General features: G+C 56.8%; 417 protein-coding genes, 8 tRNA genes and 1 pseudogene (1 of these 426 cut by a window edge). 230 read left to right on the top strand and 196 right to left on the bottom strand.

Annotated features, from left to right (window positions below; genetic code table 11):
- Positions 1–19 carry the 3' end of a phosphatidylserine decarboxylase gene (locus CFA77_RS11335; RefSeq protein ID WP_206990787.1) on the top strand. 845 nt of this gene lie to the left of the window's left edge, so only the last 19 of its 864 coding nucleotides appear in the window; its start codon lies beyond the left edge, outside the window; the stop codon is at positions 17–19.
- On the opposite strand, the gene CFA77_RS11330 is transcribed toward CFA77_RS11335, so the two are convergent.
- Entirely contained in the window at positions 16–231 is a 216-nt protein-coding gene (locus CFA77_RS11330; RefSeq protein WP_206990786.1) for a DUF2842 domain-containing protein, read from the bottom strand. The genes CFA77_RS11335 and CFA77_RS11330 overlap by 4 nt on opposite strands.
- 73 nt (positions 232–304) lie before the next feature.
- On the opposite strand from CFA77_RS11330, the gene CFA77_RS11325 reads away from it, so the two are divergent.
- Positions 305–1351 (top strand): COX15/CtaA family protein, encoded by a 1047-nt coding sequence (locus tag CFA77_RS11325; RefSeq protein WP_206990785.1) that lies wholly within the window; start codon positions 305–307, stop codon positions 1349–1351.
- Here the strand turns inward: CFA77_RS11325 and CFA77_RS11320 are convergent.
- Positions 1329–2300 (bottom strand): hypothetical protein, encoded by a 972-nt coding sequence (locus CFA77_RS11320; protein ID WP_206990784.1) that lies wholly within the window; start codon positions 2298–2300, stop codon positions 1329–1331. The two genes, CFA77_RS11325 and CFA77_RS11320, sit on opposite strands and share 23 nt — an antisense overlap.
- Positions 2301–2338: 38 nt before the next feature.
- On the opposite strand from CFA77_RS11320, the gene rplM reads away from it, so the two are divergent.
- The 3 genes from rplM to argC all read left to right on the top strand — a co-directional run bounded on the left by rplM (position 2339) and on the right by argC (position 4329).
- Positions 2339–2803: a 50S ribosomal protein L13 gene (rplM, locus tag CFA77_RS11315; protein WP_034811561.1), complete on the top strand. Its 465-nt coding sequence runs from the start codon at positions 2339–2341 to the stop codon at positions 2801–2803.
- Between the two features lie 44 nt (positions 2804–2847).
- The gene (gene rpsI, locus CFA77_RS11310) at positions 2848–3294 is read left to right on the top strand and encodes a 30S ribosomal protein S9 (RefSeq protein ID WP_233347546.1); all 447 of its coding nucleotides are present in this window, start codon (positions 2848–2850) and stop codon (positions 3292–3294) included.
- 87 nt (positions 3295–3381) lie between these two features.
- The gene (gene argC / locus CFA77_RS11305; RefSeq protein ID WP_206990783.1) at positions 3382–4329 is read left to right on the top strand and encodes an N-acetyl-gamma-glutamyl-phosphate reductase; all 948 of its coding nucleotides are present in this window, start codon (positions 3382–3384) and stop codon (positions 4327–4329) included.
- Between the two features lie 2 nt (positions 4330–4331).
- Here the strand turns inward: argC and CFA77_RS11300 are convergent, their stop codons facing one another.
- The gene (locus CFA77_RS11300) at positions 4332–6161 is read right to left on the bottom strand and encodes an alpha/beta hydrolase (protein WP_206990782.1); all 1830 of its coding nucleotides are present in this window, start codon (positions 6159–6161) and stop codon (positions 4332–4334) included.
- A 72-nt stretch (positions 6162–6233) separates the two neighbouring features.
- On the opposite strand from CFA77_RS11300, the gene CFA77_RS11295 reads away from it, so the two are divergent.
- The 8 genes from CFA77_RS11295 to CFA77_RS11260 all read left to right on the top strand — a co-directional run bounded on the left by CFA77_RS11295 (position 6234) and on the right by CFA77_RS11260 (position 13629).
- The gene (locus CFA77_RS11295; protein ID WP_156947805.1) at positions 6234–6671 is read left to right on the top strand and encodes a hypothetical protein; all 438 of its coding nucleotides are present in this window, start codon (positions 6234–6236) and stop codon (positions 6669–6671) included.
- Positions 6668–7876: an LL-diaminopimelate aminotransferase gene (locus CFA77_RS11290; RefSeq protein WP_034811572.1), complete on the top strand. Its 1209-nt coding sequence runs from the start codon at positions 6668–6670 to the stop codon at positions 7874–7876. Before CFA77_RS11295 ends, CFA77_RS11290 begins: the two co-directional genes overlap by 4 nt.
- Positions 7877–7986: 110 nt before the next feature.
- Positions 7987–9240 (top strand): homoserine dehydrogenase, encoded by a 1254-nt coding sequence (locus tag CFA77_RS11285; RefSeq protein ID WP_242517329.1) that lies wholly within the window; start codon positions 7987–7989, stop codon positions 9238–9240.
- A gap of 57 nt (positions 9241–9297) precedes the next feature.
- Complete coding sequence (gene glpX / locus CFA77_RS11280; protein ID WP_256434926.1) at positions 9298–10251, top strand: class II fructose-bisphosphatase; 954 nt, start codon at positions 9298–9300, stop codon at positions 10249–10251.
- A gap of 65 nt (positions 10252–10316) precedes the next feature.
- Positions 10317–12110, top strand: coding sequence for a single-stranded-DNA-specific exonuclease RecJ (gene recJ, locus CFA77_RS11275; RefSeq protein ID WP_206990780.1), 1794 nt, complete (start codon positions 10317–10319; stop codon positions 12108–12110).
- 78 nt (positions 12111–12188) lie between these two features.
- Positions 12189–12263: transfer RNA gene (locus CFA77_RS11270), tRNA-Glu, on the top strand.
- A 157-nt stretch (positions 12264–12420) separates the two neighbouring features.
- The gene (locus tag CFA77_RS11265; RefSeq protein WP_206990779.1) at positions 12421–12753 is read left to right on the top strand and encodes a DUF6538 domain-containing protein; all 333 of its coding nucleotides are present in this window, start codon (positions 12421–12423) and stop codon (positions 12751–12753) included.
- Positions 12754–12837: 84 nt separating this feature from the next.
- Complete coding sequence (locus tag CFA77_RS11260; protein WP_206990778.1) at positions 12838–13629, top strand: hypothetical protein; 792 nt, start codon at positions 12838–12840, stop codon at positions 13627–13629.
- Positions 13630–13786: 157 nt separating this feature from the next.
- On the opposite strand, the gene CFA77_RS11255 is transcribed toward CFA77_RS11260, so the two are convergent.
- From CFA77_RS11255 to CFA77_RS11230, 6 genes are all read right to left on the bottom strand, one after another.
- On the bottom strand, positions 13787–14806 hold the full coding sequence (locus tag CFA77_RS11255; RefSeq protein ID WP_206990777.1) for a sugar kinase: 1020 nt from the start codon (positions 14804–14806) through the stop codon (positions 13787–13789).
- Positions 14807–14904: 98 nt separating this feature from the next.
- The gene (locus tag CFA77_RS11250) at positions 14905–15786 is read right to left on the bottom strand and encodes an NAD(P)-dependent oxidoreductase (RefSeq protein ID WP_206990776.1); all 882 of its coding nucleotides are present in this window, start codon (positions 15784–15786) and stop codon (positions 14905–14907) included.
- A gap of 38 nt (positions 15787–15824) precedes the next feature.
- The gene (locus CFA77_RS11245; RefSeq protein ID WP_206990775.1) at positions 15825–17183 is read right to left on the bottom strand and encodes an MFS transporter; all 1359 of its coding nucleotides are present in this window, start codon (positions 17181–17183) and stop codon (positions 15825–15827) included.
- Complete coding sequence (locus CFA77_RS11240; protein WP_206990774.1) at positions 17180–17548, bottom strand: cupin domain-containing protein; 369 nt, start codon at positions 17546–17548, stop codon at positions 17180–17182. The genes CFA77_RS11245 and CFA77_RS11240 overlap by 4 nt, the downstream gene beginning before the upstream one ends.
- Positions 17549–17585: 37 nt before the next feature.
- On the bottom strand, positions 17586–19763 hold the full coding sequence (locus tag CFA77_RS11235) for a heparinase II/III family protein (protein WP_206990773.1): 2178 nt from the start codon (positions 19761–19763) through the stop codon (positions 17586–17588).
- 4 nt (positions 19764–19767) lie between these two features.
- Positions 19768–21975 carry a polysaccharide lyase 6 family protein gene (locus CFA77_RS11230; protein WP_206990772.1) on the bottom strand — a complete coding sequence of 736 codons (2208 nt, stop codon included), beginning with the start codon at positions 21973–21975 and terminating at the stop codon, positions 19768–19770.
- Between the two features lie 292 nt (positions 21976–22267).
- Between CFA77_RS11230 and CFA77_RS11225 the strand changes: the two genes are divergently transcribed.
- Together CFA77_RS11225 and CFA77_RS11220 are read left to right on the top strand one after the other, a co-directional pair.
- Positions 22268–25282, top strand: coding sequence for a TonB-dependent receptor (locus tag CFA77_RS11225; RefSeq protein WP_206990771.1), 3015 nt, complete (start codon positions 22268–22270; stop codon positions 25280–25282).
- A 230-nt stretch (positions 25283–25512) separates the two neighbouring features.
- Positions 25513–26259, top strand: coding sequence for a FadR/GntR family transcriptional regulator (locus tag CFA77_RS11220; protein WP_206990770.1), 747 nt, complete (start codon positions 25513–25515; stop codon positions 26257–26259).
- Between the two features lie 305 nt (positions 26260–26564).
- Here the strand turns inward: CFA77_RS11220 and CFA77_RS11215 are convergent, their stop codons facing one another.
- Both CFA77_RS11215 and CFA77_RS11210 read right to left on the bottom strand, forming a co-directional pair.
- Entirely contained in the window at positions 26565–26876 is a 312-nt protein-coding gene (locus CFA77_RS11215) for a helix-turn-helix transcriptional regulator (protein WP_206990769.1), read from the bottom strand.
- 502 nt (positions 26877–27378) lie between these two features.
- On the bottom strand, positions 27379–28332 hold the full coding sequence (locus CFA77_RS11210) for an SDR family oxidoreductase (RefSeq protein ID WP_206990768.1): 954 nt from the start codon (positions 28330–28332) through the stop codon (positions 27379–27381).
- Positions 28333–28498: 166 nt separating this feature from the next.
- Here CFA77_RS11210 and CFA77_RS11205 point away from each other — a divergent pair, with 166 nt between their 5' ends.
- On the top strand, positions 28499–29389 hold the full coding sequence (locus tag CFA77_RS11205; RefSeq protein ID WP_206990767.1) for an AraC family transcriptional regulator: 891 nt from the start codon (positions 28499–28501) through the stop codon (positions 29387–29389).
- Between the two features lie 15 nt (positions 29390–29404).
- Here the strand turns inward: CFA77_RS11205 and CFA77_RS11200 are convergent, their stop codons facing one another.
- Together CFA77_RS11200 and CFA77_RS11195 are read right to left on the bottom strand one after the other, a co-directional pair.
- Positions 29405–30016: a TetR/AcrR family transcriptional regulator gene (locus CFA77_RS11200; protein ID WP_206990766.1), complete on the bottom strand. Its 612-nt coding sequence runs from the start codon at positions 30014–30016 to the stop codon at positions 29405–29407.
- A 109-nt stretch (positions 30017–30125) separates the two neighbouring features.
- Positions 30126–31883, bottom strand: a complete 1758-nt coding sequence (locus CFA77_RS11195; protein WP_206990765.1) for an amidohydrolase family protein — start codon at positions 31881–31883, stop codon at positions 30126–30128.
- A 215-nt stretch (positions 31884–32098) separates the two neighbouring features.
- On the opposite strand from CFA77_RS11195, the gene CFA77_RS11190 reads away from it, so the two are divergent.
- Positions 32099–34312 carry a TonB-dependent receptor gene (locus tag CFA77_RS11190; RefSeq protein ID WP_206990764.1) on the top strand — a complete coding sequence of 738 codons (2214 nt, stop codon included), beginning with the start codon at positions 32099–32101 and terminating at the stop codon, positions 34310–34312.
- Positions 34313–34372: 60 nt separating this feature from the next.
- Here CFA77_RS11190 and CFA77_RS11185 read toward each other — a convergent pair whose 3' ends face one another.
- From CFA77_RS11185 to CFA77_RS11165, 5 genes are all read right to left on the bottom strand, one after another.
- Entirely contained in the window at positions 34373–35203 is an 831-nt protein-coding gene (locus CFA77_RS11185; protein WP_206990763.1) for an alpha/beta hydrolase, read from the bottom strand.
- A 733-nt stretch (positions 35204–35936) separates the two neighbouring features.
- Complete coding sequence (locus CFA77_RS11180; RefSeq protein ID WP_206990762.1) at positions 35937–37730, bottom strand: carboxylesterase/lipase family protein; 1794 nt, start codon at positions 37728–37730, stop codon at positions 35937–35939.
- 195 nt (positions 37731–37925) lie between these two features.
- Entirely contained in the window at positions 37926–38714 is a 789-nt protein-coding gene (locus CFA77_RS11175) for a DeoR/GlpR family DNA-binding transcription regulator (RefSeq protein ID WP_206990761.1), read from the bottom strand.
- Positions 38715–38758: 44 nt separating this feature from the next.
- Positions 38759–40051, bottom strand: a complete 1293-nt coding sequence (gene rhaI / locus CFA77_RS11170; protein WP_206990760.1) for an L-rhamnose catabolism isomerase — start codon at positions 40049–40051, stop codon at positions 38759–38761.
- Between the two features lie 17 nt (positions 40052–40068).
- A complete protein-coding gene (locus CFA77_RS11165) occupies positions 40069–42174 on the bottom strand; it encodes a bifunctional rhamnulose-1-phosphate aldolase/short-chain dehydrogenase (RefSeq protein ID WP_206990759.1) in 2106 nt (701 codons plus the stop codon).
- 116 nt (positions 42175–42290) lie between these two features.
- On the opposite strand from CFA77_RS11165, the gene CFA77_RS11160 reads away from it, so the two are divergent.
- A complete protein-coding gene (locus CFA77_RS11160; protein ID WP_206990758.1) occupies positions 42291–43700 on the top strand; it encodes an FGGY-family carbohydrate kinase in 1410 nt (469 codons plus the stop codon).
- A 10-nt stretch (positions 43701–43710) separates the two neighbouring features.
- Here the strand turns inward: CFA77_RS11160 and lldD are convergent.
- Positions 43711–44870 (bottom strand): annotated as a pseudogene (gene lldD, locus CFA77_RS11155) (FMN-dependent L-lactate dehydrogenase LldD); the annotation flags it as partial.
- A gap of 196 nt (positions 44871–45066) precedes the next feature.
- Between lldD and CFA77_RS11150 the strand changes: the two are divergent.
- A complete protein-coding gene (locus tag CFA77_RS11150; protein ID WP_206990756.1) occupies positions 45067–46782 on the top strand; it encodes a cytosine permease in 1716 nt (571 codons plus the stop codon).
- Positions 46783–46838: 56 nt separating this feature from the next.
- Here CFA77_RS11150 and CFA77_RS11145 read toward each other — a convergent pair whose 3' ends face one another.
- The gene (locus CFA77_RS11145) at positions 46839–49262 is read right to left on the bottom strand and encodes a glycoside hydrolase family 2 protein (RefSeq protein WP_206990755.1); all 2424 of its coding nucleotides are present in this window, start codon (positions 49260–49262) and stop codon (positions 46839–46841) included.
- Positions 49263–49480: 218 nt separating this feature from the next.
- Here CFA77_RS11145 and CFA77_RS11140 point away from each other — a divergent pair, with 218 nt between their 5' ends.
- Positions 49481–50131 carry a TetR/AcrR family transcriptional regulator gene (locus tag CFA77_RS11140; protein ID WP_206990754.1) on the top strand — a complete coding sequence of 217 codons (651 nt, stop codon included), beginning with the start codon at positions 49481–49483 and terminating at the stop codon, positions 50129–50131.
- Positions 50132–50299: 168 nt separating this feature from the next.
- On the opposite strand, the gene CFA77_RS11135 is transcribed toward CFA77_RS11140, so the two are convergent.
- The 7 genes from CFA77_RS11135 to CFA77_RS11105 form a co-directional block, all read right to left on the bottom strand.
- Positions 50300–50968 (bottom strand): hypothetical protein, encoded by a 669-nt coding sequence (locus CFA77_RS11135; RefSeq protein WP_206990753.1) that lies wholly within the window; start codon positions 50966–50968, stop codon positions 50300–50302.
- Positions 50969–51034: 66 nt separating this feature from the next.
- Positions 51035–53128, bottom strand: coding sequence for a hypothetical protein (locus CFA77_RS11130; protein WP_206990752.1), 2094 nt, complete (start codon positions 53126–53128; stop codon positions 51035–51037).
- A 158-nt stretch (positions 53129–53286) separates the two neighbouring features.
- A complete protein-coding gene (locus CFA77_RS11125) occupies positions 53287–54093 on the bottom strand; it encodes a hypothetical protein (protein WP_206990751.1) in 807 nt (268 codons plus the stop codon).
- A gap of 196 nt (positions 54094–54289) precedes the next feature.
- Entirely contained in the window at positions 54290–55234 is a 945-nt protein-coding gene (locus tag CFA77_RS11120) for a CsgG/HfaB family protein (protein ID WP_206990750.1), read from the bottom strand.
- Between the two features lie 28 nt (positions 55235–55262).
- On the bottom strand, positions 55263–55703 hold the full coding sequence (locus CFA77_RS11115) for a curli assembly protein CsgF (protein WP_206990749.1): 441 nt from the start codon (positions 55701–55703) through the stop codon (positions 55263–55265).
- The gene (locus CFA77_RS11110) at positions 55696–56565 is read right to left on the bottom strand and encodes a hypothetical protein (RefSeq protein ID WP_206990748.1); all 870 of its coding nucleotides are present in this window, start codon (positions 56563–56565) and stop codon (positions 55696–55698) included. The genes CFA77_RS11115 and CFA77_RS11110 overlap by 8 nt, the downstream gene beginning before the upstream one ends.
- 220 nt (positions 56566–56785) lie before the next feature.
- The gene (locus CFA77_RS11105) at positions 56786–57922 is read right to left on the bottom strand and encodes a LuxR C-terminal-related transcriptional regulator (protein ID WP_206990747.1); all 1137 of its coding nucleotides are present in this window, start codon (positions 57920–57922) and stop codon (positions 56786–56788) included.
- 272 nt (positions 57923–58194) lie between these two features.
- Here CFA77_RS11105 and CFA77_RS11100 point away from each other — a divergent pair, with 272 nt between their 5' ends.
- The 6 genes from CFA77_RS11100 to CFA77_RS11075 all read left to right on the top strand — a co-directional run bounded on the left by CFA77_RS11100 (position 58195) and on the right by CFA77_RS11075 (position 62375).
- Complete coding sequence (locus CFA77_RS11100; RefSeq protein ID WP_206990746.1) at positions 58195–58719, top strand: cold-shock protein; 525 nt, start codon at positions 58195–58197, stop codon at positions 58717–58719.
- A gap of 52 nt (positions 58720–58771) precedes the next feature.
- The gene (locus CFA77_RS11095; RefSeq protein WP_206990745.1) at positions 58772–59227 is read left to right on the top strand and encodes a DUF192 domain-containing protein; all 456 of its coding nucleotides are present in this window, start codon (positions 58772–58774) and stop codon (positions 59225–59227) included.
- Positions 59220–59651 carry a PaaI family thioesterase gene (locus CFA77_RS11090; RefSeq protein ID WP_206990744.1) on the top strand — a complete coding sequence of 144 codons (432 nt, stop codon included), beginning with the start codon at positions 59220–59222 and terminating at the stop codon, positions 59649–59651. Before CFA77_RS11095 ends, CFA77_RS11090 begins: the two co-directional genes overlap by 8 nt.
- A 101-nt stretch (positions 59652–59752) precedes the next feature.
- Positions 59753–61171 carry a cytochrome ubiquinol oxidase subunit I gene (locus tag CFA77_RS11085; RefSeq protein ID WP_206990743.1) on the top strand — a complete coding sequence of 473 codons (1419 nt, stop codon included), beginning with the start codon at positions 59753–59755 and terminating at the stop codon, positions 61169–61171.
- A 9-nt stretch (positions 61172–61180) separates the two neighbouring features.
- Complete coding sequence (cydB, locus tag CFA77_RS11080; protein WP_206990742.1) at positions 61181–62236, top strand: cytochrome d ubiquinol oxidase subunit II; 1056 nt, start codon at positions 61181–61183, stop codon at positions 62234–62236.
- Positions 62226–62375 (top strand): hypothetical protein, encoded by a 150-nt coding sequence (locus tag CFA77_RS11075; RefSeq protein WP_206990741.1) that lies wholly within the window; start codon positions 62226–62228, stop codon positions 62373–62375. Before cydB ends, CFA77_RS11075 begins: the two co-directional genes overlap by 11 nt.
- Here CFA77_RS11075 and CFA77_RS11070 read toward each other — a convergent pair.
- From CFA77_RS11070 to groES, 3 genes are all read right to left on the bottom strand, one after another.
- Positions 62365–63987 (bottom strand): acyl-CoA synthetase, encoded by a 1623-nt coding sequence (locus CFA77_RS11070; protein ID WP_242517326.1) that lies wholly within the window; start codon positions 63985–63987, stop codon positions 62365–62367. The two genes, CFA77_RS11075 and CFA77_RS11070, sit on opposite strands and share 11 nt — an antisense overlap.
- Before the next feature lie 153 nt (positions 63988–64140).
- Positions 64141–65790: a chaperonin GroEL gene (gene groL, locus CFA77_RS11065; RefSeq protein ID WP_034811605.1), complete on the bottom strand. Its 1650-nt coding sequence runs from the start codon at positions 65788–65790 to the stop codon at positions 64141–64143.
- A 54-nt stretch (positions 65791–65844) separates the two neighbouring features.
- The gene (gene groES / locus CFA77_RS11060; protein ID WP_034811607.1) at positions 65845–66135 is read right to left on the bottom strand and encodes a co-chaperone GroES; all 291 of its coding nucleotides are present in this window, start codon (positions 66133–66135) and stop codon (positions 65845–65847) included.
- Between the two features lie 404 nt (positions 66136–66539).
- Between groES and CFA77_RS11055 the strand changes: the two genes are divergently transcribed.
- Positions 66540–67292, top strand: coding sequence for a GGDEF domain-containing protein (locus CFA77_RS11055; RefSeq protein WP_206990740.1), 753 nt, complete (start codon positions 66540–66542; stop codon positions 67290–67292).
- 47 nt (positions 67293–67339) lie between these two features.
- Positions 67340–68485: a DUF3137 domain-containing protein gene (locus tag CFA77_RS11050; protein ID WP_206990739.1), complete on the top strand. Its 1146-nt coding sequence runs from the start codon at positions 67340–67342 to the stop codon at positions 68483–68485.
- A gap of 4 nt (positions 68486–68489) precedes the next feature.
- On the opposite strand, the gene CFA77_RS11045 is transcribed toward CFA77_RS11050, so the two are convergent.
- Genes CFA77_RS11045 through CFA77_RS11020 form a run of 6 tightly spaced genes read right to left on the bottom strand, consistent with a single transcriptional unit; the run spans position 68490 to position 74696 of the window.
- Positions 68490–69434: an RDD family protein gene (locus CFA77_RS11045; protein WP_242517325.1), complete on the bottom strand. Its 945-nt coding sequence runs from the start codon at positions 69432–69434 to the stop codon at positions 68490–68492.
- Positions 69431–70432 carry a stage II sporulation protein M gene (locus CFA77_RS11040; RefSeq protein WP_206990738.1) on the bottom strand — a complete coding sequence of 334 codons (1002 nt, stop codon included), beginning with the start codon at positions 70430–70432 and terminating at the stop codon, positions 69431–69433. Before CFA77_RS11040 ends, CFA77_RS11045 begins: the two co-directional genes overlap by 4 nt.
- Positions 70429–71742 carry a DUF58 domain-containing protein gene (locus CFA77_RS11035; protein ID WP_206990737.1) on the bottom strand — a complete coding sequence of 438 codons (1314 nt, stop codon included), beginning with the start codon at positions 71740–71742 and terminating at the stop codon, positions 70429–70431. The genes CFA77_RS11040 and CFA77_RS11035 overlap by 4 nt, the downstream gene beginning before the upstream one ends.
- Complete coding sequence (locus CFA77_RS11030; protein ID WP_206990736.1) at positions 71739–72695, bottom strand: MoxR family ATPase; 957 nt, start codon at positions 72693–72695, stop codon at positions 71739–71741. Before CFA77_RS11030 ends, CFA77_RS11035 begins: the two co-directional genes overlap by 4 nt.
- A complete protein-coding gene (locus CFA77_RS11025; protein ID WP_206990735.1) occupies positions 72682–73908 on the bottom strand; it encodes a DUF4350 domain-containing protein in 1227 nt (408 codons plus the stop codon). Before CFA77_RS11025 ends, CFA77_RS11030 begins: the two co-directional genes overlap by 14 nt.
- Positions 73905–74696, bottom strand: coding sequence for a hypothetical protein (locus CFA77_RS11020; RefSeq protein ID WP_206990734.1), 792 nt, complete (start codon positions 74694–74696; stop codon positions 73905–73907). The genes CFA77_RS11025 and CFA77_RS11020 overlap by 4 nt, the downstream gene beginning before the upstream one ends.
- Positions 74697–74840: 144 nt before the next feature.
- Here CFA77_RS11020 and CFA77_RS11015 point away from each other — a divergent pair, with 144 nt between their 5' ends.
- Positions 74841–75308 (top strand): GAF domain-containing protein, encoded by a 468-nt coding sequence (locus CFA77_RS11015; protein ID WP_206990733.1) that lies wholly within the window; start codon positions 74841–74843, stop codon positions 75306–75308.
- Here the strand turns inward: CFA77_RS11015 and CFA77_RS11010 are convergent.
- From CFA77_RS11010 to CFA77_RS10985, 6 genes are all read right to left on the bottom strand, one after another.
- Positions 75273–77063 (bottom strand): carboxylesterase/lipase family protein, encoded by a 1791-nt coding sequence (locus tag CFA77_RS11010; protein WP_206990732.1) that lies wholly within the window; start codon positions 77061–77063, stop codon positions 75273–75275. The two genes, CFA77_RS11015 and CFA77_RS11010, sit on opposite strands and share 36 nt — an antisense overlap.
- A 68-nt stretch (positions 77064–77131) precedes the next feature.
- Positions 77132–78247: a cystathionine gamma-lyase gene (locus tag CFA77_RS11005; RefSeq protein ID WP_206990731.1), complete on the bottom strand. Its 1116-nt coding sequence runs from the start codon at positions 78245–78247 to the stop codon at positions 77132–77134.
- 101 nt (positions 78248–78348) lie between these two features.
- Entirely contained in the window at positions 78349–79341 is a 993-nt protein-coding gene (locus tag CFA77_RS11000) for a glutathione S-transferase family protein (RefSeq protein WP_206990730.1), read from the bottom strand.
- Positions 79338–79760 (bottom strand): DUF1330 domain-containing protein, encoded by a 423-nt coding sequence (locus tag CFA77_RS10995; protein WP_206990729.1) that lies wholly within the window; start codon positions 79758–79760, stop codon positions 79338–79340. Before CFA77_RS10995 ends, CFA77_RS11000 begins: the two co-directional genes overlap by 4 nt.
- A gap of 10 nt (positions 79761–79770) precedes the next feature.
- Positions 79771–80331, bottom strand: coding sequence for an NUDIX hydrolase (locus CFA77_RS10990; protein WP_206990728.1), 561 nt, complete (start codon positions 80329–80331; stop codon positions 79771–79773).
- Entirely contained in the window at positions 80328–82547 is a 2220-nt protein-coding gene (locus CFA77_RS10985) for a DPP IV N-terminal domain-containing protein (protein ID WP_242517324.1), read from the bottom strand. The genes CFA77_RS10990 and CFA77_RS10985 overlap by 4 nt, the downstream gene beginning before the upstream one ends.
- 169 nt (positions 82548–82716) lie before the next feature.
- Between CFA77_RS10985 and CFA77_RS10980 the strand changes: the two genes are divergently transcribed.
- From CFA77_RS10980 to CFA77_RS10970, 3 genes are all read left to right on the top strand, one after another.
- Positions 82717–83376 carry a tetratricopeptide repeat protein gene (locus CFA77_RS10980; RefSeq protein ID WP_206990726.1) on the top strand — a complete coding sequence of 220 codons (660 nt, stop codon included), beginning with the start codon at positions 82717–82719 and terminating at the stop codon, positions 83374–83376.
- Between the two features lie 149 nt (positions 83377–83525).
- A complete protein-coding gene (gene ettA, locus CFA77_RS10975; protein ID WP_206990725.1) occupies positions 83526–85190 on the top strand; it encodes an energy-dependent translational throttle protein EttA in 1665 nt (554 codons plus the stop codon).
- A gap of 281 nt (positions 85191–85471) precedes the next feature.
- Positions 85472–86335: a sulfotransferase gene (locus tag CFA77_RS10970; RefSeq protein ID WP_206990724.1), complete on the top strand. Its 864-nt coding sequence runs from the start codon at positions 85472–85474 to the stop codon at positions 86333–86335.
- A 69-nt stretch (positions 86336–86404) separates the two neighbouring features.
- Here CFA77_RS10970 and CFA77_RS10965 read toward each other — a convergent pair whose 3' ends face one another.
- Both CFA77_RS10965 and CFA77_RS10960 read right to left on the bottom strand, forming a co-directional pair.
- Positions 86405–87034 carry a phospholipid-binding protein MlaC gene (locus CFA77_RS10965; RefSeq protein WP_242517323.1) on the bottom strand — a complete coding sequence of 210 codons (630 nt, stop codon included), beginning with the start codon at positions 87032–87034 and terminating at the stop codon, positions 86405–86407.
- Positions 87035–87069: 35 nt separating this feature from the next.
- Positions 87070–87825 (bottom strand): VacJ family lipoprotein, encoded by a 756-nt coding sequence (locus CFA77_RS10960; RefSeq protein ID WP_206990723.1) that lies wholly within the window; start codon positions 87823–87825, stop codon positions 87070–87072.
- A gap of 143 nt (positions 87826–87968) precedes the next feature.
- On the opposite strand from CFA77_RS10960, the gene CFA77_RS10955 reads away from it, so the two are divergent.
- The 5 genes from CFA77_RS10955 to metH are packed head-to-tail and all read left to right on the top strand — an operon-like array spanning position 87969 to position 93983.
- Positions 87969–88946 (top strand): metalloregulator ArsR/SmtB family transcription factor, encoded by a 978-nt coding sequence (locus CFA77_RS10955; protein ID WP_206990722.1) that lies wholly within the window; start codon positions 87969–87971, stop codon positions 88944–88946.
- Complete coding sequence (gene metF, locus CFA77_RS10950) at positions 88943–89851, top strand: methylenetetrahydrofolate reductase [NAD(P)H] (protein WP_206990721.1); 909 nt, start codon at positions 88943–88945, stop codon at positions 89849–89851. The genes CFA77_RS10955 and metF overlap by 4 nt, the downstream gene beginning before the upstream one ends.
- A gap of 3 nt (positions 89852–89854) precedes the next feature.
- The gene (locus tag CFA77_RS10945; protein ID WP_206990720.1) at positions 89855–90928 is read left to right on the top strand and encodes a homocysteine S-methyltransferase family protein; all 1074 of its coding nucleotides are present in this window, start codon (positions 89855–89857) and stop codon (positions 90926–90928) included.
- The gene (locus CFA77_RS10940; RefSeq protein ID WP_206990719.1) at positions 90925–91353 is read left to right on the top strand and encodes a gamma-glutamylcyclotransferase; all 429 of its coding nucleotides are present in this window, start codon (positions 90925–90927) and stop codon (positions 91351–91353) included. The genes CFA77_RS10945 and CFA77_RS10940 overlap by 4 nt, the downstream gene beginning before the upstream one ends.
- On the top strand, positions 91350–93983 hold the full coding sequence (gene metH, locus CFA77_RS10935) for a methionine synthase (RefSeq protein WP_206990718.1): 2634 nt from the start codon (positions 91350–91352) through the stop codon (positions 93981–93983). Before CFA77_RS10940 ends, metH begins: the two co-directional genes overlap by 4 nt.
- On the opposite strand, the gene CFA77_RS10930 is transcribed toward metH, so the two are convergent.
- The gene (locus CFA77_RS10930; RefSeq protein ID WP_206990717.1) at positions 93980–94819 is read right to left on the bottom strand and encodes a DUF5694 domain-containing protein; all 840 of its coding nucleotides are present in this window, start codon (positions 94817–94819) and stop codon (positions 93980–93982) included. The genes metH and CFA77_RS10930 overlap by 4 nt on opposite strands.
- 158 nt (positions 94820–94977) lie before the next feature.
- Between CFA77_RS10930 and pyk the strand changes: the two genes are divergently transcribed.
- Complete coding sequence (pyk, locus tag CFA77_RS10925) at positions 94978–96402, top strand: pyruvate kinase (RefSeq protein WP_206990716.1); 1425 nt, start codon at positions 94978–94980, stop codon at positions 96400–96402.
- Here pyk and CFA77_RS10920 read toward each other — a convergent pair.
- Together CFA77_RS10920 and CFA77_RS10915 are read right to left on the bottom strand one after the other, a co-directional pair.
- A complete protein-coding gene (locus CFA77_RS10920; RefSeq protein WP_206990715.1) occupies positions 96389–96925 on the bottom strand; it encodes a TIGR02281 family clan AA aspartic protease in 537 nt (178 codons plus the stop codon). The two genes, pyk and CFA77_RS10920, sit on opposite strands and share 14 nt — an antisense overlap.
- A gap of 9 nt (positions 96926–96934) precedes the next feature.
- Entirely contained in the window at positions 96935–97129 is a 195-nt protein-coding gene (locus tag CFA77_RS10915; protein ID WP_206990714.1) for a DUF1289 domain-containing protein, read from the bottom strand.
- Between the two features lie 200 nt (positions 97130–97329).
- On the opposite strand from CFA77_RS10915, the gene CFA77_RS10910 reads away from it, so the two are divergent.
- From CFA77_RS10910 to CFA77_RS10880, 7 genes are all read left to right on the top strand, one after another.
- On the top strand, positions 97330–98271 hold the full coding sequence (locus CFA77_RS10910; protein WP_242517322.1) for a nicotinate-nucleotide--dimethylbenzimidazole phosphoribosyltransferase: 942 nt from the start codon (positions 97330–97332) through the stop codon (positions 98269–98271).
- 109 nt (positions 98272–98380) lie between these two features.
- On the top strand, positions 98381–99577 hold the full coding sequence (locus tag CFA77_RS10905; protein ID WP_206990712.1) for an acyl-CoA dehydrogenase family protein: 1197 nt from the start codon (positions 98381–98383) through the stop codon (positions 99575–99577).
- Positions 99578–99603: 26 nt separating this feature from the next.
- Positions 99604–100758, top strand: coding sequence for an acyl-CoA dehydrogenase family protein (locus CFA77_RS10900; protein ID WP_206990711.1), 1155 nt, complete (start codon positions 99604–99606; stop codon positions 100756–100758).
- Positions 100759–101119: 361 nt separating this feature from the next.
- Entirely contained in the window at positions 101120–102412 is a 1293-nt protein-coding gene (locus tag CFA77_RS10895) for an outer membrane beta-barrel protein (protein WP_206990710.1), read from the top strand.
- Positions 102413–102484: 72 nt separating this feature from the next.
- Positions 102485–104881, top strand: a complete 2397-nt coding sequence (locus CFA77_RS10890; RefSeq protein WP_206990709.1) for a Wzz/FepE/Etk N-terminal domain-containing protein — start codon at positions 102485–102487, stop codon at positions 104879–104881.
- Between the two features lie 59 nt (positions 104882–104940).
- Positions 104941–106086, top strand: coding sequence for a hypothetical protein (locus tag CFA77_RS10885; protein ID WP_206990708.1), 1146 nt, complete (start codon positions 104941–104943; stop codon positions 106084–106086).
- Between the two features lie 44 nt (positions 106087–106130).
- On the top strand, positions 106131–107384 hold the full coding sequence (locus tag CFA77_RS10880; protein ID WP_206990707.1) for an O-antigen ligase: 1254 nt from the start codon (positions 106131–106133) through the stop codon (positions 107382–107384).
- Between the two features lie 30 nt (positions 107385–107414).
- Here CFA77_RS10880 and CFA77_RS10875 read toward each other — a convergent pair whose 3' ends face one another.
- A complete protein-coding gene (locus CFA77_RS10875) occupies positions 107415–107585 on the bottom strand; it encodes a hypothetical protein (RefSeq protein WP_156947807.1) in 171 nt (56 codons plus the stop codon).
- Between the two features lie 399 nt (positions 107586–107984).
- Here CFA77_RS10875 and CFA77_RS10870 point away from each other — a divergent pair, with 399 nt between their 5' ends.
- From CFA77_RS10870 to CFA77_RS10855, 4 genes are all read left to right on the top strand, one after another.
- A complete protein-coding gene (locus CFA77_RS10870) occupies positions 107985–109517 on the top strand; it encodes an oligosaccharide flippase family protein (protein WP_206990706.1) in 1533 nt (510 codons plus the stop codon).
- Between the two features lie 54 nt (positions 109518–109571).
- Entirely contained in the window at positions 109572–110543 is a 972-nt protein-coding gene (locus tag CFA77_RS10865) for a glycosyltransferase family 2 protein (RefSeq protein WP_206990705.1), read from the top strand.
- 198 nt (positions 110544–110741) lie between these two features.
- Entirely contained in the window at positions 110742–112490 is a 1749-nt protein-coding gene (locus tag CFA77_RS10860) for a type I secretion system permease/ATPase (protein WP_206990704.1), read from the top strand.
- Entirely contained in the window at positions 112487–113830 is a 1344-nt protein-coding gene (locus CFA77_RS10855; protein ID WP_206990703.1) for an HlyD family type I secretion periplasmic adaptor subunit, read from the top strand. Before CFA77_RS10860 ends, CFA77_RS10855 begins: the two co-directional genes overlap by 4 nt.
- A 9-nt stretch (positions 113831–113839) precedes the next feature.
- On the opposite strand, the gene CFA77_RS10850 is transcribed toward CFA77_RS10855, so the two are convergent.
- The 3 genes from CFA77_RS10850 to CFA77_RS10840 form a co-directional block, all read right to left on the bottom strand.
- A complete protein-coding gene (locus CFA77_RS10850; RefSeq protein WP_206990702.1) occupies positions 113840–115069 on the bottom strand; it encodes an acyltransferase in 1230 nt (409 codons plus the stop codon).
- A gap of 63 nt (positions 115070–115132) precedes the next feature.
- On the bottom strand, positions 115133–115576 hold the full coding sequence (locus CFA77_RS10845) for a hypothetical protein (RefSeq protein ID WP_206990701.1): 444 nt from the start codon (positions 115574–115576) through the stop codon (positions 115133–115135).
- Positions 115573–117033: a GMC oxidoreductase gene (locus CFA77_RS10840; RefSeq protein ID WP_206990700.1), complete on the bottom strand. Its 1461-nt coding sequence runs from the start codon at positions 117031–117033 to the stop codon at positions 115573–115575. The genes CFA77_RS10845 and CFA77_RS10840 overlap by 4 nt, the downstream gene beginning before the upstream one ends.
- 429 nt (positions 117034–117462) lie before the next feature.
- Here CFA77_RS10840 and CFA77_RS10835 point away from each other — a divergent pair, with 429 nt between their 5' ends.
- From CFA77_RS10835 to CFA77_RS10820, 4 genes are all read left to right on the top strand, one after another.
- Positions 117463–118998 (top strand): lipopolysaccharide biosynthesis protein, encoded by a 1536-nt coding sequence (locus tag CFA77_RS10835; protein WP_206990699.1) that lies wholly within the window; start codon positions 117463–117465, stop codon positions 118996–118998.
- Entirely contained in the window at positions 118995–120014 is a 1020-nt protein-coding gene (locus tag CFA77_RS10830) for a hypothetical protein (RefSeq protein ID WP_206990698.1), read from the top strand. Before CFA77_RS10835 ends, CFA77_RS10830 begins: the two co-directional genes overlap by 4 nt.
- A 225-nt stretch (positions 120015–120239) precedes the next feature.
- The gene (locus CFA77_RS10825; RefSeq protein WP_206990697.1) at positions 120240–121952 is read left to right on the top strand and encodes a hypothetical protein; all 1713 of its coding nucleotides are present in this window, start codon (positions 120240–120242) and stop codon (positions 121950–121952) included.
- Positions 121953–121963: 11 nt separating this feature from the next.
- Complete coding sequence (locus CFA77_RS10820; RefSeq protein ID WP_206990696.1) at positions 121964–122350, top strand: DCC1-like thiol-disulfide oxidoreductase family protein; 387 nt, start codon at positions 121964–121966, stop codon at positions 122348–122350.
- A 41-nt stretch (positions 122351–122391) separates the two neighbouring features.
- Here CFA77_RS10820 and CFA77_RS10815 read toward each other — a convergent pair whose 3' ends face one another.
- The 7 genes from CFA77_RS10815 to CFA77_RS10785 all read right to left on the bottom strand — a co-directional run bounded on the left by CFA77_RS10815 (position 122392) and on the right by CFA77_RS10785 (position 131804).
- Positions 122392–123492, bottom strand: a complete 1101-nt coding sequence (locus CFA77_RS10815) for a glycosyltransferase (RefSeq protein ID WP_206990695.1) — start codon at positions 123490–123492, stop codon at positions 122392–122394.
- Between the two features lie 25 nt (positions 123493–123517).
- Positions 123518–124588, bottom strand: coding sequence for a glycosyltransferase (locus tag CFA77_RS10810; RefSeq protein ID WP_206990694.1), 1071 nt, complete (start codon positions 124586–124588; stop codon positions 123518–123520).
- Between the two features lie 43 nt (positions 124589–124631).
- Positions 124632–127904: a hypothetical protein gene (locus tag CFA77_RS17200; RefSeq protein WP_206990693.1), complete on the bottom strand. Its 3273-nt coding sequence runs from the start codon at positions 127902–127904 to the stop codon at positions 124632–124634.
- A 183-nt stretch (positions 127905–128087) separates the two neighbouring features.
- Positions 128088–128783: a sugar transferase gene (locus tag CFA77_RS10800; RefSeq protein WP_242517320.1), complete on the bottom strand. Its 696-nt coding sequence runs from the start codon at positions 128781–128783 to the stop codon at positions 128088–128090.
- A 365-nt stretch (positions 128784–129148) separates the two neighbouring features.
- Entirely contained in the window at positions 129149–129736 is a 588-nt protein-coding gene (locus CFA77_RS10795) for a polysaccharide biosynthesis/export family protein (protein WP_206990692.1), read from the bottom strand.
- A gap of 51 nt (positions 129737–129787) precedes the next feature.
- A complete protein-coding gene (locus CFA77_RS10790) occupies positions 129788–130711 on the bottom strand; it encodes a metallophosphoesterase family protein (protein WP_206990691.1) in 924 nt (307 codons plus the stop codon).
- A gap of 25 nt (positions 130712–130736) precedes the next feature.
- A complete protein-coding gene (locus CFA77_RS10785) occupies positions 130737–131804 on the bottom strand; it encodes a glycosyltransferase family 2 protein (protein ID WP_242517319.1) in 1068 nt (355 codons plus the stop codon).
- A gap of 179 nt (positions 131805–131983) precedes the next feature.
- On the opposite strand from CFA77_RS10785, the gene CFA77_RS10780 reads away from it, so the two are divergent.
- From CFA77_RS10780 to CFA77_RS10765, 4 genes are all read left to right on the top strand, one after another.
- Positions 131984–132274, top strand: coding sequence for a putative quinol monooxygenase (locus CFA77_RS10780; protein WP_206990690.1), 291 nt, complete (start codon positions 131984–131986; stop codon positions 132272–132274).
- 12 nt (positions 132275–132286) lie between these two features.
- A complete protein-coding gene (locus tag CFA77_RS10775; protein ID WP_206990689.1) occupies positions 132287–133510 on the top strand; it encodes an acyl-CoA dehydrogenase family protein in 1224 nt (407 codons plus the stop codon).
- Positions 133511–133515: 5 nt separating this feature from the next.
- Positions 133516–134967, top strand: coding sequence for an MFS transporter (locus CFA77_RS10770; RefSeq protein WP_206990688.1), 1452 nt, complete (start codon positions 133516–133518; stop codon positions 134965–134967).
- Positions 134968–135053: 86 nt separating this feature from the next.
- Positions 135054–136457, top strand: a complete 1404-nt coding sequence (locus CFA77_RS10765; protein ID WP_034815804.1) for a Do family serine endopeptidase — start codon at positions 135054–135056, stop codon at positions 136455–136457.
- 9 nt (positions 136458–136466) lie between these two features.
- Here the strand turns inward: CFA77_RS10765 and CFA77_RS10760 are convergent, their stop codons facing one another.
- The 3 genes from CFA77_RS10760 to CFA77_RS10750 form a co-directional block, all read right to left on the bottom strand.
- Positions 136467–137855, bottom strand: a complete 1389-nt coding sequence (locus tag CFA77_RS10760; protein ID WP_206990687.1) for an alkaline phosphatase family protein — start codon at positions 137853–137855, stop codon at positions 136467–136469.
- 150 nt (positions 137856–138005) lie between these two features.
- A complete protein-coding gene (locus CFA77_RS10755) occupies positions 138006–139271 on the bottom strand; it encodes a cytochrome P450 (RefSeq protein ID WP_206990686.1) in 1266 nt (421 codons plus the stop codon).
- 57 nt (positions 139272–139328) lie between these two features.
- Positions 139329–140171 (bottom strand): TauD/TfdA family dioxygenase, encoded by an 843-nt coding sequence (locus tag CFA77_RS10750; RefSeq protein WP_206990685.1) that lies wholly within the window; start codon positions 140169–140171, stop codon positions 139329–139331.
- A 59-nt stretch (positions 140172–140230) separates the two neighbouring features.
- Between CFA77_RS10750 and CFA77_RS10745 the strand changes: the two genes are divergently transcribed.
- Complete coding sequence (locus tag CFA77_RS10745) at positions 140231–141538, top strand: replication-associated recombination protein A (RefSeq protein ID WP_206990684.1); 1308 nt, start codon at positions 140231–140233, stop codon at positions 141536–141538.
- 3 nt (positions 141539–141541) lie between these two features.
- Positions 141542–142270: an RluA family pseudouridine synthase gene (locus CFA77_RS10740; protein ID WP_206990683.1), complete on the top strand. Its 729-nt coding sequence runs from the start codon at positions 141542–141544 to the stop codon at positions 142268–142270.
- Between the two features lie 61 nt (positions 142271–142331).
- Here CFA77_RS10740 and sppA read toward each other — a convergent pair whose 3' ends face one another.
- On the bottom strand, positions 142332–144104 hold the full coding sequence (sppA, locus tag CFA77_RS10735; RefSeq protein WP_206990682.1) for a signal peptide peptidase SppA: 1773 nt from the start codon (positions 144102–144104) through the stop codon (positions 142332–142334).
- A gap of 203 nt (positions 144105–144307) precedes the next feature.
- Between sppA and CFA77_RS10730 the strand changes: the two genes are divergently transcribed.
- From CFA77_RS10730 to CFA77_RS10690, 9 genes are all read left to right on the top strand, one after another.
- Positions 144308–144382: transfer RNA gene (locus CFA77_RS10730), tRNA-Gln, on the top strand.
- 407 nt (positions 144383–144789) lie between these two features.
- On the top strand, positions 144790–145557 hold the full coding sequence (locus tag CFA77_RS10725; protein WP_034815659.1) for a DUF3450 domain-containing protein: 768 nt from the start codon (positions 144790–144792) through the stop codon (positions 145555–145557).
- Between the two features lie 33 nt (positions 145558–145590).
- Positions 145591–146988, top strand: coding sequence for a MotA/TolQ/ExbB proton channel family protein (locus CFA77_RS10720; RefSeq protein WP_034815657.1), 1398 nt, complete (start codon positions 145591–145593; stop codon positions 146986–146988).
- Positions 146989–147023: 35 nt separating this feature from the next.
- Positions 147024–147533 carry a MotA/TolQ/ExbB proton channel family protein gene (locus tag CFA77_RS10715; RefSeq protein WP_027838575.1) on the top strand — a complete coding sequence of 170 codons (510 nt, stop codon included), beginning with the start codon at positions 147024–147026 and terminating at the stop codon, positions 147531–147533.
- On the top strand, positions 147533–147949 hold the full coding sequence (locus tag CFA77_RS10710; protein ID WP_206990681.1) for a biopolymer transporter ExbD: 417 nt from the start codon (positions 147533–147535) through the stop codon (positions 147947–147949). The genes CFA77_RS10715 and CFA77_RS10710 overlap by 1 nt, the downstream gene beginning before the upstream one ends.
- Before the next feature lie 11 nt (positions 147950–147960).
- The gene (locus CFA77_RS10705) at positions 147961–148380 is read left to right on the top strand and encodes a biopolymer transporter ExbD (RefSeq protein WP_034815652.1); all 420 of its coding nucleotides are present in this window, start codon (positions 147961–147963) and stop codon (positions 148378–148380) included.
- Between the two features lie 11 nt (positions 148381–148391).
- Positions 148392–149018 (top strand): energy transducer TonB, encoded by a 627-nt coding sequence (locus CFA77_RS10700; protein ID WP_034815649.1) that lies wholly within the window; start codon positions 148392–148394, stop codon positions 149016–149018.
- Positions 149019–149155: 137 nt separating this feature from the next.
- Positions 149156–149854, top strand: coding sequence for a TonB family protein (locus CFA77_RS10695; protein WP_206990680.1), 699 nt, complete (start codon positions 149156–149158; stop codon positions 149852–149854).
- Positions 149855–150053: 199 nt separating this feature from the next.
- Positions 150054–151457: a tetratricopeptide repeat protein gene (locus tag CFA77_RS10690; RefSeq protein ID WP_206990679.1), complete on the top strand. Its 1404-nt coding sequence runs from the start codon at positions 150054–150056 to the stop codon at positions 151455–151457.
- A 57-nt stretch (positions 151458–151514) separates the two neighbouring features.
- Here the strand turns inward: CFA77_RS10690 and CFA77_RS10685 are convergent, their stop codons facing one another.
- Positions 151515–152852, bottom strand: coding sequence for a VWA domain-containing protein (locus CFA77_RS10685; protein ID WP_206990678.1), 1338 nt, complete (start codon positions 152850–152852; stop codon positions 151515–151517).
- Between the two features lie 12 nt (positions 152853–152864).
- Entirely contained in the window at positions 152865–153845 is a 981-nt protein-coding gene (locus CFA77_RS10680; protein WP_206990677.1) for a MoxR family ATPase, read from the bottom strand.
- A gap of 137 nt (positions 153846–153982) precedes the next feature.
- On the opposite strand from CFA77_RS10680, the gene CFA77_RS10675 reads away from it, so the two are divergent.
- The 8 genes from CFA77_RS10675 to CFA77_RS10640 all read left to right on the top strand — a co-directional run bounded on the left by CFA77_RS10675 (position 153983) and on the right by CFA77_RS10640 (position 164149).
- Positions 153983–154957 carry a hypothetical protein gene (locus CFA77_RS10675; protein ID WP_206990676.1) on the top strand — a complete coding sequence of 325 codons (975 nt, stop codon included), beginning with the start codon at positions 153983–153985 and terminating at the stop codon, positions 154955–154957.
- A 70-nt stretch (positions 154958–155027) separates the two neighbouring features.
- A complete protein-coding gene (locus CFA77_RS10670; RefSeq protein WP_206990675.1) occupies positions 155028–156818 on the top strand; it encodes an NAD(P)/FAD-dependent oxidoreductase in 1791 nt (596 codons plus the stop codon).
- A gap of 59 nt (positions 156819–156877) precedes the next feature.
- On the top strand, positions 156878–159046 hold the full coding sequence (locus CFA77_RS10665) for a primosomal protein N' (RefSeq protein ID WP_206990674.1): 2169 nt from the start codon (positions 156878–156880) through the stop codon (positions 159044–159046).
- Between the two features lie 178 nt (positions 159047–159224).
- Positions 159225–159785, top strand: coding sequence for an ATP synthase F1 subunit delta (gene atpH, locus CFA77_RS10660; protein ID WP_034815795.1), 561 nt, complete (start codon positions 159225–159227; stop codon positions 159783–159785).
- Between the two features lie 8 nt (positions 159786–159793).
- Complete coding sequence (gene atpA, locus CFA77_RS10655; protein ID WP_206993225.1) at positions 159794–161329, top strand: F0F1 ATP synthase subunit alpha; 1536 nt, start codon at positions 159794–159796, stop codon at positions 161327–161329.
- Positions 161330–161370: 41 nt separating this feature from the next.
- A complete protein-coding gene (locus CFA77_RS10650) occupies positions 161371–162249 on the top strand; it encodes a F0F1 ATP synthase subunit gamma (protein ID WP_206990673.1) in 879 nt (292 codons plus the stop codon).
- Positions 162250–162296: 47 nt separating this feature from the next.
- Positions 162297–163721, top strand: coding sequence for a F0F1 ATP synthase subunit beta (gene atpD, locus CFA77_RS10645; protein ID WP_206990672.1), 1425 nt, complete (start codon positions 162297–162299; stop codon positions 163719–163721).
- A 20-nt stretch (positions 163722–163741) separates the two neighbouring features.
- The gene (locus tag CFA77_RS10640; RefSeq protein ID WP_206990671.1) at positions 163742–164149 is read left to right on the top strand and encodes a F0F1 ATP synthase subunit epsilon; all 408 of its coding nucleotides are present in this window, start codon (positions 163742–163744) and stop codon (positions 164147–164149) included.
- Between the two features lie 79 nt (positions 164150–164228).
- On the opposite strand, the gene CFA77_RS10635 is transcribed toward CFA77_RS10640, so the two are convergent.
- The 4 genes from CFA77_RS10635 to CFA77_RS10620 form a co-directional block, all read right to left on the bottom strand.
- Positions 164229–164897 carry a DsbA family oxidoreductase gene (locus tag CFA77_RS10635; protein ID WP_206990670.1) on the bottom strand — a complete coding sequence of 223 codons (669 nt, stop codon included), beginning with the start codon at positions 164895–164897 and terminating at the stop codon, positions 164229–164231.
- Positions 164898–164940: 43 nt separating this feature from the next.
- Complete coding sequence (locus tag CFA77_RS10630; RefSeq protein WP_206990669.1) at positions 164941–166407, bottom strand: aminotransferase class V-fold PLP-dependent enzyme; 1467 nt, start codon at positions 166405–166407, stop codon at positions 164941–164943.
- A gap of 78 nt (positions 166408–166485) precedes the next feature.
- The gene (ubiA, locus tag CFA77_RS10625) at positions 166486–167616 is read right to left on the bottom strand and encodes a 4-hydroxybenzoate octaprenyltransferase (protein WP_206990668.1); all 1131 of its coding nucleotides are present in this window, start codon (positions 167614–167616) and stop codon (positions 166486–166488) included.
- A 98-nt stretch (positions 167617–167714) separates the two neighbouring features.
- Positions 167715–169088, bottom strand: a complete 1374-nt coding sequence (locus tag CFA77_RS10620; protein ID WP_206990667.1) for an NAD-dependent succinate-semialdehyde dehydrogenase — start codon at positions 169086–169088, stop codon at positions 167715–167717.
- Between the two features lie 47 nt (positions 169089–169135).
- Here CFA77_RS10620 and CFA77_RS10615 point away from each other — a divergent pair, with 47 nt between their 5' ends.
- On the top strand, positions 169136–169906 hold the full coding sequence (locus CFA77_RS10615; protein WP_206990666.1) for a 16S rRNA (uracil(1498)-N(3))-methyltransferase: 771 nt from the start codon (positions 169136–169138) through the stop codon (positions 169904–169906).
- On the opposite strand, the gene CFA77_RS10610 is transcribed toward CFA77_RS10615, so the two are convergent.
- Positions 169903–170535, bottom strand: coding sequence for a hypothetical protein (locus tag CFA77_RS10610; protein WP_206990665.1), 633 nt, complete (start codon positions 170533–170535; stop codon positions 169903–169905). The genes CFA77_RS10615 and CFA77_RS10610 overlap by 4 nt on opposite strands.
- Positions 170536–170643: 108 nt before the next feature.
- Here CFA77_RS10610 and CFA77_RS10605 point away from each other — a divergent pair, with 108 nt between their 5' ends.
- Positions 170644–172023 carry a glutamate--cysteine ligase gene (locus tag CFA77_RS10605; protein ID WP_206990664.1) on the top strand — a complete coding sequence of 460 codons (1380 nt, stop codon included), beginning with the start codon at positions 170644–170646 and terminating at the stop codon, positions 172021–172023.
- A gap of 206 nt (positions 172024–172229) precedes the next feature.
- The gene (locus tag CFA77_RS10600) at positions 172230–173936 is read left to right on the top strand and encodes a peptide MFS transporter (RefSeq protein ID WP_206993224.1); all 1707 of its coding nucleotides are present in this window, start codon (positions 172230–172232) and stop codon (positions 173934–173936) included.
- 77 nt (positions 173937–174013) lie between these two features.
- Here the strand turns inward: CFA77_RS10600 and CFA77_RS10595 are convergent, their stop codons facing one another.
- From CFA77_RS10595 to CFA77_RS10585, 3 genes are all read right to left on the bottom strand, one after another.
- Positions 174014–174454, bottom strand: a complete 441-nt coding sequence (locus tag CFA77_RS10595) for a rhodanese-like domain-containing protein (RefSeq protein WP_206990663.1) — start codon at positions 174452–174454, stop codon at positions 174014–174016.
- A 109-nt stretch (positions 174455–174563) separates the two neighbouring features.
- Positions 174564–175967, bottom strand: a complete 1404-nt coding sequence (tldD, locus tag CFA77_RS10590) for a metalloprotease TldD (protein WP_206990662.1) — start codon at positions 175965–175967, stop codon at positions 174564–174566.
- A gap of 63 nt (positions 175968–176030) precedes the next feature.
- Entirely contained in the window at positions 176031–176585 is a 555-nt protein-coding gene (locus CFA77_RS10585; protein WP_206990661.1) for a tetratricopeptide repeat protein, read from the bottom strand.
- A 165-nt stretch (positions 176586–176750) separates the two neighbouring features.
- On the opposite strand from CFA77_RS10585, the gene coxB reads away from it, so the two are divergent.
- From coxB to CFA77_RS10530, 11 genes are all read left to right on the top strand, one after another.
- The gene (gene coxB / locus CFA77_RS10580) at positions 176751–177749 is read left to right on the top strand and encodes a cytochrome c oxidase subunit II (RefSeq protein WP_206990660.1); all 999 of its coding nucleotides are present in this window, start codon (positions 176751–176753) and stop codon (positions 177747–177749) included.
- A 20-nt stretch (positions 177750–177769) separates the two neighbouring features.
- Positions 177770–179434: a cytochrome c oxidase subunit I gene (gene ctaD / locus CFA77_RS10575; protein ID WP_206990659.1), complete on the top strand. Its 1665-nt coding sequence runs from the start codon at positions 177770–177772 to the stop codon at positions 179432–179434.
- Positions 179435–179536: 102 nt separating this feature from the next.
- Entirely contained in the window at positions 179537–180160 is a 624-nt protein-coding gene (locus tag CFA77_RS10570; protein ID WP_206990658.1) for a hypothetical protein, read from the top strand.
- Positions 180135–181097, top strand: coding sequence for a heme o synthase (locus CFA77_RS10565; protein ID WP_206990657.1), 963 nt, complete (start codon positions 180135–180137; stop codon positions 181095–181097). Before CFA77_RS10570 ends, CFA77_RS10565 begins: the two co-directional genes overlap by 26 nt.
- A 1-nt stretch (position 181098) precedes the next feature.
- Positions 181099–181413, top strand: a complete 315-nt coding sequence (locus tag CFA77_RS10560; RefSeq protein ID WP_206990656.1) for a hypothetical protein — start codon at positions 181099–181101, stop codon at positions 181411–181413.
- The gene (locus tag CFA77_RS10555; protein ID WP_206990655.1) at positions 181410–181988 is read left to right on the top strand and encodes a cytochrome c oxidase assembly protein; all 579 of its coding nucleotides are present in this window, start codon (positions 181410–181412) and stop codon (positions 181986–181988) included. The genes CFA77_RS10560 and CFA77_RS10555 overlap by 4 nt, the downstream gene beginning before the upstream one ends.
- A gap of 77 nt (positions 181989–182065) precedes the next feature.
- Positions 182066–182938 carry a cytochrome c oxidase subunit 3 gene (locus CFA77_RS10550; protein ID WP_206990654.1) on the top strand — a complete coding sequence of 291 codons (873 nt, stop codon included), beginning with the start codon at positions 182066–182068 and terminating at the stop codon, positions 182936–182938.
- 86 nt (positions 182939–183024) lie between these two features.
- Positions 183025–183717 (top strand): SURF1 family cytochrome oxidase biogenesis protein, encoded by a 693-nt coding sequence (locus CFA77_RS10545; protein WP_206990653.1) that lies wholly within the window; start codon positions 183025–183027, stop codon positions 183715–183717.
- Positions 183714–185093 carry a threonine synthase gene (thrC, locus tag CFA77_RS10540; RefSeq protein ID WP_206990652.1) on the top strand — a complete coding sequence of 460 codons (1380 nt, stop codon included), beginning with the start codon at positions 183714–183716 and terminating at the stop codon, positions 185091–185093. The genes CFA77_RS10545 and thrC overlap by 4 nt, the downstream gene beginning before the upstream one ends.
- 3 nt (positions 185094–185096) lie before the next feature.
- Complete coding sequence (locus tag CFA77_RS10535; RefSeq protein ID WP_206990651.1) at positions 185097–185666, top strand: GNAT family N-acetyltransferase; 570 nt, start codon at positions 185097–185099, stop codon at positions 185664–185666.
- A gap of 10 nt (positions 185667–185676) precedes the next feature.
- Positions 185677–186705, top strand: coding sequence for an EAL domain-containing protein (locus CFA77_RS10530; protein WP_206990650.1), 1029 nt, complete (start codon positions 185677–185679; stop codon positions 186703–186705).
- On the opposite strand, the gene CFA77_RS10525 is transcribed toward CFA77_RS10530, so the two are convergent.
- Positions 186706–187266, bottom strand: coding sequence for a YqgE/AlgH family protein (locus CFA77_RS10525; protein WP_206990649.1), 561 nt, complete (start codon positions 187264–187266; stop codon positions 186706–186708). It lies immediately after the preceding gene.
- A 119-nt stretch (positions 187267–187385) separates the two neighbouring features.
- On the opposite strand from CFA77_RS10525, the gene CFA77_RS10520 reads away from it, so the two are divergent.
- From CFA77_RS10520 to CFA77_RS10510, 3 genes are all read left to right on the top strand, one after another.
- Positions 187386–187868 carry a peroxiredoxin gene (locus CFA77_RS10520; RefSeq protein WP_034815591.1) on the top strand — a complete coding sequence of 161 codons (483 nt, stop codon included), beginning with the start codon at positions 187386–187388 and terminating at the stop codon, positions 187866–187868.
- A 140-nt stretch (positions 187869–188008) separates the two neighbouring features.
- Positions 188009–188920, top strand: coding sequence for an SPFH domain-containing protein (locus tag CFA77_RS10515; protein ID WP_034815589.1), 912 nt, complete (start codon positions 188009–188011; stop codon positions 188918–188920).
- A gap of 4 nt (positions 188921–188924) precedes the next feature.
- A complete protein-coding gene (locus CFA77_RS10510; RefSeq protein WP_206990648.1) occupies positions 188925–189395 on the top strand; it encodes an NfeD family protein in 471 nt (156 codons plus the stop codon).
- Between the two features lie 75 nt (positions 189396–189470).
- Here CFA77_RS10510 and CFA77_RS10505 read toward each other — a convergent pair whose 3' ends face one another.
- From CFA77_RS10505 to CFA77_RS10495, 3 genes are all read right to left on the bottom strand, one after another.
- The gene (locus CFA77_RS10505) at positions 189471–189992 is read right to left on the bottom strand and encodes a polymer-forming cytoskeletal protein (RefSeq protein WP_034815584.1); all 522 of its coding nucleotides are present in this window, start codon (positions 189990–189992) and stop codon (positions 189471–189473) included.
- On the bottom strand, positions 189976–191199 hold the full coding sequence (locus tag CFA77_RS10500; RefSeq protein ID WP_034815582.1) for a peptidoglycan DD-metalloendopeptidase family protein: 1224 nt from the start codon (positions 191197–191199) through the stop codon (positions 189976–189978). The genes CFA77_RS10505 and CFA77_RS10500 overlap by 17 nt, the downstream gene beginning before the upstream one ends.
- 180 nt (positions 191200–191379) lie before the next feature.
- Positions 191380–191871, bottom strand: a complete 492-nt coding sequence (locus CFA77_RS10495) for a peroxiredoxin (protein ID WP_206990647.1) — start codon at positions 191869–191871, stop codon at positions 191380–191382.
- A gap of 86 nt (positions 191872–191957) precedes the next feature.
- Between CFA77_RS10495 and CFA77_RS10490 the strand changes: the two genes are divergently transcribed.
- On the top strand, positions 191958–195338 hold the full coding sequence (locus CFA77_RS10490) for a DUF3971 domain-containing protein (RefSeq protein ID WP_206990646.1): 3381 nt from the start codon (positions 191958–191960) through the stop codon (positions 195336–195338).
- Here CFA77_RS10490 and tyrS read toward each other — a convergent pair.
- On the bottom strand, positions 195335–196585 hold the full coding sequence (gene tyrS / locus CFA77_RS10485) for a tyrosine--tRNA ligase (RefSeq protein ID WP_206990645.1): 1251 nt from the start codon (positions 196583–196585) through the stop codon (positions 195335–195337). The genes CFA77_RS10490 and tyrS overlap by 4 nt on opposite strands.
- A 59-nt stretch (positions 196586–196644) precedes the next feature.
- Here tyrS and CFA77_RS10480 point away from each other — a divergent pair, with 59 nt between their 5' ends.
- Complete coding sequence (locus CFA77_RS10480; RefSeq protein ID WP_242517317.1) at positions 196645–197763, top strand: anhydro-N-acetylmuramic acid kinase; 1119 nt, start codon at positions 196645–196647, stop codon at positions 197761–197763.
- On the opposite strand, the gene CFA77_RS10475 is transcribed toward CFA77_RS10480, so the two are convergent.
- The gene (locus CFA77_RS10475; RefSeq protein ID WP_034815576.1) at positions 197760–198437 is read right to left on the bottom strand and encodes an alpha/beta hydrolase; all 678 of its coding nucleotides are present in this window, start codon (positions 198435–198437) and stop codon (positions 197760–197762) included. The genes CFA77_RS10480 and CFA77_RS10475 overlap by 4 nt on opposite strands.
- 110 nt (positions 198438–198547) lie before the next feature.
- On the opposite strand from CFA77_RS10475, the gene CFA77_RS10470 reads away from it, so the two are divergent.
- The 9 genes from CFA77_RS10470 (at position 198548) to CFA77_RS10430 (ending at position 206504) form a co-directional block, all read left to right on the top strand.
- On the top strand, positions 198548–199693 hold the full coding sequence (locus CFA77_RS10470; protein ID WP_206990643.1) for a cysteine desulfurase family protein: 1146 nt from the start codon (positions 198548–198550) through the stop codon (positions 199691–199693).
- A gap of 254 nt (positions 199694–199947) precedes the next feature.
- On the top strand, positions 199948–201492 hold the full coding sequence (gene sufB, locus CFA77_RS10465; protein WP_206990642.1) for a Fe-S cluster assembly protein SufB: 1545 nt from the start codon (positions 199948–199950) through the stop codon (positions 201490–201492).
- Positions 201485–201880 (top strand): hypothetical protein, encoded by a 396-nt coding sequence (locus tag CFA77_RS10460; protein ID WP_206990641.1) that lies wholly within the window; start codon positions 201485–201487, stop codon positions 201878–201880. Before sufB ends, CFA77_RS10460 begins: the two co-directional genes overlap by 8 nt.
- Positions 201881–202005: 125 nt before the next feature.
- The gene (gene sufC, locus CFA77_RS10455; protein WP_034815776.1) at positions 202006–202767 is read left to right on the top strand and encodes a Fe-S cluster assembly ATPase SufC; all 762 of its coding nucleotides are present in this window, start codon (positions 202006–202008) and stop codon (positions 202765–202767) included.
- Positions 202764–203990 (top strand): SufD family Fe-S cluster assembly protein, encoded by a 1227-nt coding sequence (locus tag CFA77_RS10450; RefSeq protein WP_206990640.1) that lies wholly within the window; start codon positions 202764–202766, stop codon positions 203988–203990. Before sufC ends, CFA77_RS10450 begins: the two co-directional genes overlap by 4 nt.
- A complete protein-coding gene (locus CFA77_RS10445) occupies positions 203987–205210 on the top strand; it encodes an aminotransferase class V-fold PLP-dependent enzyme (protein ID WP_206990639.1) in 1224 nt (407 codons plus the stop codon). Before CFA77_RS10450 ends, CFA77_RS10445 begins: the two co-directional genes overlap by 4 nt.
- An 8-nt stretch (positions 205211–205218) precedes the next feature.
- Complete coding sequence (locus CFA77_RS10440) at positions 205219–205602, top strand: SUF system Fe-S cluster assembly protein (protein ID WP_206990638.1); 384 nt, start codon at positions 205219–205221, stop codon at positions 205600–205602.
- Between the two features lie 35 nt (positions 205603–205637).
- The gene (locus CFA77_RS10435; protein WP_206990637.1) at positions 205638–205994 is read left to right on the top strand and encodes an iron-sulfur cluster assembly accessory protein; all 357 of its coding nucleotides are present in this window, start codon (positions 205638–205640) and stop codon (positions 205992–205994) included.
- A gap of 21 nt (positions 205995–206015) precedes the next feature.
- Positions 206016–206504 (top strand): DNA-deoxyinosine glycosylase, encoded by a 489-nt coding sequence (locus CFA77_RS10430; protein WP_206990636.1) that lies wholly within the window; start codon positions 206016–206018, stop codon positions 206502–206504.
- A gap of 22 nt (positions 206505–206526) precedes the next feature.
- Here the strand turns inward: CFA77_RS10430 and CFA77_RS10425 are convergent, their stop codons facing one another.
- The 7 genes from CFA77_RS10425 to purC form a co-directional block, all read right to left on the bottom strand.
- Positions 206527–207171: a hypothetical protein gene (locus CFA77_RS10425; RefSeq protein WP_206990635.1), complete on the bottom strand. Its 645-nt coding sequence runs from the start codon at positions 207169–207171 to the stop codon at positions 206527–206529.
- Positions 207172–207230: 59 nt separating this feature from the next.
- Positions 207231–207875 carry a hypothetical protein gene (locus CFA77_RS10420; RefSeq protein ID WP_206990634.1) on the bottom strand — a complete coding sequence of 215 codons (645 nt, stop codon included), beginning with the start codon at positions 207873–207875 and terminating at the stop codon, positions 207231–207233.
- A gap of 57 nt (positions 207876–207932) precedes the next feature.
- A complete protein-coding gene (locus CFA77_RS10415; RefSeq protein ID WP_206990633.1) occupies positions 207933–208448 on the bottom strand; it encodes a hypothetical protein in 516 nt (171 codons plus the stop codon).
- 94 nt (positions 208449–208542) lie between these two features.
- Positions 208543–209349: a 1-acyl-sn-glycerol-3-phosphate acyltransferase gene (locus CFA77_RS10410; protein ID WP_206990632.1), complete on the bottom strand. Its 807-nt coding sequence runs from the start codon at positions 209347–209349 to the stop codon at positions 208543–208545.
- 27 nt (positions 209350–209376) lie between these two features.
- The gene (locus CFA77_RS10405) at positions 209377–209979 is read right to left on the bottom strand and encodes a TetR/AcrR family transcriptional regulator (protein WP_242517315.1); all 603 of its coding nucleotides are present in this window, start codon (positions 209977–209979) and stop codon (positions 209377–209379) included.
- A gap of 139 nt (positions 209980–210118) precedes the next feature.
- Positions 210119–210364 carry a phosphoribosylformylglycinamidine synthase subunit PurS gene (purS, locus tag CFA77_RS10400; RefSeq protein WP_034815552.1) on the bottom strand — a complete coding sequence of 82 codons (246 nt, stop codon included), beginning with the start codon at positions 210362–210364 and terminating at the stop codon, positions 210119–210121.
- 214 nt (positions 210365–210578) lie between these two features.
- Positions 210579–211352 carry a phosphoribosylaminoimidazolesuccinocarboxamide synthase gene (gene purC / locus CFA77_RS10395; protein ID WP_206990630.1) on the bottom strand — a complete coding sequence of 258 codons (774 nt, stop codon included), beginning with the start codon at positions 211350–211352 and terminating at the stop codon, positions 210579–210581.
- 169 nt (positions 211353–211521) lie between these two features.
- On the opposite strand from purC, the gene CFA77_RS10390 reads away from it, so the two are divergent.
- Positions 211522–211848, top strand: coding sequence for a DUF1476 domain-containing protein (locus CFA77_RS10390; protein WP_034815548.1), 327 nt, complete (start codon positions 211522–211524; stop codon positions 211846–211848).
- Here CFA77_RS10390 and CFA77_RS10385 read toward each other — a convergent pair.
- The 3 genes from CFA77_RS10385 to CFA77_RS10375 all read right to left on the bottom strand — a co-directional run bounded on the left by CFA77_RS10385 (position 211832) and on the right by CFA77_RS10375 (position 214891).
- Positions 211832–212848: a family 16 glycosylhydrolase gene (locus CFA77_RS10385; RefSeq protein WP_206990629.1), complete on the bottom strand. Its 1017-nt coding sequence runs from the start codon at positions 212846–212848 to the stop codon at positions 211832–211834. The genes CFA77_RS10390 and CFA77_RS10385 overlap by 17 nt on opposite strands.
- A gap of 52 nt (positions 212849–212900) precedes the next feature.
- Positions 212901–213503 (bottom strand): 5-formyltetrahydrofolate cyclo-ligase, encoded by a 603-nt coding sequence (locus tag CFA77_RS10380; protein WP_242517314.1) that lies wholly within the window; start codon positions 213501–213503, stop codon positions 212901–212903.
- A 290-nt stretch (positions 213504–213793) separates the two neighbouring features.
- Positions 213794–214891 carry an esterase-like activity of phytase family protein gene (locus CFA77_RS10375; protein WP_206990627.1) on the bottom strand — a complete coding sequence of 366 codons (1098 nt, stop codon included), beginning with the start codon at positions 214889–214891 and terminating at the stop codon, positions 213794–213796.
- Positions 214892–214997: 106 nt separating this feature from the next.
- On the opposite strand from CFA77_RS10375, the gene CFA77_RS10370 reads away from it, so the two are divergent.
- The 3 genes from CFA77_RS10370 to CFA77_RS10360 all read left to right on the top strand — a co-directional run bounded on the left by CFA77_RS10370 (position 214998) and on the right by CFA77_RS10360 (position 216489).
- Entirely contained in the window at positions 214998–215462 is a 465-nt protein-coding gene (locus tag CFA77_RS10370; protein WP_206990626.1) for a helix-turn-helix domain-containing protein, read from the top strand.
- A 129-nt stretch (positions 215463–215591) separates the two neighbouring features.
- Positions 215592–215666: transfer RNA gene (locus CFA77_RS10365), tRNA-Gly, on the top strand.
- Between the two features lie 292 nt (positions 215667–215958).
- The gene (locus CFA77_RS10360) at positions 215959–216489 is read left to right on the top strand and encodes a flavin reductase family protein (protein WP_051607883.1); all 531 of its coding nucleotides are present in this window, start codon (positions 215959–215961) and stop codon (positions 216487–216489) included.
- 42 nt (positions 216490–216531) lie between these two features.
- On the opposite strand, the gene CFA77_RS10355 is transcribed toward CFA77_RS10360, so the two are convergent.
- Complete coding sequence (locus tag CFA77_RS10355) at positions 216532–217350, bottom strand: SDR family NAD(P)-dependent oxidoreductase (protein ID WP_206990625.1); 819 nt, start codon at positions 217348–217350, stop codon at positions 216532–216534.
- A 167-nt stretch (positions 217351–217517) separates the two neighbouring features.
- Here CFA77_RS10355 and rpsD point away from each other — a divergent pair, with 167 nt between their 5' ends.
- A complete protein-coding gene (rpsD, locus tag CFA77_RS10350) occupies positions 217518–218135 on the top strand; it encodes a 30S ribosomal protein S4 (RefSeq protein WP_034815539.1) in 618 nt (205 codons plus the stop codon).
- A gap of 76 nt (positions 218136–218211) precedes the next feature.
- A complete protein-coding gene (locus CFA77_RS10345; RefSeq protein WP_206990624.1) occupies positions 218212–219039 on the top strand; it encodes a PPK2 family polyphosphate kinase in 828 nt (275 codons plus the stop codon).
- Between the two features lie 38 nt (positions 219040–219077).
- Here CFA77_RS10345 and CFA77_RS10340 read toward each other — a convergent pair whose 3' ends face one another.
- The 3 genes from CFA77_RS10340 to rimO form a co-directional block, all read right to left on the bottom strand.
- Positions 219078–219728 (bottom strand): GIN domain-containing protein, encoded by a 651-nt coding sequence (locus tag CFA77_RS10340; protein ID WP_206990623.1) that lies wholly within the window; start codon positions 219726–219728, stop codon positions 219078–219080.
- A 25-nt stretch (positions 219729–219753) separates the two neighbouring features.
- The gene (locus CFA77_RS10335) at positions 219754–220683 is read right to left on the bottom strand and encodes a GIN domain-containing protein (RefSeq protein WP_206990622.1); all 930 of its coding nucleotides are present in this window, start codon (positions 220681–220683) and stop codon (positions 219754–219756) included.
- 149 nt (positions 220684–220832) lie between these two features.
- Complete coding sequence (rimO, locus tag CFA77_RS10330) at positions 220833–222200, bottom strand: 30S ribosomal protein S12 methylthiotransferase RimO (protein ID WP_206990621.1); 1368 nt, start codon at positions 222198–222200, stop codon at positions 220833–220835.
- 171 nt (positions 222201–222371) lie between these two features.
- Here rimO and CFA77_RS10325 point away from each other — a divergent pair, with 171 nt between their 5' ends.
- The gene (locus tag CFA77_RS10325; protein WP_034815530.1) at positions 222372–222614 is read left to right on the top strand and encodes a hypothetical protein; all 243 of its coding nucleotides are present in this window, start codon (positions 222372–222374) and stop codon (positions 222612–222614) included.
- Between the two features lie 3 nt (positions 222615–222617).
- Here the strand turns inward: CFA77_RS10325 and grxD are convergent, their stop codons facing one another.
- The 3 genes from grxD to CFA77_RS10310 form a co-directional block, all read right to left on the bottom strand.
- Positions 222618–222956 carry a Grx4 family monothiol glutaredoxin gene (gene grxD, locus CFA77_RS10320; RefSeq protein WP_206990620.1) on the bottom strand — a complete coding sequence of 113 codons (339 nt, stop codon included), beginning with the start codon at positions 222954–222956 and terminating at the stop codon, positions 222618–222620.
- Between the two features lie 81 nt (positions 222957–223037).
- Positions 223038–224897 carry a M2 family metallopeptidase gene (locus CFA77_RS10315; protein ID WP_206990619.1) on the bottom strand — a complete coding sequence of 620 codons (1860 nt, stop codon included), beginning with the start codon at positions 224895–224897 and terminating at the stop codon, positions 223038–223040.
- 70 nt (positions 224898–224967) lie between these two features.
- Positions 224968–225204 (bottom strand): BolA/IbaG family iron-sulfur metabolism protein, encoded by a 237-nt coding sequence (locus CFA77_RS10310; protein ID WP_034815527.1) that lies wholly within the window; start codon positions 225202–225204, stop codon positions 224968–224970.
- Positions 225205–225339: 135 nt separating this feature from the next.
- Here CFA77_RS10310 and CFA77_RS10305 point away from each other — a divergent pair, with 135 nt between their 5' ends.
- On the top strand, positions 225340–226338 hold the full coding sequence (locus CFA77_RS10305) for a M20/M25/M40 family metallo-hydrolase (RefSeq protein ID WP_206990618.1): 999 nt from the start codon (positions 225340–225342) through the stop codon (positions 226336–226338).
- A 279-nt stretch (positions 226339–226617) separates the two neighbouring features.
- Positions 226618–227235: a porin family protein gene (locus tag CFA77_RS10300; RefSeq protein ID WP_034815756.1), complete on the top strand. Its 618-nt coding sequence runs from the start codon at positions 226618–226620 to the stop codon at positions 227233–227235.
- 62 nt (positions 227236–227297) lie between these two features.
- Here the strand turns inward: CFA77_RS10300 and purL are convergent, their stop codons facing one another.
- The 7 genes from purL to gltX form a co-directional block, all read right to left on the bottom strand.
- A complete protein-coding gene (purL, locus tag CFA77_RS10295) occupies positions 227298–229637 on the bottom strand; it encodes a phosphoribosylformylglycinamidine synthase subunit PurL (protein ID WP_206990617.1) in 2340 nt (779 codons plus the stop codon).
- A gap of 48 nt (positions 229638–229685) precedes the next feature.
- On the bottom strand, positions 229686–230864 hold the full coding sequence (locus tag CFA77_RS10290) for a DUF3089 domain-containing protein (RefSeq protein WP_206990616.1): 1179 nt from the start codon (positions 230862–230864) through the stop codon (positions 229686–229688).
- A 43-nt stretch (positions 230865–230907) separates the two neighbouring features.
- Positions 230908–231918 (bottom strand): adenosine deaminase, encoded by a 1011-nt coding sequence (locus CFA77_RS10285; protein WP_206990615.1) that lies wholly within the window; start codon positions 231916–231918, stop codon positions 230908–230910.
- 67 nt (positions 231919–231985) lie between these two features.
- Positions 231986–233182 (bottom strand): DUF418 domain-containing protein, encoded by a 1197-nt coding sequence (locus CFA77_RS10280; RefSeq protein ID WP_206990614.1) that lies wholly within the window; start codon positions 233180–233182, stop codon positions 231986–231988.
- Between the two features lie 103 nt (positions 233183–233285).
- Positions 233286–233954: a phosphoribosylformylglycinamidine synthase subunit PurQ gene (purQ, locus tag CFA77_RS10275; RefSeq protein WP_206990613.1), complete on the bottom strand. Its 669-nt coding sequence runs from the start codon at positions 233952–233954 to the stop codon at positions 233286–233288.
- 117 nt (positions 233955–234071) lie between these two features.
- On the bottom strand, positions 234072–235376 hold the full coding sequence (gltA, locus tag CFA77_RS10270) for a citrate synthase (protein ID WP_206990612.1): 1305 nt from the start codon (positions 235374–235376) through the stop codon (positions 234072–234074).
- Between the two features lie 49 nt (positions 235377–235425).
- The gene (gene gltX / locus CFA77_RS10265; RefSeq protein WP_206990611.1) at positions 235426–236895 is read right to left on the bottom strand and encodes a glutamate--tRNA ligase; all 1470 of its coding nucleotides are present in this window, start codon (positions 236893–236895) and stop codon (positions 235426–235428) included.
- A 21-nt stretch (positions 236896–236916) separates the two neighbouring features.
- Here gltX and CFA77_RS10260 point away from each other — a divergent pair, with 21 nt between their 5' ends.
- Complete coding sequence (locus CFA77_RS10260) at positions 236917–239037, top strand: ComEC/Rec2 family competence protein (RefSeq protein ID WP_206990610.1); 2121 nt, start codon at positions 236917–236919, stop codon at positions 239035–239037.
- Here CFA77_RS10260 and lexA read toward each other — a convergent pair.
- From lexA to trpD, 3 genes are all read right to left on the bottom strand, one after another.
- On the bottom strand, positions 239034–239714 hold the full coding sequence (gene lexA / locus CFA77_RS10255; RefSeq protein WP_206990609.1) for a transcriptional repressor LexA: 681 nt from the start codon (positions 239712–239714) through the stop codon (positions 239034–239036). The genes CFA77_RS10260 and lexA overlap by 4 nt on opposite strands.
- A 61-nt stretch (positions 239715–239775) precedes the next feature.
- Positions 239776–240579, bottom strand: a complete 804-nt coding sequence (trpC, locus tag CFA77_RS10250; protein WP_206990608.1) for an indole-3-glycerol phosphate synthase TrpC — start codon at positions 240577–240579, stop codon at positions 239776–239778.
- Positions 240576–241607: an anthranilate phosphoribosyltransferase gene (gene trpD / locus CFA77_RS10245; RefSeq protein WP_206990607.1), complete on the bottom strand. Its 1032-nt coding sequence runs from the start codon at positions 241605–241607 to the stop codon at positions 240576–240578. Before trpD ends, trpC begins: the two co-directional genes overlap by 4 nt.
- Positions 241608–241820: 213 nt before the next feature.
- On the opposite strand from trpD, the gene CFA77_RS10240 reads away from it, so the two are divergent.
- Both CFA77_RS10240 and CFA77_RS10235 read left to right on the top strand, forming a co-directional pair.
- Complete coding sequence (locus CFA77_RS10240) at positions 241821–242828, top strand: class I SAM-dependent methyltransferase (protein WP_206990606.1); 1008 nt, start codon at positions 241821–241823, stop codon at positions 242826–242828.
- A gap of 129 nt (positions 242829–242957) precedes the next feature.
- Positions 242958–243434: a pyridoxamine 5'-phosphate oxidase family protein gene (locus CFA77_RS10235; RefSeq protein WP_206990605.1), complete on the top strand. Its 477-nt coding sequence runs from the start codon at positions 242958–242960 to the stop codon at positions 243432–243434.
- Here the strand turns inward: CFA77_RS10235 and CFA77_RS10230 are convergent.
- From CFA77_RS10230 to CFA77_RS10220, 3 genes are read right to left on the bottom strand one after another with little or no spacing between them, the layout of a single operon-like run.
- On the bottom strand, positions 243431–244015 hold the full coding sequence (locus CFA77_RS10230) for an aminodeoxychorismate/anthranilate synthase component II (protein WP_206990604.1): 585 nt from the start codon (positions 244013–244015) through the stop codon (positions 243431–243433). The two genes, CFA77_RS10235 and CFA77_RS10230, sit on opposite strands and share 4 nt — an antisense overlap.
- Positions 244012–245439: an anthranilate synthase component I gene (trpE, locus tag CFA77_RS10225; RefSeq protein WP_206990603.1), complete on the bottom strand. Its 1428-nt coding sequence runs from the start codon at positions 245437–245439 to the stop codon at positions 244012–244014. The genes CFA77_RS10230 and trpE overlap by 4 nt, the downstream gene beginning before the upstream one ends.
- Positions 245436–247337 (bottom strand): peptidylprolyl isomerase, encoded by a 1902-nt coding sequence (locus CFA77_RS10220; RefSeq protein WP_206990602.1) that lies wholly within the window; start codon positions 247335–247337, stop codon positions 245436–245438. The genes trpE and CFA77_RS10220 overlap by 4 nt, the downstream gene beginning before the upstream one ends.
- 97 nt (positions 247338–247434) lie before the next feature.
- Between CFA77_RS10220 and tpiA the strand changes: the two genes are divergently transcribed.
- The 3 genes from tpiA to CFA77_RS10205 all read left to right on the top strand — a co-directional run bounded on the left by tpiA (position 247435) and on the right by CFA77_RS10205 (position 250442).
- A complete protein-coding gene (gene tpiA, locus CFA77_RS10215; protein WP_206990601.1) occupies positions 247435–248184 on the top strand; it encodes a triose-phosphate isomerase in 750 nt (249 codons plus the stop codon).
- An 83-nt stretch (positions 248185–248267) separates the two neighbouring features.
- Positions 248268–248741, top strand: a complete 474-nt coding sequence (gene secG, locus CFA77_RS10210) for a preprotein translocase subunit SecG (RefSeq protein WP_206990600.1) — start codon at positions 248268–248270, stop codon at positions 248739–248741.
- A 63-nt stretch (positions 248742–248804) separates the two neighbouring features.
- Positions 248805–250442: a CTP synthase gene (locus CFA77_RS10205; RefSeq protein WP_034815501.1), complete on the top strand. Its 1638-nt coding sequence runs from the start codon at positions 248805–248807 to the stop codon at positions 250440–250442.
- Positions 250443–250647: 205 nt separating this feature from the next.
- Here CFA77_RS10205 and CFA77_RS10200 read toward each other — a convergent pair whose 3' ends face one another.
- The 5 genes from CFA77_RS10200 to CFA77_RS10180 all read right to left on the bottom strand — a co-directional run bounded on the left by CFA77_RS10200 (position 250648) and on the right by CFA77_RS10180 (position 256274).
- Positions 250648–251334, bottom strand: coding sequence for a hypothetical protein (locus tag CFA77_RS10200; protein ID WP_206990599.1), 687 nt, complete (start codon positions 251332–251334; stop codon positions 250648–250650).
- A gap of 134 nt (positions 251335–251468) precedes the next feature.
- The gene (locus CFA77_RS10195; RefSeq protein WP_206990598.1) at positions 251469–252692 is read right to left on the bottom strand and encodes a cyclopropane-fatty-acyl-phospholipid synthase family protein; all 1224 of its coding nucleotides are present in this window, start codon (positions 252690–252692) and stop codon (positions 251469–251471) included.
- Positions 252689–253510, bottom strand: a complete 822-nt coding sequence (locus CFA77_RS10190; RefSeq protein WP_206990597.1) for a DUF1365 domain-containing protein — start codon at positions 253508–253510, stop codon at positions 252689–252691. The genes CFA77_RS10195 and CFA77_RS10190 overlap by 4 nt, the downstream gene beginning before the upstream one ends.
- Positions 253507–254823 (bottom strand): NAD(P)/FAD-dependent oxidoreductase, encoded by a 1317-nt coding sequence (locus CFA77_RS10185; RefSeq protein WP_206990596.1) that lies wholly within the window; start codon positions 254821–254823, stop codon positions 253507–253509. Before CFA77_RS10185 ends, CFA77_RS10190 begins: the two co-directional genes overlap by 4 nt.
- Positions 254820–256274: a deoxyribodipyrimidine photo-lyase gene (locus CFA77_RS10180; protein ID WP_206990595.1), complete on the bottom strand. Its 1455-nt coding sequence runs from the start codon at positions 256272–256274 to the stop codon at positions 254820–254822. The genes CFA77_RS10185 and CFA77_RS10180 overlap by 4 nt, the downstream gene beginning before the upstream one ends.
- 160 nt (positions 256275–256434) lie before the next feature.
- On the opposite strand from CFA77_RS10180, the gene rfaE2 reads away from it, so the two are divergent.
- Both rfaE2 and CFA77_RS10170 read left to right on the top strand, forming a co-directional pair.
- Entirely contained in the window at positions 256435–257901 is a 1467-nt protein-coding gene (gene rfaE2, locus CFA77_RS10175) for a D-glycero-beta-D-manno-heptose 1-phosphate adenylyltransferase (RefSeq protein WP_206990594.1), read from the top strand.
- The gene (locus CFA77_RS10170) at positions 257898–258077 is read left to right on the top strand and encodes a hypothetical protein (protein WP_206990593.1); all 180 of its coding nucleotides are present in this window, start codon (positions 257898–257900) and stop codon (positions 258075–258077) included. Before rfaE2 ends, CFA77_RS10170 begins: the two co-directional genes overlap by 4 nt.
- A gap of 4 nt (positions 258078–258081) precedes the next feature.
- On the opposite strand, the gene hspQ is transcribed toward CFA77_RS10170, so the two are convergent.
- Positions 258082–258411, bottom strand: coding sequence for a heat shock protein HspQ (gene hspQ / locus CFA77_RS10165; protein WP_349677876.1), 330 nt, complete (start codon positions 258409–258411; stop codon positions 258082–258084).
- Positions 258412–258555: 144 nt separating this feature from the next.
- Here hspQ and CFA77_RS10160 point away from each other — a divergent pair, with 144 nt between their 5' ends.
- Together CFA77_RS10160 and CFA77_RS10155 are read left to right on the top strand one after the other, a co-directional pair.
- On the top strand, positions 258556–259719 hold the full coding sequence (locus CFA77_RS10160) for a Ppx/GppA phosphatase family protein (protein WP_339798088.1): 1164 nt from the start codon (positions 258556–258558) through the stop codon (positions 259717–259719).
- Positions 259709–260416: an RlmE family RNA methyltransferase gene (locus CFA77_RS10155; protein ID WP_034815489.1), complete on the top strand. Its 708-nt coding sequence runs from the start codon at positions 259709–259711 to the stop codon at positions 260414–260416. Before CFA77_RS10160 ends, CFA77_RS10155 begins: the two co-directional genes overlap by 11 nt.
- A gap of 13 nt (positions 260417–260429) precedes the next feature.
- On the opposite strand, the gene CFA77_RS10150 is transcribed toward CFA77_RS10155, so the two are convergent.
- Positions 260430–260726, bottom strand: coding sequence for a dodecin family protein (locus tag CFA77_RS10150; protein WP_206990591.1), 297 nt, complete (start codon positions 260724–260726; stop codon positions 260430–260432).
- Positions 260727–260866: 140 nt separating this feature from the next.
- Between CFA77_RS10150 and CFA77_RS10145 the strand changes: the two genes are divergently transcribed.
- Entirely contained in the window at positions 260867–261277 is a 411-nt protein-coding gene (locus CFA77_RS10145; RefSeq protein ID WP_206990590.1) for a GFA family protein, read from the top strand.
- On the top strand, positions 261274–261690 hold the full coding sequence (locus CFA77_RS10140) for a hypothetical protein (protein ID WP_206990589.1): 417 nt from the start codon (positions 261274–261276) through the stop codon (positions 261688–261690). The genes CFA77_RS10145 and CFA77_RS10140 overlap by 4 nt, the downstream gene beginning before the upstream one ends.
- A gap of 1 nt (position 261691) precedes the next feature.
- Here the strand turns inward: CFA77_RS10140 and CFA77_RS10135 are convergent, their stop codons facing one another.
- Positions 261692–262054, bottom strand: a complete 363-nt coding sequence (locus CFA77_RS10135; RefSeq protein ID WP_206990588.1) for a hypothetical protein — start codon at positions 262052–262054, stop codon at positions 261692–261694.
- Positions 262055–262221: 167 nt separating this feature from the next.
- Between CFA77_RS10135 and guaB the strand changes: the two genes are divergently transcribed.
- Positions 262222–263679, top strand: a complete 1458-nt coding sequence (guaB, locus tag CFA77_RS10130; RefSeq protein WP_206990587.1) for an IMP dehydrogenase — start codon at positions 262222–262224, stop codon at positions 263677–263679.
- A gap of 63 nt (positions 263680–263742) precedes the next feature.
- Here the strand turns inward: guaB and CFA77_RS10125 are convergent, their stop codons facing one another.
- Positions 263743–264351 carry an N-acetyltransferase gene (locus tag CFA77_RS10125; RefSeq protein ID WP_206990586.1) on the bottom strand — a complete coding sequence of 203 codons (609 nt, stop codon included), beginning with the start codon at positions 264349–264351 and terminating at the stop codon, positions 263743–263745.
- A gap of 94 nt (positions 264352–264445) precedes the next feature.
- Here CFA77_RS10125 and CFA77_RS10120 point away from each other — a divergent pair, with 94 nt between their 5' ends.
- On the top strand, positions 264446–265348 hold the full coding sequence (locus CFA77_RS10120; protein ID WP_206990585.1) for an NAD(P)/FAD-dependent oxidoreductase: 903 nt from the start codon (positions 264446–264448) through the stop codon (positions 265346–265348).
- Between the two features lie 72 nt (positions 265349–265420).
- On the top strand, positions 265421–266725 hold the full coding sequence (locus tag CFA77_RS10115) for an RsmB/NOP family class I SAM-dependent RNA methyltransferase (protein ID WP_206990584.1): 1305 nt from the start codon (positions 265421–265423) through the stop codon (positions 266723–266725).
- 1 nt (position 266726) lies between these two features.
- Here the strand turns inward: CFA77_RS10115 and CFA77_RS10110 are convergent, their stop codons facing one another.
- Positions 266727–267773, bottom strand: coding sequence for an aspartyl/asparaginyl beta-hydroxylase domain-containing protein (locus CFA77_RS10110; RefSeq protein ID WP_206990583.1), 1047 nt, complete (start codon positions 267771–267773; stop codon positions 266727–266729).
- 98 nt (positions 267774–267871) lie between these two features.
- Between CFA77_RS10110 and guaA the strand changes: the two genes are divergently transcribed.
- From guaA to CFA77_RS10090, 4 genes are all read left to right on the top strand, one after another.
- On the top strand, positions 267872–269434 hold the full coding sequence (guaA, locus tag CFA77_RS10105) for a glutamine-hydrolyzing GMP synthase (protein WP_206990582.1): 1563 nt from the start codon (positions 267872–267874) through the stop codon (positions 269432–269434).
- A 99-nt stretch (positions 269435–269533) separates the two neighbouring features.
- Positions 269534–269869 carry a helix-turn-helix transcriptional regulator gene (locus tag CFA77_RS10100; RefSeq protein WP_206990581.1) on the top strand — a complete coding sequence of 112 codons (336 nt, stop codon included), beginning with the start codon at positions 269534–269536 and terminating at the stop codon, positions 269867–269869.
- 111 nt (positions 269870–269980) lie between these two features.
- A complete protein-coding gene (locus CFA77_RS10095) occupies positions 269981–270355 on the top strand; it encodes a hypothetical protein (RefSeq protein ID WP_206990580.1) in 375 nt (124 codons plus the stop codon).
- A 45-nt stretch (positions 270356–270400) separates the two neighbouring features.
- Complete coding sequence (locus CFA77_RS10090) at positions 270401–271792, top strand: alginate export family protein (RefSeq protein ID WP_206990579.1); 1392 nt, start codon at positions 270401–270403, stop codon at positions 271790–271792.
- A gap of 358 nt (positions 271793–272150) precedes the next feature.
- Here the strand turns inward: CFA77_RS10090 and CFA77_RS10085 are convergent, their stop codons facing one another.
- Positions 272151–272660, bottom strand: coding sequence for an EF-hand domain-containing protein (locus CFA77_RS10085; protein WP_206990578.1), 510 nt, complete (start codon positions 272658–272660; stop codon positions 272151–272153).
- Positions 272661–272690: 30 nt separating this feature from the next.
- On the bottom strand, positions 272691–273488 hold the full coding sequence (locus CFA77_RS10080) for a DUF4198 domain-containing protein (RefSeq protein ID WP_206990577.1): 798 nt from the start codon (positions 273486–273488) through the stop codon (positions 272691–272693).
- 182 nt (positions 273489–273670) lie between these two features.
- On the opposite strand from CFA77_RS10080, the gene CFA77_RS10075 reads away from it, so the two are divergent.
- Complete coding sequence (locus tag CFA77_RS10075) at positions 273671–275134, top strand: DUF2271 domain-containing protein (RefSeq protein ID WP_206990576.1); 1464 nt, start codon at positions 273671–273673, stop codon at positions 275132–275134.
- A gap of 27 nt (positions 275135–275161) precedes the next feature.
- On the opposite strand, the gene CFA77_RS17305 is transcribed toward CFA77_RS10075, so the two are convergent.
- From CFA77_RS17305 to CFA77_RS10020, 11 genes are all read right to left on the bottom strand, one after another.
- Complete coding sequence (locus CFA77_RS17305; RefSeq protein ID WP_371822990.1) at positions 275162–275869, bottom strand: cell envelope integrity protein TolA; 708 nt, start codon at positions 275867–275869, stop codon at positions 275162–275164.
- Positions 275870–276006: 137 nt separating this feature from the next.
- Complete coding sequence (locus CFA77_RS10065) at positions 276007–276387, bottom strand: biopolymer transporter ExbD (protein ID WP_206990574.1); 381 nt, start codon at positions 276385–276387, stop codon at positions 276007–276009.
- Positions 276384–276785: a biopolymer transporter ExbD gene (locus tag CFA77_RS10060; protein ID WP_206990573.1), complete on the bottom strand. Its 402-nt coding sequence runs from the start codon at positions 276783–276785 to the stop codon at positions 276384–276386. The genes CFA77_RS10065 and CFA77_RS10060 overlap by 4 nt, the downstream gene beginning before the upstream one ends.
- Complete coding sequence (locus CFA77_RS10055) at positions 276763–277404, bottom strand: MotA/TolQ/ExbB proton channel family protein (protein WP_206990572.1); 642 nt, start codon at positions 277402–277404, stop codon at positions 276763–276765. The genes CFA77_RS10060 and CFA77_RS10055 overlap by 23 nt, the downstream gene beginning before the upstream one ends.
- Positions 277405–277535: 131 nt before the next feature.
- A complete protein-coding gene (locus tag CFA77_RS10050) occupies positions 277536–279530 on the bottom strand; it encodes a TonB-dependent receptor domain-containing protein (RefSeq protein ID WP_242517312.1) in 1995 nt (664 codons plus the stop codon).
- Positions 279531–279802: 272 nt separating this feature from the next.
- Positions 279803–282112 carry a Tex family protein gene (locus tag CFA77_RS10045; RefSeq protein WP_206990571.1) on the bottom strand — a complete coding sequence of 770 codons (2310 nt, stop codon included), beginning with the start codon at positions 282110–282112 and terminating at the stop codon, positions 279803–279805.
- Between the two features lie 268 nt (positions 282113–282380).
- Positions 282381–283472 (bottom strand): alanine dehydrogenase, encoded by a 1092-nt coding sequence (gene ald / locus CFA77_RS10040; protein ID WP_206990570.1) that lies wholly within the window; start codon positions 283470–283472, stop codon positions 282381–282383.
- Between the two features lie 44 nt (positions 283473–283516).
- Entirely contained in the window at positions 283517–284836 is a 1320-nt protein-coding gene (locus CFA77_RS10035; RefSeq protein WP_206990569.1) for a putative porin, read from the bottom strand.
- Positions 284836–286308 carry an NAD-dependent succinate-semialdehyde dehydrogenase gene (locus CFA77_RS10030; RefSeq protein ID WP_242517311.1) on the bottom strand — a complete coding sequence of 491 codons (1473 nt, stop codon included), beginning with the start codon at positions 286306–286308 and terminating at the stop codon, positions 284836–284838. The genes CFA77_RS10035 and CFA77_RS10030 overlap by 1 nt, the downstream gene beginning before the upstream one ends.
- Before the next feature lies 1 nt (position 286309).
- Positions 286310–287683 carry an aspartate aminotransferase family protein gene (locus CFA77_RS10025; protein WP_206990568.1) on the bottom strand — a complete coding sequence of 458 codons (1374 nt, stop codon included), beginning with the start codon at positions 287681–287683 and terminating at the stop codon, positions 286310–286312.
- 121 nt (positions 287684–287804) lie between these two features.
- Positions 287805–288449, bottom strand: coding sequence for an FMN-binding negative transcriptional regulator (locus CFA77_RS10020; protein ID WP_206990567.1), 645 nt, complete (start codon positions 288447–288449; stop codon positions 287805–287807).
- Between the two features lie 200 nt (positions 288450–288649).
- On the opposite strand from CFA77_RS10020, the gene CFA77_RS10015 reads away from it, so the two are divergent.
- Complete coding sequence (locus CFA77_RS10015; protein ID WP_206990566.1) at positions 288650–289798, top strand: serine hydrolase; 1149 nt, start codon at positions 288650–288652, stop codon at positions 289796–289798.
- Here CFA77_RS10015 and CFA77_RS10010 read toward each other — a convergent pair.
- A complete protein-coding gene (locus tag CFA77_RS10010; protein WP_206990565.1) occupies positions 289795–290781 on the bottom strand; it encodes a LysR substrate-binding domain-containing protein in 987 nt (328 codons plus the stop codon). The two genes, CFA77_RS10015 and CFA77_RS10010, sit on opposite strands and share 4 nt — an antisense overlap.
- 123 nt (positions 290782–290904) lie before the next feature.
- Positions 290905–291987, bottom strand: a complete 1083-nt coding sequence (locus CFA77_RS10005; protein WP_206990564.1) for a PepSY domain-containing protein — start codon at positions 291985–291987, stop codon at positions 290905–290907.
- 246 nt (positions 291988–292233) lie between these two features.
- Here CFA77_RS10005 and CFA77_RS10000 point away from each other — a divergent pair, with 246 nt between their 5' ends.
- From CFA77_RS10000 to CFA77_RS09990, 3 genes are read left to right on the top strand one after another with little or no spacing between them, the layout of a single operon-like run.
- Entirely contained in the window at positions 292234–295488 is a 3255-nt protein-coding gene (locus CFA77_RS10000; RefSeq protein ID WP_206990563.1) for an amidohydrolase family protein, read from the top strand.
- 37 nt (positions 295489–295525) lie between these two features.
- Positions 295526–296962, top strand: coding sequence for a peptide MFS transporter (locus tag CFA77_RS09995; protein WP_206990562.1), 1437 nt, complete (start codon positions 295526–295528; stop codon positions 296960–296962).
- Positions 296962–297885 (top strand): right-handed parallel beta-helix repeat-containing protein, encoded by a 924-nt coding sequence (locus tag CFA77_RS09990; RefSeq protein ID WP_206990561.1) that lies wholly within the window; start codon positions 296962–296964, stop codon positions 297883–297885. The genes CFA77_RS09995 and CFA77_RS09990 overlap by 1 nt, the downstream gene beginning before the upstream one ends.
- A 206-nt stretch (positions 297886–298091) precedes the next feature.
- Here CFA77_RS09990 and CFA77_RS09985 read toward each other — a convergent pair whose 3' ends face one another.
- The 6 genes from CFA77_RS09985 to CFA77_RS09960 form a co-directional block, all read right to left on the bottom strand.
- Positions 298092–300227: a TonB-dependent receptor gene (locus CFA77_RS09985; RefSeq protein ID WP_206990560.1), complete on the bottom strand. Its 2136-nt coding sequence runs from the start codon at positions 300225–300227 to the stop codon at positions 298092–298094.
- 192 nt (positions 300228–300419) lie between these two features.
- A complete protein-coding gene (locus CFA77_RS09980; RefSeq protein ID WP_206990559.1) occupies positions 300420–301670 on the bottom strand; it encodes a CaiB/BaiF CoA-transferase family protein in 1251 nt (416 codons plus the stop codon).
- Between the two features lies 1 nt (position 301671).
- A complete protein-coding gene (locus CFA77_RS09975) occupies positions 301672–302850 on the bottom strand; it encodes an acyl-CoA dehydrogenase (protein ID WP_206990558.1) in 1179 nt (392 codons plus the stop codon).
- Between the two features lie 32 nt (positions 302851–302882).
- On the bottom strand, positions 302883–304319 hold the full coding sequence (locus tag CFA77_RS09970) for a P1 family peptidase (protein ID WP_206990557.1): 1437 nt from the start codon (positions 304317–304319) through the stop codon (positions 302883–302885).
- A 98-nt stretch (positions 304320–304417) separates the two neighbouring features.
- Complete coding sequence (locus CFA77_RS09965) at positions 304418–305278, bottom strand: SUMF1/EgtB/PvdO family nonheme iron enzyme (RefSeq protein WP_206990556.1); 861 nt, start codon at positions 305276–305278, stop codon at positions 304418–304420.
- A 2-nt stretch (positions 305279–305280) separates the two neighbouring features.
- Positions 305281–308520: an amidohydrolase family protein gene (locus CFA77_RS09960; protein WP_206990555.1), complete on the bottom strand. Its 3240-nt coding sequence runs from the start codon at positions 308518–308520 to the stop codon at positions 305281–305283.
- Between the two features lie 162 nt (positions 308521–308682).
- Here CFA77_RS09960 and CFA77_RS09955 point away from each other — a divergent pair, with 162 nt between their 5' ends.
- Positions 308683–309165 carry a hypothetical protein gene (locus CFA77_RS09955; protein WP_206990554.1) on the top strand — a complete coding sequence of 161 codons (483 nt, stop codon included), beginning with the start codon at positions 308683–308685 and terminating at the stop codon, positions 309163–309165.
- 116 nt (positions 309166–309281) lie between these two features.
- On the opposite strand, the gene CFA77_RS09950 is transcribed toward CFA77_RS09955, so the two are convergent.
- Positions 309282–309905: a GNAT family N-acetyltransferase gene (locus tag CFA77_RS09950; protein ID WP_206990553.1), complete on the bottom strand. Its 624-nt coding sequence runs from the start codon at positions 309903–309905 to the stop codon at positions 309282–309284.
- A gap of 487 nt (positions 309906–310392) precedes the next feature.
- Here CFA77_RS09950 and CFA77_RS09945 point away from each other — a divergent pair, with 487 nt between their 5' ends.
- Positions 310393–310644 carry a hypothetical protein gene (locus tag CFA77_RS09945; RefSeq protein ID WP_206990552.1) on the top strand — a complete coding sequence of 84 codons (252 nt, stop codon included), beginning with the start codon at positions 310393–310395 and terminating at the stop codon, positions 310642–310644.
- Positions 310645–310651: 7 nt separating this feature from the next.
- Here CFA77_RS09945 and CFA77_RS09940 read toward each other — a convergent pair whose 3' ends face one another.
- Positions 310652–312061: a trehalose-6-phosphate synthase gene (locus CFA77_RS09940; protein ID WP_256434917.1), complete on the bottom strand. Its 1410-nt coding sequence runs from the start codon at positions 312059–312061 to the stop codon at positions 310652–310654.
- A gap of 188 nt (positions 312062–312249) precedes the next feature.
- Positions 312250–313140, bottom strand: coding sequence for an ROK family protein (locus CFA77_RS09935; protein ID WP_206990550.1), 891 nt, complete (start codon positions 313138–313140; stop codon positions 312250–312252).
- Positions 313141–313228: 88 nt separating this feature from the next.
- Between CFA77_RS09935 and CFA77_RS09930 the strand changes: the two genes are divergently transcribed.
- Both CFA77_RS09930 and CFA77_RS09925 read left to right on the top strand, forming a co-directional pair.
- On the top strand, positions 313229–314479 hold the full coding sequence (locus CFA77_RS09930) for a sugar MFS transporter (protein WP_206990549.1): 1251 nt from the start codon (positions 313229–313231) through the stop codon (positions 314477–314479).
- A gap of 126 nt (positions 314480–314605) precedes the next feature.
- Complete coding sequence (locus CFA77_RS09925; RefSeq protein WP_206990548.1) at positions 314606–315586, top strand: hypothetical protein; 981 nt, start codon at positions 314606–314608, stop codon at positions 315584–315586.
- A 1-nt stretch (position 315587) separates the two neighbouring features.
- Here CFA77_RS09925 and CFA77_RS09920 read toward each other — a convergent pair whose 3' ends face one another.
- Together CFA77_RS09920 and CFA77_RS09915 are read right to left on the bottom strand one after the other, a co-directional pair.
- The gene (locus CFA77_RS09920; protein WP_206990547.1) at positions 315588–316625 is read right to left on the bottom strand and encodes a LacI family DNA-binding transcriptional regulator; all 1038 of its coding nucleotides are present in this window, start codon (positions 316623–316625) and stop codon (positions 315588–315590) included.
- A 278-nt stretch (positions 316626–316903) separates the two neighbouring features.
- On the bottom strand, positions 316904–319378 hold the full coding sequence (locus CFA77_RS09915; RefSeq protein WP_206990546.1) for a TonB-dependent siderophore receptor: 2475 nt from the start codon (positions 319376–319378) through the stop codon (positions 316904–316906).
- Between the two features lie 247 nt (positions 319379–319625).
- Between CFA77_RS09915 and CFA77_RS09910 the strand changes: the two genes are divergently transcribed.
- A complete protein-coding gene (locus tag CFA77_RS09910) occupies positions 319626–320705 on the top strand; it encodes a D-2-hydroxyacid dehydrogenase (protein ID WP_206990545.1) in 1080 nt (359 codons plus the stop codon).
- On the opposite strand, the gene CFA77_RS09905 is transcribed toward CFA77_RS09910, so the two are convergent.
- On the bottom strand, positions 320670–321716 hold the full coding sequence (locus CFA77_RS09905; protein ID WP_206990544.1) for a glycosyltransferase family 2 protein: 1047 nt from the start codon (positions 321714–321716) through the stop codon (positions 320670–320672). The genes CFA77_RS09910 and CFA77_RS09905 overlap by 36 nt on opposite strands.
- 193 nt (positions 321717–321909) lie before the next feature.
- Here CFA77_RS09905 and CFA77_RS09900 point away from each other — a divergent pair, with 193 nt between their 5' ends.
- Together CFA77_RS09900 and CFA77_RS09895 are read left to right on the top strand one after the other, a co-directional pair.
- Positions 321910–323097 carry a glycosyltransferase family 2 protein gene (locus CFA77_RS09900; RefSeq protein ID WP_206990543.1) on the top strand — a complete coding sequence of 396 codons (1188 nt, stop codon included), beginning with the start codon at positions 321910–321912 and terminating at the stop codon, positions 323095–323097.
- Positions 323098–323233: 136 nt separating this feature from the next.
- Positions 323234–324409, top strand: a complete 1176-nt coding sequence (locus tag CFA77_RS09895) for a CaiB/BaiF CoA-transferase family protein (protein WP_242517309.1) — start codon at positions 323234–323236, stop codon at positions 324407–324409.
- Here the strand turns inward: CFA77_RS09895 and CFA77_RS09890 are convergent.
- Both CFA77_RS09890 and CFA77_RS09885 read right to left on the bottom strand, forming a co-directional pair.
- Positions 324406–325146 (bottom strand): SDR family NAD(P)-dependent oxidoreductase, encoded by a 741-nt coding sequence (locus tag CFA77_RS09890; protein ID WP_206990542.1) that lies wholly within the window; start codon positions 325144–325146, stop codon positions 324406–324408. The genes CFA77_RS09895 and CFA77_RS09890 overlap by 4 nt on opposite strands.
- Positions 325147–325221: 75 nt before the next feature.
- Positions 325222–326088, bottom strand: coding sequence for an alpha/beta fold hydrolase (locus tag CFA77_RS09885; protein WP_206990541.1), 867 nt, complete (start codon positions 326086–326088; stop codon positions 325222–325224).
- A 275-nt stretch (positions 326089–326363) separates the two neighbouring features.
- Between CFA77_RS09885 and CFA77_RS09880 the strand changes: the two genes are divergently transcribed.
- Positions 326364–326549 carry a NepR family anti-sigma factor gene (locus CFA77_RS09880; protein ID WP_034815406.1) on the top strand — a complete coding sequence of 62 codons (186 nt, stop codon included), beginning with the start codon at positions 326364–326366 and terminating at the stop codon, positions 326547–326549.
- A gap of 12 nt (positions 326550–326561) precedes the next feature.
- Here CFA77_RS09880 and CFA77_RS09875 read toward each other — a convergent pair whose 3' ends face one another.
- Positions 326562–326756, bottom strand: a complete 195-nt coding sequence (locus CFA77_RS09875) for a hypothetical protein (protein WP_206990540.1) — start codon at positions 326754–326756, stop codon at positions 326562–326564.
- Between the two features lie 240 nt (positions 326757–326996).
- A complete protein-coding gene (locus CFA77_RS09870) occupies positions 326997–327473 on the bottom strand; it encodes an outer membrane protein assembly factor BamE (protein WP_034815402.1) in 477 nt (158 codons plus the stop codon).
- Between the two features lie 135 nt (positions 327474–327608).
- Here CFA77_RS09870 and CFA77_RS09865 point away from each other — a divergent pair, with 135 nt between their 5' ends.
- The 6 genes from CFA77_RS09865 (at position 327609) to CFA77_RS09840 (ending at position 331221) form a co-directional block, all read left to right on the top strand.
- Positions 327609–328100 carry a ubiquinol-cytochrome C chaperone family protein gene (locus tag CFA77_RS09865; RefSeq protein WP_206990539.1) on the top strand — a complete coding sequence of 164 codons (492 nt, stop codon included), beginning with the start codon at positions 327609–327611 and terminating at the stop codon, positions 328098–328100.
- Positions 328101–328192: 92 nt separating this feature from the next.
- Complete coding sequence (gene plsX / locus CFA77_RS09860) at positions 328193–329218, top strand: phosphate acyltransferase PlsX (protein ID WP_084333377.1); 1026 nt, start codon at positions 328193–328195, stop codon at positions 329216–329218.
- Positions 329219–329241: 23 nt separating this feature from the next.
- Complete coding sequence (locus tag CFA77_RS09855; RefSeq protein WP_206990538.1) at positions 329242–330213, top strand: beta-ketoacyl-ACP synthase III; 972 nt, start codon at positions 329242–329244, stop codon at positions 330211–330213.
- Between the two features lie 103 nt (positions 330214–330316).
- Positions 330317–330610, top strand: a complete 294-nt coding sequence (locus CFA77_RS09850; protein WP_034815398.1) for an integration host factor subunit alpha — start codon at positions 330317–330319, stop codon at positions 330608–330610.
- A 16-nt stretch (positions 330611–330626) separates the two neighbouring features.
- Complete coding sequence (locus CFA77_RS09845; RefSeq protein ID WP_206990537.1) at positions 330627–331091, top strand: MerR family transcriptional regulator; 465 nt, start codon at positions 330627–330629, stop codon at positions 331089–331091.
- A gap of 53 nt (positions 331092–331144) precedes the next feature.
- Positions 331145–331221: transfer RNA gene (locus CFA77_RS09840), tRNA-Pro, on the top strand.
- A gap of 61 nt (positions 331222–331282) precedes the next feature.
- Here the strand turns inward: CFA77_RS09840 and CFA77_RS09835 are convergent.
- From CFA77_RS09835 to CFA77_RS09805, 7 genes are all read right to left on the bottom strand, one after another.
- On the bottom strand, positions 331283–333526 hold the full coding sequence (locus CFA77_RS09835; protein ID WP_242517308.1) for a S9 family peptidase: 2244 nt from the start codon (positions 333524–333526) through the stop codon (positions 331283–331285).
- Positions 333527–333584: 58 nt separating this feature from the next.
- Positions 333585–333995, bottom strand: a complete 411-nt coding sequence (gene msrB, locus CFA77_RS09830; RefSeq protein WP_206993219.1) for a peptide-methionine (R)-S-oxide reductase MsrB — start codon at positions 333993–333995, stop codon at positions 333585–333587.
- 148 nt (positions 333996–334143) lie between these two features.
- Positions 334144–334599 carry a MaoC family dehydratase gene (locus CFA77_RS09825; RefSeq protein WP_034815688.1) on the bottom strand — a complete coding sequence of 152 codons (456 nt, stop codon included), beginning with the start codon at positions 334597–334599 and terminating at the stop codon, positions 334144–334146.
- Between the two features lie 110 nt (positions 334600–334709).
- Positions 334710–335855 (bottom strand): aminotransferase class V-fold PLP-dependent enzyme, encoded by a 1146-nt coding sequence (locus tag CFA77_RS09820; protein WP_206990536.1) that lies wholly within the window; start codon positions 335853–335855, stop codon positions 334710–334712.
- A 57-nt stretch (positions 335856–335912) separates the two neighbouring features.
- Complete coding sequence (locus tag CFA77_RS09815) at positions 335913–337460, bottom strand: acyl-CoA synthetase (protein ID WP_206990535.1); 1548 nt, start codon at positions 337458–337460, stop codon at positions 335913–335915.
- A gap of 109 nt (positions 337461–337569) precedes the next feature.
- Positions 337570–338499: a sterol desaturase family protein gene (locus CFA77_RS09810; protein ID WP_206990534.1), complete on the bottom strand. Its 930-nt coding sequence runs from the start codon at positions 338497–338499 to the stop codon at positions 337570–337572.
- A gap of 121 nt (positions 338500–338620) precedes the next feature.
- Entirely contained in the window at positions 338621–339922 is a 1302-nt protein-coding gene (locus CFA77_RS09805; RefSeq protein WP_206990533.1) for an amidohydrolase family protein, read from the bottom strand.
- 150 nt (positions 339923–340072) lie between these two features.
- On the opposite strand from CFA77_RS09805, the gene CFA77_RS09800 reads away from it, so the two are divergent.
- Together CFA77_RS09800 and CFA77_RS09795 are read left to right on the top strand one after the other, a co-directional pair.
- Positions 340073–340984 (top strand): crotonase/enoyl-CoA hydratase family protein, encoded by a 912-nt coding sequence (locus tag CFA77_RS09800; RefSeq protein WP_034815390.1) that lies wholly within the window; start codon positions 340073–340075, stop codon positions 340982–340984.
- A gap of 7 nt (positions 340985–340991) precedes the next feature.
- Positions 340992–341960 (top strand): alpha/beta fold hydrolase, encoded by a 969-nt coding sequence (locus tag CFA77_RS09795; RefSeq protein ID WP_206990532.1) that lies wholly within the window; start codon positions 340992–340994, stop codon positions 341958–341960.
- Between the two features lie 3 nt (positions 341961–341963).
- On the opposite strand, the gene CFA77_RS09790 is transcribed toward CFA77_RS09795, so the two are convergent.
- The 4 genes from CFA77_RS09790 to rpsF all read right to left on the bottom strand — a co-directional run bounded on the left by CFA77_RS09790 (position 341964) and on the right by rpsF (position 344806).
- Positions 341964–343460 (bottom strand): replicative DNA helicase, encoded by a 1497-nt coding sequence (locus CFA77_RS09790; RefSeq protein WP_034815385.1) that lies wholly within the window; start codon positions 343458–343460, stop codon positions 341964–341966.
- Positions 343461–343594: 134 nt separating this feature from the next.
- Positions 343595–344182 (bottom strand): 50S ribosomal protein L9, encoded by a 588-nt coding sequence (rplI, locus tag CFA77_RS09785; RefSeq protein ID WP_034815383.1) that lies wholly within the window; start codon positions 344180–344182, stop codon positions 343595–343597.
- Positions 344183–344194: 12 nt separating this feature from the next.
- On the bottom strand, positions 344195–344452 hold the full coding sequence (gene rpsR / locus CFA77_RS09780) for a 30S ribosomal protein S18 (protein WP_034815380.1): 258 nt from the start codon (positions 344450–344452) through the stop codon (positions 344195–344197).
- A gap of 15 nt (positions 344453–344467) precedes the next feature.
- Positions 344468–344806 carry a 30S ribosomal protein S6 gene (gene rpsF, locus CFA77_RS09775; protein ID WP_034815377.1) on the bottom strand — a complete coding sequence of 113 codons (339 nt, stop codon included), beginning with the start codon at positions 344804–344806 and terminating at the stop codon, positions 344468–344470.
- Positions 344807–345014: 208 nt separating this feature from the next.
- On the opposite strand from rpsF, the gene fabD reads away from it, so the two are divergent.
- The 7 genes from fabD (at position 345015) to gmk (ending at position 350977) form a co-directional block, all read left to right on the top strand.
- Positions 345015–345965, top strand: coding sequence for an ACP S-malonyltransferase (gene fabD / locus CFA77_RS09770; RefSeq protein WP_206990531.1), 951 nt, complete (start codon positions 345015–345017; stop codon positions 345963–345965).
- A gap of 5 nt (positions 345966–345970) precedes the next feature.
- Positions 345971–346708: a 3-oxoacyl-[acyl-carrier-protein] reductase gene (gene fabG / locus CFA77_RS09765; protein ID WP_206990530.1), complete on the top strand. Its 738-nt coding sequence runs from the start codon at positions 345971–345973 to the stop codon at positions 346706–346708.
- A 114-nt stretch (positions 346709–346822) separates the two neighbouring features.
- On the top strand, positions 346823–347056 hold the full coding sequence (locus tag CFA77_RS09760) for an acyl carrier protein (RefSeq protein WP_027839729.1): 234 nt from the start codon (positions 346823–346825) through the stop codon (positions 347054–347056).
- Positions 347057–347072: 16 nt separating this feature from the next.
- On the top strand, positions 347073–348359 hold the full coding sequence (gene fabF, locus CFA77_RS09755) for a beta-ketoacyl-ACP synthase II (protein WP_206990529.1): 1287 nt from the start codon (positions 347073–347075) through the stop codon (positions 348357–348359).
- A 62-nt stretch (positions 348360–348421) separates the two neighbouring features.
- Complete coding sequence (mltG, locus tag CFA77_RS09750; protein ID WP_206990528.1) at positions 348422–349450, top strand: endolytic transglycosylase MltG; 1029 nt, start codon at positions 348422–348424, stop codon at positions 349448–349450.
- Positions 349447–350334 (top strand): YicC/YloC family endoribonuclease, encoded by an 888-nt coding sequence (locus CFA77_RS09745; protein ID WP_206990527.1) that lies wholly within the window; start codon positions 349447–349449, stop codon positions 350332–350334. Before mltG ends, CFA77_RS09745 begins: the two co-directional genes overlap by 4 nt.
- On the top strand, positions 350324–350977 hold the full coding sequence (gene gmk, locus CFA77_RS09740; RefSeq protein ID WP_206990526.1) for a guanylate kinase: 654 nt from the start codon (positions 350324–350326) through the stop codon (positions 350975–350977). The genes CFA77_RS09745 and gmk overlap by 11 nt, the downstream gene beginning before the upstream one ends.
- Before the next feature lie 171 nt (positions 350978–351148).
- On the opposite strand, the gene CFA77_RS09735 is transcribed toward gmk, so the two are convergent.
- A complete protein-coding gene (locus CFA77_RS09735; RefSeq protein ID WP_034815359.1) occupies positions 351149–352369 on the bottom strand; it encodes an NADP-dependent isocitrate dehydrogenase in 1221 nt (406 codons plus the stop codon).
- 76 nt (positions 352370–352445) lie between these two features.
- On the opposite strand from CFA77_RS09735, the gene CFA77_RS09730 reads away from it, so the two are divergent.
- Both CFA77_RS09730 and CFA77_RS09725 read left to right on the top strand, forming a co-directional pair.
- On the top strand, positions 352446–353207 hold the full coding sequence (locus CFA77_RS09730) for an RNA methyltransferase (RefSeq protein ID WP_206990525.1): 762 nt from the start codon (positions 352446–352448) through the stop codon (positions 353205–353207).
- Positions 353200–354423 carry a TIGR03862 family flavoprotein gene (locus CFA77_RS09725; RefSeq protein ID WP_206990524.1) on the top strand — a complete coding sequence of 408 codons (1224 nt, stop codon included), beginning with the start codon at positions 353200–353202 and terminating at the stop codon, positions 354421–354423. The genes CFA77_RS09730 and CFA77_RS09725 overlap by 8 nt, the downstream gene beginning before the upstream one ends.
- Before the next feature lie 3 nt (positions 354424–354426).
- On the opposite strand, the gene CFA77_RS09720 is transcribed toward CFA77_RS09725, so the two are convergent.
- Entirely contained in the window at positions 354427–355191 is a 765-nt protein-coding gene (locus CFA77_RS09720) for a crotonase/enoyl-CoA hydratase family protein (protein WP_206990523.1), read from the bottom strand.
- A 112-nt stretch (positions 355192–355303) separates the two neighbouring features.
- On the opposite strand from CFA77_RS09720, the gene CFA77_RS09715 reads away from it, so the two are divergent.
- Positions 355304–356497, top strand: coding sequence for an acyl-CoA dehydrogenase family protein (locus CFA77_RS09715; RefSeq protein WP_206990522.1), 1194 nt, complete (start codon positions 355304–355306; stop codon positions 356495–356497).
- A gap of 4 nt (positions 356498–356501) precedes the next feature.
- Complete coding sequence (locus tag CFA77_RS09710) at positions 356502–357542, top strand: acyl-CoA dehydrogenase family protein (RefSeq protein WP_206990521.1); 1041 nt, start codon at positions 356502–356504, stop codon at positions 357540–357542.
- Between the two features lies 1 nt (position 357543).
- Here CFA77_RS09710 and CFA77_RS09705 read toward each other — a convergent pair whose 3' ends face one another.
- The gene (locus tag CFA77_RS09705) at positions 357544–358494 is read right to left on the bottom strand and encodes a LysR family transcriptional regulator (protein ID WP_206990520.1); all 951 of its coding nucleotides are present in this window, start codon (positions 358492–358494) and stop codon (positions 357544–357546) included.
- A 64-nt stretch (positions 358495–358558) separates the two neighbouring features.
- On the opposite strand from CFA77_RS09705, the gene CFA77_RS09700 reads away from it, so the two are divergent.
- Both CFA77_RS09700 and CFA77_RS09695 read left to right on the top strand, forming a co-directional pair.
- Entirely contained in the window at positions 358559–359137 is a 579-nt protein-coding gene (locus tag CFA77_RS09700) for a hypothetical protein (protein WP_206990519.1), read from the top strand.
- The gene (locus tag CFA77_RS09695; RefSeq protein ID WP_242517306.1) at positions 359134–359766 is read left to right on the top strand and encodes a GNAT family N-acetyltransferase; all 633 of its coding nucleotides are present in this window, start codon (positions 359134–359136) and stop codon (positions 359764–359766) included. Before CFA77_RS09700 ends, CFA77_RS09695 begins: the two co-directional genes overlap by 4 nt.
- 19 nt (positions 359767–359785) lie before the next feature.
- On the opposite strand, the gene CFA77_RS09690 is transcribed toward CFA77_RS09695, so the two are convergent.
- The 4 genes from CFA77_RS09690 to pgi all read right to left on the bottom strand — a co-directional run bounded on the left by CFA77_RS09690 (position 359786) and on the right by pgi (position 362703).
- A tRNA-Phe gene (locus tag CFA77_RS09690) sits at positions 359786–359860 on the bottom strand.
- A gap of 57 nt (positions 359861–359917) precedes the next feature.
- On the bottom strand, positions 359918–360127 hold the full coding sequence (locus CFA77_RS09685) for a DNA gyrase inhibitor YacG (protein ID WP_206990518.1): 210 nt from the start codon (positions 360125–360127) through the stop codon (positions 359918–359920).
- Positions 360124–361098, bottom strand: coding sequence for a ribonuclease E/G (locus CFA77_RS09680; RefSeq protein ID WP_206990517.1), 975 nt, complete (start codon positions 361096–361098; stop codon positions 360124–360126). Before CFA77_RS09680 ends, CFA77_RS09685 begins: the two co-directional genes overlap by 4 nt.
- Before the next feature lie 48 nt (positions 361099–361146).
- Entirely contained in the window at positions 361147–362703 is a 1557-nt protein-coding gene (pgi, locus tag CFA77_RS09675) for a glucose-6-phosphate isomerase (RefSeq protein WP_206990516.1), read from the bottom strand.
- Between the two features lie 208 nt (positions 362704–362911).
- Between pgi and tuf the strand changes: the two genes are divergently transcribed.
- Entirely contained in the window at positions 362912–364102 is a 1191-nt protein-coding gene (tuf, locus tag CFA77_RS09670; RefSeq protein WP_206990515.1) for an elongation factor Tu, read from the top strand.
- A 65-nt stretch (positions 364103–364167) separates the two neighbouring features.
- Here the strand turns inward: tuf and CFA77_RS09665 are convergent, their stop codons facing one another.
- Complete coding sequence (locus CFA77_RS09665) at positions 364168–364710, bottom strand: carboxymuconolactone decarboxylase family protein (RefSeq protein WP_206990514.1); 543 nt, start codon at positions 364708–364710, stop codon at positions 364168–364170.
- A 73-nt stretch (positions 364711–364783) separates the two neighbouring features.
- Here CFA77_RS09665 and CFA77_RS09660 point away from each other — a divergent pair.
- Together CFA77_RS09660 and CFA77_RS09655 are read left to right on the top strand one after the other, a co-directional pair.
- Positions 364784–364859: transfer RNA gene (locus CFA77_RS09660), tRNA-Trp, on the top strand.
- A 124-nt stretch (positions 364860–364983) separates the two neighbouring features.
- A complete protein-coding gene (locus CFA77_RS09655) occupies positions 364984–366600 on the top strand; it encodes an alpha-amylase family glycosyl hydrolase (RefSeq protein ID WP_242517305.1) in 1617 nt (538 codons plus the stop codon).
- Here the strand turns inward: CFA77_RS09655 and CFA77_RS09650 are convergent.
- Positions 366597–367613: a LacI family DNA-binding transcriptional regulator gene (locus CFA77_RS09650; protein WP_206990513.1), complete on the bottom strand. Its 1017-nt coding sequence runs from the start codon at positions 367611–367613 to the stop codon at positions 366597–366599. The genes CFA77_RS09655 and CFA77_RS09650 overlap by 4 nt on opposite strands.
- A gap of 274 nt (positions 367614–367887) precedes the next feature.
- Here CFA77_RS09650 and zwf point away from each other — a divergent pair, with 274 nt between their 5' ends.
- From zwf to eda, 5 genes are read left to right on the top strand one after another with little or no spacing between them, the layout of a single operon-like run.
- Entirely contained in the window at positions 367888–369357 is a 1470-nt protein-coding gene (gene zwf, locus CFA77_RS09645; RefSeq protein ID WP_034812259.1) for a glucose-6-phosphate dehydrogenase, read from the top strand.
- Positions 369354–370067, top strand: coding sequence for a 6-phosphogluconolactonase (pgl, locus tag CFA77_RS09640; protein WP_206990512.1), 714 nt, complete (start codon positions 369354–369356; stop codon positions 370065–370067). The genes zwf and pgl overlap by 4 nt, the downstream gene beginning before the upstream one ends.
- A complete protein-coding gene (edd, locus tag CFA77_RS09635) occupies positions 370067–371899 on the top strand; it encodes a phosphogluconate dehydratase (RefSeq protein WP_206990511.1) in 1833 nt (610 codons plus the stop codon). The genes pgl and edd overlap by 1 nt, the downstream gene beginning before the upstream one ends.
- A 4-nt stretch (positions 371900–371903) precedes the next feature.
- On the top strand, positions 371904–372869 hold the full coding sequence (locus CFA77_RS09630; protein WP_206990510.1) for a glucokinase: 966 nt from the start codon (positions 371904–371906) through the stop codon (positions 372867–372869).
- Positions 372866–373501 carry a bifunctional 4-hydroxy-2-oxoglutarate aldolase/2-dehydro-3-deoxy-phosphogluconate aldolase gene (gene eda / locus CFA77_RS09625; protein WP_206990509.1) on the top strand — a complete coding sequence of 212 codons (636 nt, stop codon included), beginning with the start codon at positions 372866–372868 and terminating at the stop codon, positions 373499–373501. The genes CFA77_RS09630 and eda overlap by 4 nt, the downstream gene beginning before the upstream one ends.
- Before the next feature lie 24 nt (positions 373502–373525).
- On the opposite strand, the gene purB is transcribed toward eda, so the two are convergent.
- On the bottom strand, positions 373526–374824 hold the full coding sequence (purB, locus tag CFA77_RS09620; protein ID WP_206990508.1) for an adenylosuccinate lyase: 1299 nt from the start codon (positions 374822–374824) through the stop codon (positions 373526–373528).
- A 209-nt stretch (positions 374825–375033) separates the two neighbouring features.
- Here purB and CFA77_RS09615 point away from each other — a divergent pair, with 209 nt between their 5' ends.
- The 38 genes from CFA77_RS09615 (at position 375034) to CFA77_RS09430 (ending at position 416308) form a co-directional block, all read left to right on the top strand.
- Positions 375034–375972 (top strand): peptidoglycan-binding domain-containing protein, encoded by a 939-nt coding sequence (locus tag CFA77_RS09615; RefSeq protein WP_206990507.1) that lies wholly within the window; start codon positions 375034–375036, stop codon positions 375970–375972.
- Positions 375973–376213: 241 nt separating this feature from the next.
- Positions 376214–376588, top strand: coding sequence for an NADH-quinone oxidoreductase subunit A (locus CFA77_RS09610; protein ID WP_034812269.1), 375 nt, complete (start codon positions 376214–376216; stop codon positions 376586–376588).
- Positions 376588–377157, top strand: a complete 570-nt coding sequence (locus CFA77_RS09605; protein ID WP_034812271.1) for an NADH-quinone oxidoreductase subunit B family protein — start codon at positions 376588–376590, stop codon at positions 377155–377157. Before CFA77_RS09610 ends, CFA77_RS09605 begins: the two co-directional genes overlap by 1 nt.
- Before the next feature lie 8 nt (positions 377158–377165).
- Positions 377166–377792: an NADH-quinone oxidoreductase subunit C gene (locus tag CFA77_RS09600; RefSeq protein WP_242517303.1), complete on the top strand. Its 627-nt coding sequence runs from the start codon at positions 377166–377168 to the stop codon at positions 377790–377792.
- A complete protein-coding gene (locus CFA77_RS09595; RefSeq protein WP_206990506.1) occupies positions 377792–378997 on the top strand; it encodes an NADH-quinone oxidoreductase subunit D in 1206 nt (401 codons plus the stop codon). The genes CFA77_RS09600 and CFA77_RS09595 overlap by 1 nt, the downstream gene beginning before the upstream one ends.
- A 79-nt stretch (positions 378998–379076) precedes the next feature.
- Positions 379077–380186: an NADH-quinone oxidoreductase subunit NuoE gene (gene nuoE / locus CFA77_RS09590; protein WP_206990505.1), complete on the top strand. Its 1110-nt coding sequence runs from the start codon at positions 379077–379079 to the stop codon at positions 380184–380186.
- A 3-nt stretch (positions 380187–380189) separates the two neighbouring features.
- Positions 380190–381494, top strand: coding sequence for an NADH-quinone oxidoreductase subunit NuoF (gene nuoF, locus CFA77_RS09585; RefSeq protein ID WP_206990504.1), 1305 nt, complete (start codon positions 380190–380192; stop codon positions 381492–381494).
- Between the two features lie 4 nt (positions 381495–381498).
- Positions 381499–383601 carry an NADH-quinone oxidoreductase subunit NuoG gene (gene nuoG / locus CFA77_RS09580; RefSeq protein WP_206990503.1) on the top strand — a complete coding sequence of 701 codons (2103 nt, stop codon included), beginning with the start codon at positions 381499–381501 and terminating at the stop codon, positions 383599–383601.
- A gap of 10 nt (positions 383602–383611) precedes the next feature.
- Complete coding sequence (gene nuoH, locus CFA77_RS09575; protein ID WP_206990502.1) at positions 383612–384703, top strand: NADH-quinone oxidoreductase subunit NuoH; 1092 nt, start codon at positions 383612–383614, stop codon at positions 384701–384703.
- A complete protein-coding gene (gene nuoI / locus CFA77_RS09570; protein ID WP_034812285.1) occupies positions 384700–385185 on the top strand; it encodes an NADH-quinone oxidoreductase subunit NuoI in 486 nt (161 codons plus the stop codon). Before nuoH ends, nuoI begins: the two co-directional genes overlap by 4 nt.
- A 62-nt stretch (positions 385186–385247) precedes the next feature.
- Positions 385248–385841, top strand: coding sequence for an NADH-quinone oxidoreductase subunit J (locus tag CFA77_RS09565; protein ID WP_034812287.1), 594 nt, complete (start codon positions 385248–385250; stop codon positions 385839–385841).
- A 3-nt stretch (positions 385842–385844) separates the two neighbouring features.
- The gene (gene nuoK, locus CFA77_RS09560) at positions 385845–386153 is read left to right on the top strand and encodes an NADH-quinone oxidoreductase subunit NuoK (RefSeq protein ID WP_034812289.1); all 309 of its coding nucleotides are present in this window, start codon (positions 385845–385847) and stop codon (positions 386151–386153) included.
- Between the two features lie 4 nt (positions 386154–386157).
- Positions 386158–388302 (top strand): NADH-quinone oxidoreductase subunit L, encoded by a 2145-nt coding sequence (nuoL, locus tag CFA77_RS09555; protein WP_206990501.1) that lies wholly within the window; start codon positions 386158–386160, stop codon positions 388300–388302.
- Complete coding sequence (locus CFA77_RS09550; RefSeq protein ID WP_206990500.1) at positions 388302–389801, top strand: NADH-quinone oxidoreductase subunit M; 1500 nt, start codon at positions 388302–388304, stop codon at positions 389799–389801. The genes nuoL and CFA77_RS09550 overlap by 1 nt, the downstream gene beginning before the upstream one ends.
- A 4-nt stretch (positions 389802–389805) precedes the next feature.
- Entirely contained in the window at positions 389806–391233 is a 1428-nt protein-coding gene (nuoN, locus tag CFA77_RS09545; RefSeq protein ID WP_206990499.1) for an NADH-quinone oxidoreductase subunit NuoN, read from the top strand.
- Positions 391230–391967: a biotin--[acetyl-CoA-carboxylase] ligase gene (locus CFA77_RS09540; RefSeq protein WP_206990498.1), complete on the top strand. Its 738-nt coding sequence runs from the start codon at positions 391230–391232 to the stop codon at positions 391965–391967. The genes nuoN and CFA77_RS09540 overlap by 4 nt, the downstream gene beginning before the upstream one ends.
- A gap of 3 nt (positions 391968–391970) precedes the next feature.
- The gene (locus tag CFA77_RS09535; protein WP_206990497.1) at positions 391971–392738 is read left to right on the top strand and encodes a type III pantothenate kinase; all 768 of its coding nucleotides are present in this window, start codon (positions 391971–391973) and stop codon (positions 392736–392738) included.
- Between the two features lie 5 nt (positions 392739–392743).
- Positions 392744–394429 (top strand): ribonuclease J, encoded by a 1686-nt coding sequence (locus tag CFA77_RS09530; protein WP_206990496.1) that lies wholly within the window; start codon positions 392744–392746, stop codon positions 394427–394429.
- Between the two features lie 5 nt (positions 394430–394434).
- Positions 394435–394863, top strand: coding sequence for a methylmalonyl-CoA epimerase (gene mce, locus CFA77_RS09525; protein ID WP_206990495.1), 429 nt, complete (start codon positions 394435–394437; stop codon positions 394861–394863).
- The gene (locus CFA77_RS09520; protein ID WP_206990494.1) at positions 394863–395096 is read left to right on the top strand and encodes a DUF1467 family protein; all 234 of its coding nucleotides are present in this window, start codon (positions 394863–394865) and stop codon (positions 395094–395096) included. Before mce ends, CFA77_RS09520 begins: the two co-directional genes overlap by 1 nt.
- A gap of 51 nt (positions 395097–395147) precedes the next feature.
- Entirely contained in the window at positions 395148–396467 is a 1320-nt protein-coding gene (gene proS / locus CFA77_RS09515; RefSeq protein ID WP_206990493.1) for a proline--tRNA ligase, read from the top strand.
- Complete coding sequence (locus CFA77_RS09510) at positions 396464–397756, top strand: ABC transporter permease (RefSeq protein ID WP_242517302.1); 1293 nt, start codon at positions 396464–396466, stop codon at positions 397754–397756. Before proS ends, CFA77_RS09510 begins: the two co-directional genes overlap by 4 nt.
- Positions 397756–398445 carry an ABC transporter ATP-binding protein gene (locus CFA77_RS09505; protein ID WP_206990492.1) on the top strand — a complete coding sequence of 230 codons (690 nt, stop codon included), beginning with the start codon at positions 397756–397758 and terminating at the stop codon, positions 398443–398445. Before CFA77_RS09510 ends, CFA77_RS09505 begins: the two co-directional genes overlap by 1 nt.
- Positions 398446–398483: 38 nt before the next feature.
- Positions 398484–401945, top strand: a complete 3462-nt coding sequence (dnaE, locus tag CFA77_RS09500) for a DNA polymerase III subunit alpha (RefSeq protein ID WP_371822943.1) — start codon at positions 398484–398486, stop codon at positions 401943–401945.
- A gap of 145 nt (positions 401946–402090) precedes the next feature.
- A complete protein-coding gene (gene rpsB, locus CFA77_RS09495) occupies positions 402091–402897 on the top strand; it encodes a 30S ribosomal protein S2 (RefSeq protein WP_206990490.1) in 807 nt (268 codons plus the stop codon).
- 43 nt (positions 402898–402940) lie between these two features.
- Positions 402941–403846 (top strand): translation elongation factor Ts, encoded by a 906-nt coding sequence (gene tsf, locus CFA77_RS09490; RefSeq protein ID WP_206990489.1) that lies wholly within the window; start codon positions 402941–402943, stop codon positions 403844–403846.
- 111 nt (positions 403847–403957) lie between these two features.
- Positions 403958–404704: a UMP kinase gene (pyrH, locus tag CFA77_RS09485; RefSeq protein WP_034812325.1), complete on the top strand. Its 747-nt coding sequence runs from the start codon at positions 403958–403960 to the stop codon at positions 404702–404704.
- A 5-nt stretch (positions 404705–404709) separates the two neighbouring features.
- Entirely contained in the window at positions 404710–405264 is a 555-nt protein-coding gene (frr, locus tag CFA77_RS09480; RefSeq protein WP_206990488.1) for a ribosome recycling factor, read from the top strand.
- Complete coding sequence (locus tag CFA77_RS09475) at positions 405264–406025, top strand: isoprenyl transferase (protein ID WP_206990487.1); 762 nt, start codon at positions 405264–405266, stop codon at positions 406023–406025. The genes frr and CFA77_RS09475 overlap by 1 nt, the downstream gene beginning before the upstream one ends.
- Positions 406025–406846: a phosphatidate cytidylyltransferase gene (locus tag CFA77_RS09470; protein ID WP_206990486.1), complete on the top strand. Its 822-nt coding sequence runs from the start codon at positions 406025–406027 to the stop codon at positions 406844–406846. The genes CFA77_RS09475 and CFA77_RS09470 overlap by 1 nt, the downstream gene beginning before the upstream one ends.
- On the top strand, positions 406846–408042 hold the full coding sequence (gene dxr, locus CFA77_RS09465; RefSeq protein ID WP_206990485.1) for a 1-deoxy-D-xylulose-5-phosphate reductoisomerase: 1197 nt from the start codon (positions 406846–406848) through the stop codon (positions 408040–408042). Before CFA77_RS09470 ends, dxr begins: the two co-directional genes overlap by 1 nt.
- A gap of 55 nt (positions 408043–408097) precedes the next feature.
- On the top strand, positions 408098–409216 hold the full coding sequence (locus tag CFA77_RS09460; RefSeq protein WP_206990484.1) for an RIP metalloprotease: 1119 nt from the start codon (positions 408098–408100) through the stop codon (positions 409214–409216).
- A 36-nt stretch (positions 409217–409252) separates the two neighbouring features.
- The gene (gene bamA / locus CFA77_RS09455) at positions 409253–411808 is read left to right on the top strand and encodes an outer membrane protein assembly factor BamA (protein ID WP_206990483.1); all 2556 of its coding nucleotides are present in this window, start codon (positions 409253–409255) and stop codon (positions 411806–411808) included.
- Positions 411809–411835: 27 nt separating this feature from the next.
- Positions 411836–412426, top strand: a complete 591-nt coding sequence (locus tag CFA77_RS09450) for an OmpH family outer membrane protein (protein ID WP_206990482.1) — start codon at positions 411836–411838, stop codon at positions 412424–412426.
- Between the two features lie 12 nt (positions 412427–412438).
- Positions 412439–413455, top strand: coding sequence for a UDP-3-O-(3-hydroxymyristoyl)glucosamine N-acyltransferase (lpxD, locus tag CFA77_RS09445; protein ID WP_206990481.1), 1017 nt, complete (start codon positions 412439–412441; stop codon positions 413453–413455).
- Between the two features lie 30 nt (positions 413456–413485).
- Entirely contained in the window at positions 413486–414274 is a 789-nt protein-coding gene (gene lpxA, locus CFA77_RS09440; RefSeq protein WP_206990480.1) for an acyl-ACP--UDP-N-acetylglucosamine O-acyltransferase, read from the top strand.
- A gap of 7 nt (positions 414275–414281) precedes the next feature.
- Complete coding sequence (locus tag CFA77_RS09435) at positions 414282–415124, top strand: LpxI family protein (RefSeq protein WP_206990479.1); 843 nt, start codon at positions 414282–414284, stop codon at positions 415122–415124.
- Complete coding sequence (locus CFA77_RS09430; protein ID WP_206990478.1) at positions 415121–416308, top strand: lipid-A-disaccharide synthase; 1188 nt, start codon at positions 415121–415123, stop codon at positions 416306–416308. Before CFA77_RS09435 ends, CFA77_RS09430 begins: the two co-directional genes overlap by 4 nt.
- Here CFA77_RS09430 and CFA77_RS09425 read toward each other — a convergent pair.
- The 4 genes from CFA77_RS09425 to CFA77_RS09410 all read right to left on the bottom strand — a co-directional run bounded on the left by CFA77_RS09425 (position 416299) and on the right by CFA77_RS09410 (position 420946).
- The gene (locus CFA77_RS09425) at positions 416299–417384 is read right to left on the bottom strand and encodes an FAD-dependent oxidoreductase (RefSeq protein ID WP_206990477.1); all 1086 of its coding nucleotides are present in this window, start codon (positions 417382–417384) and stop codon (positions 416299–416301) included. The two genes, CFA77_RS09430 and CFA77_RS09425, sit on opposite strands and share 10 nt — an antisense overlap.
- A 6-nt stretch (positions 417385–417390) precedes the next feature.
- Positions 417391–418188, bottom strand: a complete 798-nt coding sequence (gene rlmJ / locus CFA77_RS09420) for a 23S rRNA (adenine(2030)-N(6))-methyltransferase RlmJ (protein ID WP_206990476.1) — start codon at positions 418186–418188, stop codon at positions 417391–417393.
- 57 nt (positions 418189–418245) lie between these two features.
- Positions 418246–419985 carry a M28 family metallopeptidase gene (locus CFA77_RS09415; protein WP_206990475.1) on the bottom strand — a complete coding sequence of 580 codons (1740 nt, stop codon included), beginning with the start codon at positions 419983–419985 and terminating at the stop codon, positions 418246–418248.
- 97 nt (positions 419986–420082) lie between these two features.
- Positions 420083–420946, bottom strand: a complete 864-nt coding sequence (locus CFA77_RS09410) for a pirin family protein (protein WP_256434991.1) — start codon at positions 420944–420946, stop codon at positions 420083–420085.
- 81 nt (positions 420947–421027) lie between these two features.
- Between CFA77_RS09410 and CFA77_RS09405 the strand changes: the two genes are divergently transcribed.
- The 4 genes from CFA77_RS09405 to clpX all read left to right on the top strand — a co-directional run bounded on the left by CFA77_RS09405 (position 421028) and on the right by clpX (position 424723).
- Positions 421028–421621 carry a uracil-DNA glycosylase family protein gene (locus CFA77_RS09405; protein ID WP_206990473.1) on the top strand — a complete coding sequence of 198 codons (594 nt, stop codon included), beginning with the start codon at positions 421028–421030 and terminating at the stop codon, positions 421619–421621.
- Complete coding sequence (locus CFA77_RS09400; protein ID WP_242517300.1) at positions 421540–422598, top strand: alpha/beta fold hydrolase; 1059 nt, start codon at positions 421540–421542, stop codon at positions 422596–422598. Before CFA77_RS09405 ends, CFA77_RS09400 begins: the two co-directional genes overlap by 82 nt.
- Positions 422599–422710: 112 nt before the next feature.
- The gene (locus tag CFA77_RS09395) at positions 422711–423334 is read left to right on the top strand and encodes an ATP-dependent Clp protease proteolytic subunit (RefSeq protein WP_206990472.1); all 624 of its coding nucleotides are present in this window, start codon (positions 422711–422713) and stop codon (positions 423332–423334) included.
- Between the two features lie 126 nt (positions 423335–423460).
- Positions 423461–424723, top strand: a complete 1263-nt coding sequence (clpX, locus tag CFA77_RS09390) for an ATP-dependent Clp protease ATP-binding subunit ClpX (RefSeq protein ID WP_034812364.1) — start codon at positions 423461–423463, stop codon at positions 424721–424723.
- A 246-nt stretch (positions 424724–424969) separates the two neighbouring features.
- Here clpX and glnA read toward each other — a convergent pair whose 3' ends face one another.
- Both glnA and CFA77_RS09380 read right to left on the bottom strand, forming a co-directional pair.
- On the bottom strand, positions 424970–426373 hold the full coding sequence (gene glnA, locus CFA77_RS09385; RefSeq protein ID WP_034812366.1) for a type I glutamate--ammonia ligase: 1404 nt from the start codon (positions 426371–426373) through the stop codon (positions 424970–424972).
- Positions 426374–426431: 58 nt separating this feature from the next.
- Positions 426432–426770 (bottom strand): P-II family nitrogen regulator, encoded by a 339-nt coding sequence (locus tag CFA77_RS09380; protein WP_027837435.1) that lies wholly within the window; start codon positions 426768–426770, stop codon positions 426432–426434.
- A gap of 370 nt (positions 426771–427140) precedes the next feature.
- Between CFA77_RS09380 and CFA77_RS09375 the strand changes: the two genes are divergently transcribed.
- From CFA77_RS09375 to CFA77_RS09360, 4 genes are all read left to right on the top strand, one after another.
- Positions 427141–427680, top strand: coding sequence for a histidine phosphatase family protein (locus CFA77_RS09375; protein WP_206990471.1), 540 nt, complete (start codon positions 427141–427143; stop codon positions 427678–427680).
- A 9-nt stretch (positions 427681–427689) separates the two neighbouring features.
- Entirely contained in the window at positions 427690–429132 is a 1443-nt protein-coding gene (locus tag CFA77_RS09370; protein ID WP_206990470.1) for an NAD(P)H-hydrate dehydratase, read from the top strand.
- A gap of 66 nt (positions 429133–429198) precedes the next feature.
- Positions 429199–429283: transfer RNA gene (locus CFA77_RS09365), tRNA-Leu, on the top strand.
- A gap of 110 nt (positions 429284–429393) precedes the next feature.
- A complete protein-coding gene (locus CFA77_RS09360; protein ID WP_206990469.1) occupies positions 429394–430191 on the top strand; it encodes a crotonase/enoyl-CoA hydratase family protein in 798 nt (265 codons plus the stop codon).
- Here CFA77_RS09360 and CFA77_RS09355 read toward each other — a convergent pair.
- Both CFA77_RS09355 and CFA77_RS09350 read right to left on the bottom strand, forming a co-directional pair.
- A complete protein-coding gene (locus CFA77_RS09355; RefSeq protein ID WP_206990468.1) occupies positions 430188–431387 on the bottom strand; it encodes a CaiB/BaiF CoA-transferase family protein in 1200 nt (399 codons plus the stop codon). The genes CFA77_RS09360 and CFA77_RS09355 overlap by 4 nt on opposite strands.
- Before the next feature lie 108 nt (positions 431388–431495).
- Positions 431496–431585: transfer RNA gene (locus CFA77_RS09350), tRNA-Ser, on the bottom strand.
- Between the two features lie 224 nt (positions 431586–431809).
- On the opposite strand from CFA77_RS09350, the gene CFA77_RS09345 reads away from it, so the two are divergent.
- From CFA77_RS09345 to CFA77_RS09320, 6 genes are all read left to right on the top strand, one after another.
- Positions 431810–433081, top strand: a complete 1272-nt coding sequence (locus CFA77_RS09345; RefSeq protein WP_206990467.1) for a septal ring lytic transglycosylase RlpA family protein — start codon at positions 431810–431812, stop codon at positions 433079–433081.
- Between the two features lie 119 nt (positions 433082–433200).
- Positions 433201–434352, top strand: coding sequence for a D-alanyl-D-alanine carboxypeptidase family protein (locus tag CFA77_RS09340; protein ID WP_242517299.1), 1152 nt, complete (start codon positions 433201–433203; stop codon positions 434350–434352).
- Complete coding sequence (tmk, locus tag CFA77_RS09335; protein ID WP_206993212.1) at positions 434345–435001, top strand: dTMP kinase; 657 nt, start codon at positions 434345–434347, stop codon at positions 434999–435001. Before CFA77_RS09340 ends, tmk begins: the two co-directional genes overlap by 8 nt.
- Positions 434998–435933 (top strand): DNA polymerase III subunit delta', encoded by a 936-nt coding sequence (locus tag CFA77_RS09330; protein WP_206990466.1) that lies wholly within the window; start codon positions 434998–435000, stop codon positions 435931–435933. Before tmk ends, CFA77_RS09330 begins: the two co-directional genes overlap by 4 nt.
- Positions 435934–435943: 10 nt before the next feature.
- A complete protein-coding gene (locus CFA77_RS09325) occupies positions 435944–436717 on the top strand; it encodes a TatD family hydrolase (protein ID WP_206990465.1) in 774 nt (257 codons plus the stop codon).
- Positions 436717–437520, top strand: a complete 804-nt coding sequence (locus tag CFA77_RS09320) for an MBL fold metallo-hydrolase (protein ID WP_206990464.1) — start codon at positions 436717–436719, stop codon at positions 437518–437520. The genes CFA77_RS09325 and CFA77_RS09320 overlap by 1 nt, the downstream gene beginning before the upstream one ends.
- A 210-nt stretch (positions 437521–437730) precedes the next feature.
- On the opposite strand, the gene CFA77_RS09315 is transcribed toward CFA77_RS09320, so the two are convergent.
- The 15 genes from CFA77_RS09315 to CFA77_RS09245 form a co-directional block, all read right to left on the bottom strand.
- Complete coding sequence (locus CFA77_RS09315; protein ID WP_206990463.1) at positions 437731–438657, bottom strand: biotin-dependent carboxyltransferase family protein; 927 nt, start codon at positions 438655–438657, stop codon at positions 437731–437733.
- Between the two features lies 1 nt (position 438658).
- Positions 438659–439285 carry an allophanate hydrolase subunit 1 gene (locus CFA77_RS09310; RefSeq protein WP_206990462.1) on the bottom strand — a complete coding sequence of 209 codons (627 nt, stop codon included), beginning with the start codon at positions 439283–439285 and terminating at the stop codon, positions 438659–438661.
- The gene (gene pxpA / locus CFA77_RS09305; RefSeq protein WP_206990461.1) at positions 439282–440046 is read right to left on the bottom strand and encodes a 5-oxoprolinase subunit PxpA; all 765 of its coding nucleotides are present in this window, start codon (positions 440044–440046) and stop codon (positions 439282–439284) included. The genes CFA77_RS09310 and pxpA overlap by 4 nt, the downstream gene beginning before the upstream one ends.
- Complete coding sequence (locus CFA77_RS09300; protein ID WP_206990460.1) at positions 440043–441251, bottom strand: Nramp family divalent metal transporter; 1209 nt, start codon at positions 441249–441251, stop codon at positions 440043–440045. The genes pxpA and CFA77_RS09300 overlap by 4 nt, the downstream gene beginning before the upstream one ends.
- A gap of 38 nt (positions 441252–441289) precedes the next feature.
- Complete coding sequence (lpdA, locus tag CFA77_RS09295; RefSeq protein WP_206990459.1) at positions 441290–442705, bottom strand: dihydrolipoyl dehydrogenase; 1416 nt, start codon at positions 442703–442705, stop codon at positions 441290–441292.
- A complete protein-coding gene (locus CFA77_RS09290; RefSeq protein WP_206990458.1) occupies positions 442702–443085 on the bottom strand; it encodes a hypothetical protein in 384 nt (127 codons plus the stop codon). Before CFA77_RS09290 ends, lpdA begins: the two co-directional genes overlap by 4 nt.
- On the bottom strand, positions 443085–444413 hold the full coding sequence (locus CFA77_RS09285) for a pyruvate dehydrogenase complex dihydrolipoamide acetyltransferase (RefSeq protein WP_206990457.1): 1329 nt from the start codon (positions 444411–444413) through the stop codon (positions 443085–443087). Before CFA77_RS09285 ends, CFA77_RS09290 begins: the two co-directional genes overlap by 1 nt.
- 1 nt (position 444414) lies before the next feature.
- Positions 444415–444738, bottom strand: coding sequence for a DUF5076 domain-containing protein (locus tag CFA77_RS09280; protein ID WP_206990456.1), 324 nt, complete (start codon positions 444736–444738; stop codon positions 444415–444417).
- On the bottom strand, positions 444728–446116 hold the full coding sequence (locus tag CFA77_RS09275; protein ID WP_206990455.1) for a pyruvate dehydrogenase complex E1 component subunit beta: 1389 nt from the start codon (positions 446114–446116) through the stop codon (positions 444728–444730). The genes CFA77_RS09280 and CFA77_RS09275 overlap by 11 nt, the downstream gene beginning before the upstream one ends.
- Before the next feature lie 55 nt (positions 446117–446171).
- Positions 446172–447185, bottom strand: coding sequence for a pyruvate dehydrogenase (acetyl-transferring) E1 component subunit alpha (gene pdhA / locus CFA77_RS09270; protein WP_034812406.1), 1014 nt, complete (start codon positions 447183–447185; stop codon positions 446172–446174).
- Between the two features lie 69 nt (positions 447186–447254).
- Entirely contained in the window at positions 447255–447554 is a 300-nt protein-coding gene (locus CFA77_RS09265) for a septum formation initiator family protein (protein ID WP_034812408.1), read from the bottom strand.
- Between the two features lie 69 nt (positions 447555–447623).
- Positions 447624–448904, bottom strand: coding sequence for a phosphopyruvate hydratase (eno, locus tag CFA77_RS09260; protein WP_206990454.1), 1281 nt, complete (start codon positions 448902–448904; stop codon positions 447624–447626).
- Between the two features lie 106 nt (positions 448905–449010).
- Positions 449011–449196, bottom strand: coding sequence for a 50S ribosomal protein L32 (gene rpmF, locus CFA77_RS09255; protein ID WP_034812412.1), 186 nt, complete (start codon positions 449194–449196; stop codon positions 449011–449013).
- Positions 449197–449324: 128 nt separating this feature from the next.
- The gene (locus CFA77_RS09250) at positions 449325–450548 is read right to left on the bottom strand and encodes a dipeptidase (RefSeq protein WP_242517296.1); all 1224 of its coding nucleotides are present in this window, start codon (positions 450546–450548) and stop codon (positions 449325–449327) included.
- Between the two features lie 229 nt (positions 450549–450777).
- A complete protein-coding gene (locus tag CFA77_RS09245; protein WP_206990453.1) occupies positions 450778–451872 on the bottom strand; it encodes a CaiB/BaiF CoA-transferase family protein in 1095 nt (364 codons plus the stop codon).
- A 116-nt stretch (positions 451873–451988) separates the two neighbouring features.
- Between CFA77_RS09245 and CFA77_RS09240 the strand changes: the two genes are divergently transcribed.
- Positions 451989–453248, top strand: a complete 1260-nt coding sequence (locus CFA77_RS09240) for a hypothetical protein (protein WP_206990452.1) — start codon at positions 451989–451991, stop codon at positions 453246–453248.
- On the opposite strand, the gene mfd is transcribed toward CFA77_RS09240, so the two are convergent.
- Both mfd and CFA77_RS09230 read right to left on the bottom strand, forming a co-directional pair.
- Positions 453245–456706 carry a transcription-repair coupling factor gene (gene mfd / locus CFA77_RS09235; protein ID WP_206990451.1) on the bottom strand — a complete coding sequence of 1154 codons (3462 nt, stop codon included), beginning with the start codon at positions 456704–456706 and terminating at the stop codon, positions 453245–453247. The two genes, CFA77_RS09240 and mfd, sit on opposite strands and share 4 nt — an antisense overlap.
- 40 nt (positions 456707–456746) lie before the next feature.
- Complete coding sequence (locus tag CFA77_RS09230; protein WP_242517295.1) at positions 456747–456938, bottom strand: succinate dehydrogenase assembly factor 2; 192 nt, start codon at positions 456936–456938, stop codon at positions 456747–456749.
- Between the two features lie 166 nt (positions 456939–457104).
- Here CFA77_RS09230 and recG point away from each other — a divergent pair, with 166 nt between their 5' ends.
- The gene (gene recG / locus CFA77_RS09225; RefSeq protein ID WP_206990450.1) at positions 457105–459177 is read left to right on the top strand and encodes an ATP-dependent DNA helicase RecG; all 2073 of its coding nucleotides are present in this window, start codon (positions 457105–457107) and stop codon (positions 459175–459177) included.
- Here recG and CFA77_RS09220 read toward each other — a convergent pair.
- On the bottom strand, positions 459143–459880 hold the full coding sequence (locus CFA77_RS09220; protein WP_206990449.1) for a DUF502 domain-containing protein: 738 nt from the start codon (positions 459878–459880) through the stop codon (positions 459143–459145). The two genes, recG and CFA77_RS09220, sit on opposite strands and share 35 nt — an antisense overlap.
- An 82-nt stretch (positions 459881–459962) precedes the next feature.
- Between CFA77_RS09220 and CFA77_RS09215 the strand changes: the two genes are divergently transcribed.
- Entirely contained in the window at positions 459963–460961 is a 999-nt protein-coding gene (locus CFA77_RS09215) for a phosphotransferase family protein (RefSeq protein WP_206990448.1), read from the top strand.
- 3 nt (positions 460962–460964) lie between these two features.
- Positions 460965–461333 (top strand): DUF6285 domain-containing protein, encoded by a 369-nt coding sequence (locus CFA77_RS09210; protein WP_206990447.1) that lies wholly within the window; start codon positions 460965–460967, stop codon positions 461331–461333.
- Positions 461334–461373 lie beyond the last annotated feature (40 nt).

Here is a 461373-nt window from a genome sequence, read left to right as displayed (position 1 = left end):
GAACAAACCTGAAGACTAGTCTTCCTGCTTTGGCGCATCGCGATTCATCCACGCGAAGATCGGCTTGAACGGGATGATCCAACCGATTCCTGCGAATACGTAGAACAGCATTTCAGCCCATTTCGGCCAGCCTGAGACAATCGGACCGACTGAGCCGACCATGATAATCCAGCAGACCATGAAGGCCAGCAGGATCAGGCTCGCGACGATTTTCCTGGTCGGATAGCTCATGGGTATGTCTCTCAACTGCACATGCGACTTTGCCGCCTCTTGCGCGGGCGTCTGCTTGGATCATGTATCTCGCATGAGCGAAACGTCAAAAGTCAGCCCCTCCGCTACCTGGATCCGCCGCTGGCTGATCCTTGTCGGTCTGATGGTCTATGCCATGATCCTGATTGGTGGTGCCACACGCCTGACGGATTCCGGCCTTTCCATCACTGAATGGAATCCGGTCAGTGGTGCGCTGCCGCCGCTCTCAGAAGGTGCGTGGCAAACCGAGTTCGCGAAATACCAGCAAACCGCTGAATACCAGTTCGTCAATCAGGGCATGTCCATGGCGGAGTTCCAGAAAATATTCTGGTGGGAGTGGGGGCATCGCTTTTTTGGGCGCATGATCGGCTTGGTGGCTGTTGCGGGTTTTGCGGTCTTTGCCGTTCGCGGTTGGCTGACCAAACATCTCACTTGGCATCTGATCGCATTGATCGGACTCGGTGGTCTGCAGGGCGCCATAGGCTGGTGGATGGTGGCCAGCGGCATTGGCGAGACCACGCGCGTGGACGTCGCGCCTTATCGGTTGATGACCCATTTCACACTTGCGCTGTTGATTATCGCCTACGTCACCTGGCTCTGGCACGATCTTGGCGAAAAGCGCCGACCGGCGGTAGCTGAGTTCACCCGAAGCATTGCCGTAATACTTCTGGTCGTGATTTTCATCCAGATGGCTGCTGGCGCCTTGGTTGCCGGCCTTGATGCGGGCCGGTCCTACAATGATTGGCCGTTGATGGCGGGAGAGTTCTTTCCGTCACACTATGTGGAAGAAGGCCTCGGTGCGCGCAGCCTGTTTGAAGGCCGCGCTGCAACGCAATTCAATCACCGCATTCTGGCCTATGCCATCTGGGCCGGATCATTGGCATCCGCAGTGGCGTTCCGGAGCACGCCACTGCGACAGGAATTTCGTTGGCTGGCTGTGCTCGTGACCCTACAGGCAGTGTGGGGAATTCTCACGCTTGTGCACGCCGCCCCGATGAACCTGGCTCTGGTTCATCAGGGTCTTGGCGTGATCGTTACGCTGATGGCAGTGCGTCTTGTCTGGCAATCGCGTGGGACGTCTAGCGGGAATCGTCCAGCGTAAGGGGGCTTGGATCAACGAACACGGCCTGATGCTGGTCCGGGGCGGTTTCGCCCGCGATGACAATCACACCGCCTGGATATCCACCACTCATCATCGTGCCCATGGCGGCCATCGCATCCGGTGCATCTGGCGCAATAACGGTAATGCCATCCCGAACGGTGATTTCGGTGTTGGTCATGCCCAAATCTGTTGAGACCTGAAGCCCACTGCCGTCTTCGATGGAGAGCAGGGCATCAAAATCGCCACGTGTGAGCGACGCTGCGCTTTTGGCACGCGGGGAGGCAACCAGTGTGTCGCTCGTATAGGCGCAGGACCTGATCCCAAAATCTGTGAAGGTCGATTCGCTGGCATCCCAGGAAAACTCGCCATTCTCTTCCCGCACGATGCCGGTCTGAAGTACGCGATCATTGGTCGAGGTCCAGTAAGCCACTCGCATGATACCGGTTGCCCGCATCGGACCGGAGCAAACGCCGGCAATGGAGCTCGTATTTGGAACGGGCAGGTCGACCTGAGCCGGGGCGAGGAGGCCTTCGCCATAAAGATATGCTTTCAGCTGGCCCTCGCGGGTGATTCCCGGGAATATGGTCACCGTACTGCCGCCAAGCGTGGCGCTCTGGCCGCTGGCGAGGTCAGTGAGCCTGAAGTTGGCAGGTTCCCCCAGAATTTCGCCATTCATATTGAACAATTGCAGGCCGCCGCGCTCATAGGCGACTGCCAGCAGGCCTCCGAGGCCTCCGGAGAGCGCCACAGCGTTCACTTTGCCTTCCAGTGGGCGCGTGGACCATACAGCGGGAAGCTCCACACCAGCAGCGATTTCAGAGGCAGAAGCCGGTACTTCGGGGGCTTCGGCTTTCTTCGAGCATCCAACTGCTGTAAAAAGCAGGGCGAGGCCAAGCCCTGCGTTGACAACCGGGGAAGTGGCGCTTAAACGCCAGCGCTTGAATTGCATTCCATGAACTCCGAAAGCGAGAGGCTCTTAGTAGAGCGATGAAAACCTATAACGCACCAGCCAACGTAGAGCACAACTGGGTCGTGATCGACGCGACCGATGTCGTCGTCGGACGCCTTGCTTCATATGTCGCCAAGCGCCTGCGCGGCAAGCACCGTGCTGACTTTACACCTCACATCGATACGGGCGATCACGTCGTCATTATCAATGCTGACAAGGTGAAATTCACCGGTCGCAAGATGACGGACAAAGTGTACTATCGCCACACCGGTTATCCGGGCGGCATCAAGTCCACGACGCCGGAAAAAATCCTCAATGGTCGTTTCCCTGAGCGCGCGCTTGAACTCGCCGTGAAGCGGATGATGCCAAAAGAAAGCCCGCTGGCCCGCAAGCAGTTCTCGAAACTGCACGTGTATGGCGGCGCGGAGCACCCACACGAGGCCCAGAAGCCCGACACTGTCGACTTCAAAGCCATGAACCGCAAGAACATCAAGGCGGCCTGATCAACATGACTGACACTGCAAACTCCCTCCAGGATCTTGGCGCCATGTCCGGCGCAACCGAAGCTGAAGCTCCGGCTGCTCCAATCGAGCCGAAGATCGACGCTCAGGGCCGCGCTTACGGCACCGGTCGCCGCAAAGAGGCCGTCGCCCGCGTCTGGATCAAGCCCGGCACTGGCAAGATCACGATCAATGGTCGCGATCAGGAACAGTACTTCGCGCGCCCTGTGCTGCGCATGGTAATTGCTCAGCCACTGGTCGAAGCTGGCCGCGAAGGCGAGTTTGACATCATTGCAACTGTGAAGGGCTCCGGCCTTTCCGGTCAGGCAGGCGCTGTGCGTCACGGCCTGTCGCGTGCCCTCGTCAACTACGAGCCAGGCCTGCGCGCCGTGCTGAAGCCATTCGGCTTCATGACCCGCGACCCACGCGTTGTCGAACGCAAGAAGTATGGTCGTGCGAAAGCACGCCGCAGCTTCCAGTTCTCGAAGCGCTAGGCCGCACACCGAATATCATTATTCAGGCGGGCGCTTCGGAAACGGAGCGCCCGTTTTGTTTTGTCCGGAATCGGGAACACACAGATTATGCTGCCCAAAGTATTCATTGATGGCGAAGCCGGCACGACCGGCCTTCAGATTGCCGAGCGACTGCGGGCTCGCACGGACCTTGAGCTGATTTCCATTGATCCGGACAAGCGCAAGGACAATACCGAACGCGCGCGCCTGATGAATGCTTCCGACGCGGTCATTCTTTGTTTGCCGGACGACGCCGCGCGTCTGGGGGTCTCCCTCGTGAACAGTCCGAACACGGTGATCATCGACGCATCTACAGCGCACCGGGTTGCGACTGGATGGACTTACGGATTTCCGGAAATGGACAAGGGGCAGCGCGCCGCGATCCAGGCGTCCCGGCGGATCTCCAATCCAGGCTGCTATCCCACAGGTGTGATTGCGCTGTTGCGTCCGCTGGTTTCAAAATGGCTGGTGCCAACCTCTTGGCCCATCGTGGTCTCTGCTGTGTCGGGCTATACCGGCGGCGGCAAGGCCATGATCGCCGAGTTCGAGGATGAGGCGTCCGAAACGTATTCTGAAGACAATCACCGCATCTATGCGATGGGACAGAAGCACAAGCATCCCCCTGAGATGAAGAAATATTCCCGGCTCGAGCACGCTCCCGTCTTCATGCCGTCAGTGGGGCGTTATGCGCAGGGTATGATCGTTGAAATCGGCCTGCCGCTCTGGGCCATTCCGGGTAAGCCACGCCGTGCGCAAATTCACGCGGCACTGACCTCAGCCTATCAAGGCGAGCGATTTGTAAGTGTGGCCTCCCTCGCAGACTGCGATGCCTTGAAGGGTGTTGAGCCAGAGGCCTGCAACGGAACCAATCGGATCGATCTGTTTGTCTTCGGCACGGATGACGAGGCGCGACTTGTGGCGCGTTTTGACAATCTCGGTAAGGGCGCTTCTGGCGCGGCGGTTCAGAACCTCAATATTGCGTTGGGGCTGGACGAGGACGCCGGATTGACGGCTTGAGCTTACTTGAGCCTGATATCCTCAAGACGAACTCTGGCATAAGTGCCCGGCGCAGCGCCGAGGCCCATGTCCTTTGGCTGCTTCGCAATAACTTTGCGACCGGACTTCGGCCGTAGCCAGTCCCACCAGGTCGGCCACCAGGAGCCTGCATGCTCCTCCGCACCTTCGAGCCATTCCGCGCCAGTTTCTGGCAGCGCGCCATTATTGGTCCAATGGCAGTATTTTCCGGAATCCGGGTGGTTCACTACGCCGGCGATGTGGCCTGAGGCGGCGAGGATGAAATTGGTCTTGCCGCCAAATACCTTGGCGGTGCGGTAGACACTTTCCATGGGGCAGATGTGATCGTCGCGGCTGGCCTGCACCATGATCGGGATATCGACCTTTTTCAGGTCCACTGTTTCGCCGAGCACCTTGAACTTGCCGCGTGCGAGCTTGTTCTCTGCGTAACAGTCCTTGAGGTATCTGCGGTGTACCTTGCCCGGAATATTGGTCTGGTCAGCGTTCCAATACAGCAAATCGAACGGCCGCGGCTCCTTGCCCAGCATGTACTGGTCAATGACGTAGCGCCAGACCAGATCAATCGGGCGCAGCCAGTTGAAGGTTTCGTACATCATCGTTCCAGGCATGATGCCGTCATGTTCCTCGATGATGGAGTCGATATAGGCGCGGCCATTATCGTCGGTGAAGACTTTCAGGTCTCCGGCTAGGCTGAAATCGGACTGGGATGCAAAGAAGGTGGCTGACTTGATACGGTCGTCGCCGCTGGCGGCCATGTGGCCGAGGGCGGAAGAGAGTAGGGTGCCCCCGATACAATACCCGACTGTATTGAGGCCCTTCTGCCCAGTCGCCTGAAGCGTGGCTTCGACGGCGGCATAGATGCCATTCTTCACATAGTCGTTCCAAGTGTAGTCGCGGGTCACTTCGTCGGCCGAGCGCCACGAGACGACAAAGACTGACAGGCCCTTGTCTAGCAGCCAGCGGATCATCGAGTTTTCTTCGCGCAAATCGAGGATGTAGAATTTGTTGATCCAGGGCGGGAAGATCAGCAACGGACGCGCATAGGTCTGCTCGCCAATTGGTTTGTACTGGATCAGTTCGATCAAATCATTCCTGAAAACAACTTCACCGGGCGCCGTCGCGATGTTTTCGCCGAGTTTAAACGGCGTCTCGTCAGTCTGGGTGATGTAGAGTTTGCCATTGCCCCTTTTTACATCGTCGCGAGCCATCCGGATGCCTGCCAGCACGCTCTCACCGCCACTTTCGAAGAAGGTGCGCAGGGCCTGCGGATTGCTGCCGAGATGATTGGTCGGCGCGAGACTGTCGGCCAATTGCTGGCTGAAGAATTTTGCGCGCAAGTGAATATTGTCCGGCAGGTCGTCCTTCACATGATCGGCCAGGCCCATCAGCCATTTGGCATTGAGGTCATAGGCTTTGCGGATAAATTTGAAGCCGGGATTGCGATCCCATTCAGGGTCGGAAAAACGTTTGTCCCGGACCGCATTGGCGGCGCCGGTCATGCCTTCCAGTGCCATTTCCTGCCACAGCTCCATCCAACCCTGCATGAGTTGCATGTTGGCGTTCATCAATGCAACGGGGTTCTTCGCGAAGCCTTGGCCCACGGCTTGGAAAGCTTCGCCCACACCCATAGGGTCGCCATTCGTCACAGTGCCGAGTGGCCCGGATCCTGACAGGACATCTAGCAACAGGGCGTGAGATTCTGTATTGGCCAGCGCCAGCGTGGTCAGCAGGGACTGCATTTGCACGGGGTTTTGCTGGGCGAGAATCTCGGCGAGCAGTGGCTGGCTGTCTTTATTGTTCTTGCGGTCGACCATTCGTCCCAATATCGCCTTGTTTAGCCGCCTCTAACTATTCTACGGAATAATTGTGATTTAATGAGTTTAACCATGAAAAACACGGCGATTCCCCTGACAAGTGTATGTTGTCTGCTATTGGCAGCATGTACGGGGTCGTTTTCGAAGGTTCGGACAGCCATCGACCAGGCACCGGACTGGTATGATGCGCGCCGTGTGGAAATTCGTGGCGAAGGCTATCCCGAGATTGTCGATATTCCGACAATTGAAAAGGGGAATACACCGGGGCAAACACTCGAAACATCGAAAGCGCGCGGCGCTGAGTTGCGCGCAGTATTTGCGGAAAACGCGCGAGCGGTCGCGCCCGCAAATGCCGCCGCCGAGATCGAAGACCTCAGGGAATCGGTTCGGCGCGGATTTGCGGGCTTTGAGGCCAACTCCAACTTCCTGACGGATGAGGAGATTGAGGCCATACGATCCGCTTTTGATGTTCCACGAGTTACGAGGGGCCTACGGGCCGCCAACAGATGAATACAGATTTCCACAAGATCCGCCGACTTCCCCCATACGTTTTCGAACAAGTGAACCGCACCAAGGCGGCGCTGCGCGCGCAAGGTGCGGATATTATCGATCTCGGTATGGGCAATCCCGACATGCCAACGCCAGAGCATATTGTCGACAAACTGTGCGAGACGGCCCGTCGCCCTGACGTGAATGGCTACTCTGCTTCGCGCGGTATCAAGGGCCTGCGCCGCGCTGTGACCAATTACTACCAGCGTCGCTTCGATGTGTCCCTCGATATGGACCGGGAAGTCATCGTGACGCTCGGATCCAAGGAGGGGTTTGCGAACCTCGCTCAGGCCATCTCGGCGCCGGGCGATGTCATTCTTTCTCCCGACCCGTCCTATCCGCTGCATTCGTTCGGATTCATAATCGCCGGGGCATCCATTCGCAGCGTTCCTGCGCACACGCCGGAAGAGTACCTGTCCAATCTCAGCAAGGCCGTAAAATATTGTGTGCCACCGCCGACAGCGATGGTTCTGTGTTTTCCTTCCAACCCCACGGCTGAAGTTTGCGATCTCGACTTCTACAAGGAAGCCGTAAAGTTTGCGCGCAAGCACGATTTGATCGTCTTGTCCGATCTTGCTTACAACGAAATCTATTTTGACGAGCCGACCCCTTCGATCCTTCAGGTGGATGGTGCAAAGGACATCGCCGTTGAATTCACCACCATGTCGAAGACCTATTCCATGGCTGGATGGCGGATCGGCTTCGTGGCCGGCAACGAGAAGCTTGTTGGCGCACTGGGGCGCGTGAAATCCTATCTCGACTACGGTGCATACACGCCGATCCAGGTCGCGGCGGCAGCTGCGCTGGATGGCCCTCAGGATTGTGTCGACGAATTTCGCCAGATCTATCGGTCACGCCGCGACGTGCTGGTGGAGAGCTTCACGCGGGCCGGCTGGCCCATCCCGTCGCCGAAAGCCTCGATGTTCGCCTGGGCTCCGATCCCTGAGCCTCTCAAGGAAATGGGTAGTCTCGAATTCTCGCTACAGCTGATCAATGAAGCACATGTGGCCGTCGCGCCGGGTGCCGGATTTGGGGAGCAAGGCGATGGGCATGTCCGGATTGCGCTGGTCGAGAATGAGCAGCGTATCCGGCAGGCAGCGCGCAATATTCGCAAATTCCTGCAGTCCCGCGGGATCAAGGATATCCAGCCCGCCGCGGCAGAGTAGCGCGCGCCCTCGACGCATTCGACCAAACCCGCTATGCGCTGCCCCTGAAAGTCAGACACTCAAACTGAAAGGGTGACCAATTGGGGCCGTTGAGAATAGGTATTGCGGGTTTGGGCCACGTCGGATGTGGTCTCATCGAACTGGTTGAGCGGCAGGAGCGCCTGCGCATTCCGGGTAAGATCGAGATTGCAGGTGTGAGCGCGCGTAGCCAGTCTCGCAACCGGCCCGTCGATACAAGCAAGTATCGCTGGTTTGATGACGCTGCGACCCTGGCTGAAGACCCGGAAGTCGACGTATTCGTTGAATTGATCGGAGGATCTGACGGCCCGGCGAAGTTTGCGGTAGAAGAAGCCCTTAAGGCAGGTAAGCCGGTGGTCACCGCCAACAAGGCCCTGATGGCCAAGCATGGCATGGCGCTGGCCAAGCTGGCTGAAGAAAAGCAGGTCGATCTGTTGTTCGAGGCCGCTGTCGCTGGGGGTATTCCAGTCGTGCGCGTGTTACGCGACAGTCTGGCAGGGGTCGAAATCAAACGCGTGGCGGGTATCCTGAACGGTACCTGCAACTTCCTGACAACAGAAATGCTGGCAACGGGCCGCGCTTATGACGAAGTGCTCGCCGAAGCCCAGAAGCTTGGATATGCCGAAGCTGATCCTACGCTGGATGTTTCTGGCATGGATGCCGCGCACAAGGCAGCGATTCTCTCTGCCATTGCGTTCTCTGCTGACCTCGACTTCTCCAAGGTGGAAGTCTCTGGAGTAGATGGGGTCGAGCTGCTCGATTTGCGCCTTGCCGATCGCCTGGGGTTACGGATCAAGTTGATAGCAGAGGGTGTTTTGACCGATGAAGGCGTTGTGTGCCGGGTTGAGCCAATGGCCTTGCCTGTGTCGCATCCGCTTGCCCGCATTGATGGCTCCCTGAACACGGTGCGTATCGAAGGTGATCCTGTGGGTGCCGTCACCTTGACGGGCCCTGGCGCGGGCGCTGGTCCCACCGCGAGCGCCGTGATGGGAGATGTCGCAAAGCTGTTCCGCCCGGCGATCCGACCGGCCTTTGGACGCGCAGAACACCACATGGCGCGGCCCTTCACAACTGGGCGCAAGGATGAGGTGGCCCAGTTCTTCCTGCGGGTACGACTGGCTGACAAGCCGGGCGCGCTGGCGGCACTTTCGGAGTCTTTGGCCGCTGAAGGCGTATCCGTCGACAAGCTGCTTCAAGATTCAGCAGATGATACTGGTGCAAGCCCGATTGCGATTGTCACACACCGATGCGAACGATCAAATATGGACGCGGCCTTGGCGCGATTGGAAAAATTTGCAATTGCTGTTGATCCGCCGCGCCTGATCAGGATCGAGTCGGCAAGCTAATTGCTTTAGATAGGCGCAGAGCCTTTATGTTTTGCGCGTTCGGAGAATTGAGAATTCATGAAAAATAGCGTTCTGACGCCCAGCCTTGCCGATTCCATGGTCCGTGTTACGGAATCTGCTGCCATAGCCGCCGCCAAACTGGTTGGCCGTGGAGATGAGAAGAAAGCCGATGCAGCCGCTGTGGATGCGATGCGCACGGCATTCAACGAGGTTGATTTCCAGGGTCGCGTGGTCATCGGCGAAGGTGAACGCGACGAAGCGCCCATGCTGTACATCGGGGAAGAAGTCGGCACTGGTAAAGGAGCCGAGATCGACATCGCCCTTGATCCGCTGGAAGGCACCACACTAACCGCAAAAGCCATGGCCAATGCGCTGGCCGTGCTGGCCATCGCGCCGCGTGGCGGCCTGCTGTATGCGCCAGACACCTATATGGACAAGATTGCCGTAGGCCCTGGCTATCCGGAAGGCATTATCAGTCTGGATGCGACACCTGCCGAGAACATTCAGGCGCTGGCCAAGCACAAGGGCATGGATGTCACCGACATGACCGCTTGTGTGCTGGACCGCCCGCGTCATGAAGGCATCATTGAGAGCCTGCGTTCGGTTGGCGCGCGTGTGGCCCTGATCACGGATGGCGATGTGGCCGGCGTAATCGCGACGACCAACCCACACACCGGAATTGATCTCTATGTCGGTCAAGGTGGCGCGCCCGAAGGCGTACTTGCAGCAGCGGCCCTCAAATGTGTTGGCGGCCAGATGCTGGGACGCCTTGTGTTCCGCAATGATGATGAGCGCAAACGTGCTGAACGCACGGGCATTACCGACTTCGACCGCACTTACTCCCTGAATGAACTCGCCTCGGGTGACACAGTATTCTGCGCGACAGGCGTGACCGATGGATCGATGCTCAGCGGCGTCAAATCCGCAGACGGTCGTGTGCACACTCACACGCTCGTCATGACGTCACTTGACGGCATGGTGCGCTATGTGCGCTCCGATCATAAGGTCTGAGCCGGGCGTTTCCCGTGACAGCCTAGATGCGTTAGAATCTCCGGGAAGCGATTCCCGGAGAACCCATGGCTGACCCAGCCCTAAAGCAAGATACGACGCTATTCGATGTGCAGAGATCGGCCACGGGCCGGTTCTGGACGCTTGCGTCTGTGGATGAGGCATTGGTGCGGCGGCTCCAGCCGAGCGTCGGTGGATCCGATTTGTTGGCCAGGTTGCTCGCCACCAGAGATGTGACGCCAGACGAAGCGGCGACTTATCTGTCCCCGACCTTAAGGGAGACATTTCCTGATCCGTCGAGTTTCTCAGACATGGACAAGGCGGCCGAGATTGTGCTCGACGCGATTCTCGCAAAGAAGCGCGTCACGGTCTTTGCTGACTATGACGTCGATGGCGGTACCAGTTCAGCAATTCTCGCGCGATATTTCCGGGCATGGGGCGAAGACCTCGGGCTTTACGTGCCGGATCGCCTGGAAGAGGGGTATGGTCCTTCGCCCGAAGCTTTTCGACACTTGAAGGAAAAAGGCGCGGAACTCGTCATTACCGTCGATTGCGGCGCAGCTGCGGTCAATGCGCTGGAAGAGGCGGAGTCTATCGGTCTGCCCATTGTCGTCATCGATCACCATTTGATGGCCGGGCATAACCCTCCAGCGGCTGCACTGGTCAATCCGAACCGGCCCGACTGCAACTCTGGTTGTGGTCATCTCGCTGCGGCGGGCGTCGTTTTTGTTTTTGCGGCCGCATTGAACCGATTGGCACGGGAGCGAGGCATTGCGCCTCCGGAAGGTCTACCGGATATCATGTCGTTTCTTGACCTCGCAGCACTTGGGACGCTTTGCGACATGTCACCCCTACGCGGTGTAAACCGAGCCTTCGTGCGACAAGGGCTCAGCATTCTGTCCCGCGGTCAAAATGAAGGCCTGCGCGCGCTGGCCGAAGTATCCGGGATCAGCAAAGTGGACAGTGTGTACCACGCTACATTCATGCTGGGGCCACGGCTTAACGCAGGCGGTCGTGTGGGTGATCCGTGGATCGCCGCGAAACTTCTGGCTACGGATGACCGGTCAGAGGCAATTGCGCTGGCCGAGCGGCTGCACGCACTCAATGACGAACGCAAGGCCGTCGAAGCGGCGATTCTCGATCAGGCCACCGCACAGGCTGAGCAGGCGCTACAGCGTAATCCAGACCGGGGTATCCTGGTCGCCGGTGGCGAAGGCTGGCATCCCGGCGTGATCGGCATCGTGGCCGGACGCCTGAAGGAACGGTTCCATCTGCCCAGCATCGTGATTGGGTGGGGACAAGGCCTGGGTCCTGTCGCCAAGGGATCGGGACGATCGGTAACCGGTGTGAACATTGGTGATGCGATTGCAGCTGCGGCGCGTGAAGGAGTCATCTTGTCAGGGGGCGGCCATGCGATGGCGGGTGGCCTGAGCCTTGAACCTGAGCAAATTCCAGCCTTCGACGCATGGATGGTCAGCCATATGGCGAAGTTTACGGCAGAGCGTGCTGCGGCACTGGAACTCGCCGTGGATGCCATCCTGTCGCCAGGCGCAGCATCACCTGCGCTGGTTGATCAGATCGCCGGTATTGGCCCGTTTGGTGTCGGATCCCCCGAGCCTGTTTTCGCGCTGCAATCGGTACATGTCACGGGCGTGCGACAGGTTGGCGTAAATCATCTGAAGTTCACCGCCGAAGACTCTAGTGGGCGTCTTGATTGCATCGCTTGGCGTAGCGCTGGCCAGCCTTTGGGGGAAGTAATTCGTCCGAATGCGCGGCTCCATGTTGTTGGAAAATTGAAGGCGGATGAGTGGAATGGCCGTCGGCGGGTACAGCTGGATGTCAGTGATGCAGCTGAGGCATGATTTATCTGCAGAAACCCGCCTCAAAGCGCTTTACGAGTCAGAAATGAGCAGCTATATCGCCTGTCTTCGAGCCGGTGCGGTCCCTTCGTCTATCGGTTAGGACGCCAGGTTTTCAACCTGGAAAGAGGGGTTCGATTCCCCTAGGGACTGCCACGGCTTGAACTTCATTGAAAAACAATGTGTTGCGCGATGCAAAATCGCTGATTTTCAACACACTTTTCAACACGATTCAGTGTCGCTAGAACGCATTTCCCCGGGGGTCACTTGATCGTCGGAAGGGTTCATTATGCGTGCTAGAAGGTATCGATCTATGAGTTATGTTTATGAGAGATCCAATGGACTCTTTGAGATCAGGTATCCGATCCCTTCAGATGTCGTGAGCTACTTTCCAAAACCAAATAGCAAGCGGTTCAGAACTCATATTATCAAGTCACTTTCGACGCGGGATCAGAACGATGCCAACAAAGCAGCCATTGAGTGCATCAAGGAGTTTGAAGGTGCGTTTTCCGTTCTGAGAGAAGGCGTCGCTTCCAATGATTTCAAAGCTTTTTGCCGAGTGGCTTATGAACAGGAAACTGCAATCATCACGGAAAGCTTCCTGAGCACGGAGACAGGCAAGAGCGGTCGCCTCGATCAACGCTGAGGGGATCTTCGGAGCGCCCTGACAACTACCGATACCGAGCAACTTGAAGCGCTAGTTGGGTGGCTCGTCGATCACTATTTGGATGTGACCACCAGCAAAAGTGCGTCCGTTCCAAGGGATACACCCATTCGCAATGCGATGCTCAAAGCTGCAGCCGGTGTGCTGTCGGATGCGTACACCCACGGTTTGGCTGAAATTCGCGGCTTAGCAAGACCTCCTCAACCAAAGTCTCCATTTTTGAAGGCTGAGCCAACAGTATTGCCCGCACTTGGAGATAATACACCTTTAACGCCGGAGGGGCGTAAATCTCTGGAGCAATATTGGGAGGTCTACGAACAGGTCAAACAGGATTCGACGACACCTGTGAAAGCAAAGACTTTGGAGCGTAGACGGGTTGCGTGGACTGAGTTTCATGAACTCACCGGTTCGTCTCTTCCGATATTTAAGGTGCAAAAATCTCACATCTGGGCGTATCGAGATGCCCTGAAAAGAGCACCAGCCAGGTCGGGTTCCATATCTGAGCTCAGACGGTTAAGTTTTCCGGAGAAGCTCAAAAAAGCCCGCAATGGCAGTAATTATGCCAAGTTGGACCCAGGAACCATTAAAGACCGGCTCAGGCACATCCAAGCTGTTCTTCAGCTGGCCGTAATTCGAGGACACTTAGTGAGCAATCCTGCGGTGGGGGTCACCGAATCCAGCTCAGTTACCAGACCGAGCAGAAGAGCCTACACCACCAAAGAGCTAAATGTAATATTCAAGTCGGACCCGTTCGACAGGGCGTGGCCGTTGGAAGATGACAACACGATCGACCTTCCAACGTACTGGTTCACCGCCATTCGATCGGGTTCGCGGTACGGGTATTTCTCGACGGTTTGAGCCGGTGATATTGAATGCACCGGGGTGGGGGAAGGCGGCGATCCCTAAGACTTCTCTCCTTCGCGTCGACTGCGCCCTCAGGAGTCCGTAGAGCAGCCTAGGACCTGCTCGTTCGCGAATGACGGAGACTGGTTCGCATTAAACTGACACCACCCCATCAGCGACGCAATTGCCCGAAGCGTGTCGTGGAGACGAGAGCATCTACTTCACTGACAGAGACTGCGTTGCTGTCTCCGTGTATCGAGTGTTTAAGGCAGTTGGCGGCGGCGCCAAACTCCAGTGCTTCACTGGGCTTTCGGGCGTCGACCAGTCCATAAATCAGCCCAGCACAAAAAGCGTCGCCGGTTCCGACGCGGTCTAGGATGGCTGTCATTTCGTACGTGCGCGAAAAATAAGAGCCAGCCTGCGTGCGCAGATGCGCGCTCCAACTATGATTTTCTGCCGACTTTGAATTTCTTAGCGTGATCGACGCATTTGTTAACTGGCTGAACCGTCTGAACAGCTGCTCGGTCAGGGATTCCGCCCACGCCTGACTGCCATTCTCACCTTCGCCGTCCACACCGAGACAATGGGTGCAGTCGCCTCTTCCGGCGATCAATGTATCGGCCAGCGAAGCAAGAGCTGGCATCACCTCAATGGCCGATCGACCATATTCCCACAACCGTTCGCGATAGTTCAGGTCGAGCGAAACATGTATATTCCGTCTCCGGGCTTCCTCCATGGCAAAAGTCGCAAGTTGGCGGGTCTCATCTGAAAGCGCGGGCGTAATGCCGCTGATATGAAACCAATCTGCTCCGTCAAAGGCTGCGTTCCAGTCGATATCATCGGGGGAGAACTCGGAAAACACACTGCCGGCCCGGTCATACACCACGCACCCGGAGCGAAAATCGGCACCTTCTTCCATAAAGTAAAGTCCCAGCCGGCCAGGACGCCGAATGACCTGACTCGTATCGACATCGTGGGCCCGGAGAAACCGGAGCGCTTGCGCTCCGAGTTCACCTTCCGGAAGCCCCGTGACCAGGCGAGAGGCGAGACCAAACTCTGCAAGCGATACGGCGACATTGGCCTCGGCGCCTCCATGGCATACCTCAAAGGCCTGCGCTTGGCGCAGACGCAACTTGCCGGGGGGCTTCAAGCGCATCATGAGCTCGCCAAGTGTGACGATTGTCTTTGACATGGTCGACGCCTTTCAGTGCGCGGTTCTGCCGGAAATTGGCTAGTCCGGTGTGGATGCAAACCAAAATCAATCCGGAAACGGACTGATCTCGTGATCAGCTACTTTTTTAGATCAACGAAGTAGTCGAAAATCTCCGGCACATTTCCTGAGCCCATTCCGGCTTCGACGGCGGCTGAGAGATTCGTCGAGGTGCCTTCGGCAATCAGGGAACGAGAACCGAGATCCGAGACCATCTGGTTAAAGTAACGCAGATCCTTGTTTGCATTGTTGATGGAGAACCCAAGGTCGCTCACACCGTCGACCGCGTAGTTCTTGCAGAACTTCATGAACGGCGAATTGGACGGACCAGATGACATTATTTCGTAGAGCTGACCGCGGTCTACGCCGGCCAGTTTTGCCGCAGCGAAAGCCTGCGACATGGCGCAGACGGTTGTCATGCCCATGAAGTTGTTGATCAGCTTCGTCGTGTGGCCGGCACCGAGCGGGCCGAGATAAAAGACGTTTTCGCCCTGTTCCTTGAGGACCGGCTCGTACTTGTCGAACGTCGCCTTGTCACCGCCAGCCATGATATTCAGCAGCCCGTCCTTGGCGTGCGCAGGCGTACGACCGAGGGGCGCATCAATCATGCCCACGCCTTTCCTGGCGAGGTCGGCGCCGATCTTCTGAGAGGACGCAGGGATGGACGTTCCGAAGTCGATCAGGACGGAGTCTTCCTTGATCCCTTCAAGAATGCCATTTTCGCCATAGACGAGCTTTTCGACCACTTCGGACGTCGTCACGCAGAGCTCAATGATGTCGCTTTTCTCGGCGAGCTCCTTGGGCGAGCTGGCTTCGGTCGCATTTCCTCTTGCCAAGACAGCAGCGACGGCATCCTTGTTGAGATCCATCACGATGACTTCGAAACCCCGCTTCTGCAGGTTTTCGACCATATTGCCGCCCATCAGCCCAAGACCGATGAAACCAATGACGGGTTTTGACATATTCATGACTCCTAATTCCAAAATATTTCGATGATAAGTTAGCGCGTTAGCGCGCCGCGTGGCTTGAGCGGTTCGATCCGTCCACAGAGAACCCACACCGCGAAGAGTGCCAGCAAGGCGAGTCCGGCACCGATGATGAAGACCGGCGCGTAATTGTCGCCCTGCGTGATAACAGGAACCAGGAAGGTCAGCCCGGCAGCGCCGAGCTTTGCAGCCATGCCTGCAAAGCCGGAGAGCGTGCCTACAGATTTACCGCTGTAGAAGTCACTCGGCAGTGTTTGAACGTTGCCGATCGCAGTCTGGAAGCCGAACAGAATGGTCGCCATGATGATGACAGCGATGGTTGCGAGCGTGGTCATCGCAGGATCGGCCATCCCAAACACTGATGCGACCAGCGTCGGATCAGCGAGTAGCAGAAGGGAGGGAAGCATGATCAGGCAGCCAAGAGAAATGACCATTTTACGCGTGGCGTCTACGGTCCAGCCCGCCTTGATGCGGTTCTGGGCCAGAAGCCCTCCAAACCAGGCACCTAGCATTGCACCGAAATATGGGACCCAAGCATACAGTGCGAGTTCCTTGACCTCCATGTCATAGACGCGGTTCAGGTAGAGCGGAATCCAGACGATGAAGAGCCACCAGATGGGATCGATCGCGGCTGACGAGATGATGACACCCCAGCTTTGTTTCCGGCTCAGGATTTCTCCGGTGCCAGGCGCGTACCCCTCATCCGGCTCGCCGTCCTGGTCGATATCCTGATTGAGTTGACCGGTCAGGATGTATTCCCGCTCGATCTCATTCAGCCAAGGGTGGTTCTTGGGGGGAGATTTGACCAACACCCACCACGGGATGAGCCAAAGGAAGCCCAAAGCGCCGACCAGAACAAAGATGATGTGCCAGCTGAAGTGGATCGAAAGGAAGCCAATGATTGGGATTGAAATCAGCCCGCCGATCGCCGCTCCGGAGTTGAAAATGCCTTGGGCAAAAGCCCTTTCTCTGGTTGGAAACCATTCTGCGTTGGCCTTGGCCGCGCCAGGCCAGTTGCCTGCTTCAGCGATACCGAGAATAGAGCGGAATATACTGAACGACACCACACCGCGCGCAAAAGCGTGCATCACTGTCGCAACAGACCAGACGCCGATTGACAAAGCAAAACCGAGACGCGTGCCGATCCAGTCAAAAATCTTGCCGAAGATCGCCTGGCCGAAGGCATAGGAGAATATGAAAACCACGGAGATGAAGCCGTAAATCTGGTCAACTTGTGCTGTCGATTTCTCCGGATACAGCTCCGCTGCGATGTCTGGCCAAAGAACACTCAATGTCTGCCGGTCGATATAGTTGATAACAGTCGCCAACGCGACGAGACCAACAACCCACCATCTTAGGCCCGAAAGTTTCATGACGAGTATCCCTCGTCATTGAGGAAGTCTTCCCGAGCGGGGCTGAAGATATCGAGCAGAATGCCGGCCTCCAGGCACACAGCACCATGTCCAGCACCCGACGGCACGAAAAAGCAGCCTCCTGCTTCCAATACCTGTGTCTCGCCATCGACGAAGACTTCGAACTTCCCTTCCACGACATACGCCGTCTGCGTGTGAGGATGAGCGTGGACAGGACCGACCGCGCCCTTCTCGAACCATACCTTCACCAGCATCAGATTGTTGTCATAGCCGAGGATCTTTCGGCGCATGCCGTTCCCGATATCTTCAGCATCGCTGGCGGGGCTGTTCATGAACAGATCCGACTGATTTGGTGTGGCAGGCATGTCTGGTCCTTTCGGTGCGATCGACGCACCAGTCTTTTCACTGATTACTAGGTTGGGTGTATGCGTAGACTGGGCCGGTCCACTCAACGGAGATGCCATCGATATCGATTGCATGTTCCAGCTCCGCAGAAGTGTCTTCCGCGAAGGCGAAAACGATGTTGTCACCTGTCTTCGTAGTCACCGTATACACTGACACGTCGCTGTCGGACGCATGGCTGATATTGCTTAAGGAGCTGCCCTTAAAAACAGTAATCTCTTCGTCATTATCGTAGCGCCCATGACGTTCGTAGACGGATACGAAATCTATGTTGCTTGCCTCAGACCTCAGGACGAGCGCCTGCTCGCGGCGAAGGTTGTTGTTCGGGTCATTTGCCCCGAGTTCTGTGAGGAATGCGGTCGGCGGCGTGCTTGCAGCGAAGCTCAATGTATAGAACTGATCTTCGATCAGCCATGACAAGTCCGAGAGTGTCGTCAGTGGTTGTGAGACAGCCTTCTGCCAAAGATGCTGATAGCCATTGGCGGTGCCAAACGGAGTTAGCTGGCTCGTCGCGTGGTCCAGTTTGAAGCCAGTCTCGATCAATTGGCCTTTGAAGTGGACCGGCAGGTCATAGGTGTGCTGCGTATCGCTACGTGCGCGCACGATATCAACGATGTATTGGCCGCCATCAGGTTGTGGAACCAAGGCGAGGAGACGCTGCAGACTTACACCCTCATATGCAGTATCGAGTTCTGCCGCGGTGAGCTGAATTCCGTTGACCGTTTCATAGGCAATGACGTGGGGCGCGTAGTTTTGACCCGTCTCCCAATCCCCGCCGAACTGGCTCTCCTGGTCAACAACAAGCGTGTTGTGAGCGATAGTTTGCTTGGCCCAAGTCTCGTTTTCGGGAAGGTAGCGTCCGCCGTTCTTGGGCTCGACATTCAGGAAGCGCGCCGCGCCATAGTCCGCAACGACTTCGTGACCATCGTCGTAGTACAGAAATCCGAGGCGATCGAAATGGCCGTGGCCCAAGCCTTGGGAGGTTGGTTTGAAGACGACGGCTACACCGCGGGCGTCCCCCGCGCGCAGTATCGCTAGTGCCCCTTGATCGCCATTTGACCCATCGCGAAGCAGGGAGGATTTGAATGGAAATGGGGTCGTCAACCCCAATGACAGATCCCGCGCGAGAGCTTCTCCTTCGTGCGTCGGAACGACGCCACCCTGCATGGACACCACATCCAGCAGTGATGAGTCGCCAGTCAGGTCGTAGACGATGGCCAGAGCATACTTCAGCTCAACCGTGTTAAGTCCTTTCTCCCGGATTGCGTCATTGATCGGAAAGAAGCGCCCGGCATAACTTTGCTGAACGGTGGCGTACACGGCTTTCAGCAAAACGCCGTCCCGATACCCGAAGATATCCCGTTCCGGATCGTTCTCCTGAATTGCTTGCGCAAACAGGACGAAAGGCATCAGGGCGTAGCGCTGGTAGTAAGGCCCTTCAGCGTAGTACCCATCGGGCGAAAACAGTTCGTCCAGCTGCCGCAGGAACCCGGCATCACCAGACTGATCAAGGCCAAGAAGCGCTTGGTTCACCCAGGTATCTTCTTCGAGCACATATCCGGTCATGCCGACTGCTGCTGCTGCCCACGTGCCGTGATTGTGAATACGGTCGAAAGTTTGTGGCTGGCCCTCTGACAGGAAATCGGCCATCGGTCGAATGACGCCGGACTCGATTTCAGCTCGTGTACCTGTGTCCAGGTCTGCCCTGATGGCCTCGTAGCCCTGAATTGCGTAGACGAGCCAGACAGCTTCATTCAGGCTTTGCCAGAAGAGTTTGCCGGGCGTTTGTTCCTTTCGCTGGGGGTGCAATCCCAGTTCCGGATAGAGATCCGAATAGTCCCGTAGAATGGATGTCGCCAACTCTCTGTAACGCTCATCACTCGTGAGCTCGTAGAGCATGCCGGCTTCGTAGATCGTCTTGGCGTTTTGCTTATGTTGCTCATGAGTATAGCCGCCCCCCGCGTCGACCGGAACCGGCACGGGCACGCCGGTCTTCATGCGCGCTTCCAGATCCAGTGTTATCTTGTCGACGGACTGTTCAAAGAGAGGGGCGCTGGACGTTTCGACTGCTGAGAAAGTACCGGGACTACCAGAGCGTGCGCAGCCAGATAGTGTCGGCGCCATCGCCAACAACGCCGCGCTTGCGACAGTGGTGCGAAGGGAACAGACGAGTTTCATCACTTTACCTCAGGTCCACAGTGGTCAACACAGCCGCGGCGCTTTGATCGACGAGCGTATTGCCGGACAATGCCACTTCCGGATTGCCGGTGGTAATGGTCAGTTGCGCCGGTTTCGCGTTGGCAATTTGGTTTCCACTGATTTTGAGATTCTGAACGCCGTGTAGCTCCATGAGAGGGCCACCTCGCAGGCCAACATCGTCGAACTTCGAGTCGCTGACCCAGACGTGAGGGCCAAACGTGCTTTCATCCCGACCGCCACGATAAACGGCGGCAACAGGTCCGCCGATACGCTCGAACGAGCTGTCCTCTATGATGACATATTCGGCATTGTATATTCCGTAGTCATCCGTTTCGGTATCCAGTTTGATGACGGTGCCAGAAATATCGCTGAAGTCGGATCCGGAAATCTTGATCCGGTCGTAAAACGTACCCTTGGCTGCAGATACGACCGAGAATCCCTTATTCACGTCGAATCCGGTAAATGACATGTCTGCCAACTCGACCGTGTGGTTTCCGCTGCCACCCATCGAAGTGGTAAAAATGAAGCTGTTACCGCTGGCATCGGGGGAGGCTGCGCCCGAAACACTCACGCCTTGCATCCGAAGGCTTCCCTTACCCGAAAGCTGTACGAAATTTGGCCGCTCAAATGTGATGACTGGTGGATTATCTGGGTCTACGGCTTCCACCGTGACCGGGACCTGCAAGTTGACCAGCTTGGATTCGCGGTACTGACCCGATGTTAGTACCAGTGTGTCGCCCGCCTTGGCGTGGGCGAGGGCTGTTCCCAACGCATCGGGACCTGCGACGACCTCGATCCGCTCCCCTCCGTCGAACGGCGATGACACAGATGGCTTGGGATACCAGTCAGCACCGGTCTCAGTGCGTTGGACACCAAGGGAATGCCCGACGGGTAGTCGTGTTTTGGCTGTGACGGCTGGCAACACTTCGAACCCGTAGGCTATTTCCGACGGCGGAGCAGCCGTCGTCACATTGTCCTCAAAAGTAATTCCGCTTAGGTCGTCCTGTATTCGAAATGGCGCGTCGCTACCTTCTCCAATCACAATGTTGCTTCGGAAAATGGAATTGACAGGTACGGCGGTGCGTTCAGCGTCGGATCCTTCGGCCAGCTCAATGCGGCGGACAGTATCGAAAATATTATTCTCTATAATTGCGCCATCAACCTGATGATAGCGGTTGATCGGCGAGTTCGGTACCCCATTCATTACGACCAGCGCACCAGAAAATCTCTCTCCGGTCAGATCCTTGAAATAGTTGTTCCACACGGTCTGGCGCGCATTGATAACGCGGACACCTCCCGTATAAGGAGCGCCATCTCCATCAAAGAGGTTGTTCTCAACCAAGGTATCATTGCCGTGGCGCAAGGTGAGTGTACCACGCGACCGGAAGAACGTGTTCCCACGGTACGTATTACCGCCTGATTTGTTCGAAATGATTTCGACCTCGCCGCTGCAGCGGTCGAAGTAGTTGTTCTCCACGAGTGTGCCCGAGTGCGTGAGCGAATAATGACTGGTTCCAATACGAAGCGTCTCGCCCCCATTTGACCCGAACACTGGGCGAGGCCCGAAATAGTTGTTTCGAATGACATGGTTGTTGTTCTGGCTGTCTTCCGTATTGAGGCGGACTGCCATTGTAGGACCGGAATTGAGCTTGCCCGACAAGTGATTGTGATCGAACATATTGTTCTGGCCATACATCGCAACCCAGATGTCACGCTGCGCCCTGGTTGGGTTGGAGTAGTTTTCGATAACTGTTTCGGTGACACGTGAATTATAGGCGAGATTGTCATTGTCTCGCCGGAAGCTGATAACTTCAGTGCGCGGCGTATAACCTTCCCGAAAAACAAGACCGGATATGACAAGGTGTTTGCCGGCCAGTCTCAGGCTCGACTGTCCGGACAAGATAACCTTGCCAGGTGTTTCAGCCGATACGGTAATGGGAGTTTCGATTGTCCCTTCAGCGTCGAGAAGCATATCAAAGTCGCGCCAAACACCGTTCTGGAGAACGATCTGGTCTCCTGGCTGGGCATTGGTCGCTGCATTGAAATAGTCTTCCTGATTGGAGACGGGGATGACACGATGGCTATGAGGGCGTTGGGGTGTGGCTTCAGAAACTTCAGGCAGTGCGGGGACAGCCTGACAAGCGCCCAAAGCAAAACAAATTACCGTCGCATTGATGAGCCCTAAACGCATGCTTTTCTCCCGAGGCCGTGTAATCCGGCTTTTCTGCAGTGCTAAATTGTCGGACCAATTTGTCAACCAATTAATTCTTGCGCTGTTGAAAATGTTCTTTTCGATCCCCGCCGCTTCGGGAGGGTGTCGCAAATTTACAATACTAGCTTGGAAAACTGATTAGAGGTCATACCAATATAGACAAATATGCATACCAAAGTGGTTGACATGCCATCGGCGGAGGGTGTTGGTAGTCTTCGAAGTGCCTTGCGTCGAGACGAGGCCTCAAAAATATAAATGGGAGGAATTCAATATGCGCACGTTTAAACAGGATGAGTCTGTCAGTCTGAGGAGGCAGCGGGTTTGGCGGGCGGCACTGCTTGCCGGTGTCGCGCTGCCGTTGGGTGCCGCAGCATGGGCGCAGAAAGAACCGGTCACCGTGTCAACACCGGCCGCTGAAGGTGAAGCGCGCCAGGATACGGTTGTGGTGACGGGAATCCGCTCATCGCTCGCAAGCGCACTTAGTGAAAAGCGTGCTGCCGATAATCTGATTGAAGTCATCCAAGCAGAAGACATTGGTAAGCTGCCGGACCAAAACCTTGCTGAAGTTCTGGAGAATATCACGGGTGTTCAGATTACTCGCGAAGCTGGTGTGGGCACCGGGGTTCAGATCCGCGGTACAAATGCAAACCGCACCGAGATAAACGGTGTGTCCACCGTGGGGTCTGGTTCTGGTCGGGGTGGCATTAGTTTTGAAGATGTTTCTGCTGCCATGATCGCGGCTGTTGAGGTAACCAAAGCTCCTGAGGCAAAGACGATTGAAGGTTCTGTGGGCGGGACAATCAATCTCAGAACAATTCGTCCGCTTGACCTTACTGAGCGTTTGACGACGATACGAATTCAGGGCGAGGACAGCAGCCTCACAACCGATGGTATCACTCCCAGGCTCGCTGGGACCTATGGCAATAAATGGTCAACGGACATGGGTGAGATCGGGACCGTCATCAGCGTCAGCTACGCTGAGCAGGACGTTACCGCGTTTCGTCCTCGTGCAGACCGCGATAACCTGATTGCGTCAGATAGTGGTGCCGACAGTGCGCAGTCTTTTGATTTTCTGCCAATACAGTTCCTGAATCAAGACTACGACAACTTTGAGTACGAGACGACCAATATAGCCGGTACGGTAGAGTGGGCGCCGAATGATGGCGTGAAGCTGTACTTTGATGCTGTTCTGAACGATCAGGAGCGCCGGCAAGAAAGCTCCAGGGTGCAGGCCTCGGGGGTCAGCAGCCTAAATAACATCTCCATTCCGTCTGCCTTCGAAACAGTGAATTTTGGCACGTTGAGCGGCGAAGACGGCGCGCAATTCCTCGGTAGCATTGAGGCGGCGCTCAGAGGTGTCATACCGGTCGACTTGGCTGATGATGATGACGATCCGAACCTTCGTTTTTCATCCGATACAAACTCCCGCCTGACAGATAGCAGAATCTACCGGTTGGGGGCCGACTGGCAGCGCGGCAATCTTTCGGGCCGTGTCGAGTTCTCAACGTCGACATCGGATTCCACGACGCCGAGCTTCAATACCACGCTCAATTTCATCAATCCCAACGCTCCGCTGGATGCTGGTGGCGGAAACGACAACGCCGTCCCATTCGTCTACGATCTGAGTGGGGGGGCGCTGACCTTTGCCGTTGCGCAGGATGCCGCATTTGGTCCGACAACCGCACAGTTGCTTGATCCGGCTAACGTTGTTTTGCGTGATGTCAATATCGGCGAGGACAGGTCCGACAACAGTGAAGACGCGTTTCGTGCCGACTTCACCTATGATCTGACAGACAGCTCCGTAAGCGAATTCATCACATCTATTGATGCGGGGTATCGTTACAACAAAACCTCCAGCACCCGCGACCAAATTCGTTCAAACGTCGGATTGCGTTCAATGGCTGATAGTCCGCGGGGGGATCTTTTTGCGGATCTCCTTGTTGCCGGTCCGGACAACTTCAATGCAGCCGATGGCCGGGCGCTGTACGTTTCAGATTTTCTGCTGATCAATCCAGAACTCGCCGCGTCCAATCCCGATGGTGTGCTTGCTGCCCTAAATGCGGCCATCTCTGCACATGGTGGATCAAGATCAATTGACTCGCCCACCTCGAGTCAAAGCGCCTTTTTCGACATCGAGGAAGAAACCCATGCCCTTTATGCGCAAGCCAACTTCGAATACGGTATGTTCCGCGGTAATGCAGGCCTGCGTTATCTGGAAACGGACATTACTTCAGTCGGGAATTCTATACTCAATGGCACCGCGATGCGGGTCTCGACGGAAGGCAGCTATGATTTCTTGCTGCCGCGTTTCAACCTTGTGGCCAACCCGACCGAAGATGTGATTCTGCGTTTTGGCTTGAGCAGGGACATCAGGCGCCCGAACTTTGATGACCTGTCAACGTCGCGGACGTTCAGCACCAGTCCGAACCCGCCGGTTCAGATCGGCAATCCTGGCTTGGCGCCCGAGCAGGTAGACTCCTTCGACATCGCAGCTGAGTGGTATTTCGCGCCCTCCGCTGTGGTAAGCATCGGCTATTTCAACAAGAAGCGTACCGACCTGTTCGTTACTCAGCAGGAAGACCCATTCGAAGATCCGGTCACAGGTTTCCGTGATCTGACCGATCCGTGCGAGGCGGGGGGTATTTTCAACCCAATTGCCGATCCGAACGTGTTTGCGGCCAGCGGCACGCCAGTCGGTATCTGTGTGCCAGTTTCGACGACGGTCAACGATCCCGGTGAGACTACACAGGAAGGTTTCGAGTTTGCGTTCCAGTATGATCTTTCTGAGTTTGAGGATCGACTCGGCTGGGCGTCTGGCTTCGGTGTACTTGCAAACTATACCAATCAGAAATTTTCTGGCGGTGAAACGGTGAACACTGCGACGAGTCGCGCCAATCAGGTGTTTGCCGCCCTGGGTGCGACAACACCTGTGACGTTCCAGCAGCCACTGATTGATCTGTCGGAGAATGCGTATAACGCCACACTCTACTACGAGAAATATGGCCTTTCTGCCCGTGCCCGCTACACGTGGCGTGACGCGTACCGATCAACAGATTTCGGCAGTACGTCCAGCTTCCCTTGGGGATTCCCCGTTGTTCAGGAGGCTCGGGGACAGCTCAATGCGAGCATCAATTATGATGTGACCGAGAGCCTGAGTGTGGGAATTGAAGGCGTGAACCTCACCGAATCTGAGGTTCAGCAATCCTGCGTCAACGAAGGGGCGCTCTTGTGTTTCCAGGGATTGACTGATCGGAGGATTTCATTCGGCGCCAGCTACAGCTTCTAGAAGACAGTAGTGAGCCGATTCACGACAGGAAACGCCCCACGTGTGTGGGGCGTTTTCGTGCATGATCACTGGATTTAGCGGTTTAGAGGCATATTCGGAGATTCGCGCGAATTTTTTTACAAATTGGTCCAACCAATTTGTAAACCTTTTAAAATTACGTATAATGTCGTCGCAATCGGGATTTTGTTGTCTACCCTTAGACCTGACATGCTGCTTGAAGGAACCATTTGATGTCAGAGAAGCGCCTTTACCACACCGTTGCCAGAGCTATTCTGGATATGATCGAGTCCGGATCTTATCCGCCGGGCACGCGGTTGCCTGGAGAGCGCGAACTGGCAGAGAGATTTGGCGTGAGCCGCGTCGTGGTGCGAGAGGCCGAAATCTCTTTGGAGGCCATTGGGCGACTCGACATCAGGGTCGGGTCCGGCGTCTATGTACGCGATGCCGACGAATCGAGCGGACTTATACTGCCGCGTGTTACACCTTTCGAGCTAACTCAGACCCGCCTGATCTTTGAATCCGAGTGCGCCGCTCTCGCTGCCACGCAGATCACCGACGCGCAAATTGAAGGACTGCGGGAAACGATAGAAAAGATGGCGTCATCGACGCACGATACTCCTGACGGCGACGAAGCTGATCGCGACTTCCATCTTCAAATTGCGAAGGCCACGGGCAATGCGGCCAACGTGTTCTTCCTGCAAAACCTCTGGCGTATGCGCAATGAAATTGACGCAGTCCGGAAAGTCTATTCAGCCGTGTGTCTCGATGACACGTCACATCGCGTGAATGAGCATTCGAATATCCTCGATGCTCTGGAAGCCAGAGATCCACAAGCCGCTCGTGAAGCAATGCAGGGCCATTTCGAGCGCCTGCTGGAAGCGCTTCTGGACGCGTCGGAACGACAGGCCATCGAGGAGGCGCGGCAGAAGTCGAGCGCCAATCGGGAGAGGTATCTCAAATTGGCGGCTGCGCGTTAGGAGAGCTGGAGGCAATTGTCAGGGGAAGTGGTCGTTGTCTATTTACGCCTGACATCATGATCTACCTTCCAACGCACAAGTTCGCCGCCATTCAATCGGGTTCACGGTACGGGTATTTCTCGACGGTTTGAGCGGAAGATATTGGTCGCACCCGAGCGGAGGAGGTTGGTGATCCCTGAGACTTCTTCCATTCGCATGGACTGCGCTCTCAGGAGTCCGTAGAGCGCGTTTCACCCTTCAGTACTGGTTGGCTTTCTGAAGTTGTCAAACGCGCTCTGGTGACTCTCTCTCAGAGCTTTCTGAAGCTACTCGTCGTAGTAGTTGTGTATGTCACGTGCCAAGTAGACCAGTTGCCACTCCCAAATGGTAATCACCCGGTCTGCAACCGACACGATCTGGTGGTCATCCGGGCATTCCTGAGCGAGCCAGGCGGAAAGCACATGGGCAACGTCGTGACTGAAGAAGTTGGCGATTGTTGAAAGATGTCGGAGCGGGACCTTGGCAGAGCCGCGCATCCATTGAACGACGGTTGTGTCTCTCTTGTATCCAAGCTTTTCGGCAAGCTCGGCGGGTGTGGATGTCCGGTACTCGAAAGAGAGTTCGAGAAACCGGGACATCCGGTGGTTTGAAGGTGTTTCTTCAAGTTCTGGGAACAGCATTGGTCTTCCTTTCGGTTGGTTGTCGATAGGAAGAATCTAGCGGTTCTCGTCGGTGATTGCGGGTGGCAAACTCTTGTTTGTGTAAGGCGAAGTGTACTTGTCGGGTTGAACCTACGGCATATACGAAATGTCTCGTTTCAGCGTATCCGAAGGCTTTGGGAAAAAGCTTCAATCGGTTCGTTGGTGCACAATCACTTCAATCATCAAAGGAATATCGAGAGTAGGGCCGGATTCAAATTGCTACGTGACGCTGCTCTTCTCGAATGGCGCGCGTTGATCGCCGCCTGAGACCTGTACATCCGCGAAAAGCGGAGACTGGTTCGAAGCCGTCTGACAGCGCCCACCTTGGCGGGACATGCAAGGACCCGTTGCGATGGCGTATTTCCTGCGCGCGTCCAAGCAGATGGCAACAGTCCGTCAGGTTGACTCGACCCGCGCGGGGCCGGGGACCTTCAGGGAATTAAAGTGACCATTCGAATCCGACGGCCTTTTCGGACACGTCCCAAAGCCGCGCCATCACCGCCTTGTCATAGGCATGGGCGTTCAGGGTTCCCTTGCCGACCGGTCCTACGAATTCGCGGGTGCCGGTGGGGCCGTAGAGGGCGCGCTGTTCGGTCAGGGCCTTTTCGGTGGCGCACATGACTTCCGGGTAAGACCCTTGCTCAGCGGTTTGGACCATCGGTGTCTTGGTCATCAACCACCAGATAAACCGCATGGTGCGGCTGCCGCTGGTAGAGATCAACGAGGTGGCAGACGAACCAGGGTGGCAGACGAAAACCTCGACATCGTTGCGCCCCGCAGCGGCCAGCCTGTCTTGCAGCTCATAGCCGAACATCATCTGCGCCAGTTTGCTTTGTGAATAAGCTGTGTTCGCGCCGTATCCTTCTTCCCAGTTCATGTCGTCAAAGTTGATGGTTCTCAGACCCATATTGTAGCCAAGGCTGGCCACGATAACGATCCGGCCTTTGCTTTCCGCGATCCGCTCGAACAGAAGGCCGTTCAGCAGGAAGTGACCGAAATGGTTGGTGCCAAGTTGGCTCTCGAACCCATCCACTGTCAGCTTGCGGGTGGGCACTTGGGCGATGGCGGCGTTGTTGATCAGCGCGTCAATGCGCGGCACGGTCGTCAACACCTCGGCAGCCGCATCGCGAACACTATCCAGAACCGCCAGATCCAATCGAACAAAGCTGACATCGGCCGCTTCGCCGATTTCCTGTTTCAGTTCTCCGATGGCCGCTTTCGATTTCTCGGTCGAGCGGTTCAGCATTACCACCTTCGCGCCTATCTTCAGAAGCGTTCGTGCCGCCTGAAAGCCCGCGCCCGAATTCGCCCCGGTGATGAGGTATGTCTTGCCGCTCAGGTCGCCGAGGCGTTCGGGCGTCCAGCCCTTGGGTCCGAATGTCGTGTCTGCCAATGTTTTCTCCTGCCAGCGCTACTGGCCGTCTGTTCGGATGTCTGATTTTTTCCTAGAAGGTAGATGGCTCTCGGAAAGTGCAGGAAACAGACGTAATCGTCGCTAATACATGCCTGATTGTCTCGTCCGTATTGTAAAGCAGCATCTTCCTTGCCAGTTTAGCATCATGAGCAAAGACCAGATCAGACACCTGATCGACCAGCGCCTTCCCGAGGCGGGGGTGGTCGACACCGCGCTGAAGGGCGTGCAGCTTTTCCGCGTGACCGAACCCGTTCCCTGCGCGCCCGCCGTCTATGAGCCCACCGTTGTGGCAATTCTCAGCGGTGTGAAAGAGGCCATCCTAGACGGCGAACATCACGCGTATGGCAGCGAAGAATACCTGCTGTGCCCTATGACCCTGCCTGTTGAAGCGGGGGCCCCGCAGGCATCGGACGACAACCCGCTGCTGGGAGTGATGATCGCGCTGGAGCCACGCATGATGCGGGATCTTGCCATTGAGATGGAGACCACCGCCGGCGCCGGTTTCAGACACGACGGCCTGTCGCAGCCAGCGCTGGCGCTGGCGAAATGGGATGTCGGATTTACTGAGGCCCTGCTGCGGCTGCTGGAGCTGCTCGATAATCCGGTGGACGCGGCGGTGCTGGGCCCGGGGCGTCTGCGCGAGCTGTATTATGCCCTGTTGAAGGGGGAGGCAGGGTCCGCCGCGCGGCGCGCCTTCGGTGTTGGCAACGAAATCGCGCGCACCATCGACTACCTGTCCAGCCATCTGAGCGAACAGGTCACCATTGACGACATGGCCAACCATGTTGGCATGAGCCGCGCGGTGTTCCACCGGCGATTCAAGGAGGCGACGACGATGACCCCCATCCAGTTCGTTAAGTCAATGCGCCTGAATAATGCCGCTATGAAGATCGCTGAGGGCAAGACTGTGTCCGAGGCCGCCTGGGACGTGGGCTATCAAAGCTCGTCGCAGTTCAGCCGGGAGTTCAAGCGTCTTTACGGTCAGTCTCCCAGGCAGTGGAGCCATGCCCGGCAACCGGCACTCGGTCCGGCGTAACGGCCTATCCTAACATCAACTGCCAGACTGATTTGTAAGTGCAGCCCACAGCAGGTCTTCCAGAAACGCCCGTTGAGCGGATTCGGTCTCATCCTTGCGCATCAGGACCAGCGAATGGACGTTCTGGATGATCTCCGCAAGGCGTTCATCGGACAGATCGTTGCGAAGCGTGCCTTCTGCCCGCCCGCGCTCGAAAACCGGGGCCCAGATCTTCACAATCTCGGCCCGGACGGCATCGTTGCCCTGAACGAGAAAGTGCTCCATTTGAGTGCTCGTTTCGTTCAGTATGATCGCTTGGAACAGTTCTTCTTCCTGCGCGATGCGTATGTTTTCGATCGAGCCTTCGATCAGGGCTTCTTTGACGTCCGAATATTTGGCGACCGCACCGGCAGACTTTGATCCCATGCCTCGCAGCAATTGGAACAGAACCTGATTCACCAGCGCGGGCCGGTCCTCGAACATGCGATAAAGCGTTTTCCGAGATATGCCGGCCTCGCGAGCAATGTCACTCATTGACGTCTTGTGAGGTCCCAACTGCCTGAAACACTTCAGGGCAGCGTCAACCACCGCTTTTCTGGACACGCCGGAATGTGTCGTTTCGGGGCCGGGAGCGGTAGTGTCAGTCATACAGGATTTCACAGGCCTTTGCTTGAATGGGTAAGTATCTTGCCGGACCGCATTTAGTCCATACTTCACAGTCTATTCGAGCACACATGGCAGCCCCCTGAAGTTGACGTCATTCAGCGGCCATGAGTGGTGATGGGGCGGATTTCGACGTCACACGAACGAATGCACCGGGGGTTGCTCCGGTGGGGCGGTCCGTTTGGTGAGTGACCACACCATTCACGATAACACAGTCGTAGCCGCCCGCGCGAGCTTGGCGGCGCCAGTCGCCTTCGGGCATGTCGTGGACAATCTCATACTTGCTCATGTCGAAGTAAAGCTGGTCGAGATTGTAGATCAGGATATCCGCCTTGAACCCGGGGAGTAGGGCGCCGCGATCACGAATGCCGACCGAACGCGCATGTTTCAAGCTGAGCTGGAAGTGCATTTCTTCCAGTGTCTTGAGTTTTTCCTCTCGTACCAACCAGATCAACAGGTCGGTTGCGTAATGCCCCATGCCAAACGCCTTTGTGTGGGCTCCACCGTCTGAACCACCGGGGACCACGGCTGGATTCGCCATGAGGCGTACCGCTTGATCCGGCGTGATTGACGCGATCGGCGGCGACTTCATTTGCAGGTCCAGATCCGACTTGACGCCAAGGTCCAGCAAGGCGGCGACAGCACTCACGCCAATTTCTAAGCCGACCTGCGCCAGAGTTTTTCCGAGGAATTTCTGAAGCGCGGGATGTTCGCCGACCGCTATGACGGTTTGGCCTTCCAGGCCCGCCGCGCCGCTTGCAGCACCCATTTCCGCGTATTGCGTCTCAAACTCCCGAACAAAAGCGGGGTCTTTTATCAATGCAAGAATTTCGGCATCGGAACTGCAGCCGACGATTTTGCGGACTGCGGGAAGTTGGCCTGCGGCGGTATCGAGTTCTCGGATGCCGGCCTCTACCCAACCGCGATTGATCAGGGCACCAGCTGTTACGTCGAATCCCGCTTCGCGCATGGAGTCTAGCCATTGAAGGTCTTCGTCGACCACTTGGGGCACCAGATCATGTGTCAGGAATACGTTATGTATGACCCGCACGCGCGTCCCGCGGGCCAATTCGGCTACACGTTGTGTGATGGAACGATCGCCGAAATACATGATCTGGGGCAACATCTGGATGACGCCTTCGCCGCGCGTTATGACTGCACGACAAATATTCAGAATATCGTCATGGTCCATGAGGTCGGTCGGCATGGGGGTGCCGTCCGTATCGACATGTGAATTGCCTTCGGCACCCATAACCGACATCGAAATACCTATGGCCCCGGCGTTCATTGCTTCATTGATCAGGCGATGTATTTCGGCCAGTTCTTCTGTATTCGGTCCTCGCGTTTTGGCGGCATCTACACCCATCACATAGACGAGCAGGGGATTGAGCGGGAGAAACGTCAGGACGTTCAGCCCTTTCCGCAAACCGCGGATGCGTTCCATGTATTCGGGAAAGGACTCCCAGTCCCACGGCAGTGCTGCTTTCTGGTGGGACACAGGGATTTGCTCCGTAGTTTCCAGCATGCCCATGATCCGCTCGCGGTCTTTTTCTCGAACCGGAGCAATTCCAAAACCGCAATTTGCATTCACGACGGTCGTGACACCATTGCGACCGGCATCCAGACAGTACGGATCCCAGAACAAGGCTGCATCGTAGTGGGTGTGCTGCGTTATGAAACCGGGCGCGACGGTTTTTCCGGTGGCGTCAATGGTCTGCTTTGAGCTGCGGCCCCGCAGATCGCCAATTTCAGAGATCTGATCATTAATGATTCCGATATCTGCATAGCCACCGGGACTGCCTGTGCCATCGACAAGAAATCCTCCTGAAATGATTAGATCAAAATCCGTCATTTGTCGTTCCATCCCTTCTCTGTGGTTGTTTGTTGCAAACCTCGATTTGCAAGCACGGAAGAGGTTTTGAACCCGCCTCTCCTTCTGTTCATGACGGATTGAATGACACAATAATATACAATTGTCACCCCTGAGTTGACACAAGACACAAAACGTAATCTTTGTATCAAAAAGCGGAACGCATAATACAATTAGTCCGCATGGGAGGAACGAGGATGACCAACAATCAAGACACCACAACTGCGTCTGGCGAAGCCGGTACCGCAAGAAGAACGACCGCAGCGGCAAGGTGGGGCGGGCTGGCGGCATGCGTTGCTCTAATGCCGTTGACCACACCTGCGGTCGCGCAAATGGGTGAAGGTGTCGAAGCGGAATCTCGTCAGGCGACTGTGATAGTCACGGCGACCAAACGAGAGGCGAGCATCCAGGATGTCGCCGCCTCAATCTCGCAGGTCGGTGGAGATGATCTAGAGACGCGCGGTGTCGATGATGTCGAAAACCTCGCCCTGCAGATACCGAATTTGACATTCGGAAAATTCGGGAGAAACACATTCGTGACAGTGCGCGGTATTGGCACGACGGTCGATTCGGGCGTGGCTGAACCCTCCGTTGCAACCTATGTCGATGGCGTTTTCCTCCCGCGCGCCACAATGGCGCTGCTGCGCCAGGTGGACCTCGAGCGCGTGGAAGTTTTGCGGGGACCGCAAGGCACGCTCTACGGGCGCAATGCGACGGGCGGCGCGGTGAACTATGTTTCGCGCGGACCGAGCGACACGTTCGAAGGGAAAATTGTTGCCACGTTTGAGGAGCGTAACGGCCGTGGTGTCGATGCCGTCGTGTCCGGTCCCATCTCGGAGGGATTGTCCTTCCGGTTGAGCGGCGGCGTGCAAAAGCAGGATGGCTATGTGAAGGTGCTGAATACCGGTCAGGATCTTGGTGATCAGGATCTGTGGCATGCGCGCGGGGCTCTAAAGATTGAGCCATCAGACAACGTCACGATCGACCTTTCTGTTCAGCATGAAGAGGACACTGGAAATTTTGGTTGGCAGTCGGTTGTTTCCGAACCATTTGTTGTTGCTGGAACTGCGGCGTTGTTCATGACCAACGCGAACTTCACAACAACGCCTAACCAAGTGTACGCGGACGGCGATCATTCCGGAAATGCCGAGACGACCATTGCGATTGCGCGGGTGAACTGGGATGTTTCGGAAACAGTCTCCTTCCGCTCCATTACCGGCTATGTCGATCATGAGATCGACAATTCATTTGATGCGGACGGGACCAACTTCTTCTTCGCCGATCTTACGGGATCGTCTAGGCCGTCCCAATCGTTTAGCCAGGAATTCAATTTGTATGGCCAGACGGGTGCGCTGGATTGGTTGATCGGGGCCTACTATTTCAGCGAAGAGTTTGAACTTGGCCTGCCTGTGGAGTTTCCGGGAGTTCTGTTTGGCGTCCCCACGGTGCCGCGTCTCGAGGTTATTGCGGGGGATTTGGTTGAAGATACGGAATCCTATGCGGCATTCGCCGATGTGACCTATGCATTGACGGAACGGCTGCGCATCAATGCCGGATTGCGCTTCAACGCAGAGGAAAAAGAGTTTACGTTTTTTGGTGCGCCGTCTCCGGCTGGAAACATCGACTCTGAAGACGTCTTGCCGAAGCTCGGCATGCAATTCGATGTCAGTAATAATGTGAATGTCTATGCGAACTGGCAAAAGGGCATCAAATCAGGCGGACACCAGCTAAGCTTGCCGCAATTGTTCGACAGCGAAGAACTGGATGCGTACGAACTTGGCATCAAGTCACAATGGATGAATGGTGCCCTGACCGCGAACGCCGCGCTTTTCTCCTATGACTATACGAATCTGCAAGCGACCATCACCATTCCGCCTGCGACGACCTTGGTTGAGAATGGGGATGCGGAGCTGATCGGGCTGGAAGGCGAACTCATATATGCCGCAACGGATAATATTGCCTTCAATATGGGCGTCTCGCTTCTGGACACGGAATATACGGACCTGATCACGACCGACCAGGCATTGCCAGGGACGCCCGCTGTCGACCTCAACGGGGAAGAACTAATCCGGGCACCCGAGTTCACTGCGAATTTCGGGGCGGAGTGGAATATTCCAATAAATTCCGGCTTTCTAGGTAGCGTGCGCCTGCGCGGAGATGTCTTTCACTCAGCTGATTACAAGCTGGCCTTCATTGACTATCCGGAGTTGAGGCAGTCTGAATACACGAACATAAACCTGTCAGCGACGTTTACAGATACGTCTGGCAATTACCAGCTTCGTGCTTTTGTGAACAATGCCACCGACGAAATCATCCTGAACAATGGGAGCTATTTGGCGTCGAGCGGTGGGTTCATCGGCATTCACTCGGCGCCCCGGACCGCCGGCGTTTCGCTTTCTGCCAAGTTCTAGGTTTTCTCTCAGATGGACTGCCAATGTCTCGGCGCCGGTTAGCGGAGCCGGGACCTTTTTTCAGCTATCAATGCCAAGCCGTCGACGCAGGAAATCGAATGATGCCTCGCGGAAATCACGTGAGATGTCTGCTTCGGGCGCCAGGGCGTCAAACCCGTGGGGAACATCTTCAACAATTTCCAGTTCGCTCTCTACGCCGTCTTTCGAGAGCCGTTCCGCATAGTCGAGGTTTTCACCGTAGAAGAGATCCTTGTCGCCAACCCCGATCCAGGCTGGCGGCAAATTCGACAAGTCGGGCCGACGTGACGGCACAGCCCAACGCGGAATCTCCGATCCGTCATCCGGCGGATGTCCCAGATAGGCAGACCAGCCGAAAAAATTGTTCTCATTGTTCCAGGCGATATGCCGGACTGGTGTGAGGTCTTCCCGTGTTGCCGTTCGGTCGTCGATCATCGGATAGTAAAGAAGCTGCACGGCCGGCTGCGAGCCTCCTTCATCCAGAATCCTCTGGCAGAGTGCGGCTGCCAGACCACCCCCCGCGCTCTGACCCGCGACGACAATTCTGGAAGGATCGACTCCCAAGAGTTCAGCATTGTCCAGAAACCACAACCAGGCTTTGTAGCAATCGTCGAGCGGCGCCGGATACGGATGCTTAGGCGCCAGTCGATAGTCTACTGACACCACAGACATGCCGAGTTCGCTGACAATCCGATTGCAATCAGGATCGTTCATTCTTGCCTGGCCCATTACATATCCACCGCCGTGAATGAACAGCATTCCAGCGCCGGCGTGTTCGCTGACCGGTTCGTAAACGCGAACGCTGACATGTTCGAGCTTTACGGTGTGCCTACGAACATTGGCGTCGTCATGCGACCGGAAGGCGATTGCCATGACCGATTTCATCAGCATCCGCGACAACGGACTTCGAAGAGATATGGTCGGCATCCTCGCAACTTGCTTTTGCACTTGAGGGTGCAGATCGCTGACCTTCATTTGCTTTGATGTCATGATGTTTCATCTCACTCCCTGTTTGTTTGCAGATGGAGTACAGAAGACTTCTGCACAAGCTGAGACTCTGACACAATATTGTTGATGTGTATCACACATTTGCCGCAGCGGTATTGAGATGAGAACTGGGTTCAAGGAGGGGGTCTCTAAGGCGTACCTTCGCGAAGGGATGAAATCACCTTTTTGCTAACTCATTGCAATGCAGAAGATCATCCCGTTTGCGACGGACTTGTCAAAGGAACCAGACCCGAGTTGACCAATACTGCTGGTTGGCTCCAATCGATGGAAAAAACTGTTCTGTTGCTTCAGAACGATGAGGATTGTGAACAGCCTGCTGAAGCTGGATCTGCCCGACGATCCGGCCGCATCTCAGAGTATGGGCAGTTCAACATCCTTGTCAGGGTAAATGCCGAGGAAAGGGGGTGACTATACCCACGTTACCCTAAGACTTCTCCTCTCTGGCGAGTGCGCTCTCAGAGCGCGCAGGAGAGTCGAAAAACGGTCTCCAGTACAACTCTTCTTGATCCATTCGTCTGTGTACAATGACATAGGACATCACGGGAACATCGAGAGCAGGCCAATCTCAAATCGCATCGCGATGTTGTTCCATGTGGATCTAGCAGTTCTCGTCCGCAAACCGGGTCCACGATTCGATATCCCCTCCAACCGTGCCGACGACTTCAAGCAGGGGGAGGGCGGACTTGCAACGCTGTTCCATGGACTTCAATCGTGTGTCGGCCAGAAACTGGTCGAAGAGCTCGGTCGCAGTGGGAACGGGTTCCGCCATTCTGACACCGCCATCTTTGTCCGAATCCAGCAGCATGAGGGAGGTGTCGCCCGGAGCCACCGCCTTCCAATCCGGCAGATCGCCTTCCATCCCTTTTCCAGGGCTACCATTGTGCGCAAACGCGCCCCAATACGATATCATTTTGGATGAAAGGGCTTTGCGGCCGGGCGCATTGTGCTTTTTCCAGGAGACGCCCATATAGTCTGTCACGGGCTGGTCAAACCCATCGATCACAAAGGCAATTTCCGAGGCGTGGGAAGCGCCGACGAGGAAACCGATATCTGTCGTAAAGGCCTTGCCCTGTTCATCCCAGTCAAACCGATAGGTGAAGGCGGGCGAGGTGTAGGTTGCCTCCCAGACTTCGGCGGGTTCCCGAACACCGTACCCGGCCCAGGCAGTATCAGGATAGTAGCTCACCGCCTCATACACGTTCTTGTTCTTTGGCCAGAACACAACCCCGAACAAGCTGCCGACCAAATCGCGATCAAAAAACGACATACCTTTGATCTCGTCCCTCGTTGTCCCGATCATCAATGGGATGTCTTTGAGGCGTCCCGAAGTCAGCGCGCCGCGCACGCCGATATCCGGGATGGAAATGCCGTCCGACACGCTACCAACCGGATCGATGAGCCCGGGCATTTCCCGCTCCTTCGGCATGGCTTTGTAGATCTCGAAGATCAATTCAGCAGGCAGGTCCCGCAAGGCATTGGCCAGCGACAGCTCAGAACCATCGTGAGGAGCGAAGTCTGGGTGCTGTTTTTCAAGTGCTTGCAGGAATTCTTGTGGCGTAGTTCCAGGCACGTCGTTTGAGTTTGCCAGATCTTCCAAAGCCAAGCTGTTGAAACCGCCGCTCTGAATAATCGCCTTGTGAAACAGCCCTTCCGAAAGGGGAGAGCTCAGAAGGGCAGAAATGTGAAAACCGCCGGCAGATTGTCCAAACACGGTAATGTTTTCGTTGTCTCCACCAAACACTTCAATATTCCTCTGTATCCACTCCAAAGCTGCAATTTGATCCAGAATTGCGAAGTTTGCAGACCGGTCCAAATCGGTTTCTGCGGTCTCGGCGATGGCTGGATGGGCGAACCAGCCCATCATGGCCAATCTGTAATTGATGGCGACGACTATCGTATTGGTTCGATTGGCGAACTGTCCCATTTCGTATTGACCGGCATGTCCCCAGACGCCTGCACCACCGTGGATCCAAACCATTACCGGCAATGGCTCCTTGCTTTGGTCCGCTGGCGCCCAGATGTTCAGGTACAGGCAGTCTTCCTCGCCGAGAAAGGACCAGTCTTCATGTTCCGGCTCATAGGGTGGCGCGTACTGTGTGCATCGTTTGTCTGGCCTTGTGGCCTCATAACGACCCTTCCAGGGCGCTGCGAGGCGAGGCGCCCGCCATCGCAAGTCGCCGATCGGCGCCTGCGCAAATGGGACACCGTACCAGGCAAGAGATTGCTCTGCGCCAAACGTGCCGATCACGTCTCCCTGCTCGACAGCGCGGACGGTGGATTCCTGAGGGGAGCGCTCAAGTGCCAGCGACCCTGATGGTTTGGAGTCAGAAGAACACGCGGCCAGCACAATCAATGACGCAGCGACAATACCTGCGAATTTCAGCAGACTCATGAAACCTCCCGAGCAGTTTTATGTCAGGCACAATGAGGGCAAAACATTTCAAATGCAATTTTTTTGTTGCGTCCATAGGAAACAGTTTGGAACTGAACTCCGGGGGCGAACACAAACCAGTGCGCTGGCAGGAGCCGGGGAGCAGGCGATCTGAGCCAGGTGGCCAATTTCTTCTGTCAGGCTGAGCGCGAATACTTACGTGTCAGCGACAATCAATCGGATCCCTGCCGACTCAATCGATTGAGCATTCTGTTCGCTGATGCGGGCATCGGTGATGAGGATATCGATCTCTTCCAGAGGACAAACAACGTTTCCGGATGAGTTTTCAAATTTCGATGCGTCGGCCAGAACGATGACTGTTTCCGCTCGCTCCATGAAGCGCCGTTCGCTCGCCACAAGAACCACATCATCCTGTAACAGGCCGCGTGCATTGAGAGCAGCTGCACCCATAAAGAGCTTCGGAGCATAGAAAGCAGGTGTCAGGTCTTCGCCAAAAAGCGGCAAAATGATATTCTGTTCCGGGAATACCGCGCCACCCGGAACCAGAACGCGAGTGCCTGATTGCATTCCAAGTGCATGAACGATGTGGAGTGAGTTGGTGAGGACCTGCAAATTGAGTTCTTCGAGGAAAGGACACATCTGCAAGGTTGTCGAGCCGCCATCAATCATGATTCCTTCACCCGATTTGCATAGCTCCGCTGCAGCCTGGCCGATGGCTCTTTTCTGCTTTGTGTTCTGGGTTACGTTCTCATGAAACGGCGTGCCGAACAGTTTCAGATCGGGCTGCATATTGGTATCGTCTGACAATACCGATTTTGCGCCGCCCCGCACGCGTGCGATCTTGCCCTCACTGTCGAGGCGTTCAAGATCCCGGCGGATTGTCGCTGGAGATCCGTCGATTTTGGACTCGAGGTCCCTGAAGCTGACAAAATCGCGTTTGGCCAGCAAATTTAGGATGATGGATTCGCGTTCGGTGGCATGCATCGTGATATCATGCAGACAGAACGCTAAGAATCAATCAATATCGATCATACAATTCCGGACCCGAGTTCCACAGCCACACGCTCTTGCGACTTGAGATCACGGTATCCGGACGCACGATAAGTGCCGATCATATCTATCGCGCCGCCATTTTCCGCCCTGGAGGCGGCAAGTATTGGCGAGACATCGGTTTTATAGGCGTCTCGCAAAGTCTGGAAGGCGAGCATGGCATCATTAGCTTCCTGAGCCCCATGAAGTGCCTCTCGATCTACCAGGACAGCCTTTGCATAGGCGGTCAGGATGGCATCGGCAGATGACATCATCGATTCAATAGGGTCAGTCACATTGTGCGACTGGTCGATCATATAGGACGGGTTGAACCCTTTCCGGGGGTGCAATTCGGCCTCCACGAGTTCATTGAACACCAGGAAAAGTTGATGTGGATTGATGGATCCGGAATCAAGGTCGTCATCGCCATACTTGCTATCATTGAAATGGAATCCCCCCAGCTTGCCAAACCGATGAAGGCGCGCAACGATCTGCTCGATATTCACGTTTGGAGCATGGTGACCCAGATCGATCAGGCAGTGGCATTTTTCTCCGAGTGTCTGGGCTGCCAGTATGGATGATCCCCAGTCGGATATCACGGAAGAATAAAAGGCGGGCTCGAACATTTTGTGCTCAAGAAGCATGCGCCAATCAACCGGCAGCTCGGCATATATCTCGGCGGCAGCTTCAAGATAGCGGTCGAGTGAACGGCCGAGATCTTGCTGGCCTGGGAAATTCGTTCCGTCGCCAACCCAGACTGTCAGGTCGGTGGCGCCGAGCTTCTGGCCGATCTCGATACATTCAATATTGTGTTCCACGGCTTGAGCGCGCGTGGCCGCATCGGTCGATGACAGAGACCCGGTCGCATAGGATTTGGCTTGGCCAGGCTGGTCCTGGAACGTATTTGAATTCACGGCATCGAAGCCAAGTCCATAGGCTTCAGCCTCTTGTCTCAGTGCTGAGTAATCCGCCACCTTGTCCCAAGGAAAGTGAGGACTGACGCGCGGTGTTGCCCGAGTCAGCTGATGGATGACCGCGCAATCTGCAAGTTTTTCGTGAATGTTGGTCGGCTCGCCCGGAATCGGAAACTTGGCGAACCGTGTGCCGCCACGTCCGGCACCCCATGAGGGCACGGCAACGGAAAAATCCGATACTTGCTGCTGAACCGCGGCAATGTTGATACCACGACGCGAGAGCTTGCGCGAAAGTGCCGCGTAGTCCTCCTCAAGCGCTTCATGCGCACGATCATTCTGCTCTGAGATCAATTCCGCTGAAATGGGAAGGTCTGTCATGATGTCGAAGCTCCCGTTTACCGCGTGAACGCTTGCGCGTTGCCGGCATCAACATTGACCATATTGCCGGTGCATTTGGCCGACATATCACTGGCAAAGAAATAGACCGCCTCTGCGACATCCTCGGGCAGCACGTCTCGCTGCAACAAGGAGCGCAGTCGGTAGTGTTCTTCCAGTTCCGCGCCAGTGTCGATGCCATGCGCGTTCGCGCGCTCCTTGCGCCAGTCGCCATCCCATATCCGGGAGCCCTTGATAACTGCATCAGGATTTACTGTGTTCACACGGATCCCGTGGGCGGCTCCTTCAAGCGCCAGGCAGCGTGCGAGATGGTTTGCAGCGGCTTTCGCCGATGCGTAGGCGGCAGCGCCCTTGGCCGCGGCAACACCGTTCTTTGAACCGATGAAGATCATCGACCCTTCTCCTTGTTGTTTCATGAGCGTGAAGGCGGAGCGGGCCGTCAGAAAGTAGCCTTCTGCCAGAACGTCGAAGTTCTTTTTCCACAAGGCCGATGTTGTCTCTTCGAACGGTGCCGAGGAAGCGATACCGGCATTCGCCACGAAGATATCGCATCCACCAAACGCGACTGCGCAAGATCTGAAGGCGGCAGTAACAGCTGTTTCATCCGTGACATCGCAAACAGACGTTTGAATAGAATCCTTGCCGAACTGTCCCGTCAGTCGCGCTGCGATTTCCGACAACGCAATGTCGTCGCGATCCAGCAGCATGACACAGGCGCCATCGCTCAACAGGCGGGTCGCGGTGGCTGCGCCAATTCCTCCGGCGCCTCCGGTGACAACCGCAACTTTCCCCGCAAGTGGTTTAGGTTTGGGCATGCGTTGCAGTTTTGCTTCTTCCAGGCTCCAATACTCAATATTGAAGGCTTCCTGCTCGTCTAGTGCCACGTATGATCCGATCGCTTCGGCTCCCCGCATGACATTTATGGCGTTGCCGTAGAATTCACCGGCAATGCGTGCAGTGGATTTATTGGCGGCAAATGTAATGCGTCCAATTCCCGGAACCAGCACCACAACTGGGTTCGCGTCCCGCATTGCCGGATCATCAGGACCTGCGCACCGGTGAAAATAGTCCGCATAATTCTTCCGATAATCTTCAATCGATGATCGCAGATAAATCTCGTCTCCGAGCCGTTCGGGATCAAGCGTCAAGGGCGAGATTTTGGTGCGGAGAAAGTGATCGGGGCATGAGGTTCCCAGTTTGGCCAATCTTTCGAAGTCAGAAGACCCGACAAATTCCAGCGTTTCTGGATCGTCAGAAAAGTGTGCGAGCTTTGGGCGATCACTCGTCATGAATGCCCGCAGTTTCGGCATCAATTCTGCAGCGATTGCGCGTCGGTCCGGATTGTTCGGAACGATCGTGCCGCCAAAAGCTGGCGCCTGTCCCAATTTCTCATTCAGATAGCGAGCGGCATCGGCGATCAGCTGTATCGTATGTTCGTAACAATCTTTCGAGGAGTCTGCCCAACAGATGATGCCATGACCGGCAAGCATGACGCCCTGAACGTCGGGATGGTCCCTGACATAATCCCGGATCATGACGCCAAGCGTAAAGCCGGGGCGCTTCCAGGGAAGCCAGCCGATCCGACCCTTCCAAATCTCCTTCGTCGCGGCTTCACCACCTGAAGAGGCGGCAAGTGCTATGATCGCGTCTGGATGAACGTGATCTATGTGCGCAAACGGAAGCAATGAGTGAAGTGGTGTGTCGATAGAGGCGGCGCGGGCATTCAGATTGAATGTGCAATGCGGCAGGTACGAGACCATCTTGTCATCGTCATCCGGCCCGGAATAGTGATTTTCCAACTTCAGGAGTTTCGACTGATAGAGCGTGGCGAATCCGTCCAGATTCATTGAGCCGATGTCGCCGCCGGAACCTTTGACCCATAGAACTTCGACCTCCTCGTTTGTCAGGGGATCTGCTGCCTGCAGTTTCGCGGACGTGTTTCCGCCGCCGAAATTCGTGACGGTCAGATCAGACCCGAGTAGGTTGGACCGGTACAGAAGAAGTTCGGCTGGCGAGAAGCTGCTTGCAAATGCGTCGTCCCACAGGCTCTCGGGGATTGTGAACTTTGTAGCCGACTTATGGACAGTCGCGGAATCGATGGTCATGAACACAGGCCTCCAGATTTCATCTGGCCAGACAGCTATCATTGCAAATTGCCAAATACAATCAAAAACGATAAAAAGCAATCATTCTTGTGATGCAGTTCGGGGGAGATCAACCAATGACCGCAATCGTCGTGCTCGATGTTGGAAAGACTGTGAGCAAGTTGAGTCTGTGGGAACCGGATGGGAATCTGATCAAACGTGAGACCCGGCCCAACGCGCAGATCGGCAAGGCGGGCAGGGCGGTGCTGGACGTCGAGGGCATCGCGGCATGGTTGGTCGCCACGCTCAAATCTTTTGCCACGGTAGCCAAAATTGGACACATCATTCCCGTGGCCCATGGGGCGGGTCTCGCATTGGTGCGAGATGGAGTACTGGTCGAGCCACCGCTTGATTATGAGTACCAAATTCCTCAAAGCGTCCGGCAATCCTACATGCGGGAACGCGATCCATTTTCCGTGACCGGGTCACCATTTTTGCACAATGGTCTGAATGCCGCGCTACAGCTCTATTGGAGAACGAAAGAAGCCGACTGTGTCCTTGATCGCATGAAGATCATGCCGTGGGCGCAATACTGGGCATGGTTCCTGTCGGGCGTCATGCGGTCAGAAGTCAGCAGTCTCGGCTGTCATACCGATTTATGGTCACCGCTACGAAATGAATTCTCTCCGATGACGAAACGATTCGGATGGGATGACATGTTTCCCGCAATGGCATTCGCGGGCGAGGCGATCGGACATTTGCGACCAAACTTGGCGTCAGACACCGGACTGGGCAGGGATGTGCAGGTGCATTGTGGCGTTCATGATTCCAATGCGGCACTGGTGGCAGCTCAGGCGTTTCCGCAGATGGAATCCGGCGAGGCAACCGTTTTATCGACGGGGACGTGGTTTGTCGCCATGCGTCGGCCCGCCATGACTTGCGACACCAGCAGCCTCTCGGAAAAGCGCGACTGTCTTGTAAATGTTGATGTGCACGGACTGCCAATTCCGTCGGCTCGCTTCATGGGGGGGCGGGAGATCGAACTTTTGTCGGAACCGGACACTCTTCGCGTCGACAGTGTGGGTGAGCAGGCGGCATTTTTACAAAGTGTTGCGGAGGTGATCGATGCCGGATGTAGTCTGAGCCCGACCTTCATGCCTGGAAACGGTCCGTTCCCAAACGGGCAGGGGAAGTGGAATGCTGCAGCCTTGTCTCGCGAAGCCCGAGCGGCAGCGATTTGCCTGTATGCGGGAATGGTCGCCAATGCGAGTCTCGATCTTGTCGGCTCTTGTAAAGCGATACTCATCGAGGGACGGTTTGCGAAATCCGATGTCTTTGTCCGTGCGTTGGCATCGTTGCGGCCTGACAGCGACATCTATATCTCTGACAGTCAGTCGGATGTGTCTTTTGGGGCGCTGAGGTTGATAGATCCACTCATGAAATCAGCAGAGAGGCTCACACGCGTGCGTCCTCTTGACCAGGATCTGTCTGCATATGCGACCGCTTGGCGAGAGAACGCAGAAATGGTTGAGACACGTAACGCTTGACGCGCAGACGAGGCCCTACACTCGCCCGACGGGTCAGGCTGGCGCGAGTAGGTCGGCAGAGAGATCCGAGAGTTTTTCTACGCCCATCAGCACCATAGCAATTCGCATTTCCTGTGCGACAAGCGCCAGGAACCGTTCAACCGCCATTTGTCCGCCTGCCGCCAGTGCATAGATGTAGGCTCTTCCAAACATGACTGCATCGGCGCCGAGACAGAGCGCCTTCACCACGTCCAGCCCGTTCCGAAAGCCGGAGTCAACAAGGACGCTCAACCTGCCGTTTGCGGTTTCGGCGATTTCTGGAAGTGCCTTGATGGTGGATGAGACACTGTCGAGTTGGCGGCCTCCATGATTGGAAACAACGATCCCGTCGGCTCCCAGAAGAATGGCATTTTGAACATCGTCAGAGTCGAGAATTCCCTTGATAATCAGCTTGCCCGACCAGGCGTCCCGAATCCATTCGAGGTCTGCCCAGGAAATTTCGGGATCGAAGTTCTCTGCCAGCCAGCCAATATAATCAGACAGGCTTGTTCGTTTTCCTCGATAAACTGAAATGTTCCCAAGGTCATGCGGCCGACCAAACAACCCTACCGACATTGCCCATCGCGGATGGGTCGCCGCTTGAACCAGTCGTTTGACATAGGCGTTTGGACCGCTCATTCCAGAATGAGCGTCCCGGTAGCGGGCTCCCGGCACCGGCATGTCGACTGTAAAGACAAGCGTCTGTATGCCCGCTGCTCTGGCGCGATCCAGCGCGCTCCTCATGAAAGCGCGGTCTTTCAATACATAGAGTTGAAACCAGACTGATTGGCCTGCGTCTTTCGCCACTTCCTCGATGGGGCAGACGGATACAGTCGATAATGTGTAGGGGATTCCAGCCCGCTGAGCAGCGCGGGCGGCCTGCGCCTCACCCCGCCGGGCATACATGCCTGTCAGCCCTACGGGTGCAAGCACGAGGGGCGAAGACATTGATTGTCCCAGGATGGATGTCTTCAGGTCGATTTGCTCCGAGCCGCGAAGGACCCGCTGACGCAATACGAGGGATTGGAGATCGCTGACATTCCGGTTTGCTGTCAGTTCTGCATTCGCCCCGCCTTCGATGTAGTCGAACAGGAAACGCGGCAACTTACGGCGGGCTACGGCGTGGAAGTCTTCCGGAGATGAAATGATCACTACAGCCGTCTCCCATTTCGAACGCGGGCAACCTGACGTGTTCTGGCTTGACCTGCAAGAAATCGAATGCAATCAAAATCAATAATAATCAATCAAAAATCATCAGGCGTGGCCGTAATCAATAGGGAGGGATGCCGTTTTGTCAGTCGTGAACCCAGACATCATGCGCGATAGCGGTCAGGCGGAGGCGCACAATATGGATCAACATCCTGTGCCCCCAAACAAGTTGCAGCCGTCGAGTTACTTCGCTGGAAACTATGCGGGTGAACATGTGGCGGGTACAGAGTTTGTCATCGGCGCGTTGTTCGCCGGGGCAGGCGCGGCCGCATCAGATGTTATTCTCGGCCTGCTTGTTGGTAACTTATTGGCCGTGCTGACCTGGGCTTGTGTGACCGCTCCAATCGCTGTTGATACGCGTCTTACGCTGTATGCGTATTTAGAGAAAATTGCCGGTCGGCATTTTATCAAACTCTATTCGGTTGTGAACGGCATCATGTTCCTGGGGCTCGCAGGATCCATGATCACAGTGTCGGCCTCTTCGGTTCGCGTGTTTTACAACGCAGCAATTCCTGGTTCACCGATCGCATCTCAGACGGGAATGCTTCCGACGGATATTCGGTTCGTGCTGATCGCCCTCGCAGTCGGCGCCGTAGTCGTCATGTTAGCTGTGATGGGATTCAAACGTCTCGCTCAGTTTGCCGGAGCAGTCGTGCCCTGGATGATTTGTATTTTTTTGATTGGCGCCATGGCGCTGTATCCGTTGCTCGCCTTGGCCGCGAGTGCAGACTTGCCCGCCTTGTCAGGTGAAACATTTTGGACGGTTATCTCCACGCAAGTATACCAGCCAACCCCGATGGAGGGACAGTTTTGGAGCGTCCCGAATGAGGCCAAGAGTTTCTGGTCGATTGCCGCCTTCGCCTGGGTTGCCAATCTGGCCATGCACGGGTCGCTGGGTGACATGACTTTGCTGCGGTTTGCCAAACGCAAATCATATGGCTGGTTCTCGGCACTTGGCATGTTCATAGGCCACTTTGTTTGCTGGATCTGTGCAGGCGTAATGGGAGCTGGCGCCGCGTACGCATTGAACACCAGTATCGGGCTGCTTGATCCCGGAGCGGTCGCCATGCAGGCGCTTGGCTTTGCTGGCATCATCGCTGTCATCATCGCGGGGTGGACTACATCCAACCCGACCTTGTATCGCGCCGGCCTGGCTTTCCAGAGCCTGAATCCCTCTTGGGGACGTGCGAAGGTGACCATCATCGTCGGTATGGTGACCATGATGCTTGCTTGTTCGCCCTTCGTGTTCACTCAACTTCTCGGCTATGTCGGCTGGATGGGTCTGAGCCTGTCGCCAGTCGGTGCGATCATTGTGGCTGAACACTGGTTATTTCCGCGTTTGGGTTTGAAGCGATACTGGGCGTCGTACCGGCATTCGTCGTTGAACTGGGCGGCCATTGTCGCGTGGGCGGCTGCTTTTGCGGTGATTCTCGTCCTCTATCTCGGAGTCGGCATTCACCAGTTCTTTTTGCTTGTCCCGGCCTGGGTCACCGCCACCGCAGTATATGTGATTTCTGCAATGGCGCTCGGCGCGTCCGAATCCTACTCAGAAGCTGAAAGAGAGGAGCAGCGCATAGCTGACCGCAAGCTGACTGAAGTGCAATACCTGGCGTCGGGACAGCCGATTGACGAGCCTGGTGGGCACACCCGGGCCTGGTGGGGGCTGCAGCTGATCAACGGACTAACGCTCTGTTGGATGCTGGCCTCTGCAGTTCAATTGTTGTTCGTGGACGAACTTATGTATCGTGAAGCGCTGTCAGATTTTCGCAGCCAGCTCATTTGGCCGAGCCTGATTTTCTTCACATGCGCTGGTCTGGCTGTCCTGATAAAGGGAGAGCGACGGGAGTTGACTTAAGAGGAGACATTCTCCAACCGATCGCAAGCGAAAGCGGGTGGCGAATGTTTCATCTCTTAGCGCCCAGAGAAGGGAGGATCAGGAAGCGCTACTCCGGGATGTGGGTGCCCGACCTTTCTGCGGCTCCAGACAGTCTCGAACGCTTCAGTCGGGGAGGACAGCTCCGCGAATACTGTAAATGCATCGATATCGGGGATGTTCAGCGTAATCTCTATCTCCTGCTTGCCAAGGGGCTCCAAAGAGACTGATGCCGGGCTTGAAGCCTGCACGACAGTTCCGTTGCCGTCTACAATGTAGAGGCGAACTATGCCAGTGAGGGGGTCATAACCATCGTTCAAAAGCACCATAGGTATCGCGACTGTTTCGCCGCGCGGATAGGCGGCGTTACGCCACTCCTTTAAATAAATAAGTTGGGGCGCAAACACGTTCCGGGCATAGGCTCGCCATCTTGGTTCCAGTTCAAGCGCCTCCACGTCAAGGAAGCTGTCACATGTGGCGCTAGTCGTCTGAACTTGCCAGTTCTCTGGTAGGTCATCCTTGTCATTACATTTTGATAGATAGACGAAATGTTGAACGCCAGAATAGCCGCGCATAGCACGCCAGTAGGCGCTCAGTTCGGAAGTCACATAGGCGTAGGCTTCCCGATACTCTTGCGGCGAGAGCTCCAATCCTCCGGTCATGGTGTCGAAGGCGGATTGGGCCAGTGGTGTCGGGCGACCCGCTTGGGTAATCCAGAGAAATGCGTACTCATTGTTTATGAAAGGGTGATCCGGCGCGTCGGCATAGGTTGCGAATAGTCCCCAGGTGGCCTGTGGGGGATGTCCATCCATGGTCGAGAAATCGTCGAGTGTGTAAGCCCTGTCATTCAGATTGAGCGTGCCGCCAGAATTCAACTTGTAAGGATGCTCTTCAATCGGGTCATTTGGTCCCACCGGCGCTTGGTACCCGCCATTTTCCCATTGGCGCGTGGAATCCAATTCCCGTACCCTGCGAATTATGTCGGTCGACAGAGGATTGTTGTTTTCGTTCGCTGCATCCCACCAGCCGATGGAGGGATGGTTCCAGTTTTCACGCATCCATCCCCGAAATTCCTTCTCGAGTTCGGCGGCCGACCACTTTCCGGACTCTGTCCCGCGGGCCACCGACCAGAAATTGTATTCGTCTGCGATGATGAAGCCCGTTTCGTCCGCGATGTCATACCAGAAGTTCGGCGCGCGGCCATTGTGGAATCGAAACGAGTTCCAATGGAAATCCTTCGGGTGTCCAGTCAGCAAACGGCGAACCCAGTTTTCGTTCCATGGCAGGCTCCCGCGCTCCGCATCGCCAAAGAACCGGTGCAGCGCTATATTCGTTCCTCTGAGATAATAGAGGCGGTTGTTTAGATAGAATCCCTTGTTCTTTCCGCTTCGCCATTCAACCTTCCGCATGCCAAACCTTGTGGCTCGATCATCGGACGCACGCCATTCGCCATTGTCGTTTTGGTATTCAAGGGCAGCAGAACTCAAATAGAGAAACGGATTTTCCGGGCTCCAAAGTTGAGGGGCCTCAATGTCGAGTGTCATGGAGATTGTGGTGTGCGAACCAGCATCCAGTGCCACTTCAATAGTGTCAGCCGCGACCACCGCATCTGATTGTAGCCAGGGCGCTATTTGTTGCGAAAGGCGCACATGTTTGGGAGTTTGGCCACTATTGTAAACGTCCGCCTTGATTGTGACCTGATCTGTGTCGATGTTGGGTTCAATCTTGATGTTGGCAATTGATACTTCGCCGGTCATGACCAGGCTCACACTGTCCCACAACCCTGGATGCCACCTTTCGATCTCGTCATCGTCGCCCAATGGAAGGAATTCGGGTAGCTGGCTTCGATCAGCGCCCAGTCTGACGACCAGCTCATTCTCTGATCCGTACCGGATTGCTTCACTGGCATCGAATTCAGACAGTGTGTATGCGCCGAAATGTTCGCCCAAGGCCACGCCGTTCAGCCAGACTTTCGCCCCATATACTGCTTTGTGCAGGCAGATGTAAGCCTGCGTCGAGGGGGTGTCGCTCAACGTGAATTGCGTGCGATACCAGAAGGCGTCGCGGTACTTACTTCTTTTACCCACTTCCTCAAATGAAGGGCTCGCCTCGGTAATTAATCCGGGGACGGCAATACTGTGTGTGAACGCGTGAGGCGCGGTTTCTGTCAGCGAGCCTTCCTCGATTTCCCAGAGACCATCTAGTGATACGGTTTGCCGTGTCGTTTCGCCCCAGTTTGCGTGACTGTTCTGGCACGCGGCTTTTGCGTGCGATCCCGGGATTTCAGATTCGTAGTCATCATGTCTTTCGAAGGTGCCCGCCCACTCCACGAAAGGCTCATTGCTCATCAGGGATACAAGAATTCGGGTCCGATTGGCGTAGGCCAGAACAGCGAGGAATAGGAGCAACGCAACGAGTGCAGACAGGATGATTGCTGGCCATTTCAACCACCGAAGCGTCATATTGTATCCTCCAGATTTCTGCGAATCGTTGCGTATGCATCCTGTGAAAGCGTCCATCTGGACGAATTGTCAATAATAATTCGTCCAGATGGACGCTTTTGTGCCGGGCGGGAGCGGAAAGGCTCTGTTGCGTCTGGAGAACGTCGACTTCCAATGATTGACCTGCCATTCCAATTTACGTATCCGGCTCGTGAGCGGAGCGATTGAGAAGACGCCTTTTGACCCGGACAACTGATAATCCGACCCACCGTGTCCCGGTGCAGGACCGTGCTGAAAAGAGCCGAGCACGTATTCTTCACGAAGCGCGGATCGTGTTTGCCCAGCAGGGATTCGACGCAGCGAATGTTCGGGATATTGCTGCGGCTGCCGAAACACGACACTCGATGATCCGCTATCATTTTGGCTCGAAAGAGCAGCTATGGCGTGAAGCCGTGCGGGACATGTTTGAGGTCCTGGACAAGGCGATCGACCTCGACACAGCAGACGTTCCGCCCATTGACGGGCTAGAGGGCTTCAAAGACCTCCTCCGACGCTACATTCGGCATTGTGCCGCCAATCCTGACCACGCCCGGATCATGGTGTCCGAAGCGATGATAGGCGGCGAGCGGCTCCAATGGATAGTGGACAATTTTCTCATTCCGCGACGCGAAGCGATTGCGCAGCGCCTGGTGCGTGCCAGTACTCTGGAACAGCTGCCAGACCTCAACCCGTTATCCTTCCTCTATATCACGACGTCTGTCTGTCAGATGCCATTCGTGCTGGCGCACGAGGTTCAAGCATTGTTTGGTATTGACGTGCGGAAACCAGAAATCGTGGACGCGCACATTGAGTCGGTGTTGAACCTGTTTTTTCAGTATCGCGCCGACTGATTCCGGAAGACATGGAGGCTTGGGGCCGACGCGTCTGAGGCACGCGCCTTGTCAGGTGTCCTCGGTTCAACTGCATTGAGGCCGGAGCTTGCTCCCGTTCCAGCGTGTGTCAGATCGTGTCAGCCCGTTTCATGCCATGCCGCTCGGACGGGCCGGAGCTTGCAGGGCTTATTGCTGTGTTCCGGGAATCAGGACGTCGATCGGCAGGCCTTCCGTGCCGAAATCCGGCAACATGTCATCTTCGTCCGGAGGCGGCGGGGTGCCGTCGGAGCCGGTGCCCATGAGAAATTCGCTGCCGGCCGATTGGGCGGCCTGCGACACGGCCTTGCCACGACCGATCTCGTTGACGGCGCTGGCGGGATCTATGACGGTCACGGCGCGCGCGCTGGGCACGACAACGGTCAGCGTTCCATCTCCTTCGCCGGAGGTCAGGGTGAGCCCGTCATTCGGCTCCAGGCTGGTGCGACAGCGCTCTGTTCCAGCCAGGTCGCCAATACAGGGATCGTCTGCATCCGTGACAGGAGTCAGGCGGGCAGCCGCCGGGTTCGCTGGAATTTGGCCGAAACCCGCAGACGCAGCATCCTGCCTGGTGTCTTCGGAGGCCGGAACGACCTGTTCTGCACTGATGGCGTAGGCCGCTGCGTCGGCATCCTTGCGCTGGCCATCGGGACGGGGCGGTGGAGGCGTGTCGGCCTCGAGGCCGCCGGTCGGCATGGTGAATATTTTGGGAGGCTCGAACGGCGTGGTGCAGCCGGTGCAGAGGGCAAGGACGAGCAGGGCGCCAGCAAGGTTCGCGGGGCGCGGATAGGCGGTCGACGAGGATGTGTGGCTCGTCATGGCTCAGTCCTTCCGGTGTGTGGAATGAAGGTCCCGGGCCGGAAAACCGGCCCGGGACGGCAGGGGTTACTGGTTGACCGTGGCCGAGTTATAGGACCCAGTCTGGACGATGGAGGCCATGTTGCCGGCGGTCACCGTCTGATTGATCGACGCGTCGTTGAAGTCACCGCCGCTTTGCGAGATCGTCGCCATGTTGCCGTCGGTCGACTGCAGGATCGAGGCGGTGGAGAATTCGCCGCCCGTCTGGGTGATCTCACCGGTATTGTCATTTCCGCTCTGCGTGACGCTGGCGGTCAGGTCGCGACCGGAATTGTTGCCTTGCGTGACCGTCGCGGAGTTATCGTCCCCGCTCTGATCAATATCGGCATCTCCACGGCCACCATTCTGGAGAATGGAACCCGTGTTTCCATGACCGGTCTGCACGATGTAGGAATCGTTCGAGAAGCCGCTCTGGTCAATGCTGGCCATGTTGAACGATGCGCCGCCGATCTGGTCGATGGCCGCCGTGCTGGACTTGCCGTCCTGATCGATACTGGCTTCGTTGTCGGAGCCGATCTGGGTGACATAGGCGTTCAGCGAGCTGTCCTGCCAGACGCGACCTTCCTGGGTGACGTTCGCCGTGTTGCCGGAGCCATCCTGATAGACGTCAGCCAGAACGCTGTTGTCAGCCTTCTGGCCGGTTTCACCTGGTGCGTTGTCATATTGGTCGACATTGGCCGTGTTGCCATCACCATACTGGGTGACGATGGCGTCGAAGTTCTGCGAACCATCCATGTTGAACGACTGGGACACATTGGCCGTGCTCATGCCATCCTGCAGGATGGTCGTGCTCAGGCCGGACTGACCGTCCCCGTTCATGAACTGGTCGACATTCGCCGTTGCGCCGCCATCCTGCGTGATGCTTGCAGAGATGTTCGTGGAGCCATTGCCAGCGATGCCCTGATTCACGTTTGCGACCGAACCACCATTCTGATCGAGCGTGGCGATCACGGACCCGGACGTTACGGCACCGCTTGTCGCGGTGTTTTCGACGGACTGGTCTACAAAGGCGCTGGAACCGCCATCCTGCGTCACATTGGCCGTAATGCCGGTTGCCCGGTTGCCATCCAGGGACTGGTTGACTTCGGAGATCGAAGCGCCGGACTGGTTGATCGTGGCGAAGGCATTGTTGGCCTGTCCGTCAACAGCGGTCTGGCTGACAGTCGAGTTGGAACCGCCGGTTTGGGTCACATTGGTCCGCAGCGTGCCCGTGAAGCCGGGGCCGGTGCCTTCCTGAGTCACGGACGAGGAATTGGTGTCGCCGTTCTGATTCACATTGGCAACCTGGTTGAAACCGCCGCCGGTGTTCGTCTGATCCACGGTGGAGGTGTTGTTGTTGCCAGCCTGAATAACCGTCGATTCCGGATCGGCATTCGGGATGTTGATCGTGCCATTGGAGGAATCGTCCGTCTGCGCGATCGTGGACACGTTGTTGTCGCCTGTCTGATCATTGTCAGCATAGGCGCCGATTGCATTCTGGGTGACAGTGGAGTCGTTGTCGTTACCGATCTGGTCAACGGTCGAATTATTGTCGCTGCCCGTCTGGGTGACGGAAGCCGCGTTGGCATCACCGAGCTGTGCAACCGTCGTTGTGTCGCCCGTGCCGTCCTGGGCGACGACCGCGCTGTTGTCATTGCCTTCCTGGCTGACTGTGGCGACTTCACCGCCCGTATCGTCGGTAAGGCCTTGTGCGACGGTCACGCTGTTGCCCTGGCCACCGACCTGGTCAACAGAAGCCGTCTGTGCGAGCGAACCTGCGGTGTTCTGGTCGATGTCAACCGAGTTCGGGGCGGCCCCGGTAACGGTGTCAGCGGTCTGGGTCACCGTTGCAGAGTTGCCAACCGCAGCGCCGACGGCACTGGTCTGATCGATGTCGGCCGTATTGGTGGCAATACTGTAGATCTGCGATCCGGGAGGTGTGTGCTTCTGGGTGATGGACGCCGAGTTTTCGTCGCCGGTTTGGTCGATATAGCCTTCGTTTTCGAGACCTTCGGTCTGATCAATGTCGGCATTGTTTGAAACGCCGCTCTGGTTGATGAGCGCCTCTGATTCGTCTGCGAAGGCAGGTCCCCCGAAGCAAAGTGCCGCGATTGCGGCGGTGGCGAGAAGTTTCGTGCGCATGAGATGTCTCCTTGTCAGTGCACATTTCGCACTGATCCGTTCTCGGATCAGCTTGTTCAAAAGGCCATTCTGGAAGCTGAGTGCGTCCCCCCGATGGCTTCTGCCACGCCCCGCTGGTGTACAGTTGGAGGCATGTTCGGTTTCAGACCGGGCGCGCATCAGTATGCGCCTTGCGTCACGGTGACCGTGCCGCAGCCAGAGGCCACGACACATCCGGTCTGGTTGATTGTGTATTCCAGCGCATCGCCGGTCTGGACGAGCAGGGCGGACAGGCCTTCGCCGTCCTGGTAGATTTTACCTTGGTTGTTGTTTCCGTCCTGCTCGATTGACGCGGTGTTTCCGGCGCCGGTCTGTTCGATCAGCGCATCGTTGTCGTCACCGTTCTGCACGATGGAGGCGACATTGCCGCCTTCCACAAGATCGCCAGGCGAGACGGTCTGATAGATTGCGGCGGTGTTGCCGTGTCCCAGCTGCGTGAGGGAAGCGGAATTATAGTACAGTTCACCAAAATCATTTGTCTGCCGTATGAGGGCGTCGTTGGAGTCGCCCTCGATTGTGAGGGTGGCATCATTGCGGCCTGCAGGCTGACTGCCGACGGGGGACGAATCCTGGCGAATCGCGAACGAGTTCGAGTCTCCCGTCACGGATATGCGGGCCGACGCATTGTCTCCGGATTGGGAGACCGTATTGGCCCGGTTCATCTGACCCTGAACATAGGCGTCCACGACAAGATTGCGCCCCGACTGGGTGACTTCCAGCGTGTTTGCGCGTTGCGCCTCGGCCTGCCGGGTGCGCTCAAGAATGTCGGAAATCTGCTCAATATTAGCGAATGAGCCCGTGTCGGCCCCGGCGGGAAGGGCCAAGCCGAACAAGATGGACAGGACGCCGAATGAATTGCGCGTCGAGTGTCTGCGCGCGTTCTCAGCGGGCGGACGTGCAGATGCGATTGCAGTATGTGGCAACATAAAGTGCCGCTCCCGAGTTGCTTGCCTCGACGTGAGGCAGTATTGGTCGGGAGATCCGCCAAATGGCAGATCCCCGGGGAGAGACCGGTCCGAGCGCCAACTTGAAGTCGGTCTCTCCCCACCCTTATTGCGGCTCGCGCCGCGCGATCTTGTCTTTGCCTGGTCCTAGTCGGTCCAGGGCTTTGATTGCATCAGCTCAACTTGCTTCATTGGCCTCCCAGTTTTCGCCCTCTTGCAGCAATTCCTTTGGCACACCCTTCAGGGCGTCCTTTGGAAATTCGGTGCGGTATTTCTGATCGTAGAAATCCACCGCTGTCTTGCCGAGATCGGGGTTTTCGAAGTTCCAGAGACCAGACTTTACACCTTCCACGATCAATCCGTAAACGGCTTTTTCGAGCGCCTGGCGTACAGCAACATGGCGAGGCTGGTTCAGGGTGATTCCGGCCTCTGCTTCGAGAAGCTCCCGATAGGCGACATATTTGAAGGCGTTGGCCTGCCAAGCGACAGACGCGACGCGTTGTTCGGTCGTTACCGAGATCAGGACTTCGCCCGTCTTGACGCTGACAGCCCGCAAATACACCGAAACGGCGTCTTCCCGGTACTGTGTGTTCGCGCCAATTCCCAGATAGCGTGCGCCGGCCCCACCCGTTTGCGTATTCGTATCATAACCCGTGATGGCTCCTTCGATCAGGATGCCCGCGAAAAGCAGCGCGGGAAGTGCGACCGATTCCTTTGCAGATTCCCCCAGATAACGCTGGCGCATTTCCAAGATGATCTGGCGTTCCTTGAGCAAATTATCCAGCTTTTCCCGTTCGATGACGGTAAACCAGCTGCCATCTCCTGCGTCCTGCAGGGCCTTGATCAGGATCGGCGTTGCGCCCTGGGTCACGGCGCGCGACAGCGTCTGGACAGTATCGCTCGGCTTGAAGGCGCCGGTCTCGTCCGCGACGCCATAGACGGCGACCGGAATCTGCTCCGTCGGCTTTGGCAGCCAGATCAAAGCATACTCGGTCTGCGTGCGCGGATTCACGGTCGGCTCCGCCATGTCCATGGACGCTTTTGGCGGCGTGCCGCACGCAGCAAGCAGAAGTGTCAGTACAGGCGTTGCCAGCCAACGCTTGAAGCCAGATTGTCCCCACATATAGTGTGCGTCCCCTACAAATTCCCGGTTAGCCGCCGGTGGTGAAAATCGGCACCACGACTTCTGTCGTTGTCCCTGTGGTTGCGTCAAAAATGGTCAGTGTGATCGAATCCAGACCCCTCACGAATTCGACTGTCTGGTCGCCGAAGACGACCCGGCCATAATCCTGCGGATCCTCCCCGAAGATGGCATTGGCGACCTCGGAGGCGAGTCCTGACAGAAGGCGGCTTTGCAGCTGCCGAATGAACAGGTCAGCCTGCGGATCACCGCTGGCGGAGGATGGCGCCTCGGTATCATCCTGGGCGTTTGCGATGCCGAGGAGGTGGGCCGAGTTGAACGGATTTCCGCCGAAGGACGGATTGACGGGCGTATAGACGAGTTCCTGCGCTGCCGCGCTGCCGGCAAGGGCGAGTGCGACCATGCCGGCGCACGCACCGGTGCGGATCATCCTGATTGGGTGACTAGTCATTTCCTGTTCCTTTCCAGCGCACGCCATCCACGAGGAGGCGGCCTGCGCGTTGCAGATCGACATGTGCCAATGTGATGCCATTCGAAACCTTTGCCTGCGAGGCACCGCCCAGTGACATACGTGCATCCGATGCGGTGCCGGCCATTTGAAGCGTCGCGGTTCCATCGAGTTCGGCCGTGATGTCCGTGAGCGTAACGGAATCCAGCGTGATCCGGCTGGTTCCGGACTGATAGATTTCAGCCGTGCCGGTGAGATGGTCGCTGACCAGCCGGGATGTCCGGCCAAGACAGGCATGCAGGCGGTTTCGGATTTCGCTGATCCGGATGTGGCCGCCATGACTGGCGTCGATTTCAGCGACTTCGGCGCCGGACATTTCCAGGGCCAGGGCGCCGGTTGTTGTCAGACGGAACGTGTCGGTGACATTGTTGGCGATGATACGGCTGCATCCGCCAGCCAGAATTTCGAGATTGTCAGCATCGGCGATTTCGGCATCTCCGGCCCGCATGGATATGCGGACATTTGTGGAAGTGGGTGCGGAAATCACCACGGTCGGGAAGTCGCCGATCGGGTGCATCTCGCCATTGTCGAAGGAGATGCTGAGTTCGCCATTGGTGCGGGCGCAATTCATGGCGAGGGAGGCAGGGGCCCCGCGGACCGAGACGCCGCCATCTTCATCGGTGCTCACGGACAGGGTTCCAAGGTTTCCGACGCCGTCCTCGACGGAGATGATTTCGATCTTGTCCTCGGTGTTCGGGATGATCCGAAGCGTGCCGACATAATCTTCAATATCCAGCGTCATCGCATCATGCCCCGTGGACGGGTGTCCCGCTGATGCGCTGGCCGGCACTAGAAATGCGATCATGAGGCCAACTGCCGCATACGATGCCGCCCGTGGCTTACTGAATTTTGTCGCACGCATTCTGCCCTGCCAATCTTACAGCAACGGCTCACCGAATTGGGCCGGATATTGCGGGCGTGTCCCCACTCCCGGCTCGCGTTCAGCGAACGTTTCACCCTTTGTGAGTGCTAACGAAACATTAAGAAAGTGGGCTGTCATCCCCCAAACGGGGGGAAGGGACAATTTATCCGTAAAGTTTATCGCCTGCATTCGTTTGCACGGGCACGGACATACCAGAATCGAACGCGAAACGTGACGATTTTATCACAATTTCGGCCTGGCGATTGACCACCATCTTCTGCATGATCGACTTGAGAAGCGTCTTGACCGTGCTGGTTGCCACAGCCCGGGCTGTGGCGATTTCCGCTACGGTCTGGCTGGCATAGAGCCGTTCGCAGACATCGCATTCTGCTGAGGTCAGGGAGTAGGTCTGGCGCAACAGGTTCCGGTCCAGGGATTTCACGGATGTGAGCTTGTCGATGAACAGGACCGCATGGCCGGAGCGGGCGCCGAAATGCCCGATGGGGGGCACCGGTGTGACCGAACAGATATAGGTGCATTCCGGGCGCAGGCGCGCGAAGGAAAAGCGGCCGCCAATGGCGTTGCTCTGGCCGCGCAGGGTGAGGGCCAGATCGCGGTTGCTCTCGTCGGACAGGAGATCCAGGCGGCCGAGCCCATCGGTGCGGACCACGCCGGACGCGAGCAGTTTCTCGAACTGTTCTGACTGCCGGACGACCGTGCCGGATTTGTGCAGGATGGCGACGCAGGCCTGGCGGCCGAACATGTCCAGCAGGGACGTTTCCTGCCGGCTGACAATGCGCCCTGCAAGATGCGTGACCGGAATGGCTGCGCGGACCATCTGAGAAAAGCGGGCAATGGAATCATCCGAAAACGGACCATCATCGCGGGGGCGGGCAATCGCCAGGGCCACCACGGTCGAGTCATCGCTGGCGAGGACCGTGCCGGCGAACTGGCCGACGCCGGCCGGAATCAGGAGTTCCTGATAGGCGGCATTGGTGGCCACGGTCTCCTCATCTGCCACTTCATGGTCTCGAATGATTCGGCCGATCTCGCGCGAGGCCAGAATCCGGGTGCGCGGATTGATGGCGAGATACTCCTGCTCATTTTGGAAAAGGTCGCGATCGACGGTGCCCTCGACGGCGGAATCCAGAATGAAGGTCGCATCACTGACGGAAATGAGTTGTGTAGTTTCCGCACCACAATGCGCATTGACCATCTCGAGCGCCCGGGGCAGGACATCGCTGTCGCACAGGCCTTCCAAGAGCAATTCTTTGAAGGTGTCGAGGGTATGATTGCTCATATATTCCAATCTACGCGCCAAGTTTGGCAGCAATGTATAGCTTTCCGTTACTTAACGTTGCAAGCATATTCTTGGTAAATGGGCTGTGAGGATGATCACGGCAGGGAGGTATGACGGGGCGTTGCTGCAGTGTCTCACCGCGCTTGCCCATTTCTGTCCACATTGCGGGGGTAAGCGGCGGGCAGGGGCGCAGAAAGCCATTCTTTGATGTGAAGATCGCGTGACAAGCGCGTTAACACATTTTAGGTTGCCTGATTGGGGAATACGGGTTGATGACGAGAATAGCCGCCAAATCAGAATCAGAGCCTGCATCCGTGGAGGATGCCGTGCGCGTAATTGGCCATGTGAAATGGTTCGATAGTGCCAAGGGCTACGGATTTATTGTCGCCGAGTCGACGTCTGACGCAAGTCTGACGGGAGACGTGATGCTGCATGTGACATGCCTGAGGGGGTATGGTGAATCCTCTGCCGATGAGGGTGCGCGCATCGTTTGTGACGCCGTGAAAGGCGACCGCGGTTGGCAAACCGCTAACATAATTGAGATGGAACGCCCTCGGGCCACTGTGGCCAAGGAGAAAGGTGTTGAGCGCGATTACGAGACGGTCACGCTGAAATGGTTCAATCGCACCCGCGGCTATGGGTTCGTTCAGCGCGAAGGCGATGACACGGATATCTTTGTGCACGCCGTCGTTCTGCGCAAAGCTGGCTACGAAGATATTGAGCCTGGCACGGATCTGGAAGTCTGCATTGAAACCGGTTCAAAAGGTGAGCACGTTAGCCACATTAAACGCGGGTAAGCAGCAGCCAAGACAGCTTGCCGCCTTGCGGGCACCCGTCTAAACAAGCCCCATGATACGTTTCATCTCTTCTGCTTTTGCATCGCTCGTCCTGTTCTTGCCTGCGGCTTTCGCCCAGCTGGAAACCGGCCCTCTCACAATCATGTCGGGAGAGACTGAGCACAGCTTTACGGTCGAATTGGCGAATGACCCGGAAGAAGTCCAGACAGGCCTCATGAATCGGGAAGAGCTCGCAGAAAATGCTGGCATGCTGTTCGATTTCGGCCAGCCGCGCGAAGCCAATATGTGGATGAAGAATACGCTGATCTCTCTGGACATGCTGTTCATTGATCCTGATGGCAAAGTGCTGGCGATTGCTCGCGAAACTGTTCCAGGATCGCTGCGTCGGATCAATCCGGGCGTGCCGGTGAAGGGCGTGCTGGAACTGGCGGGGGGGCGTGCCGCCGAACTGGGGATTGAGCCCGGCGATACAGTCCATCACGACGTATTCGGAAACATGGGTGAGTGAGGCGGTTGAGCCGCTGAGACAACCGCCGCCGGGATTTGCGCCAACGCCATCCCGCGGGAAATTCACGCTACACAATGGTCCCACGTATCGTGCGTCGGCATCAGGCGATGTGCGCACCGGCATGTGGGTGCTGGATCGTCACTGCAATGGCATGGGCTTCCTTCACGGCGGAATGACCTGCGCTTTTTCCGATAGTGCGCTGGCGTGGGCTGTCTGGAGCGCGACCGGCAAGATGTCGGTCACGCTCAAGCTGACCATGGAGTTCATGGACATCGTTCGGGAGGGCTGCTGGCTGGAAGCGCATCCGCATGTTACGCTGATAGACGGTGACCATGTTCACGTTACAGCGAGGCTGGTGAAGGACGATGGGGGCATTGCGGCGCGCGCTGACGCCATATTCAGGACATTGCGTCGGAAGGGCTGACTGGGCGCGCCTGCGTCAGACCGGCGCGCGTCAGCTCGTCAAGTTTGGCCAGCCTGCAAACTATATTAGAAAAATCGCATATATGATGCGGAGCGAGCCTCATGGAATTTGATGCACTCATCTTGTCGCGACTTCAGTTTGCTTTCGTCGTCGCCTTTCACATTCTCTTTCCTGCCTTCACGATCGGTCTCGCGGCTTTTCTCGCGGTATGCGAAGGCTTGTGGCTGAAGACCGGCAGGGAAGTCTTCAAGCGCCTTTATCTGCATTGGGTGAAAATCTTCGCACTCGCTTTCGCCATGGGCGTCGTATCCGGGGTCGTGATGAGCTACCAATTTGGTACGAATTGGAGCCTGTTCTCTGAGATCACCGGCAGCGTCATGGGCCCCATGTTGGCCTATGAAGTGCTGACCGCTTTCTTCCTGGAGGCAACATTCCTGGGCGTGATGCTGTTTGGCTGGCAAAAAGTTGGTCGGAAGCTGCACTTTGCTGCGACATGCGCTGTAGCAATCGGCACCACGATTTCAGCTTTCTGGATCCTCGCCGCAAACAGCTGGATGCAGACGCCAGCCGGCTTTGCGATTGATGCAGAGACCGGCAATTTTTATGCAACCAGCTGGATCGAGGCGATCTTCAATCCGAGCCTGCCAAGTCGGCTCGCACACATGTTGCTGGCTGCCTATACTACGACTGCGGCGGTAATTCTCGCTGCGGGTGCGTGGCAGACTCTGAAAGGTCGGACAACCGAGCCCACCAAGTGGCAAATTCGTATGGCGTCGGGCACTCTGGCCGTCCTGCTGCCGATCCAGATCATGGTTGGACACTGGTCGGGCGAAGTTGCGCACAAGTACCAGCCCGCCAAGATCGCAGTGGTGGAGGGATGGTGTGAATCCAAGGAAGTGCAGGGCACGGTTCTGATCGCGTGGCCGGATGGTTCCGAATGCGGCCACGCGGGCATAACGGTTCCGGGCACCAGTTCATTCCTTTTCCCCGGCCTGGAGGAGGGCGAAATGCTTCATGGCATCGACCACTTTCCGGAATCCGAACGGCCGCCGCTATGGCTCGTCTTCTATGCATTTCGCATTATGGTAGGGGCCGGGCTCGGCATGCTGGCCATGGGCGTTTGGGGCACCTTCCTCTGGTGGAGGAAAAAGCTGGACACACCGGGTCTCTTCCACATTGCGGCTGTCCCGGCTGGCGCGCTTGGTTTCATTGCTGTCGTGACCGGGTGGATTACTGCGGAAGTCGGTCGCCAGCCCTACACGGTCTATGGACATTTGCGCACGGTGGACAGCCTGTCACCGGTCTCTGCCGGGCAGGTGGCGACGTCCTTGCTCGTGTTCATGGTCGTCTATGCCATCATTTTCACGGCCGGTGTCGTATATATGGCGCGCATTGCCACGCGCGGCTTTGATGACAGTCCCACGGACCCTTCTGGCCGTGAGCGGCGTCCTCCTGGGTCTCCAATGGGCGCAGTCGATGACAAGGCCGAAACATCCGACGATATCGTTGCGGCGGAATAGGAGGCGAACATGGCTATCGACCTACCCTTCATCTGGGCCCTGATCCTCGCCATCGGCGTCATGATGTACGTCTTGCTTGACGGGTTCGATCTCGGCGTTGACATGTTCACCGCGATCGCGCAGTCTGAAGAAGAGCGGAACATGATGACCGCCACCGTCGAGCCCGTTTGGGACGGCAATGAGACATGGCTGATCATTGGTGGTGGCGGCCTGTTTGCGGCGTTTCCCACCGCATACGCGATCATCATGCCAGCCTTCTATTTGCCTGTGCTTATCATGTTGGCTGCATTGATATTCCGCGGCGTCGCGTTTGAATTCCGACACAAGGCCGTGCGTCGACCCACTCGTATCTTCTGGAATGGCGCTTTCTATGGTGGATCGTTCACCGCCGCATTTTCACAGGGCATCATGCTTGGCGGGATGGTACAGGGCATTCATGTCGAGGGCGGTGCCTTCGCGGGCGGCGCGTTCGACTGGTTGACGCCATTCACCCTTCTGACCGGTATCTCTGTTGTCATCGGGTACATGTTGCTCGGCGCTTGCTGGCTGGTTCTCAAAACCGAAGGTGAGTTGCATGACAAGGCGCGCAAGTGGGGCCGGATGGCACTTGCTGGCGTGGCAATTTGTTTCCTGGCAGTCAGTTTCGCGACGCTTTCAGTGGACGCATCCATTGGCGATCGGTGGGGCTTTTCCATGAGCCATATTGAGCCTGCACGCTTCCTGCCGCTCGCGCCGGTGCCCCTGGTCGGCATGGCACTTGTCGTCTGGCTGTGGAGAGACCTATCGATGAAACAGGGCGCGGTGGGCACAGCGCCGGACTGGCGACCTTACCTTTTGGCGGCGGGCATTTTTGCCAGCGGATACGTGGGCCTCGGCGTCAGCCTTTACCCATTCATCGTGCCGTACGAAATATCCATCCATGAGGCTGCTGCGCGGGACAATGCACTCGTTCTGATGTTGGTGGGCGCCGTGATCATGCTGCCGATCATTCTGGCCTATACAGCATACGTCTACAGCCTGTTCTGGGGCAAAGTTAAGCCGGGAGATGGCTATCATGCGCATTGATCCGGTACAGCCAGCAGACGACAACGAGGAGCCGCCGCTCACCAGACGGCTTATCTGGTTTGTCGGCATAGCCCTTGTGTCGATGCTGGTGGTCGCTGTCGTGGCCTACACGTTGAGAGGCCTGTTGCTCATTGGCTGATGCCCAGCTTGTCGAGCGCAAATGCCTTGATGGACTTATAGTCGGCCTTGCCATTCGGCGCGCGCCCAAGATCATCTTTGAACAAAACAGACTTGGGAGCCTTGTAGCGGGCAATACGTGATTGCACAAAGCTGCGCAGTTCGTCTTCGCTGACCTCTGAATCTGTGGATACGACGGCCGTCACGGCGTTGCCCCACTTCTCATCGGGCACGCCGACAACGAGTGCGTCCTTGACGGCAGCATGTTCCTTCAAGGCCTCTTCGACCTCTTCTGGATAGACTTTCTCACCTGCCGTGTTGATACAATTTGACCCCCGGCCCAGCAATGAGATCGTGCCGTCCGCCTCCACCGTGCACCAGTCGCCCGGAATGGCGTAACGGACCCCGTTGATTGTCCGGAACGTTGTGGCGGTCTTCGCCTCGTCCTTGTAGTAGCCAAGAGGGACTGCGCCGCCGCGGGCGATGATCCCGGCCTCGCCACTGCCGAGCACGATCTCGCGATCATCTTCGGAAAACACCTTGCAGTTCGGGCCGATCTCGAATTTGGACGTTTGGGTGCCGCCTTCGAGCGTCGTTGTGGATGACCCGAAGCCGACCGCTTCAGATGAGCCAAAGCTGTCCATCATGGCGGCTTGAGGCATATGCTTCAGGAGGCCTTGTTTGACCTCCGCGCTCCACATTACGCCGGACGATACGATGGTTTGTACAGAGCTGACATCCCAACGGCCAGGATTGTCGTCGAGAGCTTTTAGCATCGGCTTTCCGAATGCATCTCCGACGATCGCCATGCTCGTCACGCCATGTTCCGAGACGGTTTCCCACAAATTTTCAGGGTCAAAGCTGGTGTTCTGTTCCAGCGTGATAATTGCGCCGCCGCCTAGCAGCGCACCCATCGCCGTGAACAGCCCTGTGCCATGCATCAGGGGACAGGCGGGCACCTGCCGCGCCGTTTTCCCCATAAGCTGAACCGCCATCTTGAACTCTTCCATAGTGGACGGGTAGGGCAGACCGGCTTTCTCTGCGCCTTCTCTGGACGCTTGTCGCCAGACGGATTGTGACCACATCACGCCTTTGGGCATTCCGGTGGTTCCGCCGGTGTAGAGGAAAAACAAATCTTCTGGTGATCGGTCGATGCCGAGCGGAGACGGGTCACCGTCGGCGGCGAGACAGTCATAGTCTACCGCCCAGTCAGGCACGTCTCCGCCGCCAATCTGGACCCAGGCCTTCACCTTGGGCAAGCGACCGCGGACCAGTTCAACCTGATCAGTAAATTGTGCATCAAAGAACACAACCGCAGCGTCCGAGTTATCAAAAATGTAGAAGAGTTCGTCGGCGAGATAGCGATAGTTGACGTTCACATGCGTGAAACGACCTTTGAAACAAGCGGCGAGCGCTTCAGTATATTCAGGCTGGTTACGTAGATAGAAGCCAGCTTTGTCGCCTGTTTCGATCCCCATCTCGCGTAAATTCCGCGCAAGCCGGTTTGATCGAGCCGTGAAGTCTGGCCAGTATGTCCGCCGTGTCCCGTGGGCCAGAGCCAGGTCTTCCGGACCAAGCATCTCGCCCACAGCATCAAGCATGTCACCGAAATTCATATCCGAAGCAGATGCCACTTTGTTTCTCTCCCGTTTGTGTTTTTGGCAACTCTAAGCGGTTGCCGCAGCGGTAGAGAAGCTGGAATCGAGTGCGTCGGAAGGATCATTTCGCCCAAAAAAAGAGGCAGCACCGAAGTGCTGCCTCTGACAATTTGGCTTTGAGGGCCGGGCTTAGAAGCCCATGCCACCCATTCCGCCCATGCCGCCACCCATGTCAGGCATGCCGCCGCCGGCACCTTCCTTCTTTGGGGCTTCAGCGATGGACGCTTCCGTCGTGATCAACAGGCCAGCAACCGATGCAGCGTTCTGCAGAGCAGAGCGCACAACTTTCACCGGGTCGATCACGCCCATGGCGACGAGGTCACCATATTCTTCGGTCTGGGCGTTGAAGCCGAAGCCCTTGCCCTTGCCGCGACGGATCTGGTCGACAACGACCGAGCCTTCGACGCCGGCGTTTTCAGCGATCTGGCGAACCGGAGCTTCCAGAGCCTTGCGCACGATGTCGATACCGGCCTGCTCGTCAGCATTCAGGCCTTTGACGTCGATATTGCTTGCAGCAGCGAGAAGCGCCGTACCACCACCAGGGACGATACCTTCTTCAACAGCGGCACGCGTGGCGTTCAGGGCGTCATCGACGCGATCCTTGCGCTCTTTCACTTCCACTTCAGTGGCACCGCCAACCTTGATGACAGCTACGCCGCCAGCCAGTTTCGCGAGACGCTCCTGCAGCTTCTCCTTGTCGTAGTCGGAAGACGTGTCTTCGATCTGCTTGCGGATCTGCGACACGCGAGCTTCGAGGTCTTTCTTGGCGCCAGCGCCGTCCACGATGGTCGTGTCATCTTTTGTGATGGCGACTTTCTTCGCGGTGCCGAGCATGTCCATGGAGACGTTCTCGAGCTTGATGCCGAGATCTTCGGAAATGACCTGGCCGCCGGTAAGGACAGCGATGTCCTGCAACATGGCTTTGCGGCGGTCGCCGAAACCTGGAGCTTTCACAGCAGCGATCTTCAGGCCGCCGCGCAGCTTGTTGACCACGAGGGTGGCCAGTGCTTCACCGTCGACATCTTCAGCGATGATCAGGAGCGGCTTCTGGCTCTGAACAACGTTTTCGAGGATCGGCAGCATTGGCTGCAGGGAAGACAGCTTGCTCTCGTGCAGCAGAATGAACGGATCTTCGAGTTCCGCGATCATCTTGTCCGGATTGGTGATGAAGTAAGGCGACAGGTAGCCACGATCGAACTGCATGCCTTCGACAACATCGAGTTCGGTTTCGAGCGACTTGGCTTCTTCAACCGTGATGACGCCTTCATTGCCGACTTTCGCCATGGCTTCGGCGATCATTGCGCCAACTTCGGTGTCGCCGTTTGCGGAGATCGTGCCGACCTGGGCAATCTCTTCGTTCGACTTCACCTTCTTGGAATGATGAGCGAGGTCTTTAACGACTTCGGCGGATGCCTTGTCGATGCCGCGCTTCAGGTCCATTGGGTTCATGCCGGCAGCAACGCGCTTCAGGCCCTCGCGAACGATGGCTTGGGCGAGAACCGTTGCGGTCGTGGTGCCGTCACCGGCAACGTCGTTGGCCTTGGAAGCCACTTCGCGCAGCATTTGTGCGCCCATGTTTTCCAGCTTGTCTTCAAGCTCGATCTCTTTTGCGACGGTGACGCCGTCCTTCGTGGTGCGCGGAGCGCCGAAGGATTTCTCGATGACGACGTTACGGCCTTTTGGACCGAGCGTGACTTTAACGGCGTTGGCAAGCGTATCGACGCCTTTCAGCATCCGTTCGCGGGCCTCTGCGCCGAAAACTACGTGTTTGGCTGACATTGTGGATTACCTCTGTTGAGAATTCTGTCTGGTGGAAAGCGAAAGTGTGGGGGCTTAGCCCTCCAGGACACCCATGATGTCGCTCTCTTTCATGATGAGCAGTTCTTCGCCATCGACGGTCACTTCCGTGCCGGACCATTTACCGAAGAGCACGCGATCACCAGCTTTGACGTCGAGCGCGACACGCTCGTTGTCGTCACCAATCGCACCAGCGCCGACGGCGACGATTTCGCCTTCCTGCGGCTTTTCCTTTGCGGTGTCGGGAATGATGATCCCGCCCTTGGTTTTCTCTTCTTCCTTGACGCGGCGCACGACGACACGGTCGTGCAGGGGACGAAGTTTCATTGGATTTAGCCCTCTTGTCTCTTTGACGAGTTCAATTGAAAACGGTCGTCAGCAAGCAAATGTCAGGGGGCTTTAGCACTCACCCGGCACGACTGCTAACGATGCTGCGGAGTTAAGAGCTGCGAACCACAGCGTCAACCGCGCCATTGCGAAATTTTTTGTAATTTCAGAACGCGAGAAAGGCTGTTGGACGGCTCGGGAACGACGGCTTCGGAGCGCTAACAATAAAAATTCAGCCAGTCCCATGCCTGATTGGGTGAGCATTGGCGCAACGTCAAGGCGTAGCGACCGGCTTGTCTGCTTGTTTCCAAAAGATGAATGGTCAGGCGTTAAAATTCCTCAATCGATTGACGGTAAAATATACTTCCTATGTCACAACCGCTACAGCAACCGGGAGTCGGGACGTGCAGGGTAAATTCGAAGATGTGGTCGAATCGCTGACCTTTTTCGCTTTTGTGGCGATTACGGCGCTTTGCCTATGCTTCACCTTTTCCGTCATTGTCTATTCAATGGGGTTCCCGTCTGATCCCCAGAATTTCATTGTCGCGAACCTTTTCATTGCGTCCTGTGTGGCCGTTCCGACGGCCGCAATTGCTGCCCAACACGAGTACAGAATGAGAATTTACCAGCGCACGCTGGAAGATATGGCCTCTACTGACGCACTGACGGGACTGCTAAACCGCAAGTTCTTCAAACAATTTGCCTGTGAAGAACTCGCGCGCATGAGCCGGACGGAGATGACATCGGCGGTGGCGTTGTTCGACATCGACTATTTCAAGGCGGTAAACGACCAGCATGGTCATGCAGCGGGCGACCGTGTGCTGCGAGAAATCGCGGCGGTCGCATATTCTGAACTTCGCGGTCCATTCGACCGACTTGGGCGCTGGGGCGGTGAAGAGTTTGTTGTCCTGCTCAGCAATGTCGATATGGAGAAGGCGCTCAGCGTCTGTGACCGTCTTCGTTCTTCCATTGAAGACCATGTCGTCATCGTGGACGGACAACCCGTGAGTGTCACTGCGAGTTTCGGCCTGGCCATGTTACCGCCCAACTCGGATTTCGACGACATGCTCGAACAGGCGGACGGCGCGCTTTACGAGTCCAAGGCCAAGGGGCGCAATTGCGTCACGGCCGTCAAGGAACTTACGCTCGCGGCTTGATCCCAAATTGTCGGGTCCCTAAGCCTGATACCTGAGGGGGACTCAGTATGTCAGACATTAGTCCAAACAGGTTGAACGACGCTTTGACGCGCGCGCCATCCCTCGCGGCGTTATCGGGTCGTCGTACAGAGTTTGCTCAGGCGGAGCGTGTTTGGTCGAATGTACTTGAGCCCGAACTGTCCCGGCGGGAAGAGAGTCGGAAAGCCACAATACGTGCAGCGATAACGCGTTCAATTATCGGTGCTGGCATCCCGGTCTTCATTATTATTTTGTTGATGATCTCTACGCTCGTAAGTGTTGATATCATCTCACCCGGACTCATATTTCTGGTCATGGTGTCAGGCGCAATTGTGTCGGCGACCGCTTGGGTCAAGGTTTTTACAATGAAGTCGCAGACCAAGCAGTTGATCCTTTCAGCTGCCTGTGAACCGTTTGGCTTCACCTATGACACATTGCATCCAGACCTGTCCGGTATTGTCGATTTGAAGACGCTGGCTTCTCGGGCGAAGGAGTTGAATGCGGCCTATTCTGGCAAGATGAACTCGACAGTGAATACGCCGTTAGGCGCGATCAACATGAGTTCCACGAACGGTCCTGACGCGCCGACGCCAGCTTTTGAAATACTGAAAACTGTCAAATTGCTACCGGGTCACTCGCGTCTCAAATTCGAAGATCTGATTTCGGGTGAGCGTGCGGGGACTCGCTTTGCATTGGTTGAAGCCAAACTTGAAACCGGTGGCAAGAATAGCAAGACCGTATTTCAGGGCATACTGGTTCATGTCGAATACCCAGAGCGCTTTCTTGGTCGAACCGTGATCGCGCGGTCTGGATGGTGGAAGCGGGGCAGGTATTCGGGTGACCTGAAGAAAGTGGATCTGATTTCCCGCGAACTCGAGGAAGCTTTTACCGTCTATTCGACAGACCAGGTGGAGGCCCGGGCGTTGTTGTCCCCAGACCGTATGGAGCGCCTGATCGCATTGGAACGGCACTTTTCCGGGGGCAAGCTTCGCGGTGTGTTCGAAGATGGTCACATGACTCTGGCGCTGGAAGCGGAAGATCAGTTCGAAGCGGGTTCGATCTTCAAAACATTGGTGGATCCACGTCGCTATGCGTCTGCGCTGGTTGAGTTGGGTCTCGTGTGTGACCTGATCGACGGCTTCCTGACCCGGGATTGGGTGCAGGGGCGTTTGTAGATAGTCAGCGCACGTCGAACTTGTCGGTTTTCCGTTCGCCCAAAATCATGCGTTGTTCGAGCCGCCTTCGAAGGGTTGCATAATAGGCTTCCAGAAAGGCGATATCGGTTTCACCCGGCTGGGCTTGCCATCCAATCTTTTGCCGAATGCGAAGCGCGACCTGCGCCTTTACATCTTGCGTTGACTGGCGAAGGACATCTTCCAATACGTGCAATTCATGAATGCCATAGGCTTCGGCTTGTTGGGGTGTGAAGGCAAATCGCTCATGCGTAGTGGCTCGGGTCGTCGATGAGATATCGCCCATCAGCTTGGTTTTGGGGTTTTTGATTACCCAGGTGCCAGCAATCAGGTCGCCAACGCGCATCTTGTCCTTGTTGAAGATTGGGAAGAGCAGGAAGATGCCGGACCAGACCAAGCCAAGCAGGGCCATCCAGCTGGTCACTTGATCCCCGCCCATCATAAGGAACTGAAAGGGTAGACCGATTTCGATTTCACGAATGAAATTCCGGGCTAGAACCGAGTTCGCAGTCAGACGCCCGCCATTGCGAGAGGTGACCCGGACGCCAAGGGCGCGCTTTCCGGGTGTGGCAGCCTTCGTGCCAAGTTCGAAGAAGATGTAGTAGAAATTTCGGACGAAGAAGAAAAAGACAAGCCAAACCGCCCAAGCGATATTGGCACTCTCGGGGTCCATGGCCCTTATTGCAAAAGAGAGCCCCAAAGCGGTCGCGATTACGATGGCCCATTGTATCGCGACATCGATAAGAAACGCGCCTGCACGCTCGGATGCAGTAGCCAGTTTAAGCTGTATCGCGGCGCCTTCCGGCGTGACCAGTTTCCGTACAAGTTTCGACTGACGCTCTTGCTCTTGCATGCGGGCGCGGCGGCGGCGCGCAGCTTCAACATTCGCAAGGTTCACGGTGTCTGGTGCCGGAGGAACGGTAGAGCTCATACGGTGTCCGTTCGTCTTGGCAGATAAAAATATGCGCACCACAAACCGAGAATGCTCAGAGCGATCGTATAGCGGATCGCGTCACTATTGATCATTTGCCGCCCGAAGCCTTCTAGCAAAGCCGCGACGATCAGCATGATGACGCACCCCATTGCAATTGTGGCGGCCTTTTGCCCGGCATGGCGCGCCGAGTTCAACCTGGTCATCTGGCCGGGGAAAGCGACTGCGCCCCCTATCACGAAGCCCGCTGCTCCTGCCAGTATGATGGCAAACAACTCGGTTGTTCCGTGGATCAACAGCCATCCGGTAAATTCATAGCCAAGCCCCTTGTCCCAGAATACGGCATGAAGTGAGCCCATCATGACACCGTTGTATACGAGCAGCCATGCGGTGGGGATACCGAACGCAAATCCGAGCGCGAAAGCAAACAGCGCAATCTGGGCATTGTTGTTGAACAGGAAACTCGCAAAGGAAGTCAGCTGGCCGTCGCCGAGATCTCCCTCGTCGGTATAGATTGTGGACCTCAGATACTCGACGGACGCATCCGGATTGCGCCCGTCCCAGAAGTTCTGGCCATGAAAAGTCCAGAACCATTCCATGTCCTGCATGCACAGAAAGAATGCGAGCGCCCATCCGCCAAACAGGAACAGAGCTGCCAGCAAAGTTGGCCCGATGGCCGAGGAGACACAAGCAGGCCAGTCGCGTCGCAGGAAATCCATCATGCGCTCGCCGATGGAGGTCCGGGCGCCGTAGACGAAGAAATATGCACGTGTGCAGAGGCTTTCGAGATAGGCGATGACATTCTGGTCGAGCGAAATGGAGCGCGCCACCGACAAGGAAGAAACCGCCTGCCTATAGAGGCGAGGCAAGGCTGTCATATCTTCGTCGCTGAGCGCTTTCACGCCGGAGTTTTCAGCCCGTGTCAGGATCAAGTCCAGTTTGCGCCAGTCGGACTCACGCTCTTCGCGGAAGCGGTAGGATTTGAGAAGGTCGCTCACAGCATGTCCCTCTGTTTGATCTGAAGGTACCGGGAGATCAGTTCCGCGCCGAATTGTTCCGGTCTCGTCTCGATCACTTGTACGCCCATGCGCTGAAGCCGAAGCAGGACGGTGTCGCGCTCAGCCATGAGCGTGTCTGCGATGACGGCGCGAGTTACAGATTCCGTTGAACTTGGTGGCGCATCTACCATTTCTGCGAGCGATTCATCCTCGAATGTGGCAAATATCACCAGATGCCGATCAGTCAGGCGTTTCACATTTTCCAGCATGAGTTCGGCCGAAATCGTGTCGACAAAGTCGGAGAAAATAATGATGAGGCTGCGTCGCTCCAGCTTGCTCGCGAGTGAGGAGAGTGCAAGCGTGAAATTGGCCTCCTCAGCGGAGTAATCCAGTTGAGCCGCCAGATCCTGAGCTTTTGTGAAACTGCGTTGACCAGACATGAACCCGCTCATGAAACCGGGCTTGGCATCAAAGCCATAGATCATGGCGCGGTCGCCGCTGCGAAGAGACACAAAGGACAGGAGTAGTCCGGCATTTATGGCGCGATCAATCTTGGGCACGCCGCCAAGCGGCTCGCTCATCAATCGCCCCGTATCAAAAGCGAAGACGATATTGTGATTGCGTTCGGTTCGGAATTCCTTGGCGAGCAGGTTGCGGTGGCGTGCCGAGTGTTTCCAGTCGATTGCGCGCCGATCCATGCCGGTCGTGAACTCGCGCAAAGCGTCGAATTCACTGCCATCGCCGCGCTCGATCTGCATCTTCACGCCGAATTCCGCATCACGAGAATAGATACGGATAGCTTCGTCTTTCACCCAGCGGATATTGGGTGTGATTGGAATATCTCTATCCAGCACGGTAGTGTGTTGTTTTTGTATCAGCCCGAGCGGACCTTTCCAGCGGCTCCAAAGTTTGACCAGCTTGGCGAGACCCCGTCGTGTTGGCGTGAGCGGCAACGAGTATGACCGGGCCCGGTCCTGCCAGCCTCTTAATCCTGCGGGTGGAATGGTCTGCAGGAAAGCGTTCACTTCCAATAACACCTCGATTCGTCTGGGAAGCGGACCTCGCGCGAACCGCAGCGTCAGGTCCGCTGGATCAGACCCGCCGACATAAAGCAGTGCCGGCGCGTCTACATTTGCCTCATAGGCTCGCAGGGATGCGGCCAGGACGGCATCCGCAAAGATCAGGCTGGCGATGCCGCCGACCCAGCCAGCGGATATGACCCAGAGTTCAGGACGCAGCAGAGCTATAGCCACCATGAGCGGCACGCCGAGCAGCATCAGGAAGATGGCGCGAGGTGTGGGTGAAATCACCGCGGTGCGGCCGTCTGTTCGATGATAGCTGAAAGAGTTTCGTCGGTCGTCTTGCCTTCGATTTCTGCGGCGGGGGATAACAAAACGCGGTGGCGGAGTGCTGGCAGGGCCAGCAGTTTCACGTCGTCTGGAATAACAAAGTCCCGGCCGTCGAGCGCGGCGCGGGCACGGGCCGCAGTGGCCAGCGCGGCAGCGGCGCGCGGCGAAGCGCCAGTTTCCAGGGCCGGGGTTGTCCGGGTCGCGCGAATAATATCCACGATGTAGGCAATGATATCGTCCTGCAGCCGGGCTTCAGCAACTGAATTGACAGCTTCACTGAGTTCTTCTGCCGAGACAACGGGCTCGATGCCGAACGCTGCTGCGGTTTTCATGCCCGTGCGTGTGCCATGCTTGGAAACAATTGCGAGCTCTTCTTCACGACTTGGATAGTCCAGCGTGTGCTTGAACAGGAAGCGGTCAAGCTGCGCTTCCGGCAGGGGATATGTGCCCTGCTGTTCGATAGGGTTCTGGGTCGCGATCACCGTGAACCGGTCATTCAACGGGTAGGTGTCGCCATCAATCGTCACCTTGCGTTCCTGCATGGCCTCTAGCAGCGCGGCTTGTGTTTTCGGAGGTGTTCGATTGATCTCGTCCGCCAAAAGGAGATCGGTGAAAATTGGACCCTTGGTGAGGGAAAATTGATTGGTTTGAAAGTTGAACAGGTTCGTGCCGAGAACATCTCCCGGCATCAGGTCGGGTGTGAACTGAATGCGACCGAAGTCGAGTGAAATCGATCTCGCAAAGCATTGCGCCAGTAGGGTCTTGGCTGTTCCCGGTGGGCCTTCAAGAAGGACGTGTCCTGACGAAAATATCGCAGTCAGAAGAACATCAACCGTTGTGTCCTGTCCCACGACTGCCTTGCGCACTTCGTTACGGATCCGGTCCGCCAGCGCCTTGATGTCATTCACGTTCATTCATGGATCTCCCGATAATTCCCTTGCGCCAGCGAAACAGCTCGCGCGCCTTGTTCATGAGGTCTTCACGGCTGGTGGCAGGACCGCGCAGTCCCGATGCCATGTCTGTGAAGTGTTTGCCGGACTCTTCTTCCGGGCCAAGCCGGTCGAACAGGGCGGTGAGTTGGGTTTCATTCAATGTCTTCGGAGCGCCTATATCCCGGGATACACGACGGCGGATCATGTGGAGATATGCGGGTGCTATACGCGTCTCCCGGCGCGCCATCGTAATCAAGCCTGCGGAGTTGTCAGCCAGCGCCTGTTTTCCAAGCGCAATGGCGCGTCCTTCCTTCACAGGTGGCCCAAATCGTATGAGCGCGGCCCAGCCCAGCAGGAAAGCGGCCGCCAACGCAGTCAACGTTGCGCCGATAAAGGGGATGTCGAAAATCATCTGCAGCAGATTCTCGGACCGAACGAAACCATGGAGAGTCGCATCAAATACAATGGGCTCGTCGTAGTCATTACGAAGAAAGTCGATCATCTGAGTCGCAAAGCGAGCGTTCTCAAACTGCGACAAACCGAAAGTGTTGATCATGTCGGGGTCGGACAGAACATACATGTCCGCATCGGGCGCCCAGGCGAGCAGGATCCCATCCTGTGTCTCAGCAATCGGCGTAAGCGAGTCTCCGCGTAGCACTTGCATCTTCACGTCTGGTTTGAGCGCGATTGATCCGAAGGGGGTTGAGGTTTCACTTGGCACATCGATACGTCCGATTTCCGCATCGATAGCTATCGTCTCCAGTAAGTCGTTCAGGACGCGCGCATTCATGAAGCGCGTATCCTTTTGATGGGTCTTGTTAAGAGGATCAGTCATGCCGGTCCATTTCGGCAGGACGAGCAAAGTAGTCCGCTGTGGCTCGAAGTCTTCGAGCGCCTTTGCTGCACCCCATTGGGGGAGAGTTAAGACGAGTAGGCCCCAATCACTGTCTTCAAGCGTGCGCTCCAGCCGGGAGACTTCCGCCGGATAGCCTTGTTCCTGAAGGAGTTGCACGAAGCCATTATAACCGAGCGCCGAGGTTGAGAACGGGTGCGCACCGGCCACATTCCGGTCCCGCAATTCGGGTGCCCAGCCTGCGAGCACCATGATTGCCCCAAAGGAAAAAAGCGCCACTGCCAGCAATATGCCGACGATCTTGCCACTGAACGGGGAGTCGACGTGAGAACGATCCTTCATGTCCACTGCTCCCCAAATGCGAAGTCTTCGTAGGAAGCCCGCGCCGTATGCCAGCCGCTTTCGTCGACATCCCGGCCGCCGAAGAAACTACGTTCGACGATGGCGATGATCGGGCTGAGAGCGGTCCGCGCGCGATCTGGCAGGAAGCCAAGCTTGCCGATCTCACGTGCCGTGAGTGAGCGAGGCACGCCGATCTCGATGCGCGTCTGAATGTCCTCGATTGACCGGAACAAGAGTAAGTGCACGGCCTCCGCGAATTTTCCTGCGCGGGCAAGCGCATCGGCCTCTTCCAGTAGGGAGCGGGCGACGGATTCTGCCGGGCGGAAGTCCGGGATGACATCGTCGCCGACTTTGTCGGCTTTGCTGCCATCTTTGCCAAACCGGATACGCAGCGCCTCTCCGAAAAGGAAGTACAACACGCCCAAAATCAAGGCGGCGATAGCTACATAGAAAATGAGCGTTAGAAGCGGGCCCAAATGACTAAGGAACTCAAACAATCCTCGTAGCCAGTTAGGCGGAGGAGAGGGCGGATCGAACTCGACAGGATCGGCTTCCGGTCGTTCGAACTGGAGGGTCGATTTTCTAAGATAGTCCCGATGCGCCTGTTCAAGTGTTTCAAGGTCTGTTTCGGGATGGTGGGTGACCTCGCCCCAATCATTCGAGTCGGGAATCTCGATTGGGGCGTCCAAGGTGAGGTCGTCATAGTCGTCGCCTGTCTGCGCCCCCGCAGGGACGGTGAGACAGGCTGCGATCAGCAAGGCGGCGCTTAGGCGTCCCGTCAGGCTCAATGACTGTCTCCCTCATGGCAGCGGCCCCGTCCACCGCCTTGACTGCTCCGACTATTTCAGAGGTTGGTGTCAGCTTCAACGCCCTATTGCGAAGTGCCTGCATCCAGCCGATATAGCCCGCTCAAGGCACAGATGAGGCAGAATATGGACAGGGCAGAACGCTACAAGGAATTGAAGGCGGAAATTGATAGCGTTGTTGCGGGAGAAACATCGATCACTGCGCGTTATGCGACAGCGTCCTGTATCCTGTCACAGGCCTTTTCACCCCGCTTTTTCTGGACGGGATTCTACATGGTTGACCCTCTGAAGGAGTCCGAACTGGTTGTTGGGCCGTATCAGGGCACGCTTGGTTGTCTGCGCATCCCCTTTGGCAAAGGGGTCTGCGGGCATGTGGCGGCGACGCGCGCGCCGATCATTGTTCCGGATGTTCATGAATTTCCCGGGCACATCGCATGCGACTCAGCGAGCAATTCTGAAGTTGTCGTTCCGGTGTTCGACGCAAATGGCGATCTCGCTGCCGTACTGGATGTCGACTCGACAGAACTGAATGCTTTTGACGCTGTCGACCAGGCGGGCCTAGTCGCTATTTGCGAAACGCTCCTCACCGCCTAGCCCGGCGGCTGTCGATAGAAGTGCGGTATTCTCGATCAGCTCAAACGGTGTTTTTGATCGCTTGATGGCGTCGATCCGCAAATTGAGATTGTCTTCCAGTATGTCGAGTTTGCGCGCGCGAAGGCCGCTGATGCGTTTGATTTCATGGTCCAATTCCAGCCAGATATCGGCGTCCGGATCATAAGCTGGCCACTCAGGCAGGTCTTTGCCGTTGGGGTCACCCGTCTTGGCGAAATTGGTCCAGTATGAAATCATTCTGTCAGTCAGGATTTCATCGTCATCAGCTGCCGGAAGGAAGCCGTTGTGGCTATCGAAGACAAACGCGATCTCGGCCCCGTGATATGCACCGAGCGTTTGAGACTTTCCTGGCGGCGTCCGGCTGAATTGGTAGAGCCAGGTTGGCTGGCCAGCAGCGACATTGGCTTTGGCCAGAAAACGCGTATGGACGCCGAACAAGTCATCGCCCAGCATTTTTTCGGCGCCCCGATCCCACGTTTCCAAGGATGTCATGCCGTAGAGGGCTTGTAGCGCTTTCGATGAGTTCACACCAAACACGCCTTCCAGCATCGCTTCGCGTTGTGTGATGGAACCAGAGATGTTCGGCAGTAGGGCTGTCGGCGATTTGCGCTGACTGTAAAATAGAGTGCCTTCATCAGCATTATAGCCTGCAAGGACTGGAACCCGATTGGCGCCACCGTCCCGAATAGCTTCGCCGATTGGCACGGGCAGGACGTTACCATCCACTGTCGGCAAGAAGTACTTGACCAAATCCTGCCTCAACAGAACACGGTCGATGATCGCCCCCGACGGGATGGCGCGAAGCCGGTCTGCGGTAGCGGTGCCATCGGCCAGCGATGAAAGGAACTCGACACCGACTTCTTCGGAGCTTTGCACATTGGGCAATGGCGAGTGGGACAGGTGAAGCGCATTGTAACTGCTGACGCCACTCTGCAAGATGGCCTTGTCATACAGGCCGTCAGCAAGAGGCGTTGCCATCAGCTCACTGACAGATTGAGCGCCTGCGCTTTCGCCAAATATGGTGACATTGTTTGGATTGCCGCCGAAGCGCGCAATATTCATTTGAACCCAGCGGAGTGCTGCGACCTGGTCCAACAGGCCGTAATTGCCGGATGTTCCGGCTTCTTCGGTCAGGGCAGGGTGCGCCATGTAGCCGAATGGTCCGAGCCGGTAGTTGATTGTGACCAGAACGACGCCTTTATCCACAAGGCCATTTGCCTGGTAATATGACGCCGAACCCGCCCCAGCCTGATGAGAGCCGCCGTGAATCCATACCATTACCGGCTGTAGCCGAGGCTTGCCGCGATTTGCCGTTCGGACATTCAGGAACAGGCAGTCCTCGGCTTCAGCGGGCTCAGGCTGGGCAGCGAGGTATTGCCTGGCGGCCAATCGTTTCCACCAGGGCAAGCCGTTACCATCGATGATACGGTCGACAACCTCATTCATATGTCCGCGGGGTTGCAGGCATTGCGGGCCGAATTCCCTCGCATCCCGGGTAATGGCACCCCATTGCGGCGGGGAAGTTGGCGCTGACCAACGACGGGCGCTGGCATAGGGAATCCCATTGAAAACCTGGATTTCCGGATTGTCTGGATCAACACCGCCCTGGATCTCGCCTTGATCGATCCGCAGGGGCTCAGTCAACGCCATAGGCGGCTCAGGCTGGTTCAGACGGAACCAGCCCCAAGCGCCAAAGCCCAGCAGGGCGAAGAAAAGGACAATACTCAGTCGCTTCATGAAACGAGACCCCTGCTCGTTGAGAGCAAACGCTATACCACTTGTCCGTGAAAGTCACTTCCCCAGCATCAAACCGGACTGATATCTCGTAAAGCATTTTCCGTAGCTTTTACAAGGTCTTCACTGGGCTCTATTCCGCACGCCAAGCGGACGAATCCGTCGGCGACGTGGTCTCCCCAGCGGACTCGGCACTCAGCAGAGGTGTGAACACCTCCAAAGCTCGTGGCGGGCACTATTAGTGGATTGTTATCAATAAACTTTTCTGCGCTTGCGCGATCTTTTAACGTGAAGCTCACGATCGGACCAAAGTCTCGCATCTGGCGAGACGCAACTGCGTGGCTCGCGTCTCGCGGGAGACCGGGATACCGGACGGTCTGCACAGAGGGGTGCGATAATAGGTGATTTGCCAGAATTAGAGCATTCTGGTTTGCCCGCGAAACGCGCAATTCCAGGGTCTCAAGCCCGCGATGCAGCAGATACGCGTCGAACGGGCTTACCGTGGCGCCGCCCAAACGACGGTAGCCACGCACCTGATTCATCAGGGATGTGTCCCGACTTGCTACATGTCCGCAGAGAACATCTGAATGGCCCGCCATGGCCTTTGTGTCAGCCATCACGACCATATCCGCCCCAAGATCGAGAGGTTGCTGGCACAGGGGTGTTGCAGTCGTGTTATCAGCCACCAGCAAGGCTCCGGCTGATTTTGCCCGATCAGCCACAGCCGCGATGTCGCAAACTTCGAGGCCCGGATTTGACGGTGTTTCAATCATTACGATTCGGCAGCCCGACAGGTCGGCATCCGCCATCTGGGCGGTGGGACAAGTCTCGACGGTTATGCCCCGGGGTGCGAAGTGTTCATTCAACAGGGCTCGAACATTGTAGTAGCCGTCTGCATGCACCAGAACCTTGTCTCCCGGGCGCAGCACTGTGTGAAACATTGCGGCGATAGCGGCCATGCCGGATGGGAACAGCACCGTCTCGGCATTTTCCAGAATGCCTATCTCCGCTTCGACACTTTCGACTGTTGGATTTCCATTGCGCGCATAGAAATGGCTGCCGTCCGGATCTCCTGGCAACAGGAATGTCGTACTCGCCATGATAGGAAGCGATACTGGTGCACCCTTGGAAAGGTTGCGGGCGCGGTGGTGCAGCAATTCTGAGATGGGAGACGGTTTTTTCGTCACGGATAATATGCCTCGCAGTGGGATTCGCGCTGACTCTGCGTTGAGCCGAGCCACAAGAAAACAGAATTTCGTTCTTCAGGCGCAGTCTTGTACCCGAGTTGCTAAACGTTTGTTGAAAGGATGCTTGCGTTTGGTCCAATCCACTCAGCAAGTTTGTCTCGCGCGACAACATCCAGATCTTTCCAGGCATCGCCCAAGGTTTGCAGGCATCTTGCCTGATACTTGAATACGCCCTGTTCATAGCGCCCGCGCTCTATTTCAAGCGAAAAACTGTCTGATCCGGAATTGAGCGCATCAAGATTGGCTTTCAGGAATGGCAAATAGGTTTCCCCTGCTATTGCGAGAAGGTCGTGGACCACCGGGCTGATACTATCAGACCAGTTACCTTCGATACCGCTCGCATCATCGGCGTGATCAATCCAGCGATACAAGTACGGTGTGTCCGCTCGCAGCCAGGTCATGGGAGTGGGGTCAACACTCATGACTTTCAACTGACCGTAAAAGCCAAGATCCGCGAGCGAAATGCGATCTCCGAACAAGAAGCGTGTTGGCCCGGTTGCCATCGCCTCCAGAACTTTGCAGATGCGCTTCCAACTGGCCTCTATCAGAGGGGCAGTCTGGGGTGTGCAGCCAACAAGAGCCATGCGGCTGATTTGCCGGTCACGGATGGTGGCAGCAGCTTCTTCCACGCCAAGGCGACTTGTGTTGGGAAGCGTGTCATAGATCAGCCAATTGGCGCACCATTCAGCATCCAGGTCATATGCCCATCTGTAATGGAACATGGCTTTCATGAACCATTCGTCGGCCATGTCCTCAAGCAACAGGCAGGCAAACCGGGCCACCGGATCGGGTGGCAAGAGGTCTCGGCCTTCGCCTTCGAGTGACAGCAAGAAGGGGGTTGAATCATTCACCCAGCTGCCGTCAGGCTGGCGGATGACAGGGATCACGGGTGCCCGCACATTTGGCATGACGCTTTGTCGGTCGTCGGCTGTCATACCGGTCCAGGTATGGACAAGGCGTTTGGCCCGCAGGGCGGCGCGCACTTTCATGGAATAGGGCGAGCCGAGCGCGCCAAAGATTTCGTAGCGGCTCACAGCTTTCTCCCGTTTATCCAAGTGGGACGGGTCACGATCAATTCCTGGCAAAGCAGGCCTGCCTCGCGATGGCGAGACATGGATTTGTAGTCCGGATGGTTGAGCGTAGCGATGAAAGCCTGTCGATCTGGGAACTGGTTGACCAGCACGCCATCCCAATCGCCCTGACCGATGAAATAGCGTTCGGTCGATGCAAGGAGCAATGTGGAGCCGCCGACCTTTTTTGCCGCGAAAGTGAAGGCTTCGGAGTAACGAATATAGGCGTCTTCCCCGCTGATCTCTTCGCCAAATTCGGGGTCATCCGGCTGATACTCAGCTTTAACTCGAAACTTCAGCAAATTTACCTGGGTAATGGGGCCATCGTTCGGGTCGTCACGAAACGCCCTGAATTGGTCGGCAGTAGGCTGGAAGGCAGGCATGGGCATTTCCTCACGGTCGTTTTTCGGGATGTTTCCCGAAATACCGCTCGGTGTAAAACAGTGCCGCCGCGTGAAGGCCGTGTTGAGTCTCGAATGCTTCGTATTCCAGGAAGTCTTTGTAAGGCATCTCGACGACCTCGATTTCCTCGTTTGCGTCAAGAGACTGAGCATCTGTCTTCTGGCAGCCCGTGGCCAAAAAATAATGAAGCTGATTATTCTGGGTTGCCGGGTTCGGATAACAGGTGCCAACGGGGATCAACTCGCGCGCCGTGTAGCCGGTCTCCTCGCGTAATTCCCGCCGGGCTGCTATTTCCGGATCGGATTCTCCGGGATCTAGGACGCCGCCGGGTACGCCCAAGAGGACGATCTCGCCGGCGTGCCGATACTCGCGGACCAGCACAATATTGCCTTCGTCAGTGATCGGGATAATCGTGGCCCAATCTGTGAATTCCAACACATGATAGGCGGGCACTACATGGCCGTCTTCACGTTGGCAGACATCCGTGCGCACCGAAAGGAAGTCGTCTTTGTAGGTTTGACGGCTTTCCAGGATTTTCCAGGGTTTGATCATTCTGATGGTCTCTTCAGTTTGCGGTCCAAAAAGGCCATACGCGTTTGCATCAGGTGGCGTTGCAGCGCTTCTCCCCGAATGCCGTGGCGTTGGCCCGGATAGGTCATCAATTCAAACGGTTTGCCCAATTCCTGAAGTCTGGCCATCAGTCGTGTGGCATTGTCGAAGGTGACGTTGTCATCTGCCATGCCGTGAATGAGGAGGAGGGGGGTCGAAAGCGCGTCGAGGATTGGAAAAACACTGGAGGCTTCATAGCCGCCTGGATTGTTTTGTGGTGTCCCCATATACCGCTCCGTGTAGAATGTATCATAGAGGCTCCAGTCTGCAACCGCAGCTCCCGCGACAGCGCACGCGAATGTATCAGCTGGCGCTTGCAGAATAGTCATCAGTGTCATGTATCCGCCATAGGACCAGCCCTGAATGGCAATTCTGCCGGGATCGACAAATGGTTGTGTCTTGAGCCAGTCCACGCCCATCATCTGGTCGCTGACCTCATGCAGGCCCGTGCGGTGATGGATCACATCCTCAAACTTCTTGCCGCGATTCCAGCTGCCTCGATTATCGAGCCTGAAGATGAGGTATCCCTGACGGGCGAGATATTGATCTGACAGACTCCCCCAACTGCGCGTGACAGTTTGGACATGTGGCCCGCCATACACTTCCACAATAACCGGGTAGCATTTCCTAGCATCGAAACCGGGCGGTTTCAGTAGGGAATAGTGTAGAATCTGACCGTCATCGGCGGACAGGACTCCGAACTCTGGTGTGACGTGATCCGGCAGAAAGGAGTGATATGGATGATCTGCATCGAGCGCATTCTCCGAAATCCAGGAAATCAAACTGCCGTCAGAAGCATACAGACCCGTTTGAGGAGGGTGGCTTGGGGATGATGATGTTCCGACGAAGGATCGCCCGTCTGGCGCCATGGCAATGGACCATGTTTGGCCTATGGAGGTGATGCGCTCGACCTCTGGAGGAATTGCTGAGCCAGAAGTTGCTGGCTTGGCGCGATAGAGGTGGCACTCAAGCGAAGTATCCAGAAACCCTGTGAAGAGTATTTCGGACATGTCGGCTTTTACATGCTGCAGCTTGTCGACAACCCAGTCACCGCCAATCAGTTGTCTGGGGTGGGTTGTCGAAGGTGGTAACAAACTAATTTGGCGGTAACCACGAGATTCTTCCGTGAGAACAATGCCTGTATCCCCCAAGCTCACGAAATCTGAAGACAGATTGATCCAATTGGGTTGCTCATCAAGCTGAGCGACGGTGGCTTCATAAAGGCGCAACCCTTTCTCGGAATGCTTGAAGGCCATGAATTGGACCATTTGGAGCTGTGTCTGAGCCCGATTGACGCGCTGGACGTAGAGGCTGCTCTCAGTCCAATTGACCCGCGCGAGATATTGGTCGGTTGCATGTCCACAGTCGTTGCGCCGCCATCCAATCTCCGTGACAATGCCGGTTTCCACCTCCAGAACGAATAGGTCCACAATGGCGTTGGGGCGACCCGCGCGAGGATAGCGCTGCTCAATAACGGCAACATTTTCTGCGGCGATATCAAAGCGTGGAACGATGTCCACGGATGTCTCATCCACACGCGTATAGGCGATGTACTTATCGTCCGGGCTCCACCAATATCCGGTGTATCGGCTCATCTCTTCCTGTGCGACAAATTCGGCGACGCCATACGACAGTGATTTTGACGGCTCGGCCGGGGGAGAGGCGCGTTTCTCGTCGCCCGTCGCAAGATCAACTATCCAGAGCGCCCCGTCGCGAATGAAGCTGGCATACGTGCCTTTGGGTGAAATGCGCGCATCATAGTCAAAGGCATCGGTATCGGTTAGTTGCCGAACTTGCGGACTGTCTTCAGTAAGGGTGGCCAAGTGCAGGTTTCCCCCTAGTGGGACGAGTATCGTCGTGGCTGTACCCCATGAGTAGTCAAGGATGCCTGTTCTCCCCGCAATTCGCTTGCGCTCGCGTAGGGCTATTTCTTCCTCTGAGAGAACGATTTCTTCTGGTTCAAGCAATAGGGAATCCACAAGGAGGGACGGCGCGCCTGTCTCAACGTCGAATTGCCAGAGATCGTGTCTTTGCTGGTCGTCGGGCCGAGGCTTGAGGAAGGTCACCCGTGCAGCATCGGGAGAGTACTTGATGCCCAGTGTTGCTTGGCCAGTTAGGGAAGGCGACGCAAAGAGGCGATCCAGGGTCAATTCTGTCATGGATGGATAGTGTCCTGAGGAAAGTTTTTTGAGATTGATCGAAGTGTGCCCTGAGTATTCGTGTTCGCCACTCATGCATGCAGATTCAGTGACTATCGGACAGCTAACCAATCGCCAAAACTAAACACTTGTTTCAACTTTTGTGAGGCAAAAACTGCCAAAAGTCGCTATGCAAGTAGTGGTTTATGCATATCGTGCACTTATGGCGGAAGGGGATGTTCTGTTCGAACAAGCGGTCGCCTTGCTACTCGATAGCGAGGGCGGAGAGAGCTTGATGAAATCCGCGGCGTTGATGCGCCGGGCTGCGGATTCCGGACATGCTGCGGCTGCCAACAATTTCGGCGCAATGCTACATCATGGGCGGGGCGTCCATCAGGACTTTGCCGCTGCCAGAGCATATTATGCACAGGCGGCGGAGGCTGACCTGCCACCCGCATTGTTCAATCTGGGGTTCATGAAGTTACGAGGCCTTGGTGGCGAACGTAACGAGACGGATGCGCGCCGTTTGTTTGAGCAGGCCGCGCATATGGGCGAAGTGAACGCGATGACATACCTCGGCGTCATGATGATGACCGGCGCTGGTGGCCCTAAAGAGTTTAAAACCGCGCAATCGTGGTGGGACAAGGGCGCAGAGCTCGGCGACAATCGCTGCGCATTCAACCTCGGAATTGCTCATGCTGGTGGGCATGGCCAGGACCAGCCCGACTTTGTCGAAGCTTGGCGCTGGTTCAGTCGGGCTCAGGATATGGGAAATCAAAGTGCTGAAACCGAGCTCGAGCGTCTCGCAAGTGTGCTGACCGACGACGAGCGCAAACGCATCGAAGGCTAATCGACAATTTGGTAGAAGAGGAGGTTTCTGGCTGAGCGAGGTTTGCCAGAGATGTTTCTCAGAACAGGTTGCGCTTACCCGCTTGATTTTCGGCCACGTCCGCGTAACTGAGGCGACATATTCCCCCAAAGTTTCAGGAGACGCTTTCAATGGCCGGTCCCCAAATCGTATTCCAAATGCAAGGCCTGACCAAGGCATATGCCGGTGGCAAGAAGGTGTTCGAGAACATTCACCTGAATTTCCTGCCGGATGCCAAGATCGGTGTCGTCGGTGTCAACGGGTCTGGTAAGTCCACGCTGCTGCGTATCATGGCGGGTGAAGACAAGGACTTTCAAGGCGAAGCCTGGGCGGCCGAGGGCGTGAAAGTCGGTTACCTGCCGCAAGAGCCGAAACTCGACCCCAAACTTAGCGTGTTCGACAATGTCGCCTCAAAATGCCCTGAAAAGCAGATGTTGGACGAGTTCAACACCATTTCAGAAAAGCTTGGCGAAGACTATTCCGACGAGTTGATGGAGCAGATGACGGCGCTGCAAGAGAAGATCGATGCGGCTGACGCATGGGATATCGACTCCAAGATTTCGATGGCGATGAACGCGCTGCGCTGCCCCGATGATGACGCCGATGTGGAAAGCCTGTCCGGCGGCGAGGTTCGCCGTGTCGCGATCTGCCAGCTGCTTCTTTCGAAGCCCGACATGATCCTGATGGATGAACCGACCAACCACCTCGACGCCGAAACCGTCGCGTGGCTGCAGAATTATCTGATCAACTTCCCGGGCTGTGTGATCCTCGTGACCCACGACCGATACTTCCTTGATGATATTACCAGCTGGATCCTCGAACTCGACCGTGGCCGCGGTGTTCCCTTCCAGGGCAACTATTCCGGGTGGGTTGAGCAAAAGGCCAAGCGGATGGAGCAGGAGGCGCGTGAAGAGTCCGGTCGCAAGCGCACCCTGGCGAAGGAACTTGAGTGGGTTCGTTCTGGTCAGAAGGCGCGTCAGGCAAAATCCAAGGCGCGTATCAACGCCTATGAGGAAATGGCATCGCAGGCTGAGCGCGAGAAGGTCATGACCGCACAAATCCGGATTCCCCCCGGCCCGCGCCTTGGTGGAGTCGTTCTGGAGGCGGAAGGGTTGCGAAAGGCATTCGGCGACAATCTCCTGATCGAAAATCTGGACTTCAAATTGCCTCCTGGTGGTATTGTTGGTGTCATCGGCCCGAATGGTGCGGGTAAATCGACCTTGTTCAAAATGATCCTTGAGCAGGAGAAGCCAGACCAGGGTAGCCTGCGCATCGGTGATACGGTGAAGATTGGCTATGTTGACCAGAGCCGCGACAAACTCGATTCCGACAAGAATGTCTGGGAGGAAATCTCCGGGGGGACGGATGTCATCGATTTGGGTGGTGTTGAAGTCATGTCGCGCGCATATGTTGGCGCGTTCAACTTCAAGGGCACAGATCAACAGAAAAAAGTCGGGCTCCTATCTGGTGGTGAGCGTAATCGTGTCCATCTCGCCAAGATGCTCAAAGGTAGCCACAATTTGCTTCTGCTAGATGAACCGACCAACGATCTCGACGTGGAAACCTTGCAGGCGCTCGAAGAAGGTCTCGACAATTTCCCCGGCTGCGCGGTGATCATTTCGCACGATCGCTGGTTCCTGGACCGTATGGCAACGCACATTCTCGCATTCGAGGGCGATTCCCATGTTGAATGGTTCGAAGGCGACTTTTCTTCGTACCTTGAAGACAAGAAGCGCCGCTTAGGTGAGGATGCCGTCAATCCCAAGCGTCTGAAGTTCAAGAAATTTGCCCGCTGATTGGCAAGATTTTCGGCCCGTTGGAAGTCGGGCCGTACTTGTTGGCCCAAACTAAAAATGAATTGTCATCGCATTACTGATGAGCGTTTGCTTTGCGGGTAGTGAGAAGTGTGATCGAATTTTGGTGTAAATTCGAATTTCGTTAACATTGGTTAACGAAATGCTTGCGCGTTGCCATTCCTTTGCCGATAAGAGGCTCACCCTTTGAAGGGTGGGGACAGAATGTGCGTATATGCTCGAATTGGGCATTTGTGCCCATGACAATGCGGGAATGTTCGACGATGATCCAAACCGGCGAACCAGGGGACAAGACTGCGGCTGACGCAATCGTCATTGGGGCGATGCGAGCTGGCACGACCGCCCTGTACCGAGTATTCCTTGAGAGCGGTCTAGTGGCCGTGCCGGAATGCAAGGAAACCGACTTTTATCTGTCCAAAGAAAATTTTGCGCGAGGCCTGGGCTGGTATCGCAAACAGTTCGGCAATTCGGACCTTCCTTGGGTGGATTTTTGTCCGAACTATACAAAGCGGGACATGTTTCCAGGCGCACCAGCGCGGACGTATGAAAATGCTCCGAACTCGAAGCTGATCTTTATCGCCCGGGATCCCGTTGCGCGGGCCGAGTCCCAATACAAGCATACATTCATGCATTCAGCATCTCTCGCTGAGCCGGCTGATGTGTTCGACACACATGAGGGTGAGCACATACTTATGGTTAGCAAATATGCTTACCAGTTGGAGCCCTACTTTGAGTACTGGTCTAAAGACGACATTTTAATCGTAGATTTCAACGATCTGCTTGCCAACTCTTCCTCCGTGTTCAGGCGGATCGCAGAGCATATCGGTCTGGCACCTTCGGCCGTCGAACATTTGAGCAATCTGCCCGAGGCAAATTCGGGAGAGGAAATTCGCAAAATGCCTCGTTGGTGGGGGCAAATGCGAGATACAGGTATGGGGAGATACGTCCGTTCGCGCACGCCGCGAGTCCTCATCGACTCCCTGCGCGCAGCGGTCAAAACGAGGAAACCGGTCGAAGTTCCAGAATTCGACGACAGGATTCGTTCTAATCTGGCGCAGAAGCTGAAAACTGATGCGAGTCGCTTTCGGGAGCTGACTGGAAAACCGTTCCGCAGCTGGAGCGTGTAAGCCACACGTAAAAAAGCCCCCAACCAGCCGTCTGGTGGGGGCTATTGATCTTTGGCTGATTTCAGACGACTAGCTTCGCTTCTCGGTTTCCAGCTTCCGCTTCATGCTTTCGATCTTGTCAATCAAGGCCTCGGCCGAGCCGTTCGAGCGGTCTAGCAAAGCGAGGAATTGGGCGCGCTGTTCGATTGCGAGCCAGATCAAATTACCGTCCAGATTCAGGGCAACGTCTACGACCTGATACTTGCCGTCGCGGGTCAGAACGCGCCACCGCACATCCATGTCTTTGCCGTCCTGACGCTTAATGACCGTGTTGACGATCGAATCGGTCGCAGATCGATCCACCGAATCCTTTACGATCACGGCTTCTCCGCGATAGGCGTCGAGTTCATTCTCATAAACTGCGAGTGCATACTCCCGAAAAACTTTCCGGTAGCGAGCTAACTCATCTTCGCTGAAGCGGCGCGCATACTTGCCAATGGCAAAGTTGGACACCGCAGTCATGTCGGTGAACTCATCCATGTAAGTATTGAATTTTTCTGTGCGCTCTTCTGAGTCCAGGGACGGATCGTTCAGCGATGCCAATACGTCACTGGCATTCTCCTGAACATAGGATTCTGTCTTTGCGTCTGCCTGGCTGGTTGGGGCAAGCATCAATACTGCAGCGCCAGCCAATGCAAAATATCGGTAGTAGCGTTTCACATTTCGCTCCTGTTGGTGGTCATCACGCCCCGGACCTACTCTTCAAATTCGTCAAAATCAGGGAGATCCTCGTAAGCATCTTCCTCGTCTATGCGACCATTACGTATTTCTGCCTGACGCTGGGATGAATAAAGTCTCCGCAAAGCGATGTAGGGCTCTGGCTGAGCATTCAGTTGCTCCAGCGCATCATCGAGGGCGACGCGGGCATTCAGCCCTCCGAGAATTCCACGACCCATTTCGATGTGATCGTCGAGGTCGGGATTGTTATCGAACTCTGTCCAGACAAGCGGATCCAGCGCACGATCCACACCGCTACCGAACAGGTCACGCGGCGTTGTTGGACCCATGAGGGGCAGGATCAGGAAGGGGCCGCTGTCGACACCCCACACAGCAAGGGTTTGTCCAAAATCCTCATTGTGCTTCTCAATACCGGTATACTCAGCAACGTCCCAAAGTCCGGCGATACCCAGCGTCGAGTTCAGAAAAAATCGAGCGAATGTTTCGCTAGCGCGATCACTCTCGCCCTGCAGGACATCGTTTACAAAGATCACTGGAGACTTCAAGTTGTGAAGGAAGTCGCTCAGTCGGTCGCGACCGTACTCGGGGGTCACCGTCTCATACACGTCTGCTGCGGGGCCGAGCGCATACTTGTCTACGCCACTATTGAAGGCGAACATCTGACGGTTGAAGCCTTCGTAAGGATCGGGAACGGTGCCGGATTCAAGGTTTTGTGTGGACGCACAGGCTCCTAGCCCCATGGCAAGAACCGCAGCAAAGAGTCGCTGTGTCATGTGTGGATAACCCCGTTGTGGAAGCCGGTAGATGGTAGTTAAGCGCTGGCGCTTCAACTCTCAATCTCTACCGAAACACGCATAGGTGATATTTCTGTAAAGCTGTGTTGCAAAAACATATAAATCAATGTTTATATCATTAAATGACTTCACGGCTGTCATCCATGATTGAGGCTCTGCGCGCAGCAGGGGAGCCCACCCGTTTGAGGGTGTTGGCCCTGTTGCGCCAGCGCGACCTGTCGGTCGGGGAACTGGTGCAGGTATTGGAGCAGTCCCAGCCTCGCCTGTCTCACCACCTGAAGGCGCTCACGGCTGCAGGTTTGGTTGAGCGTTTGCCTGAAGGTTCATTTGTCTTCTATCGCGCTTCAACCGGGTCGTATGGAAAAGCATTTCTGGATTCCTTGTTTGCGCAACTGGATCGAGACGAGCCGGAACTGGCTCGTGATGCAGCACGTCTGGACGAAGTGAGCGCTGCGCGTGCGGAATCAGCTGAAGCTTACTTCTCAAACATCGCTGAGACGTGGGACCGTTTGCGATCTCTTCACTATCCCAACGATCTGATCGAGGGGGCTCTAGTCGAACTCGCGGGGAAGGGACCATTTGGACGCGTCCTGGATTTCGGAACCGGTACCGGACGTATGCTGAGCCTATTCGCACCTTTGGCCGAAGAAGCAGAGGGCATTGACCTAAGTCATCATATGCTCACTGTCGCGCGGGCAAATCTGGAACAGCAAGGCGTGCTTGGTGCCCGCGTGCGTCAGGGGAACGTGACAGCTGTACCGTTTGACGACAACTCTGCTGATTTGGTGATCATTCATCAGGTTCTTCACTATATGGACGCGCCAAATCGGGCGATCGCGGAGGCTAGCCGTGTGCTGAAGCCCGGCGGCCAGCTCCTGATCGTGGATTTCGCACCGCATGATCTGGAGTTTTTGCGCGCCGAGTATGGCCATCACCGGTTGGGTATGGCGCACGAAGCTATGGCTGTGTGGTCTGCCGATGTGGGCCTCGACCTCTTCGAGCCGCGTTCCTTTGCGCCTCCCGAAGGTGAACAGGATGGTCTCACCGTAAATATCTGGAAGGCGGTCAAGTCCGCCAAACCCAAGGAGCATGTCGCATGAGCTCGCTCGCTACCCCTCGGCAGGCAGGCTCGCCGTCTGTTTCATTCGAGTTTTTTCCGCCGAAATCCGAAGCGATGGCTGACCGCCTGTGGGAAACGGTTGAGCGCCTCGAGCCGATGACTCCGAATTTTGTTTCCGTCACTTATGGCGCCGGGGGATCTACGCGTGAGCGCACCCACGACACTGTTCGCCGGATTGCTCAACAGACCCATTTGCGACCGGCTGGTCACTTGACGTGCGTCAGTGCAACCAAGGATGAAGTGCTGTCCGTTGCGGAAGATTACTGGGACGCTGGGGTAAGGCATATTGTTGCCCTTCGCGGTGATCCACCGAGTGGCATGGGCGAGAAATTCGAACAGCACCCCGGTGGGTTCAGGGATTCAATCGATTTGATTGAAGGCATTCGTGCCCATCGGCCCGATCTCGGTCGCTGCTTCGAGATTTCTGTGTCCTGTTATCCTGAGCTTCATCCTGAGAGTCAGGGGTGGGACGCCGAAATCGCGTTTCTGAAAGCAAAGCAAGATGCAGGTGCGGATCGAGCAATCACGCAATTCTTCTTCGAGCCGGAAATCTACCTGAATTTTCTGGAAAAGGCTCGTGCAGGTGGTGTTACCATGCCCATTGTGCCGGGTATCATGCTGCAACCGAATTTCAAGGGCTTGAAGCGTATTTCTAAACTGTGTGGCGCATCACTGCCGACCTGGCTGCATGAGCTCTATGAGGGCCTTGAGGAGGATCAGGAAACGCGGGAACTAGTAACAGCTAATGTTGCGGCGGACCTTTGTCGGAAATTGTCCGATGAGGGGGTCTCCGATTTCCATTTTTACACGCTGAACCGGGCTGGGTTGGCTTTGTCCACCTGTCGCCTGCTCGGACTGAAACCCAAACCAGTTGAGGCCGCTTGAGCCATGAACAGACAAGATCGCATCAGCGCCCTGAAGGCAGCCGCCAAGGAACGAATTCTCATTCTCGATGGATCGTGGGGGGTCATGATTCAGAGGCGCGGCCTGGAGGAGGGAGATTACCGAGGGACTCGGTTCAGCGAGTCTGATTATCCCGGCCAGATGAAAGGAAACAATGATATCTTGTGCCTGACGCGGCCGGATATCGTGACCGACCTGCATGATGCCTATTATGGAGCAGGTGCCGACATTTCCGAGACCAACACGTTCAGCGCAACGGTCATCGCGCAGGATGACTACAAGCTGGACCCGCAATCTGTCTGGGACATCAATCTGGAAGGGGCGAAGCTCGGCCGGGCTGCGGCCGATGCGTGGACGGCGAAGACGCCGGACAAGCCGAGGTTTCTGGCGGGCTCCATCGGGCCTCTAAACAAGATGTTGTCCATGTCATCGGATGTGAACGATCCAGGCGCTCGGTCTGTGACCTTTGATGAGGTCTATGAAGCCTATCGCCAACAAATCCGTGCGCTGAACGAGGGTGGGGTCGATCTCTACCTGATTGAGACGATTACAGACACTCTGAATTGCAAGGCGGCGATAAAAGCGATCATGGACCTTGAAGAAGAGGGCATGGACAAACTGCCCATTTGGATTTCCGGCACGATTACTGACCGGTCTGGTCGTACACTGTCCGGCCAGACGGTCGAGGCGTTCTGGAACTCGGTACGTCACGCGAAGCCTTTTGCTATCGGATTCAATTGTGCGCTTGGCGCTGACTTGATGAGGCCGCACATTGCGGCTCTGTCACGCGTAGCGGACACGCTTGTCGCTGCCTATCCGAATGCTGGTCTGCCGAATGAAATGGGCCAGTATGATGAGCAACCTGAAGAAACATCCGGTTCTGTAGGTGGTTGGGCGAACGATGGTCTTGTGAACATTCTGGGTGGTTGTTGTGGTACCACCCCGGAACATATCGCGGCGATCGCCAACGCAGTCGACAGCATAAAGCCACGTGACCCGGCGCCGAGCAAACACACGATGCGCCTGTCGGGGCTGGAGCCATTCGAGGTGGCCTCATGACGGCCAGAGCCGTGGAGGTCGGAGACCTTTTCGTTTTCTATGGACTGCTCAAGCTGGGCGCGGCCGGGCAACCCGCCGATCTGCCGCTGGACAGTGCGGGTGTCTTCGGGGCGCCCTGCCGCTTTCGAGGGCGGATGATCGATCTTGGAGGTTTTCCGGGTGTCATCGAGGGTGATGAGCTTTGCCATGGTATTCGCTGGCGGATCGGCGATACAACGATCATGTCAGCAATGGATGCCTTCGAGGACGTAACCAACGACCCGGTGACCAGTCTATACTTGCGTAAACGAATTTCCCTGGTGGATGACACCGGGGCTGAGTCAGGCGAAACCGCCTGGATTTATTGGTATAATCGTCCTGCAGACGGGTTTCCCTCTGTGGTCGATGGCAACTGGCCGCTAGACGCCGGGAAAACGAGAAAATGACAATTGCAGCTTCCCAATCTTTTGTGAACATTGGTGAACGTACCAATGTGACAGGTTCTGCGCGTTTCCGGAAAATGATCACCGAAGGTCGTTACGCGGATGCCGTTGAGGTTGCGCGACAGCAGGTCGAGAGCGGCGCGCAGGTGATCGACGTAAACATGGATGAAGGCATGCTGGATGGCGCCGAGGCCATGCGCACCTTTCTGAACCTGATCGCCGCCGAGCCGGACATTGCCCGTGTCCCGGTCATGATCGACTCTTCCAAATGGGAGGTGATCGAGGCTGGCCTGAAATGCGTTCAGGGCAAGGCGATCGTCAACTCTATTTCCATGAAGGAAGGCGAAGAGACGTTCCGGAAGCAGGCGCGAGCCTGCCTCGCTTACGGCGCGGCCGTCGTGGTTATGGCGTTTGATGAAGTGGGTCAGGCCGACACCAAAGACCGCAAGGTCGAGATCTGCCAACGTGCTTTCAGAATTCTCACTGAAGAAGTCGGGTTCCCCGCTGAAGACATCATCTTTGACCCGAATGTCTTTGCCGTCGCAACGGGCATAGAAGAACATAACAATTACGCGGTCGACTTCATTGAGGCGACGCGCGAAATTCGCAAAACATGCCCGGGATGTCATATATCCGGTGGGCTCTCGAATGTCTCATTCAGCTTCCGAGGCAATGAGCCCGTTCGGCGCGCCATGCATTCTGTCTTCCTCTATCATGCCATTCCGGCAGGCATGGACATGGGTATCGTCAATGCCGGCCAACTCGATATCTATGATGATATCGAGGCTGACCTGCGCGAGCGCGTCGAAGACGTGATTCTGAACCGTCGCGAGGATGCCACTGAACGGCTGATCGAGATAGCTGAAGGCTTCAAGGGCCAGAAAGGAAAGACGGCCGAGAAGGATCTGTCCTGGCGCGAGGCGCCTGTCGCGAAGCGGCTCGAATACGCGCTCGTGCACGGCATTACCGAATACATTGATGCGGATACCGAGGAAGCGCGCCAATCGGTCGAGCGTCCGCTGCATGTCATCGAAGGCCCCCTGATGGACGGGATGAATGTCGTTGGCGACCTGTTCGGCTCCGGCAAGATGTTCCTGCCGCAAGTGGTGAAGTCCGCGCGCGTCATGAAACAGGCTGTCGCTTGGCTCGAACCTTACATGGAGGAGGAGAAGCAGCGCCTCGGCACTGTGGATGTTTCGAATGGTAAGGTTCTGATGGCGACTGTGAAGGGAGATGTTCACGACATCGGCAAGAATATTGTGGGCGTGGTTCTGGCCTGCAACGGTTATGAGATCCTGGATCTTGGTGTCATGGTGGCCGCAGAAACCATTCTGGATACGGCCGAAAAAGAGGGTGTCGATATCATCGGGCTTTCAGGCCTGATTACACCAAGTCTTGATGAGATGGTCTATGTTGCTTCCGAAATGGAACGGCGTGGTATGAAACAGCCACTCCTGATTGGTGGTGCTACGACCAGTCCCGCTCATACGGCGGTCAAGATTGATCCGGTCATCCGAACAGCCCCTGTTGTGCATGTGTCCGATGCGAGCCGTGCCGTCGGCGTCGTCAGCACGCTATTGAGCGAAGACGACAAACCGGCCTTTGTAACGCAGACCAAAGCACGCTATGAGCGGATGCGCGAAGCGCGCGCGGGCGGTCCGCCGAAACCGCGACTGCCGATAGGTCAGGCGCGCGAGGCTAGGCTCAAACTAGATTGGAAAACTTACACGCCGGCACAGCCAACGTTTGAGGGTGCGCGGACTTTTGAAGATTTCGATCTCGCGACGTTGGCGCGCTATATCGATTGGACTCCCTATTTTTCGGCATGGGACCTGGCGGGTCAGTATCCCCAGATATTGGAAGACAAGATTGTCGGCGAGGCTGCGACCGGCCTTTGGAATGACACTCAAGCCATGATGCAACAACTCGTCGGGGAAGCGTGGTTGAAGCCGAAAGCTGTGGTGGGCTTCTGGAAGGCAAATTCTGATGGCGATGATATTTGCCTCGATTCAGGGGATGTCTTTCATACGCTTCGCCAGCAAATGGTGAAGGATAATTCCCGCGCCAACTTTGCATTGTCCGACTTTGTTGCACCGGAAGGCGATGACTGGATCGGTGGATTCTGCGTTACTTCAGGTCCGCACGCGGAGGAAATTGCGCAAGACTTCATTAAGAGAGGCGACGATTATTCCTCCATTATGGTCAAGGCGCTGGCTGACCGGTTTGCAGAGGCGATGGCGGAATACATGCATGAGCGTGTCCGCAAGGAGTTGTGGGCTTATGCTCCCGATGAAGACCTGTCCAATCCTGAACTGATCAAGGAGAAGTATCGCGGCATCAGGCCGGCTCCCGGCTATCCGAGCCAGCCGGAACACACCGAGAAGGAAACTCTGTTCCGCCTGCTCGAACCTGAGGCGCGCATTGGCGTTTCGCTGACCAGCAGCTTCGCCATGACGCCTGCAGCCAGTGTTTCGGGACTCTACTTCGCGCATCCCGACAGCGTATATTTTGCGGTTGGACGTATCGAAAAAGACCAGGTTGAGGATTACGCGCGGCGCAAGGGGTGGGAGACGCGCAAGGCGGAGCGTTGGCTTGCGCCGATTCTCAATTATGATCCGTTTGCTGTCGATTAGTCGGTGAGGTAGGGGGTGGCTTCGACCAGTTCGAAGCCGGGCGTTTCCTGCGCGAAGTGGCGCAGCCAATAGTTGTGTCCTGATCCGTATACGATGAGGATCCGGTCTCCTGGTTCTGCAATTTCGGTGATGTTCGCGAAGATTTCGGCATTGCGAGCATACCAGCCATAGTTCAGTACGGCACCCGCAGCATCTTCGATATCCGACATGTCGAGCAGGCCATAGTAAAAGTCTGAATGCATGGTGCGGATCACAGCCGGGTCATTCTGTCGGACCAGCAATTCTGCGATGGGGGTTGAGGCCTGGTCTTGCATGAGGACTTCGGCTTGGGTCTTGATTGTGTCGATCAGACTGGTGATCTTGTCTTCCCGGCCCGTGCGTGCAGCAAAGGCTTCCACCCGATCGAAGGGAAAGTAGGCGATTTCACCATCCTGAGTGTCGACTGCGTAGACCCGGTCAATTCCGGTCTCGTGCGCGATGCGGTAGCCGATCTGGACCCTCTCGTTGCGCTTTCGGGTCAAATCCTCGGGGACGAAGTCCACAAAGTTCGGGTCGAGCGCATCATCGGTCTGGCGGATGCGCTCCAGGGCGATGGCGGTGGGGCGAAACGCGGTCAGCCGCTCGGCCAGGTCTTGCAGTTCCGCCTGGCGGTGCGGCGCCAACACATCATCTGCATCCGTGTTCACCAGATCCAGGCCCGGATTTTCGAAATGATAGGTGCCGAGCACCATGACCTGGACAGGTTCGACCCGATCTTCGGTGGGCGGCGTTTCGGCTTGTGACAGGGGCACGGCGCAGGCGGCCAGGACAGACAGGGCCAAGAGGGCTGATTTCATGCTCGATTTCTCCTTTTGCATAGGAAGATGCATCGACTTGGTCGATTGGATGCACGCACATGAAGTTTTTGTGTATTGAGCGGGGGAAAAACAGATCGGCTGGCATACCCGAAGGGACTCGTATAGGACCGGTGTCAACCTTGTCATAGGAGGGCGGAATGACTGAAAATCGGCTAATTGGTGAGAACGCAAAGATTGTCGCAACACTCGGTCCGGGCAGTCGCTCGCCGAAGGAAGTTCTGGCATTGGCCTATGCAGGCGTTGACGTCTTCCGCTTGAACTTCAGCCATGGCGAGTACAGTGCACACAAAGATGCCCTGGATGCTGTGCGCGCCGCAGAAAAAGAAACGGGTCGTCCCCTCGCTACGCTGGGAGACCTGCAGGGGCCCAAAGTACGCGTCGGATCGCTGCCGGGTGGAGAGCTGCGACTGCGGTATCAGAAGGAATATGCGGTCGTTGCCGCTGAGACGACCGAGGCGGAAGATACCATTCCAGTACCGCACGCCGAGATTGTCGAAATCCTCGAAGAAGGCGACGTTATCCTGGTGGATGACGGCAAGCTGATGTTCACCGTAACTCAGGCAGGCAGCAAGCCGATGGTGCGAGCTGACGTGCCTGGCAAGTTGACCGACAAGAAGGGCTTCACGGTTCGCGGCAAGGCCCTGCCGGTGCGAGCATTGACCGACAAAGACCGCGCCGACCTTGATTTCGCGCTCGAGATTGGCGTTGATCTCGTCGCATTGTCCTTTGTGCAGACAGTTGAAGACATCGAAGAAGTGAAGGCCATCATTGCTGGTCGGGCACCGCTTGTCGCCAAACTCGAAAAGCCTGCCGCCATTTCAAACCTGGAGCCTATTGTTGCCGCGGCCGACGCTGTGATGGTCGCGCGAGGGGATCTCGGTGTTGAGTATGCGCCTGAAGACGTGCCGGTCATCCAGCGCCGGATCGTACGTTGTGCTCGCGGACTGGGCCGGCCGGTAATCGTGGCGACGCAGATGTTGGAATCCATGATCGAGAATGCCGCCCCGACCCGCGCCGAAGCTTCCGATGTGGCCACGGCCATCTATCAAGGCGCAGACGCAGTCATGCTGTCAGGTGAGACCGCAGTTGGACGCCATCCCGCCACCACGGTGGCCATCATGTCCCGGATCATCCGTGCTACAGAGGGCGCTGAGGATTATCGGCGGTCGCTGGAACAGTTTTCGGGTGACATACCTGCGCAAAGCGCAATCGATGTTGTTGCAGAGACGGCCCAGGGTATGGCCGAGGCGGAAGGTGCGACAGCGCTGGCCCTACGTACTGGCGCTTTTGATCGGCTCGCCCGTTTTGCCAGAGTCCGAGGAACGGCACCGATTCTTTACGGGTCATTGGACGATCAGCGCTTGCGCACGGCCTGTCTGCTCTGGGGCGTGCATCCGCAAAGGCTGAATGCCGGGGCTGACTACTGGTATCGCGACCTGATGGATGCAGCGGGACTTGAGGGTCGCGTGGCCTATGCCCGATGGGCCGGCGATGCAGAAAGGTTCGCGTGGGAAGTTGGTGTCGGAAAAGGCCAGAACGGTGAGAAAATTACCGGCGTATGATCAATTGGCTTTGCTTGAACTCGTATGAATAGAGTTCGCCAAGATAGGTCATACCCAAGAGCGATTGTTCGAGCCCGTCCTTGAGGATCATGGCATCGACACGTTCGATTTCGACTTGGCCTATGCGAATATTATCCAGCGTGACGGCAGCGCCATATGTGATGCCGCCAGCCGTACGAATTTCCCATTTGTAGTCCAGCGTTTCCGGTTTCAAACCAATCCGCTGAGCATCACGAAAGGTCAAGGCGACGGTGCTGGCTCCGGTATCGACCATGAACTTGACCGCTGTTCCATGCACTTCGGCGCGGGTCCAGTAATGGCCATCTGACTCGCGATCGATAATGGCGGCATCCGCAAAGTTTACCGATGTGCGCTTCTCGGACGGGGCCGGTGCCGGGTCCGGTTGCATTGTGGCAATCTCTGCCTGATGCTGCTCCAGCCTAGGGACGAGAAAGAAAGCGACAGTTGCGGAAATCAGCACAGCTGCGCCAAATCCGGATACGAGGGTCTTTCCTATGGACATCGAGAAATCCTAGCGTTTGCCGAGCGCTTCAAGCCGGGTGATCCGCTCAGGCAATTCGGCCATTATCTTCTCGCGTCCGTCTGGTCCCAGTCTTACCCAACTTCCGATTTCCTTAAGTGACCGTGCACAACCGAGACAGAGTCCTGTAGAGGCGTCTACAGCGCACACTTTGATGCAAGGGGATTTTATGGGTTGAGTGGTCATGTATTTAGGTTAGTCAGCTCACGAGAGGACACAAGTATCTCATAAACGAGGTAACAAAACCTTGTCGCAGTTAACATGTGTTGTCTGCTATAAGATGAAATCGATTTCAAATGCATTGGGAGCAACCTGCTTTGAGTGAGCCGGCACAACAAACTTCACCATTGGCGGATGCCAGGTCACTAATTAAGGCGTCGGTGGATGTGGATCCGGCCCCTGGCCAGAAAGTGCGTGCGGCATTGCTCGAAATGGGCCGTGAGGGAGATTTCGGTCGTCTCGGCAAGGCCGCAGAATGGCTTGCTAATTGGCAGCATCGCTTTCCTCCACGTATCGAAAACCCGGTGTTGGCAGTGTTCGCCAGTTCACACGGCCTTCAGTCAGAGGGTGTCTCGCTCTCAAGTCAGACGGATACGCGCGCACATGTTGATGCACTGCGGGAAGGCAAGGCGCCGCTGTCGGCAATAGCAACACAGGCCGGAGCCGCCATACGCGTGTTCGATCTTGCCATCGACAAGCCAACTCCAAGTATTGCGGAGGAGCCGGCCATGACCGAGCGGGAATGTGCCGCGACCATCGCATACGGGTTTGAGGCCACCGAGGAAAAGCCGGATCTGCTCGCGCTTGCCGTCTCCGGAGCAGGGGTCGGCACCGCCGCCGCGGCTGTCGCGTGCGCATTGTATGGCGGAGCGCCGGATTACTGGGTCAGGCCGGACAATCAATCCACGGCCAATCTGGTAGAGCGGCGAGTGGACGTCGTATCGCGCGCGCTGGCTTTGCATCGGGGGCATCTGGCTGATCCGTTACAAGCTCTCAGATATCTTGGCGGTCGGGAATTGGCGGCCTGTGTCGGCGCAATCATTGCGGCGCGGCATCAGGGAATCCCGGTGGTTCTGGATGGATTTGCAACCACTATCGCCGCCGCGGTTGTGCATTCAATCGAACCAAAGGCCATCAGTCACTGCATAGCATCGCACGTGACACGGCGACCAGCTCATGAGGCGGCAGTCGAGCGGTTGGGCCTGCAACCCCTCCTTCAACTCGAGTTTCAAACCGGGGGCGGACTGGGTTCCGCTACGGCAATTGGGTTGCTCAAGACAGCGTGTGCCCCTTTCATTGCTGAGCCTTCAGCGGCAAATGCGACCTGACGCGACGAGAACCTGACGTTTACGCTCACGTCACCTTGCCTTTAGCCGAAAATGGCTGAATTAGAGGGGATAAGTACGATGCGCATCAAGCGCACAGTGAGGAGCCGTCATGAATCTCGATTTTTCGCCGGAAGAGATTGCCTTCCGCAATGAGGTCCGCGAATTCATTCGCGAAAACTATCCGAAAGAACTTGAGGGTATCGGGTCGCGTGAGGATCTTACGCGCGAAGAATTCCTCGCCTGGCACAAAGTGCTCGGTAAAAAGGGGTGGTCAACACCTGCATGGCCTGAAAAATACGGCGGCACCGGCTGGACCTCTACCCAGCGCTATATCTGGTCGGAAGAGAATGCTCGCGTTGATGCGTTGATGCCTCTGCCATTCGGTGTGTCGATGGTTGCGCCAGTTATCTACACATTCGGCAATGAAGAGCAGAAGGCTCGTCACCTGCCAGGCATTCGGTCCGGCGAAGTGTGGTGGTGCCAAGGCTATTCCGAGCCAGGCGCAGGTTCTGACCTTGCAAGCCTCAAGACGACAGCGGTTCGCGACGGCGACCATTATGTTCTGAATGGCCAGAAGACCTGGACCACGCTGGCGCAGCACGCGGATTGGGGATTCTTCCTCTGCCGTACGGACCCGACGGCGAAGAAACCTCAAGAAGGCATCAGCTTCATCCTTGTCGACATGAACACGCCGGGCATCGAAGTGAAGCCGATCAAGTTGATCGATGGTACGCACGAAGTGAACGAGACGTGGCTGACGGATGTCCGCGTTCCGGTTGAAAACCTCGTCGGCACGGAAAATGAAGGCTGGACCTACGCGAAATTCCTGCTTGCTCATGAGCGCTCCGGTATCGCTGGCGTTGCGCGCTCCAAGCGGGGCGTTGAACGCTTGCGCAGTATCGCGTCAGAAGAACTGGTTGATGGTCAGCCATTGCTTCAATCGCAAGATTTTGCGCGCAAGATCAGCCAACTCGAAATCGACCTGACCGCTTTGGAATTCACTGAACTTCGCACGCTGGCTTCCGAGGCAGCAGGCAAAGGCCCCGGGCCCGAAAGTTCGATCCTGAAAGTGAAGGGAACCGAGATCCAGCAGCGCTTGACCGAGCTTACGCTCGAGGCCGTTGGAAACTATGGTGCTCCGTATGGCTATGGCATGGAAAATACGGGGAATGACGGATTTGGCGTCGGTCCCGACCATGCGAACTTTGCGGCTGAAACGTATTTCAATATGCGCAAGACATCGATCTACGGTGGATCCAACGAGATCCAGCGCAACATTATTTCAAAGATGATCCTCGGCCTTTAGGGCGCACGAGGCAGGGAGGATAGAAGATGGACTTCAATTTCACCGAAGAGCAGAACATGATCCGCGACAGCCTCTCGAGGCTGATCCGCGAGCAGTATGATTTCGACACGCGCCGCAAGGTGGTCGAGTCCGAAGCGGGCTGGCGTCCTGAAATGTGGGCACAGTTTGCTGAGCTTGGTCTCTTGATGGCACCGTTCAGCGAAGAAGATGGCGGCCTTGGTGGCGGCCCGATTGATGCGATGGTCGTCATGGAAGAGTTCGGCAAGGGCCTCGTGGTCGAGCCTTACGTGCCGAGCGTTGTTTGCGGTGGTGGTTTCCTCAAGCGCGGCACGGATGCGCAAAAGGAAGAATACCTTAGCGGCATCATGTCGGGCGAGAACATCTTTGCATTCGCTTACGCAGAACCGCGCGGTCGCTATAATCTGGCCGATCTTGAGACGACCGCCAAGAAAGACGGCGCCGGCTTTGTCCTGAATGGGCACAAGGCCGTGGTCATTGGTGCGCCTTGGGCAACCCACTTCGTTGTGACAGCGCGCACGTCAGGTGATCGCCGTGACAGCAATGGCGTTTCAGTCTTCGTCGTTGCCAAGGATGCGCAGGGCGTAAGCACCCGCGATTATCCGACGGTCGATGGTCGCCGCGCGTCGGAAGTCTACTTCGAGAACGTCGCGGTTGGCGCAGAAGCGGTGATTGGCGAAGTCGACAATGGTCTGCCGTTGATCGAGACCGTTACCGACGAGGCCATCGCCGCGATCTGTGCCGAAGCCTGCGGCGCCATGAAGGTGGCGCACGCCATGACGGTCGAATATTCACGCCAGCGTAAGCAGTTTGGCGTTCCGATTGGCAAGTTCCAGGTGCTGCAGCACCGCATGGTCGATATGTTCATGGAGCATGAGCAGTCGATTTCCATGACCTACATGGCCACGCTCAAGCTTGATGAAGACGAAGTCACGCGCAAGAAGGCGGCATCCGCTGCCAAGGTGCGCATCGGTCAAGCCGGTCGCTTCATTGGTCAGGAAGCCGTGCAGATCCATGGCGGCATGGGCATGACAGACGAACTGGCTGTCGGACACTATTTCAAACGCCTGACGATGATCGATTCCGAGTTCGGCAATATCGATCACCATCTGAAGCGGTACACCGGACTGACAGAGATGGAACTTCCGGCAGCGGCGGAATAGACATCAGAGTCCAGTAACTGTGCAGGCTGAATATTGGACCTACGGGCTTTTTAATAATTAATATTCTGCCGAATTAGTCTGACGAGACGGCCCGGGACGCGAAGACAGCGTCCCGGGCCTCTTCTTATGTCTTGATTAATTGAGAAATTATTGCCGACAATCCGCCTCTCGGTCTTACGGGCCGTTGAAACCTTCCAATAATTCGCTCGAATTTGCCTAACTTTGATTACTTGACTGACACCGTATTCCCCTATGAAGCCCTCACTCTTTGTAAGAAAAGTGGTATGGGTCTTGCTTTGGGACCTTTGGTAAACATGGCGGTTCGAGCAACCGGAATACATAATCCAGGGAAGAGGTGGAAATGTTGTATACTAAGCGGGTTAGCCTTGCAGGAGTCGCGACAGGCGCTCTGATTGCGGCGATGTCTGGGACGGCGTATGCGCAGTCGAGCGACTATTACAGTCGGGACAAGTATGAGGCGGTTACAGACCGCCGTCAGCCCGAATATGATCCGGAGCCCATCCGGCTCGGAGCATTTACGGTAAATTCCAGTCTGTTCGCTGGCCTTGGTTATACCGACAATGCGTTGGGAACGAGCGACAACGAAGAATCTGATGTCATCGCCCGCATCGGTGTTGATATTGCGGCTCGTACAAACTGGAGCGTGCACGAAGTGGCCGCTTCCGTGTCTGTCAGCCGTGACGAGTACCAGGATTTCAGTGACCAGTCAGCCAATGACGTCAATACGCGGCTGCGGGGCCGTCTGGACGTCACGCGCGACGTCGCACTTGGCGGCGCGGTCTTCTACCAGCAATCTACGGATCAGCGGTCCGACCCATCGAACACATCCGGACTGGGCGAGCCGATCGAGTATACCCGCGCAGGCGTCGAGCTGAGTGCCAATTATACAAATGACCGTATTCGCTGGACGAACTCTGTGACATTTGCGGAAGTCGACTATGACGACACGGTCTCCCTTGACGGCACGCCGATCGATCAGGACTTCCGTGACCGGTCTGACACGCTCTTCAATTCGCGCCTCAGCTATGCGATTTCGCCGAACGTGGCTGTTTTTGGCCAAGGCATGATCCAACAGCGTGAGTACGATAATCTGATCGTCGTCGATGGTGCGGAACGGTCCAGGGATTCAGATTCCTACACTGTTTACGGTGGTGTGGACTTCGAACTGAACACGTTGATCCGCGGTGACGTGGCCATTGGCTACCTGAGCGAAGAAAAGGATGACACTTTCTACGAAGACACTGACGGTCTGGCCGTCGATGCGAATGTAGAATGGTTCCCGACCCGTCTCACCACTGTGAGCTTCAATGGTGCACGCCGAACAGTCGATAGCGGCATTCGGACCAGCGCGAGCTCCATTCAAACGACGCTAGGCGCCCGTGTTGATCACGAACTGTACCGCAATATCATCCTGTCAGGATATGGCGAGTTCACCAGCTATGAATACGATGAGACCGACAGGGATGACGACATCACCGAATTCGGTGTGATCGGTACGTACAAAATGAACAAGCGGGTGCACCTGAACGCCTTCGCACGTCGCGTTGATCGTGACCGGAGTGGTACGGCGTTTGCGGCCGATGAGAGCTTCTCTGCGAACCTTCTCGGTATTTCGGTTCGTATCCACCCTTAATTTCCATACCAGGCGACCGACCATCCGGCCGGTCGCCTGAAAGCTTCCAACCCCAACGCGCGGTATATTATCTTGACCAAGACATTCAGTTTTGAACTTCCGTCCCAGGTTCCCGCAGAAGCGGAAACCGAAGGCAACAACATGCCGACAGATCTGAAGTCGCTGTTGGGGGCTGTGTACCGGCGCTTCTGGCTGATTGCGCTGAGCTTCCTCTCGGTCTTCACGCTGGTCGCGTACATGACGTTCAACCAGACGCCGCTCTACCAATCGAGTTCTGTGGTCCAGCTGGATACTGAGCAGCAAAACGTGATCGACCTGGGCAGTGTTCTCAGTGGTTTGGCGGTCAGCACGGCGGTGATCGACACCGAAGTCATGATCATGAAGTCAAAGTCACTTCTGACGAAGGTTGCCGTCAAACAGAAGCTCATCGAGGATCCTGAGTTCAACTGGACACTGCGCGAGCGAAAGACCAGCGCACTGGGCAAGCTGAAGAACCAGGTCAAATCACTGGTCGGCATGGATACGCGCGTGGTCGACCCGTTTGAAGGCATGAGTGTCGATGAGCGCGAGAGCGCCATTCTGGATAGCGTCGTCGGCACGTTGATGGGGCGTGTTGGTGTTTCGCGTATCGGCACCACCTATCTTATCAACGTTGAGGTCACGAGCACCTCGCCAGAAACATCTGCCCGTCTCGCCAATGCCATCGCAGATCAGTATCGGGTTCAACAGCTTGAAACGAAGCTGGACGCCACACGGCGCGCTACCGAATGGTTGTCTGATCGTGTGTTTGCCCTTCGTGAGGAAGTTGAGGAAAAGGAAAACCGCGTTGCCAAATTCATTGCCGACAACGACATGGAAACGGCGATGGGTAACACGCTCACCGAGCAGAACATTGCCTATCTGACCACGCAGAAAACACAGGCTGAAGTCGAGCTGAACCGTGTCCGGTCACGCTTTGACAGTATGCGCCGGCAGATCAATAGCGGCGCTGGCGTGGATGGGATTTCCGAAGTTCTGGAATCTCCTCTTATCACGAGCTTGAAACAACAGCTCTCTGCTGTCCGCGGCCGGGTGGGTGACCTCGAAACCCGTCTCGGGCCGCAGCACCCTGAACTGATTGGTGCGCGCGCTGAACAGGCGGATATCGAGCGTCAGATCCAGAACGAAATGACCCGGATCGCCACTAATCTCGAAAACGAAGTTCGTGTTCGTCAGGACCAGGTTAGCCGGCTCCAGTCACAAATCAGCAACTCGAACTCCAAGCTCCGCGGCAACAGCCTCGCAATGGTACGCCTGCGCGAGCTTGAGCGCGATGCTGAAACCAGCCGCGTATTGTATGAAGAGTTCATTGCGCGATCCAAGGAGACCCGGGAGCAGGATGGTCTTGTCCAGCCGGATGCCGTGATCCTGTCCAATGCATCGGTGCCAAAGTTTCCAAGTTCACCTCGTACCACACTGAACCTCTTGATTGGTGCGATACTTGGCTGTTTGCTCGGTGGCGCTCTCGCCATCATGGCCGAAATGTTCGATATGAAGATTTCGTCTTCGGAAGACATTGAAAAGAAGCTTGCTCAGAATGCCCTCGGCACGGTGCCACTGATCCGCACCGGCAATGCTCTTGGCTTCGCTCAAACCAATCCTGCCGATTATCTCATAGAAAACCCGTTATCAGCGTTTGCCGAAAGTATTCGCTATCTGCGAGCAGCAATCGCTTTCTCGGACTTGGACAGCGAAACGAAGACCGTAGCGATCACTTCGTCCCTGCCGGATGAAGGCAAGACAAGCCTGACGCTCGCGCTCGGTCGTATGTCGGCCATGTCGGGTGCGCGGACACTGGTCATTGATGGCGATTTCCGCCGCCGCCAGTTGACTGACGCAGCTGGCTTGAAGCCTGAGATCGGTTTCATTGAGTATCTCTTCGGCGCAGGACAGCTTTCTGATGCGATCTCCAAGGACCCCAAGAGCATGCTGGATATTCTGCCGCTGTCTCTGACGGGCCATACGCCACATGACGTGTTCGGGACGCGCGCCTTTGACGATCTTCTGGTTCGCTTGCGCTCCATGTACGATCTCATCCTGATCGATACGGGGCCACTGCTGCTGATGGCTGAGGCGCGGGTTGTTGCAGGCAAGACGGACAAGGCCATTCTGGTTGTGCGCTGGCGTCACACGAACCGCTCAGCAGCGCGTCAGTCGTTGGCACTCTTGCGATCCTTCAAGGCCGACCTGCTGGGTGTTACGCTAAACATGGTGAACCTCAACCGCCGCCGCCACTACAGCGACCCGGGTGCAGGATATGATGCCTATCGTAAGTACTATCAAATGGAGACGAAGCCTTCTCTGTTCAGCTTCATGCGCCGGGATCCGAACAAGCCCAAGAAGGGCGAAATTCGCCCTACAGCGATCCAGACCCCGCCGAGCCTCGCGGAGCACAGCACAGAGTCTCCTGAAAAAGTTGACGCAAACTAAGGTGTGAGACGGAGCGATCATGCGATGATCGCTTCGCTTACCCTGAATTGGATCGAGCGATGACGACAATTGCATTCTTCGGACATGATGCGGCAGATGCCGCTGTGCGCCGACGTGTGAAGTCGTTCGTCGGCGACGGAATGGATGTTGTTGGCTTCATGATGCGCCGCCGTGATGTCTCTCCGGAATGGAAAAATGTCGATCTTGGCAAGACGCGTGATGGCGCCTTCCTCCAGCGGATCAAGCAGGTGTTTGCTGGCGCGCGGAAGGCGGCTGAGCAACGTGAGTTATTAGCTGCAGCTGACGTCATATATGCGCGAAATCTCGACATGCTGGCGTGTGCGTTCCTGGCAAAGCGCCATACAGGACTGAAGACGCCCGTCATCTACGAGAGCCTCGATGTGCATCGCTTGCTGACGCGCTCCGATTTTGTGGGTCGGATATTTCGTGGCCTCGAACGCGCTCTGCTGAAGCGGACACGGGCGCTTGTTGTGAGTTCTCCCGGCTTCTTGCGGAACCATTTCGAACTTCACTACGGGGGCGACTTCACGGCCTATGTCGTAGAGAACCGTTTGAGTGCTGACAGTAACTTTGGCCCACGGCCGGATACTGCGCTCCCGGTGGAGATTCTGGAAGACCGAAAACTTGTACTCGGCTGGGTCGGCATGTTGCGGTGCCAGCGTTCGCTGGACCTGCTATGCGCTCTGGCTGACGCGTTTCCCGATACATTGGAAATTCGGCTACATGGAATCCCGGCACGCACCGAAATTCCTGTGTTCGAACCCGAGATTGAGCGTCGACCAAACATGACCTTCTTTGGAAAGTTCCGGTCACCAGAGGATCTATCCAGCATTTATGCGTCGCTGGATGTGGTCTGGGCAGGGGACTTCATGGAGGCTGGGTACAATTCGGTCTGGCTGTTGCCGAACCGGATCTATGAGGGAGGCTATTACGCGACGCCCTCGATCGCGCCGGCCGGTACAGAGACAGCAGCCTGGATCGCACGGAATGACTGCGGGTTCGTGATTGAGGAGCCCCTTGAGCGCTCGCTGTCGAAACTGGTGGGACATTTGTTGACAGATCGCCGGGAGATTGCCGCTTACGCCAAGCGTCTTGCAAGCTTGCCAGAAGACCTGTTCGTGCAGCCGGCTGGATTCATGCGCGACATGATCTCGACCAGTCTTGGCCAGGAGGCTGTCGCATGAACATTGTAAGTCGTATTCCGACTGACCGCGATTCATCTCTTGTCATGGCCAAAGTCTATGAGGAGCCGCGGAAAATCCCATACTGGGAGCAAGCGCTTATCTCGGTTTGGTTCCTGAATTCATTCGTGCCACTGCCGCTTGAAACTCCACTACGCTATCTGATGGTTTTGTGGTTTCTGTGGCTTCTCGCCTTGCATAAGGAGCAGGTCATTCCGATCGTGCTCAAGGCGTGGCCTCTTTTCCTCCTGCCGATATTCGGTTTCATTTCGATTCTGTGGTCACCCTATATGGGGGCAGCCATCCGGAGCGGCGCACTTTACCTTCTAACCCCTCTGGTCGCTGTCATTATCATTACGCGATTTGATATCACCACTATCCTGCGATGCATGTTCTTCGCAGGTGTGATGGCGATCATTGTGTGTATTCCATTCTATGATTCAATGCCCTCCGGCGGGCCGTATCCGCAAAAGAACTATTTCGCCCAGCAAATGTTGTTCGTGGCATTGCTCAGCTTCATGACATTGTTGAATGAAAAGTCATGGCCTTGGACACGGCTATTGGCCGCGCTCATTTTCCCAGTTGCTTTGATCTTTATGCTACGGGCGCCGTCGGCGACGGCACTCGTGTTTGCCGGTGTCGGGATCATCGGCCTGTTTCTAGTCAAGTTCGCGTGGCAATCCATTAGCAAGGTGCGCCACTTGCGATCCATCATATTCATTGCTGGCGTCAGCGTTGTTTTGATAGGCGCCATGATTGTGCTGAACCAGACTCACCAGGACTATGTGGCGGACTTCCTGGGCGCGCTAGGTAAGGATACGACTTTCACTGGGCGAACTCATATCTGGTCTGCTGGGCGCTTGGCAGCGGAAGAGCAGCCAATTATCGGTTTGGGGCTTGAGGGATTTTGGAACCCGTCAAATGGCGCGGCACAATCGATCAATGAAATGGATTTCAAGCCATACGGGACAAAGCTGACCTTCCACAATGCGTATCTCGAAGTGCGTGTGCATCTCGGATACATCGGTCTCGGACTTTACCTGTTGATGTGGGCGTGGTGCGGTTATCGTCTGCTAATGCAGTTCTTCCGGGATTCGTCTTTGGAGATGTCTGCGCTGCTCGTCTTCGGCGCGATCGTATTCATTTCGACATTTACGGAGTCTTTGGCGTGGGCGAGTTTCAACACCCCCCTTAACTTGCTGTATCTTGGCGCCTTGGCGACACTATCGCCGGTGCGTCGCACATACGTAGGGAAGGCGCCCGTTTACCTGAGTTCCAGTCCGGGCTACGCCAAGGCGTAGCGACCAGGTAACCACTTTTTGGGGGCTGCATTACAACAGGGCGCCGATGGCGAAAATGATGCCTGCCCACAGCGAAGCGCTAAGACCAACGATCAACGTGATGCGCAGCCAGACGGGCCATTTGCCGAAATTCTCGATATCGGTCTGGACGTCACTCTGATAGTGGCGAATTGTGGTGGGCTCTGCAGCCAGATGCATCATGGATGTATTCCTTGCCAGAGACGAATTCGCATTGCGCATACTTCTTTTTTGGCGACCAACTATTAAAGGTGACTTAAACCGACACGTGATTTCACCCATAATCATTGACTCAGTCTCGACGTCGAATCCGGCATCAATGTGGTTGGTTTGGGACGGTATCCCGCCGTTACTGGGGATTTGAGCAGGCTGACGAAACACCAACAGGCTGCAATGGGCGACCGGTATATTAACCATCTGCGCAGATAGCTGAATTCTCTAGGAATTTTCTCTCGTTTGTTGAGCATTGCAGGACAGTAATCTTACCGCTCGCCGGTACTGCAATTGGCAAAATCTGCCCTTTCAGGCACCATCCTTGCAAGGTTAAAAGCCGAATCCAGCTTTTGAGTGCGTTCAGCTTCCATGGGAACAGCAGCCATTTCTTCCGACGAAATTCCCTCGAGCCCATCGCAAGGCCTGATGAGGTCTGCTGGCAAAGCCGCCATCTGGGTAGCTTTCAGTAAGTGGTTGGGCTTGCTGAGCGGTCTGGTGTCGCTTGTTGTGGTCGCTCGGTTGCTCACGCCAGAGGATTTTGGCGTCTACGGGTTTCTTTTGATTGTACTTGTCATCCCGGAAGTCTTTTCGAGCGACAGTCTCAACGAGGTTCTCATTCAGAGGACCGATTTGAAAACAGAACATTCCAACTCAGTCTTTCTGTCCTCGCTGTGCTTCGCAGCCCTGTTTTTTGGACTGATCCAACTCAGTGCTCCCTACATTGCGGTGCTCTTTGATGTGCCGCCCTTGGTCGACTACCTGCGGGTCATGTCGTTGGTTCTGTTCATGGGCGCGCTGAGTGCGGTTCCAGCTGCCTTGCTACAGCGACATATGCAGTTTCGCGAAATTACCATTGTGGATGTCGTGGGTTACATCGTTGGCGCAATTGTCGGCGTAAGTTGCGCGATCCTGTTTCAGAATGCCTGGGCGCTGGTCGCGATGGAAATGTCCCGTCGTTTCGCGAGGATGCTGGCTTTCCTGTATTTTGCCAAATGGTGGCCGTCTTTTCGGACAAATCTGATTGAGTTCAAGTCCTTGCTCCGATTCAAGATGGCATCAATCGGATTGAGGCTGGTAGCAGCAGGGGATTTGGGTCTGCCGCGATTGTTTGTAGGTTTGTTTCTCGGGCCGGCGGCGCTCGGTATGTTCAATCTTGCCATGCGGATACAGAATCAGGCGATGCAGGCGCTCGTGTCGCCGTTTGGTGCAATTGCATTCCCGGTAGCGTCGAAAACTCAGAACGATCTTCCGACGCTCTACAAGACGATGTCTACCGCGATCTGGCTCGCCGGATTTATTGCGTATCCGGCATTCATCGGTGCTGCCGCTGCCGCTCCGGTCATTGTGCCGGTCGTGTTTGGTGACCAGTGGAATGATGCGATCATCGCGATTCAGATTTCCATGTTGATGGGTATTCGCCTTCCGTCTTCCGCGTTCAATGGCGGGGTGCTTCGCGGTGTCGGACGACCGGGCCTTTTGCTGAAGGTCAGTGTTTTCGCGCTGCTGGTTCTTCTGGTGATGCTGCCTTTCGCATCGCGGGTGAGTTTGGAGGCCGTAATGATCGCCTTGGCTTTCCAGAAATTCCTCGGTTGGTTCCTCAGCAGTTGGGCCGTTTACCGTGCTGTGAAATTCCCTATCACCCGTCAAATTCTTGCGGGGTCGTCGGTTTTAATTGCCGCACTCGTAATGGGCGGCGGGATATGGTGGGCCGCTGGCCACCTTCCTGATGACTGGTCCAACCTCACCAGGGTTGCGGCGATCATCGGGCTCGGAATAGCGCTCTACGTCGCAGGCCTTTTGATTGCGGCCCCCGCAATGGCGAAGCGCGGCATGTCGTCTATGGTAATGCTGCTGAAGGGGGACCGGAAGATGGCGATCGCGAATCTCCGGAAAGTGTCATGAAAATCTATTCGGACACTGAAGATTTTCAAGGGTTTAGATATGGAGGCAAGACCAATGCTTGATGAAAACAAGATTGCGATTGTTATTCCCCTCTACAATGACGCCCCCAATATTGAACGTGCCATTCGTAGTGCCGTCGAACAGAAGGTTCCGGACACTGTTGCGGTTGAGGTGATCGTCGTGGACGATTGTTCTTCAGACGAGGGAGCAGAGATCGCCAAGCGAATGGCGCGGACAATTCCGAATCTTACATTTGTCCAGCAGGCTCAGAATTCCGGGCCGTCGGCCGCTCGAAATTGCGCGATACGGCAAACAGATGCGGCCTGGTTCACGCCGCTCGATAGTGATGATTTCATGTTGCCGACGCGCATTGCCGGCCTGCTGGACGAAGCGCGCGCGAGAGATCTCGACTGGGTGGCAGACAATCTCCTGATGAGTTCCGAGGACACTCCGGAAGAGGTCGAGCGTGTCTTGTGGCCCGATAAGCCGGAAGGGGCCGTCCGGTTGACGACTGAGTTGTTCGTCAAACAATCCTACGATGTAGACATTGAGCGGTCGGAACTCGGCTTCATCAAGCCCCTGATCAATCGGCGCTGTCTTGGCGACGCCTCGCGACCTTACAGAGACCAGTTGAGGTTCGGCGAAGACTTTGAATTGTATACGCGGTTACTGATGTCAGGTGCCAAGGCGGATCTTGTCGATCCCGAGGGCTATTACCTTGTTCGCCGGAGAGGATCAGCTTCCCATTCCCAGTCGGGCAGGGATCATCAGCGCTTGGTTGAAATCAGTCGGGAAATGCTGAATTATCCGAGCCTGACGCGTACGGACCGGCGCGCGCTTCTGGGTCACTTGAGATACTCGGAAAGAGAGCTGGCCTGGTGGACAATGATCGAGGCTGTTCGCGAAAGAAATCCGGCCAAAGCCATCAGAGCTCTGGTGATTTCACCATTGGCAACGCTTCACGTCATAGGGAATCTTGCAAGACAGGCCGGCGCGCGCGTGAGTTCACGAACTCCGACAGCCTAAAAATTAAGTAAGATCTCCGAGAAGTCGTTGTTTTCAAAGGCTTGGTAAATAGAGATTCAACCAAATTCCATGTATGGTGAATAGTGCCTGGAAACTCGCGCATTCGTGCGAACCGGTGGGCACAAGATCAGCGAGACGGTGCATGTCTGCTTGATAGAGCGCTGACGTGACGACGTCTCGCACGGAAAAGGTGGATGCGTGTCCAATCAAAGACCGAACCAGTTGGGTCATGAAGAAACCCTGATCGAGACGGCGCGGAAATCCCGCAGGGCTATTCTCGCAGTCGGGGGCTTCAGTGTTGCCCTTAATGTGTTGATGCTGGCAGGTCCGCTTTACATGCTGCAGGTTTACGACCGGGTGCTGGTCAGTGGTTCCCTGCAAACGCTGATCGCGCTTACAGCTTTAATCGCCGTATTGTTCATTGGATACGCGCTTATTGATGCGATCCGGTCGTCGATGCTGGTTCATGTGGCTGCCCGGATTGAGCGTGAAATGGCCCCTTTGGTTTTCGATGCCATTCATCGTAGGTCACTCCAGGATTCAGGTGCCAAGGACGGTCGGGCAATGAAAGACCTGGCGGAACTTCGGCAATTCATGGCTGGCCCGACGGTCAAGGCGGCTTTTGACCTGCCACTGGCGCCACTCTATTTTTTGATCCTCTTCCTCATGCACTGGACGCTCGGTGTACTGGCCCTGATTGGTTCAGCCGTGATTTTTGCGCTGGCTCTATATACTCAAAAGGCAAGCGAAGCCTCGTTGCTCACCTCTGGTGAAGTCAGTAATACGGGCGCTGTCTTCGCCCAGAATGCGTGGCGCAGTTCTGAATCGGTTCACGCGCTGGGCATGCAAATGACAGTCCGTGACAAATGGGTTGATGCCACCACCGAAGCGGATGCCACAGCTATTCGAGCATCTGACACAATCAATACCGCCGCCGCCGCCACACGTGCTTTCCGGATGTTTTTGCAATCCGCCTTGCTTGGTGCGGGCGCCGTGCTCGCCATTGCTGGTGTTGCAACGCCAGGTGTGATCATCGCAGGCTCTATCATCGGCGCGCGGGCGATCACTCCAATTGAGCAGATAGTTTCGCAATGGCGTTCGATTGTTCGTGCCAGGGCCGCGCGAAAACGGCTTGCGTCTTTGACGGGCGCTACCGAGCAGAAGGCAGCGCCGATGACCCTTCCGGCCATCACCGGAAAGCTGTTGGTAGAGAATGTATTCGCAGCCTTGCCAGGCCAGCAAAAACCTTTTCTTCAAGCAATCTCGTTCTCGGTTGAGCCGGGCGAGATTGTCGGTGTGATCGGAGCGAGTGGCTCGGGCAAGACGACCTTGGCCCGGGTGTTGACCGGAGTCTGGCCCTATGCGCTTGGCGCAGTGCGACTTGATGGTGCCGAGATCAAGGAGTACCAGCCGGACCAGTTGGGACAACAGCTTGGCTACTTGCCGCAGGCGGTCGAACTTTTACCCGGTACCATCAGTGAGAATATTGCCCGCCTTCGTCCAAACGCCGACCCAGAAAAAATCGTGGCTGCGGCCAAACGTGCGAACGCCCACGACATGATCCAGTCTTTTGCAGATGGCTATAACACTGAGTTGGGTATTGGTGGCGAACGTCTTTCGGCCGGTCAACGCCAACGTATTGGGTTGGCGCGCGCCTTGTTCTCTGATCCCAAGCTGGTGATCCTGGATGAGCCGAATGCCAATCTCGACCATGAGGGCGATGAGGCGCTGAATGACACACTCAAGCTGCTCAAGGATGAGAAGGTGGCTGTTGTGATAATCGGACACCGCCCAACCACGCTGCGCCATGTCGACAAAATAGTGTTGATGCATGAGGGTAAAGTGCAGGCACTCGGACCGCGAGATGAAATTCTGTCGAAGGTTCTGAGAACTCAGAAGCGGTCTGCTACCGGCATCAAGCTGATAGAGAAGGGCAAGACGCAATGACCACGGGTCCGATCGTATTTGAGGACAGCGACCGTCTGACGCTGATCGACCTCGGCCTGCGTAGACTCATGGTGCAGGGCCTGGTGGTGGTTGGTGTGTTGTTTGGTGGCTTGTTCATCTGGTCAGCAGTGGTGCCACTTGAAAGCGCGGTGGTCGCGCCGGGTACAGTGCAGGTTTCGGGTGCCAACAAGACGGTCCAGCATCTGGAAGGTGGGATCGTAAAGGAGATTCTGGTCGCGGATGGAGATACTGTTGAAATCGGCCAGCCACTGATCCGCCTGGATACTTCAGGTGTTGCGGCCTCTCTTGCCAGCCTTGAGGCCCAATTGTTTACCTTGGCAGGAGAAGAGGCGAGGTTGCTGTCGGAGCGGGAGGGACGTGACGTCGTTGTCCGGACCCCCACAATCGAATTTCTGGAAACTCTAGAGGACGGCAAGCGACGCGTGGCGCGCGTTATTGCAACTCAGCAGGCCATCTTGGATACGCGTACTCAAGCACTCGAAACCGATGTCCAATTGCTCTCATACAAAATAGATCAACAGGGTGAACGCGTTGCGGGTCTGAAAGACCTCATGAGTTCGAATTCCCAACAGATATTGATCCTTGAAGACGAGCTTAACGGGCTTGAGGCATTGTTCGAAAGAGGGCACGCGCCAAAGAGCCGAATGCTGGCGCTGAAGCGCGAGAAGGAACGTCTTGCTGGCCAACAAGCGTCTCATAGAGCGGAGATCGCTCAGATACGTACGGCGATGGCGGAAGGCCGGCTGCAGATATCGAGATTGGAAACCGATACGCGTGAGACTGTGCTGACTCAGTTGAAAGAGATCCAGTTGGGTATTGAAGACCTTATGGAGCGTCGCCAGTACGCGGCTGACCAATTGGCTCGTACTGAAATTGTTGCGCCTTATGCAGGGCAGGTTTTTGGTGTGAATGTGCATGCGGTCAATGGCGTGATCGGTGCGGGCGCGCCTTTGCTATCCATCGTCCCGGATGACGAGGAGTTGGTGATGATCGTCCGAATATCCCCAAGCGAAATCGACCGGGTGCAGAATGGGGATTCCGTGCGGATACGCTTTCCCTCGCTCAATGCGTCTCGTACGCCCGAAGTCAGAGGCACTCTGAAGACCGTGTCGGCTGATGTCCTGGTCGAACAGGATGGCATCGCGCCGTATTACCGCGCTGTCGTCGAGCTGACTGAGCAGGAGAAAGAGCGCGTCGGCACCGAGCTGACGCCCGGTATGCAAGCGAACGCCATGATCCAGACAGGTCAGCGCACGGCTCTGTCATACTTGACCAAGCCACTTGCAGACTTCACGGCCGTATCGTTCAAAGAAGAATAGGCGAGCATTTCAGGGCGTCTCGACAGCGGGCCGGGTGTTTGCCGCCGACAGTTCTGCGGTCTTGTCAGCCGATTGAATTTGCTTGGAATATTTTCTTCCGAGGTCCTGCAGCGGGCGTTCGAGATAGTGATAGCTCAGCGTTGCAAGCGGAATGGTCACTGCCAGCGTCAACGCTGCAATGAACGCCATCATGGCAAGTGCAGAGACAGGTGAAGGATCGGCACCAAGCATCGGCCCAAGCAATTCTGCGAATGCGAACAAGATGATGAAATGCAAGAGGTACAGCCCGTAGGAGATATCTCCGAGGAAGACGAGCTTCTTGGAGGCCAGCCAGCCTTCACTACGACCATAAAAAGTTATGGTGACAAGAAATGTTGCGGCAAGAGATACGACCAGAACAGAAGACGGGTCCACGTGAACCCATGGCCGGAAAATCCGCTGGACGAACATGCCAGCGAAAAGTGCACCGGCAATGAGAAGGTAGCGAAACCATTTCGGAAACCGAAAATATAGGTCGGCGACCATGCGTCCATAGTTCGGTATCAGAGCACCCAGAAAGAATGCGATCAGATAGACATTCACATGGCCGATGTGCAGCGGTGCGTACATTAGTGCCACCAGCACAACAAGCGTAGCGGCTATAAGGGCCGGCCGACGCGTCAGAACGACAAACAAAGGCATCAAAAATGATGCAATGATCTCTGTCCGGATGGTCCACGCCGGAGAGTTCAGGCTATTGGAGTAGCCGACGGCATTGAGAAGCGTTTCTATGAGACCGGGGTCCTGGTTGAAATATCCATTCATCCAACTCGTGGCCCCAGCCGTGGGCGCATCACTGAAATACAGCCAGTGCATGGCCGCAGCAAACAATGTCACCGCGATCAGTAGCGGATACAGGCGAAAGAGACGTCGAACATAATAGCCAGCCAGATGAGCAAGTCCTTTGCCCTTCGACCGGCGCAGGGAAAGCGTGAGAACTGTCCCGCTCAACACGAAGAAGAGAACAACTGCGGCAGGTCCGTTGAAAAATCCGATCAGGCCGTGAACCAGCATATGGAACGGTTCAGAAAAATTGAGACCGTGCCGTTGCGGTGTATCCAGTCCAGAAACCTTGAACAACAGGAATGCATGATAAATCACGACGAAAGAGGCGGCAGTGCCTCTCAGGCTCGCAAGACTGTTTGAGAACGTCACCTGCTCAGACGAAGAAGGATTTGGGAGAATTGGTTGTGAAGTCATAACGCAAATCTTTTCAAGGTATTGTGCAAGCACCGCATGAGCGCCAGCATACAGGTGCCTGCCCTAGGCAAACTCGGCATATGGATTGAAGCAAGCCGTCATGGAGCCGAGATAGGTCGTGGGTTCAGTGGCGGGCTCATCAAGCAACGTATAGTCGGTGCGCACGATAAAGGCGGTGAGCAGGGCGCGTTCGAAATCGGCTTGATGATCAGACAATTTCGGAATTCCGCCCCCGGATACAGTTGATCCGAGCCCAATCAATTCCAGTCCGCGCAGCGTGGCCGACTTGATGAAGGAAGGTGCAGCCTCAGCCTCCCGAAAGTCTCGTACGAAGGTCTCAAATTCCGCTTTGTCCATTTTGAACGGACCGACCAGCCGTCTCAGCGTGCGCCGGATATGCCCCTGATCGGTCGTCAGCAGAACCGTGCCAGCCCCAGCTGCTGCCGCTACGCCAACGCCGCCTAAAATCATGGCCCGGCGAGAAAGTGAGAGTCTGTTCCGGGTCATATGGTCACCTTCGCAGTCAGCTTTTCAGCTGCCCTCAAGCTGAGAGCGGCAACGGTCAGGCTGGGGTTGCCGGTTCCACATGTTGGGAACACAGACGAGCCGACCACAATGAGATTTCGGTATTTGTGGTGAATGAGATCTCCATCCACCACGGAGCTTGCCGGATCGGACCCCATGCGCATCGTGCTTTGCAGATGCGACTCCGTCCGGCGTATCCGGCGGAACACAACCTCTTCTACGGGTAGGGGTTGAAGGATCTCGTCCAAACCGTCGATGGCTGCCTGCAAACCTTTCTTGGCGTAGTCGCTGGCGCCCATGAAGTGAACGATTGGATCTCCGTTCTCGCCGAGTTCGACGCGATTTCCGTCTTCAAGCATCTCTTCGACAACGATAGAGATTGGAAGCGTCTGCCGCCATTTCGAGCGCTCTGTCCGAAGGCCAAACTTCCAACGATTTTCAAAGTAGATAAGCGCTGCGCCGCGATCGGCGCGGAAGTCGCCATCTGCGAAACTATAGTCCAAGCCAGTCGTGATAGTGGAACCGTCGAAATTCTCCATACCATCCAGCAGGATTTCTAGATCAGCCCCATAAGTCTCGTTTAGGCCGGCACCGGTCAGCGCATCGGCCATTCCAGATGCCTGCATTATAGCAGGGCTATGAATGGCATTTGCGCCGAGTACAAACACGTCTCCGGTAACCGAGAATGTCTTTCCCGCGGACTCGAAACTCGCGCTCTTTACCGTATTATTCGTCGAGTCAAAGCTGGTGACGCGGCTGTTCAGGATCACCGTCACGCGATGGTCGTTATACACATCCATCAGGCCGTTCTGGGCCGTGAACTTCGCATCGGCCGGGCAAATCATGCATCGCAAGGAGGCGCAGCAGGGGCCGCGTCCTTCCGTGGCAACTCGGGCACGAGCAGTGGGAATAATAAAGTGTGTGTCGGGTCGCGCCGCCTTCATCACCTGATCGGGCGTAGAAGGATGATGCGGTGGTTGTGGAAACGGTTTCGAACGTGGCGCGATGCCGTGCATGTCCGGATCGCCTGAAACCGACATGATGGTTTCTGCATCGCAATAGTAGGGTTCCAGCTCATCATAGCTGACAGGCCAGTCCTGGCCGACGCCGTACTTGGACTTCAGCCGGAAATCATTTGGCAGAAATCTGGGCGATTGGGCGAACCAGCAATTCGTCCCGCCACCAAACCCGATGGTGAAGTTCCACGGCTTGTCGCTGTCGGAATGATAAGTCGTTGCCCGGTCGATCGAGCTGTTCCGGTTTTCGTTCACTTGCCACGAATGGGCATTATAATCCCCGCGTTCGATGACGAGCACTCGACCGGTTATTGTCTGCAGTAATTTCGACAGAAAGAAACCGGAGCCAAAGCCGGAGCCGACCACGACAAAGTCGTAATGCTGTGAATTCACAGTTTCCGGCTGTGCCAGATTTTTTAGCATGACCCCACCTTTGATCCCCATTCATGCAGCGCTGCAGCATGGGTCTGAAAAGAGACCCGATAGCGCCGGTATTCTTTATTCATCTGGCGCTATATTTGCAATTCGCATGCTAGAGGGGATCGTCCCCAAATAGTCAGGCTCTCCATCTAACATTTCTACACGGGGGCGTCTCCCGAAACCCGGGCGTGTTCGCGCCGGAAACTTGGGACATGACCGAAAAAGGGGAATTGAGGCAAGGCAAGCGCCATGGGTGCACAACAAGCGAGCATTCCAATGACGAGCGCAATGAAAATCAACCGGATCAAATTATCAAAATCTAGATAGAGATCCGGCAGTGACGTCCTTGTACTATTAACCAGCCAGAATTTCGCACTGTAGCAGCCTGCAACAGAATTGAGAACGAGCCAGAGAAAGCCTCCATTTCAGAACATGTCCAAGAACGACACGCCTCCCGAGGATGACGAACTCAATAATATCAATACGACTGCGGCGGGCCTGGCGAGTGGAGCTGCGATCACCGGCGTCGCTCAAGGCTTTCGAGTTGTGCTGGGGTTTGTTCAGGGTATCGTCTTGGCGCGCCTGTTGCTGCCGGCTGACTTCGGTCTCGTTGCCATGGTTGCGCCCGCCGTCGCCTTCGCGGCCATGGTCAAGGAACTCGGTCTGAACCAGGCGACGGTGCAGCGAGACCAGATATCGCAGCAGATTGTGAGCAATCTTTTCTGGCTCAGCGTTTCGATGAGCATTTTGCTGGCCGTCATCATGGCGGCGTGTGCGCCTTTGCTTGCCGATTTCTATGGAGAGCCTGAAGTCCAGGCGCTCGCGGTCGCGTATGCTGCAACGATCGTGGTCTGGGGCCTGCAATCCCAGCCAGCCGCCTTGTTGGCTCGCAAGCTCGCGTTCAAGACCATCGCGATCATCGAGGTCGTTTCGTTGCTCGCCGGGTTCATTGTCGCGGTCGCAACCGCCTATCTGACCCGAAGCTATTGGGCGCTCTTCTACGGCACGATTGTTACGGCGGCTGTTTCCACACTCGCCAGCTGGATGGCCAGCAAGTTCAAGCCGATGAAAATAGGCAGTGCGGAAGGCATGAGGGAGATGATCGGGTTCGGCTCCAGTATCGCCGGATTTGACCTTCTCAACTTTGCCTCACGAAATGCCGACAATATTCTAATCGCGCGCTTTCATGATGCGGTCGAACTCGGTCTTTATGACCGGGCCTACAAGCTTCTGCTCTTCCCATTGCAGAAAATTACTTATCCGCTCTCCAGGGTGATGGTGCCGTTCCTTTCTCGTAATGTGAACCAGCCTGAGCGCTACAAGCGTGCTTACTTTGTGGCCGTCACCATTATTCTTGTTGCCGCGCAGCCGGGCGTTCTGGTCGGCATACTGTTCGCCGACGAAATTTTCCTCGTCCTGCTGGGCAAGGAGTGGGTGCCGGCGGCGCCAGTTTTCATGTGGCTCGGAATTGCTGGTCTTATTCAGGTCATGACCTCGACCATGGGTTGGCTGTTCGTCAGCCAGGGGCGAGGCAAGCACTATCTCATGGTCGGCGCCGTTACTGCCGTGATTTCCATAACCTCCTTCGTTGTGGGATTGCCCCAAGGGGCCGTAGGCGTGGCTGCGGCGTATGCCATTGGCGATCTGGTGTTCAAGACGCCTTATGTCTGGTTCATGGCATCCCGCAATGGGACCGTCAGGTTCGGAGATTTCGTGCGTCTGCTCATGCCGCACCTGTTGGCGTTGGCAGTCGCAGCTGCTGCACTTTATTTCACGGGGCAGTCGTTCCAGCAGATCGGCTTTTTACAAATTGGCCTGCTTCTGGCGCTCTCTTATGGCATATACCTTGCTGTTCTGACCTTGTTCAAAGAAAAGGTTTCGATGGCGCGAGAACTGCTTGAAATGGTCTGGAACAGCATTCAGTCCAAGCGACAGGTTCGAGCGGCTCAAAAGGGAATGCAGGAATGAACTATCGCTCTCTCGCAGATATGTATGACGCCATAACGATGGGGCTTGGCCGGTTGCCGGACAACATCGATCTAATCGTGGGCGTTCCGCGCAGCGGCTTGATTCCGGCGAACTTCCTTGGCCTTTTGCTGAACCTGCCCATCACGGATGTTGAAGGTTTGATTGAGGGGCGCGTCATGGCTTCGGGACGCACGCGTCGCGGTGCGGCGGTGAACAAGACCTTCGCCGAGATGAAGAATGTGCTGGTGATTGATGACAGCGTGTTCCACGGCAATTCCATTCGCGCTGTAAAGGAGCGGCTGGATGTCGAACTTGAAGGATACAATCTGACGTATTGCGCCGTTTTCGGTCCCAAGATGACGCACCCGGATATCGACATTGTTCTGGACGCTGTACCCCAGCCGCGAATTTTTCAATGGAACCTCTTCCACCACGGCCTGCTTAAGGAATGCTGCATCGATATTGATGGCGTCCTTTGCCTGGACCCCACGGCCCAGCAAAATGATGACGGCAACCGCTATCGCGAATTTATCCTCAACGCGATACCCCTGAATCGTCCGACAAAGCCATTAGGCCATCTGGTAACGAGCCGACTTGAAAAGTATCGCCCGGAAACGGAAGCTTGGCTCGAGAAGTGGGGCATCCAGTACGAGTCGCTCAACATGCTAGACCTGCCAAACAAGGAGGCCCGCCAGAAAGCAAAGGCGCATGGGTCGTTCAAGGCGGAAGTCTATCGCAACAAGAACAGCATTATGTTCATTGAAAGCGAACACGACCAAGCGGTTGAAATCGCCCGTCTATCTGGCAAGCCAGCGCTATGCATTGAGACGCAGCAAATGCATATGCCTGCCAGCGGTGATCTGCGCACAATTCAGCAATCCATGAAAGGGTTGCCTCGGCGGATTGTGCTTCAGAAGACGCCCTTGTCAAACAAACAGTCGATGAAGAATTTTGTTCGTTCAATTGTGGGCGACAGAGGATACGCGCTCATGAAGAAGGTGTCGGGTAGATCCTGACGCAAATCCCTTCGTTAGCGTTATCGTTTCAGAGTTTTTTTAAGATGAATACGGACTAATACTTATTTCGCTGAAGCGATCAGTAGTAATTATCAATAAAAACTAGTCTGACCGGGCCGGTTTTCCATTCCGATAAACTCTTCGGCGTGTTAAATGGTCGTAATGTATATTTCTGTTTCCGGGTGGAGGAACGCTGCTTCGGAGACCTAGTGGGGTGACAATAAAATGGCAGGGCTACGGTGGGCAACACTCGGGCATAGATCCAACCTATCCGACGATGACAATCTGACACCAATCATCAAGTTTGGGACAATCGGCATCATTGTGCTGGCAAGCCTGTTGCTGGTTCCGATTTTCAACTTCATTGCCAATTATTCGGCCGCTTGGCACCCTGAACGCGCGCTTGCGATTTACATTGCAATCGCAGTTTGCTGCGCGCTGGCTGCCATCATCAAGTATGATGATGTGCCAAAGTATCTTCGTATAATCATCAAGGGTCTCGCCCTCTTCCTCGGCTTTTACAGCCTGTGGTTGGGCGCGGATTTTTCGAGTGTAAACGAGAACGTTCAGAGCGGCGCTGGAAACTTTATTGTTGTCGTTCCATTCATTGTTTTCGCCGCCACGATTGCCGCCATGTTTCGGCCATCCCTGGCGCTGTTACCTCCCTTGTATCTATTGATCCACAAGGACCTGACACGGGTTCTGTCTGGCGCGAAGGAACTCGGTCGCAATGATTATGCGCCGCTTGTGGAAGTGCTTGTCTTCACGGCCGGCGCGGTTGTGGCGCTTGGCCTGTTCGTAAAAGCGGTAGAGATCGCCAAGCGGAAGCAGATTATCCCGGAGCGCTTTCACACGGGTATTCAGCAGGGCATCACCGCGTTGCCACTCATCATTCTTTGCATGGCGGTCGGCGCTCATCTGGGCAACTACTTCATGTCTGGCTTGGCGAAGATTCACCTTGATGGAGGTGTCTTTGCTTGGGTTTCTGACAATCCAACCAGTTCTCTGATGTTGGCTGGCTATAATGTCGGTGCCGCACCAGGGGCGTATGCGCCCGGGCTTTTCGGTTTTGCATATTCAGTTCTTCGCGCAGTCGAGCCGTATCTCAACGTCGTAACATTGGCGGCGCAGTTCTTGTGCTTCCTCGCTTTTTTGCGCGTGCGAACCATGTTGGCCTTCACCGTCTTCTTCGACATGATGCACATCGCAATCTTTCTGCTGACCGGCGCGTTGTTCGTTCCCTGGATTTTGTTGAACAGCCTTCTCGCATCGGCTTTTGTCGCGATGAAGATGGATCGACTTCCCAAGGAGGCGATCGTTGCTGGCGTACTTGTCACGATCATGGGACATACAGTTTTCTACAATGCACGCCTTGGTTGGTATGATAGCCGGGAATTGCGAGATTCCTATTTCACCGCGATCACCGATACAGGTGAAGAGTACCGGGTCCCCAATAGCTTCTTCCGGCAGTCTTCTTATCTCATGTACACACGTAACTTTGGATATCGCGAGCATCGCGGACCGTCTCGTCACGTGCCGACGTCGCAATGGGGGCAGATTGGCATCGGCGTTCACTCGGACGAAATCGCCAATTACGATATCATGAAAGCTACCAAGACTTGCTCCTATCATTCACCGTACGAAAATGATGCGTCTATCGTCGATTTTGATGCCGGAGCCGCGTCGAGCTTCATCGGCTCTCATCACCAGATGATGCTGCAGCAGAAAATTAAATCGGGCAAAACGCCGTCTTACCACCTATATCCTCACCATCATTATTCCATGCCGGTGAGATACAAGGGGTTTGAAGCGCTGAATCTGGAAAACATCGCAGGCTATCGTTACAATGTCGAAACGGTGTGTCTCGACTGGCAAGATGGCGCATTTAAGCGAGATGTTCTGGTGAGCACAAAAACCGACATCATTCCGGTAAACTAGCGGCGATCAAAATGACTGAAAATGTAATCGTCTATGATGGTGAATGCCCGTTTTGTAGCCAGTATGTGAAGATGCTGCGGATACGCGAGTCGGTGGGGACTGTCCGTCTGATAGATGCCCGGTCGTCCGATGAAACGGCTATCTTCGCCCGCGGCAAGTACGATATGGATCAGGGTATGGCCGCGCGCATCGGTGGCGAATGGTATTATGGGGATGATTGCATCCACATATTGTCGATGATCAGCAGTCCTGTGACAGTGTTCAACAAGTTGAACGGCTGGGTATTTCGTAGCCCCAAGCGAGCACGCGTGCTTTATCCCGTTATGCGGAGCGGCCGCAATCTCGTTTTGCGTTTGCTGGGGCGGCGGAAGATCGGACAGTCACTCTCGGAAACCTGAGACCCGCAGAGCTGGTTTCTTTCACCTAACTGTCGTGTCTATCAGTTCGCTGTCGCAGCTGCTTCTGGTTCGGCGGTAAAAGCTGCCTTCGCGCGGTTGCACGCATCCAGAAGCGTGTCGATCTGGTGATCTTTGTTCAGGATATCACGCTTGGAATAATCACGCGTCTGTTGTTGCATGGCCGCATAGAATCCTTGGTCATCCCAAAGCTTCCTCACCGCCGTCACCCAGTCATCGATTGGTGCGTCCGGGCTGATCAGGATACCGCCCTCGCCAACAGATTCCGACAAGCCTCCAATTTTTGTGGCGACGCACGGAATGCCAGAGAAGTGAGCTTCTGATGCAATGCGCCCCCAGGCTTCCTGCCATTGGCTCGGGATGAGGAGGATCTTGGTTCTGGAATAGACTTTGCGCATATCATTGGTGCGCGGCTTCAGAGTCACATTTCCGCATTTTCGTGCCCACTCGACATTCTGTTTGCTGACATCTTCGGGAAGTGGCCAGCCTTCAACAAACTCGAACGGAACATCAGGGCAGCGTTCAGCGATCTGGAACGCGATATCTCGCCCTTTCTTGGGGTGTGGATTAATAAAGGAGACGACCTCTGGTGCATGATCGCAGATATAGCGCTCGGCCATGAACATGGGCGGAATGGGTACCGCGTCTATGCCATACTTTTCCTTGTAAGCATCCGCAGTAAATTGGGAATTTGCGACATAGATTGTTGAAGCCGGAAGGTCGGCAGGGCTGGCTTCATACTTGTGGAATTCCACGTCTCGGACGTAGACTACGAGTGGAATGCCAAACTGGGCGAAATGCTTTGCGGTCTTGAAGGGCTTGCCCGCTGTGACAATCAATACGTCCGGCTTGGCTTGTTTCAGAACCGCGTCACCTTCTTCCCAGACAAACCATTTTCGATAAACAGGATACCCGGGCAGCTTGTCGCGCGTATACTTCATAGGCGTCAACTTGAGCGCAGCCCGTACAAGGTAACCGAGCCGGTCTTTGTGGTAGAGGCCGGACAGTACTGAGACTTCATGACCGCGTTTGATGATTTCCAGCGACAATTCATGCGTACTGGATTGTGATCCGCCTGCAATTTGCGGCGTATGCGGATGAGCAGTGACGAACAATAGGTTCATGGTGTGTCCTGTTCGGTAGGGCGGGTTACTGGTCGGCTGGGGACGTTGCACGTCCGAGCACCGCTTCCAGTGTATCGAGTTGATGATCGCGTTGCAGGGCAGGGCGCGCTGCATAGTCTAGTGAGGCCTGGACCAGTTCATCGTAATGAGCCTTATCGGTCCACAATCTCTTCAGGGCGCTTGACCAGGTTTCTTCAGGCTCTGACAAATCGATCAAAACCCCGCCGGGTCCTACAGATTCTGGCAATCCGCCTTGGGCCGATGCTACAACAGGAATTCCGTTGATATGAGCCTCAGCCGAAATGCGTCCAAAAGCCTCTTCCCATCGACTTGGGGCCAGCACAATCTTGGCTTCGGCATAGACCTGCTTCATGTCCTGGGTCCGGGCCTGAACCCGAACGTTTGGAAGAGTCGCCAGCGCGGAGTTGAGTTCGTCGAGGTCTTCCTTGGATAGGGTCCAGGTCATCTGGAACGTGAACGGGATCTCGGGACAGGCGCGGGCGCAATTCAGCGCGATGTCGAGTCCTTTGTGCTTGTGCGGATTCACAAACAGGACAGACTCACGCCGCGTTTCCGTCTGGTACATTTCTGGACGAATGAGAGGATAGATGATTTCCGACTTCACGCCGAATGCGTCATCGAACTTTCGCGCCGTGAATTCGGAATTTGCAATAAACTGGCAATCTGAAAACTCTTTGAGGTCTCCCCCCAAATCTTCGAATTCTACATTTCGCAGGTAGAAAACCAGCGGTACATTCCGGGATTTGAAGCCTTTCGCCAGCCGGGCTGGAAACCCTGACTGTAGAATCACGACGTCGGGTTTGAATGCGTCCACGACTTCGGATGTTGAATCCACAGGGTGCCAAGCACGATAAGTGGTGTAGCCGCATACGTCATCGCTGACGATCGTTCCAGACTTCACTTTCAACATTGTACGATGACGCAAGCCGAGCCAACCGTCTCCGGTCAGGCCTGAAAATACGCTGACGTTGTGCCCTCGAGCTCGCAATTCCAGAACGAGTTCATGCGTGCTGGATTGGGCGCCGCCCGCAATCTGCGGGATATAGGGGTGTGCGCTCGCAATGAGTATTCGCATATCGTGCTCTCGACTGTGCCAGACGAAATGATGAGTGCACGATTTACGCCAGAACTTCACCCGTCAATACATTTGCGACGGTCTCGGCAAGTTCTTCGGCGATCAGACCAAATCCTTCCACATTGAAGTGGATTCCATCGTCCATTTGCTCATCGACATCCGTGGTCATCGCCCCGATATAAACGTTGTCGTAAAGTGATGCGATGTAGGCTTGGGCATCCCGGATAGCTGACAGCGCGCCTTCGGGGCCATCGAGCCAGGGGCCCAGCTCCGGAAAGTCACCCAATTCCTGAATGAAGACGGGGATGTCTGCGCCATACCGGTTCCAGAGATACTCGAACACGCTGGTCGTAGCGTCGATCAGAGCGTCGACAATTGAAGAAGTGTTGCTTCCATCAATCGCGCGCGCATCATCTTCGCCTTGTGCCCAGATAATGGCGTCGAGATCCTCGCCCGCATTGAGGGCTGCATCTATCTTTGAAACCGCGGTTAGCAGCGCTGGCCCCGGGGAATCTGTATCCACATTCCACCAATAACTATTGGCATCGGCCAGCGGGTTGGAGCCGCTGCCGCCTTTGGCGGCGTTGATCAGCGTGGTGTCACCATTGAGATAAGCCTCGATGGAGTCCTCGAACACAACCGATCCGATATCGCCTGGGCTCTCGTCATCCTTATGGCGATAGAAGTACCGCTCGGCGTTCGACTGACCGGTGAAGGCGATATAATCGTAATCTTCCGGGTTGAGTGTGTGAGAAATTGGGGCGATTGAATCGTCTTCGACGATTTCAATCCAGTCGATCCGGGCCTTCTCGCCTGAATCATAGACCGCTTCCACGGAGATTTGGTCGCCGGTTTCGAGAGCGACCGAAGCTTCATGAATATTGAACACATCATTATCTGCATCTGCCAGCCAGCTTGTGACGATCTGGCCGTTTACTTTGATCTGATAGGCCGAGACTCCGTCGCTCTCATCAAGATGGGACAGGCGAACCAGATAGTCGCCGTCAGCACCTGTGAACTGTCCCTCGGCGACGCTGGTTGTTGCGCCATCTTCCGCGCGTATAACAGCGTCGTTCGAAGCGGTCGAACGGGATTCCGTGATGAACCCATCAGTGAGGATCAGGTCTTCTGCCTCTGTGCGGCCAAGTCCAATATCCGCTGCTGGTGGTGGCGGCGGAGGCGGCAGCAAGGACGCATCGGTTACGGTTATGGTGTCTATACGTGCATATTCACCGGCATTCTTGGAGCCCTCGATCGTGATCACGTCGCCCGTGTTGAGGTCGAGCTGGAAGGCGTGTGTGTCGATGACCCATCCACTGGAGCCACCTGCGCCGGTCCATGTCTCGACCTCGACGCCGTTGACGTAGACTGCGAACTCTGACGCGCCGTCATTCTCGTTGAAGAAGTTGACCGCCAGCTCATAGGTGCCGTCTTCGCCGGTGAAGGCGCCTGTCGCGGTGCCGGTTCCGGTCGACTTGATGGTCTGCCCGCCGGACGCATTTGCGTTGTCCTCGATCTCATAGTCGCCGCCGAGTGTGAGAACCTCAGCTTCGGTCTCGCCGACTGCAATCTCGCCTGGAGGCGGCGGGGGCGGTGGAGGCGGTGGAGGTGGTGGCAAGAGCGACGCATCGGTCACGGTGATCGTGTCGATGCGCGCAAATTCGCCAGCATTCTTTGAGCCTTCAATGGAGATGACATCGCCCGTATTCAAATCCAACTGGAAGGTATGGGTATCGATGACCCATCCATTTGAGCCGCCTGTGCCGGTCCATGTCTCGACCTCGATGCCGTTGACGTAAACGACATATTCCGATGCGCCATCGTTTTCGTTGAAGAAGTTGACGGCAAATTCGTAGGTGCCGTCTTCGCCGGTGAAGGCACCTGTCGCGGTGCCAGTGCCGGTCGACTTGATGGTCTGCCCGCCGGACGCATTTGCGTTGTCCTCGATCTCATAGTCGCCGCCGAGCGTGAGAACCTCAGCTTCGGTCTCGCCGACTGCAATCTCGCCTGGAGGCGGCGGGGGCGGTGGAGGCGGAGGAGGTGGCGGCGGAGGCGGCAACAAGGATGCATCGGTTACGGTTATGGTGTCTATACGTGCATATTCACCGGCATTCTTGGAGCCCTCGATCGTGATCACGTCGCCCGTGTTGAGGTCGAGCTGGAAGGCGTGTGTGTCGATGACCCATCCACTGGAGCCACCTGCGCCGGTCCATGTCTCGACCTCGACGCCGTTGACGTAGACTGCGAACTCTGACGCGCCGTCATTCTCGTTGAAGAAGTTGACCGCCAGCTCATAGGTGCCGTCTTCGCCGGTGAAGGCGCCTGTCGCGGTGCCGGTTCCGGTCGACTTGATGGTCTGCCCGCCGGACGCATTTGCGTTGTCCTCGATCTCATAGTCGCCGCCGAGTGTGAGAACCTCAGCTTCGGTCTCGCCGACTGCAATCTCGCCTGGAGGCGGCGGGGGCGGTGGAGGCGGTGGAGGTGGTGGCAAGAGCGACGCATCGGTCACGGTGATCGTGTCGATGCGCGCAAATTCGCCAGCATTCTTTGAGCCTTCAATGGAGATGACATCGCCCGTATTCAAATCCAACTGGAAGGTATGGGTATCGATGACCCATCCATTTGAGCCACCTGCGCCGGTCCATGTCTCGACCTCGACGCCGTTGACGTAGACTGCGAACTCTGACGCGCCGTCATTCTCGTTGAAGAAGTTGACCGCCAGCTCATAGGTGCCGTCTTCGCCGGTGAAGGCGCCTGTCGCGGTGCCGGTTCCGGTCGACTTGATGGTCTGCCCGCCGGACGCATTTGCGTTGTCCTCGATCTCATAGTCGCCGCCGAGTGTGAGAACCTCAGCTTCGGTCTCGCCGACTGCAATCTCGCCTGGAGGCGGCGGGGGCGGTGGAGGCGGTGGAGGTGGTGGCAAGAGCGACGCATCGGTCACGGTGATCGTGTCGATGCGCGCAAATTCGCCAGCATTCTTTGAGCCTTCAATGGAGATGACATCGCCCGTATTCAAATCCAACTGGAAGGTATGGGTATCGATGACCCATCCATTTGAGCCGCCTGTGCCGGTCCATGTCTCGACCTCGATGCCGTTGACGTAAACGACATATTCCGATGCGCCATCGTTTTCGTTGAAGAAGTTGACGGCAAATTCGTAGGTGCCGTCTTCGCCGGTGAAGGCACCTGTCGCGGTGCCAGTGCCGGTCGACTTGATGGTCTGCCCGCCCGAAGCGTTGGAATTGTCCTCGACCAGATAATCACCTGCGAGCGTCAATGTCTCGGCTTCTGTTGTCCCGACTACGATATCGGCCATGATGGTACGCTCTCAACTAAACTGTCTTGATCCGGCTCAAGCATGAATGCTGGCCTATAGTAAATCGGAACCGGTTTGCTTGCCACATCATTCTAGTCTCACGAGACTGGGCAGCGGCCGGGGGGTAAATTGCCATGACTGTTTGAACCGGGTTTTCCAACCTCGGCACCTATCGCGTCAGGGTTAGCGGGCACCCTTGGAATTCACCACGGCCGGCACGGTAAGCAGAAGAATTTTCACATCGGTCAGAAAGGTTCTGGTGCGCGCGTATTCAACATCCATTGCGACGCGGGTCTCGTAGGATGTGTCGCTGCGGCCACGGACCTGCCAAAGGCCAGTCAGGCCAGGGCGTACCGCGCAATAGTGTTTGTACTGGTCGCCATATTTCGTGATTTCATTTTCGACGATCGGACGCGGCCCAACCAGCGACATGTCGCCCCGGATGACGTTGACCAGTTGTGGGAGTTCGTCGATCGAGCTTTTGCGGATGAACTGGCCGAGTGCCGTAATACGGGGGTCATTGGTCAGTTTTTGCGTTTCGGCCCATTCGCGACGTGCATCCGGATCTGTTGCCAGCAGCTGTTGCAGGCGATCTCCTGCATCCGTCACCATCGAGCGAAGCTTGTAACAAGCAAACTGTTCACCGTCTTTGCCGAGGCGCATTTGCTTGAAAACGGCGGGGCCGCCATCTTGCAGACGGATAAAGATGGCAATTGTCAAAATCAGGGGAGCAGTGAAGAGCAGAATGCAAGATGCCACCACAACGTCGAAGACGCGTTTGGCAATCTGTTCCGCACCCGAAGTATCGGAGCTGTGGCGAAGCGATGCGTACCTAGCCATCTCCACTTCACGTGACTCTTTTGAAAGTCTCAAACCCATTTTACGTCCCCTAGAATCTACTCATCTGCGCCGGGTTTACTGCCTCACCCAGTGCGGACCTTAACGAGCGGTTAACTCGCAAGAGCCGTTGGATGTTTATTTCTTTCAGGGAGGTTTGCAATCTCTGTACCGCGAAATATGAAAATAATTAACGGTTGGAGACAAATTTCGCGCCACAGGGGAAAGTAAAGCGCAAATAATCGAGCAATCTGTACACAAAAATGGCATGTTCGAGGCAATTTTTGCCTCGTGCGTCAGCGGTGATCGATTTTTGGACAGTCGCGTGCCAAGGCGGCACAGTCTGGAATGAAAAAGGCGGCCCTGTTTCAGGGCCGCCTTTTCGTTGATTCGCGTCTTTGTGGTGCCTAGAAGATGCGCTCCCCGATACGGATCGTATCTCCAGGTTTAACGGCCGTATTGGTATCCAGCGTGTAAGTCTCTTCGGATGTGGCGTCAGCGCCTTTGACGAATACAACTTTCTTGTTGGCTCGGTATGTAAAACCGCCTGCCGCAGCGACGGCATTCAGCACCGTCAGACCGGAATTGTAGGGGTATTCTCCCGGAGAGCCGACTTCGCCGAGAATATAGTAGGGGCGGTAGTTGATAACTTCGGCGCTGACGCGGGGATTCAGGATATAATCCCCGTCAAGCGTTTCAACGATTTTGGTTTCCAGTTCTGGGGTTGTCAGACCGATTGCTTCGACCTGGCCAACCAGGGGCAACGAGATCGCTCCGGAGCCATCCACATCAAATTCACCGGAAAGGTCCGGGTGTCCAAACACGGTGACACGTAGCCGGTCTCCATTGCCAAGGATATAGGCCGGAGCCGTACGTTGCTCGTGACTGGTCTCAGGTGCGTCTGATCTCTGAATTGCTGTGCCAGCCTGACAGGCAGACACAATCAGAAAAGCGCCAGCCACCAAGGCTGAGCAGATTGAGCGAAGAGTCATCATGTCCCCATATTCTCCGTTGTTGGCGGCAAACGCCGCTTTGCAAATTGATCCCTAAACAGGACTCGTTTCCAGAAAGCTGACATCGGTCTTAAAAAGTTTCGCTGCTGACAGGCGGCCACTAATAAAGGCGCCCGTATCGAGACCGATGCGACGATTGTCGCGGAACACACCTTCTGCAGGTGTGTGTCCGTGGACCACGATATGTTCGAATTCTTTCGTATCATCCAGGAATTCATCCCGGATCCATAGAAGGTCCCGTGCCGATTGCTGTTCAAGGGGCACGTCAGGGCGCATTCCCGCATGTACAAACAGATAGTCTCCAGCAACATGGTACGATTGAAGGGAGTTGTAGAAATTCAAGTGTTCGTCGGGCAGCCTCTCCCGAAAGCCCGTCCAGACTTTTTCCCAGGCCTTCTGGGCTGCTGTCATGGCTTCGTGGGAGGTTAGACTGGAGCGGGTATTTGGCGGTTGGAAACCATACGAATAAAGGGTTTCGCCGCCGCCGTAGCGGACCCATTGTTTGCCGAAACCAGCATCGCTCAGGAACCGCAGCAATGCTTCTTCATGATTGCCCATCAGGAAAATGGTTCGGAATTCCTTGAGACGATCACCGATCAGGAAGTCGATCACGTCGCGCGATTGCAAACCGCGATCAATATAGTCACCCAGAAATATCAGAGTCCGCTTTGTCCCCGCTGGCAAGGTTTCGGAATCCTGTTCGATTTGCTCTACAAGACGCTCCAAAAGGTCGCAACGCCCATGAATGTCTCCGATCGCGTAGATGCATTCGCCATCCGGAGCGTGACTAATACGCGGCGCGACCGCGACCGGCTCTTGCCGAACGGGTGTCTCAACCTGGTCTGCGGGTGCATTGAAGCCTTGCCGCATGCGCGCACGCAGAGACGTCGTCGAGCGGGTCAATTGAGCCAATCTCGCGATAAACGACTTCTGAATCTGTTGCGTCAGCTTGGGCATGGATGCTCTGCTATTAATGACTCGTTTATAGTGTTTTTTGCCGGAAAACCAAAGGTAGGGCGCGTTTGTCGCTTTTGGGGAGGAAAGTCTCTCGCAAGAAACCTGCCGCCCAGCTCATATGCATGGTTCCCGATGCGAGACCCGCAAACAGACCACATGTCGAGCGCTTCCAGACTGCCACAGCGATTGAGGCAGCCCCCAGCACGCCGACATAGCCGAGTGGCAAGATCAGTGCTGGCCAGAATAGTGGCGATACTACGAGACCGAAAACACTGGCCAGCAAGGCAAGTATCGGGATGGCCTGACGCATTTTAAGGGTATGGCGGTGTTTCCGGGCCGTGCGGGCGCGGCCCTTACCGTAATTGAAGTATTGCCGAGCGAGCGCCTTTACGCTGCCGCGCGGCACATACTGAATGCGAATATCGGCGTCGAGGAATATCCTGCCACCCGCCTGAACCACTCGCTTGTCGTACTCTGCGTCCTCATTGTGGGAAAAGGTCTCATCGTATCCGCCAATCATCTTGAACACGGCGAGATCGAAACCGGCATGGTGCCCGTGGTCGACATAGGCTGATTTGCGACCACCCCGATGAGCCGAGCCGCCCGACCCCAAAGGCGTATCTACAACCCAGGCATTCGCGCGTTCGAAACAGGTTTCCCCCACTGCGTCCATCGGGACAACGACCGAGGCTGCGTGCGTGGTCTCGAGCGCGTCAGCCACGTCAATGATGAAGTTTTTGGGATAGATGGAGTGGGCGTCGCAGCGGATCAGGAATTGTGTCTCCTCGCTGGAATGCTGGTTGGCCGCAAGGTTCAGCGCAGCCGACTGAAGGCGTTTCGGATTGTGAAGCACGCGCAAATTCGGAAACTCACCCTTCAGGCTCTCCACAATCGCCACCGTTTGGTCAGTGCTGCCGCCGTCTGCCACGGTCAGGGGGACATGCTTCAGGCGTTCATCGCCGTCCATCAGCGACCGAATACATGCTTCGATATGCCGTTCTTCATTCAGCGTTGGGATGACCGCCAGCACAGTTTGTGCGGGCGCTTCCCTGACAAGTCGACCTGCGTTTCGTTCCATTACATCGCCAAACATTTGGGTCCCCGAAGTATTTGTTGTCCGTTAGAGAGCAAAAAGCATTCCATTTTTACGATGAGATGACGCAAGTCCGCTGAAAGCGTGATGAATGTGCAAATATTCCCCTCCCTTACGTTAATCTTGCCGTCAGCCCCGAACCTCCTATGGATAGTGTAAACATATAGGAGGAAGCAGACATGATTGGTGTGATCGCGAAATTGACGATTCAGGACGGCAAGAACGAACAGTTCGAACAGGTGGCCAAGGATTTGATGGCAAAAGTGAAGGCCAACGAGCCTGGTTGCCTGACCTACCAACTCTACAAATCCAAGAAAGAGGCTAACACCTACATTTTCATGGAGCAGTATGCGAGTCAGGCTGACTTGGAGTCGCACGGCCAGACCGAGTATTTCAAAGCTGCCGGGCCGGGGCTCGGTGCTTGCCTCGCGGGCGCGCCGGAAATTTCCTACTTTGACAGCATAGACTAGTTCGGGGCGGTTATGGATCTCTCGTTTACCAAGGAAGACCTTGAATTTCAGCAAGAAGTCAGGGACTGGATTGCGGAAGCCTATACGCCTGAACTCCGCGCGAAAAAGGCCATGTCCAAGAATGGCTATCTCGACAAGGAGGGCCAGGTCGAGTGGCAGAAACGACTATACGAAAAAGGCTGGGTCGCGCCGAACTGGCCCGAAAAGTATGGCGGTCCCGGCCTGTCAGGGTCTGAGCGATACATCCTGAACATGGAGCTTTCGGCTGCTGGTACACCTACCGTCAGTCCGATGGGCATTTCCATGGTCGCGCCGGTCTTGATGGAGTTTGGTTCCGAGGAGCAGAAGGAAAAATACCTGCCTCCAATCCTGCGTTCCGATGTGTGGTGGTGTCAGGGCTATTCCGAGCCGGGCGCTGGTTCCGACCTCGCCTCGTTGCAGATGAGCGCCGTAAGGGATGGCGACGATTATGTGCTGAATGGTTCCAAGATCTGGACCACGCATGCCCAATGGGCAGACATGATCTTCTGCCTTGTGCGCACGTCCAAGGAAGGCAAGACGCAGGAAGGGATCAGCTTTATTGTGTTCCCAATGACCCTGCCGGGGATCACAATATCCGCGCTGCCGACGCTGGACGGTCCGCTGGAAGGCCAGCAGGAAATCAACCAGGTCTTCTTCGAGGATGTTCGCGTGCCTGTCGCCGACGCCCTTGTGGGCGAAGAGAATATGGGCTGGACTTATGCCAAGTACCTGCTCCAGTTCGAACGGGGCAATGCTTATGCGCCCGGACTGCGCAACATGTTGCGCAAGGCCCGCAAGATTGCGAGCGTGGAACAGTCAGATGGTGAGGCGTTGATCCGGGATCACGATTTCTCTCGCAAGCTGGCGAACATGGAAATCAAGATCGATAGTCTGGACGCGACCGAGCAGCGGATTTTCTCCGCACTCTCGGCCGGGCAGGCGGTTGGGCCGGAAAGCTCCATGTTGAAGTGCGAAGGCTCCCATACTCAGCAAGCGATCACCGAGCTTGTTCTCGAAGCCACGGGCTCTTATGCCGCTCCGTTCATTCAGGACAGTTTTGCCGTGGCCCGCGCTGGAAAGAATGCCGACCTGCCGATGCCGCAATATGCGGTGCCGGTCGCGCCGAGCTACTTCAATTACCGGAAAGCCTCCATCTACGCTGGTTCAAATGAGATCCAGCGCAACATCATGGCGAAGATGGTTCTTGGTCTTTGACAGACATGGCGGCGTCCTTATCGGTTGCGCGTAAGCCAAGCCTGCTGACCCGCATCGCCTATGGAATTGGCGGTGCGGCCAGCGGCGTGAAGAATAACGGATTCGAGTACTTCCTGTTGCTTTACTACAGTCAGGTACTCGGTATCTCAGCCTCTCTTGTGGCTGGCGCATTGTTCCTGGCGCTTGTGGTCGATGCCGTATCGGACCCCGTCGTCGGCTATTGGTCTGACAATGTGCGAACCCGGTTCGGCCGGCGGCATCCGTTCATGTATGCCGCTATGCTTCCACTGGGCGTTGCTTATTTTCTCGCATGGAATCCACCAGCGGGCTTGGATAGTCACGGACTGTTTTTGTGGCTCGTTGTCATAACGATCACGGTGAGGCTGTGTTTCACCTTCTATGAAGTGCCAAGTCTCGCGCTCGCCGCGGAGCTGACGCAGGATTATGACGCACGAACCAGCCTCATGTCCTTTCGCTACTTCTTTGCATGGGTCGGGGGACTGGCGATACAGGTCGCCTTGCTGACGATGTTGTTGCGGCCAACTGAAACCGTGAAGATGGGATTCTTCAATCTCGACGGTTGGCATACGTATGGATTGTGGGCAGCGCTCACGATTGTCGGCGCAATCGCGATTTGTGCCGCCGGCACTCACAAATACATTCCGTATTTGAAGGCGGCGCCAGCTGCGCGCCAACTCAGTGTGGGCAAGGTATTCGGAGAAATCTTCGAAACGGTTTCAAACCCGTCTTTCCGTGCATTGTTTCTAGCAACACTATTTGGCTTGTTCGCCAGCGGCATCTCTGCAGCCTTGAACCAATACATTAACGGCTTCTTTTGGGAATTCGATACTGATCAGATTGCCGGGCTTACTGCTGGAGTGTTCGTGTCAGCAGCGATCGCGTTGGTGGTCGCGCCCATCATTGGCAAGACGCTGGGCAAGAAGCGCGGCTCAATCATTATCGGCCTTCTGGCATTCACCATCGCACCTGCGCCAGTTCTCGCGCGCTTGCTCGGCTTCATGCCGCCCAATGGCACCGATACGCTTTACTATCTCGTACTGTTCATCACAGTTTTCGATCTGGCGCTGATCATTGCAACGCAAATGCTCATGGCGGCGATGGTTGCTGACATTGTCGAGGAAAGCGAACTGTCCACGGGGCGTCGTTCGGAAGGGATATTCTTCGCAGGTATCAGCTTCATTCGGAAGCTGTCGCAAGGTGCGGGGATACTGACTGCGGCGGTCGTGTTGTCGATGGCAGATCTGCGTCCCGGCATGCAGCCTGGGGAAGTAGCCGAGACTTCGCTGAATAAACTCGGATGGGGGTATGCAGCCTCGTTGCTCGTGATCTGGATGCTCATGATCCTGTGCATCAGCTTCTATCGAATCAGCCGGGAAAGTCATGAAGCCAATCTCGCGGCGCTCGCTGCGAGAGACGACACAGACCCAACCCCCTGAAAAAACTCACTGATTTGTCATGATTGAAGGAATTGCGTCCCGCTTCGCGCCGCAATAGAGCCATACTCATGGTCCATACAATTCGCATGACAAAACACGTTTCGAAGTTCCTGGCGATTGCCGGGCTTTCGGTTCTGGCTCTGCTTGTCGTGGCGGTCTTGCCACTTTTTGCACACGCCCAACGGTTACCCCAATCGCAAACCGAGATTGATCTCAGCTTTGCGCCGCTGGTCAGGGAAGCTTCGCCCGCTGTGGTAAACGTTTTCACCGAGCGCATGGTCGCCAACCGGGTCTCACCCATGGAACAATTGTTCTTCGGTGATGCGATCCCGAAACAGCGCCGTCAGAATTCGTTGGGATCCGGCGTGATCGTGGGTTCAGATGGTGTGATCGTAACCAACAACCACGTCATAGATGGTGCGGACACGTTTCGGGTCGTCTTGAGTGATCGCCGGGAGTATCCGGCCGAACTTGTGCTTGCGGACGAGCGGACAGATCTGGCTGTCCTCAAAATCGACACTGAAGGCGCTGTGCTGCCCACTCTACCATACGCGGATACCCGGGCAGCCCAAGTCGGCGACCTTGTGCTGGCGATCGGCAACCCATTCGGGGTTGGTCAAACGGTGACCAGCGGCATCATCTCAGCAACGGCCCGCACGGATGTGGGCATCTCTGACTACGCCTTCTTCCTTCAGACGGATGCTGCGGTGAACCCTGGCAATTCCGGCGGGGCGCTTGTGAACACGAAGGGGGAGTTGGTCGGTGTGAACACTGCAATCTTCTCCCGATCCGGTGGGTCCAATGGTATCGGTTTTGCCATCCCGGCTGAGATGGTGAAGCGCGTTGTCGACGCCGGCATGAATGAAGGCACCTTCGTCCGTCCATGGCTGGGGCTCGCCGCGCAGTCTGTGAGCTACGACATCGCCAAGGCGCAAGGACTGGATCGCCCTGTCGGAGTCATGGTGACGGAAGTTTACGATGATGGCCCAGCGGACAATTCCGGTCTGCGTCGAGGCGATCTCGTGACCGCCATCGATGGGCGGGAAGTGTTTGACGAAAAGGGCCTGAAGTTTCTGGCCGCTGTTCGTAGCCCCGGCGACGAAGCGATACTGACCGTGCTGCGGGGGGGGAAGACGCAGAACATCGGAGTCACGGTCGAGCCGCCACCCGGCGCTCGCGAAGCGGATATTGTACTTCTAGATGGACGAACGGCTTTTTCGGGTGCGCGAGTTGTAGAGCTGTCTCCCCGGCTCGCCGAGGAGAACGGGCTCGACCCGTTCCAGAAGGGATCCGGAATCTATGTGCATTCAGTGATGCGGCGTTCGATTGCCCGGAATTTCTTCCGACCAGGGGATATCGTCCGCTCGGTGAATGGTGCGCAAACAAAGACCGTAGACGAGCTCAAATCTGCGCTCGCAAAGGATGCGAGCAGCTGGGATATTGAGATCGAACGGAATGGTCGTGTGGTGCGAGGAACGGTCCGGCTCTAGGCGGCCTGGCTATTCCGCGGCAACTTGCGATGCAGCGCTCGCGGACCCCTCGAACATGTCCATCATGATGCCATAGGCATCCTCAAGCGGTAGCCTGTCGGCATGACGGATGGCGCTTCCATCGGCGGTTTGCACCCAGAAAGCCCCATTGCGGCTGTGCTGGGAATTGTTGACCTGACCAACCAGCATGAAGAGTTCGTCAAAGGCTTTACGCTCACCGGTTTTGGCGTTGGTTATCTCGAAACCTGGGTCAGTCTTTGAAATCAGCCCGGACCAGAACATGATCCGGTTGGCTGCTCGCCGCCATTCCATGATCGTTTTGCCATTCGACTGTAGGGCGTCGAGCGTTGCTTCTGCTTCAGCTGCCTCTTCCTCGGAGGCGAACGTTGCCCAAGCCTGATGGGTCATGACCGGTTCGAAGCTGACCGGTTGCGGGCCACCCGCCCAAGCAAACAGGTCTTTGAAATTGTGGGGGCGATAGACAAATTTCCCACCAATATGTTCGTAGCGTGTGTTTGCTTCCTGGCTGAGCGCAGTGGCCAGGACGATCCGGCCAGTCGGCCCGACCATGTCGAACGCCTTGCCGATAATCGCATCCATGTGACGATACGAATCCTCGATCGCGTTGCCGTAATTGAGCATTTCCTCGTCAGAAGGTTTCACCTGGTAGACGTCCGGTTGCATATGACGCCAATACCGGTGCTGGAGATAGGCGGTGGAATTGGCGAAATATGTCGCGAATTGCGGTCGGCGCTTCGACCATGTGTTTGCAAACACGTCCCACATCAGCAGATCGAGCACGAGCGCGCGTCGCCATTTGCGGTCGGCGGAAGATGTCTTCTCACCAGCGATCTGGTTCATCGCCTTCGTGATCGTCTGGAGTGAAAGGCCGTGGCCCAGCATGAATTTCACAAAATTGAGCGCGTCAGCACGGGTGGGTTTGGCATTCGGATTGGTGTGTTCAGCCACATGGAAGCTGATGAATTTGTGAAAGGCTTCATAGGCCGGATCGCTTGGGCGCACGCCCGCAGACCAGGGGTCAGGAACGAGGAACACTGTGTCCTTGTGGGCCGTGTCGGCATTCATCGACCCGAAAACGATGCTGTCGATGCCGTCTTCTGCCAGCGCGTCCCAGATGCGGGGCGTCTTGATCAGGTGCCCTTCGTCGAGTTCTGTAGCGCCGTGTACGTGTTCCGTCTGCCCCGTGTGGAAAGTAGGCCATTGTACCCAAGGCTCCAAAGTCGGGTCGTCGGTATGGGTAACATAGACGTCTGAACTCTTGTGGAGCTTGCGGAAGTTCGGAAGCTCGCCATCATCCATCATGCGATCGATGATGGGGGGGCAGAGCTCATTCAGTTCCAGAACCAGAACCGGTCCGTTTTTCGTATTTGAAAACATGACAAATATACCCTTGGAAACCCACGCATTCTGCGCCTTTGCCGATCTTAATGCATGAATTGCGCCACGAGTCGATTACCCGTACCGACGGTATTTGAACTCCGGGGCGCAAGGCATGTTTGTAGGGCATTCCGGCCAAAACCTGAGCGTTTAGCTGTCTTTTCTCGCGTGAAGAATAACCGGAAGTTTCTCATAGCCGAGCACAAAATTGGAGAGGACCCGCGTGGGTTCGCCCGTTACTTCGACCCGCTCGAACCGGTTCATGATTTCTTCCCACAGAATGCGCAATTGCATCTCCGCAACGCGATTCCCCATGCAGCGATGGATGCCGAAACCAAAAGACAGGTGTCGCCGCGCATTGTCTCGGTCGATGCGGAAATCATCGGGATCATCGATGACATCTTCATCGCGATTGCCTGACGCATACCACATGACGACCTTGTCGCCCTTGCGTATCTTCTGGCCGCCAAGTTCAGTGTCTTCGGTTGCAATGCGTCGCATGTGTGCCAACGGCGTCTGGTACCGGATGATTTCCGAAACCATATTCGGGATCAGGGACGGATCGGCTCGAAGCTTGTCGTACTCGTCAGGAAACTGGTTCAGGAAATAGACGCCGCCAGAAATGGAATTCCGGGTCGTGTCGTTTCCACCGACGATGAGCAACATCAAATTGCCGAGCAGATCAATCGGATTGTCGACCATGTTCTTTGTGTCTTCGCTATGGGCGAGCAGCGATATGAAATCGAATTTGCGCGGCTGTGCCGCCCGTTCGCGCCAGAGCTCGGTGAAATAGGCTACGCATTCATTCAAATGCTTCATGCGCCACTCCATGTCGGTGCCGACAATGCCGACCGCATCGCTTGTTGTGGCAACATCCGACCAGAATGGCAGCTTGTGGCGGTCCTCGAAGGGAAAGTCGAACAATGTCGCCAGCATTTGGGTGGTCAGTTCGATTGACACTTTTTCTACCCAGTCGAATTCCTTGCCAACAGGAAGGCTATCCAGGATCGTGCACACACGTTGGCGGATCAGGTCTTCGAGTTCTGAGAGCTGGGTCGGTGCGACAGCTGGCTGGGCCACCTTGCGCTGGATGTCATGAATTGGCGGGTCCATAGCGATAAACATGGGCGGCTGGAAATTATCGCTCGGGTCGCCAATCACGATGCTGGGTTCAGACGAAAACGTCTTGTGATTTGAATCAACCGCGATGATGTCATGATACTTCGTGACGGACCAATACGCGCCGACAGAGCTTTCCGGGCAATAATGGACTGGCGCTTCCTTGCGCAGTCGCCGGAAATACTCCCCCTGCTTATTGTTCAGGAATATCTCTGCCTTTGAGACATCAAAGGTTTCGAGCGGCAGGCTCCAGGGATCTGGAATTGTGCCTTCCGCCTCATACTCTGTATCGGCCATGCTTTCCTCCCGGTTTTTCTTTTCACAGTACGTGCGAAACCGGCAGTGGGCTAGCTATCAGGCCGCGCCAATTGTTGTGCGGTGCAACAGACGCGCATGTCCTGGATAGCCCCCGGTTGCCATATGCAACAGGCAGCGATTGTCCCACATCACCAGCATGTTTTCCTGCCAGACATGCCGATACTGAAATTCCGGTCGGGTTTGCCAGCGATACAGTTCAGCGAGCAATTCCCAACCTTCGTCGGGCGCCATGCCCTCGAACCCTGTAATATAGCCCGCCGTGCCAAAGACGCTCTCGCGACCTGTTTCAGGATGCACTCTAATAATATCGTGCATTTGAGTCGCTTGGGCTTCAGTGGATGCAATGATGGTCATGCTGCGCCCGCTCGCTTTGTCTGCCTCTCCATACATGCCGTCTGGGGCGTAAGCGTTCTTGGCGGAATGAATGGCTTTCTTGCCGTCCAGCCTTTCACGCAGTTCCGTGGGCATCTGCTCCAGCGCCAGATATTGATTGGCGAATAGCGTGTCGCCACCCCGCGGCGGAATGGTAATACCGAACAAACAGGTGCCGCTTGGAGGAGCGGCCTGAAAGCTCCAATCAGTGTGCCAGCTTTCTGCGAAGATCGGTGCCGTTTCGTCGGCCGCGCGCTGAACCGCGATTATGTGCTGATGACCGGGGATCGATGCAATGAATGGGTCCTCGCCAAAGGGACCAAAATACAATGTGAAGCGTTCCAGGTCTGCGTCGCTCATTGATTGGTCCGGAAAGGAGAGAACCTGATGTTCAAGCCACGCCGCGCGAATACCTGCAACGATCTCGACAGGCAGGGGAGCAGACAGGTCAACGCCGCGAATCTCAGCGCCGCATGCCTGCCCGGATGGTGTGATCTCGAGTGTCATTTTGTGTCTCCTCCACTTGGCACCTTATCACGCTCTGCAATCGCGCCTAGAACGGGCTCATGAACGACCTATTCTCTGCCTCGGGCCTTTCGGAAGGTGCGCCTCAGCCGCTGGCTGACAGATTGCGTCCGCAAACCTTGTCCGACGTGGTCGGGCAGGATCACCTGCTTGGGCCTGACGGACCCTTGCGGCGCATGCTGGAGGCTGGCCGGTTATCGTCCATCATATTCTGGGGGCCACCTGGCGTCGGCAAGACGACCATTGCGCGGTTGCTCGCCAGCGAAACTGATTTGGAATTCGAGGCAATCAGCGCCATTTTTTCCGGCGTGAAAGATCTGCGGGCCGCCTTTGAGCGCGCGGAAGCACGGCGTTCGACCGGGAAGGGAACCTTGCTGTTCGTTGACGAAATTCACAGGTTCAACAAAGCCCAGCAGGACGGCTTCCTACCTTTTGTCGAAGGGGGCGTCGTGACATTGGTCGGGGCGACCACCGAGAATCCGAGCTTTGAAATCAATGGTGCGCTCCTGTCGCGCTGTCAGGTCATGGTGCTCAAACGCCTGGACGAGAAAGGTCTCAGTCTCTTGATTGATCGCGCCGAGGCCATGGAGGAGCAGAAGCTTCCGGTGGAGCCTGCGGCGCGCGACGCGCTAATCGATATGGCCGATGGCGACGGGCGATACCTGCTGAACCTCGTGGAACAAGTCTATACTTTTGCCGGTAAGGGCGAGCCGCTGACGGTCGCGGCAATGTCGGCCGCGCTTCAGAAGCGTGCGCCGGCCTATGACAAGTCCGGCGAGGGACACTACAATCTTATCTCTGCGCTTCACAAATCTGTGCGCGGATCAGATCCAGATGCCGCGATGTACTGGTTTGCACGCATGCTGGAAGGTGGCGAAGATCCGCGTTTCCTTGCGCGCCGTCTGGTCGTGATGGCCAGCGAGGATATCGGACTTGCTGATCCGACTGCCATGATGGTGGCTGGTGAGGCGGCGCGTGCATTCGAGCGTCTGGGTGAGCCGGAGGGATTGATCCCCTTGGCGCATTGCGTCGTGCATCTCGCCACAGCGCCGAAGTCTAATGCAGCCTATATGGCGCTGAAGAAGGCGCGCGCCGCCGCCAGAGAGACCGGAAGCCTCATGCCACCCAAGGCCATTTTGAATGCGCCGACTAGCATGATGAAGGATCAGGGATATGGCGATGGCTATATTTATGATCATGATACGGAAGAGGGTGTCTCCGGACAGAATTACTTCCCGGATGAAATGCCCCGGCCGGTTTTCTATGAACCAAAAGGCCATGGGCGCGAACGAGCCGTGATGGAACGCATGAGGTTTGTTGCAGAAATCAGGGATCGAAATCGTCGATAGCCCATGAAGAACCGGTCGCTCCCCAATATCAGCGTTGAAGATCGAGCATATGCTGAGAGCCTCGTCATATTCGAGGACAGTCAGGTAATTGTGTTCGACAAGCCATCGGGTCTGGCAGTTCAGGGCGGGGGCGGCATCTCCCGATCACTTGATGACCTGCTCATCGCGTTTGCCAAATCGAATGGGAAGAAGCCGCGGCTCGTGCACCGTCTTGATCGGGGAACTTCGGGCGTGGTCATTGTTGCGCGAACCAAGCCGGCTGCTGCATTTCTTTCTGAAGAGTTTGCCGCTCGCCAAGCCATGAAAACGTATCTGGCCATTGTATCTGGGAAACTGCCCGTTGATGTCGAAGGGGTGTTTGACCAGCCTTTGGTGAAGGTCGAGGAGGGGGGGCGTCCTCGCATGCTGATTGCTAAAGCTGAGCGAAAGGGTGCTCAAAAGGCGCTGACGGGCTGGCGCATCCGGGCTCGCCACGGCGATTACGCGCTATTCGAATTGAAACCTGAAACGGGCCGGATGCACCAGATCCGTGCACACTTGCTGGGCGCGGGATGTCCGATCCTTGGCGACCACTTGTACGGAACAGGCGCGCAGTCAGCGGAGCGTCTGATGCTGCATGCGCAGTCGCTCGAGATTGGGCTTCCGGATGGAACAAGAAAATTATTCTCTGCGCCGCCGCCCGAAAGTTTCGTGAAAATGGCGGTGCAGACAGGGCTGAGTCTTCCTGATTAGCTGGCCACGAAAAAGGCCCTCCGTTTCCGAAGGGCCTTATTCGTTTTGAATGGTCGTCGCGTTACCTCTCGCGGAAGCGCGGTATAACAGCCCGCGTCTGACCGGAGTTTACCGCTTCTGCTGCGGCGAGCTGCTCTAGCAAGGACTGAACGTTCTTGTCGTCGGCAAGGCGGTTCAACATGATCGCGGCTTCGGCACCTTCAGCCGACACGCCGAACAGGCTTTCAAGGGCTTCAAGCCCTGTCGGACGATGAGGGTAATAGACGAGGCGCGGTGTGACGTCAGCTTCGATGTCAGCGAGCTCTTTGGCTTTTTCGATGGCGTCGATGAACGTGCCCAACTCATCAACCAGGCCCACTTCAAGCGCATCTTCGCCGCTCCAAATTCGACCACGGGCAACTTCGTGCACTTCATCATACGTCATGCCACGACCGTCGGCGACGATGCCGAGGAACCGATCATAGCCGCGTTTCAGCATGTCCTTGACGGCGGCTTCCTGAGTTTCGGTGAACGTGTCAGCTCCGTAGGCATCCGCAAACTCACCTCCGACACTCACGCGGTCAAAGGTGATTCCAAGTTTGTTCAGTCCGCCCTCGATTGCGAACTTGCCACCATAAATGCCGATCGAGCCGGTGATGGTTGCACGATTGGCAATGATGTAGTCGGCCCCTGCGGACACATAGTATCCGCCGGAAGCAGCAAGCGAGCCCATTGATACGATCACAGGCTTCCCATCAGCCTGAACCCGCTCAATGGCATTCCAGATCTGGTCCGCTGCGACGGGGGATCCCCCTGGGCTGTCGACACGGAAGACGATGGCTTTGATCTTTTCATTCTTGCCAGCGTCGAGGATGGCTCGAGCGATATTGTCCGAAGCAAAACCGGGCGGGGAGGAGAAGGGCGAATTGCCATCTCCGCCGCCTGTGACAACAGCGCCTTCACCACCAACGATGGCGATTTGTGGTGCCCGCAAGCTCGGGGCGGGTGCTGCATAATAGGCAAGGTCGACGAGTTCAGCATCATCGCCTGCTCTTTCCAGGGCGGCTTCGGAGGCTTGTTCCGGATAGCCTGTCTTATCCAGCAGCTTCAGTTCGATGGCTTTCTCCGCTGGGATTGGTCCGCTCTCAAGAGCCGTTCGGACATTGGCAGCATTCAGTGCGCGGTCTGCTGCGATGTCGCCCAAGGCGACGGTCCAGACCGACTCAGCCAGAGTGGCCAGCGCAAGCTTGTGCGGCTCGGTATACTCGGTCTTGTTGTAGGAGTTCGGGGCGTTCTTGTATTCGTAGAACGGATAGATTTCAGGTGTCACGCCGATCTTGTCGAACAGCCCCTTGAAGAACTCCGTTTCGAACGTCAGCCCAGGGACGACCAGGTCGGAACCCGGTTGCATCCAGATTTCATCGGCTGCGGAGATCGACCAATAGGCCGACGGACCGCTGACGCCCAGGGTGCCCTGTGAGTGGGCGATGACGAACTTGCCCTGATCGCGGAAACTCTGGATCGCCTGGCGCAACTCTTCGGCGCGTGCGCTGCCAGTCCCGATGAATGCACCTCGGATGAACAGACCTTTTACATGGTCATCGGTTTCGGCCGCTTTCAACTTGGTTAGCAGATCGATGAAACCGGGCGTACCGGACAAGGCAGCAAAACCGCCTGTTGGCGCCTGGTCGGAAATTTCCGAGTTCAGGTCGAGGGACAGGACAACTGCGTCCGGGCGCTCAGGTTTTGAGCTTGATGCCCCAACAATGAGCAACATAAGAAAAGAAAACATCAGGAAGATGAAAATGAACATGGCGGCAAGAGCGCCTGCCATGGAAAGGAAAAAGGTCTTCATGTATGAACGGTCTCCATGCACACGGTCTGGGAGTCGTGTCTTTCTGTAAAACGATATTGCCGATTATCGATAAAAAGTAAAGGCGAGCATTTCAGCACCTGTGAAATTATCGCCGATCATCGCGTTCCCTGCACAAATCCGCTGCTAAGGATGAGATCGGGTGTTGCCAGCAACGGCAAGAGTGGCTATCTCGGCGCCTTCATTGGGGTGTCGCCAAGTGGTAAGGCACCGGTTTTTGGTATCGGCATTCCCAGGTTCGAATCCTGGCACCCCAGCCATCGTCTTCCAGATCGCCGACCATGCGGGAAGACAACGCGAGACAAATTTGATCGTTACTGTATCACGCCGGTTGCCAATAGGCGCGCGCCCGATATTTTCCTTACTGAATCGTAAAGCATCTTATTGATCCCCGAATTCAGGGTTGTTAGCCTTGAGGATCAAAAGTAAGGGCGTTGCGTACCCGGCGTCTGAGTGGCAAAGGGTATAAACAGAGAGCGGCCCACGCTCCAAAGCTCAGGGGAGAGGTCGGGCGTCTCTACGCCTTTCGGCTTCCACTAGACTACCAGGCCAATTGTGTGTGTGGCCATGGCATTGAAACCGGGACGTCCTCATGAGCAGGGCGCCTGACTGTCGATTTTTACGCGCAATACCTGCGCGACCGTTTGGAGAGTGAGAGGCAAACCTCATGAAGAAACTTCTGTCACCAGCTCGCGGCGTTCTCGCCGCTGCGCTGATTGCGGGCTTGGCCATGCCGGCCCAGGCCCAATTGCGCGAAGCGCTCAATACCGGCGAGCAGGCCACCCGGCGCGCCGAGCAAGTTCAGGATCAGATCAACCAGCTGGACGATGAGCGTACGGATATGGTGCGTGAATACCGCTCCCTGCTTCAGCGCCGTGACGCAGCTGACCTGTACGCCAAGCAACAGGCGCTCGTTGTGAAAAGCCAGGAAGAAGAGATCGAATCTCTGACCGAACAACTTGGTTCGATCGACGACATCACCGCCCAAACGGTTCCGATGCTCCTCGAAATGATCGAAAACCTGAAGGCATTCGTCGCGGCTGACCTCCCATTCAAGCAGGAAGAACGCACGACGCGCCTTGAGGGCCTCGACGCCGTCATGGAAACGCCGAACGTCACGCCAGCTGAACAGTATCGCCTGATCATGGATGCCTATCAGGCGGAAATGGAATACGGCCGCACGATCAGCACCTGGCAGGAAGAGATCACGCTGGACGGTAACCCGACCACGGTGGACATGTTCCTGTATGGGCGCGTTGCGCTCGTTTATGCTGCGCCAAACGGCGACGCTGCTCGGTACAACCGCACGACCGGTGAGTGGGAAGAGATCAAGGGCGGTTATGCTGCCGATATCGACAAGGCGATCCGCGTTGCACAGGCAAAAGCCCAGCAAGACGTTCTTTTCGCCCCGGTTCAGAAGTTCTCCGTCGAGTAGTCGGCAGGCACCAGAGAATTAAGAGGTAATATAATGTTGAAGTTCAATTCCTCGCTGAAGGCTCTCGGTGCAGCTACGCTGCTCGGCCTCGGCTCAATCGCGGTGTCCGCTCCGGCCTCCGCTCAATCACTCCAGGATGTTCTTGCCAAAGTCCGTCAGGACTCCAGCCAGATGTCTGCTGAAGACCAGCAGCGCCTGCGGGAATTCCAGGCTGATACTGCAGCTCAATCCCAGAAGATGGCGGACGCCCGTGGCGCTCTTGCGGCTGCAGAATCTCGCGGCCGCGCTCTGAGCGCTCAGTTTGATGCCAACGAGGCAACGCTTGCTGACCTCGAAGCTCAGGTTTCTGAGCAGGCAGGTGACTTCCAGGAACTGCTTGGTCAGTTCCGGTCCGCAGCTGGCGAAACCATGCCGGAGATTGCGAACTCCTTCGCCAACTTCGATTATCAGGGCCGCGTTGAGGGCATCGCTGAAATCGCTGAGGCTCGTACGCTTCCGAACCGCGCGCAACTTGAGCGTCTTCCGGAAGCCATGATCCAGGAAATGGTTGCTCAGTCCGAAGTGAAGTCGTTCACCGCAATGGTTGATGGCATTGGCCCGGACGCGTCGAACGCAGAAGCTGAAGTGATGCGCGTTGGCGTTTTCACCGCGGCAACTGTCGACGGCACAAAGTTTGTTGAAGTGAAGAAAAAGGACAATGGAGATACGTTCCTCCAGGCGTTCAAAAAGCAGCCTTCCGGTGCTTTTGCATCTTCGATGAACAGCCTTGTCAAAGCGGGCCCGGACCAAATCGTTCGTGCGCCGGTTGACCCATCCAAGGGTAACTTGTTCGGCATTCTGGGCGACCTGCCAGAATTCGGCGATCGCCTGAAGCAGGGTGGCCCTGTTGGTGCTGTTATCATGGCGCTTCTGGCTGTTGGCCTGCTGCTCGGTCTCTACAAGATGTTCACGCTCTTCACGATGGGCGGAGCCATGCGCAAGACGGCGAAAACCCGTCAGGCTGGCGACGGCAACCCACTGGCTCGCGTGTTCGAAGCTTATGAGCAAAACAAGCAGAACGACATCGAGACGCTGGAACTCAAACTGGACGAACAGATCCTGCGCGAGAGCCCACGCATCGAGCGTTTCAACGACATCATCAAAGTGCTTGCTGCTGTTGCACCTCTGCTCGGTCTTCTCGGTACCGTTATCGGTATGATCATCACCTTTACGTCGATCACAATCTACGGTGCCGGCGATCCGAAGCTGATGGCTGGTGGTATCTCCGTTGCCCTTATGACGACCGTGTTCGGTCTCGTGGCGGCTATCCCGCTTCTTCTGGTCCACGCAGTTGTGTCCGCAATGGCACGCGGCAACCAGCAGATGCTTGACGAGCAGGCTGCTGGTCTGGTCGCCGAGAAAGCGGAATCCACGCGCGGGGCGATGGCGTAAGCCATCCCCCTCGTTCACCCGAGGAGTAACCCGATATGGGTTTTGCAGATTTACAGGCTTTCCTCGATCGTGGCGGTCCAGTGTTGCTGGTCATTATGCTTGCAACATTCTTCATGTGGGGCCTGATTTTGGAACGCGTGTTCTATTTCAGGTTCGCACATAAGCAGGTAGCCGCCGATGCGATTGCGGAGTGGCGTTCGCGCTCCGACCGGAAATCCACACTCGCGCACTGGGTAAAAGACAAGCTGGTATCCGAAGTCCGTATGAAAGCGGAACAGAATGTCCAGCTGACCAAGGCAATGGTGGCGCTTGCGCCACTGCTCGGCCTGCTGGGCACCGTGACCGGAATGGTTGCAGTGTTTGACATCATGGCGATCACCAGCGGTGCAGACGCAAAGGCCATGTCGGCCGGTGTGTCTCGTGCAACGATCCCCACGATGGCAGGTATGGTCGCCTCGCTCTCAGGCATTCTATTCACGTCCGGTATGGACCGCCGCGTTAACCGCTCGGTCCAGCAGGTCGAAGATGCGATGGAGATTAGCTGATGCGAGGACGTACACACAGAGCACCGGAAGAGGCGAATGTTGACCTCACGCCCATGTTGGACGTGGTCTTCATCCTGCTTATCTTCTTCATCGTGACCTCGACTTTTGCCCAGGAAGAGACGATCGGCCTTGAGCCTCCGCCTCCGCCTACGCCAGAGACGCAGGACCAGCCGCAAGTTCCGGCTATCCTGATTTATATCGACGAGTCGAACCTGATCACGGTCAATGGCCGCGTCACTGACATCGGATCTGTTCGTGCCAATATTGAGCGCGTGCGGGCCGAGAACCCGGAAAGCCAGGTTGTGATCCAGGCTCATCCGAAGTCGAGAAACGGGGTAATCGTCCTTATCCGGGACGCCGCCTATAACGCTGGCTACACGACAGGGGTGAACCTTGTCCTGTCGCAGACAGAGTAGAGGAGCACCGCATGGCACGCAGAAAACGTCAATCGATGGCCGGCGGTGGAGGGGCTGAGGATGATGTAAACCTCACTCCAATGCTGGATGTGGTCTTCATCCTGCTGATCTTCTTCATTGTTACGGCTCAGTTCATCAAGGAACCCGGCGTCGATATCGTCCGGCCCGAAGTGGACAACAAGGCAATCGCCAAGCCGCTTGCGATCTTGGTTGCGATCAATGCTGAAAGTCAGATCTACATCGACAAGAAGGAAGTCTCGCCAGATGAGGTGTCCTTTACGCTGAAACAGATGCGTGAAGACAATCCTCGTGGTAAGATTGTCATTCAAGCCGATGTAGCTTCAGAAGCTGAAGTGCTCGTCGATCTGATGGAGACCATCAACAAGCTTGATGGTTCGACCGTGATCGACGTGTCGGCGTCGAGAGAATAGGAGACATTCACATGCTAAATAATCCTTTTCTTCGCCTCTTGATTGCACTCGGTATCGCTATTCCGATCGTGTACGCACTCTTCATGATGATGAGTTATCTCATCAGCGTGAAAGAGGTGAAACTTGATCAGAGCGAACAGCGGGTCCTGTCGGCGATTACGCCACAACAGCAGGATGCCGATGTCCGGGTGCGTCAGCGCTCGAAGCCGAAGCGGATCGATTCCGCCCAGAAGCCGCCTCCACCGCCGAAAGTTTCGGCAACCAAGTCTCAGATCAATCTGCCAACGCCCCGTATTGAGGGTGCTGCGCCGACGGATCTGAACCTTGGCCGGATGAACTCTCTGGCAATCGACCCGGTCGCAATTTCTGACCGGGATGCCCAGCCAATCCGTCCGCCAGCCCCGTCTTATCCGCAACGTGCGGCAGAGCGTGGCACGGAAGGCAGCTGTGATGTTCGCTTCGATGTGGATACACGCGGTCGTCCGTACAACATCTCTGCCACTTGCACAGATAGTGTTTTCAAGCGGGAAGCAGAACGGGCTGTCAGCAAGGTTGAATTTGCTCCGAAGATCATTCGCGGTAAAGCGGCCGAGCGTCGCAATGTGGTATATCCATTGGAGTTCAAACTGGCCGACTAAGGCCTGTTCGACGACGAAATTTGAAAAGGGCGCTCCAGGGAGCGCCCTTTTTTGATTCCGGATTGTGTCTCCAAAAAGCTTTTGCTTGCCGCTAGGGAATAGTAATGATATAAAGTAACAAAAATGGAGGAAGTGAAATGTCAGCCAGTTTGAATTCGAGCACGGGAACCGCGCTATCCTTCGGCGAAGAATGGCGCTCACGGTTTCCAATCCAATCCGACCCCGGTCGGTTTCTCATGGCCTCCATTCCTGCCGCTGCTGTCACAATTGGCTTGTTCGCAATCATGAACCATTTGATCCATGTGGACGAAGTGAGACTGGCAACGCCATCGGAGCGCATTTGGGACAAGATCGTATTCGACGCGGACCCGATGGAAGATCCGGTGAGACCAGATCGTCTCGTATTCGAGCCTATTGAGGTCAAAACACCTCCCCCTCCACCGAGAGTGACAATGTCACCTTCAGGCGTGGGTATGCCGCCCATCGTGAATGTTGGCGGCGTGCCGACGCGCACACCCATCGGGTCCCTTGGTCCCATCATTACAACAGCAAGCCCCGTTGGAGACCGAACCCCTGTGCCCGTCCGGCCTCCATTGCCAGCGTATCCGAGCGCGATGGCCAAACGAAACGTGGAAGGTGATTGCGTCGTTCGCTTCAATCTGACGGCTCGAGGTCTGCCCTTTGATGTTACCGCTGAATGCACGCCCTCAGGTTTCGAATCGGAGGCCCGTCGGTCCGTCTCCAGGGCAGAGTTCCTCCCACAAATTATTGACGGACAAGCACAGGAATCGCGCGGTCTGACCTACCCGCTCGAATTCCGCCTTAATGAGGAGTGATAATCATTAAAACCCTGTAGTACATCGTTGACGCACCGTGTCGCTTGCACCCATATTCGGCACGAAACGTAACAGATTTACACTCGGACGACGCGCGAGCATAAAAAGCCTTATAAAGCGCGCGGAAGTCCTTGATCCGACCGGTCAATTCCGGTTGAAAGAGCTGAACCCCGCGGTCCCTGCGGACAGGAGAGGAATTATGGGATTTAAAGCTACCCTGAAAGGTGCCGTTCTTGCCGGCATGATGGCAGCATTTGGTGCCGGCGCCGCTATGGCGCAGGCGGCTTGTGAAGAGACTCAGTTTTCATCTAAGACCGGGGAAACCTATCTGAAGGCCGAACAGGCCGCGATGACGAACAAGGACTTCAATGCCGCGGCACAGGCTCTCGGCCAGCTGAAGGCGATGGAGCTCAATTGCTACGAGGAAGGCGCAGTTCTCAAACTGTCCGCCTATATCAACATCGAACGCGGAGATCGTCAGGGCGCCATTCGCGACCTGATGTCGGCGCTCGACAAGGGCTACATCCCGGCGAAAGACGCCGCGCAAACCTATTACAATATTGCCCAAATCTACCTGCAGGATGAGAACGTCGAGAAGTCGCTCGAATACATGCAGAAGTGGCAACAGGCTGGCGGCAAGCCAGACCGTCAGCAGAAGTGGCAGCTTGCTGTCCTCTACCAGCGCGTCGATGATTTCCGCACGGCCATCAAATGGACCGAAGAAGTCAAGCGTGATGACGGCAATAACTACAAGCAGGAAGTCTATGACCTGCTGATCTATCTCTACAACGCGGTAGACGACAAAGCGAAGCTCGCGGCGGTTCTGGAAGAAGTTCTGGTTCGCAACCCGACAGAACGGAAGTATTGGGACGCGATTGCCGGCAACTATTTTGCGGCCGATGAAGAGCGTAAAGCCTTTGAAGTGCAGAAGGCCATGTATCTGGCGGGCCTGCTGACAAAGGAAGACGAGATCATGCGGGTTGTGAACTTTTACAACCGCTTCAACGCGCCTTACCACGCCGCTCAAATTCTTGAAAAAGAAATGAATGCGGGCCGAGTGACGAAGTCTCTCAAAAACCTCGAATTGCTTGCGAACCTTTATCAGGTTGCTCGTGAGCACGAAAAGGCGATCCCGGTCATCCGCCAGGCAGCAGATGCTGGTGGTGGCGGTGCCATGCTCGAACGTCTCGGCCGGTCTTATGCTGACCTCCAGAAATGGGAAGAGACCGAAGACGCGCTCCAGCAAGCACTCAAAATGGGTGGCCTCAAGGATCGTGCGACGGCCTATGTCATGATTGGCCAGTCCCGCTATGAGCGGGAGGATCGGTCCGGTGCACGTGAAGCGTTCCGCCAGGCAGGTAACCGCGCAGGTCGGAGCTGGCTGCAGTTCATGGACTCGGAAGAAGCCACCGCTGATGCGCTGGTCTGTTTTGAAGTCCAGTCGGCTTATCTCAATGTCGAGAACGAAGCGAAGATTTGTAAGCGTCTCGCGGTTCTGGGTGAAGAGAATGTCCCGGAAAACTGCAAGACGGTGCCCGAGCGCCTTACGGCAGCTCAGGAGAAGTTCAACAACACACCGGAATGCCGCGCACAGCGTTCTTAGTAGTAGTTAGTTCGAACCCAACGAAGAACCCCAGCCATCGCGCTGGGGTTTTTTGATTCAGGAATACGCGCTCAGTACGTCATCTACGGCGCGCTCAAGATCCTTGAGGGTTGCGACATGGCTCATGGTCGAGCAATAGGGCCTGTAGCGCGGGATTTCACTATCCCCTGTGCCCCACGCAGCCAGCGGCTCTGGATTTAGCCAGATGGTGCGCTTGGCGCGCGAGGCGAAGCCTCGGAACAGATCTGTTCGTGGATCGTCATAGTTCGACCGGCCGTCGCCAAGAACGATGATGGTTGTTCGCCGATCGACCAGCGCTTCGTGATCTTTCTTCAAATCAGACCAGGCCTGGCCATAGTCAGTCGACCCCATGCCGGCCACACGGATGATAATATCCATCGCGTGCTCAAAGGGATTGTCTTCCAGAATATCGTCCACCTCGACCAGCTTGTTAGAAAAGGCAAAGGCATGCATGTCCGGAACGACGTCCTTCATGGACCATAACAACAACAGCAAAAAGCGAACATAGCGGGCCACGGAACCGGAAACGTCGCAAATCACGACGATCTTGGGCCGCTCCCGCTTCTTCTGGCGCCACACAACGTTGAATGGCACGCCATCAACGCCAGCATTTGCGCGCATGGTGCGGCGTATGTCGAGCTGGCCACGATTTTTCTTTCTCCGCCGGCGTGAGTGTTTCACAGCAAGCCGCTTGGCGATCCGTGCGACAAGCACTTTCATTCTCGCCATGTCGCTCAACTCAATAGCCGACAGCTTCTTGTTTTCCGCAAATTCATTGCGGAACTGTTCAGTCTCGCCCTTGCCGAAAATATCATAGCTTCGTTGGACCCGCTCGCGCGCCCGCTTGGTCAGTTCGCGTCGCATCTCGATCAGGCGTTCAGCTTCAGCTTCGCCTTCCTCGCTGCGCTCATCGAACGCCTGCATCATGCGTTCCTGCAGTTTCTCTCCCCCCATCTGCTTGAGCATTTGTTGGGCGTAGTAGGCGATCTGCGTTGAAAATCGGATATCGTCCGCATCGACTGCCTCGGCGGCGCGCTCAAGTGCAGCGGCGATCGCGACCTCATCTCCGGAATCCATCAACTCGACAGGGTCAGGCTGGCCTGAGGGTGAGTCCCGTGATGCATCGCCGTCGGAGTCAGACTTGTCCGCACTCGAAAGATTTCGCTTGGCAAAAAAGGAATCGAACAACTCGTCAAACGTAATGGCCTCATCCGGAGATTTGGCCAGCGTGCACCGGAGGGAATCCTTCAGGAGGGTGCGGTCAGCATAGCCCGCGACGGATACAGCGCGTGCCGCGTCCAATGCCTCACCGGTTGATACCCGCACATTTGATGCGCGCAGGGCCCGAATGAAGCTGGTGATCTGACGGTCCATATCAGTTCCGGATCAGCGTGTGATCTGTCCCGCATAGGCAGGTTTGCCATTGGTCGCTTCACGGACAAGTTTTGGTACATCTCCGGACACGGCGGCAATGTCGCTCTCATGCTTGAGCAATACATTCAGCGTGTCCTTGACGAAGCGCTCATCGAGGGCATTTGCGTGGAGCAACAGCAATGTTTTCGCCCAATCGACGGTCTCGGCAATCGAAGGCTGCTTCTTTATGTCCAGGTCTCGCACCGACTGAACGAAGCTGACCATCTGGTTGAGTAAGTCTTCCGAGATGCCTTCCACGCGCGCTTGCACAATGCGCTGCTCGCGCTTGTGGTCCGGGAAGCCGATATGAAGGTGCAGGCAGCGCCGCTTCAAGGCGTCTCCCAATTCGCGTACATTATTCGAAGTCAGAATAACTATCGGCGGAACATTGGCCTTGATCGTGCCGATCTCCGGTACGGTTACCTGGTAGTCTGACAGGACTTCGAGCAAAAAGGCTTCAAATTCCTCATCAGACTTGTCGATCTCGTCGACCAGGAGAACGCTGCCTGCGGACTGGCGCATGGCGGTCAGCAGGGGGCGAGCCTCGAGAAACTGTTCCGAAAAGAAAAGGTCTTCAAAGGAACCGAGTTTGGCCAGCGAGGATTCGAGCGATTTCTCATCGCCGACGACCTCGTTCAGCTTTTCCTTGAGCAACTGAGTGTAGAGGAGCTGCTTGCCATACTTCCACTCATACAGCGCTTTGCCTTCATCAAGGCCCTCATAGCATTGCAGGCGCAGCAGTGGCACGTCCAGCCAACGCGAAAGCGAGGCAGCGAGATCGGTCTTGCCGACGCCTGCAGGCCCTTCAATCAAGATCGGTTTGCGCAGACCAAGTGCAAGGAAAACAGCAGTCGAGATCTGCTGAGTCGAAATGTAGCCGACGGATTCGAGGCCAGACGTGATCGCTTCAATCGACGTCATGGGCTCATAGCCGGTGGAGATTGTATTTGTCATCCCTGAAAGGGGTAGGGGCGCTGGCTGAAACTGGCAAGGTGTATCGCTGGGGTAGGCACTCGGTCGTCTACGTAGTGTGCCGGATTATTTCAGCGGTCAGTATTGCGATAGATTGCGCCCTAGACACAGGAGGTTGGATGGTGAGCGACGTACAAAAACTGCAGGTTCGCGAAGCCGTGGGCGTGTTTGAATCCGAGGATGCCCTGCAAGCGGCCATCGACGACCTTCTGTCCCACGGGTTCAATCGAGCCGAGATATCGCTGCTCGCAGCAACAGATAGTGTGGAAAAGAAGCTTGGACACGCTTATCGGAGGGTCGCTGAAATCGAGGACGATTTTTCCGCGCCCCGGATCGCCTATGTGGCAGAGGAGGATGTTGGCAACGCAGAGGGCGCGGTGATTGGCGGCCTCATCTACATTGGTGCGGTTGCAGGCCTCATTCCGGTTGTGGCGTCCGGTGGTGCTATGGCTGCTGCGCTCGCGGCATTGGTTCTCGGCGGCGGAAGCGGCGCCGCTATTGGCGCTGTGTTGGCAAAGCTGATTGGTAAAGAGCATGGCGAATATGTTGCCGATCAGATCAAGCACGGTGGCCTGACCCTCTGGGTTCGAACATGGAATGCGGGGGATGAGCGTCGCGCAGTGCAAATACTAAAGGCTCATTCGGGCAAGGATGTTCATCTGCACGGCCTTCCAGACCATGGCTATGCTCCAAAGGCGCCGGTGCTTACCGTTCGGGCGAGTGATCAACAAGATGAGACGATTGTCGACGACGGTAGCGGCGTTTTCTATGTATCAGGCAAGATATTCCCAGATCGTGCCGCCGCAGAATCGTACCTGGCGCGGCAGCTATATCTTGAGAAACTGTACCAATCCAGTCGATCGCTTGACATCGACCTCGACGCGGCAATGCTCGATCCCGCGTCTGTATTCCATTCGGTCGGTGACCTCATGCGGATACCCTGTTCGGACGAGATCAAGCTCGAACTGCTGCATCGCTGGGCCTATGATGCAAGGATGCTTGAAGTGGCCGATGATGAAGGCATGACAGGCCCCTCCAGGGCAGATCTCATGCAGGAAATAGAACGTGCCATTTTGAACTTGAAACCTGCTTGATTTCCGTTTGGGGAAGGTCGGCAAGGTGATCCTATAAGCGGACCTAATCCGCATACTTATGGGGTAGGAAATGAGCATCACCGCGCTGGACAAGGACAAGATCAAGCAGAAGTACCGCGCCGAGCGTGACAAGCGGATCAGGCCCGAGGGAAACGCCCAGTACAAGCGACTGGCCGAATTCGAAGACCTGTCCGATGATCCCCATATGCCCGTGATCGAGCGGGCGCCTGTAACAGATCATGTGAAGTTTGCCTTTATTGGTGGTGGGTTTGCCGGCCTCGTTGTCGGCGCTCGGCTCAAACGGGCCGGTATTGATGATGTTCGAACTGTTGAAAAGGGCGGCGACTTTGGCGGCACCTGGTATTGGAACCGCTATCCGGGTGCGCAATGTGATACAGCGTCGATGATCTATATGCCCCTGCTCGAAGAGACAGGGCATATGCCCACCGAGAAATACGCCCATGCCCCGGAAATCCGAGACCACTGCAAACGCATCGCGTCGCAGTTCGATCTCTACGACAAGGCGCTATTCCATACCGAAGTAACGGCGCTGGAATGGAGTGATGCCGCGAGTCACTGGCTGGTGCGCACCTCTCGCGGCGATGCATTCACGGCAAAATATGTGGGTATGGGGACCGGGCCGCTGCACGTCGCGAAACTGCCCGGCATCCCCGGTATTGAATCGTTCGGCGGAAAGGCGTTTCACACCAGTCGGTGGGACTACGACTATACCGGCGGCGATCCGTCCGGTGCTCATATGGACAAGCTTGCCGACAAGCGGGTCGCACTGATCGGGACAGGCGCCACATCGATCCAGTGCGTACCGCACCTGGCCAAGTCAGCGAAACAATTGCTGGTGTTCCAGCGTACACCATCCTCCGTGGACGTTCGGAACAATGCGCCTATTGACCCGGACTGGTTCAAGGAAGTCGCGGGGCCCGGCTGGCAACAGCGCTGGTACGACAATTTCGTCGAAAACCAGTCGCAGGGCTTGCCGGAGACAGATCTCGTAATGGACGGCTGGACCGAATTATCGCGCCGCATCCGCGAGAAAGTCATAGCGCTTCCCCCGAGTGAGTGGACGCCCCAAAACATGATGGTTGCCTTCGAAGATGCCGACTTTGAAAAGATGGAGGAAATCCGTAGCCGCGTGGATTCTATCGTCGAAGATTCCGAAACCGCAGGCAAGCTGAAAGCGTGGTACCGTCAACTCTGCAAACGTCCGTGCTTTCACGACTCCTATTTGCAAGCATTCAACGAGCCGGGCACGCAACTCGTCGACACAGACGGTCAGGGAGTTGAGCGGATAACCGAGACGAGTTTGGTCGCCAATGGTTTGGAGTATGAAGTCGATTGCATCATCTATGCGTCGGGCTTCGAGGTGGGGTCGACCTATACATCGCGCGCTGGCTTTGATCTTGTCGGTCGGGACGGGCAGACACTTTCGGACTGTTGGCGTGACGGTATGCGCACGCTACATGGCAATCAGGTTCACGGGTTTCCAAACGCCTTCATTGTCCAGCCAAGTCAGGCAGCGAACCTGATCTCCAATGTGCCGCATAACATCGTGGACCATGCAAACACCATCTCCGCGATTGTGTCGCACACGGAGAAAAATGGATTTTCTGAAGTCGAGCCGACCGACACGGCTCAGGATGCCTGGGTGGACCTTGTGCTGAGTGGTTCTGGCATGATGATCGGATCCCCCGACTGTACGCCCGGTTACTACAATAATGAAGGCAAGGGTCTGACGGAGCTGAACAAGTATGCGGTTGGGCATCCGGGCGGCCCGCGCGCTTATTTTGCGCATATTTCCGCTTGGCGACAGAGTGGTGAGTTTGAAGGTGTGGAGTTTCGCTGACGCTTGCGAATGTCGTGAGGGGTTCGACACTATAAGGGGGAAGCGCTAGGGGATTGCCCATGCCTGTCGCCCGGATTCTCTTTCCATTGCCGTTGCCCGAACCATTCGATTATGCGGTTCCGGACGGGCTCGACGTTCAGGAAGGCTCTTATGTCGCGGCGCCGCTCGGCAAGTATGAACGGCTGGGCGTTGTACTGGAGTTATTGCCAGACAGTGCAGGCGAAGGTCGGAAACTGAAAGACGTGGGTGGAGTCTATCCAACGCCACCCATGACGGCTGCCATGCGGGAATTCGTCCAATGGGCTGCGCGTTACACAGTTTCTCATCCGGGACATGTATTGGGTATGGCGCTGCGCTCGCGGGGGGGGCTTGAGCCGTCACCTACGGAGACGGTCTATCACCTGACCGGTGAGTCACCCCCACGTGTCACCGAAGCCCGCACCAAACTGATCGAGGCAGCCGAGCAGCTGGGCGCTCAGACTGCCTCGACGCTTGCCGAGGCAGCAGGCGTGTCGTCTAGCGTCGTGAAGGGACTGGCTGAAGCGGGCGTGTTGCGGGCTCGATCCATGCAGACAGATCTTCCGTTTGATGTGCCATCACCTAACTTGCCAGGCGCTACGCTGACAGACGAACAGTCTGAGGCTGCTGAAGCGTTGAAGCAGGCCGTCAGCGCGCGCGGCTTTTCGACCTTCCTGATTGATGGTGTCACCGGCTCGGGAAAAACCGAAGTCTATTTCGAGGCCATCGCAGAGTCTTTGCGAACGGACCCGGAGGCGCAGATACTGGTTCTATTGCCGGAAATTGCTCTGACGCAGGCCATTTTGTCTCGGTTCGAAGTGCGGTTTGGCGCCAAGCCGGCGCCTTGGCATTCCGGCTTGTCCGACAAGCAACGCCGTCGGACGTGGCGGGAAGTGGCGCATGGTCGTGCCCGCATTGTAATCGGGGCGCGATCCGCCCTGTTCCTGCCATTCCATAAGCTGAAACTCATCATCATCGATGAAGAGCATGATGGCAGCTACAAACAGGAAGACGGGGTCACCTATCATGCGCGTGATATGGCGGTGATGCGCGCGAAGCTCGAAGGGGCAATTGTCGTGCTTGCCTCTGCGACGCCCGCGCTTGAGACAGTGGTGAACGCCGAGACAGGCCGGTATCACCGCCTGCAACTGTCCGCGCGTCCGGGTGCTTCACGATTGCCGGATGTTGATCTGGTTGACTTGCGCCGCGCGCCGCCAGAGCGAAATCACTGGCTGTCGCCTCACCTGATACATGCCATGCAGGAAACGCTGGCGGTGGGCGAACAAACTCTCTTGTTTCTCAACCGCCGGGGTTACGCCCCCCTGGTGCTCTGCAAGAGTTGCGGTGAACGTTTAAAGACACCCGGTACAGAGAACTGGCTGACCGAGCACCGTTATACGGGGCGTCTGGTGTGTCATGTGACCGGCTATTCCATTCCCAAGCCAAAGGTCTGCCCCCATTGCAGGGCCGCTGACTCGCTGATGGGGGTCGGGCCGGGCGTTGAGCGCGTGGCCGAAGAGGTCAGAACCCTGCTGCCGGACGCACGCATCGAAATCTTTTCTTCCGATACTGCACAGGGTGGCGAAGCGACGCGCGGCATCGTGGAACGAATGGAGCAGGGTGAAATTGATGTCCTGATCGGCACGCAGATCGTGGCCAAGGGACACAATTTCCCAAATCTTACCCTGGTTGGTGTTGTAGATGCTGACAGCGGCATGAAGGGCGGAGACTTGCGCGCTGGTGAGCGGACCTACCAATTGCTCAGCCAGGTTGCGGGCAGGGCAGGGCGGGCCGAGCGCCCCGGGCGCGCACTGGTTCAGACTTATGCGCCCGACAATCCTGCCATGATGGCGCTGGCCGACAATAACCGTGACGGATTTTTGCAGATCGAGCGGGAAGTTCGCGCGGAACTTGGCCTCCCGCCATTTGGACGACTCGCCGCAATGATTCTGTCTGCGCCGTCTGCGCAGCAAGTGGATGAAATCGCGCTGCAAATCATACAGCAAGCGCCCAATGGTGAGGGCGTTGAGGTTTTCGGGCCAGCGCCCGCTCCAATCGCCGTGCTCAGGGGCCGTCACCGTCGGCGCTTTCTCGTGAAATCGCCCAAGAACATTGACCTTTCAGCCTATATGGCAGCATGGATCGCTCGGTTGAGGCTGCCAAATGCGGTGAGGATGTCAGTCGACATTGATCCTTACTCTTTCCTGTAAGCCCATGGTTTTGCAGTGAATGCCATTTCGCCGCATACATTGCGTCTTTGGCTCTGTTGTCAGGCTGAAAGACTGATGCTAAGCGGCGCACAGTTTGTATGGGCGCGTGCCGAAGGGTGCGGTGCCTTGCTTTGTATTTTCGGTCGATTTGGCCGACTCAACCACGGACGACAGAACCTTGGCTGCATCTAAAGTGACACAAGCGAGCGAAGCTGCCCGGCGCTATGCCAGCGCTCTGTTCGACCTTGCTCAGGACAAGGGTGAGCTCGCCAGTGTCCACAAGGATTTTCAGGCTTTTGCAAAGCTCCCGGGAGAGGCTAAAGACCTCGCCACACTGATGGCGTCTCCGGCCTTTTCTGCAGATGAAAAAGTTTCTGGCCTGTCGGCAATCATGAAAAAGGCCGGCTTCTCCGGACTTCTCGTGAATTTCGTGGGCGTAATGGCACGCAATGGCCGTTCTCAGGATATTCTGGGTGCCCAAATCGCCTTTGACGAATTGTATGCGAAACAGCGCGGCGTGAAGCGCGCCGTTGTTCGAACCGCAAAGGAAATGTCTGGTGCTGAGCGCCAGCGTATCGAATCTATCCTCGCCAAGGCCGTTGGCGGCGAGGTCGAATTGTCCAGTGAGGTTGATCCCTCGCTGATCGGCGGCATTCAGCTGCGCATCGGCTCTCAGCTCGTTGACGCAAGCCTTGCTGCCAAACTTGATCGCATGAACACCGCCATGAAGGGAGCATGAGTAGCTCGATGGACATCTCACCAGCAGAAATTTCGGGCATCCTGAAATCGCAGATCGAAAACTTCGGCGTTGAAGCTGAAGTTTCCGATGTCGGTCAGGTTCTGTCAGTTGGCGACGGTATCGCCCGCATCTACGGTCTCGACAGCGTACAGGCTGGCGAAATGGTTGAATTCGACGGCGGCATCAAAGGCATGGCGCTGAACCTTGAAAGCGACAATGTCGGCGTCGTGATTTTCGGCGACGACCGCTCGATCAAGGAAGGCGACACCGTCAAACGTCTCGACGAGATCGTGGCCGCGCCGGTAGGCAAAGGCCTGCTCGGTCGCGTCGTGAACCCGCTGGGTGAGCCGATCGACGGCAAGGGCCCGCTGACCGACGTTGCTGAGCGCGCACGTGTTGACGTAAAGGCCCCGGGCATCATCCCGCGCAAATCCGTTCACGAGCCCATGATGACGGGTATCAAGGCTATTGACGCCATGATCCCGGTTGGCCGCGGTCAGCGCGAACTCGTCATTGGTGATCGCCAGACCGGCAAGACCGCCGTGTGTATCGACACCATCCTGAACCAGAAGCCGACCAATGACGCCGCCAAGAGCGAAAGCGAAAAGCTGTTCTGTGTGTATGTCGCTATCGGTCAGAAGCGTTCTACCGTGGCCCAGGTCGTCAAGACACTCGAAGAGCGCGGCGCCCTCGACTACACGATCGTCGTCTCCGCAACGGCTTCCGAGCCGGCTCCGCTCCAGTACCTTGCACCCTTCACCGGCTGCGCCATGGGTGAGTGGTTCCGCGACAACGGCATGCATGCCCTGATCATTTATGATGACCTGTCCAAGCAGGCTGTGGCGTATCGCCAGATGTCCCTGCTGTTGCGTCGTCCTCCAGGTCGCGAAGCTTATCCGGGCGACGTGTTCTACCTTCACAGCCGCCTGCTTGAGCGCGCCGCCAAAATGGGCGATGCGGCTGGCAACGGCTCCCTGACGGCCCTGCCAATCATTGAAACCCAGGCCAACGACGTGTCGGCCTACATCCCGACGAACGTGATCTCGATCACCGATGGCCAGATCTTCCTTGAAACGGACCTGTTCTACCAAGGTATCCGCCCAGCCGTGAACGTCGGCCTGTCGGTGTCCCGTGTGGGGTCGGCTGCTCAGACCAAGGCGATGAAGAAGGTCGCCGGTTCAATGAAGGGTGAACTCGCTCAGTATCGCGAAATGGCTGCCTTTGCGAAATTCGGCTCTGACCTCGACGCCGCAACTCAGCGCCTGCTGAACCGTGGTGCGCGTCTGACCGAGCTCCTGAAGCAGCCACAATACTCGCCGTTGCTGATGGAAGAACAGGTCTTCGTGATCTATGCCGGTACACGCGGCTATCTCGACAAGGTCGAGCTGAAAGACGTCACCCGGTACGAGAAAGAGCTGCTTGCTCACATTCGCGGTGCCAAGACGGATCTCTTGTCGAAAATTCGTGAGGAGAAAGCCCTCACGGACGACATCGAAGCCGGCATCAAAAAGACGCTCGACGACTTCACGGCGAAATTCGCCTGATATCGCCCGCAGATTGAGAACGAAGAACCAGAAGGCCTGACATGCCCAGCTTGAAGGACCTCAAGAACCGGATCAGCAGCGTGAAATCCACGCGGAAGATCACGAAGGCCATGCAGATGGTCGCGGCAGCGAAGCTGAAGCGGGCGCAAGACGCCGCGACAGCTGCGCGGCCCTATGCCGAACGCATGGCCTCGGTTCTGGCCAACCTCTCAGCTTCGGCTGGCGCGGGCGGACCAAAACTCCTGACCGGAACCGGTGAGGACAAGACTCACCTGATCGTCGTTCTGACGGCGGAACGTGGCCTTGCCGGCGGCTTCAACACCTATGTTGTAAAACTTGCCAAGCAAAAAATTGGTGAGCTGCGCGCCGAGGGTAAAACCGTGAAAATTCTCACGGTTGGCAAGAAGGGCCGCGAACAGCTGTCCCGCGAATATGGCGACCTCATCGTCAACCATATTGATTTGTCCGGCGTTAAGGGCGGGGACTTCTCGGAATCCGCCATTAGCCTCGGAAAGTTGCTGACCCATGAATTCGAAGCAGGTGAGTTCGACGTCGCCACGTTGGTCTATTCCCAATTCGTAAACGTGCTCAGCCAGCTTCCGACGGCTCAACAATTGATCCCGGCGTCTGCGCCAGAGGATACGGAAACGGTCAATCTCGGCAATGCACTCTATATCTATGAGCCATCCGAAGAAGCCATTCTCGAGACACTGTTGCCGCGCTACATCAACACGCAGATCCTGTCTGCGATACTGGAAAGCGCTGCCGGCGAACAAGCCAGCCGCATGACGGCGATGGACAATGCTACCAACAATGCCGGCGAGATGATCGACTCGCTGTCGATGGAATATAACCGCGCCCGCCAAGCCCAGATCACGAAGGAGTTGATTGAGATCATCTCCGGAGCTGAGGCACTCTAAATGGCCAAGACTGTATCCATATACCCGCTCCAAAGGAGACGACCCGCATGAGCACTCCCGCAAACGCTAAAGGCCGCGTGTCCCAGGTTATCGGTGCTGTTGTCGACGTCGAATTCGACGGCGAACTGCCCGCCATCCTCAACGCGCTCGAAACCGACAATAATGGCAACCGCCTGATGCTTGAGGTTGCCCAGCACCTCGGCCAGAACACGGTCCGCACCATCGCCATGGACGCCTCTGAGGGGCTCGTGCGCGGTCAGGCAGTTGCCGATACCGGCGCTCCAATCATGGTTCCCGTCGGCCCGGCCACACTCGGCCGCATCATGAACGTGATCGGTGAGCCGATCGACGAACGCGGCGCGGTAGATACAGACATGCGCCGCTCGATCCACGCAGAAGCGCCTGAATTCGTCGACCAATCGACCGAATCCGAAGTGCTCGTCACCGGTATCAAGGTCATCGACCTGCTCTGCCCATACGTGAAGGGCGGCAAGATTGGCCTGTTCGGCGGTGCCGGTGTGGGCAAGACGGTTCTGATCATGGAACTGATCAATAACATCGCGAAACTGTTCGGTGGCTACTCGGTGTTCGCCGGTGTCGGTGAACGGACCCGCGAAGGAAACGACCTTTACCACGAGATGATCGAATCCAAGGTTATCAACTTGGAAGGCGAAAGCCGGATCGCACTGGTCTACGGTCAGATGAACGAGCCTCCGGGCGCGCGTGCCCGTATCGCCCTCACGGGACTCTGCCAAGCTGAATACTTCCGCGATGAAGAAGGCAAGGACGTTCTGTTCTTCGTCGACAACATCTTCCGCTTCACCCAGGCCGGTGCTGAGGTGTCCGCACTTCTGGGCCGTATCCCGTCCGCTGTGGGCTACCAGCCCACGCTGGCAACCGACATGGGTATGCTGCAGGAACGCATTACCTCGACGAACAAGGGGTCTATCACCTCGGTCCAGGCCGTGTACGTGCCGGCCGATGACCTTACCGACCCTGCGCCTGCCACATCGTTTGCCCACCTTGATGCGACCACGGTTCTGAACCGCGCGATCTCTGAAAAGGGCATCTACCCCGCTGTGGACCCACTGGACTCCACCAGCCGTATCCTCGATCCGATGGTCGTCGGCGAAGACCACTACAACGTGGCGCGCGGCGTGCAGGAAATCCTACAGCGCTACAAGGAACTGCAGGACATCATCGCCATCCTCGGCATGGACGAACTGTCGGAAGACGACAAACTGGCCGTGGCTCGCGCCCGTAAGGTTGAGCGCTTCCTGTCGCAGCCGTTCGATGTGGCTGAAATCTTCACCGGTTCGCCGGGCGTGCAGGTGAAACTCGAAGACACGATCACGGCATTCAAAGGCCTGATCGCGGGCGAGTATGACCACCTGCCAGAGCAGGCCTTCTACATGGTCGGCAATATCGATGAGGCGAAAGCCAAAGCTGAAAAGATGCTGGCTGACGCCTAAGCGATAACGGACAGGGACGAATGGCCAACAAACTCCACTTCTCACTCGTATCTCCCGCCAGAGAACTTTTCTCCGGCGAGGTGGATCACGTGATTGCCCCCGGCTCGGAAGGTGAGTTCGGCGTGCTTGCAAATCATGCTCCGTTCATGACCACGCTCAAGAATGGTGTTGTTCGTGTTCTGGAAGGCGACACTGTCAAGATGCGCATCTTTGTGCGTGGTGGTTTTGCCGATGTGACGGCCGAAGGCCTGACCATTCTGGCGGAAGAAGCCCGCATGCTGGACAAGCTGAAAGTCGAGGATGTCCAGAAGGAGCTCGACGAGACGCTTCTGAAAATCCAGTCGCTGGATAAGGGCGACAGCGCCAAGCTCGCATTGCAAGAGCACTACGATTATCTCGAAAGCCTCAAGGCGGCGATGGTTCACTAACCGAACCGACATTTAGGCAAACAGGAACGCCGCCCTTTCGGGGCGGCGTTCTGCGTTTTGGGAGTGGTAGATCGTCTGATCAGCCCTGGGCTGGGCGTTCTTCCGGTAACTGCGTTGCTGCGTGTTGGAGAAACTTCGCCAACTTTTCTGCTGTCTCGGCCCCCTGAACGGCGATACGTCGATGCGCGATGTATGTCGGCACACCGCTTATGCCCATTTGCTGGAACAGGGCTTCTTCGTTGCGGACATTCTCGACGTCGGCATCGGTGGGCATCAATTCAGCGACAATGGATGGGTCGAGATTGATCTCACGCGCAATGTCGACCAGTACCTCGGTCTCTCCAATGTCACGTCCATCGGAGAAGTATGCCTTGAAAAGCGCTTCCTTGGCTTCTGCACCCTTCTGCTGACCCTGTGCCCAGCGCACAAGGCGGTGCGCATTGAAACTGTTCGGGCGGCGCGTGATCCGGTCGAACTGGTAAGGGATGCCTTCTTCCTGTCCGTATTGGATCAGGGCGTCACGCATGGTGTTGGCGCGATCCCTTCCGGAATCAGAGCCGAACTTCTCCTTCATATGCGCCTTGTAGTCGACGCCTTCGACAGGAATTGTCGGGTCCAGTTCAAAAGGACGGAAGATCAGTTCCACGTCCAGTTCCGGGACCAGTTTGATTGCGTCGTCCATCCTGCGCTTGCCAAGCCAACACCAGGGGCAAACCAGGTCCGATACCATTTCGATTACAAGTGTCATGCGACCAATCTAGGTATGCATCTGCCCAGACGCAAATAACGTGTCAGTCAGAACTCAGAACTTCCCGCGCAATTCGCAGGATTTCGCGAACAAGCAGGTCCAGGTCAGAGCGCCGGGTCCGGTGGTTTGTGATGTTCACGCGGATCGCCACGCGCCCATTTATCTTCGTGGTCGAAGGTGCGGCTATACCTTGCAGTTGCAGCTGGACGACAATCTCCGCGTTCAGCTCGTCCAATTCTGTATCGGACAGGGCTTCGCGCAGATATCGAAAGCAACAAATCTGCATTGAGACAGGAAGCAGCAACTCCAGTTCAGGTGTGGTCCGAACCAGTTCGCCCAGATAAGCGGCTTGGTCGCAGTTCTGAGTGATCAGCCTGCCAAGCTTGGCTTCACCATGCTCGGCAATCTGCGCCCAGACTTTAAGCGCCCGAAACCCGCGCGATAATTCTGGCCCGAGTTCAACCGGCCAAGTACCACCCGCGGCCAGCCCGCGGTCTGCTGATTTGAGATAATCCGGACGGTCTGAGAAAGTTTTCAGGTGCGTCTGGCTCGAGCGGATCAGGATGCAACCTGCATCGTAATTCACGTGAAGCCATTTATGAAAATCGAAAGCAATTGAGTCCGCACGCTCCAGCCCGTTCAGACGCGGACGCAACCGGTCGCTCAACATGCCGAGTGCACCGAATGCGCCATCAACATGAAACCACAGGTCTTCTGCTTCCGACATTTCCGCCAGCGCGGCGAGGTCGTCGACGGTACCTGCATTCACCGAGCCGCACGTGCCTGCGACCAGAAAGGGCTCGAATCCTGCTGCGCGATCTGCTGTTATCGCCTCCTGCAACGCCGAGACATCGATTTGATGTGCTGGCGTAACCGGAATCTTGCGCAATGCAGCGGTGCCTAGGCCGAGCAAGTCGAATGCCCGCGCAATGCAGGCATGGGCTTCACTGGATGTGTAGCCGACCAGTCTGTGTGTCCCCATGCCTTCGGCGCGACTGTGAAAGTCGAGATGGGCATCACGTGCGGCCTTCAGTGCAATGATGGTCGCCATTGATGTGCCTGAAACGATCAGGCCGCTCGCATCCTGCGGAAAAGAGAAGAGACGCTTGCACCACTCTATCAGTTGGCGCTCCACCTCAATCGCACCATGATTGCGACCGCCAGTATTCGCGTTGATCGCCGCTGTGATAATATCTGCAACCAGATTGGACGGTGTGCCTGCCCCATGCACCCAGCCGAAGAAGCGCGGATGCGTGTTTCCGACACCATATGGCAGCAACTCCCGCATAATAGAGTCTACACTTTCCGGCGGCACGCCGGTTTCCGAAAGACTGAAAGCGTCTTTCATATCCTCGGGAGGCGGCGTCCAGACTCTGCCTTCGCGCGTATGCTCCATCTTATCGACGGCAGTGTCGACCATGGCATGCAACCGCTTGCGAAAGGCATTCCAGTCAGATGGATCCAGGCTGTCTTCGGAAAATGGCGGCGGCGTTTGGTCATAAGAGGTCATACTCTTCGATCTCGCCTTTTTGCTGCGGAGACAACGGGGTCGGACAGGGGCGAGCGCATGCGTCGCACCTTGAAGGGGTCAAGGTGCTGAGGGCGCGTCTTCGTCCGGTCCAATCACGCCTTCGCGCTTTAGGGCTCTGAGGGCTGCACTCGCAAACCAAGTCTCACCAGATTCTGAAGGAGACGGGCGTGCATGTTTCATCTCGAACCCGAAGGGCAGGCTCATCGTGGAAGGAGGACCGTCTGGAACAAGCTCATGGTCAGCAAATAGCGAACTCTGTGTCGGCTCCGGTGCCATGGCGGACAGGGCGAAGCCAAATGCAACAAGGGCGCCCGCCCAGACATTGGATTTGAACACGGCAAGCGCGGCTTGCTCACGGCTCGACTTCAGTCGCACTGACTGCCAGACGCCGTGAGCGAGGAATAACAACGCGGTCAGCGCGCCTATTCGACCGGCCTCATTCATGGCAGCTGCGAGGGCGATAAGCGCCGCTGCGCCGAGGTGGAAGCAGAAGCTGATCAGTACAGCCCGCTTGCCGAAGAGGCGCGCGGTGGACCGGACACCAATCAGGGCGTCGTCTTCACGATCCTGAAGCGCGTAGATGGTATCATAAGCGATCGTCCACAGTATCAGGCCAGCATACAGCACGATGACGGGAAAGCTGACATGGGATGCAACGGCCGCGCCAACCAGGACCCCCCAATTGAACGTCAGGCCCAACCAGGCTTGAGGCCACCAGGTCACGCGCTTCATATAGGGGTATGCGACGACCAGCGGTATCGATAGTAGCGCGACGAATTTTGCGTCCAATGGCAACAGGAGCCAGACAGTAAATCCGATCAGAAGTTGGGCTCCGAGAAAATAGTAGGCTTGTTTTAGCGTGACCGCGCCGGATGGAAGTGGTCGTAGTGCTGTGCGGCTCACGCTGGCGTCAAAGTTCCGATCCGTTATGTCGTTCCATGTGCAGCCTGCTCCACGCATGGCTACCGCGCCGAGCAGGAACAGGATCGCCCAGACGAGATCAAAAACATAAACGCCCGTAATCAATCGCTGGAATGCCAGACCAATCAAGCATGGCAGATAGAGCAACCAGATGCCCACCGGCCGGTCCCACCGGGCCAGCATGGCATAGGGTTGCCAGCCAAGCGGCAGGCCAGACAGCCATCCGGGCAGGGCACTATCGGCTGGAATCGTGCGTGTGTCGTCCATCGCAGCGGCTTATACCGAAATTCTGTGTTTCAAACAGCCACAGACAAGCACGAGGCGAATAGTGCCAGAAAATCCCTCTGGCGCTAACGCAGTCTGGTTCAGGCGATGAACACGGTCTTGCGGTTTACGAAGGCCTTGACGCCGTCAGCGGCCAGTTCTCGCCCATAGCCGGACTGTTTGATCCCCCCGAACGGCATCCGAGGATCAGATGAGACCATCGCGTTGACGAACGTGGCACCAGCCTCCAATTCGCTGACGGCCTGATCCATTTCGACTTTATCTTGCGTGAAAATGACTGATCCGAGTCCGAAAATACTGTGGTTTGCGCGGCCGATGGCCTCGTCCAGGTCATTCACTTTCCAGAGATTGGCGACTGGTCCGAACATTTCCTCGTCGGCTGACGGGCTGCCCTCTGGAGCGCCGATCACTATGCATGGATCAAACCAGTTTCCGGTATCGGGCAGGGTGTTGCCCGCATGGAAAACGGTGGCCCCAGCCTTGACCGACTTTTCGACCTGTTCGACGAGCTCATCGCGAATGGACGCGGTAGCAAGAGGTCCAATATGGGTCCCGTCCTCGGTTGGGTCGCCGACTTTGAGGTTTTTGAAGCGAGCCTCAAAGCCGCTCTTGAACGCGTCATAAACGTCGGCGTGGACGAAAAAACGCTTTGCGGCGATGCAGGACTGACCATTGTTCTGGGTCCGGGCTTTGACGGCTGTGTCGAGTGCTTTTTCGAGGTCAGCGGAGGGCATGACGATAAATGCGTCGGATCCACCAAGTTCGAGAAGGGAGGGCTTGATGGCCTTGCCCGCAGTTGCTGCAACCGCTCCACCTGCAGAGCCGGAGCCTGTGAGTGAAACGCCTTTTACGCGATCATCCTTGATAACACTTTCGACGTGTTTTGAACCGATCAGGAGCGTCTGGAACGCGCCTCGCGGAAAGCCTGCTTCCACGAAGACTTCTTCGATGTTGAGGGCAGAGCGGAACACGTTGGATGCATGTTTCAGCAGGCCCGTGTTGCCCGCCATCAGGATCGGAGCAGCGAAGCGAAACACCTGCCAGAAGGGAAAATTCCAAGGCATGACTGCGAGGATCACACCGAGCGGAAGGTGGCGGACATAGGCTTTTGTGCCGCTGCTCTCGATCGGTTCGTCGGCAAGGTAGGTGGCGGCCCGTTCTGCATAGTGACGGCACACCCAGGCGCACTTGTTCACCTCGGCTCTGGCCTGACCGAGAGGTTTGCCCATTTCGGCGGTCATGTCAGCGGCGTAACGGTCAGCATTGGCTTCCAACACGTCGGCCGCCTTCAGCATCAGCCCGGCGCGATATTCGAAGCTCGTCTTGCGCCAGTCAGCAAAGCACTCGTCCGCGTCTCTTATGGCGGTTGCTACTTGTGCTGGAGTGTGGGGTGTAAATTCCTCGATGACTGTGTCATTCGCCGGATTTACGGATTTGATAGTCTGGTCCGCCATGATCACCTCGTGCTGAGTTTCCTGCTGATAGAAGGTATGTCGTACATATGAGTTCAATACCGCGACTTTTTGTGTCGGCCCTTCTCGAGCCTTCTGTACCACTCCGGTTGGAAGAGGACGCGTCAAAATATCTGATGCGGGTCATGCGTTTATCTCCGGGTGACCGGCTTCGTACATTCAATGGCCTCAACGGAGAGTGGTTGTGCGAACTCGGGGCCCCTGAGGGCAAGACGGCCATTATAATCCCGGTCGAGCAAACGCGCGAACAGATGAGCGCAGACACACCCCATCTCGCATTGTTGTTTGCGCCAGTGAAAAAGGCGGAAACTGACTTCATCGTCGAGAAAGCAACCGAACTTGGTGCCCGCTCCATTCATCCTGTGATCACGCAGTTCACGCAAACTCGAACTGTCCGGCTGGATCGCTTCAACAAGATTGCCCTCGAGGCTGCGGAACAAACTGAACGGCTTGATCTGCCGGAAATTTCTGACCTCGTGGTTCTGGAAGAAGCGCTTGCTCAACTGGACGACGACACGGCGCTAATCTTCTGTGATGAAGCTGGTGAGGACGAGTCCAAGCCTTGGGGCGGGGAGTTCGGACGGGCAGGCGCCGCTCTTTCGGTGCTGGACTCCCTGAAAGATCGCAGTGCAGCGATCCTTATCGGCCCTGAAGGTGGATTCAGCCAGGATGAACGCCAATTCCTGCGTGCGCGTGCGGATACTTATCCTATTAGCCTTGGCCCCAGAATTTTAAGGGCGGAAACGGCGGTCGTCTCGGCGCTCACCCTTTGGCAAGCGGTGTGTGGTGACTGGACCTAGAAGGGCCACCGCTTCATGGGCTTCGGTACGGCACTTTCCCATCGACGTTGCCACTCAAGCGTAATCCCGATGCGATGTTCCAGCTTGCCGTCCCAGTGAGCGTTCAGCCCAACGGCCTTCAGCGTATCGAAGATTTCCTGGCCAATCTGGAGGAACACCGCGTCCGCCGTATTATTTGAGGCTCCGTAGCTGAGATAGAGATTGCCGGATTCGACCGCGCTTTCCGTGTCCTGCTGGTGAAAGAAGACGTAGCCGCGTGCCCGACGGCCATAGGCTTCGAACTCCTCAATTTCGAGATTGATCTCCGCAGCTCCGCATGTGCCGCAGCACGTGAAATTCTGTCGGGCGACAATATCCTTGTCATCCAGCATGTCGAAGGCGAGTTCCAGACGGTCGAAGTCTGTCAGCACCGGCCACTTGGTCTGCTCTGACTGCACGGCCTCGATTTCCTGAATCAGCGCGGACCGAATCTCGGATTGCCGGTCACGCTCTGAAATAGGCGACTCGAACTCCTCGGTCAGATCCAGAAGGATTTCCTCGATTTCCTCGACGGGTTCATAGCCACCACGCACATGGATGCGTGCCCAGACTTTGAGGTCATCGCGTTCTTCTGTGGTAAATCGCGTCATCAGTCTCACCTGCGGGAATAAACGAACTTGTGAGAATAACCCGGTTGGCGCTCGAGCGAAACATCCCTATGTGCACTCACAGCAAGAGTTTGAGGGGAGGCCTCCATTGTGACCACGCCGACGTCGGATATCGACGAAAACTCCCAGCGTATCTCGGGGAAATCCGAGCTGGTCGAGTATTTCGAGGCTGGCAACAAGCCGAAAGCAGATTGGCGCATTGGGACTGAACATGAGAAATTCGGCTTTCTGCGCGATGGTTTGCGCCCGCTTCCCTACGAAGGTGAGGCCTCCGTTCTGGCAATTCTGGAAGGCCTGCGCGACCGGTTTGATTGGCAGCCAATCGTCGAAGGCGGCAAGCTGATTGGTCTGAAGAAGGATGGCGCAAGCGTATCTTTGGAGCCGGGCGGTCAGTTCGAGCTGTCGGGTGCGCCACTCGAAACCATGCACCAGACCTGTAATGAAGTGGGCTCGCATTTGCGCGAAGTCCGAGACATTGCCGATCCGCTGGGCGTTGCTTTCATGGGCCTCGGTGCGAGCCCGGTCTGGAGTCTCGCCGAAACGCCGGTGATGCCCAAAGGCCGCTACCGCATCATGATGGACTATATGGACAAGGTCGGCCGTCTGGGACGGCAGATGATGTTTCGCACATGTACGGTTCAGGCCAATCTCGACTTTGCCTCCGAAGCGGACATGGTGAAGAAGTTCCGCGTCTCGCTGGCGCTACAGCCGCTCGGCACGGCGCTGTTTGCGAACTCGCCCTTCATGGAAGGTCGCCCGAACGGCTTCCTGTCCTACCGGTCGCAAATCTGGACTGACACAGATCCCGACCGTACGGGCATGCTGCCCTTCGTGTTCGAGGACGGGTTCGGATTCGAACGTTACGTGGATTATGCGTTGGACGTGCCGATGTATTTCGTCCGGCGCGGCGGCAAATACCTAGACGCAAGCGGTCTCTCTTTCCGCGACTTCATGGATGGGAAACTGCCCATTCTGCCCGGCGAGAAGCCGGCGATGGACGATTTCGCGGACCATCTCTCGACGATCTTCCCTGAAGTCCGTCTCAAGCAATTTCTGGAGATGCGCGGTTCTGATGGAGGTCCATGGAGTCATCTATGTGCATTTTCCGCCTTCTGGACCGGATTGCTGTATTGCTCAGAAAGTCTGGATGCCTGCTGGGACCTGGTGAAGTCTTGGTCAGATGCGGAACGCGAATCGATGCGGCAGGGAGTACGTACGCTAGGCCTGCGTACGCCTGTGCCGGGTGGCCGCACCATGCAGGACCTCGCGCTTGGCGTGCTGGACATTTCCCGGGCCGGTCTGAAACGTCGCGCAAATCTTTCTGTGTCGGGCGATGATGAAACGGGCTATCTCAGTGAACTTGATGAGATCGCGCGGACAGGACTCACGCCCGCCGAGCGCCTTCTCGAAAAATATCATGGCGAGTGGCAGGGCGATCTGAGCCGCATTTTCGTCGATCAGGCCTATTAAGGGAATAAATTCCCTCATCCGGGCTTCTCAATTGGCACAAGCTGCCTTGAGAGCTAGGCGTTTGCGTGGTCAAACTACCGGTTCGTAAGAATTTCCGGGGAGTTGAACGCGTGACAGACATCACTGCGAATGGTGCAGCGGGCAAACCCCGCGATACCTCATTTTTCGGCCATCCTAAGGGGTTGGCCATTTTGTTCTTTACCGAGATGTGGGAGCGTTTTTCCTATTACGGGATGCGCGGCCTGCTGGTCTTGTACCTGACCCAGCATTTCCTCTTCTCGGATGAGAAGTCGTCGATCATGTACGGGGCCTATACGGCGCTCGTTTATGTCATGACGATTATCGGCGGGACACTGGCCGACCGATACCTCGGCCAGCGCAAGGCGGTGACCTTTGGAGCGATCCTGCTCTGCCTCGGTCATTTCGGCATGGCGTTCGAGGGCAGTGGCTCAAAGGAATATGTGGTCACGGGTGGCTCCGAGATCGAGATCGAGATCCAGCATGAGGGCCGCGGTGACCAACGCCAGCTGTTTGTCGACATGGATGGAGAAACCCGCCGGATCGTTTTCGAGCAGGGCAGTGGGGATCTGCAGATCCTGGAAAGCGCTGATGATGCCAAAGAGCCGACTGCGGCCGTCTATCAGCAGATCGCAAAAGACGCCTACACGACACGGATCGAGCAGCAGGAACTCTATACAAACATCCTGTTTCTCTCGCTGGCTTTCATCATTGCAGGCGTTGGCTATTTGAAGGCCAACATCTCCACGATTGTGGGCGCGATCTATGAGTTTGACGATCCGCGGCGGGATTCCGGATTCAGCCTCTTCTATATGGGCATCAATCTCGGCTCGCTGCTCTCATCTCTGAGCTGCGGCATCATTGGCATCCTCTGGGGCTGGAAATACGGCTTCGGACTTGCTGGTATCGGTATGCTGGCGGGTCTGCTCGTTTTTCTTTGGGGCCAGAAATACTTGGATGGAAAAGCTGAGCCGCCGAACCCGGAAGCGTTGAAGCAATCCTTCCTCGGCCCGATCAATGTCGAGATGGCCTGCTATCTTGCCGGCGCCCTCGTGATCGGTGTGGCCATGCTGCTCGTCATGAATGCTGAAGTGATTCCCGACTGGTTTGTCGGCTCACTTGGTATTGCCATCTTCGTTGGTCTCGTGGGGTATTCCTTCGTGCAGCTTCAGGGGACCGAGCGGAAACGCATGTTTGCGGCGATCTACTTCGTGCTGGCGCAGATTCCATTCTGGGCCCTGTTCGAGCAGGCTGGCTCATCGCTGACCCTGTTTACGGACCGTCTGGTCGACAAGGAAATGCTTGGGATCAACGTGCCGACGCCGGTCTTCCAGTTCCTGAACGCGGGCTACATCGTCATCTTCGCCCCGATCTTTGCCTGGATGTGGATTGCCCTGTCCAAGCGGAAAATGGAGCCGTCGACGCCGGTGAAATTCGCGATTGGTGTGTTCCTAGCAGGCCTTGGTTTCCTTTCCCTGGTTGGGGGCATCGGCATGTCCGGCGCCGGGATGACCGCTGTTGGATTCATCTTCCTGATCTATTGGGTCCACACGATGGGCGAATTGATGGTGTCGCCGGTTGGCCTGTCGGCGGTAACAAAGCTGGCACCGGCGCGTGTGGTCGGCATGACGATGGGGGCATGGTTCCTCTATTCCGGACTGTCGAATTATCTCGCGGGCGTGATTGCCCGCACAACCGGCGCCGAGACTATCGGTGGCCAGATCACGGACGTTGCGGCGGCGAAGGCCACCTATGTCAGTGTCTATGCGAATGTCGGCTATGTCGCGATGGGAATTGGCGTCTTCATGCTGCTCATCTCGCCGATCATCAAAAGCTGGATGAAGGGTAGCGAGTTGCCAGCAGAATCTTCCATGGTTTCTGACGAGATGTTCTAGTCATTATTCTGTGAGCAAAACAAAAGGGCGGCTTCCGTGGGGAGCCGCCCTTTTCTTTCGTGGTCCTGTTTTGCGGATCAGCGATCCGGCGGCAGGAACTGGTCCGTCGGCAAGCCACGCTTGATCCAGCCCTCACCAATCCCTTCCAACCCGGCCATGCCTTCGACAATCTCGTAGATGTCTGCAAATCCAGCCGCTTCCAGTTGTGCTGCCGCCAGAGTGGAGCGGTTGCCCGCCCGGCAGATGACGGCGACAGGGTAGTCGAGATCTCCCAGAACCGCACCGCGCGCCTGAGCCAGAAAATCCACGTCTTTCACATTGGCGCCCACGCTGTCGCGCGGCATGCCGGTCATCGCCCATTCGGACGGAGTGCGCACGTCCAGAAGAATAAGTTCTCCGCGCTGGACGAGGGTGTGGGCAGCGTCTGCGGATAGGGTTTGCACATCGGCGGAGGCGGGCAGGGCAAGCGCGAAAACTGCTGACGCTACGGACAGGATAAATGAAACCGGACGGGCCATAGGAAACTCAACTCTAACTTCACCGCATTGAGCCAAGACTCAATTATGGCGGCAAAGTGTCAAAGGGCGCGGTTCATCGCAAGTCCGATTACCCAAGATGACGGCAAATTTAGCCAGCGCCGCCTACAGTCAGGGCACCTACTTTGAGCGTTGGCTGGCCCACACCCACAGGTACGGACTGCCCGGCCTTGCCGCAGACCCCCACGCCATCATCCATGGCGAAGTCGTTGCCGATCATGGTGACATCCTGAAGTACAGTCGGGCCGTGGCCGATCAGGGTCGCATTCTTGACCGGTGCAATGACTTTTCCGTTCTCGACGAGATAGGCTTCGGTGCACTGGAACACGAAATTTCCGGACGTGATATCAACCTGGCCGCCGCCGAAATCCACGGCCCACAGGCCGCGTTTGATGGAGCCGACGATTTCGTCCGGGTCCTTGTCGCCGCCCAGCATCACGGTGTTGGTCATGCGCGGCATGGTGGCGGATTCATAGCTTTCGCGGCGGCCATTGCCGGTCGGGGCCTGACCCATAAGGCGCGCATTCATCCGGTCCTGCATATAGCCTTTCAAAATGCCGTCTTCGATCAAAACGGTCTTCTGGGTCGGCGTACCCTCATCATCAAAGGAGAGTGAGCCCCGGCGGCGTTCGATGCTGCCATCATCAATAATGGTGACACCCTTGGCAGCGACCTGCTCACCAATGCGACCGGAGTAAACGCTTGTGCCTTTGCGATTGAAGTCACCCTCAAGGCCATGACCTACCGCTTCATGCAATAGAACGGCCGGCCAGCCTGGCCCAAGCACGACTTCCATCTGTCCGGCAGGCGTGGGGATGGATTGGAGATTCACAGACGCCTTCTTCACGGCGCGCTGGACCATCGCCTTCCAGCGATCCGGTTGGATCCAATCTTCATAAGCAGCACGGCCACCGGCACCGGCGCCAGCCGATTCGCGGCGTCCGTTTTCTTCCAGTGTCACCGAGACGTTCAAACGAACGAGCGGCCGGACTTCCGAGAAGACTGCACCGTCCGGGCGAACAATGTCGATTTCCTTGTGACTGCCCGCGAGCGAGACTGAGACCTGAACCACGCGCGGGTCATAGGCGCGTGCCCAAGCATCGATTTCAGCCAGCAGGCCGGTTTTCAAGGAGAAGTCTGGCGCAGAGGTTGGATCAATCGGGTCGTAGAGCCGACGATTTGTTGGAGTCGGTCCAGTCGCGAGATGGCCTGAATAGCCGCGCTTGGCTTGCGAGGCTGTTTCGCCCGCGCGGCGAATCGCGTCCAGCGACAATTCGGAAGCATAGCCGGAGCCGGTCGTCTCACCGGCGACGACTCGAAGACCGAAGCCCTGATCGGTATCAAACGCGGCGGACTTCAGCCGCCCGTCATCAAATACGAAGCTTTCTGATCGGGAGCGCTCAACAAAAAGGTCACCATCGTCGGCGCCTTTTGCGGCGTCGGACAGGATTTCAGAAGCCTTGGTCAGGTCGAAGGGCAGGGATGTCTGTGTCATCTTGAATAGATGCGTGACACCCCGGCGCGTCGCAAGGGCAAAGGCGCAGAAACCCGTTCCTGATCAGTTCGTGCTGACCTCGAAGCGTGACAGCTGCCATTCGGCCAACTCCCAATCAGGCTTCAATTCCAACGCTCTGCGAAAGTCGTAATAGGCGCCTTCCACATCATCCAGTTTTTCCTTTGCCAGCGCGCGATTGTAGTAGGCGGCGTGCAAATCGTTTGAACCATATACGATGGCCTGGTCCAGGGATTGGAGCGCCTTGTCATACGCTTCGATGAATATATAGGCTGCGCCCTCATTAAGGTAGGTTTCGCCAGTGTCAGGGCTGATGCGCTTGGACTTCTCATAGTCGGAAAGCGCTTTCTCGTAGAGCCCGGCGCGCATGTAGAGCACGCCGCGATTCGTGTATGTGGCGGCGCGATTGCTTAGCTTCATCGCTTCATGCTGGATCGCCCGGGTGCAGATTTCAGCGCCTTCTCGTGGAGATACGGATCCAAACTTCGCGGCTTCATAGCAGTCCTCGGCAATTCCTCCCCCGAGTACCAATACCTGCGCGTTGGCGGGTCCGACGCCCAGTCCGAGCAGAAGGAAGGCGGTAAGAATTGAGTTTTTCATTGTTTTTGACCTTTCATTTCACGTGCCGGTCGTAGGGAGAACATACCACAGATCGAAGGCATCGCCGACAACCTGCGACAATATTGAGCGCGTAAAGTGGTAGGTTGCGGCTATCACGTATTGTAGATAGAGGGACACAGATTCCAATGAGACGAGGATAACTTCGTGCGACACCTTATTGCCGCCTTGTGCGCTGCCGTCATGGCCGGTCCGGCGCTGGCATTCGTTCCTCAAGACGGTGCGCTGGGTTTCCAGCCTGCCGCAACGCGCATTGCAGAGCGCATTCACACCTTCCACCACTTCGTTCTGATCATCATCGTCTTGATCACTCTGCTGGTGCTTGGCCTGCTGATGTGGATCATCTTGCGTCACAATCGCAAGGCCAATCCGGTGCCGAAGAAGTTCAGCCATAACACGCTGATTGAAATCATCTGGACGGTTGTTCCGGCGCTCATCCTCGTTGCAATCGCGAGCCAGTCTTTCCCGAACCTGTATTATCAGGACGTGGTTCCCAACCTTCAGCAAATTACCGATAAGTCGGATGCGATGATTGCTGACGGCAAGACGGCTCAGCATGAGCGCTTCGCCAAGGACTATTTCCCGGAAGCAGCTGAAAAAGGCTTCGTGAACGTCAAGGCGCAGGGCAACCAGTGGAACTGGACCTACACTTATCCGGACCTGATTGATGATTCGGGTTACCCGCTGGAATTCGTTTCCAACCCGGTTCATGTTGGTGTTTCGACAGATGGCGACAACTATGCCGCGGCAACAGGCCGTACCGATTTCGCGTCCAAGCCCAAAAATCTCGCCGTCGATTACCCGATGGTTATCCCGGAAGATCGTTTTGTGCGTTATTACACGGCCGCGGCTGACGTGATCCACTCCTGGACCGTTCCAGCCTTCGGTGTGAAGACGGACGCCGTTCCGGGTCGCCTGAACGAGGGCTGGTTCCTCGTCGAGGAGCCGGGCATCTACTACGGCCAGTGCTCTGAGCTTTGCGGCGTGAACCATGCCTTCATGCCCATTGAAGTGCGCGTGGTCAGCCAGGCGCAATTCGACAGCTGGGCCGAGTTTATGCTCGCGGGTGACTATGAAGCCGCCTATGCGACCGTCGACGTTTTTGCATCCACTGAGCAGGCGACCCAGTTCGCCGCCAAACAGTAATTAGGGAAGAGTGACACGCCATGCCTATGGATGAAGTGGCCATCGACCATCACGACTCACACGATCACAAGCCCGGCTTCTTTACGCGCTGGCTGTTTTCGACCAATCACAAGGACATCGGTACGCTGTACCTGATCTTCGCGCTGATCGCGGGGGTTGTAGGGTACACGCTGTCTGGCCTGATTCGTTGGGAACTTGCTGAGCCGGGTATCGGGGTGATGACACAATTCGTTGCCGGTGAAGGCGACGTGGCCATTCAGAATGCCAAGCATTTCTACAATACGGTGATTACCTATCATGGTCTGATCATGATCTTCTTCATGGTGATGCCGGCGCTCATTGGTGGCTTTGGAAACTGGTTCGTTCCGTTGATGATCGGCGCGCCAGACATGGCCTTCCCACGCATGAACAACATCTCGTTCTGGCTTACAGTTGCAGCTTTTGTGCTTGCCTGTATCTCGATGACGGTTCCAGGCGGACCCGGCGACGGGTTCGGAGGGGGCTGGGTGCTTTATCCGCCGCTGTCGTCCACCACAGGCCATCCCGGCCCGGCAATGGATGTGCTCATCCTGTCGCTGCATACGGCGGGTATCGCGTCGATCCTCGGCGCCATCAACTTCATCGTGACCATTCTGAACATGCGCGCGCCTGGAATGACCATGCACAAGATGCCGCTGTTCGCTTGGGGCGTGCTCATCACGGCCGTCCTGCTGCTGCTGTCGCTGCCGGTGCTTGCTGCCGCGCTGACCATGCTGCTGACCGACCGTAACTTCGGGTCGCAATTCTTCGCGCCTGCGGGTGGTGGTGACCCGATCATGTTCCAGCATCTGTTCTGGTTCTTTGGTCACCCTGAAGTCTACATCATGATCCTGCCGGCCTTCGGCATCGTCAGCCACATCGTGTCGACCTTCTCCAAGAAACCGATCTTCGGTTATCTTGGTATGGCCTATGCCATGGTCTCCATCGGGGTGATCGGCTTCGTCGTGTGGGCGCACCACATGTACACAGTCGGTATGGATGTGGATCTGAAAGCCTACTTCGTTGCGGCCACGATGGTGATCGCCGTTCCGACGGGTATCAAGATCTTCTCTTGGATCGCGACCATGTGGGGCGGGTCCATCGACTTCACGGTCCCGATGCTCTGGGCGATTGGCTTTATCTTCCTCTTCACTGTGGGGGGTGTTACTGGTGTCGTGCTCGCAAACGCTGGTATCGACCATGCCCTGCACGACACCTATTATGTCGTCGCGCACTTCCACTACGTGCTGTCGCTCGGCGCCGTGTTCGGCCTGTTCGCAGGTTGGTACTATTGGTTCGAGAAAATGTTCGGCATCAAGTACAATGGCATGATCGGCGGCCTGCACTTCTGGCTGATGTTCATCGGATCGAACGTCCTGTTCTTCCCGCAGCATTTCCTCGGCCTTCAGGGCATGCCGCGCCGTTACATCGACTATGCTGACGGCTTTGCCACCTGGCACATGTGGTCGTCGATCGGTTACGCGATCACGCTGGTTGCGACGCTGATCTTCTTCGTCGGCCTCGTCGAAGCCATGATCCGCCGCCGCAAGGGTGAAGCCAATCCATGGGGCGAGGGCGCTACGACGCTGGAATGGACGTTGCCTTCGCCGCCACCGTTCCACCAATTCAATGAGCTGCCGCATGTCACCAACAAGGGCGGCCACTAGACTGGCCCCTGCCTGACCTGAATGATGGCCCTGCGACGTGTCGCGGGGTCATTTTCGTAGAGGCTCTGTCAGGACCCGGCGCGGTGATCAGCGGAGGCGATCATGAATGAAGCATCCGAGGTGGCCCTGCCGCTCTGGGCCCAGCATGCCATCTGGATTGCGGGACAGCCGGAAGTGATGATGGTTCTGGCCGGCCTGCTTCTGGCGAGCCTGTTCCTGGTGGCGCGCCGGAGATTTGTGCGCGACCCTGTCTCGGTGCTTTTCCTGGTGCTGTCGGTGGCAGGCGCCCTGATGATCGCCGGCCTGGGCCAGGTGATGGATTCCGCAGCCCTGTATCAAGACACCTATTACAATGCCGCGCGCAATCGTTTTCTCGCCGCGTTGCTGGTCATCACGCTGGCCTTCTGGGCGCTGTATCGCTGGTTCAGGGCGATCGTTGGCGTGAGGTACAACCGGGTGCTGGGCGGGATCCACTGGGTTGCCTGGTCGGCCAGTGTGGCGCTGCTGATCTGGCCGGGCTTGTCGCTGGAGGCGGGCATGCCGCAACGCTATGTGGAGTATGGCGACGTGTTTGTCCGGTATCAGACACTGCAGATGATCGGGTATTTTGTCACGCTGATCTCAGTGCTGGCCTTTGCCATATGCATGGGAGAAGCTATTTACCGCCGCACCAAGACGGGCAAGGAGCCCCCGGAGACGCATGACCGAGCCGTCCGCCACTTCTGACATGGCGCCCAAGCGCTACGCCACCGCAGGCGATTATGTGCAGCTGCTGAAGCCGCGCATCATGATGCTGGTTGTGTTCACCGCAATTGCCGGTCTCGTCGCTGCAGTCGGCGTTACCGGCGTTTTGATAAACCCTGTCATGGCCGCGATTGCGACACTGGCCATCGCGCTCGGGTCGGGCGCAGCTGGCGCCATCAATATGTGGTATGATGCTGATATCGACCAGATCATGACGCGCACATCGACACGGCCGATTCCGTCGGGCGCTGTGCCGAAGGAAGAGGCCCTTGCAATGGGTCTTATCATGAGCGGCGTATCGGTGCTGCTCATGTGGCTGGCCTCCAACTGGTTGGCGGCTGCGCTCCTGGCATTCTCGATATTCTATTATGGCGTCATCTACACAATGTGGCTGAAGCGCTCGACGCCTCAGAACATCGTCATTGGTGGTGGTGCAGGCGCGTTTCCGCCTGTTATCGGATGGGCAGCGGTCACGGGCAACACACCGGTCGATGCGTGGATACTGTTCGCGATTATCTTCTTCTGGACGCCGCCGCACTTCTGGGCGCTCAGCCTGTTGGCACATGGTGAGTACGAGAAGGCGGGGGTGCCCATGTTGCCTGTCACGCACGGGGCAAAAGCCACGCGAAACCAGATACTGCTTTATACGATCTTGCTCGTGCCGCTCGCATTACTTCCGGTTGCGTCCGGTCTTGGCGGGTGGATTTATGGCTTGGTTACGTTGGCTCTGGGGCTCGTCTTCCTGGCTTATGCAGTCCGTGTTTGGCGCTCGAAGGCGGGCGACGCTGGAGCTAGCGCTGCCGACATGAAACTCGCACGCGGCATGTTCTTCTTTTCCATCCTGTACCTGTTCCTCGTCTTTGCGGCGCTGATTGTTGAGCATGCCGCAGGTTTGCACTTCCCTGTAGGAGGGGCCTGATTTGTCTGACGAAAAAGAGAAATATGCCGGTGAATTCACCGACGCCTACACGCCGCAAGAGGCGGAATTGCGGGCGCGCAAAAGCAGGAATCTCTGGTTGGGACTGGCGCTTGCAGGCTTTGTGATTCTCGTGGGCGTTGTCACGTTTATCCGCTTGTCGTCATCTGATTTGAGCCAGAGTGGTTTCTATTATTCTGTCGATGACAAGGGTGAGCGCATCAATGACCTGCCCGAGGGCATGACGCCGGATCAGGCGGCACCACCCCCAAATCTGACGCCGATCGACGAAACGCAGCCGGAAGAGGGCGAGCCATGAAGCTGTCGAACACAAAGGTTGCACTTGTTTCACTGGGCGTTTTCACGGGCATGCTCGGGCTTGGTTTCGCAGCGGACCCACTCTACGACACGTTTTGCAAAGTGACGGGATTTGGCGGCACCACACGTATTGCCACGGCCGCACCGGATAGGATGGTCGAACAGGAAGTGATGGTGCGTTTTGACGCCAATGTCGCCGATACGCCGCTGACCTTCCATCCGCTCCAGACAACTCAGACTTTGAAGCTCGGCCAACATGGCCTCGCTTTTTACGAGGTTTCCAACCCGACTGATCAGGAAATCCGGGTCATTGCGAGCTATAATGTGACGCCGCACTATGCGGGTCTCTACTTTAACAAGCTTGAGTGTTTCTGCTTTGAGGAACGGGTGGTTGCACCTGGCGAAACAAAGAAACTGCCGATCGTCTATTTCGTCTCTGCTGACATGCTTGAGGACCGGGTAGCTAAATCCCTGGAGACGATCACGCTCAGCTACACGTTTTTTGACAGTTCCAGCTATTCGGGCGAGAAAAAAGCCGCCCAGAAGGGTGCGGCGAATTCAGCCAATGCCGGCTGATGTAGTTGCACATACAGGCCGGAGCGGTCTAAAGAGCGCTCTGATTCATGTGATTTTTTAGAGGGGTCAAAAGGGCCATGGCTCACGACGAAGTCAAACACGATTTCCATCTGGTCAATCCGTCTCCCTGGCCATTGCTGGGGTCATTGGCGGTAATCGTTACCGCACTCGGTGGTGTTACCTATATGAAAGGCCTGTTTGGCCTCGAAGCCGGAACCTGGTGGCTGCTGGCCGTAGGCTTGGCGATGGTCATATGGGTAATGTTCGGCTGGTGGCGCGAAGTCATCAAGGAAGGCGGTATTGGCGATCACACGCCCGTCGTACAGATTGGCCTGCGTTACGGCATGATCCTGTTCATCGCGTCTGAAGTGATGTTTTTTGTCGGCTGGTTCTGGAGTTTCTTCGAGTTCGCCATCTATGAAAGTGCGCGCGTCGGTGAGACATGGGATTCGGCCAACGCGCTATACGCAGACGGCCTGTCGCGTTTTGCAGACTGGCCGCCAGTTGGCGTCGAGACCTTTGACCCGTTCCATCTGCCGCTGATCAACACGCTGATCCTGCTTCTTTCGGGCACCACAGTCACTTGGGCGCACCACGCGCTGCAGCACAATGATCGCGCCGGTGCCAAGCTTGGCCTCGTCTTCACCGTGCTGCTCGGCATGGTGTTCACAATGCTGCAGGCTTACGAGTACAGCCACGCGGCTTTCACCTTTGACGGCACGCTTTATGGCTCCGCCTTCTTCATGGCGACCGGTTTCCACGGCGCGCACGTCGTGATCGGTACGATCTTCCTCGCAATCTGCTTGATCCGTCTGTTGATGGGCGGCATGAGCGCAGAGAAGCATCTCGGCTTCGAATTTGCGGCTTGGTACTGGCACTTCGTTGACGTGGTCTGGCTGTTCCTGTTCGCCTTCGTCTATGTCGTGCCATTCCTTGTTTATGGCGGATAGACTGGCACCGGCCATCGTAGCGTAATCAACAGGCCCGCCGGCGCACAGCCTGGCGGGCCTTTTTTCAAAACCTTTCGGACACGCCCATGCGCTTTCGCCCCTATCCCGTTTTGACGCTGTTTACGGTGGTATCGCTTGCGATCCTCGTCATGCTGGGGAACTGGCAATATGGTCGGTTCAGCGCAAAGATGGCATTGGATGAAACAGAGCCAAACTGGGTGAGCCTGGACGGTCGGGTCGTGCCGGGCAGTGAAGCCATGGTCTATGCCTATGCCGACGGCGCATCGTCATGGCGACGCGTAGTGGCGATTGATGAAGGCGAACGAGTCATCTTTACGACCATCGAACTTCTCTATCAGGTGGAGCCACCAACGCCATGTCAGGGGCCCGAATGCGGGACCAATCTGAATTTCTCGGCGCGTGGCATCTACAAGACCCCAGGCAGCCGCAATGCCTTCGCGAGCCCCGATGCGCCGGAGGCAGGTGTTTTCTACGCCTACAGTATTGATGATCTCGCAGATCTTTTGCCGGCGGATGTCGCCGAGCGCGTGGTGCCGGAAGCATTCGAGCCCCAGACATTGCGGCTGATTGAAAATGGTCGCGCAATGGCAGGGCCAAATCCGTTTGCGCGATTGCGCATGGATGATGATCTGCCGCCACAGCGGCATTTCGGATACGCGATCACATGGTGGGGGCTCGCCATGGCGCTGTTGGGTGTGTATCTGGCCTTCCATTATCAAAAGGGCCGGTTGCGGTTTCGCAGAAGGAACGGGGAATGAAGTATATTTCCACTCGGGGGCAGTCAGAGCCCGTTGATTTCATCGGTGCATGCCTTGCGGGACTGGCGCCGGATGGCGGCCTCTACATCCCCGAATCCTATCCTGCCATCGCGCCAGCCAAACCCGGAGAACCCTATTCCCAGGTCGCCGCGCGGGTCATTTCGGCCTTTGCGGGCGATACGCTGACGCAGGAAGAAGTACTGGGCCTGTGCGAACGCGCCTATGCCACCTTTGCTCACCAATCGGTGACACCGCTGACCCAGTCAGGTCCGAGCAGCTGGCTCCTGGAACTGCATCACGGCCCGACCCTCGCCTTCAAGGATGTCGCCATGCAGCTGATTGGTCAGCTGTATGATCTTGTGCTCGGCAAAACAGGACGGCGTATGACGATCATGTGCGCGACCTCTGGAGATACAGGCGGCGCAGCCGCGGCGGCCTTCGCGGGTGCCAAGCATGCCGATCTCGTGATCTTGCACCCATTCGAACGTGTCTCTCCCATCCAGCGTCTGTTCATGACGACAACCGGTGCGGACAATGTTCTCAACCTCGCCCTTGATACCGACTTTGACGAGTGCCAGACGATTGTGAAATCGTTGTTCGCAGACCGCGATTTTGTTGATCGCGTCAGCCTATCGGGCGTGAACTCGATCAACTGGGCGCGCATCGCAGCCCAGATGGTATACTATGCCACTTCGCAAGCTGCCCTTGCAGGCCAGCAAATCCGCTTTGTTGTCCCAAGTGGAAATATGGGTGACGCCCTGGCTGGATACGTAGCGGCGCGTTGCGGACTGTTGCCGGGCGGCTTGGATATTGTTTGCGCGGTGAACGAAAACGATGCGCTTATGCGGTTGTTCAATTCTGGCGTCATGTCCAAACGACCGACTGTGGCGACGCCAAGCCCGGCCATGGATATCTCCATCCCGTCCAATTTTGAGCGGATCCTGTTCGAGCTGTCGGGTCGCGACAGCGATGCGGTGCGCAGCGTCTATGAGCGGTTCAAACAGGCGGGTGAAGCGGAGTTGCCCGAGACTGCAACGGGTCGACTGGGCTGTTCAGGCATTCGTGTGCAAAGTGTCAGCAATGCAGACACGATGGAAGAGATGCGCCAGTTCGAATCCGATACAGGCTGGCTGATCTGTCCTCACACCGCCGTCGGCACGCGCGTCGCCCGCCTCGCACCCGATTCGGACGTCGCCACGGTTGTCCTTGCCACGGCATCACCCGCCAAGTTCCCGGAAACGGTACTTGAAGCGACAGGGCGCGAGGCGAAATTGCCAGATTTTGCCACAGGCGTGATGTCCAATGAAGAAGTGTTCGAACGGGTAGAGCCGACCCTCGGTGTTGTGCGCTCGCGCGTGGAACGATTGGCCGACTAGGTCATGGCCGCGCACCGCAAGGACACGGTCATTGTTTCAACCCGCCTGGTCATCGAGCCTGCGCGCAAGAAGGATTTTGAGGATTGGTCCGGCCTGCGCAAGCGTAGCCGTAAGCATCTGCAACCCTGGGAGCCGACATGGCCAAAGGATGCAAACTCCCGCGCAGATTGGGCGCGTCGGTTGCAAGCCTGGAAGAATGGGTGGAAGTCCGGTCGCGCTTACGTGTTCATGATCCGGCGATTGAAGGACGGAAAGCTTGTCGGTGGAATATCCTTGACCAATGTCCGTGGCTGGCCCGCCAACAGTGCCAGTCTTGGTTACTGGCTTGGACAGGATCATCAGGGTCAGGGACTGATGCAGGAAGGCGTAGGCGCGGTCTGCGACTGGGCGTTCCGGGAATTACATCTTTATCGCGTCGAGGCCGGAATTCTGGCATCAAACCTGCGTTCCCGCAAAGTCTTGGAAACAAACGGCTTTCGGGAAGAAGGACATGCTAAAGAATATCTCGAGATCGCGGGCGTACGCCGCGACCATGTCCTTTTCGCACTCGTCAGGCCCAGTGCTTCGCGATAGGTTGCACGAGATGATGTCAGATCAGTCGACCCAGCCTCAAGGTAGTTGGCACTGGAATGCCGCCAGCAGGCATCTCCTGATTGAGGCGCCAAAGGGTAGTGATCATTCTGATCTGGCCGGACAATGGTCTATCGATGCCATTGAGCAGATGTTCGAGGGGCTTAGCCGAGGGCGACTGGCGCAGGCATTCAGCACGTCAGACGGACCCGTTCGTTGCGATTTGAGACTGTCCAGCGGGGCCGATATTCATCTGGTCGGCGCTTTCATCAGTGAAGAAGACGCGCACGGCATGCTGTTGGCCGGGAACGAGTTTGCGGAGATTGATCCGTCTGACTTGCAGCCCGGTCCCGATCTCTACCCAGTTTTCCAGCCCATTATCTCACTTGGCAGCGGGCATATTGCCGGTTTTGAAGCGCTGGCCCGATGGGATGATGGTGAAGTTCGCAATCCACCGAGCCGGTACGAGGATGAAGCCCTCGCGTCCAACATGTTGATACGCTCTGCCGAGACGCTTTCAAAGTTACGGGAGTCTTCCGGCAGATCCGATCTTTTCATGCACGTGAATCTGACGGCACGGGATTTGTCGCGCAGCACGCTGCCAGCGCTCGTAGAGGCGCTGATGCAAGGATACGACTTGCCAGAGAAGGCAATCCGCATCGAATTGACGGAACAAGCTGCACTCCGCGACGAAAGCCACGCGCTTGCGGCTGTCATGGCCTTGAAGGCCGTGGGGGCGGGATTGGTGCTGGATGATTTTGGGACGGGTCATTCGTCTTTCGCCTGGTTGGCGGATTTTCCAGCTGACAGTCTGAAAGTGGACCACGGGCTCACGCGCCGTCTGGGCCAGCACCGCACCGACACGATACTGGGCACGCTAACCTTGCTGGCGGCGCGACTGGACATGACCACAACGGCGGAAGGCGTTGAACACAAGGACGATGCAGCAAAGCTGCGCAGTCTGGGCTTTGACTACGCTCAAGGCTTTGCTTTTGCGCGTCCGATGGAGGAAGCCGCAGCCATTGCCTTTCTGATCAATTGATCAGGCGTTTCCAGGCAGTATCTGCAATCGACCGCTGTCTATACCCAGATGGCCAAGTGCGGCTTCCCATTTAGCCTCATGGCTTTCGCCGAATACCAGTTCCGTATCGGGTTCGCCAATCAACCAGGCATTCTCGGCCAACTCGTATTCTAGCTGACCAGCACCCCAGCCTGAATAACCCAGCGCGAGAACGGAGCGCTTTGGCGCGTCCCGAGTTCCTATGGCGTGCAAGATGTCGCGGGTTGCCGTCATGCAGAAAGTACCGTCGATCTCGAGCGTAGCACCCTCGCTGATGATGTCATCAGTGTGAAGAACAAAGCCGCGATCACTGCTCACCGGCCCTCCGTCGAGCACCAGATCTTCCGAAACGTCAATTTCCACTGGGACATCAAGCTGTTCAAGTAATTGCGGCAAGGTCAGCCCGACCATTGGTTTGTTGAGTACAATTCCCATGGCGAATTCGGGAGAGTGGGCGCAGACCAGAATAATTGAGCGCGCGAAACGCGGATCGCCGATACCGGGAAGGGCGATAAGTAGTTTGCCTGTGAGGTCGGCGTCCATCTGGTGACCCTTTCTAGGATGATGCTGGGCGAATTGTATCGCTTTGGCAAGGTGTGGTGCGCTTGTCGTGGAGGCGTTGGCGTCCTATCTGGGCAACACAGCATCAAGGAGACCAGCTGATGAGCATCAAAGTCGGAGACAAGCTTCCGGAAGCCACATTCATGGAAATGACGGCAGACGGCCCACAGCCTCGCACAACCGAACAAGTGTTTGGCGGCAAGACGATCGCCCTGTTTGCGGTACCCGGCGCGTACACCCCAACTTGTTCCGCACGCCACCTGCCGGGCTTCGTCGACAAGTCCGGAGATTTGAAATCCAAGGGCGTGGACGAAATCGTCTGTACCTCGGTGAATGATGTGTTCGTCATGGGCGCCTGGGGTAAGGATGCCGGTGCAGGAGAGACCGTGCGCATGCTGGCTGACGGTAACGGCGCCTTTGCCAAGGCCCTTGGCCTGGAAATGGATGCAAGCGGTTTTGGTATGGGACAGCGTTCGCAGCGTTATTCCATGATCGTCAAGGATGGCGCGGTTGCCGAACTCAACGTGGAAGACGGCGGCGAGTTCAAGGTTTCCAGCGCGGACTACATGCTAAACCAGCTCTAAATCAGACAAGGTTTCTTAAGTAACTTATGAGAAGAACGGCGTGTCTGGTGGGGCTGGGCGCGCCGTTTTTCGTCAAAAATTTATTGAAAAACGGAAAACCTCTCCCACATTAATTCTGAGTAACAGAAGGAGAGGAATACATGGATCCGTTTTTTGCTGTGGTCGTTCTGGTGGCCGTCGTAGGCCTGATTGGCCTGACATCTGCGTTCAAGTTCGTGCCTCAAGGCTACAATTACACGGTGGAGCGGTTTGGACGCTACACCCGCACACTCAATCCGGGCATGTCGATCATCACACCCTTTCTGGAGCGGGTGGGCCGGAAGATGAACATGATGGAAACCGTGCTCGATGTGCCGCAGCAGGAAGTCATAACCAAAGACAACGCGATGGTGTCGTGCGATGCGGTTGTGTTCATCCAGGTGGTTGATGCAGTGGCGGCGGCATATGAGGTCAACAACCTCAACCACGCCATCACGAACCTCTCCCTTACCAATATCCGTACTGTTGTCGGCTCAATGGATCTTGATGAAGTCCTGTCCAACCGGGATGACATCAATGCGCGCCTTCTGACTGTTATCGATGCGGCGACCAATCCGTGGGGCGTGAAGGTCACCCGAATTGAGATTGCCGACCTGAGCCCGCCAGCCGATATTACCGAAGCCATGGCGCGCCAGATGAAGGCCGAGCGCCTGAAGCGGGCGGAAATCCTGACCGCTGAAGGCGATAAACAGTCGGCTATCCTGAAGGCTGAAGGCCAAAAGCAGGCGCAAATCCTCGAAGCCGAGGGACGCCGGGAAGCTGCCTTTCGCGATGCTGAAGCTCGCGAGCGCGAGGCTGAAGCCGAAGCCAAGGCCACAGCGATGGTGTCCGAAGCAATTGCGCGGGGCGACGTCAATGCGGTCAACTACTTCCTTGGTCAGGCTTATGTCGAAGCGTTCGCAAAACTGGCGGAGTCGGATCAGCAGCGGACGGTTATCATCCCGGCTGAATTCTCGAGCCTCATCGGAACACTTGAGGGCATCAAGGGGCTGACCGGCAATAAGGGAGATTAATCCAATGGAACAAGTCTTCTCTGAACTCACATTCTGGCACTGGCTGGCCTTGGGGCTGATCCTTTTCGGGATCGAGATGATGAGCGGGACATTCGACCTGCTCATGGTTTCCATAGCCGCCTGGCTGACGGGCGCTTTCACCTATTTTGCCCCAGATTCATTGTCGGGCTGGCAGGGTCAGATGATCGTATTCGGCATGGCCGCAACCGTGCTGGTCATCCTTGGACGCACGGTGCTGTCCGGGATTCGAAAAACGTCTCCTGAGCATCCGACGCTCAATCGACGCATGGCTTCCCTGGTCGGCCAGCGAGGGCTTGCAATGGGTGACTTCATTTCCGGGACCGGGCAGGTTCGGATAGGTGATACCGTGTGGCGGGCCGAAGCGGTGGAGGGCGAGTTGGTACGAACCGGCGACACTGTAGTGGTCGAAGGTGCCAAGATGACGACCGCGATTGTGCGTCGCGTAATGTCATAGTTGATAGCTGAAAATAAAACGGAAAAGGCCAGCTCAATCGAGCTGGCCTTTTTATTCAATTGGGTTCTGAAATGATCAGGAAGCGGACGTCGAAATTCCGTATGCCGATGGGCCGGAAGACGCGACAGGCTTGGATTCATTGGCGGCCGCCGCTGCTTTAGGTGAGGTGTCCTTCAGCGGATCATCCGCATGTTTGACCTGACCTTCGAATACGGCGTTCGACTGGATCTGGAGCGACGAATGAACGATGTCGCCTTTGACGTGGGCACCGGTTTCGAGTTCAACCTTACGCGCTCGGATGGAGCCTTTGATGCGGCCTTTGACGCGTACAACTTCGGCTTTCACTTCGCCGGTTATGTGGCCACTGGCACCAATCGTAATGTCTGTCGCGGCGACATCACCATCGACAGTGCCGTCGATTTGGAGGGCGCCTTCAGAAGAGACCGAGCCATTGATCTTCATGTCGGCGCAGATGATGGAAGCTGCACGGGCGGCAGGCTTGGAAGACGCGCCGCGGATCGCATCCTGCGCGGGCGCCGTCTTCATGGGTTCTGGTGGGGTAGGGGTGTCATTGGATTTGCTATTCTTCGTGAACATGACGGCCTGCTTTCAAAAACTTTACTGGATCATATGCTTTACCGTTGAAAAACACCTCAAAGTGAAGGTGATATCCGGTACTTCTTCCGGTCGTGCCCATCTTCCCCACGAGATCGCCCACTTCGACCGTATCGCCCTTTGATACAGTAATCGAGCGGAGGTGACCATAGCGCGACTTGAAGCCGTATCCATGATCCACTTCGACCACGCGTCCATACCCTGACCGTGCGCCTGCGAAGCTGACGGTGCCCGGCCCGGACGCCACGATCGGCGCCCCACCATAGGCAGCGACATCAATTCCGTTATGCCAACGCGGTCTCTTGATGAAAGGATCTACCCGAATGCCATAAGGGCTGGTGTACCGGAAGGGCACGCCAACCGGGGCACCAAGGGGCAGGCTTTCAACAATCTGTTCGTAATACTGCATCTCGGCGACGCGAGCCTGGGTCTCGGTCAGTCGGTTGTAGAAGCTGGCGTCCTGCGCCGACAGCGTCTCGCCGCCAGCCGTCAGGTTTGCCATCGAGACAAGCGGACCGCCCATCTCTGCGCTTTCCATGATGCGGTCGCTGCCAATCGTGGTCAGCTGGATCACGCTGCGCGCGCGTTCAGCGCGCTCAATGGCGAGGTCTTCCGCCTCGTCGAGCATGCGTTCCTGATTGTATTTTAGGTTCTTGACGCTGACGCGATTGCCTCGCGTGTCGAGTGTGGCCGTCATGCGGAAACTGTCACGAGACTGACGGTCGTCGGCTTCTTCGATAGACGCCTGAACCAGCAGGTCCGCGCCATCGCCTGTAAGGGCCGAAACATCGAGCGTTTCATCGCCCTTCAGCTGCTCAAACAAATCCTCGAGCGCTTTCTGGCGGTCTTCCCATTCGGCCGTTTCGCGCTGAAAGGCATCTGTGCGCTCTTCCAGCAGTGAACGCGACAGCGCATCCTTGGCGCGAAGCTCCTGAACCCAGCGCTCATACTTGGCGAGTTCGCGATCATCGGAGCTGCCGGTAAGCGTGCCGGTTGAGCCGCCAAGGGCGAAGGTGCCGGTCAGAAAAATTGTCCATCCAGCAAGCGCCGTGGCGCCGAGGGCGCAAATTGCCTGTTGCCATGGAGAAATGGAAATGTACCGGACGGTACCGCCGCTCCGGTGATATATTTGTCGTTCAGGAAATGCACGATCGAACGTCGCCTTGAGGTTCGCACTCCATTTCGCCATTAACGCCACCCGTCGACTGGAATCACACACCGCCTACTGCAATCACACCTACAGCAAGTTCCCAAACCCGTAGAAATATAAATACCGAAATCACTAAGGGACGGAACCCCTTGCGAGCATAATTCCTGAAAATATTCCCCCATTAGGGTAAATCTCTCGTTAATACTCGTTTTTAGGGGCTTAAACCTTGTCCTGGCTCGTTTTTGTTCCGTCCGGCAGGTGGCTCAACACATCCTCTGCGTGGCCTTTCACCCGGACTTTTTTCCAAGATTTAATGATTGAACCGTCCGGTCCGATCAGAAAGGTCTGTCTGGCGATGCCCATATAGGTCTTTCCATACATGTTTTTCTCGATCCAGGTGCCGTACACCTCCGTGGTTTCGCCCGACTCATCGCTGGCAAGAATCACTTTGAGGTCGTGCTTGGCCGAGAACTTTTCGTGTTTGGAAAGCGGATCGCGCGAAACGCCGACGACTTTGGCATTCCGGTCTGCGAATGCGTCGATCAACGCCGAAAAGTCTTTCGCTTCGTTCGTGCAACCGGGTGTGTCGTCCTTGGGGTAGAAGTAAAGAACCAGATAGCTGCCCGAGAAGTCCTTGAGTTCGATCTGCCCGGTCGTGGAGGGCATTGAGAAATCCGGAGCCTTTTCACCGTCTTGCAGTACTTTCGCCATGTATTCCTCCTATGGTGCGGTCAGCTTGGTGTGCATATATCGCCATAGAACGCAATTTTTAGACGTAGATTTTCGGAGTCCCTAATTTGGTCCGCCAGAGAGCCTCACTTGTAATTCTTGAAATACTCGGCGGACTTATCCTGGTTGTTCTGGTTCTGGCGGGGTTGCTCGTCTTCCGTTTGTCCAGTGGGCCGATCGAATTGGAGATGTTCCGAGACGATATCGAGCAGGGCCTGACCAATTCGCGCAATGGCAGACCGGTAACTGTCGGCGATGTGTTTCTGGAATGGTCGTCGGAAGACAAGCGCGTTCTTGTCACCGGAAATGACATCAAGATGCTGGATAGTGAAGGTAATGTGGCTGCGGAGGCCGAGCGTGCCCGCATCGTGCTGTCCAGCTCCGCGCTCGTAATGGGTGATGTGGAGGTCCTTGGGCTCGACCTGGTCGATGGCTGGATCAATGTTGCTCAAGCTGACGATGGCATTTGGCACATCGCGGGCGATCCACTGCCTGAAATTCCGGTCGGTGAAATGCCACAAAATCCGAGCGAATGGCTGGAACGGATAAACGCCGTACTTCCCCAAATTCTTGTGGTGCTACAAGAAGAGAAGGCTGACATCAGTCTCGAGCGCTTGTCCTACGAGGACTTTGAAATGCGCGTCTTCGCTTCTGACAGATCGCCTCTGTTTACCTTGACGGAGTCGAAAGGGCTGCTCTCCGTCACGGAAGACGGAGTAGATTTGTCCATGTCCGGCAGTGGCGTGGGGGCCGGTTTGCCGGCTGGGTTGGCGCTGGACATTGATACGAGCGATTTGGGCAGCCGTATGCAAGCCTCTCTCGCCGTCGCTCAATGGTCTCTTGCGGACCTTGCTGCGAGGCTGGGTACCGACAGCGAATTCCTGTCCGGTGTGCCAGCAGACATTACCGTTGAGTTTGACACGTCCAGCGCAGCGGGCGTCGAGAAGATTGTGGTGAAGGCCAACCTTGCTGAGGGCAAACTACCGTTCGGTGAGAGCGGCATGAATGTGACGGATCTCGATCTCGAGATGACCTATGCGGCGACGGGCGATGAATTGCTCATCTCAGGGAACTCACTACGATTTGGCCCGTTCGCTGGTTCAGCAGACTTAACACTTCAAAACGCGCTGAAAGGGACCGGACCACGCCCATTCAAACTGCGAAGCAATGCTGCGACGCTTGATTTCACACCATCCTTTGCAGAGCCACTTGGTTTGCGCGATCTCCGCGCTGATGGAGAAGTGAATTTTCCGGATCGCAGCTTAAAAGACACCCGGATTTCGTTCGTATCCAATGACGCACAGTTCCAGTTCATCACTGATATCGCGATGACCCCAGATCGTGAGAAGAATGAATCTCCGATTATCGGAGCCATCGAGCTGGAAACTGAGGGAACAGTCACGAAGGACACCGTGCTGGCCTTTTGGCCCGTATCGCTGGGCACGGGAGCGCGATCCTTTACGGCCAAACGGATCAGCAATACGGACGTAGACAATTTACGTGCGCAGATGACGCTTCAACGCGATAGTTTCGCGGAAGGTTATCTGAGGGATGAAGACCTGAACCTTACCTTCGATATCAACTCGGCGGACGTTAAGTTTCTCGATGACTTGCCCGCCGCCCGGAATGCCGTCGGCAAGGGGCGCCTGACGGGCAACAGTTTCAGGGTAACTGTTGACCAGGGCGACTATGGTGGTTGGGACATTGACGAGGCCCTGATAGACTTTCCAGCCTTCAATCCGAAAGGGGAGGATTTCCGCGTATTTGCAAAGGGGCATGGCCCTGCAGCAAACGTTATCACGACGTTGAATGAATCCCGGCTCGATCTAGGCTTTGATGAGGAGCGTTTAAGTGGCGATGCCGAGGCGACATTCGAGTTGTTCCGACCGGCACTCGATAATGTCCCAGACGAAGCGGTTCGCTACACGGCAATCGGTCGGCTGACCAATGGTGGCCTCAAGCGCGCCGCGCTCGGCCTGAATCTGGCAAACGCTACGGCTGACATCAAGGTTGACCAAGATGGTATGACCATTACCGGCTTGGGTGATCTTGGTCCGTCACCTGTCCAGTTCAGTTGGCGCGACGGTTTCAAGGATGGTGAGGCTCCGTCGGCGCTGTCGGCACAAGCGGTTATCACGCCGGATGTGTTGAATCGGTTCGGCCTTCCGGGGAGGGCGTACTTGACTGGCGAAGTACCCACAGAAGTTCAGGCGACCGTTGAAGGTGAGGATGTGTCGGTTGCAAACGTTGTAATGGATCTGACCAATGCCCGTCTCGACCTGTCCGAAATCGGCTGGGTAAAGACCGCAGGCAAGGAGGGGAAGGTGACCGTCCTGTATGAGCGCGCCGAAGAGGGCTTCTCCTCCGACGTACTCTTTACCAGCGAAGAAGCTTATCTGGATGGAAAGTTTACACTGGGGGGAGATTCCCGTTTGGTCTCGGCGGATCTGAGGCGGGCCTTTCTCGCAGACACTGCAGACGTGAACGGACAGATTTCGCGAGGTCCGAATGGCAATTTGCAAGTTGCGTTGACCGGCAGCTATCTTGATCTGTCGGGCGCATTACCAGGCATCGGTGCGCTGGGCGACGCGAATGACAGCAATGGTACGCCGCTGAGCGTCAGGGCCGACGTCGACACACTTACCCTTGGCGCTGGCCTTTATGTGCGAAACGCAGACGTCACGTGGCGGTCAACAGTGAACGGAATGCAGAAGCTCTCAGCGACCGGAAACACGGATGACGGGTCAGCCTTCAATATCGATTTGGATGGCTCGTCTCCGGAGGGCACGGCGATCAAAGTTGTCAGCAGCGATGCCGGCTTCATTACCAGCGCATTTCTCGATCTCGACTTCATCGAAGGAGGGAGGCTGGACATAGATGGCACGCTTGCGCGCGATGGAGCGCCGTCTCGGTTCAACATTGTTGTGACGGACGGGCGGTTGCACAATGCCCCGTTCCTGACTCAAATTCTCTCTCTCGCCTCTCTTCGTGGACTTGCAGATACGTTGGGAGGTGACGGCGTTCTGTTCTCGCGGATCGACATTCCATTGACCGTGGCGGGGGATCGTTACGTTGTGACTGGCGGGAAAGCGCAGGGCCCGGCGCTAGGCCTGACCGCCAACGGCTATCTTGGCGCCGACAGCGAGATCAGTGTCGATGGCGTGCTGGTACCAAGTTTCGGCATGAATTCAGCCCTTGGGGGCATTCCGATTATTGGGGACCTTGTGGTGGGCCGGGATGGTGAGGGCATCTTCTCGTTGACCTATAGCATCCGCGGCAGTCTCGAAAAGGCGAACGTGTCGGTCAATCCTCTGTCTGCTCTCGCCCCGGGTGTCATCCGACGGATATTTGAAAACCCGTCGGATACGGATATTCCGGAGGCTAAAGCGCGACCGGAAGATGAGCCTATCCCGTCCGAGCTGCCACCGATCCCCGAAGAGGAATTCTAGATTGCCTTGACCAGCGCATGGCGCTTCTTGCCGGCGGACAGTTTGATTGTCCCGTCTACAAGGTCGTCCGCTGACAGGGATGCATTTTGATCTGATACCGGAGTATCATTCACCTTTGCTGCGCCTTGCTTGATCAAGCGGCGCGCGGCGCCGTTGGATTCTGTGAGACCCGCCGCTGTGAATGCGGCGGCTATGAGCATGCCACCATCAAGATCGGATGTTGCGATTTCAACAGTTGGCAGCGCGTCAGCTTGGCCGCCCGCAGCAAATACTGCGGCTGCTGCAGCTTCCGACTCTTTCGCGGCCGCTTCGCCATGCAACAGCTTCGTGGCCTCATTGGCCAGAACGACCTTCGCCGTATTGATCTCCGCGCCCTCAAGCGCTTCAAGACGGGCAATCTCGTCGAGCGGTAGCTCTGTGAACAGCCGCATGAATCGTCCGACATCGGCGTCTTCTGTGTTGCGCCAGAATTGCCAGTACTCATAGGGGCTCTTGCGGTCCGCGTTCAGCCAGACTGCACCATCTGCGGTCTTGCCCATCTTGCCGCCGGACGCGGTTGTGATGAGGTGAGCCGTAATTCCGTATGCGTCGCCACTGGCGGCCTTGTGAACCAGGTCCACGCCACCAACGATATTGCCCCATTGGTCTGATCCGCCAATCTGCATCCGGCAGTCCAGCCGGCGGTAGAGTTCGAGGAAGTCGTAGGATTGCATGAGGAGATAATTGAATTCGAGGAAGGTGTAGGGCTGCTCTGCCGCAAGGCGCCGGGCGACCGTGTCCTGTTTTACCATTGTATTGATGGTGAAGTGCACGCCAACTTCGCGCAACATTTCGAGGTAGCCAAGCTTGCCGAGCCAGTCGTCATTGTTGACCATGATCGCATCGATCGGCCCGTCGCCGAAGGTCAGGAAGGGCTGGAAGGCCTTCTTGATGCCTTCCATGTTGGCCGCGATCTGCTCGTCGGTCAGCAAGGGGCGCGACTTTTCCTTGTCGGTCGGGTCGCCCACCTTGGTCGTGCCACCGCCCATCAGCACGATGGGTTTACCGCCGCTCTTCTGGAGGTGGCGAAGCATCATGATCTGTAAGAGCGAGCCGACATGCAGGCTGTCAGCCGTCGCATCAAAGCCGATATAGCCAGTCGGAATCCCCTTGGCGCAATAGGCATCCACCTCTGCCGGATGGGTGACCTGTTTCAGGTAACCGCGCTCTGACAGGGTTTTCAGGAATTCTGACTTGTATTCGCTCATCTTCTCGTGTCTCCGTGAAGCTGCCGCGCGTAACATGGAAAACTGATATCTTGAACTCTGTGAGTGAAAAATCTGAACCGTATTGGGTGGCGGGCTTCATGTCTGGCACGTCGCTGGACGCCGTTGACGCAGCGCTGATACTGACTGATGGCGAAAAGGTTCTGGAATTCGGAGCGACTGCGGAGCGTAAATACGCACCTGAAGAGCGCGCCGCACTGCAGCGCGCCACCGATGCTGCACGCGCGTGGAATTGGGTTGGCCCTCAGCCGGACGGTGTTTTCAATGCGGCGTGTTCGGTTGTTACCCGCACCCATTTTGAGACATGGGAGCAGTTGCTCGCGACTTGGACGGGGCCTGCGCCCCGTCTTGCGGGTGTCCACGGTCAGACCGTGTTGCATCGCGCACCCAAGGGAAATCAGGCCGGGGCGACCCTCCAGCTGATCGACGGCCCCGCTATGCAGGCTGCGCTCGGTGTCGCGCTCGCTTATGACTTTCGGTCTGATGATGTGGCCGCCGGCGGGCAGGGCGCACCCCTTGCACCCGCGTATCATGCCGCACTGCTAGAGCGCCTCGGCGGCGACGCGGCATGCGTTCTCAATCTTGGCGGTGTTGCGAACATTACCGCTCGTATGAGCAGTGGCTCCCTCGTCGCGTTTGACACAGGCCCGGCGAACGGACCCATCGATGAATGGATTGAGGGACATGGCCTGGGGACTCATGATGAGGGCGGTCGTTTTGCTGGGGCTGGCCGCGTGCATGATGGCTTACTTGTTCAGCTCCTGGATCATGATTGGTTTGACCAACCGCCGCCAAAATCTCTGGACCGATACGACTTCAACGCCAGTATGGTGCGCGGTCTATCCGTCGAGGACGGCGCGGCTACGCTGACCGAGTTTACGGCGCGCGCCGTCGCGATTGGTCTTTCCCAGCTGCCGGAATATCCAGCGCGCCTGATCGTGTGCGGTGGCGGCAGGCACAATCCTGTCCTTATGGCTGCGTTGGCACGCGCGGCTGGGTGCGAAGTGCATTCGGCAGAAGCGGTTGGTTGGCGGGGAGATTCGATCGAGGCGGAGGCATTTGCCTTCCTCGCCGCGCGCACTGCGCGCGGATTGCCGATCAGTTGGCCATCGACCACTGGTGTTCCCGCCCCGATGCGGGGCGGGAAGCTGATTTTCTAGTCTTCCTCGGCTTCGAGGCGGAGCTTTTCTTCTGCGGCGGCAAGGCGCTGTAGCAGGTAATCTTCGCAGAGCCCGATCAGTTCGTCGCGCTTGTCCTGATAGAAGTGGTTCGCACCTTTGACCGTCGTGCGGTCGATCTGTTCGCCCTTCTGAACGCGCACTTTGGTCAGCGCACGCTCAACATCTTCAGGCGATGAGATCGAATCGGAATCGCCGGATACAATCAGGCCGGATGCCGGACATGGTGCCAGGAAGGAAAGGTCATAGTGGTTGGCCGGGGGAGAGATGGCGAGGAAGCCGTCAATCTCCGGGCGGCGCATCAGCAACTGTAACGTGATCCACGCCCCGAAGCTGTAGCCGGCACACCAGACAAAACGCGGGCTCTCTGCGAGGTTTTCGACATAGTCCAGAACGAAGGCGGCATCTTCGAGTTCACCAATGCCCTGATCATACTGACCCTGGCTGCGGCCTACGCCACGCGAATTGTAGCGCAGCACGCCGAACCCATGACGCTCGAACATTTGATACAGCATGATGGAGATAGGATCCTGCATCGTGCCGCCCGCTTTCGGGTGAGGATGGAGGATTAGCGCAATCGGCGCGCCGGGAAGCGGCGGCTCGGTGTAACGGGCTTCGATGCGGCCCTGAGGGCCCGGAATGATGAGTTCTGCCATGTTATACTCGCTGGTCTCGGGGGAAGGGCGCGGTCATAAGCCATTTGAACTGCGAAATGCAAATTTTTCTACACCTGCAAAAATGCCCGGAAGCGAGTATATCCAGCTACATGATATATGCCGATCACAATGCGACCTCGCCATTAAGGCCTGAAGCGCGTCATGCCATGCTGGATGTGTGGGATATGGGCGCGACGAATCCATCGTCCGTTCACACGTCAGGCCGGGCCGCGCGCGGCGTACTCGAGCGGGCCCGGACCGCCATTGGCGGCGCGATCGGTAGCCGGGCAGAAGACATCATCCTGACAGGTGGTGGCACCGAAGCAGACAATCTGGCGATTCATGGCGTGGTCGCGGCGCTGGACGGAAACTGCACTTTCCTTGTTTCAGCGATCGAGCACGAGGCAATCACCAAGGCTGCGGCGCATTCCGGCGCCCGGGTCCAGACGGCCTATGTGACACCAGACGGGACTCTGGACCTGGACCAGCTACAGGCTCAACTGGCGGACTGGGATCACGACAAATTCAGCACGCCGGTGCTCTGCCTGATGCTCGCCAATAATGAGACCGGCGTGATCCAGCCAGTGGGAGAAGCTGCTCGTATCGTGCGCGAGGCAGGCGGTCTGACGATTTGCGATGCGGTGCAGGGGCTCGGTAAGAGTTCGGTCAATGTCGGCCTGCTCGGCGTCGACTATCTCAGCCTGTCGGCGCACAAGATTGGCGGCCCGCAGGGCGCAGGCGCGCTGTGGCACCGGGCGGGTGCGCCGCTGAAGGCCGTGACCCATGGCGGCGGGCAGGAGCGTGGATTGCGGTCCGGCACTGAGAATGTTGCTGCGCAAGCGGGCTTTGGCGCGGCGGTGGAGGCTGCCGTGAGAGATCTGCCGAAATATGCTATGCTGTCTTCGTATCGAAACGATATGGAAGCGCGATTGGAGCGCGAAGCAGGCGTGACGATTATGGGCAAGACCGCCGAGCGGCTGGCTGGGACATCGAACTTCGCCAAGCCCGGCTTTGCGGCGGAAACACAGGTCATGGCGATGGATCTGGCAGGTGTGTGCATTTCGGCCGGATCTGCATGTTCGTCTGGCAAGGTGAAGCGCTCGCTCGTATTGCTGGCGATGGGCGCATCTGACGCCCTTGCGGAATCGGCAATCCGCACCAGCTTTGGATGGAACAGCACACCGGAGGATTTCACCGGTGTGGCAGATGCCTGGCTCGACGCAGCCCGGCGGACGGTATTGAAGGAAACGGCCTGATGGTCTCACTCAAACGACACGCTCTTCCCTTTGGCATACTGGCTTGCGCAGTAGGCTTGTCCGGCTGCGCGATGATCAAGCCGATCGGCAAATTCACTCTTGGTAGCGCCGCACACCGCGATTGTGCGGAGGCTCGTTCGGTTGACGCGCGCAGCATGTGCCATCGCGGGCTTGAGGAACCGAACCGGCCGTATGATGCGGGCATCGCGCTCCGGGACCCGGGAAGGTAGGATAGGATGGATTGCTGCGGCGGTATGGAAGATCATGATGAGGACTGCACCGAAGTGAAGGTGAAGGACAGCATTGACCAGGGCACGGTCGAGGCCGCGAAGGCGCTCGAGTCGGAGAATTACTCCGCGGGGTTTGTCACTGACATCGAAATGGACATGGCGCCAAAAGGCCTGTCCGAAGATACGATCCGCTTCATTTCGGCCAAGAAGGAAGAGCCGGAATGGCTGCTCGAATGGCGCCTGGCCGCTTACAAGCGCTGGCTGACCATGGAAGAGCCAACTTGGGCGATGGTCAATTATCCGACCATCAATTATCAGGATTACTACTACTACGCCGCCCCCAAATCCGGCGCGAAGTATGAGTCGATTGACGACGTTCCGAAGGAAATTCTCGAAACCTACGAAAAGCTCGGTATCCCGTTGCGCGAAGCTGAAGTTCTGCTCGGTGTCGAAGGCGCGGCAGAAACCGCAGCCACCGCACGCGAAACGCCCCGCGTTGCCGTCGATGCGGTGTTCGATTCTGTCTCTGTTGCCACGACCTTCCGCAAGGAGTTGGAAAAGGCCGGCGTGATCTTCATGTCGATTTCCGAGGCGGTTCACGAATATCCAGATCTTGTGAAGAAGTATCTCGGCACTGTCGTGCCCCAGTCGGATAATTTCTTTGCGACGCTGAACAGCGCCGTCTTTTCTGATGGAACATTTGTCTATGTGCCCAAGGGCGTCCGCTGCCCGATGGAACTGTCGACCTATTTCCGCATGAACGCCGAAAACACCGGCCAGTTCGAGCGAACGCTCATCGTGTGCGATGAGGGTGCCTACGTCTCTTATCTCGAAGGGTGTACCGCGCCGATGCGCGACGAGAACCAGCTTCATGCCGCCGTGGTCGAGTTGGTCGCGCTGGAAGACGCCGAGATCAAGTATTCAACGGTCCAGAACTGGTGGCCGGGCGACGAGAACGGCAAGGGCGGGATCTACAATTTCGTGACCAAGCGCGGCGATTGCCGGGGCGACCGCTCCAAGATCAGCTGGACGCAGGTCGAGACGGGGTCGGCCGTGACGTGGAAATATCCGAGCTGTATCTTGCGCGGCGATGACAGTGTGGGCGAATTCTACTCCATCGCTGTCACAAATGGCCGTCAGCAGGCCGATACTGGCACCAAAATGATCCATCTCGGCAAGCGCACGCGCAGCCGAATCATCTCCAAGGGCATCTCGGCTGGCAAGTCCAACAACACGTATCGCGGCCTCGTCTCGATCAACCGCAAGGCCGACAAGGCGCGCAACTTCACCCAGTGCGACAGTTTGCTGATCGGGGATCGCTGCGGCGCGCACACTGTGCCCTACGTCGAGAACCGCCGGGCTGATGCCCAACTGGAGCACGAAGCGACGACGACCAAACTGTCGGACGACCAGATGTTCTATGTCCGCCAGCGTGGCATCGGAGAAGAGGAAGCGGTTGCGCTCCTGGTGAACGGTTTTGTCCGCGAAGTGCTGCAGGAATTGCCAATGGAGTTTGCGGTCGAGGCCCAGAGCCTGCTCAAGGTGAGCCTGGAGGGCAGCGTTGGCTGATCCGGACGCATTCGGAGACTGGCTCAATGCCTATGCACGGGCGCAGGAGGGCGGAGATGTCGCGCTTCTCAAGTCCCTGTTGAGTAAAGACGCAAAATTGTTCGAAACGCCGTTCAATGCTCCGGTAACCGGCGTAGAGAAGATCGTTGCTGTATTTGCCGAGAATTGGGCGCGGATCGTGGACGTGTCGTTCAAGGTGGAAAAAATTGCGGATAACTGGGCCCATTGGAAGGCCGGGGGACTGATTGAGGCCCTGGATGAACCGTACCGCACTGACGGTATTCTCAAGGCCGAACTGAACGCCGCAGGTCTATGCACGTCACTGACGCTCTGGACCGAAACCCTTTCGGTCCGCGAATCTGACATGCTGTCCCAGCGTGACGCCTGAAAAACCCGAGGCCAGGTGCGGCAAAACCGAAGAATCGGACCGCCAGACCTGTTTCAAGCGGTTATACGGGCCATTTCCTGCATCCGGGGCTTTTCGCACCGGGCTAGGGAGCTTACATGCGCACCATGTTGAAGATTGAAAACCTGACCGCGACTGTCGGTGAAGACGATGACGCCAAGACGATCATCAATGGCTTGACGCTGGACGTGCCGAAAGGCGAGGTCCATGCGATCATGGGGCCGAACGGTGCCGGCAAATCGACCCTGTCCTATGTGCTGACCGGTCGCGACGGCTATGAGGTGACGGGCGGAAGCGCGACGCTGAATGGCGAAGACATTCTGGATATGGATCCGGAAGAGCGGGCGGCCAAGGGCCTTTTCCTGTCTTTCCAGTATCCCGTCGAGATTCCCGGCGTCCCCGTCATGACCTTTGTGCGGGCGGCCATGAATTCACAGCGCAAGGCGCGTGGCGAAGACGAGATATCTGCGCCGGACTTCATCAAACAGTCCCGCGAAATCGGCAAGGCCTTGAAGCTGGATGCAGAAATGCTGAAGCGCTCGCTCAATGTCGGTTTCTCTGGCGGCGAGAAGAAGCGCCTGGAAATCTACCAGATGATGATGCTGGAACCGAACTTCCTGATCCTGGATGAAACGGATTCCGGGCTCGACATTGATGCGCTGAAGACGGTGGCTGACGGCGTGAATGCGATGCGCTCGCCAGATCGCGGCATGCTGGTCATCACGCACTACCAGCGCCTGCTGGACCACATCCAGCCGGACAAGGTGCACGTCCTCTCCAAAGGTCGTATCGTGGCAACCGGTGGCCCGGAACTGGCGCATCGGTTGGAAAAAGAAGGATATGAAGGCATCCTCGGGGAGGTGGCGTGACCACAGCCCTGCGGGACATGATTGCCAATCCGACGACGGCGGAGCTGGAGCTGGTCGCGCGCTATGGCATGCAACCGGAAGATTCCCGCCGCGAGCGGCTGTTTGAGGCGTTCTCCAGGACGGGACTGCCGCATCGCCGGCTGGAAGCGTGGAAATGGACCGACTTCAAGGTGGCGCTGCAGGGGCTCGACTGTCCCTCCACGCCGCCCGCGCACGATCCGATTCCGCATGCTGGCGCACTGGTCTTCCGGTTCTCGCCAAATGGCTATTTCCCGCCAGACCATATTCCGGACGGGCTGAACGTTTTCGAGAAAGACGAAGCTCAGGCCTTGGGAGCGGCCGAAGACGTGCCGCTCGGTGCGTTGGCAGCATCCCTGTCTGGCGGCAAGGCCAGACCCGCCACCCTGTTGCTGGAAGTGACCTCGAAAGAACTTCCGCGTCTCCATTTCCAGTTCAGCGGCGAAGGAGAAGCGAATTTCGCGCGTGTTGTTGTCGTGGTTCGCTCCGATATGGCGCTCACCGTATCGGAGAGCCATCTGGGCGGGGCGGGGCTGACATCCTCCGTGATCGAGTTTGGTCTCCAGAAAGGCAGCGCGGTCAACCGGACGGTCTATCAGCGCGGTACGTCAGAAGAGACGATTGCTTCAACGGCGCTCGTCCATCTCGATGCGGATTCGCACTATACACAGACCTCACTCGCCTTTGGCGCCAAGGTTGCGCGGCTCGAAACGCGCGTTACGCACCAAGAGCCAAGTGCAAAGGCGACGCTGAATGCCGCCTATCTTGTCGGCAAGGATCTGCATACGGACTTTACCACCCATGTGCGTCACGGGGCCAACTCCTGTGTAACCCGGCAGCTGACAAAGGGCGCTGTCCTGAATGGCGGCACCGGCGTGTTCCAGGGGAAATTCTTTGTTCCCCGTACGGCAGGCCAGTACACGGATGCCGACATGCAGCACAAGGCGTTGTTGCTGGAAGACGGCGCGGTTGTCTTCGCGAAGCCCGAGCTTGAGATCTATGCGGACGATGTCGAGTGCGCGCATGGCAATACGAGCGGCGCGCTTGATGATGACCAATTGTTCTACATGCGCCAGCGCGGCTTGCCGGAGAAGACGGCCCGCGCCCTGCTGACACAAGCCTTCGTCGCCGAAGCATTTGCTGAAGCTGGCGCGCTAGAGGAAGTGCTGCGCGCGGAAGCCGAAGCCTGGCTGGCCGCTGTATGAGCCGTTCCTTCGACATCGATGCGATCCGCGCGGAATTCCCGATCCTGTCACGTGAAGTGAATGGCAAGCCGCTGGTGTATCTGGACAATGCTGCCAGTGCGCAAAAACCGAATGCGGTGATCGACAAGATCGCAAACCAGTCGCGCACGGCATATGCCAATGTGCATCGTGGCATTCACACCCTGTCGAACGAGACCACCGAGGCCTATGAGGCCGCGCGTGAGAAAGTCCGAGCATTCCTCAACGCGCCGTCGACAGAAAATATCGTATACACCAAGGGGTCGACGGAAGGCATCAACCTTGTCGCCTCTGCGCTCTCCGCCCGGATTGAGCCTGGCGATGAGATTGTCCTCTCCATCATGGAGCATCATTCCAACATCGTTCCGTGGCATTTCTTGCGGGAGCGCCATGGCGCTGTCCTGAAATGGGTGGGCCTGAACGAAGATGGTTCGCTGGACATGACAGACCTGGCGGAAGCAATTGGTCCGAAAACGCGTATGGTCGCGATTACCCATATGAGCAATGTGCTCGGCAGCGTGACGGACATGGCCGAGATTTGCCGCCTCGCGCATGAAGTTGGCGCTGAAGTGTTGGCCGATGGCAGCCAGGCTGCGGTCCATTTGCAGGTCGATGTTCAGGCGCTCGGGTGTGACTGGTATGTCATGACCGGGCACAAACTCTATGGTCCAACAGGTATCGGCGCGCTCTATGGGACAGCAGAAGCGCTGGATCGTGCGCGGCCCTATCAGGGGGGCGGCGAGATGATCGAAATCGTGTCCCGCGATCGGGTGACCTACAATACGGCGCCTCACAAATTCGAGGCAGGTACACCGCCAATCCTTGAGGCTATCGGCCTGGGAGCAGCGCTGGACTGGATGACGGCGTTCGATCATGCAGATGTGAAGGCGCATGAAGATGCGCTGTACGCGCGCGCTTATGAGGGACTCAGGGGCGTAAATGGCCTGACCATCCATGGTGAGACGCCGCACAAGGGTGCCGTGCTGGCGTTCAGCCTCGAAGGGGCGCACCCTCATGACATTGCTCAAATTCTCGACCGGTACGGTATCGCTGTCCGTGCCGGCCACCATTGCGCCCAGCCCCTGATGGAGCATCTGGGGGTCAGCGCAACGGCGCGGGCGAGTTTCGCAGTTTACAACACTTTCGCCGAAGTGGACGCGTTCATTGAAGCGCTCGCCAAGGCGCGGGAAATGCTGGTATAGGTGACGGCATGGCAGACGATATGACATCTCGCGACATGGTTGATGTTTCCTCCGAGGAAGCAGGGTCGAAGATTCCGCAAGATGAGTTGAACCGGATCACCGATGATCTGATCACAGCGTTCAAAACGGTGTTCGATCCGGAAATTCCAGTCGACATCTACGAACTCGGCCTGATCTACAAGGTCGACATAGATGACGACTACAAGGTCGATATCGACATGACATTGACGGCGCCGGGCTGTCCAGTTGCCGGCGATATGCCGGGCTGGATCGAAACTGCCGCGCGCACCGTTGATGGTGTGCAGGATGTGGAGGTTCGCCTTACCTTCGATCCGCCCTGGGACCCGTCGCGCATGTCGGACGAAGCCCGTCTTGCGCTAAACATGCTTTAATTGAACCGGAACGCTTTCGTTCCTATGTGATTGTCATGGCCAGAAGACCCAGACCCAAGCCCGTGAAGCTTTCCGACGCTGCTGCAATGCGCGTGAAGGAGATCATGCAGGAACGCGGCGCAGGATTCCTGCGTGTCGGCGTCAAGAATGGCGGCTGTGCGGGCATGGAATATGTCATGGACTATGCCATGGCGCCCGAGCCGCTGGACGAAGTGGTCGAGGATAATGGGGTCACCATCCTGATCGACGCCAAGGCTGTGCTGTTTTTGCTCGGCAGCGAAGTGGACTATGAAGTCACGCCGCTGCATGAGAAATTTGTCTTTCGTAACCCGAACCAGACCGATGCCTGTGGTTGTGGAGAGAGCGTGACGATTATCCCGGCGACGGTATAGCCTGCGGGGCAGGTAAGGCCGATGATTGTTCAGGGCTTTGATCCCATAGCCGATTCAGATGCGCGTATCCTGATCCTGGGCAGCATGCCTGGCATCGCCTCACTGGAAGCCAATCAGTATTACGGACACCCCAGGAACGCTTTCTGGCGCATAATGGGAGATGTCTATGGGGCCGGGTTGGAGCGGCCCTATGCCGAGCGCACGACGATCCTGAAAGAGCAGGGCGTGGCAGTCTGGGATGTGCTGAAGCTTTGCCATCGCGAAGGCAGTCTGGATTCAAACATAAAGGACGAGGTGCCAAACGACTTCGAGAGGTTCTTCGCGCATCATCCCCATATTCAGCGCGTGGTCCTTAATGGGGGAAAGGCGTCAAGCAGCTTTGAGAGATATGTTGCGCCAGTTTTCCAAGAACTAGTTGTCAGAAGCGCACCTTCTACCAGCCCGGCCTATGCGGCGATACGATACGAAGCGAAATGCGAACGCTGGAGAGATGCATTGACTGCGGTCTGAATGAAGGCCGCTCTGAAATGTACTATCGTGCTTGTAATTGAACCGGCGGTTTTTTGAGGAGTTCGCTGTTCCAACGCTCAACGTTTCCGCCGTTCGTGACAGGACAGGACGTTGCGAAATAAGTGAAGACATCATCCCTTGATGGTAGATTGATCATATAGGTTTTTGAACCCATGATCAGTGTCGCTTCAGCATCCTTCAAAACGGCATTGTATAATTTCGGTGCTGTGGAAGTGAGCGGACTAACATGAACCGTATTTGACCGACGGCGATAGATCAGCAACGTTGAAAACCGCTCACCATCGATTTCAATTTTCGCAAAACGAGTGCGACCCTGCCCGAAACGTTTGACGTCCTTATGTATGGGATCTCCCGGATTTAGCTGAATTGATGCGTATATCCGAGACCGGCCATCCGAGAAAACCGCACATGAAAATACAATCGGCGAGTTTTCCGAGCCGGATGAGCGGATCGCCCGCGTAGTCATCGTGAAGTCAGGGGACCGACCGGGATCTTTGCTATCATATTCAATACTAAGCGTAGATGCTGGCACCCATGAGGGTGTTGCCGAGGGTTCCGCGGTTCTTGGCTCATCAGCCATCACGGATTGTACCAACAAAACGTTCAGAAAAAGCAAGGCAAAAAGCCTGGGCAAAGACAGGGTCATGGAATCTATCTCGTCAGAAAGGAGCGTAGTAATGTGAGGCGCAGGTTACAGTTACACGCTCAGAGATTTGGACTCAGATCCATGCCCTTCAGGATTTCAAAGACCGAGACATCAAACTTGCCACCATTGGTCACCGGGCAGAATTTGGCAAAGGCGACGAATACGTCGTTCTTTTCCGGCAAGGCAAGATCGCGCTTCTTACCCTTTACCTTCAGCTGCACCTGGTCTCCGCGCACGACGGAATTGTAGATGCGCGAAGGCACCTCACGGCTAAGCGGGATCAGCTTGGTTGATTTGGCATGAAACGCGTATCGGTCCGGAAATTTCTCGTCGCGGATCTCCATTATGCCTGAGATATGATGGAAGCGCGGACTGCGATCAGCATCATCTTCATAGGTGTTTTCCGGATCGAGCTGGACGCTGAAATTCAGGGCTTTGTATCCACTCGTCGTAATCTGGCAGCTCAGCTGGATGGTCGGGTGGTCACCGCCTTCCGCCTTTATGATCCGAACCAGGCTTTTGAAGTTCGGGTCCTTGCCGGCATCTGAACTGTCGACCCTGATCAACTGATCTTTTTCCTGGATCCAGACGCGTGGTGCTGAGTCGGCGAGTGCAGGTGTAGCTGCCATCACCATGGCAGCTACAGTAATCAGGTATTTGAACATTGGGCTTTCCTTGAGGCGTGCTTCCCCAAGATTGGGCATGAGCCATGCTGGCTCGTCAACCCTAAACCGAACCGATGCGCACTCTTTGAGAGAACCCTAGTTCGCACTCGCCGCGCGGGCGGCATTGCAGGTTTTTGCGAATGCTTTGAACGCATCATCCGGCTCTGGGTATTTCGTCTCAACTTTACCGGCATGTTCCACTGAGACACTGACAGTATCTCCCCGAATGACGGAGTTGTAGATCTTGGCAGCCGGGCTGTGCGATCCGATCTCGATTGTGCTGTTTGCCGGAGCGTATTGAACAACTGTTTCGACGCCGGGTGTGTCGCCCGCCGTGATTGAAGCGGTCTCTCCTCGTCTGTATGTGGCATGCTTGTCGATTTGATCAGAAATATCGCCCGTCTCAAGCGATAGAATGGCGGACATCTGGCCGTTTGGCGCGCATACGAGCACTGCGCCAGCTTGATCGGCGGTGGTCGTCAGGATGGCGCGAGGCGCCTTTTCATTGTGTCCGTCCCAAACTTTCCATCCGGTCGCGGAGGCAGGCAGATAAGCGGTTGCAACAACGGCTACCAACAGGCCGATTGCTGTTTTCGATTTTGATTTCGTCATTTGTTCAATCCCGATATGGCCCCCGGGATCGCCTGAGCAATTATTGTTTATCAATAACTTTTGTGTGTGTAAAGCTTAAGGTGAGCGGTGAGTCTCACGGCTTTCCAAAAGCCGCCAGGTCGTCGGAGCTAGGGCTTGCTTCCATGCCCTTTGGAGGATCCGGAATGAGGATGCTCGGCTCTACCGGCGCACCAGTTGCCTCGGCCACGAGTCTTGCTGTGTGCAGCTCCACGGTCTCGGTTAGGGTCTGTAGGAATTCTGCTTTAGGCAGATTCGGATCCAGAGGGGGCAGGAATTCAATGATCGCGGTGCCGGCAGTTTTGTCGCGTTCCTGCTGGCGCCAGAACACGCCAATATTGGTGGCGACGGGAATGACCGGAACATTCATTGCCTGCGCCATATGCCAGACCCCCGCCTTGTAGCGAAAATGGTACCCGACCGGCGCGAGGTGGCCTTCAGGGTAAATCAGCACCCTTTGGCCTTCGTCACGCGCGCGCGCCATGCCTTCCTTCAACGAGGCCGCTTTGCGATCCCCGCCGCCGCAAGTATCGATGACGATGGCACCCAGCTTTCGCAGAATTCCGCCGACCAGTGGAAACTTTTCCAAATGATCGCCGGTCACGAACGCAAGATTCTTCACTTCCGGGTAGATGAGGTATCCGTCGCCCCAGCTTTGGTGCTTCGCCGCGAGGATGAAGGGACCGTCCGGAAGGTTGCTTCGTCCACGTACTTCCTTGCGAATTCCGGCGACGATGCGAAGGTTCAGATTCATCGCCCGTGTATAGCTGCGGATGATCATGCGGACAGGGCCGCGCCCTGGCAAAATCAGGAAAGGCAGCGATACCAGCACGTAAAGAACAGAGAGAATATAATAGACGACTGTGAAGACGAGGCCGCGCATTGCAGGGGCTCCTTCGTTATCTGATCACTAGGAATTCAAGACGCACAGAACCGCGCGAGACAACGCGTCAACGTGCTGGGAAAATGGTCCGGGCAGGCGGTTGTAAATCTTGTTCTGGCCAGCCTGCATGACCACGCCAAGCGCCATGGCGGCTTTCAGCGCCGGGTCGCCCTTTGGAATATGTCCGTCCGCAATCAGGCCGGCAATTATCTTTTCAGTGATTGAGACCGGATCATCTTCGCGGCGCTTGTCATAGGGAAGGAAACGATTGAGCGAGACGAGGTGAAACGAGAACAGCAGGAAATCTTCGTCCGCCAGGGCACAATAGGCTTCGACAGCTGCATGAACCTTTTCTTCGAGTGAGCCATCCGCCGAGAGGGCCTGCGCCATCATCGCGCCCAGGCGATTATGGGTTTCCATGAACAGGGACAGTGCAAGTTCGTCCTTGCCCTTGTAGTGGCGATAGAGTGCCCCTTCCGAAACGCCGGCCTTTTCGGCGATTTCGCGTGTCGTGGCAGCATCGATACCTTCATGAATGAACAGTTTCAGCGCTGCGCGTTCGATCTTCGGCCGCGCATTCCGGGCGCGAGGCTTTGTCTTGGATTGATCTGTACTTGATGGTCTCGCCATCTGGCCCTCCATGTCTCTGATACCAATCTAGGCGCAGATCCATCTAGATGCAAGTGATTATTCGCTCACATATGCGATCGGCATAACTGGATGTCGTAATGCTTACGACCGGATGTGGCTCAGTAGTTGAAAAGTCAGCCTAACTGACGAGATCGAAGCGGTAGCTTTCAATAACGGTGTTTGCCAGCAGCTTCTCGCACATTTCTCTGACGCGGGCTTCGGCCGCGTCAGAGGAAAGACCGTCTTCGAGATCGAGCTCGATCACTTTGCCGATGCGAGCGGCCTCGACTTCCTTGTACCCCATGCGGGCCAGTGTATCCGCAACGGCCTTGCCCTGCGGGTCCAGGACACCATTCTTGAGCGCGACGTGGACGATGGCTTTCATGAGAGGTCTCCTGGGAAGTCTGAGTTGGGCCCCCATAGCCCGATTTCAGTCCTATTGAAACAAGCTTACCGCGTAAGCCATGCCGACAAGAACAAGTGCCGTCGCAAGGATTGGCTTTCGCCCGGTGGCACGAGGTAATTTCGCGCGATTCTTGGCTTTTGTTGCAAGGCTCATGGAGGGAAATCTCTCGTTTAGGGGCGGGCTTTCAAGTAGCCTACTTGCCGTTGGTAAAGCTCACCACGTTGTCGCTCTCACCAGATTCTTTCAGAATTCCGAGGCGCCGGGCTACTTCCGCATAGGCTTCCGTCACGCCGCCGAGGTCACGGCGAAACCGGTCCTTGTCGAGCTTGTCACCGGTCTCGAAATCCCAAAGTCGACAACTGTCGGGGCTGATCTCGTCAGCCAACAAAATGCGCGGCACATCACTATCGCCCTCATAGTGGCGGCCGAACTCCAGTTTGAAATCTACTAGCCGAATGCCGACCGCTGCGAACAGGCCCGACATAAAGTCGTTTACGCGGAGCGACATGGCGATCAGATCATCATATTCCTGAGCCGCGGCCCATCCGAAGGCGGCGATGTGCTCTTCTGTGACCAATGGATCACCTAGCGCGTCGTCCTTCAGATAGAACTCCACCATGGGCCGGGGCAGGACCTGGCCTTCCTCAATTCCGAGACGCTTGGAGAGCGTGCCAGCCGCCACATTCCGCACGACTACTTCCAGTGGAATGATGTCGACCTTCTTGACCAGCTGCTCGCGCATATTGAGGCGGCGGATGAAATGGGTGGGGATTCCAACGGCCGACAGGCGTGTCATCATGAATTCGCTGATGCGATTGTTCAGAACGCCTTTACCATCCAGAACCGCGCGTTTTTGCGCGTTGAAGGCGGTTGCATCATCCTTGAAATACTGGATGAGGGTGCCTGGCTCCGGCCCTTCATAAAGGATTTTCGCCTTGCCCTCATAGATAATGCGCTTCTTGCTCATGCGGACGGATCTCCTGACGGTACCGGATCGCTGTAACAGGAATCGTTTTCAGCCACCCCAGAAAGCGCGACTGTTACGCCAATCTGGGCAAAGAAACAATTATTGCGCACACCTTAACTCAACGACTATATGCACTGGTGAATTACCACCGTTCAGAAAGGCCTTTCTCATGAGCACATTTGACGATCGCGAACGCGCCGAGGAGGCTCGATACGCCTTTGATCAGGAAACCCAATTCAAGGTCATGGCGCGCCGAAACAAGCTGCTCGGTCTCTGGGCCGCCGATCTCATGGGTCTGACAGGCTCAGATGCTGAGGCTTATGCCAAGACGGTCGTACTGTCCGATCTTGAAGAAGCGGGCGATGATGACGTGTTCCGCAAGGTACGCGGTGACTTCGATACGGCTGGCATAGATCGCACCGATGCTCGTATTCGCGAACAGATGGCAGAACTGCTGCCGGTTGCGCGCGAACAGATTCTCAAGGACTCAAAGTAGCGTAGATGTGGTTTTCGGCCGTACCTGCGAGGGTTGGCCGGAAACTGTCGCCGCATGTCTGGGTGCTTTCATTGACTGGCGTGAATGACGTGCAGCTCACGATGGTGGCTTCACCGGATTTAAATTTGGGCTTTCCGTGCCATCCCTGCATCTTTGGTACGCCGGTCCAATGACTGAAATAGAGGCGTCCGGACGTGCGCGGAATGAACGCGTCATCTGGTTCGGTGGAGTAATAGGCAACCCCGTCGACATACCAGGTGATCCGATCAGGCAACCACTCGAATGCGTAGAGGTGTGGCGCGGCTGACGCATCGAATGGCAAATCGAACTTGGCATTCTTTCCGTGCTTTCCATTCCGCCAGTAATTGAACTCCACTTTTGATGTGTCTTTGCCCAGAAACTCGATATCCACTTCGTCATGTGGGTCGCCTGCATAGGGTCCGGTATACGTGAAAAAGGCAGAGACCAGCCCTGACCCCTTACCGACCTGCATCACCGCCTCATAACGTCCATAACCGACGCGTTGCTTTGATCTTGCTTCGGCAATGGAAAACGGGATGTCCTGTTCTGGCTCGCGTTTGACTTGAAGTGCCAAACCTTGAGGTGTCGTGATGGCGTTTTCGGGAGCCCACCTGCCGCCATAGAAGGTGTCAATCGCATGCGTCTCAGACAACCAGAATTTGTCCTCGATGGATTCTGATCCAAATGTCGACCGGAATCCATGACCGGATTTGGCGAGCTGCTTGATTGTGGGATTGCTCTCGGTTGGCGCTGCGGGCTTGATGGCCACCGGTTCCTGGATCGCCGCGGCAGCGGGTTTTTCAACGGGATAGTAAATCTGCGCTTGTTGATATGAAGATGCGAGCGCGTCCTGGCCACCGGCTACACTCACGGCGAAACCTGTAACAAGTGCAGCAGATACGACGGCAAACATCATAACGTCCAGAACTGACACAGTCCTTCTGGCGGTGGTTACCGAAATGAGGCCGAAATGGGACATCGCTTTACCTTCCGTTTACCTTTAACGGAAAATTAGCAATACCCAAGCCGATTTAGCCGCTTTCTTGGGGGGGTGTCAGACTTTTCATGTTGCGCATCATGAATAGCGGAATTGAGCCAATTGGTGTGACGGCCCAGTCGAGCGGCTGATCATGTGGTTCGCTGGGGACGGAGTCGATCTGCTGGGCCGGGTAGGCCAATGCACAGGCAAATGCCCGGCCGTTTGCCCGGAGCTTTTCAAACGCCTTGTCATAATGCCCTTTGCCATAGCCAAGCCGATTGCCCATGCCATCAAAGGCGAGCAGAGGCGTCAGAATCAACGTCGGATGAGCCAGCGGTGCATCTTCTGACGGTTCGGACAATCCAAATGGCCGGCGCTCCAGTGGTTCGCCGAAATGCCATGTGCGCCAGGTCAGTTCGCCAGTGTCCTCTATCCGGGGCAGACATAATTCTGCGCCAGCCTTTGCCAAACGCATCATTAGGGGCGCGGGATCAAGCTCTTCATTGATCGCCACATATCCAGCGACAACCGGCCCGTAGCGTTCAAGCAGCTTCATCGGAAATTTTTCAGCCACAGAGTCTGCGCCATCAGGATCGCGCGCGGCCGCTTCGGCCCGCAGGGTTCGCATCCGATGTCGCAGGTCGGTCTTGTCCATCAGAGTATCCATCGGGTTGGCTGTTCGGCGCCTGACTATGGCACACAGAAAAATAGCGCATGAGAACCACGAACGCCGCGGGGCATATTCACTCCCGTCAACCTAGATACTAGGTGGGCGCCGGATGAGCCCGGACCACGGCCCAAGCCAGAATGCCAGCTCCCTGACGGAAATTAAGGTCGCCGGAGATCAGTCCGTCGCAAACGAAGCAGCCCTCATGCTGGTTGATGATGTAATTCGGTGACGCGCTGATTGTAAGGGGCCAGCATGCGGTCACGTGTTGAATTGTCTCAGTGTGCTTCTCCGACAAGATCGAAGGCAAAAAGTAGCGTGCGCTGGCGATCCGAGAAATTGTCGTCAGAGACAATCCAGAGGCGGTGGACGCCGTCTGGCAGGGTTTCAACCGTGATGCCTTCGAAATTGTCGACATTCATGGGTCGGGACAGCGTAAACAGACCGCGTCGGCTTGACCCGCCAGCATCCTGATATTCGGCCTCCACGGCCAAACGGTTACCGAATACGGGATTATAGTTGCGGCGTAGACTGTAAACCACGGATCCGGCCATCGACTGATCGCCGAGCGCAATCCGGTTTGTCATGCCCACGAGCGGACTGTCAAAATCGGTATTGATCGGTTCGACAAGCGTAACAGCATTGCCGATCGGGACAAGCTCGACGATCGGCGACTTGCCATCAATGAGCTGTTCGTATCCTGCACGAAGTGCTTTTCCGAAAGATAGCGCTTCTGCGCCGGAATTCTCGCGGATTTCCGTGCCTTCGATCTCGCTCGGCAGATCCGCGACCAGCGTGGCGCGTGCGGCGGCGCCACAAGTGCTCAGATCGAATGCCTCGATACGGTGCCGACGTTCGAAGCTGACATATGCAGCGCCATTCTTCAGGGCGAGCCCTTCGGAGTCGCCCTCGGCCTTGCCCTTGAGCAACTCGTTGTCCTGTCCCCGCATATACGCAATTCGGCCCGTTCCGGTCAGCTCACCACCGTCACGATCAATCCAGACAAATGCGCCCATGTCGGAAACCGCCAGGAAGCCTCCGTCGGCATGTAGCTCAATACCCGACAATCCGCCAAAGTTCCTATTGGGGGAAGTGAGCGCCCAGCCCTGCGCGAAGCGGACGCCTGGGAACAGCGAAATGTTGGCGCGTTCAGATAGTGGCACGGATTCCGCAACAATGGAGATCTCCGACGGTGCCACATAAGATGTCCCGCTGGGGCAGGATAGCGCCTTCAGCGTACCCGGCGACAATGCAGGATGGCCCCGGCCTTGGTTTGTGTCGGCCGTACCGATTGCCGGCGGACCGGCTGGAACCGCGCAGGCTACAAGCGCGGCTACGGCCAAGCCAAACAAGGGAGAGTAGATCGATTTCCGCATGATTTGTTTCGCCTTGTGGTGAGTCTCTGGGCATTTGCCTTAAAATATGAGGCAGGAATAGGGAAACTGGCTGGATTTCAAAAGCGAACTTATCCAGATATGAATTATGTCCCAAATTCCGCTCGTCCGCCGCTCGCCAGTCCCGCCAGACACCTGTAATTTGGCCAAAGCCATAGACCTGATTGGTGACAGGTGGACTTTGCTTATCCTTCGCGCAGCACTTTATGGTGTGCGGCGCTTCGATGACTTCCAGTCTGAGCTGGGATGCCCAAGAACCGTGTTGTCGGGGCGGTTGAAGAAACTGGTGGATGCCGGCCTGCTGGCCAAAAAGCCTTACAAGGCGCCTGGCAAGCGCGCCCGACCGGAATATGTTCTGTCCGCCACGGGCCTTTCGCTGCGGCCGATCCTGATCGGCCTGACGCAATGGGGCGACGCTTGTCTCGGACAGGGCGAGGCGCCTCCGATCAGCTTTACGAAGGCGGGATCCAAGAGTGCCATCCGAGCGGCATTTGTTGATGTTGAAGGCCGGGAAGTGCGCCCCGACCAGATACGTCCAGTGTTGCGGGGATAGGTTTGCTCAAGTCTCCGACCGACAGTTTGGAAATTGTGCAGTTTCGCAGAATTTCCGTCTTGCAAAGCCGGGGCTGATGCGCTTTATCACGCCTCTCGGCGGCAACGCCGTGAATACCCTAATAAGGATGCGGGCGTAGCTCAGGGGTAGAGCACAACCTTGCCAAGGTTGGGGTCGAGAGTTCGAATCTCTTCGCCCGCTCCAATTTTTCTCAAGACAGCCTAGTTTCAAGCGCGCCACTCTGGGCGCAGCTTGTTGTTGGCGTTGTTTGTGTACCAAGCAAGCCTCACCGCACGTGTGGGCCTCAATCGATTCTTTTTTCCAGCCGGGCTGATGACGAATATTTTGTGCGTCTCGTGTAAAGAGTTTGGCTGCGGCCTGGTCTTCAACCATATCTTGCCGGTCCCTTGCTGCGTCTGTGGTGTAATCAATGCGCTGCAACCTCTTGTCGGCGCCCGTCCACGCCATACTACTGATGTGACCGAAAGTGATGACCATGACAGATGACTTGCAGCCCCTCACAGACCGCGCGCTTCTCAAGCAGCGTTTCCTGGAAGGAATGAGCCTGGTTGCAGCGACCGTGAATGTCATCACGACAGACGGCGCTGCTGGTCGGGCGGGCACGACAGCAACCGCAATGTCCTCAGTCAGCGCCGATACGCCCAAACCGACCTTGCTTGTCTGCATCAATGAATCCTCGTCGCTAACGCCGGTTCTGCTGGGCAATGGCACGTTTTGTGTGAACGTCTTGAAGGACAATCAGGCGGATGTGGCAGATGTTTTTGCCAGCCGCATGACCCACAAATTCAAGGACAAGTTTGATGGGGCAGATTGGACGCCGGGCAGGTCTGGTCAGCCTGTCATCTCAGGAGCGCTCGTGGCATTCGAGTGCAAACTGGTTTCGCACAATCAGGTCGGCACGCATCATGTCTGCATCGGTGAGGTTGTTGACGCTGTGCTCGGCGACAATGGCAACTCTCTGATCTATGCGAGCCGCGAATACCGCACCACCGTCAAGCCGGACTAGGCTTTTGGGGGCAGTTTCGCGGTTGCGTATCACTACTGGCCGCTAGCGCGCCGTCATGGCGCCATCGACCACATGCTCCTGCCCGCTGATATAGCTGGAAGCATCCGAGGACAGGAACAGGACCAATTCTGCGACTTCCTCTGGCCGTCCGGCCCGACCCATTGGGCTTGACTGGGTCGCAATCGCCTCGACGTCCATCTGATTGGCACCCGAATGCGCCGTAAGCGCGGCGACGCGTTCTTCATCCATGGCCTCGGTCATGCGGGTGATCGATTTCTGCCAGATCGGCGTATCGATGATGCCCGGATGCACCGAATTGACCCGGATGCCCGTACCCATCTGGGCGCACTCGACCGCCGCTGCCTTTGAAAAGAGTCGAACGGCCCCTTTCGATGTGCAATAGGCGCTCGCCCCAGCTGCGCCACGCAGGCCGGCAACCGATGAAATGTTGACTATCGAACCACCTTTGGAACCCATGTACCGCATTGCTGCGCGCGTTCCGAGAAACACGCTGTCGACATTCACGCTCATCTGCTTGCGCCAATCATCCAGCGTAAAATCCGTGATCGCGCCTGCGATGGCGATGCCGGCATTGTTGACCAATACAGATGGTGTCCCGAATGCGTTCTCGGTTTGGCTGAAGATTGCTTCCCACATGCTCTCATCCGTCACGTCCTGATGCGCGGTGATGATGCGCCCTCCGGCATCTGTGACGAGTCGCTCGGTGACCCTCAGACCTTCGTCATCAATGTCGGTCGCCATGATGGCGGCACCTTCCCGAGCAAGCACGAGTGCGCATGCCCGACCGATACCGCTGCCAGCACCCGTTATAATTGCGATTTTGCCGTCGACCTGGCCCATGTTTTCCTCCCGCTTTTTGCATTGTATGTAGCAGTGGAATGGCTTGACCTGCCAATGGTTTTGAGGTTTACCCCGCGTCTCTAAACGGGATGGTGCAGGGCCGCCGTTGAAATCGTGGGTGCGAATGAGCGCCGCCCACCGACCTGCGTCGACAATGAGGTACTACCATGTCACGTCGCCACAGCGCGAAGTACAAGATCGACCGTCGCGTCGGTGAAAATATCTGGGGCCGTCCGAAGTCCCCCGTCAACAAGCGTAACTACAAGCCCGGTCAGCACGGCCAGAACCGCCGCAACAAGGTCTCTGACTTTGGTCTGCAGCTGATGGCGAAGCAGAAGCTGAAAGGCTACTACGGCGACATCACGGAGAAGCAGTTCCTTCGCATCTATGAAGAAGCGAACCGCATGAAGGGCAACACGTCCGAGAACCTTATCGGCCTGCTGGAATCGCGTCTCGATTCCATCGTCTACCGTGCGAAATTCGTGCCGACGATCTTCGCAGCCCGCCAGTTCGTCAACCACGGGCACGTCATGATCAATGGCCGCCGCTGTAACATCGGCTCCGCGCGCGTGAAGCCGGGCGACGTTGTTCAGATCCGCGAGAAGTCCCGCAACATGGCGCTCGTTCTGGAAGCTCTCGGCAGCGCTGAGCGCGATATCCCGGAATATGTGGACGTCGATCCGAAAGCCATGAGCGCGACTTATGTCCGCGTGCCTGAACTGTCTGACGTGCCGTATCCGGTCCAGATGGAACCAGCCCAGGTGGTCGAATTCTACTCCTCGTAAGTGGACTGAATTCCTTGAACAATCTAAAAGGCCGCGCCAGACTGGTGCGGCCTTTCTTTTTGGAGAATCTGATCGCATGAACATTCCCGATATCGCGCAAGTTCGCCAGCACCTCATTGCCAAGCCGGGCGAACCCTTCTCGCTGGCAGCGCGGCCGACCCGGGACCCTGATCTCTTTGCGGACAAGGAAGACGCCAAAACCAGCCTGAAAAAGGACGCGGCCGTCATCAACGAATTGAAGGACATGCTCTACGCCCACAAGAAGCAGTCCGTGCTTGTCGTGCTGCAAGGCATGGATACGGCAGGCAAGTCGGGCACCATTCGCAATGTCTTCGCCGACACCACGCCGCTTGGCATGGAGGTGAAAGCGTTCAAGGCGCCAAGCAAGAACGAACTGGCCCGCGACTATCTCTGGCGCGTTCACAATGCCGTGCCCAAAAAGGGCAATGTCGGCATCTTTGATCGTTCGCACTATGAAGACGTGCTGGTCGTGAAAGTGCGTGACTTCGCTAGCCCGGAAGACGTGGAACGGCGGTATGAGCAGATCAATGCGTTCGAAAAACACATGACGGAGAACGGCGTCGTCATCGTCAAATGCATGCTGAATGTCGGGTATGAGGAACAAGGCGTCCGGCTCGCAGAGCGCCTTGTCGAGCCTCACAAACTTTGGAAATTCAATCCGGCGGATCTGGATGATCGCAAGGATTGGGCAAAATTCATGTCGGCCTATGAGACCGCCGTTGAGCGATGCTCGACACCGCATGCGCCCTGGTATGTTGTGCCCGCAGACAGCCGGACTCGTCGAAATGCCATGATCGCCCGTCTCGTACGTGGCGCGCTGGAAGATTTGAACCTTGAATGGCCAAATCCTGGATTTAACCCGGAAGACTTCGACATCGGGTAGGATCGGAGGGACATGTTTCCCTCCGATACTCAACTCGATCAGCCGCCATGGAACGCGGTAGATCCGCCGCTCATGGACTTGTTGGCCGAGCGCGACTCGGGATTGCCGTAGATATCTACGCTGCCACCGCTGGACGTCTTGCTCGATGCGGCGTCGCTGGCATATGCCTTGACTGATCCGCCGCTGCTGGCCTTGGCCTGCACAGTTTCACAGGTGAGCCCTTTTGCGTTGGCACTGCCGCCGGACGAAGCTTTTACCTCAAGGCGTGTGCATACGCCGTGGACGGAAACCGCTGCGCCGCTGGAAACGTCTATCTCCATAGGGCCGGACTTCAATCCTTCCGCGAGCAGGGACGAGCCAGAGCTGGCTTCGATCTCGTTGAGCTCCGGGCCGGTCACCGTGAACTTGACGCGCACCTTGTTACCCCACCCCTTTGTGGATTTGCGGGACAGATACAGGCGATCTCCATCGAGGCGCACTTTGACATCTTCAGGGCCACCCCGTTCAAAGTCCGCGGTGATCGAATGCTGAGGTGCACGCACGAATTTGACGGAGACACCGGCGGAGATATCGAGTTCATCAAATCCGGAAAGATTGTACACTTGGGTTGTGTCGGCGGACGCGCTGTAGAGTGACGCGGACAGAGCAAACGCAGCAATGCTGGATGCGATGATAACTGATTTTCTCATGGTCTGATTCCTATAATGCTCGGTGTCAGGATTTTATGGAAATATCGCCGCCGCTCGACTCGGTGATATCGACCTGGGTCGGTGCGCCGTGAACGTTGATGTCGGCGCCACTGGACGCTTTGGCTTCCAGCGCCTCAGTCACGCTGACGGACACGTCCGCGCTACTGGATGCTTCGATCTCGGCGGACTTGCACAACAGATCCTTGGCTTCAACGTCGGCGGATGACGATGCATCCACCGTAATCTCGTCGCATGTTCCGGTGAGCACAATATCGGTGCTGGATGAGGCATCGACATCGATATCTGCTGTGCTTTCCAGAACCAGCTTAACGTCAGAGCTGGAGGAAGCGTCGATTCTGGCCCGACTATTGGTGACCGCATGAGCGATCACATCCGCGCTTGATGTTGCCTCGATCGATATTGCCCCGACAATGAAGTCGGATGCGTCGATACTGGAGGAAGACGATGCGTCCATGTCGGCTGAAGCGGCGCGACCGGAAACGATCAGTTTAGCGCTCGAAGAAGCGTCCAGTTCGATTTTCCCCGCATCGATCCCGGAGGCTTCAAGAATTGAGGATTGCGCCACGTCCAGTTCGGAAATGCTCGGCGACGTTACACGTACCGTGTAGGACGGCATGCGCTTTCCGTTCACCTTCACCCGCAAGTCGCCTTCGACGAGATCCACGTGAAGATTGGCCCGTAAGGATTTCAGGAAGCCGAGGCTTTCACGGCCGATTTGCAGCTCTCCATCATCAGTTTCGATGCTGATATCTGAAAAGTCGCCTTCGGCCTGTTCAACGATGACTGTGGTCTCAGCGCCGGTTTCGTACAGAACCTTGATACCACCATTCACATCAATGCTGGAGAAGGAGCCGACTGGGAAGTCCTTAGTCTCGGCCAGAGCCGGCAAGGCTGCGATGGACAGGGCGGACAGGGATATGAGCGCGCGTTTCATGGGGGTGCCTCCAATTTGATGAGGCAAGTATGATGTATCGAATAACGATAAGTCAACATATTGTTTTTCAATAATACGAAAAAACCCGTGCGTGTGCTCTATTGTCCGGTGTCGGCATTGCAGAAGACAAGTTGACGACCATTAAGGGGTTAGCCGTCCTTGCTGGCAAGCTGTCCGAACAGGTCGTAATCATCTGCTCCAGTGATTGCCGCCGAGACGATGTCGCCCGCTTTCAGGTGACTTGCATTTTCCAGATAGACCACGGCATCGACTTCCGGCGCATCAGCCTTGGTGCGGCCTATCATTTCGCCGGTCGAGTCAGATGGGCCGTCAATTATGACGTCCTGAACCGTTCCGACCTGCGCAGCGGCGCGATCAGCAGACACTTTCGCCTGCACTTCCATGAAGCGGTGCCAGCGCGCTTCCTTGACCTCATCTGGCACATGACCGGGCAGGTCACGGCTGTCAGCATGGGCGACGTTTTCGTATTGGAAGCACCCTGCGCGATCGATCTTCGCTTCGCGGATGAAGTCCAGCAAGATCTCGAAATCCTCTTCGGTCTCGCCCGGAAACCCAACGATAAAGGTTGAGCGGATGGCGAGGTCAGGCACATCCCGGCGCCACTGAAGGATGCGTTCAAGTACGCGGTCCTGTTTGGCGGGCCGTTTCATGGCCTTTAGCACCGGCGCGGAGGCGTGCTGGAATGGAATGTCGAGATAGGGTGTGATCAGGCCTTCGGCCATCAGCGGAATAACCTGGTCCACATGCGGATAGGGATAAACATAATGCATCCGCGTCCACACGCCGAGGCTACCCAGCCCCTTGGCCAGATCGAGGAAGCGCGTCTGGTATTCCGTGCCACGCCAAGTTTCCGGCTTGTAGCGCACGTCCAGTCCATAGGCGGACGTGTCCTGACTGATCACGAGCAATTCCTTCACACCGGCCCGGACCAGTTGTTCGGCTTCGGTCAGCACATGATGGATCGGGCGGGAGGCAAGATCGCCGCGAAGTTTCGGAATAATGCAGAAGCTGCACCGATTGTTGCAGCCCTCTGAGATCTTCAAATATGCGTAATGGCGCGGTGTCAGGCGCAGGCCACTTTCAGGCACCAGGTCGGTGTGAGGATTGTGCGGCGGGGTGAGGTGCGTGTGGACCGCGTCCATCACGGCCTCATACTGGTGAGGCCCGGTGATCGCGAGCACTTTGGGATGCGCTTTCTCGATCACGTCCGGTTCGGCGCCAAGACAGCCTGTAACGATAACCTTGCCATTCGCTTCAATCGCTTCACCGATAGCCTCAAGGCTCTCATCACGCGCGGAATCCAGAAATCCGCACGTGTTCACCAGAACCAGGTCTGCGCCGGAATAGTCCGGGGCGATCTGGTAGCCTTCTGCGCGCAGGCGCGTGATGATCCGCTCGGAATCGACCAGGGCTTTCGGGCAGCCGAGGGAAACGATGCCGACCTTGGGGGCCTTGGCAGGCCGGATCGGAGCAGGGGCAAGGGATGTCGTGGTCATGATCGCCCTGCTATAACGAATGCTGCGAACTGGAAAGGTCGGGCGCACATCGGGCCGTTTTTTTGGTTACCAAACCCTTTCGCTCACTAGAGCAAATTTCCAGCAAATGTTTGACACCCGGAAATGCAGGTCGCGTAATCTGGGAACCGGTAGTTAAGGGAGGGGAGACCCATGACGCACCTGATGATTCTTACCGCAGCCTGGGGGGCGGCCATGCTGGGCATCTATCTGGTCATATATACGCTGATTAAGTGGCGTCGAGCCGCGCGGGCCTGCCATCCGATGCCGTTCAGGCGTCGTAAGAGCTATTTGAGCGGGCTAGCCTTCAGCGTCATGTTTGTTGCGTCACCAGCGCTGGTGCATGCTGACGGACACATGATCCAGGCCAGCATCACAGGATTCTTTCAGGCCTGAGCCTCAGGCGTCTTCCAGCTCGACACCCTTGTCCTTCATGAAGTCGCGCAGTTCGCCGCTTTCAAACATCTCTTTGACGATGTCACAGCCGCCAACGAATTCGCCCTTTACATAGAGCTGTGGAATGGTCGGCCATTCCGAATAGGCCTTGATGCCTTCCCGCACGGCCTGATCTTCCAGAACGTTCGTCGAGACATAGTCCACGCCAAGATAGTCCAGAACCTGCACCACAACTGATGAGAACCCGCACTGCGGGAACGTCGGTGTACCTTTCATGAAAAGTACGACGTCATTGGCTTTGACGGCCTTTTCGATGGCATCGAGCGTGGCTTGATCGGTCATTCTGGTATCTCCGCTGTTGTCACAGCATGTGTGGTGGATACCCGGCAGCGTCAAGCTTTGATGCTGCCGGGCATGTTTCTGTTACCAGCCACAGCTCTCGGTGGCGTTCTGGTCTTTCATATAGAGCATCAGCGGATCGAAATACTCGATGATCGCGCTGCCATCCATTTCGCGAGTGCCGGTGAATTCTTCCAGCGTGTCCGGCCAAGGCTGTGACGCGCCAGCTTCCAGCATGGCATTGAAGCGTTTGCCCACTTCCTTGTTGTCATAGATCGAGCAGCGATGCAGCGGTCCTTCCCAGCCAGCCTGCTCACAAGCGGCCTTGTGGAACTGGAACTGCAGGATGTAGCTCAGGAAGTAGCGCAAATAGGGCGTGTTGCCCGGAATATGGTACTTCGCGCCGGGATCGAAGGCGTCTGCCGGGCGCGGGGCCGGTGGTACGAGGCCCTGATTTTTCAGGCGGAGATCCCACCATGACGTGTTGTAGGCCTCTGGCGCAGTTTCACCAGACAGGACATCCCAGCGCCAGCCATCAACGGTCAGCGCAAACGGCAGGAAGGCGATCTTGTCGAGCGCGGTCTGCATCAGAAGTGCCGTGTCGGCATCAGCGCCCGGCTTTTCCTCAGCGGTGATCAGATTGATCTGTTCGAGGTATTCCGGTGTGATCGACAGGCCGACAAAGTCGCCGATGGCCTCATGGAAGCCATCATGTGCGCCGGTTTTGTACAAGTAGTCCTGATCCTTGTAGGCGCGCTGGTAGAAATTGTGACCCAGTTCGTGATGGACCGTATAGAAGTCTTCCGAGTTCACTTCAGTACACATCTTGATGCGTACATCTTCCTCATCGTCCAGATCCCAGGCTGAGGCGTGGCAAACGACTTCGCGGCCCTCTGGGCGCACGATCATGGAACGCTCCCAGAAAGTTTCCGGCAGCGGATCGAGGCCGAGGGAGGTGAAGAAGGTTTCGCCTGTCTCGACCATTTTGATGGCGTCATAGCCCTTTTCGTTGAGGCGTTCGGTCAGGTCGTAGCTTGGTCCCGGCACGTCAGGCTTCACGACGTCATAGATGGATGACCATTGCTGGGCCCACATATTACCCAACAGGTCAGCGCGGATCGGGCCGGTGCGCGGTTGCACATCGTCGCCATATTCTTCATTCAGTTTGGCGCGGGTGAAGCAGTGCAGCTCTTCATAAAGCGGCTCCACCTGCGTCCACAGACGTTGCACTTCAGCTTCCATCTCTTCCGGTGCCATGTCGTAGCCGGACAGCCACATCTGATCGAGGCTTTCGAAGCCAAGCTCATTTGCGCCTGCATTGGCGATCTCGACCATGCGGGCATAATCGTCCTTCATCGGCACGGAGATCGTGCGCCAGCCTTCCCAGACAGCTTTGAGCTCTTCCGGGTCGCGGCTGGTTTCAATGATCGTCGACAATTGGTCGAGGTTCAGTGCCTCGCCCTTATAGGTGAATTTTCCGGTGCCGTAGGTGGCGTCGAGACTGGTCGTGATCTGCGACAGCTCCTCGGCTGCGCCCGGCGTCGACGGGGCAGGGATCGTGATCCCGGTACGCAACATGGTCAACTTGCGCGCCAAATCAGCTGGCAGGACGCTGACATCGAACTGCTTGGACTCATTCGCGAGTGAAACGGCGAGGATGGTCGATGCCGCTCCAGCTTCGGCTGCGAGCGCGTTGGTTTCGGGCGTGATGTTCGTGGCCTGGTTCCAGTAGGCTTGCGCGGCAATACGGCTCTGCGCGGCGAGTTCAGCTTCGGCGCGCTCCAGGAAGGCGCGGGCCTCAGCGATTTCCACGGAATGATCGACTTCAGCGACCACTTCAGGCGCGGTGTCGAGAGTTGTTTCATCTACAGCTTCAGGCGCGGCGCAGGCCGCAATCATGAAGCTCAGCGCGATGGCGCTGGTGGTTAAGGTCAGGCGTTTCATGGGGTCGTTTCCTCATCCTTGGTTGCGGATGAAACAATAACGAACCGACCGTATCGTCAATGCGTCAGATTCAGGAATCCGGTGCCCGCGTTTTCAGGGCCAGCGCATGAAGTTCGCCCCCCATCGTGCCTTTCAGGGCAGAATAGACCAATTGGTGCTGCTTCACGCGGGGAATGCCAGCGAACTGGCTGCTGACGATCTCGGCCTGCCAGTGATTGTCGTCGCCCGCCAGGTCGGTCAGCGTGATCTCGGCTTCCGGGAAAGCGTCGGTGAGATATCCGAGCAGCGTCTCGCGTGACATGGCCATGGGCAGTTCCTTCCAGTTGCGTCGCAGAACTGGCGTTTAGCACCTGCGACGTCAAGCATCCGGCTGAACCGATTGTGACATCAGGAGGGCAACTCTAAAGTGATAATAACAGAAATCATGATTGGATTCGCCCCCATGACCAGAATGCGCGCCTTCATTCTCGCCGAAGTTCTTTTCATTGTGATGATTGTCGCGGGCGTCTTCTTCTACATGAACCGCGATGACGACGTGGCGGACCGTCTCACGGAGTATCGCGCGATGTATGTAGACGGCCCAGCCATGCTGAACCTGACGGAAACGCTTTCCTCGGACGCACTGGAAGGCCGTGCTGCGGGATCATCGGGCAATGCCGCAGCACGGGGATTCATCCTGAAGCGGTTCGAGACGATGGAGCTGCGCAGGTTCCACGGGACATACGAGTACGCCTTTCCAGTCCTGCCGGGGCCAATGGACGGGTTATCGGAACCGGCAGACGGTGTGAATATTGTTGGCTGGATCGCCGGGGAGACGCCGGGGCGGGGCCCCATGCTCGTGGTTACGGCCCATTACGACCATCTCGGCATCGTTGACGGAGAAATATATAATGGCGCTGACGACAATGCCTCTGGTGTGGCCGCGCTTGTCGGTGTCGCAGAATATTTCGAGCGAAATCCTCCCAAGCATGACATCGTCTTTGCCGCGCTGGACGCCGAAGAAATCGGCTATCAGGGCGCAAAGGCTCTGGTCGAATCTGGGCTGATTGATCTTGGGCGGGTCGCATTGACCATGAATTTCGACATGGTTGGACGATCCGACGCGGGAGAACTCTATGTCGCTGGCACCACGCCTTACCCGCAGCTGAAGCCCATGATTGATGATTTGGCCACCCAAGTGCCGGTAACCCTGCTCACAGGACATGACTCGCCTGAACTCGGACAGGATGACTGGACCAACCAGTCCGATCATGCCGTCTTTCACGAGATCGGCATTCCATTTCTGTATTTTGGGGTCGAAGACCATCCCGGATATCACGCCCCTTCGGATGATTATGGCGATCTGACACATGATTTCTTTGTGCGGGCGGGCGACACGCTTGTTATGGCGGTGAAGGCGGCGGATGCCTGGCTCATCTCGTCCAAGCGGCAGGAAAACTAATCCTTTCAAGGAGGAAGGGGCGTGAGAACGTCGGCACCGCGGGTTGGTTCCAAACCCACTGTGCGTCACCAATTTGCAATGCTGCACGAAAGTCTCTGAGCACCGTATTTCAATAAATAAAACAACGGTAAGGGTGGTTAATCCGCATTAAGAACATGTGACTTTCCGGCAACTGCTGAGGGTTGCGGATTTGTCATGGGAACAGACACAGTTCAGACACGGTTTTCTTGTGGTCTCGCCGATCTGGCGGGAGCTGAACACGTCTTTAAAGGAGACCACATGTTTAAGTATTTTCTGATCGCATCTGCAGCCACGGGTCTGGCTGTGTCCGCTCAGGCGCAGTCCTATGAGAGTGACACGGGCTTCTATCTTGATGGCGGGTACCAGTACCTGGAAATCGAACCCGATGGTGCAGAGCAGGGTGTTGACACGAACGGCATCGCCGCGCGTCTCGGCTACAAGTTCAACAATGTCTTTAGCCTTGAAGGTGAACTGGCCTCGGGCATCGATGATGGCGAATTCGACTACAATGTTGACGAAGACGAGTTCAATCTCGACGACAACAATGATGGCGATTTCAACGATCTGATCGGCGCTTCCGGCGACATCGGCCTGAACTATCTGGTTGGCCTGTATGGCCGCGCAGATGTGCCGCTTACGGAGCGCCTGAGCGCCTTCGGTCGCGCCGGTTATGCATATATCGATCTTGATGCGTCGCTGGCCACGCCGGGCGGTACGCCGATTACGGTTGAGGATTCCGAGGAAGGCCCGGCCATCGGTGCAGGTCTTACCTATGACCTGACCGAAAACTGGGAGCTTCGCGGCGACTACACCTACTATTCGTTTGAAGATACCGACACGAATGGTGTGATGCTGGGTGTTGGGTACAAGTTCTAATCCAACGATTGCATCCCAAACCGAGCGCCCCTTCCGCAGAATGCGGGAGGGGCGTTTCTCGTTCAGTCGACCGTATTCATGTAGGTCGGCAGCCAGCCTTCATGTGCCTCGCGGAGGCGGGAGAGGGGGAGGTCTACACGGTCCTTAAAGCTAATATCGAATTCACTGAGTACCAGATCATACTGTGCATCCCAGTCCGTATCCTCTAGCGAACCAACAAGGCCACTGCCGCCAAAAGAGCGAGCTATTCCTGCACTATCTGCTTGAGCCCATACTTCCTGAACACGCTCTTCCGGTGCTGAGACAAGGTATCGCCCTGACGTTTCTGAAAACATTAAAGCTGCATAATGCTGCTTTACCTCTTCTGAATTCTGAATAGCCAAATGCTCAGCACTCACAAAAACTCGGACACCGCTCGCCAAAGCCATTTCCGCAGCCGCGCAGGCAACTCCGCCGTCGCTGACGTCGTGGACGGCGTTGACGAGGCCCTTGTGGATAAGCTCACGTACGAAGTCCGCGTTTTTCTTTTCCGTTTCGAGATCAATAGATGGCGGGGAGCCAAGTGCCTCACCCTTCAGGCCAAGCCATTCGCGCGCATACAGTGACGCGCCAAGATGGCCCTTCGTCTCACCTATGAGGATCAACGCGTCCCCCGGCTGCGCACCCTTCAGCGTCGCGATCTTCGAGACATCCTCGATCAGACCGACTCCGCCGACCACCGGCGTTGGCGGGATCGCCTTGCCGTCGGTCTCGTTGTAGAGGCTCACGTTCCCGGAAACGACCGGGAAGTCGAGTTCGCGGCAGGCCTCGGCCATGCCTTCGATCGCCTTGACGATATAGCCCATCGTGGCGGGCTTTTCCGGATTGCCGAAATTGAGATTGTCCGTGATCGCAATCGGCGTTGCGCCAACAGCGGAGAGGTTACGGTAAGCTTCCGCCACCGCCTGCTTGCCGCCTTCATAGGGATCGGCGGCTACATAGTGCGGGTTGCAGTCGGATGTGATGGCCAGCGCCTTGTTCGTGCCGTGGATGCGCACAATGGCGGCGTCACCCATGCTTTGCGACGAGTCGACCGTGTCGCCCATCACGTGGCGGTCATACTGTTCCCAGATCCAGCGCTTTGACGCCATGTCAGGCGACGACATCAGCTTGAGCAGCACTTCGCCGTAATCTTCAGGCTCGGGATATTTTGAAATGTCCAAAGGCGCGCGCTTCGGCGGCTCTGTCCAGGGGCGGTCATAATTCGGCGCATCTTCAGCCAGTGGAGCGACGGGGATGTCGCAAACCGTCTCGCCAAACTGCGTCAGCACAAGATGGCCGGTATCGGTCGTGTGACCGATGACTTCAGCCGACAGGTCATACTTGTCGAACACCGCTTTCGCGACATCGATCTTGTCGGGATAGAGCACCATGAGCATGCGCTCCTGGCTCTCGGACAGCATGATCTCGTAGGCTGTCATGCCTTCTTCGCGCTGGGGCACCTTGTCGAGGTCCATGACCACGCCGATGCCTTCGCCATTCTCGCCGCCGCTGGCGGCCATCTCGACCGAGGAGGAGGTCAGGCCAGCAGCGCCCATGTCCTGGATTGCCTGAATGGCGTCTGTCGCCATCAGTTCGAGGCAGGCCTCGATCAGCAGCTTCTCGGTGAACGGGTCGCCAACCTGCACGGTAGGGCGCTTCTCCTCGTCGCCCTCGGAGAATTCGGCAGACGCCATGGTCGCGCCATGGATGCCGTCGCGCCCGGTCTTCGATCCGACATAGAAGATCGGATTTCCGGGCGTCGCGCCGCGGGCATAGAAAATCTTGTCCTGATCGGCGAGGCCGACGGCCATCGCATTGACGAGGATGTTGCCATTATAGCCTTCGTCGAACTGGGTTTCCCCGGCCACGGTCGGCACGCCCACACAGTTTCCGTATCCGCCGATGCCCGCGACCACGCCCGCCACGAGGCTGCGGGTCTTGGGATGGTCCGGGGAGCCGAAGCGCAATGCATTGACCAGCGCGATCGGGCGCGCGCCCATGGTGAAGACATCGCGCAGGATGCCGCCCACGCCCGTCGCCGCGCCCTGATAAGGCTCGATATAGGACGGGTGGTTGTGGCTCTCCATCTTGAAGATGGCAGCTTGGCCGTCACCAATGTCGATGACGCCGGCATTCTCGCCGGGGCCCTGGATGACGCGGTCATTCTTGGTCGGGAATTTGGACAGATGACGGCGCGAGGATTTGTACGAGCAATGCTCTGACCACATTACCGAATAGATGCCGAGTTCGACGAGGTTCGGCTTGCGCCCGAGCCGCGTGACGAGGCGCTCCCATTCGTCGGCCTTGATGCCATGTTCCAGGCCGGCAGTGTCATCCTGCTCGGCGGTGAGGTGGGCGAGGATCGCAGTTTTGTCAGTCATGACCGGCGCTTTAGCGGCAATTGCCACGAGTCGCCAGCCTCATTGTGCTCACTCTGCGTTTTGGGCGTCCAACCAGGCCTGCCCTTGCGTTCTGGCAAGGTCCACGAGGTTGCCCATTGCGAGATTCATGTCGACAAGATGCAGGCCCCAATCGGGGACCACTTTGCCGTTGAAAACAAGATCGCCTGGAATGTCATCGGCGCGCGGATCCGCTGGATCAGCGTGAATCGTGACAGCCAGCCAGTCATGGGTGTCGTTGGCCAGGCATTGGGCTGAGAGCAGGCCGGGTAGCGAAACAAAAGGTGTGTCGACCGCGACGCCGTAGTCATTTGGAGCAAGTCTTCCAAGGCTTTGGCGGGGCATGTAGGCTTTCAAATCACCCTGGCCACCGCCGAGCGCCGCCGGATTCGTACAGACCGCGCGTTTGCCGTCCTGGGCCTTGCCGAAAAAGGAATCTTCGGGCGGTGGCGAGGATTCGCGGAAACTGGCGAAACTCACGATGCATCCGGTTTCGGACGGGGAGGAACAGACTGGCAGACCGGATGCGCGCCCGGTGCTGGGATCGATCACAGTTTCATAGCCGATTGCGTGGACTGCGATGAGCTTCTCCTCAGCGGGAGAGCCGACAATATCCTTTTCCAGCATCTGGTAGATCATGCTGGCACCTTGCGAGTGACCGATCAGGACAACGCCGCGGCCATTGTTCTCGTTGGCAAGATAGGTGTTCCAACTGCCGATCACATCGGCGTAGCGCATCGCGTCATCTGCAGCTGTCTGACCGGCGGTCATCTGCTTTTGCAGTTCCAGCAATGTGGTCTGTCGGTAGATTGGTGCAAAGAGGCGGCATGTTTCGCCGTATCGGGCAAACTGATTGGCTACAACGTTCAACTCTTCGGGCCCCGCAATCATGTCGCTGTTTGGCGTGACGTCGAAAGAGACTGTTGGGTAGATGTAGAAGCAGTCGAAAGCGGGCTCAGCTGCCGGGGTGTGGGGCAATCGGGTCGTGGTGCCGTCCGCCAATATTTCGGTGGCTGTCAGGTCGATGGAGCAGGCATCGTCACTCTTGTCCGGATGACAAAGCCAGTTCGTCGTATCGGAATAGTCATTCACCGCGAAGGCAGGCGGCTCAATAGGTGGATCCGCTGGGGCGTCAGTCACTGAGCCGGCGTCGTTTCCGCAAGCGGAAATCGCAAGCGCGGCCGAACCGAAAATGAATTTCTTGAGCATTGCGGATTTCCTTAGATTTTGGAATGGACGGATCGAACGTGGGTCAGCTACCCCGCACCCGGTCGATTTCTGACAGGTGGCGGCTTTTGTCGGCGTCGCTCAGGAACGAGCCGGCGAAGCTATTGCGGGCCAGCTGGACGATCTGATCGGCCGACAGGTCCAGCGCTTCGGTGATGGCCTCGTAATTCTGGCCGATATAGCCGCCGAAATAGGCCGGATCGTCAGAGTTCACGCACACCAGCAAGCCTTCTTCCAGCTGACGTTTCACCGGGCTCTTGCGCAGGTCGTCGAGCACGCAGAGCGACAGGTTTGACAAGGGGCAGTTGGTGAGCGGCGTCTGGGTGTCGCGCAATACGGCGATGAGCGCGGGATCTTCCATCGCGCGGTTACCATGATCGATCCGGTCCGCGCCGATATCCAGAAGGGCCTCTCGCACATATTCCGGAGGGCCTTCCTCGCCGGCATGCAGGCAGAGTTTGAAGCCAAGCTCGCGACAGCGTGCAAACAGTTTCTGGAACTTCGACGGTGGATGCCCAACCTCGGAACTGTCGAGGCCCACGCCGACAAAATGGTCGTGCCAGGGTGCGGATTCTTCGAGCAGGGCAAACCCGTCCTCTTCGCTCAGATGGCGCAGGAAGCTCATGATGAGTTCGGATGTGATGCCCAGCTCTTCCTCGCCGCGCTTCAGCGCCGAGATTATACCATCAGCGACAGTTCCAAACGCCACGCCGCGCTCTGTATGCGCCTGCGGATCGAAGAACATCTCGACATGAACAACATTGTCTTCCTTGGCGCGCTTCAGATACGCGAAAGTCATGTCATGGAAGTCCTGCTCGGTGCGCAGCACATTCATGCCCTGATAATAAAGGTCCAGGAATTCCTGAAGATTGTTGAAATCATAGGCCGCCTTGGCCTCTTCCAGCGTCTTGAACGGAATCTCGATCTGATTGCGCTCGGCCAGCGCCATCATCATCTCCGGTTCGAAACTGCCTTCGATGTGCAGGTGCAGCTCAGCCTTGGGCAAGCGCGCGATGAGATCTTTGTGGGCGGTCATGGAAGCCTCCTGTCGGGTCAGTCCCATAGAACCGGATCGGACGCGAAGGGCAACCGGTCGAACGCGGCTAACGTGCGCCGAGATAGGTCCAGTTGCGCAGGATGGCCTCCATGGGGCCGCGCTGGAACTTCACCCGCCAGAGGCTGACAAAGGCGACGCTGAAGAGTGCGGTGAGGAAGGCAACGCCAATGGTCTGTGCCGCGGTCAGGCTCGCGAAGTAACCAAAGCCATACGCGGTGAACAGCAACGAGAAGATCAGGCCCTGCATCAGGTAGGCGGTGAGCGAGGACGTGCCGCCCCGTGCGAAGAAAACCGTGACGGGCCCCGGTGTACCTTCGGCCCATTTCGCGATCACGCCGAGATATCCAAAAGTGGAGAACGGACTCCCGATCGTGACCAGGACGAGGCCGAGCAGCATTCTCGGATCGGTCATGCCGTGGCTGTCGACCAGCAACCAGCCGCCTGCGCTGCTGAGCAGCAAACCGACAGGCAGTGCGAAACGGCGCGCAGGTTTCCAGATAGGGGCCGAGGCACGGGCGATGATGCCGCTGCGTACGGCCGCAAGGCCAAACAGGAAGAAGGCGAACGCACCAAATCCCTGGAACAAGATCATGAAAGGGAAGCCTGAAAGATATTCAGACACGCGATAGGCCGCTGTTTCGGCAAAACCGGTCGACCCGAAGATTTCGAGCGCCTTGGCGTCTGCCACGGCGAACTCTTCCGTCACCGCCACCATTTCCTCTGGTGCAAAGGTGACCCCTAGATACATCATGAGCGCGATCGCTGAGACGAGCAGGATCTGGATTGCGTAGATGATGCAGCCCCAGACGATCAGCGTCTTCTGGGACGCATTGCGGAACAGGAAAAGAATGGAGCCGAGCACCGCATAGATCACGAGAATGTCGCCGATGAAGAAGCAGGCAATGTTCAACGCACCAAAGGCCAGCAGGCCCACGATGCGACGCCAGTACCGCCCCGCGAAGCCGACCCCGCGCCGTTCAGCGGACTGCATCTGATAGGCGAAGCCGACCCCGAACATGAAGGAGAACAGTGAGTAGGACTTCATCAGGAACAGGGCGTTGACGCCAAACCATGCGGCTTCGTCGATGCTGCTCACCGTTGCACCAGCGGCATGATAGCTGCTCATCATGGGCCAGGACAGGACGCCGACATTGACCAGCGCGATGCCGAAAAGTGCCCATGCGCGCGCAAGGTCAGGAAAGATTTCGCGGCCAGCAGCCTGGCTTTCTTCAAGATATGTCATGGTGTTCCCCGCAGCCCCAGAATTATTGATTATCGATATATTCATGCGCTTATCGCGTCAAGAATAATCTTGGGTGGGGGCGGGCCGTCAGGGAGGCCTAGGGTCAGGCCGCGCTGAGCAGGCTCTCGAACACGCCAAGACCGTCGGTGCCGCCCTCATGCCCGCCAATGGCGCGCTCTGGATGCGGCATCATGCCGAGGATGCGGCCATTTTCGCTGAGAATGCCGGCGATGTCCCGCGCAGAGCCGTTCGGGTTCTGGCCGCTGGCATAGCGGAAGGCCACGCGGCCTTCGCCTTCCAGCGTATTGAGCGTGGTGTCGTCAGCAAAATAATTGCCGTCATGATGGGCGACGGGGATCACTACGTCCGATGCGCCGGAATAGGCGCTTGTATAGGCCGTGTTCGTCGACTCGATCTTCAGGGCCTGAGGGCGACAGACAAAGTGGAGCGAGGCATTGCGCATAAGCGCGCCGGGCAGGAGACCCGTTTCGCAAAGGATTTGGAAGCCGTTGCAGACGCCGAGCACATAGCCGCCGCGCGCGGCATGATCGTGCAATTGCGAGATCACGGGTGAATTGCCTGCCATCGCGCCGCAACGCAGGTAATCGCCGTAGGAGAAGCCACCGGGAACCATGACGAGGTCGGTGCCCTCCGGGATCGTGCCATCCTTGTGCCAGACCATGGCCGGCGCCTGGCCTGTTACCTTGGCGAGGGCGTCATGCGCGTCGCGGTCGCAGTTTGATCCGGGGAAGACAATCACAGCGGTTTTCATGCGCAGGCCTTTAGCAGGGAGTCGGGTGAAAAGGGAACAGGCATTTGCGGTATTGCCTGTCCCGAAACCAAAGAAGCCCCGGACGCTGCCGGGGCTTTCTGAATCGTAGTTGGCGGATTAACGCTGATCCATTGGTACATAATCGCGCTGGGCAGCGCCGGTATAGATCTGGCGCGGGCGACCAATGCGCTGGGTCGGGTCGACCAGCATCTCGTTGAGCTGGGCAATCCAGCCAACCGTACGGGCCAGCGAGAACAGGACGGTGAACATCTGCTTCGGGAATCCGATCGCGTCGAGAATGATGCCGGAATAGAAGTCGACATTCGGGTAGAGTTTCTTCTCGGCGAAGTACTCATCTTCCAGAGCAATCCGTTCCAGCTCCATGGCGACTTTCAGAATCGGCTGATCCTTCAGACCCAGCAGGTCGAGCACTTCGTGCGCGGACTCACGCATCACGGTCGCGCGGGGATCGTAGTTCTTGTAGACGCGGTGACCGAAGCCCATCAGGCGGAACGGGTCAGATTTGTCTTTGGCCTTTTCAATGAATTCCGGAATGCGGTCCACTGTGCCGATTTCGTGCAGCATGTTGAGGCAGGCTTCGTTTGCGCCGCCATGGCTCGGGCCCCAGAGACAGGCTACGCCAGCGGCCACAGCCGCGAATGGGTGCGCGCCCGACGAGCCTGCAAGACGCACGGTCGAGGTCGAGGCATTCTGCTCGTGATCGGCGTGCAGGATGAAGAAGCGGTCCATTGCTTTCGCAATCTTCGGATCGACCTTGTAGTCTTCAGCGGAGACCGAGAAGCACATGCTGAGGAAGTTCTCCGCATAAGACAGCTCGTTGCGCGGATCGACGAATTTCTGGCCCATATTGTACTTCAGGATGCGAGCGCAGAGCGTTGGCATCTTCGCGATCAGGCGGATCGAGGCGAGGCGACGCTCTTCCGGATCTTCGCTGTCCATGGCGCCAGGATAAAATGACGCCATCGCGCCAACCGTTCCGGTCAGCATGGCCATTGGGTGGCTGTCACGACGGAACCCTTCGAAGAAGCGGTCCATCTGGGTGTGCAGCAATGTGTGCTGCTTGATTTCGTCATTGAAGCTGTCGAGTTCGGCCTTGGAAGGCAGTTCGCCATTCAGGATCAGGTGGCAGACTTCGGGGAAAGTCGCTTGCGCAGCCAGCTGGCCAATCGGATAGCCGCGGTGCAGCAGGACGCCTTCTTCCCCGTCAATGAATGTGATCTGGCTTTCACAGCTCGCCGTCGAGGTGAAGCCCGGGTCAAAGGTGAACTGGCCGGATTGCGCGTAGAATTTGCGCACATCCATGACGTTCGGCCCATGCGTACCGGACAGGACGGGCATGTCATATGATTTGCCGTCAATTTCGATCTTCGCTGTACCAGCGTCTTTGGTCTTGTTTTCCATCAGCTTTAGCCCTTCCAAATCATGTTTTTGTCCAGCGCGGCGTGGGAGTTTAATCCCTTGCCTTCGCCGTTTGATCTTCAATACGTCCCAGCGCCTCATCCTGTCCGAGCCATTCAAGGACCGGTGCAATGTCTGGCGCGGGCAAGCCGCCTGTCAGCGCAGCCCTTAGCGGTTGACCCACCTGCCCCATGGAGAGGTCGTGGTCAGCGCAATAGGAACTTATGACGTGCGATATAGTTTCTGCCGTCCATTGGCGCAATTGCTGCAGTTCGTCGCGCAGACCGGCGAGCCGGTCAAGTCCTTCTTCTGACAGCGACTTTCGCGCTTTCTTGTTCATCTGGATTGGCCGGATGTCGCGCAGGAACGCGAACGCCTCAGCCAGTTCGGGGAGCGTCGTGCCGCGATCCTTCAGGCCGGCCATCGCAGCGCGGATGCGAAAAGTCTCGGCTTCGCTCATTGGGGCATTGGCTTCAAGATAGGGCAATAGAAGATCGAAGAGGCGCGCGTCATCGGTCGCGCGCATGAAATGGGCGTTTATCTGACCGAGTTTCTCCAGATCCAGCCGGGCGGGCGCCTTGTTGATACCCTCGACATCGAAAAGTGCCGTCGCTTCGGCTTCGGTGAAGATTTCCTGGTCACCATGGCTCCAGCCAAGGCGGAGCAGGTAGGCTTTCATGGCTTCCGGCAGATAACCCATCTCGCGATAGGCCAGCGTCGAAAGGGCGCCGTGGCGCTTGGACAGTTTCGCTCCGTCCGGTCCATGGATCAGGGAGACGTGAGCGAATTTGGGGATATCCCAGCCCATCGCCTCATAGATCGGGATCTGGCGGAAAGCATTCCTCAGATGGTCATCGCCCCGGATCACATGCGTCACGCCCATATCGTGGTCATCCACCACCACGGCCAGCATGTAGGTCGGGGTGCCGTCGGCGCGCAGCAGGATCATGTCGTCCAATTCACTCGCCTGAATGGTCACGCGGCCTTGAACGCCATCCTCAAGTATTCGGTCGCCGCCATCCGGCGCGCGCAGGCGCACAGTATAGGGGGCATCCTCGGAAGGCGCCGGCGCACCATCGCGCCACGGAGAGCGATAGGGGGCGAGCAATTCGTTGGCCTCGGCCAGCAGCGCAGCTTTCGCATCTTCCGAAACACCGTCGGCCTTGGCAGCCTGGCGCTTTTCTTCGCCTAGGTCGCGGCGCGCTTGCAGTTCTTCGGGCGTTGCGTAGCAACGGAAGGCGGTGCCGCGCGCGATCATGTCGAGGGCAATTTCCGTGTGGCGAGCGGCTTGGTCAAACTGCATGACCGGAGGGGCGTCCGGTGTCAGGCCCAGCCACTCCATGCCTTCCAGAATGGCGGCTGTCGCCTCGTCAGATGAACGGGCGCGGTCGGTATCCTCGATCCGCAGAAGAAACTTCCCGTTGTGCCGTTTCGCGAAGAGGTAGTTGAAAAGTGCCGTCCTTGCCCCTCCAATGTGCAGCATGCCAGTGGGAGAGGGGGCAAAACGCGTGATGACGCTCATGGGACAGGCAGGCTCCGATTGATGGACGCGGGTGAGGCTCTTGCGCCGCAGAAACACAACTCCCCGGCCAAAGGCAAGGGGCGCGCCGCGCAGCATGCAGCGCAGCCACGTCAGATATGGTCAATTGCGACCGTCGATGCACTGCCCCTGTTGCTCGCCTTTGCCATGGCAAGCGGCGCTGCGGCGTATTTTCTAGCTCCCGCTGAACCAGACTTTGAACCGGTATTGCTGGCGCCGCTTGCCATGGCGATCCTGATCGCGCTGGGGCGACGATTCCTGTTGCCATCCCTGCTTCAACTTTGCGTGTGGCTTGCCTTCGGCGCGGCGCTTGGGATGAGTTCTGCAGCATTGCGGGCGCGGCTGGTCGCAGCGCCCGTGATCGTTGCAGAGACCGGGCCGGTCATGGTCGAGGGCTGGCTGTCGGAAATCGAGACTGGCGCCAAGGGACCCCGTTTGCGCATCGATGTGCACGCCATCGCAGGGCTGACGCCGGAAACGACACCCAAGACCGTGCGCCTGACGCATCGCTCCCGGCTGGAGGTTTCCTCCGGACGCTTTGTACGATGCTGGGGTGTGCTGAGGCCGCCGCCCGCCCCGAGCATGGAGGGGGAATATGATTTCCGGCGGCAGGCATGGTTCGAACAACTTGGAGGCGTCGGCTATGTGCAGGGCCGCTGCCGGGGTGGCACGCTTGGCGCGCCGGATGGAATACTGCCAGATATCCGGATGAAGGTCGCAGCCTTCCGCAGGCAATTGGCGGCGCATGTGAACATTGCCGCGGGTGATCGGGCGGGTGGCTTCGCGGCTGCGCTCGTTTCGGGCGATCGCAGCTATATGCGCGTGGAGGATCAGGTCGCCCTGCGTAATTCCGGCCTGGCGCACCTTCTGGCAATCTCCGGTCTCCATATGGCGATTGTGGGCGGGCTGGTTTTCTACCTCATGCGGCGACTGCTCGCCTGTATCGAGCCATTGGCGCTGCGCGTGGCGGTGCAGAAACCCGCAGCGATCATCGCACTCGCGGCGAGTTTGGCTTATCTCATCCTTTCCGGCGCCGGCGTTTCCACCCAGCGGGCTTTCATCATGCTGGCGGTCGTATTCGGCGCGGTCCTGTTCGACCGGGCAGCGCTTAGCCTGCGCTCCTTTGCAATTGCGATGATCCTGGTGATCCTGTTGCAGCCGGAAAGCGTCATGACGCCCGGCTTCCAGATGTCGTTCGCAGCGTCAGGCGCCCTGATCGCCACCTACGAGGCGTGGACAGCGCGCCGATCCGCTTCCGACAAGGTGCTGGGCAGCTTCAGCTATAGCTGGGCCTCGCTCGCGGTCACGTCTCTCGTCGCCGGCACGGCAACGGCCCCGTATGCACTCTACCATTTTGACCGGCTCGCGGGGCTCGGCCTGCTGGCCAATCTCGCAGCCATGCCGGTGATCACGTTCGTGAGCGCGCCCGCCGCTGCGGCCGCGCTGATCCTCACACCATTTGGATACGGAGATCTGGGCTTGCGTGTCTTTGGCTATTCGCTGGAGGCCATTCTCTGGATCGCCCAGACGTGTACCGAACAGGCACCAGGCGGGCTGTCTCCCGGCAAGCAGATGCCGGGTGTCTCACTCGTCCTGTTCAGTGCGGCGTTGGGACTGGCTGTGATTGCAAGGGGCATATGGCGCTGGCTGTTTGTGGTGGCCCTCAGCGGGCCGGCAACCTGGCTCTGGATCGCGGCCCCGGCCATGGCGCTGCATTGGTCGGCTTCGGGCGACGTGTTCGTGCGGCTGGCTGGCGGCGAGGTGCACAAGATCCGCTATATCGATGGCGATGGTTTGTCGCCGATGCGGTTCAGCACGTTGGAGCCGTCAGGCCTGTGTGCAGACTGGCCGTGCATTCTGGATGCCGAGATCGGCCGGATAGCGCTGCCGCGCCCCGACGCCGATGCCACAGCCTGTCATCCTCGCGCCGATGCCGCGTATGAACTTGTCCCACACGCCCTGACGGATACGGGCGAACGATCCGTCAATTGCGCTGAGCCTGTCTTGTGGTCTGACGTGGTCCGGACAGGTGCCATCACCCTCAACACGAAAGGTGCGCCATCAAAAAAGACCGCGCCTTGTAAAGCGCGGCCTTGGAAACCTTGCGGTGTGGAAACCGATTAGTCGTAGCGACGAATCAGAGCGACGAGGCGGCCCTGAACCTGCACCCGGTCTGGCCCGAAAATGCGTGTTTCAAACGCCGGGTTGGCAGCTTCAAGCGCCACGGAGGCGCCTTTGCGGCGAAGCCGCTTCAGTGTGGCTTCTTCCCCATCGACCAGCGCGACGACGATGTCGCCGGTATTGGCTGTATCCGTGCGGCGGCAGACCACGATGTCACCTTCAAGGATACCCGCGTCGATCATCGAGTCGCCCTGAACTTCGAGGGCGAAGTGTTCTTCCCCATCGGTCAGGCCATCCGGCGCGTTGACGTGACCATTGTCCTGCTGGATCGCAGAAATCGGCAGACCAGCGGCGATACGGCCGATCAGCGGCACGGTATGTGCGCTCTGTGCCGGCGCAGGCTGACCGGAGGATACGAGTGCCGGCTTGAACTCCTTGCGGCCGCGAGGGGCGCCGGGCGAAACCGATTCCGGTAGTTTCAGCACTTCAAGGGCGCGGGCCCGATGCGCAAGACGCCGGATGAACCCGCGCTCTTCAAGCGCTGTGATAAGACGGTGGATGCCGGATTTGGACGCCAGGTTCAGCGCATCCTTCATCTCGTCAAAGGATGGCGAAACGCCGGTTTCCTGAATGCGCTCATTGATGAAGAGCAGCAATTCCTTTTGTTTACTAGTCAGCACGGGTGACTCCCTTCGGGCGAATCTATGTTCACTTATGTTCTACATGTGTTCATGCTTCGGGTCAATTCGTGCCAGCTACCCTCATTTGTGTAACGCTTTTGTGGCGGTTTATGCCCATTTTCATAAGACTTTCCCCGATAAGAAAGCGCCGGGCGCCTGTTTCGCGCAATCTTTTGATATGTTCGGGCGATGAGACGCCACTTTCGGAAATCAGCACCTTCTCAGCCGGGACCAGCGGCGCGAGGCGCTCGGTTGTGGCCAGATCGGTGACCATGCGCTTCAAGTCCCGATTGTTGATGCCAATGAGCGGAGACGGCAGGTCGAGTGCGCGTGCCAGCTCTTCCTCATTGTGGGTCTCCAGCAGGACGTCCATGCCGAGGTCGAGTGCCGTATCCGTCATCTCGCTGGCCTGAGCGTCGCTGAGGCAGGCCATGATGACCAGGACGCAATCGGCGCCATGCACGCGGGATTCGATCACCTGATAGGGATCGATCATGAAATCCTTGCGCAGCATGGGCAGGCCCACAGCGGAGCGAATTTGAACGAAATCCTCCAGGCTGCCGCCAAAGCTCGGCCCATCCGTCAGGACAGAGAGGCAGGCCGCGCCACCGGATTCATATTCGCGGGCAATCTGGATAGGGTCCGCGCCCGGCAGGATGTCCCCGGCGGACGGGCTCTTGCGCTTCAGCTCGCAGATCAGTGCGTTCTCGTCGAGGCCTGCAATCATGGACATGGATTGAGCGAAGCCGCGCGGCGGGCTGGCCTCGGGCAGGCGTGCCTCCAGCGCGGCCAGCGGGGTCTCGCGTTTGGCGGCGGCGACTTCATCGACCTTGTAGGCGATGATCCGATCAAGGGCGGTGCTCATTCCGGATCCTGTCCGTTGGAGAGAGCAGCCAGGGCCCGCAAGGTTTGCCGGGCCTTGCCGCTGTCGATGGCCTCGGCGGCCATGGCGGCGCCCTGTTTGAGCGTGTCGGCCTTGCCATAAACATGCAGGCCGGCGGCTGCGTTGAGCAGCACGACATCGCGGAACGGGCCTTCCTGGCCCTCCAGCAATTCGGTGATGGCGAGCGCATTGTCTTCCACGCCTCCGCCCTCCAGGGTCGAAAGCGGGCTCGTTTCCAGTCCGGCGTCGGCAGGGGTCAGCTCGAATTCGTGTAAATCGTCGCCCGCCACTTCACAGACTTTCGTTGTGCCGGCGATGGAGATCTCGTCGATGCCGTCCAGGCCGTGCACGACCCAGGCGCGCTTGGTGCCGAGACGCGACAGGGTCTCGGCCATCGGTCGCACCCATTCGGGCGCGAATACGCCCAGAACCTGGTATTCGGCACCGGCCGGATTGCTGAGCGGGCCGAGCAGATTGAAGATGGTGCGGATGCCGAGTTTTGCGCGCACCGGCGCGACATGGCGCATGGCACTGTGATGGCTGCGCGCGAACATGAACGCGACGCCGCAGCCATTCAGGCATTCGAGGAAGGTCTCTTCGTCCATGTCGAGATTGACGCCGAGCGCTTCGAGCACGTCGGCCGAGCCGGTCTTGGGCGGCACCGAGCGATTGCCATGCTTGGCGACCCGTCCGCCCGCCGCCGCGATCACGATCGCGCTGGCGGTGGAGGTGTTCAGGCTTTTCCATGGCAGGCCGCCTGTCCCGCATGTATCGAGGACAGGCCCTTCCACATGCACCTTGCGGGCATGTTGGCGCATGATGCGCGCCCCGGCGGCGAGCTCGTCGGCGGTCTCTCCCCGCACGGTCAGGCCCATCAGGAACGCGCCGATCTCTTCGGGGGCCGCCTCGCCGGACAAGAGCTTGTCGAAAGCCCCCTCAAGCGTAGCGATGTCCAGTGGCTGGCGGCGGGCAATGGCCAGCAGGGCGGTGGTGAGACTGTCTGATGGCATAGGAAGGTCATCCGGGTCTGGTTCGCGCCTGCATAGGGTGTGTGGGGGCGTCAGATCAAGTCTGACGACGCCGCAGGGCGAGGTTTCACTGCATCCGCCACAAAGGCTTCAAGCAGGATACACGAACACGTGATCGCATTTGCAGGAAGATTGGGTTAGGTTCGCCGAACAGGGGAACTTCAAGAGAAAACTGACCTGATTGAGGAGGACATTATGAAACCCAATTTGTCGCTCGCGAGCGTTGCTGGCATGGCCTTGCTGGCCGCCTGTCAGACCGCACCGGCTGACGATATGTCAGACAACCTGACCGCCGAAGAGACGATCGAGGTGGAAAGGGTGATGGAAGCCGAAGGGTCAGTGGAAATTGACCAGTCTGCCGAAGCCGAGATGGCGGAGATGGCCGAGACAGCTGATGAGGCGATGGATGTTTCCTCGTCTGTCGCGCTTGCCGCGGCGCTCGCATCGCAGCCCGAAGACGTTCAGGCCCGCTACGAGGCGCGCAATCCGGGTGCGACACTGGAATTCTTCGGCATTGAGCCGGGTATGACGGTCGTCGAAGCCCTGCCGGGCCGTGGCTGGTACTCCAAGATCCTGCTTCCTTATCTCGGTCCTGAGGGCAAGCTGATCGGCGCGCACTATCCGGACGAGATGTGGATCCGCATCCTTCCAGGCGCTGACGAGGAACGCGTCGCGGGTATCCTGGCCCAGCTTGAAGGCTGGACCGAGACCGCAGAAGGCTGGGCCGGCGAGAATGGCGCGAAAGTCTATGACTACAAGCTGACGACCCTGCCGGACGACAAGGCCGAGAAGGCCGACGCCGCATTGTTCATTCGCGCACTGCACAATCTCTACCGGACGGAAGCAGAGCTTGGCACGTTCTCAGCTACCATTGCCGAGACGTATCGCATTCTGAAGCCAGGCGGCGTCGTCGGCGTGGTCCAGCATCGCGCGTCGGAAGACACGCCGGATGAGTGGGCCGATGGAAATGCAGGATATCTGAAGACCAGCTTCGTGGTCGAAGCTTTCGAGGCTGCCGGGTTCGAACTGGAAGAGTCGAGTGAGGTCAATGCGAACCCCGCCGACGATGCCGGTCCAGGCGACATCGTGTGGCGCCTGCCACCGAGCTTTGGGACGTCGGAAGAAGGCTCTGCAGAGCGTGCAGCTTTTGCCGAGATTGGCGAATCCGACCGGATGACGCTGCGCTTCCGCAAGCCTGAATAGACGCGTCATCATCCGTATCGGGAAGGGGCCCTGACCGGGCCCCTTTTTCATTGGGGCGCGAACCGTCTTGCGGAACCGGCTGCCCGGAAAGGCGTTGAGAGGGAAACACTGAAAGGAACTTCCCCTCCCATGACCCAACTCGCTGACAAGGACCTCACCGAAACTTTCTGGGATCGTCTTGAAGACTGCCGCACAGGCATGCTCGTGATTGATGGCCGGGCTGTGCCCATGTCCCACTATGTTGATGAGAACAAGCGCGAGCTGTGGTTCATCACCGCCAAGGGTACGTTCATGGCCGAACATGCCAACGGAACGAACGCGCACTATGTTCTGTGCAATGACAAGGAAGGGCTCTATGCCAGCCTGTCCGGTCGCCTCATGCCAGAAATCAACAAGGAGAAGCTTGATGAATACTGGAGCTTCATCGCGGCCAGCTGGTACGAAGACGGCAAACAGGATCCTGACGTCCTACTGCTGAAACTGTCGCTTGATGCCGGTGAAGTCTGGACGTCAAAAGGCGGCGCGAAGTTCTTCTACGAAATTGCCAAAGCCAATCTCACCGACGACAAGCCGGACATTGGCGAGCATTTCGAAATCAGCTTCTAGAGCTTGTCGAGCCAGTTCTTGAGCAAGGCGTGGCCGTGCTCGGTCAGGATGCTTTCCGGGTGGAATTGCACGCCGTAGATCGGCCGTGTCTTGTGGTGCAGGGCCATGACTTCGCCATCCTCGGTGAAGGCGTCGGCTACCAGAACTTCCGGCAGGTCTTCGGGCTTCACCGCGAGTGAATGGTATCGCACCACTTGATAGGTTTCGGGCAAACCTTCGAAAAGGTCCCCGCCGGTCTGGCGGATTTCTGACAGCTTGCCGTGACGGATTTCCCTGGCGGTGATGACCTCGCCGCCAAAGGCTTGCCCGATGGACTGATGGCCGAGGCAGACGCCGAGGATCGGCAGGTCTTTGGGCGCCTTCTGGATCAGCCCCACACAGATGCCGGCCTCGTTGGGAGAGCAGGGGCCGGGAGACAGGAGAATGCCGTTCGCACCGGTGGCGAGGGCTTCCTCGACCGTCATTTCATCATTGCGGACCACGCGCGTTTCCGCGCCCAGCTCTTCCAGATAATGGACGAGATTCCAGGTGAAGCTGTCATAGTTGTCGATGACGAGGATCTGCTTCTTTGGCGCGCTCATTGATCATGCTCATATGCGGCGGCCAGTTCGGCAGCGCGGCGAAGTGCGCCTGCCTTGTGGACGGTTTCATCATATTCGTATTGCGGCACGGAATCGAGCACGACGCCGCCGCCAGCCTGGATGTGCAATTGGCCATCCTTCAGCACCGCGGTGCGCAGCGCGATACAGGTGTCGAGATCGCCATTCCAGCCGAAATAGCCGACTGCGCCGCCATAGATGCCGCGGCGATGGCTTTCCATCTCGTTGATGATCTGCATGGCACGGATCTTCGGCGCGCCCGAGACGGTGCCCGCGGGGAAGCCCGCGAAGAGCGCATCCACGCTGTCGAGCCCCTCGCGCAGGTCGCCTTCGACATGACTGACGATGTGCATGACGTGGCTGTAGCGCTCGACGATGAACTGCTCGGTGACCGTCACGCTGCCATAGGCGGCGACGCGGCCGACATCGTTGCGGCCAAGGTCCAGCAACATGAGGTGCTCGGCGATCTCTTTCGGATCGTTGAGCAAGCCCTCGGCGCGGCGGGCGTCTTCCTCATCATCCCCGCTGCGCGGCCGTGTGCCGGCGATCGGGCGGATGGCGACGCGGCCATCGCGGACGCGAACGAGAATTTCCGGGCTGGAGCCGACCAGGCTGACCGCGCCGAGATTCATGTGGAACATGAAGGCCGACGGGTTCAGGCGGCGAAGCGCGCGGTAATAGCTGATCGATTGGCGCGGGAAGGGTGTGGAGAAACGTTGGCTCGGTACGACCTGAAAGATGTCCCCGGCGCGGATATAGTCCTTGCACGCTTCGACAATCCCGAAATAGCGCGCCTTGGAGGTGTTGGACTGCAGTTCCACCGGCGCGGGCGCCTGATCCTTGGGTGGAATCTGGGGCAGGCGTTCCAGCCGTGCCTCGACATCATCCAGCAGGGCGTCGATCTCGGATTCGTTGTCGGCTTCGACGCGGCCGATCAGCAGGATTTCCTGATAGATGTGATCGAACACGATGACCACGCGCGGGATGACCAGCAGGGCTTCCGGCACGTTCAGCATGTCCGGCTTTGTAATCTCCACCGGCTCGACATATTGGATCATGTCATAGCCGACATAGCCAAAGGCCCCTGAGGCCATAGGTGGCAGGTCTTCGTCGGCGCTGGCGCGGGCATCGCGGGCAAAGGCTTTCAGGGCCGCAACAGGCTCGGCATCAAGCGTCTTGGCGTCCGAGAAGTCAGCATCGCTGGCCGTCTCGGCTTTGCCATTGAGAATGCGGAACCAGCGGTCAGGTTCAAGCCCGATGAAGGAATATCGCCCGAGGCGTTCGCCACCTGCAATCGACTCGAACAGGAAGCTGCCGGGCGTTTCCGCGCCCAGCTTCAGCATGGCGGCAACCGGGGTTTCTATGTCCCCGATTCGCCGACGGACAATCAGTCTGGCATTGCTCATTGGTCTGACGTGATAGTGGCCTTGTAGGCTCTGAGCGTGCCCTGATTGGTGCGTAGCTTCATGGTGGCCGCGATCTCGGCTTCCATCGCCTGATCAAGATCGGTCTGCAGAGAGGTCAGCAGGCTGGAATTGGCCAATGGGGCCAGTTCCGACATGTCCGCCTCGCTCGGTGGTGTGATGTCGGTGATCTGCATCACCATGACTGCATCACCCGTCCGGCTCGGGAAGGTGAAGACATCGCCTTCCTTGCCGCTGAAGACGGAATTGACTGCCGCATTTGGCAGGCCGGAATCGGCAGCCGTGCGCCGTGTGATCGGCGCGAGGGGTGTTTCGACCACTTCGTTGGCAGCGCGCGCTTCAGCTTCCAGTGTGCTCTCGCCAGACTTGATCCGGTCGGTCAGATCATCCAGCGCGGCCTGTACGCCGTTGGCTTCACGCTGGCGAACAAGACCGGTGCGCACATCCTCACGCAATTCCTCAAATTCCGGCGTGTAGCTTTCAAGCACTTTGTGGGGGGATGTGAGATAGGTCGCTTCGCCAATATCGATGCGGTTGCTGGTTTCACCGACCGGGATTTCGAACGCCTGCTGGAAAGCTTCTCCGGCGCTGATCAGGCCCATGAGTGCCACGCCTTCACGGGTGCGGCCAGACTGGTCAACGGGCGCGAACGTGATGAGCGGCACGCCGACTTCCTCGGCGATCTGACCGATCGGGTAGCCAGCGCCAATTGCGCGATCCAGCGCTTCCATTTTCTCAAACAGGAGGACGGCTGCGCGTTCGCGGGAGAGTTGGTCGCGGATCTCGCCTTCAACCTGTTCCAGGGGAAAGACTGCGCCGGGCTGGACCGAGACGAGCCGCGCCACGAGCCATTGGTCGCCGCGCTCAGCCGGGCCAAACAGGGCGCCGCTTTGCTTGCCGGCCCCGAACATGGCTTCTGCGAGCAGAGGATCGGACACGCTTTCACGGCGGCCGGTGCGGGTTTCGCGCGAGGCGACGCCTTCTACGCTTGCCGGGTCTGCGCCTGCGGCGAGCAGGCCAAAGGCCGTGCGGGCCGCTTCGCGGCTGGAGAACATGAGCTCGACATAGGTGCGGGTGTCAGGCTCTGAGTACCGCTCCGACTTGCTGGCTTCATAGACGGTGGCCACTTCCTGATCAGTCACGGTGACCTCTGACAGGAAGTCTTCGGCAGACATGCGCAGCACATCAATCATCCGACGCTCAGGCTGTTTCAGCGCTTCGAGATTTTCATCATAATAGGCGCGGATTTCGTCTTCCGTGGGCGCGTCAGGCTCTGGCAGGCTGCTCGTGTCGAGAATGAACCAGCCGACATTGCGCGCTTCGCCAATATAGCGCGCTTGCAATCCGGAAAGCGTTTTCGGCGGAAAGATCGCGGCGCCGGCTGCGTCGCGCAGCGCTTTCATCGTCAGATCGTCAGACAATTGCTGTTCATAGTCAGCCTGGGTGATACGGCTGCGATAGAGGACATCGCGATAGGTATCGAGGTCGAGCGCGCCGGTCAGTGGGTTCTTGAAGGCGTCGATGTTCTTCAGTTCTTCCACAACGGCATCGGTGGAGGGATGGACGCCGATGGAGTCGGCATAGCCGAGCAAGGTGAGCTTGGCGGCTTCGAGCTGGAAGACCTGGTCGATGACACCCTGTTCCAGCAATTCCGGCTTGGTAACGGGCTCTTCGGAGTCCGCATTGATGTTCCGGATGACGCTCTCAACGCGGCGATCGAAGGTGACGGCATCAAAGCCCCGGCTGCCCGCGGCGGCCATGTTGGAGCCGATTCCGCCCCGCAGCTGAGCGAACATCTGGTCAACACCCCAGAACGCCATCCCCGCAATGATGATCATGACAATAATCTTCCCGACGAAGGAATTCATCAGGCTTTTCATCAAGGCTAGCATATCGGCAGCGTCTTTCTGGCAGGTTGAGCGGTGGTCCAGTGCTTGCTAGGCGACCCCGTTAGGTCTTTCAAGATAGGGATAGCTTATGACCAGAACACTTATCGCCGGGAATTGGAAGATGAACGGCCTCAAGTCCAGCCTTGGGGAAATCCGAGATGCGGCTGCAGGCGTGGGTCAGGGCAAGGCCGGGGTCGAGGCGCTGTTGTGCGTACCGGCAACCCTTCTGACCCTTGCGGCAGAGGCCGCGCACGGCTCAGCGCTGCGGGTCGGTGGCGAAACCTGCCATGCGGCCGAAAGCGGCGCGCATACTGGTGATGTGTCGGCAGAAATGCTGGCAGACGCGGGCGCAACCCATGTCATTGTTGGCCATTCAGAGCGCCGGACAGACCATGCGGAGAGCAATGAAATCGTGGCCGCGCAAGCCGCAGCCGCCCTGCGCGCGAGTCTGACGCCGATCATTTGCATTGGCGAAAGCCTCGACCAGCGCAAGGCGGGTGAGACGCTGGAATTCGTGGCCAGCCAGATCGCAGGCTCGATTCCGGACGGGGCCGCGGCTGAACAGATTGTGATTGCATATGAGCCAATCTGGGCCATCGGTACGGGCGAAGTTGCCACGCCAGATCAGATTGATGAAGTTCATACCGCGATCCGCACGCGCCTTGCAGAACGATTCGGTGCTGAGGCCGCAGACCTCATTCCGCTGCTCTATGGCGGCAGCATGAAGCCGGGAAATGCGGCTGAAATCCTTGCGGTCAAGGATGTGAATGGCGGTCTAATTGGGGGGGCAAGCTTGAAGGCGGCGGATTTCCTCGCCATTTACGGTCAAGCAAAGTAATCAAAGACTGAACCCGAAGGCTTGGCGTCTGTCCCCAATGGGGATATGCGGGCCGCTTGAATTTTACTGGAAACGCACCAGCCATGCAGAACGTCATCCTTGTAGTCCACATCCTCGCCTGTCTTATCGTGACAGGACTGGTCCTAATCCAGAAATCCGAAGGCGGCGGCCTCGGTATTGGTGGTGGCGGCGGGGGCGGCGCGGGATCGCTCATGTCCGGTCGTGGCGCTGCAGGCGCCCTGGTGCGTTCCACGATCATGTTTGCCGGTATCTTCTTCGTGACCAGCCTGGCGCTGACCACACTGGCCAATCGCAACACCGACACACGCACCAATGTCGAGCGCGCACTTGGCGCTGACGAAGATGGCGCATCCGGCCCGGTTGACCTGCTGGATCCAACCGCGCCGCTGCTGGAGGGCCAGGACGGCCTGTCCACGCCCGCGCCGGAAGCGGCTGAGCCGGGTGTCCTGATCGATCCTACGGCAGACATGCCACCCGCCGATATCGAGGCTGATCCTGTGCCGGAAACCGAGCCGGAAACAGGTAATCCCCAGTAATTGCGCCGCGCAGGTGTTTTCCCTGCGTCCCATTTGTCCGAATCACGGCATCAGGGTGATCCCATGATCCGCTATATTTTCATTACAGGCGGCGTGGTGTCCTCCCTTGGCAAGGGTATCGCTTCCGCCGCACTCGGTGCGTTGCTTCAGGCGCGTGGCTACAAGGTCCGTCTGCGCAAGCTCGATCCGTATCTCAATGTCGATCCCGGCACGATGAGCCCCCGCCAACATGGCGAGGTCTATGTCACCGATGACGGCGCAGAGACCGATCTGGACCTTGGCCATTATGAGCGCTTCACCGGCGTCTCGGCACGCCAGTCCGACAATATCACGACGGGGCGGATCTATAGCCGCATCATCGAGAAGGAACGGCGCGGGGATTATCTCGGCGCGACGATCCAGGTGATTCCGCACGTCACAAACGAGATCAAGGATTTCGTCCTGTCCGATCCGGGCGAAGATGTGGAATTCGTGCTCTGCGAAATCGGCGGCACGGTCGGAGATATTGAGGGCCTGCCATTTTTCGAGGCGATCCGTCAGCTCGGCCAGGAACTCGGGCCGGAGCGCGCCTGCTTCATCCATCTGACACTGCTGCCCTATATTCCGGCGGCGGGCGAGATGAAGACCAAGCCGACCCAGCACTCGGTGAAGGAGCTGCGCTCGATCGGTATTCAGCCCGATGTGCTACTCTGCCGGTGTGACCGGCCGATTCCGGAGACCGAGAAGGGCAAGATTGCCAGCTTCTGTAATGTGCGCCTCTCCAGCGTGATCGAAGCGCGCGATGTGGGCCATATCTATGATGTGCCGGGCGCTTATCATGCCGAGGGGCTCGACAAGGAAGTCCTGTCGCATTTCCGCATCGAAGACGCTCCGGAGCCGGACCTGTCCGGCTGGAGCGAGATTGCGCACACGACGCATCATCCGGACGGCAATGTCTGTATCGGCCTCGTCGGAAAATACACCGATGTGCCGGACGCCTACAAATCCGTTGCCGAGGCGCTGACGCATGGCGGCCTTGCCAACAAGGTGAAGGTCGATATCCGCCTGATCAATTCCGAAGAATTCGATGATGAGCATCGGCCGCTGGACATTCTGGAAGGCGTGCATGGAATCATCCTGCCGGGCGGCTTTGGCGAGCGCGGCGCACATGGCAAGATGCGCGCGGCAAGGTTTGCCCGCGAGCGCAACGTGCCGTGCTTCGGTATTTGCTATGGCATGCAGATGTCGGTGATCGAGGCGGCCCGCAACATGGCCGGTATCGAGGACGCGAACACGACCGAGAATGACCCGGACACGTCTGCACCGCTGGTCGGCCTGATGGAAGAGTGGACCAAGGGCAACGAAAAGGTCCAGCGCGACGCCAATACCGACAAGGGCGGCACGATGCGCCTCGGCGCGTATCCGGCCCGCCTGACGCCGGGCAGCAAGGTCGCCGAAATCTATGGCACGCTCGATATCTCCGAACGCCACCGTCACCGCTATGAGGTGAATGCCGGTTACATCAAGGCGCTGGAAAAGGCCGGCGGGCTGTTCTCCGGCCTGTCGCCAGACGGCAAGCTGCCGGAGATTTTCGAGCTTCCGGAGCACCCCTGGTTCATCGGCGTGCAGTATCACCCAGAGCTGAAGTCCCGTCCGTTCGAGCCGCACCCGCTGTTTGCAAGCTTCATCGGCGCGGCGGTCAAGCAAAGCCGACTGGTTTAGGATCCTTCCGTCAAGATCCGTCACCCTCGACCGCGAAGCGGTCGGAGGGCCCATCTCTGGTTTTGCCTCATGCACTAGCGGCCCGGTTCCGAGATGGGCACCCAGATGAGCTGCGCTCATCGGGTGTGACGCGGAGGGGGCGACCAGCACTTTTATCCGGCGCGGAAGATTCCGGCCGGGTGCGTGTCTCCAAAAACAATCCGCCTCAGGACGAATTGAAGTGGGGTTGCACGGCGTGCGTTTCAGCCTCGATCAGTTGGGCTGTCTCGTATTGCAGGCGCGTCAGAGGGCCGTGCCGGAATAGGCGCTTGCCGGATTTGGCGATCAGTTGTCTGGCTTCGCCAAGGCAGCGGCGGATCTTTTCGATATAGAGATCGCGATGATCCATCGCATGGTCGAGGGCCATCAGCCGGCGGACGAGGCGTTTGGCGGGCAGGATGTCGCTCGGGAGTTTATCGTATTCATGGATATCTGGGACGTCGTCCGTATCAAGAAAGCGGATGCGTGGGCCTGTCTTGAATGTCGGCCTGGGCGGCTTTGCATCCGGGCGATGAGCGCGGGTCTCGAACAGACGGAAAGCTGGCTGGGATGTGCGGGCGAAATGCTGCGTGGTTTCTCGCGGGCGCGCCGGACCTGAACTGGCTGTCTCTCGTGGGAATACAGGCAACGCACCCAGTTCGGCCGCGCAGAGATAGAGACAGTGGCGCAGCGCCGGTTCGGCCTGGGCCAGGAAGCGCGACAGGCGCGAAATCGCGTGACGCGGCAGGAGCGGCGTATGCGGCGTCAGGCCGAGCCGCTCGCGCAACTGGATCACGCCGAGGCTGATGACATTCAGCATCAGCCAGACGGCGGAGCGGATTTCCTGTGGAGGTAAATAGCGCAGTTCGGACATGAGCTGAGCATCCGGGGTGGGGGTGCCGGTCGGAGTGATCTTTCAACAGTCTTTGATTTTATTGGAGAATTCTGCGGGGCTTGCGGGACTACCGAGCCCGTATCATCGGCATGCGCCGAAAGGCGGATGTGGTTCTAAGGCTTGGACACCTGGAACTGGCCGACATTGATGCGGCCGTCAGTGAAGCCGGCATCGCAATAGGACAGGTAGAAGTTCCACATGCGGCGGAAGGGCTCATCGAAGTCCAGCTTGGCGATCGTGTCCCAGTTGGCATTGAAATCGCGCGCCCATTCGCGGCAGGTGCGGGCATAGTCCTGACCGAAATAGGTGACGCCGTCATGGCGCAGGCCCGCCGTGTGGAACTGTTCCTTCAGAGCGGTCTCGCTGGGCAGCATGCCGCCCGGAAATATGTGGCGCTGGATGAAGTCGACGCGCTTGCGGTAGCGCGGGAACAGTTCGTCATCGATGGTGATGATCTGGAGCGCGGCGCGGCCGCCCTGTTTCAGACTTTCGAAGATTTTCGCGAAATAGCTCGGCCAGTAGGATTCCCCGACCGCTTCGAACATCTCGATGGAGGCGACGCCATCATATTGGCCCTGATGGTCGCGATAGTCTTCGAGGCGGATCTCTACACGTTCACTGAGGCCCTGTTTCTGCATCCGCTGCATGGCGAAATCACGCTGGGATGGCGAGATGGTCAAGCACGTGACTTTCGAGCCGCGTTGCTTGGCGGCATATTCGGCAAAGCCGCCCCAGCCGCAGCCGATTTCCAGGATTTCCGACGAGGGCCCGGCACTGATCCGGTCACAGATGTTCCGGTACTTGTTCTGTTGGCCCTGTTCGAGGCTCATGTTCGGGCTGTCGAAGATGGCTGAGGAATAGGTCATCGAAGGGTCCAGCCAGAGACTGTAGAAATCATTGCCCAGATCATAATGGGCCATGATGTTCTTCTTCGCGCCCTCCCGGGAATTGCGGTTGAAGATGTGGCGGACCATGTTGACCCAGCGCACCACTGCGCCGCCCACGGCAAGTTTGCCGATATTGTCGAAATTGGCAGAGAAGAAGCGCAGCACTTCGGTCAAGTCAGGCGTTGACCATTCGCCATCCATGTAAGCCTCGGCAAAGCCGACATCGCCGCCAGCCATGGCGCGTTTCACGAAATTATAATCGTGGACAATGATGGTGGCATGAGGACCGGTATCGTCATGCCTATATTCGAGCACGCGTTCGCCGGGCAAGACAAGGGACACGCTGCCCTTCTGGGTATTGAGCAGCGCGAAGGCGGCCAGACGAAAGCTTGTCGGAACGTCTTTCAGGTTCCGAATGGTCTGGGTGCTGGCTTTGATGACCTCGGTCATGCGGCATCCTTCCGCTTATCAGCATTACGTATTTGTTGGGATAACGCAATTGTTGTGCCGGTTTCCGGAGGGGCGGGCTTTGGGCGATAGGCGGCGCCGCGTATCCACACTTTGAGGGCCTGCCAGTGGATTCCGAGGGTCACGCCGAGCGTGGAGAGCGGATTGGTGACTGCGAGTTTCAGCAAGTTTGCGCTGGTGGCAGGCATCCGCCGGGCGGTGATGTTTGCCATATGAAGGCGCTTTTCATGTCTCAGGCTTTCCACGACCACTCCCAATTTGTCTTCCGGCGAACGCAGGGTGAAGCGGTAGGTTCCGGTGACGTCGAAGAAGGGGGATACGTGGAAAGACTTTGGCGCACTGTGCGCGTTGCGGCCCGGATTGACGGCGGCGACGTAACGATGGGTCTCGCCGAATGTGTTGTTCACTTCATAGATGATCCCGCGCAGGTCGCCGTCCGGGCCGTAGCCATACCAGAGCGAGAGGGGCGCAAATTTGTAGAACAGGTGGCGCGGGAAGGTGACGAGGCGGATGGCGCCGCCGTCCAGTGTAATGCCTGCCTTGGCAAGTTCGGATTCGGCCCAGGGACGTAGCGGTGCGTCTTTCTGCTTGGGGCCGTGGTCTTCGGTGCGGAAGGCGAACAGGCCGGGCGCGTTGACGCTGAACAGGGCTGAGCTGGCCGCGGCCTCGTCCAACCGGTCGATGTCGAGATCAATCAGGACGAGATCATATGCAAACCGCCGCTCGAATGGCTGATAGCGCACATGGACAGTCTGGCCTTTCCAGAGGCTCAGTGCGGGCTGGGGATGCGCATTGGTCAAATAGACACCTCGGCAGCGACTTCCACAGGGCGAAGTTTGCGTGCTGGCTGTACAATGTCCACACCTTCGGCCGTCCACGGCACGGATCCGCCAAGGGAAAGGGCGGCTGAGAGGCCGGATTTCAGGCCGTCCTCATGAAAGCCGCGGCCCATCCATGCGCCGGCGATCCAGAGACCGTTCTGACCCTGAATACGCTTCAGGCTGCGCACGGCTGCTTCGGCGGCGGCATCGAACTGCGGATGGTCGAAATCATATTCGAGAAAGGTCAGCTCGTCGCGAGGGGGCGTGTCGGGGTTCAGTGTGATGAAGAGTGGGCGCTCATCGGGCAGGCCCTGCAGCCGGTTCATCCAATAGGTGAGGCAGATGTCGCCGCTTTCCTGTTTCAGCACGTTCCAGCTGGCCCAGGCGGCCTTGCGCGATGGCATCAGCGCCGGGTCGCGGTGGAGATAGATACGGTTTGGCCGATAGCGAACCGAGCGGAGCAGGAAGGCCTGATCGTCGAAATGTTCCTCGGTCAGGCGCAGGGCCTGGTCGGAATGGGTGGCGAGAATGACATCATCGAATATTTCGCGACGGCCATCGGTCGTCACAACCGCGATATGGTCACCAAAGGGAAAAATGCGCTCGACGCCCGAGTTGAGGCGAACCCGGTCGCCGAGCGCGTCCGCAACAGTGCGGACATAGTTTTCACTGCCACCGGTGACGGTACGCCATTTCGGGCGTTCCTTGTGCATGAGGCGGTGATTGTCGAAGAACTGGAAGAAGCTCATGGCGGGGTAGTCGAGCATCTTGTCTTCGCAGGTGGACCAGATGGCGGCCCCCATGGGCAGAATATAGTTCGTGCGGAAATCTGTATCGAACTCATGGCGGTCGAGCCATGCGCCCAGAGTTGTATCCGTAATCGTGCCATCGGCGAGTTCGGCGCGCGCAATGTCGTTGAAGCGGAGGATGGTGCGCCAGAAGCGATGGAATTTCGGGCTCAGGAGATTGCGACGCTGGGCAAAGATGCCTTTCAGTGTGGACGCCCACTCCCAGCCTTTCGGATCAGAGACCGCAAAGCTCATGTCGGACGCTTGTGTTTCGACACCAAGTGCATCGAAGAAGCCGATCAGGTTCGGATAGTTGAGTGCATTATAAACGATGAAGCCGAGATCGACCTTCGTTTCGTGGCCGTCATAGTCGAACGCATGCGTGCATGCGTGCCCCCCGGCCCGGCCTGATTGTTCGTAAAGTGTTACGTGTGCGGAATTGCGCAGCGCCCATGCAGCGCCGAGGCCGGATATTCCAGATCCAATAATGGCGATGCGTTTCATGCGGCGTCTCGCTTTTCTTTCAATGTATCATATGCGTCGAGTGCGCGCTGGCGAGCGCCGGAATGGTCGACTATGGGTTTCGGATAGGTCTTGCCGAGCTGGATGCCGGACTTGTTCAGAATCTCTTCGCTGGCTTCCCATGGGGCGTGCAGGTACTTGTCTGGCAGGTCCTTCAGTTCCGGGCAGAAGCGCCGCACATAGGCGCCGGTCTCGTCGAACTTGCTGCCCTGGCTGATCGGGTTGAAGACCCGGAAATAGGGCGCCGCATCGGCACCGGAGCCTGCAGTCCATTGCCAACTGGCGGCATTGTTGGCCGGGTCAGCATCGACCAGCGTGTCCCAGAACCATGCTTCGCCGTCCTGCCAGGGCAGGAGAAGGTGCTTGGTCAGGAAGGAGGCGACAATCATCCGTACCCGGTTGTGCATCCAGCCGGTCTGCCAGAGCTGGCGCATTCCGGCGTCGACCATCGGATAGCCGGTCTGGCCCTTGGCCCAGGCGTCAAAGGCATTCTTGTCTTTTCGCCACGGCATGAACTCGAATGAGTCATTATAGTTTTCGGAGGCGAGCGCCGGATTGTAAAACAGGAGAGTATGGGAAAATTCCCGCCAGCCAATTTCTGACAGGAAGGTGTGACCATCCTTTTCCGGGAGCGTGCCGGCTTCTATACCAGCATGGACAGCGCGCCATATCTGCAGTGGTCCGATCTCGCCGAAACGGAGATGTGGGGAGAGACCGGACGTGGACATGTCTAGGTCCGGGCGGTTGCGATCTTCCTTGTAGCCATTGATTGGCCCATCAAGGAAATCGGTCAGGCGGGCAATCGCGCCGTCCTCGCCGGGGGTCCAGTCATCAAAGCCTGTAGACCAGTCGGGGTTCGACGGGTGGAGGCCCCAATCATCGAGGGATTCGCTTTCGGGTTTGGGGCCGCTCAGCGTTTTGTGGCGGCCATACGTGTCGCGCGCGACGAAGTTATTGCGGGCCGCGCGCCAGTAAGGAGTGAACACCTTGTAGTAGCCACCCGCATTGGTCTCGACCTGCCACGGCTCGTTCAGCAGCCGCGCATTGTAGCTGGAGACATCCAGGCCCCGCTGGGCCAGGTCTTCCTTGATTGCGGCATCCAGATCGCGTTCGGGCTGGTCATAGCGGCGATTCCAGAAAATGGTCTCTGCGCCGGTCTCTTCGATGACGGTGTCGAGCACATCGGCGGATTGCCCGGAGCGAAGGGTCAGCTGGGCGCCCGCCTGTTTGATATCAGCGGCAAGCGCGCGCAGGGATTTGTCCAGCCACCATTTCGAGGCGCCGCCGAGGGGCCGCGGGCCTTTGGTCTGCTCGTCCAGTATATAGAGCAAGACGAGGGGCCTGCCGGACGAGACGGCGGCATGCAGGGCTGGATTGTCGGAAAGGCGCAGGTCTTCGCGGAACCAGACGATGGCAGGCGCAGATTGTGACACAAGACCTCCGGGCAGGGTTGAACAGTTTACAAAGCCTCTACGCGCGAGTTCGCGGAATGGATCATGCGGGGCTGAGCCTTGGTCTTCCGCGCCTGCAATTGGGGCGGTATACCCTTTCGATGTTCAAAAGAATCATACGCCCCAGCGGAGTGTAACCGAAATGTCAGGCACACATCTTCCGGGTCTCATCCACGCCGCTGCGGGCAAGCGTGTTGTCTGTGTTGGCGATGTCATGCTGGACCGGTTTATCTATGGCGGCGTCACCCGCATATCCCCCGAAGCGCCTGTGCCGATCATGCGGCGCACCCGCGAAGCGGCGATGCCGGGCGGTGCGGGCAATGTGGCACGAAACCTTGCTTCGCTCGGCTTGTCGGTCTCGCTTATCGGGGTTGTCGGGGATGATGGCGAAGGCCGGGAACTGGCGGCGCTGCTGGGAGACATTGAGGGCGTTCATGCCGATTTGATCGCCATGCGCGACCGGTCAACCACGCTGAAGACGCGCTTTGTCGCCGGGGGACAGCAATTGCTGCGCGTGGACGCGGAAGATACCAGCCCCATCGGGCCGAGCCCGGAAGCCGAGCTGATTGCCTCCATTGCCGACGAGGCGAATGAAGCAAGCGTGATCATCCTGTCCGATTATGCCAAGGGCGCGGTGACGGATGGCGTCATTGCAGCTGCGCTGGCGGCTGGAAACCAATATGGCATTCCGGTGATTGCCGATCCGAAAGGCCGCGATTTCACGCGCTATGGCGCGGTGGACTTGCTCAAGCCGAATGCCAGCGAGTTGGCCGCAGCCATGGGGCTGAGGGTGGAAACGGATCAGGATGTCGGTGAGGCCCTGACGGCTGCGCAGACCTTGCTGATGGCGAAATCCATTGTCGTGACGCGGGCCGCAAAGGGCATGTCCTATGCCATCGAGGGCGAGCCGGCCGTGCATCTGAGCGGTCAGGCGCGCGAAGTGTATGACGTGTCGGGCGCGGGCGATACGAGCATTGCGGCGCTGGCGCTGGGCCTGGCAGGCGGCGGCTCGGTGGCGGATGCGGTCAGCCTGGCGATCACGGCGTCCGGGATTGCCGTCGGCAAGGCGGGCACGGCTACGGTCTCTGCGGATGAGATGATCACGGCGTTGCAGATGGGGCTGCGCAATGGTGGCGTCAGCTATCTGACCCTCGACGCAGCCAGGGCACAGGTCGCTTCCTGGCGGGATTCCGGGCTGACCGTCGGCTTCACAAATGGCTGTTTCGACATCCTTCATCCGGGGCATTTGCGGGTTTTGGAAGAGGCCAAGTCGCGCTGTGGCCGTCTGGTGGTTGGCCTGAACTCGGATGCGTCCGTATCGCGCCTGAAAGGACCGACGCGGCCGGTCAATGACGCTGACTCCCGCGCGCGGGTCTTGTCGGGCCTGATGGCCGTGGATGCGGTGGTTGTTTTCGAGGAAGACACACCCGGCGCGCTGATCGAGGCGTTGCAGCCGGACTTGCTGGTCAAGGGCGGGGATTATTCCATCGATACGATCGTTGGCGCTGACACAGTGCAGGCACGCGGCGGAACGGTTCATATCGTGCCGTTGGTGGATGGACAGTCGACCACGGCGGCGATTGCTCGGGCGCAGTCCAAGACAGAATGAGCCCGGCTGCGCAAACAGCCGCCCAATTGCTCAAACAATATGGCGAAGACGCAGAAGTGATTGCCACGCTGCGTGCAGCGGAAGTGGCCGCGCAGGGTGACGTCGAGGCATTGGCGCACTGGGACGCGGTGATCGCCTGCCTGACGGGTGAAGCTCCTGAAGGGCTGCCGAACTAGCGCGTCAGTTGGCGACGCCCTTTTTGAGCTCATAGCGCCCGCGTCCGGTTTCGTTGAACCATTCCTGGATGTCCGGATGGCTGAGCGGTGTGTCGGAATCGTCAATCACCAGGTTCTGTTCCGAGACATAGGCGACGTAATGTGTGCGCTCGTTCTCGGCGAACAAATGATAGAAGGGCTGGTCTTTTGACGGACGCACTTCTTCAGGAATGGATTCATACCATTCATCAGTGTTGGCGAAGACGGGGTCGACATCGAAAATGATGCCGCGAAACGGGAAGTGGCGGTGGCGCACAACCTGGCCGATCTGGAACTTTGCGAGCAGGGGGGTGATGTCGTTATAGCGCTGGTCACGGTCGAGGGGTTTGTCGAGCAGCAGCGCGTCGTCGGCAACCTTACGGCGACCGATTCCCACGCTGCCTAGCAGCTTTCCCAAGAGCGATGCGCGTCTGGTCATTTCCCACTCCTGTGATACACCATGCATCAACTGAAAAACTTGGGCCACACTATGGCTGAAAAAAAATCAGCGGTACGGCGCGGAAAACGCGGCCGACCGCGCCCAGCCAGGGCCTCGGACCTCTATGCGGCCGTGGACCTTGGAACCAATAATTGCCGCCTTCTGGTGGCCACTCCACACGGAAAAACTTTCCGTGTGGTTGATTCGCACTCCCAAATTGCCCGTTTGGGTGAGGGATTGCACGAAACCGGTCGGCTGTCCGAAGCTTCGATAGAGCGCGCGATGGATGCGCTGAATGCGATCCGCGGGAAGCTCAAGACGCATGGAGTCGGCAAGGTTCGTTGCATCGCGACCGAGGCTTGCCGAAAGGCAGAGAATGGTCCGGATTTCATCCAGAGGGTGCACGACGAGACCGGCCTGACCTTCAAGATCATTGGCGCAAAGGAAGAAGCGCGCCTTGCCAGTATCGGGTGTCATGACCTGATTGGCGATGATGCGCCGTCGGTACTGGTGGTGGATATTGGCGGCGGGTCGACGGAATTGTCGTGGCTGAATGCCGAACTGGCGCGGGCCAATGGCCTGAACGGCCTGATCCAGCGTGCCCCTATCCAGAACTGGACCAGCCTGCCGCTGGGCGTCGTGACCCTCACCGAAGCCTTTGCTCATCTGCCGGACGCAGAAGCCTATCAGGCAATGCTGGATCATGCCGGAGAAGTTATTGAAGCCTGGCAAGGCACACAGGCGATCCGTTCTGCAATGGGTTTGAGAGGGGCGCACCTGATCGGTACGTCCGGCACAGTGACCTGCTTGGCGGGCGTACATCTGAAACTCGACCGCTATCGCCGTGACAAGGTAGACGGGACGTGGATGAGCCGGACCTCGGGCGAAAAAGTGCTGAACATGCTGCGCGAAGCCGGACCGGACGGGCGGGCGGCCTTGCCGACGATTGGTGAAGAGCGCGCAGGACTGATGCTGGCGGGCTGTGCTATTCTGGACGCGCTTTGGCGGGCCTATCCGGCGGGGCGTTTGCGGGTTGGCGACCGTGGCCTGAGGGAAGGCCTGCTGCTCAGCATGATGTATGGCCAGAAGCCCGCGCGGCGTCGTCGCAGAGGCGGGCGTAAACGGCGCGAAGGCGGCAACACGCCTCAAACCCATTCGGCAGCGGAGGCCGGCAATGACGGATGATGGAAAGCGCCGCTGGAAAGGCCCCGGCAAGGAAAGCAAGAACACGTCCGGTCGCCAGATGACTGAGCGCAAGGTCACGGCGCATCGTGCGAAAAATGAAAGTTCCAAACGCTGGATCGAACGCCAGCTACAGGATCCCTATGTGCGCAAGGCCAAGGAAGAGGGCTATCGGGCCCGCGCGGCCTACAAACTACTTGAGATAAATGAAAAGCTGGACCTGCTGCGCAAGGGTCAGCGCGTTGTTGACCTGGGCTGTGCGCCCGGCGGGTGGATGCAGGTCGCGCTGAAGAAGGGCGCGCTGGAAGTGGCGGGTATCGACCTCTTGCCGGTCGAGCCGATTGAAGGCGCGCATATCATTGAAGGCGATGTGAATGAGCCGGAAGATGTGGCGGCCTTGCTGGAAGGGCTGAGTGGACCGGTTGACCTTGTCCTGTCCGACATGGCGGCGAACACGACCGGGCACAAGCAGACGGACCATTTGCGCACCGTCGCTTTGGTCGAGATGGCGGTCGCGTTCGCCATTGAACATCTCGCGCCGGGCGGCACATTCTGTTCGAAAGTGTTTCAGGGTGGCGCGACGAAGGATGTGCTGGACACGTTGAAGGCGCATTTCAAGACGGTGCGCCACATCAAACCGCCATCAAGCCGGGCCGGAAGTCCCGAAATTTTCGTGGTGGCAAAGGGATTCAAGGGTTAATTCAAGGGCGCTATCAGAGCCGCCAATCGATTGTATTCCGTACGCGGCGGTTGGGGCGGCTGGAGAGAACGGAATTCAGATAGGCGTCGTTTTCGGATTTTTTGGGCTTGGATTCATAGCCCAATTCGACCGACACTTCGTAATGGGTGACTTGTCCCTTGCTGATGAAGCCACGGGCGGTCGAGACTTCGAACCAGTCTGGTTCCCCAAAGAGATCGCGCGCCTGAACCAGGGCCCGATCAATCGCGTCGTCAACCGAAATCGGTGACAGGCCGACGATGCGGCGAAGAGGAGGGTGGGCGCTTGCCATAAGTTAATAGGTTGCTTCTGCGTTTTGTGGGTTCTCTTGCAAGTACTATGCAAGACCAGAGTAATTGTTCCGAAAAAACCTTGTATTGCTTTAGATTTGTGTCCGCTCCACTATCCGTCAGCGAGTCAGGGAGAAAGTTAATGGCCATCAAAGGTGGATGTTATTGCGGCGCGATCCGGTATGAGGCAGGAGGCGATGCGATCATGAAGGCAAGTTGCCATTGCCGGGAATGCCAATACTTCACGGGTGGGCAGGCCAATACGATCATGGCGATGCCAACTGCGGAGTTCCGTTACACGCTCGGCACGCCAAAAGGATATCGCCGGGGAGATCTGGAACGTGGAGCGCTACGCGAATTTTGCTCCGATTGCGGAACGCATATCGCAACGCGATCCCCCTCACTGCCGCAGGCGGTGATCCTGAAAGTCGGCACACTTGATGATCCATCCGTGTTCGGTGCGGCCCAAATGGCCATGCAGATTGCGGATGCGCAAAGCTTCCATCATGTTCCAGACAATATCGCCAGATTTGAAAGGTTTCCGGGCCAATGATCAGGATAATTTCCATCATACTCGCAGGTGCAGTAGTGTCGGGCTGTGCCTATCTGCAGGATGTCTATTCCAGCGACGGCGTGTATGGGTCGGGGGCGGACCCTTATGAAAAGATCCAGTTCGCGGGAGAAAAGGCCACAGGGACCGAACGTGCCGCGTGTGAATCCGCAGGCGGTCGCGTTGCGCGTGACGGCATGCGGGGGTGGGAACAATGCATTCAACCCTTCGAAGACGCCGGAAAGGCGTGTGCGGATAATGCCGATTGCATTGGCCAATGCCGTCTCAGCCTCGGCGACGACATGCCAGAAGCCGGCAAGCCTGTTATGGGCAAGTGCCAAGCGACTGACAGCCCCTTCGGATGCTATGCCACCGTCGAAAATGGACGCGTGACACCGGCGCTCTGCGTAGACTAGATTACACCGGAAGAAGGTGCGCCTGCGCTTCGTCGCGGCCGCCGTCGAAATGCTGGATTGAAAATATATTGGAAAGATCAATCGGGCCCGTAGGGTCGAACCGGCCCCAATTTTCCAGCGTGCAGCTGGAATGGGGCAACAGGGGCGGCTGGCCGGTGGCTTTTCCGATCTGCCAGATCGGCACGGCAAGACAGGCGGGCAGGGATTGGAAATGGGCGCGGACGCGACCTGTTGGCAGAATGCGCGGCAAGGCCAGCGCGACATCGCGAACCGGATGAAGAAATTCCGGCAGGGTCACATTGGCTGGATCGAAAGATGACAGGAAACCCCGGTCGCGGCTGAGGCCATAATCTGCAAGCTTCATGATGTGCTTCCTCCCAAAAGCATTTTATTTCATTTGAAACTAACTCTGCTTTCGCCGGATTGGCCAGACCATATTCTGCGAAAAGCTCGCACATTGCAGGGATTTTCAGGAGGGGACTTCACAAAGGCTCGCGACTCCCTTATTGGGCCAAAAAGGGAGCTCCCCACATGAAAATCCGGCAAGCCATTACCTTCGACGACGTGCTGCTCCAGCCCGGGGCCAGCGAGGTCATGCCCGCTGACGTCAACGTCTCCACCTTCCTGACCAAAGCCATTCCGCTGAACATTCCGCTGATCTCGGCGGCGATGGACACGGTGACCGAGGCACGCCTGGCGATTGCCATGGCGCAGTCCGGCGGTATCGGCGTGATCCACCGCAATCTCTCAATCGAACAGCAGGCCGGTGAAGTGGCCATGGTGAAGAAATATGAGAGCGGCGTGGTGATGAACCCCGTCACGATCTCGCCGAGTGCGAGCCTTGGCGATCTGGTCGAGCTGAAACAGCGCACGGGCTTTTCCGGCGTGCCGGTCGTGGACAAGAGCGGCAAGGTGGTCGGCATTATCACCAATCGCGATACGCGCTTTGCCGATGACGTCTCGGAATCGGTGGCGAACCTGATGACGAAAGAGGTCGTGACCGTGAAAATGGACACGCCGAACGACGAAGCCCGGCGCCTGTTGCACAAGCATCGGATCGAGCGTCTGGTCATCGTGGATGACGATAATCGCTGCGTCGGCCTGCTGACCGTGAAGGACATGGACAAGGCGGCCGTGAACCCGAACGCCGCCAAGGACGCCGCCGGTCGCTTGCGCGTCGCGGCGGCCTCGACCGTGGGCGATGCCGGGTTCGAGCGCACCGAAGCTCTGATCGCGGCGGGCGTGGATTGTGTCATCATTGACACCGCGCATGGCCATTCGATCTCCGTCGCGCAGGCGGTTGAGCGGGCGAAGAAGATATCCAATTCCGTCCAGATCATTGCCGGGAACGTGGCGACCGCCGAGGCGACGAAAGCGCTGATCGATGCGGGCGCGGATGCGGTGAAGGTCGGCATCGGGCCGGGCTCGATCTGTACGACGCGGATTGTGGCCGGGGTTGGCGTGCCGCAATTGACGGCCATCGAGGCGTGCGCGAACGCTGCGCAGGCGAGCGGCGTGCCGGTGATTGCCGATGGCGGCATCAAATTCTCGGGCGACTTTGCCAAGGCGCTCGCCGCCGGGGCCTCGACCGCGATGATGGGCTCGATGTTCGCTGGCACCGAGGAAGCGCCCGGCGAAGTGTTCCTCTACCAGGGTCGTTCGTACAAGGCCTATCGCGGCATGGGCAGCCTCGGCGCAATGGCGCGTGGCTCGGCCGACCGCTATTTCCAGAAGGACGCCGCGCAGGAGAAGCTGGTGCCGGAAGGCATTGAAGGCCAGGTGCCGTTCAAGGGCCCGCTCGGTCCGATCATCCACCAGATGGTTGGCGGCCTGCGCGCGGCGATGGGCTATGTCGGCGCCAAGACGATCGACGAGCTGCACGAGAAGGCCGAATTCGTCCAGATCACCGGCGCGGGCCTGCAGGAAAGCCACGTCCACGACGTGCAAATGACGCGGGAAAGCCCGAATTATTCGCTAAGTAGGGGGTAGGCCGATTGGGCGGGCTTGATGCGAGTCGGGCCTCGTCCTTCGACTTCGCTCAGGATGAGACCCTCATTGAACCAATGGGTCCCGCCACATCGCTTCCATCTGCGGTGAGCCTTCTCCGACCTCGAACAGTTTCATGCGTTCGAAGCCGTGGCTCATATAGAAGCCGGAATTGGCGGGATTGGAGTTTTCCAGATAGCAGGGCAGGCCCGCGCGGTCGGCGGCGTCCAGCATGGGGCGCAATATCGTCTTGCCGAGGCCTTTGCCACGCGCAGCCTTCCGTGTGCCGATGGTGAAGAGGTAGAGGTGGCGTTCGGTCGGATGATATTGCTGCATGATCTCGCCGGCCTTCAGCGCCCGCTTCACGGTGCCTTTTGATCCTTTGCTGAGAAGCGAAAGGACCAGCCGGAAGGTCTGGAGTGATGTCAGCCCATGCCGCGTTTCGGACAAGGCCCACATTGTGGCGGCATCATCGCCAATCTGGTGGCAGATACCCTCTGGAAGATACATGTCTCGCGCCAGCTGTCGGAAGGTCGCCCGGATGGCGGCGTCGGTGCCGAATATCCAGCGATTGATGGGATCTTCGGAAAATGCTTCAGCCGTGATGTCGCCGATCTGTCGCCAGTCAGCCGGGCTTGCAGTCGTCACCTGCGGTGGCAGGTCCAGTTTGAGCATCGATTATCTCTCCAGCCACGTTATCCAGCCACTATTTACGGGACTTGGCCAGACCGCGCCCTAGCTTGAACTGTAATTAATACGGGGAATCGGCATGACGGACGGGATCGCAATCATCGGAGCAGGATTGGCCGGGCTCGCCGCCGGACGGGCATTGGCGGAGACGGGTATGACACCGGTCATATTCGAGAAGAGCCGAGGACTGGGCGGTCGTCTGGCGACTCGTCGCACGGATTTCGGGCCGATTGACCATGGTGCACCTGGGGTTCCAGCCAGCGTGCCGGGCCGCGGTGAGGTTTGGCACAGCGCACCGGTCGAGATGCGCCAGACGGGGCTGCCCGGCATGAGCGCGCTCGCCCGTGCGATGTCTGGCGGACTGGATATTCGAAAGTCAGTGGAAGTTCAGCCGCTGAACCGCGCGGAAAACACCTGGAGGCTGAGCGACCAGCAGGGCGTAGGTCTGGGTGTCTTTGACCGGGTGATCGTGACGGCTCCGCCCATACAGGCTGCAACGCTCACTGCGGCGGATGCCACGCTGTCAGCGCAGATCACCAAAGCAGACATGTCGCCGCTCTGGACGCTGTTGATGGCCTTTGCAGACCCGACCGGGCTGGAGCAGGAGGTTCTCACGCTGGGCGGCGCGCTTGCAAAAGCGATCCCCATGCTGGCGAAGCCGGGCCAGACGGGCCTAGAACGCTGGACAGTGCATGCGAGCCCGGATTGGAGCGCAGAGAATCTGGAACTGGAAAAGGATGACGCAGCGGCGCGGTTGCTGGAAGCCGTCCGGGAGCAGGTGGATTTGCCTGGCGAACCTGACTACCTGGCCGCCCATCGCTGGCGGTATGCACGCGTGCGCACGCCGCTCGGGATGCCTTTTGCCGCGAGTGCCGATGGACGGCTGATCGTCGGCGGAGATTGGGCGCTCGGACGGCTCGCGAGTGATGCGGTCGAGAGCGGCCGCGCCATGGCGGCGCATGTGATTAGGAACACCGGTTAAGCTATTGCCGGTTTCCCTTGCCCATTTTGCGGGGTAACAGGGCGGTTTGCAGAGACTTGAGGGGCAAATCCCATGCGCAATGGCGGACGCATCGCAGCGGCAATAGACGTGCTAAACGACGTGCTGACCCGGCACCAGCCGGTGAAATCGGCTGCGCGGGACTGGGGCAAGCGCGCGCGTTATGCCGGATCGAAAGACCGGGCATGGGTCAGCGGCCTCGTGCTGGACGCGCTGCGCAAGCGCAATTCGATTGCGCATGCGATGGGCGATGACAGTCCGCGCGGCCTGATCCTCGGCGCGTTGGCACATGCTTGGGGCTGGAATATCAAGGAAATCGACTCGGCCATGGATGAAGACCATGCGCCCTCCAGGCTGACCCTGCAGGAGCGCGAGCGCCTCGTCATGGCCCCGGACCCGGTCGCGCCGCCGCATGTACAAGGCGACTATCCCGAATGGATGGCGCCCATGATGGCGCGTGTGTTCGGCGAGGAAGCCGCTGTCGAGGCACAGGCAATGGCCGTGCGCGCCGATGTGGACCTCCGCGTCAACACGCTGAAAGTGGATGCCGGGAAAGCGTCCCAGCCGCTGCGCAGCGCGAAAGCCGAAGCATCGCCGCTATTGCTCAACGCGTTCAATATTCCCGCCCGCGACCCGAGCGAGCGCGAAGCCTCTCTGGAGAGCATTCCGGCCTATTCCAAGGGCTGGGTCGAAGTGCAGGATGCGGGCAGCCAGATCGCGTCTGCAGCGGCGAATGCCCAACCGGGCGAGCAAGTCATGGATTATTGCGCAGGGGGTGGCGGCAAGACGCTGGCCATGGCCGCGCAGATGCAGGGTAAAGGTCAGATATTTGCCTATGACATTGACGGGCGGCGTCTGTCGGCGCTGATCCCGCGCCTCAAACGTTCCGGCGCGCACAATGTGCAACTGGTGCATCCGAGCGAGCCGACTCAGCTGGAAGACCTATCCGATCAGATGGACCTCGTTTTCGTGGATGCGCCCTGCACGGGGACCGGCACGTGGCGTCGGCGTCCGGACGCCAAGTGGCGGCTGAAAGAACGCCAGCTGGAAAAGCGCATGGGCGAGCAGGACGAGATCCTTGCGGCCGCGAGCGCCTATGTGAAGCCGGGCGGACGGCTGCTCTATGCGACTTGCTCTTTCCTGATGGAAGAAGACGAAGACCGCGTGGCGAAGTTCCTGGCGGCGCATTCCGAGTTTTCCGAGGAAGACGCGGCAGAGTCTGCCATTGCTTCCGGTCTGCTGACCGAAGAGAGCGCGGCGCTCGTGCGCAAATATCGCGGCCCCACCGGCAGCGTGCGCCTGACGCCGCGCCGGTCCGGCACGGATGGCTTCTTCTTTGCGGTCTTGCGGCGGGCCTAGGTCAGCTCTCGCTGAAACTGTCGATGGCCCCCAGCAGGGTGGCAACTTCGCGCCGTTCCTGTTCGCTCAGTTCGGGCCGCCAGACATCGAACAGGAGCACGATGCGGGTCTCGTCCGCTTCGTTCTTTGCTTCATGCTCGATCGTGTCGTCGAAGATGACCATGCGCCCTTCTTGCCAGTGATGCGTCTCACTGCCGACGCGTAGCCAGGCCGGGCCGGGCACGATCAGCGGCAGGTGGCAGATCAGGCGCGTGTTCACCATGCCATTGTGCGGCGGGATGTGCGCGCCGGGCTTCAGGACCGAAAACAGGACGGATGGGCACTTGCCGTCTGCGAAATCAAGCGGGACGCGTTCCAGCGCGGCCGTGGTGATCGGGCAACGGGCGCAGTTGGCTTCGATCTTCTGCCCGTCTTTCCAGAGATAGAAGGCGCTCCAGTCTGTATTGTCGAGCAGGTGATGGTCCTGTCCGCCAAGATGGCCTGCGCCGCGCTCGATATAGGGACGGAAGCTCGCCTGGTCCTCGGCGAGGACGGTGCGGAGTTCGGCCTGTATGTCAGGGGTTCTGTCTTCCATATCCTGCACCCAGTCGAACTGAGCCGTGTCGTAGAACTGGATCTGGGGCAGGCCGGGGAAATAATAGCGGCGCGGTTCCTGGAGATAGACGGGCTGGCGTCCAAGCAGGATATCGAGGGACTCGTTGAATCGGGCCGAGCGCTCGATAGGCGGGATCAGACCGTCCAGCCGGGCGGCATAGTCCGAGGCATAATCGGCGAGCCGGGTCTGGGCGCGCCGCAGGCCGGCCTGAACCGTAGCGGGAAGGTTCGGCATCTGGCCGGCGAGGGCGAGTGCGGCGCGATACCCGTCACTGGCGGCCTGGATATTGCCGCCCGAATGGCTGACATCGCCGAGCAGGAGCAGGCTGCCAAGATCGTTCGGGGATTGTGCCAGCACGGTGTGCAGCGTGTCGGCGGCCCCGTTCCAGTCTCCGGCGCGGGCCCGGTCGAGGGCTGCCTGTTTCAACTGGCTGAGTGAAGTCGTGTCAGTCATGACCTGATCGTCGTCCAGTTTCGGGCGCAGCGTCAATAGTGACGCGGGAACCGCCCGTAGCCTGTGGACGAATCCCTCAAGCTCGGCTATCGGGCGCCATGACTGAGCAGAGACACGAACGCGCCCTCATCGTCGATTTCGGCAGCCAGGTGACGCAACTGATCGCACGACGCCTGCGCGAGAGCGGCGTTTATTGTGAAATCCACCCTTTCAACAAGGTCGATGCGGCGTTTCTCGGCGAGTATGATCCGCAGGCCGTGATCCTGTCGGGCGGACCTTCCAGCGTGACATGGGACGACAGCCCGCGCGCCGATGATGCGATTTTTGAACTCGGCGTGCCGGTGCTTGGCATCTGTTACGGCCAGCAGGTCATGATGCAGCAACTGGGCGGCAAGGTCGAAAGCGGCACGAGCCGTGAATTCGGCCGGGCTTTCATCGAGAAGGTCGTGGACGACCCGATCCTGTCAGACCTGTTCCATTCGGGTGACAGCGAACAAGTCTGGATGAGCCATGGCGACCATGTTGCCGAGATGGCGCCGGGCTTTGGCGTAATCGCGAAATCGCCGGGCGCGCCCTATGCGATCATTTCAGACCCGGAACGCAAATTCTACGGCACGCAATTCCATCCGGAAGTCGTGCACACGGTGCATGGGCGTGAATTGCTGCGCAATTTCACGCATGGCGTCGCGGGCCTGAAGGGCGACTGGACAATGGCAGCCTACCGGGCCGAAGCCATCGAGAAGATCCGTGAGCAGGTCGGCAAGGGCCGGGTGATCTGTGGCCTGTCGGGCGGGGTGGATTCCTCGGTTGCGGCCGTGCTGATCCATGAAGCCATCGGTGACCAGCTGACCTGTGTGTATGTTGACCACGGATTGATGCGGCAGGGCGAGAGCGAGCAGGTGGTGACCCTGTTCCGCGAGCATTACAACATTCCGCTGGTGCATGTGGACGCATCGGACCTGTTCCTCGGCAAGCTGGAAGGCGTCTCGGACCCCGAACGCAAGCGCAAGATCATTGGCGGCCTGTTCATCGACGTGTTCGACGAGGAAGCCAAGAAGATCGGTGGCGCGGATTTCCTCGCGCAGGGCACGCTCTATCCGGACGTGATCGAAAGCGTCTCGGCCATTGGCGGGCCGAGCGTGACGATCAAGAGCCACCACAATGTTGGCGGCCTTCCGGAACGCATGAACATGAAACTGGTCGAGCCGCTGCGTGAGTTGTTCAAGGATGAAGTGCGCGCGCTGGGCCGTGAGTTGGGCTTGCCGGAGAGTTTTATCGGGCGGCACCCATTCCCCGGACCGGGTCTCGCGATCCGCATTCCCGGCGAGATCACGCGCGAGAAGGCCGACACACTGCGCAAGGCGGACGCGATCTATATCGACGAGATCCGCAAAGCGGGACTGTACGACGAAATCTGGCAGGCCTTCAGCGTTTTGCTGCCGGTCAACACGGTCGGCGTGATGGGGGACGAACGCACCTATGAGGCTGTGCTGGCCCTGCGCGCGGTGACCTCGACCGATGGTATGACGGCGGACTATTATCCGTACGAGCACGACTTCCTCGGCCGCGTCGCAACCCGCATCATCAATGAGGTAAAAGGCGTCAACCGCGTCGTCTATGACGTGACCAGCAAGCCGCCCGGCACGATCGAGTGGGAATAGTGACTTTGCCCTGGGTGACGGTTATTCTCGGCCTGTTGTCCTGAGAGTCCATTTCTCGCCGCTCTGTACACGCGGCCCAAACGCGGTAGAATCGCCCGTATGACTGATCTGATCGACACGCTGAAACAGCTCTCCGCGCTTGGGCAGGAGACCCGGCTGCTGACGTTCCGGGCGCTCATGGAGGCGGGGCCGGACGGTTTGCAGGCAGGCGCCATTGCCGAACATCTGGACGTCGCGCCTAACAAGCTGTCGGGACATCTCAACATATTGGTGAATTCCGGGCTGGTCAGCGTCACGCGTGACGGGCGCCGGATGATCTATACGGCCAGGATTGACGGCGTGAACCAGTTGCTCTCGGTGCTTGTCGACAATTGCTGTCACGGTCATCCAGAAGTGTGTGATCCGCTCGCCAGGAAATCGAAAATAAATTGTTAAATCAATATTCGGCAGAATATTGAAATAAAGTCTGTATCACGCTAAGGTCTTTCCAGAGTCGCACGGGAGGATGATATGCGAACTGGACTGAGGACGTACGCTATAATCGCTTTGACCGGTATAGGACTGGCGGCCTGCGCGGGCGCGCCGGACTCGGTCCAGGCTCCGGCCGAAACTTCTGCCACAACCGGTGACCTGGAGCTGCGCGCAAGCGGCTCTGGAAACTGGGATATCGACTGTGTCGCGGTCACCGGACGGGGAGAGGCGGATGCCAGCGTGAAGGGGCGGGGCTCAACCAGCACGGACATGTTGTTTGTGCGCGATGTCTCAACCGCCGCCTGCACCTATCAGACCGGGGCCTCGCCGGTCACCTTGAAACTGATGGAGGAAGGCCTGACATGCCCGTTCGGCGCGTTTGAAAGCGGGATTTGCCAGACAATTCTTCCAGCTGAGACCAGTGGAACACTTCAATTCTCGGTCAAATAATGTTTTAGAACCGCAACGTGACTCGGGCGCGAAGCGGGAGAGAATATGCGACGAATTTTGTGGGCCTTCGCGCTGATGGCGCACATATGCTCTGTTGCCGAGGCGGAGGAGGCTTTTCGGCTCAAGGATGCCGTAGACACTCCGGCCTGGCTGACGCTCAAGGGAGAGACCCGCGTCCGCTATGAGACGCTGCAGGGGCAGTTTCGGGCCGGCGGTGAGGGCGGCGACCAATTGCTACTGTTCCGCAGCCTATTGCTGGCTGAAGCAGACACCGGGCCGATCTCTTTCGGGGTCGAGATACAGGACAGCCGGACCTATCTGGCCGATGCCGGCACGCCGCTCTCCAGCAGCATCGCCAATCCGCTGGACCTTCTCCAGCTCTATACCCGCATCGACGAGTTGCCGGGCGTCTTCGGAGAGGGGTCGTCCAGCAAGCTGACCCTTGGGCGGCAAACGGTCTCCATCGGCTCGAAACGCCAGATCGAGCGCGTTGATTTTGCCAATGTCATCAAGAGCTATACCGGCGCGCATTTCGTCTCCACGGCTGAGCGCGGGGACGAACTCCATCTGGTCTATGTCGTGCCGACCGCGCGCTATCCGGATGCGCGGCCTGCGCTGGATGACAATGAACTGTCAGGGGATGAGGAACAGTGGGAGCGGCGCATCTGGGGCGTGCATTATCGCCGCGCGGATATCTTGCCGGCTTTGGCGCCGGGCCTCTGGGGCGAAGTGTTCGCCTACGGACTGGAAGAGCGGGATTCCGGCGACTTCCCGACGCCTGACAGGTCCTATTTCGCGCCGGGCTTTCGTCTCTACCGGAAGCCTGTTTCCGGACAGTGGGACATTGACCTAGAAGGCGCCCTGAGACGCGGCAGCCGCTACGCCTCAAACGATCCAATGGACACGCAAAGCCTTGAGGTGGAGGCCTCCATGCTGTTTGCCGCGGTCGGGTACACATTCGATGCGCCATGGCAGCCGCGCTTTGCGTTGGAATATTATCATGCCAGCGGCGACGAGGACCCGTTTGACCTCAATTACGACCAGCATGAGCGCCTGTTCGGGTCCCGGCGGACCGATCTCAATAATACCAGCATTCACGGGCCTCTGACTCCCGCCAATCTGAATGCGCCGGGCTTTCGGGTGGAAGTGAAACCGAATGCCCGATGGGACGCCCGATTCTACTATCATGCGGCGCATCTGGCATCGAAGACTGACAGCTGGGTCATTGCCAAGCTGCGGGATCCGTCCGGCCAATCCGGCGATTTCATCGGACACACGCTGGACGGGCGGGCACGCTACTGGGTGCTGCCGGACAGTCTCCGCCTGGAACTCGGTGCCTCCGCCCTGATGTATGGCGAGTTTGCCAAAGACGTACCGGGTGGTCCAGATGGGGACGGGACACTGTTCGGATACGCACAACTTACCTTTACCTTCTAGGGAGCCATCCTGGGCAGATTTGAACGCTATCTCGTCGTCCGGGAAGCGCTCCCATCGGGTCAGCATGCATGTAAATGTCTTCGGTATGTTTTTATTCGAGGACTTCAAGCTCGCGGGATGTTTGCGTCTGGCGGGTACCGAGTGTGCAGAAGTTGGTCGCAATACATTCCTCGGTGTGGACTTGCGTCAATCTCGAAGGCGCATCGACCCGGTTCCGATTCAGACGTTGGCGAATTCAAGCGATTGCGGGTCTCGAAATAGGAAATCGTCAGGATGCCATCCAATGGAAGGGGGCAGGCGCCTCCTTCCATTGGACTCCAGTAAGAGGATTGGTTGTTTTTGTTCAGCACTGTCTGGACTAGTAATTATCTTTGTTGTCCAGATCGTTGACAGATCCGTCCTTGTTCGTGTCGAGGGTCGAGAACATGCGCTTGCCGGAGGCGTGGAATTCGTCGAGCGAGAGATTTCCATCTTCGTCTGTGTCAAGCACGGTAAACCGGAAATCTGCCTGGTCGATTTGGCGTTTGCGCTGTGCCTCAAGTTGCTCGAGCAAGCGGGTTTCATATTCGGAAACATATTCTTCAGACTGGACAATTCCGTCTCCGTTGGCATCGCGTCTGAGATAGCCGTTCGCACGCTCTGAAATGAATTCGGCTTCGGTGACTTGCCCATCTCCATCAAGGTCATACTTTTGGAAGAAAGCATCCTTGCTATGTCCGTCAGCTGAGCGACGTGGAGTTTCGGACTCAGGCGTGACTGCGGCCGCGCTTGCAGTCTCGGCTTCAGCCGACGCTTTGGTGTCATGGGTGGCACACGCGGCGAGAGGCGCGAGCGCCAGGGTCAACAAGACCGGGTAAATGGATTTCATGTTTGGGTTTCCGTTCTGGTGGAAGGGTTTTTACCGAGCAACTTCGAAAGTCAGGGAGGTTGTGTAGCTGCGTTCATCAGTCTCTGCGCCTTCTGGCGCGTCCACCGCGTGACGGGTCATGAGGAGGTATTTGCCTGGCTTGTCGAAAGACAGGCTCACGGTTCCGGAGTCATCTGCCTCTACATGGCGTTCGTATTTCGGCGTTTCATAAGTTCCGCCCTGCCGTTTGATTTCCACAGATTGGCCAGCAAGCGGCTGGCCATCGAAGAGGAGCTTGAATTCAAATCCCTCTCCTAGATAAATCTCGTTTGGGTGGGTGACGGGCGTGATAAGCAAGCGGCCGATTGGCAAGTTGACCGCCTCCCACGTGGAAGCTCCTTTCGTCACATAGACGTCAGCAACCGTTTCGGTCTGACTGGTGATGACCTCGGTTGCATTTTGAGGAACTTCCGCATCGGGTCCGAAAACCGCCTGCCATTCACCATCAACAAGGGCCTTCTTGCTTTTTCGACCCAAGCGGACACCGGTGGTAAATCGATAGGTTCCCTCGGTGTCCAGATCACTTTCAAGAACAACCACCTGGCGCAACTGGGTTAGGGTCTTGAAGTCTTTCCGCGAGCCATCCGGAAGAATGACATGATAGTCCTCCGAAAGAACGGCGATCTCTGGCACGAAGGGGTCCTCACTAAAGGATGCCTGCACAGTGACGTGATCGCCTTCCGTCGTGACGAATGCATTGGGATACATAAAAGATGTATGAGCGTAAGCTGCTGCGCAAAGCGTGGTAGCCGACAAGATTCCGGCTGCGCCAAATTTCAGAATTGTCATAAAGACCCCTCAGTCACGTTATTGAGAATAATTATCACTTGCATGTACTGAGAATGCGATTTAGTTGCAAGTAGAGATTTTTGATTTTTGCGGCGGCCGTCGTGCTCAGCGCCTTTTAAGTGCAGACAGCGCGTCTGCACGCTCAATTCACGGAGATTTTGATGCGAAAGACCTTGTCAGGCATGGCTTTGACATCCGTTCTGCTGGCCATGTTACCCGGTGTCGCGACGGCGGATATGTTCAAACGACATCATGATCATGTTCTCGGAACGTCCCTGGATATTGTTGTGAATGCCCCCTCAGAGATAGATGCCGACAAGGCAGAGGAGGCGATTCTCAAGGAGATCGAACGTTTGCGCGGCGTATTCAGCACGTATGACAACTCCAGCGAGATATCACGTCTAAATCGCTCCATCGACACGACAATGTCTGACGATATGGTTCGTGTACTGGAGCGCTGTGAAGCCTATCGGATGCAAACGTCGAATGCGCTGAGCTGTCGTATTGGCAGCTTGATCGATACATGGGCCGTCGCCGAACGTGAGAACAAATTGCCAAACCGTCCCGCCATGCGAATAACTGCTGGAGAGATACGGCGCGCCAGCGTTGAAATTGATGCAGGGAAGGGAACCGTCAACCGACCGGATGAGGTGATTTTCGCTACCGATTCTTTGGCAAAGGGGTATATTCTGGACACGGCAGTCGAGGCGGCCATTGCCGCGTCCCCAAAGGTCTCAGGACTGTTGATGAACATTGGGGGTGACATACGGACCTGGGGCGCAGGCCCTCAAGACGGACAATGGGCCGTCGCGATCACCCGCGGCTCTGAGCTTGGAGAAGGCGGATCAGCGTTAGAAGGCCGTGTACAGATAAATGAAGGGGCAGTCGCAACAAGCGGTTCGGGACCTCGTGATCGTTTGGTTGGGGGGCAGCCCTATAGCCATGTCATATCCCCCGCAGATGGCTGGCCAGTCTTTCACGCTCTCACGGCGACGGTCTATGCGTCAGATGCCATCACCGCAGACGCACTTGCAACGGCACTCCTGGTGATGGACCTCAAGAGAGGATTGAATCTCGTGGAGAGTCTGCCGGGCGTAGAAGCGAAGATCGTGACGGAGGATGAAAGACGTCATCAGACTTCAGGATGGGGTGGCTTGAAGCCTGAGGGGAAGGCGACCAGCGAGATAGAGGCAAGCTGGCCGACGGGCTATGAATTTTCCATTGAGTTCGAGATTCCCGATCAAGATATTGCAGACTATGAGCGCCCCTATGTGGCGGTATGGATTGCAGACAAAGACAGAAATTTGGTGCGGATTCTCATGCTTGCCGGTCAACAAGCGCGCTGGATGGAGGAGAACTATTACTGGCACCGACGATTTGGCCGAAAGGCCGGGAGCCTTGTCGATGCGATCTCAGGTCCAACCCGGCGCCCCGGACAATACAAACTTGTATGGGATGGCCGGACAGATGATGGCCACACAGTTGGTCCAGGCGAGTACATCTTGCATCTTGAAGCTGCTCGCGAACATGGCGAGCATCAGCATGAGAGCGTTACTTTCACCCTTTCCGCTGATGCGTTCAATCACGAGATTGAGCCTGGGAATGAGCTTGGACACGTTTCGGTTCGGTTTGGCTCGACGGACTGATTTTCAAGTTGTTCCCTCGGAATATCCTCAAGACCCCTCAATCTCGACGGTAAAGCTGTGGCTGATGCCAGTTGGCGGAGCGGGAAATGGCGATGCTTTCTTCACAAAGATCAAGGCCTGACGATCAAACCTGGATGAGCCAGAGCTTTGGGAGACTTCAATGTGTTTGATCGTACCACGAGGGGAAACCGTGAATCGAATATGAGCGGATCCGGGACCGGAAGCGCGCGGTCTACGCAGTTGGGACAAGTGTCTCATCACCTCTCCCGAATAGTTCGAATGCTCCGAATTTCCTGCTGCTGGGGACTTTGCGCTTGCAGCAGAGTCGCCGCCAGATTCCTTGGTAGCTGGACTATTCGCATTGACAGACGTTTTGGCTTTTCGGTGTGAGTTGTTGCCAGCTGGCTTGTACTCGGCGGGTTCTGTCTGGGGTGCCGCTGAGGTCGCAGAGGAAACTGCCGTGGTTGGCGCTGTCTGAGCTGCCGGTTTAATTTGACGGTCTACAACGGCCGGCTCGTCAGTGTTTTCTTCAGGCAAAAGCGGGTCAGCGTCTGCAACGAGAGTTTCGGATTTGGGCTCATCCGGAGCTGTCTTCTCGACTTTGGGGGCTGCCTCCGGTGATTGAGGTGACGGTGAGGAGCGGGTGGCGGGCGGCTGTTCTGATTGTGCTGGGCTTGGTTCGGGTTCGCCTGATGGCGGGGCTTCGTGCTGCAAAGCATTTGTCGACGAGGCCATTGTTCCAAACTGCACGCCGAAGCTGTTTCCTGCCACCAATGCCGGCGGAGCGTGAGGGACTGTATACGCCAACACACTCAAGTGGGCCGCTGCCGCTGCTGACAGCGCAATCGAGAATTTGACCACATTCGCTTTCGTCATCCTGTGGTGTCCTCCGTCACGACAATGATGTTGGTCCTACCGCTCGCTCGAAGCTCTTTCACCAGCTTGAGGAGTTGCACTGCTGGCAGTTCGCGATCGGGAAGAAGGCGTAGGGAAGACGTATCTGCCGCCGGGCTGTCGAGAAGACTCTCCAGGCTAACCGGAGCGCCTCCCCGGCGTAGTTGACCGGTCTTGTCGATCGACACCGCGTCTGGAGGGACGCAGCATTCGAGATCTTGGGTCTGAACAAATCTTACAGATGGATCAGGTGGGGAGGCGAGCGTTCCTGCAATCATGAAGAAGATCAGGATCAGGAATACGATGTTGATCAGTGAGATCACGGGATCGCGGCGGGTTTGCAGTTTACTACGCTTCATGTCGGCTCCACCACGAGCACCTCAATCCAGGGCGTACGTTTCAGTTCAGCGAGGACGTCAATCAGTGTTTGCGTGGTAACATCGTCTGTTAACTTCACCGCCACTGTCGGTACGCTTTCATCATTTTCATGTATTTCGAGCCTGTAAGCGAGATGACTCAGCGGGACCGCCTTTCCGTCCAGCAGAAGGGTATCAGTCCCAATGGTTAGTATAAGGATGGGGTTGTCGGAGGTCTTACCGGCGGCTGCAGTGGTTGAGGCTATCTCGACCTCGGAAAACTTTGAGAAACTAGAAGCCAGCATAAAGAAAAGCAGCAGCAGAAAGATCACGTCGATAAGGGACGTGATCGACGCGCGACGGCGTGGACGGGTGCGCTTAAGTGCCATATCCAGCAGCAACTATTTCTCTGGCTGACGTCGCGCGCGTTTCCGGTGTAACGAGGACTGTGAATGCATGCTCGGCGAAAGCGCGTTCGCGGTCAGTCTGAGCTTCAAACCAGGACAGCGCAATGGATGTAGGCATGGCGACGGAGAGGCCTGCGGCGGTGGTCAGCAGGGCGACCCAGATACCGCCAGCAAGGGCTGCCGGATCTACCTGTGATCCCGCAGATTGCAGGGCCTGGAACGCCTCAATCATCCCCAGCACCGTTCCGAGAAGCCCTAGTAGGGGGGCCAATTGAGCAATCGTATCAAGGACGCGAAAGCCACCTTCATAGGGTTGCAACGCGAGGTCGGCTTCGGCTTCAAGTCGGGCAACAAGGCCTTCTCGCCCGCGTAGCGGCAAAGCGGACAGAAGAATGTTCGCCAGCCAATGTTTCGATGCGCGGAGCTGATCCGATGCACCTTGCTCATCGCCAGCGTCCAGAGCGCGGATGGCAGATTTGAGCGGCTTCAGGCGTCCGATCTGATCCGACCGAAATTGCCAGTATTTGAAGCCTGTCAGGGCGAGCGTGAAAATGGATGCAAGCAGAAGGATGGTAAGGATGGGACCGCCGACATCATATAAGTTTTGAAACATCGTGAGCATTCGCGTTTCCAATCAGATTTCGCTTTGAAACTCAGTTCGCTGCGGGAATGTTTGGCGAATTGTTACGAGCACCATGCAGCTGTTGGCAGCCGCGCATGGTGCTCGCATCGGTGGGGTACTGTCTAAAAGGCTTTCGACACCGTGAACTTGATGTTCCGCCCAGCCGCCGGACGCGTAGAAAGGAGCGGCGTGTAATTATGATCGAACAGGTTTTCAAACCCGAAGCGGAAGGATGTGTCCTTCAGGACACCTTCCTGTGGAGTGATCGTTGCGCGCAAATTGACAGTGGCAAAGCCCGGGGTCGTCGTGCCATTGCGGTCTGCTTCATCTGCCAGCACGAACTCGCTGGACAGATCGGCCAATCTCGATAAGCGCTTGCCGAGCGTGAGGCGCAGCGTGTTGGCTGGAGCATTCGTCCAATCCGCGACGGTGCTGTCTGTGCGGGTCTGTTCTGCATCAACGATATTGGCGTTGAGGTCAGCATAGTAGCCGTCGCGGCGGGCGTACGATCCTTCAAGCTCCAGCCCCTGGATTTCGATCGAGTCCACACCTGAGTAAGACGTGTTATCTTCCTGATCCGTGTGATAATAATTGGCCTTCATGGAAAGCGTATCATCCTGTCCAAGGACACCGATAAGGTCGTAGGATGCGCCGAACTCATAAGTCTTCCCGATCTCTGGCTGGCTCATATAGACCTCGTTCTCGAGGTCATCGAGAATGGGGAGGCTTTCCGTGTAAGCATAGCTTCCGAAGAGGGCAACGCCATTGTCAAACTGATAACGGAGCGATGCCCCGCCCATGAGCGCGTCATTGTCATAGCTCGCAGCGCTGCCATCATCGAGGGTCCCCTCGACTTCTGAGCTTTCAAACCGAAGGGCTGGTGCGAATGTCCATCCATCCAGAAAGTTGATCTGGTCGACTACGAACAGGGCGATGCGATTGTCTTCACCGCCTGGGGCCGAATTTGCATCAAGACGTTCTTTCTGGATGAACTCGATGCCCGTGCGCAAATCATGCACCAGAGCGCCTGTTTCAATATAGGCTGTGTTCTTCACGGTGAACTTCGTTGTCTCGTAGCGATGGTCGGCATCGACCGTGGCGAAGCATCCGAACGGGCCACTGCCGACAATACATTCCTGATCAATTTCCTGATTGGCGTAGGAATACACCGCATCAAGGTTCACCAAATCATTCGTGATAGGATTGAAATTGTAGGCAAGCGATATCGTTTCGGACTTGGTGTCACGATCCACATTTCCAAATGCGCCGCCGGTCGTACCGAAGGAGTCGTATGGTTTGTCCCGTTCGGTTGTCTCAGAATTGGTATAGCTGGCGCGCATGCTGTGGTCCCCGACCGTATAGCGGGCCTTCAGCAGATAGGAGGGCAGTTCAAATTCGCTGTTCTCAATGACATTGTCATTACCATCTTCCTGATTGTGTTGCTCGCGCCAGGAATAGTTCGCAAGGAGCTCAAGGTTTTCCGTGGGTTGGACTGCGAGCGTGCTGGAGGAGTTGAATCCGTCCATATTGGTTGCGCCGCCGAGGGTTTGACGGAAGGCGAGCCCCGTTTCGCCGCCCGTGAGGTCTGACGCATCGATCGTCTCAAGGCGCACAACCCCACCGATAATACCAGATCCGTACTCAAAGCTTCCGACAGTCCCGCGGATCACTTCGACGCTCTTGTAGAGATACGGATCGGTATAAAGCTGGGTGCCAATACGATAGAGTTCTTCCGAGCCCACGCTCGCGCCATCGACCTGAATTGCTACTTTCTGGTCAGTTCCGTAAGTGCCGTTGGCGCCAAAGCCACGAATATTGATCCCGGATCCGATCGGGGTGGAGCCGTTTACGAGGGAGACGCCAGGAACGGAGTCAATCAATTCCGCAACAGTGCCAGCTTGGCGGTCTTCTATTTCTTCCTGATCGACGACCGTGACTGGTGTGGCGGTGTCGGTCTGGACTTCCCTTTTACTCTCGCCGAGCGTCAGCGTGCCGAGGAACTCCTCACTGTCAGTGTTCGCGTCTTCCTGAGCGGAGGCTGGTGCCTGAAGCATAATGATCGATACGATCGCTGTGGCCCCGAACAGGGCGGTTTTACGGTTTACGATGTGGTTCATGGACCCCTCCAGATAATGCGTTAATGCAACTCAGTCGCAATGTGGGGTCGGGATAGCGCGTGGTGATCTGTTTTGCAAATGAAAATTATTCGCAAAATGAGTCTTTTAGATCGTCACCTGCCAATTCGGGGTGTCGGCCTATCTGCCTGGAGGCAGATATTCACTCATATGCCGGCCATCTGGCGGCAACCCTGCCAGTCAATGAGGGATTGGGGCTGACATGTTGCGAATTGGAGTGGAGGGGTAACTTTCGAATACGTTATGCAAGTGGGCTAGCGCTTGAGAGATTTCAGCACGTCGAATGGGCTGCTCGTGGTCTCTTTAGCTGCCGGCTCGGGAGTTTTCCGAGGTGGCGCCTTGGGCGCCGGTTTGGGACGCGTGCCCGCTTGCGAGTCGGCGGACGACTTCATGCTCAGGCTGATCCGCTTTTGGTCTATATCCACTTCCAGCACGCGAACGCGCACAATGTCGCCAGCTTTGACCACGTCGCGCGGTGACTCCACGAAGCGGTCTGCCAGTTGAGATATGTGAACGAGGCCGTCCTGATGAACGCCAATATCTACAAAGGCGCCAAAGGCGGTGACGTTTGTCACGACGCCTTCCAGATTCATGCCGGGATTGAGGTCGCCGATTTCGTTGACGCCTTCCTGGAAGCTCGCGGTCTGGAAGTCAGGTCTTGGATCGCGGCCTGGCTTTTCCAGTTCGGCGATAATGTCCCGGATTGTAGGAACGCCAAATGTCGCATCAGCGAAGTCAGCTGGGTTGAGTTGTGACAGGACTGCCTTGTTGCCGATCAGGGACTTCACTGATTGTTTCGTTGCCTTGGCGATGCGTTCGACAATTGGGTAGGACTCCGGGTGTACGGCACATCCATCCAGCGGGTCCTTGCCTCCAACGATGCGCAGGAATCCAGCCGATTGCTCGAAACTCTTTGCGCCCATGCGCGGGACTTTCTTCAACTGTTTGCGTGTCAAGAACGGTCCATTCTCGTCGCGGAAAGCGACGATGTTGCTGGCCAGCGTCGTGTTAAGTCCGGAGACATGCGTGAGGAGGGGAGCGGAGGCTGTGTTGACGTCGACGCCAACCGCATTCACGCAATCCTCCACAACCGCGTCGAGCGAGCGGGCGAGTGCAGCCTGATCGACATCATGCTGGTACTGGCCGACGCCAATCGCTTTCGGTTCGATTTTGACCAGTTCGGCCAGCGGGTCCTGAAGGCGCCGTGCAATGGAAATTGCCCCACGCAAGCTGACATCCAGATTCGGAAATTCGTCAGCAGCTAGCTGTGAGGCCGAATAGACGGAGGCGCCGGCTTCCGACACCATGATGCTGGCCAGTTTCAGGTCCGGTGCTGCCTTGCCCAACTCAGCAACCAGAGCGTCCGTTTCCCGGCCGGCTGTGCCATTGCCGACGCCGACAAGATCCACGCCGTGCTTGGCGGCAAGTCGCGTTATGATGGTCAGTGCGCCCGCGCGATCATTGCGCGGCGCATGAGGATAAATGGTGGCGGTATCGAGCAATTTGCCAGTCGCATCGACTACGGCAATCTTGCACCCGGTTCGGATGCCGGGATCAATGCCCATGACCGTTTTCTTTCCGGCCGGCGCGGCGAGAAGCAAATCCTTGAGATTGTTGGAGAATACTTGGATCGCTTCTGCCTCGGCACGCTCCTTCAAACGGGCCAGCGAGTCAGAGGCACCGGATTTGGCAAGCTTGGTCGACCAAGCCTTTTCGGCGGTTTCCCGCATCCAGCTATCACCGATGCTACCCGATGCGTTAATGCCAAATTCCTGACAGATTCGAGCGATTGCCTGACGCGGCGTATCAGCCTTGCGTGTCTGGATTCCGACCCCGACTTTCAGTACGCCTTCTTTCTCTCCGCGCAACATTGCGAGAGCGCGGTGGGACGGCATTTTCTCGAGCGGTTCAGCGAAGTCCGCATAATCCCGAAATTTGTCAGCCTGTTTGCCTTTGACCAGCCGTGAACTCAATTCACCCGCCTCCCAGACCTTTTCCCGGACGTGGCGGACGATGGATGGAGTTTCGACCATTCGTTCGATCAGAATGTCTCGGGCACCTTCGAGAGCTGCCGATACCGTTTCCACATCCTTGGTACTATCAACATAGGCAACAGCCAGTTTTTCAGGATCGCCTGCACATTTCAGGAGTGTTTCGGCCAAAGGCTCGAGCCCCTGTTCACGTGCAATTGTCGCCCGCGTTCGACGTCTCGGCTTGTATGGTCGGTACAGGTCTTCCAACTCAACCTTGGTTTCAGCATTCCAGATCGCACGCTCAAGCGGGCGCGTGAGTTTTTGCTGCTCACCAATGGACGACAGGATTGTTTCACGCCTTGCTTGTAGCTCTGTCAGATAGGTGTAGCGCTCTGCCAATTGCCGCAATTGAGTGTCGTCCAGGCCGCCCGTACGTTCCTTCCGATAGCGTGCGATGAAAGGTATGGTCGCGCCCTCTTCAATGAGCGCAATCGTCGCCGCAACCTGCGCTTCGCGGACGCTGAGATCGCGGGCAATTATTTGAGCGATGGAAAAGGAAGCGGCGGATTCAGACAGCTTGACTGCAGGCATGAACACTTGGGCCTTCGTAATTAAGATAGTTCCAGAAAAAGAGGTGGTAAGCCGAAGCGATACCGCTGCCTTGCATCTTGGAGATCAAGGTTAACCAAATGTTGCGAAGAGCGGAATGGGATGTCATTCGCGCCATCTTTCGCAGCGCTCAAGTCTTGCTCTAAAATTTGCCAAACCCGGCCTTGTTCAGGCCGGGTTCGTATGGGGGGCAAGTTCCGCGACGATGGTCGCCATAAGTGCCGTAAATCTCAGGATATCCGGCTTGACGTCATATGAGGCCAGCCATCGCCGCGACAATTTCGGGATGGACAATGTCACCATGGGCTACATTGATGCCGGCATGCAGATGTGGATCGGTCTTCACGGCTTGTTCGGTGCCCAAATCGGCCAACGCCATCGCATAGGGCAGGGTGGCGTTTGACAGGGCGATTGTGGATGTTCGGGCAACTGCTGCTGGCATATTGGTAACGCAATAGTGGCAGACACCATCAACATTGTAGACGGGTTCGTCATGTGTGGTCGGACGGCTGGTTTCGAAACAGCCGCCTTGATCAATGGCGATATCCACAACCACTGATCCGGGCTTCATCATCGAGATTTGTTCGGCTGAAACGACCTTTGGCGCAGCCGACCCGGGAAGCAGGACAGCCCCGACCACCAAATCAGCGGTCAGAAGTGAAGCTTCGATCGCAGCCGACGTGGAGTAAAGACAGCGGGCGCGACCCGCGAAGAATGCGTCCAGTTCCCGAAGACGATCAAGTGAGCGATCGAGGATGGTGACATTTGCTCCCAGCCCGACGGCCATTTCCGCCGCATTCCGTCCTGCGACGCCACCTCCGATGACGAGTACCTTGCCTGGAGCGACGCCGGTAACGCCACCCAATAGTGTTCCCGAGCCACCTTGAGCTATTTCAAGATACTTGGCGCCAGCCTGAACTGACAAGCGTCCGGCCACTTCACTCATTGGGGTAAGCAAAGGCAAGCGTCCAAACCGGTCGGTTACTGTTTCATAGGCAATGCAGGTAGCGCCCGACTTCAAAAGTCCGCGGGTCTGTTCAGGGTCTGGTGCCAGATGAAGATAGGTGAACAGCGTGTGTCGTGGTTGCAGGCGCGCGATCTCAACTGGTTGAGGTTCTTTCACCTTGATGATCATATCGGAAGAGTCGAACAATTCGTCCGCGTTCGTGGAAATTGTGCAGCCTGCCGATTCATACAGTTCGTCAGAAAATCCAACCATTTCGCCCGCGCCGGTTTCGACGAATACAGAGTGACCCGACCGTACGAGTTCCTGGGCGCCTTGTGGCGTCAGGCCCACGCGATATTCACGGTTCTTGAGTTCTTTTGGGGTGCCAATACGCAAGTCAACAATCCTTTGAGGTGTGGGTCCGATATATGAAGGAGGGTCTAGAAGTTCGCGATCAGATTTACGCGAAGTCGCTGTTGCCAGTCGTCGGTGGCGAACGGGATGAGGATTTCATCCTTGAGCCGATACGCATACAGGCTCGTATTCATCTGGAGGTGCTCGCTGAGTGCGTAGGAGAACGAGTATGTGTGCTGAAGATAGTTGCTGGCATATGGTATGTTATCTTGCGCAAAGGCCGCGAATACCGAGTCGGCTTCTGCGACATGATAGCCATATCCGAAACTATAGGTTCCTGGCGCGCTCGCCTGTCCAAGCGATGCGGAGACTGAATAGCCTGTATCATAATCGTCCGCACCGAGATTTCGAACATATTCAGCCTTGATTTCCAGTGGCCAGCGATCTCCAAAGCCGGAAAAGGACGCTTCCGTCATGATATTGAGAAGATCAAAATCGGACAGATAAGCGCCTGAACCATCAAGCAAGTTGGTGCGTGTATCACCGGAGTCTGCTGTGCCAACCGCCTCGATTTCATAGTCGTAGTATCCGGCAGCAAATCCGAACTCCCACGCTTCGCTGGCTTTTTGATCGAGGGTGAGCTGAAATCCGGATGCTGTGCTGTCTTGGGCGGCGGTCGAACGCTCAATCGGGAAAAACAGCGCGCTACCCCCGATACGAGTCGAACCATTGTCGAGAGCCGCGTAGCGGGCTGCCAAGCCTTGCGGGTTCACATCGCCATCCCAGACGAGATCCGTGCGCCGGAATGGGTTCGCAAATTTTCCGCCCAGCACGGACAATTTGCCGAACGTCTTGATGCCGTAAATTTGGTCCAGGCTTACCTGAAGATCGTCATTGAAGTTGGAGAGCGAAACGTCGGCTGAATTTGGATCGTCAGGATCTCCAGTGACGAGCCTGGCACCAAGTTCGAGAGTAGGTGACGCGGCATATGTGGCCGCGATACGCCCACGCACGACGCCGCGCGCATCATCGCGTTCGTCGCCATCAGACGAGTTACGCTCATATCTGAGGCGCATATCGCCACTTATGTTGAGATTCCCAGTCGGGGCGGCAGGACGCGTATCTGCGACCGTGGCTTCTGCCACGACGGCGCGGGACGTGTCCCGGTCGCTTGTTGCAAGCTTGGCTGGCACATTTGTCGCGTCTTTCAGCATCCGCTCAAGGCGCGCCAGTCGTTCGTCCTGTAAGCGTAGTTTTTCCTGCAGCTCGGCGATGAGAGCTGCTGGATTATCCGTTGCGGCGTCCTGGGCCAGTGCGGCCATTGGCACCGTCGCAGAAGCGATAGCTATGATAGCGCTGGCTTTCAGGAGGTGAAATTTTGTCGAAACCGTATTCGGGTAGAACATCAGATTCCCCCCATCGCGATATACTTCACATTCAGATAGTCATCGAGGCCGTAGCGAGACCCCTCGCGCCCGATGCCAGATTCCTTGACGCCTCCGAAAGGTGTTGCCTCTCCTGAGATCGCAATATCGTTCAATCCAACCATGCCGACTTCCAATTGCTCAGCGACACGCCAGGCGCGCGAAAGCTTTCGGGTCCAGAAATATGCGGCGAGCCCATAAGGCGTATCATTGGCCAATGCGATGGCGTCTTCGTCGTTTTCGAAAACGAGAACCGGCGCAACTGGGCCAAAAATCTCAGTGTGTGCGATGTCCATATCCGTTGTGACATCGCACAGGATGGTAGGCGGCATGAAATTTCCGACGTCTGAGGAGTGACGAGACGTGGACACTGTCGCGCCCTTTTCGACAGCGTCTGCTATCAGAGCCTGAACCTTGTTCTTAGCGGCGGTGTTGATCATTGGCCCCATGTCAGATGATGGATCGAGTCCGTCCCCAACATTCATGGCCTCTGCCGCTGCCACGAATTTATCAAGAAATGCGTCCTTGATGGACGTGTGTAGTAAAATGCGATTGGCGCAGATGCATGTTTGTCCAGCATTGCGAAACTTTGCGACCAGCGCGCCTGCGACGGCTGAATCGATGTCTGCATCATCGAACACGATGAGGGGCGCGTTCCCACCCAGTTCGAGTGACATGCGTTTTACGCTGTCGGCGCTTTGCTGCATCAGTAGTTTTCCAACGCGCGTAGATCCGGTGAAGGAGATCTTGCGAACGAGTGGATGGCTGGTCAGTGTCTGGGCAACGGGCGCTGGATCTTTCGAAGTGATGACCTGGAAAACGCCTGCTGGGAAACCGGCATCCTCTGCCAGGCATTCCAATGCCAGCGCTGACAAGGGCGTTTCATCGGATGGCTTCAGGATGATCACGCACCCGGCGGCCAGTGCAGGCGCAGCCTTGCGGGTTATCATGCCGCTCGGAAAGTTCCAGGGCGTAATGGCGCCGACAATTCCCACGGGCTGCTTGATGACGAACTGTCGCCGGGAGGACGCGCTGGTCGGTATCACATCACCGTAAGCGCGTTTGGCCTCTTCAGCGAACCATTCAATATAGCTGGCATTAAACGTCACTTCCCGGCGGGCTTCTGCCAAAGGCTTGCCCTGTTCGAGTGTCAGTATTTCGCCAAGTTCTTTTTCTGATGCGAGAATAAGGTCATGCCACCGCCGCAGTATCGCTCCGCGTTCTCCCGCCGTCAGCCCGGCCCATGCAACCTGTGCATCATTTGCCAGCGCAATCGCTTTTTCCGTTTTCGGCGCGCCCAGATCCGGCACTTTTGCCACAATGGATCCGTCTGCGGGATTGGTCACGGTAAATGATTTTTCCACAGACGATGCGGCTATGCGCTCCTTCAATCGGTGCAGCAGAGCATTCGACGTCGCTACGGAGTCCGCAGTCGGGACTTGCATGACGGACATGTCATGCGACTCCCAAGCGGGCAGCCGTTTCCGAAAGGCCGGCAGACGCGATGTCGATCAGTTCGTCTATTTCCGCATGCGTGATGGTAAGCGGAGGGCAGATCACCATTGCCTGTCCGACGGCACGCATGATCAGGCCTTTATCGAGGCATATGTCACGACAGATATTCGCCGCATTGTCTTCAGCCGTGAAGTGTTCGCGTGCTTCCCGTGACTTGATGAGCTGAAGACCGGCAATCAAGCCAGCTCCGCGTACTTCACCAATGATTGCATGTTCGTTAAATAGCTGCTGGAGCCGTGCGTGCAGATAGGGGCCTAAATCATTCTTTACGCGATCCACCAAGCCTTCGCGTTCGATAATGTTGATATTGGCATGCGCAACCGCGCAAGCGACGGGGTGTCCGGAATAGGTGTAGCCATGAGAGATGGGACCACCTTCATTGATGGTCTCAAATATCTCATCGCTGAAAGCCACCGCAGAAATCGGCAGATAGCCGGATGACATGCCTTTGGCCATCGGCATGATGTCAGGCTGGACACCATAGTGCTGGCATCCAAACCATTCCCCCAGACGTCCAAAACCACAGATGACCTCGTCTGATACCAGAAGGATATCATGCTTGCGGCAGATCTTCTGAATCTCGGGCCAGTAATTGGGAGGTGGGTCGATGACGCCACCAGCGCCCTGAATTGGTTCGCCGATGAATGCGGCGATATTGTCTGCTCCAACTTCGAGAATTTTTTCTTCCAGTGCATGTGCTGCCCGGAGACCGAACTCCTCGGGGCTCATATTCCCTCCGTGAGCGTACCAGTGGGGTTCCATGATGTGCTCGAAGCCAGGAAGCATGGATGATCCCATATCATGCATGTGCTTCATGCCGCCGAGGCTGGTCGCGGCAAGCGTGCTGCCATGATATCCGAGATGACGGCCAATGAACTTGTGTTTCTTTGGCTTGCCGCGGACGTGCCAATAATGGCGTGCCATGCGGATTACGGTGTCATTCGCCTCGGATCCGGAATTGGCGAAAAAGAAATGGTTGAGGTTCCCCGGTGCGATCTCTGACAGTTTTTGCGCAAGTTCGATCTGGCTAGGCGTCGAGCTTTGAAAGAACGAATTGTAGAATGGCAATTGCTCCATCTGCGCGGTCGCAACATCAACCAATTCCTGGCGACCATACCCGACATTCACACACCAAAGGCCAGCCATCCCATCTAGGATCTTGTTGTTGTCGCTGTCATAAACAAAACAGCCGTCTGCGCTCGTTATGACGCGCACGCCACGTTCTGCGAGTGTCTTTGGATCGCAGAATGGGTGTATGTGGTGAGAGGCGTCCATGGCCCGCCACTGGGCTGTATTCCGATGCGCGATCGCCATTGTGCGTCCCTTTCAATTGTTTGAACCCATGTTGGGCTCAGGCGGCGGAAGGGAGAAGATGACTAAACCGATTGGAGTGGTGCGGTTTCAGCACCGATGGTGCATGACCAATGCGATGTGACTATTTTGGCCAAAGACTGCGCATGTGCCGCGCGATTTCCTGATCCTGAACGTTGCTGTGAGTTTCGAGGGCGTCGACAACCCGCTTCTGATCCGCAAGCGGATGGGTCTGACTCAACTTTGTCACCGCATCGATATTTGAGATGGTGATCCGGAAGGAGCGGATACGGGGAATCAGGCTGTCGACTTTGCCATCGGGTGCGTGCTCCATACGCCACGCGGATTGGGACGCCGCTTCGCTCTGGGCAATCGTGGTCCGCATGATCTCCAGTTGAGCCTCGGCATCATCAATCGGATGAAGCGTCCCTCGTACTTGCGCAGCAATGTAGTTCCAGGTCGGAACGGTTGGCTGGTCCTTATACCAGCTTGCCGAGATATACGCGTTCGGGCCATGAAAGGTCGCAAGCGCTTTTTGGCCGGCGGCCAGGGTGGTGGCGTGTGGATTGTTCCGTGCCATGTGCCCGACCAGCTCAGTGTGACCAGTTGATGTTGTCACCACGTACATGGGGACCGAGGTCGCATAGGGCAGGTCGCCGCAGCTGGTGATTATCTGGCCAAAGGGGTAGGCGGCTATGATCGAGAGCGGGTCAGACGCCCGATAAGGTTTCGGCACATACATGTGCCACGTCTCATTTGCATCGGTCATACTATATCCCTTGTATTTTCTGGGGTCAGTCTTCGCGTCGACAGACAGAAATGTGAGGCGCGAAATGTATAACAGCTGGTGCGGCAGGGGCACCAGAATACCTTTGCTTGGCACCTGAGTCTGCCGGTATCGAAATGTATTGTCACCACAAAGCGCGCGCCACCTCCTGATTGTCGCTGCGCTAACCTAGGAGACTATTCGTGACAGCATTCTCTCAGCGCGAACCGCAGTTCGGTGACATCGTGACGGCTTATGCTGGCAAATTGATGCCAGATGTTCAGATGCATACGTTCAGCCATACACACGAGATTTTCCCCACTCGCACCATCAAGGCTGGTGACACGGTGTCTGCCTTGCCATATGCGGCGACGCCGCTGAGCGATATGCCTATTCAGGCGAATGGTAAATCCTACGATCTGTTCGACTACGTATCCCAGAACCGCCTCGTCGGACTGTTGGCGATCAAAGATGGGCATATCGTTCACGAATACTATGATCAGGGCATCGGGCCGGATACGCGATGGATGTCGATGTCCATGGCCAAGTCAGTATCAACCACGCTGGTTGGTGCGGCGATCAAGGATGGCTTCATCGACAGCGTTGATGACCAACTCGTGAAGTACCTGCCTGAACTGTCCGGTAGTGGCTACGATGGGGTCTCCATCAAGCATTTGCTGCAGATGACGTCAGGTGTGAAGTGGGACGATACTCACACGGTGGCGGAGTCTGAGCGCCGCACCATGCTGGATCTCCAGGTTGGACAAAAACCGGGTGAAATCATGAAATTCATGGCCTCTTTGCCCCGCATTGCCGAGCCGGGAACGGTCTGGAACTATAGCACGGGCGAGACCCATGTTGTGGGTGCACTGGTCAAAGCCGCAACCGGGAAGTGGCTGTCTGACTATTGTTCCGAAACCATGTGGTCGCGTCTTGGCATGCAGGCGGACGCCGCATGGTGGCTGGAGTCGCCGGATGGGCTTGAGGTTGCCGGCAGTGGCATTTGCGCGAATTTGCATGATTATGCCCGATTGGGACTCTTCGCGTTGAATGGCGGGGTGATCGACGGGGAATCGGTCGTACCGGAAGGTTGGTTCACGGAAGCTACTGAGCCACGTATGGCGGGATCCGACCCATTGAACTACGGGTATATGTGGTGGCCCGTGCCTGACCGCGACGGTGATTTTAAGGAAGGCGCATTCAGCGCACGGGGAATCTTCGGGCAATATATCTATGTCAATCCCAGTCGTGGAATTGTGCTGACCGTTCTGAGTTGCCGGTCGAAGCCAAAATTCTCGGAAGCGATCCTGGATAATGATTTCTTCAATGCCGCTGTGGACGCGCTGAGCTAGCTGCCTGGCTTGAACTGAGGCGTGTCCTTGGCGATCGTGTTGGTCAGCCATTGACGGAATTTTCGCAAGCTTGGTTCGTTCCAACGATCGTGACGGGCGATCAAAACATAGTCGCCCCGCCTTGCTGGAAAAGCCGGATTATCCTTGCCGATCCAGACCAGGTCGCCTCTTGTAAGGTGCTTTTCGGCGAGCAAGGGGTTGGTCAGGGCAATGCCCCGTCCGTGGCGGGACGCATCGCTCGTCAAGTTGCCCTGCCACAGGCGAGGACCTTTGAGCCCATCGGCACAATCGACGCCAAGAGAGTTCAGCCAGATCTCCCAAGTTTCGGTTGTATTCTCATGAAGCAACTGATGATTGAGCAGGTCTTCAGGTTTGTGGATTTCAGGGGCGCTCTCGAGATAGTCCGGGCTTGCTACCGGAATGATAGGAGATTGTGCGATCACCTGGCTTCTCAGGTGGGACGGAAGCTCATCAAGATCTTCGTAGGATGCCCAGTAGCGAATATCAGCAGTGGCCTCATGGGAGAGAAAGTCCGGAGCACTGACGGACGGCTTGAGCTCGATTTCCACACCTTGGTTTGCGCGCTCAAGCGATGCCAAACGGCGCGACAGCCATTGCTGTGCAAATCCGGGCGTACTCCATATCAGAAGCTGGTGATGGATGCCCTGATTGAGCAGGTCCAGTGTGGCGTGCGCCACCATATCAAGGGCTTGAGCAATTGAGCGATGATAGTCCTTGCCAGCTTCGGTCAGGATCAGGCCCGTCGGAACGCGTTCCACGAGGGTTATTCCGACCCATTCCTCAAGAGCCCGCAAATGTCGGCTTAGAACTGCATGGTCCCGGTCCAGCCATTTTGCCGCTTTTCGAACGCCGCCGAGCCGGGCGATGGCGTCGAACGCCCGCAATCCTTCAAATGGTGGAAGCGCTTTTCTGAGTGGGGGCTGTTGCCCGGTCTTGATCAGGTCGTCCTTACGGTCGGCCATTCTGGTTTCCCTATCATGGTGTGTTTGTCGCGGGATTGACCTTCCGGCGGGTTCGTAAGTCAAGCTTTGCGCTGATTCCAGTGGGACCATGTGTTCGTCGCGCCTGATTTCATAGCGTGTCACTTATTCACCACCAGGTGGCGATTTCATTGCGCCTTGCCCGCGACGACGGGCTAACCAAAGTTGTACGCCCAAAGCGATCATGAACAACAACCAGATGCCGGCGGCGGCATTTATGAGTCGCCCGAACAGTCCACCTATCTGTCCGGTGTGGAGTGGGTAAAGAGATTCAATTACACGCTCTTCCGGAGCGCTGTTGGCAGCATCATGGTCCAGCAGAACCGTGCCGTCCAATCCGACGAATACGCGGGTTGCACCATAAAGGCGCGGCATCTCTCCGGGTGCCTTCAGGCGAAACTTGTACCATTGCCGGTTTTCGGTGGGCAAATTGATCGCGACGAGAGAGGATCCGGGATACTCGCCGAGTGCAACATCCATCGCGGTGCCTAAGTCCACGATGTGCGTTGGAGCGGGCTTCTGACTTTCAGGGGTTTTTTGTTCCACGCTCAGCCCATTTGCCAGCAGATCAGACTGGGTGAGGGCAGTGCCCGCCAAGATGACGCAGAGCGCAGGAATTGCCCCCCAAAATCCCACGCGCCAATGCCAGCCTGACAATGCCGCAGCTGCCGGGACGGAGGAGGCTTTTGTAAACGCTCTAAGGCGTTTGCGTTGAGACCATCCAGCCATCAGCCCAAGGCTGATATTTGATATCAGAAGGAGACCGGAGATTGTGAGGAAGAGGTATCCCGTTGAGCCCAACATCAGCGATTTGTGAAATTGCGTCAGGGTTTCGAAGATAGCGCCGTCTGAAAACCGATTGGCGTCGGACCGATCACGGATGCGTGCACCGCTACCGTCAATTCGCACTGTGCGGCTTTCACCATCGCGGTCCAAATAGACATCATATTGACCGTCCCGACCACCGGATATCCAGATTGACGAGATTTCGTCGCCTTCCGATTGAAGCGTCTCGATCGTTTTGGCCAGGGCGGCAGTTTCGGTTTGAACGCTCTTCTGCCCGAGGAAGAAATCATCGATATCGGCTCGGAAACTAATCGCCAGGCCAGATGCGGCCTGGAGTGCCCACAAAGCCAGGAAGCTGAGGCTGACATATTTGTGGATGGACCGGACTCTCGGAAAACGCATGAAACCTCCAGTACCAAAGAGCGAAAAATTGCCAGTCTTATGTATCGCAAAGAATTCGGAGCACGTGACAGATGCGAAGTGCGCGACCAGTGGTGCGCTTGGCGCACCTCTTCATGCGTCGTAGGCCCCTTCGCCGATGCGGTCGCGACATGGTCAAGTCGAAGCTGCAGGAAAGCCTACCCGCCGGACCGGCGAACGCGCATTCTACGGGCTTGAGCGCTGCAACACAGAGGGGAGAAGGCATTCATGAGAGTGACGACTATAGCTGCCGGACTGTTGGGCCTGGCTTTGTCAACTGGATGTACATCCAACGCGCAGGAATGGGATATTACCCAAACTGGGCAGCCTTATCAGGAGGTCGAACTCTCCCTGACAGAAGGAACCTGGATAAGTGTTGCTGTCAGTCCGGTTGGCGACACGATCGTGTTCGACGTGTTGGGAGACATTTACTCAATGCCAGCAGCGGGCGGTGCCGCTGAATTGGTGCATGGCGGGCCTGCCATTCAGCATTCGCCGGTATTCAGTCCGGATGGCGCACGCATTGCGTACATCAGTGATGTCGACGGGTCCGATAATATCTGGACGTCGGACCCAGACGGCAGCAACCCCGTTCAGGTCTCGTCCGAGAGCACGCTTGCATTGGTCGATCCATCCTGGAGTGCGGATGGCCGAACCATTGTTGCGGCCCGCATGTTCGATACGGCGAACCGGCTCCATTCCTCTGAATTGGTAACCTATCCTGCTAGTGGGGGTGATGCAGAACAGATCGTCCCGATGCCAGAGAATGGCGAAAACGTGCATGATGCCGTCTATTCACCTGATGGTCAGTTCCTGTACTTCGTCGAGAAAATGACCCCGCCGCATGCGTCCACTGTATATGTGGATGCCAACCACAAGAATTTTGCCATTCGTCGGAAAAGTCTTGAAACCGGCGAGATCAAAACTGTGGTGGGCGGTTTTGGTGGCGCCATGACTCCGTCCATGTCGCCTGACGGCAGTAAAATGGCCTTTGTCCGCCGGGTCAAAGATCAAACAATGCTGTTCACGTACGATTTTGCGACACGCGCCCAGATACCGGTGTTTGATGGATTGGACCGGGATGGGCAGGCTGATTTTCTGGGGCAGGGCACATATTACCCCCGATTTTCCTGGTTTCCCGACGGCAAGGCAATCGCGATATGGGCAGGCGGAAAAATCATGCGCGTCGATATCGACAGTGGGCGCGCGAATGAGATTCCATTCTCGCTGACGGCTAGGCATCGTTTGATCGAGCCGGCGCGATTCACACAAGACCTCGATCCGGATACGTTACGTGTAAAGGCGATTTCGCGACTGGCCCTTTCGCCGGACGAGCAGATGCTTGCGTTCAGCGCGCTCGGACGCATATGGCGACAGGATACTTCCAACAACACGCCGGAACACTTATCGACGACGGAAGCTTCGCAATCGGAGCCAGCCTTTTCACCCGATGGTCGAACCATCGCGTTCATCGAGTGGGATGACGTATTGGGCGGGACCCTGAAGGTGAAATCCGACAATGGAAAAGTGTCCACACTGTTCAAGTCTACCGGCATTGTGCGTGAACCTTCATTTTCGCCGGACGGATCGGTGATCATGTTCCAGATTGCATCGGGCGACGATTGTCTCGGCGGTCACTTGGCGGACCCTGGGATCTACTGGATTCCTGCCGAGGGAGGCAAAGCAACCCCATTGGGCGTCGTCGGTGGCAATCCGAGATTCTCTCCGGATGGAGAGCGTGTGTACTTCACGACAGAGGCTTATATCGACGAGACGCTCGTTACGACACTCGAAAGCGTGTCGATCAATGGGGATGACCATGAAGTGCACGTGCGAACAAAGGATTCAGACACGAGTGAGTTGAAGCTTAGCCCGGATCTGAACTGGATCGCTTATCGGCACTATCAAACGTATTACGTGGCATCCTTTGACCCCGCCGTAGAGGGCGGTGTGTTCGATGCTGATAGCGGCACGCGACTGACAGATGCGGGAGGGTATGAGCTGATCTGGGCTCGGGACTCAGAAAGCGTATTTTGGGCGTTTGGTCCTGATGTGTACCGAGCCTCGGTGTACGCGGATGGCGCCGATCCCACTCTGTTTGCGAGGGTGGATTTGCGCGTTCCTGTGGACCGCCCCAACGGCAAGACCGCTTTCGTGGGTGGCCGGATTATTACCCTGGATCAGGGCGGTATCATCGAACACGGCACACTTGTTGTGGACGGAAACCGGATCGTTGCGGTCGGACCTACCGCCGACGTCGGCGTTCCCAACGATGCACATGTGATTGATGCGACCGGAAAAACCTTGATGCCGGGCCTGGTGGACATGCATGGACATCTGGATGGATGTTACTATGCGTCGGCAGGGCTGTTGCCGCAGCAGCAAGCATCTCGCTACGCAGCACTCTCTTTCGGGATTACCACGAACTACGATCCCTACACATCGGAGCTTCCGACCTACGGAGTTACCGAGATGACCCAGACTGGTGCGATGGTGGGCCCCCGCACCATTGCGGTCGGGAGTGTTATTTTCGGCCGCAAGCGTAAATATGACCCGGTCTACGTCCCGATCGAGACCTATGCAGATGCCGTAGCGGTTATGGACCGTAAGAACGCATTGGGGGGGACAATAATCAAAAGCTACCGACAGATCCAGCGCAAGCAACGACAAATGCTGGTAAAGGCAGGACGCGAAAAAGGCATCATGGTGGACGTTGAGGGAGAGAGCCACTTTTTCAATGGCATTACGGCCATTCTGGACGGCAATCTTAACCTTCAACACAACGTACCAGTTGAGACGCTCTATGATGATTTTATCCAGTTGATGGCGAAATCTGATGTGGCGCACACACCCACTCTGATCGTGCTCTTCGGGGAGTTGATGGGGGAAAACTATCTCTACAATTCGTCTCGGCTTTGGGAAGACCCGCGGGTGGATGCCTATGTTCAGACGACGACGAGTTCTTACAGCCCATTGGCAGTCCCGGTCGGGGCGCCACCTTATGTTCGCGGCATGACAAATATACAGGCAGCGGACGAGATTTGGGACTTGGGGTTCCGCGCGGCTGCGCGTTCCATGAAGGCGTTGAACGATGCCGGTGGCCGGGTGAATGCCGGATCGCATGGCCAAGTCTACGGGCTCGCCATGCATTGGGAACTTCAATTGCTTTCAGAGGGCGGGATGAGCAATCTTGATGTTCTCAAGGCTGCTACGATCAACGGCGCCACGACGTTGGGACTTGAGGAGCAAATCGGTTCAATCAAGGCCGGAAAGCTCGCCGACATTATCGTTCTTGATGAAAATCCGCTGACGGATATCCGGAATACCGAAACGGTCTCGCGAACAATGGTGAATGGTCGTCTCTATGATTCTGTGACCATGAACGAAATTGGAAATCATGATCGTCCACGGCGACCGTTCTACTGGGAAGTCAATGATGTGCCCAAACATATCAACTGGAAGCCCGCCTGGGGCGAGCACTGAGCGCTTTGTCACAGTTATCCAATGAAAGACCATTTTGATGAGTGATCTACCAAAAACCTCCGGAGCTTCGGATGTGGCGGACGTGAATGCCACAGGCGCAGACGATGCGGTGTTCTTCGGTCACCCCAGGGGGCTGGCCTATATCGTGTTTACTGAGGCGTGGGAGCGGTTTTCCTTCTATGGCATGCAGGCATTGTTGATCCTGTATATGGCGACATACCTTTTCCTGCCGGAGAATTCCGGGAATGTTGCGGCATTCGAGCCCTTTCGGAGCTTGTTTGAGGCGGTATTCGGGCCACTGAGCATACAAGCATTGGCATCCCAGGTATTTGGGGCTTATGTGGGCCTCGTCTATTTTGCACCTGTTCTTGGCGGGCTGATTGGAGACCGGCTTCTGGGCCGGACAAAGGCCGTTCTTGCCGGGGCCTTGTTCATGGCGGTTGGCCATTTCCTCATGGCGTTTGAGGCAAGTTTTCTCTTGGCATTGGCCGCCCTGATACTCGGATCGGGGCTCCTGAAGGGAAATCTCGCGGCTCAGGTTGGCGGTCTCTACAAGAAGTCTGACCAGAGAAGGGATTCCGGCTATTCAATCTATGTTTTCAGCATAAATGTCGGTGCCTTTATCGCACCCTTGATATGCGGCACGCTGGGCGAGGTGTATGGATGGCATTATGGTTTCGGCGCCGCCGGAATAGGCATGTTGATTGGCCTCGCTGTTTACCTGTCCGGCCGAAACTATCTGCCGTTGGATACGGTTGTGGAGAGTAAGGATCGTCCGAAGCTGGAAAAGGGCGACGGCGTTGTTATTCTGGCAATCCTTGTGATGCTGGGCCTCACTTCCTTGTATTGGACGGCGCAATCGCAAGTTTGGAACGCCTATCCATTATGGTTGAGATCAGATGTGGATCGTACCGTCTTCGGAATGGAGGTTCCGGTGACATGGTTCCAGTCTCTCGACTCGTTGGCGGTTCTCCTGCTTGCGCCTCTGGTGCTGTGGTATTGGCGCCACCAGTCTCGTCGGAATGCAGAACCAGGAGATCTGATCAAGCTTGCCCTTGGCTGCGCTGTGTTCGCAATTGCGTTCGCACTGCTCGGGTTGGGAGGCGTGTTATCTGCCGGGGGTTCCGTCGCTTTGATCTGGCCCATTATCTTCCATTTTGTCTGCGCCGTCGGGTTTTTGTATGTTGGACCAATTGCGCTGGCGCTGACGTCTCGCGCTGCTCCGGATTCGGTGAACTCCATGATGGTAGGATCCTACTATCTGGCCATATTTGTCGGTGGACTGTTCAGCGGTTGGCTCGCCCGCTTTTATGAAGTGATGTCGGCCTCCGAATTTTGGCTGATGCATGCCGCGATCGTAGGGTCGGCGGCAGTACTCCTGATTGTGTTGAGACCCGTCCTCAGTCGATTGATGCGTCTTGACAGGGATTTGTCCGCCAGTCCCAAGGCACCTTTCCAGCAGGAGGCACTCTAATGCTCGCTCGACTTCTTAAGACTGTTTCGTTTCCGGCTGTGCTTGCGGTGGTCGCCTGCGCGACGACTGGCCAGTTCAAGGATGACGAAACCACTGCGGTACAAGTCTGTTCACAGAGGGGTCCTGTCGATAGTTGCGATTATTTCGGATTGGTTGGGCTGCAGGAGGCCATTGATCAATCCACCTCAGATCGTCGAATTCTGATTAAGACCGGGACATACACGCCGACATCCTACCGGGATGTTCCGTTTCAGGATCTCCATGTACGCGGAGCGGTGGTCGTTCGGGATCGAAAGCTGAGCATTGAGGCGGAGCAAGGGGCAAGGCTCGTTGGCAGCGCAGGTTTTCCCTTGAGCGCGATCGTAATTGAGGACTCAACTGTTCAGATCTCAGGCCTGACCATTTCTGGATTCCACTATGCAGTCGCTGAAGATGATACATATGATGGGCATGGTATTTTCACCATCAACAGTGATGTGAGCTTGGACGGGGTTGTAATCGAAGGCGTTGCCAAGATGGCGCTGACGGGTCGCGAAGCAGGTCGGATCGTTGCGCGCAATTTGACTATCAACAAGTCCCATCTCGGCGTCTGGCTTGAGGAGACTGCAGCGATAGACCTGATAGACAGTGAAATTATCGCCAGCGAATCTGCAGCGGTTGCTGCTTATGGCGCGTCGTCTGCAAGAGTAGAAAACAGCTTGATCAAGGGTAATCAGGATGATGGCCTCTACACTGAGGACACGGCCAGGATCATAAGCCGCGAGACCACCTTGCAGGACAATTCACCCTTTGGTGCCCGTGCATCTGGCGAAAGCGTTATCCTGATCTGTGGCGGCGAAGTGTCCGGCAATGCTGAAGATTACGGAGAAGAAGACGCGGGACGCGTATATCGCAATGAGGTTGATATGTGTTTGCCGGGCTGAGGCCTGCGAAAGACTCCTCTACACCCCTATTCGCCAGAATTGTGTGCCGGCAATCCGTCGGCACACATTTTTTTGTAACTTGGTCGCATTCCTTCATGCGCAATCAAAAAGGCCCGACCTCCATAGGAGATCGGGCCAGTTACGGGGTGGAGGTGAGACGATCGGGAGTCTACCAGAGTTTCCAGATCATCTCATTTCCATTGCCTCTAGAAATTATACGCAGCGCTGACGCCGACAACACGGGGACGCGTGCGGTTTGCGTTGGCCCAGCCCTGGTAGGGGTCAATGGATTTGTTTTCGTCGGTGAGATTTGTGGCGAAAATCTCGAGATCGAAGTTGCCGACGCCGACACCTGCGCGCGCGTTTAACAGGTTCAGGGCGTCTGAACTTTGCGGAAGCGCGGAGGCCACGAAGCTTGACCGGTCGATATAGGTGACTTTGTCCCTATGGTTGAAATCGACCCTGACGAATGCCGGATTGTCAGGCGTCAGGTCGAAGTCATAATTGACGCCCAGTGTATAGCTCAATTCCGGAGTGTAGTCGGTTGGATCACCAACCTGGTTCACCTGGTCGGTATCCGCTGTTTCCACGATCTCGCTGTCGAGATATGAGGCGTTGACCGAAAGGGTGAGACCGGACATGGGTTGATATGCAAGGCCGGCCTCGATGCCTTTCACTTCCACCTTGCCGATATTGCTGGATTCTCCGAGGAACGCTCCATTCACCTCGGTCAACCGACGGCGAACCATATCCTTGTACTCGGTGAAGAAGGCCGCAACATCATACTGGAAGTTGCGAGTATTTCCTTTCGTGCCGATTTCATATGTAAGAATGTTTTCTGGCTCATACGGATCGAATGGCGCGGAGTTGAAGCCGCCGCTTCTGAATCCCGATCCTGCACTCGCATAGATCGTCGCGTCTTCATCATACTGGTAGGTCATGTAGGCACGTGGGTCCAACGACTGAAATGTATCTGCCAGTTCCGTGCCCGTGCCGGGTGCATATTCAATCAGGCTGGTCTGCTCATCGTGGAAATAGCGCATGCCGGCGCCGAGGGTCAGCTTTTCCGTTACATCGAATGAGCCGTCCGCAAACAGAGAGTATGATTCGGACGACGAAGCGGAATAGTAGAACAGATCGTCATACAGAACGCCGCCACCTTGATACAGGTCGCCGCCAGGTGCGTATGCGTATTCATAGTCCGCAGTCAGGGAGCGTTCGCCGTCGCTATAGTATGCGCCGACCGTCCAAGCGTAGTGGTCTGATGCATCCGAAAGCCGAACTTCCTGAGAAAACTGTTCAGCTTCTACAAAGCGATCATCATTCCCTTCAACAAATCCGTACGAGTAATTTCCTTCGCGCGCGATATAGGAGAACGGGTACTGGTGGTCATGGTCGATCTGCGTAGTTGAGGAGGTCAGTTCCGCAAAGCCGAAATCATAGGACAGTTCCAGATTGTAAATGTTGAAGTCGAATTTCTTCGGAATCATCACCTTGCTGCGGTCAGGGCCCACATCGACCGTACGATCAGCTTCTTCATACCCCATGCCGAGTTCAGTTTCTGCGCGCTGGATCTGGACCATCGCCTTGGCCGAAAAGTTTTCCGTAGGCACCCAGAGGATTTTACCGCGAGCGTTCAGGAGTTCGGTGCCATTGCCATCCTCAATGCCTGCCTCTGGTTGGTCGATCCAGCCACCGCCATTTTCGACCCCTACTGCCAGACGGACAGCGAGTTTATCTTCGATGATCGGTGTGTTGATGATGAATTCGCCCTTTTGGCCGATCTCACCTTCAGAGACGGTGTAGAGTTCACCTTTGACCTTGCCTTCGACCTGATCGAGCACAGGATCGGCCGTGATGTAGCGAATGACACCCCCAGCGGCCCCTTGGCCGTAGAGTGTGCCTTGAGGCCCCTTGAGGACTTCCACACGTTCAAGATCGAGGGCCACAGGGCTGAGTTGGTCATAGCCGCTGAGTGAAAGAGGTGCCTCGTCCATGTACATGCCGACGAGGGCGCCAGATCCTGACTGGTTCGCCAGTCCACGGATGAATATTGTGTAGCTGCCCGGACCATCTTCCCGCATGGTCAGTCCAGGTACGCTAAAGGACAAGTCCTGCACGCTTGCTACGCCCAATTTTGCCAGTTCATCCCCAGAGATGGACTCGATGGCCATTGGAACGTCGATCAGACGTTGTTCACGTTTCTGGGCTGTTACCATAATGGCAGACTGCACCAGTTCTGCATCATCGGCCGGAGCGTCAGCTGTTTGAGCATGCGCGCTCGCCGCATGCATCAGCGCAATAATAGCGCTCCCCGATGTCCAAAGATATTTACGTTTCATGTGTTCTCCCGCTCGCTTTTGCTACATTGCCTTCGAGTAAGACGGACAAACAAAAATTTGTGCAGATGCTAAAAGTGAATTGCATGGTGCGGAATACGCACCTCTGGTGGCTTGGCTGGGACAGAGACCAGTTTTGAATGCTCTGAAGCGTTGCAAAACTGAGATCACATCAAACGAGTATTGCTTAGCCTGTCAGCGGGGTGTGACAACCGCCTTTCGAGCACCGACTTGGCCTTCCGAACGTAGTCGTTCAACTGTATCCGGAGAATAACCAAGCACAGTGGTCAACACGTTGAGCGTGTCTTGTCCAAGGGTCGGTGCAGCAGATCTATATGTTACGGGTGTGTGGCTGAGCCGGATTGGGCAAGCGATTCCGGGCACGGTTCCGAGGGTAGGGTGTGGCAAGGTGATGCGTGAGCCCCGCGCCCGAACTTGAGTGTTTTCAAACACATCAGACATCCTGTTGACAGGTCCTGCTGGAACTTTGCTGTTCTGTAGCAGGTTCATCCAGTGTTCGGTTGACCGCGTTCGCAACTTTTCAGTCAATAGGGAGGTCAGGGATATCCGGTTGGCCACGCGTGCACCATTGGTTGCGAATCGATGGTCGCGGAGCAATTCGGCACATCCAATTCGTTCGCAAAGGTCGATAAACTGAAGATCGTTTCCGACCGCCAGGACAATGTGTCCGTCGAGGGTACTGAACACGTCATAGGGTACAATACTTGGATGAGCATTACCCATCCGTTCCGGATTTTCTCCTGTTGAGAGAAACCCCTGTGACTGATTGGCCATTGCGGCGACGAGGCAATCAAGCAGCGAGATGTCGATAATCTGCCCTTGGCCAGTCCGCTCCCGATGCAGAAATGCCGCCTGAATGGCATTGGCTGCATAAAGACCAGTCACGATATCGACCAATGCGACACCGACCTTCAGCGGTCCGCCTCCCGGCTCATCATCTGGAACGCCCGTGACGCTCATCAGACCGCCCATTGCCTGAATCAACAGGTCGTATCCTGGCTGGTCGGCATAGGGGCCCGTCTGGCCAAAGCCTGTTATGGAGCAATAGATAAGACGGGGGTTGATAAGTCTGAGAGAGGCGGCATCCAATCCGTACTTTTCCAACGTACCCGTCTTGAAGTTTTCGACGAGGACGTCGCTTGAAGCCGACAGCTCACGAATTACACTCTGGCCGGCCTCCGTCGAAATGTCGACACAGACCGATTTCTTGTTGCGATTGGCACTTAAAAAGTATGAGGCTTCACGGGTATCGCCATCCTCACCGAATTGAAAAGGCGGCCCCCAGCTTCGTGTGTCATCCCCACGGACTGGATGCTCGATCTTGATGATTTCAGCTCCCAGGTCTCCCAGGAGCTGGGTCGCCCATGGCCCGGCAAGAACTCTGCTCAGGTCCAGAACTCGCAAACCGTCAAGTGCGTTCGCCATATCAATTGAACGCCGCAATTCCGGTTTGTGCCCGGCCAAGGATCAATGCATGAACGTCGTGGGTGCCCTCGTACGTGTTGACCGCTTCGAGGTTGCACATGTGGCGCATCACATGGAATTCGTCCGATACGCCGTTGCCACCATGCATGTCGCGTGCTGCCCGCGCGATATCAAGGGCTTTTCCGGTACTGTTTCGTTTGATCAAGGAAATCATTTCGGGCTTGGCAGAGTTGGTTTCGAGCAGTCGCCCGACCTTTAGGCATGCTTGGAGTCCTATCGAGATTTCCGTTTGCATATCGGCCAGTTTCTTTTGAATGAGTTGGTTCGCCGCAAGTGGTCGCCCGAACTGGTTCCGATCCATTGTGTATGAGCGCGAAGACATCCAGCAGCTACGCGCGGCGCCAAGTGCTCCCCAAGCAATTCCGAACCGGGCCTTGTTGAGACATCCGAATGGACCAGACAAACCTTGTGCATTCGGGAGCAAATGGTCATGCGGCACGAACACGTCGTCCATGACGATTTCGCCCGTGATTGATGCGCGCAGGGCGAGCTTTCCCTGGATCTCCGGAGTGGAAAGGCCCTCCATACCACGCTCGAGCACAAAACCGCGGATCGTGCCATCCAGCTTCGCCCATACGACGAGCACGTCAGCAATAGGGCTGTTCGTGATCCACATCTTCGCACCGTTCAGGCGATACCCACCCTCTACAGCAACGGCGCGAGATGACATATTGCCAGGGTCGGAACCGTGGTCGGGTTCTGTGAGCCCAAAACACCCGACCAATTCGCCCGACACAAGCCCCGGCAACCAGCGCTGGCGTTGTTCTTCGGTCCCATAAGCGTGAATGGGATGTATCACCAAAGACGACTGTACGCTGAGAGCGGACCGATAGCCGGAGTCTACGGCCTCTACTTCGTGAGAAACCAATCCGTAGGCGACGTGACTTACTCCGGCTCCACCATACTCTTCAGGCAATGTCGGACCGAGCAGGCCCAGAGACCCCATGTCCCTCAGGATTTCTCGGTCGAATTGTGCGTTGCGATTGGCCTCGACGATACCCGGCAGGAGGCGCTTCTCAGCGAAGTCGTGCGCGGTTCGTTGCACCGAGCGTTCATCCTCGGTCAGATCGGAGGCGAGCGAAAGGGCGTCGGCCCAGTCAAAGGCAGAATACTTGGTCATCTGAATTCCTGATAGATAGAATGAAGTTGGGCCTACTCGTGTCCGACACGGTGTCCGATCTGTTGCCATCGCCCGGGGTTCACGATCACGGTGTCGCCGGTGAATTTGACGCTGAATGGGTAGCGGCCGCGGTCTACAGTGAAAACATCCTGCATTGCAGCTAGCAGTCTTCGTGGTCCGGCTTTGGTAATCTGAAACACGTCGCGCTCTCCGCTAGCCTCCGCCACTAGGTTTCCGTCTTCCAAACGTACTGTGAGCGATGCGAAATCGCTGAATTTGTATGTGCCGACATATTCCCGGAGTGTCGAAGATGGAATGACCAGGTCGGGGTCAGCCTTGGGCTGAGTGACCTGTTGGGGTGGAACAGCAGCCAGAATGGCATCCCACATAAGTTCAGATGCAGCCACACCAATTTCCATGCTGGGCAGGTTCACGCCCGGCCCAGCTTCAACTTCATTGGTTGAAACAGCGTACAGGACATCGCCATCGAATTCACTTGCAAAGGGTTGAATGCCACGCGCCATGGATGTGTGAACTTGAACAGCGAGGCGTTGAAGCTCTGCAGGGGACATCGTGCGATTGGTGACCACGACACTGATCGTCGTGTTCTTCCGCTCAAATTCCTGAGTGTCCTTATCGCCATTCCAGTCCGGCTGCAGACTGGCAGGTGCGGCCCCCATGAGGTCGGAAGCTTTCAGGGTTTCGGGCCAGTTTGTCCCTTTATGGCAGGCGACGACATTGCCATCCCGGTCGGTAACGGCACCCAATGCGTTGACGACGGTGAAGACGGCAATCTTTACGTCGCCGATCTGCCGAAAGGCGCTGCCTTGTCCGGATCGTGCGTTGCACCCGAATATCCCGCCATTCATTGCCGAACGCCCTGCGCCAAACGCGCCGTTCGGAAACACCCCCGGCTTTGCAGCGCGCAAGGCAAGTTGCGCGAGGCGTTTGTCCGGATAGATTTCGTTTAAGCGGCGCCCTCCAAAATCATAAATGATTGATCCAACAACAAGGCCGACATTGTTCCAATGGCCGCCCCGATAGCCATCATCCAATAGTGCGGTGTTTACTGCCGTGGCGGCCTCCAAGCCGTACCAAGAACCACCGGACAGAACGATCGCATCCAGTTCAGGCTGCGTATAGCCAAGTTTGAGATACTCTGCATTCACAGTGCCCGGACCACCTCCGCGCGCATCCACGGCGGCGTTTACCTTCTTGCCAAATTTCAGAACGGTCAGGCCCGTCGGCCCATCTTCATACTGCCCAGTACCGATCTCCAGCATAGGCCAATCAAACTTCAGAGCACTTTCTCCCTCGAAGCCATCATTGATCAAGGGTGGAAGGGTACTTTGGCCGTCAGGTTCTGCGGAAGCGTTTAGCGCACTCGTGGCGCAGGCCGCCAAGGTGAGAACGGAGATTGCAGCACCAATCGCGCGCAGGCCACGGAAATTGTCTCTCTTGATGCGCATGGTGATCCTCGATTGCTGGCTTTGAAAATAGATTACTTATGCAACTGAATGGCGGACAGATGCGATTTGGGAAGAGTGTGGTGCGAAAACCGCACCTGCTAGTTCGCTTGGTCAACATCCTGTGCAACGCGAAATCCGACTGTGAAATAGCCTTGCGATTTTGGACCTGGTAGTCGGTAGCGCGGGGACAAGTAGTCGCCAGCATCACCATAAGAGCCGCCGCGTATTACGTGTTTTCCGGGCGTTGTGCATGTCGTGCGCGCATAGCCATCCAGCGGCGCACCGTCATAGGTTTCCTGATGGCAGTCTGCTTGCCACTCCCACACATTGCCACGCATGTCGTGGATGCCGAACCGGTCTGCCGGGAAGCTGGCGACGGGCGCGGTTTCCATCCACTGATCGCGTCCTTCCACGACGCCGCCACAGCAATCGACAAGGCCAATATTGGCTTCGTCATGACCGACATGTCCATCATCACCTTCGATGCCGCCGGTTGAAGCCACGTATTCCCATTCGGCCTCCGAAGGCAGCCGAAAGGCCTCACCCGTCTTTTCGCTCAGCCAAGCTGTGTAAGCTTGCGTGTCGTCCCAACTGACGCAGACCACGGGGTGATCGTCGTCTTGCGCAAATCCGGGGTGTTCCCAATTCCTATCAGGCGCAATGTGCCAGGACTGGTTGTCTGTATAGATATTGCAGATGCCTTCCGACACGTAGCCGGAATCCTCAACGAATGATCGAAAGTCGCCAACGGTCACTTCGGTGACAGAGAAAGCAAACGGACTCTCAATGCTGACTTCATGACGTGGGCCGTCGATCTCTCCATACCCATAATCAACCGTTTCGCCCATGAAGAAGCTGGCTGCTTGAACTGTTGCCATGTCCGGTCTGACGCTTGTTTCGGTATTATTGGAGCATGCCATAAGTGCGAGACTTGCTACGATCAGCGCTGAATACTTCATGTCTAGTCTCCTGACCATGTCCATTTCCAGTCGATTCCGTTTGTGGGTTGAGTCTCCCAGTAGAATTCCTTCCGAGGACGGTCATAGTTGCCGATCTCATTCATTGTGTGCGCATCATAAAGGCGCCCATTGACCATCGTGTAGCGGACGCTGTTCGCATTGCGGATGTCGACGGTAGGATCCTTGTCCAGGATGATGATGTCGGCCAGTTTACCAGCTTTGATGGAGCCGAGCTGGTGATCAAGTCCATAGGTCTTCGCGCCGTTTAATGTTGCAGCACGCAATATATCCAGCGGGGCCATGCCGCTTTCAGCAAACAGCAACATTTCCCAATGCATGGCGATGCCCGATGCTTGCCCGTGCGAACCGACATTTACAGTAGCGCCAGCTTCGGCAAGTTTGGTGAGTGATCTGCCGACGGACCGGAAGCCGATATCATAGATTTCATCGGAAACGTGAATCGAATGCATGCAGCGCACGTGCAATGGGGCGCCACCTGGGCCTGCAATCGGATTATATGCATTGTTCACATCCGGAATGAAAGTCCTGACCTTGTCCTCCTTCCAGGGATCTTCATTCTCGTAGATGAAATTCTCGCCAAACAACTCCCCGAAAGTCACGATCAAGGTTGGTGTCATCGACACATCAGAAGCGGCAATGAGCTTTTGAAGATCCTCGTAATAAGTGGCCACGGGGAGGTTGTGTTCGAGATTTGTGTGCCCGTCGATAATCATACCAATATTGGTATAGAACTGACCGGCACCCTCCCCATCAACCATGTATCCGTATTCACGAGCGGCTTGAAGCAACCGCTGACGTTGCGCCCGAGTTGATAGTTTGTAGCTTTTGAGGATCGATGGCCCAAGCGCGGTACGTCGTTGGAGGACATTGCGTGCATCCTCGATCGAAGCAAGCGGATGATAAACTCCGTCCGTACGACCTTCGAGGCCATGCACTACCTGGCCCGACTTCAACCAGCGCGGCCCTACGAGGTCACCCGTAAGCGTCATCTCACCACTCTCATATGACATGAGATCATTGGAGTAGGGGTCAAAATTCGTAGTAATGCCATAAGCAAGCGCTGCGAGCCGAGTAGGGTGCTGTTGCGGCATGGTGCCAGAGCGGAAACAGCATTCAATATGGCCGTGGGCATCAAACAGGCCCGGCATCAGTGTCTTGCCCTTGATGTCTATCCGGGTCGCGTTCCGGGGTATCTTGACCTTGCTACGCGGGCCAACGGCCGTAATGCGATTGCCTTCAACAATGACGATGCCGTTCTCGATGACTTCGCCCTCAATCGGAATGATCTTGCCACCTACAAAGGCAATAATGCCTTCAGGTATGTCGGTCTGCATCTCCATTTGTATGGGTGTAGACTGGATCGCAGCTGACTGGGTGGCAGGCTCAACCGACAGGATTTCCGCTCCCATGGTCCAATAAAGTCTGGATGCGTCCGCAGACCAGCTCATCTCATATCCACCAGTCTCGCTGAGGAGACGGCCTGAGGAGTTGTCTTCCATCGACAGAACAATGGGCTCGTCGCGGATGTCGAACGGCATGACGTAGGGGCGATTGTGATACTTGAAGCCCAGCCAGGCCTGATCGGGGCTGAGGCTGAGATTGCGTATGTCCGCGGTCTCAGCGATGGCGTGCTCTTGGGGATCGCCGCCGTCCAGGTTGACGCTCATTAGAACGGAGGCTCGTCGGTCGTAGAAGGCGGGTTCGGCGAACAGGAACAAGCGGCTGTCATCGGCAGAGAAGCCGACCAAGCCGGAAGACGGTGAAAGGAACCTGGAAGTTCCTCCGGACGCATCTACGATGTAGATGCCTGTTTCCGGACCGGCCGCATTGAACGACGGATCCGGCTCCATGATGCGATACGCGATCAAGTCTCCAGAGTTGGAAAACCGTGGTTCTCGGATCACGCCTCGACTTTCAACGATAGTCCTTTCCTCTCCCGTAGCCGCATTGCGGATGACCAACCGACTGCCGGTCTGATCCGTCCAATTCGTATAGACAATCTTCTGTCCGTCCGGAGACCAGGCAGGGTCGGATTCGGCTGCATCGGAAGTGGTGAGGCGCGCCGGTCTGGCTGGCGCGTCCATCTTGATTTTCCATAGCTTGCCGACCGCGCGGAACAGCATGGTCTGTCCGTTCGGCTGAGGTGCCAGCTGCCGCAGCGTGCGGATGGTGACTTGTTCAGGCGCAAGGTCCTGTTTCACGCGAATGGCTGGCTGAAGCTCGTGCCGCGAGGTCAGGCTGAAAGGAATTTCTTCTGCAGAGGCAGAGTGCGTATCAATGCGAACAATCTTTCCCTTTGCCCAGATCGCAATTGTTCGGTTGTCCGGAAACCAGTCGAAAGATGGATAGTAGTGTTCCTGTGGCAGGTAATCTCCGTGCAGGTCTCGCCCGAGTTCGTCATAGATTGGCTGTTCGTACCCGGTTTCCAGGTCTTTGACGAACAGCACGGTCTTTGCGCCTAGACGGCGAATGAAAGCCACTGAATTGCCATCGGGAGAGACTTGCGGAGTCGATGCACCACCGAAGCCGGATATGGCACGACGCTTTTTCCCCGTCTCCAGATCCAGCTTGTTGATCGCGAAGTTCTTCAGGCCGGTATTCATGTAGACATAGTGATCACCGCCAATACGTTCCGTATAATAAAGATATCGGCCTTCGGGCGAAAAACGTGGCTCCTGAACATCCTTGCCACTCTGCGGGGGAGAAACGATGATCTCATCGGACGTGCCATCGAGGCTGTAGAGGTGTATTTCAGAATTTCGGACACGAAAGATGTCCGAATAGGTTTTCACTGCTGCAATGGATTTCCCGTCAGCGGCCCAAGCCGGACCAGCTATCATGGCGTGCGATTCCTGCGTGATCTGGCGGGCTTCACTGCCATCGACACGCGATACCCAGACATTGTCGGCACCACTTTCGTCGCTCAGATAAGTCAGAAATTGTCCATCTGCACTGAACTGCGGACTACGTTGCGCCACGGAGCCTTGATGGATCGCGACGGCCTTACCTCCCGACGCTGGCATAACGTAAATATCGTTCAGGAGGTCGAACGAAATGAACTTCCCGTCTGGACTGACGTCCAGGCTCATCCATGTTCCTTCCGACAAGTCCAGATTGACGGTTTTAACGCCAGTATGACTGCTGAGGCTGTCTCCGGAGGCGGGGGCCGGGTGTGCCGCAGCGTAAGCAAGAACGAATAAAATCAGTAAGCGGATGTGCATTTTTGTCTCTCCTACTGACGTCAGGTTAGCATCTCCGTCAGTTCAGGGGTGATGCAATCTGTCGGTGACCTGGTGCTCATGATGCACCGATCCTAGCGCAATACGCAGTGCCTGTGCGCTTTGGTTGCAGATACATTCCGTGCTTCACCTCAGGAGATTTTCATGAACCAAACAGTCAATACGGTGTGCGGCGTGGCCATGTTGGGCCTTGCCATCGGCACAACAGGGTGCACCAGCCTGCCGACGTCGGACGTGCACGCAACAGCCCCGCAAATCGAGGCAGAATTGATGGCAGTTGATCGCGCTTATGAAGCCTACAATCTCGCGCATGGCTATGAAGCAGCGTCTCTGAAGTTTGTGGATTTTGAAAAAGGTTTCATGATCGAAGCAGGTGAGGGGTTTCTGACAGGCCAGGCGGCTATCATGGCCGAGCGACAGTTGGACATGGTTCCGTCGCCCGTTCATTGGCAGCCTGAAGGCGCTATGGGTGCGGCGAGTGGTGATTTGGGAATCACTTGGGGAAGTTTCGTCGTCGATGGCGATCCCGATACGACGGGTGATTATGTAACCGTCTGGCGGAAAGTGAACGGCGAGTGGAAGATCGTAACTGATACGGCAGTCGACGATCCTGACCCAGCTGATTAACCGGGAAAGTCGGGCGCAACGCCAATTCATCCTGCTTTTCGTGAATGAACTTCATGACATGAGGCGTGGGGTGAGTTGATGTTGTGCCAATCAGCTTACAACTCACCATGTTGGGGCTAGCCTTGGTTTGCTGGCCAGTCTTGCAGCATCGCTTCGATGGTTGGTTCGCCAATTTGGCGATTGTAAACGCCTGAATATATACGCGTTATCCAAGTCCGCATCACGTCCTTGCTGATTGATGTGTCGATTCCGTTCGGATGGTACATCAGATCAAGTGCGGGCGGTGACTCGGAGTTTAGTTGAGGCATCTTGTAGGAAACCGATTCGAACGTAAGGCACCCGAGTCTCTCATAGTAGCGTTTCCGCCTGCGTTGCAGTCTGCGTTCCGCCTCTGGGCCACATTCGGCCTCGACTTCGATCAACAAGGTGCGACCATGCGATAATTCCAGAGCATGTTCGAACAGCGCTCGTCCGATGCCCTGTCCTCGGCACCCTTGTCGTGTCGCGAGATATTCGAGAAGCGAAAAGGTGTTCTGATCAGGGAGAAAGATTACCGAAAAGCCGACCACCTGCTTGCCTCGCCTAGCCGCGATCACTGCGTAGTCATTTCGCTCCAACAGTGTGGCAAGCTCGGCCCTGGTTTTGCGCTCAGCTGCGGGAAGGGCGCTTTCATAGATCGCGAAGACTGCATCGAAATCGTCCGGGGCTGCCAGGGCCCCAGATATACGTGAAAGCTGCATGTATCGCTCCTGACAGGTGCAAAATGGACGTTTTCGATGATGCGCACACGATGGTCTGGTACCATGGCACGGCAGTAATTTGTAATCGGCGTGCAAGCATGAAATCGCGTTCCCGCCCTGGTTCATTCAAATGGCACGTCATGCGAGCGAAGCACTGAAGCACTCCGGTTCGTTAATCGGGGCCGATCAGTGTCGAGGCGACGCCCGTCGCATGATCTACACTGCGGAGATTGAAAGTGTAAATCAGCTGCTCTCTGTACTCGTGGACGATTGTTGCCATGGTCACCCGGAAGTTTGCTTGGCTTTGGCAAGCAAACAGTCAGCGCGTGACTGTCTTAATGTTCGATAAGGGGTGATAATTAGTGACGCCAATTTTTTGAATGCTGAGGGTGATGGCAGGTGTTCCAGGCCTTTGGCGATGCTGTCGGTTCCCGCCTGTGCAACCAATATGATTGATATGGGTTGATTGTCTTTGAGGAGACAATTGATGACACGCAAGACTTTGGATCATCTGGGCTATCCGCGATCCACCGCCAAAGAAGTTGGCGAGATCCAGCACGCTGCCGAGAGACGGCGCGAGCAGATGCTGCCCGGGAACGGCCCGTTCGAGCCAATACAGGAAGAGCCGGTGAGTCACTTCAAGGGTGAGGACGATTCAGTTGAACTGGGCCCCGAACCGGAAATCGGTCCCGTCGTGACTGAAAATACATTGGTTGATGAAGAGTCCCGGGACTCGTGATGACGCATTAACCGCGCAACATTGTCTCCATGTCCGCAATGGACCTGCTCCTTTTCCTGCGGGAACTTGCATTTTCGTCTAGCCGATTCAGGAAGGTTTCAGTCCACCAATAGACGTCGTGCTGAGAAATTTCATCCCACATGGCCTGATGGCGTTCAATTCGTTCGGTCAGGGGCATGGCAACGGCTTTGCGTATCGCGCCAGCAATAGAGGACGGATCGAAGGGATTGACCGTCAGGGCGCCAATGCCCAGCTGCTCTGCCGCCCCCGCAGATTCCGAGAGTATGAGTACACCGGGATCACTGGAATCCTGCGCAGTCACGTATTCTTTCGCCACCAGATTCATTCCATCGATCAGTGGTGTGACGAGACCAATCGCAGCCCGTCGATAGAGGCCTGCCAGATAGTCGCGGGGCACAGCGCGATGGATGTACTGGATAGGCATGTATCCAAGCTCGGCAAACTCTCCATTGACCTCACCGGATAACTGCTCAAGCTGGCGCCGGATATCCTGGTAGGCTTCCACATTTTCGCGCGTCGGCGATGCGATTTGCAACAGTGTAAGGCGCTCACTTTCGGAATCCTGATCTTCCAGAAAGCGCTGAAATCCGCGGAACTTGTGAGGCAGTCCTTTTGAATAATCCAATCGGTCCACGCCGATCAGAAGTTTCTGGCCAGGGTCGATCCGGGGTGACGTCATTTCCTGCGTCTCGGCTGTCTGCCGGAACGTCTCTGCATCTATCCCAATTGGAAAGCTGGCCGCCCAGATATCCTGACCTTTGCAGCGGATTCTCCCGTCTGACAGCAACTGTCCGCCGAATGTGGCGCGGCAAACCTCGATCAGTGCAGAGACATCGCGTTGGGTTTGCAATCCCACAAGATCGTACGCAGCCAACCAATCCAGCAAGAATTCTTTGTGAGACATCGCGCGTACATTGTTCGAGGATGGGAATGGCGTGTGCAGAAAGAAACCGATCGGATTGTTGACGCCCAATTTGCGCAGTTCCGCAGCGAGAGGAATGAAGTGATAATCATGGATCCAGATCACATCGCCCTCTTGGATCAGGTTGACAGATGCTTCCGCCATCTTCCTGTTGACGCTGCTATAAGCTGCGAGTTGTCCTTCTTCGACATCCAGAAGGTCTGTGCGACCATGGAAAAGCGGCCACAGGACGGAGTTCGAATATCCCAGGTAATAGTCGTTGTATTCGCCTTCCGGCAGATGAAGCGCGTGCCGGTCAAAGCTGGCTCCTTCATATGACTGGAGCGTATGCTGGCCTGTTCCGCCTTTCCCGGGCGTGGCGCCAATCCACACTCCCCCTCGCTGCTCCATCGTTCTTCCCAAGGCAACGACCAGTCCCCCAGACGGCGATGATCCCAATGGCAATCGGTTCGAAAAAACTACGAGTCTGGACACAGCATCCTCATCTTCTGGTTGATCAACGGCATTCCGGCCACAATGATCAACCAACTCGCTAGAGCTGAAAAAGTTGCGCCAAAATGAAGCAAACTGGCAGCTGGTTATTGGCGCGAGGAATTGGAGGAAATCTGTGTAGTGAGCGTTTTGGCGAGCGCTGTACTTGCTGAACTATGAGTGCGCAAACTCTAGTGTTCTGCGTCACCTCCCAACAGGATCGCGCCGATCAGACCGGCATCATCTCCCAAGGCCGGAGTGCAAATGAGGTCTTCGGCAATCGGGTAATCCATTCCGAGATAGCCGTTCATCTGACGAACGAATTCGACGTGTATGCGGCTCAGCAGGTGCGGCGCCAACATAAGCCCCCCGCCCAGAATGATTCGGTTCAGGCGGGCTGTCAGGAACAAGCTGCGGCATGCCTGAGCCAGGTAATCAGCCGTGACGTCCCAAACAGGATGGTCTTGTGGAAGTTCACTAGGGTCCCCGGCCCGGGCGTGCACGGCCGTGGCGGAGGCAAGACCTTCCAGACAATCTTCATGATATGAGCAAACGCTATTGAAGCTTGAGTCCAAGGGATGACGGTTCACAGGTATGTGGCCAAACTCCGGATGGTGGGGGTGTGCCAAGAGCTGATTATTGGCAAAAACACCTGCGCCAATACCGGTGCCAATAGTGACATAGGCAGCGGAGTCCACATGCTTCGCTGCTCCGTATGCCATCTCTGCCCTTAGAGCGCCGTTCACATCCGTGTCCAAGCGAACAGGTACTCCCATAGCAGAGCCGAACGCGGTCTTGAGGTCGGTTAGGGACCAACCGGGCTTTGGTGTTTGTAAAATGGTGCCATAAGTTGAAGACCGCGGATCGATATCGATCGGCCCGAAGCTGGCGATTCCGAACGAAGACAGGCGGTCGGTTTCGAAAACGGGCCGAAAAAAATTGATGCAGCTGGAAATAGTTTCGTCTGGTGTCGAGACTTTGACGCGAAACTTCTGAACGATGTTACCTTTATCGTCCATGATGCCACATTTGAACGTGGTGCCGCCAGCATCGATTCCGCCGCGAAAGTTTCTGGTCGACATAACCCGCTCCCCGATCATTTCAGAACTTCGAATATTCATTTGCAATCGATTGTATTTTTGTTATCACAATCGCGGAGGAGACAACAAGATGACAAGAACACAAGTAGGGTCTGGCAAAAAGGGCGTCTCTGTAGCGCTCGTTTCCGCACTCACTTACGCGATGTTCTTTATGTTCGCCATGACGACCGATGCGGTCGGCGAGATCATCAAGATCGCGCGTGTGGACATGAATCTTTCCAATACTGAGGCGAGCGCGTTTCATTGGGCAACAATGATTGCGATTGCCATGAGCGGGATCGGTCTGGGCTTTCTCGCGGATCGCTTCGGACGCAAGAAGACGATCATAGGTGGTTTGGCAATGTATGGCGTCGCCAGCGCACTTTTCATGACAGGCCAGTCCTTTCAGCTCTACTTTACACTGCTCTTCATTTCTGGCCTCGCCATCGGTGTGTTCAAGACCTCCGCATTGGCGTTGGTTGGAGACCTCGCGAATTCCACGGATGATCACACGTCACGCATGAACGCCGTCGAGGGCTTCTTCGGCGTCGGGGCCATCATCGGCCCATTGCTGGTAGTGTGGCTGACGGGACAGGGCTTGTCCTGGACCTGGCTGTACATGATTGCCGCATGTTTGTGCGCGCTGATGATCATCGCTGCGCTGGTGACAGAGTATCCACCCATTACCGGTGAGAAGGAGACGCCAGCGTCGGTACGACACACGCTGTCACTTTTGGGTAATGCGCACGCGCTTGGTTTTTCCATGGCCATCGCCCTCTATGTCGCCTGCGAAGTCGCTATCTTTGTTTGGCTGCCAACCTTTCTCGAAGGGTTCACCGGAACCAACACCGCCATGATGTTTGCGGCATATGCGGTGATGATTTTCTTTGTATTGCGTGCTGTCGGACGGTTTCTTGGGGCTTGGATTCTCCGCATCGTTGACTGGAAGTTGGTAATGATGGCGTTCACCGCGATCATTTTTGGCTGTTTCCTCGCAAGTGCGCTGATCGGTAAATCTGCGGCGGTTTTCCTGCTGCCGCTATCGGGCCTGTTCATGTCGATGATCTATCCGACTCTGAACTCCAAGGGCATCAGCTGTTTTCCAAAGAGTGATCATGGCGCAGTCGCAGGACTGATCCTGTTTTTTACCGCCGCGTCGGCGGCTTTTGCGCCTCTGCTGATGGCGGTGGCCAGTGATATGTTTGGCGGAGGCGACATGCGGATTGGCTTCGTCCTCGCGACAGGCTTTGCAGGCTTATTGTTCGTGATGGGGCTTGTGAACTGGATTGCAAACCCTGCAGCGGCGGCTCTCAAGGCTGCAGACCAGTCGGAATATTCCTGAGGATAGTTTATGAGTCGCCGTACAGCGCCGATCCCTGATCCATGCGAGCTATCCTTTTCGGGAGACATTCGTCATCCAGATCTTTGGTTGTGGGACTCTTGGACGATTCAGTCGGGGGAAGGGCACTTGCATCTATACTGTCTGGCGCTCAGTCGGACGGACTTCGATGGATCAGCAATCCTGCCGCCGCAGCGCAACGACCATTCCTTTCATATTCGGCATTTCCGTTCAGCCGACAATGGTCTCTCGTGGCGCGATCAAGGTGTGGCGATCCAGCCCGGCGGCGCGTCCGATGGCGCAGATGCGTTCAACGTGTGGAGTGGTTCTGTCATCATGGGAAAAACGGGCCAAACCCTCTTCGGATATACCGGGGTCCGTAACATCTCCCCGGCGCGAACTTTCCTCCAGACTATTTGTGTAGGGGCAGGCCCAACACCGGATGCCATGACCACTGTGCCTGCTGCCGCGATCAGTTGTCCCCTGCGCGACTATGACCAGATCACCCGCCTGGGGTTTTATCTGGGGCCACTGGATAGACTGGGTGACCGGGCTGGAGAAGAGGGCGGTCCCATAATGGCTTGGCGCGATCCGTTCCTGGTGCGGAATCACAATGACGAACTCAATGCCTTCTGGTCTGCCAAGATCGGACCAACGAGGCCTGCCATAGCGCGCGCGCGACTCACGGAAGGGCCGGCTGGCGTCTCGATGACGGAGTTACTGCCTCCGATCGAACTGCCCGACGCAGCCGAGTATACTCAGTCTGAAGTCCCGAAACTCTATCACGACAAAGCATCGGATCTCTGGCTACTCCTCGTATCAGCCTGTAATCGCCAATATGAAGGCCAGCCTGATAGCGAAGTTGAGTTTCAGCAAAGACTGTACACATCAGCATCATTGGATGGGCAATGGGAGTCAGCGTTGGTGTCTGGTAGCGTGCTGACAGGCCTTGATGGCATGTTCGGATGTAGTCTTGTGGACCATGATCTTGTGGCGGGTACGTTGAGCGTACTCGGTCCGTTTACTGAGCAAGCGGGCCCGGAGAAGCAGCTGAGTTTTCCGCCAGTGCGAAATGTTTCTCTGACTTCGGTGTCTGGTCCAGCAGCGTAGCCTAGCGCGATCCACCGCTTGATTCACGAATGATCAGCTGCGTGGGCGTCAACTCCGACTTGGCAGTCTCACCGGCCAGTTGAGCGAGTAGTTTTTCCACCATCAGTTCGCCGCCACGGGCTATGTTCTGGTCAATTGTCGTGAGTGACGGGGTTGCCATACCAGCTTGTGCAATATTGTCGTAACCGACCACAGCTACATCATCTGGCACAGAAATGCCGCGTGCGTTGAGCGCCAGCAAAGCGGACATTGCCAAAACATCAGAGGCGGCAAAGATGGCATCAAATTTCTTGCCCGAATCCAAAAATTGAAGAACTTCCTCGAACGCATTTTTCGCGCCGAATTCAATGTCCAGAGTCAACGTATCGTCCCAGCGTACGCCACGTTCGTCATGTGCCTTGAGAAATCCATTGTATCGCAGCTGGACCTCAGGAAGGCGACCCGGCCCCAGGAACAATATACGTTTTCGAGCAATCGAAAGAAGATGGTCACCCGCAAGTCGACCGCCTTCGACATTGTCACTTCCGACAAGTGTGTAGTTTAGGTGACCAGCGTTGCCACCCCAGACGACGACTTTGCGACCCAGGGGTCCTAGCTCTTCAAGCCGTTGCGACATGCCTGCCTGGCCGATCACGATCAGGCCATCGGCTTTACCCGTCTGCAGAAGGCGGCGTTCCGCGATCGTTTCGTCTTCACGTGGAATACTCACGATCAGGTCATAGCCATTTCTTGAGGCGGCCTGACTGACCGCTCCAACCATTTCCAGATAGAAGGGGTCTGAGATAGTCTGGCCAGATTCCGGTCGTAGCGGGATGACTATTCCGATTGCCTCGGACGATTGGCGCCTAAGATTTCGCGCGGAGGCATTGACTGCATAGCCGGTCTCGGCCGCGATATCGAGGATCAGACGCTTGGTCTTTTCCTTCACCAACGGACTATCGTTCAGAGCGCGCGAAACCGTCGAGACATCAACCTCGGCCAACTTGGCAAGCTCTGCCATAGTCATCTTTCGGTGCGACTTGCTTGCGTGCTCGCTCATGTCGCCTGAATTCCTCTCGTCATGACGTCTTGTTGTCTGCGGCCTGAATTGCCGATTAAACGGGCATATAAGGACCGATGTGTCCCGCACACAGGGCGAATTATCCATTATAAATCAAGCTGAGTCACAAAGGGAATAGCGAGACCTCGAAATTGTGTGATCTTGCAGATGTAACTGTGGGCGTGGCTAGCACTTCGTCCTGAAAAGATGGGAGCCTGCCAGTGTGAATGGCAGGCTCCGAAAAGGACTGGCTTTCTCAGCTACAATGCAGGAGGCAATCAGAAGCGGTATCTGAGAGTTGCGGTCGCGGAGGTGCCGTTGATCGAGCGGGCAACGATGACATCTGCAGCACCATCGCCATCGGTGTCGAACACTCGGCCGTTCTCGGCTTCTGTGAACAGGACTTCGTCGAACACGTTGTTCACGCCAACTGACAAGGTAGCCTGTTCGGTGATGTCCCAATCAGCGAAGAAATTTGTAATCGTTGCGCCGGGCATCACATAGACGTTGTCATCATCGACATATGTGTCCGTGGTGCCGGTAAAGTTCACTCCGATGCGCCCCAGGCCGTCGATCGTGTAAGTTGGTGTAAGGGACCAGATCCAATCTGCCTGACGGCGCGGCGTGTTTCCGATATTGGCAGGCGCGGTATCGCTATCGTCTATTTCGGCATCAGTGAAGGTCACCGATCCTGACAGGTCCAGGCCGCCATAACCATATTTGAATTCAGTTTCGAATCCCTGCGAGACATAGGTATTGCCCAGTGACGTCATGGTCGTGATTTCGTAATTATCCTCTTTTGTCTCTGCATTGAAATAGGTGACATAGAGGTCAAGCTGTCCCGGAATGGCGTCACTGGATTCTTGCCATTTCACACCTGCTTCGAATTGTTCCGTCTCATCGACATATGTCTCTTCACCACCAGGGACGAGTCCGCCACCTGCATTTAGCGAATTGAACAATTGCCGCTCGCCATTGAAGGCCGCACCGTCGCTGTAGCGTCCGAATACGGAGAGTGTATCTGAAACCAGATAGTTCGCGCCGAGAGTGAAGGAGGTGTGGTCTACCTCGAAGTTGGCGATGCCACCTTGGCCAGTATTGAGCGATACCATCATTTCCGGGGCGTCAATAATGCCGTCGCCATCTACATCGAATGCGCCGCCAGCGCCTTCGGTGCGTGTCCCGGTTTGCTCTATCGTGTCGAAGCGTACTGAACCGTCAATCGTCAGACCGCTATCAAGTGCCCAACTTCCTGCCACAAAAGGTGCGCGGGCCTGATATTCGAGGTCATAATTGCGGTTGGTGCCCGTCCAACCGAAAGCTTGGTTGTAGCCAAGAATTCCATTGTCGGTGAAGCCATTCACGTCGATCAAAGCCGCATTGGTGTCAGTTGATGTCAGGAACCGATTCCAGTGCCAATCCTGAACGAATTTCTGATTCATGAAGAAGTACCCGGCCGTCAGGTCCAATGAAGAGCTTTCAAAGGCCAGCGATTTGGAGGCGCGCAACTCGCTCGCAAAATTGCTCATATCGTCGAGGTCGGTGTTGAAGTAGGCAACTTCCGAAACGTAGGGGTTGCCCGTTGCGGCCGCCAGCGATGCGGAGGTCACCGGATTGCCCGCGCCGGGACCGTTGAAGAAGCTCCCTGACGCGCCGCCATAAGTGGATGCCAGAACAGTATCGGCATCGCCCACTAAGTGCGTGAAAGGAGCGTTGAAATAGCCTGAGATGTCTTGGTAACGGGCCTTGGCGTCTAGATTTATTCCTGCACCAATATCGAAGTTTGCCTCAACACCTAGAGACTTGATTTGTGTGCGGATGCCATCTGCAAGGTCGTAATTGTTGACGGTATTGTTGCCATCAACATCGCGTCCATTCCGAATGTAGGGGCTGTGCAGGCTGTCATTCGTCGCTGAGAAGCCAGCGATGCTGTCGGTGACTTCATCACCAGACAGACCAGCAGCTTGTGGCATGTATGTCGCGTCGGCTTTGTCCAGCCACTTCGAGTTCACGCGTATGAAGCCGTTCTCGAATTCCTTGGTGAGGCTGGCGCGAATTTGACCGCCACTGACCGCATCAAAGCCAAGATCACGATAGTCTCCACCTTGTTGCCAATGGCCTCCAACATGGAAGTAGACAGCGTCAGTCAGCGCGCCCCCATACTCGAATTCTGCCCGGTAATCATCATGATCAAGTCCGGTGCTGAGTGCGATCGAGCCACCTTCTGTGCTTCCAGTTTTGGAAATGAAGTTGATGATGCCGCCAGGGCCGTTTGTGGTCAGCGTGGAGGCCGTACCGCCCCGAACCGACTCAACGCGGTCAAGTGTACCGTCCACTTTGTAGAAGCCATCGGCAGGCGCGAAGTCGAAATCTCCGAACAACAGTATCGGCAACCCGTCTTCCTGAAGGCTCACATACTTTGCCCCACCTGTGGATAGCGGCATTCCTCGGACCGCTATATTGGAGTTACCGCCGCCGGCGGAACTTTCGGCACGAATGCCGGGCAGGGCGCGAAAGATTTCTGCGGTGCTGCGCGGAGCAGTCTTCATCAGCTCGTCTTGATTTAGACTGCTGACAGATATGGAACTGTCGAGTCGGTTTTGACCGCCTGCCTTTACGATGCCGGTCACGATGATGGTTTGTTGTCGAGCCTCTGCCTCAGTTGCACTCAAAGTTTCTTGAGTGAACGCGGTGCCATTCGCTAGGGCAAATGCGCCAGCACTAAGCAAAAGTGTATTGCGAACAATCGACATGACTTTTTCCTCCCTATCACTGCTGGTGTGTGCACCAGTCGATTTCTAGACCGGCACGTCCCGGTTGGCTCTTCATAATATCAAAATACAATCGATTGCAATATATAAATACAATCGATTGTAATGGGTTCACCAAGGGAAGAGTGCGAATGAGACGATAGTTGAAGAGAAACGGCGCACTTCTTGCTCTTTTCAGTTTACAGCAGAATTTCGCATCGGTGCAATTGCCCATCCTTGGAAGTTAGTCATGACAACACGCAAATTCTTGGAGTCCAAACCAAAGATCATGGCACGACTTCCATGGTCCGCGAAACATCGCGAACGCCTTCAAGAGATCTTTGCGCCTGCTGAACTGGTTTTCGTCGAGCGAGAGGATCGGGTCGCCATCGACACAGCTCTCGAGACTTGCGAAGTCGCCCTGATTGATGGCGTGATGGATGATCGCTATCTTGCTGCGCCCCAGCTGAAATGGGTTCATTGCGACCAGTCTGGCCTCGATGGTTATGCACCACAGAGGCTGAGTGACAGCGATCTTGTTGTGACTTCTTCGAAGGGCCGGTCTGGTCCGGTGCTCGCCGAACACGCTGTCTTCTTCATGCTCTCGCTCGTGTACAGGGCATCTACCCTTGCGCGCGCCCAGCGGCGCCGCGTCTGGGGCATCCGGGATCAGGATAGCTTACGCGGGCTAAATGGCCGAAGCATATCCATCATAGGTTACGGGGCGACAGGAGAGTGCCTTGCCCGTCAATGCCAGAGCTTAGATATGAATATCAGGGCATATCGGCGGAAAGATATTCCGGCCAAAGTCCCCGGCGTGCAAATGTATAGCGCTATGCGCGGGGATAGCTTGCTGGATGCCGTGCGGGATTCGGATTTCGTGGTGATGTGTGCGTCGCTCAATGACCACAGTTATCGAATGCTGGGGGCGCGTGAAATTGCTGCGATGACGCCGGGGAGCTATTTGATCAATGTTGCGCGTGCACAGCTTGTCGATGAGGGGGCGATGATCTCGGCATTGGAGTCCGGACACCTGGCAGGCGCGGGACTGGACGTAACAGACCCCTATGAGCCGCTTCCTCCATGGCATCGGCTTTGGTCAGCGCCAAACTTAATGATCACGCCGCATTTCACACCGCAAATGCCTGACAGAACTTCCCGCACGCTGGATATGGTCGAGGAAAACTACGCCCGGTACTTGAAGGGAGAAGACCTGCTTCACCGCTTCTCGAAAGAAGACGTGTTCTCGCTAACCCCTGAGTTTAAGCGGTTTCGCGGTCGCCACCGTCTGTTGTCAGCCTGGAACAGAATCGGGCGTTGGATTGGCTAATTGGGGTAGAGGCACAGATGGTGACTGATCCGGTTTGATAAGGCGCCGAGACGCCCAGGCAGAAACAGCCTCACAGACCAAAGCGGTTGCCGTTACGGTTATTCGCCATCCGGCCAGTCTTTGAAGTTTTTTGAACGGGAAAGCGTGACGCTTGTGATCGCGCAAAAAATTCTCTTGCCGCTCGAAGTCATGCGACAGCCCCCATTTATCGTAGAAATATCTCTCGGCGCGCATAACGCGCGCACGACTCCAGCGAACGCAAAAATAGGGTCGATCTCGCCAAGTCAGCTTTTTGCCGACTGCGTAGGCCACGACCGACTCCGGTTCGTAAAAGATCTTCCAGCCTTTTTTGCGCGCCATCAGCGCCATGTCTATTTCATCGGTGAACCCAACAAGGTTCGGATCAAAAGGCCCTATTTCCCGGATCATTTCCGTGCGGGCCAGGACAACATGAAATTCGGTGCAACCTGTTTCCTGCCGAACGAGGTCGTTCTTGGTGGACAGGTAAGGTTGGTGTTCGAAACCATGACGACGGTGGATGGTTTTGCCATTCTCACCCTCGTCAATATCGAGAATGCCGCCCGCATGATGAATGCTGAGGTCCGGCATTCTGGCCGCTGGTCCAACCAGAATAGTGGGGGTTACCAGTCCTGCGCCGGTTTCATCTGCACATTGGATCAGAGCGTCCAGCCACCCGGGCTGAAAAACAACATCATTGTCGATGAATGCTATGTACTCGGTGTTAATTAGTGGCAGCGCGGTGTTGCGAGCGTCATTGGGCGTCAGGAACCCGTCCCGCCGGATGTAAGTGTGTCCCCGCGTTTCCACTTCAGTCTTCAGAACATGTGCGATGTCTCGCGGCGAACCACCGTCAATATAGACCATTTGGAATGGCGTATCGGTCATGTCAAAGCAGGAACTCAATGACATCTCAGCCTGTTCGAAACGCTCTCTCGGTGAAACGACAATCGTTACACGGGCAATTTGTGGGGGCGTGATTTCGTTGTTCATTTGTACGAATTTGCTTTCTTTTCGAGAAAAACGAAGTTCAAATACGTTGAGTCATGGGGAAGTGACTGGAAAAACAATAGCATCCCATGCGATTTTCATACCGAAATCTGGAAGAACATCAATTTCTTTGGCTCGAATATTGCGCTGTCCCTATTATCTTCCTCTTGCATGCCATTGAGTTCCAAGCATCCACATGACGTCTGTTGCCCCGCCATCCGTAACCGTAATCCTTCCGACCTTTAATCGGGCTCATCTGATTGCGGAAAGTATCGATAGTTTGTTGGCGCAGACTTGGCCCATTGAAGAAATCATTGTCGTTGACGACGGTTCTACCGACCACACGGATCGTGTGGTGGCAGCGTATGAGCGGCAAGTCAGGTATTTGAAGAAGGCGAATGGCGGGAAACTTTCAGCTCTGAACGTCGGACTCACCTGCGCAAGCGGCGACCTCATCTGGATCATGGATGATGACGATATCGCACCAGCGGATGCGCTAGAGAACCTGATCACACCATTTCTGGAGTGTTCGGACACAAACATCTCGTATGGTGCGTTGCAGAAATTCTCCGTGGACGCGAGCACCGGTCGGACCGAGTATGTAAAGACGTTCCCCTATCCGCCAGAAGATGGGCGATCATTCTTTCTACATGTGCTCGAGGATTGTTTCATCACCGGCCAGCCATGCTTGCTCGTAAGGAAATCTTGCTACGACGCTATCGGTCCGTTGCCTGAGCATATAACGGTGTCGGAGGATTATGCGGTGCTGATAAAACTCGCGCGCCGTTATGAAGCCCGTCGTGTCGACGCGGTGACTCTGTTCCAGCGGCAACATGAGGGCCCACGCGGCCCGAGCGATATCCGCTATGCCGCCGATACACGATATGCCCGTTGGTGTGCCGCGGACACTGGCTTAATGGAGCGAATATTGCCTACACTTTCGCTAGATGAACTGAGTGGTGGCCAGGGTGATCCATTCAGTGCCCGCCGGGCGCTGTTTCAGAAGGCGGTAATCGCGGCGCGCAAGAAGCTGTGGCCCAGTGCGATAGAGGCACTCCACGGAGCCGTGAAGGCCGACCGAGTTACTCCGCTCAATCCATTGGAAGGCCATATCCTGAGCGGCATGCTTGGATGCCGTTATGGTCTTGATGAACTGGTAGAGCATCCGGAATGGATGGACCGGGTCAGGGATGTCTTGGCTCCATTGGAAGACCGAAATGAAGCCTTGTCACGGATTGCGGGGTTGCTCACCTATCGAATTCGCATCCAACTTTCGGAACGTGATTTCAAGCGCGCCCGAGCGTATTGGGGGCTTTTTTGGCGCCTGACAGGTGTGCGATTGGGGGTCCGAACCGGAGTCTCTCGACTAGCCAGCGCAATCTGAAAAACGGCAGATCCTCGTACCGGTTATTTATGCGTGGAAACAACGCTGATCCGGCTTGTCTGTCCTAACGACACCCCGTCTAATTGCCTTGGAAGCATCTGCGGCTCGCCAATCGCAGCAAGACTAAATTTGGAGGATGCGCAACATGCCAGGCACCAACCTTCTGTCGGACATCAAGATTGCGGACATGACCACAGTCATTTTCGGTCCTTATTGCACGCAGACCTTGGCCGACATGGGCGCGGATGTCGTAAAGGTAGAGCCAAAGGGAGGGGATGATTTTCGCAATGTTGGCAAGTCTGCGAACAATCGTAGCATGGGACCATGCCATTTGACGATTAATCGAGGTAAGCGCTCCGTCGTCTGGGACTTGAAATCTGAACCCGGTAAGGCGGCCATAAGAAAGCTGATCCAGCAGAGCGATGTCTTCATCCACAATATTCGCCCAGATGCGGTTACGCGCCTCGGCCTGACGTTCGAAGAGGTCCGTGCAATCAAGCCCGACATTGTCTATGTCCATTGCCTGGGCTTCGGATCGGATGGTCCCTATGCAGGTCGCCCTGCCTATGATGACCTGATTCAGGGCCTGTCCGGCGCAACCATGCTCTTGCCAAAGGTCGACGGAAACGAGCGACCGCGCTTTATTCCCACCGCCTTCGCCGACAAGGTTTCCGGAATGCATGCAATGTATGCAACGCTTGCGGCACTTCACCATCGCGACCGCACGGGCGAGGCAGTTCATGTCGAAGTTCCCATGTTCGAATGCGTGACGCACTTCCTCTTGGAGGAGCATTTCTACGAGGCTGAGTTCGATCCACCGGTCGGACCATTCCTGTATCAGCGTCAGGTCGACCCTTCACGACAGCCGCTCAAGACGTCGAATGGCTGGATCGTGATTGCACCTTATGTTGACGCGCGCTGGATCAAACTGTTCGACGTCATGGGTGCCCCGGAAGAATTGCAGGACGAACGCATCGCCGATCGCAAGGGGCGGTTTTTCAATCAGGACTACATGATGTCGCGCGTGCAGGAATATTTTGACAAGCAGACGACGGAGTATTGGATTGACGCGTTGGCGAAAGCAGATATTCCGGCGGCCCGTGTGAACGATTTCCCGGATCTGCAATCAGACCCGCATCTTGTGGCGACAGGCTTCTTTCAACGACGCGAGCACCCGACGGAAGGTCATTATTGGGAAACGCAGCCACCCGTCACTTTTCGAGGCACGCAGCAGCGAGAAATCGCTCCGGCGCCAAGAATTGGCGAACATACGGAGCTCGTATTGTCCGAGTTGGGATTGGGGATCGACTAGGTCCCGCCATCTACCGAGAACACGGATCCGGTGGAGAAACTGGCCGCGTCGCTCAATAGATAAAGGGCAGCCGATACGATTTCTTCGGGGCGTCCGGGGCGACGAAGGGCGTTATCCGCTGTTTGGCGGGCTTCGTCGGTCCATGCGTCCGCAATATCGGTCAGGAAGGGGCCTGCGCAGATACAGTTTACACGAACGTGCGGCGCATACTCCTTGGCCATGCCAATCGTCATCGCGTTGAGACCAGCCTTGGCCGCACTGTAAGGAACGACTTGGGCCAGTGGCTGGAGGGAGGCAATCGAAGAGATGTTGAGAATGCTGCCAGAGCCCTGCGTTTTCATCTTCTGGCCGATGATGCTGGCCAGACGATAGGGTCCTTTCAGGTTCAAGTTCAGCACACTGTCATACAGACTTTCGGGCACCTCATGGCTCGGCATACGCGGCCCCATGCCGGCATTGTTTATCAAAATGTCGACGTGCCCGAATTCGGCGTATGCCGCTTCGATCAGCTTATCGATCTCGTCCCATTTCCCGCAATGTGCACCTACGGCGAGAGCACGCTGACCCATTGCCCGAACCTCTTCAGCCACCGCTTCACAGGCATCCACTTTGCGGCTGGCTATGATGATATCTGCGCCGCGTGCAGCAAGCGCTTTTGCCATCTGGTATCCCAGTCCGCGACTGCCGCCGGTAATCAGGGCAACCTTGCCTTCGAAATTCAATAGTGGATCGTTCATGGCTATCCCTCCAGTATTTTTGGAGAGCTTAGTGCAGTTGCGCCTGCGCGCCAGCACTGTCCTCGGGGCAGGCGATCAGAGAAACGCCTTCAAGTCGCCCATGAATTGTTCGAACTTGTCATGGTGCAACCAATGACCGGCATCCTTGTAGAGTTTGACGGTCGCCGTGTTGAACTTCTCGATCCGGCCATCCTCTGCGGGGTTCGATGCCCAGCTTTTTTCTCCATAGAGCAGCAAGGTCGGACAAGTGATTTCTCCCCACAACTGCTCCACATCTTCCTGCGCCATGTCGTAGGGCGGGAACGTGCGAAAATAGTTGTCGAATTTCCACGACCATGTGCCATCTTCATTCTGGCTGATCCCGTGCAGGGTCAGGTGTCGCGCCTGCTCGTCATTGAGATAGCTGTTTTCATCCTTCATGCGCGTGTATGCTTCTTCGAGGCTGCCATACTTTTTCGGCGTCCGCCCGGCCATGCCGCGCTTGGAATCGATCCACTCGCGCATGCGCTCGCCGATCGGGCGTCCAAACCGCTCTTTCAGCATTTTGGGGGAGGGGCCCAGACCCTCAATGGCCACCAATTTGCGTACATTGTCTGGATAGATCCCGGAATACCGCAACGCGATGTTGCCGCCGTAGGAGTGGGCAACAATCGTAACCGGTGCGAGTTTTTTCTGATGGATGAGTTGAGCAAAATCGTACAGGCAGGCCCGCGCAGAATACTCGCCATCGGCCGACCAAGCGCTATCACCATGCCCTCGCAAATCGGGGGCGATGACATGCCAATCCTTGCGAAGTTCCTGGGCAACCCAGTCCCAGCTACGGCAGTGGTCTCGTCCGCCATGCAAGAGAATCAAAGGCGGAGCGGTTTCATTGCCCCAATCCACATAGTGAAGACGAAGGCGTTGCGAAATATAGGTTTGGGAGGTTGGTCCATGTATCATCTGGCTATAGTTTCGGGCCTCGCCAAGCTTGTCCAGTCTCTCCGTAGCGGCATGCGCCTCTGGCGACGGCTAAACGAGTGAAACAGCTTTTTCGCCAAGCAAGGACAGATGTGGTGACAGCAATGCATGGGCGATACACAGGCAAGGCTCGAGAATATTTTTCGCCTAAAGGGAGAATGGTAAGAGCATATTAAAGCTTCCACCATATATTTTTTTGGCGTGATTATGGTCAGAATGGATGATCGGAATCTGGGGAGCGCACTGGGAGGGGCAGCGTGAAAGCGGTCGCTAAGCATCTAAGAGAACACGATGTCGCACGCATCAAGCGTGCCGCCAAACTTGGAGCGGCATTGCGCGAAGCCTATGCGGAAGTTCTCGCGGAGCCGTGCCCACAATCCATGTTGGATCTTTTGGATGAGCTGCGTGCTCAGGAATCAAAACAGACTAAGCGCAAGGACTGAAGACGCTTGGCTTCAGCCAAATTGTTGAGGGATATCTTCCTCGAAAATCAGCCTGTCTGCACGATCTAAACGCTGCTTGGCCAAGCACTTGACCGCTTCATAGCGCTTTTGGATATCGTCCGTCGCCAACATTTGTGTTGATGACTGTTCACTCGATTTTTGCAGCGACTTCAAGGTCCTGTTTAAGAGAGGTAGTCTCCAGACCATCACCATCCTCCTGCTTCAAGGTTGTTCGTTCGGAACCGAAATTCCACACAACTACACACCTTTTCCGCCTGAGGCTGGAACGTCTATCGCGTCGCCTTTCGCCAAATCGTGACGGAATAAGCCAAGACTACCCCGAAATCCGCCAAGAGGCGAGTTACTTTTCTATAATTCACTCCACGCGAGATAGAGCGGTCCCTATATGGGCTGCATCTTTTGCTATGGAGCCAAGAGGCCAGTACCCTAACGACGACCGGTCGGATTGTCCGGTGTGGCTTCATTGGTGCGTGGCAGCTGAACTGCCCCGATCGTACCGAAGATCTGCTCCCAGAAGCCAAGCTCCCGGCCGCGAGTTGGCGTTTCACGCGACGCATAATTCACGATCTGGCCAGCATCCTGATCATATTCGACGACTTCTTCTACTTTGTCGTCTTCACCAAAGCGTATGGCGACAACGCTGCGAGTTTTCACCTTCGGGTTCAGATACGCAATGCGCTCCTGAAGTTCGGACATGTAGATCCAGGTGTTCTCGTCAAAGATGCTGGTGGTGGAGGGCGACCCAAGTTGGGCCAACACGCTGGAGCGAGTATCTTCGCCTGGCTTCATTTCGCGCGGCTGAGCTTCGTCCGCCACATAGCCGTGATAATCGCGCGATGGCGTCAAGCAAGCTGTAAGGGGCAGAGCCAGTAGTGACAGTGCCAGTATCGCACATCGCGACATAGGACTACTCCTGTTAATTCGTTCTGAAAGACCTAGCTGTTGGTGGCCGGTCTTGGCAAGCGAAGGAGTGCAGGTGTGGTCGGGTTTCGCAATCTTTGGATTGGGCGGGGGGGCACGGTCCAGGCCTCAGCCCACATGCTGTACACAGACCTCGCCGCCGCCGCGCTGCAGCCGGTCTTGTACGAGCAAGGGGCGGCGCGGGACACATTCGAGGGCCGTGCTGCGATGATTACGGCAAACGCCACATTGGTCATACGGCGTTTGAAGCACATCGACTCGGCCCGCGCACGAAAGATCGCCGAACATGTGAATCGTCTGGCGCTGGATGGATTTGACGCAGCGTTCCGCGAATTGGGGGTCGGTGATTCGTCTATTGCTCGCAAAGTTCGAAAACTGGCGGAGCTGCACTATGGTCTCGGCAAGGCCTTGATGGAGGCCTTGAGCGTTCCTCATTCAGAGATCCATCAAACCGTGTCTGAATGTGCCAAACGAAACGGGATAAGCGAACCGGGCCGGGAACCCCTGCTTGCGGCCTTTTTGTTACACAACGCGACGTGCTTTGCCGCTGCAGCGGACGACGATGTGCTCGCCGGCAAATTGTCCTGGCAGCTGCCGGGTCAAGATTAGCCATCGTTCACATCCCCGGCGTTGCCAATGACAGAGGCGCGCCGTAAACACCGAAAAGTATCCCGAACGAACTGGTGGAGCACGGAAGCCCAATGGCCCAAGGCCTAATACTGGCAATTGACGCAATGGGGGGCGACCAGGCCCCCGATGTGACGGTCGCGGGCGCAGAACTCTTTCTTGCAGCGCGGCCGGATGCCTCCGTGCGTCTGCATGGTGACGAAGCTCAGCTGAAGCCGCTCCTGTCCAAACCGTCGGAGCGTATCGAAATCGTTCACACCGATCTTCATGTGACCAGCGACATGAAGCCCAGCCAGGCCCTTCGGCGCGGCAAGGGATCCTCGATGTGGAATGCTATTCATGACGTTAAAGATGGCCGCGCGAGCGCTGCGGTTTCGGCGGGCAATACGGGTGCCTTGATGGCAATCTCCATGCTGGTCCTGCGCAAGATGGATGGCGTGCACCGTCCGGCAATGACAGCGGCGTGGCCGACTCTTCGGGGGCGGAGCGTCGTGTTGGATGTCGGCGCGAACCTTGAAGCGGACGCGGCACAACTCGTTACCTTCGCGATTATGGGCGAAGCTTATGCACGCGCCATTCTTGGCATCGAGAAGCCGACCATAGGTATCCTCAATATCGGCTCCGAGGAGATGAAGGGGCATGACGAGATCCGTGAGGCGCACGAATGGTTGCGCAATTCCGGGCTCGACCTTGCCTACCATGGCTTTATCGAAGGCGATGACATTTCATCGGGTACCGTCGACGTCATCGTGACTGATGGTTTTACCGGAAATGTCGCGCTCAAGGCTGGCGAAGGCGTTGCCCGTATGTTGGGAACACGCGTGCGTGAAGCGCTGACAAGCAGCGTCCTGTCCAAGATCGGCGCATTGCTCGCCATGGGTGGTTTGAAAGGTCTGCGAGAGCAAATGAACCCAAGCAATGTAAATGGCGGTGTGCTATTGGGCTTGGGCGGCGTATCAGTCAAAAGTCATGGCGGCACAGACAGTCGAGGCTTTGCCAGGGCTTGCGAGTTGGCAGCAGATCTCGCGGCAAGTCACTTCAGGGATGAGGTTGCGGCCAATCTCGAGAAAATCAGAACGAAAGGTATGGCGGCCGAATAGGCCGTCCTATTGATAGGCAAGACATGGCGCGGCGCAGTTTTATCCGTGGAACCGGCAGCTATCTGCCAGAGAAGGTCCTGACAAATGAGGACCTGTCGAAAATGGTCGAGACGACCGACGACTGGATCGTGGAGCGCACCGGAATTCGACGTCGACATATTGCGGCTGACGGCGAAGTCACGTCCGACATCGCGGCCGCAGCGGCGAAACGTGCGCTAGAGGCTGCAGGCCTTCAAGCGAGCGATATAGACCTGATCGTGTTGGCCACCACCACGCCCGATCAGACATTCCCCGCGACTGCCACCGCTGTTCAGGCCAAGCTCGGCATGGATCATGGCGCAGCTTTTGACGTTCAGGCGGTCTGCTCAGGTTTCCTGTTCGCGCTCGCGACCGCCGATTCCATGCTTAAGCAGGGCCTGTTCAATTCCGCGCTCGTGATTGGAGCCGAAACCTTCACGCGGATTCTGGATTGGTCAGATCGGGGAACTTGCGTTCTTTTCGGCGACGGCGGCGGTGCGGTCGTGCTGCAAGCTGAGGAGTGGACTGGCGCTGATGATGCCGGGATAATAACACATCATATACGGACCGATGGTACGAAATCTGATCTTCTCTATGTAGATGGTGGTGTAAGCTCGACGGGAACGATCGGTCACGTGCGTATGGAAGGAAACAGGGTATTCCGCCATGCTGTCGCCAACATCTCCTCGGCGATCCAGGCCGTGCTGGATGAAACTGGTCTGAGTTCTGAGCAGATTGACTGGTTTGTTCCTCATCAAGCCAATAAGCGCATTCTCGACGCCGTGGCGAAACGGATGAAGATTGATGACGAAAAGGTCATCATCACGGTCGACCAGCACGCCAACACATCTGCAGCGTCCATTCCGCTCGCGCTGGATCATGCCGTTCGCACGGGCCGCGCTAAACCGGGCGACTTGATTCTTTCGGAAGCAATGGGCGGTGGATTTTCCTGGGGTGCGAGCCTTTTCCGCCTCTAGCCTGATCCTCAAAAATCAGCATTATCAAAGAACTGACGCAACGGTTTCGCTAGGGATCCGTTAACGAAACGCGTTTAACCATTAACCAGAGCGGGAGAATCCCATGAGCAATCAGACCGTCACCAGGGCAGAAGTCACGGATGCCATCGTCCGCGAAGTCGGTGTGACTCGCCAAGAGTCTTCGGACTTGTTGGACAGAACGCTGGAATTGATCGGGTCGGCTCTGGAAACTCAGGATGAGGTCAAGCTCTCTCGCTTCGGTAATTTTGTGGTGCGATCAAAAGCGCCACGGGAAGGCCGCAACCCGAAAACCGGGCAGGAAGCTGTCATCGCCGCGCGCCGCGTCGTCACCTTCCGCCCTTCACCAATGTTGAAATCATTGGTGGACCACAAATAGTCAGGAAGGATCCCTCATGTCGGCAAACCGAGCCCGCGTCACCAAATCAGCTCAGGCATTCCGTTCGATTGGCGAGGCTGCAGGCGAACTTGGGCTCGAGACACATGTGATACGATATTGGGAAACCAAATTCACCAAGGATGTCCGTCCGATCAAGCGCGCCGATGGTCGCCGCATGTTCCGTCCGCAGGACCTGGATGCGCTTCGGGCCATCCAGACTCTCGTGCACGAAAAAGGAATGACGCTCAAAGGTGCCAAGGCATTGCTTGCCGAGCAGGGTGTCCCAGCGGTCCTTTCCGGAGCAGCAACGCTCGGCACGAGCCCGGCGCGCGAGCTTCAGAAAAGCGTGGCAGACGCGTTCCAAGCTGATGTGGCAGCTGAAGTATCAGGCGATCCCAGAGAACGCCTTCAGGATACATTGGTCGAACTGAAAGATCTGAAAGCCCGGCTCGACGCGGTTCGCCAGACTCGCGCAGCCTGAACCCACATAAGACATTGCGGAATATTGGCGGCTTGGGTACAAGCCGCCGGTGTCGGAGCGTGGCGCAGCCCGGTAGCGCACTCGCCTGGGGGGCGAGGGGTCGTAGGTTCGAATCCTATCGCTCCGACCATTCACCGCCCAATCCAATCCGGAGATTGAATTGGGCGTGAAGTGGCGGCATCCGGGCCGGACTATTCTTCTCTAAAATCCACACCATCAACCTTGCCCATGGCCGCAAGAGCGAAGGCATAATCGAGCGCGATATCCTTCAGGCCTTCGAAGCGACCGGATGCACCGCCATGGCCGCCTTCCATCTCGATGCGCAGAAAGTAAGGGCCAGCATCGGGCGCATCGTGGCGCAGGCGTGCAGCCCATTTTGTGGGCTCCCAATAGGTGACACGCGGGTCCGACAGGCCGCCAGTGATGAGCATGGGCGGATATGGCTTGTCGGCTACATTGTCATATGGGCTATAGGCCATGATCGTGTCGTAATCTTCGGCGGACGTAAGTGGGTTGCCCCATTCCGGCCATTCCGGCGGCGTCAGCGGCAGGCTTTCGTCAGACATGGTATTCACAACATCGACAAATGGTACGGCTGCGATAATGCCGCCAAACAGTTCCGGGTCCATGTTTGCGACCGCGCCCATGAGAAGTCCTCCGGCAGATCCGCCATAGGCAACGATGTTGCCTTCAGACGTGTAGTTTTGATCGACGAGATAATGTCCGGCCGCGATGAAATCCTTGAACGTGTTTGATTTCTTTTCGAGCTTGCCGTCGAGATACCATTGATACCCCTTGGACATGCTGCCGCGAGGATGCACAATCGCATAGATCACGCCGCGGTCGACAAGGCTGAGCCGGCTGGTGCGGAAATCAGCTGGGTAGGTGATTCCGTATGATCCATATCCATACAGCAACATGGGCGCCGAGCCATCAACGGGAGTTGATTTGTGGCGCAGTAGCGTGATCGGCACCTCCACTCCGTCCCATGACGGCGCCATCAATCGCTCGGCAATATAATCTTCTGGTTTGTGGCCCGATGGCACTTCCTGCGTCTTGCGAAGCGTGCGTTCGTGTGTGTTCAGATCATAGTCGAATACCTGGTCCGGAGTCGTTGGAGACGAATATTCAAATCGCAGGATTGGCGTCGCAAAATCATATCCGCTATCGAGGCCCAGCGAATATGCCGCTTCCTCGAAATTGATCCTGTGGCTGGAGCCGTCCTCACGCGCCCGAATAACGATCTGTGGCAGGCTGTTCTCGCGCTCCATGATGGCGAGAAAGTCCTTTTGGGGTTGTATTCCCAAGATCAAGGTGCCCGGACGGTGCGGAACTACTTCTACCCATGCATCGCGACTGGTCGACTCCATCGGGGCACGCATCAATTTGAAGTCCACGGCGCCGTCGAGATTGGTATAGATGTAGAACTGACCGTCCCAGTGGACGACATTATACTCATTGTCGGTTTGGCGCGGCGCGATAATTCGGGGCGCCGGGTCTGCCTCGTCGGCGGGAAACCAGTAAACCTCCGATGTCGTGTGACTGGACGCTCCAATGAAAATAACTTCTTCGCTCGCACTCTTGTTGATGCTGAGAAAGACTCCCGGATCGCTTTCCTTGTAGATCAGAGTGTCTTCGCCAGTTTCGAGATCTCTCTGCCAAACTGAATCCGGTCTCGCGTTTTCGTCGCGATGGATCCAGTAAATCCGCTTGCCATCGGCGCTCCATTCAAACGGTCCATAGGCGTTTTCAATGCCAACGCCTTGATCTTCGCCAGTTTCGATATTCTTTAGACGAATTGTATAAAACTCACTGCCTTGCGTATCCGTCGCATAAGCGATCAGACTGTGGTCCGGTGAGGTATCAATACCGCCGAATGAGAAATAGTCTTCTTCCTTTCCAAGTGCGTCCCCGTCCAATAGGATGGTTTCTTCAGCATCGGGGTCAAAGGCCTTTTCGGCAGGTTTTCTGGCTATAATCGGATACTCGCCACCCTCACGGTAGCGGGTGTAGTATGCGTAAGGACCGTCAATCTCGGGAACCGAGCTGTCGTCTTCCTTGATGCGTCCTCGCATTTCCTTGAAAAGTTCATCGCGCAGAGCAGTGGTTGGAGTCTCAAGTGCTGCCTTTGTGAAAGCGTTTTCCGCTTCGAGATAGTCGCGGATATCCTGGCGCAAGACGCTTGGGTCGCGCATGACCTCTTGCCAGTTCTCATCCTTCATCCAGTGATAGGGATCGTTGCGGGTCCGCCCAACCTGCGTGATTTCATGATCAATACGCGGGGCAACTGGCGATGTGAGGGGCGCCGCCGCTTGCGCATTCGGCGATGAGGTGTCGGCCTGGGTCAGATCTGGGGAAGGTGTTTCAGTCATGGTGCATCCGGTCGTAAGCGCCATCGCGGCAGCGCTGATCATGAAAAGGGGAAGGAGGCGCATATCAAAGACTCCGAAGCTGTGAGCAAGCCTCGATAGGACCAGCTGCTTCTGATCGTGTCTAGGCCTGTTTGGTCGGTTTGAACTCAAGAACGACGCCGTTGATGCACCAACGTTCTCCGGTGGGCGGCGGCCCATCCTTGAAAACGTGTCCCTGATGCATGCCGCAGATTGCACAATGGCATTCAGTGCGCGGCAAGATCATCTTGAAGTCGGTCTTGGTCGCAACCACGCCTTCGCTTGCTGGCTGCCAGAAACTCGGCCATCCCGTTCCAGACTCGAATTTGTGCTCAGACGACCAGAGCGGCGTATCGCACCCCTTGCAGTAAAAGAGTCCCTCGCGGTGTTCGTCATTGTGATTGCCGGGCGTGAAGGCACGCTCGGTACCCTCTTTGATACCGACGCGATATTCCTCTTCAGTCAGTATTTCGCGCCATTCGCGGTCGGACCGCTGAATCCTGGTTTTTGTCATCATGAGCTCCATGAGAGTGTTCGCGTATCATATAGGCGGTTCGGAGCATCACACCATGATAGGTGATGTAATCTGGAGGGAAAGCGGCAAAGAAAAAAGGGATCGCCGGAGAGCGATCCCTTGAATGGTTTGGGAATGGGCGTTGAAACTAGCCGTACAGAACCGTAATGGATTCTGCGACCAGCGCGGGGCGCTCCTGGCCTTCGATTTCCACCGTGGCCTCCATCTTCATCTGCTTGCCGCCAGCCTTCGGCTCAACCGACAGGCATTTCTGGCGCAGGCGCACCTTGGAGCCGACCGGCACCATATTCGTGAACCGGACCTTGTCGGAGCCGTAATTGATGCCGCGTGTCGTGCCGGAGACGCGCAGGACTTCAGAGCCCAGCATTGGCAGCAGCGACAGGGTCAGGAAGCCGTGCGCAATGGGGCTGCCGAGTTCCTTCGTGGCGCGTTCGACATCCACATGGATCCACTGATGATCGCCCGTGGCTTCGGCAAACATATTGACGCGATCCTGATCAATTGTGTGCCAATCGGACACGCCGACTTCCTGGCCAGCCAGGGATTCGAGATCGTCATATGCAACTGTGCGTGGGTCCGCCATGTTTTCCTCCAATTAGAAATTTTCCCTGTTTTGGCGTGCGATTGACGTCTCGGCAAGCTTGACCGAGCGGCAAGTGCAGATTGTAGCAGAGCAGGTACCGGCTGAGCTGCTCAGGATCGGAGGAAATAGGCGAGGCGTTCCACGAGCCGGTTGGTGTCTTTGTCATTCGTGAAGAGGTGCTGAGTGATGCGCAATCGGTCGCCTCGGCGAGACACAAAAATTCCTTCGGCCTTCAGGCGTGCCGTCAGGTCTTCGGGCGCAGAGTCCGGCAGTAAGGGGCAGAGATAGTGGGGGCCGCGCTCGGCCTCTGGAGGGCACAACACTCCAACTGAATTGAGCCTTTGCGACAGATCGGCATTGCGGGTGCGAAGCGTGCGCTCCAAGTTTTCGACGCCCCAATCCAGAATTGTGCGAACGGCGCTTTCGAAGGCTGGAAGTAGCGCGAAATTCGAACGCTCCCCCATGTCAAACCGTTCGGCCCCGGCTCCGAATTCGTCAGAATAGTCAATCAACCTCGCGAAATTGGAGGCGCCTTTCCGGGTGATCCAATTCTGCTCCAATGGACGGCCCGATCTATGCTTTGGGGCCGCATATAGGAAGCCGGTCGCATAGGGACCGAGCAGCCATTTATAACCGGCGACTGCCACGAAATCGGGTTGAACATTTTGCGTGTTGAAATCCAGGGCACCGCAGCTCTGGGTCAGGTCCAGCACGAAGGCGGCCCCATAATCCCGGCATTTCTTGCCAACCGCCGCGACATCGACCAATGCACCGTCGGTCCAGCGAATATGAGCGCAAGCCACAAGTCCGGTATTGGGCCCGATTTCGTTGAGAAGACAGTCGGACAGAGTCGAACTGCCCGTGCGGGTGATGGTTTTCAGCTGGGCGCCGGTAGACTCCGCCAAGGCCCGCCACACGTAAACATTCGAGGGAAACTGGTCCTCCAGGACAAGAATTTCCTGACCTTCTGCCAAGCTTATGTTGGCGGCAGCCGTGGCTAGCGCGTAACTCACAGATGGGACAAAGGCGATGCCGTCGGTGTCAGCATGGATTAATTGGGCCAGTAGGGGTCGGAGGCGCGCAGTATCCGCAAAGAAGTCTGTGTCCAGAATAGACCAGGGCCGCAGCTTCCGGGCCAGTCCGGCTTTACCGGCTTCGACCGAGGCTGTCGTCATCGGTCCCATCGTTGCTGTGTTGAAATAGGCAACATCGTCCGGGATATCGAACAAATGGCGCTGGTTTGGAATGACGCTCATATTTCTTCCCTAGCGTGAAAGAAAAATGAGGGGAAGCGCCTCCATATTCTGCTCAGCCTAAACGATGCGACTTTCTTTCTTGCCCCAATAACGGTCACGGATCAGTCGCTTATACAGTTTTCCGGTCGGATGCCGGGGCAGCTCGAGGTCGAAATCCAGACTTTTCGGGCATTTGATCTTTGACAGCTCGCCTCGGCAGAATTCAAGCAGTTCCGCGGCAAGCTCATCAGATGGGGCTATCCCCGGCATTGGCTGGACGATGGCCTTTACAGATTCTCCGAATTCTTCGTCGGGCACCCCTATGACTGCCACGTCGGCGACCTTGGGGTGAGTGATCAGGACATTCTCCGCTTCTTGCGGATAGATGTTCACGCCGCCCGATATGATCATGAAGGCCTTGCGGTCGGTCAGGTACAGGAAACCATCTTCGTCGACTTTGCCAACATCGCCGAGAGACGACCAGTCTGGGTGTTTGGGATTAAGTGCCGAGGCATTTTTCTCAGGATCATTATGATAATTTGGTGGGGTGGTGCCGCCGAAGTAGATCTGGCCTTCACTTCCAACCGGCACTTCATCCCCGTTTTCATCGCACACATGAAGTTCGCCGAAAATCGCGCGCCCGACTGTACCTTTGTGCTCGAGCCATTCGGCGCTTTTGGCCCATGTCATGCCGTTGCCTTCCGAACCTGCATAGTACTCGTCGATGATCGGTCCCCACCATTCGATCATCTGCTCTTTTACAGGGATTGGACACGGCGCGGCTGCGTGAATTACGAATTTCAAGCTTGTGACGTCGTAGGATTTTCGGACGTCCTCCGGAAGTTTCAGAAGCTTTACGAACATGGTTGGGACCATCTGAACATGGGTCGTCTTGTGAGCCTGCACGCAATCGAGAAAGGCTTCTGGATCGAACTTTTCCATAACCACCAGCGTGGCGCCAAGGCGTGTGAACGTCATGCACCAGCGGAGCGGGGCAGCATGATAGAGTGGAGCTGGTGAAAGATAGACGCTGTCTGGTCCTGCAGCTGCCATTCCTCGTGTAATCTGAAGCAGGACATTGTCAGCATCGATAGGCATATCCCGCTCGAGTGGCGGACGAATGCCTTTCGGTCTTCCCGTTGTCCCGGAGGAATACAGCATGTCCGTACCGGCCATCTCGTCCGCGATGGGCGTCACTGGAAAGGCCGATTGATGCGTCTCCAACCGCTGGAAGCCTTCGATGTCACCATCAATGGACCAGAACTGATCAATGGCGACCAGTTGTTTCGCTTGTTTTGCAACGTCGTCTTTTCCGGCGCTGGCGATCAGGAGGGAGCTGCCGGAATCCTCGATAATGTATTTAACTTCGGGCGCCGTCAGGCGTGAAGACACGCACACAAAATACAGGCCTGAGCGTTGAGCGGCCCAGCAAATCTCGAAATAGCGTGCCGAATTCTCTGCGAAAAGCGCAATCGTATCACCGGGTTTCAGGCCGGCGTCGCGAAATGCGTGCGCTATCTGGTTCGACCGCTCATCCAGTTGTTTGAAGGTTACGGTTTCTCCGGAGGCAGCCATGATATAGGCGGCCTTGTCAGGATGGGTCTTCGCGTGGTGGCAGGGATGCATGTTTTCCTCCTGATATCGGCGGCGCTTCTGGTGAGCGCGCTCGATGGTCTGGAGGCGTTTCTAGCGGGACATTCGCGTTCGTCCACGGGCAACGTCGCGTCAGCCGGGTTTATTCGGGAAAGCCTGGTGTTCCGCGTTTCTCGGGATTTTCCTGCAGATAAGCCTGTTTGAGCTCAGTCGAGCGATTGTGATTACCTTCCGGGCACCAGCCGGGCTCGCTGACCAGGCGTCCGACCCAGCGATGAGGGCGAAATCCGTCGGATGCGCAATCCTTCAGGATCGCGAAGAATTCGTGAAATGCTATGACGAAAGGGTTATAATTGTTTAGAGGCTTCACAACACCGTAAATCGGCTTTTCGTTTTCCAACTCCGGTACGAAGGTTCCGAACATCTTGTCCCAGATGATGAACACCCCGGCAAAATTTGTGTCGAGATACCTGGCATTGGTCGCGTGGTGAACCCGGTGGTGACTGGGCGTATTGAACACTGCTTCAAACCAGCGTGGCATCCGGTCGATCGCTTCAGTATGAATCCAGAACTGGTAAAGCAGGTTCAGGCCACCCACGAAGAATATGACATAGGGATGAAAGCCGATGACGACCATGGGGAGGCCGATCCAGATAAGTCCGGTCAGTGGGCCAAACCAGGGCTGGCGTAGTGCGGTGGTCAAATTGTAGTGCGTTGAGGAATGGTGCGTCACATGCTCCATCCACCACCATCGGGCACGATGTGCGAAGCGGTGCTTCCAGTAATAGATGAAGTCATAAAGGACGAAGCCGATAACGGCTGACACGACCGTGAACGGGAGCGTGAAAATACGGAATGGCCAGGCGATCAGCATCATCCAGACGGCGAGTGTCCCAGTGAGTGTATTGATGACGACATTGCCCAGCCCCATTGTGAGGGAAGCGAGTGCATCCTTGGTGTCATATCTCCCTGCAGCACGTCCGGACTTTACCGCCCACCATTCCAGCGCGACCGATAAAATGAATATTGGCGCGGCGAAGGTCGTTACGGCGGGCAGGGGATTGAATTCCATCTTGTGGGGGTACCGTCCTACAAAGTATCAGTTTGGCTGCGCCTTGGATGGCGCTCTCGTGACGAGTTTGTGACCTCGCATGCTTCTAGACGAGTCAGTCGCTTTCACAAACGGGGTTGGATCAGTAGATGCTAACCTGCGGTTTGCCATCGCGTTTGTAGACCGTGCCGTCCTTCATGACGAAATCCACGTCCTCTAATGCGGAGATATCCGCAAGCGGATCGGAGTCCACGGCGATAAAGTCAGCACGACAACCGACGTCGCCGCATCCGAGTTCTCCTGTTTTTCCCAGTGCTTCAGCCGACAGGCTGGTCGCAGCCTGGATGGCCTGCATCGGCGTCATGCCGAGATTGACCATGCGGGAGAACTGATTGCCGTTGTCCCCGTGCGGATAGACGCCCGAATCTGAGCCGAACACGACCTTGACCCCGGCCTTGACCGCCGCAGTGAAGCTGTCTCTCTGAATTTTAGAGATCGCCCGTTCTTTCGCGAGAGATTCTTCCAGCACGCCGTTCTTCTCGCCTTCAGCCAGCGTGTATTCAGTGTTGTAGATGTCCATCGACAGATAGGTGCCGTTTTCCTTGGCGAGGCGGATTGTGTCTTCGTCGAGGATGCTGGCATGTTCGATAGTGTCGATGCCCGCGAGGATCGCGTTCTTGATACCGATCGTGCCATGTGCATGGGAGGCGACCTTGATGCCGCGCGCATGAGCCTCTTCGGTGATGGCCGTCAGTTCTTCCAGCGTGCCCTGTGCCGCGCCAAGGCTGGTGCCTTTCGAAAACACGCCGCCCGTGGAGCAGGTCTTGATCAGGTCGACGCCGTATTTGATGTTCCGGCGAACTTTTTCCCGCATTTCCCAAGGGCCTGTGGCAACATTCTCGCCTGTGAGATCATACTCGGATGGCAAGAGATTGGTGTCCGAGCAATGTCCGCCCAAAATGCCAACCGGAGGCCCGGAGACGTACATGCGTGGGCCGGGGACATCGCCTTCATTGATTGCGTCCCGAAGCGCAACGTCGCTGTAGCTGGAAGCGCCGACATTCCGCACGGTGGTGAACCCTGCGAGCAAGGTCTTGCGAGCATTCTTGACGCCCGTAATAGCTTGGCGCTCATCTGAAAAGCTCAGCGAGAAATAGGCCGGATCTTCGGGATCCGAGGTTAGGTGGGTGTGCATGTCGATGAAGCCGGGCACCAATGTCGCATTCTTCAGATCAATAGATGTGGAACCTGACGGTTTGCGTAGCTTGTTCGCCGTCCCTCGCGCCGTGATGACCCCATCTTCAATCACGAAGACTGGCCGGTTCACAGTTTCCGCGGTCACTGGATCTACAAACTTGCCAGCCGTGAGATAAAGGGTCTCAGCTTCGGCAGGCAGCGAAAGCAGCGCGATGGATGCACCGGTTAGCAGGGCTGTCAGTTTCATCGTGAAGATCCTTTGAATGTGAGGACTGGGTTTATCGAGCCGCGTCTGCGGCAAGGTCAAGCGTTGGGCTGAATGCCGCTGGGTAAGTCTTGACGAATGCTGAGGCACAGGCAGCTTGGGCCCGGAAAATCATCACAAGGGAGGCCAGCCGTGGCGCAGCCAAAAGAATTTGAACAGATCACCCTCGATATCGAAGACGGTATCGCGACCCTTACGCTGAATCGTCCAGCCAAGATGAATGCCTTCACCGGCAAGATGATGTACGAAATGATTGAGGCGTTTGATATTACGGATGCCGACGACAATGTGCGTGTCGTCATCGTGACCGGCTCAGGTGATCGGGCGTTCTGCGCCGGGGCAGATCTGTCCGAAGGTGCCAAAACGTTCGACTATGACAAGCGTGCCGAAGGTGGCGAAGTTGGCCGGACCGACGATGTGGACATCCAGCGCGATGGTGGTGGCCGTGTGACACTGCGTATCTTCGACAGCTTGAAGCCTGTGATCGGCGCGATCAATGGCGCAGCCGTGGGTATTGGCGTGACGATGCAGCTGCCAATGGATATACGCATCGCATCAGACAATGCGCGATTTGGATTTGTGTTTAATCGGCGGGGCATCAATCCGGAAGCGGCCTCCAGCTGGTTCCTGCCGCGTCTGGTCGGCATCTCGCAGGCATTGGAATGGTGCTATTCCGGCCGCGTTTTCCCGGCACAAGAAGCAAAGGATGGCGGGCTCGTGCGGTCAGTCCATCCGCAATCTGAACTGATGGATGTGGCGCGCGCCATGGCGAGAGAGATCGCTGACAATACGGCCGCAGTATCAACCAGCCTGACTCGCCAGATGATGTGGCGCATGCTGGGCGCAAGCCATCCGATGGAGGCGCACATCGTAGATTCTGCGGCGATCTACTCCCGCGGCAAAACGCAAGACGCCAAGGAAGGCGTGATGAGCTTCCTGGAGAAGCGCAAGCCGGTCTATCCGGTTAAGGTCTCGGATGGCATGCCAAACTTTTATCCGTGGTGGGACGAGCCCGAGTTCAAATGGATTGGCGGCAAGGACTGATCCGGCAATGACCCCTGAATTGAGGATGATCGAAACGAACGGACTCCGCTTGCGCGTAGCGCTGGCGGGGGAAGGGCCGTTGGTCGTCCTCGTGCATGGGTTTCCTGAGAGCTGGTATTCTTGGCGACACCAGATCAAGGCATTGTCCGAGGCAGGTTACAGCGTGGCCGCGCCGGATGTGCGCGGTTATGGTGGGTCCGATCGGCCTCACGCGGTCGAAGCTTACGATATGGAAAGCCTGACCGCAGATATTGCCGGGCTTGCCGAGGCCTTGTCTCCGGCTGCGCCGGCGGTTGTGGTCGGGCACGATTGGGGCGCACCGATCGCTTGGAATACGGCGCGGCTCCATGCCGACCGGTTCCGGGCAGTCGCCGGGCTGTCGGTGCCCTATGTGCCGCCGGGCGATGTGGTTTTCATCGATGCGGCCCGCACCTTCTTCACAGAGCGTGGCCTGTTTTTCTATCAGGTCTATTTTCAGGATGAAGGTCCACCTGAGGCAGAGTTAGAAGCCGATCCCGCAGAAACGATCCGAAAGTTCTATTACGCGATTTCAGGTGACGCGCCCGAGGGGACCTGGCCGGTCGACAAGAAGCATGGTGACACGCTGCTTCACCGACTGCCGGAGCCGGACATGCCGCTGCCCTGGCTCAGTGATGAAGACGTTGCCTATTATGATGCCCAGTTCCGTCAATCCGGGTTTCGTGGCCCGCTGAACCGGTACCGCAACTGGCATCGCGATCATGCTTACCTGAAGAGGCACCCTTCTTCCGCTGTGATCGCTCAACCTTCTCTCTACATCGGGGGCACCAAGGACCTGGTTCTGAAGATGTACCCCGGTGACATGGTCGCAGCGATGAAAAAGAGCCTTGGCGATCTGCGCGGCGCTGAGCTGCTTGAGGGGTGCGGGCACTGGACTCAGCAGGAACGGCCTGAAGAGGTGAATCGCCTGCTGTTGGACTGGCTGGGCCAGCTTTAGTCGCTATTCGTCGAAATCGCTTCCATAGCCTTGCTGGTCGCGGGAGAGATCTCCGAAGCGGGTGATGTTCGAGTCAAACGCCAGTTCTACGCGGCCAATCGGACCGTGACGTTGCTTGCCGATGATGACCTCGGCCTTGCCATAGACCTGGTCCATGCGCTCGCGCCATTGGCTCCATTTTTCGTTCGAGGAGGGATCGCTCGGATCGGCGCCGGGCTCGGTTCGCGACAGGTAATATTCTTCGCGATAGACGAACATGACGACGTCAGCATCCTGCTCAATCGATCCGGATTCCCGCAAGTCAGACAATTGGGGGCGCTTGTCGTCGCGTTGTTCTACGGCACGTGAAAGCTGCGACAGCGCGATGATCGGTACGTTGAGGTCTTTCGCAAGCGCCTTCAGTGAAGTCGTGATTTGCGTAATCTCCTGGACCCGGTTTGCATTTGCGTTGCCACTGGTGACTGTAATCAGCTGCAGATAGTCGATTACGATCATGTCGAGCCCTACAGAGCGCTGCAGACGTCGGGCGCGGGCGGCCAGTTGGCTGATCGAGATACCGCCTGTATCGTCGATATAGAGCGGCAGGTTTTGAAGTTCTTCGGTCGCTTCACGCAGTCGTTCAAAGTCGCTCTTGTCGAGATCGCCCTGACGAATCCGATGGGTAGTGATGCCAGTCCGCTCGGCGATGATCCTTGTTGCGAGCTGTTCGTTCGACATTTCCAGCGAGAAGAAGCCGACAATTGCGCCGTCTACAGTCTTCTTCGAGCCGTCATCTTGCACTTCTGCGCGATAGGCCGCTGCGGCATTGTAGGCAATGTTGGTTGCAAGAGAGGTTTTCCCCATTGAGGGGCGCCCGGCAAGGATGATCAAATCAGATCGGTGCAGTCCGCCCAGCTTCTCATCGAGATCGCGCAGCACGGTCGGGATGCCGGCAATCTTGCCTTCGCGCTTGAACGCAGCTTCAGCGTTCTTGAGAGATTCTGTCAGGGCTTCGGAGAAGGTCGTGAAACCGCGACCCGACGAGCCGCGCTCTGCGAGGTCGAAGAGCTGCCGTTCAGCCAGTTCGATCTGGCGTTCGCCATTTTCTTCCGGAGTCGGGTTCAAGGCGCGACCCGTCAGTTCGCTGCCGATGCCGACCAGCGACCGTCGCATGGCAAGGTCGCGGATCATCCGTGCATAGTCGCCGACTTCCGGGCCAAAGGCAGCTGAGTCGAGCAATTGCTCCAAATACCGGGCGCCACCAATTTCAGTGAGTTTTTCAGCCTTTTCGAAGTGCTCGCGCAGCGTGACGCCGTCTGCAATGCGGCCCTGCTGAATCATCGTTGCCGACACGTCGAACAACTCCTGATGCGCTGGCGCATAGAAATCTGAGGGCCGCAGGATATCTGCCACGCGCTGGTAGGCGTTGTTGTCGAACAGGATGGCACCCAGCACTGCGGCTTCCGCCGACAGATTGTGGGGCGGCGCGATTGTGGCAGCGGGGGCATCATCTAGAGGCATGCGATTCTTTTACCTTACCTGCGACGCGAATTCATCGCCTTGATGCGGATTGAGCTGCGCAATTCACCGTCACTTCACAAAAAAAGGGCCGCGGCTGTGGATAGCCGCGGCCCTCAATTCGAATTTGCAGAAGACTATTCTTCGTCTTCGCCGCCGGCTTCGGCGCGCTCAGCAGCAGCTTCGGCGAGTTCGCCAGCCTGCTCTTCAGCGAGTTCCTGGTTTGCAGCCTGGAGCGAAGCAACGATGTCCTCGCCTTTCTCCTGGCGTTCAGCCTCTTCAGCGGAGCGGGCGATGTTCGCCTGAACCGTGACGGTGACTTCTGCGTGCAGGCGAATTGCAACGTCGTACAGGCCGATGGCCTTGATCGGACGGTTCAGGCGTACACCCGAGCGTGGTACGGCGTGACCTGCCGCTTCAGCCGCATCAGCAACGTCGCGAGCAGTAACCGACCCATAAAGTTGCCCCGTATCGCCAGCCTGGCGAATGAGCGTGAAGACGGTGCCGTTCAGCTTTTCAGCTTCGGACTCGGCATTTGCGCGAGCTTCTGCGTTACGAGCTTCAATGGCTTCGCGCTCAGACTCGAAGCGAGCCCGGTTACGATCATTGGCGAGCAGGGCTTTGCCCTGAGGGATCAGGAAGTTCCGGGCGAACCCGTTCTTCACATTCACTTCTTCGCCGATTTTGCCGAGGCGTTCGATGCGTTCAAGAAGGATGACTTGCATGTTCGTGTCTCCTTACTTCACTTCGAACGGAAGCAGGGCCAGCATGCGGGCGCGTTTGATCGCCTGAGCAAGCTTGCGCTGGTTCTTGAGGTTTACGGCCGTGATGCGGCTGGGCACGATTTTCCCTTTTTCAGAGATATAGCGCTGCAGCAGTTTCACGTCCTTGTAATCGATTTCCTGTGCGTTCTGACCGGTGAACGGGTCGACCTTGCGGCGACGTCCGAACGGACGGCGAGCAGGAATGTTCGTGATGTTCAGTTTCTGAGCCATTTCGAGTGTCCTTCCCTAGTCGCGACGACGGTCTTTGCGAGAGAGAACCGGCGACGGCTCATCACTCAGGGCTTCAACGCGGATCGTCATGTAGCGCATGACGTCGTCGGAGATGCGAAGGCGGCGTTCAAGTTCCTGAACTGCGTCGGCGGGGCCGTCGATGTTCAGAAGCGAGTAGTGCCCCTTGCGTTGTTTCTTGATTGGATAGGCCAGGTTGCGAAGACCCCAGTATTCGGTCTTGCCAACAGATGCGCCTTTTTCCTTGAGAAAGCCGCTCAGTTCTTCGACAAAAGTCTCGACTTGAGCAGGCGAAATGTCAGGTCGTGTGATCACGACATGCTCATATAGTGCCATGTTTTCAGTCCCATAGTAGAGCCATGCGGCGCCAGACAGCGGGAAACTGCCGGGAGATGGCCCCTCTTCATCTGGCTCATTCCAAACTAACGAGGGCCGCATGCCTGCGAGTGAATGCGGGTGTAAAGCGCATTTGGGCCTGTTTTTCAAGCGCTTGCTTACATTCGCGGTCACCTTTAACCACGGGCGCAATTTGGAGAAACCAGACATGAAAAAATTCGCGCTGATCTTTCCTGGTCAAGGGAGCCAGGAAATCGGAATGGGCAAGTCGCTTGCGGAGGCCTTTCAGTCCGCACGCGATGTCTTTGCCGAGATAGATGAAGCCCTTGGACAGAATCTGTCTGGCCTCATGTGGGCCGGCGATATTGCCGAGTTGACCCTGACGGCAAATACTCAGCCTGCGCTCATGGCGCACAGTGTTGCCGCCGCCCGCGCTCTGGAAGCTGAGTTTGGCTTGTCGGCCAAGGACGCGGCCTATGTGGCGGGTCACTCCTTGGGCGAGTATTCTGCGCTTGCTGCTGCAGGCGCGCTTGGTGTGGCGGATACGGCGCGCCTCCTGCGCATTCGCGGCAATGCCATGCAGGCCGCCGTGCAGCCGGGAGAGGGTGCAATGGCAGCCTTGTTGGGAGCCGACATAAATCAGGCGGAAGGCGCCTGTGCAGCTGGACGCGAAACCGGCGGCGCCTGTGATATCGCGAACGACAATGCGCCGGGTCAGCTTGTCATATCTGGCCGCAAGGATGCGGTTGAAGCCGCCTGCGCGCAGGCGAAGGATAGCGGCGTCAAGAAAGCCATGCTTCTCAATGTTTCCGCACCGTTCCATTGCTCCCTGATGCAGCCAGCCGCTGATGCGATGGCCGAGGCGCTGGCCGAGGTGTCGATTGCGCAGCCGGTGAGTGAACTGGTCGCGAACGTGTCTGCAAGTGCTGTCACCGACCCGGAAACGATCCGGAAGAACCTCGTCGCACAGGTCACAGGCCGTGTGCGCTGGACCGAGAGTGTGCAATTCATGGTCGCTCAGGGAGTTGAAGCGACGGGCGAAGCAGGCAATGGCAAGGTGCTGACGGTGATGCAACGCCGAATCGACAAGTCACTCAACGGTTTTACGCTCGGGACTCCCGAGGATCTCGAAGCCTTTGCAGAAGCAATGAAGGGATAGACAAGATGTTTGATCTTACCGGCCGTACGGCCCTCGTGACGGGTGCTTCCGGCGGAATTGGCCGCGCCATCGCACAAGCCTTGTCCGAAGCGGGCGCCAAAGTGGCTCTCTCCGGGACACGTGAGAACGTGCTGGAAGAAGTTGCCGGCACACTGAAAGGCGAGAGCGCCATCGTGCCCTGCAACCTGTCTGACGCGGAATCAGTCGATGGCCTTGTGGGCCGGGCTGAGGAGGCAATCGGCCCGCTCGACATTCTCGTCGCCAATGCCGGTATCACGCGCGACAAGCTGCTGATGCAGATGAAGGATGAAGACTGGAACGATGTTCTGTCGGTCAATCTGGGCAGTTATTTCCGCCTCACCAAGAGCTGTGTGCGAGGCATGATGAAGCGCCGTCACGGCCGGATTATCGGAATTACATCCATTGTCGGTGTTACCGGAAATCCGGGCCAAGCCAATTATTGCGCCTCCAAGGCTGGCATGATCGGATTTACCAAATCATTGGCCCAGGAAGTCGCCAGCCGCGGTATTACCGCCAATACGATTGCGCCCGGATTCATCGAATCACCCATGACGGAAGTGTTGCCGGAAAAGCAGAAAGACGCCCTTTTGGGACAGATTCCTGCAGGTCGTCTCGGCCAGGGTGCAGACATTGCCGCTGCAGCCATTTATCTTGCTTCAGACCAGGCTGCATATGTCACGGGACAGACAATCCACGTGAATGGCGGCATGGCAATGATCTGATTTCACTACAGCAAGCCCCACTCATAGGACTTGGCGCTCGTCCCCAGTGTATGCTAGGCGCAACACAATGGTTCGAATCTGGGCCAGTCCTCAGGCATTTTCAGAGAGGTACTCATGTCTGACGTTCTAGAACGCGTTAAAAAAATCGTTGTCGATAATCTCGACGTGGATGGTGACAAAGTTGTTGAGAGCGCAAGCTTCATCGACGACCTCGGCGCTGACTCTCTTGACCTCGTCGAGCTGGTCATGGCTTTCGAGGAAGAGTTCAACATTGAGATCCCGGATGATGTGCAGGAATCTATCCGCACAGTTGGTGATGCGGTAACGCACATCAAAGCCCACATCTAAGATTTCCAGGATTTCTATGTCAGATCGCCGCGTTGTTATTACCGGAATCGGGATTGTTTCACCCTTGGCCGCTGGCCGTGAGGCAACCTGGGAGCGCCTGCTTGAAGGCAAATCTGGGGCTGGACGTATTGATACGTTCGATCCCGAAGATATGCCGTGCAAGATTGCGTTTCAGGTTCCGTGGGTAACAGGCCGCGGCGGCGGCGAAGGAGATCCCCATGCGTTTGATCCGGCCAAATTCGTCTCTCCAAAAGAGATGCGTCGGATCGACGAATTCATTCTTTATGCGATCGCTGCAGCAGACGAAGCTGTAGAGGATGCCGGATGGAAGCCCGAGGATGACGAAGGTCAGGAGCGCACTGGCGTTCTCATCGGGTCCGGTATTGGTGGTCTTGAATCGATCTACAAGACTGCGATCACGCTTCATGAGAGCGGGCCGCGCAAGGTGAGCCCGTTCTTCATCCCTGCTGCTTTGATCAATCTGGCCTCTGGCCAGGTATCGATCCGGCACAAATTCAAAGGGCCTAACCATTCGGTGGTGACGGCCTGTGCTACCGGCGCTCACGCGATCGGCGACTCTGCCCGCCTCATCAAATATGGTGATGCGGATGTCATGGTTGCAGGCGGCGCCGAGGCTGTCATTGGCCGCATCGGTATCGCAGGGTTCTGCGCTGCCAAGGCTATGTCCACGAATTTCAATGATACGCCTGAAAAGGCCTCGCGCCCCTATGACAAGGACCGGGATGGCTTCGTCATGGGTGAAGGCGCCGCCATCGTCGTGCTCGAAGAGTACGAGCATGCAAAGGCACGCGGTGCGAAGATCTATGCGGAAGTCGCAGGCTACGGCCTGACGGGTGACGCCTATCACATCACGGCCCCTGCTGAAGGCGCGGAGGGTGGATACCGTGCCATGAAGATGGCGCTCAAGCATTCGGGCATGGACCTGACAGAGATCGACTACGTCAACGCCCACGGCACATCGACCCCGAAGGGGGATGAAGGTGAAGCCGGTGCCGTAGAGCGGGCCTTCGGCGAGCATGCCAAGAACATGTCCATGTCGTCGACCAAGTCGGCCGTAGGACACTTGCTCGGCGCTGCCGGAGCAATCGAGAGTGCGTTTTGCGCACTCGCGATCCGCGACCAGGTGATGCCGCCGACCTTGAACCTCGACAATCCGAGCTTCGAGACTGTTCTGGACCTGATCCCGCACAAGGCCAAGAAGGGCCGGGTGCGTGCGGCCATGTCCAACAGCTTCGGCTTTGGCGGCACGAACGCATCGCTGGTTCTCAAGGAAGTTCAGTAAGCCTGTTTCTCCGGGCTGGGGTTGGCATGTAGGCTGGCACAGTCAGGATTCGCGAGGCGTTCATGAAATTCATCAAAGTCCTGCTTTCGGTGCTGGTGCTCCTGCTGTTTGTGGGTGGCGCAGCCCTTGGCGGCGGATGGCTCTGGTTCCAGAACGAAGTCTCGAAACCGGGCCCCTCCACAGAGCAGCACGTCTTCACGGTTGAGCCGGGCGAAACGTTGACCCGCGTAGCCTTGCGGCTGGAGCAGGACGGTATCGTGCAGGACGACCGTCTGGTACGCCTGAAGGCACGGCTCGACGGCACTGAACTTGCCATCAAGACCGGCGAATTCATTCTCGAGCCGCGCGCGAGTGTGACAGACGTGATGGATGTCCTGATTGAGGGCAAATCGGTCCTCCACAAGATAACGCTGCCGGAAGGCCGGACCACGTCACAATTACTAAAAATCGTTGAAGCTGACCCGATCCTTACTGGCGAGATGCCGGAGACGGAAATCGGTGAAGGCACGCTGCTCCCGGACACATACCTCTTTCAGCGCGGCACCACCCGCGCAGAACTGGTCGAGCGAATGCGCAAGGCACAAGCCGACATGTTGGCAGACCTGTGGCCCAGACGCGCTGAAGGTCTGCCCATTTCAACGCCGGAAGAGGCGGTAATCCTTGCCTCCGTTGTCGAGAAGGAAACCGGTATCGCCGGAGAGCGCCCACAGATTGCTGGCCTGTTCGTTACCCGTCTGAAGCGAGGTATGCGTTTGGAGAGCGATCCGACCATCATCTACGGGATCTCCAGGGGTGAGCCCCTGTACAATCGTCGTGGAGAGCGCCGAACGCTCTATCGATCCGAGATCGACCGGAAGACGGACTGGAATACGTATCAGATTGATGGTCTGCCAAAGACGCCGATCTGCAATCCGGGCCGGGAGGCAATTGCGGCCGTCCTGAACCCCGATGAGACAGGCCACATCTTTTTCGTGGCAGACGGCAAGGGCGGCCATTTGTTCGCGAAGACGCTGGCCGAACACAATCGCAATGTCGCGGCCTATCGCAAATATGAACGCGAAGAAATCCAGAGGGAGCGGGCAGGGAAATGAAAAACCTATCCGGCATGACCGGCTTTGCCCGCGTCACAGGGGAAGCGGAATGGGGCGCTTGGGCTTGGGAGGCCAAGAGCGTGAATGGGCGAGGACTGGATGTAAGGGTGAACACCCCTCCCGGGTTTGATGCGTTGGAACGTGTGATCAAAGCCGCGGCTTCGAAACGGTTCAATCGCGGATCCCTTCAGGTCTCGCTCAGGATTGAACTTAGCGAACAGGCGGGGGGCGCCACGATCGATCAGGCCTTGCTAGACACATTGCTGGCGGCGGCGGAACAAGCGCACGGCGTTGGCATTTCCAGCGAAGCCATCGCCACCCTGATGACCGTAAAAGGCGTTGTGGAAATCGGATCCACAAACATACGGGACGTTGCGGCGAATTCGGACGTGATGGCTGAACTTGAATCTGCTGCGGGCGCGGCGCTTGCGGAGTTGGACGAGGCACGTCAGGCTGAGGGGCGCGCGCTGAAAGCGATGCTGTCAGACCTGGTCGACGAACTGGTATCGGCGACGGACACCGCTATCTCGCTCGCAGGGGACCAGCCTGCATTGCTCAAGGCACGGCTTACGAAGCAATTGGAAGAATTGGGGGCAGACCAGCAGGTGGACCCGGAACGGCTGGCAGCCGAACTCGCGCTGACCGCTGCGAAGGCCGATGTCCGCGAGGAGCTGGACCGTTTGCTCGCACACTTCGACTCTGCGCGAAAACTGCTTTCCGGTGGCTCACCGGTGGGCCGGAAGCTTGATTTTCTCGCCCAGGAACTCAACCGTGAAGCCAATACGCTCTGCTCGAAATCTGTTAGCCTTGATTTGACGAATGCCGGACTCAGTCTCAAAGGAACCATAGACCAGTTCAAGGAGCAGGCAGCCAATGTCGAATAGTGGACATCCAAAGGATCATGGGCACCGCAGGGGGCTCATGCTGGTGCTGTCGAGCCCCTCAGGTGCAGGCAAGACAACGCTCGCGAAAAAATTGATCGAAGAGTTCGACGATGTGAATTTGTCCGTGTCGGCGACCACGCGTCCACCACGTCCCGGCGAAAACGACGGAAAAGACTATCACTTCCGGTCTGTCGACGAGTTTCATCACATGATCGAACGGCGGGAATTCCTGGAATGGGCGCACGTTTTCGACAAGTATTATGGGACGCCAAAGGCCGACACGGTCGCCAAGCTGGATGCGGGCGAGGATGTCTTGTTCGATGTGGACTGGCAGGGCGCAGATGCGCTGCACGACCAGATGCCAAACGATGTGGTTTCGGTATTCATTCTCCCGCCCAGCATCAACGCGCTGGAACAACGTCTCGCGGCCCGACCCGGCTCGACCCCGGAGATTGTTGCCCGCCGCATGGACGACGCCAAACGGGAGATCATGCATTGGCGCCGCTATGACTATGTGATTGTGAACGATGATCTGGAAGTGGCCTATCAAAGGCTACGACGCATATTGTTGACCGAGCGATTGAAACGGTTGCGTCAACTTGATCTTGAAGACCATGTGCGCACGCTTCTGGGAGAGGCGTGATGGAGCCGGAGGAGAAGCTTGGGAACGTAAAGGCTCGCCCAATTTGGTTGGTGGCGCTGATCCCGTTGCTCGGGATCGTCTGGGGCGCATGGTTTGTCGCCAAATACATCGCTTGAACAAATAAGCCCCGCAGCCAAGCTGCGGGGCTTTGTTCTGTAAGGCCTGAGATTATCAGGATTTCGACATGGCTTCCTGGAAGTTCTTGTCGACCGCTTCGATGAAGCCTTCAGTCGTCAGCCATTCCTGATCCGGACCGACGAGCAAGGCGAGGTCTTTTGTCATCTGGCCATTCTCGACCGTCTTGATGATGGTCTCTTCCAGCTTCTGGGCGAAGGCACGCACGTCTGGTGTGTCATCCATACGGCCGCGATGGTCGAGTCCGCGGGTCCAGGCAAAGATCGACGCAATCGAGTTGGTCGACGTGGCTTCGCCCTTCTGGTGGTTGCGGTAGTGACGCGTCACCGTGCCGTGTGCGGCTTCGGCTTCGACCGTGTTGCCATCCGGTGTCATCAGAACGGACGTCATGAGACCCAGCGAGCCGTAACCCTGGGCGACCGTGTCGGACTGGACATCGCCGTCATAGTTCTTACAGGCCCAGACATAGCCGCCGGACCATTTCATGGCCGCTGCGACCATGTCGTCGATCAGGCGATGTTCGTAGGTGCCGCCAAACTCGGCGAACTTGTCTGCGAATTCAGCGTCGAACACTTCCTGGAAAATGTCCTTGAAGCGGCCATCATAGGCTTTCAGGATCGTGTTCTTGGTCGACAGGTAGACCGGCCATTTGCGCTGCAGGCCGTAGTTCAGGCTGGCGCGCGCGAAGTCACGGATGGACTCGTCGAGATTGTACATGCCCATGGCGATACCGGAGGAAGGGAAGTCGAAGACTTCGAATTCCTTGGAATCGGATCCGTCGGATGCTTCCCATTTCATGGTCAGCTTGCCCTTGCCGGGAACGAGGAAGTCCGTGGCTTTGTATTGGTCACCAAAGGCGTGACGACCAACCACAACCGGCTTCGTCCAGCCTGGCACCAAACGTGGGACGTTGGAGATCACGATTGGCTCGCGGAAGACTACGCCGCCGAGAATGTTGCGGATCGTGCCATTTGGCGAACGCCACATCTTCTTCAGGCCAAACTCTTCAACGCGGGCTTCATCCGGTGTGATCGTGGCGCATTTGACAGCGACACCGTATTGTTTGGTTGCATTGGCTGCGTCGATGGTGATCTGGTCGTCCGTCTCATCACGCTTCTGGACCGACAGGTCGTAATATTTGAGGTCGATGTCGAGATAAGGATGGATCAGCCGGTCCTTGATCATCTGCCAGATGATGCGGGTCATTTCGTCCCCGTCCATCTCGACGATTGGATTTTTGACCTTGATTTTCGCCATGTTTGTATTCCCTGCGGTTGCACTATTCTCGCAGGGCTATAGCAGAGCCCACAGCCGCGTCAAAACAGGGAAAACCATGTCAGATCAGCGCAACCCCGCAATTATCCTTCATAGCCCCCAATTGGGTGAGAATATTGGCGCTGCGGCGCGTGTGATGCGCAATTTCGGCCTGACCGACCTTCGTCTGGTTACGCCGCGGGATGGCTGGCCGAATCCTGCCGCAGATACAATGTCTGCCGGGGCGTTCGAGTCGGGTGTGGTAGCGCGCGTCTTCGAGACTTTGCCAGACGCGCTGGAGGGCATCACCTGGCTCGCAGCAGCTACGGCGCGCCTACGCGGCATCGAAAAGCGCGTCGGGGATGCGGGCGTAGCTGCGGATACGGCGTTCGAGCGATTGGGGGGCGGTCAGTCGGCCATCATGTTCGGCGCTGAGAAATCAGGCCTGCCGAACGATGCCGTGGCTGTTGCAGACTTCCTGATGACCTATCCGGTCGATCCGGAGTTCAAGAGCCTCAACCTTGCTCAAGCTGTCTGTGTGTTCTGCGCAGAGTGGGGAAAGCGCCGCGAGCAATCGGATCTGGTGATCTCTCAGGACAAGGCGAAACTGGGCGAGCCAGCCCCGCGAGATGAGCTCTTCCGCATGTTCGAGCATTTCGAAGAGGAGTTGGAACGCGCCGGCTATTTCTTCCCGCCGGAAAAGACACCGCTCATGAAAGACAATTTGCGTGCTGCCCTTGTCCGGGCTGACTGGACGCGGCAGGAAGTGCAGACTTTCCGAGGCGCGATCAAGGCGCTCGCGCTTGGCCGGGGCAAGGCGCGCTTCAATCGCGATGACTGAGCACTCGCCGAATGTTGCCATTATCGGCGCTGGACCCGCTGGCCTGATGGCAGCAGAAATCCTGTCTGACGCCGGGTATGCCGTTTCACTCTATGAAGCCATGCCCAGCCCGGCACGGAAATTTCTGATGGCTGGCAAGAGCGGCCTTAACATTACCAATATGCGCGAGGGGGAAGCATTTACCTCGCGGTTTCCAAGTGTGGCACCCATGCTGAAAACTGCCCTTGGCGAATTTGGGCCAGCAGCCATTGCGGAATGGATGCGGGCTCTCGGTGTCGAGGCGACAATTGGGCCAACGGGCCGGGTGTTCCCGGTACAAATGAAAGCATCGCCGCTCCTGAGGGCGTGGCTTGCACGGCTGCAGTCGCACGGCGTCCAGCTACATACACGGCATCGATGGGCGGGATGGAGCGACGATTTTGACATGATCTTTGACACTCCAGAGGGGCCAATATCTGTACAATCAGACACACAGATATTTGCTCTGGGCGGAGGAAGCTGGAAGCGGCTCGGCTCGGATGGGAGTTGGCCATCTGTGTTCGCCGAGAGGGGCATACACACAGAGCCTTTCCGGCCGTCCAATTGCGGCTTCATCGTCGACTGGTCAGACCGTGTCAGGACGGAATTTGTCGGAACGCCCGTGAAGAATGTTGCTGTTCGTTTCGGGGACCAGACCAGCCGGGAAGAATTCGTTGTGACCGACCGGGGCGTGGAAAGTGGTGCGATCTTCACGCTGTCACTCGCCGTACGCGACAGGGTGGAGAATAACGGGAAGGCGACTTTGGAGATTGATCTTGCGCCCGACCTCTCGGAGGAAGCTCTGGTCAGCCGTCTGAAACAAGACCGGGGAAAACAGTCGCTTTCAAACCATCTCCGCAAAGCAGCAAACCTGAAAGGCGTGAAGCGCGCATTGTTGCTCGAGTTTGGTGGGTTGGATGTCTCCAATGAGCCGGAACGTCTGGCCCGACTGATCAAATGTCTGCCGATCCCGCTTGCAAAGCCTTTCCCGCTGGATGAAGCGATCTCCACGGCGGGCGGCGTCTCTTTCGATGTGCTGGACGATCAATTCATGGTGAAGGAACAGCCTGGCATGTTCTGCGCGGGCGAGATGCTGGACTGGGACGCGCCCACAGGCGGTTATCTGCTGACGGCCTGCATGGCCACCGGACGCGCGGCCGGGTTGGGCGCGGTCCGGTGGCTCAGATCACAGGTATAGTCGTTAGCGGCCCTTCCAGACGGGCGCACGTTTTTCGATGAACGCTTTCGGGCCTTCCTTGAAGTCTTCCGTCCCGACAATGCCGGCAAATGCCTTGCCGCTGTCTTTCCAGAGCTCGTCATCCGTCTTGCTGGTTGCATCCATCGCCACGGCGCGGCTGGCGGCGACAGCGAGCGGTGCGTTGGCGGTGATCCTTGCGGCAAGCGCTTCGGCTTCGCCCATCACTTCGGATTCTGGCACAACCTTGTTGACCATACCGAGTTCATAGGCCCGCTGTGACGGAAGTGGGTCACCTGTCAGGATGGCTTCAAGCGCGACAGCGCGCCCGACAGCGCGGGGCAAGCGGAACAGGCCGCCAGCTCCGGCGACGAGGGAGCGTTTTACTTCCGGAAGACCGAAATTCGTGTTGTCCGCGCAAATGATCATGTCACACGAAAGGGCGATCTCGGTGCCGCCTGCGAGGGCAGATCCTGTAATGGCCGCGATCAGTGGCTTGGTCCGTTCGCGACGTGCGATTCCTGCAAACCCGCCTTTCTTCGTGGACAGGCCAGCACCATTCCCTGCGGAGATCTCCTTGAGGTCTGCGCCGGCACAAAATGCCTTGCCGACGGCAGTGAGAATGCCGACCCAGACTTCCGGATCAGATTCCATTTGGTCGATCGCGGCTTCCATAGTGCTTGCCATTTCGGCGTTGATGGCGTTGCGTGCCTCGGGTCGGTTCATGGTGATGATCGCGACATTGCCTTGTTTCTTGTACTCGACGGGCATGAGTGTCCTCCTTTGACTACAGCCAGCGCTAACAGGCTTTCCCCAACGTTCTGCAAGACAGACTTCGGTTTCATATTGCCAGCCCTTGGGGAAGCTGTTCGAGAGTTAGCTTATGGATTTGACATTGAGCCCCGAATACGCCGCGTTTCGTGACCAGGTCGCAGAAACGCTGAAAGCCAACGCCCATCTTGCGCCGGGCCCTGACGACAAAGGCCTGAAGCATCCGAAACGTCTCGCCTGGCAGGAGTTCCTGATCCGGGAAGGCTTGACGGCGCGTACCATTCCCACCGAATACGGCGGGTATGGCGCCGAGCCCGATATCCTGAAATCCCGGATCATTGCCGAAGAGTTCGCGCGTTCCGGGGTGCCACGGCCGCTCGCCGGTCAGGGCATTTCGATGCTGGTGCCGACATTGCTTGAACTCGGAACACCGGAACAGAAAGAGGCGTACATTGAGCGGACGCTCAAGGGAGAGCTGATCTGGTGCCAAGGGTATTCGGAGCCGGGCGCGGGATCTGATCTTGCGGCGCTGCGCACGCGCGCAGTCGAGGATGGCGATGACTTCGTCATCAATGGTCAGAAGATCTGGACCTCCACGGCGCGCCAGGCCGACATGATATTCTGTCTCGTCCGAACTGATCCGGATGCCAAGAAGCATCATGGCATCACCTATATCCTGTTCCCGATGGATACGCCCGGCATCGAAGTACGCCCACTTGTCGATATGACCGGTTCGGCAAACTTCAACGAGGTCTTCTTCACCGATGTACGAGTGCCGAAAAGCGGCGTCGTGTTCGAGGTGAATAAGGGCTGGCAAGTCGCCAACGCAACGCTCACTCACGAGCGGGGCATGCTGGGGGACCCGAATGCCACCAAGGCCCGGTTCATCGAACTGGTCGAGCTGATGAAGGTTGAAACCGTAAACGGGCAACGCCTGATCGACAATCCGGTGCTGCGTGATCGGCTCATGACGCTGCAGGCCGAAGTCTACGCCATGCAGGCCAATGGGCTGAGGATCACAACAAACAGGCTCAAGGGCGAGGCGGCGGGGCTGGCAGGCCTGATCGTGAAGCTTCAGGGCTGCGAACTCAATCACCAGATCGCGGCCTTGGCCATCGATGCGCTGGGCGAACTTGGCATCCTCTATGAGGAGGGCGAGCATTTGAGGTCCGGCGGGGCCTGGCAGTGGCGCTACATGTATGATCTCGGGCTGATCATCGGTGGCGGTACGGCTCAGATTCAGAAGAACATTATTGCGGAACGTGGGCTTGGCATGCCGCGCGAACCCCGGCTGGCGAGGAGTTAAATCAATGGAATTCGGACTCTCAGAAGACCAGGTGATGTTGCAGGAAACCGTTCGCCGCTTCGTCGCCGAAGAAGTGTTGCTCGATCTTGTTCGCCAGATTGCAGAGGGCGAAATCCAAGTCGCTGAAACGCTTGCCGAGAAACTGACCGCGCTCGGTCTTGATGGGCTACTTGTGCCGGAGAAAGATGGAGGGTCGGGGCTCGGTGTGCTCGACGCGGCCCTTGTCCAGGAGTGCTTCGGATACGGTATTGTTCCCGCACGTTTCTTATCGAACTCTGTCGCAGCCTATGCGTTGCGTGACTCTGGTTCCAGCATTCTGAACGACATTGCGAACAACGATGCGCGCTTCGGCATAGCCCTTAACGATTTTCTTTCGAGACGGGATGGTTCTGGCCTGTCGATTCGTGACGAGGCCGTCTCCGGGGCATCACTCATGGCCATGGACGTCGCGCGTTCGACTCACTTGCTTTTTCTGGCGAATGACACGGTCCGGATCGGTCAGGTCGGTTCTGCAGAACAGGTCAAGACAATCGACCGGACGCGTGAGTTCTCAGAAGTCACAATTACCTCGTTCGAGAAGCAAATTACGGGAGCCGAAATCGAAAGGACGTTCGCCGTAGCTTGCACTCTTCTTGCCGCTGACACGCTCGGTGCCGCCCAATGCATGTTGGACAAGGCCGTTGCCTATGCGGGGGATCGCCAGCAGTTCGGTCGCGTGATTGGCGCTTTTCAGGCGGTGAAGCATCTTTGCGCTGAAATGGCGGCGAAACTTGAACCTGCACGCGCGTTGATATGGCACGCCGCTCATGCGTTGGACGTTGAGGATGATGAAGCGCTAGCGATGGCGTTTCTCGCCAAGGCGCATATGGCAGAAGTTGGAACCTTCATTGCCAAAACGTCTACGGAAGTACATGGCGGAATGGGCTTCACGGATCTCGTTGGCCTGCATTACTGGTACAAGCGAATTGGTGTAAACCGCCAGATCATGGGGTCGCCAATGGCGCTCAGGGAACTGGCTGCCCAGCAGCAGGGGCTGGTCGCATAGGTTAGCACATACGCGTGACATCAACTTGGCGGAACCATTCGCTTTGGTCGGCTGAGAAAATGTGGTGGAGCCACTCCAGAAAGCAACCTCCATTTTTTAACTTTCTGACGCGTGGCGTATGGTAGAGCCAGATGTCTATCGCGGGAGATCGAGGCGCCGGACATACAACGAGATCGGGAAAACGATCAGCTATGTGGGTAGGTAACAAGGCTGGCGCTATTGCGGACTCGCAGAATGATACCATTGTCTCCAATGTGTTCATGCGGCGCATCATGTCGAGACCCGGGAAGCTGTTTCCAGATCTCTGAAGAAGTTCAGAGTAGGGACTATGGACAAGAGCTTTTCTCCTTGCCAGGTCGGATAGTGACGATGGCATTGCGTGATCCTTTTCCCATTCGGCCGATACGAAGCCGGCATAGTGCGATCTGCCAATACGACTGACCATCAGGTCAGACTCGGTTGGTCGCAGCCCCTGAATGGCGATGTCTCCCGCCAGGTCGTGAAAATCAGATGGTGAATCGCTGATTGTGAGATCGACGATCGTATCGGGATTGCTCAGTTGGAACTGCGCAAGACGAGGTGCAATCCAGTAAAGAGCTATCGCCTCACTGCAGACAAGCTGGATGTGCGTTCCTGAATCATTTGCTGCACTACAGACTTCGTTCTGAGCGGCTTCGATCGTGTCCGCGACAAGGTCGGCGTGTCGCAGTAGCGCGTCTCCCGCCTTCGTCAGGATTACCCCCGTGTGGTTCCGCCTGAATAGCTCTGTATGCAGCGTGGATTCGAGCTCGGTTATCCTGCGGCTGATCGTTGGCAATGAGACGCCAAGCAGGGATGCGGCAGCGCTCATACTGCAAGTCCGTGCCACCGCGCGGAAGATTCTCAACCGGTCCCAGTCAAACTGATCGAAAGAGCCTTGACTGCCTTGCGCGTGTGAAAGCCCCCGTTTCATTTTGTGCTGAAGTCACCCGCCCAAATTCATGTCATGAAAATTAACCATATAATGGAGAATATTCATGAATGCAACTCAGGCTAGAAATAGGGCAAGGGCGGATATTGAACCTGAGGTACTTGCTGCGCGGGCAAGAGATTTTGGGTTTCGGCTCGCAGACCGCGACGAACTCCAAGCCGCCATTTCCATGGCGGAATCGCTGATTGACGGAAAGCTAGCGTCAGTCGATGCGATTTCGGCGATGAACGTTCAAACCGGTATGACGGCATGGGTGACGGGAGATCCGGTTGACGGCATTTTCCTGACCATACCGCTATCTGCGGAAGGCGAAGCTGCCGTCAGGAATGGTTCTTATGTGCCTGCGGCGCCGTCGTCTGAGCATTTGGCAACGCAGGGCAAGGATATCGCGGCATTCTATGTCGGCGTCTATGCGGGCAGTTCGCGGGAAGCGCGAAAAAAAATCATGACGGCGTCCGCTGTTCTTCGTGTGGAAATGTTCGGTGTGTTTCCCGCCTATGCGCGAGGCGCCACGGAGGACGGACGGCGCTCCATGTTGAGCTTGGGGTTTCAAGAATTTGAAGGAGGGCTCCCAGATTTGTTTATCCAGCCGCCATTCCAGACGGTTTTGGACCAGACATCATGAGCCAGATCCAAAACAAGATCGGAGAGTCTGTGCTTCTCCGCCGCGTGCCGCCTGAAGCTTATCTCGAATACTCAACAGAAATTGTAAGAACTCTCGATGGTTTCCATCAGATCAGCGCCATTCGATCTGCCGTCTTTCTCAGCGAACAGGATTGTCCATATGAGGAAGAATTTGACGGCAACGACTTCTGCGCAACACATCTCCTTCTGAAGGCGAAAGGGCGTCCGGTCGGGACATTACGCATTCGCTGGTTCGCGGAGTTTGCGAAGCTGGAACGGATCGCCTTGCTGCCGTGTGAGCGCGGGCGCGTCGGATTACGCGTACTCTTGGCAACCGGTTTCGAGATAGTTTCGCGTAAAGGGTATGAGAGGATGATTGGCCAAATTCAGTCGCGCCTTTGGCCGGTCTGGTCCCGAACCTTCAAATGTCGTTTGATTGAGGGTCGGCCGGCTTTCTGGTTCTCGGATTACGAGTATCGCGAGATCGAAATCCCAATTCCCCGCCATCCGTTAGCGCTGCGAATGCAAGAAGACCCTTACCGCATCATCCGTCCCGAGGGTGCATGGGACGAACCCGGCATTCTGGAAACCTCGGTCGCCAGATCGCAATCCGATGAACAAGCGGCATAAATGTGCGGAAAGTCTGGAATGGTGCCCGGGGGCGGAATCGAACCACCGACACGCGGATTTTCAATCCGCTGCTCTACCCCTGAGCTACCCGGGCGGGCCACTGGGGAAGCGCGGTATCTAACGAAGGGTTTTGAACTTGTCCATGCTGTTTTCAGTCATCCTCTGACATCTCTTGACCCGGCACCTCATCTGCCACATCCGCCGGTGCGCCTGGAATGGCATATCCTTCAGACAACCATTTGTTCAGGTCGACATCGGCGCAGCGTTTTGAACAGAAGGGCCGGTACTGCGCAGAGACAGGATTCTTGCGGCATTGGGAACATTTCGGTTGGACGGATTTGGGGGACACAGGTTTACTCATGCGGTCTGATATACTGAGGGCATCGGCTTCGTCGAGGCAAGATATGTGAAGCGTTGACCATACTTGTCTGACAGCTTGTCCAGAAGGGGCGCACCCGTCTTGTCCAGCCAGACCTTGGCCTGGCCTGGCAATTCAAGGGTCAGCTTGTGCATCGGATTTTGCTTGGCTGTGCGCTCCAATAGTCTCAACCCCGTCAGCGCAAGTGTCTCGTCGGTAGGGTTACCGCGAGAATCGAGCGTGCGTTCATGAAGCGGCGTTTCGCGCCAAGGCAGCGCGACTTCCATCAAGCCAAGTTGGGACGGTGCCAGGACGGTGGCGGTATGAAGACCAACCTTTTCCAGGCAGGACTTCATCATATCCTGAACCTTCTTGCGAGATCCGGTATTGAGGGGCGCGACACAATCAAGGATGACAAGACCGCCGAGGCCACGGAGGCCTACCTGTCGGGCCAGCTCTCGGGCAGCATCAAGATTGAGCTGAAGCGCTCGGCTCGCCGCGCTACCCTTGCTTTGCCGCCCGGCGCTATCAATATCGACCACTGTCAGAGCCCTGGCGCACTCGATGCACAGACGCCCTCCCTTCGGGATGGTCACAACTGCGGACGAGGCTTCGTCAAACGCCGCTTGAATGCGGTCATCACCGATCTCCACATCGTGAATTGGTGCTTCGCGCCATGAGTTGTTGTCTGCTGCTGGGATGCGCGTGTCGGTCATCGACACGCGAGGCAGCTTATCTTTTCGTGCCTCTGCCATGACCGTCACGTCTACAGACTGACCTTCTGTAAGTCCGTGGTCTGCTGGCAGGCGCAGGAACGCCTCAGCCTTACCGGCCGTCTCGACAAATGCGCCGCCTTGTTCCGGTTGTAGCGATCGGATCCGGGCAGGGGCCTGCGCGCCCAGGGTCAGCCGTGTCTCGCTGTCGGACCAACGTGTGATCTTGAGTGCGACAGGACGGCCCGTATCGTCCAGCAAGACTTGGCGCGTTTCGCCAACACAGACTTCGCGCAGGATTCGGATCGGTTAATCCCCCGCAATCATGGCGATTAGGGCTGACGTAACCGCGTCGTCCGCCGCTGCGGTACCTTCGACTGCTGGCTTGAGACGTGATGCCATCGTCTTGCCTCGTTCCACACCCCATTGGTCAAACGGGTTGAGCTGCCACAAATGCCCGGCGAGATAGGTTCGATGCTCATACATGGCCACCAGTGCGCCGAATGCCGCTGGTCCGAACGTATTGTGCACGAGGAAGGTGGATGCGCGACCACCCGCATGGACCTTCTGGCGTGCGACTTCGTCTGACAAATCAGGCTCTTCCTGTTTGACTTCATCGAAGCTCCGTCCATTCGCGAGCACTTCGGCCTGCGCCAAGGCATGAGCTGTCAGAGCGCTAATGCCTTCCGGATCCCGGCTGCGATCTGGAGCGAGGATGAATTCGCAAGGCACGTCTTGTGAGCCCTGGTGTAGCCATTGATGGTAGGAGTGCTGGCCAACCGATCCTTCGCCGCCCCAGAGCGCCGGAGCGGTTGCACCAGATACCATTGTGCCCGTCGGGCCAACCGTCTTGCCATTCGATTCCATTTCAAGCTGTTGCAGATAGGTCGGCAACATTCGCAACCGGTTCGCATATGCGAGCAGGACGCGCATCTTCTCGTTCCGAATTGTCGCGTTCCAATAGTCGAGCAGGGCCAGCCGCATGGCGGCATTCTCTTCGAGTGGAGCCGACCGGACATGCGCATCCATCTCGGCGGCGCCTTTCAATATGCCCTCGAACGTGTCTGCGCCGAGATAGATCATGCAAGCCAGTGATGCTGCCGACCAGAGCGAGAAACGCCCACCCACTGACAGGGGCATATCAAACACATGTGCTTCTCGGCCATTCAGCCAAGCCTTGGCGCGATCCGGATTTGCTGTAACCAACGCGAGATGCTGTTGCGATTGATCGCCAACAGATTCTTCAAGCCATGTCCGGGCTCGGGCGAGATTGTAGAGTGTCTCCTCAGTACCAAAGGATTTGGAGACACCGATGACCAGCGTGCGCGTCGGGTCAAGCCCATGCATGGCGCGGTCCAGGTCAAAGGGGTCGACATTCGCGCAGAAGCGGAGATCGATATTGCCAGAGGCTTTGTCCTCGAACGCGTCGGCGATCAGGCGAGGTCCGAAATCAGACCCGCCGATGCCGATGTGGAGAACGGCATTGAAAGGTAGGCCAGTCGAACTCGTCACGCTGCCTGACACAACGTCCCGCGCAAAGGAGAGGGCGGGCAGAACGCTTTGCCTGACTGTCTCGGCCTCGCCTGACAATTCGGACTGCGCGCGCAACGCCCAATGCAGGGCGGGGCGACTCTCCGAAGGGTTCACGATATCACCAGCGAACAAGCTGTCTGCAGCCGATTGAAGGTCGGAGACACGCCCAAACCGAAGCAATCCTTCTTCTGCTTCGGCGTCCAGATAGTGTCGGGAAAGGTCAATGGACCAACCTGCGGCGCGCAGCGGAGCAGAAGATGCACGCGCATCTGCGAGCGTCTTCAGAGAAGTCTGGCTTACCCGGTCGGCATGAGGCTTGAGGTCGGTGGTCATGTCATTGTCCTAGCGTAAGTTCTGGCTGTTTCCGCTTATCCGGGGTTTCCGACCGGGGCAAGACTGGAAACTAGACCGCAGTGAACTGGCATTTGCGTGCTTGAAACCCACGCCGCACATGGCTATGAGGCGCGTTTAACAGGCTATTCGGCCTGGTGTTCATGCGTCCGGCGGGCCGGACACCTAATTTGAATAAAGGAGAGGCCCGATGGGCAAGGCAAAGTTTGAACGTAACAAGCCGCACGTTAACATCGGCACGATTGGCCATGTTGACCACGGCAAGACGACGCTGACGGCAGCGATCTCGATGACGCTGGCAGCGGCTTCGGGTGGCGAGTCGAAATCCTATGCGGACATTGACTCGGCTCCGGAAGAAAAAGCGCGTGGCATCACGATCAACACGGCGCACGTGGAATATGAGACGGAAAACCGTCACTATGCCCACGTCGATTGCCCGGGTCACGCTGACTACGTCAAGAACATGATCACCGGTGCGGCGCAGATGGACGGCGCGATCCTGGTTGTGAACGCAGCTGATGGCCCGATGCCCCAGACCCGCGAGCACATCCTGCTGGCCCGTCAGGTCGGCGTGCCGGCTCTGGTTGTCTTCATGAACAAGGTCGACCAGGTCGATGATGAAGAGCTTCTGGAACTGGTTGAAATGGAAGTTCGCGAACTTCTGTCTTCCTATGACTTCCCGGGCGACGACATTCCGATCATCGCGGGTTCCGCGCTGGCCGCTGTTGAAGGCCGCGACGATGCAATCGGCAAGGACAAGGTTCTTGAGCTGATGGCAGCTGTCGACGAGTACATCCCGACGCCAGAGCGTCCGCTGGACAAGCCCTTCCTGATGCCGGTCGAGGACGTGTTCTCGATCTCCGGTCGCGGTACGGTTGTGACCGGTCGTGTCGAGCAGGGCATCATCAAGGTCGGTGAGGAAATCGAGATTGTTGGTATCCGCGACACGGTGAAGACGACCTGTACGGGCGTTGAAATGTTCCGCAAGCTGCTCGACCAGGGCCAGGCTGGCGACAATATCGGCGCCCTGCTGCGCGGTGTTGACCGTGAAGGCGTTGAGCGTGGCCAGGTTCTCTGTAAGCCAGGTTCGATCACGCCGCACACGACGTTCGAAGCCGAAGCCTATATCCTGACCAAGGAAGAGGGTGGCCGTCACACGCCATTCTTCACCAACTACCGTCCACAGTTCTACTTCCGTACGACGGACGTGACGGGTGTTGTGACGCTTCCGGCCGACAAGGAAATGGTCCTGCCGGGCGATAACGTCAAAATGGATGTCGAGCTGATCCAGCCGATCGCCATGGACCAGGGCCTGCGCTTCGCGATCCGCGAAGGTGGCCGTACGGTCGGCGCCGGCGTGGTCTCGGCCATTAAGAAGTAAGCCCTGTTCCCATCAGGCAGTAACGAGAAGGCCGTCCCATAAGGGGCGGCCTTTTTTATCGGGCGTCAGTCGAGTTTGATGTCAGCGCCTTTTGGACCGCCCTCTTCGACTTCCACGCCGAATGTCTCAAGGAAGCGGCAGACCATCATGTAGTAGCCGATCAGCAGAACCAGCTCTTCCAGCAGGGACGGTCCGAAATGTTTCAGAACCGGTTTGAGCGCGCCGTCTGACGGATGGGGATGCGTTACTAGATGGTCTGTAAAGGTCAGTGCCAGTTTCTGCTCGTGGCTCAAGCCGTCGGCATTTGGACCAGATTTCACCGCTTCGATCAGTTCGCCATCCATGCCGATCGCCAATCCGATAGCCTCGTGCTGGCTCGTTTCGTATTTGGCATTGGACAAGTACCCGACACGCAGGATCACACATTCGCGGGTGATCGGATCCAGTTTTCCGTTTTGAAGGAAGGCCGTGCCCATGCCGACAAAGGGTTTCAGCAGATGAGGAGCATGGCCAAGCATTTGAAAGATATTGAGCGGGGCGAGCTTATCCAGAAAGGCTTTCTGGTCTTCAGGAAGGGCGTCAACTTCGGGATAGGGGATGCGGGACACAATTTTTCTCCATGGGCTGAAGCTCTAGTCTTGCGGCATGACGGCATTTGAGGCAAACCGCTCTTTCGCCTGTAGGGGTATAGCTCAGTTGGTAGAGCATCGGTCTCCAAAACCGAGGGTCGAGGGTTCAAGTCCTTCTGCCCCTGCCAGGCGGATTTCCAAATTTTCAGTCAATACAGTCCGTTTCCGGGCCGCTTGTCCTGGCGGCGCTTAGATGATTGAAAAATCGCGGAGCGGTGCGATGCTGGTCAGAATTGACGGGAATTTCAGACCATGCCGAACGCAATGTCATTGGAAAGCGCACAGCCTTGGTGGAGGGGTGCGGTCATCTATCAGATTTATCCGCGGTCGTACCAGGATACGAATGGGGATGGCGTTGGCGATCTGAAAGGCATAACGCAGAGGCTGGACCATGTGGCCTCACTCGGCGTGGACGGTGTCTGGATATCGCCTTTCTTTACATCCCCCATGAGGGATTTCGGATATGATGTGGCCGATTATTGCGATGTCGATCCGGCATTTGGCACGCTGGAAGACTTCGACGCACTCTTGAGTCGAGCGCACGCACTCGGCCTGAAAATCATCATCGATCAGGTCTATGCACACTCATCCGACGCGCACGCCTGGTTCGCCGAGAGCAGAGAGGACCGAACCAATGCTCGAGCGGATTGGTATGTCTGGAGCGATCCAAAACCCGATGGAACACCACCTAATAACTGGCAGGCTGTGTTTGGCGGACCGTCCTGGACATGGGATGCGCGTCGGCAGCAATATTACATGCACAGTTTCCTGCCGAGCCAGCCGCAATTGAATTTGCACAATCCGGATGTCCAGGATGCGCTCGTCGATGTGATGCGGTTCTGGCTGGATCGCGGCGTGGACGGTTTCCGACTCGATGCGCTCAATTTTTCCCTGTTCGATCCGGACTTGCGGGACAATCCGCCGAAAATTCCTGCACCCCGAAATGTTTCGCGTCCCTTTGACCTTCAGGAACATGTTCACAATCAATCGCATCCCGATTTGCCCAAATTCCTGAAACGCTTGCGAATACTCATGGACGAATATGGAGAGATATTCTCGGTCGCGGAAGTTCCAGGTCCAAGCCCGCTCGAAGAGATGCGTGCCTATACGGAGGGGGAACAGAATCTCAATTCCGCCTACAACTTCGATTTCCTCTATGCGAAGCGATTGGGAGCCGAAGCGATAGCCACATCCCAAAGCAACTGGCTTGGCGCGCCAGGAGAGGGCTGGCCATCATGGGCCTTTTCAAATCATGATGCGCCGCGGTGTGTCAGCCGCTGGTTGGAGGGTGCCGATCCTGTTGTTCGGGCCAAATTGACCACAGCTTTGCTGTTTTGCCTGCGCGGAAATCCCATCCTTTATCAAGGCGAAGAGCTTGGCCTACCGCAGGCGGAGATTGCGTTTGAGGATTTGCAGGACCCTGAAGCAATCGCGAACTGGCCTCGCACGCTCGGCCGCGACGGCGCTCGCACGCCAATGCCCTGGGCCAGCGCCGATACATATTGTGGTTTCAGCGATGCCAAGCCGTGGCTGCCTCTGGGCCAGGGCCATGCGGATTTGGCGGTAGATCTTCAGGAAGCCGATCCCCAATCCATGCTTCACTTCACACGCGGGCTCACACGCATGCGCGCCAGCTCGCCGGCGTTACAATATGGCGAAATCAAATTTGTCGAGTCGTCCGGGGACTTGCTCGTGTTTCGTCGGCTATGGGAAGGCGAAACGATTGAGTGCGTCTTCAATATTGGCGGGACCGAAGTGGTGGCTGCGATGACAGACGTTTCATCTGATCAGGTTCTAATGTGCGTCGGAATCGATAGTCAAAACAAGACACGCGTCCCGCCATACTCGTGTCGGATTTCCCGCCACTAGGACAAGCCGCAGGATTCGCGAACGATAAGTTCGGTTGGCAGACGCTCAGATCGCATGCTGCCTGTGTCCACCGACGCAATCAGCTTGGCGACAAGGATCCGCCCAGCCCGCGCAGGATCCTGTGAGATCGTGCTCAGGGCAGGATAGCCATAGGCGGAGAGTTGAAGATCGTCATAACCAATCACCGAGACGTCATCGGGCACACGCACTCCCTCTCTGAGCAAGCTGCGAATGGTGGCCAGGGCAATCAGGTCATTTGCTCCGAAAACAGCATCAAACGTGACGCCGCGCTCCATCAGGCTGGAAATGGCAGCTTCGGCGGATTCTACGTCAAAACTTGACTGGAGCGTGAGGTCCGCATCGAGCGGAATGTCAGCCCGACGATGCGCAGAGATATAGCCTTCATAGCGCTGCAGAATCTCTGGATTGGACGTATCACCCACAAAAGCGATTCGCCGGCGGCCGAGATTCAGCAAGTGAGACGTCGCCCGTTTGCCGCCGCGCAAGTTATCCGAGCCGATAGAGCAGTATTTCTGGCCGGGGATTTCCGCGCCCCAAACTATGAAACGGCTTTCAGTTTCGGCCAGTTGGTTGAATCTTTCGTGCAAGAAGCTCTGGCCAAGAAATATGACGCCCTCAGCACGGTTCGCGGTCATGATGGAGGCGAGGTCGTCCTGGTTTTTCGGGGCCAGATAAGAGATCAGCACATCGCAGCCAGCCAAACGCCCAGCCTCACTGAGGCCGCTGATCAGTTCCTGAAAGAACGGGTCAGAGACTTCCGTCTGGCGCCCAGCCAGTGTGGGCACGACGACTGCAATCGTCGCAGCAGCGCCGGACAAGAGCGCGGGCATGGATGGGCGGAAATTATAGTTGTGCTCGCGGGCGATCTTCCAGACCCGACGCTTGGTTTCATCATTCACTGCGGAGCTGTTGTTAAGGGCGCGCGAAACAGTTGCGATCGAGACACCCGCGATTGAGGCAAGATCTTCCAAACGCGTTCTAGTGCTGGACATCTCGTGCTACCTCCGCTTAAGAACACCAAAAACAACGTTGTCACATGTTTGGTCTATTCGTCCAGACCGTTGATCAAAGAGTCTGCAAAATTTGCAGAGAAGCACTACCAGCCGGGGAGGCGAAGCTAAAGTGAAGAATGATGATACCAAAATTTGCGTTTCACGGCCTTTGCGAGTCTGGCGAATAAGCTGACAAACTAGAAAATACTCGGGATCGATCCGAATTCGGCCTGATTCCGCCAATGTTCACCTCGAGCGCTCTGGAGACTGCCTGATGGCAAAATTTATCCCTGTCGATCCGTTCGACATCGTTATCTTCGGCGGGACAGGTGACCTCTCCCGGCGCAAGCTCTTGCCTGCCTTGTTTCACAGATGGCTGGATGGCCAGATTCCGGAATCCAGCCGTATTGTTGGCACTGCGCGCAGTGAGATGGACACCAAAGAATATCGCAAGATGGCAAGAGAAGCCTGTGAGTCAGCGTCTGGCGACAACTGGGATACGAAGGAATGGTCCAAGTTCGAGAAGTTGATTGAGTATGTGTCCATTGATGCAACACAGGAAGATGCAGATTGGGCCACCCTCAAATCTTTCCTGACACTGGATGACAACCGTCCGTGCGTATTTTACCTCGCTACGTCGCCGCGCCTGTATGTTCAAATATGTGAAGCACTGGGCAAGGCGGGCCTGTCAGAGGGCAACACTCGGGTTGTGCTGGAAAAGCCGATCGGGACCGATCTGGAATCTGCCAAGGCGATCAATGACGGTGTTGCTCAAGTCTACGCCGAACGCCAAGTTTTTCGGATAGACCATTATCTTGGCAAAGAGACGGTACAGAACCTCATGGTCCTGCGATTTGCCAATATGCTGTTCGAGCCAATTTGGTCTCGCAATTATGTGGACCATGTTCAGATCACGGTTGCCGAAGACCTGGGTCTTGAGGGACGTGCAGATTATTATGATAAATCCGGTGCCCTGAGAGACATGGTGCAAAACCATATGCTCCAGCTGCTGTGCCTGACGGCTATGGAGCCGCCGAACCAACTCGACGATGATGATGTTCGTACCGAGAAAATCAAGGTACTCAACGCGCTGACACCGATCACGGGCGAAGCCGCCAAGAAGCAAACTGTTCGCGGGCAATACAAGGCTGGTGTGAAAGACAACAAGCCCGTTAAAGGCTATCTGGAAGAGTTGAGTTCTGAAACCGTCAGCTCGACTGAGACCTTTGTGGCGATCAAGGCCAATATCGACAACTGGCGATGGGCGGGCGTCCCCTTCTATCTGCGGACTGGCAAGCGGATGTCGCAGCGTCACTCGGATATCATCATTCAGTTCAAACCAACACCCCATTCCTTGTTCGGGGAGGGGTATGAGAGTGCGAACAAGCTGGTTATTCGTCTGCAACCGGATGAAGGGGTTCGCCTGTTCGTTCAAATCAAGGAGCCAGGCCCGGGCGGCCTCCGCGTTAAGTCTCTCCCCTTGAATCTCTCCTACGCCGAAAGCTTCACAGTTCGGTATCCGGACGCGTATGAGCGTCTGTTGATGGATGTAGTACGCGGAAATCTGTCCCTCTTCATGCGCAAGGATGAAGTTGAAGCGGCATGGACTTGGGTTGATGGGCTTATCGAAGCCTGGGAAAAATCTGGTGATCGCCCCGAAGCCTACACAGCCGGTTCGGATGGCCCACTCGCTGCTGCCATGATGATGGACCGCGACAATCGGGCATGGTGGGAGGGATCATGAGCGGATTGGCGCATGAATTCATGATGTTTGACAGCCGCGATGAGGCATCGCGCTTTGTAACGCAATTCATAGCAGGTGGGCTGACGAAGGCGTTGGAGCTGAAAGGCACCGCGTCGCTGATGGTGTCAGGTGGCTCAACGCCGGGGCCGATATTTGATGCCCTTGCCACGACCGAGTTGGATTGGGCGCGGGTCATGGTTGGTCTCGTCGATGAACGTTGGGTCAACCCTGAAGACGACGCATCCAACGAGCGCCTCGTACGCAGCCGACTGCTAAAGGCAAACGCCGGAGCTGCAGGCTTTCTGCCGATGAAAACAATGGACGCCATGCCGCGTGAAGCTGTGGCAGACAGAGACAAGGCGTATGCCCCGCACTGTGAGCCCGCAGACATGGTTTTTCTTGGTATGGGTGAGGATGGTCATACCGCCAGCTGGTTTCCGGGTTCGAAGGATCTGTCAGCCGCTCTGGAAAGTGAAAATGTGGTTGCAGCCGTTGATGCGACCGGGTGTCCGGTCGCCGGTGAAAATCCGCAGCGTATTACCCTTACAGGCAAGGGCGTAACGAGTGCGTCGTCTGTAATCCTGCTAATCTTCGGAGAAGCGAAAAAGGCAGTGTTCGACACGGCGATAATGTCGTCCGTGCAGGAAAAGCCTATTAAATATGCAATCGATAAATTGGGGCCGCGTTTGACGGTCGTATGGGCAGCATAATGGTTGAGATGAATTCGACAATCGCAGAAGTGACCGCGCGTATTCGAGAGCGGTCACGTGACTCGCGCCAAGCATATCTCGAAATGATCCGTAGTCGCCGCCCCAAGGATTTCGCCCGGCGGAGAATGTCTGAAAGCAGTTTGGCGCACGCCTCGGCGGGATGCGCGGTGATTGAGAAGACACAATTACTCGGCGCGGGTTGGCCGAACATTGGTGTCATCACAGCCTACAACGACATGCTTTCAGCACATGCGCCGTATCAGGACTACCCCGCTATTATTCGGGATGCCGCACGGGAGGTGAATGCCATTGCACAAGTCGCCGGAGGCGTCCCTGCAATGTGTGACGGCGTCACACAGGGCTTTACCGGTATGGAGCTGTCACTGTTTTCTCGCGACGTGATTGCGATGGCATCGGCCATTGGCCTGAGTCACGACGTGTTTGATGGCGCAATGCATCTGGGTGTTTGTGACAAAATTGTCCCCGGTCTCGTGATCGCTGCGCTACGGTTTGGCTGGATCCCGTCTGTTTTCGTGCCAGCTGGGCCCATGCCGTCCGGTCTACCCAATCCTGAAAAGCAACGCGTTCGCCAGTTATTTGCGGAAGGCAAGGTTGGTCGTGACGCGCTATTGAAAGCGGAGTCGGAAAGCTATCACACGCAGGGTACTTGCACATTCTATGGCACAGCGAACTCGAACCAGATGCTGATGGAAGTCATGGGGTTCCACTTGCCAGGCGCTGCCTTCGCCAATCCAGGCACACCTATTCGCGAAGCGCTGACACGTGCAGCCACACATCGCGTCGCGGAGATCCATGCGCAGGGCGATCACTATATGCCAGCGGGCGAAATGATCGATGAGCGGTCTATTGTGAATGGCGTGGTAGGTCTGATGGCGACGGGGGGGTCTACCAATCATGCACTTCACTTGCCAGCCATGGCAGCTGCTGCGGGCATCATTCTAACTCTGGAAGACTTTGCGGATATCAGCGCGGTGACGCCGCTGCTGGCGCGTGTTTATCCAAACGGACCGGCTGATGTGAATCATTTTCACGCAGCAGGCGGTATGGGTTTCCTCGTACGTGAGTTGCTCGATGCCGGTTTAATGGATGGCGACGCCATGGGCGTGGCTGGTCCGATATCAGGCTACGCGGCGGAGCCTTATCTGGAAGATGGCAAAGCCGCCTGGCGTCCTGCCCCGGACACCAGTGCCGATACGGACATATTGCGCCCTGTATCTGATCCATTCTCCAAGGATGGCGGACTGCGGATGATGGACGGTCCGATTGGCTTGGGCGTCAGCAAGGTGTCCGCTGTAAAACCTGAGCATCGCATTGTGGAAGCACCTGCGATCGTATTCGATTCCCAGGAAGCGCTGAAAGCTGCATTTGATGCAGGAGAATTGGACAAGGACTTTGTCGCGATTGTTCGGTTCCAGGGACCAGCGGCGAATGGCATGCCTGAATTGCATACACTCACGCCGCCGCTCGCAGTTTTGCAAGATAGGGGCTTCAAGGTGGCGTTGGTCACGGATGGCCGTATGTCAGGCGCGAGCGGTAAAGTGCCGTCAGCGATCCATGTGAGTCCGGAAGGTTCACGCGGCGGCCCGATCGCGAAAGTGCAAAATGGCGACATGATTGTGTTTGATGCCGAGCGCGGTGTGCTCGATATCAAGGTTGATCCGGAAGAGTTTGCAAAGCGCATCCCGGACGAATACAGGCCAAACGAGAACGGGATGGGACTCGGCCGCGAAATGTTCACCTATTTCCGGGAATTGGCAGGCCCTGCCGCCAATGGGGCGAGCCAGTTCAATTTCTCGAACCGGGGGGACTGATCTGATGGGTGAGCCCGTTTTGGTTGGGGATGTAGGGGGAACCAATGTCAGGTTCGCTTTGGCTGAGAGGCGCGGCGGCAAAGTTGAGATCAGTGATTTTTCAAAACTGTCCGGGGATAGTTTCGAAACATTTGCCGCTGCGTTGCGCCGATACCTGCAAGACACCGGATTAGAGCCGAAGCATGCCTGTTTTGCCATGGCCGGCCCTGTGCGGGACGGAGAAGTCATGCTGACCAATCGGGATTGGCACGTCTCAGCCCGGCACCTCTGCGAGGTGTTTGGTTTTGATGACATTAAAATCATCAATGATTTCACCGCCATGGCCCGATCGGTGCCTGAGCATTCCGGAGACTATTTTGAGGAAATCTTGCCTGGAAAAGAAATACCGGAACTGCCTGTAATAGTAGCCGGGCCTGGCACCGGATTCGGTGTGGCATCCTTGTTTCCCCTGGGCGACGATGCCTGGCAGGTTCTCACGGGTGAGGGCGGGCACATCGCCTATGCGCCAAGGGATGCATTGGAATTCGACATAGCGAGTGTTCTCATGCGGACTCAGGGCTATGTATCGAACGAATTGGTTGCGTCGGGCATGGGACTCGAATTCGTCCATCGCGCATTTTGCGAAGTCTTCGGGCGCAATTTGGAAGACATCTCGCCTGAGGAAATGCGTCACCGGGCTGACGAAGGTGACGAGATGTTTGATCAACTGATCGCCATGCGCGCGAAAGCCGTCATGGGGGCAGTCGGCGATCTGGCGCTCGCAAATGGGGCGCTTGGCGGTGTCGTTCTGGCCGGTGGGGTAACTGAGCGAATCGTTGATTATCTGCGACGACCTGAGTCGGTTGCCCGGTTCCGTGAACGTGGACCGATGTCTGGCTACCTTGCGAATTGTCCGGTACGCCTTATGCACGATCCCGAGGCGCCTCTGATTGGCGCTGCTGCCTACTATGCCCAGGAGACGCTTAAATGAATTCCTCGCTTGATGCCCTGAAAGCAGCCGCCCAACGGGCACCGATTGTTCCTGTGCTTGTGGTGCCTGATGTGGACGCAGCAGCTCCATTGGCGCGCGCGCTTGTTGAGGGCGGTCTCACGATCGCTGAAGTGACGCTGCGCACGCCAAGTGGCTTGAAGGTCATTGAGGAAATGAAGAAGGCGCAGCCGGATTTGATCGTGGGGGCGGGGACGGTCTTGACGAAGGAGGACGTTGTGAACGCAATGAATGCCGGTTCCGACTTCCTTGTGTCTCCCGGCATGTCCCCCGGCCTGCTGGACGCACTCGGTGATTATATGGGCATCACAATTCCGGGCGTGGCGACCGCCAGCGAAGCGATGACGCGCTATGAGGAAGGGTTCAAGATGCTGAAGCTGTTTCCGGCCGCGATTGCTGGCGGCGTAGGCGCGCTCAAGGCGCTGTCCGGACCGCTGCCGCATCTCCAATTCATGCCGACGGGCGGTGTCAGCGCCGATAATGCGGGTGAGTATCTGTCCCTGCCAAATGTGGTGGCAGTAGGCGGCTCGTGGATCGCGACGGAGAAGGATGTAACCACTGGCGCGTGGTCGTCCGTTGCCGAGAAGGCAAGGACGGCGCTTAGCAGGATCTAATCGCCGTCCTCAAATGACCTTGTATCAGGAGCGTCCGAAAACGCGCTCGAAGGTCGTGTCCACGTGTTTGAAATGGTAGCCAAGGTCGAACAAGGACTCGAGTTCGGAATCTGTCAGTCGGGATGATACTTCCTCATCCTGTTTGAGCAGGTCGAGGAGATCGCCTTCCTTCTTCCAGGTCCGCATCGCATTGCGTTGGACCAGACGATAGCTGTCTTCACGGCTGACGCCTTTTTCGACGAGGGCCAACAAGATGCGTTGCGAGTTGTGGAGGCCACCCATGCTGTCGATCGTGCTCATCATGTTTTCGGGATAGACCAAGAGGTTCTCGATCACGCCGCCAAGACGGTGCAGCGCAAAATCAAGATGCACAGTCGCGTCCGGGCCGATCCCACGTTCGACCGAGGAGTGCGAGATATCGCGCTCGTGCCAGAGCGCAACATTTTCCATGGCAGGCGTCACAGCGGATCGGACAAGCCGGGCAAGACCCGTAAGATTCTCCGTCAGAATGGGATTGCGCTTGTGTGGCATGGCGGATGAGCCCTTCTGGCCCGCCGAGAAAAACTCTTCGGCTTCGAGCACTTCAGTGCGCTGGAGGTGACGTACTTCTGTTGAAAGCCGTTCAATAGAAGACGCAATCACACCCAAGACTGCGAAGAACATGGCATGGCGGTCGCGCGGGATGACCTGGGTAGAAACGGGCTCGACGCTGAGACCGAGCTTTTCGGCAACATGAGTTTCAATTGACGGGTCAATATTTGCAAATGTGCCAACTGCGCCGGAGATTGCACATGTCGCCACTTCTTCGCGAGCCAGCACCAGGCGGGTCCGTGCGCGCTGGAATTCGGCATGATAGCCGGCAAGTTTCACACCGAATGTAGTGGGTTCTGCATGAATCCCGTGACTGCGGCCAATTGTGGGTGTCAGCTTGTGTTCAAAGGCCCGTTTTTCCAGTGCAGCCAAGACGCGGTCTACACCAACCAGCAGGAGATCGGTTGCACGTACAAGCTGAACATTGAAACATGTGTCCAAGACATCTGAAGAGGTCATGCCCTTGTGCAAAAAGCGCGCTTCGTCACCAACATGTTCTGCAACATTTGTCAGAAAGGCGATGACGTCATGCTTCACTTCCCGCTCGATTTCATCGATTCGATCGACGTCAAACGCCGCACGTTCGCGGACCGCTGCGGAGACTCCCTCCGGGATCAGACCCTTCTGCTCCATGGCTTCGGCTGCGAGGGTCTCTATCTCCAGCCAGATGCCGAATTTGGATTCGGGAGACCAAATGGCTGCCATTTCGGGACGGGTGTATCTGGGGATCATGGAGTACCTCGGGGCTGGGATTCGGCTTTCTATTACTGGCTGGAGCACAGAACACCAGTGTCTCGGTAAATTGAGCGCAGATGAAATTGCGTGGCGGGTGTGTATCCCTTGGTGCGGGGAGGGTTGCGGAATATGAGTGCATGGTTGAAATGCGTGGCGATTGGTAGACTGGAACGCGTGTATGTTTCGGTGGCGGCTGGAGCAGGTTCATGCAACTCAAACCGATGATCGCGACAACTGCTGGCCTTCTGATGATGGGACCAGCGCTGGCCGAAAACATAACTGGAACCTGCCATGCGCCTGTTTTGATTCCGGAAACGTTCGAGACCGTGACCGAGCAGGTGCTGCACGAGCCCGAACGCACCGAAATTCGTATTTATCCCGCCGAATACAAAACAGTGTCGCGGTTGGTCGAGGTCAAACAGGCCGCGACCGAGTATAGAATCGTGCCTGCAGTCTATGAGGCGGTTACAGAGCAAGTGCTGGTCCGGCCGGAACGAACAGAGACGGTTGTGATCCCGGCAGAATACGAAACCTACACCGAACAAGTGCTGGTCCGGCAGGCTTATTCGACGTTGGATTTGAAGGACGAGGTGGCTGGTCGCGAGATTGCCGGCGAGGACGAGGCCAGCAAAGCTTTTCAGAATGACGTGCTTGTGTCGGTCGAGGTCCCGGCCGAGTACAAGACAATTACACGCACGCGTATTGTGAAGCCTGAACAGTCCGAGACACGCATAGTTCCAGCAGAGTATCATACGCTCGTGAAGCAGGTCCTGGTCGAACCGGCACGTGTCGAGCCGGTTACGATACCAGCGGAGCATGAAACTCTCATGATCGAACAATTGGTCAAGCCCGCCCGTGAAGAAATCGTCTCGATCCCGGCGAGGTACCGCACGGTCGAGAAACGGATCGTGACAGGCGAGGGGAGGGCAGAATGGAAGACTGTGTTGTGCGACGAAGATATATCTCCCGAGACGATTACTGCCCTTCAGGAAGCGCTTTCACAAGTCGGTCATGCGGTCGAAATTGATGGCAAATTCGGGACCGCAACGATGAGCGCGCTGAAAGAGTACCAGCGGGAGCAGGGCTTGGGTGTGGGTCAGTTGTCGTTTGAAACGCTAGAGGCACTCGGCGTACCTGCTCACTGATCCTTTGGGTGCGAATGGATCGCAAAAAGCCGATTGAATTCATGGCTATGGCGCCGAGCCTGCTGCGCCCGTTCTGCTTTGCGCCGTGACGCACCGCCGCAGTATAGTGCACGTGAGTTGGACAATAATTCAGGCTAGACTGAGTTGCTGCGATATATTGCGTCTGTCTGTTGCGCCATAGGCGAAACCGTCCTAATCCGGCGCCAGATCAAGCCACCCCTGCGGCAGGAGACAAGGTACCATGTCAGAGATCGAACGCTTGGCACTCGACTATTTGCCCGTGATCATTTTTCTGGTCATCGGTGCCGTGATTTCCGGCCTATTCATACTAGGTTCGGTGCTTCTGGCGCCCAGCAATCCCGATCCGGAAAAGAACTCAGCATATGAGTGCGGCTTCCCCGCTTTTGACGACGCGCGGATGAAGTTCGATGTGCGATTCTATCTCGTCGCGATTCTGTTCATCATCTTTGACCTGGAAGTGGCATTTCTGTTCCCGTGGGCGGTAAGCCTTGGAACGATTGGCCTGGTCGGATTCTGGTCCATGGTTGGTTTCCTCGGTGTTTTGACCATCGGATTTGTTTATGAGTGGCGCCGCGGTGCGCTGGAGTGGGAATAATGGCTGACGATTACAAGACATATGCTCTTGGCGGCGCGCGGACGGGAGTCGAAGGCGGCTTTCAGCCCGGCAATGACGACCCGTTCTACACCGGCCTGTCAGACCAATTGGCTGATAAAGGCTATTTCACCGCCGCAGCCGACGATCTGATCACTTGGGCGCGTACCGGTTCCCTGATGTGGATGACGTTCGGCCTTGCCTGCTGCGCCGTGGAAATGATGCATGCTGGCAACCCGCGCTACGATCTTGAGCGCTTCGGTATGGCGCCGCGCGGTTCACCCCGCCAGTCGGACGTGATGATCGTTGCCGGCACCCTGACCAACAAGATGGCGCCAGCCCTGCGCAAGGTTTACGATCAGATGCCGGAGCCACGCTATGTGATTTCCATGGGTAGCTGTGCCAATGGCGGCGGCTATTACCATTACAGCTACAGCGTTGTCCGTGGCTGCGATCGAATCGTGCCGGTCGATATCTATATTCCGGGGTGCCCGCCGACTGCTGAAGCGCTGGTTTACGGCTTCTTGCAGCTACAGAAAAAGATTCGCCGCGAAGGCTCGCTGGAACGGTAGGAGCTGACATGATGACCACAGAAGCTATCGAAGCCCTGGGTGAGCTGGGCGCTCACATCGCCGCGCGCCAGCCGGATGCCGTCAAGTCTGCGGACGTGACGCTTGGCGAGCTGACTGTGTTTGCCGAGCGCGATCACATTGTGAGCCTGATGCGCTTCCTGCGCGACGACCAGCAGTGCAATTTCGAGACGTTTGTCGATGTTTGTGGGGTCGACTATCCGGAGCGGACCGAGCGGTTCGAAGTCGTTTATCATCTTCTTTCGATGCGGATGAATCATCGTGTGCGGGTACGTATCAGGACCGATGAAGACACGCCCGTTCCGAGTATTGTCGGGCTTTGGCCTGCCGCAAACTGGTTCGAACGGGAAGCCTTCGACATGTATGGCATCCAGTTCTCCGATCATCCTGACCTTCGCCGCATCCTCACCGATTACGGCTTTGAGGGGTACCCGCTGCGCAAGGACTTCCCCCTGACAGGCCATTATGAAGTGCGCTACGACGACCTTGAAAAGCGCGTCGTCTATGAGCCGGTCGAGCTGCCGCAGGAATATCGCAATTTCGATTTCCTCTCACCGTGGGAGGGTATGACCAGTCATATTCCCGGGGACGAGAAAGCCGAGGAGCCTTCTGAATAATGGCTGACACCGCGCACATCTCCGAAATGGAAGACCGAAAGTTCACACTGAATTTCGGTCCTCAACATCCGGCCGCCCACGGCGTCCTTCGTATGATTCTCGATCTCGACGGCGAGATCGTGACCCGTGTGGACAGCCATATCGGCTTGCTGCATCGCGGCACCGAGAAGCTGCTGGAGTACAAGACATTCCTGCAGGGAATGCCATATTTCGACCGGCTGGACTATTGCTCCCCCATGAACCAGGAGCACGCTTGGTGCCTGGCAGTCGAGAAGCTGCTGGGCGTCGAAGTCCCCCGGCGGGCAAGCCTGATTCGCGTGCTCTATTCAGAGCTCGGCCGGATCATGTCGCACTTGCTGAATGTAACAACGCAGATCCTCGACGTAGGCGCGTTGACGCCGATTACCTGGGGTTTTGAAGAACGTGAAAAACTGTGCGTGTTCTATGAGCGCGCCTCCGGCAGCCGCATGCATGCCGCGTATTTCCGCCCTGGCGGCGTCCATCAGGACCTGCCGCAGAACCTCATCGACGATATTGCGGAATGGTGTGAGCAGTTCCCCGGAAAGCTCGATCACATCGAGAGCCTGGTCACCGAGAACCGCATCTTCAAACAGCGCAATGTCGATATCGGCCTGGTCGATGAGAAGACCATCATGGAGTGGGGATTCTCGGGCGTAATGGTGCGTGGGTCCGGGTTTGCCTGGGACCTTCGCCGCTCGCAGCCTTATGAATGCTATTCCGAGCTCGACTTCAAAATTCCGGTTGGACGGAATGGCGACAATTATGACCGCTATGTCTGCCGCATGGAAGAGATGCGCGAGTCGGTGAAGATCATGCAGCAATGCATTGACCTGATGTCAAAGGAGGGGCCCGGGCCTGTCCTTGTGCCCGGTTCAAAGCTTGCGCCGCCGCGTCGCGCCGAAATGAAGAATTCGATGGAAGCGCTGATCCATCACTTCAAGCTGTACACTGAAGGTTTTCATGTTCCGGAAGGCGAGACCTATGTCGCTATCGAGGCGCCGAAGGGCGAGTTCGGCGTTTATCTCGTCTCAGACGGGACGAACCGCCCGTATCGCGCCAAGATTCGCGCGCCGGGCTATCCGCACCTGCAGGCGATGAACCATCTCAGCAAGGGTCACATGCTGGCGGACGTGTCCGCCATCTTGGGCTCACTCGATATCGTGTTCGGGGAAATCGACCGATGAGTACTGCGCAGACACGCTTTTTTGACGAACATCCTCTCAAGGATGAAGCCCGTCGCTGTTTTTCGAAGAGGGGCGAGTAGTGGCACTACGCCGTTTTGACATGGAGGCTGGAGGCGACACATTCGCGTTCAAGCCCGAGACCGAAGAGAAGATTGCGTTCTGGCGCGGCAAGTACCCGGCTGACAAGCAGCGGTCTGCGGTGATCCCGATGCTGTGGCTGGCGCAAAAGGACAATAGTGGCTGGCTATCCGAGCCTGCAATGCGTGAAGTCGCCGACCGTCTGGAGATGCCGTATATCCGCGTCTATGAAGTCGCGACCTTCTACACGATGTTCCGTCTGCAGCCGGTCGGAAAGTACCACATCCAACTCTGCGGCACGACGCCTTGCCAGTTGCGCGGCGCCGAAAAGCTGAAGGAGGTCTGCCAGACCGAGATCGGCAAGCAAATGTTCGTGACCGATGACGGCCGTCTATCCTGGGAAGAAGTTGAGTGTCTTGGCGCGTGCGTGAATGCGCCGATGGTTCAGGTGAATGACGATTATTTCGAAGATTTGACGCCAGATTCGCTGGGGATGATTCTCAACAAGCTGAAGAATGGCGTCGAGGCGCATCCCGGCCCACAAGTTGACCGCATCAATAGCGCGCCGGAAGGTGGCACGGCCATTCTGACCGATCCGCAATTGTTCGACGGTACACGTAACCAGTCGGTTGCGTTGCCCAATTTACCGACCGCAGAGCCAGAACCAGAGCCGACGGCTGCTGGCAAGCCAGCGGAATCCGCGCCGACGAACACACAACGTGAAGTCCCCCAAAAGGATAACACCGGCAAGACGACGCTGATCTCGAAGACAGAAACCGCCGAGAGATCTGCGACTGCTGCTGTTTCCGGAGAAAAGCCGGAATCGGTCACGATCGCTGCTGAAGGCCATGATGATCTGAAGCGCATCAAAGGTATCGGCCCTAAGAACGAAGATGCGCTCAATGAGCTCGGCATCTTCACCTTCCGGCAGATCGCGGACTGGACGCCAGCCAATGTTGATTGGGTTGAAGACTATATGAGCTTCCCGGGTCGCATTGAGCGGGAAGACTGGATCGCGCAAGCAAAAGAGTTGGCCACGGGTGGCGAGACCGAGTTCTCGAAGCGGGTCGATGCGGGGCAAGTTGCCTCCAGCAAGGATGATGAGGACTAGGCCATGCTGCAGGACAAGGATCGCATCTTCACAAACCTCTATGGTTTGCACTCACCAGACCTCGAAGCGGCGAAGAAACGCGGCGCCTGGCACCTCACCAAGGAGATGCTGGCTCAGGGGCCAGACTGGATATGCGACCAGATCAAGGCCTCCGGCCTGCGTGGTCGCGGCGGCGCTGGCTTCCCGACCGGTCTGAAATGGACGTTCATGCCGAAGGAAGTGCGTGATCGACCGCACTATCTCGTCGTCAATGCTGACGAGTCCGAGCCCGGTACCTGCAAAGACCGCGAGATCATGCGGCATGATCCCCATCTGCTCATTGAGGGCTGCATGGTGGCAAGCCGCGCGATGCGCGCCCATAAATGCTATGTCTACCTGCGTGGTGAATATATCAATGAACGGCATGCGCTCGAGAAAGCCGTCAAGGAGGCCTATGAGGCTAAGCTGATCGGCAAGGACAATGTGAATGGCTGGGATTTCGATCTCTATGTCCATCACGGGGCCGGTGCCTATATTTGCGGCGAGGAGACAGCCTTGCTGGAAAGCCTTGAAGGCAAGAAGGGACAGCCCCGGCTGAAACCACCGTTTCCGGCCAATGCTGGCCTGTATGGCTGCCCAACAACAGTAAACAATGTCGAGTCGATTGCAGTGGCTCCGACCATTCTTCGCCGCGGTGCTGAGTGGTTTGCCGGATTTGGCCGTCCAAACAATGCGGGCACGAAACTGTTCTGTATTTCCGGGCACGTGAACAAGCCATGTAATGTCGAAGAAGAAATGTCGGTCACTTTCCGTGAGCTGATTGATAATCACTGCGGCGGTATCCGGGGTGGTTGGGACAATCTCAAGGCGGTGATCCCCGGTGGATCGTCCGTGCCGATGGTGCCGGCCGAGCAGATCATGGACGCCTACATGGATTTCGACACACTGCGGGACCTTAAATCAGGCCTGGGCACGGCGGCGGTGATCGTGATGGACAAGGACACCGACCTGATCAAGGCAATTGCCCGCCTCGCATATTTCTACAAACATGAAAGCTGCGGCCAGTGCACGCCGTGCCGTGAAGGTACCGGCTGGATGTGGCGCGTCATGGAGCGAATGGTCAAAGGCGAAGCCGAGCATGATGAGATCGAGACGCTCCTGGATGTAACCAAGCAGGTTGAAGGCCACACGATTTGCGCACTCGGTGACGCAGCGGCCTGGCCGATTCAGGGCCTGATCCGCCACTTCCGCCATGAGATTGAGGATCGCATCAACCAGTACAGACTGCCGCGCGCCATGGTGCAGGGTGCAGTCGTGGCAGCGGAGTAGAGATATGTCCGACGACCTTTTCAAGTTGAATGTCGATGGCCAGGACATCGAAGTGCCGCGCCATTACACGCTGATGCAGGCGTGCGAGGAAGCGGGCGCTGAGATTCCGCGCTTCTGTTATCATGAGCGCCTGTCGGTGGCCGGAAACTGCCGCATGTGCCTGGTCGAATGGGAAGGCGCGCCGAAACCGATTGCCTCGTGCGCGCAAACCGTGGGTGACATGCGTCCGAACCGGGATGGATCGGCACCGAACATCCGCACCAAGGGCGCCTATGTGGAAAAAGCCCGCAATGGCGTCATGGAATTCCTGCTGATCAACCATCCGCTGGATTGCCCGATCTGCGACCAGGGCGGCGAGTGCGACTTGCAGGATCAGGCCATGGCCTATGGCCGCGCCGGCAGTCGCTATGACGAGAACAAGCGCGCCGTCGAAGACAAGAATATGGGCCCGCTGGTCAAGACGATCATGACCCGCTGTATCCAGTGCACGCGCTGCGTACGCTTTGCTGCCGAAGTGGCGGGGGTCGAGGAACTCGGCATGATTTCGCGTGGCGAGAATGCTGAGATCACAACCTATCTGGAAAAGAGTCTGACATCCGAACTGTCTGGTAACGTCATCGATCTGTGCCCGGTTGGTGCGCTGACGTCCAAGCCATACGCGTTCAATGCGCGCCCGTGGGAGCTGCGTAAAACATCCTCTATTGATGTGATGGACGCCATGGGCGCAGCGATCCGCGTGGACGCCAAGGGCGATGGTGTGATGCGTATCCTTCCTGAAGTGAGCGAAGGCATCAACGAGGAGTGGCTGTCGGACAAATCCCGTTTCATTTGGGATGGCCTAGCCCGCCAACGCCTCGACAAGCCTTACATTCGCGAGAACGGCAAACTGCGCCCGGCTAATTGGGGCGAGGCTTTTGCGGCCGTGAAAGAGGCGCTGTCGGCATCCCCTGAAAAAATCGGCGTTGTCGCCGGAGACCTGATCGAGGTTGAGCAGGCCAAGGCAGCGCTTGATCTTTTCCGAGGGCTCGGTGTGCAGAATACAGATTGTCGTCCCGCCGGGGCGCAATATGGCACGGATGGGGTGCGCGAACGTTATATCCTGAATGGCACACTGGCTGGCGTAGAAGATGCTGACGCCTTGCTGTTGATCGGTACGAATCCGCGCGTTGAAGCCGCTGTCTGGAATGCGCGCATCCGCAAGGCATGGCTTTGGGCTGACCTGAAAGTGGGTCGTATCGGCGAAGCAGCGGATCTGACATATGAGCATGCTTGGCTCGGTGATGGTGCATCAGCCCTCACAGATATTCGCAATTCGGACTTCGGCAAAGTGCTCTCGGATGCCGAGCGACCGATGATCGTCGTCGGTGAGGGCGCACTCTGCGGCGAAGATGGCGCGGCAGTTCTCGCAAAAGCGCTGGAACTGGCAAACGAAATTGGTGCGGTAAAGGACGGTTGGGCCGGATTTGGCGTTCTTCACAACGCGGCAGGTCGTGTTGGTGCGCTAGACATCGGGTTTGTGCCCGGCGAGGGCGGAGCTGCGACAGCAGAAATACTGTCCGGTGGTATGGATACCGTTGTGCTACTCGGAGCTGACGAACTCGATCTGTCGGGTCTTGGCGATGCGAAGGTCATATACATCGGCTCGCATGGAGATGCGGGGGCCGCACGCGCGGACATCATTCTGCCGAGTGCCGCTTACACCGAAATGTCGGCAACCTTTGTGAACACAGAAGGCCGCGTCCAGATGACCAGCCGCGCTGTGCAGCCAAAAGGCGAAGCGCGCGAAGGCTGGGCTATTTTCCGAGCCTTGTCGGAGGTCGTTGGCAAGAAACTACCTTATGACACCGCCGATGCGCTGCGCGCTGAGTTGCGCGGTCATGAGGGTGAAAGTACCACTTTTTCCGGGCTGGGATTCGCGCCCGGCGCGATGGGTGCGGAGGCCCTCAAAACACCAATCACGACCGCTCCGACAATCCTTACGACCGCGACATTCCGTCCGGTGTTTGACGATTTCTATATGACGAACCCGATCGCACGGGCGTCCAAGACGATGGCCGAATGTTCTGCGCTGGCCTCAGCGCTGGACACTCCGGTAGCAGCGGAGTAGGGCGGGCGCCATGAGCAACTACGTCGAGTCTCTCGGGCAACTTTGGGGGCCATTGCTGGTCCTCGGACAGATCGCACTGTTCACGCTCGTCCTGTTGTTATCGATCGCATTTCTCCTGCTTTTGGACCGTAAGGTCTGGGCTGGTGTGATGATGCGCAAAGGTCCGAACGTCGTCGGGCCTTTCGGTTTGATGCAGTCATTCGCCGATTTCGGAAAATTCCTGCTCAAGGAAATCGTGATTCCGGCTGGTGCGAACAAGACCGTCTTTCTCATCGCGCCAATCCTGACCTGTACGCTGGCCTTCGCAGCCTGGGCGGCGATTCCGGTTGCGCCCGGTACGGCAAGCGGCACCAGTTGGGTTATCTCGAACCTTAATGTTGGTGTGCTTTACCTGTTCGCAATCAGTTCGCTGGGCGTCTATGGCATCATCATGGGCGGCTGGGCGTCGAACTCCAAGTATCCGTTCCTCGGCGCGCTGCGCTCGGCGGCGCAGATGGTTTCCTATGAAGTTTCGATCGGTTTCGTTATTGTGACCGTCATTCTGCTCGTCGGCTCCATGAACCTGACGGATATCGTCAACGCTCAGGAAGGCGGTATCTGGACCTGGCATGCCTTCAGTTTCCAGCACTTCCCGCTGATTGTCGTCATGTTCCCGATGTTCATTATCTTCTTCGTCTCAGCGCTCGCTGAGACGAACCGGCCACCCTTCGATTTGCCGGAAGCCGAATCCGAGCTCGTCGCTGGTTACCAAGTGGAGTACGGCTCAACGCCCTACCTGCTGTTCATGCTGGGCGAGTATCTTAACATCGTCCTGATGTGCGCCCTGATGACGATTCTGTTCTTGGGCGGCTGGCATGGTCCATTCGCACTGGGCGAGGAGTTCGTCCGCGACCATCCCTTCGTGAACGCGTTCGCCGGCTTGTTCTGGTTCATGTTCAAGATCCTGTTCCTGTTCATCATGTTCGCGATGGTGAAGGCGATTGTCCCTCGTTACCGCTATGACCAACTGATGCGCCTGGGGTGGAAGATCTTCCTGCCAACCTCGCTCGTCGCGGTTCTGATTGTGTCCGGCTATGTCGTTTATCTGGGAGTTCAGTCATGAGTCTGGCTCAAACCATCCGCGGCGCGCTCCTGACCGATTTCCTCGGCGCGCTCGTCGTGGCGACAAGGGAAGTGTTCACGCGCAAGGCAACGGTGAACTATCCGTTTGAGAAAAATCCTCTTTCGCCGCGCTTTCGCGGGGAACACGCTTTGCGGCGCTATCCCAGCGGTGAAGAGCGCTGCATCGCCTGTAAATTGTGTGAGGCAATCTGCCCGGCGCAGGCCATCACGATTGAGGCTGAGCCGCGCGCAGACGGTGCCCGTCGTACCACACGCTATGATATCGACATGGTGAAATGCATCTATTGCGGCTTCTGTCAGGAGGCCTGTCCGGTCGATGCCATTGTGGAGGGGCCGAACTTCGAATTCGCCACTGAAACGCGCGAAGAGCTGTTCTATGACAAGGACCGCCTGCTCGCGAATGGAGATCGTTGGGAACGACTGATCGCCAAGAATCTGGAACTCGACGCGCCTTATCGCTAGGCCGCCGAAACTATTAACTCATGGGGCATTCTGCCCTGCAAGGAAGGGGGCCTAGTAGGGCTGTGGCAGTCATCGCTTTCTATCTGATCGCGGCCGTCGTGCTCGTATCGGCGCTGTCGGTGATCATGGCGCGCAACCCCGTTCATTCGGTGTTGTGGCTCATTCTCGCATTCTTCTCATCGGCCGGTTTGCTTGTGCTGATTGGCGCTGAGTTCCTGGCCATGCTTTTGGTCGTTGTCTATGTCGGCGCGGTTGCTGTGTTGTTCCTGTTCGTCGTTATGATGCTGGACGTCGACTTCGTCGAGCTCAAGCGCGGCACACTGAGATACTGGCCGTTCGCTGTGCTTGTCGGGATCATATTTGCCGCCGAAATCGTGCTGGCATCGGTGATCGGCACGGCAGACATGGAGACCAATTTCGATGCATCTCCGGGCGCTGAGACTAATGCCGAGGCCATAGGACAGGTAATGTATACGCAATACCTGCTGCTGTTCCAGATGGCGGGCATCATCCTGCTCGTTGCCATGGTTGGTGCCATCGTGCTGACGCTGCGCCACCGTCCAGAGACCAAGCGTCAGAACATTGCCAAACAGACCTCGCGCCGTCGCAGCGATGCCTATGAATTGAAAGACCCCACTCCGGGGCAGGGGATCTAAGACATGGACCTTGGGCTTTCCCATTTTCTCGCCGTTTCGGCGGCCCTGTTTACAATCGGGGTCGTAGGCATCTTTGTGAACCGCAAGAACATCATCGTCATCCTGATGGCGATTGAGCTGATCCTGTTGTCGGTGAACCTCAACCTCATCGCCTTTGCGGTATTCAGTGGCACGATTGCCGGGCAGGTCTTCGCAATGCTGGTGTTGACAGTTGCAGCAGCCGAGGCAGCTGTTGGTCTTGCCATTCTCGTCGTCTACTTCCGCAACCGCGGTGATATCTCGGTCGAAAATGTCGACCTGATGAAGGGGTAAGGCGATGCTTCCAGATATCCTGATCCTGTACATCGTCCTTGCGCCGGGGCTCGTGGCACTGACCGGCCTGGTGCACAAGCAGATTGGCGACAAGGTCGTCATGGGGCTGACCACTGCTGTCGTACTATCAGCAGGCGCGCTGTCGCTGATCCAACTGTTTGCCTATGTGGCAGGTCTTGGCGGTCACACGGGCACCGAGGAGCATCATGCAAGTCTTGTCGCCGCAACGACGGGCATGGAAATCAAACAGCATGTGATTACCCTCATGCCTTGGATAAGCGTCGGCGAATTCCAGGCGAATTGGGCAATCCGCGTCGATACGTTGTCCATTGTGATGATGGCGGTGATCACCGGCGTATCCGGCCTCGTGCATCTCTATTCCTGGGGATACATGAGCGAGGATCCGCACAAGGCGCGTTTCTTCAGCTATTTGTCGCTCTTCACCTTCATGATGCTCATGCTGGTCACCGCTGACAATTTCATCCAGCTGTTCTTTGGCTGGGAAGGCGTGGGTCTCGCCTCCTACCTGTTGATCGGCTTCTGGTACCAGAACAAGGCGCCGAACGACGCCTCCATCAAGGCATTCGTTACCAATCGTGTAGGCGATTTCGGCCTTGCGCTGGGTATCATGGCCGTCTTCTTTGTATTCCGTTCAGTCGAGTTCGGTCCCGTACTGGACGCCGTGCGCAACAATGCGGCCGTTGTGCCCGTTGGCTTCACGGAAGCGGCACCGGTCCGGGACCTGGTGATTCCGTTCCTGCATTGGAATCTGAACGCGCTGGAAGTTATCGGCGTGCTGCTCTTCATTGGCGCTATGGGCAAGTCGGCCCAGTTCTTCCTGCATGTCTGGTTGCCGGATGCGATGGAAGGTCCGACCCCTGTATCGGCCCTGATCCACGCCGCAACCATGGTGACCGCAGGCGTCTATCTCGTCTGCCTCTTGTCGCCGATCTATGAGTACACATTCTACGCCGCAGGCATGATCACCATCGTGGGTGCGGTGACCGCGCTCTATGCGGCCACGGTTGGTATGGCGCAAAACGATATCAAGCGCGTGATCGCCTATTCGACCTGTTCCCAGCTTGGCTACATGTTCTTCGTGGCAGGTGTCGGCGCCTATGAAGCGGCCATGTTCCACCTCTTCACGCACGCCTTCTTCAAGGCGCTTCTGTTCCTTGGCGCTGGCTCGGTTATCCATGGCATGCACCATGAGCAGGATATGCGTCGCATGGGCGGGCTCGCCAAATTCATGCCGCTCACCTATGCGGCCATGATGATCGGGACGATTGCCATTATCGGCCTCGGTATTCCGCACACCCAGATCGGTTTCGCTGGCTTCTTCTCCAAGGACGCCATCCTGGAAAGCACTTTCGCCGCTGGCCAGTCCAAGGTCATGTTCGGTCAGGTAGCTTTCTGGTTCGGCCTCATTGCAGCCTTCCTGACGAGCTTCTATTCTTGGCGCCTGATCTACATGACGTTCCACGGTCCGAAGACGTGGGAAGCGCATGATGATCATGATGACCACGCTCATGAAGATGCGCATGCGGCTGATGACGCACATAGCCACACACATGATCACACGCCGCATGAGAGCCCGCTCGTCATGCTGGTGCCGCTGGGGCTGCTCAGCCTAGGGGCGATTTTCGCGGGCGTTTATTTCTACGACGCGTTCGTGGACGGCAATAATGAGGCGTTCTGGGCTGGCGCGATCTATCGCGCCGCAGAGAACCATGTCCTTCATGATCGTCATAATGTGCCTGAATGGGTGTTGTACGCACCGCTGGTCGTCACGATTGCCGGCTTCCTGATTGCGACGTTCACCTATTACTTCAACCGGGGTGTTGGTAAGCGTGTCGCCGACAGTGGCGGTCCGTTGCACTCGCTGTTCTACAACAAATGGTATTTTGACGAGATCTATCAAGCCACGCTCATCAAGGGCTCGGCCATGCTCGGCAATCTCTTCTGGAAGGCTGACAAAAAGATCATCGACGGCATCGGGCCTGATGGTGTTGTGGCTGTGACCAAGGCTTCGGCTGGGCGCTTGTCGAAGATGCATACCGGATATCTCTACCACTACGCATTTGTGATTATCGGTGCTGCACTTGTATTCGGCGGAATACTGTGGCTGCGCGCTGGAGGAGCCAACTAATGGGCGGTTTTCCCATTCTTTCAGCGATGACGTTCCTGCCGCTGGCAGGTGCACTCATCATCATGCTCGTGCGCGCAGCGACAGCTGGCAGCCGAGATGCATCGTCCAGTGATACCGAGGGGCGCACAGCGCTTCTGGCTGGCCTGATCATATCTGGCGCCACGTTCATTGCATCGCTCGCAGCATTTGGTGCGTTTGATGCGTCCCAGTCGGGCTACCAGCTGGTGGAGCAATACAGCTGGTATCGTAACATCAGCTACAAGATGGGCATTGATGGCCTGTCCATTTCGCTCATTTTGCTGACCACTTTCCTGATCCCTATCTGCCTCCTCGCCAGCTGGAACTCGATCCACAAGCGTGTGACAGAGTATGTGGTCGCCTTTCTCGTTCTTGAAACCTTTATCATCGGTGTCTTCACCGCGATGGATCTCGTCCTGTTCTATATCTTCTTCGAGGCTGGACTGATCCCAATGTTCCTGATCATCGGAATCTGGGGCGGCAAGGACAAGATCTATGCGGCGTTCAAATTCTTCCTTTATACGCTGATAGGTTCACTGCTGATGCTCGTGGCCGTCGTGTACATGTACCAGGTTGCTGGTAGTTCTGACTTCGAGATTCTGGAGAAGTATTCCTTCGATCCGAACGTTCAGACCTGGCTGTGGCTGGCCTTCATGGCGTCATTCGCCGTGAAGTTGCCGATGTGGCCGGTCCATACATGGTTGCCGGATGCGCACGTGCAGGCACCGACTGCGGGATCCGTTTTGCTGGCAGGCATCCTTCTGAAGATGGGCGGCTATGGCTTCCTGCGCTTTTCACTGCCCATGTTCCCGGACGCGAGCCAATTGTTTCAGCCGATGATGTTCGCACTAGCGGTGATCGCGATCGTATACACATCGCTGGTCGCGTGGCGTCAGACGGACATGAAGAAACTGATCGCATATTCGTCAGTTGCGCATATGGGCTTTGTTACGCTCGGCGTATTCGCCTTCAACGAAGCCGGCGTACAGGGCGCCATCTTTCAGATGTTGAGCCACGGCCTGATCTCCGCCGCGCTCTTTCTGATCGTTGGCGTCGTTTATGACCGGATGCACACTCGTGAAATTTCCGCCTATGGCGGATTGGTTCACCGGATGCCGGTTTATGCCACGTTCTTCATGCTGTTCACCATGGCCAATGTCGGTCTTCCGGGCACGTCTGGCTTCATCGGCGAGATCCTGACCATGGTCGGTGGCTTCCAGGCTTCAACCTGGGCAGCGTTTGGCGCCGCGCTTGGTGTGATCTTTTCGGCCGTTTATATGCTCACCCTGTATCGCCGGACAGTGTTTGGAAAAATCACCAATCCTGATCTGAACACGATTAAGGATATGAACAGGATTGAATGGATCTGCATTGCTCCACTCGCAATCCTCACAATCCTGTTTGGTGTTGCACCCAATTTGATTTTCAACATTACCGAAGGTTCTGCCTTGCGCATTCTGAACCTGATGGCGGGAGGCTGATCTCGTGATTGATTTCACTGCCATGATACTGACTGTTGGGCCTGAACTCTGGCTCGTTGCGACTGCCTTGATTGGCGTGCTTGTGGGCGCCACGCTGAAGGATCGTTTCAACAGCGTATCTATCAAGTTCGGCGCTCTTGCCCTATTTGCGGCCGCCGCGTTTTCTCTGATGAACTATGAAGGCGGCGAAGCCTTCAATGGCCTCGTTCGTACGAACACGTTCGTGAACTTCGCGAAATTTGTCAGCTATGTCCTGGCAGGATTTGCGCTGCTCACATCTGAGGGTTTCCTGAAGCGGCATGGTACCATCCGGTATGAATATTCCCTGCTGATACTGCTCGCCTCCTTCGGCATGGGCATGATCCTGTCGGCGGCTGACTTGATGACGCTCTATATGGGCGTCGAAACGCTTAGTCTGTCTTCCTATGTGCTGGCTGCGTTCCATCGGGATTCTGCCAAGGCGTCCGAAGCTGGCTTGAAGTACTTCGTTTTGGGGGCGCTTGCATCTGGCATGCTGCTGTATGGCGCATCACTCGTCTACGGGTTCAGCGGTTCGACAGAATATGCCGTGATCGCTGCAGCGGACCCATCGATCGGCATGATGTTCGGCATGGTCCTGATGATTGTCGGTCTCGCCTTCAAAGTCTCTGCTGCGCCAATGCATATCTGGACGCCGGACGTCTATGAAGGCGCGCCGACACCTGTCGTTGCGTTCTTCGCCTCCGCGCCCAAAATGGCGAGCATGGTGGTCTTCGCGAATGTCATGTTCACCATGTTTGGCGACGTGATCGACCAGTGGCAGCTGATCCTCTGCATCATTGCCGGCCTGTCGATGATTATCGGCTCGCTGGGCGCGCTGACACAGACCAACATCAAGCGTCTGCTCGGCTACTCATCGATTGCGAATATGGGCTACGCGCTCGTCGCTGTAGCCGCGGGTCCGGAATTGGGTGCGGGGCCTTTGCTGGTCTTCATGACGCTGTACGTAATTGCGTCGCTTGGCCTGTTCATGGGCGTGCTTGCCATGCGTCGTAAAGGCGGAATGGTGGAAGGAATTAACGAGCTTGGTGGTTTGATGCGCAAGCGCCCCGTGCTGGCGATAGCTCTTTCCATTCTGATCTTCTCAATGGCGGGTCTTCCACCGTTCGGTGGATTCTTTGGAAAATGGGAAGTGTTGTCCGCCGGGGTTGAGGCCGGTTTGATGCCAGTCGTCATAATTCTCGTGCTCGCGTCTGTCGTATCGCTTGGCTATTATCTCCGTCTGATCAAGATCATGTGGTTTGATGAGCCAACAGAGCGTTTCGAGGCGGTCGATGGCCCGGTTACGATCACAGTTCTGCTCGCAGCGCTGATTGCCGGTATCCTGTTCCTGTTCTTCATAAGCGCACTATCAGGGTGGGCGGGCACAGCGGCTCTGGGACTTGCAGGTTGAGCTTAACCTGGCCCGTCTACCACCTTGGCGTCATAGACAGCACAAATTCCGAAGCGAGGCGACGGGCGAAGGCTGGCGATTTCGACGATTGCTGGCTTATCGCAGAAGCTCAGACAGCTGGGCGCGGCCGTTTGCAGCGTCCATGGATCTCGCCGTCTGGAAACTTGTTTTCCACTGCGCTGTTTCATGAGCCCGGCGGCATTCCAGTAGCCTCTCGTATTCCCTTCGCCGGGGCATTGGCTGTATCTGATGTGGCTGCGCAGCTCGCTCCAGACGCCCCCGTCCGTTTGAAATGGCCCAACGATGCGCGCGTGAATGGCGCCAAGATTTCCGGCATTTTGATCGAAACCGGCGGGCAAGGCGCTGAGTTCTGGGTCGCCGCAGGCATTGGGATCAATGTGACTTCCGCACCTGAGGGCGCTGGCCAAATGGCAACATCATTGCATTCTTTAAGGGGCGACGCAGTCCTGACCCCGGAAGATGTCCTGACGGCGCTTCGCGATGCGTTTGGGCGTCGTCTTGAACAAGCGCGGCAAGGATTTGAGACGTTGCGGCTAGATTGGCTGAAGGTCGCTGAGGGGCTCGGTCAGACGATCTCGGTTTCGCGAAACGGCGATCCCCTGATAGGCGTGTTGGAAGATATGGCGGAAGACGGGTCGCTGGTGCTCAGATTGCCCGATGGACGTCAGGAGATAGTCCGGGCTGGTGATGTCAGCCTGATAGGGAGTGGCTAAGCGATGCTGCTGGCAATTGATGTAGGCAACACGAACACGGTGTTCGGCATTCATGACGGCGAGACCTGGGTCAACCAGTGGCGCAGCGCGACCGATGCCACCAAGACCGCCGACGACCACGCGGCATGGTTGTGGCGGCTGGCGGACATGTATGGGATGGACTTGAAGCACATCAAAGGATGCGTGATTTCAACCGTCGTACCTCAAGCCCAGTTCAATTTTCGTAATCTTGCGCGTCGATATCTCAATCTCGAGCCCTTGTTCATTGGGGATCCCAATCTGAAAACGGGTGTTGAAGTGCGCATTCACCGGCCCGAACAGGTGGGGGCCGACCGGATTGTGAGCGCGCTCGGGGCGCACATGACCTATTCCGGCAATCTCATTGTGATTGATAGTGGAACGGCGACAACGTTTGACGTTGTGGCGGAAGATGGCGGCTTTGAGGGCGGCATCATCTCTCCCGGTATCAACCTGTCCATGCGGGCACTACATGATGCGGCGGCGCAGCTGCCACGCATCGCGATCCAGAAACCAGCCCAAGTGATCGGCCAAGACACGATCAGCGCCATGCAGTCAGGTGTCTTCTGGGGATACATCGATCTCATTGATGGGCTCGTAACCCGCATCAAGGCTGAATATGGAAAGCCCATGAAAGTGGTTGCCACCGGCGGTGTGGCCTCCCTCTTTGAAGGTGCCAGCAAAACAATAGATTATTACGATCAGGATATTACCATTCGTGGCCTGCTCGAAATCTACAAACGGAACAGTTGAGACCTATGGCAGACACGAACGGTATAGAGGACGAGCTGGTTTTCCTCCCCCTGGGGGGCTGCGATGAGATCGGCATGAACCTCAATGCCTATGGCTACGGCCCGGCGCACGACCGCCGTTGGATCATTGCCGACCTTGGTGTGACGTTCGGATCACTTGAGACGCCGGGGATCGACCTGATCTGCGCTGATCCCGAATATCTGATCGGGGAGAAGATCGACGCGGTATTCCTGACACATGCGCATGAGGACCATATCGGCGCAGTCGGCCTGTTGTATCCGCGCCTGCAAACAAAGGCCCCGATCTATGCGACGCCATTCACGGCAGAGCTCGTGCGCTCGAAAATGATTGAGCGGGGCGTGGACCCGTCCTGGCTCAAGCCGGTTGCGCTGGGCGGAACAGTTCAGGCCGGGCCGTTCGAGGTTACCTATGTCACGCTGACTCACTCAATTCCCGAGCCGAACGCCTTGGCGATCAAGACGCCGCTGGGCACGATCCTGCACACCGGCGACTGGAAGATCGATCCGGATCCCCAGATCGGATCTGCTACGGATGTCAAAGGCCTGACTGCCCTGGGGGATGAAGGCGTTCTCGCCATGGTCTGTGACTCAACCAATGTCTTCGAAGAAGGGGAGTCCGGGTCCGAAGAGTCGGTGAAGCAAGGGCTGATAGATCTGATCGCCGAGCAGAAACAAGCCGTGGCCGTGACCACATTTGCATCAAATGTGGCACGCGTGAAATCGATCGTTGAAGCTGCCGAGTCGGCGGGCCGGGCTGTATGCCTGGTCGGGCGCAGCATGCATCGCATTACGGACGCGGCAAAATCCGTCGGCATATTGCCGCCGCATATGGAATTCATTGACGAATCCGAAGCGAGCCAGATTCCCGCCGAACACATCCTGTATCTCTGTACGGGAAGTCAGGGTGAAGCGCGGGCCGCATTGACGAGAATCTCACGGCGGGATCATCGTAATGTGTCGCTCCATGAAGGCGACACAGTGATCTTCTCGTCCCGACAGATCCCAGGCAATGAAAAGGGGATTTTTGCGCTTCAGAATGCACTGGCAGAGCAGGGCGTCAGGGTGATCACGCCGCGCATGGTGCCATATCCGATACATGTCTCCGGTCACCCTTGCCGGGACGAACTGCGCCGCATGTATGGATGGGTGCGCCCGCAAGTATCAATTCCCGTGCACGGCGAGCGTCGGCACATCATGGAACATGCCAATTTCGCGAAATCACTGCAGGTTCCCCATGCTGTAACGCCGCAAAATGGCAGCCTGATCCGGATCGCACCGGGAAAGGCCCAGATTGTTGACGTCGTGCCAGCCGGTCGGTTGTTTCTGGATGGGGATCGGCTGGTGCCGGAAGGTGCGCAGGGAATTGAGGAACGCCGGAAGCTTTCCTGGGCTGGAATTATCTTCGCGTCCATGACGCTGGACGATGATGGAGACATACTCGACGGCCCCATCGTGTTGGCGAAAGGCTTGTCGGAAACCGATGGTCGCCTTGCTGATGAGAGCATCGAGCCGCTTGAGATCGCGGCCGAGGATGCAATTGGTCGCATGAAGAAACGCGACCGAATGGACGATGATGCAGTCGAGCGTACCGTCGGCCGCGCCCTGCGGAAGGCTTGTCTTGAAACATTTGGTCACCGTCCCGTAATAGAAGTGATCGTCCTGAGGAGTTGAAACCCGTGTCAGAGTTTAAAATTGGTCCCTTGAACCATGTCGGTGTCGCAGTGCCGGATCTTGAAGCCGCCTGCGAAACCTATCGGACACTCTATGGCGCCAAAGATATCACCACGCCGTTCGACATGCCGGAGCAGGGCGTAAAGGTCTGTTTCGTCAATCTACCGAATAGCCAGATTGAGCTGATCGAGCCGTTGAACGCCGAATCCCCTATCGCCAACTTCATCACGAAGAACCCGAAAGGCGGCCAGCATCATGTCTGCTTTGAAGTGGATGACATCAACGAAGCAGTCGAAGAGATGGGCAAGCGTGGTGCCACAGTCCTCGGAAAACCCCGGATTGGCGCCCATGGCACTCCCATCATTTTCGTCCACCCGAAGAATTCGAACGGTGTCCTGATCGAACTGATGGAAACCCCGAAGGAAGCCCACTGATGACCATTTTCGGCGCTGGTGTTGTCTTCACCATTGCCTGGTGGCTGTCCTTTTTTGTCGTTCTTCCGATCGGCGTGAAGGGGCAGTGGGAAGACGATTCCACGATTGACGGAACGGAAGAAGCGGCGCCGAAAAACCCCATGCTTGCCAAAAAAGCGCTTTGGGCCACGGGGGGCGCAGTTGTTCTGACAGGTCTTACAGCCATCATCGTGCCACGTTTGCTTGCGCAATAGGGGGCGCTGCGGCTAGGTGGCCTTCGTTCACCGCGCGATCACGGAGATTCCATGCGTCTGTCGAAGTATTTCCTGCCCGTATCCAAAGAAGCCCCGTCAGATGCGGCCATCGCCTCGCATCAGCTGATGCTGCGCACCGGCATGGTTCGCCAGAACGGAGCAGGCATCTACACATGGCTGCCGCTTGGCCTACGCGTCCTCAAGAAGATTGAACAGATCGTGCGCGAAGAGATGAACCGCGCTGGCGCTGTGGAAATGCTGATGCCAACACTGCAGCAAGCTGACCTCTGGCGCGAGTCCGGTCGGTATGAAGCCTATGGCAAGGAGATGCTGCGCATCACCGACCGCCATGACCGCGATATGCTGTACGGCCCCACGAATGAAGAACTCGTCACCGATGTGTTCCGCTCATATGTGAAGAGCTACAAGCAGCTTCCGCTGAACCTCTATCACCAACAATGGAAATTCCGGGACGAGATCCGCCCGCGCTTCGGCGTGATGCGCGGGCGTGAGTTCATGATGAAGGATGCCTATTCCTTCGACCTGACGGCAGACGATGCGCGACACTCCTATAACCGTATGTTCTGTGCCTATCTCAACACGTTCTCGCGCCTCGGCTTGACCGGTGTGCCCATGCGCGCAGATACTGGCCCGATTGGGGGCGAACTGAGCCACGAATTCATCATCCTCGCTGAGACGGGCGAAAGCGCCGTCTTTTGCGACAAGACCCTGCTGGATATGCCTGCTCCGGGTCTGGACCTGGACTTCACGTCTGACCTGACAGCAGAAGTCGAAAAGCGGACGCAATACTATGCCGCGACCGAAGAGATGCATGACGAAGCCGCCTTCGCTGAACTGCCGGAAGACCGGAAGGTCTCTGCGCGCGGTATTGAAGTCGGCCATATCTTCTATTTCGGCACCAAGTATTCCGAACCCATGAACGCAGTTGTCCAGGGACCGGACGGCCAAATGGTGCCGGTCGAGATGGGCAGCTATGGCATTGGCGTTTCGCGTCTGGTCGGCGGCATTATCGAAGCCTGTCATGACGAGAATGGGATTGTCTGGCCGGAAAGCGTTGCGCCGTTTCAGGTCGGAATCATCAATATGCGGGTCGGCGATGAGGAATGTGACACGGTTTGCGAGCAAGCCTACCAGGCACTCGAACTTGCCGGAATAGACACGCTATATGACGAGACTGATGACAGGGCTGGCGGCAAGTTCGCGCGGATGGATCTGATTGGTCTACCATGGCAGATTGTCATCGGACCACGTGGTATCAAGAACGGTGTCGTTGAAGTCAAGAATCGCAAAACGGGTGAGAAATCAGAAATGCCGCTCGCGGATGCCCTCAGCAAGGTGCGGCCCGAATGAGTGATATTCCGTCAGCCGCCGCGCCGTTTGGGAAGCTGGAGCGCACACTCGCCTGGCGGTACTTGCGCGCCAAGCGGGAGCATGGCGGTGCAAGCCTGATATCGATCATTTCCTTTGTCGGCATCTTCTTTGCGGTTGCTGCGCTGATCATCACCATGTCCATCATGAGCGGTTTCAGGGCGACCTTGCTGGATGCTTTGCTGGGCGGTCAGCCACATGTCTACGGCGTTGTTGCGTCGTATACAGAGGAAGAAGCCGAACAGATTGCGGAGACGATCTCTCTGATTGATGGTGTGTCCAGTGTCGCACCGTATATTGAAGAATATGTGCTCGTGACGGCGAATGGTCGCAAGACGGGGGCGGCCGTGCGGGCCATCCGCAAGGAAGACCTCGCCACTATGCCTTTCCTGAAGGATGGCGGGGCGGCGGCCATTGAATCCGGGTTTGGCGAAGGCAAGAATGGCGGCAATGTCGTCATGATGGGGGCATTTCTGGCTGCTGGCCGGGAAGGCCTCGGTGTCCGGCCGGGCGACAAGGTAGAGATCATTACATCGCAGACCAATGCCGGACCTCTCGGATCAACGCCGCGCAGCAAGGCCTACACTGTCGGGGACGTTTTCAAGACGGGAAGCGTTGAGCTCGACCGGCTTTATATCTTTATGCCGATGGAGCAGGCGCAGATCCTGTTTCAGTCCAAGGATCGCTACCAAATGCTGGATATCCGACTGGATGATCCGAACAAAACAGCCGCGGCCATGGAGGCCATAGCGGCAGCTACCGGCAATGCGCTTTACGTATTTGACTGGAAAAGCCAGCGCGCGGGCTATCTCAACGCATTGCAGGTTGAGCGGACCATGGTGCGTATGCTCGTCATGGTGATCATGGGTATTGCCACACTGAACATCATCGTCGGCGTTGTTATGCTGGTGAAGAACAAGACACGCGATATCGCCATCCTGCGAACGATTGGTCTTGGACGCGGCGGTGTGCTCCGTGTCTTCCTGCTCGTTGGAACCATACTTGGCACCTTGGGTGCGTTGCTTGGTATGGCGATCGGCATTCTTGTTGTCACCAACATCGATGCTGTGGAGGCTTTCATCAATCTGTTTGTGCCGGGTGAAGTTTTCGACGCGGAAGTTTACGGTCTCGAGGGCCTGCCTGCGATCCTCGATTGGGGTGAAGTCCTGCAGACCGGTCTATATGCGCTCGGCATGTCTATGCTCGTTTCGATCATTCCGGCTTGGTGGGCTTCCCGTCAGGACCCGGTCAGCGCGTTGAGGTTTGAATAATGGCCCAACCCGTTCTCGAACTTCGCGATATTGACCGGTACTACAAGACGGCCGCTGGAGAATTGCACGTTCTCAGTGGAACCAATCTACAGCTGAATGCAGGTGAGTTGGTCGGACTAGTCGGTCCATCTGGTTCCGGAAAATCCACTCTGTTGCACACTGCTGGCCTGCTGGAGCGGCCAGAATTTGGCAAGGTCATGCTGGATGGCATTGATTGCCTCGCCCTGGACGACAAGGGCCGCACGGCGATACGTCGGGCCAAGATCGGCTTCGTCTACCAGTTCCATCACTTGCTGCCGGAATTCAATGCAGCGGATAATGTGGCGATGCCTCTGATGATCGCAGGCACGAAACAATCTGCTGCGCGCGAAAAGGCCGAACACTTGTTGGGTGAAATGGGGCTTGATGAGCGCGGCCATCACCAACCCGCGCAAATGTCGGGTGGGGAGCAGCAACGCGTCGCAATTGCCCGCGCCCTGGCAAACGATCCGCGTCTTGTCATCGCCGACGAGCCTACCGGAAACCTAGACCCCGGTACGACGGAGCGCGTGTTCGCGACCCTGATAAAAATGGTTCGCGATGAAGGCGCTGCTGTGCTGGTGGCAACGCACAATCTGTCACTGATCCGCCACATGGATCGCGTCCTGACCTTGGCTGATGGCAAGCTGGTGGATTACCGGCCGGACTAAGTTGTGGAAGGCCGCGCCCGGCCTCTGGTCTGGTGGTGATGCGCGCGGCACAGTATCCTGTGAAAAGGAGATTTCCCGTGACTGAGTCGCCCTTCATTCATCTTGCCGTCCGGTCGAGCTATTCCTTGCTCGAAAGCATGATCACGCCCAAGGGCCTGAAGGCTTGGTGTGTCGAGCAGGGAATGCCTGCTGTGGCGATTACTGATCGTAACAATCTGTATGGCGCACTGGAAATCTCGCTGACGCTGACGGATGCAGGTATCCAGCCCATCATGGCATGCTGTTTCGAAGTGACAGACGGTATGCCAAAGAGCGAACCGACACGGGTGTCGCTCTATGCGCAGAACGAGATAGGCTACAAGCGCTTGATGCTGTTGTCGTCGCGGGCCTATTTGGACGCAGCCGACGGTGTGCCAAAGCTTTCACGGGAGTTGTTGCTGGACAAAACAGACGGGTTGATCCTGCTGACCGGCGGCGCGGAAGGTGAAGTCGCGCGCCATCTTTTGAAGGCTCGTATCGCGGACGCTCGGACCGAACTCTCCACGCTTGCTTCAGCTTATCCGGAGCGCTGCTATGTAGAGATCACGCGTCATGGTACCGAAGATGAGTATGCTTGCGAAGAGGGGTTGATTGACCTCGCCTATGAACTGGGCTTGCCGCTGGTAGCGACGCATGATGCCCGGTTCATGAAGCCGTCGGACGCCAAGGCACACGACGCAATGATGTGTATTTCGAATGGCCAGTATCTGGGCCAGGAAGATCGCAAGCGTGTCGATGCATCCCAATATCTCAAAACAGCTGAAGAAATGCGGGAATTGTTCGCTGACATTCCCGAAGCCATTGCGAACACGTTTGAAATCGCCCAGCGCTGCGCGGTAAAGGCAGAGACGCACCAGCCCATCCTGCCGAACTTTTCGAATGAAGGACGTTCGGAATCAGAAGAACTCCGCAAGCAAGCCCTGGAGGGGTTGGAATACCGTCTTGGCGCGGCGGACAAGCTGTATGCCGAGCGGGATACCTATTTTGAGCGGCTTGACTACGAACTGATGATCATCGAGCGCATGGGGTTTCCCGGCTACTTCCTGATTGTTTCCGACTTTATCAAGTGGGCCAAGGACAATGATATTCCGGTGGGGCCGGGGCGGGGGTCCGGCGCGGGCTCGCTCGTCGCTTGGGTGCTCCTGATCACAGACCTTGATCCGCTCCGCTTTGATCTACTCTTCGAACGCTTCCTGAATCCCGAACGTGTGTCGATGCCGGATTTCGATATCGATTTCTGTCAGGAACGTCGAGGAGAAGTCATCCGCTATGTGCGCGACAAGTATGGCGCCGACTCCGTCGCCATGATCATCACATTCGGTACATTGCAGGCCAAGGCTGTCGTCCGCGACGTCGGCCGTGTTATGCAGATGCCATATGGTCAGGTCGACCGGCTTGCCAAGCTGATCCCCTTCAATCCCGCCAATCCGCCCAAGCTGCAGGATGCAATCGACGACGAGCCAAAATTCCAGGATGAAATCGACGCTGACGAGCGTGTTGGGGAACTGCTGGAAGTCGCACTGTCGCTGGAAGGCAAGTACCGAAATGCGGGCACGCACGCAGCGGGTGTTGTGATCGGCGACCGGCCACTGGTCGAGCTCGTGCCGCTCTACAATGATCCGAGGGCGGATCTTCCGGCAACCCAGTTCAACATGAAGTACGCTGAAATGGCGGGGCTGGTGAAGTTTGACTTCCTCGGACTGAAAACCCTGACCGTGATCGACCGGGCGCTCAAGCTGATCCGACGGGACGGCCGGGATGTCGGGCCGGAATGGCAAAGCCTGGATGATCAGGCCACATACGACCTCATGGCAAGCGGCGAGACGCTGGGCGTGTTTCAGCTCGAAGGCGCCGGGATGCGGGATACGCTCAAGAAGGTGCGTCCGCACAATCTTGAGGACGTCATCGCCATCATCTCACTCTACCGCCCCGGTCCGATGGAAAACATTCCGGTTTATGTCCAGGGCAAGGAAGACCCGTCCTCCGTTGTCTATCAGCATCCGGACCTGAAACCTGTCCTTGAGGCCACCTATGGCGTGCCTGTTTATCAGGAGCAGGTCATGCGGATGGCGCAAGAGATCGCTGGCTACTCTCTCGGCGAAGCCGACCTTCTGCGTCGCGCCATGGGTAAGAAGAAAGTCGAGGAGATGATCGCCCAGCGGAAGCGTTTTGTCGAAGGTGCGGCTGAGCAAAAGGGCATGGAAGAGAAGCTCGCCAACGACATCTTCGATACGATGGAGAAGTTCGCCGGCTACGGTTTCAACAAATCTCACGCGGCGGCCTATGCGTTGATCGGTTACCATACGGGCTACCTGAAGCGGCATTTCCCTGTCGAATTTCTCGCCGCTTCGATGAGTCTTGATATCGGCAACACTGACAAGCTCGCGGCCTTCTTCCAGGAAGCCAAGCGACTGAAAATTCCGGTTCTGGCTCCTGATGTAAACACTTCTTCGGCAGACTTCGATGTGCGTGATGGCGCGGTCGTATATGCGCTCGGCGCACTGAAGGGCGTCGGGCTTGAGGCCATGAAACATGTCGTCGAGATACGGGACAAGGAAGGTCGCTTTGCGGATCTCTACGACTTCGCTGAACGCGTCGATCCGAAACATGTGAACAAGAAAGCGTTTGAATCGCTTTCCAAGGCCGGCGCATTCGATGGCATGGAGCCGAACCGCGCCAGAATGCTGGAGTCAGCGCCGCTGCTGGCAAATTTGGCGGTTAGTGCAGCCCAGGACCGACAAGGCGGGCAGGGCGGTCTGTTTGCCGAGGCCGAACCTGCACTAAGGCCGGTGCTGCCGAAAACCAGGGCCTGGAATGGTCAACAGAAACTGGATCAGGAGTTCAAGTCGATCGGGTTCTACTTCTCTGGCCATCCCCTGGATGACGTGCTTGAGGGATTGGACCGCGAACGCGTGACCCTGGCCATGGAGGTGCAGGATCGTGCCTCGGACGGCAAGCCGCTCGAGATGATCGGCGTCGTCCGCGCGCGTAGCGATAAACCTGCGCGCAATGGCGGCAAGTTTGCGTTCCTGACGCTTTCCGACCCATCTGGCGAAGTCGAGATGATGGTTTTCCCGGAAACCTTGTCCCAAAATTACGATCTGCTTCAGGTCGGCAATGCGGTGGCGATCACCGTTGGGGTGAAACGAAACGCCGAAGAAATCAAACTGAACGCTGAACGGGTACTGAAGCTTGAAGCAGCCAGATTGTCGAAGGCGATGGGGGCGCTCAAGATTCGGCTCGCTGTTGGCGCATATGTTGGCGATCTGGCGGGAGTGGTTGGCCATCTTGCAAAGCTTCAGGACCTTGAACAGGGCGAACTCCTGATCGAAATGCCACTGGAAGACGGCCGGGTTGTCACCATGAAGCTGCCGGCAACTTACACGATTGGCCTGAGTGCACAGCGGGCCCTGAAAGAAGCGCCCGGCGTGGAGCGCGTCGAGCCCCTCAAGGCTGCCTGACAAAAGCCGCGCCAGAACTCTTGCAGGCATCGGCATTTTCTGTATAAGCCGCCACATCAGAAACCAGTTCACGGGTGCATCCGGTGCGACGGGCCATAGGGGTCCAACGTTCCACTCGTGACGGCCAACCGGATGGAGAAAATCTATGGCCCTACCTGACTTCAACATGCGTCAGCTGCTCGAAGCTGGCGTTCACTTCGGTCACCAAACCCACCGCTGGAATCCTCGCATGAAGCCGTATATCTACGGTGATCGTTCGGGAATCCACATCATGGACCTGTCTCAGACCGTCCCTTCGCTGCACCAGGCCCTGGTCTTTGTGCGCGACACGGTCGCAAAAGGTGGTCGGGTCCTGTTCGTGGGCACCAAGCGTCAGGCCCAGGAGCCGATTGCCGAAGCTGCTGGCCGTTGCGCTCAGTATTACATGAACCATCGCTGGCTCGGCGGCACGCTGACCAACTGGTCCACTGTTTCCAATTCCATCAAGCAGCTCAAAGAGCTGAACGCGATGTTTGAAAGCGGTGACAGCGGCCAAGGGCTCACCAAGAAGGAATTGCTCGACCTTGAGCGTCGCCGTGACAAGCTTCAGCTCTCTCTTGGCGGTATCGCAGACATGGGCGGCCTGCCGGCTGCTATGATCGTGATCGATACGAACAAGGAAGCGATTGCTGTCCAGGAAGCTCGCAAGCTGGGAATTCCAGTCGTCGCCGTGCTTGATACAAATTGTGACCCGGCTGACGCCGACTATGGCTTTCCTGGTAATGACGATGCTGCGCGCGCCATTTCCCTTTACTGCAACCTGTTCGCGGATGCCGTACTGGACGGCCTGGCAGAGTCGACGGCTGGCCTTGGTGTTGACCTTGGTGAGCTAGAAGATATCGACGCCATGGCTGAAGCTGACGTGGCTGTGGCCGCAGAAGGCGAAACCGCCGAAGATACAACAGGCGCCTAGGAACAGGCGTCGGACCTGAAGACCAAACTGAAGGAATACAGCAATGGCTGAGATTACCGCTGCGCTTGTTAAAGCACTGCGCGAGAAGACTGGCGCAGGCATGATGGATGCCAAAAAGGCGCTCGTCGAAAACAATGGCGATGAAGCCGCGGCCACCGATTGGCTGCGCGCGAAAGGCCTCTCGAAAGCAGCCAAGAAATCTGGACGCACCGCCGCTGATGGTCTCGTTTCAGTCCAAGTCTCGGACGACGGCAAGACCGGCGCAATTGTGGAATTGAACGCTGAAACCGACTTTGTCGCCCGGAACGAGAAATTCCAGGCGGCGCTGGCTGGAATCACCAAAGCTGCACTCGAAACGGACGGGTCCGTCGAGGGGCTATCTTCTGCTCCAGCGCCGGATGGCGAAGGTTCTGTGGATGACCTGATCAAACGCCTGATTGCGACCGTTGGCGAGAACATGACCCTGCGTCGCAGTGCGAAGCTGACGGCGGACGGCAAGGTGGCTTCCTATATCCACAATGCTGAAACGGCCGGCATGGGCAAAGTCGGTGTGCTTGTCGCCCTCGACGGTTCTGGCGATCTGGAAGAAGTCGGCCGCAAGGTTGCGATGCATATCGCGGCAACGTCGCCTGCATCCGCCACCACTGATGAACTGGATCCGGCGATTGTTGAGGCTGAAAAGCGCGTTCTTACCGAGCAGGCTCGCGAAAGCGGCAAGCCTGACAATGTCATCGAGAAGATGATCGTTGGCCGGATGCAGAAGTTCTACAAGGAAGTTGTTCTTGTAGAGCAGCCATTCGTGATGAACCCGGACCAGACGGTTGGTAAATTCCTCGAGGAGCAGGGCGCAACGCTGAAGGGCTTCGTGCACTTCAAGCTGGGTGAGGGCATCGAGAAAGAAGAAGACAACTTCGCCGACGAAGTTGCATCCATGACAAAAGGCAGCTGATCACGCTTGCCTTTCGGCCCGCAAAGGGCTTTGAACATCCCGGTCGCCCATGACAGGCGGCCGGGAATCTTTTAGGAGCCTATAAGGCCGATAATACCGGAGACACCGCCCATGCAGACCGAAGAGTCCGACTCCAGCCCCTTGAAATACAAACGGGTGTTGTTGAAGCTCTCCGGAGAGGCGCTGATGGGCCCCGGACAATTCGGAATTGATATTCCGACGTGCGAGAAATTCGCACATGCAATCAAGCAAGCTCAGGACACTGGCGCGGAAGTCTGCCTCGTCATTGGCGGCGGAAACATTTTTCGCGGCGTCGCGGGCGCGGCCAAGGGCATGGAGCGTGCACAGGCCGATTCCATGGGCATGCTGGCCACGATCATGAATGCTCTTGCCATGCAAAGCGTGCTTGAGAGCATTGGCGTCCCGACGCGCGTGCAATCGGCAATCCGCATGGAGTCGATTTGCGAGCCCTATATTCGCCGCCGGGCCCAACGACACATGGAAAAAGGCCGCGTTGTGATATTTGCGGCCGGCATTGGAAACCCATTCTTCACGACAGATACCGGGGCTGCGCTGCGGGCGATCGAAATGAACTGCGATGCCCTGCTCAAGGGGACGCAAGTCGACGGCGTCTACACAGCAGACCCCAAGATCGACGCAAATGCGACGCGCTACGACGAGGTTGGCTATCAGGAATTGCTGGCCAAGGATTTGCGCGTGATGGACCCCTCTGCGGTGAGTCTTATGCGCGACAACAACATCCCGATCGTGGTCTTCTCGCTTAAGGAAGAGGGGTCTCTCCTCAAAGTCCTTCATGGGAAGGGCACATCGACAACAATCAACAATCATGGAGCGTAAGTGTCATGAGCTATGACAAGAAGGATCTTGAGCGCCGGATGGAAGGCGCCCTGGCGTCTCTCTCCACTGAATTCAGCGGTCTGCGGACGGGCCGGGCCTCAGTGAACCTGCTAGATGCGGTTATGGTCCCAGCCTATGGTTCAACGGTGCCGTTGAACCAGGTCGCGTCGGTCACCGTGTCTGACAACCGCATGTTGTCGGTCAATGTTTGGGACAAGACTGTCGTTGGTGCGACTGAGCGGGCGATCCGGGATTCCGGCTTGGGCCTGAACCCTGTTACGGACGGCCAGAATTTGCGCATTCCGATACCGCCGCTGAATGAAGAACGCCGTGTTGAACTCCAGAAAGTTGCTGGCAAATATGCTGAAGCTGCACGGGTATCCGTCCGCAATATTCGCCGGGATGGCATGGACACGCTCAAGAAGATGGAAAAGGATGGTGATATCAGCGAAGATCGCCACCGTACGCTGTCTGAAGAAGTCCAGAAGTTGACGGACCTCTATGTCAGCAAGGTTGACGACGCACTGAAAGCCAAAGAAGCGGAGATAATGCAGGTCTGATGTCGACCGACGACGCCTCTGCGCCGTCCGACTCGCATGCGGGCGCATCTCGCGTACCCGCTCACATTGCCATCATCATGGATGGGAATGGTCGGTGGGCGAACGCTCGTGGATTGCCACGGGCTGCAGGGCATGAGCGAGGAGTCGAAGCACTTCGACGCACTGTTGAGGCGGCTGGCCAGATTGGTGTTCGATACCTGACAGTTTATTCCTTTTCGACTGAGAATTGGCGTCGGCCCGCATCCGAGGTCAACGCCCTGTTTGGGCTCCTGAAAACTTTCATTAAGAAAGATCTCGGAAGGCTCAAAAAGGAAGGCGTGAAGATAAGGGTTATCGGCAAGCGCCAGGGTCTGCCGGATGACATAGCTGGATTGGTCGAGAGGGCGGAACGTGAAACTGCGGACAATGCTGATTTCTATTTGAACATCGCGTTCAATTATGGGGGGCGCGAGGAGATTGCGCGCGCTTCGCGCAGACTGGCGGCGGATGTCGAGAGCGGCAAGTTGGCGTCTGAGAATGTGACTGAAGACATCTTCGCTTCCTATCTCGATACGGTCGATATGCCGGATCCAGATCTTCTCATCCGAACGAGTGGGGAATACCGCTTGAGCAACTTCCTGTTGTGGCAAGCCGCTTATAGCGAACTCGTGTTCTTCGACGTGTTATGGCCAGACTTCGATCGTTCCTTTCTGGAGAAGGCGGTTGCGATCTATAGCGAAAGGGAGCGCCGCTTTGGCGCTGTTTCGAAGGGGAGCGCATAATGGGCGACTGGACCCCGCCCGAGAGCCGCTTTTCCCAGCTTGGACTCCGCTTGCTGACGGCAGCACTCCTTATTCCTGCCGGCTTGTTCGTCGTATGGTCAGGCGGATGGTGGTTGGCGGCTGCTTGTGCGCTTTTCGGCGGTATCATGGCTTGGGAATGGGCTGGAATGAGCGGGCATCCTCGCGGCTGGCTTCTGAGCTTTGCCGCCGCACTATTCTGCCTCAGCCTTCCTATGGATTTGACCTGGCTTCACGTCTTCCTGGGTTGTTTCGGGTTGGCGCTTTCGTTTGCATCCAATGCGGGCGGTTTGCGGATACGATCCGCTGCTATGCTTGGCTGGTTCTATGTTACTGCCATGGCGGCTGGTCTCTGGTTCTTGCGCGAAGGACCCTGGGATGGCCGCACTGTTGCATTGTATTTCATGTCCTTCGTCTGGGCATCCGACGCTGCGGCGTATTTTGTCGGGCGGGGTTTGGGTGGGCCGCGCCTGTTGCCTCAGGAAAGTCCGAACAAGACTTGGAGTGGAGCAACGGGCGCGCTCCTATTCACGGCTGTGTGCGGTATTGCTGCGGCGGATTTGCAGAACTCCAGTTTGATCTTGTGGGTGCTTTTGGGCGCCAGCCTGTCATTTACCGCACAGCTCGGAGATCTTCTTGAAAGTGGCCTCAAGCGCCGGTTCAAGGTGAAGGACTCGAGCAACCTGCTCCCCGGGCATGGGGGTGTTCTTGACAGGGTCGATGGCCTCGGCGCCGTCGGAATCGTTGGTTCACTTCTGTTGTGGAGCTTTCCGTCACTCTCGACCGCACTGGGTCTGTCCTGATGGCCACCCGCCGTATCAGCATCATGGGAGCAACGGGATCAATCGGAAAGTCTGCGTTGGATGTCGTCCGTCACGCCAACGCCAATGCAGGGCAGACATTTCAGATCGTAGCGCTTGCGGCCGGCTCGGATGCAGAAGGTCTCGCTGCGCAAGCTATCGCGTTCAATGCTGAAATCGCGGTGATTTCTGATGAGTCCCAGCTGCCGACCCTGAAAACTCTGCTGGCTGGAACTGATATCGAAGCGGCGGCAGGCGAAACAGCGATCGCAGAAGCAGCAGCGCGCCCGGTGGAGCGCATGTTGGCGGCGATTGTTGGGGCAGCTGGCCTCAAATCCACGATATCTGCCATACGTGCGGGAAATGATGTCGCGATCGCAAACAAGGAAAGCATTGTGTGCGGTGGCAAGCTCATTCTGAGCGAGGCGCGACGCAGGGGCGTCTCGATACTGCCAGTCGATTCTGAGCATTCAGCCATTTTTCAATGTCTTGGCGATGGTCGCTCTCTGGAAAAGTTGACAATCACGGCATCCGGCGGGCCGTTCCTCACGTCGTCTCTGGATCAGATGCGCATGGCGAGCCCCAAGCAAGCGGCCGCCCACCCGAACTGGAGCATGGGCGTCAAGAACTCCATCGACAGTGCGACCCTCATGAATAAAGCGCTTGAGTTCATCGAGGCGGGATTTCTTTTCGATGTCGAAGGGGAGCGCTTGGATGTGATCGTCCATCCTCAATCGATCATTCACGGCATGGCGCACTTTACCGATGGCTCAGTCATCGCGCAGCTTGGTGCGCCAGACATGAAAACGCCGATCTCCTACGCGCTGGGCTGGCCGGACAGGGTTCCAACCGTCGTGGACCGTCTGGACCTCGCCACCTTGGGCCGGCTGGACTTTGAAAATGTTGATGAAACGCGCTTCCCGGCCATTCGGCTGGCGCGTCAGGCATATGCACACGGTGTTCAGGCAACGACCGTATTAAATTGCGCTAATGAATCGGCTGTTTCTGCATTTATTGCGGGCCATTGCGGGTTTCTGGACATAAGCTGGATCGTGGAAGAGACGTTGAATCGCTATTTTTCGGGAAATATGCACGGAATCGCCTGCGATACTCTGGAGGAGATTGCCTTGCTGGACCGTTTCAGTCGAGAAATGGCGCGCGATGTACTAGAGAAGACCCAGCGTCGTACGGGAGGATAACGTTTTGGGTGATTTTCTCAGCCAGGGACCCTTGTTTCTATTTTGCCTGATTTTCATGATGGGCATCGTGGTTATCGTCCATGAGTACGGCCACTACATCGTGGGGCGCTGGTTTGGCGCCGCCGTGGAGTCTTTCTCGGTGGGATTTGGAAAGCCGATCTTTGAACGCACTGACAAGCACGGCACGCGCTGGCGCGTGAACTGGATTCCGCTCGGTGGCTTTGTGAAATTTGTGGGTGAGAGCCAGATGGCGGGCGATGTCGGCAAGATTGAGCAGGGCCCGATTGGTAGGGCATATCCAGAGCTCGGGGTTGGTCAACGTTCGCTCGTCAGTCTCGCAGGACCATTTGCCAACTTCATCCTTTCAACCCTTATATTCGCTCTGATATTGGGCGTTCACGGTCGACCGGTCATGAAGGTCGGCATTGCCGCAGTAGTACCAGATGGCGCGGCTGCTGAAGCTGGAATGGAATCCGGCGACGTGATCATGTCAGTAAATGGCAATTCGGTTAGCGATACGTCCGAAGTCTTGATGGCGATCATCCTGAACCCGAATGAACCAATTGATTTCGTTGTTCAGCGCGGCGATTCCGAGAAAGCCCTGGTCGTGACCCCTGATGAAATTGTCCGTGAAAACGATTTCGGGCAGCAAGTCCCCCAGGCTACGATTGGCGTGAGTATCGCCCCGATCTCGTATGGGGAACACATCTACTACAATCCGGTAGAGGCCTTGGGGCAGGGCGTTCTCGAAACCGGCGCGACGATCGATCGGACGGTGACGATGCTTACGCGAATCGTTACCGGAAAGATGTCGATGCACGCCATGACGGGACCTGTGGGAATCGGAGATATTTCCCGCCGCGTGGTTAACAAGGTTTGGGAACAGGAGCAGGCGACGACCGGTCAGAAGCTCGAACGTCTGTTCTGGATGCTGGCAAGCATTTGCGCCGCGATCTCAGTAGGAGTCGGCTTTTTCAACCTTCTTCCGCTGCCGGTATTGGATGGCGGACACCTTGTATTTAATGCATATGAAGCCATTGCGGGCAGGGAAATGCCGCAAAAAGTGCAGGAGGTGGCCCTGACATTCGGGTTGATCCTGTTATTGGGAATGGTCGTGGTGATCACTTGGGGTGATATCATCGAGACCGGCTTGTTCGGAGCAAGAGGCGGCTGATCCGCCTGCCGAAATTAACCAGAGAGTGTGTCGACGATGCGTAAGTTTCTTGCAGCAACCATGATGGCGAGCAGCGTTCTGGCTGTGAACACAGCGCTTGTTCCCATGGGCACTGCCGATGCACAGGAAGATAGTCGCTATGGCGGCACCATCCGCTCCGTCATTGTCGAGGGCAATCAGCGTATCGAGGCGCGTACGGTTCAATCCTACCTGCTTGTAGAGCCTGGTGATTCCTTTGATCCTGACCGCATTGACCTATCCTTGAAGACACTGTTTGCCACCAACCTGTTTGCGGACGTGTCGATTGACCGTGTGGATGACAATCTGGTCGTTCGTGTGGTTGAGAACCCGATCATCAACCGCGTGGTTTTTGAAGGAAACAGCGCGCTAGATGACGACAAGCTCAAAGAAGACATCCAGGCGGCACCTCGCGGCATCTTCACTGCTGCTCGTGTGCAATCCGATGTTCAACGTATCCTCGAACTATACCGCCAGTCCGGTCGATTTGCCGCCAAAGTCGAACCGCAATACAAACCGCTGGAACAAAATCGTGTTGATCTGATTTTCGAGATCACCGAAGGGCCTGTCACCGGTGTCCGGTCGATCAACTTCCTTGGCAATCAGGCTTACTCGGACTCGCGCCTTCGCAGCGAGATTGTCACGCGTCAATCACGTCTGTGGCGCTTCTTCAGCTCGAATGACAATTACGATCCGGGCCGTCTGGAATATGACCGCGACCTCTTGCGACAGTTCTATCAGAACAATGGCTATTACGATTTCCGCGTGACATCCGCTGTGGCGGAACTGACGCCGGACCAGAAGGACTTCTACATCACCATGACGGTGGATGAGGGACGCCAGTATTATTTCGGCGAGGTCAAAGTCGAGACGGCGCTCGAGAAGCTTAATGCTGAGGCACTGAAACGTGCTGTGCCTATTCAATCCGACACGCTCTTCCGGGGCGACTCAATTGAAGACACAATCGACTCGCTGACTTACGCAGCGGGTATTGCTGGTTACGCCTTTGTTGATGTTCGTCCACAGTTGGACGTGAATCCCGAGACGGGTCTGATTGATGTCACCTTCGCTGTGGATGAAGGTCCTCGGGTTTACATCGATCGGATCAATATTGTCGGTAACACGCAGACACTTGATCGGGTCATTCGTCGGGAACTCCGAATTTCAGAAGGCGATGCGTTCAACCGCATCCTTCTTGATCGTTCCAAGAACCGCGTCCGAGCTCTGGGTTACTTCAAGAATGTCGAAGTGGTTGAGACCCCGTCGGAAGATCCGGACCGGACCATCGTGGATATCAAGGTCGAGGAACAACCAACCGGCGAACTGTCCTTCGCGGCCGGCTTCTCATCCGTGGATGCCTATCTGCTCGACGTCAGCGCGTCACAGCGCAATCTGAGGGGGCGCGGTCAGTCGGTTGTTGCTCGCGTGTCCGCTTCGAGCCGTCAGCAAATTCTGGATTTCCGGTTCACTGAGCCAAGACTGTTTGATCGCAATCTTTCCGGCGGTATTGACGCCTACGCTACTCGCCAGGACTATGAAGATTATTCGGGCTTCACCAGCGATACGATTGGTGCGGGCGTACGCCTCGGTTTCCCACTTACGGAACGCATGCAGCTTGGCCTTAGCTACAGATTGCAAACCGATGAAGTGAACGTTCTCGATCGTAATTACATCATCGACGAAGAAGGATTTTTTGTTACCGACCGCGTCCAGATCACAGGGGCCGACACCCCAGAGGATCTCACAGACGACACCTATCGGCTCGTCGAACCAGGCGATGCCGGTGCGGGCCAACGCGTTGTTGACCAATGTTCGCGCGATTACGTCTTGAGAGATCCGATCTGTCGGGCAGAACGCAGCGATCTGTCCTCGATCCTCGGATATAATTTCTACTGGGACCGCACTAACGATCCGATAAGGCCGTCGCGCGGCTTTGATTTCCGATTCAGCCAGGACCTTGCCGGTATTGGCGGTGATGTGAAGTATTTGCGGACTGAGTCTACCGCGACCATGTATCGTGGCATCTGGCGCGATATAATTGCGAGCCTTCGTGTTTCCGGAGGGTATGTTTTCCCACTGGAAGACGGTCAGGGCGTGAGGATCAACAACCGTTTCTTCCGGGGTGGCAGCACGTTCCGCGGGTTTGACGTCGCAGGCATCGGCCCGCGAGAGATCGTCCGCGTAGTCGATCCTGAAACTGGGGAAGTTGTTCAGACTCGCCGCCTCAATTCGCAAGGCGGTAATGTCTATTATCAAAGCACATTCGAACTTAGCCTGCCGAGCTTCCTGCCTGAAGAATACGGTATCAAGAGCGCGCTATTCGCAGAGGCGGGTGCCTTGGGCTCTCTTCGTGGGCCTGACGTCGGTCCCACAATCTACTTCACCGATCAATCGACCGGCCTGCCAGCAGTCCGGCTCACCAAGACGGCTGCATCCATGCGGGCGTCCGCCGGTCTAAGTGTTTTCTGGGACTCTCCGTTTGGTCCCATTCGGTTCGATTTCTCTCAAATTCTCAAACGGGAAGACTATGACCGGACGGAAACGTTCCGGTTCTCGACCTCAACAAGATTCTAATTTCAAGCTGAAAGACAGGAGACTAGAATGTCCCGACTCAAGAACTTCATTTTCGCCATGGTGGCGTCACTCGCCGCAATTGCCTTGGTTGCGCCGGCATCTTTCGCTCAGGGCACCACGGTCATTACGATCGATGAGGCAAAAATCCTGCGCGACAGCAAAGCTGGCAAAGACATTCAGGCCAAGCTTCAAAGCATCGAATCTCAGATCAATACCGAGTTGACGCCAACCAAGACGTCGCTTGAGGCTGAAGGCAAGGCGCTGAATACTGAACTGCAAGGTAAGACACGCGAGCAGATTGCCGGCGACGCAGCAATGGTTGCCCGCCTCAACGCGTACGACAAGAAGGCCGGTGATTTCGGCAAGGCCCGCCAAAAAGCTGCCAGTGAGTTTCAGCTGACCGAACGTCAGGCTCTTATCGATTTCAACAAGGCGCTTGAGCCGGTTCTCCTGCAGGTCGTGAGTGAAAAAAATGCACAGATCGTGCTGTCCAAGAGCGCTCTGATCTATGGCGTGGATTCTGTTGATGTCTCCGCACTGGTCATCAGCAAGTTGGACGCTACGACGCCTACACTTTCGGTCGTCCGCAAGCGCATCCCTGACCAGCCAGCGCAGTAAATTGAGACATCCGTGCCAGTAGACGTTCGATTTTTCGCGCCATTGGGATCTCTTTCTCTTGGCGAACTGGCCAAACAGACCGGGTCTGGTCTCTTCGGAGATGAAGATCTGGAACTGACGGGCATCTCCTCGGCTGCGAACGGCCGCCGGGGAGACCTTGGATTTCTCGATGGAGACGGAAAGTCTGCTATCGAGATCAATCCCGACATCTCAGCCCTTGTCGTAAATGATGCCAATGTGGCCCGCATTCCCGACGGCATTCCCTATATCGTTTCAAAGTTTCCCCGCCATGTTCACGGAACAGCTGCGGTAAAACTGTTTCGTCCACGTCATTTGGATTGGCATGGTGAGTCTGCCATTTCGCCCGATGCCACGATAGACGATAGCGTCAGGATCGCACCGGGTGCTGCCATCGCACCTGGCGCCGTGATCGGTGCCGGCACATTCATCGGGGCGAATGCTGTTATTGGTCCAGGCGTCCAGATTGGCCGCAATTGCGTTATCGGCCCGGCCGCGACCGTATTCTGCGCGCTTATAGGGGATCATGTGAGACTGCTGTCCGGTGCTCGGATAGGCGAGGCGGGGTTCGGAGTCATGCCTGGTCCCAGCGGGGCGGAGGATGCTCCACATTATGGCCGCGTCGTCCTGCAGGATCACGTTACCATAGGTGCCAATTCCTGTGTCGATCGGGGGGCCTTTGACGACACAATTCTCGGGGAACGAACACGGATCGATAATCTGTGCCAAATCGCTCACAATGTGGTGCTTGGTCGCTCGGTTCTCATGGCGGCATTCGGTGGTATTTCAGGATCGGTTCAGATCGGTGATGGCACGATGCTTGGTGGACGCGTTGGAATCGCGGATCATGTGAAAGTCGGCGAGGGTGTATCTCTGGCGGCCTCTTCGGGTTTGTTCAGAAATATCGAAGACGGCGAAACATGGGGCGGAACACCTGCCAAACCTCTCCGCCAATGGATGCGCGAGATCGCGTGGTTGCAGAAGAACGCAAACCCGAAGAAAAAGGGTTAGTCAGCGCGTCCCAGCAGCTTTTGGAAACTCATGTCCACACAAATTCATCCCACTGCCTACATTGAGGACGGAGCCGCTCTCGGTGATGGTGTCGTTGTCGGGCCATTCTGTCATATTGGTCCACACGCACGCATTGGGGCTAATTCCGTCCTGATGACGCATTCTGTCGTGACCGGTCACACAGAACTGGGGGAGGGGTGTGTCCTGCACCCGCATGCGGTATTGGGTGGTGTGCCTCAAGTTATAGGGTTTGAATCGACACCGGACTCTCGACTGGTTGTCGGCGAGAACTGCGTCTTTCGTGAGTATGCAACCGCCCATTCCGGCATGCCCAAATTTGGCGGCCTTACAACAATCGGGAACAATTGCTTTGTCATGATCGGGGCGCACATCGCCCATGACAACCACATTGGTAATAATGTCGTCATGGCAAATAATGTTTCTCTGGCTGGCCACATCACAGTCGGGGACAATGTGTGGTTCGGCGGTCTTGCCGCCGTTCACCAATTCTCTCGCATCGGACGGAATGCTTTCGTCGGCGGGGGAGCGATTGTTGTGGAAGACGTAATTCCGTTTGGATCGGTCGTCGGCAATCACGCCAAACTGTCGGGCCTGAACATGGTCGGTCTCAAGCGCCGAGGCTTCTCGAAAGCAGATATCCGGGACATTCGCGCCGCTTACAAAGCCATCTTTCTTGGAGATGGCTTGTTCAAGGATCGGCTGGAACAGGCGTCGCAGGATTATGCGGAGAATCCGCTGGCCATGGAGATCATCACATTCATCCGTGAGGGCGACCGCCCCATCTGCAAACCAGGTTGATGATATAATGGCTCCACTCGGTATCATCGCAGGACTGGGCGACCTACCAGTTGCCATCGCAGAGAATGCCATTGAGGAAGGGCAGGGTGCCTATGTGCTCCGCCTGAAGGGCTTTGATGATCCGGCACTGGCCAGGTTTCCGGGGGAAGCCATAGGTCTGGGTGAAGTCGGTGGAATACTGAAAAAGCTGAAATCTGCAGGGTGTGAGGAAGTTGTATTCGCTGGCATCGTCAAACGCCCGGATTTCAGCAATCTAAAACTCGATGTGAAGGGCGTGACCCTTCTCCCTAAAGTGTTGTCTGCCGCCAAGAAGGGCGACGATGCGTTGCTGCGTGTCTTGGTGAATGAGTTCGAGAAGCAGGGCTTCAAGGTTCTCGGCAGCCACGAAGCGCACAAGCAGTTGCTGGCGCCGGAGGGGATTATCGCGGGTCATCAGCCGACTGACGAAGAATTTCTTGACATAGAACATGCTGCGCGTGTCGCGTCTGCGACGGGTGCGCTCGATATCGGACAGGGATCGGTCGTCTGCAACGGGCTGGTTCTGGCTGTTGAAGCCCAGGAAGGGACTGATGCGATGCTGGATCGCTGCGCGGCTCTGCCAGAGGAAATCCGAGGGTCAGCCTTGAGCCGGAAAGGCGTTCTCGTCAAACGGCCAAAGCCTGCGCAGGAGCTCCGGATCGATCTGCCTACCACGGGCGTTTCGACGGTAGAGAAGGTTGCCGCCGCGGGGCTCGCTGGCCTCGCAATAGAAGCGGGGGGCGCTCTGCTGCTAAACCGCCGCAAAATGATCGAGCGCGCTGAGGAACTAGGCGTATTTATCTATGGTTTTACTCCAGAGACAGGGCGGTGAGCGCGCCGCGCATCTACATGGTCGCCGCCGAAACATCTGGCGACCTGTTGGCCAGGGAAGTTGTTGAAGACATTCGCAGGCGAAATCCGGACGCGCATATTTCCGGCATTGGTGGCGGAGAACTTGCGTCGGTCGGAATAGAATCTGCAATTGATATCAGTCCACTGTCGATCCTTGGGTTTGTCGAAGGTCTTAGAGCGTATGGCGATGTTGTTCGTCTCGCCGATGCAGCCGCCGACGCCATCATCGCGGATGACCCTGATGTTGTCGTTCTGGTCGACTCTTGGGGGTTCATGCTGAGGGTTGCTCAGCGTGTCCGATTGCGCGCACCGAATATTCGGCTGGTAAAGCTTGTGGGACCGCAAGTCTGGGCGACCCGGCCCGGTCGCGCGAAGACTTTGGCTTCTGTCGTCGATCATCTATTATGCATTCATGACCTCGAGGTTCCGTTCTACGAACCCTTTGGACTCAAGACGACAGTGATTGGCAACCCTGCCATTTCCCGCCATGTTCAAGGAAATGGGTCCAGCTTTCGCGCGGGCCAGAGTATACCCGAGGACGCAAAGCTTGTTCTCGTATTGCCAGGTAGTCGACCCAGCGAAATCAAGCGCGTTGCTCCCGAATTGGTGAGCGCAGCCAAAGCGCTGAAATCGAACGATCCAAATCTCAAAATCGTCTTCATGCCGGCTTCCAACGTTGCAACTCAATTCCGGGAGGATTTTCCAGGCATTGCGTCATGGTCGATTGTCTCAAGCAATCCCGGCGCACGATATGACGCAATGGCGGCGGCAGATCTGGCGCTTGCTTGCTCTGGTACGGTGACCACGGAACTTGCCATGCAGGATACGCCTATGATCGTTGCGTACAAGACAGGATGGATCACATGGGCCTTGGCGCGAGGCCTGCTTTACAGCAAAACGCATATTACATTGCTCAATATCGTGAGCGACGATCAGCCAATTGTGCCGGAATTTGTTCAAACCCAGCAGAAGGCCGACCTTATCGCTGCCGCGGCGCAGGATTGGTTGACCGATCCAGATAAACTTTTAGCACAGTTGAATCGGCAACGAATTGCACTGGATCGGATGAAAGAAGGCGATAGGGATGCCAGCGAAATTGCGGCAGGCGTCATTCTGGACGAGGCGGCAGCACGGTCTGCAGGATCCATCTCGCTTCAGTCCTGAACAAATGATCGGTCGATCAGGGTCTTGAGCCCCCACAGACCTGGAAACTGAATTGTGTGACCCCATTTTTCAGCTATTGCGGCACGCGCGCCAAGGCTTACAAGTTTGAGGTAATCCTTCTGCGGATCATAATTCTGTAAAGGTGCGCCGCTCAGCTTCGCGATCAGATTCTGCATGAGGACGGGCCCTTGCCGCACGGCATACACGCCTGCTTTGGGTATGTGACCCTTTTGAAGAGAAGCCACATCGCCTGAAATGAAAATGTCTGGATGTGAGATCGACTGCAGGCATGAATTTACGACTGGAAATCCGCCACTCGTCTCAAGTCCTGATTCCTCCAGCCAGCCAGGCGCGTGGGCACCGGCGGTCCATAGAACCAGTTGTGCAGTCAGGGACTGTCCAGAATCCAACATCAGGCAGCCATTTTCATGCGCGCGCACTTGTGTGTTTTCGATAATCGTTACGCTTGCCGCGTTCAGGCGCTCGCATAGCGCATGCCTCAATGATGGCGAACTTGATGAAAGTATTTCCGACCGATCCACGATTGCCAAAGGGGTAGATGTAGGGAGGCGGCAGGCGTTCATCTTGTGCCGAACAGCTAGCGCAAGCTCTACACCGCCGAGGCCACCCCCAATGATTGCAACCCCTTCGGAGAGATTACCTGAATCCTGTTGCCACGCTTCAACGAAATGCGACATCGGCTTTACGGCCAGGTTGCCTTTCTTTTCTGAGAGGCTTACGGGCGCAGACACGATACCGACATCGATAGACGCCTGGGTGAAGGAGTAGGATGCACCCGTTTCCCCGGTCGCAGTTTTCCCGACCGGATCAAAATCAACGATTGAATCATAGACAATATCAACCCCGGCTTCGACACATAAGCGGTTCAGATCGACCTCCACTTCGTTTCGGTCAAAATGTCCCGCAACAAAGCCAGGCACCATGCCACTATAGACGGCGTAGGCCCGTGGGTTCACCAGCTTGAATTTCATGTGCGGGCAGGAGTGTTTCTTGAGCCAGCGAAGCGCTGTGATGTGTGCGTGTCCGCCGCCTATCAGAAGCACATCGCATCGCATGACCGGTCAGGCTCCCAACGGCTTGTCAGACCACCATGACTGGAGCGCTGTTGCAATAGCGGCACATTCAGCATCCGCCGTCGTCGGTCCATTGAAAACAACCATGGCGGAGCCTTCGAGGGCCGTTTCCTGCAATGCATCGACCGGCCAGCGCGCCCCGTAAACCTTGCAGTCGCCGAGCGTCGTCAGATACTCGCCAAACTCGCTCTCACGACCATCACGAAACAATGGTAGCCATAGCATCAGCACCGCCTTTGGCCATCGCTTCAGGGCTTTGGGAGTCCACAGCGCCAACGCATCAATATCCCGACTTGTTTCGTAACTCGGATCGACCAGACAGACCATGGTTTCACCGCTTCTGGGAGACAGTTTCAGCGCGCTGGCGTATCCATCCGCTTTTTTGATCTGAATACGGTCGTCATCGCCGATGGCATGATTCAAGGCTTCGTATTCAGCTGGATGCTTTTCGAATAAGACGTAGCGAGTATCCGTAGGCAGTAGGGTCTGCGCATGAGCGGGAGAGCCGGGGTAGCTATTGATACCAGCCGACTCAACGAACTCGACCCATGATCGAAGCGGTTTAGGAGTCTGCCCCTCCAATATGGAGAGAATGCCGTCCCCGGCCTCATCTCCTTTTCGCGCCTGCGGGCCTTCAAGATCGTATCGTCCTCGACCTGAATGTGTTTCCACATAGAGAATGCGATCATTACGCTGTGTCAGGTGACGGCACACCGAGTGCAAGACCGCGTGCTTGACTACGTCCGCGCGGTTTCCCGCGTGAAATCCGTGTTGATACGAAAGCATGCGTCAGGTCATTCCATTCAGGAAAAAGTCCCCGCCGAACAGGGCGGGGACGATCGTTTAGTCTTGTTCCAGGCTCTTCTTGCGAACAGATTCGAACTCATTGCCCGCATACCATGTGGGCCATTCATCAGATTGGGCAATCTGTAGCCCAACCTGGTAAAGCGCCTGGATGTCTTCGGTGAAGCCGGACAGATCCCAATCATCGGAATACTCATCCATTGGCTTGTGATAGCGCTCAGCCGTGTAGACCGCCGCGGCTGCCTTGCCTGCAGCCACACCACCATCGACCTTGTCCTGACCGCCATCGGCGTACAACATGGGCACGCCCTTCTTGGCCAGGGAGATATGGTCCGATCGATAGAAATAGCCGGCTTCGGGTTTGGCATCCGGCTTGATCACGCGGCCTTGCTCGTCGAGCACATCTTTCAACATGTCCTCGAGCTCGGACGCGCCGTATCCGACAACTACCATGTCCTTGGTCCGGCCGATTGGCAGCGCACCATCCATGTTGATACCCGCAACGACTTGGCGATGGGGTACCAACGGGTTTTCGGCATAATAGGCAGAACCAAGCAAACCGGATTCTTCGAGCGTCACAGACAGGAAAAGGGCCGACCGCTCGAGTTCTTCGCTTGCCATGGCTTCTGCAATCTCGAGAAGTGCGGCAGAACCGGTCGCATTGTCGACGGCGCCGTTGAATATCTGGTCCTGATAAAAATCCTCGCCCGGCGCGCCGGTCTTTTCTTCAGACTTCTTTCCGAGGTGGTCCCAGTGTGCTGTGTACAGCATGTATTCATCCGGCGCGGCTGCCCCTGGGAGTTTTCCGACAACGTTCCGGCTTTCAAGCTGTTCGATCGCTTGCGAAATCTTCCCGCTCGCCTTTATTCCGTCCAGCGCGACAGGTTCGAAGTCTTTTGATTTTGCCTGTTGTTTCAGCGTTTCCAGATCGAGGCCTGCACTGGCAAACAGGGACTCGGCTGTGTCTCGTGTAATCCAGCCTTCGAGCATTGTACGCTCAGCGCCGCCATCGGCACGCACGAGATCTGACTGCGCACCGCTCCACGAGTTGGAAACAACATCCCAGCCGTATGAGGCTGGTTCGGTCTCGTGAATGACAATAGCGGCAGTTGCGCCCTGTCGTGCCGCTTCTTCAAACTTGTATGTCCAGCGCCCGTAATAGGTCATGGACTTGCCCTTGAAGAGGTCTGGGTCACCGGTTGCAAATCCGGGATCGTTGACAAGCATAACGACAGTTTTACCGGTGAAATCCTGATCCGCGTAGTCGTTCCAGTCATATTCCGGAGCGACAGATCCGTAGCCTACGAAAACAACGTCGGTGGGATCAAAGCTCAGCTCATTGGCATTTTGGCGCTTCGTCCAGAAAACAACGTCTTCCTTTGGCGTCATCGGCAGCTCGGTACCATCGGGTGTGGTAAGCTTGAAGTATGAGGCGCCCGTGTCGACCGTTTGGTTCACCATTTTGACCGTCTGGAAAAAACTTCCATCGTCTCCCGCAGGCGTCAGACCGATGCGCTGCATCTCAGCCGCAATCCAGTCGGCCGACGCTTCGCCAGCCTCGGTCCCCGGACTGCGGCCTTCGAATGTGTCGTCGGCAAGGGTCTTGATGCGAACCGCGAGGTCATCCGCTGTAATTTCCGCACTGGTCTGATCTGGCAGCGGCATCAACAATTCAGATGATGCTTCAGGCTCCGTTGTGATCGGTGTGTCAGTCGCGGTTTCTTGTGCGCCGCAGGCCGCGAGCGTTAGCACGGACGCCGAAATGAGTAGTCGCTTCATTTTTGTATTTCCCCGTCAAAGACTCTTGTTGGTCATGATCTGGCACGAGCGATATCAATCGGCAAGGAAGGGGTTCACCAGAAATCTGGCCCCAGAATCACGAGGGAAGGGGAATCCACTCATCCTCATCTCCCGGAACCGCAGGAAATCTTGCCGTGCCCCCAGCTTGTATTGCAGCTGTCCAGTCCGCTCTGGCCGCGGCTATCTTTTCGGCGTCGCTCGAGACGAAATTCCAGTTGATCTTTCGCGGAGATTCCATTGGTGCGCCGCCGCAGATAACTGCTTTTGTGCCAAGAGCCATAACAACCGGCACATCCACATTCGGTTCAAGCACAGCCATACGGCCAACGCCTACAATCGTATCACCGATTTTGGCTTCGCCCGTCACTACATAGAGGGCGCGCTCCAGAGCGAGATCGCCAGGCAGGACAATTTCGGATTCGGACGTTGCTTCGAGAGCGACGTAAATGATCGGCCATGGAAACGAAACGGGTGATGTTTTGTCCCATGCAGTCCCGGCAAGTACTTTGACAGTCACATTGTCCACCAGGAACTCCGGTAGAGTATCGGCACTATGGTGGACAAAGGTGGGCGCGCTGTCCTCCTCATCCCTGGGCAGGGCAACCCAGGTCTGAAGGCCGTGCAAGTTTTGCCCGTTCTCGCGCTGAGTATCTGGAGTGCGCTCCGAATGAACAATGCCTCGCCCCGCCGTCATCCAGTTGACGGCTCCGGGCTCGATCACCAGATCGGTTCCGAGTGAATCCCGATGCCGGATTGCACCATCAAACAGGAAAGTGACGGTCGCCAGACCGATATGAGGGTGGGGGCGAACGTCAAATGTCGAGCCCGGCGGATATTCAGTCGGACCGAAGTGATCGAAGAACACGAAAGGCCCCACAGATTTGTGGGCGTGAAATGGAAGAATTCTTCGGACCAGAAAACCGGCTCCGAGATCATGCATACGGGGGTCAATAATGCGGGATATGCGCATCGGCTCGGGCCTTCTGCAATCAGGACACAGTTAGAAACTGTATGAAACGCCATGTCTCTCCATTTGAAAACACAACTCGAAAAAATTCGGGCATGCCGACTGTGCGAAGGCCAGATGGATCGCCCCCCAAACCCAATCCTTCAAGCGCATTCCGGTGCGCGTATTCTGATTGCGAGCCAGGCACCGGGCAACAAGGCTGATCGCTCTGGCATGCCCTTCAAAGATCCGTCGGGATCACGGCTTCGTGACTGGATGCAGATATCTGAGCAAGATTTTTATGATCCCAGAAGGGTCGCCATCCTGCCAATGGGCTTCTGCTTTCCCGGATATGACCGAAATGGCGGCGACCGCCCGCCCATGCGGATCTGCGCCCAGACCTGGCGAACGCAAACACTGGACCTGTTGACGAATACTAAAGTGACTTTGCTCATCGGTGCCCATGCGCAGGCTTGGCACTTGGGTGTTCGACGCAAGTCGAGCTTGACGGAAACCGTTCGATGTTGGAAGGAGTACACAAGTGAGCGTATATTCACACTACCGCATCCGAGTTGGAGAAACACGTCTTGGCTAAAACGCAATCCCTGGTTCGAACAAGAGGTCTTACCCTCCTTGCGCGCCGAAGTGCGTGGGGCTTTGGCGCCCTGATCCTTTTTTACGCGACCTTCCTGCTCTCGGGGTGCGTTCATCCCGTCACGGCTGGCTCACTCGCCAATGTTACCAACTCCGTTCCACAATTTCTGCCTGAGCGTGATGTTTTCATTTCTCATGACGGCGCAGAACTTGGTCTGACGGTCTGGGCCGCGCAGACTGACCACGAGCCAGAGCATGTGGTTGTCGGCGTGCATGGCATGAACGATTTCGCCAATGCCTTCCATATGGCGGCACCTTACTGGGCTGAGCGTGGCGTAGTGACATATGCTTATGACCAAAGGGGTTTTGGACGCTCGCCGGGCAGGGGGCTATGGCCGGATGAAGAATTGATGCGGGAAGATCTCCGCACGGCTGTTGCGGTCGCACGTCGTGCGCATCCCGATGCAACCATCACGGTTGTCGGCATATCCATGGGCGCCGCCGTCGCCATTTCGGCTTTCGGCTCAGACACACCCCCTGACGCAGACCGATTGATCGCATCGGGTCCAGGCTTGCGCGGTTGGGGCGCGATGAACCCACTCTATCGAGCCAGCCTGTGGATGTCGGCTCACACCAATCCCGGCTGGATCGTTCGACCACCAGCCCGCTTTGTACGTATCGAGCCCAGCGATAATATCGATATGCTCCGGGAGACTTGGGCCAACCCCCTGATGTTGCGGGAAAACCGAATTGATCAGGTTTATGGAGTCGTCTCACTGATGGAGACAGCTCATGACAGAATCGCTGACCTTCCAGTCGATTTGCCCGTGTTGATTTCCTATGGTGCGAACGATTATGTCATCCCCCCACATGGCGTTGCGCGATCAGCGAATTTCCTGCCCGCGCATGTTCGGACGGTCTATTATGAAAAGGGGTACCATATGCTGTTGCGTGATCTGCAGGCTGAAACCGTGCACGCCGATTATCTCGCTTTCATGCAACATCCGGACACCGATCTACCAAGTCGTTCATCAGAGTGGCCGTTCCGCTAACTGTTTCCACAGCGGAATACCTCTTGCAGTGATGCACGCGTAGACAAATATACGTCTCTCTGCCACTTCTGTGCAGTAAAGATTCCTTTGAGAAACCATCAAGGCCCAATTCATGACGACTTCTTTCCAGACAGCGCTCAACCTTGTTCCCATGGTTGTGGAGCAGACGAGCCGCGGCGAGCGGGCTTTCGACATCTTCTCGCGCCTGCTGAAAGAGCGGATCATCTTCGTTACGGGCGGCATCGATGACAGCATGGCTGCCCTGATCACCTCGCAATTGCTCTTCCTTGAGTCGGAAAATCCGAAAAAAGATATCGCAATGTATATCAACAGCCCCGGCGGATATGTTTCCTCTGGCCTCGCGATCTACGACACGATGCAGTATATTCGATGCCCCATTTCCACGGTGTGTATTGGTCAGGCCGCCTCCATGGGGTCGCTTCTGCTTGCTGCTGGCGAAAAGGGTATGCGTATCGCGCTGCCGAATGCGCGCGTGATGCTTCACCAGCCTTCGGGTGGATACCAGGGTGTCGCAACCGATATTGAGCGCCATGCAGAGGAAATCATCGAATTGAAACGCCGTCTCAACAATATCTATGTCCGCCACACGGGTCAGGAATATGATGTGATTGAGCGGAAGCTGGATCGGGATACGTTTCTGACCGCAGAAGAGGCCAAGGAATTTGGCATTGTGGACAAGGTCTTCGAGCGCCGGACGGCCGAGGATGATAAATAGGGGACCTCTCTCAAGTCATTGCGGCCTGCCTCTTGCAGGGCAGGCTGATAACCCTATTGTTTCAATAGTACACAACGCGCGACGTCTTAAAGACGAAATTAAGCCTTACCCGGCATTGAGGATGGCATGACTAAACAAAATGGCTCAGGCGATTCCAAGAACACACTCTATTGTTCGTTTTGTGGAAAAAGCCAGCATGAAGTGAAGAAGCTGATTGCCGGCCCGACCGTGTTCATCTGTGATGAATGCGTTGAACTCTGCATGGACATCATTCGCGAAGAGAACAAGACCTCAATGGTCCGGTCTCGCGAAGGCGTCCCGACACCGCAGGAAATCTGCGATGTGCTGGATGACTATGTCATCGGCCAGGTGCACGCGAAGCGGATTCTTTCGGTTGCCGTGCACAATCACTACAAACGCCTCTCACATGCTGGAAAAACAGACGGCGTCGAACTGTCCAAATCCAATATCCTGCTGGTCGGCCCGACCGGCTGCGGCAAGACACTGTTGGCTCAGACATTGGCGCGCATCCTGGATGTGCCGTTTACGATGGCTGACGCAACAACGCTGACGGAAGCTGGTTATGTTGGTGAGGACGTTGAGAACATTGTCCTGAAGCTGCTGCAGTCGGCTGATTACAATGTCGAACGTGCCCAGCGCGGCATTGTCTATATTGATGAAATCGACAAGATTTCCCGCAAGTCTGACAATCCATCGATCACGCGCGACGTGTCCGGTGAAGGAGTTCAGCAGGCACTCCTCAAGATCATGGAAGGTACGGTTGCGGCTGTACCACCTCAGGGCGGTCGCAAGCATCCACAGCAGGAATTCCTGCAAGTGGACACGACCAATATCCTGTTCATCTGCGGTGGTGCCTTTGCCGGACTCGACAAGATCATTGCGTCACGCGGAGATGGTGCCTCCATCGGTTTCGGCGCCTCATTGAAGGAATCGGAAGAGCGGGGGGTTGGCGAAATCCTTCGCAACACTGAGCCCGAAGATCTGCAGCGCTTCGGCTTGATCCCGGAATTTATCGGGCGTTTGCCAGTCATCGCGACACTGGAAGACCTGGACGAGTCTGCGCTGATCAAGATCCTCACAGAGCCCAAGAATGCTTTGCTGAAACAGTATCAGAAGCTGTTCGACATGGAGAGCGTTGAACTCAACTTCACGCCAGAGGCTCTGACAGCCGTTGCTCGTCGCGCTATCGCCCGGAAGACGGGTGCACGCGGACTGCGTTCGATCATGGAAGGTATCCTGCTCGACACGATGTTCGAGCTGCCAAACCTGCGTGGTGTGGAAGAGGTCGTGATCAATGGCGAAGTGGTCGAGGGCAATGCCGAGCCACTCTACGTCCACGCCAAGAAGAGTCAGCCGGAAGCTGGCTGATTCAAATACAGATCCAATATTCAAGCGCCCCGTCCAAATGGTCGGGGCGTTTTTGGTTTCAGGCCGGAATATTGGCACAACAGAAAAAGCAGTTAGAGGCCCAGTCCTCGACGCTCGGGAGCCGCTCGAGGCTTTTCTGCCGAGTGTAGTTCGGTTTTCTGTGAGGTTTTAAAGCTGGATAAAGAAGAGGCCGGTACCTTGCGATACCGGCCTCTACAAGGGTTAGAGGAGAGAGAGAACAGGCCCCTAGACCTTGTAGTACATGTCGAATTCCACCGGATGTGGGTGGAGTTCATAGCGCATGTTCTCTTCCATCTTCAGCTCAATATAAGCATCGATCTGGTCGTCATCGAACACGCCGCCCTTGGTAAGGAATGTACGGTCTGCGTCGAGCGCTGCAAGCGCTTCTCGCAGTGAGCCGCACACTTGCGGGATCGATTTCGCCTCTTCAGGCGGCAGATCGTAAAGGTCTTTATCCATGGCGTCGCCCGGATGGATCTTGTTTTCGATACCATCAAGACCAGCCATGAGCAGGGCGGCGAAGGCCAGGTACGGGTTTGCCGTAGGGTCCGGGAAGCGTGTTTCGATACGCTTTGCTTTCGGATTGGAACCGAACGGAATACGGATTGAGGCAGACCGGTTGCGCGCAGAATAGGCGAGCATCACGGGTGCTTCGTAACCGGGGACGAGGCGCTTGTAGCTGTTCGTCGAAGGGTTGGTGAGGGCATTCAGAGCGCGCGCATGCTTGATGATGCCGCCGATGTAATACAGGCACTGCTCAGACAGGCCAGCATACTGGTCACCGGCAAAGAGCGGCTTGCCACCGGACCAGATAGACTGGTGAACGTGCATACCGGACCCGTTGTCGGCAAACATCGGCTTCGGCATGAAGGTTGCCGTCTTGCCGTAAGACGCTGCCACATTGTGGATTACGTATTTATAAAGCTGAAGACGATCTGCCATCGTGGTGAGCGTCGAGAATTTCAGCCCCAGTTCGTGCTGTGCTGGCGCCACTTCGTGGTGATGCTTCTCAGGATCAAGGCCGATGTCGGCCATCACGGAAAGCATTTCAGAGCGCATGTCCTGTTCGGAGTCGACCGGCGGAACAGGGAAATAGCCGCCTTTAGGTCCTGGGCGATGGCCCATATTGCCCATCGGGTACTCTTTGTCGGTGTTCACCGGCAGTTCGGTCGAGTCGAAGCTGTATCCGGTCTTGTGGGGCTCAGTGGACCAGCGAACATCATCGAAGACAAAGAACTCAGCTTCGGGGCCAAAGAATACCGTGTCGCCCACGCCGCTCGACTTCACATATGCTTCGGCCTTCTTGGCCGTTGTGCGTGGGTCGCGATTGTAGGCCTGCCCCGTGATCGGGTCGAGGATATCACACATTACAGCCAGCGTGGTTTGCTGGAAGAATGGGTCAATCATGGCCGTGCTGGTGTCAGGCATCAGCACCATATCGGACTCGTTGATGGCCTTCCAGCCAGCGACGGATGAGCCGTCGAACATCTGACCTTCGGTGAAGAAATCATCTTCGACCATGTTCTTGTGAAAAGAAACATGCTGCATCTTCCCGCGAGGGTCGGTGAAGCGAAGGTCGACGTATTGGACGTCCTCATCCTTCATAAGTTTCAACAGGTTATCGGCCATTGGAATTTGCCCTCCAGTAAACAGCTTCTGTAGTTTTTGGTATTCAACGACCTAGCCTTTAAAGGGCTGCGTCGCCGGTTTCGCCCGTGCGGATTCTTACCGCATCAGTGATGTCAGAAATGAAGATTTTGCCGTCACCGATCTTGTCAGTATGAGCAGCTTTCTTGATCGCGTCGACTGCGCCTTCTACCGCACTGTCGGCAAGCACAATTTCAATCTTAAGCTTGGGCAGGAAGTCGACCACGTACTCCGCACCGCGGTAGAGTTCCGTGTGTCCGCGCTGGCGCCCGAAGCCTTTGGCTTCAACAACGGTCATTCCTTGCAGACCAATCTCTTGCAGCGCCTCCTTAACATCATCCAGTTTGAAAGGTTTGATGATCGCCTCAATTTTCTTCATGGCCCGTATCTCCCAGCCGTTTGGTTCGTGTAGTCAACGGGTATGCGCCTTCTGCGATGGAAGCGAGACCCAGTATGAGAGTTAGCATCAGGTTGATAGGGCGTGATCGAATTTTGGACTTTGCTGCCCTTATTTTGTGCGAAACACCTTCTGACCTCTAATGCATATTGCAGATCCGGCAAAGGAATTGCCTGTTCGTACGTCGCTGCAGTTCAAGGCGCGACCTTAGAGTATCGTTGCGTGAATGATTGAATCTGTTGGATATTTGCGCGAAGCAGGTTTGAAACCATCTCGCACCGGTTCCCTTCCTCAAGGGTGATCGGACTTACAATTATTGAAAGTCGGAACAGCCGCTGGCTTTGGAGGATTCATGCTCTATCTCGTCCGTCATGGGGAAGCTGCCGCGAGTTGGGGCAACCATCCCAACCCGGGTTTGAGCGATCTTGGGCACCGTCAGGCCGAATCTGCTGCAACAGAACTTCACGCTCTGGGCGTGAGCCACATTGTCAGCAGCCCGATGCAGAGATGCCGCGAGACGGCGCGCCCGCTGGAGGCACGTCTTGGTCTAACCGCAAGTATCATTGAGGAAGTGTCGGAAATTTCGACCCCGAAAGACATACACGATCGCGTTGAATGGCTGCGCGTTTTCATGGGCGGCACATGGGAAAATGAAGCCAGCACACATCGTGCCTGGCGAGATGCCATGATCGCTCGCTTGGAAGGCCTTCCCGACAATACAGTCGTCTTCACACATTTCGTGGCAATCAATGCAGTCGTCAGCAAGCTTCAGCAACGTGCCGAGACGCTTGTTTTCCGCCCAACCTATTGCTCAGTTACCACTCTGGAACGCAGCGCCGAAGGTCTGAAAATTCAGCAGCTGGGCAGCGAATCCGAAACGCGCGTGCTATGAGCCTGCACTATGGGCAGACCTATTCTTACTCCGCAGGAAATGCGGTCCGCAGAAGAAGCACTTTTTTCCAGCGGCACTGACAGCTTCGACCTCATGCAACGCGCTGGAAACGCCGTAGCCGAGTTCGTCCATGCACAATGGCCGGAAGGCCGCATCCAGGTTCTGTGTGGCCCAGGTGGCAATGGCGGAGATGGGTTCATCGCCGCGGCGAAACTGGCAAAGCTTTGGCGAGACGTCGAAGTATTCTGCCTTGTGGACAAGCGATCTCTCAATGGAGATGCTGCTAAGGCAGCGGCCGAGTGGGAGGGCGAGATCAATCCACTCAATGCCGCGTTGGAGGCCCCTCACGATATAGTTCTGGATGCTCTGTTTGGTGGCGGCCTTTCCCGACCGCTTGAGGGCGTTCCAGCAAAGCTGGCGGAGCGCGGCGGTCGCGTTGTCTCGATTGATGTACCTTCTGGTATTCATGGAGAGTCGGCCAAACCACTTGGCGTGTGTTTCCGAGCAGAAGGAACCATCACATTCGCAGCATTGCGGCCGGCACACGTCCTGTTGCCGGGTGCCGCATATTGCGGAGGCATATTCGTCGCAGATATTGGTGTGCCTGTTCAGACCAAACTGCTCGAAAACAGCCCCATATTGTGGGGACGCAATCTGCCCCAGCCGGGGCAGGGCAGCCACAAGCATGCCCGAGGTCATTTGGCCGTGGTCAGTGGCAATGTCGCATCGACGGGCGCGGCGCGTCTGGCCAGCCGCGCGGGGCTGAGGGCCGGTGCCGGGCTCGTGACTCTGTTGTCTCCGCCGGATGCTGTTGCGGTAAATGCCAGTCATCTGACTGCTGTCATGCTCAAGGAAGTGTCGGATGCTGAGCAGCTGCGCGAGAGTATTGAATCCGCCAGCACGGTGATCCTCGGGCCTGCCGCGGGCATCACGACCGGCACAAAAAAGAATGTTGAGTGTTTGCTTTCATCGAAATCGAAGGCTGTTCTCGACGCAGATGCCTTGACCGTCTTCGCCGATGATCAAGATGGCTTCTACAGCCAGCTGCGGTCAGATGACCTGATTACACCTCATATCGGTGAGTTCAATCGACTCTTTGGTGACCTGCTGGACTCAGAAGTAAACAAGGTCGAAGCGACGCGCAAAGCGTCCCGAATGACTGGCTGCGTCGTCCTGCTGAAAGGCCCAGACACCGTTATTGCCAAACCAGACGGTATGGCCATTGTGAACACACACGCAACGCGCTGGCTTGCAACGGCTGGGTCTGGCGATGTTTTGGCGGGCATTGCAGGCGGTCTCATGGCGCAGGGTGTTGATACGTTCACCGCGGCGGCCATGGCCAGCTGGCTGCATGGCGAAGCCGGACGCCGCGTTGGGGCAGGGCTGATCGCCGAAGACCTGGAATCTGAACTTCCCGATATCCTGAGCGCCTTGCACGGCGAACAGCAATAAATTCGCAGCCCCTGCGTGGGTTTGGTGTTGAAGCGTGGTCACGGCTCGCGTAGGAAAACCCGTCATGCGGATGTGGCGGAATTGGTAGACGCACTGGATTTAGGTTCCAGCGCTGCAAGGCGTGGAGGTTCGAGTCCTCTCATCCGCACCACCCACTCAAAAATCAAACTCTGACCGTGCGGCAAGAGGCCGTTTGCCCGATGGACAATCCTGTGCTCGCCTGCCAGCAAGGCATTCAGAAAACACGGAGGATTTCCAGACATGTCGATCGTGACAACAGAGAAGCGCGGATCCATCATGATCTTGACGCTGAACCGCCCCGATAGCCTCAATGCGCTGGGGGCGGAGGGTGATGGTTTGGCCATCGCAGCTGCATGTAATGAGATTGTTGCGGACGCTGAAATCCGCTGCGTGATTTTGACGGGCGCTGGCCGAGCATTCTCCGCCGGCGGCGACGTGAAAGCGATGAAAGAGGGCACCGGCGCGTTCGGCGGCGCGCCGCATGACATCCGTGAAGGTTATCGCCGAAACATCCACTTGATTGTGAAATCGCTCTACAATCTTGAAGTACCGATGATCGCGGCCGTAAACGGGGCCGCGATTGGTCTTGGTTGCGACGTCGCCTGCATGGCCGATATTCGCATAGCCTCCGACAAGGCCAAGATGGGCGTCACCTTCCTGAAGCTTGGCCTGATCCCCGGTGATGGCGGCGCATGGCTGCTGCCCCGACTGATCGGATCATCCCGCGCAGCTGAGCTTCTGTTCACGGGCAAAGTCATTGATGCCGCCACAGCAGAAGACTGGGGTCTCGTCTCGAAAGTCGTCCCGGGCGATACGCTGATGGACGAAGCCATGGCGCTGGCCGAGCAGATTGCTGCGCAACCACCTCAAGCCTTGCGCCTTGCAAAAACTCTCATGCGTCATGGCACCAACGCTTCCTACGAAACGATCATGGAAATGTCCGCCGCCTCTCAGGCCCTCATGCACAAGACTGAGGACCATATGGAGGGAGTGGACGCGATCCTTGAAAAAAGGACGCCCGAGTTCAAGGGCCGCTAAGACACAACTCCGTCTGCATAGAGACTCTCGATGGCGTCGTCCGTCAGGCCCAGTTGATCGAGTACATCCCGCGTGTGCTGACCCAATGCGGGCGAGGGGCCTTTAGGCCCGTCGTCTGCGCCGGGAAAACGAACTGGCGAGGCTGGCGAAGCATAAGTTGAGCCATCGCCCTTCGCGCTCGGTGTCTGAACAATCGCGCCTGCAGCGATGGCTTGCGGATCTTTGGCCACTTCGGCCAAAGTCTGGACAGGCGCCCAGGCGAGGGATTCCGCATCCAGCCGTGTGGCCATCTCGGCCTTGTCGTATTTTGCGAACCCCTCATCTAGAATGTCTACGACTTCGGCCCTGTTCTTCCGGCGCGCCTTGGCGGAGGTGAACCGCTCATCTTCAATCAATTCCTCCCGGTCGATCGCTCGACAGATCGGGGCCCAATCGACTTCACCTTGCCGGGATACGAGACACATCCAGCTGCCATCTCTGGTTTCGAAAAAATTGGTGATGGGGACATTTTGCTCATGGCGGGATTTTGTTGACGCAACCCGGTCAAAAAAGAGCTGGATCGCAAAATCGGAACCGAGTGCGTACAGACCGGCGCGAAAGAGGGAGGCTTCAACCAAACGCCCCTTGCCTGTCCGCCCAGCCTCAACCAGCGCCGCGCAAATTCCGGCTGCAGCCGACATCGAGGTCGTATGGTCTCCGAATGCCGTGCGATTGGCGAACAGATCTTCGCCTTTCGGAACGGTCAGTCTGGCAACGCCCGTGCGGCTCCAGAAGCTCGCAATATCAAAGCCGGGGCGATTCGCATCAGGCCCTTGCAGGCCGTATCCGGTAAGGGAACAGTAGACCAGTTTCGGGTTTAACTCCTTCAGGCTGTCATAATCCAGGCCGGACCGTTCGAGGCCACCGGGGCGGACATTGGTCAGAAACACGTCGGCATCGGCCACGAGCTTGCGTACGAGCTCCTGCCCCTCTGGCTTGGACGTGTCGACCACGATGGATTTCTTGCCGCGATTATCGAAATCGAACACAGGATTGTCGGTTATGTCCGTCCCGATCGTCTTGAAGAAAAGTCGGATCGGGTCACCACTCGGCGGCTCTATCTTGACCACATCGGCGCCCCAATCGCTCAAGATCGATCCTGCGCCTGGCGCTGCCATATAAGTCGCATATTCTACGACCTTGATACCTTCGAGCATGTATCCTCCTGATGATCTGGTTTTGCCAAAGTTTTGCAGGAAGCGCTTGCCAATGGCCAGCCTGACCAAAGGTCAGCTCTCGAAACCCACGCATACTGTAAGGCCACATGGCGGAGGAAGAGGGATTCGAACCCCCGGAGCCCGCGAAGGCTCAACGGTTTTCAAGACCGCCGCATTCAACCACTCTGCCATTCCTCCGGCGCCCGGTATGTCCAACAGAGGAAGTGGTTTTGCAAGCCCTCATCTGCGAATGCTGACCGCTCGCAAATCATGAATCGATCACTAAGAGGCATTTGCGGTTTCGTGAGAGAAGGTTCATCCTGCATCCACCTTGGCGTGGTAAACAAGCCAGGTACGGCAGAAAAGCCGGACGTTCAGGCGCAAAGCGCCGAATAGAAACTCAGAATGAGGTTACATCGCGAATGCGCGCGCCATCGACCAAAATCACCGATCGCCTTCCCGCCTTTATTGTTGCCACTTTTGCCGCTGCTTTCGTATCAGCGCCCGCATGGGCCGATCCCGCACCAATCGTCTTCAAGTCGCAAGAGCCAAGCGCCCGAATTTCAACAGAACGTCAAAACGTCTTCATTGCACCAAGCCAGGCCCAGCCCAGCCCAGAGAAAGCCAAAGCACGGGTCCAGTTCAGTTATCCGGGAACGTCGCCGAAGCCTGCGCCTGTACAGTCTGCCTCAAACTCCTCAAATTCGGTGCCGAGATTTTCGAACCCGGCAAGCGGGACAAGAGAATATGCCAGCATAAGCGCACCAATAAGTGGCACACCTGCGCCTGTCGCAACACAGCCAACATCCGCAAAACCATTTGATCCGCAAGCCGCCGCTCAACGTATCGCTGCAGAACGAGCACAGTCCGAAGTCCTGACAGAATCTCTGCCAAATCTCGCTGGCGCTCCCGAACCTGTCGCAGAGCAGGGGGCCGGTGCCCCAACGGCAACAGATGCGCGTCGTGTTGCCACCAGCCTGACACCCGCTGCAACGCATTCGGTTCAGCCTGAAACCGTACCCGTCTTCGATGAAACCGGTGCGGCCATCATCTATGGTGACGAATTCCAGGGCCTGCCGACCGCAAATGGCGAAACCTTCGACCAATCTGCGCTTATGGCCGCGCATCCGAACCTGCCTTTGCCGAGCCTGGTTCAGGTCGTGAATCTTGAAACAAACACAGAAATTGTTGTGCGCGTGAATGATCGCGGACCTTTTGAAGATGGCGCCATGTTGCAAGTCTCCGAGCGCGCCGCTGTGGAACTCGGCATGACCGGGGCAGGGCGCGCCAATGTGCGAATTCGTTATCTGGGCCCTGCTCCTGTCACGGCTCCAAAACCGCAACCGATTCTGGTTTCTGACAATAATGAAACGCGCGCGCCCTCAGTCACCACAGCTTCTGCGCCAAGTCCTGTTTACGCCGCGAGCCGGAGCAGCACGCCAAATTATGAGCCTGTTTCGGTCGGGAATTACTTTGTTCAAGTTGGCGCATTCTCGCAAATTTCGAACGCTGAGAGCCTCATTCAGTCCATGCCGACCAATATGAGCGCCCAAATTGATCCGGCACGCGTAAATGGCGCAGACTTTTTCCGGGTGCGCGTTGGCCCCTTCATGAACCGGGATGCTGCTGATCGGATAAACAATGATCTTCACCGCTACGGCATATCCAACGGTCGGGTGGTTTCCCAGAACTGACCTGACGACCGCATAGCCACCATTGACGCTGACCACAAACCGGCCCTTTTTCCTGTATAAACGGGAAAAAGGGCCGTATTGGTTTCGGCCAACCGTTCAGCACATTTCGGAGGCTTACAATGCTGCCAAAAACCCAGATCCTCACCGCCATTCTGATGGCAGTCGCAGCGACGGGTTCGGCCCAGGCACAGATCATGGATACGCCCGCCAGTCATGCTGTGATCATGGATCACGAGACGGGCACAATACTCTTCTCCAAGGATGGTGCGGAACCCATGATCCCCGCCTCCATGACAAAGATGATGACGGCCTACCTCGTGTTCGAACTGATTGATCGGGGGGAGATTTCCCTGACCGACAAATTCACCGTCAGCGAAGACGCGTGGCGCCGAGGTGGTTTCCCGTCTGGTACATCGACAATGGGACTTGCGCCCGGCGATACGCCAACCGTTGAAGAACTTCTGCACGGCGTAATCATCATGTCTGGCAATGACGCCTGTATCGTGTTGGCTCAGGGTATATCGGGATCAGAGGAAGCCTTTGCACGGCGTATGACCTCCCTCGCCCATGAACTCGGCATGAGTTCTGCGAACTTCCAGAACACGACCGGCCTTGAGGCCGTTGGCCACGTTATATCTGCAGAAGACCTCGCCAAGATGGCGAAGCTCACTATCGACAAGTATCCGCAATACTACGACTGGTACGACATGCCGTCATATACGTGGCGCGAATATACGCAGGCAAATCGCAATCCATTACTCAGTATTGAAGGCACTGATGGCCTCAAGACGGGTCACCTCGAGGTTTCGGGATATGGACTCACCGCCTCCGCCGTTCGTGACGGCGTACGGCGTACAATCGTCATCAACGGTCTTGAGAGCATGGCGGCGCGAGCCCAGGAAGGCGAACGCATGATGCGGATGGCATTCCAGAGCTATGATCTGAAAGTGATCACGCCGGAGAGCGTCGAGCTACCGGAAGTCAAAGTCTGGCTCGGCCAGCAACAAATGGTGCCGGTTTCGCTCGCCAGCAAGATGACGATAGCCGGCCACAAGGCTGCGCTTGAGAAAGCGACATCGGAGATAGTTCTTGATGGTGCGCTCGAGGCGCCTATCCGCGCTGGCGACACGGTCGGAAAACTGGTCGTGACTGTAGAAGGTCAGGTTCCAACCGAAGCGCCTATCGTTGCTGAGGCAACGGTCAAGAAGCTCGGCTTCTTCGGCCGAGCAGTCGAAGGTCTCAGCCAGATGATCGGCGGCAATGATGGCTGAGGTCTCGCCCCTCAGATTCATTACGCTCGAAGGCGGTGAAGGTACAGGCAAGTCCACGCTTCAACACGCTTTGGCAGAGCGCTTGCGGGCTGAGGGCTTTGACGTCGTCACAACGCGCGAGCCCGGCGGCACTCCACTGGCAGAAGCTATTCGCGAACTTGCATTGCATCCGCCCGCTGGCGCGGACTGGTCGCCAATGAGCGAAGCCTTGCTGATGAATGCCGCCCGCAGTGACCATTTGGAAAAATTGATACGGCCTGCACTGGCTGAGGGAAAATGGGTGATCTGTGATCGCTTTGCGGACTCCACGAGCGTGTATCAAAGTGTCAAAGGCGGCGTCTCGTCCAATGTCCTCAAATCGATGGAAAGCACCGTCTTGGGAGACACGGTACCAACACTGACGCTCGTTCTTGATGCCCCCCTCGAAACCACCGCAGGCCGCAGATCTGCGCGCAATGGTCCGGACGATGCCTTTGAAAAGCGCGCTACTGACTTTCATCACGCAGTCCGTCAGGGATTTATTTCGCTGTCGCAAGAAGAGCCTCTGCGTTGCAAACTGATAGATGCTTCTCGGGATATCGCCACCGTGTACGCAGCAGCCTGGCGCATCGTGTCTCAAACTTATGCATTGAATGAGATGGCAGGATGAGCATCGCCTGGCCTCTGTATGGGCACGATACGGCTGAGGCTTCGTTTCTGGCATCGGCAACAACCGGCAAGCTACACCATGGCTGGCTGATCGAAGGGCCATCAGGAATCGGTAAGGCCACAATGGCAAACCGGCTCGCCGCTTACATGCTCGGCGCTCGCGGCCGGGAAGCAGCGCCGCTTGATGCAGATTCTTCTGACCCGGTTGCGCGAACCTGTCTTACCGGCGCTCATCCCGATTTGCGCGTGGTACATCGCGAGTTGAACGACAAAGGCAAGCTACGCCAGGATATCTCGGTCGATCAGGTGCGTGAGCTGATCCAGTTCTTTTCCCTCAAGCCCGCACAAGGTGGGTGGCGCGTCGGCATTATCGACTCGCTGGACGAATTGAATCGCAATGGTGCGAATGCCTTGCTCAAGACACTTGAAGAGCCACCGGAGCATAGCATCCTGTTTCTGGTGAATCATGGAACGACACCTATCCTGCCAACCATTCGGTCGCGCTGCAGAGTCCTGCGAGTCTCGGCACTGGGTGATGAAGATACAAAACGTGCATTGGAAACCGCCACCGCGCCGGCTGAAGCCGCGTCTTTGTCCAAGGGGCGACCAGGCTTGGGAATACAATTATCTACGCCGGCAGGTCTCGCGGCCTCTCACGCGGCCAAGGTCCTATTGCGCAGCCTGCCGAGACCGAATGACGGGCTAGTGACGGACGCGCTCCAGACTGCAAGTGCTGACGATACCGCCATGCAGGCGTTTCAGGAGGAAATTCTGACATGGCTGGCGCAGCGCGCAGAACAGGAGCCCGCCGCAGCCAAGGCTTGGCTGGAAGTATCCCGGCTCGCTGGCGAAGCGCGCGCCCTGAAGATGGATCCTGCTCAAACGGCATCCAAGCTGATTGCAGGGCTTTATAGCGCTGCAAAGGCGCATTAAGTCGTCAGCTATGTTTGATACGCATGTGAATTTGCACGGCGAGACGTTTGCCGACGATCTGGGCGACGTGCTCACACGGGCTGACGAGGCCGGTGTGAAGCGTATGCTCGCAATCTGTGATCGTCTCGACAATTTCGAGGCGGTCAGGTCGATTGCGCAGGCACATCCGGGCATCTGGTGCTCGATCGGCGTCCACCCTCATCACAGCAAGGATTTCACCGATCTGTCGGTCAATGATCTGGTCAACGGGGCGGCGGATCCCAATGTGGTTGCCATAGGCGAAACCGGCCTCGATTTCCATTATGGCTACAGCGCAGAGGATGCACAGATAAACAGTCTGAGAACGCATGTCGAAGCGGCCAGACAGACGGGCCTGCCGCTCATCCTGCACACACGTGAAGCTGATGAAATGATGGGCGATATCCTTGAAGAGGAGTTCGAAAAGGGAAGTTTCGTCCCGCTGTTGCATTGCTATACGGGTGGCGCGCGGCTGGCCCAGCGCGGCCTCGACCTTGGAGGATTCGTGTCCGTATCAGGCATACTGTCTTTCAAGAGCGCGCGGGAAGTCAGGGAAGTGATTGCAGATGTCCCGATGGACCGCCTGATCCTTGAAACTGACTGTCCTTATCTCGCGCCGGTGCCGATGCGCGGCCGACGCAATGAACCCTCCTATCTCATTCACGTTGCTGAAGCGCTCGCAAGCCTAAAGAGTATTCCACTCGACGACGTCCTGAAAACAACGACCGACAACGCCATGCGCCTTTTCTCGAGAATACCGAACTGATGGCGACAGGTATCTTCACACTGCTGGGCACGGGCTCATCCGGCGGCGTTCCACGCGTCGGTGGCGATTGGGGCGCGTGCGATCCAACGGAACCAAAAAATCGCCGCCTGCGATGCTCGGCGCTCGTTCAGTCGTTCGACGCTCATGGCGCATCCACAAATGTCCTGATCGATACGTCGCCAGATCTGCGAGAACAGTTGCTTGCCGAACAGATCGGCCACCTGGACGCGATCCTGTATACGCATGACCATGCCGACCAGAGCCACGGAATTGATGATGTGCGACCGATCTGCATTCGCCAACGCAAGCCAATACCCACTTATCTGAGCGCTGAAACTCGTGGCACTCTGACAGAACGGTTTTCATATTGTTTCGAGGGGAAGGGTGGTTACCCGTCGATCCTGGACCTGCAAGATGAACTTGTGCCGCTCGAGTTGGTTAAGATTTCCGGTGCCGGCGGCAGTATTGAATTCTTGCCACTCGATATGGAGCATGGCCGCATTCGCTGCCTCGGTTTTCGTATAGGTAATCTCGCCTACTGTAATGACGTTAACGGACTACCAGAAGAAACGCTGGAAGCACTGAAGGGGAGTGATACACTCATCATCGACGCATTGCGGTACGCGCCGCACCCATCGCATGCAAATCTTGATCAGGCATTGGAGTGGATCGCGGATATATCGCCGCGCCTGGCAGTACTGACGAACATGCATGTCGACATGGATTACCAAACGCTCTGCAAAGAACTTCCGACCGGCGTGATACCTGGGCATGATGGCTTGCGCCTTGATTTCATTATATAATACATCAATACCATTTCCCATAATGATGATTATGCGACTCATGGATTGGCATTCTACGACAACTTGGCGGACCGGCATCAACGTTCATTGGCGCGATGCTCAGAGACGGCGCACATCATGTACTGATCGCCTTCCATGAACGGCTCCCGGAAATTGCACAACACCCTCTATCAAGGTTTTGTTTACACTTCGAACGTGCGGCCAGCTCGGCTACACTCGGAACCCACCGATCCAGGATGCAATCAATTTCTGCTTCTTTATCAGATCGTCGGCCGCTTGCTCCCGCGTCCTGTGCAGGAACAAGATAGAATCGCCGGGCCGGATCTGACCCAGTAGGTGTCGGTCAGACCGGTTAACCTGCAGAATGTGCGGATAACCTCCTGTGGTCTGACAGTCTGGTAATAGTAGGAACCCCCTTCCCTGCGGCGGCAACTGCAATGCGCCAGGGAAAATTCCGGCGCTCGGCAGGTTTTCGATGGAATCTATTTTGGGAAACGCGCCATCCAACTCGATACCAATTCTGCTAGCTCGGCGTGTTGCCTTGTATTGCTCCGTCCAAAGATGAGTGCAGTCGTCTGTATAGTCAGGCCCTTCGCTCGCCCGCAGAGCAAAACTGTTGCCGAGTGGAAACAGCAGCGTTTCAGGTGTCGTTTCCCGGCGGGGTTTTGTGCGGGGGCTCGTTTCAACCACATCCCCAGACCGGAGCGCCCGGCCCTCAAAACCACCCAAGCCTGCAGGAATATAGGTGGACTCGCTCTCCAGGAACTCATCACCCACAACTCCACCAGAGATCGCCAGATAGGTTCGCAGCCCATGGTCCGGACGGCCGACTTCCAGAAAATCGCCCTGCTTGACGAAGAGTGTCTCGTGAAATGAAACCACACGACCATTCAAGCTGGTCGGAGCCACCGCTCCGGTAAGCGCGATTGCTGCGGATGCCTGAAACTCTACCGAGAAGGGTCCATAGGTGATCTCGATTCCGGTCGTGCTCGCGTGATTTCCAACCAGATGGTTTGCGATCGCATGGGAAACGGGGTCAGCAGGCCCGGATGACGGAATACCAGAATAGCGATATCCCGCTCTCTGGTTGCCCTGCAGGGTCGCCTGTGGCCCGGCATTCATGATGCGAAGCGTCACGTCAGACCCACTCTATTTGAACTTCGGCACCCGGCGAGAGGACAAAAGGATCTCGCGCCGTTTTGTCGAAGAGCATCGCATCGGTCCGGCCAATAATTGGCCAGCCCCCTGGCCCGTCCAGAGCATAAATGCCGAGATAGCCTTTGATAAAGCCAATAGAACCGGCTTTGACCCGCTGACGGGGGTGATCCAGCCTACCCCCCAACAGATTTGGATCGACACCCGACAGATACGCAAAACCGGGCGCGAATCCGAGCATGTCGACACTTAAATTCGAGCGAACCAAGATATTTAGAAACTCATTGCTAGAGCAGTTGTTCGCCGCCGCACAGTCCGCAAGGTCGGGCGCATTGGCCTCATCAGACCGTACCAGCAACTTTAAATTCGGCGCGTCGACAACTGCCGCGTTAATGTCAGCCATTACCGCTTGTTTCAACATGGCCAGCGCCTTGGCTGGGCCTAGGGCGGAAGGGTCAAATTGAACCGTTACACTTTCCCGACCGATCACAACCTCATCCCAAATGCGGCTGCCACGCAGGGCGCGTGCAATAGCCTGACGGTCTTCCGTCGCCCGCATGACAAGCCTCAGCGCATCGTCACCGCATGGCACGATAACCGGTGCCTTCACGGCGCGGCCTGTGCCTTGATTTCGATACCCCGTGAGTGAAGCGCTTCTCTGAGTGCGAGTGCGGATTGGACTGCTCCTGCCGTATCTCCGTGAAGACAGATTGTGTCCACTTGGAGAGAAATCACTTGGTTGTCCGCGGCTATGACCGTGCTGTCCTCGATTATGCTTATTACCTGCGCTGCTTGAGCATCCGCCTCGTGGATCACTGCACCTGACTCACCTCGCGCGAGTAGCGAGCCATCGCGGGCGTATGTGCGGTCCGCAAAGCCTTCGGCCAGAAAATCAGTGCCCGTAGCGTGGGCAATCTTGGCCAGCATGGAATCAGGCGGCCCAATTACGGCCCGTATGCGTGCTTCACGTGTGAGGCGCACGATGAATTCTGCAAGCGTGGGATCCCGCGAAGCGTCATTGTACAATGCGCCATGGGGTTTGAGATGGTCGATCGCTATGCCTTGACCTCTCGCAAAACTGCCAAGCGCTCTCACCTGCTGACGGAGCGATGATTCCAGTACATCTTGCGGCATCTTCATGCTTTTGCGCCCGAAGTTTTGCCTGTCCGGATAAGATGGATGCGCACCGACGACCACGTGGCGCGCCTTGGCAGCTTTCAGCGTCGCTCGCATACTATCATCGTCCCCAGCGTGGCCGCCGCAGGCGATACTGCACCGGCTGACCACATCAAGGATTGCACGATCCATTGCGCGACCAGTTTCGCCCGGCAATTCCCCGATATCAGAGTTCAGACAAATTGTGCGGCTCATGACCACACATTTAGGGCTCTCAGGATAAGGCGCAAGCCAAGGCCAAAGGTAATTACGACGACTGCCATGCCCAGTAAGTTGGTCAGCCATGAATTGACGTGGTCACCCAACAATCCGCGTCGGTTCATTGCGATAAGCAGGAACACTGCGATAATTGGCAATATCAGCCCATTCGCAATTTGCGCGAAAAGTATGATGCTGATGGGGCGGACGCCTAGCAAAGCGACAGCGGTCCCAACGATTAGAACGGTGAGCGCAATGCCGCGAAACACGCGACCATTACGTGGGAAGCCGCCGAACTCGGACAAGGCATAGGATGTCGCCAACGGCGCGGTAATTGATGACGAAAGTCCGGCGCCGAATAGGCCGACGCCAACCAGATATTTTGCAAACGGCCCGTAGGCTGGCTCGATTGAAGATGCCATATCAGCGGCAGAACTGACAGCTATGCCTGATCCGAACAGGCTAGCCGCTGCGGTCGACAAAACCAGAATGGAGACGATTCCGCCCAAACCGATTGATATAGCCGTGTCCGTTCGCGCCGCTCGCAACGCCGTCGCAGACCTGTCTGGCCACTTATCACGAACCGTCGAGGCGTGGAGAAACAGATTGTACGGAACGATGGTCGTGCCAATCAAAGCGATGGCTGCCAGCAATCCAGAATCGGGTACGGTCGGCCACAGACCTCCAAACCATGCGGACATATCAGGTCGCGTGATGAGGACACTGCCTGCAAAGGCGACGCTCATGAGCAGAACCAGGCTAATCAGCAGTTTTTCGATATGCCGGTAGTGTCCAAACAGAAGAAATCCGCCAGAAACTGCGCTTAGAACCAATACAATCAGTTTGTGTGAAATGCCGAAGGATCCCACCAGAGCCTCAAGCCCCAACGCTCCACCAGCAAGATTTCCTGCCTCGTAAGCTGAATTACCAACAGCGAGTGCCGAAACGCCAAGTACTATTATGGACCATCTGATGATCGGCCCATTTTCGGGGGCGGTCATGGCGGCTGCCAATCCCTTGCCGGAAACGATGCCAAGTCGGGCCGCCATCTCTTGCAAGATGATTGTGGCAAAGGTGGCGAAGACCAACGCCCAGATGAGGGCATAGCCGAAATTTGCGCCGGCGAGCGTGCAAGCAGTGACGGTGCCAGGTCCAATGAAGCCCGCGGCGACAAGAGCACCCGGACCGATTTTGAGTTTCATGGAACGCCCCCGCGACCGTCGCACGGTGCGACTGGTCCCTAGATATGTATCACACGGCCTTCGGCATCCAGAACGGATTCATGCATGCTCTCCGAAATGGTCGGATGCGGGAAGATTGTGTGAGCGAGATCCTGCTCGGTCAACTCACCCTGGCGCGCGATAACATAGCCCTGGATCAGTTCGGTGACTTCTGCGCCGATCATGTGCGCGCCGAGCAATTCCCCGGTCTTCTTGTCGAAGATGGTTTTTACGAGGCCTTCAGAGGCGCCCATTGCTATGGCCTTGCCATTGCCGATGAAGGGGAAGCGGCCAACCTTGATATCGTAGCCTTTTTCCTTTGCGGCTTTTTCAGTCAGACCGACGCTGGCGACCTGCGGGTGCGCGTAAGTGCAGCCTGGAACGTTCCAGGGATCAAAGGGTTCGGCATGATCGGCCCCGGCGATACCTTCCACACAAACCACACCTTCATGAGAGGCCTTGTGGGCCAACCATGGCGGGCCCGTCAGATCGCCGATTGCGTATAGACCTTTGACCCCGGTACGGCCAAAATTGTCCACGGTTACATGGGTCTTCTCGACCTTTACGCCCAGATCTTCGAGGCCAAGATCTTCAACATTGCCGACAATCCCAACTGCGAGAATCGCCCGGTCGAATTCCTTGTTTTCCTTCTTGCCGGACTTGTCTGTAATTTCTGCTGTAACGGTGGACTTGCCCGCTTTCAGATTTTCGACTTTCGCGCCTGTAACAATGTTCAGGCCTTGCTTCTTGAAGTCCTTTTCCGCGAGTTTCGAAATTTCCTCGTCTTCCACCGGCAGAATGCGATCCATCACTTCAGCGACTGTCACCTCTGCGCCCAGTTCATGATAGAAACTTGCGAATTCAATGCCGATCGCACCTGATCCTATGACCAACAGCCGCTTTGGCATGACATCCGGCGTCATGGCTTCACGATAAGTCCAGATCAGTTTCTTGTCTGCAACCAGACCGGCTTGCGGGATGTCCCGCGCCCGCGCGCCCGTCGCCAACATGACGTGCTTGGCTTGGAAGGACGTTTCCTTGCCATCTTTGCCTTTGACGATGACCTTTGGTGCCTGCGTACCTTTTTCGAGACGGGCGGTGCCTTCGATAACGTCGATCTTGTTTTTCTTCATCAGGAATTTGACTCCGGTCGATAGCTGGTTCGCCACGCCGCGTGAACGCTTCACGACAGCATCGAGGTCAAAATCGGCCTTGTCGATTTTCAGACCGAATTCCTTTGCGTTCTTGGCCAGGTGCAGGACTTCCGCCGACCGCAGCAGCGCTTTGGTCGGGATACAGCCCCAGTTCAGACAAATCCCACCGAGGCTTTCACGTTCGACGATGGCCGTCTTCATGCCCAGCTGCGACGCGCGAATGGCCGAAACATACCCGCCAGGCCCGGATCCGATCACGATGAGGTCGTACTGCGTACTCATTGGGTAATTCCTCTCATTTCATCCCATGCCAGAAGCGCCTGGGAGACGCGCAAATCCGCGCTCTCGAACATTTCAGGCGTGCAAATGTATTCCGGTTCTTCCGCAGAAATCTTGTTCATCAGAACAACGCTGTCAGCGGCAACATCTTCGCGAAGCTCCCGAGCTAGTCCTTCGTAGCGCAGGTCTTCCATGAACTCCGAAAGCTGGTCTGTAGCCTCCCTGTCGCACAAAAGGCTGATGCCTTTCTGGATCGCAAGCTCGCCAGCGATCATGCGAATATCCGCCTCATTCATGCCCGACGAATTGTCCGTGGAAACGCTTTCCTCGGAGCATCCGGCGAGGAGGGTCAGGCTGACAAGCATCATCCCGAGCCGCGTCATCAGAGCAGCATGGCTTCGGGGGTTTCAACATACCGTTTGAAAGCCTGAAGCCATTTGGCTCCCTCCGCCCCACCAACCACGCGGTGGTCACAGGTGAGCGTTACCGTCATGACGGTACGGGCAACAATATTTCCCTTGGCGTCGACGATAGCGCGCTTTTCACCCGCGCCGACTGACAGGATCATGCCTTCAGGTGGATTGATAATTGAGGCAAAGCTCTTGATTCCGAACATGCCGAGATTGGAAATACTGAATGTGCCGCCGCTATATTCCTGCGGCTTCAGCTTCCGCTCCCGCGCCCGGGTCGCAAGATCCTTCATCTCTTCCGATATCTCTGCCAGGCCTTTGGTCTCCGCGCTGAACACAACTGGCGTGATCAGGCCTCCTTCAATCGCGACAGCAACCGAAACATTGGCATGCTTGTGATAGGCGATACCTTTGTCGGTATAGGATGCATTGCAATCCGGCTCGTCCATCAGAGCCATGGCGGCAGCCTTGATGAGCATATCATTGACCGAAACCTTCACGCCTTCGCGTGCCGCAGCATTGATCGCAGCACGGCTCGCAAGCAGATGATCGAGCTCAAGATCGATATTCAGCGGGAAATGCGGAACCTGCATGAAGCTGGTCGTCAGACGCTTGGCGACAGTCTTGCGCATGCCGTCCAGTGGCACGAGTTCATAACTGTCAGGCGCATAGACCCGATCGTCCAGGACCTGCGGCAGGATTAGGCCATCCGGTTGGGTTGCAGCCCCCGCGCTCGCGCCAGACGGTGCGGCTTTGGCGTTCTCGACGTCGCGCTTGATGATCCGGCCGCGCGGACCAGTCCCCGTCAGCCCCGAAAGGTCTAGACCTTTCATCTCCGCAATCCGGCGTGCCAAGGGGCTGGCCTTGATGCGGCCATCTGATGAGGTTGCAGATGGCAGGGGTGACTTGGAAGGCGTAGCTGCGCTGTCTGCTTTCTTTGCCGGGGCAGTAGTCTCTGCCATGGCAGCCGGTTTCGGTTCTTCCGGTTTAAGCGCGGCTTCTGCCTTGTCTTTCGGTGCATTTGACTTGGCGGGCGCTTTGACTGAGGAGGCGTCTTCACCTTCCTCGGCAAGGATGGCGATCACTTCATTGACCTTTACGCCTTCCGCGCCGGCCTCAATGAGGATCTTGGCGACAACACCTTCATCCACTGCCTCGACTTCCATCGTGGCTTTGTCGGTCTCAATCTCGGCAATGATGTCACCGGAGGAAACGGTGTCACCTTCCTTTACCAACCATTTTGCAAGCGTGCCCTCTTCCATTGTCGGAGACAGGGCGGGCATGGTGATATTGATAGCCATATCAGTCCCCCATCTTCTGGACATCGCCCGGTGATTTCGGGCCGAACTGGATGCGATTCAGGAAGCCGGTCACGATCTCCTTGATGATCTCTTCCTTTTCAGGGCCGTCTGGATGATGATCCTTGAAAGCGTCTGTGACATGCTTGGCGATGTCGCCCAAGATAAAGCCCCACATGGTTGGCTCCGTCGCCGGATCAGCTGCTTCGCCGACACGCAGGCTTACATGGTCTGTATTGTCTGCGATCCAGAACCGGATCATTTCCTGAGCGATGTCAGCGCCCTCAACAGATGGCGGCGATTTGAGTTCTCGTTTCTCAGTCGACATAGCAAACTCTCCGCGCAGCTTCGACAATATCATCGGCATTCGGAAGGCTCATCGCCTCCAGATTGGCCGCATAAGGCAGGGGCACATCCTTTTGATGGACACGGGCAGGTGGTGCGTCGAGATAATCAAACGCTTCGGCCGTCACTGTGGCCGCAATCTCCGCCCCGACGCCGAAGAAACGCCAGCCTTCTTCACAACAGACAATGCGATTGGTTTTCTTCACGCTTTCGATCACTGTTTCTGTGTCGAGCGGACGGATTGTACGCAGGTCTATGACTTCTGCGTCAATGCCTTGCTCTGCGAGCGTCTCGGCGGCCTGTAGCGCGAATCCAACCATTCGGGAATGCGCGACGAGCGTTACGTCTGAGCCGGATCGTTTAATGGCAGCCTTGCCGATAGGCAGTACATGATCGTCGAGATCAGGAACCGGGAAACTGTTTCCGTACAGTAGCTCATGTTCAAGGAATACGACCGGGTTCGGATCGCGGATAGCCGCCTTGAGCAGGCCTTTCGCGTCGGCGGCGTCATATGGCGCAACCACTTTCAGCCCAGGGATCTGGCCATACCATGCCGAATAGTCCTGACTGTGCTGTGCGCCCACGCGCGATGCGGCGCCATTGGGGCCACGGAATACGATGGGACAGCCCATCTGGCCACCTGACATGTATAGGGTCTTGGCCGCCGAGTTAATGATCTGGTCGATGGCCTGCATGGCGAAATTGAAGGTCATGAATTCGACGATGGGTTTGAGTCCTGCAAAGGCGGCCCCTACCCCAAGCCCGGCAAACCCATGTTCCGTGATCGGTGTATCCACCACACGGCGTGCGCCGAATTCCTGAAGCAGTTCCCGTGTGACCTTATAGGCACCTTGATACTCGGCCACCTCTTCACCCATTACGAAAACGGATTCGTCACGGCGCATCTCTTCGGCCATGGCGTCGCGCAATGCGTCCCGCACCGTCGTGTCGGTAAAGGAAGTGCCTTCGGGGATGCTCGGGTCTGACAAAACGGCAGCCTTCGGGGCCTCGACTTCGTCGCCCGTCTCCTCTGTTTTCATACCCTCACCAGACTCGGCCGGCTCTTCGGTGGCCTGGCCGCCAGCATCGCCTTTGGCTTCCACCTTGGCGGCATCTTCGCCTTCCTCAGCGAGCACCGCAATGACGGCATTGACCTTTACGCCTTCGGTGCCTTCGGGAATGAGGATCTTGGCCAAAACGCCCTCGTCCACCGCTTCGACTTCCATTGTGGCTTTGTCAGTTTCGATTTCGGCAATGATGTCGCCGGAGGAGACAGTGTCCCCCTCCTGTTTCAACCATTTCGACAATGTGCCCTCTTCCATGGTCGGAGACAGGGCGGGCATGAGAATATCTACGGACATTAATGTGCTCCGGAAAACAGGATGGCGGACAGTCGAGGTGCTTTCTTTCCTGGCATCAGGCGACCTCGACGTCTTTCAGGACGTCAGTCCAGAGTTCGGATGGATCGGGCTCCGGGCTCTCAAGAGAATAGTCGGCGGCTTCCTTGACGATGCCCTTGATCTCTTTGTCGATGTTCTTGAGTTCGTCTTCGCTTGCATGACCCAGTTCAAGAAGCTGACCTTTCAGGCCCTCGATTGGATCGTGGTGCGATCGGATGTCGTCGACTTCTTCCCGTTTCCGGTATTTGGCTGGGTCCGACATGGAGTGGCCGCGATACCGATAAGTCTTCATTTCCAGTATGTACGGACCTTTTCCGGAACGAGCATATTTGACGGCTTTTTCGCCTGCTTCGCGCACAGCCATGACATCCATGCCATCGACTTCCTCGCCTTCGATTTCGAATGAAATGCCGCGCTTGTAGAGTTCGGTCTCTGAGGCGTGCCGCGCCACACTTGTGCCCATCGCGTACATGTTATTCTCGATGACATAGACGACTGGCAGATCCCAGAGCGACGCCATGTTGAATGCTTCGTAGACCTGCCCCTGATTGGCGGCGCCGTCCCCGAAATATGCAAGGGCAACGTTGTCCGTTCCGCGATATTTGTTGGCGAATCCAAGGCCGGTGCCAATCGGAACCTGAGCTCCAACGATCCCATGGCCTCCATAGAAATTCTTTTCCTTGGAAAACATGTGCATCGATCCGCCCTTCCCTTTGGAAAGCCCGCCGATGCGACCTGTGAGTTCCGCCATCACGCCACGTGGGTCCATGTCGCATGCCAACATGTGACCATGATCGCGATACCCTGTGATGATCTGGTCGCCATCCTTCAAACAGGCTTGCATGCCCGTCACGACCGCTTCCTGGCCAATGTAAAGGTGACAGAAGCCAGCAATCTTGCCCATGCCGTAGAGCTGTCCGGCTTTTTCCTCAAACCGGCGTATCAGGAGCATGGCCCGATAATATTTCAGCATCTCCGCCTTGCTGGTCTTTGAAGGTGCCTTTTTGGTACTTCTTGCTTTAGTCGCCATAAGTTCGCTCCAACCCTTTTCCAGACTTATGTATGCGCGATTACGCAACGACAAGTCAGAACAACTATGTCAATTTGCAGAGCTTGGTTCCGAAGAGACGAGAACAATTTCATTCGGATAGACAAAAGCCAGCTTGTCCCGCGCCATGGCTTCCACGAAATCAGGATCCACCGATCCCGGAGTCAGGCGTCTGATATCGACCTGGAGACGATTCAAGTCGCTCTCAAGGCTGGCGAGTTCAGCCTTGCGATCCTCCAACTCCATCTGGGCATCAGACCAACGCCCAAGCCCCTTCTCCCCCGCAAACGCGTGGTAGGCGAAATAGAGCACAAGAAGAGACAGGCCGGCGGCCTCGAGTCGCGATTTCATAACCTCACCTAATCCGGTTATGGTTAAGAGAGCGTGATCGCCGCCGGCCCGATTGACGGGCCCAGACCGCTAGGCAGCATTGATGCGCGAGCGGCCGGCAAAGATGCCAACAGGTCCCAGCTCTTCTTCTATGCGAATCAGCTGGTTGTATTTGGCTATACGGTCGGAACGAGAAAGAGACCCCGTCTTGATCTGTCCGCAATTGGTCGCAACGGCGAGGTCTGCAATCGTTGTGTCCTCTGTCTCGCCAGAACGGTGGGACATGACCGCCGTATAGCCATGAAGATGCGCCAATTCGACCGCGTCGAGCGTTTCGGACAATGTGCCGATCTGATTGACCTTCACCAGAATGGAGTTCGCCGCGCCTTTTTGAAGGCCGATAGACAAACGATCCGGATTGGTTACGAACAGATCGTCGCCCACCAGCTGAACCCTGTCACCGATTGATTCGGTCAAGGCGACCCAGCCATCCCAATCATCTTCGGCCATACCATCTTCAATGGAGATGATGGGATAGCGGGCGCAAAGATCGGCCAGGTAGGTTGCGAATTCGTCGGAGCCGAGGGATTTCCCTTCCCCGGCAAGCTCATATTTGCCGTTCTTGTAGAACTCTGTAGAGGCCGCATCGAGCGCCAATGCCATGTCCTCTCCAGGTTTGTATCCCGCCTTCTCAATAGCCTTCATCACAAAACCGATGGCTTCGTCAGTAGATGCCAGATTGGGTGCAAACCCGCCTTCGTCGCCGACATTGGTATTGTGGCCTGCATCACTCAGGGTTTTCTTCAGCGCATGGAAGACTTCGGCACCCATGCGCACGGATTCAGAGAGGCTCTCCGCGCTGACTGGCATGACCATGAATTCCTGGATGTCGATCGGATTGTCAGCATGCGCGCCGCCATTGATGATGTTCATCATCGGCGTCGGCAGAACGCGGGCATTGGGTCCACCCACATATCGGTAGAGGGGCATAGCCGAGCTCTCGGCAGCAGCTTTTGCAAGTGCCATGGAGACGCCCAGAATCGCATTCGCGCCGAGGCGGGACTTGTTTTCCGTTCCATCCAGATCGATCATCAACATGTCGATCATGCGCTGTTCGGTTGCGTCCAGACCAGCCAGTTCGTTGAAGATTTCACCATTCACGGCGTCAACGGCCTTCAGCACGCCCTTGCCGAGATAACGCGCCTTGTCCCCATCACGCTGTTCATGGGCCTCATACGCACCCGTAGAAGCGCCAGAAGGGACTGCCGCGCGGCCGAGAGAGCCATCTTCCAGCGTCACATCAACTTCGACGGTTGGGTTGCCTCGGCTATCCAGGATTTCCCGGGCATGGATGTCGATGATCTCGCTCATGAGTGGCTGTACCTTTGCGCCTAGAAATAAAAAAAGCGCCCCCTGCTCTGGCAGGAAGCGCTCGCACCCTTAAGGCTGCGCGCTCAAAAGCGCAACAGCGGGTCGTTTAGATATCGTCACGTGGCTCAAGAACCTGACGCCCGCGATACATGCCGGTTTTCAGGTCGATGTGGTGCGGACGGCGCAGTTCACCGGATTCCGCATCTTCAATATATGTGTTCATATCCAGCCGGTCGTGCGAGCGGCGCATGCCGCGGCGCGACTTCGAGATCTTGCTCTTTGGAACTGCCATAACAGGTATCCAGTGGTTTGGCGCGAAATGCGCGTGAATTGGAAAGAGGCCTCATACATAGAGGTCTGTCTCTTTGCAAGACTCCAACGTCACCGCTGGTCGAATTTCTTCAGTCCGGCCTGATGAGCCTATTGGGCCTTTGCTGCCTCGGCCTGGCGCATGATTCGAAGCAGGTTTCCGCCCCAGATATTCTCCAGGTCAGCTTCTGTATAGCCCTCTTCCAGCAGGCGTTCCGTCACCTTTGGCAAGAGAGAGACGTCCTCCATGCCGGCAACGCCGCCGCCGCCATCCCAATCTGCGCCCATACCGACATGTTCCGGTCCAACGATCTCAAGCGCATACAGCATTTGCTCCATGAACACTTCAAACGAGGAAAGCGGCATTGGATAGGCCGAATCGATTTCGCCACGGCGTGCCATGTACTGCTTGCGCTCTTCGTCGGTAAGGTCGAAAGGCGAACGTCCCTCATACGAGGCAGCCAGTTCTTCCAGCGCGGTCGTGCGTTCTGCAGGGGACTCGAGATTCTCGATATATGATCCAAGGGCATTCATCTGGATAACGCCGCCGTTTTCCGCGACACGCCGCAACAGATCATCCGGAATGTTCCGGGGATGGTCGTACAGGGCTTTCACGCCGGAATGTGACAGCACGATCGGAGTCGTGGAGATTTCCATGATGTCCTCAACGGCCGAGTCGGCAGCATGCGAGCCATCAACCATCATGCCGAGCCGATTGGCCTCCCGAACCAATTCTTCTCCAAGCGGAGTTAGCCCACCGAGGTCCGTCGCTGACAAATCTGTGGCGCTGTCCGCAAATTGGTTGTCCCGAAAATGCACCGGCCCAACGAGTCGCACACCACGTTCATAGAAATCCTCAAGCACGGTCAGGTCAGTGCCGAGCGGGTAGCTGTTCTCGATCGACTGGAAGACGATCCGCTTGCCCTCCGCAACGATGCGCTCAGCATCATCAGCCGTGTAGGCCAGTTCGAATGCGTCCGGATGGGCCTCGACCATTGCGAGGATATCGTCTGATCGTGTGAACGCTGCCTGTTTCGCCGCCTCATACGACGCTTCATCCAAAGGCCCCTGCGGGGTGAATATCACCCAGAACCCGCCATCAAGCCCCCCTCGCTCCATTTTGGGCAGGTCGACTTGAACTTGTCCAATTCGCGAAGGGTTGTCAGCGAGAATATCGAAGTCCGGTTTTGAGAAATTTGCGGGCGTGTCCAGATGCGAATCCATCACAAGAACGCGCTCATGAATTTCGCGCGGTGTGGCCGGTTCTTCCGGCTGGATGTCCGCGCCACAGGCCCCCAGCAGCAGAAGGGGCAGAATATAGGGAAGATGTTTCATGACGCCTCGTTCTTCTTGATGCTTTTTCGCAAGCGTAAGGACAATGCCACCTGGCGCAAGAAAAATGGTCGTCCCGCGGGACGACCAAGTTCAGCAAGAAGGACGTTGAGCAGACGTCCAGACAAATTGCCCAAGACCTGTGCCCAACAAGACATTCACTAGCAGGGTCAACCTGAACGGCTTGCAGTTCGTCCGGTTGTCTCCCATTCATCTATGAGGCGAACTCGGTCTATTGAATTCCCCAATCTTTGAGGATCTCACCAGAATGTTCCCCCAATCCAGCTGGCCGCCCCTGAATGGCCCCGGGCGTCGCGGAGAAGCGCGGTGCGGGCGCAGGCTGAACCACTCCCTCTATCTCCACAAACGTCTGACGGTCCACATTGTGCTTATGGGATGGCGCTTCCGACATGGAGAGGACTGGCGCAAAACAGATGTCAGTGCCTTCCATTATCTCACACCACTCATCGCGCGTTTTGGTCTTGAACACCGCCATGATCTTTTGCTTCAGATCAGGCCACTTCGAGCGGTCCATTTGAGCTTGAAAGCCGGGATCGGTCAGACCCGCTTTTTCCAGTAGCAGAGCGTAAAATTGTGGCTCGATCGATCCGATCGATACCCATTTGCCATCGCTGCACTCATACGTGTCATAGAAATGCGCTCCGCCATCGAGAAGGTTTGCCTCTCTGTCATCAGTCCAGAGACCCATCGCTTTCATTCCGTAGAACATGGTCGCCAGTGAAGCCGCACCATCAGACATCGCCACATCAATAACTTGGCCTTCGCCGCCATTTTTCACATTCACGATGCCAGCCAGCAGGCCCATCGCCAAATAGAGCGCGCCGCCTCCATAGTCGCCAACCAGATTGAGCGGCGGACGCGGGCGACCGTCGCCATCGCCCATCGCATGAAGTGCACCTGTAATGGCGATATAGTTGAGGTCATGTCCCGCAGCATGCGACAGCGCGCCGGTCTGTCCCCATCCCGTCATGCGCCCGTAAACCAGCTTCGGATTGCGGGCGAGCGCGACATCAGGCCCGAGACCGTTGCGCTCCATGACGCCGGGTCGGAAACCCTCGATCAACCCATCAGCTTTCTCGATCAGCTTCAACGCAGTTTCGACATCAGCAGGATCTTTCAGGTTGAGTCCGATGGACCGGCGCCCCCGGCTCATCACATCAGCTGCGCGGCCAGGGCGACCATCACCCTTCCGATCAATCCGAATCACATCTGCGCCAAGATCAGACAACAGCATGCCGCAAAAGGGTCCAGGTCCAATACCTGCGAACTCTACAATCCGAACGCCATTCAACGGTCCTTGTGCCATGACATATCCTACCTTTTATTTTTGTCTCACCGGGTCAATTTAGCGGATCATTAAGCCGGCGCGGCTCAAAAGGAAGGGGTACCGCAACGTCGCCCGACACAATCCTTACGAACCATATGAACCACCTCGCATACCTTGACCCACCGATAGAAGTATTGGCTGCAGGTGCGCGTCTGGAGATGATCCTGTCACGCCTCCGGTCGGGTCGCATGCGCCCGTTTCGGGCAGACTTACCGATCTCATATTCGTCATCGGAAGCATTGCTCCTGGATACACAAAGCCTCGATGAGAACACGTTGATCCAGTTTATCAAAGACATTGGCCAATCACTTCGGCCAATTCTGATTCTGGGTGACTCGGCTTTGGCTGGATATTTTGCCAATGCTGTCTTCATCCCGCGTGACCGCGATTTATCCGTCCTGAGAGGGAGGCTCGACGCCATCACACGGCGCAGCGCCCGCATGTCGGAATTGCGCTTGCGCCGGGAAACGGCTGCTACTTTCGGAGTGACATTGCCCGAGCCCTCCGCTGAGACGGTGCCGGACCTCCTCTATCTCGGAGATGGGTCTTCACGCTTTCTTGCATTGCAGGCTGCGCTCGGCGAACGCGGAATTACCGTCACGGCTGCCTTCAGTGCCCATACTGCGGCAGACTATGTCAGGCAAAGAGCCTTTGCAGCCATCTTGCTCGATATCCCGTCGGAACCTCGAAGCCTGCATAAGCTCGCCAACTGGGTGACGGCTTCCATTGAGCATTTTGAACATACGCCTCTGCTCGGATTACTCAGTGAAGGCACAGAACCCTCGCATAGTTTGGAAACTATCATTCGATACATGTCTCACGTGTTCGAACCCTGCACGCCCGCCCATGATCTGGCGGCTCATGTCGACGCCTACGGTCGACGTGCCGCAGTGCAATCGCTTAAAGTCAAAGACAACATGTCCATGTCAGCAATTTGCCATTCAGAAACCGGTCTCTTTTCCCAGACCTTTTTTGAGGCGCATCTTCAGAACCAGATCGAGCTTTCAGCAGACCGAGGGGGTCCGCTGTCTCTTCTGGTCATTTGCGATCCGCAACATGATCGCCTTGCACATCGCCAGAAAAAACTCGTCGCCAATGTAGTCCTGTCAAACATGCGAGAAACAGACCTACCTGTGACCATCGACCCGGACACGTTTGCCATCAGCTTGTCCGCAACAGGCTACAAAGGTGCTGTCCAAATCTGCGATCGCTTGTTTCGAGAGTTGGAAGCGGTGGCACCAGACCTTGCAGCACGTCTTGGCTGGCGCATTACCGAAAAGCGCGCTTATCATGACGCTCGCAGACTGTTGTCTGAAGCTCGGTCAGGTGTCTACCAAAAAGCCAGAACCGCCTAGGCCGGAACCAGGCCAGCTGCAGCCTCGAGCTCTTTCAGAAAGCTACGAATTCCCGACAAACGCTGTTCGGGTGTGCCGCCAAGTCCTGAGTGAACCAACTTGGAGTCCGGTCTGATCCGCAACAGGGATGGTCGACTGCGTACCACGTCCAGCAAACGCGCAGGATCGAGTACCGTATCTTCGCGGAAGGCAAAGACCGTGCCTTTCTGCCCGGCATCCAGCTTGGAGATACCCAAAACTTTGCACTGCACCTTGATTGCGGTGACTTCGAGCAACTGCCTCGTTTCATCCGGCAACGGACCAAACCGGTCAATCAGTTCAGCGGCGAAGGACTCGCGCTCCGCAGCTGTCGAAATCTCAGACAGGCGTCGATACAGGGAAAGCCGGATGTTCAGATCTTCTACATAGCTTTCCGGAATCAGCACGGCCGCTCCGGTATTGATCTGCGGCGACCAGTCATCCGCAAAGTCTTCGTCATCTCTCGCTCCGGCCTTAAGCGCATTGACGGCATCTTCCAGCATGGACTGGTAGAGTTCCACGCCAACTTCTTTCACATGACCAGATTGCTGGTCGCCAAGAAGGTTTCCAGATCCGCGCATGTCCAGGTCATGGCTAGCTAGCTGGAAGCCCGCGCCCAGAGAGTCCAGCGACTGCAGGATTTTCAAACGGCGGTCAGCCGTCTCGGTAATCACCTTGTCGCGCGGCGTCGTGAAATAGGCATAGGCGCGCAGCTTCGATCGGCCGACCCGGCCGCGCAACTGATACAGTTGAGCAAGACCGAACATGTCGGCCCGGTGTATGATCAATGTGTTGGCACGTGGTATGTCCAGTCCGCTTTCAACAATCGTCGTCGACAGCAGCACGTCATACTTGCCCTCATAGAAGGCTGTCATGATGTCTTCGAGTTCGCCTGCTGCCATCTGGCCGTGGGCAACGATATAGGAAACCTCAGGCACATTGTCGTGAAGAAAGCGTTCCAGCTTGTCCAGGTCCTGAATGCGCGGCGCCACGAAGAAGGCCTGTCCGCCACGATACTTCTCGCGAAGCAAGGCCTCCCTCAGAGTAACCGTGTCTTCTTCAGTGATGTAAGTCCGCACTGACAGGCGGTCGACCGGCGGCGTAGCGATGATCGACAGATCGCGAATTCCTGTAAGTGCCATTTGCAACGTACGCGGAATAGGAGTGGCCGACAGCGTTAGGACGTGAACGTCGGCTTTCAACTCTTTGAGTCGTTCTTTGTGCTTTACACCGAAGCGCTGCTCTTCATCCACTACCAACAGACCGAGGCGCTTGAACTCAATAGTCTTTGTGAGCACTGCGTGTGTGCCCACCACCACATCTACACTGCCATCAGCAATCCCCTCGCGCGTTTCCGCAGCCTCTTTCGCACCGACAAGTCGTGACAATTGGCGAACCTTCAAAGGCCAACCTGCAAAGCGCTCAGCAAATGTCTTGTAGTGCTGACGCGCGAGCAGCGTAGTCGGCGCAATCACCGCGACCTGCTTGCCGCTCATCGCTGCAACAAACGCACCGCGCAATGCGACTTCCGTCTTGCCGAAACCGACATCGCCACAAACCAGTCGATCCATTGGCTTTCCTGACGCGAGATCGCCAATGACATCTTCGATCGCATTCAACTGATCATCAGTCTCTTCATAGGGGAAGCGTGCTGCGAATTCTTCATACAGGCCCTGCCCGGCATTGACGGCATCTGCACGTTTCAACTCACGGGCGGCGGCGATATGCATTAGCTCGGCCGCCATTTCGAGAATGCGCTTCTTGGCTTTGGCTTTCCGCGTTTGCCAGCCTGCCCCACCGAGACGGTCGAGTTGGTTTTCCGAATCCTCTGCTCCGTACCGGCTGATCAGGTCAATATTCTCTACCGGGAGGAATATTGTGTCACCGCCCGCATATTCCAAATGAAGGCAGTCATGCGGCGCGCCGGTAAGGTCCAGCGTCTTGAGGCCTACATAGCGCCCCACCCCATGATCAATATGCACGATCAGGTCGCCAGGATTGAGTGCGGCGGCATCTGATATAAAGTTCGCTGTCTTCCGCTTGCGCCTAGGCCCGGCCAGCCTGTCGCCCAGAATGTCGGCTTCCGAGATCAAAGCCACGTCCGGCGTCTCAAACCCTGACTCCAGAGGGATTTCCACAACCGTGAAGTCAGTCTTCTTTGCCGCGTCGAGAGAATGCACCAATGCCAAGTCTGTCAGGCCGTGATCCGCCATGACATTGATCAGGCGATCTGCTGAACCAACCGACCATGCCGCAAATACAACCGGGCGACCGTCAGATTGGAGACGCTTGGCATGAGCAATCGCCGCTTCGAATACATTGATATCTGCGTGCAGGCGTTCCGGGGCGAAATCACGGCCAGCACGGCCTCCCAAGTCAAATGCTTCGGCGCTGGGTTCGGATGGATAGAAACGTGCGGTGGCTCGCGAAGCGAGCCCGGCCTCCAATTCCCTTGGAGTCAGGTAAAGCGAATCCGGCGGCAACACTTTCGCCTGTCGTACATCTCCTTCACCCGCCTCCAAACGGGCGGCATGATAGTCTTCAGCTTGCGACAGGCGTTCTGCGGACGCTTCACCGGCGAGATGGCCCATGCCTATAAGCGGGTCTGAGCCCACATAGTCGAATACTGTTTCCAGGTGGTCATGAAACAATGGCAGCCAGCCTTCCACGCCCTGCCGCCGGATGGATGCGCGCGCGGCTTCATAAGCCGGGTCGCCCGAAGGCGGTCCGAACGCGGCCAGGTACTTCTCGCGAAACCGCGCCAGCACATCATCGTCGAACAGGATTTCGCTGACCGGTGCAAAGGCGACGCTTTTCGCATCCCCTGTAGACCGCTGCGTTTCGGTGTCGAAGGTGCGGAGGGTTTCCAATGTGTCGCCGAAAAAGTCGAGACGATACGGTTCAGGAGAGGTCGGCGGGAAAATATCGATGATCCCGCCCCGAATCGCGAACTCCCCATGCTCGCGCACGGTGCTGGATCGCAAATAGCCATTTACGGCAAGATACTCGGTAAGTTCTTTCTGGTTCACGGACTGGCCGAGCGTGACCGCGAATGAAGACCGGCGTAGCACGCTAACAGGAGGCACCCGCTGAACCAGCGACGATGCGGTGGTGACCACCAGGATTGGACCCTGCTCCGGGTCATAGCGAGATAACCGCGCAAGTGCGGCGCATCGGCGAGCGGAGACTCCCGCTGTCGGGCTGACCCGATCATAGGGCAGCGTGTCCCAACTTGGCAGGTCGACCTGCTCCAGACGGGGCTCGGCAAACTGCGCCACCCGCCGCGCTGTGGCCGCTGTCTTGTCATCACGGGCGACATAAACTCCCGCCCCGCCGCGCTTCTGTAATGCGGCACAAAAGGCAATCAGGTCTGCACCAAACGGCGCACCAGAGAGGGCGGCCGGACCGCTGAGGGATTTCAATAGCTCTACAGGAGTCATGGGCACGATGTATTCGACAGAAATGGGAAGAAAGGCTGACTTAACCGCCTTGGGCGGCGTATCGGAATGCGATGAGTTGGTCCAGCACGGGACCGCGATGAGTCTCAGGCACAGGCTTTTGGCCAATCAGCCACGCATAGACCTCCCAATCCGGAACGCCGAGCAGACCCTCGAATTCATCAAGTTCTGATTCACCGAACGAACCAATATGCGCATCTGCGAACGAACCCATGAGAAGGTCCATTTCCCGGAATCCGCGTCGCCAGGCCCTGAATTTGAGTTTTCGGCGACGTGCTTCCATTCTTCGGCTCCTTTGATTTGCCAAACCATATAGAACGCGCAGCTGGAATAAACAGCGGCGATTGTGCAGCGCACCGCGCGCGCATAGTCTGGTTGGGATGCGGGACGAACGACTCTTTCCTTTGTTTGAGGGCCTGGACAGTTTGTCTGGTGTCGGCCCGAAGCTGAAGCCCGTGCTGGAGCGCCTGACAGGTGGCGACAGTATTTGGGACTTGTTGCTTCATTTGCCGGAGCGCTGGGTGGATCGTCGGGTAAAAGAATACATTGATGATGCGGTGATCGGCGAGGTCTCAACCCTTCGCGGCGAAGTACATGCTTATAACGCACCCTATTCTGATCGATCTCCGCACAAGATCGTTCTGTACGATGGCACCGGATTTCTCACACTTGCCTTTTTCCGGGCTGACGGCAGATGGCTGCAAGGCCAATTTCCGATCGGCAAGGAGCGTGTCGTGTCTGGAATGGTCGAAGAGTTCAATGGCGAGCGCCAGATGACCCATCCCGATCACATTGTTGATCCCGCCAAAGGCCCAATGCCTCCTGCTGTCGAACCCATCTATGGTCTTACAGCGGGTTTGACGAACAAACGTGTTCACAGCTTCGCCGTTCAAGCGCTGGATCATATCGCCGATGATTTACCGGAATGGGCGGATCCCGACTTGGTCAAGGCGCGAGGTTGGTTGAGCTTCAAAGCGGCCCTGAGTTGCCTTCATGCACCGATAGAGTATGATCCCAAACTGTTTGAAAGGGCGCGCGAGCGATTGGCATATGACGAAGCGCTTGCGCGTGAATCAGCATTTGCGCTGGCTCGCGCAAGCCGCGCCAAAAGAGCGGCGCCCTCTGTCCCGGTGAGTGCTGAATCTCACCAAGCACTCTTGCGCGCGCTCCCCTACAAGCCGACCGGCGCCCAGACGCGTGCATTCGAACAGATCGGCGCCGACATGTCGTCCACCTCCCCCATGCGCAGGATGCTTCAGGGTGATGTTGGCGCGGGCAAAACGCTGGTCAGTGCCATGGCCGCGGTTCAAGCTGCGAGCGCTGGTTTCCAGACGGCATTCATGTCTCCCACGGAAGTCTTGGCCCGTCAGCAATATGAAACCATGGATCGACTTCTGTCACCGCTAGGTTACACCGTCGCCGCGTTGACGGGGCGAGACAAGGCATCGACGCGCGAAAGCATATTGATGGGACTGGCCGACGGGAGCATCCACGTCGTTTCTGGCACCCAAGCCCTCTTCCAGCAGTCCGTCGCATTCCGCAATCTGGGTCTCGTCATCGTCGACGAACAGCACCGCTTTGGCGTGGCTGACCGCATGCGCCTCGCTGGAAAGGCCCTCAGTCCGCACATGCTTGTCATGAGCGCGACACCGATCCCTCGAACCTTGGCACAGGCGGTTCACGGAGATCTTGACGTGTCGATACTGGATGAAAAGCCACCCGGCCGCGTCCCCGTCGAAACCCGCGCGATCCCAGACACACGCATGGATGAGGTAGTAGATGCCGTGAGTCGGGCGATGCGTCGGGGCGAGCGCGCTTTCTGGGTATGCCCCAAGGTTGATGTCGACGACGATGACTCCACTGCCGTTGGCCGTCATGCGGCTCTGACCGACCAATTGAATGTGCCTGTGGGGCTCGTCCATGGTCGCCTCAAGCCTGCAGAGAAAGACGCCGCACTGGAAGATTTCCGCGCAGGACGTACCAGGTTATTGGTCGCAACAACGGTGATCGAAGTAGGCGTCGATGTGCCAGAAGCCACGATCATGGTGATCGAGCGCGCAGAGGGGTTTGGCCTCGCCCAACTCCATCAGTTGCGAGGTCGCGTCGGTCGGGGTGATCGTCCGTCCTATTGCCTGTTGCTCTACAGGCCGCCTTTGGGCGAAACAGCGCATGAGCGGCTCGACACGCTCCGGCGCACAGAGGACGGGTTTGAAATTGCTGAAGCGGATTTCAAACTTCGTGGCCCCGGCGATATGCTGGGCTTGAAACAGGCTGGGGCCACAGATTATCGGGTACTCGATCTAGCGCGACACGCCCCGCTGCTCGAAATCGCAAAAAAGGACGCCGAAGCCATCGTAAGTCGCGATCCCCAGCTTTCTGGTGAACGGGGCCAGGCACTTCGGCTCGTTCGGGAACTCCTTACGCCCCGGATTCAGGCTCCGGCGACGGAGTAGATTGAGTCGATGGTGCATCGCCCTCTTTGATCGGCAGATGCTCGGGAACCACCAGACCGGCCGAAAGGATCATTTTAGCGCCCTCCTCAACCGTCATGTCGAGGCGTACGACTTCGCTCGATTCCACATACATCAAGAAGCCCGACGTGGGATTCGGAGTCGTCGGCACGAATACTCCAATGAATGCGGGCCCAAGAACCGTTTTCAGCTCGCCCTTCGCAGGGCTCGACACGAACCCAAGACACCAGGTGCCCTTCTTCGGGTACTCGATCAGAACACACTCGCTGAACTGTTCGGTATTGTTACTCGCAAAGACTTCAACCAGTTGCTTGAACGCCGAATAGACCGAACGGACGAAGGGAACACGGGTCAGAATGCGATCAGCCAGACTGATGACGGAACGACCGATGAGATTCGTCGCAATGCCGCCCAGCACGGTAAGAAACACGACGAGCACGATCAGTCCAAAACCGGGAACTGCGTAATTCAGATAAGTTTCAGGTTTCAGTGCCGCCGGCAGTAAGGGCACAACGCGCTTGTCGATTTCACTGATCAAGAATTGCAGAATCAGAAATGTCACGACGACTGGCAAGGCGATGAACATGCCTGCAAAGAAGCGTCCCCTGAGCCAGCCGAACAGGCTGACTCGTGGGGGCGGCTCCGTAGGAAGAAGTCCGTAATCTCTCTTTTTCGACTTCGGCATCAATAGTTTCCTTCGGCGTCCGGTCAGGGGTGACTTGGCGTTACGCCTTGGCGGGATGGGTGTTCCGCGCAATTGTGACAAGATGGGTAGCCAAGATCAGATTCTAAAGGGTTTACAGGCATGGGCCGGGCAATTTTACGGCGCTGACGCGACCGTTGAACGGCTGGTTCGCCTGTCAGGAGGTGCCAGTCAAGAGACCTGGAGCCTGGATGTTGAACAGGGCGGCAAAGTTGTCGACCTGATTTTGCGCCGCGTACCGGGCGGTGTCAGCGTTGCCCGCAATTCCGAAGCCATCGGCTTGGGCACGGAGGCGAAGTTGCTCTCCTGTGCTGAGGGAGAGGTTCCTGCTCCGAGAGTGGTTCAGGTATTCGAGCCTGACAGCGATATTGGCGAAGCGTTCCTGATGAACCGTATTCCGGGACAGACCATCGCCCGCAAGATTTTGCGAGATGACATCTACTCGGCCGCTCGCGGAAGACTGACAGAGCAGTGTGGCCAAGCGCTCGCCGCCATTCACCAAATTCCTCCGGAAGCTTTGCCGGATTTGCCCAAGAGTGGCGGCCTGGACCAACTTGCGAAATACGAAACCATCTATCGCGACTTCAACCTTCCTCGCCCGGTATTCGAGCTTGCCATTGCCTGGCTGAAATCGAATCGACCGGACGCGGTCCCCCCGGTTCTCGTACATGGCGATTTCCGACTTGGAAATCTGATCGTCGATGAGACGGGGCTTGCCGCCGTACTGGATTGGGAACTCGCTCATCTTGGTGATCCCCGCGAAGACATTGCCTGGCTCTGCGTCAATTCATGGCGCTTTGGTTATTCAAAGAGCCGCGTTGGCGGTTTTGGAGACCTGGATGAGCTGTTGAAGACTTATCAGACTGCGGGCGGTCGTACTTTTTCCACCGAGGAGATCGACTGGTGGGAAATCCTCGGAAGTCTGAAATGGGGCATCATGTGCATGATCATGTACGAAGCCTTCCGGTCTGGCGCCGATCCAAGCGTGGAACGTGCGGCCATTGGGCGACGCGTGTCCGAAACCGAGATTGATTTGATCAATCTGCTCGAGAAAAGGACCTGATTAATGCACGACGCGCCTTCCCAGAAAGAGATGATCACGGCGGTGAAAGCCTTTATTGACGAAACCGCCATGCCCTCATTGACGGGGCACGCAGCTTTTCATGCGCGGGTCGCCTCGAATGTTCTCGCGACTGTTCTCAGAGAATTGGATATCCGGCCAAGCGCTGAAGCAGCCGAGCGGCAACGACTTGCGGCTCTACTCGATGCAGACGCCACCGCATCCGCTCGCGACCTGAATGAACAGCTTTGCACCCTGCTGCAACGCGGCGACATGGATCTGACCACACCTGGTTTGTTGGAACACCTCAAAACCACCACAATTGACCAGTTGTCTGTCGATCAACCGGGCTATTCTGGCCTGCAGACCGACTGACCTGTTTCACACAGAACAAACTTCATATCAGGAATAGCAG

The organism is Hyphomonas sp. KY3 (assembly GCF_017309975.1).
GTDB lineage: Bacteria > Pseudomonadota > Alphaproteobacteria > Caulobacterales > Hyphomonadaceae > Hyphomonas.
This window is presented reverse-complemented; position numbering and strand designations above follow the sequence as displayed.

Excerpts from the sequence above, each read along its gene's own strand:
- CFA77_RS11330 (WP_206990786.1), bottom strand. The coding sequence starts at position 231 with ATGAGCTATCCGACCAGGAAAATCGTCGCGAGCCTGATCCTGCTGGCC.
- CFA77_RS11325 (WP_206990785.1), top strand. The coding sequence starts at position 305 with ATGAGCGAAACGTCAAAAGTCAGCCCCTCCGCTACCTGGATCCGCCGC.
- CFA77_RS11320 (WP_206990784.1), bottom strand. The coding sequence starts at position 2,300 with ATGCAATTCAAGCGCTGGCGTTTAAGCGCCACTTCCCCGGTTGTCAAC.
- rplM (WP_034811561.1), top strand. The coding sequence starts at position 2,339 with ATGAAAACCTATAACGCACCAGCCAACGTAGAGCACAACTGGGTCGTG.
- rpsI (WP_233347546.1), top strand. The coding sequence starts at position 2,848 with ATGTCCGGCGCAACCGAAGCTGAAGCTCCGGCTGCTCCAATCGAGCCG.
- argC (WP_206990783.1), top strand. The coding sequence starts at position 3,382 with ATGCTGCCCAAAGTATTCATTGATGGCGAAGCCGGCACGACCGGCCTT.
- CFA77_RS11300 (WP_206990782.1), bottom strand. The coding sequence starts at position 6,161 with ATGGTCGACCGCAAGAACAATAAAGACAGCCAGCCACTGCTCGCCGAG.
- CFA77_RS11295 (WP_156947805.1), top strand. The coding sequence starts at position 6,234 with ATGAAAAACACGGCGATTCCCCTGACAAGTGTATGTTGTCTGCTATTG.
- CFA77_RS11290 (WP_034811572.1), top strand. The coding sequence starts at position 6,668 with ATGAATACAGATTTCCACAAGATCCGCCGACTTCCCCCATACGTTTTC.
- glpX (WP_256434926.1), top strand. The coding sequence starts at position 9,298 with ATGAAAAATAGCGTTCTGACGCCCAGCCTTGCCGATTCCATGGTCCGT.
- recJ (WP_206990780.1), top strand. The coding sequence starts at position 10,317 with ATGGCTGACCCAGCCCTAAAGCAAGATACGACGCTATTCGATGTGCAG.
- CFA77_RS11265 (WP_206990779.1), top strand. The coding sequence starts at position 12,421 with ATGAGTTATGTTTATGAGAGATCCAATGGACTCTTTGAGATCAGGTAT.
- CFA77_RS11255 (WP_206990777.1), bottom strand. The coding sequence starts at position 14,806 with ATGTCAAAGACAATCGTCACACTTGGCGAGCTCATGATGCGCTTGAAG.
- CFA77_RS11250 (WP_206990776.1), bottom strand. The coding sequence starts at position 15,786 with ATGTCAAAACCCGTCATTGGTTTCATCGGTCTTGGGCTGATGGGCGGC.
- CFA77_RS11245 (WP_206990775.1), bottom strand. The coding sequence starts at position 17,183 with ATGAAACTTTCGGGCCTAAGATGGTGGGTTGTTGGTCTCGTCGCGTTG.
- CFA77_RS11240 (WP_206990774.1), bottom strand. The coding sequence starts at position 17,548 with ATGCCTGCCACACCAAATCAGTCGGATCTGTTCATGAACAGCCCCGCC.
- CFA77_RS11235 (WP_206990773.1), bottom strand. The coding sequence starts at position 19,763 with ATGAAACTCGTCTGTTCCCTTCGCACCACTGTCGCAAGCGCGGCGTTG.
- CFA77_RS11230 (WP_206990772.1), bottom strand. The coding sequence starts at position 21,975 with ATGCGTTTAGGGCTCATCAATGCGACGGTAATTTGTTTTGCTTTGGGC.
- CFA77_RS11225 (WP_206990771.1), top strand. The coding sequence starts at position 22,268 with ATGCGCACGTTTAAACAGGATGAGTCTGTCAGTCTGAGGAGGCAGCGG.
- CFA77_RS11220 (WP_206990770.1), top strand. The coding sequence starts at position 25,513 with ATGTCAGAGAAGCGCCTTTACCACACCGTTGCCAGAGCTATTCTGGAT.
- CFA77_RS11215 (WP_206990769.1), bottom strand. The coding sequence starts at position 26,876 with ATGTCCCGGTTTCTCGAACTCTCTTTCGAGTACCGGACATCCACACCC.
- CFA77_RS11205 (WP_206990767.1), top strand. The coding sequence starts at position 28,499 with ATGAGCAAAGACCAGATCAGACACCTGATCGACCAGCGCCTTCCCGAG.
- CFA77_RS11200 (WP_206990766.1), bottom strand. The coding sequence starts at position 30,016 with ATGACTGACACTACCGCTCCCGGCCCCGAAACGACACATTCCGGCGTG.
- CFA77_RS11195 (WP_206990765.1), bottom strand. The coding sequence starts at position 31,883 with ATGACGGATTTTGATCTAATCATTTCAGGAGGATTTCTTGTCGATGGC.
- CFA77_RS11190 (WP_206990764.1), top strand. The coding sequence starts at position 32,099 with ATGACCAACAATCAAGACACCACAACTGCGTCTGGCGAAGCCGGTACC.
- CFA77_RS11185 (WP_206990763.1), bottom strand. The coding sequence starts at position 35,203 with ATGGCAATCGCCTTCCGGTCGCATGACGACGCCAATGTTCGTAGGCAC.
- CFA77_RS11180 (WP_206990762.1), bottom strand. The coding sequence starts at position 37,730 with ATGAGTCTGCTGAAATTCGCAGGTATTGTCGCTGCGTCATTGATTGTG.
- CFA77_RS11175 (WP_206990761.1), bottom strand. The coding sequence starts at position 38,714 with ATGCATGCCACCGAACGCGAATCCATCATCCTAAATTTGCTGGCCAAA.
- rhaI (WP_206990760.1), bottom strand. The coding sequence starts at position 40,051 with ATGACAGACCTTCCCATTTCAGCGGAATTGATCTCAGAGCAGAATGAT.
- CFA77_RS11165 (WP_206990759.1), bottom strand. The coding sequence starts at position 42,174 with ATGACCATCGATTCCGCGACTGTCCATAAGTCGGCTACAAAGTTCACA.
- CFA77_RS11160 (WP_206990758.1), top strand. The coding sequence starts at position 42,291 with ATGACCGCAATCGTCGTGCTCGATGTTGGAAAGACTGTGAGCAAGTTG.
- CFA77_RS11150 (WP_206990756.1), top strand. The coding sequence starts at position 45,067 with ATGGATCAACATCCTGTGCCCCCAAACAAGTTGCAGCCGTCGAGTTAC.
- CFA77_RS11145 (WP_206990755.1), bottom strand. The coding sequence starts at position 49,262 with ATGACGCTTCGGTGGTTGAAATGGCCAGCAATCATCCTGTCTGCACTC.
- CFA77_RS11135 (WP_206990753.1), bottom strand. The coding sequence starts at position 50,968 with ATGACGAGCCACACATCCTCGTCGACCGCCTATCCGCGCCCCGCGAAC.
- CFA77_RS11130 (WP_206990752.1), bottom strand. The coding sequence starts at position 53,128 with ATGCGCACGAAACTTCTCGCCACCGCCGCAATCGCGGCACTTTGCTTC.
- CFA77_RS11125 (WP_206990751.1), bottom strand. The coding sequence starts at position 54,093 with ATGTTGCCACATACTGCAATCGCATCTGCACGTCCGCCCGCTGAGAAC.
- CFA77_RS11120 (WP_206990750.1), bottom strand. The coding sequence starts at position 55,234 with ATGTGGGGACAATCTGGCTTCAAGCGTTGGCTGGCAACGCCTGTACTG.
- CFA77_RS11115 (WP_206990749.1), bottom strand. The coding sequence starts at position 55,703 with ATGACTAGTCACCCAATCAGGATGATCCGCACCGGTGCGTGCGCCGGC.
- CFA77_RS11110 (WP_206990748.1), bottom strand. The coding sequence starts at position 56,565 with ATGATCGCATTTCTAGTGCCGGCCAGCGCATCAGCGGGACACCCGTCC.
- CFA77_RS11105 (WP_206990747.1), bottom strand. The coding sequence starts at position 57,922 with ATGAGCAATCATACCCTCGACACCTTCAAAGAATTGCTCTTGGAAGGC.
- CFA77_RS11100 (WP_206990746.1), top strand. The coding sequence starts at position 58,195 with ATGACGAGAATAGCCGCCAAATCAGAATCAGAGCCTGCATCCGTGGAG.
- CFA77_RS11095 (WP_206990745.1), top strand. The coding sequence starts at position 58,772 with ATGATACGTTTCATCTCTTCTGCTTTTGCATCGCTCGTCCTGTTCTTG.
- CFA77_RS11085 (WP_206990743.1), top strand. The coding sequence starts at position 59,753 with ATGGAATTTGATGCACTCATCTTGTCGCGACTTCAGTTTGCTTTCGTC.
- cydB (WP_206990742.1), top strand. The coding sequence starts at position 61,181 with ATGGCTATCGACCTACCCTTCATCTGGGCCCTGATCCTCGCCATCGGC.
- CFA77_RS11075 (WP_206990741.1), top strand. The coding sequence starts at position 62,226 with ATGCGCATTGATCCGGTACAGCCAGCAGACGACAACGAGGAGCCGCCG.
- groL (WP_034811605.1), bottom strand. The coding sequence starts at position 65,790 with ATGTCAGCCAAACACGTAGTTTTCGGCGCAGAGGCCCGCGAACGGATG.
- groES (WP_034811607.1), bottom strand. The coding sequence starts at position 66,135 with ATGAAACTTCGTCCCCTGCACGACCGTGTCGTCGTGCGCCGCGTCAAG.
- CFA77_RS11050 (WP_206990739.1), top strand. The coding sequence starts at position 67,340 with ATGTCAGACATTAGTCCAAACAGGTTGAACGACGCTTTGACGCGCGCG.
- CFA77_RS11045 (WP_242517325.1), bottom strand. The coding sequence starts at position 69,434 with ATGAGCTCTACCGTTCCTCCGGCACCAGACACCGTGAACCTTGCGAAT.
- CFA77_RS11030 (WP_206990736.1), bottom strand. The coding sequence starts at position 72,695 with ATGAACGTGAATGACATCAAGGCGCTGGCGGACCGGATCCGTAACGAA.
- CFA77_RS11025 (WP_206990735.1), bottom strand. The coding sequence starts at position 73,908 with ATGAAGGATCGTTCTCACGTCGACTCCCCGTTCAGTGGCAAGATCGTC.
- CFA77_RS11015 (WP_206990733.1), top strand. The coding sequence starts at position 74,841 with ATGGACAGGGCAGAACGCTACAAGGAATTGAAGGCGGAAATTGATAGC.
- CFA77_RS11010 (WP_206990732.1), bottom strand. The coding sequence starts at position 77,063 with ATGAAGCGACTGAGTATTGTCCTTTTCTTCGCCCTGCTGGGCTTTGGC.
- CFA77_RS10995 (WP_206990729.1), bottom strand. The coding sequence starts at position 79,760 with ATGCCTGCCTTCCAGCCTACTGCCGACCAATTCAGGGCGTTTCGTGAC.
- CFA77_RS10990 (WP_206990728.1), bottom strand. The coding sequence starts at position 80,331 with ATGATCAAACCCTGGAAAATCCTGGAAAGCCGTCAAACCTACAAAGAC.
- CFA77_RS10985 (WP_242517324.1), bottom strand. The coding sequence starts at position 82,547 with ATGACAGAATTGACCCTGGATCGCCTCTTTGCGTCGCCTTCCCTAACT.
- CFA77_RS10980 (WP_206990726.1), top strand. The coding sequence starts at position 82,717 with ATGCAAGTAGTGGTTTATGCATATCGTGCACTTATGGCGGAAGGGGAT.
- ettA (WP_206990725.1), top strand. The coding sequence starts at position 83,526 with ATGGCCGGTCCCCAAATCGTATTCCAAATGCAAGGCCTGACCAAGGCA.
- CFA77_RS10970 (WP_206990724.1), top strand. The coding sequence starts at position 85,472 with ATGATCCAAACCGGCGAACCAGGGGACAAGACTGCGGCTGACGCAATC.
- CFA77_RS10960 (WP_206990723.1), bottom strand. The coding sequence starts at position 87,825 with ATGACACAGCGACTCTTTGCTGCGGTTCTTGCCATGGGGCTAGGAGCC.
- CFA77_RS10955 (WP_206990722.1), top strand. The coding sequence starts at position 87,969 with ATGACTTCACGGCTGTCATCCATGATTGAGGCTCTGCGCGCAGCAGGG.
- metF (WP_206990721.1), top strand. The coding sequence starts at position 88,943 with ATGAGCTCGCTCGCTACCCCTCGGCAGGCAGGCTCGCCGTCTGTTTCA.
- CFA77_RS10945 (WP_206990720.1), top strand. The coding sequence starts at position 89,855 with ATGAACAGACAAGATCGCATCAGCGCCCTGAAGGCAGCCGCCAAGGAA.
- CFA77_RS10940 (WP_206990719.1), top strand. The coding sequence starts at position 90,925 with ATGACGGCCAGAGCCGTGGAGGTCGGAGACCTTTTCGTTTTCTATGGA.
- metH (WP_206990718.1), top strand. The coding sequence starts at position 91,350 with ATGACAATTGCAGCTTCCCAATCTTTTGTGAACATTGGTGAACGTACC.
- CFA77_RS10930 (WP_206990717.1), bottom strand. The coding sequence starts at position 94,819 with ATGAAATCAGCCCTCTTGGCCCTGTCTGTCCTGGCCGCCTGCGCCGTG.
- pyk (WP_206990716.1), top strand. The coding sequence starts at position 94,978 with ATGACTGAAAATCGGCTAATTGGTGAGAACGCAAAGATTGTCGCAACA.
- CFA77_RS10920 (WP_206990715.1), bottom strand. The coding sequence starts at position 96,925 with ATGTCCATAGGAAAGACCCTCGTATCCGGATTTGGCGCAGCTGTGCTG.
- CFA77_RS10915 (WP_206990714.1), bottom strand. The coding sequence starts at position 97,129 with ATGACCACTCAACCCATAAAATCCCCTTGCATCAAAGTGTGCGCTGTA.
- CFA77_RS10905 (WP_206990712.1), top strand. The coding sequence starts at position 98,381 with ATGAATCTCGATTTTTCGCCGGAAGAGATTGCCTTCCGCAATGAGGTC.
- CFA77_RS10900 (WP_206990711.1), top strand. The coding sequence starts at position 99,604 with ATGGACTTCAATTTCACCGAAGAGCAGAACATGATCCGCGACAGCCTC.
- CFA77_RS10895 (WP_206990710.1), top strand. The coding sequence starts at position 101,120 with ATGTTGTATACTAAGCGGGTTAGCCTTGCAGGAGTCGCGACAGGCGCT.
- CFA77_RS10885 (WP_206990708.1), top strand. The coding sequence starts at position 104,941 with ATGACGACAATTGCATTCTTCGGACATGATGCGGCAGATGCCGCTGTG.
- CFA77_RS10880 (WP_206990707.1), top strand. The coding sequence starts at position 106,131 with ATGGCCAAAGTCTATGAGGAGCCGCGGAAAATCCCATACTGGGAGCAA.
- CFA77_RS10875 (WP_156947807.1), bottom strand. The coding sequence starts at position 107,585 with ATGATGCATCTGGCTGCAGAGCCCACCACAATTCGCCACTATCAGAGT.
- CFA77_RS10870 (WP_206990706.1), top strand. The coding sequence starts at position 107,985 with ATGGGAACAGCAGCCATTTCTTCCGACGAAATTCCCTCGAGCCCATCG.
- CFA77_RS10865 (WP_206990705.1), top strand. The coding sequence starts at position 109,572 with ATGCTTGATGAAAACAAGATTGCGATTGTTATTCCCCTCTACAATGAC.
- CFA77_RS10855 (WP_206990703.1), top strand. The coding sequence starts at position 112,487 with ATGACCACGGGTCCGATCGTATTTGAGGACAGCGACCGTCTGACGCTG.
- CFA77_RS10850 (WP_206990702.1), bottom strand. The coding sequence starts at position 115,069 with ATGACTTCACAACCAATTCTCCCAAATCCTTCTTCGTCTGAGCAGGTG.
- CFA77_RS10845 (WP_206990701.1), bottom strand. The coding sequence starts at position 115,576 with ATGACCCGGAACAGACTCTCACTTTCTCGCCGGGCCATGATTTTAGGC.
- CFA77_RS10840 (WP_206990700.1), bottom strand. The coding sequence starts at position 117,033 with ATGCTAAAAAATCTGGCACAGCCGGAAACTGTGAATTCACAGCATTAC.
- CFA77_RS10835 (WP_206990699.1), top strand. The coding sequence starts at position 117,463 with ATGTCCAAGAACGACACGCCTCCCGAGGATGACGAACTCAATAATATC.
- CFA77_RS10830 (WP_206990698.1), top strand. The coding sequence starts at position 118,995 with ATGAACTATCGCTCTCTCGCAGATATGTATGACGCCATAACGATGGGG.
- CFA77_RS10825 (WP_206990697.1), top strand. The coding sequence starts at position 120,240 with ATGGCAGGGCTACGGTGGGCAACACTCGGGCATAGATCCAACCTATCC.
- CFA77_RS10820 (WP_206990696.1), top strand. The coding sequence starts at position 121,964 with ATGACTGAAAATGTAATCGTCTATGATGGTGAATGCCCGTTTTGTAGC.
- CFA77_RS10815 (WP_206990695.1), bottom strand. The coding sequence starts at position 123,492 with ATGAACCTATTGTTCGTCACTGCTCATCCGCATACGCCGCAAATTGCA.
- CFA77_RS10810 (WP_206990694.1), bottom strand. The coding sequence starts at position 124,588 with ATGCGAATACTCATTGCGAGCGCACACCCCTATATCCCGCAGATTGCG.
- CFA77_RS17200 (WP_206990693.1), bottom strand. The coding sequence starts at position 127,904 with ATGGCCGATATCGTAGTCGGGACAACAGAAGCCGAGACATTGACGCTC.
- CFA77_RS10800 (WP_242517320.1), bottom strand. The coding sequence starts at position 128,783 with ATGGGTTTGAGACTTTCAAAAGAGTCACGTGAAGTGGAGATGGCTAGG.
- CFA77_RS10795 (WP_206990692.1), bottom strand. The coding sequence starts at position 129,736 with ATGATGACTCTTCGCTCAATCTGCTCAGCCTTGGTGGCTGGCGCTTTT.
- CFA77_RS10790 (WP_206990691.1), bottom strand. The coding sequence starts at position 130,711 with ATGCCCAAGCTGACGCAACAGATTCAGAAGTCGTTTATCGCGAGATTG.
- CFA77_RS10785 (WP_242517319.1), bottom strand. The coding sequence starts at position 131,804 with ATGTTTGGCGATGTAATGGAACGAAACGCAGGTCGACTTGTCAGGGAA.
- CFA77_RS10780 (WP_206990690.1), top strand. The coding sequence starts at position 131,984 with ATGATTGGTGTGATCGCGAAATTGACGATTCAGGACGGCAAGAACGAA.
- CFA77_RS10775 (WP_206990689.1), top strand. The coding sequence starts at position 132,287 with ATGGATCTCTCGTTTACCAAGGAAGACCTTGAATTTCAGCAAGAAGTC.
- CFA77_RS10770 (WP_206990688.1), top strand. The coding sequence starts at position 133,516 with ATGGCGGCGTCCTTATCGGTTGCGCGTAAGCCAAGCCTGCTGACCCGC.
- CFA77_RS10765 (WP_034815804.1), top strand. The coding sequence starts at position 135,054 with ATGACAAAACACGTTTCGAAGTTCCTGGCGATTGCCGGGCTTTCGGTT.
- CFA77_RS10760 (WP_206990687.1), bottom strand. The coding sequence starts at position 137,855 with ATGTTTTCAAATACGAAAAACGGACCGGTTCTGGTTCTGGAACTGAAT.
- CFA77_RS10755 (WP_206990686.1), bottom strand. The coding sequence starts at position 139,271 with ATGGCCGATACAGAGTATGAGGCGGAAGGCACAATTCCAGATCCCTGG.
- CFA77_RS10750 (WP_206990685.1), bottom strand. The coding sequence starts at position 140,171 with ATGACACTCGAGATCACACCATCCGGGCAGGCATGCGGCGCTGAGATT.
- CFA77_RS10745 (WP_206990684.1), top strand. The coding sequence starts at position 140,231 with ATGAACGACCTATTCTCTGCCTCGGGCCTTTCGGAAGGTGCGCCTCAG.
- CFA77_RS10740 (WP_206990683.1), top strand. The coding sequence starts at position 141,542 with ATGAAGAACCGGTCGCTCCCCAATATCAGCGTTGAAGATCGAGCATAT.
- sppA (WP_206990682.1), bottom strand. The coding sequence starts at position 144,104 with ATGAAGACCTTTTTCCTTTCCATGGCAGGCGCTCTTGCCGCCATGTTC.
- CFA77_RS10725 (WP_034815659.1), top strand. The coding sequence starts at position 144,790 with ATGAAGAAACTTCTGTCACCAGCTCGCGGCGTTCTCGCCGCTGCGCTG.
- CFA77_RS10720 (WP_034815657.1), top strand. The coding sequence starts at position 145,591 with ATGTTGAAGTTCAATTCCTCGCTGAAGGCTCTCGGTGCAGCTACGCTG.
- CFA77_RS10715 (WP_027838575.1), top strand. The coding sequence starts at position 147,024 with ATGGGTTTTGCAGATTTACAGGCTTTCCTCGATCGTGGCGGTCCAGTG.
- CFA77_RS10710 (WP_206990681.1), top strand. The coding sequence starts at position 147,533 with ATGCGAGGACGTACACACAGAGCACCGGAAGAGGCGAATGTTGACCTC.
- CFA77_RS10705 (WP_034815652.1), top strand. The coding sequence starts at position 147,961 with ATGGCACGCAGAAAACGTCAATCGATGGCCGGCGGTGGAGGGGCTGAG.
- CFA77_RS10700 (WP_034815649.1), top strand. The coding sequence starts at position 148,392 with ATGCTAAATAATCCTTTTCTTCGCCTCTTGATTGCACTCGGTATCGCT.
- CFA77_RS10695 (WP_206990680.1), top strand. The coding sequence starts at position 149,156 with ATGTCAGCCAGTTTGAATTCGAGCACGGGAACCGCGCTATCCTTCGGC.
- CFA77_RS10690 (WP_206990679.1), top strand. The coding sequence starts at position 150,054 with ATGGGATTTAAAGCTACCCTGAAAGGTGCCGTTCTTGCCGGCATGATG.
- CFA77_RS10685 (WP_206990678.1), bottom strand. The coding sequence starts at position 152,852 with ATGGACCGTCAGATCACCAGCTTCATTCGGGCCCTGCGCGCATCAAAT.
- CFA77_RS10680 (WP_206990677.1), bottom strand. The coding sequence starts at position 153,845 with ATGACAAATACAATCTCCACCGGCTATGAGCCCATGACGTCGATTGAA.
- CFA77_RS10675 (WP_206990676.1), top strand. The coding sequence starts at position 153,983 with ATGGTGAGCGACGTACAAAAACTGCAGGTTCGCGAAGCCGTGGGCGTG.
- CFA77_RS10670 (WP_206990675.1), top strand. The coding sequence starts at position 155,028 with ATGAGCATCACCGCGCTGGACAAGGACAAGATCAAGCAGAAGTACCGC.
- CFA77_RS10665 (WP_206990674.1), top strand. The coding sequence starts at position 156,878 with ATGCCTGTCGCCCGGATTCTCTTTCCATTGCCGTTGCCCGAACCATTC.
- atpA (WP_206993225.1), top strand. The coding sequence starts at position 159,794 with ATGGACATCTCACCAGCAGAAATTTCGGGCATCCTGAAATCGCAGATC.
- CFA77_RS10650 (WP_206990673.1), top strand. The coding sequence starts at position 161,371 with ATGCCCAGCTTGAAGGACCTCAAGAACCGGATCAGCAGCGTGAAATCC.
- atpD (WP_206990672.1), top strand. The coding sequence starts at position 162,297 with ATGAGCACTCCCGCAAACGCTAAAGGCCGCGTGTCCCAGGTTATCGGT.
- CFA77_RS10640 (WP_206990671.1), top strand. The coding sequence starts at position 163,742 with ATGGCCAACAAACTCCACTTCTCACTCGTATCTCCCGCCAGAGAACTT.
- CFA77_RS10635 (WP_206990670.1), bottom strand. The coding sequence starts at position 164,897 with ATGACACTTGTAATCGAAATGGTATCGGACCTGGTTTGCCCCTGGTGT.
- CFA77_RS10630 (WP_206990669.1), bottom strand. The coding sequence starts at position 166,407 with ATGACCTCTTATGACCAAACGCCGCCGCCATTTTCCGAAGACAGCCTG.
- ubiA (WP_206990668.1), bottom strand. The coding sequence starts at position 167,616 with ATGGACGACACACGCACGATTCCAGCCGATAGTGCCCTGCCCGGATGG.
- CFA77_RS10620 (WP_206990667.1), bottom strand. The coding sequence starts at position 169,088 with ATGGCGGACCAGACTATCAAATCCGTAAATCCGGCGAATGACACAGTC.
- CFA77_RS10615 (WP_206990666.1), top strand. The coding sequence starts at position 169,136 with ATGAGTTCAATACCGCGACTTTTTGTGTCGGCCCTTCTCGAGCCTTCT.
- CFA77_RS10610 (WP_206990665.1), bottom strand. The coding sequence starts at position 170,535 with ATGACGCGATTTACCACAGAAGAACGCGATGACCTCAAAGTCTGGGCA.
- CFA77_RS10600 (WP_206993224.1), top strand. The coding sequence starts at position 172,230 with ATGTGGGAGCGTTTTTCCTATTACGGGATGCGCGGCCTGCTGGTCTTG.
- CFA77_RS10595 (WP_206990663.1), bottom strand. The coding sequence starts at position 174,454 with ATGGCCCGTCCGGTTTCATTTATCCTGTCCGTAGCGTCAGCAGTTTTC.
- tldD (WP_206990662.1), bottom strand. The coding sequence starts at position 175,967 with ATGACACAGACATCCCTGCCCTTCGACCTGACCAAGGCTTCTGAAATC.
- CFA77_RS10585 (WP_206990661.1), bottom strand. The coding sequence starts at position 176,585 with ATGAAAAACTCAATTCTTACCGCCTTCCTTCTGCTCGGACTGGGCGTC.
- ctaD (WP_206990659.1), top strand. The coding sequence starts at position 177,770 with ATGCCTATGGATGAAGTGGCCATCGACCATCACGACTCACACGATCAC.
- CFA77_RS10570 (WP_206990658.1), top strand. The coding sequence starts at position 179,537 with ATGAATGAAGCATCCGAGGTGGCCCTGCCGCTCTGGGCCCAGCATGCC.
- CFA77_RS10565 (WP_206990657.1), top strand. The coding sequence starts at position 180,135 with ATGACCGAGCCGTCCGCCACTTCTGACATGGCGCCCAAGCGCTACGCC.
- CFA77_RS10555 (WP_206990655.1), top strand. The coding sequence starts at position 181,410 with ATGAAGCTGTCGAACACAAAGGTTGCACTTGTTTCACTGGGCGTTTTC.
- CFA77_RS10550 (WP_206990654.1), top strand. The coding sequence starts at position 182,066 with ATGGCTCACGACGAAGTCAAACACGATTTCCATCTGGTCAATCCGTCT.
- CFA77_RS10545 (WP_206990653.1), top strand. The coding sequence starts at position 183,025 with ATGCGCTTTCGCCCCTATCCCGTTTTGACGCTGTTTACGGTGGTATCG.
- thrC (WP_206990652.1), top strand. The coding sequence starts at position 183,714 with ATGAAGTATATTTCCACTCGGGGGCAGTCAGAGCCCGTTGATTTCATC.
- CFA77_RS10535 (WP_206990651.1), top strand. The coding sequence starts at position 185,097 with ATGGCCGCGCACCGCAAGGACACGGTCATTGTTTCAACCCGCCTGGTC.
- CFA77_RS10530 (WP_206990650.1), top strand. The coding sequence starts at position 185,677 with ATGATGTCAGATCAGTCGACCCAGCCTCAAGGTAGTTGGCACTGGAAT.
- CFA77_RS10525 (WP_206990649.1), bottom strand. The coding sequence starts at position 187,266 with ATGGACGCCGACCTCACAGGCAAACTACTTATCGCCCTTCCCGGTATC.
- CFA77_RS10520 (WP_034815591.1), top strand. The coding sequence starts at position 187,386 with ATGAGCATCAAAGTCGGAGACAAGCTTCCGGAAGCCACATTCATGGAA.
- CFA77_RS10515 (WP_034815589.1), top strand. The coding sequence starts at position 188,009 with ATGGATCCGTTTTTTGCTGTGGTCGTTCTGGTGGCCGTCGTAGGCCTG.
- CFA77_RS10510 (WP_206990648.1), top strand. The coding sequence starts at position 188,925 with ATGGAACAAGTCTTCTCTGAACTCACATTCTGGCACTGGCTGGCCTTG.
- CFA77_RS10505 (WP_034815584.1), bottom strand. The coding sequence starts at position 189,992 with ATGTTCACGAAGAATAGCAAATCCAATGACACCCCTACCCCACCAGAA.
- CFA77_RS10500 (WP_034815582.1), bottom strand. The coding sequence starts at position 191,199 with ATGGCGAAATGGAGTGCGAACCTCAAGGCGACGTTCGATCGTGCATTT.
- CFA77_RS10495 (WP_206990647.1), bottom strand. The coding sequence starts at position 191,871 with ATGGCGAAAGTACTGCAAGACGGTGAAAAGGCTCCGGATTTCTCAATG.
- tyrS (WP_206990645.1), bottom strand. The coding sequence starts at position 196,585 with ATGAGCGAATACAAGTCAGAATTCCTGAAAACCCTGTCAGAGCGCGGT.
- CFA77_RS10475 (WP_034815576.1), bottom strand. The coding sequence starts at position 198,437 with ATGGCAGAACTCATCATTCCGGGCCCTCAGGGCCGCATCGAAGCCCGT.
- CFA77_RS10470 (WP_206990643.1), top strand. The coding sequence starts at position 198,548 with ATGATATATGCCGATCACAATGCGACCTCGCCATTAAGGCCTGAAGCG.
- sufB (WP_206990642.1), top strand. The coding sequence starts at position 199,948 with ATGGAAGATCATGATGAGGACTGCACCGAAGTGAAGGTGAAGGACAGC.
- sufC (WP_034815776.1), top strand. The coding sequence starts at position 202,006 with ATGTTGAAGATTGAAAACCTGACCGCGACTGTCGGTGAAGACGATGAC.
- CFA77_RS10445 (WP_206990639.1), top strand. The coding sequence starts at position 203,987 with ATGAGCCGTTCCTTCGACATCGATGCGATCCGCGCGGAATTCCCGATC.
- CFA77_RS10440 (WP_206990638.1), top strand. The coding sequence starts at position 205,219 with ATGGCAGACGATATGACATCTCGCGACATGGTTGATGTTTCCTCCGAG.
- CFA77_RS10435 (WP_206990637.1), top strand. The coding sequence starts at position 205,638 with ATGGCCAGAAGACCCAGACCCAAGCCCGTGAAGCTTTCCGACGCTGCT.
- CFA77_RS10430 (WP_206990636.1), top strand. The coding sequence starts at position 206,016 with ATGATTGTTCAGGGCTTTGATCCCATAGCCGATTCAGATGCGCGTATC.
- CFA77_RS10425 (WP_206990635.1), bottom strand. The coding sequence starts at position 207,171 with ATGACCCTGTCTTTGCCCAGGCTTTTTGCCTTGCTTTTTCTGAACGTT.
- CFA77_RS10420 (WP_206990634.1), bottom strand. The coding sequence starts at position 207,875 with ATGCCCAATCTTGGGGAAGCACGCCTCAAGGAAAGCCCAATGTTCAAA.
- CFA77_RS10415 (WP_206990633.1), bottom strand. The coding sequence starts at position 208,448 with ATGACGAAATCAAAATCGAAAACAGCAATCGGCCTGTTGGTAGCCGTT.
- CFA77_RS10410 (WP_206990632.1), bottom strand. The coding sequence starts at position 209,349 with ATGCGCGGCCTCGTCTTCACAGTCGTCTATTATATTCTCTCTGTTCTT.
- CFA77_RS10405 (WP_242517315.1), bottom strand. The coding sequence starts at position 209,979 with ATGGCGAGACCATCAAGTACAGATCAATCCAAGACAAAGCCTCGCGCC.
- purS (WP_034815552.1), bottom strand. The coding sequence starts at position 210,364 with ATGAAAGCCATCGTCCACGTCGCGCTCAAGAATGGTGTCCTGGACCCG.
- purC (WP_206990630.1), bottom strand. The coding sequence starts at position 211,352 with ATGAGCAAGAAGCGCATTATCTATGAGGGCAAGGCGAAAATCCTTTAT.
- CFA77_RS10390 (WP_034815548.1), top strand. The coding sequence starts at position 211,522 with ATGAGCACATTTGACGATCGCGAACGCGCCGAGGAGGCTCGATACGCC.
- CFA77_RS10385 (WP_206990629.1), bottom strand. The coding sequence starts at position 212,848 with ATGTCCCATTTCGGCCTCATTTCGGTAACCACCGCCAGAAGGACTGTG.
- CFA77_RS10380 (WP_242517314.1), bottom strand. The coding sequence starts at position 213,503 with ATGGACAAGACCGACCTGCGACATCGGATGCGAACCCTGCGGGCCGAA.
- CFA77_RS10375 (WP_206990627.1), bottom strand. The coding sequence starts at position 214,891 with ATGCGGAAATCGATCTACTCTCCCTTGTTTGGCTTGGCCGTAGCCGCG.
- CFA77_RS10370 (WP_206990626.1), top strand. The coding sequence starts at position 214,998 with ATGTCCCAAATTCCGCTCGTCCGCCGCTCGCCAGTCCCGCCAGACACC.
- CFA77_RS10360 (WP_051607883.1), top strand. The coding sequence starts at position 215,959 with ATGACAGATGACTTGCAGCCCCTCACAGACCGCGCGCTTCTCAAGCAG.
- CFA77_RS10355 (WP_206990625.1), bottom strand. The coding sequence starts at position 217,350 with ATGGGCCAGGTCGACGGCAAAATCGCAATTATAACGGGTGCTGGCAGC.
- rpsD (WP_034815539.1), top strand. The coding sequence starts at position 217,518 with ATGTCACGTCGCCACAGCGCGAAGTACAAGATCGACCGTCGCGTCGGT.
- CFA77_RS10345 (WP_206990624.1), top strand. The coding sequence starts at position 218,212 with ATGAACATTCCCGATATCGCGCAAGTTCGCCAGCACCTCATTGCCAAG.
- CFA77_RS10340 (WP_206990623.1), bottom strand. The coding sequence starts at position 219,728 with ATGAGAAAATCAGTTATCATCGCATCCAGCATTGCTGCGTTTGCTCTG.
- CFA77_RS10335 (WP_206990622.1), bottom strand. The coding sequence starts at position 220,683 with ATGAAACGCGCGCTCATATCCCTGTCCGCCCTGTCCATCGCAGCCTTG.
- rimO (WP_206990621.1), bottom strand. The coding sequence starts at position 222,200 with ATGACCACGACATCCCTTGCCCCTGCTCCGATCCGGCCTGCCAAGGCC.
- CFA77_RS10325 (WP_034815530.1), top strand. The coding sequence starts at position 222,372 with ATGACGCACCTGATGATTCTTACCGCAGCCTGGGGGGCGGCCATGCTG.
- grxD (WP_206990620.1), bottom strand. The coding sequence starts at position 222,956 with ATGACCGATCAAGCCACGCTCGATGCCATCGAAAAGGCCGTCAAAGCC.
- CFA77_RS10315 (WP_206990619.1), bottom strand. The coding sequence starts at position 224,897 with ATGAAACGCCTGACCTTAACCACCAGCGCCATCGCGCTGAGCTTCATG.
- CFA77_RS10310 (WP_034815527.1), bottom strand. The coding sequence starts at position 225,204 with ATGGCCATGTCACGCGAGACGCTGCTCGGATATCTCACCGACGCTTTC.
- CFA77_RS10305 (WP_206990618.1), top strand. The coding sequence starts at position 225,340 with ATGACCAGAATGCGCGCCTTCATTCTCGCCGAAGTTCTTTTCATTGTG.
- CFA77_RS10300 (WP_034815756.1), top strand. The coding sequence starts at position 226,618 with ATGTTTAAGTATTTTCTGATCGCATCTGCAGCCACGGGTCTGGCTGTG.
- purL (WP_206990617.1), bottom strand. The coding sequence starts at position 229,637 with ATGACTGACAAAACTGCGATCCTCGCCCACCTCACCGCCGAGCAGGAT.
- CFA77_RS10290 (WP_206990616.1), bottom strand. The coding sequence starts at position 230,864 with ATGCTCAAGAAATTCATTTTCGGTTCGGCCGCGCTTGCGATTTCCGCT.
- CFA77_RS10285 (WP_206990615.1), bottom strand. The coding sequence starts at position 231,918 with ATGACCGCCCACAAAGATCTCATCGCGCGCTTGCCCAAGGCTGAGCTG.
- CFA77_RS10280 (WP_206990614.1), bottom strand. The coding sequence starts at position 233,182 with ATGACATATCTTGAAGAAAGCCAGGCTGCTGGCCGCGAAATCTTTCCT.
- purQ (WP_206990613.1), bottom strand. The coding sequence starts at position 233,954 with ATGAAAACCGCTGTGATTGTCTTCCCCGGATCAAACTGCGACCGCGAC.
- gltA (WP_206990612.1), bottom strand. The coding sequence starts at position 235,376 with ATGGAAAACAAGACCAAAGACGCTGGTACAGCGAAGATCGAAATTGAC.
- gltX (WP_206990611.1), bottom strand. The coding sequence starts at position 236,895 with ATGAGCGTCATCACGCGTTTTGCCCCCTCTCCCACTGGCATGCTGCAC.
- CFA77_RS10260 (WP_206990610.1), top strand. The coding sequence starts at position 236,917 with ATGGACGCGGGTGAGGCTCTTGCGCCGCAGAAACACAACTCCCCGGCC.
- trpC (WP_206990608.1), bottom strand. The coding sequence starts at position 240,579 with ATGAGCACCGCCCTTGATCGGATCATCGCCTACAAGGTCGATGAAGTC.
- trpD (WP_206990607.1), bottom strand. The coding sequence starts at position 241,607 with ATGCCATCAGACAGTCTCACCACCGCCCTGCTGGCCATTGCCCGCCGC.
- CFA77_RS10240 (WP_206990606.1), top strand. The coding sequence starts at position 241,821 with ATGAAACCCAATTTGTCGCTCGCGAGCGTTGCTGGCATGGCCTTGCTG.
- CFA77_RS10235 (WP_206990605.1), top strand. The coding sequence starts at position 242,958 with ATGACCCAACTCGCTGACAAGGACCTCACCGAAACTTTCTGGGATCGT.
- CFA77_RS10230 (WP_206990604.1), bottom strand. The coding sequence starts at position 244,015 with ATGAGCGCGCCAAAGAAGCAGATCCTCGTCATCGACAACTATGACAGC.
- trpE (WP_206990603.1), bottom strand. The coding sequence starts at position 245,439 with ATGAGCAATGCCAGACTGATTGTCCGTCGGCGAATCGGGGACATAGAA.
- CFA77_RS10220 (WP_206990602.1), bottom strand. The coding sequence starts at position 247,337 with ATGAAAAGCCTGATGAATTCCTTCGTCGGGAAGATTATTGTCATGATC.
- tpiA (WP_206990601.1), top strand. The coding sequence starts at position 247,435 with ATGACCAGAACACTTATCGCCGGGAATTGGAAGATGAACGGCCTCAAG.
- secG (WP_206990600.1), top strand. The coding sequence starts at position 248,268 with ATGCAGAACGTCATCCTTGTAGTCCACATCCTCGCCTGTCTTATCGTG.
- CFA77_RS10205 (WP_034815501.1), top strand. The coding sequence starts at position 248,805 with ATGATCCGCTATATTTTCATTACAGGCGGCGTGGTGTCCTCCCTTGGC.
- CFA77_RS10200 (WP_206990599.1), bottom strand. The coding sequence starts at position 251,334 with ATGTCCGAACTGCGCTATTTACCTCCACAGGAAATCCGCTCCGCCGTC.
- CFA77_RS10195 (WP_206990598.1), bottom strand. The coding sequence starts at position 252,692 with ATGACCGAGGTCATCAAAGCCAGCACCCAGACCATTCGGAACCTGAAA.
- CFA77_RS10185 (WP_206990596.1), bottom strand. The coding sequence starts at position 254,823 with ATGAAACGCATCGCCATTATTGGATCTGGAATATCCGGCCTCGGCGCT.
- rfaE2 (WP_206990594.1), top strand. The coding sequence starts at position 256,435 with ATGTCAGGCACACATCTTCCGGGTCTCATCCACGCCGCTGCGGGCAAG.
- CFA77_RS10170 (WP_206990593.1), top strand. The coding sequence starts at position 257,898 with ATGAGCCCGGCTGCGCAAACAGCCGCCCAATTGCTCAAACAATATGGC.
- CFA77_RS10160 (WP_339798088.1), top strand. The coding sequence starts at position 258,556 with ATGCATCAACTGAAAAACTTGGGCCACACTATGGCTGAAAAAAAATCA.
- CFA77_RS10155 (WP_034815489.1), top strand. The coding sequence starts at position 259,709 with ATGACGGATGATGGAAAGCGCCGCTGGAAAGGCCCCGGCAAGGAAAGC.
- CFA77_RS10150 (WP_206990591.1), bottom strand. The coding sequence starts at position 260,726 with ATGGCAAGCGCCCACCCTCCTCTTCGCCGCATCGTCGGCCTGTCACCG.
- CFA77_RS10145 (WP_206990590.1), top strand. The coding sequence starts at position 260,867 with ATGGCCATCAAAGGTGGATGTTATTGCGGCGCGATCCGGTATGAGGCA.
- CFA77_RS10140 (WP_206990589.1), top strand. The coding sequence starts at position 261,274 with ATGATCAGGATAATTTCCATCATACTCGCAGGTGCAGTAGTGTCGGGC.
- CFA77_RS10135 (WP_206990588.1), bottom strand. The coding sequence starts at position 262,054 with ATGAAGCTTGCAGATTATGGCCTCAGCCGCGACCGGGGTTTCCTGTCA.
- guaB (WP_206990587.1), top strand. The coding sequence starts at position 262,222 with ATGAAAATCCGGCAAGCCATTACCTTCGACGACGTGCTGCTCCAGCCC.
- CFA77_RS10125 (WP_206990586.1), bottom strand. The coding sequence starts at position 264,351 with ATGCTCAAACTGGACCTGCCACCGCAGGTGACGACTGCAAGCCCGGCT.
- CFA77_RS10120 (WP_206990585.1), top strand. The coding sequence starts at position 264,446 with ATGACGGACGGGATCGCAATCATCGGAGCAGGATTGGCCGGGCTCGCC.
- CFA77_RS10115 (WP_206990584.1), top strand. The coding sequence starts at position 265,421 with ATGCGCAATGGCGGACGCATCGCAGCGGCAATAGACGTGCTAAACGAC.
- CFA77_RS10110 (WP_206990583.1), bottom strand. The coding sequence starts at position 267,773 with ATGACTGACACGACTTCACTCAGCCAGTTGAAACAGGCAGCCCTCGAC.
- guaA (WP_206990582.1), top strand. The coding sequence starts at position 267,872 with ATGACTGAGCAGAGACACGAACGCGCCCTCATCGTCGATTTCGGCAGC.
- CFA77_RS10100 (WP_206990581.1), top strand. The coding sequence starts at position 269,534 with ATGACTGATCTGATCGACACGCTGAAACAGCTCTCCGCGCTTGGGCAG.
- CFA77_RS10090 (WP_206990579.1), top strand. The coding sequence starts at position 270,401 with ATGCGACGAATTTTGTGGGCCTTCGCGCTGATGGCGCACATATGCTCT.
- CFA77_RS10085 (WP_206990578.1), bottom strand. The coding sequence starts at position 272,660 with ATGAAATCCATTTACCCGGTCTTGTTGACCCTGGCGCTCGCGCCTCTC.
- CFA77_RS10080 (WP_206990577.1), bottom strand. The coding sequence starts at position 273,488 with ATGACAATTCTGAAATTTGGCGCAGCCGGAATCTTGTCGGCTACCACG.
- CFA77_RS10075 (WP_206990576.1), top strand. The coding sequence starts at position 273,671 with ATGGCTTTGACATCCGTTCTGCTGGCCATGTTACCCGGTGTCGCGACG.
- CFA77_RS17305 (WP_371822990.1), bottom strand. The coding sequence starts at position 275,869 with ATGGCCTCGTCGACAAATGCTTTGCAGCACGAAGCCCCGCCATCAGGC.
- CFA77_RS10065 (WP_206990574.1), bottom strand. The coding sequence starts at position 276,387 with ATGAAGCGTAGTAAACTGCAAACCCGCCGCGATCCCGTGATCTCACTG.
- CFA77_RS10055 (WP_206990572.1), bottom strand. The coding sequence starts at position 277,404 with ATGTTTCAAAACTTATATGATGTCGGCGGTCCCATCCTTACCATCCTT.
- CFA77_RS10050 (WP_242517312.1), bottom strand. The coding sequence starts at position 279,530 with ATGAACCACATCGTAAACCGTAAAACCGCCCTGTTCGGGGCCACAGCG.
- CFA77_RS10045 (WP_206990571.1), bottom strand. The coding sequence starts at position 282,112 with ATGCCTGCAGTCAAGCTGTCTGAATCCGCCGCTTCCTTTTCCATCGCT.
- CFA77_RS10035 (WP_206990569.1), bottom strand. The coding sequence starts at position 284,836 with ATGTTCTACCCGAATACGGTTTCGACAAAATTTCACCTCCTGAAAGCC.
- CFA77_RS10030 (WP_242517311.1), bottom strand. The coding sequence starts at position 286,308 with ATGTCCGTCATGCAAGTCCCGACTGCGGACTCCGTAGCGACGTCGAAT.
- CFA77_RS10025 (WP_206990568.1), bottom strand. The coding sequence starts at position 287,683 with ATGGCGATCGCGCATCGGAATACAGCCCAGTGGCGGGCCATGGACGCC.
- CFA77_RS10020 (WP_206990567.1), bottom strand. The coding sequence starts at position 288,449 with ATGACCGATGCAAATGAGACGTGGCACATGTATGTGCCGAAACCTTAT.
- CFA77_RS10010 (WP_206990565.1), bottom strand. The coding sequence starts at position 290,781 with ATGGCCGACCGTAAGGACGACCTGATCAAGACCGGGCAACAGCCCCCA.
- CFA77_RS10005 (WP_206990564.1), bottom strand. The coding sequence starts at position 291,987 with ATGCGTTTTCCGAGAGTCCGGTCCATCCACAAATATGTCAGCCTCAGC.
- CFA77_RS10000 (WP_206990563.1), top strand. The coding sequence starts at position 292,234 with ATGAGAGTGACGACTATAGCTGCCGGACTGTTGGGCCTGGCTTTGTCA.
- CFA77_RS09995 (WP_206990562.1), top strand. The coding sequence starts at position 295,526 with ATGAGTGATCTACCAAAAACCTCCGGAGCTTCGGATGTGGCGGACGTG.
- CFA77_RS09990 (WP_206990561.1), top strand. The coding sequence starts at position 296,962 with ATGCTCGCTCGACTTCTTAAGACTGTTTCGTTTCCGGCTGTGCTTGCG.
- CFA77_RS09985 (WP_206990560.1), bottom strand. The coding sequence starts at position 300,227 with ATGAAACGTAAATATCTTTGGACATCGGGGAGCGCTATTATTGCGCTG.
- CFA77_RS09980 (WP_206990559.1), bottom strand. The coding sequence starts at position 301,670 with ATGGCGAACGCACTTGACGGTTTGCGAGTTCTGGACCTGAGCAGAGTT.
- CFA77_RS09975 (WP_206990558.1), bottom strand. The coding sequence starts at position 302,850 with ATGACCAAGTATTCTGCCTTTGACTGGGCCGACGCCCTTTCGCTCGCC.
- CFA77_RS09970 (WP_206990557.1), bottom strand. The coding sequence starts at position 304,319 with ATGCGCATCAAGAGAGACAATTTCCGTGGCCTGCGCGCGATTGGTGCT.
- CFA77_RS09965 (WP_206990556.1), bottom strand. The coding sequence starts at position 305,278 with ATGAAGTATTCAGCGCTGATCGTAGCAAGTCTCGCACTTATGGCATGC.
- CFA77_RS09960 (WP_206990555.1), bottom strand. The coding sequence starts at position 308,520 with ATGCACATCCGCTTACTGATTTTATTCGTTCTTGCTTACGCTGCGGCA.
- CFA77_RS09955 (WP_206990554.1), top strand. The coding sequence starts at position 308,683 with ATGAACCAAACAGTCAATACGGTGTGCGGCGTGGCCATGTTGGGCCTT.
- CFA77_RS09950 (WP_206990553.1), bottom strand. The coding sequence starts at position 309,905 with ATGCAGCTTTCACGTATATCTGGGGCCCTGGCAGCCCCGGACGATTTC.
- CFA77_RS09945 (WP_206990552.1), top strand. The coding sequence starts at position 310,393 with ATGACACGCAAGACTTTGGATCATCTGGGCTATCCGCGATCCACCGCC.
- CFA77_RS09935 (WP_206990550.1), bottom strand. The coding sequence starts at position 313,140 with ATGTCGACCAGAAACTTTCGCGGCGGAATCGATGCTGGCGGCACCACG.
- CFA77_RS09930 (WP_206990549.1), top strand. The coding sequence starts at position 313,229 with ATGACAAGAACACAAGTAGGGTCTGGCAAAAAGGGCGTCTCTGTAGCG.
- CFA77_RS09920 (WP_206990547.1), bottom strand. The coding sequence starts at position 316,625 with ATGAGCGAGCACGCAAGCAAGTCGCACCGAAAGATGACTATGGCAGAG.
- CFA77_RS09915 (WP_206990546.1), bottom strand. The coding sequence starts at position 319,378 with ATGTCGATTGTTCGCAATACACTTTTGCTTAGTGCTGGCGCATTTGCC.
- CFA77_RS09910 (WP_206990545.1), top strand. The coding sequence starts at position 319,626 with ATGACAACACGCAAATTCTTGGAGTCCAAACCAAAGATCATGGCACGA.
- CFA77_RS09905 (WP_206990544.1), bottom strand. The coding sequence starts at position 321,716 with ATGAACAACGAAATCACGCCCCCACAAATTGCCCGTGTAACGATTGTC.
- CFA77_RS09900 (WP_206990543.1), top strand. The coding sequence starts at position 321,910 with ATGACGTCTGTTGCCCCGCCATCCGTAACCGTAATCCTTCCGACCTTT.
- CFA77_RS09895 (WP_242517309.1), top strand. The coding sequence starts at position 323,234 with ATGCGCAACATGCCAGGCACCAACCTTCTGTCGGACATCAAGATTGCG.
- CFA77_RS09890 (WP_206990542.1), bottom strand. The coding sequence starts at position 325,146 with ATGAACGATCCACTATTGAATTTCGAAGGCAAGGTTGCCCTGATTACC.
- CFA77_RS09885 (WP_206990541.1), bottom strand. The coding sequence starts at position 326,088 with ATGATACATGGACCAACCTCCCAAACCTATATTTCGCAACGCCTTCGT.
- CFA77_RS09875 (WP_206990540.1), bottom strand. The coding sequence starts at position 326,756 with ATGGTCTGGAGACTACCTCTCTTAAACAGGACCTTGAAGTCGCTGCAA.
- CFA77_RS09870 (WP_034815402.1), bottom strand. The coding sequence starts at position 327,473 with ATGTCGCGATGTGCGATACTGGCACTGTCACTACTGGCTCTGCCCCTT.
- CFA77_RS09865 (WP_206990539.1), top strand. The coding sequence starts at position 327,609 with ATGCTGTACACAGACCTCGCCGCCGCCGCGCTGCAGCCGGTCTTGTAC.
- plsX (WP_084333377.1), top strand. The coding sequence starts at position 328,193 with ATGGCCCAAGGCCTAATACTGGCAATTGACGCAATGGGGGGCGACCAG.
- CFA77_RS09855 (WP_206990538.1), top strand. The coding sequence starts at position 329,242 with ATGGCGCGGCGCAGTTTTATCCGTGGAACCGGCAGCTATCTGCCAGAG.
- CFA77_RS09850 (WP_034815398.1), top strand. The coding sequence starts at position 330,317 with ATGAGCAATCAGACCGTCACCAGGGCAGAAGTCACGGATGCCATCGTC.
- CFA77_RS09845 (WP_206990537.1), top strand. The coding sequence starts at position 330,627 with ATGTCGGCAAACCGAGCCCGCGTCACCAAATCAGCTCAGGCATTCCGT.
- CFA77_RS09835 (WP_242517308.1), bottom strand. The coding sequence starts at position 333,526 with ATGCGCCTCCTTCCCCTTTTCATGATCAGCGCTGCCGCGATGGCGCTT.
- msrB (WP_206993219.1), bottom strand. The coding sequence starts at position 333,995 with ATGACAAAAACCAGGATTCAGCGGTCCGACCGCGAATGGCGCGAAATA.
- CFA77_RS09825 (WP_034815688.1), bottom strand. The coding sequence starts at position 334,599 with ATGGCGGACCCACGCACAGTTGCATATGACGATCTCGAATCCCTGGCT.
- CFA77_RS09820 (WP_206990536.1), bottom strand. The coding sequence starts at position 335,855 with ATGAGCGTCATTCCAAACCAGCGCCATTTGTTCGATATCCCGGACGAT.
- CFA77_RS09815 (WP_206990535.1), bottom strand. The coding sequence starts at position 337,460 with ATGCATCCCTGCCACCACGCGAAGACCCATCCTGACAAGGCCGCCTAT.
- CFA77_RS09810 (WP_206990534.1), bottom strand. The coding sequence starts at position 338,499 with ATGGAATTCAATCCCCTGCCCGCCGTAACGACCTTCGCCGCGCCAATA.
- CFA77_RS09805 (WP_206990533.1), bottom strand. The coding sequence starts at position 339,922 with ATGAAACTGACAGCCCTGCTAACCGGTGCATCCATCGCGCTGCTTTCG.
- CFA77_RS09795 (WP_206990532.1), top strand. The coding sequence starts at position 340,992 with ATGACCCCTGAATTGAGGATGATCGAAACGAACGGACTCCGCTTGCGC.
- CFA77_RS09790 (WP_034815385.1), bottom strand. The coding sequence starts at position 343,460 with ATGCCTCTAGATGATGCCCCCGCTGCCACAATCGCGCCGCCCCACAAT.
- rplI (WP_034815383.1), bottom strand. The coding sequence starts at position 344,182 with ATGCAAGTCATCCTTCTTGAACGCATCGAACGCCTCGGCAAAATCGGC.
- rpsR (WP_034815380.1), bottom strand. The coding sequence starts at position 344,452 with ATGGCTCAGAAACTGAACATCACGAACATTCCTGCTCGCCGTCCGTTC.
- rpsF (WP_034815377.1), bottom strand. The coding sequence starts at position 344,806 with ATGGCACTATATGAGCATGTCGTGATCACACGACCTGACATTTCGCCT.
- fabD (WP_206990531.1), top strand. The coding sequence starts at position 345,015 with ATGAAAAAATTCGCGCTGATCTTTCCTGGTCAAGGGAGCCAGGAAATC.
- fabG (WP_206990530.1), top strand. The coding sequence starts at position 345,971 with ATGTTTGATCTTACCGGCCGTACGGCCCTCGTGACGGGTGCTTCCGGC.
- CFA77_RS09760 (WP_027839729.1), top strand. The coding sequence starts at position 346,823 with ATGTCTGACGTTCTAGAACGCGTTAAAAAAATCGTTGTCGATAATCTC.
- fabF (WP_206990529.1), top strand. The coding sequence starts at position 347,073 with ATGTCAGATCGCCGCGTTGTTATTACCGGAATCGGGATTGTTTCACCC.
- mltG (WP_206990528.1), top strand. The coding sequence starts at position 348,422 with ATGAAATTCATCAAAGTCCTGCTTTCGGTGCTGGTGCTCCTGCTGTTT.
- CFA77_RS09745 (WP_206990527.1), top strand. The coding sequence starts at position 349,447 with ATGAAAAACCTATCCGGCATGACCGGCTTTGCCCGCGTCACAGGGGAA.
- gmk (WP_206990526.1), top strand. The coding sequence starts at position 350,324 with ATGTCGAATAGTGGACATCCAAAGGATCATGGGCACCGCAGGGGGCTC.
- CFA77_RS09735 (WP_034815359.1), bottom strand. The coding sequence starts at position 352,369 with ATGGCGAAAATCAAGGTCAAAAATCCAATCGTCGAGATGGACGGGGAC.
- CFA77_RS09730 (WP_206990525.1), top strand. The coding sequence starts at position 352,446 with ATGTCAGATCAGCGCAACCCCGCAATTATCCTTCATAGCCCCCAATTG.
- CFA77_RS09725 (WP_206990524.1), top strand. The coding sequence starts at position 353,200 with ATGACTGAGCACTCGCCGAATGTTGCCATTATCGGCGCTGGACCCGCT.
- CFA77_RS09720 (WP_206990523.1), bottom strand. The coding sequence starts at position 355,191 with ATGCCCGTCGAGTACAAGAAACAAGGCAATGTCGCGATCATCACCATG.
- CFA77_RS09715 (WP_206990522.1), top strand. The coding sequence starts at position 355,304 with ATGGATTTGACATTGAGCCCCGAATACGCCGCGTTTCGTGACCAGGTC.
- CFA77_RS09710 (WP_206990521.1), top strand. The coding sequence starts at position 356,502 with ATGGAATTCGGACTCTCAGAAGACCAGGTGATGTTGCAGGAAACCGTT.
- CFA77_RS09705 (WP_206990520.1), bottom strand. The coding sequence starts at position 358,494 with ATGAAACGGGGGCTTTCACACGCGCAAGGCAGTCAAGGCTCTTTCGAT.
- CFA77_RS09700 (WP_206990519.1), top strand. The coding sequence starts at position 358,559 with ATGAATGCAACTCAGGCTAGAAATAGGGCAAGGGCGGATATTGAACCT.
- CFA77_RS09695 (WP_242517306.1), top strand. The coding sequence starts at position 359,134 with ATGAGCCAGATCCAAAACAAGATCGGAGAGTCTGTGCTTCTCCGCCGC.
- CFA77_RS09685 (WP_206990518.1), bottom strand. The coding sequence starts at position 360,127 with ATGAGTAAACCTGTGTCCCCCAAATCCGTCCAACCGAAATGTTCCCAA.
- pgi (WP_206990516.1), bottom strand. The coding sequence starts at position 362,703 with ATGACCACCGACCTCAAGCCTCATGCCGACCGGGTAAGCCAGACTTCT.
- tuf (WP_206990515.1), top strand. The coding sequence starts at position 362,912 with ATGGGCAAGGCAAAGTTTGAACGTAACAAGCCGCACGTTAACATCGGC.
- CFA77_RS09655 (WP_242517305.1), top strand. The coding sequence starts at position 364,984 with ATGCCGAACGCAATGTCATTGGAAAGCGCACAGCCTTGGTGGAGGGGT.
- CFA77_RS09650 (WP_206990513.1), bottom strand. The coding sequence starts at position 367,613 with ATGTCCAGCACTAGAACGCGTTTGGAAGATCTTGCCTCAATCGCGGGT.
- zwf (WP_034812259.1), top strand. The coding sequence starts at position 367,888 with ATGGCAAAATTTATCCCTGTCGATCCGTTCGACATCGTTATCTTCGGC.
- pgl (WP_206990512.1), top strand. The coding sequence starts at position 369,354 with ATGAGCGGATTGGCGCATGAATTCATGATGTTTGACAGCCGCGATGAG.
- edd (WP_206990511.1), top strand. The coding sequence starts at position 370,067 with ATGGTTGAGATGAATTCGACAATCGCAGAAGTGACCGCGCGTATTCGA.
- CFA77_RS09630 (WP_206990510.1), top strand. The coding sequence starts at position 371,904 with ATGGGTGAGCCCGTTTTGGTTGGGGATGTAGGGGGAACCAATGTCAGG.
- eda (WP_206990509.1), top strand. The coding sequence starts at position 372,866 with ATGAATTCCTCGCTTGATGCCCTGAAAGCAGCCGCCCAACGGGCACCG.
- purB (WP_206990508.1), bottom strand. The coding sequence starts at position 374,824 with ATGATCCCCAGATACACCCGTCCCGAAATGGCAGCCATTTGGTCTCCC.
- CFA77_RS09615 (WP_206990507.1), top strand. The coding sequence starts at position 375,034 with ATGCAACTCAAACCGATGATCGCGACAACTGCTGGCCTTCTGATGATG.
- CFA77_RS09610 (WP_034812269.1), top strand. The coding sequence starts at position 376,214 with ATGTCAGAGATCGAACGCTTGGCACTCGACTATTTGCCCGTGATCATT.
- CFA77_RS09605 (WP_034812271.1), top strand. The coding sequence starts at position 376,588 with ATGGCTGACGATTACAAGACATATGCTCTTGGCGGCGCGCGGACGGGA.
- CFA77_RS09600 (WP_242517303.1), top strand. The coding sequence starts at position 377,166 with ATGATGACCACAGAAGCTATCGAAGCCCTGGGTGAGCTGGGCGCTCAC.
- CFA77_RS09595 (WP_206990506.1), top strand. The coding sequence starts at position 377,792 with ATGGCTGACACCGCGCACATCTCCGAAATGGAAGACCGAAAGTTCACA.
- nuoF (WP_206990504.1), top strand. The coding sequence starts at position 380,190 with ATGCTGCAGGACAAGGATCGCATCTTCACAAACCTCTATGGTTTGCAC.
- nuoG (WP_206990503.1), top strand. The coding sequence starts at position 381,499 with ATGTCCGACGACCTTTTCAAGTTGAATGTCGATGGCCAGGACATCGAA.
- nuoH (WP_206990502.1), top strand. The coding sequence starts at position 383,612 with ATGAGCAACTACGTCGAGTCTCTCGGGCAACTTTGGGGGCCATTGCTG.
- nuoI (WP_034812285.1), top strand. The coding sequence starts at position 384,700 with ATGAGTCTGGCTCAAACCATCCGCGGCGCGCTCCTGACCGATTTCCTC.
- nuoK (WP_034812289.1), top strand. The coding sequence starts at position 385,845 with ATGGACCTTGGGCTTTCCCATTTTCTCGCCGTTTCGGCGGCCCTGTTT.
- nuoL (WP_206990501.1), top strand. The coding sequence starts at position 386,158 with ATGCTTCCAGATATCCTGATCCTGTACATCGTCCTTGCGCCGGGGCTC.
- CFA77_RS09550 (WP_206990500.1), top strand. The coding sequence starts at position 388,302 with ATGGGCGGTTTTCCCATTCTTTCAGCGATGACGTTCCTGCCGCTGGCA.
- CFA77_RS09535 (WP_206990497.1), top strand. The coding sequence starts at position 391,971 with ATGCTGCTGGCAATTGATGTAGGCAACACGAACACGGTGTTCGGCATT.
- CFA77_RS09530 (WP_206990496.1), top strand. The coding sequence starts at position 392,744 with ATGGCAGACACGAACGGTATAGAGGACGAGCTGGTTTTCCTCCCCCTG.
- CFA77_RS09520 (WP_206990494.1), top strand. The coding sequence starts at position 394,863 with ATGACCATTTTCGGCGCTGGTGTTGTCTTCACCATTGCCTGGTGGCTG.
- proS (WP_206990493.1), top strand. The coding sequence starts at position 395,148 with ATGCGTCTGTCGAAGTATTTCCTGCCCGTATCCAAAGAAGCCCCGTCA.
- CFA77_RS09510 (WP_242517302.1), top strand. The coding sequence starts at position 396,464 with ATGAGTGATATTCCGTCAGCCGCCGCGCCGTTTGGGAAGCTGGAGCGC.
- CFA77_RS09505 (WP_206990492.1), top strand. The coding sequence starts at position 397,756 with ATGGCCCAACCCGTTCTCGAACTTCGCGATATTGACCGGTACTACAAG.
- dnaE (WP_371822943.1), top strand. The coding sequence starts at position 398,484 with ATGCGCGCGGCACAGTATCCTGTGAAAAGGAGATTTCCCGTGACTGAG.
- rpsB (WP_206990490.1), top strand. The coding sequence starts at position 402,091 with ATGGCCCTACCTGACTTCAACATGCGTCAGCTGCTCGAAGCTGGCGTT.
- tsf (WP_206990489.1), top strand. The coding sequence starts at position 402,941 with ATGGCTGAGATTACCGCTGCGCTTGTTAAAGCACTGCGCGAGAAGACT.
- pyrH (WP_034812325.1), top strand. The coding sequence starts at position 403,958 with ATGCAGACCGAAGAGTCCGACTCCAGCCCCTTGAAATACAAACGGGTG.
- frr (WP_206990488.1), top strand. The coding sequence starts at position 404,710 with ATGAGCTATGACAAGAAGGATCTTGAGCGCCGGATGGAAGGCGCCCTG.
- CFA77_RS09475 (WP_206990487.1), top strand. The coding sequence starts at position 405,264 with ATGTCGACCGACGACGCCTCTGCGCCGTCCGACTCGCATGCGGGCGCA.
- CFA77_RS09470 (WP_206990486.1), top strand. The coding sequence starts at position 406,025 with ATGGGCGACTGGACCCCGCCCGAGAGCCGCTTTTCCCAGCTTGGACTC.
- dxr (WP_206990485.1), top strand. The coding sequence starts at position 406,846 with ATGGCCACCCGCCGTATCAGCATCATGGGAGCAACGGGATCAATCGGA.
- CFA77_RS09460 (WP_206990484.1), top strand. The coding sequence starts at position 408,098 with ATGATGGGCATCGTGGTTATCGTCCATGAGTACGGCCACTACATCGTG.
- bamA (WP_206990483.1), top strand. The coding sequence starts at position 409,253 with ATGCGTAAGTTTCTTGCAGCAACCATGATGGCGAGCAGCGTTCTGGCT.
- CFA77_RS09450 (WP_206990482.1), top strand. The coding sequence starts at position 411,836 with ATGTCCCGACTCAAGAACTTCATTTTCGCCATGGTGGCGTCACTCGCC.
- lpxA (WP_206990480.1), top strand. The coding sequence starts at position 413,486 with ATGTCCACACAAATTCATCCCACTGCCTACATTGAGGACGGAGCCGCT.
- CFA77_RS09435 (WP_206990479.1), top strand. The coding sequence starts at position 414,282 with ATGGCTCCACTCGGTATCATCGCAGGACTGGGCGACCTACCAGTTGCC.
- CFA77_RS09425 (WP_206990477.1), bottom strand. The coding sequence starts at position 417,384 with ATGCGATGCGATGTGCTTCTGATAGGCGGCGGACACGCACACATCACA.
- rlmJ (WP_206990476.1), bottom strand. The coding sequence starts at position 418,188 with ATGCTTTCGTATCAACACGGATTTCACGCGGGAAACCGCGCGGACGTA.
- CFA77_RS09415 (WP_206990475.1), bottom strand. The coding sequence starts at position 419,985 with ATGAAGCGACTACTCATTTCGGCGTCCGTGCTAACGCTCGCGGCCTGC.
- CFA77_RS09410 (WP_256434991.1), bottom strand. The coding sequence starts at position 420,946 with ATGCATGATCTCGGAGCCGGTTTTCTGGTCCGAAGAATTCTTCCATTT.
- CFA77_RS09405 (WP_206990473.1), top strand. The coding sequence starts at position 421,028 with ATGTCTCTCCATTTGAAAACACAACTCGAAAAAATTCGGGCATGCCGA.
- CFA77_RS09395 (WP_206990472.1), top strand. The coding sequence starts at position 422,711 with ATGACGACTTCTTTCCAGACAGCGCTCAACCTTGTTCCCATGGTTGTG.
- clpX (WP_034812364.1), top strand. The coding sequence starts at position 423,461 with ATGACTAAACAAAATGGCTCAGGCGATTCCAAGAACACACTCTATTGT.
- glnA (WP_034812366.1), bottom strand. The coding sequence starts at position 426,373 with ATGGCCGATAACCTGTTGAAACTTATGAAGGATGAGGACGTCCAATAC.
- CFA77_RS09380 (WP_027837435.1), bottom strand. The coding sequence starts at position 426,770 with ATGAAGAAAATTGAGGCGATCATCAAACCTTTCAAACTGGATGATGTT.
- CFA77_RS09375 (WP_206990471.1), top strand. The coding sequence starts at position 427,141 with ATGCTCTATCTCGTCCGTCATGGGGAAGCTGCCGCGAGTTGGGGCAAC.
- CFA77_RS09370 (WP_206990470.1), top strand. The coding sequence starts at position 427,690 with ATGGGCAGACCTATTCTTACTCCGCAGGAAATGCGGTCCGCAGAAGAA.
- CFA77_RS09360 (WP_206990469.1), top strand. The coding sequence starts at position 429,394 with ATGTCGATCGTGACAACAGAGAAGCGCGGATCCATCATGATCTTGACG.
- CFA77_RS09355 (WP_206990468.1), bottom strand. The coding sequence starts at position 431,387 with ATGCTCGAAGGTATCAAGGTCGTAGAATATGCGACTTATATGGCAGCG.
- CFA77_RS09345 (WP_206990467.1), top strand. The coding sequence starts at position 431,810 with ATGCGCGCGCCATCGACCAAAATCACCGATCGCCTTCCCGCCTTTATT.
- CFA77_RS09340 (WP_242517299.1), top strand. The coding sequence starts at position 433,201 with ATGCTGCCAAAAACCCAGATCCTCACCGCCATTCTGATGGCAGTCGCA.
- tmk (WP_206993212.1), top strand. The coding sequence starts at position 434,345 with ATGGCTGAGGTCTCGCCCCTCAGATTCATTACGCTCGAAGGCGGTGAA.
- CFA77_RS09330 (WP_206990466.1), top strand. The coding sequence starts at position 434,998 with ATGAGCATCGCCTGGCCTCTGTATGGGCACGATACGGCTGAGGCTTCG.
- CFA77_RS09325 (WP_206990465.1), top strand. The coding sequence starts at position 435,944 with ATGTTTGATACGCATGTGAATTTGCACGGCGAGACGTTTGCCGACGAT.
- CFA77_RS09320 (WP_206990464.1), top strand. The coding sequence starts at position 436,717 with ATGGCGACAGGTATCTTCACACTGCTGGGCACGGGCTCATCCGGCGGC.
- pxpA (WP_206990461.1), bottom strand. The coding sequence starts at position 440,046 with ATGAGCCGCACAATTTGTCTGAACTCTGATATCGGGGAATTGCCGGGC.
- CFA77_RS09300 (WP_206990460.1), bottom strand. The coding sequence starts at position 441,251 with ATGAAACTCAAAATCGGTCCGGGTGCTCTTGTCGCCGCGGGCTTCATT.
- lpdA (WP_206990459.1), bottom strand. The coding sequence starts at position 442,705 with ATGAGTACGCAGTACGACCTCATCGTGATCGGATCCGGGCCTGGCGGG.
- CFA77_RS09290 (WP_206990458.1), bottom strand. The coding sequence starts at position 443,085 with ATGACGCGGCTCGGGATGATGCTTGTCAGCCTGACCCTCCTCGCCGGA.
- CFA77_RS09285 (WP_206990457.1), bottom strand. The coding sequence starts at position 444,413 with ATGGCTATCAATATCACCATGCCCGCCCTGTCTCCGACAATGGAAGAG.
- CFA77_RS09280 (WP_206990456.1), bottom strand. The coding sequence starts at position 444,738 with ATGTCGACTGAGAAACGAGAACTCAAATCGCCGCCATCTGTTGAGGGC.
- CFA77_RS09275 (WP_206990455.1), bottom strand. The coding sequence starts at position 446,116 with ATGTCCGTAGATATTCTCATGCCCGCCCTGTCTCCGACCATGGAAGAG.
- pdhA (WP_034812406.1), bottom strand. The coding sequence starts at position 447,185 with ATGGCGACTAAAGCAAGAAGTACCAAAAAGGCACCTTCAAAGACCAGC.
- CFA77_RS09265 (WP_034812408.1), bottom strand. The coding sequence starts at position 447,554 with ATGAAATCGCGACTCGAGGCCGCCGGCCTGTCTCTTCTTGTGCTCTAT.
- eno (WP_206990454.1), bottom strand. The coding sequence starts at position 448,904 with ATGAGCGAGATCATCGACATCCATGCCCGGGAAATCCTGGATAGCCGA.
- rpmF (WP_034812412.1), bottom strand. The coding sequence starts at position 449,196 with ATGGCAGTTCCAAAGAGCAAGATCTCGAAGTCGCGCCGCGGCATGCGC.
- CFA77_RS09250 (WP_242517296.1), bottom strand. The coding sequence starts at position 450,548 with ATGAAACATCTTCCCTATATTCTGCCCCTTCTGCTGCTGGGGGCCTGT.
- CFA77_RS09245 (WP_206990453.1), bottom strand. The coding sequence starts at position 451,872 with ATGGCACAAGGACCGTTGAATGGCGTTCGGATTGTAGAGTTCGCAGGT.
- CFA77_RS09240 (WP_206990452.1), top strand. The coding sequence starts at position 451,989 with ATGAACCACCTCGCATACCTTGACCCACCGATAGAAGTATTGGCTGCA.
- mfd (WP_206990451.1), bottom strand. The coding sequence starts at position 456,706 with ATGACTCCTGTAGAGCTATTGAAATCCCTCAGCGGTCCGGCCGCCCTC.
- CFA77_RS09230 (WP_242517295.1), bottom strand. The coding sequence starts at position 456,938 with ATGGGTTCGTTCGCAGATGCGCATATTGGTTCGTTCGGTGAATCAGAA.
- recG (WP_206990450.1), top strand. The coding sequence starts at position 457,105 with ATGCGGGACGAACGACTCTTTCCTTTGTTTGAGGGCCTGGACAGTTTG.
- CFA77_RS09220 (WP_206990449.1), bottom strand. The coding sequence starts at position 459,880 with ATGCCGAAGTCGAAAAAGAGAGATTACGGACTTCTTCCTACGGAGCCG.
- CFA77_RS09215 (WP_206990448.1), top strand. The coding sequence starts at position 459,963 with ATGGGTAGCCAAGATCAGATTCTAAAGGGTTTACAGGCATGGGCCGGG.
- CFA77_RS09210 (WP_206990447.1), top strand. The coding sequence starts at position 460,965 with ATGCACGACGCGCCTTCCCAGAAAGAGATGATCACGGCGGTGAAAGCC.